This window comes from Nonomuraea sp. WAC 01424 (assembly GCF_003947315.1).
In the GTDB taxonomy this organism is placed as follows: domain Bacteria; phylum Actinomycetota; class Actinomycetes; order Streptosporangiales; family Streptosporangiaceae; genus Nonomuraea; species Nonomuraea spiralis.
Genome location: NZ_QHHZ01000005.1, coordinates 56,564 through 509,448 on the forward strand (window position 1 = coordinate 56,564; position 452,885 = coordinate 509,448).

Sequence of the window (452,885 nt, forward strand, 5' to 3'; positions counted from 1 at the left end):
GGGCATGGGTTCACTGATAGGAATCACCTCTCAGATTGGTGAGACTGCTCGATTTCTCGAATCAATGGTAGGTGGGGCAACGTAGGTGCCCTGACCCGCACTTCCTCCAAAGGAGAAGGAACTTGCTCACCGTCGGTGACCGCTTTCCCGAGTACGAACTCACTGCCTGCGTCGACCTCGACCCCGACAAGGCGTTCGCTGAGATCAACCACAAGACCTACGAGGGCAAGTGGCGCGTGGTGTTCTTCTGGCCGAAGGACTTCACGTTCGTCTGTCCGACCGAGATCGCCGAGTTCGGCCGGCTGAATGGCGAGTTCGCCGACCGTGACGCCCAGGTCCTCGGCGTCTCCATCGACTCCGAGTTCGTGCACCACGCCTGGCGCAAGAACCACGACGACCTGCGCGACCTGCCCTTCCCGATGCTGAGCGACATCAAGCGCGAGCTGTCGGAGTCCTGTGGCGTGCTCGGCCAGGACGGCGTCGCCCAGCGCGCCACGTTCATCGTCGACCAGAACAACGAGATCCAGTTCTCGATGGTGACCGCCGGTTCCGTGGGCCGCAACGTCAAGGAGGTCCTGCGGGTCCTCGACGCCCTGCAGTCCGACGAGCTGTGCCCGTGCAACTGGAACAAGGGCGAGGCCGGCCTCGACGCGCAGAAGCTGCTGGCTCAGTGAGCATCGACAACCTGAAGTCGCTCCTGCCCGACTACGCCAAGGACACCAGGCTCAACCTGGGCTCGGTCACGACCACCTCGTCGCTGACCGACCAGCAGCTCTGGGGGGCGGTCCTGGCGTGCGCCCTGGCCACCAGGTCGGCGCGGGTCATCGCCGAGGTCTCGCAGGACGCCGCCGGCCACCTGTCGGCCGAGGCGTTCACCGCCGCCAAGGCGGCCGCGTCGATCATGGCGATGAACAACGTCTACTACCGCGCGACCCACCTGATCGGCGACGAGACGTACGCGACGCTGCCGGCCAGGCTCCGGATGACCGTGATCGGCAACCCGGGCGTGGACAAGACGGACTTCGAGCTGTGGTGCCTGGCGGTCTCCGCGATCAACGGCTGCGGTCGTTGCCTGGAGTCGCACGAGCAGGTGTTGCGGGGCGCGGGCATGCCGCGTGAGCACGTCCAGGAGGCGCTGCGCGTGGCCGCCGTGGTCAACGCCACCGCCGCGACGCTGGAGGCCGAGGCCGCCCTGACGGCGGTCTGACCCCACCCTGCGAAGGCGGGCGCCCACCCGGGCGCCCGCCTTCGCGCGTCAGCAGAGGGTGCGCCTCCCCTTCGACGCGCCCGCGACGAGCATCGGGGGCTGTACGCGGAGGGTTCAGCTCGCCTGGGGTTCGTCGAGCGGGGTGAGCGAGCGGCTGGCCTCCTCGTGCTCCATGCCCGTGGCCTGCAGCAGGTCCACCGCGATCGACCGGAGCTGCGCGATGATGACGTGCGCCGAGAACCCCAGCTGCTCGGGCCGCTCCCGGGCCGCCACCGCGAGCAGCGCCTGCCGCGCCAGCACGGGATCGCGCCCGGCCGCCAGCTCCAGTTGCAGCAGCAGCGCCGCCTCCGAGACCTCCCGCATGGCCTCGGCCAGCGCCGTGGGCGGCGGGCTCGCCTCGCCCAGCGCCGCCAGCGTGCGGCGGACGAGCACCCTGGCGTTGCGCAGGGCCAGGTCGACGGGTACGGCGGCGGTCTCGTACCGGGCCAGGGCCGCGCGCCGGTGCCAGTGCAGCGGCGAGATCATGGTGATCTCCTTGCTGGTCTCCAGCGCCATCGCGAACTCCTCGACGGCCGCCTGCGTCGTCCGGGCCTCCTCCAGCGCCTCGGCGGCGAGATCGACGTCCCGCTTCTCGATCGACTCGGCCGCCTGCTCCAGGACGGTGGACAGCGCGTCCAGCACGCCCGACAGGTGTTTGGCCGCGATCGTGAACGGGCTGGCCGGCATCAGCGCGACCGCCGCGACGCCGATGACGCCCCCGGTGAGGGCGTCGGCCATGCGGTCGAGCCCTCCGGCGTTCTCGCCGGGCAGCAGGGTGGCCACCAGCACCGCCGAGGAGCCCGCCTGCGCGACGAACAGCGCCCCGCCGTTCAGCAGCAGCGCGATCGCCATGGCCAGCCCGACGACCAGCGCGAGCTGCCAGGGCCCCGAGCCGATCCACGACACCAGCAGGTCGCCGACGCCGACGCCGAGACTCACGCCGATCACCAGCTCGGCGACGCGCCGCAGCCGCTGGCCGAGCCCCACACCGACGCAGATCAGCACGGAGATCGGCGCGAAGAACGGATGGGCGTGGCCGAGCAGCTCGATCGCGACGATCCAGGCCAGCGCCGAGCCCACCGCGCACTGCACGATCGAGGGCGCCATGAGGCCGAACGTGCCCAGTCGTTCCCTTACATGGTCGCTGAGCCTCGTTCGCACCTTTCCACCTTGGCTGATCTTTATGACATTGGGGTCACGTTTGCCCCGGAAGCTCCGGCTGAACCAGGCCGGGCGCGAACCGCCGGCGGACGAACACGATGACCGCGACCACCACCGGCGTGGCCATCCACAGGTACGTGGAGTCCTCGCCGAGCGAGAAGGCCAGCACCGCGCTGACCGCCCACAACACACCGCAACCCCAGTAGACCCAGGCCGAGGTGCCCATACGCCGCCTGCTGGCGTTGCCGTTGAGCAGCCCCTGCGCGAGCGCCAGCGTGAACAGCGCGCCCTGGCAGAACATCAGGATCGCCTCGGTGCCCGCGAACAGCGCCAGCGCCAGGCCCTTGGACGCCTCGCCGTCGCCGTGGAAGGAGGACATCTCGCTCCACAGGTTCATCGTGTACGGCAGGAACGCCGCGAACAGCAGCAACGGCACATGCAGCAGCAGGACGGGCTGGGTGACCCGGTGGAGCTGGTCGAAGAGCGTGTGATGGGCCCGCCAGCTGAACCAGAGCATGAGGAAGGCCAGCGCGAACGCCATGAACGACCCCTGGCGCTCGGCCAGGAAGCCCGCGAGGTCGCCGAACTGCGCCTCCTCCGGGCGGGGGATCTCCAGGACGAGCAGCGTGATCGCGATCGCGAAGACCGCGTCGCTGAACATCCCGACCCGCTCCGGGGTCATACCGGGACGGGGGGCCGGTGGGGGGCTGGACACAGCGGATCTCCGAGAATCGTGGGGGGAGCCCAGCATAGAGCGCCGGGCGCCCTCGGGCTCACCGGTCCAGGAAGGCGTCCACCGCGTGCAGGAACGCGGCCCGTTCGGCGGCGTGGATGAGGTGCCCGGCCTCGATCGTGACCAGCTCGGCCCCGGGGATCAGGCGGGCCAGCGCGGGCGCGTCGAACGGGCTGCTCTCCCCGCCCGACAACACCAGCGAAGGAGCCGTGATCCTCCCCAGCTCGGCGGCCAGCGCCGGATCGGGATCGACGATGAACGGCTCGGTCTGGTGCATCATCCGCCAGTCGAACTCCGTGGAGCCGTCCTCCACCAGGGGCGGACGCCCCTCGACCGGGTACGGCGGCGTGACGTCCTCCAGCACCAGCCGTTCGACGCGCCCCGGGTGGCGCATGGCCACGTGGTAGGCCACCATGCCGCCCAGCGAGTGGCCGACCAGCCGGACGCGGTCGAGGCCCAGGTGGTCGAGCAGCGCCACGACGTCCTCGGCCATCGTGCCGACCGCGTACTCGCCGGGGCGGTCGCTGGCGCCGTGCCCGCGCAGGTCGGGGGCGAATACGTGGTGGCGGGCCGCGAAGTGCTGGGTGATGCCGTTCCAGTCGTTGTGGTTCGCGGTCCTGCCGTGGAGGAGGACCAGCGGGGGAGCGGCGGGGTCACCCTCCTCGCGATAGACGAGCTTGATGCCGTTGACATGGGCTTCGCGAATCACATCCGGGAACACTACCTTCGGTGCTTTCGCGAACTTCATCGTTCCGCCGAGAGCTTGACCGGCGGGCGCACCTTGACATCGCGGCGGCCGTTCATGGGCAGACATTGCCCATGAACCCTGCCGACGGGCTCGGCTAGCGTCGCCACGGTGGGGAAGCCGGTACTGGAGAAGGGGCAACGCATGCCGGACCCGATTGAAGTGCGAAAGGTGCCGATCGAGAGCGTGACCGACGCCTCCGGGCTGTCACGGCTCATCGCGGACGGGGTGATCGAGGCGCGCCGGGTGCTCGCGGTGATCGGCAAGACCGAGGGCAACGGCGGCGTCAACGACTACACGCGCATCCTGGCCGACCGCGCCTTCCGCGAGGTCCTGGCCGAGCACGGCCACCCGTCCCCCGAGAGCGTGCCGCTGGTGTGGTCGGGCGGCACCGACGGCGTGCTCAGCCCGCACGCCACGGTCTTCGCCACCACGGCGGACGCGACCCCGAGCGACGAGCCGCGCCTGTCGGTGGGCGTCGCGATGAGCGAGGTCATCCTGCCCGAGGACATCGGCCGCCCGGCGATGGTGGAGAAGGTCGCCGCCGGGGTGCGCGAGGCCATGAAGGTCGCCGGCATCGACGACCCGCGCGACGTGCACTACGTGCAGACCAAGACGCCGCTGCTCACGCTGGCCACCATCACCGAGGCCAAGAGCCGCGGCAAGGACACCGCCATCGAGGAGACCGGCCCCTCCATGGACCTGTCCAACTCCACCACCGCGCTCGGCATCGCCGTCGCGCTCGGCGAGATCGACATGCCGGACGCCGCCCAGATCCACAAGGACCTGTCGTTGTACTCGTCGGTGGCCTCGTGCTCGTCGGGGGTGGAGCTGGACCGGGCGCAGATCGTGCTGGTGGGGAACGTACGCGGGATCGGCGGGCGCTACCGCATCGGCCACAGCGTGATGAAGGACGCCCTCGACGCCGACGGCATCTGGGAGGCCATCAGGGACGCCGGGCTGCCGCTGCCCGAGCGCCCGCACCCGTCGGACCTCGGCGGACGCCTGGTCAACGTCTTCATGAAGTGCGAGGCCGACCCCTCGGGGCAGGTACGCGGGCGGCGCAACATCATGCTGGACGACTCCGACGTGCACTGGCACCGGCAGATCAAGGCGGCCGTCGGCGGGGTGGCGGCCTCGGTCACCGGCGACCCCGCGGTGTTCGTCTCGGTGGCCGCCGTGCACCAGGGACCGTCGGGCGGCGGACCGGTCGCGGCCATCGCCGACCTCGGCCAGGACCGCGAGGGCTCCTAGGACCGCCAGGGCCACGGGAGCACGGTCAGCTCGGGCCAGGCCGCGCTCCATCGCGCCGCCTTGGCCTCGTAGACCTCCCGGGTCGCCAGCCTGGGGTTGGGCCGCAGCACGAGGTTGAAGGCGTCGGCCACGCCGTAGGGGGCGTAGATCCGCCACGCGCCCGACGGGGTGAGCCGTACGCCGACGGCGCCGGTCGTGCTGGGGAAGGAGTCGATCGCGTCCTCCGAGCCCTCGTAGGGCGGGCACGGCACGCCGAAGCGGCTCTCGTACCACAGATGCACCCGGGCCTCGTTGCGGATCTCCACCGGCAGGTCGCCGAACGTCTCCCGCCCGGCCCTGATCGCGCGGTCCTCGGCCTCCCACGACAGGTCGGACGGGTCGTAGTAGATCAGGTCGTAGTCCTTGAGGCCGTAACCGGGCGGGCGGCCGGTCACGTGGTTCCAGATCGTCTGGACGACCGCGCCCGCGGCCAGCCACCAGCCGGGCAGGTCGAGCCCGCGGGCCAGCCCGAGCACCCGGACGAGCGACGGGTTGGTCTCCAGCACGGCCCGCACCGCGGCGGGCTGCTCGTCGAGAGGAAGCCGCGAGATCCGCACCCGACCTGTGTACCAGCCGCCCCCGACAGAACCGCGCCGGAACCACGCCGGAACCGCGCCGGGACCGCGCCGGGACCGCGCCGGGACCGCGCCGGGACCGCGCCGGGGGCCGGGGCGGTCACCTCCGCGGGTAGTCTCGTTCGCTGTGCCGAGCATCCCGCAACCTCTCGACCCCGACGACGACGGCAGCGCCGCCCCCGCCGTGGCCGCCGCGCTGGCCGCCTACGAGGCGGGCACGTCCGGCCCCGCCGACGTGCTGGCCGCCCTGAGCGGTGCGCGGCTGCTGGTGCCGGTGGTCGCCATGCTGACCGAGTCCGAGGTCGGCGCGCACGGGCTGCGCCAGGAGAAGGAGAGCGAGATGGCGCTGCCCAAGCTCGTCGGCCACGACGGCCGGCACGCCGTGCTCGCCTTCACCGGCACCGACGCGCTGACCAGGTGGCGCAAGGACGCCAGGCCCATCCAGGCCGGCACGCTCCAGGTCTGCCAGGCGGCCGTGCACGAGGAGGCGGCGGCGGTCGTGGTGGACGTGGCCGGGCCGGTGCAGTTCGTGATCGAGGGCGAGGTGCTCAGGGCGCTGGCCGCGGTCGAGTCCGGCACGCTCGACCGGCTCGCCGACGTCACCGTGGCCAGGATGGAGCCCGCCCCGCCGCGCCGCCGCTGGTTCTCCCGCAGGAACGCCTGAACACGCCGACGCCCCCGGCCGGTGCCTTCCACCGGCCGGGGGCGCTCGCGGAACGTCCTCAGGAGACGGTCAGGTAGAACCCGGTGTCGGCCGAGAGGCCGTTGGCGACCTGGCTGAAGACGGCCACCGAGCGGATGTGGCCGCTGCACACGGGTGCTTGACGCTGCACCGACAGCGTGCGCGGGAAGACGGACCGGCCCGTGGGCGTGACGTGGATCGCCACGTCACCGATGAGGTCGACGCTCTCGCCGAGGATGACGCAGTACGTCCCCCGGAACATACGCCGGACCTCGTCGATGTTCTCGCTGTGCAGGACCACGCCGTCCCCCCGGACGGTGGCCGAGGCCTGGGCGTACGGCGTGTCCGCCTTCGCGGCGGCGGCGGGCGTCAGGACGGCCGCGGCGGCGAGCGCGCCTGCCGCGATGCGCCGGATGCTGTTCATAGTGGGTGCTCCTTCGGTTTCCGGGTCAGGCGATGGACAGGTCGAAGCCGCCGTCGGCGAGGCGGCCGTCGACGTCGTAGACGCCGATGGTGATGGTGTTGGGCTCGTTGCAGATCGCCGACGGATTCCGGTAGGCGACGAACGGCAGGCGGCGCGGCGCGCGCGAGGTGAGCTGGACCAGCGCGCCGGACGCGGCCACCTGCCGCTCGATCTGCACGCAGTACCGGCCGATCGAGGCCCGCCACGACTTGACGACGTTCTTGCCGTTGTTCAGCTCGCCGTCCGCGTCGACGATCGCCGCGGCCCGCGCGTACGGGGCCTTCAGGTCGGCGTACGCCGCGGGGCCGGTCAGGATGAGACCTGCGGCGCTCAACGCGACGCCGCCGGCCAGGATGCCACGGAACATGGGTCTTCCTCTCGGTCATTTTCCGGGGGGCCACGACAGAAAGTAAGTTCCTGACCACCCTCCGGCCCGCGTGCCACCCCGTCCCGGACGATCAAAGTTCCTTGGCAGATCACCCCCGAACCCATGACCACCGGCGGACGTCCTGACCCCCGGTGCCAAGGGCCCCGGCCCGCCGGAGCGCGGCTCCCGTCCTTGGCGTACGCCATACCAAGGCCCGCACGGCCCCGGTCCCGCGATCCCGGGACGGCCGCGGGGCCGCCGCACTAGGGTCTGGTCGTGGTCGCACTGATGGCGCTGCTCGGTCTGCTCGCCGGACGCCAGGTCAGGGCCCTGGCCGACGCCTACGACGACCTCGCGCCCCCGCCGCCCTGGCCGCCCGGCGTGGAACTGCTGACCGCCGCCGTGACGGCCATGACCGCCTGGCTCGCCGGGCCGCCGTACGCGGGGTTCGCCCTGGCCGGCACGGCGCTGGCGGTCATCGACTGGCGTACCACCCTGCTGCCCGACGCGATCACGCTGCCCGCGTACCCGATCATCGCACTGACCCTGCTCCCGACCGGGGAGCTGGCGCGCGCGTCGCTCGGCGCGGCGGCGCTGGCGGCCGTCTACGGCCTGCTGTGGCTGGCCCGCCCGGACGCGATGGGTCTCGGCGACGTCAAGCTGGCCGGGCTCATCGGCATGGCGGCGGCGGCCATGAGCTGGCAGGCGTGGGTGGCGGCGGCGTTCGCGGGACAGGTGCTCGGCGCGCTCTACGCGGTCGCGCTGCTGCTCACCGGGCGCGGCGACCGGCACACCCAGTTCCCTTTCGGGCCGTTCATGCTGCTAGGTGCGTTTTTGGCGCTTTGTCTCGGCTGGTGAACGACGGACATCCCACCCGGCGGCACGTGGAAGACTTGGAGGCATGTTGCGCTGGTTGACCGCCGGAGAGTCCCACGGCCCCGAACTCGTTGCCATCCTCGAAGGACTGCCCGCCGAGGTCGAGGTGACCACGGCCGCGATCGACGAGGCCCTGCGCCGCCGCAGGCTCGGCTACGGCCGCGGCGCCCGGATGAAGTTCGAGCAGGACCAGGTGACGATCGTCGGCGGCGTCCGCCACGGCCGCACCATGGGCAGCCCGATCGCCGTCCGCGTCGGCAACACCGAGTGGCCCAAGTGGGAGAAGGTCATGTCGGCCGACCCGGTCGACCCGGCCGAACTGGAGGGCCTGGCCCGCAACGCGCCGAGGTCCCGTCCCCGCCCCGGCCACGCCGACCTGGCCGGCATGCAGAAGTACGGCTTCGACGACGCCCGCCAGGTGCTCGACCGGGCCAGCGCCCGCGAGACCGCCGCCCGCGTCGCGCTCGGCGAGGTCGCCAGGCGCTTCCTGAAGCAGGCGCTCGGCGTCGACCTCATCAGCCACGTCACCTCCATCGGCGGCGCCCAGACCCCGACCGAGGTCCTGCCCGGCCCCGGCGACCTGGCCCGCATCGACGACGACCCGGTCCGCTGCGCCGACCCCGAGGGCAGCGCCGCCATGGTCGCCGTGATCGACCAGGCCCACAAGGACGGCGACACGCTCGAGGGCGTCGTCGAGGTGCTCGCCTACGGCCTGCCGCCCGGCCTGGGCAGCTACACCCACTGGGACCGCAGGCTCGACTCCCGGCTCGCCGCCGCGCTCATGGGGATCCAGGCGATCAAGGGCGTCGCGGTCGGCGACGGCTTCGAGACGGCCAGGCGGCCCGGCTCGCGCGCCCACGACGAGATCGAGTACACCGCCGCGAACGGCGTCAAGCGCGTCACCAACCGCGCGGGCGGCGTCGAGGGCGGCATGACCAACGGCGAGATCCTGCGCGTCAGCGCCGCCATGAAGCCCATCTCCACCGTCCCGAGGGCCCTGGCCACGATCGACGTCAAGACCGGCGAGGCCGCCAAGGCCCACCACGAGCGCTCCGACGTCTGCGCCGTCCCGGCCGCCGGCATCGTGGCCGAGGCCATGGTCGCCCTGGTGCTGGCCGACGCGGCCCTGGAGAAGTTCGGCGGCGACTCGGTGGAGGAGGTCGCCCGCAACCTGTCCGGCTACCTCTCCTCGATGGTGATCAAGTGACGGCCGCGCGCAGCGAACGAGAAGGGGTGAACGACCAATGACCAGAGCCGTGCTCATCGGCCCGCCCGGATCCGGCAAGACCACCCTCGGGCGGCTGCTGGCCGAGCTGGTCGAGGTCGCCTTCCGCGACACCGACGCCGACGTCGAGAGCGTGGCCGGCAAGCCGGTCTCCGACATCTTCGTCGAGGACGGCGAGGCCCGCTTCCGCGAGCTGGAGCACGAGGCCGTGCGCCGCGCCCTGGCCGAGCACGACGGCGTGTTGTCGCTCGGCGGCGGCGCCGTGCTCAACGAGGACACCCAGGCCCTGCTCGCCGGTCACCACGTGGTCTACCTCCAGGTGGGCCTGTCCGACGCGGTCCAGCGAGTCGGGCTCGCCTCGGCCCGGCCGCTGCTCGTGCTCAGCCCGCGCAGCCAGCTCAAGAAGCTGATGGAGGAGCGGCGCCCGGTCTACGAGCGCCTGGCCGTCGTCACGGTGGCCACCGACAAGCGCGACCCGGCCGAGCTCGCCGACGAGATCGTGGAGGGCCTGCCGGCATGACCGCGACGCGGATCACCGTATCCGGCGACAGCCCCTACGACGTGGTGATCGGCAGCGGCGTGCAGGCCGAGCTGCCGGGCCTGCTGCGGCCCGGCGTGCGCACGGTCGCCGTCGTCCGCCCGCAGGGCCTGCCCGAGCTGTCCCGCCCGGTCCTCGCGGCCCTGGCCGACGCCGGCTACGCCGTGGCCGACCTGCCCGTCCCCGACGGTGAGGCGTGCAAGACGCCCGAGGTGGCGGCCGGCCTGTGGTCCGCGCTCGGCCGCCACGGCCTGACCCGCTCCGACGCCGTCGTGGGCGTGGGCGGGGGCGCGACGACCGACCTGGCCGGGTTCGTGGCCGGCACCTGGCTGCGCGGCGTGCAGGTCGTGCTCGTGCCGACGACGCTGCTGGCCATGGTCGACGCGGCCGTCGGCGGCAAGAACGGCATCGACACCCCCGAGGGCAAGAACCTCGTGGGCACGTTCCTGCCGCCCGCCGGGGTGCTGTGCGACCTGGCCGTGCTGCCCGGCCTGGCGAAGGCCGACTACGTGGCGGGGCTCGCCGAGGTCATCAAGGGCGGGTTCATCGCCGACCCGCGGATCCTCACGCTGATCGAGTCCGACCCCGAGGGCGCCACCAGGCCCGACGGCCCCCACACCCGCGAGCTGATCGAGCGCAAGATCCGCGTCAAGGCCGACGTCGTGGGCGCCGACCTGCGCGAACAGGGCCTGCGCGAGATCCTCAACTACGGCCACACGCTCGCCCACGCCATCGAGCGCGACGAGCACTACACGATCCGCCACGGCGAGGCCGTCGCCATCGGCATGGTCTACGCCGCCGAGCTGTCCCGGCTGTCCGGCCGCGCCGACCTGACCGGCCGCACCCGCGCCGTCCTCACCTCCGTCGGCCTGCCCGTCTCCTACCACGCCGCGGCCTGGCCACGGCTGCGCGAGCACATGCGGCTGGACAAGAAGAACAGGGGCGCCAAGCAGCGCTTCGTCGTCCTCGACGACCTGGCCAGGCCCGCGCGCCTCGAAGACCCCGCCGAAGAGCTGCTCGAAGCCGCCTACAAGGAGATCACGCGATGATCCTCGTGCTCAACGGGCCCAACCTGCGCAGGCTCGGCACCCGCGAGCCCGACGTCTACGGGGCCGAGACGTTCGAGGACCTCGCCGAGTTGTGCCGCGACACCGGCAGGAAGCTCGGCGAGCACGTCGAGGTGCGCCAGACCGACGACGAGGCCGAGCTGATCGGCTGGCTGCACGAGGCCGCCGACGGCCGCATCCCCGTCGTGCTCAACCCGGCCGCCTTCACCCACTACTCCTACGCCGTGCGCGACGCCATCGCCCAGCGCACCGCCCCGCTCGTCGAGGTGCACATCAGCAACCCCGCGGCAAGGGAAGAGTTTCGCCACACCTCGGTCGTCGCCGGGGTGGCGACGGGCACCATCGCCGGGTTCGGACTACAGTCCTACGTCCTGGCGCTACACGCTATCGCGGAGATGAACAGCAGCTCATGAGGCAATACAGGTCCTTCGTCGCCCTTGGGGACAGTTTCACGGAAGGACTGAACGATCCAGGTCCCGACGGGCACTACCGCGGCTGGGCCGACCGGGTCGCCGAACGGCTCGCCGCCGACGACCCGGCGTTCCGCTACGCCAACCTGGCGGTCCGCGGCAAGCTGCTCGACCAGATCGTCACCGAGCAGGTGCCGCTGGCCATCGACATGGGCCCCGACCTGGTCAGCTTCTGCGCGGGCGGCAACGACCTGCTGCGGCCGGGCAGCGACCCCGACGTCATGGCCAAGCGCCTGGCCCGCGCCGTGCGCGACCTGCGCGCCGGGGGCGCGGACGTGTTGTTGTTCACCGGGGTCGACCCGCGCGACACGCCGCTGATGCGGCGGCTGCGCGGCCGCTTCGCCATCTTCTACCTGCACGTCCGCTCGATCGCCGACCTCTACGGGTGCCGCCTGGTCGACCAGTGGTCGATGCAGGGGTTGCGCGACTGGCGGGCCTGGAGCGCCGACCGGCTGCACATGAACGAGGACGGTCACCGGCTGGTGGCCGCCCGCGTGCTCGACGTGCTGGGGGTGCCGTTCGACGACTGGCGCAAGGAGTGGCCGGAGAGGTCGGTCGACCCGCGGGCGCGGCGCCGCGAGGACGCCCAGTGGATCCGCGAGCACCTGGTCCCGTGGATGTCGCGCCGCATGCGCGGCACGTCCTCCGGTGACGGCCTCACGCCCAAGCGCCCCGACCTCACCCCGTTCTGATCCTCCCCGCCGCAGGTGACCGGCGGCCTGGTCAGGACTCGGTGGACAGGCGCTTGAGCGCGGCGCGGGGGACGGCGGGATCGGTCGTACGCCAGAAGGGCGGCAGCGACCCCAGCAGGAAGCCGCTGTAGCGGGCCGTGGCCAGCCGCGGGTCGAGGACGGCGATGACACCCTTGTCGTTCTGGGCGCGCAGCAGCCGGCCCGTGCCCTGGGCCAGCAGCAGGGCCGCGTGGTTGGCGGCCACCGCCATGAAGCCGTTGCCGCCCCGGGCCGCGACGTGCCGCTGACGGGCCGAGGTGAGCGGGTCGTCCGGACGCGGGAACGGCACGCGGTCGATGATGACCAGCCGCAGCGACGGCCCGGGGACGTCGACGCCCTGCCACAACGACAGCGTGCCGAACAGGCAGGTGGGCTCGTCCTCGGCGAACTGCTTGACCAGTTGCATGGTCGAGTCGTCGCCCTGGCACAACAGCGGCACGTCGAGCCGTTCGCGCAGCGCCTCGGTGGCGGCCTTGGCGGCGCGCATCGAGGAGAACAGCCCCAGGGTGCGCCCGCCGGCCGCCTCGATGAGCTCGGTGATCTCGTCGAGGTATTGCTGCGGCAGCCCGTCGCGGCCCGGCTGGGGGAGGTGTTTGGCGACGTAGAGGATGCCGGCGCGCGGGTGGTCGAACGGTGAGCCCACGTCGATGCCCTGCCAGCGCTTGCTGTCGCCCAGCCCCCACTGTGCGGCCAGCCCCTCGAACGTGCCGCCGAGGGCGAGCGTGGCGGAGGTGAGCACCACCGTGCGCTCGCCGAACAGCTTGTCGCGCAGCATGCCGCTGACGCTCAGCGGCGCCACGCGCAGCGCGGGCGGACGCCGGTCGGTGGCGCCGTCGAGCCAGACCACCTCGGCCCGGTCGGCCTCCGAGGCGTGCCCGTAGGCGTCGAGCATGCGTACGGCGGTGTCGTGGACCTCGTCGAGCGCGGTGAAGGCGGCCTTGCGCTGGCCCGCCTTGTCGGGATCGTCCTTGTCGGCGTTGCGCGGGCCCATGGCGGTGACGCAGCGCCAGGCGGTGTCGCGGATCAGCTGGAGCGTAAGCCCCAGCACCTGCGGCAGGTCGTCGATGCGCCCGGGAGGCGCGGCGGCCAGCAGCGCCTTGAGGTCCTCGCCCGCCTCCATGAGCTGGTCGGCGAGCGGCTGCTCGATCAGGCGGCCGACCCGGCGTACGGCCAGCATCACCGACGCCTCCGACAGCTCGCTGGTCACCACCGAGGTCACCCGGTCGACCAGCTCGTGGGCCTCGTCGACGACCACGACCTCGTGCTCGGGCAGCACCGGCAGGTCGCCCATGGCGTCGATGGCCAGCAGCGCGTGGTTGGTCACCACGACGTCGACCTCGCCCGCGCGCGCCCTGGCCAGCTCGGCGAAGCACTCGGGGCCGCTCGGGCAGCGGGAGGCGCCCAGGCACTCCAGCGAGCTCACCGAGAACTGCCGCCAGGCCTGCTCGCTCACGCCGGGCACCAGCTCGTCGCGGTCGCCGGTCTCGGTCTCCTCGGCCCACTCCTGGATGCGCTGCACCATGCGGCCGGTCGCGCTCACCTCGCGCGGGTCGAAGAGCTGGTCCTGCTCGTCCTCCTCGGGCCAGCCCGCCGTCGCCTTGTAGCGGCACAGGTAGTTGCGCCGGCCCTTCAGGATGGCGAACGTCGGCTCGTGCGGCAGCTCCTTGCCCAGCGCCTCGGACAGCCGGGGCAGGTCGCGGTCGACGAGCTGGCGCTGCAGCGCGATGGTGGCGGTGGAGATCACGACGGGCGTGTCGCTGTCCATCGCGTGCCGGATCGAGGGCACGAGGTACGCCAGGGACTTGCCGGTGCCCGTGCCCGCCTGGACGGCCAGATGCTCCTCGTTGTCGATCGCCTTCTGCACGGCCTCGACCATGGTGATCTGGCCCTGCCGTTCGCTCCCTCCGAGAGCGCCGACAGCGATGCTGAGCAGTTCGTCCACTGACGGGAGATGGGAGTCCGGCACGGTCGTCAACGGTACCCGCTCTCCCGGGCCGCCGCGCCGGACGCGGCGTGTTCGGCCATGCGCATCCCGGAGTTCCCGGACCCCTCGCCGGACGCGCGTGGCACACTGTCGATCGGAACTCCAACTGGTCAGGACGATCTTGCTGGTGTGGTCAGTGGGGTTTACGGTCTCAGTGGTGAGACCGTTTAGGTAGGGTTTTCCGGGGTTGAGTGGACGAATAAAGGCTGGTTAAAGCAGTATGTCTGCCATGTCGGAAGTTGTCCCGTTGCCGTCGTTCGGCGAAGTCTTCTTCGATGCACGAGGTCAGGAGCGGTGCCTCCGGGTCACGTGGCATGAGGGCACACTCGTCCTCAGCCTGTGGCGAGGGGAGATGTGCACAGCGAGCTTCCGCATGCCGATGGACGACGTCGGCAGGCTGCTCGACACGCTCGACGACGGCTTCGCCGAGGCCACGGGCGAGCAGCCGGCGGTGCCCGCGGTCGATCCGGGCATCGAGGTCATGCCGGGCACGGGGACCTACCACCGGCCGTCCCAGCACGGCCAGCAGCAGCCCCCGCCGCCCGCGCCCGACGAGCGGCCCACCGCGTCGCTGGGGCCCAACGACGTGCTGGTGGCGCGCGGCCCGGCGCCGCAGGACAAGCTGGTGGCCTCCTACAGCGAGACCACGGGCCCCAGGGAGACCCCGCCGTACGGCGACCGCACACCCTTCACCGGCCCCCAGTACGTCGAGCAGCCCCCGTACCCGGGCGACCCGCTCAGCGGTCCCCACTACAGCGGCGACCCGCTCAGCGGCCCGCAATACACCGGCGACCCCTTCAGCGGTCCGCAGTACACGGGTGACGCCTTCAGCGGTCCGCAGTACACCGGCGACCCCTTCACCGGCCCCCAGTACGTCGAGAACGAGCCGGTCTACCAGCTCCCCGGCGACCAGCGCCGCTCGACCCCGCCGCTGAGCACGGACCCGCTCGGCTTCCCGTCCCAGGCGGCCGAGCCCTTCCCGCCGGCCCAGCAGCAGTACCCCGCCGACCCGTACGGGTCCTACCAGCAGCCCCAGCCCCAGCCCCAGCCGCAGCCCCAGCCGCAGCCCCAGCCGCAGCCCCAGCCCCAGTCCCCGCCGCAGAGCACCGCCGGACTCGGCACGCCCATGCACGGCATCCCCGGCGCGGGCCGCAGGCACAACCCCGCGCCCGCCCAGGACTCCTACGACTCCTACGGCTCCCCCGACGCCTACCAGCAGAGCTACCAGCAGACCCCGCCGGCCAACCCGGTGGACCCGCTGCTGGCGCTCGGCCGCCAGGAGCAGTACCCGCCGCAGTCGTCCGACCCGAACATGGGCCGCCCCTACGTCACCGACCCCCTGTTCTCGACCGGCGAACGCCTGCGCCCCGACCAGCAGCAGGACTACGGCGACGGGCGCGACCGCCGGGAGTGGTGACACCCTCCTCCCGCCCGCCGGGTACGCTCACGGCAACCGCCCGGGTGAGGTAGAGGAGCGTCGTTGAATCCGACCATGGGCCTGCAACTGCTGCTGATGGCCGGTGGCGCGGTCGGGGTGGCGGCCGTGGCGCGACGGCGGGGCTGGCCGGCCCCGCTGTTGCTGGTCGCGGCCGGGTTGCTGGTCTCGCCGCTGGTGCCGGCCGTGCCGCTCCAGCCGGAGCTGGTGTTGTTCGTGTTCCTGCCGCCGCTGCTCTACTCGGCCGCGCTCGACAGCTCCTACCTGCGCCTGCGTGACGTCAAGGGGGCCGTGGCGCTGTTGTCGATCGGCCTGGTGCTGTTCACCACGGCCGTGGTGGGGCTGGTCGTCCACCTGCTGCTGCCGCAGCTCCCGCTCGCTGCCGCCTTCGCCCTCGGCGCCATCATCGCGCCGCCCGACGCCGTGGCCGCCGTCGCCGTGGGTCGGCGGCTCGGGCTGCCGCGCAGGTCGCTGACGATCCTCATCGGCGAGAGCCTGTTCAACGACGCCACGGCGCTGACCGCCTACCGGGTGGCCATCGGCGCGGCCGTGGGCGGCAGCATCGACCTGTTCCAGGGCGTGGCGCAGTTCCTGTTCGCGGCGCTCGGCGGGGTGGCGATCGGGCTGGCGCTGGCGTTCGTGTTCGCGTGGGTGTTCCAGCACACCCGCGACTCGCTGGTCGAGAACACGCTCATGTTGCTGATCCCGTTCGCCGCCTATCTCGCGGCCGAGTCCGTGCACGTCTCGGGGCTCGGTCCCGAGCCGGTGCACGCCTCGGGCGTGATCTCCGTGGTGGTGGTCGGCCTCTACCTGGGCAACCGCATGCACCAGCGGGGGTTCGGCACCCGGCTGGTGTCGGACGCGGTGTGGAAGGTCACCGACTTCTTCCTGGAGTCGATCGTCTTCGCGCTGATCGGCCTGCAACTCGTCACCGTCGTACAGGGCATCACCGGCTACAGCCCCTGGCAGGTGGCCGGTTACGCGCTGGCGGTGCTCGCGGTGACGATCGTGTCCAGGTTCGTGTGGGTGTTCGCGTTCACGCCCCTGGTCAAGCTCGTACGGCGAGGCGGCGACGCGCCCAGCCCGCAGCAGCGGGTGATCCTCAGCTGGGCGGGCATGCGCGGGGTGGTGTCGCTCGCGGCGGCCTTCTCGATCCCGCCGGACATCCCGGCCCGCGACCGGGCGATGTTGTTGTTCCTGACGTTCACCACGGTGATCGGCACGCTGCTGATCCAGGGCATGACGTTCCCCGCGCTGATCAGGAAGCTGCGCGTGTCGAGCGACCAGGAGCGTTACGAGGACACGCTGGCCGAGGCCGCGGCCCAGCAGGCGGCGCTGGAGGCGGGCCTGGCCGAGCTCAACCGGCTCGTTGAGCACGAGGGCGAGCCCGACGAGATCAAGAAGCAGGTCATCGACCAGCTCAGGGAGAAGTCGTGGCGGCGTTCGCTGACCGCCTGGGAACGGCTGGGCGGCGGCACCGCCCAGGGTGGCGCCGAGACGCCCAGCAGCCTCTACCGGCGGCTGCGCCGTGACATGCTCACGGCCGAGCGCGAGGTGTTCGTCCGCCTGCGCGACGAGCGCCGGCTCGACGACGAGGTGCTGCGCGAGGTGATGGCCCAGCTCGACTTCGAGGAGGCCATCCTCGAACGCTGACCACGCCGACAACGCTGTGCACGCCGACAACGCTGAGCACGCTGTGCACGCCGACAACGCTGACGGCCGCCCGCGCGTGGTCGCGGGCGGTCGCCGGGGTCAGCCCATCTGGCTGTCCTCGTAGCACCAGCGCCAGTTCTCGCCCGGCTCGTACGACTGGATCACCGGGTGCTGGGTCTCATGGAAGTGCTTGGTCGCGTGCTTGTTGGGCGAGGAGTCGCAGCACCCGATGTGGCCGCACTCCAGGCAGCGCCGCAGGTGCACCCACCGGCTGCCGGCGGCCAGGCACTCCTCGCAGCCCTCGGGGGTCTTCGCCGCCGGGTCGTCGGCCTTGGAAAGATGCTCGCACATTGCCATGGGTCAAATCCTAGAACCCGGCCGTCGTCCTCTTTCGCCCAGACCTCCCTGGTCCGTGCCGTACCGGTCTGCCGGTGTACGAAGGCGGCGCGCGGAACGGTCGCGCAGACTCGTCCTCGAAGGGGCCCGCGTCCGGGGGAGCGAGAAGTCATGGCCGATGTGTTCGCGAAGTGCCGGCTGCCCGAGTACCAGCCGGCCAAGGATCTGGGGATCTATCCGTACTATCACGCCGTCGAGGAGCGGGCCGGCGACGGGGAGGTGGTGGTCGGCGACCGGCTGGTGCACGCCTGCCTCATCGACGCCGTACGCCTGGGCGGGGCCCGTTTACGCCGTTACCGGCACAACGACCTGGAGCATCTGGAACGGCTGCTCGGCGCCTGCGACCCCGACGCCGGCCGGATGATCGTGACCGAGGGGATGTTCTCCACCTCCGGCAGCGTGTGCGACCTGCCGGGCATCGCCAAACTCGCCCGCGCGTACGGCGCCCGGGTCGTACTGGACAGCGCGCACGACGTCGGCCTGCTCGGGACGGCCGGACGCGGCGCCGCCGAGGCGTACGGCCTGGAGGAGGCGGTCGACGTGCAGACCGTCACCTTCTCCAAGGCGCTCGGGACCATCGGCGGCGCCGCCTGCGGGCGGCGGCCCGGCGGCTGAGCGGCGAACTGGCCGGGCTGGGGTACGCCGTGACGCCGTCGGGCCGCCCGGTCGTGGCCGTGCCGGTGGGGGAGGACCTGCGGTGTTTCCGGTTGTGGCGCGAGCTGTTCGACGAGGGGGTGTTCACCACGGCCGTGATCTCGCCGGGAGTCCCGCCGGGGCAGGCGCTCATCCGGGTCAGCCTCACCGCCACCCACACCGCCACCCACACCGCCACCCACACCGCCACCCACACCGCCACCCACACCGCCACCCACACCGCCACCCACACCGCCACCCACACCGACGCCCAGATCGACCGCATCGCGTCGGCGTTCGCCGCGGCGGGCCGCCGACTGGGTCTCCTGCCGTCCGCGCCCGAGCGGACGCCGCCGCGCGCGGAGGACGCTGGGTAAGGTCGAGGTATGCGACTCATCAAGAGCCGGTTCGTGCCCCTGGCGCTCTTCGCCGTCTGCGTCCTGGCCGCCGGGTGCGGCGAGGTCAACGACACGATCGACAAGGCCCAGGCGTGCCTGGAGGCACCCAAGATCGTCACTGAGCTGGCGGCCAAGGTCAAGGACCTGACCGACGACCCCAAGGCCATGGAGAAGGCGCTCGACGACGCCGCCGGCAAGCTCAACGACGTGGCCGACAAGGCCGCCAACACCACCCTCAAGCAGGCCAGCGAAGACCTTGCCAAGACTTTGGGCGGGATCAACGTCCAGAACGTCAACGACGCCGTCGACGCGGCCCAGAAGGTGGGCTCCGAGGCGGTCGACTACGCCCAGCAGGTCGCCAAGGCGTGCAGCTGAAAACCTGGCTTCTCTAGGGGAAAAGGGGACGAATTACCATATAAGGCATGGAGCCCGACCCGCGTTTCACCTTGGCCAACGAACGCACCTTCCTCACGTGGCTGAGCACGGCGCTGGCACTCAGCGCGGGCGGAGTGGCCATGGCGGCGGTGCCCGCCGACGTGTTCGTCCCATGGGTACGCACGGTCCTGGCCGTCATGCTCGTGTCGCTGTCCGCGCTGGCGGCGGGCATGGCCTACCCGCGCTGGCGCAACATCCAGCGCGCGCTGCGCAACCAGGCGCCGCTGCCGCCGCCCGCCCTCGCCGCGGTCTTCGGCTACGGCATCGCCACGGTGGCGATCGTCGCCCTCGTCCTCATCATCCTGTCGGTGTAGATGTCGCAGGAGATCTGGGACCAGGGCCTGCAGAGCGAGCGCACCCGGCTCGCCTGGGTGCGCACCGCCGTGGCGCTGGCCACGGGCGGGCTCGGCGCCGCCGGGCTCGCGGTGCGGCACGGCCTGCCGCTCCTGGCCGTCGCGGGGTTCGCGCTGGCCGCGCTCTGCGGCGCCGTCCTGCTGATCAGGACCGGCGTACGGTTCCGCCGGGTCCAGGAGGCCCTGCACGGCGGGCGGCCCATCGACGCCGGCCTCGACGCGCTGTTCGCCTGGCTCGGCACCCTCAGCGTGGTGCTCGGCGCCGTCACCTTCGTGCTCACGGTCCGCTGACCCCCCGGGTTGCGATGTGCCCGAGGGGAGGCGGACACTCGTAGTGAGGGGGTGACCTCAGTGGAAGAAGAACGCAGGACCCTGCCTTTCGAGTGCCGCGGTTGCTGGCATGTCTGGGAAGAGGACTACCTCGTCAGGCACATCGACGACGAACACGGGAACGCCGCCGAGATCTGGTTGCGGGACGGGTTGTCGGTGCCGCCGCCGTCGTCGGGAGTGATCTGCCCGCATTGCGGCTGTCAGGCGACGACCACGTTCCCGGCCGGCTACCTCGCCCGCCACCCGGAGTTGTTCCGGGCGGCCGAGCCCGTCGTCCCGGACGCGACGCCGCTGCTCAGCCCGGTTCCGCCGCGGCGTCCGTACTGACGCGGGTGGCGCGGGCCGTGCCGACAAGTGCCGAAAAGCGGGCCTAAACCATGACACTTGGTGAGCGTTTCGTAGCTTGAAGTGTCATAAGGGGCGCCTTGCGGCGGCGCGCGGGCAGGAGCAGACTCAGGTCTAGACCATTGGCTCCCCTGTCGGGGGTGATCCTCGTGCGCGACGGGTTCGAGACTCGCGAGACCTGGCCCTTCGAGTGCCTGCGCTGCCTGCGGGTCTGGGAGGAGGAATTCGTCGTCCGGCATTTCGCGGACGACCACGGTAATGAGGTCGAGATCTGGCTGAGCTCCGGCGTGGCCGTGCAGCCCCCCTGGTCGGGCACGTGCTGCCCGGGATGCGGCGCCTATCACGTAACCTCGTTCCCCAGCGGCTACCTGGCCAGGCACCCCGAGCTGCGGCCCGAGGCCGAGCTGGTGCCTGAGCCGGTGCTCGAGCTCGTGCCGGTGCCCGAGCTCGGCGCCGCGTCGGGGCCGGCGCTGGAGGAACCCCGGACGCCCCTGCGCGGGGCGCCCGTGGCCGGCCGGCTGCTCATCGCGATCGGCGTGCCCGTCGCCCTGTTCGTCGGGTACGAGCTGTACCGGAACCTCGTGGTCGTGACGCACGTCCACCATTAACCCGCCGCCCGCGCGGCGGGTTAATGGTGTCCCGGCTACTGGCTCAGGCTCTCCAGCCAGGCCCGGTGCAGCCCGGCGAAGCGGCCCGAGGCGGCGATGAGCCGGTCGGGCGGCCCGTCCTCGACGACCTGGCCGGCCTCCATCACCAGCACCCGGTCGGCGATCTCCACGGTCGAGAGCCGGTGGGCGATGATCAGTGCGGTGCGGTCGGCCAGGATCGTGCGCAGCGCCCGCTGCACCAGCCGCTCGCTCGGCACGTCGAGGCTGGAGGTGGCCTCGTCGAGGATGAGCACCGCCGGATCGGCGAGGAACGCCCTGGCGAACGCGATGAGCTGCCGCTGACCGGCCGACATCCGGCCGCCGCGCTTGCCGACCTCGGTGTCGTAGCCGTCGGGCAGGCCGGCGACGAACTCGTGCGCGCCGATCGCCTTGGCCGCCTCGCGTATCTGGCGGTCGGTGGCGTCCGGCATGCCGAACCTGATGTTGTCCGCGACCGTGCCGCTGAACAGGAAGTTCTCCTGCGTGACCATGACCACGGCCTGGCGCAGCGTCGCCTCGTCCAGGTCGCGCAGGTCGACGCCGTCGAGCAGGACGCGGCCCGCGGTCGGGTCGTAGAAGCGGGAGATCAGCTTGGCCAGCGTCGTCTTGCCCGCGCCGGTAGCGCCGACCAGCGCCACGCTCTGGCCGCCCGGGATCGACAGGTCGAGGCCCGGCAGGATCGGCATCTCCTCGACGTAGGCGAACCTGACGCCCTCGAAGCGCACGGCGCCGCGCACCGGCTGCGGCAGCGGCTCGGGCCGCCGCGGCTCCGGCACGCCCGGCTCCTCCTCCAGCACGCCCGACAACTTCTCCAGGGCCGCGCCCGCCGACTGCAGGCTGTTGTAGAACTGGCTGAGCTCCTGCATCGGCTCGTAGAACTGCCGGAGGTAGAGCAGGAACGCGGCCAGCACGCCGATCGTGACCTCCTCGTGGATCGCCAGGTAGCCGCCGTAGAGCAGCACCCCGCCCACGGTCAGGTTGCCGATCAGCTTGATGCCGAACATGAATTCCGCGCCCAGCAGCATGCTGCGCGCGTTGGCGTCCCGGTAGTCGTCGTTGAGCTGGGCGAAGATCTCCTGGTTGCGCGGTTCCCTGCGGAAGGCCTGTACGGCGCGGATGCCGGTCATCGACTCCACGAAGTGCACGATCACCAGCGCGACCGTCTCCCGCGTCCGCCGGTAGACGATCACCGACTGCCGCCGGAACCACCGCGTGAACAGCAGCAGCAGCGGCAGCGGGACCAGCGCCACCAGGCCGAGGTGCACGTCGAGGATCAGCAGCAGCGCGGCCGTGCCGAACATCGTCAGCACCGCCTTGACCAGCCCGTCGAAGCCCGACTGGAGCAGTTCGGAGATGGCCTCGATGTCGGAGGTCAGCCGGGAGATGACCCGGCCCGAGGTGTACTTCTCGTGGAAGTTCAGCGACAGCCGCTGGAAGTGGTCGAACACCCGCCTGCGCAGCTCCAGCAGCACGCTCTGGCCGATCTTCCCCGACAGCCGCAGGAACGCCTGCCGGGTGAGCGCCTGTGTGACGGCCGCGGCCAGGATGACCCCGACCACGGTCAGCAGGACCCCGGTTCCGGCCCCGCGGGTCATCGGCGGGATGCCGTCGTCGATCCCCACCTTGACCAGGTACGGGATCGCCAGCCCCGCCGCGTTCGAGACGACGATGATCGCTGTGAGCAGCGCGATGGGCCGGCGGTAGGGGCGCAGCAGGTCGCCGAGCAGTTTGCGGGAGCGCTCCCGCAGTAGCACCGACACCCTCTCGGGCAGTTCGTCCTGCTCCTCGGAGGCGACGCCGCGCCAGGAGGACACGGGGGTGGTGGTCATCGCAGCGCTCCTTCCGAGGGGTCGAAGTCGGCGTCCTGGGCCAGCAGTTCGCGGTACTCGGGCACGTCGGCCAGCAGTTCGTGGTGGCGTCCGACGTGGGTGATGGTGCCGCCGCGCAGCAGGGCCACCTTGTCGGCCAGCAGCACGGTCGAGGCCCGGTGGGCGACGACGATGCCGGTCGCCTCGCGCAGCACGTGCCGCAGCGCCTCCTCCACCAGCGCCTCGGTCTCCACGTCGAGCGCGGACAGGGTGTCGTCGAGGACCAGGACTCTCGGCTTGCTCAGCACCGCCCGTGCCAGGGCGAGCCGTTGACGCTGCCCGCCGGACAGCGACAGGCCCTGCTCGCCGATGCGGGTGTCGAGGCCCCAGGGCAGGTCGTACACGAAGCCGGCCTGGGCGGTGGCGATCGCGTCGGCCAGTTCCTCGTCGGTGGCGTCGAGGCGGCCGAGCATGAGGTTCTCGCGCACGCTCATCGAGAACAGCGTCGGCTCCTCGAACGCGGTGGCCACCAGCGAGCGCAGCGTGGTCAGGTCGAGGTCGCGCACGTCCTCGCCGTCGATCGTCACGCGGCCGGAGGTGGGGTCGATCAGGCGGGGCACCAGCGCGGTCAGGGTGGTCTTGCCCGCGCCCGTCGCGCCCACGACGGCCACCGTCTCGCCCGGCCGTACGTCCAGCCAGACGTCGTTCAGCACCGGCTCGTCCGCGCCGGGGAAGGTGAACCCGACGCCCTCGAACCGCAGGTGGCCGCGGGGCAGCTCGATCGTGCGGCTGCCGCCCTCGATGGCCGGGACGGTGTCCATGACCTCCATGACCCGGTCGGCGGAGGTCATCGCCTCCTGCGCCATGGCCAGGATGTAGCCGAGGCTGGCGATCGGCCACACGAGCTGGAGCATCAGGGTGGTGAAGGCGACCAGCGTGCCCAGCGTCATCGAGCCGGAGCCCACGGCGAGCGCGCCGAGCAGCAGTACCAGGGCGAGGGTGACGTTGGGGATCACTTCGAGGAAGGCGAAGAACCTGGCCGACAGGGTGGCCTTGTCGACCGAGCTGCCGTACACCTTGCGGGCCGCCTCGTCGTAGCGGTCGAAGACGTGGTGGCGGCGGCCGAAGGCCTTGATCGTACGGATGCCGATCGCCGACTCCTCGACGAGCGTGGCGAGGTCACCCTGCTCGTCCTGGACCTGGCGGGAGATCTTGATGTAGCGCTTCTCGAACCGCAGCGAGGTCCACACGATCGGTACGGCCGAGGCCAGCACCAGCAGCCCGAGCGGCCAGTACTTGTTCAGCAGCAGCACGGTCACGGTGATGAGCTGGAGGACGTTCATCACCAGGAAGAGCATGCCGAAGCCGAGGAAGCGGCGGATCGTGGACAGGTCCGTCGTGGCCCGCGACAGTAACTGGCCCGACTGCCAGTCGCCGTGGAAGCCCATGGGCAGGCGCTGGAGGTGCTCGTAGAGGTCGTCGCGGATCGCGGTCTCCAGGCCGAGCACGGGCTTGACCTGGGTCCAGCGCCGCAGGAAGATCAGCCCGGCTTCTACGACGCCCACGCCGAGGGCGATGAGACCGAGCGGGAGCAGCCCGTCGGAGTCGCCCCGCGTGACCGGGCCGTCGATGACCTTCTCGCTGATCAGGGGGAGCGCGATGCTCGCGGCGATGCTGAGTATCGCGGCCAGCCAGATGAGCACCAGTCTGGCGGCGTACGGGCGGAGGTAGGACTTCATCCGCCACAGGGAGTTGGAGGAGAGCAGGGGACGGCGAGGTGTGTCAGTATCGGGAGGCATCCCAACCAGGTTAATACGTGGGATCAACCCATTTTCGGCGGCGAAGACGGGGGTTTCCGCAGGTGACGTGCAGAAACGGGTAACGTCATGATTTTCTGCAGCAGGGCTCGACAATTGACGCGCTGCTCACCTGTCTCACCGGAACGGATGCCTGGATGATCGACGAGAGAGAACTGCCGTACCTGAGCCGCTGTGTCGAGCTGGCCGCCGAGGCGCTGGAGTCGGGCGACGAGCCCTTCGGTTCGGTGCTGGTCGCCGCGGACGGCACGGTGCTGGCCGAGGACCACAACCGGGTGGCCGGGGGCGACCGTACGCGGCACCCGGAGTTCGCGCTGGCGCGCTGGGCGGCGGCCAACATGACGCCGTCCGAGCGGGCGGCCGCCACCGTCTACACCTCCGGCGAGCACTGCCCGATGTGCTCGGCCGCCCACGCCTGGGTGGGGCTGGGACGCATCGTCTACGTGGCGTCGTCGGAGCAGCTGGGGGAGTGGCTGGGTGAGCTGGGCGTCCCGGCGCCGCCGGTGGGCATGCTACCGGTCAACGCCGTCGCGCCGGGCGTCGCGGTGGACGGGCCCGTCCCCGAACTCGCCGGCAAGGTACGCGAGCTGCACCGCCGCTTCCACCGCGGACGGTGAGCCCGGCGGCCGGATGGCCAGGGGTCAGGCGGAGCCGAGGGTGATCGTGTCGGCGACCTCGGCGTGCCGTTCGGCCTCCTCCTCGGCGAAGCGGGCCTCGTCCAGTTTGTCGGCGATGTCCTCGTCCTGCTTCATGAGGGCGTCGAGCGACTGGCCGGCCATCTCCAGCACGCCCATGTCCGCGTAGGCCTGCTGCAGCCGCGGGCTCCACAACCCGATGTCCTTGACGCACGGGACGATCCTGCTGAACAGCAGCGAGCGGAACAGCCGCAGGTAGTCCGACTGGTCGGTGGCCCGCATGACCTCGTCGGTCTCGGCCTTCGACAGGCCCAGGTGCTCCCAGGACTCCGCGCCGCGCAGCCGGTCGCGCATCAGGTAGCAGCCCTCGATGACGAAGTCCTCGCGCTCGCGCAGCTCCTGCTCCGACAGGTTCTGGTAGTAGTCGCGCAGCGCCATCCGGCCGAAGGCGACGTGCCGGGCCTCGTCCTGCATCACGTACGCGAGGATCTGCTTGGGCAGCGGCTTGGTGGTGATGTCGCGCATCACGCCGAACGCGGCCAGGGCCAGGCCCTCGATGAGCACCTGCATGCCGAGGTAGGGCATGTCCCAGCGCGAGTCGCTGAGCGTGCTGTCCAGCAGCGACTTGAGGTGCTGGTTGATCGGGTACGCCAGGCCCACCTTCTCCTGGAGGAAACGGGCGTAGGTCTCTGCGTGGCGGGCCTCGTCCATGGTCTGGGTGGCGGCGTAGAACTTGGAGTCCAGGTCAGGGACCGACTCCACGATCCGGGCCGAGCAGATCATCGCGCCCTGCTCGCCGTGCAGGAACTGGGAGAACTGCCAGGCCGCGCCGTGCAGCCGTACGTCCTGGCGCTGCTGGGGGCCGAGCCGGTGCCACAGCGGGGTGTCGTAGATGGCGATCGTGGTGTCGGGGATGCCGAGCACGTTGTACGGGTCGACCTCAAGGTCCCAGTCGATGCGCTTGGTCGAGTCCCACTGCTTGTCCTTGCCCTTCTGGTACAAGGCCAGCATGCGGTCCCTGCCCTCGTCGTACTCCCAGGTGAACCGGCTGGCGCCGGCCATCTCGACGTCCCAGGTGGAGAGCTCGGAGGGGATGGTGTAGAGATCATGCGTCGACATAGGACCTCCGCGAGGGGGATGACGTACGCTGTACGTCCGCGCCTCGACCCTCGCACGTACGGTGTACGTCCGTCAATAGGATGAGCTATGACCTCGGAGCCCTTGTCCAGGCCGCGCATCGTGGCCGCGGCCATCGACCTCATCGAGCGCGAGGGAGCCGACGCGGTCTCCATGCGCCGCATCGCCGCCGAGCTCGGCGTCGGCGTGATGTCCCTCTACAACCACGTGCCGAACAAGGACGACCTGCTCAACGGCGTGGCCGAGAGCGTGCTGAGCGGGATCGGGTTCACCGACGACCCCGACGCCCACTGGACCGACCGGGTACGCGCGCAGGCGCGGGCCTTCCGGCAGATCGCCCATCACCATCCGCGCTCGACCATGGTGGTGGTCAGCCGTCAGCTCCGCTCCAACGCAGGGCTGCTGCCGGTCGAGCGGGCGCTGGCCACGCTGCGCGGCGCGGGCTTCGACGGGCCCGACGCGGTCCGGATGTTGCGCATGTTCATCGCCTTCATCGTGGGCTCGCTGCTGCGCGAGGTCGGGGTGACGCCCACGTTCGCGCCGGTCCACACCCGTACGGTCGAGCCCGCCGAGGTCGATCCCGCGCTGTTCCCCGAGGTGAGCGCGCTGGCGTCGCTGCTGGGCGAGTGCGACCACGAGGCGGAGTTCGAGTTCGGGGTCGAGCTGCTGATCCAGGCCATGGCGGTGCACGCCAAGCAGTAGCGGGAGGGCATCCGGAGCTCCCGGATGCCCTCCGGGCGGGAGATCAGTACCAGTTGTGTGATCTCCAGTGCCCCCAGGCGCCGCACGGCCTGCCGTACCTCCCCTTGATGTAGGCCAGGCCCCAGCGGATCTGCGTCTCGGGGTTGGATCTCCAGTCCTTGCCCGCGCCACGCATCTTGCCCGCGGGCAGCGCCTGCGGGATCCCGTAGGCGCCCGAGGACCGGTTGAGCGCGTGATGGTTCCAATTGCTTTCCCTGGTCCACAGGTTGTCCAGGCAGCGGAACTCCTGGTAACTCCAGGCTCGCTGGACGACCTGCCCCAAGGCGATCTTCTTGTTTCTCCCGGCGGGCCGTACGGCCGCGATCTTCGGCTGCGCTGACGTTGTCCAGGTCCGGGTCTTGATCACCGGAGGCCGGGACTCCGCCCAGGCCGGACCGGTCGTGACGCCGAACGCGCTGATGGTGAGAATAGTGCCGCTGAGCACGCGTTTGCTGTCCAAGGCGATCCTTGCTTTCGGGTCGCGTGCGGACGGGCGCCCGCTCGGGGCGCCCTGCCGGTCCTGCGTCCGTGGCTCGGACGAGGAGGGTCCGCGCGGCCCCCCGGGATCCTGTACCGCCCGATCGTGCTGGACGGCCCGGAGGGCGCCGCGACGTGTCCTCTTGGTCGATTCCTATTACGGCCGACACCGCGCAGCCGTGATCTCGACATGCGAAGGACAGGTGTTTGCGTGCTCAATTCGGATAATGGGCTATCTCGCTGGGCCAGGATTGCCCGGCCCGTCGCCTATATGACATGTCCTTGACGGAAAACGCGGACACACCTGGGGTTTGACTCAGTACCAACGGTGGGATTGGAAGTGCCCCCACGCGCGACACGGCGAGCCGTACCGCTGCTTGATGTAGCCCAGGCCCCACCTGATCTGGGTACGCGGGTTCGTGCGCCAGTCGGCGCCCGAGGAGGCCATCTTGTGGCCCGGGAGGGCCTGCGGGATGCCGTAGGCGCCCGACCGGTTGCCGGCCCTGTGGTTCCAGCCGCTCTCTCTGGCCCAGAGTCTGACCAGGCAGCCGAAGTTCGCCGCGCCCCAGCCGCGCTGCGCGACCAGGGATCTGGCGATGGCCTTGTTCCTGCCACTGCTCTGGGAGCTCTGCGCCTGTGCGGCCGTGGCGCCGGTCGCCGCCACGAGCGTGGCGGTCACGACCAGGACACCGGTACGGCGGAGCATGGGCATGCGGATTCCCTTTCGAAGGGGACGGGGACCGCGTCACCCTGCCTGACAAACACCCTTCTTTGCTAATTGACCATGAAAAATCATGCCGAATTCCAAGATCGCGACATAATGCTATTCAGGGGGTTTAGGGGAAAAATGAGGAATAGGTCACATTCTGCGGCGGGCGTCGTTCTGTAAGCTTCAGATCATGAGTCTTCGCGACATCCCGGTCCGCACCCTCGCGGACGACCCCACCACGCTCGGCGACCTCGCCGGCGACAAGGCCGTGCTCCTGGTCAACGTGGCCTCCCGCTGCGGCCTGACCCCCCAGTACGCCGCCCTGGTCAAGCTCCAGCAGGACTACGGCACGCGCGGCTTCAGCGTGATCGGCATGCCCTGCAACCAGTTCGCCGGCCAGGAGCCCGGCACGGCGGAGGAGATCCAGGCGTTCTGCTCGGCGACCTACGGCGTCGACTTCCCGCTGCTGGCCAAGGCCGACGTCAACGGCCCCGGCCGCCACCCGCTCTACGACGGGCTCACCCAGACCGCCGACGAGGAGGGCGCGGCGGGCGACGTCCAGTGGAACTTCGAGAAGTTCCTGCTCGACCGCGAGGGCAACGTCGTGGCCCGTTTCCGGCCCCGTACCGCCCCAGACGACCCGGCCGTCGTCGCGGCCATCGAGAAGCTGCTCTAGCGGGCGCGCCGGCGTTCGTAGGTCTGGAAGGCGGCGCAGCACACCAGCAGCGCCAGCGCGAACACCGGCAGCCAGGCCAGCCGGGCCGCCACCCAGCCGAGCCCGTCGGGCGCCGTGTGCAGGCCGGGCAGCGCGTCGCCGCGCAGCGGGCCGGGCAGCGCCCGGCTCGCCAGCAGGCCGAGCTCGGTCACCGCGATCATCGCGGTCTGGTGCCAGAGGAAGATCGTCATTGCGGCCAGGTTCGCCACGGCCACTGCCGCCCACGCGGCCGGCCGGCGCAGCAGCCGGCGCAGCGGGCCGAGCAGCAGCAGCGCCGCGCCACACTGGGCGAGCCCGAACGCCACGGCCGCGAGCGAGGGCGGGTCGAGGTTGGAGACCGGCGCGCCCGGCACCCCGACCATGGTCGCCGGATACCCGCCCCACACCACCAGCGCCACGGCCCCGGCGCCGCCGCCGGCCAGCAGCGTCCAGCCGGTGGCCCGGCTCCGCAGCGCCCCCCTGGCCCACGCCGCCCCCAGGCAGTACGGCACCAGCCACCCCGCCGCGACGTTCACCCACCACAACCACCCCGGCCCGCCCGGCCCGAACCGCACCAGGTCGGCGGCCGCGACCGCGGCGAGCGGCCAGGCCGGATGCAGCCGGGCCACCAGCGGGGTGGCCGCCGTCAGCCCGGCGAACACCAGCAGGAACCACATCGGCGCCACCACCAGCCTGACCAGCGCCCGCACGTCCTCCAGCGCCACGCCGGAGGCGAGCATCACGACCGCCGCCACGGCCCACACCGCCGACACGACCGCCACCGGCCGGAACAGCCGGCCCAGCCGTCCGAGCAGCCACGGGCCGTACCCGATGCCCGCGGCCCGCGCCGAACGGTAGCCCTTCGCCCCGACCAGGCCGCCCACCAGGAAGAAGATCGCCAGCATCTGGAACGCCCACGACACCGGGGCGAGTTGCGGCAGGCTCCGCAGCGGGCTGGTCACCCGCAGGCTGCCGCTGTCGGTGACCACGGCGGTCACCAGCCAGTGCCCGGCCACCACGCCGAGGATGGCCAGCGCCCGCAGGGCGTCGAGGGCCCGGTCGCGCCCCTGTGGCGTCCGGTCCTCGATCCGGGCGACGAACGCGCGCAGGCCGGAGGGCGACGGGGAAGTGCGGAGCGCGGAGTCAGACATCCTGGCCGGCCTCTCCCGAGACGATGCGGGCGATGGCCGCCGGCGCGGGGGAGCCGGGGCCCAGGTAGTCGCTGTGGCCGCCGCCGCCCGCCGCGAAGACGTGGGCGCCGAACCCGGGCGAGACCGGGTCGTCCCCCAGCCCGATCGTCACGAACGGCAATTCGACCAGCGCGTGGGGCACGCCGCCGATCCAGTCGCCGCCGCCGCGCGCGGCCCACACCGTCGCGCGGGTGCGCATCGCGGCGACGTCCCGGACGCCCGCGCCGGGGCTGCCGGTCAGCACGATGTCGGACACGTCCAGGCCCGGGGCGGCCCGGCCGCACACGACCGAGCCGTAGGAGTGACACACGAGTGACAGGCGGGCGCCGGGCCTGAGCGCGCGCAACTCCCGTACGGACGCGCGCAGTCCCGGCACGGCCTCGTCGGCCCGCGAGGGTGTCAGCACGTCGAGGCTGAGCATGGCGGGCGTGCGGTAACCGGCCCAGGCGATGACCGCCGAGCCGTCCCCGAGCGCCTCGCGCAGCCGGGTCGCGCCGGCACGCAGGCGGTCGTACCGGTCGAGGTTCGTGTCGGAGCCGGGCACGAGGACGGCGATGCGCCGGGCCGTCGCGAGGTCGCCGAAGACCTCCGCGGTCCGGCCGCCGTCGCGCCCGTCGAAGGACAGGAACGTGCGGGAGTCGTCGGCCATCGCGCGCAACGCCGCCGCGCGCGATCGGTGGCCGTGGGCGGCGGCGGCGCGCTCGGCGGCCAGGACGGCGGCGCGGCTCGCGGCGTACCGCTCGGCGAGCGCGGCGGGGGTCGCGGCGCTCAGCGGCGCCACGGCGGCGGGTACGGGCGCGGGCACCGCCGCGGACCCGGCGGCGCCGGACGCCGGCAGCGCCACCGAGGCGGTGACGAGCACGGCGAGCAGACGGTTCCTGAGCGATGCCATCGCGGTCCTTCCGTGCCGGTTGTCCTTGTCGGCACCGAAGGTAGGGATCGCGGGCCGTAGTCGGCTTCCCGCTGGAGGATGCACCTTTCGCGTAGCTCTGAGGTACTACCTGGCTGACACTCCTTAGCAGTGTTACATTAGCGGTGCTAAGGAGGCGCCATGCTCACCGTGACATCCGCCGACGGGACCGAGGTCCGGGCGATCGACGAAGGACGCGGGCCGGCGATCGTCGTCCTGCACGCGGGGCTCGACGACGGCACCCAGTGGGGCCGGGTCGCGCGGCTGCTCGCGCCGCGGTTCCGGGTCGTGCGCGTACGACGCCGCCAGTACCGGCAGGACCTCGTCCCGCCCGCCACCATGGCGCAGGAGGCCGCCGACGTGGCGGCGGTGGCGGCGGTGCTCGGCGGTCCCGCGCTGCTCGTCGGCCACTCCTCGGGCGGGGTGGCCGCCCTGGAGTCCCTGCTCGCCGCCCCGGACGCCTTCGCGGGCGCGGTCCTGTACGAGCCGCCCGTCCCCCTCGGCCCCTCGCTCGGCGGGGCGGCGAGCGCCGTGGTCGAGGCGGCCCTGGCCGACGGGCGGCCGGGGCGGGCGATGCGCGTCCTGTTCAGGGACGTCGTGGGCCTGTCGCCGCCCGTGGCCCTGCTGGCCGCCCTGGCGGTGGCCTGCCACCGGCCGTCGCGGGCGCTGGTGCCCCACCAGGTCGACGACCTGCTGGCGATCGACGCCCTGGGCGACCGCATGGCGGCGTACGCGGGGATCCGCGTGCCGGTGGTGCTGCTCGGCGGCGAGCGCAGCCCGGCGCACCTCGGCGCGCGGCTCGACGCCCTGCGGGAGGCGATCCCCGGCGCGCGGCGGGTCACGCTGCGCCGGGAAGGGCACGGCGCGCACCTCAGGGCGTCGCGGGCGGTGGCCGACGTGATCGAGGCCCACGCCGACGCCGTCCTCGGACGTCAGCGGTCGTGAGGCCCGGGGCGGGCGGTGGTCAGCGGCGGGGGCCGCAGCTTCCCCGGATGATCAGCTCGGTGGGCAGGACCACGCTGCGGGCCCGGCGGGTGCCCTCGCGCAACACCAGCTCGCAGGCCCGGTAGCCCATGTCCCGTCCCGGCTGGGCGATCACGGTCAGCGGCGGGGCGCACAGCTCGGCCCACGGCACGTCGTCGTACATCACCAGCGAGACGTCCTTCGGCACCCGCAGGTCCAGCTCGCGGGCCGCCAGCACGGCCGCCTCGCCCAGGACGTTGCCGCCCGCGACGACGGCCGACAGGTCGGGACGGCTCTGGAACAGGCCGGAGGCGGCGGCGTAGGCCGAGTCGCGGCTGCCGGTGCCGAACACGACCAGTTCCTCGTCCACCGGCGCGCCCACGGCCTCGCGGAAGGCGGCCGCGCGCCGGTCGTGTCCCGGGCCGCCGAGGAAGGCGATGCGCCGGTGGCCGAGGCCCCTGAGGTAGCGCACGGCCGTACGGATGCCGGCGCGGTCGTCGGCCAGGACGGCGGGCACGTCCAGAGGGCGGGCGGCGCTCTCCGGCACGCGCGGGCGGGCGGCCAGGCCGTCGAGGAGCAGGAGGTCGTCGAGGGCGTGCTCGGCCGGGTCTCGGTCGTTCTCCTCCTCGCGTACGGCCTCGGGGGGCAGGCGGTCGGCGAAGACCACCGTCATGCCCGCCCTGACCGCCGGGGCCCACGTCTCGGCGTCGCCGGAGGGCACCGCGATGACCCGGTCGACGCTCTGTTCGAGGAGCATGCCGATCAGCTCGGCCTCCTGCTCGGGATCGCCGCCCGTCGAGCCCATCACGACCGGCTCGCCGGAGGACCGGGCGCAGGCGAGCACGCCTTCGGAGAGCTGGCCGTAGAAGGTGTCGGTCAGGTCGGGCACCAGCAGGCCCAGGCCGCCCGTACGGCGCTGGCGCAGGTTGCGGCCGAGCGCGCTGGGCCGGTAGTCGAGCTGGGCGGCGACGGCCAGGACCCGCTCCCTGGTGCTCGCGCTGGCCGAGCCGCCGGACAACACCCGGGACACGGTCACCGCGCCGCCGCCCGCCGCCTCGGCCACATCCTTGATCGTCGCCCGCTTCTCCATGGAAACGATTCCATCATGGATTCCGTCCCGCCGGAAGAGTGCCGGGTCCACAAAGGCTGGTCACGCGGTACCCCTTGACACGGATGTCCGTTTCGGGTGAGATACGTGAAAACGTATCCACGGGAACCGAGAACCAACGTCCGGGCCGATCGCCCTGGAGCGCGAAGGAATGTCATGGCATCCATCGTTCTGACGAACGTCGACAAGATCTACGCCGGTGGCGTGAAGGCCGTGAACGGGCTCAACCTTGAGATCAAGGATGGCGAGTTCATGGTGCTGGTCGGCCCATCCGGTTGCGGCAAGTCGACCGCGCTCCGGATGATCGCCGGCCTTGAGGACATCAGCGGTGGCGAGATCGCCATCGGCGACAAGGTGGTCAACCACCTGCCGCCCAAGGACCGCGACATCGCGATGGTCTTCCAGAACTACGCCCTCTACCCGCACATGACGGTCGAGGAGAACCTCGCCTTCGGCCTCAAGCTTCGCAAGATGCCCAAGCCGGAGATCCAGAAGCGGGTCAACGAGGCTGCCAAGATGCTCGGCCTGGAGACCTACCTCAAGCGCAAGCCGGCCGCCCTGTCCGGTGGTCAGCGCCAGCGTGTCGCCATGGGCCGCGCCATCGTCCGCGAGCCGCAGGCCTTCCTCATGGACGAGCCGCTGTCGAACCTCGACGCCAAGCTCCGCGTCTCGATGCGCGCCTCGCTCAACACCCTGCACGAGCGCCTCGGCGTCACCACCGTGTACGTCACCCACGACCAGGTCGAGGCCATGACCCTGGGCGACCGCGTCTGCGTGCTGCGCGACGGTCTGCTCCAGCAGGTCGACACCCCGCAGAACCTGTTCGACAAGCCGGTCAACCTGTTCGTCGCCGGCTTCATGGGCTCGCCCTCGATGAACTTCGTCACCGCCGAGCTGGTCCGCGACAACGGCGTGTCCGTGCGCTTCGCCGACATCACGCTGCCGATCCCCGACTCGGCCTTCGCCGACAAGCCGGGCCTCGACCAGTACGTCGGCAAGAAGGTCATCCTCGGCATCCGCCCGTCCGACTTCGAGGACGCCAACTCGGCCGGCAGCCACGCCAACGGCTGGGCCACCCTGCCCGTCAAGGCGGAGGTCACCGAGGAGCTGGGCTCCGAGATCAACGTGCTGTTCCTGATCGACGCCCCGCCGGTCGAGCACAAGGACACCGTCGCCGCCGCCGACACGGGCGACGACGAGGAGGCGGCGCTGCCGCTCGTGGGCGACAAGTCCCTGTGGACCGCCCGCGTCAACGCCCGCAGCCACGCGCGTCCCGGCCAGCGCATCGACCTGGTGCTGGACACGCACAACCTGCACTTCTTCGACCCGACGAGCGGCCTGGCCATCGGCCACGAGGCCAACCGCTAGCCGGACCCACCGGAACTGCCGGTTCCCGGCCGTGAGTTCCTCACGGCCGTCCCGGGCCCCCACCGCGACCCCCTCCCGCGGCGGGGGCCCACTTCGTTCGCATCGGTCCGTACGGCGGCGCCGCCCGGATCAGCGGCGGCCGATCCGGGCCGAGACGCGCCCGGCCAGGTTGTGCGGCACCAGCTTGCCGATCGCCACGATGGCCTTATAACGCAGGTCGGGCACCGAGACCCGCTTGCCGAGCGCCAGGTCGCGCATGGCCTCCCTGACCACGTTGTCGGCCTTCAGCCACAGGAACCCGGGGATGCCCGAGGTGTCCATGGACGCCCGCTGGTGGAACTCCGTTCGCACGAAACCCGGGCAGAGCGCCATGATCCGGATGCGCGGGTTGCGTACGTCCGCGGCGGCGGACTCGCTGAAGTTGACCACCCACGCCTTGGACGCGCTGTAGGTGCCGCGCGAGAAGAACGCCGCGACGGACGCCACGTTGATCACCGCGCCCCTGTCGCGCTTCCGCATCGCCGGCAGCGCCGCCAGCGTGAGCCGCAGCACGGCCTCGCAGTGGACCTTGAGCATGCGCAGCTCGTCCTCGACCGGCACCTTCAGGAAGTCGCCGGGGTGGCCGAAGCCGGCGTTGTTCACCAGCAGGTCGACGCCGTCGCGAAGCCTCGACTCGACCTTGGCCAGACCCTCCTCGGTGGCCAGGTCGGCGGGCAGCACCTCGACGCTCACGCCGTACCTGAGCTTGAGCTGGTCGGCGGTCTGGGCGAGCCGGTGCTCGTCACGCGCGACCAGGACGAGCGAGCAGGCGTCGGCGGCCAGGCGCCGGGCGAAGGCGGCGCCGATGCCGGCGGTGGCGCCGGTGATCAATGCGGTAGGCATGCACTGAACCTTAACGTCCCCGGTCGGGCGTGCGAGTATGGACGGCGTGCGCCCCCTCGCGGCCGTGCTCCTCCTGGCCCTCACCGCCTGCTCGGCCCCCTCGCCCCCACCCGGCCCGGCCCCCAAGTCCGCCCCCGCGTCCAAGTCCGCCCCCGCCTCCACTCCCGCGCCCGCCGCCACGTCGGCGAGCCCCGGTGGGAAGGCCACGCGCGGGCAGGTGCGCTTCCACGAGATCGGCAGGTTCGAACGGCCCGTCGCCTTCGCCGTGCGCAAGGGAGACAAACGGCTCTACGTCGCCGAGCAAGGCGGCCGGCTGCGCACCACCGGCGACGGCTCGAACACCGGCGCGAACACCGGCTCGAACGGGCGCGCGGGCGGGGACGTCGTCGTGGACCTGTCGCGGGAGGTGAGCGGCGGCAACGAGCAGGGCCTGCTCGGCGTGGCCTTCCACCCCTCGGGCCGCTGGCTCTACCTCGACTGGACCGACACCGGCGGCACCACCCACGTCACCGAATGGGCCTACGACGGCCACCGCGCCACCGGCCGGCGCGACGTGCTCACCCAGGAGCAGCCCTACGCCAACCACAACGGCGGCCAGCTCGCCTTCGGCCCCGACGGCCACCTCTACGTCGGGCTCGGCGACGGCGGCAGCGCGGGCGACCCCCAGGGCAACGGCCAGGACCTCGGCACGCTGCTCGGCAAGATCCTGCGCATCGACCCGCGCGGCAAACCGTACGAGGTGCCGCGGGACAACCCGTTCGTGGGCGAGCGCGGCGCGCGTACCGAGATCTGGGCCTACGGCCTGCGCAACCCCTGGCGGTTCGGCTTCGACCGGGAGAGCGGCGACCTGTGGATCGGCGACGTCGGCCAGGACGAGCAGGAGGAGGTCGACCACCAGCCCGCGGCATCCGGAGGCGGGGAGAACTACGGCTGGAACCTGCGCGAGGGCGAGCGGCCCTTCCGCGGCGGCAAGGGCCGCGGGCTGACCGATCCGGTCATCACCTACCCGCTGCACAAGGACGGCAACTGCTCGGTCATCGCCGGTTACGTCTATCGCGGCGCCGAACTGCCCTGGTTGCGGGGCAGCTTCCTGTACGGGGACTTCTGCGCGGGCTGGGTCAGGGCCGTGCCGGCGGCCGGACCGGGCAAGCGAGGCAGGGCGGCGGAATCGGGCAAGGTGACCGAGCTGGGCACGGTCGAACAACTCTCGTCGTTCGGCGAAGGGCTCGACGGCGAGCTGTACGCGCTCAGCCTGCGGGGTCCGCTCTACCGGATCGAGCCTGCCTGACCCGCTCGATCAGCTCCTCCACCTGGTCGTTGAGGCGCGATCCGCGGGTCCAGCCGGCGTAGTGGGTCAGGAACACCACCACCTCCCGCAGCTCGCTCTCGGTGAGGTCGCCCGCGCGCAGCGCGACGTCGAGCTGCACGCCGGTCATCTCGTCGAGGCCCTGTCCGACGAGCAGCCCGAGAAGGAGCAGACGGCGCTCCCTGTCCGACAGGGCGGTCCTCGACCAGAGGTCGGCGAACTGCCGCTCGGCCATCATGCCGAAGGAGTCGACGGTCTCAATCGCGGGTTCTTTCATGGCGTGCTCCGGTGCTCGGGATGAGGTCCTCATATCCTTTGCTACTTCCTGTGGTGGGCCAATGGGGGTTGCAGGAACGTTGTATCCCGGGCGACCGTGGAGTGTGACGGCCCCGCTGGTGGGGGCCCGGATTGGGTCTGTAACAAGTAAAGCCAATCAATGGCCAAGATTTGGTCAAGATTTCTCACCGTGCGTCCGGCCTCATTCAGCGGGAAAGCGGGCACAACAACTCCGTCGGTCCGTAAAGCGGAGGTAAGCCCTGGTGAAAAAGACACGGGCTTGGGTCGCGCTCATGGTCGCGATCTCCATGCTGTCGGCCTGCGGGCAGCCGGATTTCACCTACGTACGGGACAGGGAAGGCACCACCTACTTCAAGGTGCCCGCCTCGTTCACCCAGCTCAACGCCACTCCGATCGAGTTGTACCTGACCGGTGACCAGCCGGACTCCCAGGCCGCCGTCATGCGGGCGCAGCGGGTCTGGTCCACCGCCTTCGACCAGTCGGCCGAGCCGACCGTCAACCATCTGCTGAGCTCGTCCGACCCCTTCGTGTACGCCACCGTGCACAAGCTCACCGAGCAGCAGCGCGACGCGGTCTCGCTGAACCGGCTGCGCGACTTCGTCCTGCCGGTGACGGACCAGATGCGCCAGCTCTACGAGCAACAGGCCATGGCGAGCGGCCGGCCACCCATGTTCGGCGAGTTCGAGCTTCTCAACGACGAGGTCCTCACCCTGGACGACGGCGCCAGAGGCGTACGGGTCCGCTTCAACTACCAGATCGGCACCGACGTCCAGACGTTCGACCAGACCGCGATCCTCGACGAGAAGGGCGCGACGGTCTCGGTCATGCTCATCGGCTGCCAGGCGATCTGCTACCGCAAGCGCGGCGCCGAGTTCGACAAGATCGCCGGTTCGTTCAAGCTGCTCCGGATGCCCGGATGAGGGAGCGTCAGTGACCACCACCGTTCAGCACGAAGGGCTGCGCGCCCCCGGCAGCGGGCCCTCCGACCCGGACTCCGTGACCAGGAAGAAGATGCAGTTCTGGGACCGGAGCAAGTTCCTCGTCGCGCTGGTCCTGGCCTACCTGATCCTCACCTGGAAGGTGATGGCCGACTGGACCGGGGTCGTCACCTTCCCCGAGGCCGCCCAGAAGATCGGCTACGAGTACCAGTGGATCTTCTGGCTGCTCGGCGCCGAGGCCGCGCGGCAACTGCACTTCTTCGTCAGCGAGCACTGGTCGGGCTATCACCGGTTCTGGAGCCAGAAGGTCTTCGGCGGCTTCGAACGCTGGACGCACCGGCGCTTCGACGACTGGACCAGGTACCGGATCTCCCGGGCACTCAAGATCGCCTTCTTCGTCACGCTGACCGCGCTCGTGGCGGGCGCGGTGCTGGACGTCAGCCCGTTCGTCGCCCTGTTGCAGGCGCCGACGCTGATCTGGCAGGCGCTGCCGTTCCTGATGCAGATCGTCTTCCTGTTCTTCTTCGTCATCATCCAGTTCGTCGGCCTGTTCTGGTTCCTGTCCAGGGGCGGCGTGGAGACGTACTTCCCCGACGACATCAAGACCCGCTTCGCCGACGTCTGGGGCCAGGACCACGTGGTCGAGCGGGTGCAGGAGAACATCGTCTTCCTGGAGCGGCCGGACGAGATCGAGCGGCGCGGCGGGTACGTGCCCAGCGGCCTGCTGCTGTGGGGCCCGCCCGGCACCGGCAAGACGCTGATGGCCGAGGCCGTGGCGGGGGAGACCGGCAAGCCGTACGTGTTCGTGGATCCGGGAGCCTTCACGAACATGTTCATGGGCGTCGGCATCCTGAAGGTCAAGGGCCTGTTCAGGAAGCTGCGCAAGCTGGCGCTGCGGTACGGCGGCGTGATCGTCTTCTTCGACGAGGCCGACTCGCTCGGCAAACGCGGCAAGCTGGCCCAGCAGGGCCCGCCGGGCCAGGGCGGCTTCTCGGCGCACTCCGGCTGCCACGGCATGACGTACCTGTCGGAGGAGACCCGCTCGGTGCTGGCCTTCAAGGGGCGGCGCGAGGCCGACGACGCGCCGGGCAGCTGGCGCGAACGGTTCTTCGCCGGCGGCGGCATGATGAACAGCGGCGACCCCGGCACGCTCCAGGCGCTGCTCACCGAGCTGTCCGGGCTCAAGAAGCCGCGCGGCTTCTTCAACCGGCTGGTCAGGCGGCTGCTCGGGATGCGCCCCAAGCCGCCGCCCAAATACCGCATCCTCGTCATGATGGCCACCAACCGGCCCGACGCGCTGGACGAGGCGCTGCTGCGGCCGGGCCGCATCGACCGCATCTACAAGGTCGGCTACCCGTCCAAGGCCGGACGGGTCCGCACGTACCAGGGCTATTTCGACAAGGTCGAGCACGAGCTCACCGGGCACCAGATCGACAAGCTGGCCACGATCACGCCGTACGCGACCGGGGCGACGATCAAGGACCTGGTCAACGAGTCGCTGATCACCGCGATCCGCGACGGGCGGGAGATCATCACCTGGTCGGACGTGCTGCGCGCCAAGCGGCTCAAGCAGCTCGGCCCGCCCGAGGACGTCGAGTACATCGAACGCGAGCGGCACGCCGTGGCCGTGCACGAGGCGTGCCACGCCGTCGTGGCGTACGTGACCCGCTTCCACCTGGAGATCGACATCGCCACGATCGAGAAGGGCGCCGACTACCTGGGCATGGTCGCCTCGATCAAGCCCGAGGACCAGTTCACCCGCTGGAAGTCCGAGTACGAGGCCGACATCATGGTCTCCCTGGCCTCGCTGGCCGGTGAGCGCATGTTCTTCGGCGAGGACAACTCCTCCGGCGTCTCCGGCGACCTGCACGCGGCCACGTTCCTCACCGCGCTGATGGAGTCGTACTGGGGGATGGGGTCCGGTGTCACCTCGCTGCCCGCGCTCCAGGAGCTGGAGATCCACGGAGGCAAGGCCATGCGCGCCCGCGGCGCGGGCGGCGGCATCGGCATCACCGAGCGGGAGCCGGTCCGCGCCCAGCCCGACCTGACGCCCGACGTGCTGGGCGAGCGCATCGAGTTCAACCTGGTGCGCCTGCTGGAGAAGACCGAGCGGCTGCTGGAGGAGCACCGCAGGGAGGTCCTGTGCCTGGCGCACGCGCTGGAGACGCACAAGACGCTCAACGGCGACGACGTGGTGGCCATCATCCGCGGGGAGCCGGGACCGCTCGTCGACGGCACCATCTACGCCTCCGACGAGCTCTACGGGCAGCTTGAGGAGTACCACCACGACGCGGCCAGGGCGCACAAGGAGCACAGCCGCATCGAGCGCGAGCTGCCCGGCCCGGTTGAGCGGGAGGCCGAGCTCCAGGCGGTCGCCTTCGCCGCCCCGGGCGCGGGCACGGCCGTGGCGCAGGTGCTCACGGCCGGGGTCACCCACGTGGAACAGGGGATGGATCAGGGCGTGGACCGGCCCGAGTTCGTGCCGTGGGCGCCCGGAACCCGGCCCGCCCCGATCCCGATGGCGGCTCCGGTGGCGGTCGTCGGGGTGGTGCCCGAGCCCCGGCGCCGGGGCGCCGGGCGGGCCTGGTTGCTGCTGCTCAGCGTGCTCGGGCTGATCGTGCTGGCCCTCCTCGCGGCGCTGGCGGTGACCGGCGGCGTGCCGGGCGTGGGCGCGAGCGTCGCGGCGGCCCCCGCGGTCGCCTCGCCGGGGCTGCTGCTCCTGCTGTTCGTCGTGGTCGTCGCGGTGATCGTGGGCGCCGGGCTCGCGTTCGTGGCGGTCAGGAGCGTACGGGCGGCGCAGGCCAAGGCCGAACGCGAGCGCGACGAGGCCCACCGGCGGGCCCAGCTCCTGGCCGCGGCCATGGATCCGGACACCGCCATGCGCCTGCTCGGCTACGACGGGAACGGGAACGGGAACGGGGTTGATGGGCGGGTCTGAGCCGATGGGTCACTTTATGGACACATAGAGTGAGGAGGCATGAGCACGGACGGCGTCGTACGCAGCCTGGTCCCCGCCCGCATGGACCGCCTGCCGTGGGCGCCGTTCCACACCCGGCTGGTGATCGCGCTCGGCGTGGCCTGGGTGCTCGACGGGCTGGAGATCACCATCGCCGGCAACGTCGGGGCGTTCCTGCAGCGTCCCGACACGCTCGGCTTCACCTCCGCGCAGGTGGGCCTGGCGGCGACCGTCTACCTGATCGGCGAGGTGGCCGGCGCGCTCTACTTCGGCTGGTTGTCCGACCGGCTCGGCCGCAGGCGGTTGTTCATCCTCACGCTCGGCGTCTACCTGGTCGCCAGCGGCCTGACCGCGCTGTCGTGGGACCTGTGGAGCTTCCTGCTGCTGCGCTTCGTGGCCGGGGCCGGCATCGGCGGCGAGTACGCGGCCGTCAACTCCGCCATCGACGAGATGATCCCCTCCCATTACCGGGGGCGCGTCGACCTGGCCGTCAACGGCACGTACTGGCTGGGGTCGCTGCTGGCCACCTCGGTCACGTTCCTGCTGCTGCACCCGGGCGGGCCGCTGGATCCCGACTGGGCCTGGCGGCTGGGGTTCGTGGTCGGGCCGGTGATCGGCCTGGCCATCTGGCGGCTGCGCAGGCACCTGCCGGAGAGCCCGCGCTGGCTGATGACGCACGGTCGCGAGGAGGAGGCCGAGCAGGTCGTCGGCCGCATCGAGCGGGAGGTCGAGCGGGAGGACCGGGTCACGCTGGAACCGGTGCCGCAGGAACAGGCGCTGGAGGTCGTGCCCGAGCACCACGCGCCGCTGTCGCAGGTCGCAAGGACGCTGTTCCGCACCTACCCCGAGCGTTCGGTGCTGAGCGCGACGCTGATGATCTGCCAGTCGTTCCTGTACAACGCGATCTTCTTCACGTACGCGCTGGTGCTGACCCACTTCTACGGGGTTCCGGCGGGTTCGGTGCCGCAGTACATGTTCGCGTTCGCGGCCGGGAACCTGCTCGGGCCCCTGCTGCTGGGCAAGCTGTTCGACACGGTCGGGCGCCGGCAGATGATCTCGGCCACGTACATCGCCTCGGGGCTGCTGCTGGCGGTGACCGGGTGGCTGTTCAAGGAGGGGGCGCTGACGGCGGTCACGCAGACCGTGTTGTGGTCGGTGATCTTCTTCATCGCCTCGGCGGCGGCCAGCTCGGCGTACCTGACCGTCAGCGAGATCTTCCCCATCGAGCTGCGGGCCCAGGCCATCGCGATCTTCTTCGCGCTCGGGCAGATCGCCGGGGCGTTCGGGCCGACGGTCTTCGCCTCGCTCATCGGCGACCAGAGCCGTCCCGACCCGACCAGGCTGTTCTACGGCTACTGCTTCGGCGCGGGCATGATGATCCTGGCCGGGCTGGTGGAGATCGTGTTCGGGGTGAAGGCCGAACGTACGCCGCTGGAGCACATCGCGGCGCCGCTGACCACGCGCCGGGCCCCTACCTAGACGCCGGGCCCCTGCTCGGACGCCTCGTGCTCGGCGCGCGCCCGGCGTACCAGGGCGGCCAGCCGGTCGTCGCCGGCGCCGCGGGCGCGCTGCCGGTCCGGCAGCTCCCGCAGCCGCGCCTCGGCGGCGGCCAGCTCGCGGAAGACCTCCTCCCGCCGCGCCGGCTCCTTCTCCACCTCCAGGTACTCCTGGGCGTGCCGGCGTACGGCCGACACCGCGTTCTGCGCCCGGCCCCGGGGGCTGGCCAGCGAGGCGGCCACGGTGACGAACAGCACGACGACGATCACCGACAGGGACAGGCCGGTGCTGATCTCGGTCACGTTCACCGGCTCGCCGTCGTTGATGAACGGCACGTTGTTCTCGTGCAGCGCGTGCAGGATGAGCTTGACGCCGATGAAGGCCAGGATGACCGCCAGGCCGTAGGCGAGGTAGACGAGCCGGTCCAGCAGGCCGTCGATGAGGAAGTAGAGCTGCCGCAGCCCGAGCAGGGAGAAGGCGGTGGCGGTGAAGACCAGGTAGACGTTCTGGGTGAGGCCGAAGATGGCCGGGATGGAGTCGAGCGCGAACAGCACGTCGGTGCCGGCCAGGGCGATCACGACCAGCAACATCGGCGTCATCACCCGCCTGCCGTCCCGCAACGTGAACAGCCTGTCGCCGTCGTAGGTGTCGGAGGCGCGGAACAGCTTGCGGGCCAGGCGGACCATGAGGTTGTCGGGGTGGTCCTCGCCGCCCTCGGGCCTGAGCAGGTTGCCCGCCGTGAGCAGCAGGATGAGGCCGAAGACGTAGAACACCCACGCGAACCGCTCGATCAGCGCGGCCCCGAGGAAGATGAACCCGGTCCTGGCCACCAGCGAGAACACGATGCCGAACAGCAGGGCCTTCTGCTGGTCGGCGCGCGGCACCCGGAAGCTCCCCATGATGACGAGGAAGACGAACAGGTTGTCGACCGACAGCGCCTTCTCGGTGACGTACCCGGCGAAGTACTCCGCGCCCGGCTCGGCGCCGCCGAACATCCACACGCCCACGCCGAACAGCAGGGCGATCCCGACGTACAGCGCGGACCAGACGGCCGCCTCGCGCAGCGTGGGGACGTGCGCCTGCCGTACGTGGAAGAAGAAGTCGAACAGCAGCAGACCGGCGATCCCCAGGATCGTCAGCCACCACACGGGTGTGGGCACGTCCACGCGCGGGCTCCTCGGGCTAGAGGTGGATCTCCAGGCGGCCGATCGGCCCGGCCAGTTCCTCCTCCTCGTAGGCGAAGTGCGATGACATGGCCTGCGACAGGCGTTCGAGGCCGGTCCGCACCCGGTCGATCGCGGCCGGGTCGGCGATCATCCGCGCGCACGCCTCGTCCAGGCGGGCCAGCAGCTCGGCGATGACCTCGTGCTCCTGCTCCAGCTTCTTGACCACCGGCTCCAGCGCCGGGTCGCGCTCGGTCAGGGCGGGGAAGGTGCGGCCGTCCTCGACCTCGAAGTGCACGGTCAGCAGGCGGCGGAAGGTCGCGCAGAACACGCCGAGCGTCCAGTGGTTCTGGCGCACCGCGAGGCGGTCGCCGTGCCGGTCGGCCGTCTCGGCCGCCACCTGCTCGACCGCGTCCCTGACCTGGCGGAGCTGGGTGCGGTAGCCGTCGTGCACGTCCACCAGGCGGCGGCCGGGCCGGGCCTGCCCGGAGGTGAGAGCGCCGGGGTCCCGTCCCGCCGTTCTGGGGCGGCCGGCCTCGTCCAGGTCGGGGATCAGGACCGGCCGCCGGGCCGGCTCGGGCGCCGGGCGGCCGCGTTCCCTGGCCACGGCCTCCCGTACGGCGGGCGCGACCTCCTCGGCGAACACCCGCAGGTCCCGCTCGGCCTCCACCCCCGGGGCCAGTACGAACCCGCTCATGCCCACCTCGAACACCAGCTCCGTGAGCTGCTCGGCCCACAGGGCCGCGGGCCCGTCGAGGAAGCCGTCGCCGGGCAGCGGCGACAGGCTGCCGCCGATGTTGTAGACCTTGCGGATCGCGGCCGGGTCGCGTCCGGCGTCGGCGGCGGCCGCGTCGAGGATCCTGGCCTGCGCGGCGACGGCCTCGGGCGGGCTGTGGAAGGAGGAGGGCAGCCAGCCGTCGCCCATGCGCCCGGTCAGCTCCAGCATCCGGCGCTTGCTCGCGCCGACCCAGATGCCGATCGGGTGCGGCGGGAACGGGCCAGGCCGCGCCCCCTCCAGCCGGTGGTGTTCGCCGTGGAAGGTCACCGGGTCGCCCGGCGTCCACAGCGCGCGGATGACCGTGATCGCCTCGGCCAGCGCGTCGATCGAGGCGCCGGGGGAGAGCCGGCGACCGCCCATGGCGGCGATGGCGTGCCAGAACGCGCCCGCGCCGAGCCCCAGCTCCACCCGGCCGCCGCTGAGGATGTCCAGCGAGGCGGCGGCCCTGGCCAGTACGGCGGGCGGGCGCAGCGGCAGGTTGGCCACGTCGGGCACCAGCCGGACGCGTTCGGTACGCTGCGCGATCGACGACAGCAGGGTCCAGCAGTCGAGGAAACCCGCCTGGTACGGGTGGTCCTGGACGCCGATGAGGTCGAGCCCGAGCCGGTCGGCCAGCTCGGCGTGGCGCAGGACCCGGTCGCTGCCCGCCGCCTCGGGCGCGAGGAACGCGCCGAACCACACATCCGCCATGATGATCATCCCCCGGCCTCGATCGTCGCGCGACCGCCGTTCCCCGGAGGGCCGACCCGCGAGCGCTTGCCCTGGCCCAGCTAACCACCTTTATTGGATTTATCCCCTAATAGCGGGATGGGCAGCGGGACGGGCAGTGGGATGGGCAGCGGGACGGGAGGCGGGCGGCGGGGGTCGATGGCGGCACGATTAACACGGCGTTCACATTCGGGCAAAAACCGGGAAATGGCCATCCATAAGACTCGGCGTGGCTGGAAGAAATCCTGAAAGGATCACCGTGAGCTACAAGGCTGAGTACATCTGGATCGACGGCACCGAGCCCACCGCTCTGCTGCGCTCGAAGACGAAGATCCTGGCCGACGGTGCCGAGCCCCCGGTCTGGGGCTTCGACGGCTCCAGCACCAACCAGGCCAAGGGCCACGCCTCCGACCGCGTGCTGCGCCCGGTGTTCACCTGCCCCGACCCGATCCGCGGCGGCGACAACGTGCTCGTCCTGTGCGAGGTCGAGGAGATCGACGGCCAGGCCCACTCCAGCAACACCCGCGCCCTGCTGCGCCCGATCGCCGAGCGGTACGCCGAACAGGACTCCTGGTTCGGCATCGAGCAGGAGTACACCTTCTTCAAGGGCAGCCGCCCGCTCGGCTTCCCCGAGGGCGGCTTCCCCGCCCCGCAGGGCCACTACTACTGCGGCGTGGGCGCCGAGGCCGTGTTCGGCCGCGACATCGTCGAGCTGCACCTGGACCGCTGCCTCACCGCCGGCCTGGCCGTCTCCGGCATCAACGCCGAGGTCATGCCCGGCCAGTGGGAGTTCCAGATCGGCCCGGCCGGTCCCCTTGAGGTCTCCGACCACATGTGGGTCGCCCGCTACCTGCTCTACCGGACGGCCGAGGAGTTCGGCGTCGAGGCCACCCTCGACGCCAAGCCCGCCCGCGGCGACTGGAACGGCGCCGGCGCGCACACCAACTTCTCCACCAAGGCCATGCGCGAGAGCTACGACGCCATCATCACCGCCTGCGAGTCGCTCGGCGAGGGCGACAAGCCCATGGAGCACGTCTCCCAGTACGGCGCCGACATCGAGCTGCGCCTGACCGGCCACCACGAGACCGCCCCGTGGAACAAGTACACCTACGGCGTGTCCAACCGCGGCGCGTCGGTGCGCATCCCGTGGCAGGTCGAGGTGGACAAGAAGGGCTACATCGAGGACCGCCGCCCGAACGCCAACGTCGACCCGTACGTGGTCACCCGCCTGCTGGTGAACACCTGCTGCGCCGCCCTGGAGAAGGCCGGCCAGGTCTGATCCGCCAGGGTTGATCCGCCCGTACGCGTGAGAGCCGCCCTCCGGCCCGGGGGGCGGCTCCGCCGTTCTCAGAGCCGGAACTCTCAGAGCCGGAACTCCAGATCCGGGACGATCTCCGCCACGTCCATCTGCGCCTTCTGCAGGCGGCCCGAGAAGTCCCAGTTCATCGCCTGCCAGCGGGTGAACTGGTCGAGCACCCACACCCCCGACTGGCGGCTGCCGTTGCCGGACTTGCCGTTGCCGCCGAAGGGCAGGTGGGCCTCGGCGCCGGAGGTGGAGTTGTTGACGCTGACCATGCCCGCCGAGATGCCCTCGCGGAAACGGAAGGCGTGCTTGGGGTCGGTCGTGTAGATGGAGCTCGACAGGCCGTAGCCGGGGCGGTTGGCCAGCTCGACGGCCTCGTCGAGGCTGGTGAACGTGGTCACGCCGACGATCGGGCCGAACGTCTCCTCCAGGAACAGCCGGTCGCCGGGCCGGACGCCGTCGACGATGACCGGGTGGTAGTAGAGGCCGCCGTCGCCGTCGAAGTCGCCGCGCGGGTTGTCCTTGGTGATCTTCCCGGTGCTCCCCGACACGACCTGGTGGTGGGGCTGGATCCAGGTCAGGTACTCCTCGTACCGGTCGGCGAACTTCTGGTCGAGCAGCGGCCCGGCCAGCACGTCCTGCTCCGGGTCGCCGATCCTGGCCTCGCGGGCCGCCCGCGCGAACCGCTCGACGAACTCGTCGTGCACGCTCTCGTGCACGATGACCGTGCCGAGGCTGGTGCAGCGCTGGCCGGCAGTGCCGAAGCCGGAGAACAGCGCGCCCTCGACGGCCAGATCGAGCTCGGCGTCCGGCATGATCACCATCGGGTTCTTGCCGCCGAGCTCCAGGCACGCCGACTGCAGGTGGCGCCCGGCCAGCTCGCCGACCTTCCTGCCGACCTCGCTCGACCCGGTGAAGCCGACCTTGTGCACGCTGCCCTCCTCCAGGGCCAGCTCCAGCCCGGCGAACGTCTGCGCGCCGTCGGCGAAGACGACGTTGAGCACCCCGTCGGGCAGCCCGGAGGCGGCGAAGAGCCGGTACATGGCCTCGGCGGAGGCGGCGGCGTACTCGGCGGGCTTCCACACCACGGCGTTGCCGCACAGCAGCGCGGGCACGAGGTACCAGGAGGGCACGGCCACGGGGAAGTTGCCCGCCGTGATCACCGCGGCCACCCCCACCGGGTTACGGAAGGTGAACAGGTTCTTGTCCGGCATCTCCGAGGGAACCGTCTGCCCGTAGAGCCTGCGGCCCTCGCCGAGGAAGAAGTCGCAGGTGTCGACGATCTCCCGCACCTCGCGGAGCGCCTCGGCGTACGGCTTGCCGATCTCCCGGGTGACCAGGCGGGCCAGGCTCTCGGCGTTGGCCTCCACCAGCCGTCCGATGGAGGCGATCACCCGGCCGCGCACCGGCGCCGGCACCTTGGCCCATTCGCGCTGGGCCTCCTTCGCGGTGCGGCAGGCGGCGGCGAACGCGTCGGCGTCGGCCAGGCCGACCAGGGCCACGACCTCGCCGGGGCGGGCGGGGTTGGTCGACTCGTACACGCTCTCGCCGGCGGTGTCCTTCCCACCCACGATTGAAACGATCTGACGGCTCACCGGTGGCCTCCTCGTAGTTCCTCCGGACAGACAATCATCCTGCCGGAAAAAACCCAAGACACCCGTCAGCGTGCGGGACCGCCGAGCACCTCGCCGATCACGTGCCGGGCGTTGGCGGCCATGGCCGGATTGGTGTCCTTGTAGTAGGGGAGCTGGATGAGCGCCATGGACAGCGCCCGGCCGCGTCCGCGCGCCCACATGGCGTCGTCGGCCCCGAGCTCGGCCCATCGCGGGAACTGCGCGGTCAGCAGCCGCCGCACCAGGGCCTCGTCGATGTCGGCCTCGTCCGCGTGCATCCTGCCGCCCATGCGCTCCCCCTGGTCCGTACGATCCGCGGGACACATGTCAGCGGGTCGGGACCGGGTGCGTCAAGTCGGGCGGGCTCCCGCGTTCACCACGAACGGGTGGGCGCCGGCCCGTCGCCCAGCCCGTGCCGGGCGTCGGCGCCGAGCCGTCCGGCCAGGTCGGCCAGCGCCCGCGAGACCGCCAGCTCGTCGCCGACCTCCGGCAGGGATGGGTCGGCGGGGTTGCGGCGGGCGTGGCCGGTGCCCTCGACCCGGGTGCCGTCCGGGGTGGTCAGGACCGCCCGCGCCGAGGTGTCGTCGCCGTCCTCGGCGAGGTGGATCCGTACGGTCCACTGCTTGGCTTCCATGGCTCGCCTCCTCCGGCGTACGGCTGCCCGGACAGACATGGGTAAACCGGGGCACACCGCGCGGTGGCCCGGCTACGGGCGGCGCGGGCGGCGCCAGCGGTCGTCGGCCCGGATCCAGGCCGCGTCCCACTCGGCGTACCTGCGCCGGTCCAGCAGCCTGAGCAGCGCCGCGAGCAGCCCGGCGACCAGCAGCATCGCCAGGAGCAGCGTGAACAGCGCCATGCCCACCCCGCGCAGGACGACATCGGTACGGCTCGGCGGCGGCGTGGTGGGATCGCCCTCGTGGTCGATCCACAGGGGCACGCTCTGGCCCGCCCGCGTACCGGCCGGGGCCGAGATCCGGCCGGTACGGACGACGCCCGCCGGGGTCGTCCACCGCGCCGGCACGGTCGAGGCCGCCGACTCGCCGAACGCGGCCCGTACGGACCGGGGCTCCCGCAGCAGCGTCGCGGTCACCTGCTGGCGGAACCCCGGGCCGACCCGGGCGTTGCGCAGGCCGCCCTCGTAGGTGATCCGGCCGGCCAGCACGGCCGGCCAGACGCTGATCAGGACGAGGAGCACCGCCACCACCAGCCCGGCGCTCTCCAGCCGGTCGGAGCGGCGGCGCAACGGGTTGCGGTCCGGCCGGTGCCGGCGGATCCGCAACATCGTGGCGTTCATGACGGCCCTCATCGCGCACCTCCCACGGTCACCTTCCTCCTTCCCGCAGAACGGGCGGGTAGCCCGCGCGCGCCGCTCAGCTCCAGGGCGCCGTCGGGTACCAGATGAGGTCGCGGCGGGCCAGGATCCGGACGTCCCAGTACAGGAGGGTGAAGACGCCGGCCACGACGAGCGCCGCGCCGGTGATCAGGGCCAGGCGGCCCGGGGTGGCGGTCAGCCAGCGGTGCGCGCGGCCTCCCGTGGCGAGGGCGAGCAACATGAACAGGACCGCCATGACGACGATGTTGCCGGCCGACTGGAGCATGAAGGCCAGCGCGCCGTACAGGGGGTTGTGGCTCTCGGCCGCGTCCCTGAAGAGCTGGCGGAACAGGGGGAACGGGCGGCCGATCAGGAAGCCGCCGATCAGCGCGCCCATGACGACCATGCGGGCCCTCGGGTGGCGGGCCAGCGGGTCGGGCAGGTAGCCGAGCGCGGCCAGGCCCAGGTAGAGGAAGGCCAGCCCGATCAGCCCGAACGTGATCATCGCCTGGATCAGGCCGGGGGACAGGGTGCCGGGGGCGGGCCTGGCGGTGGCGAACTGCGGCATGGAGGTGCCGACGATGCCCACCACGACGCCGTACGCGCCGGACACGGTCAGCGCGCCGGCCGCCAGCCAGCCGAGCGGGCGTAACGTCCCGCGGATCCGGGCCCCGACCGACGGCCTGGCCCCGACCAGGGGCGCGACCGCGCCGAGCGCGGCGATGTTGCACGCGGTGAACGAGCCGGCCAGGCCGGAGGCGAAGGCGAACAGGATGCCGGAGACGGTCCCGGCGATGGGGGTGGCGTCGGCGTCGCGGCCGAGCATCGTGTCGGCGACCGTCGAGCCGATCGTCTGGTCGACGAACTCGGCCGACCACACGACGGTCAGCAGGAATCCGGCCATCGCGCTGAGCAGCAGCACGAGCCCGCGGCGGCGGGCGGCCACGGGCTCAGCGGCGGGGGCCGCGGCGAGGGGCAGGGTCATGGTGGTTCCCTTTCTCGTCCAGAGGGTTCTCGTCCAGAAGGAAGTGGCGTTCGCAGTGACGTAGGCGTCGGGCGTCCCAGACCATGTACGTGCCGAGGACGAGGTGCGCGATGCTCCGGGTCACCTCCTCCCAGCGGTCGCGCACCCGCAGGTACGCCAGCAGCGGAAGGCGCAGGCGGGCGGCCTGGCCGTGGGGCGTCATCAGGCAGGGGCCGCGGTTGGGAAGCGAGCGGGTGTGCGCGGCCCAGGTGGTGAACGTGTACGCGCCGAGCAGTTCTGCGACGACGGCCTGGATGGTGAGCGGGGCCAGATGCCAGGCCGGACAAGGCCGGTTGGTGGGAACGCCGAACGGGATATTGCCACCTTTAGCATGAAATTCCGGGTAGTTAAAGCAGAGGACCGATCCCGCCGGGATCACGCTGTCCTGGCCCAGCCCGATGTCCTCGTACGTGACCCGGTGGGCCACCCCGAACAGCGGGAACCTGCGCAGCGTCTCCTCGACGAGCTCGCCGACCGCCGGCCCGTCGACCAGCCCGCGTCCCTCGGTCGCCGCGACCATGAGCGCGTGCGCGGTGGCCTCCGAACTCTGTACGACGGCCGTGTTGAAGAACGTGCCCTGAAGGTAGTACGCCTGCTCGCGGCGGCTGAGCGAGGCGGGCAGGAGATGCGGGACACGGTCGAGGGACGACTCCAGGTAGGCGGTCAGCCGCAGCCGCCTGTCCATGTGGCGCAGGCCGCAGCACTTCAGCGAGGTCACCACGTCGTCGGCGTGCGCCACGATCAGCTCGCGCACGCCCGGCGGGCAGGGCTCGCCGAACACCAGCCGGTGGTAGAACTCGGCCCAGACCGGTATGGCGAGGTCGCGCAGGCGTACCAGGCGTACCAGGCGGCGGTCGGCGGGCGGCGGGGCGGCGCGCAGGCTCTCCACGGCCATCGACGCGGCCCGCCGGCTCGGCAGGGTCAGCACCCGGCGGGTGCACGCGGCGACCTCGGCGTGGCGCGGCCCCGGCTCCAGGTGCTCCTGGTGCACGTCGGCGCCGGGGGAGAGCCAGTACCAGAACAGGTCCGACAGCGCGGCCCCGCGGCTGCGCCCGCGCGCGGCCGGATGCCCGTACACCTCCAGGAATCGCGAGACGTCCACCAGGTCGCCCGGTCCCCCGCGTAGTACAGGCAAGGGGACGACGTCGAGGAGGCGGTGTGAACCCGGTCAACCTGCGCGACTTCGAGACCGTGGCCAAGGACAAACTGGACCCGGTCCTCTACGACTACTTCGCCGGCGGCGCCCAGGACGAGATCACCGTACGCGCCAACGAGGCCGCCTTCCGGCGGTTGTCGCTGGTCCCGCGGATCCTGCGCGGCGCCGGGCCGCCCCGGCTCGACCTGGCCCTGTTCGGCCAGCCGTCCGCCATGCCCGTGCTGCTCGCCCCCACCGCCTTCCACCGCCTGGCCTGGGACGAGGGCGAGGTCGCCACCGCCAGGGCGGCCAGGGACGCCGACGTCGTCATGATCGCCGCCATGCTCTCGACGGTCACCGTCGAGGAGATCGCCGCGACCGGCGCCAAGCTCTGGTTCCAGCTCTACCTCCAGCCCGACCTGGCCTTCACCGAGTCGCTGGTACGCCGGGCCAGGGCGGCCGGCTGCCGCGCCCTGGTGGTGACGGCCGACTCGCCCGCCCTCGGCCGCAACGAACGCGGCGACCGCAACGGCTTCCACGACCTGCCGCCCGGCATCGTCTGCGCCAACATGGGCGGGAACGGCAGCGTCCGCCAGGTCGAGCTCTCGCCCGCCCTGTCCTGGCGGCACCTGGACTGGCTGCGCGAGATCACCGACCTGCCCGTCCTCGTCAAGGGCGTCCTGCACCCGGCCGACGCCGTCCTGGCGGTCGAGCACGGCGCGGCCGGCGTGATCGTCTCCAACCACGGCGGCCGTCAGCTCGACACCGCCCCGGCCGCCGTGGACCGCCTCCCGTTGATCGCCGAGGCCGTCGGCGGGCGGGTGCCCGTGCTCCTCGACGGCGGCGTGCGCCGCGGCACCGACGTGCTCAAGGCCCTCGCGCTCGGCGCGACGGCCGTGGCCGTCGGGCGGCCGGTGCTCTGGGGCCTGGCAGCCTCCGGATCCGAGGGCGTCGCCCGGGTCCTGTCCCTCCTGCGCACCGAACTGGCCAACGCCCTCACCCTCTGCGGCGCCGCCACCCCCGCCGCCCTGACCAGAGACCAGGTGACACCATGAAGGTCATCGGCGCCGGCGTCGGCCGCACCGGAACCCTGTCGCTCAAGGCCGCCCTGGAACGCCTCGGCCTCGGCCCCTGCTTCCACGGCCGGCACGTCCTCGACCACCCCGACCGGCTCGGGCTCTGGCGGGCCGCCGCGGCCCGCCGGGTCGTCCCCGGGCCCGGCGTCTTCACCGCCTTCCACCGCCAGATGATCTGGGACGGCTTCTTCACCGGCCGCTTCGCCGACCGCGAGCACGCGATGACGGTGTACCGGGAGCACAACGACGCCGTACGGCGGGAGGTGCCGGCCGACCGGCTGCTGGTGGTCGAGCCGGGGGCGAGCTGGGAGCCGCTCTGCGCGTTCCTGGACGTTCCGGCGCCGGACGAGCCGTACCCGCACCTGAACGACCCCGAGCGGTTCTGGGCGCGTGTGGAGGCGCGGATGGCCGAGTCACAACTTCTTGATCCTGACGGTGTGGCCGTTGACGACCCGCTGCCCGCGGCCGAGCCGCACGGTGAGCCCGGGCATCCCGGCCAGCGGGCTGACGTCGAGGTCGTCCATGAGGAACAGGCTCAGGCTGCGCAGCCGCGGGAGTGAGGCGAGCGGCGACAGGTCCGTCACGCCGCAGCCGGACAGCGTCAGGTAGGTGAGCTCGCTCTGCCCGCGCAGCGGGGTGAGATCCGCCAGGACGCCGCAGCCGCGCAGGCGGAGATGGACCAGGGAGAAGCGGTCGAGCGCCGCGAGGTCGAGGTCGCGCACCCCGTCGAGGTACACGTCGGTGACGGACGGGCAGCTCCGGGAGGCGGCCTCCAGGCTGGCGCCGGACTCCGTGATCGCCTCCAGCCACAACTTCCGCAGCTCCCGCATCCCGGCGAACACCGAACCGGGCAGCGGCAGGCCCTCCCGCTTGAGGTAGAGGAACTCCAGCTCGCTCTGCCGGGAGAGCGGTTCGTGCCAGGCGTCCCGGCCGTCGTCGAGCAGGTCGAGGCCGAGCTCCTTCAGGCGCGGCAGCCGGCCGAGGACGGCCGGATCGCCGAACCGGGCCTCGTGCAGCCACAGGTGCCGCAGCCGCGGCAGTTTCGCCACGGCGCCGAGGTCGAGCGCGTGCGGGGTGAAGAAACGTACCTGGAGGCGCTCCAGGTGGGGCAGGAGCTCCACCCCGTCCAGGGAGTCGACCGGGACGTCGTACAGGCTCAGTGCCCGCAACTGCGGCATGTCGCGGAGGAAGCGCACGTCGGGAAGGGGAGTGGGCACGCTGACGGTCACGTCGGTCGCCTTCAGGAGGGCGGCGCTGCGCAGCAGCCGGGCGCCGGCGAAGGTGACGCTCTCCATCTCGGCGAGCACGCGCCGGGCGTAGACGCCGGCGTCGAAGTACTGCCAGCCCTGCTGGAGCTGCTCCCGTACCTGCCAGCGTTCGTCGGAGGCGTACCCGGCGAGCCGGTCCAGGGCCTCCGGGCCGTTGATCAGGAACGTCGTGCGCACCACCCAGGCGGCGCGGACGCCCGGCAGGCCCGACAGGTCGCGGGGCAGCCGGCGCAGGATCTCCTCGCCCGCCGCCGCCAGCAGGTTCGCCTCCTCCTCGGTACGCGGCGGGATCACCTGCGCCAGGCACGCCTCGAACCGGTCGCGCAGCCCGGCCGGGATCTCCTGGATGGTCTCCAGGCACGCGGCCACCAGCAGCCGCAGCCTGCGGGCGTGCTTGCCGCCCTGGTCGGCGCGGTCCAGCAGGCCGCTCAACAGTTCCCCGCGCAGCCGGGCGTTGGCGTGCCCGGCCGCCATCACGACGACCTCGCGCCACTGGTCCAGGTGCGCCCGCTCGACGGCCGCCTCGACGTCCTCGTCCTCCACGAGCTGCCCGGCGGCCAGGTACTCCTGCACGGTCCGGTGCGCGAAGTCGACGCGGCCGGGCACCGGCTCGCGCAGCACGCCGCTCCTGCGCAGCAGGTGTTCGAGCACGTCGGAGGCGGTGTGGGAGACGCGGGTCATCGAGGCGAGCTTCTGCTCGACGCGCCGCAGCGCGGTCGCCTTCGACAACTCCGAACGGCCCATGGACACCAGCCGCCAGGCCAGGTCGCGCAGGATCCACACCTTCTGGCCGGGGTCCAGCGACACGTCGTCGTCGATCCGCCGCTCGGCGTCGCGCCGTTCGAGCAGCAGGCTGAGCACGGCGTCGTAGAAGCCCATCCGGCTGCGCGGGAGCTGGGTGCGGCGGTCGAGGTTGAGCGCGCACAACATGGCGGCCAGCAGCGGCGTCGAGGCGACCACGCCGAGGTGCGGGTTGGACTCCATACGGGCCAGCAGGGCGACCTCGTAGCCCTCCAGCTCGCCGGGGTCGCACGGCAGGCTGGGGCAGTCGCGGATCGCCACGTGCCACTGGCGGATCAGCTCCCGCTGGTCGTCGGGGGTCATCGGGTCCAGCGTCACCGCCGCGAACCCCTCGTCGGCCAGCCAGCGGGCGTCGGCGGCCGTCGGGCGCGAGGTGACCACGACGCGCAGCGCCGGGTAGGCCGCCAGCAGCCGCGACAACCACTCCCGTACGGCCGGGCGGTGCCGTACGAGCAGTTCGTCCACGCCGTCGACCAGCAGCAGCCCGCGCCCGGAGTCCAGCACGCGCTCCACCCAGCCGCGCGGCACGCGCCCGGCCACCTCCTGGGCGACGTCGTCCAGGAACGCCGCCGGCGCGGGCAGGCGGCCCGAGGAATGACTCCGCAACTTGATCATCAACGGCACGCAGCCGTTCCAGGCGGCCAGGTCGCCGGAGAAGCCGCCGCGCGCGGCGGTGACCGCCAGCCAGCGCAGCAGCGTGCTCTTGCCCGAACCGGCGTCGCCCCGCAGCAGCGTGAGCCTGGAACGGCCGAGCGCCGACTCGATGCGCTCGGTGCCCCGTTCGGCGGGATGGTCGCCGGTGAGCGCGGCGATCGACAGCCGCTCCGGCGCGCGGGGGGGGCGGTCGCCGGTGGAGACGTTGAGGCTGATGTAGGCGACGCTCAGCGACGTGCGCGGGCGGTAGGTCTCCACCCGGACGCCGAACAGCTCGACCTCGTCGAGGGTGCGGCTGGCGAAGTCGAGGTAGAGGCGTTCGAAGGCGGCGTCGTCCTGGCTGCCCTCCGGGGCCTCCAGGGTGCGCTGCGGCATCCGGGCGAGCAGGCGTTCCATGCCCTCGGCCAGGCCGCTGAGCCTGCCCAGGGTCTCGGTGGCGGCGCGCGGCAGGTACTGGGGAAGTTGCCGCATGAGGCCGACCAGGCAGTCGACGGACTCGGCGAGCAGGACGGCGTACAGGCGGTCCTCGGCCTCCCCGAGCTTGGGGGCGGGGAGGGCGGCCAGGACGCGCCCGGCGAGCCTGGCGGGGTCGGCGTCGGACTCGAACAGGGCCTCGTCCGACAGGTCGGCCGCCCGCAGCGCGTCCACGACCTCCAGCAGCACGGGGGCCCGCGCGGACTCGTCCAGCCCGCGGAACTCCTGCTCGACGAGGCGTGACAACCGGGCCTCGACGGCCAGCGCGATGCCCTGGAGCTGGTTGTCGATCTTCCGCGGCGCGAGCCGGTCACGGAAGCCGCTCTGGAGGAGGTCCTTCAGGTCACTCGTACGGTCCTTGCGCGCGGCCCTGGTGGCCAGCCACTCGCGCATGGCGCGTTCCGCGACGCTCTTCCCAGCGGCGGTCAGGGCCGCCTCAATGCCTGGCATGTCTCCTGTATAAGTCGATCTTTCCGATCACGCGGTGAAATCGGCGAAGTCGAACCCCGGAGACACGACGCAGCTCACCAGCACGGCCTCGTCCCCGACCGGCAGGGCCGACTGCCACACGCCGCCGGGCACCACCGCCTGCGGCACCTGCCCCTGCTCCACCAGCGGCCCGAGGGTGACGTCGGCGTCGCCGACGGTCAGGGTCAGCGGGCCGCCCCGGTGCCACAACCACACCTCGTCGGACCTGACCATGTGCGGGACGGACTCCTCGCCCGGCTGTAGCAGGAAGTAGATCCCGGTCGCGCTCGCGCGCGGGCCCGGGTAGCCGTCGGGCCGGACGGTGACGGGCGAGCGCCAGGTCTCGCGGTACCAGCCGCCCTCCGGATGGGGGAGCAGGTCGAGCGCGGCGGCCACGGGCGGCCGTTCGTCGAAGCCGATGGGCTTGCCGGTGACGTCGCGCCGCAGGAAACGGGTGCCGTCGAGGACGGCCTGGCCGTCGGACGTGGCGGCCAGTGCCAGGGCGGCCGCCTCGTCGGCGACCTCCGCAGGGGCGCCGTCGGGATAGATCCTCAGCTCCACGTCACCGATCTTACGAGCATCTGGTCATGCGAGATCACCTGTCGTACGATTCCTCATATTTTAATATTAATGCCGATACGAATGAGGCAAGACCAGGTGAAACCCGATCAATGGCGTCGGCTCGCCGACAGCCCCGCCACCCGGCGGCAGATGTTCGGATACGCCGCCGGCGTGGCCGGCCTCGTGGCGCTGGGCCAGGCGCCCGCCGGGGCGAGCGACCCCGTACCCGCCCTGTCCGCCAATCCGTTCACGCTGGGCGTCTCCTCCGGCGACCCGCGTACCGACAGCGTCGTGTTGTGGACCAGGCTGGCCACCGAGCCGCTGGCCGACGACGGACGCGGCGGGATGCCGCAGGTCACCGTGCCGGTGCGGTGGGAGGTGGCCGAGGACGACGGCATGCGCAAGGTCGTGCGCAGGGGCGTGGCGGGCGCCCGTCCCGAGCTGGCCCACGCCGTGCACGTAGAGGTGGACGGGCTGCGTCCCGGCCGCGAGTACTGGTACCGCTTCACGGTGGGGAACGAGACCAGCCGCGTCGGACGGACGAAGACCGCCCCCGACCCCCGCTGGGCCACCGAGATCGCCTTCGCCTACGCCTCCTGCCAGCAGTGGGAGACCGGCTTCTACACCGCCTACCGCGACCTGGCCGCCCAGGACCTCGACCTGATCGGCCACCTCGGCGACTACATCTACGAACTGGCCATCGGCGCGACCGGCGGCCAGCGCAGGACGCCGCTGTCGTCGGCGCACAACGCCGCCGTGATGACGCTCTCGCAGTACCGCCTGCGCTACGCCCTGGTCAACGCCGACCCCGACCTCCAGGCCGCCCGCGCCGCCGCGCCCTGGTTCGTGATGGTGGACGACCACGACGTCGAGGACAACTGGGGCGCCGACCTGTCCCCGACCGGCGTCACCCCGGAGAACTTCCTGCGCCGCCGCGCCGCCGCGTTCCGCGCGTACTTCGAGAACCAGCCGCTGCGCCCCTCCAGCCTCCCCGACAGCCCGGACATGTCACTCCACCAGCGCCTGCGGTACGGCTCCCTGGCCACCTTCCACATCCTGGACGAGCGCCAGTTCCGCAGCCCCGCCGACATCACCGCCCGGCTCGACCCGAACCGGACGATGCTCGGCGCCCAGCAGGAGAGCTGGCTCCTGGACGGCCTCGGCCGCTCCCGCAGCACCTGGAACATCCTGGCCAACCAGGTCCAGATGTTCCAGCTCGACCGCCTCACCGACCCGGGCCTCCAGCAGCTCAACCCCGACACCGGGGACGGCTACGCCGCCGAGCGCGACCGCCTCTGGGCCGGCATCACCGCCCGCCAGGTGCGCAACCCGGTCGTGATCACCGGTGACGCGCACGTCAACTGCGCCGCCGAGCTGAAGGCCGACTTCGCCGACCCCGGCTCGCCGACCGTCGGCGTCGAACTGCTCGCCACCTCGATCACCTCCGGCGGCAACGGCTCCGACACCAGCGCGGCCGGCCAGGAGTGGCTGGCGGCCAACCCGCACCTGAAGTTCTTCAACAACCAGCGCGGCTACATCCGCTGTCGCGTCGCCAAGGACACCCTGCGGGCCGACTACGTGGTCGTGGACAGGGTCACCACCCCCGACGGCGCAGCCTCGGTGCGCAGGTCGTTCGTCGTCGAGTCGGGCCGCCCGGCCCTCCAGGACGCGTGAGGCCCCCATGAGAACATCCTTCTTCGCCGCCGCGGCCCTCGCCCTGATCCCGCTGGGCGCCGTGCCCGCCGCGGGCTCGTCGGCCGCGCCCGCCCTGCCCAGGACGCCCGCCGGGCAGGTGCTGGTCGTCCATGCCGACCTCCAGGACTCCGTACGGCCCGCCGACGCGGCCGACACCACCGACCTGGACAACTTCGCCACCCGGCTGGCCGCCGCGGTCCCGGCCGCCCCTGACGCCCTCGTGCTGAACGAGATCCTGGGGCCCGGGGCGCGCCGCCTGGCGACCAGCCTCAGCAAGGCCACCGGCTACCGCTACCGCGCCGAGGTCGCGGGGGAGCGGTCGGCGTTCCAGGCCGACGGGTCCGTACGCGAGAGCGCGCTGCTCGTCAACACCGACACCATGACGGTCGCCCAGGCGGGCGGCTACGAGCGCGTCCAGGACGAGGACCAGGCGTACCTGACGGCCGCCAGGCGCGACGGCACGCTGCGGGTCCCGCTGGTCGCGGCGCACCCCGGCGGCGACCCGGCGACCGCGACGGCCGCGTACGCGGCGCTCGTCGAGCGGCGTTTCCCGGCCGCAGGCGGGCAGGTGACCGTGCTCGGCGGCGACTTCAGGGCCGGACGCTGCGCCGTGCCGGGCGCCGACCGGCCGGTCGGCTGCGCGCCGCAGGCGTTCTGGACGGCGCTGACCGGGGCCGGGGCCTACAGCGACGTCCTGTTCGACAAGGCGGGCGCGCACGGCCGGGACCACAGCGGCTTCCTGTTCGTCCGCGGCCAGGTGCTGCGCGCCGGACTCGACACCGCCTACGACGCCGCCCTGCCCGGCCGCGCCTCCTGCAAGGCCGCCTTCGACGCCGGACGGCCGCGCTCGGCCCCCGGTGCCTGCCGCACCGCGTACTACGCCGACGCGCCGTTCGCCTGGGCGCTGCTCGGCCCGGGACAGCCGGTCCAGCGCACGGTCACGCCGGAGAGGATCGTGCTCGACCACTGCGAGCTGGCCGTACGGCAGGCCGAGGTGGCCGCCAGGTCGTCAACAACACCGGCGAGAACCTCTCCACGCCGGTCACCGTGACCGCCGCAGCGCCGCTGACCGCCACGCCCGCGACGGCCTCCCTCGACGTACCGGCCCACCAGGGCGCGACCGCCGTGGTCAAGGTCACCGCGCCGCGCGACACCCCGCCGGGCGAGCACAGCGTCACCGTACGGGTCGGCGACGAGAGCACCGAGATCCCGGTCACCGTCACCGAGACCTGCACCGAGCCCAAGGTGTACGCCAGCAGCTTCCACGCCGGTTTCGGCCCCGAACGCGCCGTGGACGGCGACATCGCCACCTTCTGGCACTCCGAGTACTCGCCCCCCACCCCGCTCCCGCAGTCGCTCACCCTGAACCTGGGCGAGGCCCGGCAGGTGAGCGAGCTGTCCTACCAGCCGCGTTTCGACGGCAACCTCAACGGCACGATCCTCGACTACAAGGTGTACGTCAGCACCGACGGCCAGACCTTCACCCAGGTCGCCGCCGGGACGTGGGCGGGCGACGCGCGGCTCAAGACGGCCGCGTTCCCCGCCGTGGACGCCCGCTACGTACGCCTCGAAGGCACCCGCGCGAGCGGCGGCTCCTACCTGTCGGCCGCGGAGGTGACGGCCCGCTGACCCCTTGACCGGCCCGCCGATCCCTCGACCAAGGCCGCCTGAGAGGCCGCCCGGGGCCTCCCGGGCGGCCGTGGTGAAATGTCGGTCGGGCTGGCTAGTCTGCGGCAGGTGATCGAACGGTGGAGCCGTGATCAGGTGCTCGCCCTCGCCCCCGACGCGCCGTCCCAGAAGGCGGCCCAGGGCGTGGCCGCGGCGGGCAAATGGTCCTCACGCGGCACGACGGGCAGCGTCCTCTACGGCGAGTGCAAGGGCAGCGGGTCCAAGCCCTACCTGGCGTGCGTCGACCTGACCGAGCCCGCCTACCGGTGCAGCTGCCCGAGCCGCAAGTTCCCCTGCAAGCACGCCCTCGGCCTGCTGCTGCTGTGCTCGGCCGACGGCGTGCCGGCCGAGGAGGCGGCGCCGCAGTGGGTGACCGAATGGCTCGACGGCCGCGCCGACCGCGCCGCCAGGTCCGCGGCCCGCGTCGAGGCCGCCCGCGCCGCCGGCCCTCCCGAGCCCACGCCCGCGACCGGCGGGGCGGAGTCGGTGCGGCACTCGCGGGTGGGGGCCGGGCTGGCGGAGCTGGAGCGCTGGCTGGCCGACCAGCTCCGGCAGGGCCTGGCGTCCTCCGCCGAGCACGACTGGGACGGCCTGGCCAAGCGCCTCGTCGACGCCCAGGCGCCCGGCGTCGCGGGCCTGGTGTCCCGGCTGACCCAGGTGCGCGCCGAGGACGACTGGCCGGGCCGCCTCCTGGAGGAACACGCGCTGATCAACCTCCTCGCCGTCGCCTACCGCCGCCGCGCCGAGCTGCCCGACCCGCTGGCGCAGACCGTACACATCCGCACCGGGTTCCCCGTCACCCGGGAAGAGGTGCTGGCCGGGCCCGCGGTCCGCGACGAGTGGGCCGTGCTGGGCCGGCGCGACGACGTCCAGGACCGGCTGACCGCCCGCCGCGTCTGGCTCAAGGGCCGGGCGACCGGCCGGGCCGCGCTCGTCCTGTCCTTCGCCCCGGTCGGCCAGCCCCTCGACGCCTCGCTGGTCACGGGGGCCACGATCGACGCCGACCTCGCCTTCTACCCGGGCGCCGCCCCCCTCCGCGCCCTGGTCGCCGTACGCCACGACACCGGCCCCGAGACCCGGCCCGGCCCGCCGGCCGGGGTCCCGGTCGAGGAGGCGCTCGACCTGCTGGCGCGGGTGCTGGCCGAAGACCCCTGGACCGAGTCGTGGCCGCTCGTTCTGGCCGACGTCGTCCCCGATCGCGCGTCGATCGGCGGCCTGCCGCTGCACCCCCGGGCCCGCGACCCCTGGCGGCTGATCGCCGTATCGGGCGGCCACCCCGTCACGGTGGCCGCCGAATGGACCCCGCAGGGCCTGCGCCCCCTCACCACCTACGACGACGAAGGAACGGCGGTGCTCCTGTGACCTGGGACGACCTGGCTTCCACCGCCCTCGTGGGCACCGACCGCAGGCCCTTCGCGGGAGACCTGCTGACGGTCGCGGCCGTCGAGACGGCGCGGCGGCGCGCGGGCCGCAGACCGGCCGAGCCCGCGCCCCCGGCGCCCGCCCCCGCCGAGGAGCTGCCCGCCGTGGGCAGGCGCGCCGCCGAGCGGCTGGTCCGCATCATGGGCGGCGAGCACGACCGCCTGCTGCCCGAATGGCTGGCCGCGGCCGCCGCGACCGGGCGCAGGGTGCCCTGCGACGTGCTGCCCGACCTGCTCGAAGGGGGCAGGCGCGACCGCTCGATCCGGGCGCACCTCGGCGTCCTGGCCGGGCGGCGCGGCAGATGGCTGGCCGGCCTCAACCAGGAGTGGGGCTACCTGCTGGAGGAGCCCACCGGCGAGACGTGGGAGCTCGGCGGCCCGGCCGACCGCCGCGCCCACCTGCGTGCCCTGCGCGCCGCCGACCCCGCCGCGGCCAGGGAGCTGCTGGAGAGCACCTGGGAGCGGGAGACGCCCGACGACCGGGCCGAGTTCGTCGAGCTGCTGGCCGACGGGCTGGGCATGGCCGACGAGCCGTTCCTCGAGTCGGCGCTCGACGACCGCCGCAGGGAGGTCCGGCAGGCCGCCGCCAACCTGCTGACCCGGCTGCCCGGCTCCCGCCTGTCCGGCCGCATGGCCCAACGGGCCCGCGCCTGCGTGTCGGTCTCCGGCTCGACCATCGCCGTCGAGGCGCCCCTGGAGTGCGACAGGGCGATGGAACGCGACGGCGTGCGTCCCAAGCCGCCGCGCGGCATCGGCGAGCGGGCCTGGTGGTTGCAGCAGATCCTGGCCCGCGCCCCGCTGGGCGTCTGGGACCGTCCGGCCTCCAGGCTGCTCAAGATGCGGATCCCCGACTGGGACGCCGAGGTGAAGGCCGCCTGGGTCCGGGCCGCGGTGCTGCAGAAGGACCCGGAGTGGGCACGCGCGATGTTCGGCTGGGACCCGATCGCCGACCTGCTCGAAGCGTTGCCGCCCGCCGAGCAGCAGGAGCTGGCCGCCGGGTTCGTGCGCGAGCACGACCTCGACAGCCAGTTGATCATGGTGCTCGGCGGCGTCTCGTCCCATTGGGGGGAGGGGCTGGCGACGGCCGTCCTCCACAAGATCGTCAAGGTGGCCGCCGTCCAGCCGTGGAATCTCGGCGAGCTGGTCAAGCTGGCCGGAGAGCACATCGACCCCGCCCTGTTCCCGCTGGCCGAGAGCTACTCGCCGGTGGAGCCGGTCCAGCGGGTCGCCGCCCTCCTGCGTTTCCGTGCCGACATGTACAAGGAGCTTGCATGACCGTCCTGCGTCCCCACGCCGAAGACCAGTACGCCGAGGAACTGGCCTACCTGGCCAAGGACGACGACCGGCCCCGCCCGCCCGGCTGGCGGCTGTCGCCCTGGGCGGTGACCCGGTACATCCTGGGCGACGGCGACCGCGTCACCCCCAAGTACGTCGGCGCCCGCCGCATCGTCGAGGTCGCCGTGGCCACGCTCGCGACCGACCGCGCGCTGCTGCTGCTCGGCGTGCCCGGCACGGCCAAGACCTGGTTGTCCGAACACCTGGCCGCGGCCGTCAGCGGCGACTCCACGCTGCTCGTCCAGGGCACCGCCGGCACCGCCGAGGAGGCCGTCCGCTACGGCTGGAACTACGCCAGGCTGCTGGCCGAGGGGCCCTCGTTCGAGGCCCTGACGCCGTCCCCGGTGATGCGCGCCATGGCCGAGGGGCGGATCGCCCGGGTCGAGGAGCTGACCCGCATGCCCTCCGACGTCCAGGACGCGCTGATCACCGTCCTGTCGGAGAAGACGTTGCCGATCCCCGAGCTCAACCGCGAGGTCCAGGCCGAGCGCGGCTTCAACGTCATCGCCACCGCCAACGACCGCGACCGCGGCGTCAACGAGCTGTCCAGCGCCCTGCGCCGCCGCTTCAACACCGTCGTGCTCCCGGTGCCCGCCAGCGCCGAGGAGGAGGTGCACATCGTCGCGCGCCGCGTCACCCAGCTCGGCCGGGCCCTGGAGCTGCCGGAGACCACCACCGGGCTGGCCGAGATCCGGCGCGTGGTGACGGTCTTCCGCGAGCTGCGCGCGGGTGTCACCGAGGACGGCCGCACCAAGGTCAAGTCGCCCAGCGGCACCCTGTCCACGGCTGAGGCGATCTCGGTGCTCACCAGCGGCATCGCGCTGGCCGCCCACTTCGGCGACGGCGTGCTGCGCCCGGCCGACGTGGCGGCCGGGATCGTCGGCGCGGTGGTGCAGGAGCCGGTGTCGGACCGGGTGGTGTGGCGCGAGTACCTGGAGACCGTGGTGCGCGAGCGGTCCGACTGGCGCGACTTCTACCGCGCCTGCCGCGAGGTGTCATGAGCGTCGTCTCCGTCCTCGGCGTACGCCACCACGGCCCCGGCTCGGCCCGTTCTCTGCGCCGCGAGCTCGAACGTCTGCGCCCCGACGTGATCCTCGTCGAGGGGCCGCCGGAGGCCGACGCGCTCGTCGCGCTCGCGCCCGGCCTGGAGCCGCCGGTCGCGCTGCTCGCGCACGTGCCGGGCGCTCCGGCCAAGGCCGCGTTCTGGCCGTTCGCGCAGTTCTCGCCCGAATGGCAGGCGATCCTGTACGGCGCCGCCGCCGGCGTACCGGTGCGCTTCTGCGACCTGCCCGCCGCCCACTCCCTGGCCGACGAGGAGACGGACTCGGACGCGGACGAGCAAGAGGGCGGAGAGGCGGGTGACGGTCTGCGTACCGACCCCATCGGCGCGCTGGCCGCCGCCGCCGGCCACGACGACCCCGAACGCTGGTGGGAGGACGTCGTCGAGCACCGCGGCGACACCCCGTTCGAGGTGATCGCCGAGGCCATGGCCGCGGTGCGTGAGGGCCACGTGCCGGTCGGCCGGGAGGCCAGGCGCGAGGCGTACATGCGCAGGACCCTGCGTGCCGCGATCAAGGAGGGGTTCGGCGTCGTCGCGGTGGTCTGCGGCGCCTGGCACGTGCCCGCGCTGACCGGGCCGCTGCCCCCGGCCGCGGCCGACAACGCGCTCCTGCGCGGCATGCCGAAGGTGAAGGCCGAGCTGACGTGGGTGCCGTGGACCTACGGGCGGCTGGCCTCGTGGAGCGGCTACGGCGCGGGCATCGCCTCGCCGGGCTGGTACCACCACCTGTTCGCCGTCCCCGACCGGCCGGTCGAGCGATGGCTCACCGAGGCCGCCGCCGTGCTGCGCGAGGAGGGGCTGCCGGTGTCGTCCGCGCACGTCATCGAGTCCGTACGCCTGGCCGCGACCCTGGCCGGGCTGCGCGGCAGGCCGCTGGCCGGGCTCGGCGAGGTGAGGGCGGCGGCCAGGGCGGTGTTGTGCGAGGGCGACGACCTGGCGGTGGAGCTGATCCAGCGGCGGATGGTCGTCGGCGACCGGCTCGGCCACGTCTCCGACGGCACCCCGATGGTCCCGCTCCAGCGTGACCTGCGCGAACAGCAGCGGCGGCTGAGACTTCGGCCCGAGGCGCTCGACCGTGAGCTCGACCTCGACCTGCGCAGGCCGCTCGACCTGGAACGCAGCCACCTGCTCCACCGGCTGCGGCTGCTGGAGGTGGGCTGGGGCACGCCGGGGCAGGCGCGCGGGAAGGGCACGTTCAGGGAGTCGTGGACGCTGCGCTGGCTGCCCGAGCACGACCTCGCGCTCATCGAGCACGCCGCCCTCGGCACCACGGTCGCCGCCGCGGCGGCGCGGCGCTGCCACGACCTGGCCGGGGCGTCGTCGGCGGTGCTCGCCGACCTGACCGCGCTGGTGGAGTCGTGCCTGCTGGCCGACCTGCCGGAGGCGCTGCCCGGCGTGCTCGCCGCGCTGTCGGCCAAGGCGGCGCTGGACACCGACGTCACGCACCTGATGGCGGCGCTGCCCGCGATGGTGCGCGCCCACCGCTACGGCGACGTACGCGGCACGTCGGCCGAGGGGCTGGCGGTGATCGTGCGCTCGATGCTCGACCGGATCTGCGTCGGGCTGCCGGTGGCCGTCACCGGGCTCGACGACGACGCGGCGGCCGGCCTGCTCAAACACGTCGACGCCGTCCACGCCGCCGTGGCCCTCCTCACGGAACCCCCCGCGGCCTCGGAAGGTGCGGAGGGGGAGGGGGTGGCGCGGGGGCGGTGGCTGGGGACGTTGCGTGGCATGGCGGACCGGCAGGACCTGCACGGTCTCGTCGAGGGCCGGCTCACCCGCCTCCTGCTCGACGCCGGCGAGCTGGCCGACGCGGGCGACCGCATGTCCAGGGCCATGTCCAGAGGCCAGACCCCGGTCAGGGCGGCGGCCTGGGTCGAGGGGTTCCTGTCCGGCGGCGGCCTGCTCCTGGTGCACGACCCCCGCCTGCTGGGCCTGGTCGACACCTGGCTGACCGCGCTGCCGGCCGACCAGTTCACCGACGTGCTGCCGCTGCTGCGCCGTACCTTCGGCGGCTTCGCCGGGCCGGAGCGGCGGGCCATCGGCGAGCGCGTGAGCGCGGCGGGCGGCACGGGTGACACCGGCGCGGCGACCGAGCCGGACGTGGACGAACGGCGCACGGCGGGAGCCGTGGCGACCGTGTTGTCGATCATCGGGAGAGACCGTGGATGAGCGCATGCGCAGGTGGCGGCTGGTGCTCGGAGGCGGCGACGCCGACGGCACCGGCTGCGCCCTGGAGGGCGCCGACGCGCAGATGGACGCGGCCCTCGGCGCCGTCTACGACCAGGACGGCCGCGAGGGGCAGAGCCGGCGCGAGGGCGGCCTCGGCGCGTCCGCGCCGCGGGTGGCCCGCTGGCTGGGCGACATCAGGACGTATTTCCCGTCCACGGTCGTCCAGGTGATGCAGAAGGACGCGATCGAGCGGCTCAACCTCACCAGGCTGCTGCTCGAACCGGAGATGCTGGAGGCCGTGGAGCCCGACGTTCACCTGGTCGGCACGCTGCTGGCGCTCAACCGGGTGATGCCCGAGCAGGCCCGCGAGTCGGCCAGGGCCGTGGTGCGCAAGGTCGTCGCCGAGCTCGAACGCCGCCTCGCCCAGCGCACCCGGGCGGCCGTGACGGGTGCGCTCGACCGTTCGGCGCGTACGCATCGGCCGAGGAGGGTGTCCGACATCGACTGGGACCGGACGATCCGGGCCAACCTCAAGAACTACCTGCCGGAGCGGAACACGGTCGTCCCGTCGCGGCTCGTCGGCTACGCGCGCCGGCAGCGGTCGGTGCAGCGCGAGGTGGTGCTCTGCATCGACCAGAGCGGCTCGATGGCGGCCTCGGTGGTGTATTCGAGCGTGTTCGGGGCGGTCCTGGCCTCGATGCGGTCGCTGAAGACGTCGCTGGTGGTGTTCGACACGGCGGTGGTCGACCTGACCGAGCAGTTGCACGACCCGGTCGAGCTGCTGTTCGGCACCCAGCTCGGCGGCGGCACCGACATCAACAGGGCCATCGCCTACTCACAGGGCCTCATCACCCGCCCGGCCGACTCGATCTTCATCCTGATCAGCGACCTGTACGAGGGCGGCGTACGCGCGGAGATGTTGCGCCGGGTGGCCGCGATGACCCAGGCCGGCGTACAGGTGATCGTGCTGCTCGCGCTCTCCGACGAGGGCGCGCCCTTCTACGACCACGACAACGCCGCCGCGCTGGCCGCGATGGGCGTGCCGGCGTTCGCCTGCACCCCCGACGCCTTCCCCGACCTGATGGCCGCCGCGATCGAGCGGCGCGATCTCGCCCGGTGGGCCGAACGCCACACCGGTGCCTGAGAAAGGCCGAGGCCGCGGCTCCTCCCCCGTGGGGGAGCCGCGGCCGGGTCAGCGTTCAGTGGCCGGCCTGTTCGGGGCGGGCCTTGTGCGGCATGAGGAACGACAGGGCGAAGGTGATCGCCAGCAGCCCGATCTCGACCCAGACGGTCACCTGCATGGCCGAGCCGAAGCTCCACTGATCCTGGAGCAGGTTGAAGAAGAGCGTGCCGAGCACGGCGGTGCCGAGCGCGCCGCCGAGCTGCTGGACGGCGGTCATCGTGCCCGAGGCCGACCCCGACTCGTGCGGCTCGACCCCGGCCAGCACGATGTCGAAGAACGGCGCCATGGTCAGGCCCATGCCGATGCCGACCAGCGCCAGCCCGGGGGCGAGCTGCCAGACGCCGACGTCGAGGCCGCCGAGGTGGATGGTCACGCCGAGCACGGCCGCGCCGGCGGCCATGACGACCACGCCGATCTGCAGCAGGCCGCGGCCCAGCTTCTCCTGGAGCCCCGACATGGCCAGGCCGAAGCCGATCACGCCGCCGACCGCCTGGGGAAGGCTGGCCAGGCCGGCCTTGAGCGGGCTGAAGTGCAGGCCGGCCTGCATGTAGATGCTGAAGACCAGGCTGAGGCCGATCATGCCGGAGAAGAACGCGAGACCGGCGACCAGGCCGCCGGAGAAGGCCCGCTTGCGGAACAGGCTGGGGGTGACCAGCGGGTCCTTGCCGGAGGCGGCGCGACGCGACTCGTACCGGCCGAACAGGGCGAAGACCACCAGCGAGGCGGCCATCGAGACGAACGTCCAGGCGGGCCAGCCGAGCTCGCGGCCCTGGATCAGCGGGTAGATCAGCAGGAATCCGGCGATCGAGACCAGGCCGACGCCGACCAGGTCGAGCTTGGTGGCGTTCGAGAGGCGGTACTCGGGCAGGAAGCGGATGCCGGCCAGCGCGGCGGCCAGGCCGAGCGGCAGGTTGATCAGGAAGATCATGCGCCAGCCGGTGCCGAAGAAGTCGGCGTCGACCAGCCAGCCGGCCAGCACCGGGCCGCCGACCGACGAGATCGTCATGACCGGCCCGAACATGCCGAACGCCTTGCCGATCTCCTGCGGCGGGAACATCTCCTTGATCAGCCCAAGCCCCTGCGGCAACATCACGGCGCCGAACAGGCCCTGCAACACGCGGCTGGCGACAAGCATCTCGGGGCCGGTCGCCACTCCGCACAACAACGAGGCGGCGGTGAACCCGAAGGCGCCGATCAGGAACATGCGCTTGCGGCCGAACAGGTCGCCGAGCCGCCCGCCGGTGATCAGGCCGACGGCCATGGCCAGCGTGTAGCCGGCGCCGAGCCACTGCACGAGGCTGTCGCTGCCGCCCAGGTCGGCGCGGATGGTGGGGGCGGCGATCGTGGTGATCAGGGCGTCGAGCAGGTCCATGACCTCGGCGGCCAGGATCACGAAAAGGGCGGCCCAACGCCACCGGTAGGGCGCGACGGCCTCCGGGTCCGTCCGCGCCTGGTTGGTCACTGCCATCGGGAACTCCTTAGAACGCTGTTCTTGCTACGAACACTGTTCGTTGACGAACACCGTTTTAGTGGCGAACAGTGTTCGTGTCAAGTACAGTGTTCGCCATGGGGAGCAAGGAAGACGCCGTGCCGGTGCCGCCGTGGCGCAAGACCCGCAAGCCCGCGCAGATCAGGCGGCAGCTCAGCCAGGACCTCATCGTCGAGACCGGGCTGCGGGTGCTCGACGCCGAAGGGCTCGACGCGCTCAGCATGAGACGGGTCGCCCAGGAGCTCGACACCGGCCCCGCCTCGCTGTACGCGCACGTCGCCAACAAGGAAGAGCTGCTCGAACTCGTCTACGACCGGGTGCTCGGCGAGATCCGGCTGCCCGAGCGCGATCCGAGCCGGTGGAAGGACCAGCTCAGGGCGTACTCGCTGGAGGTCTACCGGGTGCTCAACCGGCACGCCGACGTCGCCAGGGCGGCTCTCGCGAACATCCCCACGGGGGAGAACTCCCTGCGCGCCGGTGAGTTCGTCTACGGGCTGCTGCTGGAGGCCGGCATGCCGCCCGGCAACGCCGCCTTGTGCCTCGACCGCCTGTCCCTCTACCTCATCGGCGACGCCTACGAGGGCTCGGTGCACGTCAGCCGGCTGCGCGCCTCGGAGATGACCTCGCCGGAGGAGTACTTCACCGCCTTCGCCACACAGATCGCCGACTACTACCGCACGCTGCCGCCGGAGCGGTTCCCGTACCTGGTGGGGCACATCGACGACCTGATCGCCGCCGACGGCGAGCAACGTTTCCGCTTCGGCCTCGAACTGATGCTGGACGGCATCGAGTCCCGCATGCCTTAGGCCCAATTGCCTAGGCCCCGCGCCCGATGTGCTGACCTGGGGCTTCCTCATAGTTTTGCGGTCATGACTACGACTGTTGAATCGATCGAGGACTCCGCCCCGGCCCCGGCCGGCGTGTTGTCCGCGCGGTACCGGGCGCTCAGCGTCGGCCTGGTCGCGCTCGTGATGCTGGTGGCCTTCGAGGCGATGGCGGTGGCGACCGCGATGCCCGTCGTGGCCCGCGACCTCGGCGGCATGGCCCTGTACAACCTGGCCTTCAGCGCCACCCTCGCGGCCAGCGTGATCGCGACCGTGCTCGGCGGCAGGTGGAGCGACGTGCGGGGGCCGGTGCAGCCGATCGCCGTCGGCGTGGTCGCGTTCGTGGCCGGATTGCTGGTCGCCGGGTTCGCGCCCACGATGGAGGTGCTGGTCACCGGACGTTTCGTCCAGGGGCTCGGCGCCGGTTTGATCCAGGTCTCCCTGTACGTGCTCGTCGCCCGGGTCTTCCCGGGGGCCATGCATCCCAAGGTGTTCGCGCTGTTCTCGGCCGCCTGGGTGGTGCCCTCCATGATCGGCCCGGCCATCGCCGGTTTCGTCGTGGAGAACGTGAGCTGGCGCTGGATCTTCCTCGGCGTCTCCGCGCTGGTCATCCCCGCGGCCCTGTTGTTGTGGCGCGGCACCGCCGGCCGCTCGGCCGAGCAAGGCTCCGCCGCCCCCGCCCCCGGCCTCGGCCGCAAGCTCGTCTGGGCCACGCTGACCGCCGTCGCCGCCGCCCTGATCCAGTACGGCAGCGCCCTGAAGGACGGCCTGCCGCTGCTCGTGGCCGGCGTCGTCCTGCTGGTCGTGGCCCTGCCCAAGCTGCTGCTGCCCGGCTCGCTGCGCGCGGCCCGCGGCCTGCCGACCGCCCCCGTGCTGCGCGGCCTGGCCTACGGCTCGCTCATGGCGGCCGAGGTGCTCATCCCGCTCATGCTGATGAACGAGCGCGGCCTGACCCCCACCGGCGCCGGCGTCGTCCTCACGGTCGGCGCGCTCGGCTGGTCCACCGGCTCGTGGATCAAGGGCCGCGGCACGATCAGCAACATGACCGCCATCCGCGGCGGCGCGGCGATGGTCGCCGTCGGCATCGCGCTGGTGTCGCTCGTGCTGATCGACTCGCTGCCCATCGCGGTCGCGTACGTGGCCATGGCTATTTCGGGCCTCGGCATCGGCGCGCTGCACCCCACGGTGTCCGTGCTGGTGCTGGAGATGTCCAAGGAGGGCGAGGAAGGGCAGAACAGCGCGGCCGTGGGCGTCGGCGAGTCGGTGTTCACCGTGGTGGCCGTCGCGGTCAGCGGCGCCCTGTTCACCGCCACGGGCGAGAACTACGCCGTCGGGCTCGGCTTCACCGTCGTGCTCGCCGTCCTGGCCGTCGTGCTGGCCCCGCGTTTTGTGCAGTCCAGCAAGGCAGGCACTATGGAAGGGACCGCGTCATAGTGATGAGAACGTCAAAGTGCTGAGAACGCTGCCAAACGCACCGCCGTGGACGGCCTTCACCTGGCGCGACGACTCTCTCGTCATGACTTAAGGGGGGTTCATGCCGCGAGTGCGGGAGCTGGAGGTCTTCCGGCTGGTCCTGCCGTACGGCGCGAGGTCGGAGAGCCTGCTCGTGAAGCTCACCGACCACGGCGGCATGACCGGCTGGGGCGAGGCCGTCTCACCCGAGCCGAAGGCCTGGTCCCGGCTGGAGGAGTCGCTGGCCACGCTGCTGATCGGCGTCGACTGGGAACATCCCGACGCCGTGCCGAGCGGAGACCGGGCCGTGGACATGGCCTGCTGGGACCTGTGGACCAGGATGCGGGGAGTGCCGCTCGCGCACGCCATCGGCGGCACCCGCACCTCGGTGATGGCCACCGTGCGCCTGGCCCCCGACCCGTCCGTCGAGAGCCTGGTCGCCCGCGTCAACCAGCAGGTCTGCGCCGGCTACGGGCACGTCACCCTCGACATCAGGCCCGGCTGGGACGTCGAGCCCGTACGCGCGGTGCGGCAGGCGTACCCCGCGCTGACCCTGGCCGTCGACGGCGGCAACGCCTACACCGACCGCGGCCAGCTCGTCGCGCTCGACTCCTACGGCCTGGAGGTCATCGAGCGGCCCTTCCCCCTCGGTGACGTCCACGCCCACGCCGCGCTGCAGGACGAGGTGACCGCCTCGGTCGCCGTCGAGGTGCGCTCGACCGCCGAGCTGGACGACTACCTGACCCTGCGCGCCGCCAAGGTCCTGCTGCTGCGCCCCACCGCGTTCCCGTCGTTGTCGGAGGCCCGGCGCGCGCACGACCGGGCCGCCGCCGCGGGCTGGGACATCCAGTGCGCGGGCGGCCAGGGGGCGGGTCTGGCCAGGGCGGCCACGGTGGCGGTCGCGAGCCTGCCGGGCTGCACGCTGCCGTGCGACGTCACGCAGCCGCCGAAGCAGAACCAGATCGTCACGCCGCTGGTCGGCGCGAACGCGGGCGTCGTCGCCGTCCCGCTCACCCAGCCCGGCCTGGGCCATACGATCGACGAGACGCGCCTGGCCCGCCTGGCCAAGGAATCCTTCCACGCCTGACCGATCTGGGGGATCGATGACCGGACCGACGAGCGGGCGCGACCGCGACACCGACGCCGCTCCCGACGCCGACCCCAAGGCCGACCCCGACGCCGACCCTAAGGCTGACCCCGACGCCGACGCCGACGCCGACGCCAGGCGGCTGGCCGCCCGGTCGCTGGCGGCCGACGACCCGACCGGCTGGTTCGAGCACCTCTACGCCGAGTCGGCGACCGGCGAGGCGATCGTCCCCTGGGACTCGCGTACGCCGCACGTCCTGCTCGTGGAGTGGGCCGCCGGGCGCGGCCCCGGCGGCCTCGGCGGCGGGCGGGCGCTCGTGGTGGGCGCCGGATTGGGCGACGACGCCGAGTACGTGGCGGGCCTCGGCTACGACACGGTCGCCTTCGACGTGAGCGAGTCGGCCGTGCGCCTGGCCCGCGAACGTTTCCCCGGCAGCGCCGTCGACTACCGCGCCGCCGACCTGTTCGACCCGCCCGCCGGCTGGCGGCACGCCTTCGACCTGGTCGTGGAGATCATGACCGTCCAGGCCCTCCCCGAGGAGCTGCACGCCCGCGCCACCGCGGGCGTCGCCGCGTTCGTACGGCCCGGCGGCACGCTGCTGGTGATCGCGTCGGGCCGCGAGGAGGGCGGGCCCGCGGGCGCCCCGCCGTGGCCGCTGACGGCCGCGGAGATCGCGGCGTTCGCGACCGGCGGGCTGACGGCGGAGACGATCGAGCACCTGAGCGACGACGGACGCCACCGCTGGCGCGCCACCTTCCACCGCCCCCTGTAGACCCGCGCCCGGTAGGCCCGTCGCCCATAGCCTCGCCCCCGGTAGGGCCGCGTTCCTACGCTGCCTCGTGCAGGGACTCCATGGCCAGGCGTTCGCGTGCGGCCAGGTCGTACAGGAGCGATCCCGCCTGGTCGAGGGGCGCCTGCCGGCCCGTCTCCCCGGCCTGGGCGAGCAGGTCGGCCACCTCGCTCCACTTGGGCGCCAGCGCCGTGTACGCCTGGCAGGCCGCCTCCAGGGCCTTGCCCGGCGCGATCGTCTGGGCCTCGCCCAGGAACTCGGCGTAGAGGTTCCGGAAGAACGCGCCCCCGGTGCCGCCCCGCTCCATGAGGTTGGCCGTCCGCGTGAGCTGCTCGGTCGGCCCGCGTTCCAGCCAGGTGGGGATGAGCGCGGCGGCCTGCTCGATGCCCCGGTAACCGACGTTGCGCATGGCCGGGTTGAGGAACCCGGCGGCGGTGGACCGGACGGCGGCCCTGATCGCGGACGGCAGGTCGGCCTCGGCGCACGGCCCGAGCGTGTACGACAGGTTGTGCGCCGTCATCGGCCCGGTCGCCGCGCGGGCCCGTTCGAGCGACTCGAGCGGGACGCGGTTGCGGGTGCCCTGCTGGGCGGTGTCCACGAGGTTGGCGTGTCCCTCGTCGTAGCCGACCATCGCGACGTAGTGGCCGCCGAAGTGGTAGGGGGTCCTGATGTAGTCGAGGTGGTAGCAGTCGAGCCGGATCCCCACGGGGGTGCCTTCGTCGAGGTGGCGGCGGACGTTCGACCAGGCCGTGATGGGGGAGGAGGTCTCCTGCGTGTCCAGCGTGAAGCCGAGCGCGGCGGCCAGCTTCTCGGTGAGCGCGTGCGGCTTGACCCGGCCGCCGATGAGCGGGACGTCCAGCGAGCCGCTGTCCCAGTAGATGAAGCTCAGCCCCTCGCCCAGCCCGAACAACATCGCCTCCGACAGTTCCACGCCCGCGTGCCGCAGCAGGGTGCCGGCGGTGGTCGTCTCGCAGTGGCGCCCTTCGAAGGGCGGGACCAGATCGATGAGCACAAGCCCAGTGTGCCGGACGACCTGCGGAAATGTGATCATTCACGCGCCGGACCGGCCCACCTGCGCGACCGGAAAACCGGTGGAAACCCCCCGAGGTGTTCACGGGATGATGAGCGCATGAACATCCTGGTCGCACCTCCCGCCCGTACGGGCGCCGAACGGCTGCCCGACGGCAGGCTCCTCGGCTGGGCCGAATGGGGGCCGCCGGACGGGACGCCGGTCCTGCTGTCGCCGGGGGCCGCCACGAGCCGCCGGCTCGGCTTCGGCGCGGCGGCGGCCGACGAGCTCGGTGTGCGGCTGATCTCCCTTGACCGTCCCGGGCTGGGCGCCTCCACTCCCGCGCCGGGCCGTACGTTCGCGGACTTCGCCGCCGGCGTACGCGCCTTCGCCGCCGGGCTCGGCCGTCCCGCCATGGTCGGCAACTCGCAGGGGGCGCCGTTCGCGCTGGCCTGCGCCGCGGCCGGCGTGGTCGGCGCGCTGGCCCTGGTCTCGGCCGCCGACGAGGTGGCCGACCCGCGCTTCGCCGACGTGCTGCCCGGCGAGCTGCGGCGGCTGACGGAGCTGTCCGAGCACGACCCGGAGGCCGCCGAGAAGATCTTCTCCGGGTTCACCCCGCAGGCGATGTGGGACCTGGTGACGGGCGGCAGCCCCGCCTGCGACCTGGCCGTGTACGAGAGGGCGGATTTCGCCGCCGCGTACCGCGAGGCGCTGCGGGAGGCGTTCGCCCAGGGGCCCGCCGGTTACGCCCGCGACACCGTGCTGGCGATGGGCCGCTGGGGGATCGACCTGGCCGCGATCAGGGTCCCGGTCGACGTCTGGTACGGCGAGCTCGACGGCAGCCACTCACCCGACCTGGGCGAGGGCCTGACCGCCCGCATCCCGGGAGCCGTGCGGCACGTCGTGCCCGGCATCGGCGGCGCCCTGCTGTGGACGGAGCCCCACCGGATCCTCCGCGCCCTCCTGGACCGCCTCGCGGCCTCACCCCAGCGCTGAGCCCTGCGCGAAGGTGATCACCATGTACCGGCCGTTGGAGTAGCTGACCACGGGCCGCCCGAGCAGCTCGCCCACCTTGCGGGCCACCCCCTGGAACACCTCCACCAGCTCCGGGGTGTCGGCGCTCACCCTGAACCGCCCGTTCTCGGCGAGCTGCTGGGCGACCAGGGGGACGAAACCGGCCTCGGCCCGGACTCTCTCCTCGGCGTCGAGCGGGGTGCGCCGGGGGGCGGGGGACGTGCCGAGAGGGTGGGACATCGCGAATCTCCTCCAGATTTGCCGGTTCACCCAGGATGCCACCGGGAACCGGCGCTCCGGGCCCCTACCGCGGACTCAGGCCGCCCCGCACCCCTCGGTGAGCCCCTTCGTCGGCGGCCCGGACGGTTTGGGGGACTTCTTCGGGGACGTGCCCTGCGAGGCGGACGGTGTGGCCGAGGCGGCGACGGCGGACGTCGCGGCGGTCGAGTCGCGGACGGCCTTGGCGGTCAGCTCGCGGATCTTGTCCCAGTCGGGGTAGCCGGTGCGGATCAGCGGCGGCACGAACTGCAGGCTCGTCACCTTCGCGTTCTTGACCGTGAGCGCCAGCGGCACCAGGTTCTTCAGCATCGAGCGCGGGATGTCGGTCCTGATCAGCTCCTTGGCCGCCAGCGCGATCCGGTTGAACCGGGCCAGGACGGTCGCCGGGTCCGCCTGGCCCAGCAGCGCGCCGAGCACGCAGCGCTGCCGCCGCATCCGGGTGTAGTCGTCGCTGAACGTGCGTGAGCGGGCGTACCACATCGCGTCGGCGCCCTTGAGCTTCCTGGTGCCGGCCTTGACCAGGCCCTCGTTGTACTTGCCGAACACGACGTCCTGCTCGACGGTGATCGTGATGCCGCCGATGGCGTCGATGAGACGGGCGAAGCCCCACATGTTGACCAGGGCGTACCAGTCGATGTCCAGGCCGAGGGTGTAGCCGATGGTGTCCATGAGCACCTTCGGGCCCTGGTGCTGGCGGCCGCCGAAGATCTCCGGGTGCGCGTCGGCGTACTCCCAGACGCTGTTGAGCAGGTCGCTGCGGCCGCCGCCGGGGTCGGCCGGCAGGCGGAAGCCGCCGGGGAAACGCTGGGCCATCGGCGTGCCGGGGCGGAAGCGCACGTTCTCCAGGTTGCGGGGCAGGCTGACCAGCACGGTGTTGCCGGACTTCACGTCGATGCTGGCCACGTTCATGCTGTCGGTGCGTACGCCGGTGCGGTTGTCGTCGGCGTCGCCGCCGAGGAGCAGCAGGTTGACCCGTTCGCGCCCGGCCCACGGGTCCTGCGGCGGCTCCTCGCCCTCCTGCGTGGGGGAATCGGCGGGGTCGGGCCCGGTGAAGATGCCGCTGAGGGTCTTCTGGGAGGTCCACACGTAGTTCGCGACCGCCCCGAACGGCACCACGGCCGCGACGGCGAGCAGCCCGGCGAGCGTGCCGGTGACGATCTGCTCGCGCCGCCGCAGCCGTCCCGGACGCAGCACCATGAACGAGTGCACGATCACCGCGAGCCACACGACCCCGAGGGCGACCGCGCCGATGGTGATCGGGATCAGCCACGAGTCCTGGGTCAGCGAGCCCAGCAGGTTGTCGGTGGTCAGCGCGACGGCCAGCAGCGCCGCCAGCCCCGCGACATGGCACGACAGCAGGACCAGACCGGTCTTGCGCCATCCGGCACGCAGATGGGCGGCCCCGGGCGCCAGCGTCGTGAGTGCCAGCCAGCCGAGGACCGCTGCCGCGCCCACCGGTTTCCTACCCTGTCGCACGCCATCCCCGTTTCCCCGAACTCCACCGTAACCCGCAGCCACGGACAGCGCGGGCAGCCTACGCATTGGATACGAAATATGTCTTTATCGGAGGATGAACATCAGTAACCGAATAAGATTCGGGTCATGGCCTTCTCCGAGATCGAGTACCGCGTGGCCGACCGCATCGCCACCATCACCCTGTCTCGCCCCGAGCGGCTCAACGCGTTCACCCTGACCATGCGCGCCGAGCTGATCGACGCCTTCGACCTCGCCGACGCCGACGACGACGTGCGCGCGGTGGTGGTCACGGGGGCCGGGCGGGCCTTCTGCGCGGGGGCCGACCTGGGCGGCGGCGGTGGCACGTTCGGCCGTCGGGGGGAGGGCGAGCTGGTGGACGGCGCGCCGCGCGACGGCGGCGGCACGGTCGCGCTCAGGATCGCCGCCTCGCTCAAGCCCGTCATCGCCGCGATCAACGGCCCCGCGGTCGGCGTGGGCGTCACGATGACGCTGCCCATGGACGTCCGGCTGGCCGCGGAGAGCGCCCGGTTCGGGTTCGTGTTCGCCCGGCGCGGGATCGTCCCCGAGGCCGCGTCGAGCTGGTTCCTGCCCAGGGTCGTCGGCATCTCCCGGGCCATGGAGTGGGCCATGACCGGCCGGGTCTTCCCCGCCGCCGAGGCTCTGGAGGGCCGCCTGGTGTCGCGGGTGTTGCCGGACGAGGAGCTGCTGGCCGCCGCGTACGCGCTGGGCCGCGAGATCGCGGACAACACCTCGGCTGTCTCCGTCGCCGCCGTGCGCAGGCTGATGTGGTCGGGCCTGTCGGCGGCCTCGCCCTGGGAGGCGCACGCGGCCGACTCCCGGCTCATGGCCGAGCTCGGCGGCGCGGCCGACACGGTCGAGGGGGTGAACGCCTTCCTGGAGAAGCGGCGGGCCGACTTCCCGATGAAGGTGAGCGAGGACCTGCCGCCCGGCGTCCCATCATGGCCAGACAATCCATATGGTGTCTGATATGTACGACATCACCGTTCTGCCTATGCCGCCCGATTTCGAGGGCGAGGTCGTCGCGACCCTGATCTCCAGGAGGACCGGTTCGCGCAGGGCGGTGCTCTACGTCCACGGATTCACCGACTACTTCTTCCAGGACCACCTGGCCGACTACTACGTCCAGCGCGGCATCGACTTCTACGCCCTCGACCTGCGCAAGTACGGCCGCTCGCTGCTCCCGCACCAGACCAGGGGCCTGATCAGGAGCATCACCGACTACTTCCCCGAGATCGACGAGGCCGTCCGCCTCATCAGGCGCGACCACGACGAGCTGACCGTCAACGCCCACTCCACCGGCGGCCTGATCACCGCGCTGTGGGCCGACCGCGTCCGCGGCCGGGGCCTGGTGCAGGGGCTCGTGCTCAACAGCCCGTTCCTCGACCTGAACGTGCCCGCGCCGCTCCGCCTGGCCGCCGACCTGCTCAGGACCCCGCTGTCCTACTCCCGCCGCGCCCTGCCCCTCGGCATCAGCACCGCCTACGGCCAGAGCCTCCACCGCACCGAACAGGGCGAATGGGACTACGACCTGACGCTCAAGCCGCTGGTCGGGTTCTCCGTGCACGCGATGTGGCTGGCCGCCGTCCGCCGCGCCCAGCGCCGGCTGCACCAGGGGCTCGCGGTGGACGTGCCGGTCCTCGTCCTCGCCTCCTCCACAGGCCTGCGGGTACGCGACTTCGTGCCCGAGGCGCGCTCGGCCGACATCGTGCTCGACCCCGAGCACATCGCCCGCTGGTCCACCGCGATCGGCCCCCACGTCACCTGCGTACGCATCCAGGACGGCGTGCACGACCTGGTGTTGTCCGCCGAGCCCGCGCGCAAGCAGGTCTTCGCCGAGCTCGACCGCTGGATGAACGCCTACCAGGGGAACGCGAACAGGCCGTAGTAGGCCGCCGCCACCAGGAGCAGCCCGGTGCCGCCGAGCACGCCGCCGATCGCGACGTACTGCCACCGGGTGGGCCGCATGCCCTCGCGCAGCGCCGACACGTACGCGGCCACCGCCGTGACCTCCTGGATCAGCATGAGCACGGCCAGCGCGCGGACCACCAGCCAGCCCGCCAGCACGGCCGGCCACGCGCCCGCCTGGTTCACCGAGAACAACACCAGCAGCGTGATGAACGCCACGACCGAGGCCAGCAGGCCGAGACCCGCCCACGCCATCCTGCGCAGCCTGCGCCTGATCGGCGGCCACAGCCCAGCGGTGGTCTCCACGGGCGGCCGGCCGTGGCCGCGCAGCCGTACGACCATGGCCGCGACCGGGCCGGCCACGTACCCGACGGCGGCCAGGCAGATGGTCAGCCCGAGCATCGTGCCGCCCGCGTACCAGGGGGCCGCCGGGACGTCGCTGGCCTCGAAGCGCTGGACCGGCGTGCTGCCCGCCAGGTGCGCCGACGGCGTCGCGGTGGCGGGCAGGCCGCTGATCCAGTTGGCCAGGGTCTCCAGGTAGCCGCTGGTGAACGGGCCGCCGTTGACCCGCATCGCGTGGTCGCCCTTGTCCATGAAGCGGATCGTGTACCGGTCGTTGCCCGCCTCGGTGAGCGCCGTGACCAGCGCCTTGGTGGACTCGACGAAGGGGATCGAGGGGTCGGTGGTGCCGTAGAACGCCAGGACCGGCTGCTTGATCCGGCGTAAGGCGGGCATCGCGTCGTAACGCAGGAACGTGAAGCCGACGCCGCCCATCGCCCTGGTCAGCAGGTCACGGGCGCCGATGGGGGCGTGCAGCCTGAGCAACTGCTCGTTCAGGGCCCAGGCGACCTGCCGGAGCGGCGAGACGTTCGGCGAGGAGACCAGCACCGTGAAGCCCACCGCCGCGCTCTTGGCCGCCGCGATCGGCACCACCCAGCCGCCCTCGCTGACCCCCCACAGCCCGACGCGCGAGGCGTCGACCTCCGGACGGGCGCGCAGGTACTCCACCATGCGCAGGGCGTCGTCGGCGAGCAGCCCGAAGTCGCGCTCGCGGAAGTCGTAGCCGACGGTCCGCTTGTCGAACGCGATCGTCGCCACGCCCGCCCTGGCCAGGAACTCCGCCTGCGGCGTGAACTCCGTCCGCGAGCCGTTGCCCGACCCCGACACGAACACCATCGCCGGGTGCCGCCCGGGCGTGAGCGGCACGCGTAAGGTGCCCTCCAGCTGCTGCCCCTCGGCCGGCAACGAGATCTCCTCCTGCCGTACGGGGGCGGCGGCCACCACCGGGCGCAGCTCCCCGGCCGGTTGCGCGGGAAGGGTCTCGAACGCCGGATCCGCCTTCAGCGGCGGCGGGTCGAACGCGGGCGGCAACACGTAACCGACCGACGCGAGAGCCACCAGCACCAGACCGGCGGCGACGCTCAAGGTGCCACGGCCAGTGCGCATCGGCCTCCCCATGTGCGTTGGTTTGCCCGCTGATCAGTTAGCCTACTCCCGGCTTCTGTGACAGCAGAGACCGCATTTGTCGGTGGGAGATGTTAGCTTCCTGCGACATGCGGATCCTGCACACCTCCGACTGGCACCTCGGGCGCTCCTTCCATCGGGAGAGCCTGCTCGGGGCGCAGGCCGCGTTCGTCGACCACCTGGTCGAGACCGTGCGCGCCGAGCGCGTCGACGTCGTGGCAGTCTCCGGCGACGTCTACGACCACGCCCTGCCGCCGGTCGACGCGGTGGCCCTGCTCTCCGACGCGCTCGCCCGCCTGCGCGCCGCCGGGGCGCGGGTGGTGCTGATCAGCGGCAACCACGACTCGGCGCTGCGGCTGGGGTTCGGCTCGGCGCTGTTCGACTCCTCGGGGGTGCACGTCCGTACCGAGCCCGACCAGTCGTGGCAGCCGGTGCTGATCGACGACGTCGCCTTCTACGGCATCCCCTACCTGGAGCCGGAGCTGGTGCGCACCCCCTGGCAGCTCCCCGACCGCGGCCACACCGCCGCGATCTCCCACGCGATGGACCGCGTACGCGCCGACGCCGCGCGCCACCGGGCCGCCGTCGTGCTGGCCCACTGCTTCGTGACCGGCGGCCAGGCCAGCGACAGCGAGCGCGACATCAGCGTGGGTGGGGTGTCCCACGTGCCGCTGCCGGCCTTCGACGGCGTCGACTACGTCGCGCTCGGCCACCTCCACGGGCGGCAGCGCATGTCCGAGACCGTGCGCTACTCCGGCTCCCCCCTTGCCTACTCCTTCTCCGAGACCGGCCACGTCAAGGGCTGCTGGCTGGTCACCCTCGGCTCGGGCGCGGAGTTCGTGCCCGCGCCCGTGCCCCGGCCGGTCGGGCGGCTGCGCGGCGACCTCGACGACCTGCTGACCCTCCCCGGCTTCGCCTCCTACGAGGACCACTGGCTGCAGATCACCCTGACCGACGCCGTCCGTCCCAAGCAGGCGATGGACCGGCTGCGCGCCCGCTTCCCCCACGCCCTCGCCCTCGCCTTCGAGCCGGTGGGCGCCGCGCCCGCCGCCCAGCCCGTCAGGCTCAGCGGGCGGCCCGAGTCGGAGGTCGCCCTCGACTTCGTCCGCGAGGTGCGCGGCGAGCCTGCCGCGCCCGAGGAGGAAGACCTGCTAAGACAGGCGATCGAGGCGTCCAGGGTGAAGGAGACGATGGCGTAGATGCGGCCCCACCGGCTCTCGCTCACGGCCTTCGGGTCCTTCCCCGGCACGGAGACGGTCGACTTCGACGCCCTCACCGAGGCGGGCCTGTTCCTCATCCACGGGCCCACCGGGGCGGGCAAGACCACGATCCTCGACGCGCTCTGCTTCGCCCTCTACGGCGTCGTGCCCGGCCAGCGCAGCAGCGCCCGCAGCCTGCGCTGCGACCACGCGCCCGCCGGCACCGGGCCGTCGGTGACGCTGGAGGTCACGATCCGGGGCCGGTTACTACGTGTCCGGCGGTCGCCGTCGTGGCAGCGTCCCAAGCTGCGTGGCGCCGGGTTCACCGAGGAGAAGGCCAAGGTCGTCGTCGAGGAGCGCCGGGGAGCCTCCTGGCAGGGGCTGACCACCCGGCTCGACGAGGCCGGCGACCTGGTGGGCGGGCTGCTGGGGATGAACGCCGAGCAGTTCTGCCAGGTGGTGATGTTGCCGCAGGGGGACTTCGCGAAGTTCCTGCGCGCCGACGGCGACGACCGCGCCCGGCTGCTGGAGCGGCTGTTCACCGTCAAGGTGTTCACGCAGGCCGAGTCGTGGCTGGCCGAGCGGCGGCGGGTGACCGGGCGGGCGGAGCAGGAGCTCGGGCGGGAGGTGGCCTTCGCCGTCGAACGCCTTCAGGAGGCCGCCGGCCCCACCCTCACCCCGCCCCCCGGCTCCCTCTCCGACGTGCCCGCGACCCCGGGCGCCGACGGCGGGCCGCCGTCGGCCGAGGACGACCCGCTGGGCCGGGCCGGAGCGCTGCTGGCCGCGGCGCGGGCCGCCGTCGACCGGTGCGGTGAGCGCCACGCCGCCGCGGGCGAGGCCCTGCACGCGGCGCGGTCCCGGTTCGAGCGGGCCGCCGCCCTCGCCGAGCGTCAGCGCCGCCACACCGAGGCGCTCACCCTGCGCCGCACCCTCGACGAACGCGCCGACGAACGCGCCGACCTCCAGGCCCTCATCGACGACGCCGCCCGCGCCGACCGCGTGCTCCCGCTGATCACGGCCGCCCGGCAACGCGCGGAGGCCGCCGACAAGGCCCGCGCCATGGCCGCCGACGCCCTGGCCCGTGCCCGTCCCCTGCTCGCCGCCGCTCCCGGCGCCGGTCAGCCGTCGTCCGGGGGCCTGGCGTCGGTGACGGAGCTGGAGCGGCTGGAGCGCGAGCGGCGGGCCGAGCTCGCGCGGCTGTCCGAGCTGCTCACCGAGGAGGCCCGGCTGTCGGTCGTCCGGCGTGACCTGTTGCGGGTGGAGCAGGAGCTGGCCGACCTGATCGGCGCCGACGAGGCCGTCGCCGCCCGGCTCGGCCTCCTGCCGGGCCTGATCGAGCAGGCCGAGGGCAGGCTGGCCGACGCGCGGGTGGCCGCGGCGCGCCTCCCGGCGGCCCAGGCCGTACGCGACGCCGCCGCCGATCTCATCGACATCGACCGGGAGCTCGCCGTCCTGGCCGGGGAGCTCGACGTGCTCGCCCAGCGCGAGGCGCAGGTGGCCGCCGCCGAGGCCGAGCTTCCCGCCCGGCTGGCCGAGGCGGGCGCGGCCCTGGCCGGCGTACGCGCCGAGACGGCGGCCGTGCCCGCCGCCGCGGCCCACCTCGACGCCGCCCGCTCCGCGCTGGAGGCGGCCCACCGCCGCGACGCCCTCGCCGCGGAGCTGGAGTCGGCCGCCGCCGCCCACCAGGCCCTGGTCGACCGCGCCCAGGAGACCCGCGAACGCTGGCTCGACCTGCGCCAGGCCAGGATCGACGGCATGGCCGCGGAGCTGGCCCGCGACCTGGCCGACGGCCGGCCGTGCGCGGTCTGCGGCTCCGAGCACCACCCCATGCCCGCCTCCCCGGCCCCCAGCGCCCCTTCCCCCGACGACGAGCACGCCGCCGAGAGCGCCCACGAATCGGCCGCCGCCGACCGCGAGGCGGCCGAACGCGCCCTGGCCTCGATCGAGTCCCGGCTCGCCGACGCCTCGGCGGCCACCGAAGGGCTCGACGCCGGCACCGCCGCCGACCGCGTGCTGGCCGCCGAGGGGGAGCTCGCCCGCCTGCGGTCGGTCGCCGACCGCGAGCCCGGCCTCGCCGACGCCCTCGACCGTCTCGAAGACGAACGCGACCACGTCCGGGACCGGGCCAGGGAGCTGGCCGAGACGCTGGCCGCCCACCACGCCCACAGCAGCCGCCTCACCGCCGAACGCGCCCGCCTCCACACCCGCCTCGCCCAGACCCTCACCCCCACCCCGTCAGAAGCCGGGGCGGAGGCCGGAGACGGGCTGGACGGCGCCGTGGTGCTGGCCGGGGCCGAGGCCGAGCTGCGTCGCCTGGCCGGGGCCGCCGCGCGGGAGCCGGTGCTGGCCGCCGAGCTGGCCGCGCTCGCCCGCGAACGTGCCGACCTGGAGGAACGCGGCCGACGCGGAGCCGCCCGCCTGGCGGCCGGCCGCACCAGGCACGAGGAGCTGAGCGGCGACGCCGGGCGGCTGAGCGCGCGGCTCGACGCGGCCAGGGGCGGCGACCCGACCCTGACCGCCCGCCTGTCCAGGCTCAACGACGAGGCCGAGCTGCTTCGGGAGGCGCTGGAGGCCACCCGGGCGGCGGTCGCGGCGGCCGCCGAGCTCGACGCCGCCGTCAGGGAGGCCGGGCGGGCGGCGGGCGAGGCGGGGTTCGCCGACGCGCGGGAGGCCGAGGAGGCCTACCGGAGCCCGGCCGAACGGGAGGGCCAGGCGGAGCTGCTGCGCCGCCTGGACGACCAGCACGCCGCCGTCACCGGCCTGCTCGCCGACCCCGAGCTGGTCGCCGCGGCCGCCGAGCCCGCGCCCGACCTGGCGGCGGCCGAGGCGGAGCGGGACAGCGCGGAGGAGGCGCACACGCGGCTGGCCAGCGAGCGCGACCGGGCCGTGGCCAGGGCCGGACGCCTGGCCGAGCTGCGCGAGGAGCTGGCCGCGCGCATCCAGCGCTGGCGGCCGGCCGCCGAACGCCACCGCCTGGCCGAACGCATGGCGGCGCTGGCCTCCGGCGTCTCCGGCGACAACCAGTGGAACATGAGCCTGACCTCGTTCGTGCTGGGCGAACGGCTCCGGCAGGTCGTCGACGCCGCCAACGAACGCCTCGACCACATGTCGTCCGGCCGCTACCTGCTGCGGCACGACCTGCGCAGGACCGCCGGGTCGCGGGCGCGTTCGGGCGGCGGCCTGGGCCTGAAGGTGGCCGACGCCTGGACCGGCGTCGACCGCGACCCGGCGACCCTGTCGGGCGGCGAGAGCTTCATCACCTCGCTCGCGCTCGCCCTGGGCCTGGCCGACGTGGTCACGGCCGAGGCGGGCGGCGCGGAGGTCGGCACGCTGTTCGTGGACGAGGGCTTCGGCACCCTCGACGAGGACACCCTCGACGGCGTGCTCGACATCCTCGACGGGCTGCGCGACGGCGGCCGCGCGGTCGGCATCGTGAGCCACGTGGGCGAGCTGCGTACGCGCATCCCGGTGCAGCTCAAGGTGGGCAAGAGCCGCAGGGGCTCGACGCTGGTCAGCTAGGCGGGGGCGCGGTCGAGGCGCGCACGATCAGCTCGTGCGGGAACAGCCGCCGCTCCGGCCGGGCCGCGGTCCCCGACAGCAGCAGCCGCCCGGCCGCCTCGCCGATCTCCTGCTTGGCCTGCCGGATCGTGGTGAGCCCAGCCTCCTCGGCCGCGCTGTCGGAGAACCCGACGACCGACAACTCGCCCGGCACGTCGATGCCCAGGTCGGCGGCGGCGTCGAGGATGCCGAGGGCGAGCACGTCGGTGTTGGTCAGGATCGCCGTGGGCCGCGGTTCGCGCCGCAGCAGCGCGTGGCCGGCCTTCCTGCCCGCCTCCCGCGAGTTCCTGGCGACCTCGTAGAAGGGCACGTCGTCCCAGTCGAGGCCGGCCTGCTCGCAGGCGGTCTGGTAGCCGCCGCGCCGGGCGCGCATCGCCTCGAACACCGCGTCCTCCTGGCGGTCGCGGTCGGCCCAGCCGGTGTGGCCGTCGTCGTGCAGGCCGACCATCGCCACCGCGACCCGCCGGTGGCCGAGGCCGAGCACGTGCGCGGCGGCGGCGGCCCCGGCGGCGGGCTCGTCGATGCCGACGAACGGGTGGCCCGGCACGTACGGCTCGTCCACCACCACGACGGGCAGCTTCCTGGCCAGCACCTCGGCCAGCGCCGGATGGCCGTCGGGCAGCGAGACCAGGCAGAACGCGTCGACCACCGCGTCGCGCACGGTGTCGCTGCGCCGGTCGCCATGGGGGAGGGGCAGGATGAGCAGCCCGACGCCCGCCTCCTCGGCCGCCGTGGCCAGCCCCTGGAAGAACCCGATCGCGTACGGGTCGGCGAAGGCGTAGGCCAGCGTCTCGCTGAACAGCAGCCCGAGCGCGCCGGCCCGGCCGAGCCGGAGCGAGCGCGCCGTCGGGTTGGGCCCCGCGTAGCCGAGTTCGTCGGCCACCTCCAGGATGCGCCGCCGCAGCCCGTCGCTGAGCTGGTCCGGCCGGGAGAAGGCGTACGACACGGTGGCGCGGGACACGCCCAGCCTGTCGGCGATCGTCTGCAGGGTGACCCTTGCCATCGTCCAACCGTATCGAACGGCCTTGCCCGTCCCATCTTAATCGATTAAGGTCTTAATTGATTAAGGAGGAAAGATATGGATGGCATGCAGGTCCTCGCACACCGGACGGCGATGGGGTTCCGGGGGTCGCTCCACGCGGCACTGCCGGGGGCGCCGCGCAGGCGCCTCCCGGAGCGCGTCGCCGTGCGGGCGCGGCTGGCGTACTCGCTGCGTCGCACCGCCGACCGGCTCGACCCCGCCTGCCGCCCGGCCCGGTACCGCGAGGCGTGACCCCCTGAGAGAGGCCCCGGGGGCGGTCAGACGAGGTCGGCGATCAGGTCGGGGATCGTGGCGGGGTCGTGGAAGAGGGTGGCGCCGAGGCCGGTCAGGCGCGAGGGCGGGGTGAGGCCGCCGGCGAATGCCAGGCAGCGCATCCCCGCGCTCATCGCCGCCGTCACGCCGAACGGGCTGTCCTCGATCACCACGCAGCTCTGGGGCGGCGCGCCCATCGTGGCCGCCGCGTGCAGGAACAGGTCGGGGGCAGGCTTGCCGCGGGCCACGTCCTCGGCGCTGAACACGCGGCCGTCGAAGCGGGGTGCGAGACCGGTCACCTCCAGGCTGTCGCGGATCGCGGCGTGCCGGCCGTTGGAGGCCACGCAGTAGGGGATGTCCAGCCGGTCGAGGGCCGACTCGATGCCCCCGATCGCGCACAGCTCGGCCTTGATCGCGGCCGTGTACTCCTGTGAGATCTGCTCATACCAGCCGGGTGGGGTCTGGCCGACCTGTTCGTCCCAGTATTCGTTGCTGCAGCCGACGAAGCGTTCGGCGTACTCGGTCTCGTCGATCGTCCAGCCCAGGCGGCGAAGCGCGGCGGTGCCCACGCGTACGGAGATGCGCTCGCTGTCGACGAGTACCCCGTCACAGTCGAAGATGACCAGTTCGACGGCCAAGGTGCGGTCCTCCCAAAAGTGTCGTTTGCGGTCGAATCTATCGGGCGGCCTGGTGACGCCACGCAGGTGGTAGCGTCGTTGTATCATCTGACAAGACGCATGTCCGGATGGCGAGATGACAGTGACGAGTTCCCCCGAGGTCGTGGCGCCGAGCAGGACCAGGATCGCCATGGCCAGCCTCATGGGCACCGCGATCGAGTTCTACGACTTCTACATCTACGGCACCGCCGCCGCGCTGGTGCTGAACACCGCGTTCTTCCCCGGCATGGACCCCGTGGCCGGGCGGCTGGCCGCGTTCTCGACGTTCGCGGTGGCGTTCGTCTCGCGTCCGCTCGGGTCGGCGCTGTTCGGCCACTGGGGCGACCGCGTCGGGCGCAAGTCGATGCTGGTCGTCTCGCTGCTGGTGATGGGCCTGTCCACGGTGGCGATCGGCCTGCTGCCCGGCTACGCGGCCATCGGCGTGGCCGCGCCCGTGCTGCTGGTGCTGCTGCGCTTCACCCAGGGCATCGGGCTCGGCGGCGAGTGGGGCGGCGCGGCGCTGCTGGCCACCGAGCACGCCCCGCCCGGCAAACGCGGCATGTACGCGATGTTCCCGCAACTCGGCCCGTCGGCCGGGTTCATCGTCGCCAACGGGCTCTTCCTGATCCTCGGCGCGACGCTGACCGACGAGCAGTTCGGCGGCTGGGGATGGCGGCTGCCGTTCCTGGCCAGCCTGCTCCTCGTGATCGTCGGCCTGTACGTGCGGCTGAAGATCTCCGAGACGCCGGTCTTCCGGGCGGCGATGGACCAGCGCCGCATCGCCAAGGTGCCGTTCGCCGGCCTGATCCGCCACCAGTGGCGGCGCGTGCTGCTCGGCGCCGGCGCGATGACCATCGCCTACACGCTCTTCTACACCGCCACCACCTACTGCCTGTCCTACGGCACCGCCACCCTCGGCATCCCGAAGACCACCATGCTGACCCTGACCATGATCGGCGTGCTGTTCATGGGCGCCGGCACCGTGGTCTCCGCCGTGGTCAGCGACCGGCTGGGCCGCCGCCGTACCCTGCTCGCCGGCACCGCGGCCGCCGTCGCGTGGGGCCTGGTGATGTTCCCGCTGATGGAGACCCGGTCGGTGCTCCTGGCCGGGCTGGCGCTGGCCGGCGCGCTCGGGCTGATGGGGCTGGTCTTCGGGCCGATGGGGGCGTACCTGCCCGAGCTGTTCAGGACCGAGTTCCGCTACAGCGGCGCCTCGGTCGCCTACAGCCTCGGCGGCGTCCTGGGCGGCGCGGTGCCGCCGCTGATCGCCACCGCGCTGCAGTCGAGCGGCATCGGCGTCATGGGCGTCGGCCTGTACGTCTCCGCGATGGCCCTGCTGAGCCTGCTCTGCCTGCTCGCCCTGCCGGAGACCCGCGAAGAAAATCTCTAATAAATCGCCAGATTCCTGTCACATCCGCCGGGGCTGTCCCGTCTTCGCAGTGAAGAACCTGATGGAGGAGGAGCGGACGATGAGCAAGCACATTCTGATCGTCGGCGGCGGATATGTCGGGCTGTACACGGGGCTGGGGCTGCGCCGGATGATCCGGTCGGGCGAGGTGACGGTCACCGTGGTCGATCCGCGGGGGTACATGACGTACCAGCCGTTCCTGGCCGAGGCGGCGGGCGGGACGATCGAGCCCCGCCACGTCGTCGCCCCGCTGCACCGGGTGCTGAAGGGCGCCCGGGTGCTCACCGGCCGCGTCACCCGGATCTCGCACGACGACCGCACCGCGCTGTTCCAGCCGGTCCAGGGCCCGGCCAGGACCCTCACGTACGACATCCTGGTGATGGCGGCCGGGTCGATCACCCGCACGCTGCCGATCCCGGGGCTGGCCGAGCACGCGGTCGGGTTCAAGACCGTGGGGGAGGCCGTGCACCTGCGCAACCACGTTCTGGCCCAGCTCGCGGCCGCCGCCTCGACGGACGATCCGCAGGTGCGGCGCAGGGCGCTGACGTTCGTGGTGGTCGGCGGCGGGTTCTCGGGCGTCGAGGCGCTGGCCGAGATGCAGGGGCTGGCCGACGACGCGCTGCGCTACCACGACGGGATCACCCCCGCCGACCTGACCTGGACCCTGGTCGAGGCGACCGGCGGCATCCTGCCCGAACTCCACCCCGACCTCGGCCGCTGGACCGTCGGCGCGCTGCGCGCCCGGGGCGTGGACGTGCGGCTGGAGACCCGGCTGAGCTCGGCCGCCGGCGGCGTGGCGACGTTGTCGGACGGCACCGCGCTCGACGCCGGGACGCTGGTGTGGGCGGCCGGCGGCCGGCCCAGCCCGCTCGCCGCCGACAGCGGGCTGCCCGTGGACGGCGCCGGGCTGCTCCTGGCCACCGAGTACCTGACCGTGGCGGGCCTGGAGGACGCCTTCACGGCCGGTGACGGCGCGGCGGTGCCCGACCTGACCCGCCCTGGGCAGTTCACGGCGCCCAACGCCCAGCACGCGGTGCGCCAGGCCAAGCTGCTCGCCCGCAACCTGAAGGCGTACGTCAGGGGGCGCGGGCTGAAGGCGTACCGGCACGCGTACCTGGGGTCGGTGGCCGGGCTCGCCCATCACCAGGGGGTGGCCCAGGTGTACTCGATCAGGCTGACCGGGTTCCTGGGGTGGCTGGCGCACCGGATGTACCACCTGGCGTGGGTGCCGACGGTCAACCACAAGGCGCGGGTGCTGGCGGACTGGGCGTTGTCGATGGTGTTCCGGCGGGAGGCGGTGCAGCTCGCGGCGATCGAGCACGCCGACGAGGACTTCCGCCGGGCCCTGGCGGCGGACGACCTGGACCGCGCCGCCTGACCCCTCTGGAGTTTCAGGTGGCGGTGTAGCCAGGGAAGAGGAGGGACAGCTCGCGAGGGTAGGTCCCGATCAGGCGTAGTTCGTCGTCCGTGAGGGGGCGGCCGGTCATCGCGTTGCAGAGCTGGACCAGGCGGAAGGCCGCCTCCTCGTCCGCCACCTCCACGCCCAGGCCGTCCATGACGTGGCGGAAGCCGGCCTTGCCGCCGTACTCGCCGGTCAGCACCACCCGTCCGTCGCGGGCGTGCCAGTCCTGGGGGAACGGGCCCAGCGTGGCCTCGTCGTACAGCTCGTAGTTGCCGTGGTCCTTCAGGGCGCCGTCGGCGTGGATGCCCGATTCGTGCGCGAACGCGTTGCGTCCCACCCCCACCTGGTTGTACGGCAGCGGCTGCCCCAGCGCGTACGACGCCCACAACCCGAACCGGCGCGCCCACGACAGGTCGAGCGGGTCCCCGATCTCCACCTTCTCCCCGAACCCGTGCGAGCAGGCCAGGATCGTGGAGAGCAGGTCGGCGTTGCCGGAACGTTCGCCGACGCCGTTCACGCACGTGTTGATCCAGGCGTCCTGACCGGCGTCGAGGTCGCCGAGGGCGCCGGAGAGCGAGTTCGCCACGGCCATGCCCAGGTCGTTGTGGCAGTGGGTCTCGACCGGCAGCGCCGCACCCGAGGCCAGCCGGGCGAAGCGCTCGCGGATCCGGCCGGGGGTGTCGCCGCCGATCGTGTCGCAGTAGCGCACCCGTCCGGCCCCCGCCTCCTTGGCCGCCAGCGCGAACTCCAGCAGGAACCCGTCGTCGGTACGCGACCCGTCCTCGGCGTTCACCCCCACCGTCTCGGCCCCGGCGGCCTTGGCGGCGCGGACCGCGGCCGTCATCTCCCTGATGATCGCGTTCCGGTCGAGGCGGCCGCGGAACTTGTTCTGGATCATGTAGTCGGACGTGGAGATGGACAGGTTGTAGTGCCGCAGGCCGAGCGGCGCCGCCTTCTCCACGTCCTGCGGCACGCCCCGGCACCAACCGGACAGCCGCAGCTCCCCGAACGCCCCCGCCGCGGCCAGCGCGACCTGCGCCCGCACGTACGGGACCTCGTGGAACAGGAACGGGAACCCGATCTCGGACTGGGCCACGCCGAGTTTGCCCAGGTAGAAGTTGACCATGGTCTTGCCGAACTTGGACAGGCCGGTGCGCGCGGTCTGTACGCCGTCCCGGTTCGTCACGTCGAGGAAATGAACTTGTGGCATGACTTCACGTTGACACGCTTGCTCAATGTGTATCAATATTGATTTTCGTCAACATGGAGAGGTGGGTGCGAGTGGTGGAGTGGATCGACGCGGCCACGGCCGCCGAACGGCTCGGCGTCAAACCCGCCACGCTCTACGCGTACGTGAGCCGGGGGGTGCTACAGCGGCGGCACGGTGACGACGGGCGGCGCAGCCTGTTCTCGGCCGAGGAGGTCGAGCGGCTGGCCAGGCGGGGGCGTCCGCGCGGGCAGCCGCCGGAGCTGGTCATCGAGTCGGCGATCACGGCCCTGGGCGCCGACCGTCCCTACTACCGGGGCGCCGACGCCCTGAACCTCGCCCTGACCAGCGACTACGAGTCCGTCGCCGCCCACCTCTGGAACCCCGCCCCGGCGCCCCAGGCCCCACCCCGGCGCGGGAGCGAGGGGCAGGAGGCGTGGCGGTGTGAGGAGGAGGCGTTGCGGGCGGCGGTGGCGGCGCAGGGCGGCCTGCCGCGCGATCTCCTGCCGCTCGACCGCCTCCAGGTGATCACCACGGTCCTCGGCGCGTCCGACTCGCTGCGCCACCAGCTCGACCCCGCCTCCGTGGCCGCCACCGGCCGCCGCCTGATCGCCGGGCTGGTCGACGCGCTGCCGCCGCTCGGCGAGCCCGCCGGGGAGTCGATCGCCGAACGGCTGTGGGCCCGCCTGTGCCCGCGTCCTCCCGAGCCCGCGCTGCTCGGCGCGCTCGAGGCCGCCCTCGTGCTGCTCGCCGACCACGAGCTGGCCGCCTCGACGCTGGCCGCCCGGGTGGCCTCCTCGGCCAAGGCCGACCCGTACGCGGTGGTGCTCACGGGCCTCGGCGTCCTCGGCGGCCCGCTGCACGGCGGCGCGTCGTACGGGGCCGAACGCCTGCTGCGGGAGATCGCCGAACCCGGCCAGGCGGCCCGCGTCATCGCCGACCGCGTACGCAGGGGCGAACGCATCCCCGGCTTCGGCCACAGCGTCTACAAGAACGGCGACGCCCGCGGCACGCTGCTGTCCGACCTGGTCAAGGCCGCCGCCCCCGGCCACGACCGGGTGGCGGCGGCGCAGGCCGTGCAGGCCGAGGCCCGGCGGCGGCGGCTGCCCGCGGGCAACATCGACTTCGCCCTGGCCACACTCACCGCCGTGGCCGGGATGGTGAGCGGCGCCGGCGAGGCGATCTTCGCCGTCTCCCGGGCGGCCGGCTGGCTGGCCCACGCCATGGAGGAGTACGAACGCGGCTCCCTGCTGCGCCTGCGCGCCTCCTACACCGGCCCCTCGCCCACCTGACCCCGGTCGACGTACGCGGCCAGCGCGCGTACACGCTCGGCGTGCTGGTCATGGCCGACGATCACCGGCGGCTCGTTGTACGGCATCGCGTCCGACGACCGCCGCAGCTTGACGTACTGGCCGCAGGCGTCGATCGCGTACGGCTCCATGTCGTCCTGCAACGCCCCGATCACCGTGATCCCGTACGTCTCGCCGATCCTCCTGAACAGCGCGACCGCCTCCCTGCGGTGCTCCTTGCCCAGGTTGCGGCCCAGCTCGTCGAGCACCAGGCACAGATGGCCGCCGCCGGAGGAGGCGATGGCCGCCGCGCACACCAGCTTGACGGCCTTCTCGTCCATGAGCGCGGTGTTGGCCCGCCGGTTGTACGGCACGAACCCCTGCCCCTCGCCGCGCCGCCATTTCGGCGTCACCCGCCACTGCCAGCGCTGCTCGGGGTCGGCGGGCGCGGGCGGCACCGGGAACTCCAGCGTCGCGCCGTAGCCGCCGTAGGAGGTGTCGAGCTTCTCGAACTCCTCGGCCACCCGGGTCAGCCGCGCCTTGATCGCGGCCGTCCGCGCCGCCCGGTGGACGGCCGTCGACTGCGCCGCCTCCTCAGCGCCGCGGGCCGCCGCCGACAGGTCGCGCTGCCGGGAGACGATCTGCGCCTCGATCTGCCGACGCTGGTGCTTCTCGTACTCCTCCTGGCCCCGCAGGTAGGAGGCCAGCGCCCCGCACACGGCCGCGAACGTCGCCTGCTCGCGGGCCGTGCTGCCACCCCGCTCGGACAGCAGGAACGCCAGCTCCTCGGGGATCTCCGCGTCCTCCTCGGGGAAGGTGTCGCGCAGCGCCTGGTCGAAGTGGCGCTCGGCGATGCGCCACCACTCCTCGGCCGCGCGCGGGCGTTCCTCCTCGGGCAGCGCCTGGATCCATTCGCGGGCGGTCTCGACCGTGCCGCCCCAGTCGGCGGCCAGCGCGTCGAGCCTGAGCGCCTCGCGTTCGGCCGTGACCTTGGCCTCCTGCTCGCGGGCCTGCGCCCGCTCGGCCTCGTGCCGCTGCCGCCGCCCGTCGAGCCGCTCGATCTCCATGTCCCGGGTACGGGCCCGGAAGTCGAGCGCCCCCGCCTGCCGCTCGCCCTCGGCGACCTTCGGCGCCAGCTCCTCGATCGCCGCGTTGAGCCCGACGAGCCGCTCACGCCGTTCGGCCAGCTTGGTCTCCAGCTCGGCCAGCCGCACCCCGGCCCGCGCGCCCTCCAGCCGCCGCTGCGCCTCCGCGACCGCCTCCTCGGCCTCGCGGACCACCTCGGCGGCGCTCTCCTGGGCGTCCTCGGCCCGGTTGAGCCGCTGGCCGGCGGCCTTGATCCGGGCCTCCCGACCCGTGGCCACCCCCTCGAACGCCCCCACCACGCTCACCCCGGCCGAGCTGACCAGCACGGACCCGGGCAACTCGGCCAGCGCGCGGGCCGCCTCGCCGAGCCGGCCGGCGTCGACGATGACGGCGTGCTCGTGGGGCCAGCCGCGCAGGCCGGCCGGGTGGGCGGCGTCGCGGGCCTGCTCGGCCACGTCGAGGGCGTCGAGCAGGCCGGTCGCGCCGACGCCCGCCGCCGACAGCGCGTCGAGCTGGGCCGCGGCCGGGCCGCCCTCGGCGTCGTCGAGCGCCGCCTGCGCGGAGGACACCTCCTGGTCGGCCACGCCGAGCGCCTTGAGCGCCTGGTTGAGCCGGAGCCTGGTCTCCCGCAGCTCGCCCTCGGCGGCGGGCACGTCACGCCCGTCGGCGAACCTGCGTGTCTCCTCCAGCGCCGGGATCGCGGCCCGCAGCTCGTCGGCGGAGTTCTCGGCCACCGCGCGGTCGGCGTCGAGCTTGGTGGCGCGGGACTGGAGGGCGGCCAGCTCCTTGCGGGCCTGCGACACCTGGCGGTCGAGGGTGTCCTCGCCCAGCGTGGTGATCTCGGCCTTGACCAGCGCGACGGCCTCGGCCGCCGACTCGCCCGCCGCGCGATGACGGGTGAGGTCGGCGGCCAGCAGCTCGTCCTTGGCGGCGGCGTCGGCGAGCTTGCGCGCCTGCCTGCCACGCCAGCAGCGCAACGCCTCGGCCAGGCGCACACGGGCCTGGTCGCGGCGGTCGAACGTGCCGACCAGCGCCTTCGACTCCACCTCGAACTCGGCCAGCCGGTCGGCCGCCTGCGCCGCCCGCACCCGCTTGGCGTGCTCGTCGCGCCGGGCCTCGCGCTCCTGCTCCAGCTCGGCGTCGAGGCCGGTGAGCGCCGCGATGGCCTCGAAGACACGCTCGGGGGAGATCTCGTTGAGCGGCTGGGAGAGCAGGTTGGTGGCGACCTTGCTGCGTACGGACGTGGACAGGAACGACACGCACCTGACCCGGTCGCCGTAGAGCACCTTGGTCAGGTCGCGGGCCACCACGTCACGCTTGCCCGCCGACCTCGGCAGCGACGCCCAGATCTCGTCGGCGCGCGCCACCCGTTCGGCCTCGGAGGGCGAGGCGGCCAGGTGGACGCCTTCGCGCCAGCGGATCTCCAGGTGTGGGGCCTCCTGGTTGACCCTGAGCCACACGGTGACCGCGCCGCCCGAGGTGTCGGGCACCTCGAACAGCTCCCCGCTCTCGTCGTCGCCGTCCTCCGTGAGGGTGAGCTCGGTGGCGGACTCGGTGGCGGACTCGGCGGTGGGCCCGGTGGCGGGTCCGGTGGCGGGCTCGGGGGTGTGCTCGGGCGGGGCGAAGGAGTCGAGGCCGGGCGGGCCGAAGACGCCCACGATGTAGCCGTGGTCGGCGCTCGCCCACTGGCGGGCGCCCGCGCCGCTGGCCAGCTCGGCGTTGAACAGCAGCTCGGAGACCGCCTTCGCGCCCGAGGCGAACCGCCACTGCTCGTCGCCGAGCAGCGCCGTGATGGAGGCGATGAACGACGACTTACCCGCGCCGTTGGAGTCTTTGGGGCCCGCGCCCGCGACGACGATGAGTGTGCCGGGGACCGTGGGCACCGGATGGGTCGAGAGCCGCGAAATGTTGACCGCCTGCACGGCGATCAGCACCCGGTCCCCGACGACGTTCTCCATCTGCGACACCTCGAACCCCCGTAACCCTTCCATCTGTCATGACGTTCACTGAGCTGACCTGCGCGCGCGTACGGCCGCCGCGAGCGGGGTGTGCGGGCCGGCGGCGAGGATCAGCTCCTCCTGCAACCGCCGTCTGGCCGCCGGCGTGAGCCGGTGGAACTGCGGACCCGGGACGTAGCCGCCCGCCTCCTCGCCAGCCTTCACCTGGGCCAGCAGGCCCGCGTGGCGCAGCGTGCGCAGGGCCGACTCCAGCTCGCCGATCGGGACCTGGGTGTGGCGGCGCAGCTCCTCGACCGGGGCGGGGTGGGGCGACAACCAGGAGTCCTCGGGCAGCAGCCCCTCGGCCCTGGGGATCGCCACCGAGTGCACCAGCACCAGCGTCAGCACCGCGCGCTCACTGACCCCGAGCCCCGCCCTCGCCACGACCGCGGGCTCCCCGACGGCGGCGGCCTCCTGGCCGGAGGCGGGGACAGCTTCCTCCTCGGGGACGCTCACGACGGCCGGCGCGGGGACCGGCGGCCGGGTCAGGTCGAGGGTGTGGGCGTCGTCGTAGCCGGAGGTCCAGCGTTCGCGGAGCTGGATGAGGACGCGGCCGCGGCGGGCCAGCATCTCGCCGAGGGTGTGGCGCAGCGCCGGATCGCGCAGCGCGGCGAAGCGCCCCTCCGCGACCGGCTCCGCGGCGTGCTCGACCACCATGTACGCCGCCACCAGCTCGGCCCGCCGCCGCTCGTCGTAGGCCCCCAGCAGGTCGTCGAACTCCGCCACGCCGAGCTCGGCCCGCCCCCCGGCCCCGGGCAGCGGCAGGACGGCCGCGGCCACGATGTCGGCGTCGCCCACCACCGTGAGCTCCGGCCGTTCGGGCTCGGGCAGGCGGCGGACCAGCTCCTGCAACTGGGCGTGCGACTCCACCGGCCACAGCGCGCAGCGCGGGCCGAGCGTCACCACCCCGTCGTCGAGGACGATCCACGCCGAGTCGTGCAGCCGCCGCAGCGCCCCCCTCGCCCAGTTGCGCATCAGATCGTCGGTACGCCCGATCAGCGCCCGGTACGTGTCGAGCACCAGCTCGACGGGCGCCGGGTCGCCGGGCCACGGATCGACGGACAGATCGCGCCAGCAACACTTGAGCGTGGCCGCCAGCACCCGGCGCGTCTCCCCGGCCCGCTCGACCGGCACGGCGGCGACCTGGTACTCCTCCAGCAGCGACGGCGTGACCCCGTCGGGCCAGACCGGCAGCGCCTGCCCGGTCGAGTCGGGACGGGTCAGCCGGGTCATCCCGGCGGGCGCGGGCACGCCGGCCCCGAGCCGCAGCGGCCCGCCGGAACGCGCCCGCGCGTGGGCGAGCGACCGATCGGCCGACCGGTCGCGCCCGGAAGAAGCGGTGGACGTCATGAGGTGCGCTCCAGGTAGCCGTGGGAGAGCCAGGCGGGCTCGCCGCCGGGATCGACGGTCAGCCCGTCGGACCAGGTCAGCCGGTAGGGGAGCTCGGGACGCAGGTCGGCCGTGGTCAGGTCGGCGAGCAGGCGCCGGGCCGAGGGCCAGTCGGAGCCGATCACGTCGGCCAGCGCGACCCGCGAGGCGTCGCCGAGCAGCGACTCGGCCACCCGCGTGAGGCGTTCGACGGCGGCGCCCGGCGAGGAGTCGAGCGAGCCCTCGGGCCCGGGGTCGGGCAGCGCCGAGCGCGGGGGAGTGGGCTGGACGGGAGCCGGCCGCGGCGCCTCGTCGACCGCCCGCGCGACGGCGGCCGGATCGTGCCACGGCGCGGGCGCGTCGAAGACGAACCCGTCGAGCACCGCGGCCAGCCGTTCCTTGGAGGCCGTCTGGGCGAACGTGCGCCACGTCTCGGTGGGCAGCAGCGTCAGGTTGCGGGTGGTGCCGGCCGAGTCGGCCAGGCGGCCGGCGGCGCGGCGCGAGGCGTCGCTGTAGGAGTAGATCGAGGCGCGCAGGTCGGTGCAGACCCGGTCGAGCTCGGGCCAGCGGGTCAGGATCGTGCCGTGGAGGCTCTGGGCGCGCCGGGCGATCTCCTCGGTGCCCCACAGCTTGGGGGCCTGCTCGCGCAGCTCCTCGATCGTGCCCGTGGTCAGCGTGATCAGCTCCAGGGCCCACAGGCGGAACGCCCGCGCCAGGTTGACCGCGCTCTGCCTGGCCTCCTCCATCGTGGTGCGGGGGTCGGCGACGTTGAGGTCTTCCAGGGCGAGCAGGCGGTGCATCTCGGACTGGCCGCCGTCGTCCATCATGCGGCGGATGAACATCAGGCCGACCACGCTGGTGAACGAGGCGCGGTAGCGGAGCTGGTTGGGCTTGGGGAACACCTCGCGGATCGCGCCGAGCCCCTTGAGCACCCGCAGCCGGTTGTCGAAGCGGTCGCCGGGATGGGCGCGGCAGGCGAAGCGCATCTGGTCGTGCGTCAGCCACTCCTCGCCCGCCTCGGCGAAGGCCGCGAACAACGTCTCGGCGATGTCGACCAGGGCGGGGTCGTCGACCACCGCGCCGCTGTCGCGGGCCAGCGCGGCGAACATGCGGCGGTAGGTCGACAACACCGCCTCCTCGGAGAGGGCGGCGTCGAGGGTCAGGGGCTGTTCGGACACGCGCACTAAGGTACGGCTTCACACCGACAGACTCGGAACTCAGCACGCCTACCAATCAGTACGAGCCCACATGGGACTCCTGCCCGCTAGGGTGATGCCCGATAAAAGTGGGGCAAACGCTCTGTGATCGTACATACGGGGTGAGTGACGGTTGCGTATCCGTGGGCTCCGGGGTGATCGGGCCACGGCCGTGATCGCCGGCATGGCGGCTGTGATCCTGGTGGCCGCCGCCGCGTGGTTCGGCGTGGGCGTCTCCAGTGCCAATCCGAAGCTGGCCGACGTCGGTGCCTGGCTGTGGACCAAGGCCCGGGGCAAGGTCGTGCACGTGAACGGCCTGTCGGGCGAGGTGGACGGCTACCTCGACGACAAGGCCGGCAAACAGTTGCGCGTCGTCCAGGACGGCTCGAACGTGCTGCTCGTCGACGACCGCACCGGCTTCGTCAGCCGGGTCGAGCCCAGCCAGCTCAGCGTCACCCAGACCCGCGACCTCGGCGCGGCCGGGCTGCAGCTCGCGGTCTCCGGCGGCACCGGCTACGCCGTCGACCCGGGGGCCGGCCGCGTCCAGCGCATCGACCCGGTCACGCTGAACGCCCTGGGCGCGCCGATCACCCTGCCCGGCCCCCTCGGCGCGGCCCGCATCGACGGCGGCGGCAGGCTGTGGGTGCCGGTGACGGCCAGGGGCGAGGTCGTCCCGGTGTCCGGCGGCGTGGCCGCCACCCCCGTCAAGGTGGGCGAACCGGGCGAGGAACTGGCCGTGACGATCGCCGGCGGCCTGCCCGTCGTGGTCAACACGCGGGCCGCCACCGCCGTCACCATCGGCGCGGACGGCGGCGTCGGCGAGATCACCCTGCCCAAGGACGTCGCGCGGGCGGCCAAGGGCGGCGTGCTCACCCCGGCCATGACCGAGGGCCCGCTCGTCCCGGTGCTGACGGCGGGCGACTCGGGGCTGCTCGTCGTGCTCGACACCTCCTCGAACGCCGTGCTCAGCACCAGGTTCGCCGTCGACGACCCCACGGGCCTCGGAGTGCCGCAGGTGCTGGGGTCGAAGGTGTACGTACCGGACAGAAGCAGCGGCGCGCTGATCGTCTGGGACAGCGCCGCCGGCGGGCAGCCCACCACCCTTCAGGTGGCGGGCCGGCCGGGCCCGGTGGACGTGTTCGTCAAGGACGGCCTGCTCTGGGCCAACGACGAGAACGGCGACAAGGCCGTGGTCATCGACCCCGAGGGCCGCAAGCACGACGTGGACAAGGACGACTCCGACGTACCGGGGCCGACCAACACCCCCAAGCCCAAGCAGACCCCCCGCCCCGACCCCACGCAGACCGACACCCAGCCGGACGAACCTCCCCAGACCAGCGACCCCGACCCGACGCGGACGAGGGAGGCCGAGCCGCCCCGGCGCCACGGCAGGAAGCCCACACCCACGCCCACGCCGACCCCCACGTCCACACCCACGTCCACACCCACGTCCACCCCGACGCCGACCCCCAGTGCCGCGCCGAACGCGCCCGGCGCCGTGACCGCCAGGTCGGGGCCCGGCCGGGTGATCGTCACCTTCAGCCCGTCCACCGGCGGCGAGGTCGAGCGCTACACCCTCAAGGCGTCCGGCGAGGGCCGGCCCGAACCGGAGTCGGTGGACGGCGACGGGCCCTTCCAGTTCGAGTTCACCGGCGGGGACTGCGCGCGGGAGTACACCTTCGTCGTGGTCGCCCACTGGGCGGGCGGCGAGGTGGAGTCGGAGCAGAGCCCGGGGGCCAGGCCGTGCGTGGCGCCGGGCGCGCCCTCGAACTTCGCCGCCAAGGCGGCGAACCGGGGCGCCGAGCTGACCTGGGACGCCCCGCAGAACGGCGACGACGGGGTGACGTACCAGCTCGGCGGCGCGGCCGCGAACGACGCGATCAACGGCACGTCGTTCAAGGCGGACGGGCTGAAGAACAACGTGAAGCACTCCTTCACGCTCAAGGCCAGGAACGCGGCGGGGGCCGGCCCGGACGTGGCCACGACCGAAGTGGACCTCGCCTACCCGAGGCAGAAGTACAAGAACGCCAACAACAACGTGGTGGACACGCTGGTCCGCCCGGCCGCGACGAAGTCCGGCGAGGCGGGCCGCATCCCCAAGGGGCAATACCTCTCGATCACCGTCATCTGCCAGGTCAAGGGCCAGAGCGTGACCGAGGACGAGAGCAAGGAGACCAGCGACGTCTGGAACCGGATCGAGTGGAACGGCGGCGTGGCCTACCTGAGCGAGACGCTCATGACCACGCCCCGCGGCTCGTTCCCGGCGCCACCGCTCTTCGAGTGCACCGACTGAGCAGGGGGAACTCGGTTGACCCAGTACAACTACCAGGACCAGTACGAGCAGACCGCCCACGCCTACCCGCAACAGCCGCAGCACCAGCAGCCGCAACAGCCGCAGCAGTCCGCCGCCCTGGCCGGCCAGTTCGCGCAGCGTTTCCAACTGCTCGCCGGCAACATCGAACGGGTCATCCGCGGCAAGCACGAGGCCATCGAGCTGGCCCTGATCTGCCTGTTCGCCGAGGGCCACCTGCTCATCGAGGACGTGCCCGGCACCGGCAAGACCACCCTCGCCCGCTCCCTCGCCGCCAGCGTGGACGCCGAGTGGCGGCGCATCCAGTTCACCCCCGACCTGCTGCCCAGCGACATCACCGGCGTGTCGATCTTCAACCAGGCGCACCAGAAGTTCGAGTTCCACCAGGGGCCGGTGTTCGCCAACATCGTGCTCGCCGACGAGATCAACCGGGCCTCGCCCAAGACGCAGGCGGCCCTGCTGGAGGTCATGGAGGAACGCCGGGTCACGGTCGACGCCGAGCCGCACCCGGTGCCGCGGCCGTTCCTGGTGGTGGCCACGCAGAACCCGGTGGACATGGACGGCACGTACCCGCTGCCGGAGGCGCAGCTCGATCGGTTCCTGATGAAGATCTCCGTCGGGTATCCCGATCACGTGTCGGAGGTCGAGGTGCTCAAGGGCGGGCCGACCGGGCCGCAGGTCGAGCGGCTGCCGGTGGTGGCACGGGCGACGGACGTGGCCGGGATGATCGACTTCGCCTCCCGGATCCACGTGGCCGACCCGGTCTACGACTACATCGTCGGGTTGTGCGGGGCCACCCGTACCAGCCCGCACCTGCGGCTGGGCGCCAGCCCTCGGGGGAGCCTCGCGCTGCTGCGCGCCGCCCGGGTCAAGGCCGCCGCCGCCGGACGGCACTACGTGGTGCCCGAGGACGTCAAGGCGCTGGCCGTGCCGGTGCTCGCCCACCGGCTGATCCTCACGCCCGAGGCCGAACTGCGCGAGGTCGGCGCCGCGTCCGCGCTCGGCGAGATCCTCGCCGGGATGCCGGTGCCGCAGGCGGCGTAGATGCGGCTCACGGAGCTGTTCACCCCGCTCGGGTGGGCCACGCTCGCGGGTTCGGCGGCGCTCTACGCGGCGGGGTTCGCGCTCGGTTACCCCGAGCCCGTCGTACTGGCCACCGGCGGCGTGCTCGCGCTGGCCGCCGCGCTCGCCTGGACGGCCTCCGCGCCGGACCTGGAGGTGCGGCGCGAGGTGACGCCGCTCAAGGTGCCGCGCGGCGAGGCGGCGGTCGCCGTGCTGAACGTGGTCAACCGCGGCCGGCGCGGCCTGTCGGGGCTGCGCGTCCAGGACCGCATCGGGCACTCCGAGCACCTGATCGGCCTGCCGCGGTTGCCGCGGAACGCCGCGCGCACGGTGTCGTACCCGTTGCCCACCGACGTGCGCGGCGAGATCCCGGTCGGGCCGCTGCTGCTGGTCCGCGCCGACCCGTTCGGCCTCACGCGCCGCGTCAGACGGTACGGCGACAGCCGCACCCTCCTGGTCCGCCCGCGCACGGTCGCGCTCCCCGTGCCGCCATCCGGCAAGGCCCACCACCTGGAGGGCCCGACCAGCGACAACGCGCCCAGCGGCACCGTCACCTTCCATACCCTGCGCGAGTACGTCGTGGGCGACGACCTGCGGCACGTCCACTGGCGGTCCAGCGCCAGGACCGGCACGCTCATGGTGCGCCAGCTCATCGACGCGAGCCTGCCCACCACGACCGTCGTCCTGGACCCGCGGGAGCTGACCGAACTGGCGGTCGACGTGGCGGCGTCCGTGGCGGTGGCCGCGGCGCGGGCCGGGTTCCCGGTGCGGGTGCTCGCGGGCGACGCGGGCGTCCCGGACGGCAAGGTCGATACCGACGCGATCCTCGACCGCCTCGCCGAGGTCCGGCCCGGTACGTCCGGGGTCGCGGAGACCCTGCGGATGGCGCGCGGCGGCGGGTCGCTGGTGCTGGTCACGGGGGACGCGGCGGAGGTGGCGCGGGCGGCCGGGGTACGGCGGCGCTTCGACCGGGTCATCTGCGTACACACCGGGACGGGACCGGCGGGCGCGCCCGGCGTCACGGTCATCCCGCTCACCGACCTCGACGCCCTCCCCCTGGCCTGGAGCCCCCGATGACCACCCCTACGACCCGCACGCCCGCGGCTCCCGCGCCCGGACCCCGTGCGGCCGGTTCTCATGCGGCCGGGGTTCGCGGCGGTGGGGTGTGGGCCGGGGGCGCGGGGTGGCGCAGGTGGGCCGGGCTGGGGGTGGTGGCGGCCGTGGCCGGGGTCGCCGGGTGGGGGTTCCACCGGGTCTTCCCCGGGGGCGACCTCGTGCTCGCGGTCGTCCCCGCCGCCGTCGCGCCCGCCGTGGTGGCGGCGCTGACCGCGCGGCGCCCCCTGTGGCTGGCGCTCGTGCTCGACCTCGCCGCCTGGTTCGCCGGGACGATCCCGCTCTACCGCGGCCTGGCCCCCGGCGTGTTCGCCGACGTCGCCAACGCCTGGCAGGCGCTGCTCACCACGCTGCTGCCCGCCCAGCCCGAGCCGCGTCTGCTCGTCCTCGTGCACACGCTCGTCTGGGCCGCCGCCGTCATCGGCGCCGAGACCCTCACCCGTACCCGCACGAGGATCGCCGCCGCCGTGCCCGCCCTGGCCGTGTACGCCGCCGCGCTGCTGCTCGGCGTGGACGGCGAGGGCTCGAACCTGCCGGTCGCCGCCGCCCTGTTCGTGCTCGTCGCGGCCCTCGCCCAGATCCGCGACGACCGGTCACCGGTCTGGCTGCTCGCGGGCGTGCCCGCCGTCGCCGCGCTGGCCGGCCTGGCGCTGCTGGTCGCGCCGCTGCTGCCCGTGGCGGCGCAGCCGTACGACTTGAGGCAGGACGCCGACCTGCCCCCGCCCCGCCGGGTGGACAGCGTGAGCCCGCTCGACCGCGTCTCGGGCTGGCTGCAGATCCCCGACAGGGAACTGTTCACCGTCAAGGCCGACAAACCGCTCAACTGGCGGCTGGCCGTGCTCGACCGCTACGACGGCGTGCGCTGGAGCTCCGGGGCCCGCTTCCAGCCCACGGGCGGCCGGATCCCGGAGGGGGAGTGGACCGGCCCCGCACGGCTCGTACGGCAGCGGGTGACCCTCACCGGGCTGCCCGGCACGTGGCTGCCCGCCGCCGAACGGCCGGTCGAGGTCGCCGGGGTACGGGGGCTGGCCGCCGACCCGCAGAGCGGCGCCCTGCTCGCCGACCCCGGCGCGGGCAGTGGCCCTGGGAAAACGCCTGGGAAGGGGTTCGCGTACGAGGTGACCTCGAAGGTGGCCGAGCCGTCCAAGGAGGACCTGCTGGCCGCCACCCCGGCGCACGACGACCCCGCGCTGACCGCGTTCCCGCGTGGGCCGCAGGAGGAGTTGTTCCGGGGGCTCGCCCAGCAGGCCACCAAGGGCGCGGACGCGCCGATCAAGCAGGCGTACCGGTTGCAGAGCTACCTGCGTACCAACGCCTCCTACGACGTCACCGCGCCGCCCGGCCACTCGCTGAAGGGCCTGGAGTTCTTCCTGCAGACCACGCACCGGGGCACGTCGGAGCAGTTCGCGGCGATGTTCGCGCTCATGGCCAGGACGCTCGGGCTGCCGTCGCGGGTGGTGGTGGGGTTCCGGCCCGGACAGCCGGTCAGCGGGATTTATCACGTTAAATCAGGCCACGTCATGGCCTGGGCGGAGATCAAGTTCGAGAAGCTGGGCTGGCGGCCGTTCTATCCCACGCCGGGCCGCAGCGGCGCCAAGGACGACCACGACGTCGTCTCCTCGGCGATCGAGGAGAGCGAGCAGCTGGAGGACGAGTTCACGCGCGGCGGCGGCGACCGGTCCGGCACGGCCCGGCCGCGATCCCGGGGCGAGGGCGAGCGGCCCGGCGACGGCCCGTCTCCCTGGCTGCTCGCGGCCGTCGCGGGCGGGGGCCTGCTGGGTGCGTACGCGCTGACCGCCGCCGTGCTGCCCTGGTGGCGACGGCGCTCCAGGAGGAACGGCCGGGGGCCCGGCGAACGCGTGCTCGGCGCCTGGCGGCAGAGCTGTCACGACCTGCGGCTCGGCGGCGGGCACACGCTGACCGCCGAGGACGTCCTGACCGGCCAGCCACCCGACATCACCACCCATCTCAGGCCATTGGCCGAAATATCAAACTTCGTGCGGTACGCCCCTGACGACGTCAACCTCGCCGACGCCGTCCGCGCTTGGGAACGCAGCGACGCCGTCCGCCGCGCCGTACGATCACGCACCCCCCTCCCCACCCGCCTGCGCGACCGCCTCCTCCTGCGATGATCCAGGCCATGAGAAGCGTCGAGGCCCAGCTCCTGCACCGCCCGCCCGGCCTCACCGCGGGCGACGTCGTCCGGCACCTGACCGCGATCCAGGCCCAGGACGTGCCGTCCGCCCTGCTGGCCTTCCGCGCCCGCTCGGCCACGCTCACCCCGGCCGCCGTCGAGGCCGCCTGGCAGGCCCGCGAGATCGTCCGGACGTGGGGCCCGCGCGGCACGCTGCACTTCGTGCACGTCGGCGACCTGCCCTGGATGCACACCCTCACCAGCAGCGACACCGCCGCCCTGCGCCGCCTGCGCCAGGAGGGCGTCACGGGCGACGACCTGCTCCCGCTCATCACGGACGCCCTCGCCGGCCAAGGCCCGCTGACCAAGGCCGAGTTGGAGGAACGCCTGGCCGGACGGGCCCGCGGCCAGGGCGTCGTGCACCTGGTGGCGCTGGCCGCCCATCACGGCCTGGCGGTGCTCGGCCCGTCCCGGGCGGGCAAGCCCACGTACGTGCACACGGGGGACTGGCTCGGCGCGCCCGTCGTGCCCGAGCCCGACCGCGGGCGCGCGCTGAAGGAGCTGGCCGTACGCTACCGGCGCGCCCACCACCCGGCCGGCCCCGAGGACCTGGCCGCCTGGTCGGGCCTGCCGCTCGGCGAGGCCCGCGCGGCCTGGCGGGCGAGCGCCGACCAGGACCCGCCCGAACCGGGCGAGCCCGTCGTGCGCCTCGCCCCCGCCTTCGACGAGTATCTGATGGGCTGGCGCGGCAGGGACGCCATCCTCGCCCCCGAGCACGGCGCCAAGGTGTTTCCCGGAGGCGGCATCCTGCGCCCGGTCGTCCTGGCCGGCGGGACGATCAGGGGCGTGTGGTCCAGGAAGGGCGCGCAGGTGAGCGTGCTGCCGTTCGACGAGCTGCCCGAGGGCCCGGTCCAGGAGGAGATCGAGGACGTCCGCCGCTTCCTCACCGGGCGCTGAACGTACCTTCTCGGACGGGACGGCTGCCCGCCGTGAAAGCAATCCAGCGCGTCGGGTGATACAAGACAGACCACTCGATGCATCGGAAGGCTGGACATGACGGGGGAGACCATCGCGACGGCGGTGCCGTGGGCCGCCCGCGCGCCCGGCGAACGCACGCTCGACGAACATTTCGAGGAGGTGTTCGACCGGTACTTCGGCGAGATCCACAACTACGTCGCCCAGCGCCTCGGCCCCGACCACGCCGAGGACATCGTCGCCGAGACCTTCCTGACCGCCTTCCGCAAGCGCGCGCACTACGACCCCTCGCGCGCCGGCGTACGCGCCTGGCTCTACGGCATCGCCACCAACCTCATCGGCAAACAGCGCCGGCTGGAGGCCCGTACCCTGCGCGCGCTCGGCCGCTTCGGCCCCGACGCCGACGCCCCAGGCCACGAGGACGCCGTCGCCCTGCGCGTCAGCGCCCAGAGCCTGCGCCCGAACCTGGCCGCCGCCCTGGCCGAACTCGACCGGCGCGAGCGTGACGTACTGCTGCTCGTCGCGCTCGCGGGGCTGAGCCACGACGAGATCGCCACCGCGCTCGGCATCCCGTACGGGACCGTGGGGTCGCGGCTCAGCCGGGCACGCAGGAAGCTGCGCGGCCTGCTCGGCGCGCACGTCCTGGAGGAGGCCACCCATGCCTGACCCCCGCACCTCCGACGCCCCGCCCTCTGCCCCCTTCACCTCCGACGAGCTCCGCTCCATCCGCGACCTGTACGGCGAGCCGGAGCCCGTGCCCCACGCGCAGACCCGGGTGTGGCGGCGGGTCGTGGCCGCGCGCCGCCGCCGGCGCCTGACCCGGCTGTCGGCGTTCTCCCTGGCCGCGGCCGCCGCGATCGCCGTGGCCCTCGTACTGCTTCCTGGCACGCCGCCCGCCGTGCCGGGCCGTTCGATCCTGCTCGCGGCGGCCACCACGGCGGCCTCCGGCCGGCAGGCCGCCTACTGGCACATCGCAAGGCTCCACGACGGCGACCGCCTGACCGAGTTGTGGGCCACCAGAGACGGCCAGGCCTGGACCTGCACCCTCACCCCAGCCTCGGGCACCCCAGCCTCGGGCACCCCAGCCTCGGGCGACGGCTGCGCTGGACGCGCCCGGATCGTCCCCGTGACGGGCCGGTCGCCGTTCAGCATGGCGGGCCGCGACCTGACGTTCCGGCAGATCCAGGAGCTGCCCGCCGACCCCGCGGCGCTCAGGGAGCGCGTGGCCGCGATGTTGCCCCCGGGCTCGGCGGGACTGCTGGCCGACGCGCTCAGTGGCCTGCTGTGGAGCAAGCCGTCGCCCCCCGCCGTACGCGCCGCCGCCTACCGGGCGCTCGCCGACCTGCCCGACGTCCGCTACCTGGGCGGACGCGCCGACCCCCGCGGCCGTCCCGGTGAGGCGTTCAGCTACCCGCTGCCCACCGGCGTCCGCCGGACGCTGATCATCGACCCGGCCACCTCGCAGGTCCTCGCCGGCACCGACGCGGGCGGGACGGGCGCATCCCAGGTCGTCCTGTCGGCAGGCTGGACCGACCAGGCCCCCGACCTGCACTGACCCACCCTCACCCATCGGACGCGTAACCGCCGCGCGGCGAGTTCCGCGTGCCCGGAAACAGGAGCCGCGACGTGTTCTGGCGTGCCCGCACGACCACCGGCAGAGCCATCTGCCTGAGCGACCAGTTCCCCGCCGCCGACGTGGCGGAGGTGATGCGCGGCCAGGTCAGGTTCGCCGGCCTGCCGCCCGCCGACCTCGGTACGGAGATCGACTGGACCACAGACCCGTACGGCAACCGTTCCTGGGCGCTGAACCTGCACACGCTGCGCTGGGCGGGCCGGCTGGTCGCCGCGTACGAACGCACGGGCGAGCGGGCCTGCCTGGACCGCGCGGCCGACGTGGCCGAGCAGTGGATCCGCGGCAACCCGCGCGGCGGGCACGGGGTGAGCTCCTGGGCATGGGCCGAGCACGCCGTCGCGCTGCGCGCCCCCGTCCTGGTCTGCCTGAGCGAGCACGTACGCACCCCGCTGCTGTGGGAGAGCCTGGCCGCGCACGGCGAGGTCCTGGCCGACCCGGCGCTCTACCGGGCGGGCCACAACCACGGCCTGGACCAGGACATCGCGCTGCTGGTCGTCGGCTGCCGGCTGGGCCGGGCGAAGTGGCGCGACCTGGCCGTACGCAGGATGACCGCCTCGGCCGAACTGGCCGTCGACGCCCAGGGCGTCCTGCACGAGCAGGCCCCCCGCTACGGCCTGTACGTGCACCGCCGCCTCGGCGTGGCCCTGCGTGCCGTCGCCGCGAGCGGCGCCCCGGTCCCGGCCCGGCTCGCCGCCCGCAGGACCGCGCTGGAGGGCTACATCGCCCACGCCACCCAGCCCGACGGCCGCCTGACCCCCATCGGCGACAGCCCGGCCGACACCCGCGCCCCCGGCTTCCCTCACGACGGCCCGCCCGTACGCGTCTTCGACGCCGGCTACGTCTTCGGCCGGACCGCCTGGGACGACCCGCGCTCGGCCCACTACTCGATCAGGTTCGGACCCGGCCGCCGCCTGCACGGCCACGAGGACCACCTCGGCGTCACCTACTGCGCCCAGGGCCGCCGCATCCTGACCGAGGCCGGGTTCCACTCCTACGAACGGACCGAGTACGCCGCCTGGACCCGTACCCCGCAGGCGCACAACGTGCCCGTCCCGACGTCCGGGACCTTCCGGCCCGGCACCGCCACCCAGCTGTTGAACGCCGACCTCGGCCCCGACCAGCAGTCCTTCGAACTGGCCGACGACGCCTACGGCGTCACCAGAACCCGCCACGTCCTGGTCCGGCACGGCGACGACCTGCTGGCCGTACGCGACTCGGTGCCCTCGGGGACCCTCCGCAGCCTGTGGCACTTCGACCCGGCGCTGCGGGTGGTCGAACGACGCGCGGACGCGGTGGTGCTCGGCGACGGCGACCGGCGCGTCACGTTCCTGCAATGGCCCTCGGCAGGCATGGAAGTAGGAACCACCACAATCGCCACCAGCTACCTACACACCGAACAGGCCGTAACCATCACATCTGGAGCAGCCCCCACCGTCCTGACCGCCCTGATCCCCGGCCCCACCCCTCCCGACCTCGCCTCCCTCCACCTACCGTGGCCCTGGCCCGCGTAGGTGCGGCCGGTGTCGCACCCGCCGCGAAGCTGGTCGGCGTCGGCACGAAGGGGCTTCGTCCGTCGCGGCAGCGGGGCCGTACCCGCGGAGGGCCGTCCCCTGCCGCAGAGGCTGCTGGCATGGCGTAGCCCGGCCGAGCCAGGCATCTCCCGGTCAGGCGGCTCATTCGCGCCGAGGCAGGCGCGGAATGCCTCAGACACGGAATGCCTCAGGTGCGGAATGCCTCAGGAACGGGCACCTCAGGCGCGACGGCGCGCCGTGTTCACCAGCTCACCAACCCCGGCGATCCGAGTGACAACCTTGCTCCCGTCCCCCAGATACCGAGGCGGCTTTCTGGCATGCCCGACACCCCCAGGCGTACCGGTCGCGATCACGTCCCCCGGCCGCAACGTGAGGATCTCCGACAGGTACGCGATCAGCTCACCCGGCGAGAACACCAGATCAGCCGTGTCCGCCTGCTGCACCACCTCACCGTCCACCTCACACTGCATGGTCATCGCCCCGCTGATCTCATCCGGCGTGACAAGAAACGGCCCGAACGGCGTCGTCCCCTCGAACGTCTTGCCCTGCAACCACTGCAGCGTACGGCTCTGATAATCCCGAGCCGTCACATCATTCAGCACCGAGTACCCCGCGATGGCCGCCTCGGCCTCCTCCCTGGAGGCGTTACGCACCTCCGCCCCGACGATCACCGCCAGCTCGGCCTCCCAGTCCATCGCCTGCGACACCGCCGGAAGCTCGATGTCGTCGTACGGCCCGATCAACGCCTCCGCGAACTTCGCGAACACCGTCGGATACTCCGGCAACTCCCGCCCCATCTCCAGGATGTGGCTGCGATAGTTGAGCCCGACACAGATGATCTTCCCCGGCACCGGCACGACGGGCGCCAGATCGGCCGTCGACAGCGGATGCCGCGCACCGTCCGCCGCCGCCGCCACCTCCCGCCACCGCGGATCAGCCAGCAACATCCCGACATCGGGCGCCCCGACTTCCACGGCAAGCTCCCCGTCGATCCGCACAGCAGCCGTACGGCGCGGCAGCCGCAACGTCGCGAGCCTCACACGAGCTCCTCTCAATACTGACGCAGCCCCTCAAACAGGACACGCCAAAGCAACAACCAGCCCTACACCTGGAACCTCATGCCTGCCCACCACCCACTCACCCCGACAAGCCCCGAACCCCGGCCTCGAGACCCCACCACCTACCGCGAACAGGTCGCGTCCGTACAGGGCTTGGGACGCACAGGCCTCCGCCTTGGGCACTTGAGCCGGACCTGATCACCGTCCGCCAAACCCGTATACAGCCTCCTCGGGGTTCACGGTGCCCAAGCTAGAGGAAGGCTTCCGCACCCAGCATCAGCGTTCTGCTATGAGGAACAAACCCTCATAACCCCTGGACTCGGTCGACAACGTGCCCCCCTCCTCCACACGCCACGCAACAAGAAACGCCTCAAGGCCCCCACCCCCGCAAGGAACCCGGCATCCCCCATCACCCGCCACGAGCCCCACACGTACCGACCGCCCGTTCCTCACCTCAGCAGCGGCAGACGACCGCGCTGGCTCGCCCTGCACCAACTGCGCATCCACGGTCAGGACAGCCCAGAAGTACGCTCCTGGCCAGGATCGAGCCCCCGGCAAATCCTGCACGAAGGCGACAGCCCCAGCACGATACTGCCCGCCCACAAAACCATGGGAGCAAGGTCCTGCTCTCAACTCCGACCGACGTCCCGGCCTCAGGCGCAATCACCACGGCGTCGGCCGCCGACGGTGATCGCGACCACACGTCATTTGGACGGTGTGAGCAGGAGCGGCTTGAGTTGCCGGAAGAACTCGACCGCATCCGCCAATGAATCGCGGCCCGGTGCCCCTTCCGTCACCTCAATGCTGAGAAGGTGTTCATAGTCAGACGTCCAGCCGTAGACGAAGGCGACCGCCTGGTCGCCGACGTCCTCGCGCCGTGAGGCGAATCCCGGTCCCAGTCCTCCAGGCAGATCACGTCCTCCGGTGGTCGCCTTGGTGTTCTTCAACCCCTCAGGGCTGAGCGGAGACGGTTCATGGATTCTGATCACCAACCCCAGCTTGCCTTTCGAGCCGAGATCGTCAGCGATCGAGCAGGATGCGAACCGCCCTTCGCTCATTTTCGTTCCGATGGCTCTGTACTCCTTGAAGCCGGTGGCAATCTGGATGGCGTTCGTCGAGATCAGGCCGCATTCTCGCGGAGTGGCGGTCACATTGCCCAAGGGGCGGGCGTCCGCCGCCGGGACACTTGGCGAGGAGCATGCCGTCACGAGGGTGAGCAAGGCAACGATGGGGGCGAGTAATGGTTGCCTTCTCATGAGGTACGCCCCACATAGTGCTTCTCCGCCTCTTTGAAACTGAGTGCGAGGGCGTCATCCGGCCGGTTGAAGACGCGGCCCGTCGTGTGCAACGACAGCCACTCCTCGTAGGCGGAGCGTTGGTCGGCGCTCATCTCGGCCCAAGGTCTGATGCCCTTGTCTGTGAGGAAGTGACCTGTCGCTCCAGGGGCGAAGTCCTCGTAGTAATACGGGTGTGTCTGGGCTGAGACCTCTCCGAACAGGCCATGGCGCATCATCACGGATGCCGTCAGATCAGTGAACATGTGCTTGGCCGCTCCGAGCGCGGTGTCCGCGTCCTGGCGAGCCTGTTCTTCGTGACTCGGCGTAACTTTGTCGAAGACCAGGCTCTCGGCCGTGTCGACCACTAGTCCGATGAACTTCCCCGGTGGTGTCGGGACCAGCCCGACGACCTGTTCGGTCAACTGCTTGAAGGTCCTCGTGCGGACGTCATCCGCTTTGGCCTTCTCGATCGAGGAGATGTTGGCCGCATCGGCGATTACCCAGGTTGTCATGCCGAGATCACCAACCGCCGCGGCGAATTCCGCTCCTCCGCTGCGAACCATGTGCTCCTCGAGAATGTCCTGGCGCATCTTGTCGAGTTGCTTCCAGGTGGCCGCCGGATGAGACTCCCGCCAGGCTGTGAAGTCGCGTTCGACCTCGGCGGCGATCTTGGCCGCGAGTTCGTCCAGCATTCGGGCGGCGTAGAGACCGTGTGCGGCACTGACGGTCCGGAACGCGTCGTCGTCCTCAAAGAGCCACGTCATGGCCCTCTTGGTCTCATCCGCGTTGAACCTCGCACCATAAGGCTCCCGGCCACTCAGGTCCTTGTCCGGATCAAGGTTGGCCATGACACCTGGTACCTCCTTGCCGAAGAGCTGTGTGGAGCGGTGTACGTCGCTGATGTATTGGGTGAGGATTGCGGCGAGGTGGGGGCGGGTGGTGGGGAGGTTGGTCTGGGTTTTGGGGGCGCTCCAGAAGCGGAGTGCCCAGGAGGCGATCAGGGCGGACTTGTAGCCGCGTGACCCACCAGGCGGCAGGTCGTGGTCGCGGAACTCGGTGGTGGCGGCCTGGATGGCCCAGCCGAGGTCAGTGTCGGCGCCGCCGAGCCAGGGGTGGTCGCGCATCAGGTACGCGAGGGGCTTGCGGGCGGGGTCGGTGAAGAAGTCCTGGGCTACGGCGGGGTGGTGGGCCAGGGCGATCAGGGCGGTGCCCAGGGGGCTGAGGTCGCCGGGGGAGACGTCTCGTGGGCCGGGCAGCGTCCAGGGGTCTCGGGGGAGGGTCAGGTCGGGGGGATGGGCCAGGTCCTTGTCGTGGAGTTTGCGGACAAGGGCGAGCAGGAAGGCGTGGTCGAAGTCGCCGTCCTGGAGGAGCCTCTTCACGGCGTACGCGTTCTGGGGGTGGTCGATGTCCTCGATCAGCCGGTCGGCGTAGTCGGCGGCCAGTCGCGTCCGGCCCACGCCGTGGGAGGCGGTGCCGAGCAGCGTACTGAGCATGGTGAGGAACCTGTCCTGGATCGCGGTGTCGTAGAGGAGCGGGCGGCTGGACGGCGGGAGGTCCGCGGAGTAGGCGCGTGAAATGAGGGATGTGAGTTCGCGCGGCGGGATCATGGTGAGGAAGGCCACGGCGAAGAACGGGTCGTTCCTGTGCCGTTCGAGTTCGGCCACGGTTTGCGCGTCCAGCGAACGGGACGTGATTTTCGTACGGATTTCGGCGGCCAGCGTAGTGGCGGACGCCATGCCTTCAGCAGGGGATTTCGAGAGCCAGCCGGATTCGTCGGCCCAGAGGACGCCGCCGCCTGTTCCCGATCGGCGGTCGGGGGTGGCGAGGATGAGGTCGAGGCGGCCCTGGAGGGAGGGGATCCGGTCGTTCATCTGGCGGCCGATGGACGACAGATGGCCTGGTCCCCAGAGGGGTACGCCGAGGGTGGTGAGGGTCTGTTCCACTTGGCGGCCGACGTCCGGGAGGGTGTGGCTCGCCCGCTTCATGCCATTGATGAGCTGGGTCATCAGGGCGGGGTCGATGCCGACGGACGGGGTCATGGGGTGGGCTCAGAGGGGTGGAGGGTGTCGAGGAGGCCCAGTGCGCGGGTGAAGAGGTCTTTGAAGCCTCGGTCCCAGGTGCGTAGGTCGGCGGCGAGGTTGTCGCCGGCGGGGCCCTTGAGCGCGCCGCCGTCCACCAGGCGGATGAGTGTGATCACGTCGTTGGCGTGTTCGTCGCGCAGTCGTTCGATGTGACGCCGGGCGGCGGTTATTTCGTGCTGCGTCGCCATCATCACCCGATTTCGTTGCGCTTTGTGGAGGGGAGGACCGGGGTCGATGGCATATTAACCGGCGGGTCGCTGGAGGAGAAATGGGAATTGCGGTATCGGGTGAATCGGGCACGGGAGGGTGGTGAATTGTGGGAATGAATTCGGGGAGAATGTGGTGATGTTTCTGTTTGTGCCGTTGTGGTCGGAGGGGCTGGGCTTGAGGGGAGTCCTAAGGGGCAGGCGTGTGCGGGGCGGGTCACTGAAGGGGGGCGAGGGGGTGGCGGGTCACTGAGGGGGTGCGAGGGGTGGCGGTGAGCCCCGGGAGCGGGGAGTGGGCGTGGCAAGCTTGGTGCCGGTCGAGGGACAGGGGCTGCGGGCGCGCAGTTCGCGCACTCCCCGGAGGGTCGAAGGCTGCTTGGACCACGGGTCTCGCCTGCGTCGTGACCCTGCACCACTTCATCAGCCCCCTGTGGTTCCGGCTGGGCGTCGGAGGAGGTGGTGGCGCGCCTCTGCCGGTACGTGGCCGGTGGCGCGGATCCCGGAGGCGTCCCTTGCGTGGTCAACGAGCGTGATGGTGAACGGGGTCGAGCAGGGCAGGGGGCCGGGTAGGTGTGGCCGGCCCTTGGTCTTCGGTTGCCGCGTCCGGCCGTCGGTAGGGGGATGGCGCGTGTGTCCGTCTTGCCGCTCGGCGGATGAACGGGTGCCCGGTCAGAGCCAGTTGCGGCGTTTGAAGACCATGTAGAGCACCAGGCACACCGCCGCCATCAGCATGATCGCGAACGGATACCCGAACAACCAGTGGGTCTCGGGCATGAAGTCGAAGTTCATCCCGTAGATGGTCCCGACCAGTGTCGGCGCGAACAGGATGGCCGCCCAGGCGGAGATCTTCTTGACCTCCTCGCCCTGCTGGATGCTGGCCTCCGTCATACGGGCCATCTCCGCGTTCTGGGCCTGGGTCACCAGCGTCGAGTTGACCAGCAGGATGTTCTGCAACATCAGGCGGAAGGCCGAGATGCGCTCGGTCACCGTGATCGCGTGGTCGGCGACGTCGCGCAGGTAGCTCTGCAATTCGTCGTTGACGCCGTACTTGGCCGCGCCGGCGATGAAGCCGTTGATCATGCCGACCAGCGGCGCGGTGGCCCGCTGGAACTCGATCACCTCGCCGGACAGCTCGTAGACGCGCCGCGACACCGAGGGGTCGCCGCTGAAGACCTCGACCTCGATCTCCTCGATGTCCTTCTGCAGCCCGGCCACCACGGGCGCGTAGCCGTCGACCACGGCGTCGAGGATGGCGTACAGGACGGCCTGCGGGCCCTGGCGCAGCAGGTCGGGGTCGGACTCCATACGCTTGCGCACACCTTGGAGGTCGGGCGCCTCGGCGTGGCGTACAGTGATCACGAAGTTGGGGCCGACGAAGACGTGCAGCTCGCCGAAGGCCACCTCCTCGACGTCGTCGAGGTAGCGGGCGGCGCGCAGCACGACGAACAGCGTGTCGCCGTAGCGGTCGGCCTTGGCGCGCTGGGAGCCGACGATCGCGTCCTCCAGCGCCAGCTCGTGCAGCTCGAACTCCTCGGCGAGCTTGACCAGCTCCCACTCCTTGGGACGGTAGAGGCCGATCCAGGCCATGCTGCCGGGCATCTGCTTGAGGCGTTCGAAGGCGTCGGCGAGCGAGCCGGGGTTGTCGACCCGCTCACCGTTCTGATAGATCGCGTTGTCGATGACGGTGGGCCGGTAGGGGGGCTCCTCGCCGGCGCGCGGGTCCATCGAGTGCTCCGGTGCCTCCTCGTGGGAGTCGCCGCTGCGCCTGAACCCCTTCACCCTGGCCATGCCCCTCCGATCCGGCTACTGGGACGACGCGAAGCCGTTGAGCTCCTGGGTCGCCCGGTCTCTGATGGTCTTGCGCCACATCGGCGTCCAGCCGAACAGCAGCCCGTTCGGTCTGCCGAGAGCCATTCTGGACCAGCGTCTGAAGTCGAACTCGTCGTGGTGGCGGACGATGAGGTCGTCCTCGAACCTGAACAGCGCGTCGATCTCGTTGACGACCGGGCGGCCGGTGCTGGAGAAGGTGTACTGGGCGGTCCAGTGGGCCGACCCGCTGAACTCGTCGGCCTGGACGTCCTGGTACTCGGACTTCAGGCCGTCGCGCACACCGAGCTGCAGCCGCCACATCGCCATCACCCGGTCGCGTCCCTCGACCTCCTGGAAGATGGGATCGCCGAAGCTGACCTCGGGGTGGTAGCAGCGCTCCATGGCCGCGAAGTCCGCGCGGCCCAGAGCGTCGTAGAAGGCGCCGATGAGCGCCACGTGCCGATCGTTCACCTTGCCATCAGATCATGGCCGCACCGTTGTCCCAGCACACCGCCCGCAGCCACGCCTCGCCGAGGTCCAGGCGGGCGAGCGCGTCGAGCTGATGTACGTAGGGGTACGGAATCGTCGGGAAATCGCTGCCGAGCACCACCTTCCCCGCCAGCCCGAGATCACGCAGAACCGGGCGCAATCGGTGGGGAAAGGGCATGCCGCGCTCGGAGAAGTCCGTGAAGGCCATGGTGGTGTCCAGTGCGACCCGTTCGTGGCGGCGGGCCAGGTCGAAGAACGGCTCGTACTCGGGCATGCCCAGGTGCGCGATCACCACTCGCAGCCGGGGATGGGCGGCCAGCACCGCGCCGATCGGGCCGGGCCCCACGTGGCCGCCGGGTACGGGCACCGAGCTGGCGTGCACGACCACGGGCACGCCGGCCTCCGCCAGCAGCCCCCAGACCTCCATCAGCTCGGGGACGGCCGGGGCGAAGCCGCCGACCTGGAGGTGCACCTTGAAGATCTTGACGCCGTCCGTGAGCGCCGCCCGTACGTAGTCGGCCGCGCCGGGTTCGGGATAGAACGTCGCCGACGGCAGGCAGTCGGGGTTGCGGCGGGCGAAGGCGAGCGTCCAGGCGTTGAGGTCGCGCGCCATGTCGGGGCGGTGCGCGTACGCCAGCGCGGGGAATCGTCGTACGCCCATCTCGCGCAGCCTCGTCAGCCGTTCCTCGACCGGCCATTCGTACTCGATCTTCCAGCCGGCGCCCATCAACGGCCCGCCGTGGTTGAAGTGATGCCAGACCCGGCGTTCCATCCGTTCGGGCAGGAAGTGCACATGCAGGTCGATCAGGCCCGGTAGCCCGAGCCCGCGCCACCACGCCGGGACGTCCGCGTCAGAATGTCGTTCTGCGGCCACAACCGGGACTTTACCCGGCTAGTGTTTCTCCTCGATGGACATGCTCTGGGCCCACCTGATCAAGGTTCAGCCTGACCCCGACCCCTGGGTCGTGCTGGTCTCGGCTCTGGCCGCGCTCGCGGTCGTCGCGTTCCGCACACCCTGGCAGGTGTCGAGGGGGCTGATCACGATCGCCCACGAGGGTGGTCACGCGGTCATGGCGCTGCTCACCCGGCGCAAGCTCGAAGGCATCCGGCTCCACTCCGACACCTCCGGCGTCACGCTGACCAGGGGCCGCCCCAACGGCCCCGGCATGGTGCTGACCGCGCTCGCGGGATACCTCGCGCCCTCGCTGCTGGGGCTGGCCGCCGCGTGGCTGACCGAGCAGGGCCGCATCACGCTGCTGATCTGGGGCGTGCTGCTCTTCCTGGTGTGCATGCTGCTGCTGATCCGCAACCTCTACGGCGCGCTGATCCTGCTGGTCACCGGCGGCGCGGTGTTCGCCCTGTCCATGTACGCCCCCGCCGAGGTCCAGCAGATCGTGGCCATGGTCGCGACGTGGTTCCTGCTGTTCGGCGGCGTGCGGCCGATCGTCGAGCTGCAGCGCAAACGACGTCGCCGGCAGGCCAGAGACTCCGACGCCGACCAGCTCGCCCGGCTGACGTTCCTGCCCGGCGGCTTCTACGTGTTCTTCTTCCTGCTCGTGGCCGCCGTGTCGGTGGTGTTCGGCGCGTACCTGATGAATCCGTTGGCCCCCTGAAAGCCGAAATTTCACATTAAACTCACCCGCAACAGGGGGGAGTGCCGTGCTGCCAGTCGAGGACGCGCCCGGCTACCGGGTACTCGATCAGGCGGGCCAGGGCGGGTTCGCCGTCGTCTACCGCGCCTACCAGGAACGCCTCGACCGGGTCGTGGCGCTGAAGGTGTTGTCGGTCGACCGGGTCGACCAGCGTACGATGCGCCGCTTCCAGCGCGAGCTCCAGCTCACCGGCCGCCTCACGGGCCACCCCAACGTCGTGACCGTCTTCGACACCGGAGTGACGAGCTCGGGCAAACCGTACATCGCGATGGACTTCTTCGAGAACGGCTCGCTGCGCGACCGTATCCGCAAGGAGGCGCCGCTCGGGGTGCCCGACGTGCTGCGCGCGGGCGTCAAGCTCGCCGGCGCGCTGGCCGCCGTGCACGAGGCCGGGGTGCTGCACGGCGACATCAAGCCGCAGAACGTCCTCATCTCCCGCTACGGCGAGCTCGCCATCGCCGACTTCGGCGTGGCCAGGGTCGTCGACTCCGCGGAGATCTCGGCCACCTCGCAGGCATTCACCCCCCTGCACGCGGCCCCCGAGGTGCTGACCGGGCAGCCGCACTCGGCCTCCACCGACATCTACTCGCTCGGCTCGACGCTCTACCACCTGCTGGCCGGGCAGCCCGCCTTCCACAACCCGGCCGACCCGTCGATCGCGCCGCTGATGTACCGGGTGCTGAGCCTCGATCCGCCGCCGATCAACCGGGCGGACGTGCCGCCGGCGGTGCTCGCGACGATCCTGGGGGCGATGTCCAAGCAGCCCGAACTGCGTCCCGGCTCGGCCAGGGAGCTGGCACGGCGGTTGCAGGAGGTGCAGGCCGAGCTGGGGTTGTCGGTCACCGACCTGGTCGGCCAGGACCCGGGCCCCGGCCCCACCATGACCACCGTCCCTCGCTGCCCCCACGACCCCCTTGACGCCCCGCCCCCCACCGCCACCCCGCCGTACTCCGGGGGTGCCGAGGGGCCGTGGCAGCCCGGCGAGCTCTCCCTGCCCGCCACCGGGAGCCGGTTGCCCGGCGAGCCCGTACGCCGGCACGTCCCGCAGCAGCCCGGCGGCCCCCACGGGCACCGGGAGGCCACCACCGCGCCGCCCTCGGGCGCGGGCAACCTCAGAAGACGTCTGATGGTCGGCGGCGCGGTCGCGGCCGTGGCGATCGGCGGCACGGGCCTGGCCGTCTATCTGTCGCTCCAGCGCACGGCCGGCCCGGGCCCCGGCCCCACCCCCACCGCCGGCCAGCGGCCCGAGGCGGGCGCGACCGCCACCGCCGAGCCGCCGATCAGCAAGCGGGACGTCGCCGCGCTCGCCCCCCGCAAGCTCAAGGTCACCGCCGACCGCGGCACCCTGGTCGAGCTGAGCTGGGTGTTGCCGGCCGACGCCCGCCGCTATCCGATCGTCCTGCAACGCTCGCCGGCGGGCGCGAACGGGCAGGCCGTCACGGCCCTGAGCCAGGGCGACACCACCACCCGCGTCGCCGGCCTCGACCCGGACACCGGCTACTGCTTCCTGGTGGGCGTGCCGCTGCGCATCTCGCGGGACTCCACGGTCGCCTGGTCGAAACCGGCCTGCATCCGAGGCGCGCGCTCAGCCCAGTAGCTTGCGCGCCGCCTGTTCGATCTCCTCCTCCGACAGCAGCACGTGGTTGGCCGCGTCGCCCAGTGGGATGAAGCTGTCGGCCGAGGTCACCCGCGCCACCTGCCCGGTGAACCCGGCGTCGAGCAGCTCGGCCACGACGCCCTCGGACACGCCCCCGGAGTGGCGGGTCTCGTCGGCGATCAGCACCTTGCCGGTCAGCTCGGCCGCCCGCAGCAGGTCGTCCACCGGGAGCGGCGCGAGCCAGCGCAGGTCGAGGACGCGGCAGCCGTAGCCCTCCTGGGTGAGCCGGACCGCGGCGCGCAGGCTCATCCGCAGCCCGTTGCCGAACGTCACGATCGTCAGGTCGCGGCCCTCGCCGTACGAGCGCGCCTGTCCGATGGGCACGTGCGTCTCCCGCCAGCGCGCCGGCGCGGTGTACGACGCCAGCCAGCCGCCGTCGCCCTCCTCGAACAGGTCGCGCGTGTGGTAGAGCGCGATCGGCTCCAGGAACACGCACACCGACCCGGCGGTGCGGGCGGCGGCCAGGCACGTGCGCAACATGGCGGCGGCGTCGTCGGGGCGCGCGGGCGAGGCGAGGACCAGGCCCGGGATGTCGCGCAGCGCGGCCACCGCGTTGTCGTTGTGGAAGTGGCCGCCGAAGCCCTTCTGGTAGGCGTAGCCGGCCACCCGTACGACCATGCCGTTGGTGTAGGCGCCGCGTGAGAAGAACGACAGCGTGGCGCCCTCGCCGCGGATCTGGTCGAGCGCGTTGTGCAGGTAGGCCAGGTATTGGATCTCCGGCACCGGAAGCTGGTTGGACACCGCCGAGCCGAGCGCGAGCCCGAGGACGGCCTGCGCGTCGAGGAGGGTGTCGAACACCCGCGCGGCCCCGAACCGCTTCTGCAGCCCCCGGGTGACGCCGTAGACGCCGCCCTTCTTGGCGACGTCCTCGCCGAAGACCGTCATCTCGGGGTAGACCACCAGCGCGTCGGCGAGCGTGCGGTTGATGGTCTGCGACAACGTCAGCGGCTTCTCCAGCTCGGGCAGCGTGCCCGCGAACGCCTTCTCCCTGACGGGGCTCTCGCCGGCCGTCGGGCTGATGTTGGCGATCAGGTCGGGGCGGCGCGGCGCGATCGGCTCCATGACCTCCTCGGCCGCGCCGAGCCGCGGGGCGCGGGTGGTCTCCAGCGCGATGCGCAGGACGTGCTCACGCGCCGACTCGTACGTCTTGAGCAGTTCCTCCGGCGTCTCCAGGCCCGCCTCGACCAGCAGCCGCGCGGTGCGCAGGAGCGGGTCGCGCTCCATGTCGCCGCGGATCTCCCGCTGGGTACGGTAGGCCGACTCGACGTCGGACCCGGCGTGGCCCATCAGCCGCACGGTGGACAGGTGCAGGAACGCGGGGGAGCGGTTGGCCCGGACGTGCTGGACCGCGAGCGTGGCGGCGTCGTAGGCGTCGGCCAGGTCGCAGCCGTCGGCGGCGAAGTAGGCGATGCCGGTGCGCCGGGCCGCCGCCTCCACCCAGCCCTTGGGGGTGCGCACGCTGATGCCGATGCCGTTGTCCTCGCACACGAACAGGATCGGCAGCGGCTGCCCCTGGAAGGTGGCGTAGGAGGCGGTGTTGAAGCCCGACAGGGCGCTGGCGTGGTTGATCGAGGCGTCGCCGAAGCTGCACACGGAGATGGCGTCGGGCGGCCAGGCCGACCGGTCGCCGAGCGCGGCGGCCCGCTCGATGGCGAAGGCCACGCCCACGGCACGCGGCAGGTGGCTGGCGATCGTCGAGGTCTGCGGGATGACGGCCAGGTGGGGATGGCCGAACACCTTGTGCCGGCCGCCCGCGATCGGCTCGTCGGCGGCCGCCGTGAGCCCCATCAGCACGTCGCGGATGCCCTGCTCGGGCAGCCGGCCGGCCTGCTCGGACCTGGTCAGGTAGAAGGCCCCGGACCGGTAGTGGAGCAGCGCCGGGTCGCTCGCCCTGGCCGCGGCGGCGACCGCGGCGTTGCCCTCGTGGCCGGCCGAGCCGATCGTGTAGAAGCCTTCGTCCTGTTCGCGGAGCCAGCGGGCGGCGATGTCGAGCAGGCGGCTGTCGAGCTGGCGCTGGAACAGGGTCCGGCACCGGTCGCCGGTCAGCGAGGTGCCCTCGCGCACCGGCCCGCCGGGATCTCGGGCGGGGCCTGCCTTCAGCGCCGCAACGGCTTGGATGAAATGAGTCTCAACAGTGTCGCGCGCCACACCCACGATTATGTATGTCATCGCCGCCGCCGTCTGCCGGAGTCCATGACAGGTTGTGGACCGGACCGTTTGACCCCGTTCTGTAGCCGTTTGTCAGAGTTGTCGCCGATCAGTTAGCGATCGCTAACACTGGCCTCGATCGCGGCGCGGGCCATCGCGTGCAGCAGCGGGCGCATGTCGTGGTCGGGCAGCTCGCCCGCGCTGTGCGGCGTCGAGTTGAGCAGCCCGAAGACCGCGTGGGTGGCCGCGCGCAGCCGGGCGGCCGGGCAGGCCGGGTGCAGCTCGGCCAGCACGGTGACCCACTCCTCGACGTAGAGGCGCTGCAGCCGCCTGATCCGGCGGCGCTCGGGCTCGGGCACGTTGCCCAGCTCGCGGTCGTGCACGGTGATCAGCGCGGGCTGGTCGAGCGCGAACGCGATCTGCGCGTCGAGCAGCGCGTCGAGCGTCTCGGCCGGCCCGTGGGACGAGGTCGCCACCGCCACCGCCGACTCCCGCAGCCGGGAGCTGACGTCGAGCAGCATCTCGGCGAGCAGGGCCTCCTTGCCGCTGAAGTGGCGGTAGAGCGCGGGGCCCGAGACGCCGACCGCGCCGCCGATGTCCTCGATGGAGACCCCGTGGAAGCCGCGCGCGGCGAACAGGCGGGCGGCCGCCGTGAGGATTTCCATGCGCCTTCCGCCGCGCCCGCGGGTAGATGTGGAGGCAGTGGTCACGTCTCACATGCTAGACGGTTACGTTAATGATGACTAACATCTCGGCCATGACGAGAGGGGACTCATGAGCGACTGGCCGGTGCTGAAGTCGGCCGTGGAGCCCGGGAGCGAGGCGTACAAGCGCAACGCCGAGCTCAACGAGCGGCTGTCCGCCGAGCTGCTCGAACGGCTGGCGGTCGCGGCGCTCGGCGGTCCCGAGCGGTCGCGGCTGCGTCATGTCGAGCGGGGCAAGCTGCTGCCGCGCGACCGCGTCGACGGGCTGCTCGACCCGGGGTCCCGCTTCCTGGAGCTGTCGCCGCTGGCGGCCGGCGGCCTCTACGACGACCAGGCGCCCGCCGCCGGGATCATCACCGGGGTCGGCAGGGTGGCCGGGCGCGAGTGCGTGGTCGTGGCCAACGACGCGACCGTCAAGGGCGGCACGTACTACCCGATGACCGTCAAGAAGCACCTGCGGGCCCAGGAGGTGGCGCTGCACAACCACCTGCCCTGCGTCTACCTGGTCGACTCCGGCGGCGCGTTCCTGCCCAAGCAGGACGAGGTCTTCCCCGACCGGGAGCACTTCGGGCGCATCTTCTACAACCAGGCCACGATGTCGGCCAGGGGCATCCCGCAGATCGCCGCGGTGCTCGGCTCGTGCACCGCCGGCGGCGCGTACGTGCCGGCCATGAGCGACGAGGCCGTCATCGTCCGCGGCCAGGGCACGATCTTCCTGGGCGGCCCGCCCCTCGTGAAGGCGGCCACCGGTGAGGAGGTCAGCGCCGAGGAACTGGGCGGCGGCGACCTGCACTCCCGGGTCAGCGGCGTCACCGGCCACCTGGCCGAGGACGACGCCCACGCCCTGGCCATCGTCCGCGACATCGTCTCGACGCTGGCCCCCAGAGCCCCCCGTCCCTGGGACACCGTCGCCCCCGAGGAGCCGCTGCACGACCCGCGCGACCTCCACGGGCTCGTCCCCGCCGACACCCGCCAGCCCTACGACGTGCGCGAGGTGATCGCCCGCCTCGTGGACGGCTCGCGTTTCCTGGAGTTCAAGGCCGAGTACGGCTCCACGCTCGTGACCGGCTTCGCCCACCTGCACGGCCACCCGGTGGGCATCGTGGCCAACAACGGCATCCTGTTCAGCGAGTCGGCCATGAAGGGCGCGCACTTCATCGAGCTGTGCGACCAGCGCCGCATCCCGCTGGTGTTCCTGCAGAACATCAGCGGGTTCATGGTCGGCAAGGCGTACGAGGCGGGCGGCATCGCCAAGCACGGCGCCAAGATGGTGACCGCCGTGTCGTGCGCGCGGGTGCCCAAGTTCACGGTGGTGATCGGGGGCTCGTTCGGGGCGGGCAACTACGCCATGGCCGGGCGGGCGTACTCGCCCAGGTTCCTGTGGATGTGGCCGAACGCCCGCATCTCGGTCATGGGCGGCGAGCAGGCGGCGAACGTGCTCACCACGGTCGGCAACGCCGACGCCGACGCCATCCGCGCCCAGTACGAGCACCAGGGAAACCCCTACTACTCCACCGCCCGGCTCTGGGACGACGGCGTGATCGACCCGCTCGACACCCGTACCGTCCTCGGCCTGGCCCTGTCCGCGGCGGCCAACGCGCCGCTCGAACCCGCCGGCTACGGCGTCTTCCGGATGTGATCATGTTCTTCGACCGTGTTCTCATCGCCAACCGGGGCGAGATCGCCGTCCGGGTCGCCCGGACGCTGCGCGCGCTCGGCGTCGAGTCGGTGGCGGTGTTCACGCCGCCCGACGCGGGTGCCAGGCACGTCCGCGAAGCCGACATTGCCCTCGAAGTCTCGAAATATCTGGATATCGAGGCGATTGTGGCGGCGGCGCTGGCCTCCGGCGCGCAGGCCGTCCACCCGGGCTACGGCTTCCTGGCCGAGAACGCCGCCTTCGCGCGGCGCTGCGCCGAGGCCGGGCTCGTCTTCGTCGGCCCGTCCCCCGAGGCCATCGACGCCATGGGCGACAAGATCCGCGCCAAGGCCACCGTGTCGGCGGCCGGCGTGCCCGTCGTCCCCGGCGGGGCCGAGCCCGGCGACGCGCTGACCGAATGGGCCGACTTCCCGGCGCTGATCAAGCCGTCGGCCGGTGGTGGCGGCAAGGGCATGGTGCTGGTGCGCTCGGCCGCCGAGCTGCCCGACGCGCTGGAGTCGGCCCGCCGTACGGCGCGGGCGGCGTTCGGCGACGGCACCCTGCTCATCGAGCGCTACGTCGAGAACCCCCGGCACATCGAGATCCAGGTGCTGGCCGACACCCACGGCAACGTCGTGCACCTGGGCGAGCGCGAGTGCAGCCTGCAACGCAGGCACCAGAAGATCATCGAGGAGGCGCCGTCGCCCTTCGTGACGCCCGAGACGCGCGCGAGCATGGGAACCGCCGCCGTCGAGGCCGCCCGCGCGGTCGGGTACGTCGGCGCGGGCACGGTGGAGTTCATCGTGGACGGCACCACCGGCGCCTACCACTTCATGGAGATGAACACCCGCCTCCAGGTCGAGCACCCGGTCACCGAGCTGGTCACCGGCCTCGACCTGGTGGAGCTGCAGCTCCGGGTCGCGGCCGGCGAGCCGCTGCCGTTCGCCCAGGAGGACGTGCGGCTGGACGGCCACGCCGTCGAGGCCCGCGTCTACGCCGAGGACCCGGCGCGTGGGTTCCTGCCCAGCGGCGGACGTGTGCTGGCCCTGCGTGAGCCGGCCGACGGCGACGGGCCCGGCCGCGTCCGGGTGGACTCCGGCCTGGCCGAGGGCGGGACCGTCGGCAGCGACTACGACCCCATGCTCTCCAAGGTGATCGCCTGGGCGCCGGACCGCGCCTCGGCGCTCAGGTCGCTCGACCGGGCGCTGGCCCGTACGGCGGTCCTGGGCGTGGTCACCAACGTGCCGTTCCTGCGCGCGCTCGTCCGTCATCCGGCGGTCGAGGCGGGCGAGCTGGACACCGGCCTGGTCGAACGGGCGCTGCCCGAGCTGCTGCCCCAGGCGGGCGTGCCGGGCGAGGTGGCGGCCGCGGCGGCGCTGGCCTTCCACACGCTGCCGCAGGGCCCCGACCCCTGGCAGGTCACCGACGGCTGGCGGATCGGCGAGCCTGCCTGGACGACCTGGCGGCTGGAATCGCGCGACGGCGTGCACGCGGTGCCCGTACGCGGCCTGCCGGACCGCTCGGCCGAGGTCCTGCTGGACGGCGAGACGGTCCCCGCGCGCGTCACGACCGGCGGCGGCGAGCTGGCGGTCACGCTCGGCGGCCGGACCACGCGCTACCTGACCGCCCGCCACGGCGACACGCTCTGGCTCGGCAGGGACGGCGAGTCCTGGGCGTTCACCCGCCACCTCATCGGCGACCCGGGCGACCGGCCCGGCGCCGCGGCGGCGGGCGACGGCGTGGTCAGGAGCCCCATGCCCGGCACCGTCCTGCTGGTCAAGGTCCAGACGGGCGACCGGGTGAGCGAGGGGCAGCCGCTGGTCGTCGTCGAGGCCATGAAGATGGAGCACACGGTCACCGCCCCGCGCGACGGCGTGGTCGCCGAGCTGCCCGTTCAGCCGGGCAGGCCGGTCGACATGGACGCCGTGCTGGCCGTGGTCACCGGTGAGGAGGCGTGATGGCGTACCGCATGGAAGGGCTTCCCGAGCGGGTCACCGTCTACGAGGTGGGCCCGCGCGACGGCCTGCAGAACGAGTCGGCGATCGTGCCCGTGGAGGTGAAGGCCGAGTTCATCGACCGGCTGGCCGACGCCGGGCACACGGTCGTCGAGGCGACCAGCTTCGTGCACCCCAAGTGGGTGCCGCAGCTCGCCGACGCCGCTGAGCTGCTCGGCCGCCTCGACCGCAGGCCCGGCGTGCGCTACCCGGTGCTGGTGCCCAACGAACGCGGCCTGGACCGGGCGCTGGAGCTGGGCGTGACCGAGATCGCGATCTTCGCCAGCGCCACCGAGACCTTCGCCGCCAAGAACCTCAACCGGACGCTGGAGAGCCAGTTCGACATGTTCGAGCCGGTCGTGGCGAGGGCCCTGGAGCACGGCCTCGATGTGCGCGCGTACGTGTCGATGTGCTTCGGCGACCCCTGGGAGGGGCCCACGCCGATCGAGCAGGTCGTCGCGGTCGGCGAGCGGCTCGCCGGCGTCGGCTGCTACCAGCTGTCGCTCGGCGACACGATCGGCGTCGGCACGCCGGGCCACGTCACCGCGCTGATCGGCGCCTTCGGCGGGCCCGACCGGCTCGCCGTGCACTTCCACGACACCTACGGGCAGGCGCTCGGCAACACGCTCGCCGCCCTGAAGGCGGGCGTGACCACCGTGGACGCCTCCACGGGCGGCATCGGCGGCTGCCCCTACGCCGAGTCCGCCACCGGCAACCTGGCCACCGAGGACCTCGTGTGGATGTTGCGCGGGCTCGGCATCGAGACCGGGCTCGACCTGGACAAACTCGTGTCAACCAGCACCTGGCTGGCCGAGCGGCTGGGCCGGCCCAGCTCCTCGCGCGTCGTCCAGGCCCTCGCGAAAGGCTGATCATGTTGAACGACGAATACCAAGAGCTGCGCAAGACCGTCGAGGCGTTCGCCCGTGACGTGGTGGCGCCCGTGATCGGCGACTTCTACGAGCGCGAGGAGTTCCCGTACGACATCGTGCGCAAGATGGCTGAGATGGGACTGTTCGGCCTGCCGTTCCCGGAGGAGTACGGCGGCATGGGCGGCGACTACTTCGCGCTGTGCCTGGCGCTGGAGGAGCTGGCCCGGGTCGACTCCAGCGTCGCCATCACCTTGGAGGCCGCGGTGTCGCTGGGCGCGATGCCGATCTACCGGTTCGGCACCGACGAGCAGCGTCGCGAGTGGCTGCCCCGGCTGGCCTCGGGCGAGATGCTGGGCGCGTTCGGGCTGACCGAGCCGGGCGGCGGCTCCGACGTGCCCGGCGGCATGCGTACGACCGCCGTGCTCGACGGCGGTGAATGGGTGATCAACGGGACGAAGGCGTTCATCACGAACTCCGGCACCGACATCACCGGCGTGATCGGCGTGGCCGCGCTCACCGGCGAGCGGGAGATCTCCACGATCCTCGTGCCGAGCGGCACGCCGGGGTTCACGGTCTCCAAGAAGTACTCCAAGGTCGGCTGGAACGCCTCCGACACCCGCGAGCTGTCCTTCACCGACTGCCGGGTGCCCGCCGCGAACCTGCCCGGCGACCGCGGCCGCGGCTACGCGCAGTTCCTGCAGACCCTCGACGAGGGCCGCATCGCCATCGCCGGGCTCAGCGTGGGCCTGGCCCAGGGCTGCGTGGACGAATGCCTCAAGTACGTCAGGGACCGCAAGGCGTTCGGCCACCCGATCGGCCACTACCAGGCGATCCAGTTCAAGATCGCCGACATGGAGGTGCGCGCCCACACCGCCCGCCTGGCCTACTACCACGCGGCCGAGAAGATGCTGGCCGGGGTGCCGTTCAAGAAGGAGGCGGCGATCGCCAAGCTGGTGTCCTCGAACGCGGCCATGGACAACTCGCGCGACGCCACGCAGGTGTTCGGCGGGTACGGGTTCATGAACGAGTTCCCGGTCGGCCGCTTCTACCGCGACGCCAAGATCCTGGAGATCGGGGAGGGCACCAGCGAGGTGCAGCGTATGCTCATCGCCCGCCTGCTCGACCTCGGCGACCTCTGACCGATACCGGACGCCGCGGGACACACCTGCGACACGATGGACGAAAGGGCACAGAGGTTCTAGTGTCGTACCTCATGACGGCGGACGATCTTGTCATCAGGAGGGCGGAGGACGCGGACGCGGACGCGGTGTTCGCGTTGGCGCGCGAGTTCGGGCTGACGTTCAGGCCGGAGCGTGAGGCCTTCGACGCCGCGCTCCCGCAACTCCTGCGCAACGAGGACGCCCTGCTGCTCACGGCCGTCGTGGGCGGCCGGGTCCACGGATACCTGCTGGGGTTCGTGCACCTGACGCTGTTCGCCAACGGGCCGGTCGCCTGGGTCGAGGAGGCGATGGTCCAGTCGGGCTCGCGCCGTCAGGGCATCGGGCGCCGGCTGCTGGAGGAGTTCGAGGCGTGGGCCCGTACGCGCCGGGCGGGCTACGTGGCGATGGCCACGCGGCGGGCCCCGGAGTTCTACCACGCCCTCGGCTACGAGGCGTCGGCCACCTTCTTCCGCAAGGTTCTGCGCTGACGGACGACAAGGTCTTGCGCTGACGGACGACACGGTTCCGCGCTGACGGGCGGCGGGGTTTTGCGCTGACAGACGACTGCCGGGGGTGGCGGTCCGATTTGTCGGTGTCTGATGGCATCCTTGGGGCGTGAGCATCCACGCCGTCAGCCCGCTGTTCGTCGGGCGTGCCCGCGAGTTGCACGCCCTGGGAGACGCCTTGACCAGGGCGCGCGCGGGCGCCTCGTCCACCGTGCTCGTCGGCGGCGAGGCCGGCGTCGGCAAGACCCGCCTGCTCAACGAGTTCGTCGACCGGGCGGGCGACGGGCGGGTGCTCGTCGGCGGCTGCCTGGAGCTGGGCACCGAGGGCCTGCCGTTCGCGCCGTTCACGGCCGTGCTGCGCGGGCTCGTACGCGAGCTCGGGCGCGACGGCGTGGCGGCGCTGGTGCCCGGCGGCACCACGCGCGGGCTGGCCCGGCTGCTGCCCGAGTTCGGCGAGCCGGACAAGGACGGCGCCGAGGCGCGGGCCCGGCTGTTCGAGCAGGTGCTCGGGCTGCTGGAACGGCTGGCCGAGGAACGCCCGGTGCTGCTGGTGGTGGAGGACGCCCACTGGGCCGACCGCTCCACCCGTGACCTGCTGTCCTTCCTCGTCCGCTACCAGCGCACGGCGGCCCGGCTGCTGATCGTGGTCACGTACCGTACCGACGAGCTCCACCGCACCCACCCGCTGCGGCCGATGCTGGCCGAGCTGGGCCGCATCGAGTGGGTCAGCCGCGTCGAGCTGCGCCGGCTCACCCGCAGGGAGGCCGTGGCGCAGGCGGCCAGCATTCTGGAACGCGAGCCGTCCCCCGCCGCGATGGACCTGATCTACGCCCGCAGCGAGGGCAACCCGCTGTTCGTCGAGGCCCTGCTCAGCGAGGCCGACGGCGGCGACATGCTGCCCGAGTCGCTGCGCGACCTGCTGCTGGCCAGCGTCGAGCGGCTGCCCGACGAGACCCAGGAACTGCTGCGCGTGGCCAGCGCGGGCGGCCAGCGCATCGAGCACGACCTGCTCACCGCCGTGGCCGGGCTCGACGACAACGCGCTGTCGCGGGCGCTGCGGCCCGCCGTGGCGGGCAACGTGCTGGTCGTCGACGGCGAGGGCTACGGCTTCCGCCACGCGCTCATCCGCGAGGCCCTGCACGACGACCTGCTGCCCGGCGAGCACACCAGGCTCCACACCCGCTACGCCGAGGCCCTCGAACGCGACCTGTCGATCCTGCCCGCCCCGCGCGGCGCGATCGAGCTGGCCCACCACTGGCACTCCGCCCACGACTCCACCTGGGCGCTGGTCAGCGCCTGGCACGCGGCCGCCGCGGCCCGCAAGTCCACCGCCTACGACGAGCAGCTCAGGATGCTCTCGCGGGTGCTGGAATTGTGGGACCAGGTGCCCGACGCCGCCGAGCGCATCGGCTGCGACCGGCTCGACGTGCTCCGGCAGACCGCCACGGTCGCCCACCTGGCCGGCGAGTACGAACGCAGCCTCGCCCTGGCCGGCGCCGCGCTCGCCGAGGTCGACCTCGACGCCGACCCGATCAGGGCGGCCACCCTGCTGCGCCAGCGCGGCCTGACCCGCTACGACCTGGGCCGCGCCGGCCACCTCGACGACCTGCGCAAGGCGGGCGAGCTGGTGCCCGCCGACCCGCCGAGCAAGCTGCGCGGCCAGGTCCTGGAGACGCTGGCGCGCATGCTCCACCGTCCCGAGGACTGGCCGGAGAAGCTGGCGACGGCCCAGCTCGCCATGGAGATCGGCCACGAGACCGGCGACGCCAACGTCGAGGCGCACGCGCGCATCAGCCTCGCCTGGGCGCGGTGGAGCTTCTCCGAGGTCGAGGCCCAGCTCAAGGAGTTCGCCGAGGCGCGCCGTGTGGCCCGCGCCCAGGGCGCCTACAACGCGCTCATGCGCTGCGCCATCTCCGAGTCCGACGCGCTGGAGGGCGCCGGCTGGCACGAGCGGGCCGCGCAGGTCGCCCGCGAGGGCGTCCAGGAGGCCGGTCACTACGGCCTGGCCCGTACGTCCGGCACGTTCCTGGCGATCAACCTGACCGAGCCGCTGGTCTCGCTGGGCCGCTGGGACGAAGCCCTCCAGGTCGTCGAGCAGGCCCTCGACCTCGCGCCGCCGGCGCCCTACCGGGCCAGCCTCCAGGGGTTCGCGATGGACATCGCGCTCGCGCGGGGGCAGCTCGACCGGGCCGACAAGCTGTTGTCGTCGTCGGGCAGCGTGCTGGCGCGCGGCACGTACCGGGAGCAGACCGTGCTGCCGCACCTGGTCAGGCAGGTCCTGCTGCTGCGGGCGCAGGGGCAGCCGGGTGAGGCGCTGGCCGCCGCCGCCCGCGGACTGGAGGCGCAGTCCCCGCTGTCGTCCTCGCGTTACTCCTGGCCGGTGCTGGTGACGTTCGCGCAGCTCTGCCGGGCGGTGCTCGGTGACGGCGGCTCGCCGTACGCCGGGGCCGCGGCGGCCCTCCTCACGCGGTTGCGGGAGGCGGCACGGGAGTTGCGGGCCGTCGGCGATCTCCAGGAGGCGCAGCGGCTGACGTTCGGGGTGCTGGCCGGGCCGGAGAAGGGGCCCGAGAAGGGGGCCGAGAAGGGGGCCGGGGCGGCCTCGCGTGAGGCGTGGGAGTCGGTGGTGGCGGCCTGGGCGGCGTTGCGGCAGCCGTACGCGGAGGCGCAGTGCCTGATGGGGGCCGCGCACGCGGCGCTGGCCGGCGGCGACCGGCGGGGCGCGGCCCCGATGGTCGCGCGGGCGCGGGAGCTGGCCGCGGAGCTGGGGGCCACGCCGCTGCTCGAACAGCTCGACGTGTTCGGGCGGCGGGCCCGCCTCGGGGGCGGCGACGAGCCCGAGGGGCCGCCGATGGGGCTGACGGCGCGTGAGCTGGAGGTGCTGCGCGAGGTGACGAACGGGCGGAGCAACCGGGAGATCGCCGAAGTGCTGTTCATCTCGGTCAAGACGGTCAGCGTGCACGTCTCCAACATCCTGGCCAAGCTCGGCGTCGCCACACGCGGCGAGGCGGCGGCGACGGCCCACCGGCTGGGTCTGTACGAGTGACCGCCTGGGAGGCCGCCGGCCTCAGCCGGTGAGCTGGGCCTCCAGGCGGTAACCGTCCACCGTGACGTAGACCTGGTCGCCGGGGCGGGCGTTCAGGCGCATGAGCACCGGCTGGAGGGAGTCGAAGACCGGCTGGTGACCCTGCCAGACCAGGACGATCGCGTTGTCGCCGGGGCCGGTCACCGACAGCAGCGTTCCCGGGCGCATGCCGAGCTGGGCCGCGTAGCCCTCCGGCACCGGCACCGGGCCGCCCCTGAGGTGTTCCGGGGTGACCTCGATGCGCTGCCAGCGGCGCGGGTCCGACGACGGGCTCGGCAGCGGCGGAGGCGGCGTGGACGGCGTTCCGGCCAGGGCGCCGGGCAGCATGCCGGACCGGCCGCCCGACAGCGCCGACAAGGTGGCCAGGGCCGCCGAAGGGTCGATCGAGCCGGCGTTCGCCGACGGGATGGGCTGGCCGCCCCGGTGGTGGTGGCCGTTGGCGCCCGGCGTACGGCGGGGGAGCGGCTGAGCGGGCTGCGGCGAGGCGTCCATCGGGCCGGGGGCCGACTCCGAGGGCAGGGCGTCGAGCCACGCCTTGGCGGAGTGGGCGCGGATGCCCAGCTCGCCGAGGAGCTCTACGACGTCGGCGTCCGGCGGGGCGGCGGCCAGGAGCTGCCGCGTACGGCCCTGGAGGCCGTGGATGTCGCCGACGACCAGCCAGCCGTCCTGGAGGCGGCGGTCGGGCATGAGCGTCACCAGGACCCGCCACAGGGGCGTGCGCAGTGACGGGACCATCGCCGGGTGGGCCGGGTCGGCGCCGATCAGTTGCTCCTCGGTGGCCGCCGCGCCGAGCCATTCGGTCAGGCGGAACATGTGGCCGGTCACCGGCGCGGACTCCGACGAGCGCAACCAGTGCAGGACGCGCTCCTCGGCGGTGCGCTGGGCCTGGGAGAGCACGTCGCGGTCCACGAGCAGCTTGTGGGCGAGCGTGCGGAGGCTCACCGGGTCCTCGGCGAACAGCCGGTGCACGGCCACGGCCAGCTCCAGCTTGTCCAGGCCGCGGAACAGGCCGTCCACGACGCGCACCATCGCGTGGTCGGCCTCGGTGGGGGCCTGGCCGGGCGCGGGCGTCCCGGCGGCGGGGACGGGGGCGGCGTACGGGGGGCCGTCGCCGGCGGCCTGCGGGCCGGCATCCGGACGCCCGGCGGTGGGTCGCTGCGGGAGCCGCGCGCCCCCCTGCGCCGGGAACGAGCCGGTCTGCCGCGGCCCGCCCTCGGGCTGGGCCGGGAACGAGCCGGTCTGGCGCTGCTGCCCGGCGTCGGGCTGTGCGGGGAAGGAGCCGGTCTGGCGCTGCTGGGTGGTGTCGGACGGCTGGGCGGCGAAGGCGCCGGTCTGGTGCTGGGGGGCGCCCTCCGGTGCCGCGGGGCGCTGCGGGGCGTTGTCCGGCGGCGGGGTGAACGGGCCGGGCTGCTGCTGGGCGGCAGGGCGGGCGGCGGGCGGACGTTGCGGCAGGCCGCCCTCGCCGGGCGCGCGCGGGGCGCCCTCGGGCTGGGCCGGGAAGGCGTCGCTGTGCGGGGTGAAGGCGCCGGGCCGCCGCTGGGGGCCGCTGCCGGGCTGGGCCGCGTACGAACCGGCCTCGGCCGCCGGTACGGCCGGGAAAGAGCCGGTCTGGGGCCCCGGTACGGCCGGAAAGGAGCCGGTCTGGGGACCCGGTACAGCAGGGAAAGAGCCGGTCTGGGGACCTGATACGGCCGGGAAGGAGCCGGTCTGGCGGTCGCCCGCGCCGCGCTCGTGCGCCCGGGTGACGTCCGGCGAGCCGGACTGCTGGGCCGGTACGGCCTCCCGTTGCGCCGGGATGCGCCCGAGCACCTCGCGCAGGACCGAGCCGACCACGACCTCGGGCGTCGCCGACGGGGTGCCGAGGTCGCCGGGGGACAGGCGGCGCAGCCGCTGCCAGCCGCCGAGCCCCGCGACCGCCGTACGGGTGGCGTCGGGCCAGCCGGGCAGCGCCGGATCGACCTGATGGACGGCGAGCGCCGGGAGCAGGTCCACCAGCGGCAGATGGTCCCAGCGGGAGGAGATCAGCCGGGCGAGCCGTTCGCAGACCCAGTCGAGCCCCGCCGTGCCGAACGCCCGCGACACCGCGAGCGAGGACCACCACCCTGCCGGCAGCCGCGGATCACCCAGCACTTCGGCCACCTGCTGTGGGCGGCTCCAGCGCAGAGCTGGGACGAGGTCGCTCAGGCAGATCGATGACTCGACTTCCATCGGCGGACCTTATCCTCCCCAGTGGGCCGCGTGGGCAACCCGGTACGCATGTGGCTAATGGTGCAGCCTACGCGGCAAGCTATCAATCAGTGTGAATAGGGTAAAGACGGTTCAGATCCAAACCGTACCGTGGACGGCCGCCCACCTGGGCCACACATTCCGCCCCGGCACGGCATCCCGCCTCCAGCGCGAGCCGGGCGGCCGCCCCCTGGAGGGTGGCCGCGAGATACCCGGCGGCGAAGGCGTCACCCGCGCCCGTGGAGTCCACCACCTCGGCGGACATCCCCGCGCACGTCGCCGTGACCACGCCGTCCACCGCCACCATCGCGCCCTCGGCGCCCAGCTTGACCACCGCTGTGCCGTACGTCTCACTCAGCAGGACCACGGCCTGTTCCGGCGTCGCGGCGCCGGTGAGGACCAGGGCCTCGTCCAGATTCGGGATGATCAGATCGGCCGCGGCGGTCTCGGCCATGAAACGTTCGACGCCGAAGTCCCGTAGAGGGCCCGTCGAGGCCGGGTCGACGCTGATCGGCACCCCGGCGGCGACGGCGTCCCGGACGGCGGCCCTGACCAGGCGCAGACCGGGCGGCGCGAACAGCGTGTAGCCCGACAGGTGCAGCCGTCCGACGCCGTCGAGCAGCGCCGGGTCCCAGTCGGCGTCGGAGATCAGGCCGCCCGCGCCGCGGTTGGTGAGCATGGAACGCTCGCCGGTCTTGTCCACCATGGCGATGACGACCGCCGTGGGATGCTCCGGGTCCACGGCCACGTGCGGCCGGACGCCGGTCTTGACCAGTTCCGTCGTGTGCCACTCGCTGCTGTCGTAGCCGAGCTTGGCCAGCAGCCGCGAGTCGGCCCCCAGGTGGGCCGCCCAGGCCGCGGTGTTCGCGCCGGAGCCGCCGGGCCGCAACACGATCTCCGCGGCCGTGTCGGTGCCCGCCATGACCGGCGAGCCGTGCAGCGCCACCACATCGGTGACCACGTCACCGATGACCAGGAGGCCCGACTCGCTCACGCCCGCGACCAGGCCACGGCGATCCGCGCGGCCAGGGCGGTGTTGCCGCGTACGGCGGCCAGGTTGGCCTCCAGGGAGGCGCCGCCGGTGCCCTTGACGAGGTAGCCGAGCAGGAACGGGGTGATCGCCTGCCCCTTGACGCCCTCGCGCTCGGCGGCGGCCAGCGCCTCGGCCAGCACGCGGTCGTGCAGCGCCGGGTCGAGCTGCTGGTCCTCGGGCACGGGGTTGGCGACGATGAGCGCGGTCTCCGGGCCGCCGGCCAGCGCGTCCTGGCCGCGCATCACGGCGGCGGCGTCCTCGGGCGTCTCGATGCGCCACTCGATCGGCAGGCCGGAGGAGTTGAGGTAGAAGCCGGGGAAGGTGTCGGTACGGTAGCCGGCCACGGTCACGCCGCGCGTCTCCAGCCGCTGGAGCGTGGCGGGCACGTCGAGGATCGACTTCACGCCCGCGCAGACGACCGTGATGCGGGTACGGGCGAGCGTGTCGAGGTCGGCCGACTCGTCCTGGTCCTCGGTCCAGCCGCGGTGGACGCCGCCGAGACCGCCGGTCGCGAAGACGCGGATGCCGGCGCGGGCGGCCAGGAACGACGTGGCCGACACGGTCGTCGCCCCGCTCGCCTTCATCGCCGCGGCCACCGGCAGGTCACGCTGGCCCAGCTTGCGCAGCCCGGACTCGGTGGCGATGCGCTCCAGCTCCACCTCGTTCAGCCCGATCCTGGCCACGCCGTCCAGGACGGCGATCGTCGCCGGGACGGCGCCCGCCGCGCGGACCACTCCCTCAAGCTCGCGGGCCACCTCAAGGTTGCGCGGCTGCGGCAGACCGTGGGAGATGATCGTGGACTCCAGGGCCACGACGGGGGCGCCGCCGGCCAGGGCCTCGGCGACTTCGTCGGACGGCTGGAGAAGGGAGTCGGTGACGCTGCGCATGGTGGGTTTCAAGCTCCTTGAGTGGTCCTGGCCGGTTCAGGGAGAACGGCATGCCTGACGGAATTTGTTCCGAACCGAGCAGCGTACGGGGGCCCGGCCAGGACGTCCACTCAGAGGGCTCTCACAGCAGGACGGCGACCCCCGTGAGGGAGACGGCGGCGATGAGCCCCGTGGCGATCGCGCCGAGCAGCACGGCCCGGCCGCCCTTGATCAGCTTCCGTACGTCGATCCCGGTGCCCAGGCCGAACAGCGCGGCGGCCATGAGCACGTTGGTGACCTGCGGGACGGCCTCGGTGACCGGCTCGGGGACCCAGCCGGTGCTGCGTACCGCCACCATCACCAGGAACGCGGCCACGAACAGCGGCATGACCGGCGGCCTGCGTCCCTCCCGCCGGGTTTGCTCGGCCGTGTCCGGGCGGCGGGCGCGGACGGCGGTCAGGGCGACGAGCGGGGCCAGGAGGATGACGCGGGCCAGCTTGACCGTCACGGCCGCGGCCAGGACGCCCGACGCGGCGCCGATCGCGGCCACCTGGGCGACCTCGTGCACGGCGGCCCCGGTCCAGACCCCGAGCTGGGCCGGTGACAACCCGAGCAGCACCGGCAGCGCCGGTACGGCCACGATGGCGGCGCTGCCGTAGAGGACGACCACGCTCAGCGCGGCGGCCGCGTCGTCGTCGTCGGTGCCGTCGGCGCTCTCGCGCATGGCCGCGACCGCCGCCGCCCCGCAGATGGACACGCCGGTCGCCACCAGCAGCGACGTACCGGGCGACAGGCCCAGGCGGCGGCCGATCAGCGGCGTCACCGCGAACGTGACCCCGGTCGCCGCCACCACGATCACCAGCGTCTGCCAGCCGAGCGCGAGCACCTGCGGCATCGCGATCTGCAACCCGAGCAGGGCGATCGCCACCCGCAGCACCCGCTTGGAGACGAACGCGAGCCCCGGCCTGAACCGCTCCCAGACCACGCCCGCCCGGCCCGCGCCCGCGTTGTCCGCGCCTGCCCTGTCCGCGCCCGCAGGCCCGGACGACGACGCGGCGACCGCGACCAGGTTGGCCAGGACCGCGCCCGACAGGACCGCGATCACCGCCGGGCTGAACGCCGGTACGAACCGGTTCACCACCATGGCGACCACCACCGCGACGGCCGCGAGCCCGATCCCGGGCCACACCGACGCCTGCCGGACCGGTACGGGCGGTTCACCTGGGACGGGGACGGGGACGGAGGGCGAGAGCCGTTGGTCGGGGAGAGGCATGATGCCAGTTTTCGGGGCTTTCGTACCGGTCGGTAGACACGCGTTGCCTGGGAGGCCATAGCCTGTGGCTATGAGTGCGCTGCCGGACCTCGACTCGCTGAAGCTGCTGGTGGACGTGGGCGAGCTGGGCAGCCTGGGCCAGGCGGCGAAGGCGGCGGGCATGGCCCAGCCGTCGGCCAGCAAGCGGGTGGCCCTGCTGGAACGCCGCCTCGGCGTACCCCTGCTGGAACGCACGCCGCGCGGATCCACGCTCACCGCCGAGGGCAGGATGGTGGCCGGCTGGGCCGCCCAGGTGCTGGCCGCGGCCGAGGAGCTGATGCGGGCCGTCGAGGCCGTACGCCACAGCGAGGCGGCCCATCTGCGGGTGGCCGCCAGCATGACGGTGGCCGAGTACCTGGTGCCGCGCTGGCTCGGCGAGCTGCAGAACCGGGAGCCCGAGGTCCAGGTCGGGCTGGACGTGGTCAACTCCACCGACGTCGCGGCCAGGGTGCTGGCCGAGGAGGTGGAGCTGGGGTTCGTCGAGGGGCCGAGCGTGCCCGAGGGGCTGGACAGCCGCGTCGTGGGCACCGACAGGCTGGTCGTCGTGGTGGCGCCCGGCCATCCGTGGGCCCGCCGCCGTACGGCCCTCAGGGGCGCCGAGCTGGCCGCCACGCCACTCGTGGTCCGCGAGCCGGGCTCCGGCACCCGCGAGACCCTGGACGTGGCCTTCAAACGGCTCCACCGGGCCAGCCCGCGCCTGGAGCTGGGATCGAACTCGGCGGTCAAGGGCGCGGCGCAGGCCGGCGCCGCGCCCGCGGTGCTCAGCGGCTACGCGGTCGAGGTCGACATCGCGACCGGACGCCTGGTCGAGGTGCCCCTCGCCGGGCTCAACCTGGTCAGGAACCTGCGCGCGGTCTGGCGGCGCGGCCGGTCGCTCACCGCCCCGGCGGCGACCCTCCTCGCCATCGCCAGCCGCCCGTGAGGACGTCAGCGACGGGCCGGAGAACGTGCGCGAAAGCGGCTGTTGACGCTGCCGGGAGCACGATCTAGCTTTCCCTTAGGAAAGTTTCCTAAAAGTAAGCCTGCGTTCACCCCCCGAACCACTGGAGACTCCGTATGAGCCTTCGTCGTCATCTCGCCGCCGTCGCCGGATCGGCGGTGTTGTGCCTGGCCGCCGCAGGCCTCGCGCCGTCGCCCGCCCTGGCCGCGCCCACCGACTGCACCGCCTGGATCAGCGGTGACTACGCCTACAGCACATGTACCTCCGGCACCGGCGAGCACAGCGTCGGGGTGGAGCAGTCGCACCCGCTCGCCAACCCCATCCTCCTCACCGGCGGCTGGACGACCGTCGGCGGGGTCTCCTCGGTGCGGCTCCTGCCGTGGCCGGTCAAGCGCATCTGGGTGAACAGGCGAGGCTGACCCGTCACCGGCCCGGCCGGGCGGGGCACCCCCTCCGGCCGGGCTCGCGGACCCGCCGCCCTCGGGCCGTCGCTCGTGCCCGCCTTCGGGTGGACCGTTGACGAATGGCACGGTTCGGGTCGTAAGGTGCGGGGATGGGTGCGTATGACGTCGTCGTGGCAGGTGGCGGGCACAACGGGCTGGTCGCGGCCGCCTACCTCGCCGGAGCGGGCCGCCGGGTCCTGGTGCTGGAACGCCTCGGCCACGTCGGCGGGCTGGCGATCTCCACGCGGGCCTTCCCCGGCGTGGACGTACGCCTGTCCCGCTACTCCTACCTGGTCAGCCTGCTGCCCGCGCGGATCGTCCGGGACCTCGGTCTCGACCTCGACCTGCGCCGCCGCCGGTACGCCTCCTACACCCCCAAGGGCGACACCGGCCTGCTCGTCGACAACGAGGACGAGACCCGTACCGCGGCCTCCTTCCGCGCCGTCACCGGCGGCGAGCACGACCACCGGGCCTGGCGCGACTTCTACGCCATGACGGCGGACGTCGCCCGCCTCCTCGCCCCCACACTGCTCGAACCGCTGCGCACCCCCGCCGAGATCGAACGCCTGGTCGGCCCGCGGGCCTGGCGCGACCTGTTCCAGCGGCCCGTCGGCCAGACCGTGGAGGAGCGGTTCGCCGACGACACCGTGCGCGGCGTCGTGCTCACCGACGCGCTGATCGGCACGTTCGCCGATCCGGCGGCCGACCTGCTGGCCAACAGGTGTTTCCTCTACCACGTGATCGGCGACGGCACCGGCGAGTGGAACGTCCCGGTGGGCGGCATGGGCGCGGTCTCCGGCGCGCTGGAGCGGGCGGCCAGGCGGGCGGGGGCCGAGATCAGGACCGGCGCCGAGATCGTCGGCATCTCGCCGTCGGGCGAGGTCACCTACGTCGCCGAGGACGGCGAGCACACCGTGAACGGCCGCCACGTGCTGGTCAACCTGCCCCCGGCGGTGCTGGACCGGGTGCTGGACCAGGGGACGGACCAAGAGGGGGACGGGGCCGCGTCCGCGCCCGAGGGGGCGCAGCTCAAGGTCAACATGGTGCTCGCCCGGCTGCCCCGGCTCAAGGACCCGTCGGCTGACCCCAGGGCCGCCTTCAGCGGCACGTTCCACATCAACGAGGGACACCACCAGCTCGCCAGGGCGTACGAGCAGGCGGCGCGGGGGGAGATCCCGGAGCTGCCGCCCGCGGAGGTCTACTGCCACTCCCTGACCGATCCGTCCATCCTCGGCCCGGAGCTCAGGGGGAGGGCCGAGACGATGACGTTGTTCGGCCTCCACATGCCCGCCCGCCTTTTCCGGAAAAATCCGGAAAAGGCGCGTGAAGATGCACTTCGGGCCACGTTCGCCTCGATGAACTCCGTCCTCGCCGAGCCCATCGAGGACTGCCTGCTCCGCGCCCCCGACGGCACCCCGTGCGTCGAGGCCAAGACCCCCGTCGACCTGGAACGGGACGCCGGCCTGCCGGGCGGCCACATCTTCCACGAGGACCTGAGCTGGCCGTACGCGCAGGAAGGCGGCTGGGGCGTCGAGACCGGCCATGAGCGCATCCTGCTGTGCGGCGCCGCGGCCCGAAGGGGCGGCGGCGTGAGCGGGATCGGCGGCCACAACGCGGCGATGGCCCTGCTGCGCCCGTGAACCGCCCGAACCGCCCGAACCGCCCGAACCGCCTGTGAGCCGCCCGTGAGGCGTCCGTCAGGCCATGCCGCGGGTCACTGGGAGATCAGCTTGGTGGCCACCTTGAGCGCCACCGCCGCGCGGTCGGCGTCCGGCAACTGCATGTCGAACAGGAAGGGAACGCTGCCCAGGATCACCGCGAACACCGCGAGCCTGGCCTCGAACTGCTGAACGGGGTCGTCCTCCGGCGCGCTCAGCACCGACAACATGGAGATGACGCCCTCCTGCATCCGCGACCCGTCCGGCAGCTCCTGCACCACCCCCTGGTTCACCTGGGCGAACCTGAACAGGGGCCGCCACTTGTCCTCCAGCAGCCCGGAGATGCGCCGCAGGATCTCCTGCCGGGCCTCCAGTGTCCGGGGCTGCTCGCGGGCCCACTCCACCAGCTCGTCGATCGAGACCACGAGACGGTCGACGACGCTGGAGAGGATCGCCTCCTTGGTACGGAAGTGGTAGTACAGCGCGGGCCTGGTGATCTCCAGCCGTTCGGCGACCTCCTGGAGGGTCGTCTTGTCGTATCCGCGCTCGGCGAACAACTCCAGCGCCACCCGCTGGATCCGCTCGCGGGTGTCCGTCCGCCGCCCTGCCATCGTGCTCCCATCCCTTGACGACCGGCCCTCGCATTGCTTACTTTCGCGTAAGTAAGCAATGCGAACCGGCTTGTAGGGAGCAGACTATGGCTCAGCACTTCCCTGTCCAGCGTACGTGCCCGTTCGCCCCGCCCCCCGAGTACGCCCGCCTGCGCGAGCAGGCCCCGCTCGTCCGGGCCGCGCTCCCCGGCGGCGAGGTGTGGCTCGTCACCAGGCACGCCGAGGCCCAGCGGGTGCTCTCGGGCGAGGGCATCAGCACCAACCCCGCAACGCCCGGCCACCCCAACACCCTGCTCACCCCCGAGCCGCCCACGCCGGAGCAGACGGCGGCGCTCCAGGAGTCCGCGGTCGGGCACTTCATCGACCTCGACCCGCCCGAGCACACCCGCTTCCGCAAGCTGCTCATCCCCGAGTTCACCGTCCGGCGGGTCAAGGAACTGCGCCCGTCCATCCAGCGGCTGGTGGACGAGCTCATCGACGAGATGCTGGCCAAGGGCCGGGAGGCGGAGCTGGTCGAGGACTTCGGGCTGGCGCTGCCGTCCCTGGTGATCTGCCGGCTGCTCGGCGTCCCGTACGCCGAGCGCGAGTTCTTCCAGTCGCGCACCCGTACGATCGTCTCGGCCACCGAGGACCCGGCGGCGGCCTACACCGCGATGACGGAGATCAGGACCTTCCTCGACGACCTGGTCACCGCCGCCGAGCGCGACCCTCAGGACGACCTGCTCGGACGGCTGATCGACGGCGGGCAGCTCACCCACCAGGAACTCGTCGGCGTGATCTTCCTGCTGCTCGTCGCCGGCCACGAGACCACGGCCAACATGATCCCGCTCGGCGTGCTCACGCTGCTGCGCCACCCCGCCCAGCTCGCCGCCCTGCGCGCGGACCCCGCGGGCTGGCCGATGGCCGTGGAGGAGCTGCTGCGCTACCACTCGATCGTCGACTGGGTGGCCTTCGACCGGGTCTCCGTACGCGACCAGGAGATCGGCGGCCAGGAGGTCAGGGAGGGCGAGGGCATCTTCGTGCTCGGCGCCTCGGCCAACTGGGACGAGCGGGTGTTCGAGCGCCCGGACGAGTTCGACGTCGCCCGCGGCGCCCGCCACCACGTCGCCTTCGGGTACGGCGTCCACCAGTGCCTCGGCCAGAACCTGGCCAGGGCCGAGCTGGAGATCGCCCTGCGCACGCTCTTCGAGCGCGTCCCGGACCTGCGGGTCACGGTCGCCGACGAGGACGTGCCCGCCAAGTACGAGGGCGTCATCTTCGGCCTCAAGGCTCTGCCGGTGGCGTGGTGATCCTCAGGGAACATCGATCAACCCGTTCATCGTGTTCTCATAGTGGGCTCATATCTTGTGAGACATGAGTGAGCCCGCACGGTTGCTGGTGGTGGACGACGAGCCCGCGTTGCGCGAGGCGCTGCAGTCGAGCCTTGAGTTCGAGGGCTACCGGGTCGGCACCGCCAACGACGGCCAGGCGGCGCTGGACGCGCTGGCGGGGGAGCCGTACGACGGGGTGCTGCTCGACGTGATGATGCCGCGGCTCGACGGGCTCACCGCCTGCCGGCGGCTGCGGGCTCAGGGCAACCACATCCCCGTCCTCATGCTCACCGCCCGCGACGCCGTCGGCGACCGGGTGTCCGGGCTCGACGCGGGGGCCGACGACTACCTCGTCAAGCCGTTCGAGCTGGACGAGCTGCTGGCGCGGGTGCGCGCGCTGCTGCGCCGCGGCGCGCTCAGCACGGGCGCCGCCGACGGCGGCGCGCTCACCCAGGCCGACCTGCGCATGGACCCCGCGACCAGGGAGGTCACCCGCGGGCTGCGCGGGCTCGACCTGACCAGGACCGAGTACCTGCTGATGGAGCTGTTCCTGGCCCATCCGCGCCAGGTCCTGACCCGCGACCAGATACTCAACGAGGTGTGGGGCTTCGACTTCGAGCCGACGTCCAACTCCCTCGACGTGTACGTGATGTACCTGCGCCGCAAGACCGAGGCCGGCGGCGAGCCCCGCGTGATCCACACGGTCCGCGGGGTGGGGTACGTCCTGCGGGCCGCACCGTGATCAGGAACAGCCTGCGCGCCCGGCTGACGCTGCTCGTCACGTTCGCCGTGGCGCTGGCGGTCGCGATCAGCGCGGGCGCCTGCTTCATGATCGTCCGGCATCAGCTGTACGAGCAGGCCGACCGGCAGCTCGACCGCGACCCCGGCAAGGACCCCCGCGACGACCTCGAGTGGATCAGGAAGTCCTGCCGCCCCACCCCTGCGCCGAAGGACCACTACGGCCCGGCGCACTCCACCCAGCTCATCTTCAGCAACGGCGCCCCGCCCTGCTACGTGGGGCCCGCGCTGGTGGTCACGCCCGAGGACCTGGCGGTGGCCAAGGGCGAGTGGCCCGAGCCCAAGCACTTCCACAACGGCGTCACCGCCGACGGCACCGAGATGCGCGTCCTCACCGAGCAGCTCGCGCCCGGCGTGGCGGTGATGGACGCCGCCCCTCTGCGCGAGCTGCGCGACACGCTGAAGGTGGTGGCGCTGCTGCTGGGCGCCGTGGCGCTGTTCGGCGTCCTGCTGGCGGCCTGGGCCGGGCTGCTCATCGCGCGCGCCGCGCTGCGTCCCGTGGCCCGGCTGACCAAGGCGGCCGAGCACATCGCCGAGACCGAGGACCTCAACACCCGCATCCCCGTCCAGGGCAAGGACGAGATCGCCCGGCTCAGCTCCTCCTTCAACGCCATGACCGCGGCCCTGGCCGGCTCCCGCGAACGCCAGCAGCAGCTCGTCGCCGACGCCGGCCACGAGTTGCGCACCCCGCTCACCACCCTGCGCACCAACATCGACCTGCTGCTGCGCAGCGAGCAGACCGGCCGGCAGCTCGACCCGGGCGCCAAGGAACGCCTGCTGGTCAACGTCAAGGCCCAGTTCGCCGAGCTGTCCACGCTGGTCGGCGACCTGTTGCAGCTCGCCCGCGGCGACACCGACCACGAGCCGCACGTCGAGCTGGCCCTGCACGAGATCGTCACGGCCGCCGCCGAACGTGTCCGCCTGCGCGGCGCCGACGTGATCACCGAGCTGAGCCCCTGGTACGTCGTCGGCAGCGCCACCTCGCTGGAACGCGCCGTGCTCAACCTCATCGACAACGCCCGCAAGTTCAGCCCCGAGGGCCAGGTCGAGGTCTCGCTCAAGGACGGCCGGCTGACCGTGCGCGACCACGGCCCCGGCATCCCCGAGGAGGAGCTGCCGCACGTCTTCGAACGCTTCTGGCGCTCGCCGTCGGCCCGTGGCCTGCCCGGATCCGGGCTGGGCCTGGCGATCGTGGCGCAGGCCGTGTCCGAGACCGGCGGCAAGGTAGGCCTGTCGAACGCGCCGGGTGGCGGAGCGATCGCGACCATCGACCTCCCCGGAAGTCTCATCCGTCACTCAGAATCGGATAAGTCCTCTTAAAGACCTAAACCGTGAGCTGGCTGCATGCAGACAACAGCAGTAGGGACGCGCCTGGTCGAGGTGGTCGTCCCGGTCCACAACGAGCAGCGGGCGCTGCGGGAGAGCGTCGCCCGCCTGCACGCCTACCTCGCCACGACGTTCCCGTACGGCTTCCGCATCACCATCGCCGACAACGCCAGCACCGACGACACGTGGCGGCTGGCCACCGAACTGGCCCGTGAGCTGCCCCGGGTACGAGCCGTGCACCTCGACGAGAAGGGCCGCGGCCGGGCGCTGCGCCGGGTCTGGTCGCAGAGCGAGGCCGACGTCGTCAGCTACATGGACGTCGACCTGTCCACCGACCTGGACGCCTTCCTGCCGCTGGTCGCGCCCCTGCTGTCCGGGCACAGCGACCTGGCCATCGGCACCCGCCTGGCCAGGGCGTCGCGGGTGGAGCGCGGGCCCAAGCGGGAGTTCATCTCGCGCTCGTACAACCTGCTGCTGCGCTCGGTGATGGGCGCCGGGTTCTCCGACGCGCAGTGCGGGTTCAAGGCTGTCCGTACGGAGATCGCGCAGGCGCTGCTGCCCGCCGTCGAGGACGAGCAGTGGTTCTTCGACACCGAGCTGCTGCTGCTGGCCGAGCGGCACGGCCTGCGCATCCACGAGGTGCCGGTCGACTGGGTGGACGACCCCGACAGCCGCGTGGACATCCTGCGTACCGCCCTCGACGACCTGCGCGGGCTGGCCAGGGTGGCCCGCAAGACCCTGTCGGGCGCGGCGCGCATCCCGATGCCCGCCCAGGTGCGGCGGGCCGAGCTGCCGAGGGGGATGGCCAGGCAGCTCCCCAGGTTCGCGATCGTGGGCGTGGTGAGCACGCTGGCCTACCTGGCGCTGTTCACGATGTCGCGGCAGGTCGTTCCCGCGCAGGTCGCCAACGCGGTCGCGCTGCTCGTCACGGCCGTGGCCAACACCGCCGCCAACCGCCGCTTCACCTTCGGCGTCAAGGGCACGGGCGGCGCGCTGCGCGACCAGGTCGAGGGCATGATCGCGTTCCTGGTGGGGCTGGCGCTGACGTCGGGGAGCCTCGCGCTGCTGCCCGACGGCGTCACGCACGGCGTGGAGCTGGTGGCGGTCATCGCGGCCAACGCGGCGGCCACCCTCGTGCGGTTCCTGCTGCTGCGCGTGTGGGTGTTCAACCCCGAGCGCCGCAGGAACGCCCGATGACCGCCCTCGCCGCGCCCGCCCGCGTCCGCGTCCTCACCGGGTCCGACGGCGACCCGCGCTGGTCGCGGCCCGCGATGTGGACCGTGCTCGCCGCCGCCTTCGTCCTGTACGCCTGGGCGCTGGACGGGAACGCCAACGAGTACTACGCCGCCGCCGTCCTGTCGGGCACGCAGAGCTGGAAGGCGTTCTTCTTCGGCGCGATCGACGCCGGGTCCTTCATCACGGTGGACAAGCCGCCGCTCGCCCTGTGGGTCATGGGGTTGTCGGCGCGGATCTTCGGTCACAGCACGTACAGCATGCTGTTGCCGCAGGTCCTCGCCGGCGTGGCGGCCGTCGGCGTGGTGTACTCCGCGGTCCGCAGGTCCTTCGGGCAGGCCCGCCAGGGGCACGTCGCGGCGCTGGTCGCGGCCGTGGTCATGACGCTCACCCCGATCACCGTGGCCATCAACCGGGACAACAACCCCGACACCGTGCTCGTGCTGCTGCCGGTGCTGGCGGCCTGGTTCTGCCTGGAGTCGCTGCGTACGGGCCGGGCGCGGACGTTGCTCCTCGCCGCGTTGTTCGTCGGGCTGGGGTTCAACACCAAGATGTTGCAGGCGTACCTGGTGGTGCCGGCGTTCGGGGTGGCGTACCTGGTGTGCGCCCGCCACCGGGCGGTCAGGCGGGTGGGGCACCTGCTGGCGGCCGGGGTCGTGCTGGCGGTGTCGAGCGCCTGGTGGATGGTGGTCGTCGACCTGTGGCCCGCCGCGTCGCGGCCGTACGTCGGCGGCTCGACCGACAACACCGTCCGGGACCTGGTGATCGGCTACAACGGGCTCGGCCGCGTCTTCGGCCAGGGCGGGGGCGGGCTCAGGATCGGAGGCGTGAGCTTCGGCGGGGAGGCCGGGGCCGGGCGGCTGTTCAACGACGTCATGGCCGGGCAGATCTCCTGGTTGTTGCCGTTCTGCGTCGTGGCGCTGGCCTTCGCCGTGCTCCTGCGGGTGCGCGGCCTGCCCTTCGACGGGGCGTCGTGGCTGGTGTGGGGCGGCTGGCTGGTCGTGCACTACGTGGTGTTCAGCTTCTCCAGTGGCACGTTCCATCCCTACTACACGACCGCGATGGCGCCCGCCGTGGCCGCGCTCACCGGCATGGGGGTGACCGTGATGTGGCAGGCGTACCGCAGGTCGCGGGGATGGGGGTGGGTGCTCCCGGTGGCGGTCGCCGTGACGGGCGGGTGGTCGTTCGCGGTGTTGCGCCGTACGCCCGAGTGGCTGCCGTGGCTGGCCTGGGTCGTGCTCGGGGCGACCACGGCGGCCGTGGCGCTGCTCGTCCTGGCCAGGGCCCGGACGGCGGGCAGGGTGACCGCGGCGGCACTGGCGGCCACCCTGGTCGCGGGGCTCGCCGGTCCGGCGGCCTACGCCGTCTCACCCCTGGGGTCGCGGGTGAACGGCACCAACCCCACGGCGGGCCCGTCCACGGGCCGGACGGGCGGCCCCGGCGGCGCGTTCCCCGGCGGCCTCCCACGCGGCGAGCTCCCCGGCGGCTTCCAGAGCGGCTTCCAGGACGGCGGGGAGCCACCTCAGGGGCGGTCCGGTGCACGGCGGTGGACGGCCGCACCGGCCTCTACGACTGCGCCGCCTGACCACGAGAACCGCCGGCCCGGGTGACGAAAGCCGCTCCACGACGCGGCGTGCCGACCGGCGCGCTATAGGCTGATCGGGTGGCGAGTACGACCCGGGCCGAGCAGGCTGATCAGCGTAGAGCCGAGCTTCTGGAGGCCACCCGCAAGGTGGTGCTCGAACGTGGTTTGGCCCACACGCGCATCGCCGACATCGCCAAGTCCATCAATGTCAGCGGCGGCCTGATCCACTACCATTTCGCGACCAAGGACGAGCTGATCACCGCCATGCTGCGGGCCACGCTCGACATCGAGAGCGCCCGGCTCAAGGAACTGGCCGACGGCCCCGGCACGGCGGTCGAGCGGCTCGACCGGGTGCTGCGCTACTACATCCCCGAGTCGCGTTCCGACCAGAGCTGGCTGCTGTGGATCGACGCCTGGAACACCGCGCTGCGCGAGCCCGCCGTCAACGCGATCATGCTGGAGCTGGAGACGGCCTGGCTCGACGCACTGGCCCAGGTGCTCTCGGCGGGCACCGACGCGGGGGAGTTCGCCTGCGCCGACCCGGCGGGCGCGGCCGAGCGCATCGACGCCATGCTCGACGGTCTGATCATCCGCTACACGCTGCATCCCAACGTGCTGGACAAGGCGCGGCTGCTGGCCCACGCGCGTACGGCGGCGGCCAGGGAGGCGGGCATCGCGGTGGCGGACTTCGGCTGATCACACGCGCCCGGGGGTCAGGGCCGGGCGGTGGTCAGGTCAGGCGGGGAGGGCGGCCAGCAGGAAGGCCAGGCGGGCCGCCGCCGACTCGACGTCCTCGGTGGTGCCGAGGCGGTAGCCCCATGAGGTGATGAAGGCGCCGTCGTCGGAGCACGTCACGGTCTCGGCGAGGGTCGCGGAGAAACGGTTGCGCACCGACACGTACGCCGGGTCGCTGGCCAGCGCGACACTCTGCACCGAAAGGTCGGCGTGACGGCCCGCGTGCCACGCGAACCGCTCAAGGCAGAACGCGGTATCAAGCATCATGCGTCACCTCCGCAACGTCTCGCGACAGAATTGCACGATCTTGCGGCGGGTGGCAAGCAATTGCTGAGGTTAATGTGGGGTTTGTTGCCGGTATTCGTTAAGAATACGGATGATGACTTCGCGCCCCGGCTCCCCGAACTCCGCCACCTTGGCGTAGTCGTCGAAAGCCCGTACGTAGAAGGCGATGTCGTCGGGGTCGCGCAGCACCAGGTCCTTGGTCATCGTGGCGACCCCGACCATGGCCTCGTTGTAGATCCAGAACCCGTTGATCGGCGCGGACGGCAACTCCGTGCCGAAGGGGATCACCCCGAACTCGACGTTGGGCAGTGTGCTGACGGCCAGCAGCCGGTCGAGCTGGCCGCGCATGACGCCGGCCGGGGCCAGCGTGCTGCGCAGCGCCGACTCCGGCACCGCGAACCTGAACGTGCGCGTGCGGTCGTAGAGGATCTCCTGGCGCTGCATGCGCACGCGGACCGCCGCGTCGATCTGGTCGTCGGCGCTGTAGAGGCGTCTGACCTTGCGGAACACGTGCCGGGCGTACTCGGAGGTCTGGAGCAGGCCGACCACGATGCCCGGTTCGAAGACGCGGAACAGCTTCGTGCGCGCCTCCAGGTCGCGGATGTCCTCCTGGAGGGCGGCCAGGCCGCTGCGGTGACGCTGCTTCCAGTCGTCGTGCCGCTCCAGCAGCGCGATCGCCTGCCTGATCAGCTCGTCGGTCGTGTCGGGCGCGGCCCCGACGGCCTGCGCCCACACGACCACGTCATCCTCGGTCGCCGTCTGCCTGGCGTTCTCCAGGCGGGAGACCTTGGACGGCTGCCAGCGCAGCCGCTCTGCCAGGTCCTTGCCCGACAGATGGGCAGCCTCGCGCAGCTGACGCAGTTGGCTGCCGAGGTCGATGCGCGCCTGCTGAAAGGACGTCACGCGGCAAGAGGCTAGCCCCGTGGGCGCCGATCATGCCAGGCCCAGTCGCGCAATTGTGATCAAGCGGTGGCCGACGGTGTTCCGTCGCTGGTGGGCACGGCGTCGGTTGATCCGCCGGGCAGCACCCGGCGGGCGATCTCGGTGAGGAGCTCGCGGGGCACCTCGACGGCGCCCTCCCCCTCGAGCACGTCGCGCAGGTCCGCGAGCGCCTCGGGGTCGGTGACTTGAAGTCCCTGGACGACGATGGTGCCGCGATCGGTTTCGTACAGGGTGGGACAGGCGCCCGCCTCCGAGGTGGAGCCGAGGAACCGCATACGCATGACGATCCTTCCCCGAATACCAGATGCAATTGCGCGCAATTGTACGCATTTGGGGGTGTGGCGTGATCCTTTTTCCGGATCGAGTTCAGTGCAGCGAGCCGTCCATGATGTCGCGGGCACGGGCGAACAGGCCGAGGGTGGTGGCGTGCAGCAGGTCGCCGATGTCCCGGGGCGCCTTCCCGGCGTACGCCCGCGCGTGTGTGCCCTCCAGCACGATGCCGAGCTTGAAACAGGCCATCACCGCGTACCAGTCGATCGCCGACAGGTCGCGCTCCGACAGCGCCGCGTAGTACGCGACCAGCTCCCGCTCCGGCGGCAACCCCGGCACGTGCCCGTTGTTCGCCGGCCAGGTGGCCAGCAACCAGCCCAGGTCGAGCAGCGGGTCGCCGATCGTGCACATCTCCCAGTCGACGATCGCGGCCACCCGTGGCCCGTCGAGGGCGAACATGAGGTTGGCGAAGTGGTAGTCGCCGTGCATGACCCCCGGGACGAACGCGGCGGGCCGGTGGCGGGTGAGCCAGGCGGCGGTGGCGTCGAGGCCGGGGATGTCGGGGCCGGGGTAGCCGTCGAGCTCGCCGTAGGAGTCGAGCTCCTTCAGCCAGCGCGGCACCTGCCGTTCGAGGAAGCCCTCGGGGCGGCCGAACCCCGGCAGCACCTCCGGATCGACCCGCCCCAGCTCGGCCAGCGCGGCGGCGGCCTCCAGGCCCATCCGGTGCCTGATCGCGGGGTCGGAGGCGTGCGGCTCGGGCAGCCCGGTCGAGGGGTTGAAGCCCGCCACCGGCTCCATCAGGTAGAACACCGGCTCCCGCGCGGTCTGCGCGGCCACCAGTCGCGGCGCCGGCACCGCCGTGCCGCGCAGCGCCGCCAGCAGCCGCGCTTCGCGCCGCAGCACGTCGTTGCTCTTGCGCCGGGCGTGCGCGGGCGGCCTGCGCAGGATGTACGGCCGCCCGCCGCGCTCGAAGCGGACCATGACGTTCTGCGTGCCGCCCAGGACCGGCGCGACCTCCGTGATCTCCCCGCCCGGCAGGCCCTCGGCGTCCATCCACGCGCCGAGTTCGTCGAGGTCGATGGCGGTGACGTCGATGTGGGTGGAGGTCATGGCCGTCCTTCGACAGAACGATATTCTGGAGGCCCCAACCTACGAGAGCCCCGGGCGACCGGTCAACCCAGCGCCAGCATGAACGGCAGGAACTGCCGCGACCGGTCTCCCGGCAGGTCGCCGCGCCACACCATGTGCGCGCACGTGAACGCCTGGGTCAGGCCGTGCTCCTCGGTCCAGCGCGTCAGGTCCTCGCGGTCCAGGTCGAGGTCGACCCTGATCTTGCGGCCGGCGTCCAGGGCCAGGTCGCCGATCAGGTCCCGCGCGGTCCGCTCGTCCCGCGCCACGACCGGGCCGATGGCGGTGGTGCCGTCGTTGTCCCAGCGGTGGGCGTAACCGCCGTCGGCGATCCTGACGCCCTCGCCGAAGCCGAACATCCGGCGCAGCACCGGCGACCTGTCGGTGCCGAACACCTCGGCGTCCAGGTCGAGGATGGCCTCCAGGTCGGCCGGCGTCGCCGGGCGGGTGCGGCCCGACGGCTCGCCGTGGAAGACGCCGGTCCGCGTCGCGGTCATGCCCGCGACGCGGAAGCCGAACTCCTCGTAGAGCGGGCGGCCGTGCTCGGTGGCGTACAACGAGACCGCGCGTCCGTCCGCGCGTTCCAGCACGTGGTTCATCAGCCGGCGGCCCAGGCCGCGCCGGGCGTACCTGGAGGCGGTCAGGACCATGCTGATCACCGCGTGGTCGTCGCCGTAGGGGGTCAGGACGTTCGTGGCGGCCAGGCCGTCGGCGTCGGGGGCCTCGATGCCGTACGGCTCCCCGACCTCGAACAGCAGCCGCCACTTGTGCCGCTCGGCCCCCCAGTTACGGTCCTCGGCCAGCCGGGAGCAGTCCTCTAGATCATCCAATGTCAGCCGACGCAGCGTCATGGAGGACATCCTCCCGTATTGGGAGATTATGGGGGGATGACGTGTGTTGTGGCGATAGATGTGGGCGGTACGACACTGAAGGGCGGATTGATCGCCCCGGACGGCGCCATCCTCCACCGGGAACGCCGTCCCACCCCCCGCACCGAGGGACCGGACCGCGTGATCGCCGCGATCTCCGCCTTCGTCGCCGACCTGAGCCGGCCGCGCACGGTCGCCGGGACCCTCCTGCGACCGGCGGCCGTGGGGCTGGCCGTCCCCGGCCTGGTCACCTCCGAGAAGGCGGTCTTCTCGGCCGCGTTCGGCTGGCGGGACGTGCCCGCCGCGGCGTTCTCCGACGGACGCCTCCCGCTCGCCCTCGGCCACGACGTGCGCTCGGCGGGCGAGGCGGAGCTGGCCCACGGCCCCGGCGCCGCCGACGCGCTCTACCTGCCGATCGGCACCGGCATCGCCGGAGCCGTCGTCCTGTCCGCCTCCCTGTACGGCGGCGCCGCCGGCTGGGCCGGGCAGATCGGGCACATCCCGGTGCGTCCCGGCGGGCTGCCCTGCCCGTGCGGCCAGCGCGGCTGCCTGGCCGCCTACGCCTCGGCCGCCTCGATCGCGGCCCGCGCCGGCGAGACCACCGCCGAGGACGTCGTCCGCCGGGCCGCGGCGGGGGACGAGCCGGCGGCCCGGGTGTGGACGGAGGCGGTCGAGGCGCTCGCCCTGGCGCTGGCCACGTACACGCTGGTGCTGGACCCCGCGATGATCGTCATCGGCGGCGGCCTGTCGCTGGCGGGGGACGCCCTCGTGGTCCCGCTGCGGGCCCGGCTGGCCGCCCGGCTCGCCTTCCGCCCGGCGCCCGAGGTACGGGTCTCGGCGCTCGGCGTGGACGCCGGGCTGCTAGGCGCCGGGCTCCTCGCCCGCCGGGCCCTGGGGCAGCAGGGCGGCGGGGACGTCGACGACCTGGGCGCGTAGCTCCTCGCCCAGGGCCTTGGCCTGCGGGTCCATGCGCGGGCTGGCCGCGACGCCCCGGCCCAGCAGGCCGTGGACGACGAAGTTGAGCGCCCTGATGTTGGGCAGCTCGTGGCGGTCGATCCGATGGAGGGCCAGGTCCGGGAGCAGGGACTTCAGCCGGTCGGTGGTGAGGGTGGCCGCGAGCCAGGCGTACCGCTCGGCGGTCGCGGCCCATACGCCGAGGTTGGCGTTGCCACCCTTGTCGCCGGACCGCGCCCCCGCGACCCGGCCCAGAGGCGCGCGCACGACGGGCCCGCCGGGTGGCTCAGGAAGCGCGGGCCCGGGAACCGGCTCGGGGATCGGCCCGGGGGCCGGTGCGCCCTGGACGACCGGGGGCAGCTCCTCGCCGTCCAGGAAGACCCGCGGGCACACCTCCGACGCCGGCACCAGCACCGGCCAGTACACCCCGTACGGGGAGGCGTCGCCGGGCGGGGTGAGGCCGTAGAAGCCCGGGTAGCTGGACAGGCCGGTCTCCACCACGGCGGAGGAGAAGGCCCGGCCCGCCTTGCGCCGGTCGGCGTCCATGACGGTGATCCGCAGCAGGCCCGCGTCCGTCAGCGTCACGTCCACCTGGTCGAAGGACTCGCGCGGCACCCGCGCCCAGATCGCCTCCTCGGCGGCCCGCGCCTTGGCCTCGACGTCCAGGCCGGTCAGGACCAGCGTCATCGTGTTGCGGTAGCCGGCCGGGAAGTTGACGGCGACCTTGAGCGTGTCCGGCGGCGGCTCGCCGCGCACACCGGAGATCAGCACCCGGTCGGGCCCGTCGTCCGACAGGGTGATCGTGTCGAACCTGGCGACGACGTCGGGGCCCTGGTAGCGCGGGCCGCCCAGCTCGTAGACGAGTTGCGCGGTGACCGTGCCGACCGTGCCGACGCCGCCCGTGCCCGGATGCTTGGTGATCACGGACGAGCCGTCGGCGCGCAGCTCGGCGATCGGGAAGCCGCAGTGGGCCAGGTCGGGCACGTCCTGGAAGAAGGCGTAGTTGCCGCCAGTGGCCTGGCAGCCGCACTCGATGACGTGACCCGCGACCACCGACCCGGCCAGCGCGTCGAGGTCGCCGGGACCCCATCCGTACCGCCAGATGCCGGGGCCGGTGACCAGGGCGGCGTCCGTCACGCGGCCGGTCACCACGACGTCGGCGCCCGCCGACAGCGCGGCGGCGACGGGACGGCCGCCGAGGTAGGCGTTGGCGGTCAGGGGAGCGGCCGGGGCGCGCTCGCCGGTGTCGGCGTTGACCAGGTCGAGTGGGCGGCCCATGAGGTCGTCGCCGGTGACGTGGGCGACCTTGGGCGACAGGCCCAGCCGGGCGGCCAGCTCGTGCACGGCCTCCGCGCAGCCCGCCGGGTCGAGGCCGCCCGCGTTCGTCACGATCCTGATGCCGCGGTCGAGGCAGGGCCCGAGGACGTCCTCAAGCTGGCGCAGGAACGTGGGCGCGTAACCGGGGCGGCCCTTGAGGCGGTTCCCGGCGAGGATGAGCATGGTCAGCTCGGCCAGCCAGTCGCCCGTGAGCACGTCGATCGGGCCGCCCTCGACCATCTCCCTGGCCGCCGAGAGCCGGTCGCCGTAGAAGCCGCTGCAGTTGGCGACGCGCAGCGCGCTCACGGCACCCACTTGGGCGGCCGCTTGTCCATGAACGCCGCGATGCCCTCCTGCCCCTCGGCCGAGGTGAACCGCTCGGCCGACAACTCGCTCATCCGCCGCAGCCCCTCCTCGAACGACACCGCGGGAACCTCCCTGACCAGCCGCTTGGTGATGGCCAGCGCCTCGGGGCCGCCCCTGGCCAGCAGGCCGGCGTAGTGGCGTACGGTGGCGTCCAGCTCCTCCTCGGGCACGGCCCTGGTCAGCAGGCCGATCCTGGCCGCCGTGGCCGCGTCGAACACCTCGCCGGTCAGGAAGTACTCGGCCGCCGCCCGCGGGTCCAGCCTGCGCAGCACGGGCACCGAGATCATCGCGGGCACGACCCCGAGACGCACCTCGGTGAACGCGAACGACGCCGTGTCCGGCGCGATCGCGAAGTCGCACGCGGCGACCAGGCCGAGGCCGCCGGCGCGGGCCGTGCCGTTCAGGCGGCAGATCACCGGCTTCGGGCTCTCCCAGAGCAGCGTCATGATCTCCGGGAACGACGCCGTCACCGGCGCGTCCGGGTCGCCGCGCTGCTCCTTCAGGTCGGCGCCCGAGCAGAACACCCGGCCGGTACCGGTCAGCACGATCACCCGCGCGGCCCGCTCGTCCAGCGCCCACCGCAGATGCCCGGCCAGCTCGGCCAGCAGCCGCCTGGACAACGCGTTGCGGTTGGCCGGCGAGTCGAGCGTGACGGTGGCCACGCCGTCCGCCAGCTCCTTGTGCACCAGGCTCGTCATGAGCTCTCCTCCTGGATGATCGCCAGCACGGCCCCCGCCTCGACCTGCTGTCCCTTCTCGACGTACACGTCCGAGACCACGCCGGCCGCCGGGGCCGCGATGCGATGCTCCATCTTCATCGCCTCCAGCACCAGGACCGCCTGCCCCTCGGCCACCGTGTCGCCCTCGGCCACCTCGACCCGCAACACGCTGCCCGGCATGGGGGCGAGCAGCGAGCCCGGGGCCACGTGCTCGACCGGCTCGGGCAGGCGCGGCACCGGGGTCAGCACCGCCGAGCCCGCGGGGGAGTCGACGTAGACCCGTTCGTCGCCGTCGTACCGGGCGACCTGGAAGGTCTGCCGTACGCCGTCGTGTTCCAGGACCACCTCCTCGGGCCGCGCGGAGACCGCCATGACGCCCGGGGGCAGCGGGTCGTAGACGACCTCGGCCTCCTCGAAGCGGGCACGGACGGGCTGGGAGCGTACGTTGCGCCAGCCGGCGGGCAGCCCGGCCAGGACGGCGGCGTCGCGGCGGCGTCCGGCGGCCATGGCCAGCGCGGCGGCCAACGCCGGCAACTCCCCGCCCGCTACCGGCGAACCGGTCGGCAAGTCCCCGCCCGCCCGCGACACCGGCGAACCGGCCGCGAGGGGCGAGGGTGCGCTGAGGGGGCCGCCGGGGGAGAGGAAGGCGGTGTCGGTGTCGCCCGCGAGGAAGGCCCGGCTGGTCAGGATGTCCACCAGCAGGTCGCGGTTGGTCGTGACGCCGTGCAGCCGGGCCCGGCGCAGGGACGCGGCCAGCTTCCGCGCCGCCTCCGTCCTTGTCGCCCCGAACGCGACCACCTTGGCCAGCATCGCGTCGTAGTGCGGCGACACCTCCGACCCGGACTCGACCCCGGAGTCCACCCGTACGTCCCCCGGCACCTCGAACCGCCGCAACACGCCCGTCTGCGGCAGGTAGGCGGCGTCCTCGGCGTACAGTCGTACCTCGATCGCGTGGCCGCGCGGCTCGGGCGGTCCGGGCGGCAGGGCCGCGCCCTCGGCCACCTCCAGTTGCAGCCGTACGAGGTCGACGCCGAAGACCAGCTCGGTGACCGGGTGCTCGACCTGGAGCCGGGTGTTCATCTCCAGGAACGCCACCCGGTCGCCCTTGACCAGGAACTCGACCGTGCCCGCCCCGACGTAGCCGATCCTGCGGGCCGCGCGGACGGCCGCCGCGCACAGCAGCTCGCGGGTCGCCTCCGAGATGCCCGGCGACGGGCACTCCTCGACGACCTTCTGATGCCGGCGCTGGATGCTGCACTCGCGTTCGCCGAGCGCCCACACCGTGCCGTGCCCGTCGGCCAGCACCTGCACCTCGACGTGCCGGGCGGCCTCCAGCAGCGGCTCGGCGAACACGGCGCCGTCCCCGAAGGCCGCCTCGGCCTCCCGGCGGGCCGACTCCACCTCGGCGGCGAGGGCGTCCGCGTCCCTGACGACGCGCATGCCGCGCCCGCCCCCGCCGGCGGACGCCTTCACCAGCAGCGGGAACTCGCCCGGCGCGGCCAGGTCGAGCGAGGGCAGCACCGGCACCCCGGCCTCGGCCATCAGCCGCTTCGCCGTGATCTTCGAGCCCATCGCCGCGATCGCCTCGGGCGGCGGCCCGACCCAGGTGAGCCCGGCGTCCAGTACCGCCCGCGCGAACACCGCACTCTCCGACAGGAAGCCGTAGCCGGGGTGCACCGCGTCGGCGCCGGAGGCCCGGCACGCCTCGATGATCCGCTCCACGTCCAGGTACGTCTCGGCCGGACGCACCCCGGGGAGCCGTACGGCGAGGTCGGCCTCGCGGGCGTGCGGCGCCCGCGCGTCGGCGTCGGAGAAGACGGCGACCGTGGAGATGCCGAGCGAGCGGCAGGTGCGGAAGACGCGGCGGGCGATCTCGCCGCGGTTCGCCACGAGCAGACGGGTGATCACGGCCGGAACACCCCGAACCCCGCCGCCGGCGGCACCGGCGCGCTGTTGACCGCCGACAGGCACATGCCCAGCACCGTACGGGTGTCGCGCGGGTCGATCACCCCGTCGTCGTAGAGCCGTCCCGACAGGAAGAACGGCAACGACTCCGCCTCGATCTGGGACTCCACCATGGCACGCATCGCCGCGTCGGCCTCCTCGTCGTAGACCTGCCCCCTGGCCTGCGCCGCGGCCCGCCCGACGATCGACAGCACCCCGGCGAGCTGGGCCGGGCCCATCACCGCCGACTTGGCGCTCGGCCAGCTGAACAGGAACCGGGGATCGTAGGCGCGCCCGCACATGCCGTAGTTGCCCGCGCCGTAGGAGGCGCCCATGACCACGGTCAGGTGGGGCACGGTCGAGTTCGACACGGCGTTGATCATCATGGCGCCGTGCTTGATGATGCCGCCCTGCTCGTAGTCCTTGCCCACCATGTAGCCGGTCGTGTTCTGCAGGAACAGCAGCGGCGTGCGCGACTGGTTCGCGAGCTGGATGAACTGGGTGGCCTTCTGCGACTCCTGGCTGAACAGCACGCCGCGCGCGTTGGCCAGCACCCCGACCGGGTAGCCGTGGACCCGCGCCCAGCCGGTCACCAGCGAGGGGCCGTACAGGGGCTTGAACTCCTCGAACTCGCTGCCGTCCACCACCCGGGCGATCACCTCGCGCGGGTCGAAGGGCACCTTCAGGTCCTCCGGGACGATCCCCAGCAGCTCCTCGGCCGGGTAGGCGGGCTCGCGCGCGGGCAGCGGCGCGACGCCCTGCTTGCGCCAGTTGAGCGAGCGCACGATCGCGCGGCCGACGCGCAGCGCGTCGTGCTCGTCCTCGGCCAGGTAGTCGGCCAGGCCGCTGGTCCTGGCGTGCATCTCGGCGCCGCCCAGCGACTCGTCGTCGGACTCCTCGCCGGTCGCCATCTTCACCAGCGGCGGCCCGCCGAGGAACACCTTGGCGCGGTCGCGGACCATCACCACGTAGTCGCTCATGCCGGGCACGTACGCGCCGCCGGCCGTGGAGTTGCCGAAGACCAGCGCGACCGTCGGGACGCCGGCCGCCGACAGCCGCGTCAGGTCGCGGAAGATCCGGCCGCCCGGGATGAAGATCTCCTTCTGCGACGGCAGGTCCGCGCCGCCGCTCTCGACCAGGTTCACGTACGGCAGCCGGTTGGCCAGCGCGATCTCGGCCGCGCGCAGCGACTTGCGCAGCGTCCACGGGTTGGACGCCCCGCCCCGGACCGTGGGGTCGTTCGCGGTGATCAGGCACTCGACGCCCTCGATCACCCCGATGCCGGTGACCATGCCCGCGCCCACCTGGAACTCGCTGCCCCACGCGGCCAGCGTCGACAACTCCAGGAACGGGGAGTCGGGGTCGACCAGCAGCTCGACGCGTTCCCGCGCCGGCAGCTTGCCGCGCCCGCGGTGGCGCTCGACGTACTTCTCGCCGCCGCCGGCCACCGCCTTGGCGTGCTCGGCGTCCAGCTCGGCCAGCTTGGCGAGCATGGCCGCGCGCCGGGCGAGATGTTCGGCGCCGCGCGGATCGAGCCGGCTCCTGATCACGGGCCCTCCTGGGACGAAGTCGACGTGGGCGTCAACCCGATGGCCCCCGCCCACAACCGGGTCAGGTGGTCGACGGCGTCCTGCTCGCCGGCCCGCTCCCCGAGGTCCAGCCACACGTGCGCGAAGTGCTCGACCATGCCGCCCAGCATGACGGCCGTCAGCCTCGGGTCGAGCGACGGGTCGGCCAGGCCCTGCTCCTGGAGGCGGCGCAGCCCGTCCGCGCCGCGCCGGACGAACGCCTCGCGCAGCTCCAGCAGCAGCCGCCCGAAGCGGGGATCGGCGTCGGCGGCGTGTTCGACCATGCGGACCAGGCGCGAGTTCGCCGCCCAGGCGCGCAGGTAGAGGCGGTTGGCGGCCTCGATGCGGGCGTAGGGGTCGCCGGAGGCGGCCGGGCCGACCGCGCTCGCCGCGAACATCTCGCCGACCACCGCCTGCGCCACCTCCCCGAACAACGCCTCCTTGGAGTCGAAGTAGGTGTAGAAGGTGCCGTGGGAGACCCCGGCCCGCGCGCACACGTCGTCGATCCGCACGGCGTCGTACCCGTGCTCCTCGAACGCCTCACGCCCGGCCGCGAGCAGCGTGGCCCGGGTGCGTTTGCCGCGCAGGGTCAGGGACTTGACGATCACGTCAGCCACGGTAGCGACCGGCGCGCGCGGACGGAAGAGCTCCCGCCGCGCGGCCCCGTCAGGTGCAGTGGCTCCAGCCGGACTTCCAGCTCAGCGAGTTCCACGAACCGCCCCAGATCACGCACTTCTTCACGGCGGCCAGCCGGACCGGCCCCGCGTACGCGGTGAACTTGCCCGGGTTGCTGCCGCTCGCGCCGCCCTGGACCTGGAGGGTGGCGTTCATGGAGACCTTGTTCGGATACACCAGCTTCGACATCGTGACCACGCAGTTCTTGCCCGCGCCGGTGTTGTAGAGCAGGTAGATCGTGGCCGAGCTGCCCAGCGCGTGCTGGTCGATCACCTTGAAGCCCGAGCCGCACGCGGTCACCACGCTGTACGTGTTCGGCTTCAGCGTGGGCTTCGCCGTGGGCTTGGGGGTCGTCTTGGTCGCCGTGGGCTTCTTGGCCGGCTGCTGGACGGTCGACGTGGGGCCGGGGGTCGGCTGAGCCGTGGGCTCGTCCTCGCCGTCGATCAGGCCCGTAGGCTTCTTCTTCTTGGTCGGGGTGACCTTGGGCTCGGGATTCTTGGTGGTCGGTTGGGCCGAGGGCACGCTGGTCACCGGGTGGTTCGGGACCTGGATGACCGGTTCCTTGGTGTGCTTGGCCTTCTTGGGCGGGTCGGCCTGGCCGATGTCCAGCGTGGGCACGGGCTGGCCGGTCTCCGCCGGGAGCGTCGTCGGGTCGGGGGTCACCTCGGCGGTCGGCGGCTCGCCCGGCTGCCCGGCGCCCTGGCCGTCCTCCGGCGGGTTCTGCGAGGCGTTGCCGGTGGCGGTCACGGGGACCTTGCCGCTGTTGGCCTGCACCACGACGGCCCCGCCCACCACGAGCAGCGCGGCGGCGGCGGCGCCGGACAGGGCGAACGTCAACGTCCGCCGCTGCCGGTCAGGCGCCTTGCCCGGCCGCTTGCCCGGCGTCCCGCCTGGGGTTGCGCCGGGGGTTCCGGGCTGGGCGGTGGAGGGGTGTCCCGCCTGGGGGCCGCCCGGCATGCCGCCGTGCGGGCCGTGCGGGCCGTGCGGGTGACCGTGCGGCGCGCCGCCCTGGGGGCCGCCCGGCCCGCCGGGAACGCCGCCCTGGGGTGCGCCTTGGGGTGCGCCTTGAGGGCCGCCCTGCGCGGCCGCGTGCGGGACACCGGCGTGCGGCCCGCCCGGTGCGCCCGGGTGGGGGGCGCCCGGGGCGCCGGTGTGCGGGCCGTGCGGTGTGCCCTGGGGTGCGCCGCTCGGGGCCTGGGCCGCGGCCGGGTGGCCCTTGGGGCCGGTCTGCGGGGGGACGGCGTTGGGGCCGGTGGGCTGGGTCCAGGGGCCGGGGTAGGCCTCCTGCCCCGGTACGGGCGCCCCCGCCGGGGAGGCCGCCCCCGGCTGTGCGACGCGGGTGACCGTGGCCCCCGTGACCGGCTCGATGGCGGCCTTGGGAGCGGGCTGGCCGGTGAGGCGGACGATCAGCTCGTCGGCGCTGGGCCGCCGACCCGGGTCCTTCGACAGGCACAGGCCGACCAGTTCGGCGAGCTCCCCTTCCATCCCGCCGAGCTGCGGCTCCTCGTTCAGGATGCGGTTCATCACCACGGGGATCGAGTCGGCCCCGAACGCGGGCTTCCCGGTGGCGGCGTACACCATCGTGACGCCCCACGCGAAGACGTCGGCGGCCTCCGACACGGCGGAACCGCTGAGCTGCTCGGGCGCCAGGTACGACGGCGTGCCCATCGCCATCCCCGTGGCCGTGGCCCCGGGCGAGTCAAGGGCGCGGGCGATGCCGAAGTCGATCACGACCGGGCCCTCGGGGCCCATGAGCACGTTCGCGGGCTTGAAGTCGCGGTGCAGGATCCCGGCGCGGTGGATGGCCGCCAGCGCGGTGGCCGTGCTGATCGCGAGCCGTTCCAGCGCCGCGCCCCGGCGCGGGCCCTCGTTGATGACGAGTTCGCGCAGGGAGGGCCCCGGCACGTACTCGCTCACGATGTACGGCCGGCTCCCGTCCAGGTCGGCGTGCAGGACGGGCGCGGTGCAGAAGCGGGCGACCCGCTGGGCCACCGCCACCTCGCGCAGGAACCTCGTCCGCGCGTCGGCGTCGGCCACGAGGGCGTGGTGCAGCAGCTTGACGGCGACCTGTTCCCCCGAGTCGCTCTTGCCGAGATAGACAACGCCTTGACCACCCTCGCCGAGCCGGGCGACGATGTCGTACGCCCCCAGCCGCCGCGGGTCGTCCGCCGCCAACGGCTGGAACTGATTCACGTTGGACCCCCATTACAACCAGCAGATGGGGCAAAACGCTACCAGCGTGACATGTGGGGCGTCTGCCGGACCTGAAAGTAAGTGCCATGCTTTGACGGGACATGTCAGCGTTTCGTCGCAGGTCGTGTCCACGCCGGGGCCCAAGGTCACGGCTTGGACAATTCAGATGGCCTTGCCCGGATTCATGATCCCCAGCGGGTCGAAGACCGCCTTGATGCCCCGCTGCACCTCGGCCGCCACCGGCCCCGACTCCAGTTCCAGCCAGCGCCGCTTCAGCACACCCACGCCGTGCTCCCCGGTGAGCGTGCCGCCGAGCGACAGCGCGTGCCGGAACACCTCGTCGGCCGCGGCCCACACCTCGGCGGGCGGCTCGGCGGTGCCGTGCTCGAAGATGAAGACCGGGTGCAGGTTGCCGTCACCGGCGTGCGCGACCGTGCAGATCCGCACCCCGTGCCGGGCCGCCGACGCCTCGATCGCCGTGATCATCTCGGGCAGCGCCGAGCGCGGCACGCACACGTCCTCGACCAGGCACGCACCCAGCCGCTCCTTGGCCTGGTAGGCCATCCTGCGCAGCCCGACCAGCTCCTCGGTCTCCTGCGGGCTGGAGGAGACCGCCACGAACGAGGCGCCGTTGTCCAGGCACAGCCGTTCCATGCGCGCGGCCACCGCCTGGCCGTCGGCCGCGTCGGACTGGCCGATCAGCATGGCCTGCGTGGCCGGTTCGAGCCCGATGTTGCGCCAGTCGTCAATGGCCTCCAGCGTGGCCCGGTCCAGCAGCTCCATCAGCGAGGGCTCGCAGCCCGCGGCCATGATCGCCGACACGGCCGCGCCCGCCTCGCGCAGCGAGCCGAACTCGGCGGCGAACGTCGCGGGCGGCGCCGCGGGCGCCCGCCGCAGCCGTACGGTGGCCGCGGTGATCACGCCGAGCGTGCCCTCCGAGCCGACGAACAGCCCGGTCAGGTCATAGCCGGTGACGCCCTTCATCGTGCGCCGCCCGGTGTTCAGGATCCGCCCGTCGGCCAGCACGACCTCCAGGCCGAGCGTGGCGTCCCTGGTGACGCCGTACTTCACGCAGCGCAGGCCGCCCGCGTTGGTGGCCAGGTTCCCGCCGATCGTGGAGATCTCGTACGACGACGGGTCCGGCGCGTACATCAGCCCGTGCTCGCGGGCGGCCCGGTCGAGGTCGGCGGTGATGACGCCGGGCTCCACCACGGCGATCTCGTCGGCGGGGGAGAGCTCCCTGATGGCCGTCATCCTGGCCAGGGACAACACGATCGAGCCGTCGCCGGCCGTGGCCGCGCCCGCGAGCCCCGTCCCCGCGCCGCGCGGGACGACCGGCACCCGGTGCTCGGTGGCCCATCGCATGGTCGTCACCACGTCCTCGCGGGAGGCGGCCAGCACCACGCCGAGCGGTTTGCCCGGCGCCACGAACGTGCGGTCGCGGGCGTAGGAGTCGATCACATCCGGGTCGGTCAGCACGCGAGCTTCGGACAGCGAGTTCACCAGGGCATCAATCGGTCTCACACCAGAACCTTACGGTTTGCGCGGACCGTTCCTAAAGGCCAGACTGCCCGGGTGGAAGTCAGGTGTCCGGTGTGTACGCAGGCTGACCAGCTCGTCGCGGTCCCGGGGGCGGTCGCCGCAGGGACCACATACCGGATCGGAAGGGTGAAGCTGCCCGGTCAGCGCGAGATCGCCGACCTGCCGACCGCGCCGTCGATGGGCGCGTCGAAGCACGTCATGAGCCGTACGCAGCTCGCGGTGTGGATGTCGTTCCCCAGCCGCCACTACACGCCCTGGGCCAGGAACCAGGGGTGGATCCTGCTCGGCGTGGCGGCCCTGGTGCATCTCGTCGTGTCGCTGGTGATCGCGATGGGCAAGGACTCGCAGTGGAGCGAGGTGCTGCTCGCGCCCTTCTGCCTCACGGGGCTGTTCTGGGGGCTCGGGCTGCTGTTCGTGCTCGGCGCGCGCGGCGCCCGCAGGCGCGACCACGCCGAGGCCCCGGCCCGGGACAAGGCGCTGGCCGTGTGGGAACGGCTGTACTACTGCGCCCGCGACAACGTCGCGTTCGAGCCGGGGGTCGGTGTCTCGTTCCATCCGGGCGAGACCCGCGAGTACATCTTCGGCTTCAGGGGCCGGGCGATCTAGCCGCGTTCGTCGGCCACCACGCGGACGCAGACGGCCAGGCCCTCTATGGCCTGCTCCAGCTCGTCCAGCTCGGGGAAGGTGGGGGCGATCCGGATCGTGTTGTCGCCCGGGTCCTGGCCGTAGGGGTGGGTGGCCCCGGCCGGGGTGAGCGCGATGCCGGCGGCCTTGGCCCTGGCCGCCAGGGCGGCGGCGTGCGGCACCTCCAGGCTGATGAAGTAGCCGCCCTTCGGGCTGGTCCAGGTGGCCAGGCCGCCGAGCCGCTCGGTCAGCACCTTGTCGACCAGCTCGAACTTGGGCCCGATCAGCGCGGCGTGCCGCCGCATGTGCGCGGTCACGCCGGCCGCGTCGCGCAGGAACTCGACGTGGCGGAGCTGGTTGAGCTTGTCGGGGCCGATCGACTGCTTGGCGGTGTTGGCGAGGAACCACTCGACGTTGGCCGGCGAGGAGCCGAAGAACGACACCCCCGAACCCGCGTACGTCACCTTCGAGGTGGAGGCGTAGACGAACACGCGGTCGGCGTTGCCGTGCTCGGCCGCCAGCGCGAGCAGGTCGGCCAGCTCGTCTGGCGTGTCGGTGAGGTGGTGGACGGCGTAGGCGTTGTCCCACATGATCCGGAAGTCGGGGGCCGCCGTCGGCATCGCGGCCAGCCTGCGCACGGTCTCGTCGCTGTAGGTGACGCCCGACGGGTTGCTGTACTTCGGCACGCACCAGATGCCCTTGATGGTCGGGTCGGCGGCGACCAGGCGCTCGACGACGTCCATGTCGGGGCCGCCGGCGTCCATCGGGACGGCCGTCATCTTGATGCCGAGCCGCTCACAAATGGTGAAATGCCGGTCGTAGCCGGGCACCGGGCACAGGAACGTGATCTCCGGCTCCTCGACCCAGCGGCGCTCGGCCCCCGGCACCTTCGACAGCAGCGCGTGCACGATGGTGTCGTGCATCAGCGTCAGGCTGGAGTTGCCGCCCACGACGAGCTGCCCGGCGGGCACCTGGACCAGCGGCGCGAAGATCTCGCGCAGCTCGGGCAGGCCCTGGAGGTTGCCGTAGTTGCGGCCGTCGGTGCCGTCGGCCGCCTTGTGGGAGGTGGGCAGCCCGAGCAGGGCGTCGGAGAGGTCGAGCTGGCGCGGTGACGGCTTGCCCCTGGTGAGGTCGAGCGAGAGCCCCCGTTGGACGAGGGCGGCGTAGTCACTCTGTGCGGTCACGAGATCTCTCCTCCGAGTCGGTTCGGTGCAAAGGATAGAAGAAATCCAGGGAAGAGCCGGTAATCGACCGGCATGTGGGACATCGGATCAAAGACGTGCTAAAGAAGCGCTTCCCGTCCGGCGATGGTTGGCGTGGAATGGGATGCATCGGGGCAGGCACAACTCCGCGAAGGAGGGAGCAGCCGTGACGACTGTTCGGCAATCCTCGATCGAGCAGGTCAGGCGCCGCCGCACCGGCACCGTCATCGCCTCCTGGCTGTCGACGACCGATCACAAGGTCATCGGGTACCTCTACCTGATCACCTCCTTCGGGTTCTTCCTCGTCGCGGGCGTCATGGCGATGCTCATCAGGGCCGAGCTGGTGCGTCCCGGCATGCAGGTGGTCAGTCAGCAGCAGTACAACGAGCTGTTCACCATCCACGGCACGGTGATGTTGCTGCTGTTCGCCACGCCGCTGTTCGCCGGGTTCGCCAACGTGGTCATGCCGCTGCAGATCGGCGCGCCGGACGTGGCCTTCCCCCGGCTGAACGCGGTGGCGTACTGGTTGTTCCTGTTCGGCGGGCTGATGGTGCTGGCCGGCTTCCTCACCCCGGGCGGCGCGGCCGCCTTCGGCTGGTTCGCCTACACGCCGCTGTCGTCGGCCGTGCACTCGCCGCAGGTCGGCGGCGACCTGTGGGTCATGGGTCTGGTGATGTCCGGCCTCGGCACGATCCTCGGCGCGGTCAACTTCATCTCCACGATCATCGGCATGCGCGCCCCGGGCATGACGATGTTCCGCCTGCCGATCTTCACCTGGAACGTCCTGCTGACCAGCATGCTCGTGCTGATGGCCTTCCCCGTACTGGCCGCGGCGCTGCTCGTGCTGGAGTCGGACCGCAAGCTCGGCACGCACGTGTTCGACGGCGCCAACGGCGGGCCGCTGTTGTGGCAGCACCTGTTCTGGTTCTTCGGCCATCCCGAGGTCTACATCATCGCGCTGCCGTTCTTCGGGATCATCACCGAGGTGATCCCGGTGTTCAGCCGCAAGCCGATCTTCGGCTACATGAGCCTGATCGGGGCCACCATCGCCATCGCCGGCCTGTCGATGACCGTGTGGGCGCACCACATGTTCGCGACCGGGCAGGTGTTGTTGCCGTTCTTCTCGTTCATGACGTTCCTCATCGCGGTGCCGACCGGGGTGAAGTTCTTCAACTGGATCGGCACGATGTGGCGCGGGCACCTGTCGTTCGAGACGCCGATGTTGTTCGCGGTCGGGTTCCTGGTGACGTTCCTGATCGGCGGGCTGACCGGGGTCATCCTGGCCTCGCCGCCGCTCGACTTCCACATCAGCGACACCTACTTCGTCGTCGCCCACTTCCACTACGTGGTCTTCGGCACGGTCGTGTTCGCCATGTTCTCCGGCTTCTACTTCTGGTGGCCGAAGATGACCGGCAGGATGCTCGACGACCGGCTCGGCAAGCTGCACTTCTGGACGTTGTTCGTCGGCTTCCACACCACGTTCCTCGTCCAGCACTGGCTCGGCCAGCTCGGCATGCCGCGCCGCTACGCCGACTACAGCGCGGCCGACGGATTCACCACGCTCAACGAGATCTCCTCGGTCGGGGCGTTCCTGCTCGGCGCCTCGACGCTGCCGTTCCTCTACAACGTGTACAAGACGGCCAGGCACGCGCCCAAGGTCACGCTCGACGACCCCTGGGGTTACGGCGGCTCGCTCGAATGGGCCACCTCCTGCCCGCCGCCGCGGCACAACTTCACCAGCATGCCGCCGATCCGCTCCGAGCGGCCGGCGTTCGACCTGCACTACCCGCGCGAGGACGCGGCGCCCGCGACCGTGGCACCCGCGACTGTGGCGGCCGCCGAGCCGAAGACGCCGCCGGCGGTCACCTCCGACTGACCTTACGGAAAGCGCGGCGCGGTCCCGAGGGTGGCGGTCGTGCGGCCGGGTGAGATCCTCGTCCTCGGCCGCCGTACGCAGGATGATCGCACTGTTCTGTTACGCCGCGGCCATTGTGGGCGGCGTGTTCGCCGCAATTCTGCTAGTCGAAATGTCGTAGTTTGATCACGTTTCAACAACGTACTTTACGACCCGTTTATTCACCCTCTAGCGTCCGGCATTGCACACCCTATGGCCATGCGCCCGGCGACCCCGGGCAGAGAGGGTACCTGGTGCCAAGCTCAAAGCGCCTGTTAGTCGCGTTCCCGGCGGTCGCCCTCCTCGGCGCCGCCCTGACCGTCCCGGCGGCCCAGGCCACGTCAGTGGCCAGCTACCAGCCCACGGCGGCGGACTACTACATCAACTACGCTCCCCCGCGGGTCGAGAAGGAGCCGCAGGAGCCCAGTCTGAGCAAGGGCAAGGCCCGCTCGCTCTCGCCGGCGGAGAAGTTCGACAGGAAGTTCGTCACCGGCAACCCCGCCGCGGCCCGCGTTCTCGCCGCCCGCGAGAACCAGGCGATCAGGACCGGCCGCAACCCGGCTGAGTGGATCTTCAAGAACTCCAAGCAGGTCAAGACCGCCAAGCTCCTGACCGTCCTGGTCGAGTTCAACGATCAGGCGAACGACGACTTCTCCGGCTTCAACCGGCTGCGCACGACCGACAGCCCGCCGGACGACTGCGTGGTCGAGCCGCCAGGCACGCTCAAGAACGGCCCGCTGCACAACAACATCCCCGACCCGGCGACGCTGCCGCAGAAGGACAACAACTCCTTCTGGCTCAAGGACTTCAGCACCGACCACTTCAACAAGATGCTCTACAGCGACAAGGGCATCACCGAGCGCGTGCGCAAGGACCTGAAGGACCCCCGCGACAACAAGCCCGGCATCGACATCTCCGGCTACACCATGAAGAAGATGTACGAGGAGCTGTCGAAGGGCGCCTACTCCGTCACCGGCTCGGCCGTCGGCTGGATCAAGGCCCCCCACTCCGAGGCGTACTACGGCGCCGCGGCCTGCGGCGGCCAGCCGCAGGACATGTCGGGTCACCCCAGCAACCCGACCGGCGCGGGCCAGCTCGCCATCGACACGGTCGACGCCCTCGCCGCGACGCAGCCGAACTTCCCCTGGGCCGACTACGACCAGGAGGACGTGTCCGACTCCGACGGCGACGGCAACTTCGACGAGCCCGACGGCGTCATCGACCACCTGGTGATGGTCCACGCCGGCAAGGACAAGTCCTCCGACGGCGGCGCCGAGGGCACGTACGCCATCTGGGCGCACTCCAGCGCGGTCGCGGGCGGCTACAAGATCCCCGGCAGCGACAAGAAGATCTCCAACTACATCGTGCAGCCCGAGGACTCCGGCGTCGGCGTCTTCGCCCACGAGTACGGCCACGACCTGGGCCTGCCCGACCTGTACGACACCAGCGGCCAGGCCAGCTCCGCGGTGGACTTCTGGGACCTGATGTCCAGCGGCTCCCACTCCGGCCCCATCTTCCAGTCCATGCCGACCCACATGGGCCTGTGGGACAAGTGGGTGCTCGGCTGGGCCAACCCGAAGACGTTCAACCCGGGTGACGCCTCCAGGCTCGTCACGGTCGGACAGTCCTCGCGCACACCCAAGCTCACCGAGGACGGCGTCCGGGTGAACCTGGCCTCCACACCGCTGAAGATGATCGAACCGCACAGCGGCACGAAGGCCTGGTGGTCCAACCTGGACCAGGACTGGGCCAACCAGACCCTGACCCGCGACGTCCCGGTGCCCGCAGGCTCCGACGTGCGGTTCTGGATGTGGAACAACTACGAGATCGAGCAGGACTGGGACTTCGGCTTCGTGGAGGTCTCGGCCGACAACGGTCAGACCTGGACCCAGCTCAAGGTCTACGACGAGGCCGGCACCGAGGTCAGCACGCCCGACGGCTACCCCGACCCGAACAAGAACCTCAAGACGTTCGGCAACAAGAAGTACGGGCTCACCGGTGACACCGGCGGCCAGTGGCGGCACGACTACGTCAACCTGACGCCGTACGCCGGCCAGTCGATCAAGCTGCGCCTCACGTACAACACCGACGCCGCCTTCGAGCCGCGCGGCTGGCACGCCGACGACTTCTCGCTCACCAACGGCGGCACCTCCGTCTGGAGCGACGACGTCGAGAACGGCGACAACGGCTGGAAGGCCACCGGCGGCACGTTCACCAACACCAGCGGCCAGGGCTGGACCACCAACAACGGCTCGCGCGAGATCTCCCGCTTCTACCTCGCCGAGTGGCGCAACTTCGACGGCTTCGACAAGGGCCTCCAGTACGCCTACGACACCAACTACTCCCGCGACGGGGCGTGGAAGGTGGAGAAGGTCAAGTACAACGCGCCCGGCCTGCTGGTCTGGTACCGCGACTCGACCTTCACCAACAACTCGGTGGTCAACAACCTGACCCTGCCGCCGAGCATCGGCTCCAAGGGCAGCCTGCTGGTCGTGGACTCGCACTACGACCCGCTGCGCCGCACCGGCACCGCCGCCCAGAAGGACCCGAGCAGGCACAAGAACCTCGAAGGCCGTACGCAGTCGTCGAACGCCGCCTTCTCCTTCAACAAGACCTACCCGTTGAAGGAGTGCCTGGAGGCGCCGGACGAGCCGTTCAGCGAGTACTGCACCAACGTCCCCGCGCTCAAGGGCGTGTCCGCCTTCACCGACGCGAAGACCTGGGTCCCGGGCTTCGAGTTGCAGAACGGCTCGCTCTACTACCGTGACTTCGACGCCTCCACGGTGGTGCCGAGCAAGGGCGACCAGCCGTACAGCACCCGCGTGGTGCACCTGGACGGCACCCCCGCCACCGAGCTGTACGGGACCGACCTCGGCGACGGCAACGTCGCCGGCTCCGGCAACCCGGGCGACGAGGGCAAGGCCCTCGGCGTGCAGTTCAAGCTGATCACTCCGCTGCCGGGCAACCTGGGCGCCATCGTCCAGGTCGTCCCGCCGAAGAAGTAGCGTGACGGGGGCCGCCGGGGTGTTCCGGCGGCCCCCGTTCCAGCACAGGGCGGCGGTTCCAGCACCTACGATTGATGACCATGAGCGAACTGCGCACCAAGATCGAGCACACTGAGGCGATCCGGCGGGATCGCCGGGTGGCGGTGGTGGTGAACACTCGCTCGCGCCGCGGCCGCCGCCACTACTTCGAGGTCATCGAGCAGCTGCACAACCTGGGGTTCGAGCCGCTGGTCGAGCTGTCGGTCTACAACCCCAAGCGGCTGCGCGACCTGCTCGACACGGCCCTCGCCACCGACCCCGACCTGCTGATCGTGGGCGGCGGCGACGGCACCCTCTCCTCCGCCGTACGCCACGTCGCCCACCGCGACGTGGCGCTCGGCGTGTTGCCGCTCGGCACCACCAACAACTTCGCCAGGAGCCTCGGCCTGCCGCTCGACCTGGCCGGCGCCATCAGGGTGTTCTCCACCGGCAAGGTCGCCGACATCGACCTCGGCATGGCCGGCGACCGGCCCTTCGCCAACCTGGCCAGCTTCGGGGTCTCGGTCGAGGTGGCGGGCAAGGTCAAGCCTTGGCTCAAGCGCATCGTGGGCCGTCCCGCCTACCCGATGACCGCGCTGACCGTCCTGCCCGGCCACCGGCCCTTCCGGGCCTTCATCACCGTCGAGGGGCAGCGCCACGAGCTGCTCACCCACCAGCTCAACATCGCCAACGGCCGTTTCCACGGCGGCTGGCAGGTGGCCAGGGACATCAGCATCGACAACGGCATGCTGGTGGCCTACCAGCTCGGCTCCGGCAAGAAGCTGCGGCTGCTCGGCGAGACGCTGCTGCGCGCGACCACCGGCCGCTGGCGCAGCCTGGCGGGCGGCCCGTTCGTGGTCGGCCGCGAGATGTTGCTGGAGACCGACCCGCCCATGGCCGCCGACGTCGACGGCGAGGTACGCCTGCGCACCCCGATCACGCTGCGTGTGGTGCCCAACGGCGTGCGCGTGATGGTGCCCGACTCCTTCGAGGACCGCTGACTCAGCCGTCGCCGAGCGCGCGGTAGGCCGGGGCGAGCACCCGCGCCAGGTCGCCCGGCGGCGGGAAGACCCGCAGGAGCAGGTCGGGGGCCTGGGCCGCGGTACGCCGTTCCGGGCGGTGCGCGGTCGCGCCAGGGGCGTAGAAGTCGGCCAGCCGGTCGGCGAACGGCACGTCGGCCACCTCCAGCGGATCGGGCGCGGGCGGGTCGCCGGCCAGCGACCCGAGCAACTGCTCACGGGTACGCCCGCGCCAGGCCAGCACCAGGAACGGGTCGTCGTCGAACGACTCGGCCAGCAGGTAGAGCACCGCCGACAGGTGCTTGCACGGGAACCCCCAGTCGGGGCACGAGCACTCCATGTCGAGGTCACGCGGGAACAGGTCGACGCCCTGCGCCGCGAACAGCTCCTCGATCTCGGCCGGCATCTCCCCGGCCAGCAGCCTGGCCCGGTGGACGGCCTGCGCCGCGACGGCCTCCTCCAGCCGCGCCCACACGTCCTCGCCGTAGGCCTCGATCCTGATCACGACGTCGTACGGGACCGGCCGCGAGCCCTGGACGGCCGCCCGTACCAGCCCGGCCGACAGGTCGATCGAGCGGACCTGGCCCTTGCGGGCGTAGGCGCGGCCGCGGGACAGGCGGCCCTTGTCGCAGACGCGCTCCAGGATGTCGATGAAGCGCCTGGACCACCAGGCCGAGCCGATGCTGCCGCGCCGCGAGCGGGCCCGCAGGCCGCCCTCGACCTCGATCGGGCCGTCGCCGTCGTACCAGCCGGACATGCTCAGGACCCTCCCGTGAGGCGGAACACCTCGCGCAGCTCGTCGGTGGACAGGTCGGTCAGCCAGTCCTCGCCGGTGCCCACCACCCGTTCGGCCAGGGCCTTCTTACGCTCGATCATCTCGTCCACCCGCTCCTCCAGCGTGCCCGCGCAGATGAGCTTGCGCACCTGGACGTTCCTGCGCTGGCCGATGCGGAAGGCGCGGTCGGTGGCCTGGTCCTCGACGGCCGGGTTCCACCAGCGGTCGACGTGGATCACATGGCTGGCGGCCGTCAGGTTGAGCCCGACGCCGGCCGCCTTGAGCGACAGCAGGAACAACATCGGCTCCGGGTCCTGCTGGAAGCGGTCCACCAGGCGGTCCCTGGTCTTCTTCGGCAGGCCGCCGTGCAGCCACAGGACCGGGCGGCCGAGGCGCTGGGCGAGGTAGGGCTGGAGCATGGTGCCGAACTCGGCGTACTGCGTGAAGAGAAGCGCCTTCTCGCCCTCGGCCAGGATCTCCTCGGCCAGTTGCTCCAGGCGGGCCAGCTTGCCCGACCGGCCCGCCAGGCGGGAGCCGTCCTTGAGCAGGTGGGCCGGGTGGTTGCAGACCTGCTTGAGCCTGGCCATGGCCGACAACACCAGGCCGCGCCGCTCGATGCCCTCGCTGTCGTCGATTTTGGCCAGCATGTCGTCCACGACGGCCTGGTAGAGCGTGGCCTGCTCGGGGGTGAGCGGGACCCACTCCTTGACCTCCATCTTCTCCGGCAGGTCGGAGATGACGGACCTGTCGGTCTTGACGCGGCGCAGGATGAACGGGCCCGTCGCCCGCTTCAGCGCCTCGGCGGCCTGCTCGTCCTGGTGGGCCTCGATGGGCTCCTGGAACCGGGTGCGGAACCGGGAACGCGGGCCGAGCAGCCCGGGGTTGGCGAACTCCATGATCGACCAGAGCTCGGCGAGGTGGTTCTCGACCGGGGTGCCGGTCAGGGCCAGCCGGGTGTCCGTGGGGATCGACCGTACGGCCCGGGACTGGAGGGTGCCGCTGTTCTTGATCGCCTGGGCCTCGTCGCACACCACCCTGCGCCACTCGTGCTCCCGCAGGGCCGCGAGGTCGCGGTGGGCGGTGCCGTACGTGGTGATCACCAGGTCGGCGTCCGCGAAGCGGGCCGGGTCGCGCCCGGCGCCGTGGTGGACGTGCACGCGCAGCCCCGGCGCGAACCTGGCCGCCTCCCGCTGCCAGTTGCCCACCAGCGACATCGGGCAGACCAGCAGCGTGGGCGTGGCGGCCCGCTCGTGGACGAGCAGCGCCAGCGTGGTGATCGTCTTGCCCAGCCCCATGTCGTCGGCCAGCACCCCGCCGAGCCCCAGCTCCGACAGGAAGCTCAGCCACGCCAGCCCGCGTTCCTGGTACGGCCTGAGCACGGCGTCGAGGCCCGGCGGCGTCGCGATCGGGACGAGCCGCCGATCGGCCTGGCCGGACAGCAGGTCGCCGAGCACCCCGTCGGCGTCCACCTCCAGCAGCGGCAGCTCGTCGTCCCCGCGTACGACGTGGCGCAGCAGGTCGGCCGCGTACGCCTCGCCCGCGCGTACGCCCTCCACGGCCCGCAGCGCCGCCTTGAGCTGGCGGTCGTCCAGCTCGACCCACTGGCCCCGGACGCGCACCAGCGGCACCTTGAGCCTGGCCAGCTCGGCCAGCTCCGCCTCGCTGATCGTCTCCTCGCCCACGGCCAGGTCGACGCGGAAGTCCACCAGCTCGCGCAGCCCGAAGCCCTGGCTCACGGCCGCCGTCTGCGTCTTGGTCCTGGTGGTGAGCTTGAGCCCGAGCCGCGTACGGCCCGCCCAGCGCGGCAGTTGCACCCCGAACCCGGCCGCCTGGAGCAGCGGCGCGGCCTGGCGCAGGAAGCCGAACGCGCCCGCCGTGTCGAGGGCCAGCTCGCTCGGCTCCGGCACGCGCAGGGCCCGGTCCAGCTCCGGGTAGAGGCGTACGGCCTGGCCCAGGCCGGCCAGCAGCTCGCGTTCCGGCCGGCCGGGCAGGCCCTTCTCGCCGCTCCACACGCGGGCGGCGGGGACGTACAGGCTGGGGTCGTCGGCGGCCTGCAACGCCAGCTCCACCCGCCAGTCGTCGCCGGTGGCCGGTTCGAGCAGGCGGAAACACACGCGGGTGGCGCCCTCGGCCGCCGTGACCGCCGACCGCCAGCCTTCCAGCTCCTCGCGCAGCCCGGGGACGTCGGGGCAGGCCGGGTCGCCGGTCAGCGCGGCCAGCCAGCGTTCGTGCGGCGTCCTGGGCGTGGCGACCAGCGGCCCGGTCACGGCCTGCCGGACGAGCGCGTCGGTGAACGCCTCCAGCGCCCGCAGCTGGACCTCGGCGGCGGGACGCTCGACGGCCCAGGTGCGGCAGGCGGGCGGCATGGCCAGGGCCAGCTCCCTGAAGTACCGCGCGTCGGCCCCGCTCAACACCGGCCGCCACACCGCCCACGCTTGTGGAACGGGGTTCTGCGCTGTCGGGGGCTTCTCCGCGGGGACGAGCTGGGGGAGGACCCGGCCGCGGCGTACCAGGTCGCGGGCGAGGGCGGCGACGGCGGCCCAGTGGCGTACGGTGGCGGTGCCGTCGCCCGGGTGGTCCTCCAGCACCCGAAGGGCCTCGGCGGTCGGCAGGACGACGGCGGGCACCTCCCACGACAACAACCGCGGCCTGACGACCTCCGGCAGCAACCCCGTCTCGGGCGAGGGCAGCGGTCCCCTGACCGCCCCCGGCAACAACAACTCCAACACCCTGAACGCCGGCTCAGCCACCCCGAGCGCGCCCCTGAACGGCCGCTCAGCCACTTCCGGCCCCTCAGCGGCCCCGGAGGGCACCACGGCCACCCCGAGCCCTCCTGTCCCCTTGGAGGCCGCCTCAGTCACCCCCAACGCCCCCGCGATTCCCGACAGCGAAGCAGCGAACGGATGAACCCGCACCCCGGCCCGACCGCCCCCTCCGGCAGCAGCCAACCGGAGCCGCCCGCCCGACGGTCCGGGGTCTTCTGCGGGGGATGTGGCAGGGGTGGGGTCCTCTCCCCAGAAGGCGAGCCCGTCGCCTGCCCAAACCCCGTGTACCAGCACCCCGGCAGGTTACCGTCGCCCCCACGCCGCTCGGCCCGCCCGACCCACGGCCCCCCGAGACGTTCGCACAGAACCCCTGCGACGGCCACACCAGCGGCTTATATAAGCGACACCTGAAGTTGTATTATTGAGGTATGAATCCTCCCGGATCGTGGTGTGAGCGGCCCAAGCCGCAGGCTCCGTCCTGCGAGCTCCCCTCTCCGTGGAGCAAGCCGGAGCAGCCCGACAACTGGTGTGACGTGCCCAAGTCGCCGGTGGTGTCCGTGCTCGGCTTCCTGCTGAAGGCCGCCAAGCGGTAATAACAGGCGGTCAGCTGGGTAGTCGCATTCCTCAGCGGAGGAGGCGACGTCGTGAACGATACCCACAAGCTCGTCAGTGATCTGTCCGACCAGGTCTCCAGGCTCGTCAAGGACGAGCTGCGCCTGGCCAGGCTGGAGCTCGCGGAGAAGGGCAAGCGGGCCGGCTTCGGCGCGGGCCTGTTCGGCGCGGCCGGGATGGCCGCGTTCTTCGGCGGAGCCTCGCTGGTGACCGCCGTCATCCTGCTCCTCGCCCTGGTCCTGCCCGGGTGGGCGGCCGCCGCGATCGTGGGAGCAGTCCTGTTCGTCGCCGCCGCCCTGCTCGGCCTGACCGGCAAGAGCCAGGTGAAACAGGCCACGCCGCCCATTCCCGTCGAGACCATCGCGAGCGTCAGGGCCGATATCGACATGGTCAAGGAGAGGGCACACCGATGAGCGAGACGGACCCGGGATACAGCGAGCAGCACGCCGGTGACGTGGGCGCCCGCCGGGCGACCGTGGGCACCCCGACCGAACGCGAGTCGATCAACGTGCCCCCCACGAGGCCGGGCGCGGCCGAGAACGCCAGGAAGGCCGAGCTGGCCCGGCAGGCACACGAGACCTTCATCCCCGAGGTGCCCGCGCCCGACGACCGGACAGAGATGGTCGAGGACCGCGCGGCCGAGGAACGAGCGTTCGCCGAACGCGCGGCCGAGGAACGAGCGGCGTCCGGACGACACGGGAAGGGCGACCACAGGGGCCACAGGGGCCACAGGGACCACGAGGAAGAGGACGAGGTGCGAAGAAACATCAAGGAAACCCGTAACGAACTGGGCGACACGGTCAGCGCGCTGGCCGCCAAGACCGACATCAAGAGCCGGGCCGCCGAGGCGGCGGGCGCGGCCAAGGGCAAGGTCGCCGAGGCGACCGGCGTGGCCAAGGGCAAGGCGGCCGAGGCCGCCGGCACGGCCAAGGGTATGGCGAGCGAGGTCGCGGGCAAGGTCCGCGAGGCCACCCCCGACCAGGTCAAGGACGCCGCCACCGAGGCGAGGAAGCGCCCGGTGCTGCTGCTGGCCGTCGCGGGAGCCGTGATCGCGGTCGTCGTACGGCGGCTCAGGAAGCGCAACAGGGCGAAGTAGGCGTGCGTCTCCCCGAACGCCCCGCGGAACTGCCGCGAAGGGCCTGGTGGAGTGTGCTCAAGCGGACCGTCGTCGAATTCCGGAACGACCGCGTCCAGGACCTCGCGGCAGCGCTCACCTACTACGCCGTCCTGTCCGTCTTCCCCGCGCTGATCGTGCTGGTGTCGGTGTTCGGCCTGCTCGGCAGGCGTGACACCGCCGTCCTGGTCGGCGACCTCGTGGTGCTGGCGCCCGACGAGGTGCGTTCGCTGATCGTGACGGGCGTGCGGTCGGTCCAGGAGAACGCGGCCTCGGCCGGCCTGGTCGCGATCGTCGGCCTGCTGGTCGCGCTCTGGTCGGCGTCGGGCTACATCGGGGCCTTCATCCGGGCCGGCAACACCATCTACGACATCGACGAAGGACGCCCGTTCTGGAAGGTGACCCCGCTCCGGATCGGGCTGACGGTGCTGGCCACCGTGCTGCTGGCGGTCGGCGCGATCTCCGTCACACTGACCGGCGACCTGGCCAGGAGCGTCGGCAGCGCGCTCGGCCTGGGGAGCGCGCTGGTGACCGCCTGGGACATCCTCAAGTGGCCGGTGCTCGCGCTGGTCGCGGCCGGGCTGATCATGCTGCTGTACTGGGCGGCCCCGAACGTGCGCCAGCCGGGCGTACGCTGGATCACCCCCGGCGGGCTGCTCGCGGTGGTGCTCTGGGTCGTGGTCTCCGGCGGCTTCGCCCTGTACGTGGCCCACTTCGGCTCGTACGGCAAGACCTACGGCACGCTGGCCGGCGTCGTGGTGTTCCTGATCTGGTTGTGGTTGTCGAACATGGCGCTGCTGCTGGGCGCCGAACTGGACGCCGAGCTGATCAGGGAACGCCAGATCGCCGAAGGCGAACCCGTCGAGCGGGAGCCGTACGTGGAACCCCGGGACCCGCCGCGGGAGGATAGCCTGCCGGAGTGAAGCGTGGAAGGGCCGTCGTCGCCGCATTCGTCCTGCTGACCTCCGCTCTGGCGGCGGGCTGCGGCAGCGGGTCGGCGGTGAGCGACCTCGGCACGGTCGTCAAGGGCGCCAAGGGCACGACCGTGCGGGCCGAGCTGCGTCCGGGGCAGCGGTTCTCGCTGGCCGTGCCGGACAACCCGTCCGTGGGCGACGACTGGCGGCTGGTGGCGGTGCCCGACGCGAAGGTGGCCTCGTACATCAGCGAGGAGCGCCAGGGCACGGGCGAGGGCCCCGGCAGCGGCGGCACGGCCTATTTCGTCTTCAACACCAAGAACCCGGGCAGCGCCGAGATCACGCTGCGCGACTGCTGGCGCTGCGGGCAGGGCACGACCCCGCCCGACGAGGAGAGCAGGCGGCAGTCGGGCGAGGCGATCTTCGAGATCACCGTGCGCTGAGCACGGCGCGGCACAACACGTCGAGCGTGGTCGCGGTGACCACCTCGGCGTCGCCCGTGCCCGTGGCCAGGCGGCGCTGGCCCTCGCCCAGGATGCTCCACCCGAGGTGGGCCACCAGGTCGGGGTGGGGCTGCCCGGCCTCGGCGAGCAGGCCGCGCAGCGGCTCGATCATCGTCTCGTGGAGCTGGTCGAGCCGATGGCGGCACTCGCCGGGCAGGTCGGCCGAGGCCACCGCGCGCAGCAGCGCGTAGTCGGGGCTGGACACGAACGCCAGCGCCACGGCGCCGAAGGCGCGCACCCGTTCCTCCAGGCCGCCCTCGCGGGTGGCTTCGACGAGCCGGCCCGCCCACCGGGGGATCGCGTCCTCCACGAGCTGGGCCAGGATGTCGGCGGTGGAGGAGAAGTAGCGGTAGACGCTGGAGCGGGCCAGCCCCACCCGCGCCCCCACGGCCGCGGGCGTGAGCCCGGCCGTGCCCTCGGCCACCAGGATCTCCATCGCGGCCGCCAGCAGGGCCGCGTGCTGGCTGGCCCGATGGTCGGCCACCGTGGCCGCGCTGATCCTCGGCACCGGACTCATTCCTCCTCGCGTCGTCTCCTCCCAGTATCGGGCAGCAGGAACGTCGCCCCGACGCCGCCGAACAGCACGATGCCGGTCACGATCGTGACCCGGCGGGTGGCGTCGGCGCCCGCGGCCACCGCCGCGGCGTGGTCGGCGGGGTCCCTGACGGCCGCGATGGCCGCGCCGCCGCTCTCGCGTACGGCGTGCCCGAGCGCGGGCTTGTCCGGCAGGCGCTCGGCCATGGCCGCGTCCAGGCCGGTGACCAGGACGGCGCCCAGCACCGCGATGCCGACGGCGGCGCCGAGCTGGCGGATCGTGCTCTGCAGCCCGGAGGCCACCCCTGACCGGCGGGCGGGTACGTCGGCCAGCATCACGTTCGGGAGCTGGGCCGAGGCGAAGCCGACGCCGACGCCGTACAGGACGAGCCAGGGGACCAGCGTCCAGGGGCCGAGCGAGGGGGAGACGGCCAGGCCGATGGCGACGGCTCCGGCGGCCTCCAGCACGAGCCCCAGCCGCACGATCAGCCGGGGAGCCAGGTTGAGCCGGGGGACGAGGCCGCCCGCCAGGAACGTGCCGGCCGCCAGCGAGGCGATGATCAGGCCGGTCGTGAACGCGGTGAACCCCATGGCCGCCTGGAGGAACAGCGGCAACACCAGGATCAGGCCGAACTCGCCGAGGGTGATGATCATCGCGGCGGCGCCGCCGTACCTGAAGGAGGGGATCGCGAACAGCGACAGGTCCAGGACGACGGGCCGCCCGGCGCGCGCCCGGGAACGCTCGACCAGCAGCAGCGCGACCAGCGCGAGCACGGCGAGCGCGAAGGCGAACGGGATCGGCGAGACGCCGCCGAGCGGCCAGGTCCAGCCGAACAGGGTGGCCTCGCCGGTCGGCGTGAACCAGCCGTAGCGCTGGCCCTCGATCAGGCCGAACACCAGCGCGGCCGGGCCGATCACCGACAGCAGCACGCCGGGGACGTCCGAGCCGCGCGCGGCCGGATCCTTCGACTCGGGCACTTTGGCCGTGCCGAGCAGCACGAGCAGGCCGATCGGCAGGTTCACCCAGAACGCCCAGCGCCACCCGAAGTCGGTCACGACCCAGCCGCCGAGCAGCGGGCCGAGCGCGGCCATGCCGCCGATGATCGACCCCCAGACGGCGAAGGCGACCGTCCGGCGCGAGCCCGTGTAGAGGGAGTTGATGATGGCCAGCGTCATCGGGACGACCATGGACGCGCCGACGCCTTGGAGCACGCGGGCGGCGATGAGCAGCGCGCCGGTCGGCGCGGAGGCGGCCAGCATGCTCGCGGCCAGGAACACCACCAGGCCGATCGCGAACATGCGGCGCCTGCCGTGCACGTCGCCGGTCCGGCCGAGGGGGATGAGCAGGGCGGCGAACGCCAGGGAGTAGATCGAGTTCACCCATTCGACGTCCGTGGCCGACAGGCCGAGATCGCCCATGATCGCGGGGACGGCGACGTTCACGATCGTCGCGTCGATGATGATCATCGACATCCCGACGCCCAGCACGATCAGCGGGAGCCAGCTCTGCCGGGTCCGCTCGTTTAGCGACACCATGTCTCTAAAGATAGCAACATGCTGTCTCGAAACAAGGGGTAGGCTCCGGATCATGGACTTCATCCGGGTGCGTGCCTCGGCCGACGGCGCCGAGACGATCTCGTACTGGACCGGCGACGTCTACGGCTGGCAGGACGACGGCGGCCCCCACCACCTGTTCGGCTTCGAGGGGCTGAACGTGGCGCGGGCCCGCCCGGCGGACGGCGGCTGGGAGCTGCTGACCAGGGAGGCGGCGCTCTACCTCGACCCGCGGACCAGAGAGCCGGTCGACGTGTGGGACAACCCGCTCACCGGGCGGCCGGTCGAGGTGCAGCACGTCTTCAACGATCCGGTCAACCAGCGGCTCGGGGCGTACCCGGTGCCGGTGACGCGGTTGGGGGCGCAGGTGGTGTTCAACGCCGACATCCGCCTTTCGTACCCTTCACCGCTGCCTGTCGCGAAATATCCGGAAAATTCGGCTCATGACACGTATCGGGCGTTGGAACTGTTCCAGTTCTTCGCCTCGGCCGCGGACGTCGAGTCCGGGATGCCCGACGTGCCGGCTGTGTTCTCCTGGTGCCGCGTCTCGCCCTGGCTGCCCTGGATGGCCATGGGGCAGCGGCCCGGCGGGCTGGTCTACCACTGCCGGGGCGCCAAGGTCACCGACGTCCCGCAGCGGCTGCGCGAGCGTGTCGGCGAGCGCTTCCTGCACGCCCCCACCGAGTGGACGGCGCCCAACATGACGAGCTGGACGGCCTTCGCCGATAAGGTCGGGCGGTGAGCACCGACCTGTTCTGCGAGATCATCGCGGGCGCGCGGCCCGCGTACGTCGTCAGCTCCGACGAGGTGGCCGTCTCCTTCCTCGACACCCGGCCGGTCTTCAAGGGGCACGTGCTCGTCGTGCCCCGGGCTCACGTCGAGACGCTGGCCGACCTCGCCGACGTCGGGCCGTTCTTCGCGCGGGTCCAGGCCGTGGCGAGGGCCGTGGAGGACGGGCTGGAGGCGGCCGGCACGTTCGTGGCCATGAACAACCGCATCAGCCAGAGCGTGCCCCACCTGCACGTGCACGTCGTGCCCCGCAACCGCAAGGACGGCCTGCGCGGCTTCTTCTGGCCGCGCACCACGTACGAGTCCGCGCAGGAGGCGGAGTCGTACGCGGCGGCCGTCGCGAAGGCGCTGCCCGCGGAGTGAGCGCCGCGGGCGCCCGCTAGGCTCGGGGCGCGTGGAGTATGTGGTCGGCGTCGCCGTCGTGGCCGTGCTCGTGGGCGTGCCCGCGATCGTGCTCTGGCGCGTCATGCGGGGCCGCCGCGAGCTGGGCACGAGCCCGGCCGAGCGGGCCACGTTCGAGACCCTGCACACCGCCTCCATGGCCGGTCCGCCGCTGCGGGCCGGGCTGACCGCCGAGGGCGCCGAGCGCGCCTCGCGTCACCTGCGCGCGCTGCTCGGGTCCGCCGCGCTCGCGATCACCGACCGCGAGCGCCTGCTCGTCTACGACGGCGCCGGCGACCACCACGCCGGCCAGGCGTTCGAGCACGCCGCCGCCACCCTGGAGGACGGCCGCACCCAGGTGCTCACCATCGACTGCGAGCTGCTCGAATGCCCGATCCGGCACGCCGTCGTCGTACCGCTCACCACCGACGACCGCGTCGTCGGCGCGCTGGCCGCCTACGGGCAGGACGCCTCGGCCGGGCTGGTCAGGGCCGCGCAGGAGGTGGCCGGCTGGGTCGACTCCCAGCTCGAACTGGCCGAGCTCGACCGCTCGCGCACGCTGCTCATGGAGGCCGAGGTCCGGGCCCTGCGCGCGCAGATCTCGCCGCACTTCATCTACAACTCCCTCACCACGATCGCCTCCTTCGTCCGCACCGACCCCGAACGCGCCCGTGAGCTGCTGCTGGAGTTCGCCGACTTCACCCGTTACTCCTTCCGGCGGCACGGCGAGTTCACCACGCTGGCCGAGGAGCTGCACTCGATCGAGCGTTACCTCACCCTTGAGCACGCCAGGTTCGGCGACCAGTTGCAGGTCACCCTGCGCATCGCCCCCGAGGTGCTGCCGGTGGCGGTGCCGTTCCTGTGCCTGCAGCCGCTCGTCGAGAACGCCGTACGGCACGGCCTGGAGAGCCGCAACGGCGTCGGCCGCATCACGATCATCGCCGAGGACGCCGGGGCCGAGTGCCGCATCACCGTCGAGGACGACGGGCTCGGCATGGACCCCGAACGGCTGCGCCGCATCCTGGCCGGCGAGATCGCCCCCACCGGCGGCGTCGGCCTGGCCAACCTGGCCGAACGCCTGCGCCAGGTCTACGGCGACGAGTACGGCCTGGTCGTGGAGACCGGCGAGGGCGCCGGCACCAAGGTCACCGTGCGCCTGCCCAAGTACCACCCCGGCGTCTCGGCCCGCTGACGTGCGCCTGCCCAAGTACCACCCCGGCGTCTCGGCTCGATGACCTGCCCCCACCTGTGACCCCGCCGTGACGGCCTTGACGTTTGGTGCCGGTTTCATCACTGTCTAATGCATTCGACGTGTGAGGAGTCACGTGTGACCGGGCTGCGCGTCCTGGCGGTGGACGACGAGCTACCCGCGCTGGAGGACCTGTCCTACCTGCTCCGTGCCGACGCCCGTATCGGTGAGGTGATGACGGCGCGCGACGGGGCGGCCGCGCTGCGCCTGCTGGACCGGGGCATCGCCGAGGGCCGCCCGATCGACGCCGTCTTCCTCGACATCCGCATGCGCGGCCTGGACGGCGTCGTGCTCGGGCGGCTGCTGTCGCAGTTCGCCAACCCGCCTCGGGTCGTGTTCGTCACCGCGTACGAGGAGCACGCGGTGGACGCGTTCGAGATCAAGGCCGAGGACTACCTGCTCAAACCGGTACGCCCCGAACGGCTGGCCGAGGCCATCAGGCGCGTGGCGGTCTCGTCCGACGTGCCCGCCGAGTCCGGCGAGAGCGACACGATCCCCGTCGAGCTGGGCGGCGTGACCCGGTTCGTCTCCAGCGCCGACGTCGTCTACGTGGAGGCCCACGGCGACTACGCCCGGCTGCACACCGCGACCGGCAGCCACCTCGTCCGCATCCCGCTGGCCACGCTGGAGGAACGCTGGGCCCCGGCCGGGTTCCTGCGGGTGCACCGCAGCCACCTGGTCGCCGTCAAGCACATCGAGGAACTGCACATCGACTCGGGCCGGTGCAGCGTACGGGTGGGCGACACCGAGATCCCGGTGAGCCGCCGGCACACCCGCGAGCTGCGCGACCTGCTGGTCCGCAGGGCCAGGAAAGGCAGGGCGGAATGAGCCCGGATCCCCGCCCGGGACGCTCGTCGCCGTCCCCGCGCACCGACGCCGCCCGCCGTATGGACGCCTTCCGGCGCTCCGAGACGCCGCGGCGGGTCAGCGTCACCAGCCCGCGCACCGCCGCCGCCCGCCGCCCCCGCTACCCGGCCACCAGGGAGATCGACGAGCAGACCCGGCTCGGCGAGGTCTACATGCGTTCCCTGCTGCGCACCCAGTTCCGGCTCGCGCTGTTCGTCTGCACCGTGCTGGCCTGCGTGGTCGGCGGGCTGCCGCTGCTGTTCCTGCTCATCCCCGAGCTGCGCGGGGTGGACGTGCTCGGCGTCTCCCTGCCGTGGGCGGTGCTGGCCGGGCTCATCTACCCCGCCTTCGTCATCGGCGCCTGGTTGTACGTCCGCCAGGCCGAACGCAACGAACGCCACTTCGCCGAGCTGGTGGAACGCCGGTGACCGGCGCGAAGGGCCGGTCGTGAGCCTGACCGCGGTGGTCGTCGTGATGGCCGCGGCCGTGCTCATCGGCGGGTACGGCATCAGGTTCTCCCGCACCACCTCCGACTTCTACGTCGCCTCCCGCACCGTCAGCCCGCTGTGGAACGCCTCGGCCATCGGCGGCGAATACCTGTCTGCGGCCTCCTTCCTCGGCGTGGCCGGGCTGATCCTGTCCTACGGCGTGGACATGTTGTGGTTGCCCGTCGGCTGGACCGGCGGCTACCTGGTGCTGCTGGTGCTGGTGTCGGCCCCGTTGCGCCGGTCGGGGGCGTACACGCTGCCCGACTTCGCCGAGGCCAGGCTGGAGTCGATGACCGTCCGCCGGACCGCCAGCGTGCTGGTCGTGCTGATCGGCTGGTTGTACCTGATGCCGCAGTTCCAGAGCGCCGGGCTGGTGCTGCGGACGATCACCGGCGCGCCGGTGTGGGCGGGCGGGCTGCTGGTCGCCGGGGTCGTGGCGATCAACGTGCTGTCCGGCGGCATGCGGTCGATCACGTTCGTGCAGGCGTTCCAGTACTGGCTCAAGCTGACCGCGCTGGCCGTGCCGCTGGTGTTCCTGCTGCTGGCCTGGAAGGGCGACGGCGCGCCCGCGCTCAGCGCCGAGGACGCGGCCACCTGGCAGACCCCGCTGGCCGGGGCCAAGGAGTACGGGCTGTACTCGACGTACTCGCTGATCATGGCCACCTTCCTCGGCACGATGGGGTTGCCGCACGTCCTCGTGCGCTTCTACACCAACCCCGACGGCCGGGCCGCGCGCCGTACGACGCTGGTCGTGCTCACCCTGCTCGGCGCGTTCTACCTGCTGCCCGCCCTGTACGGCTGGCTCGGCCGCCTCTACGCCCCCGACCTCGTGCGCACCGACGCGGTCGTGCTCACGCTGCCCTCCCGCATGATCGGCGGCACGCTCGGCGACCTGCTGACCGCGCTGGTCACGGCGGGGGCGTTCGCGGCGTTCCTGTCCACCTCGTCCGGGCTGACCGTGTCCGTCGCCGGGGTGATCGCGCAGGACCTGCTGAAGGGCGGGGTGCGCTCGTTCAGGATCGCCACGCTCATGGCGGTCGCGGTGCCGCTGGGGCTGGCGTTGTGGGCGCGGGCGCTGCCGGTGGCGGACGTGGTGGGGCTGGCGTTCGCGGTGGCGGCCTCGTCGTTCTGCCCGCTGCTGGTGCTGGGCATCTGGTGGCGGCGGCTCACCACGACCGGGGCGCTGGCGGGGCTGTTCGTGGGGGGCGGGCTGGCCTGCGCGGCCGTGCTCGTCACGATCACCGGGGGGCCGTACGAGGGGCTGCCGGGGGCGTTGCTGGCCCAGCCGGCGGCGTGGACGGTGCCGATCGCGTTCACGGTGATGGTGTCGGTGTCGTTCCTGACCCCGCACCGGGTGCCGCCGGGGGTGGCCAGGACGATGGTGCGCCTGCACACCCCGGAGAACCTCGACCTCGACCGCGGCGACTGGCACCCCCGCTCTCCCTGACCGTCGCTTCCCCTGGTCCCCTGGGTGCTCGCCTTGCTCAGGACCAGCCCGCGGCGATGCCGCCCAGGCGTCGCGACGACACCCCGTTCCCGCTCGCGGCCTTGTTCTCGGCCAGGCGTCCGGCGCCCGCGCCGCGTCCGCCGTCGGTTCCGGATCCGTTCGTACGTCGGCGTCCGGGCGGCGTCCCGTGGGCCTCGCGGGCGTGCCTCGGAGGTTGGGTGCCCTCGGTGTCCGGGGGCGGGTCCAGGCCGGGGCGGTACCGGCCCGGCTCCCGTGGGGCCGCCTGACTGGACCACGGCGGGGGCCCCTCCCGCGTCTCGGTTCCCGGTTCGGCCGGAGCGCGGCCGGGCCGCGGTTGGGCGTGCCCCTGTGGTGTGTGGTGGGCCGGCGGATGCGACGGTGTGGCGGGACGAGGTCGTGCCCGGTGGGTGGAGTGGGGTGGCTCCTGAGGTGGGGGGTCCAGGCCGGGACGGGGGCCGCCGCTGGGATGCGGGGCCGTGGAGCGGCCGGGGCCGCCGTCGAGGTGCGGGGCCGTGGAGCGCCCGGGGCCGGGGTCCGGGGTGGTTCCCTGGTCGGAGGCCAGGTACGGGCGTGCGGGGGCGTCCGGGTGGGGCGCGGCGCTGTGCCGGGCCGCCTGCTCGGCCATGGGGCGGGCGTCCGTGCCCACGTGTGCCTCGACGTCGAGCACCTCGTGGCCGGGGACGGTGTGCACGTCCTCCTCGCCGGGGCCGCCGGGGCCGCCGTGGCCACCGGTGCCTCCAGAGCCTCCGGGGCGGACGGTCCGGCCGGTGGCCGCGCCCAGGTCGCCCGCGTGCTGCAGGTCCGGCCGCCAGGAGGGCGAGCCGCCCCTCGGCCACCCTCGCAGTGTCCCGTCCCGCACCCCGTTCCGTGTCCCGTCGTGCGTCCCGTCGTGTGTTCCGGTGGCGCGGGCGTGGCGGGCGGTGGGGACGAGATGGTGGGGCAGGCGTCGCAGGAGGTGCGGGTCGGCGTCCAGGGCGCGGTCGATGACGCGGGCCACGTCGTCCAGCCGTACCCGTACCGACAGCCGGGCCCGCAGGACCTGCGCCTCCAGGTCGATGTCCTCGACCCGTACGTCGGAGATCTCCACGCAGAGCTCGCGCCCGCCGGACGCGCCGAGCGTCCGTTCGTCGGCGGTACGGTCGTCACGGTACGGGCTGCTCTCGGCCATGACCTCCGATTACCCACCCACGTATCCGCTCAGGCTCCGACATGAGGGGACTTGAGGGAGGTTTGACCAGAAGGCCAGGGAGGCGGGAGTTCTCCGGAACCGCGCGCGACGATCTCGACGGGCACCCTGACCCGGCGCGGCTCGCGTACGGGCGACAGCAGCAGCTCGACGGCCGCCCGCGCCAGTCGGCCGATGTCGTAGCGCACCACCGTCACGCCAGGGCTGAACACGTCCGCCAGCGCGAAGTCGTCGAACCCCACGTACGCCGGCCGCTCCGGCCGCTCCCGCAACGCCCGCAGGACGCCGATCGCCGCCCGGTTGTTCGTCGCGAAGAACGCCGTCGGCGGGTCGGGCAGCCCGAGGAGCCGCCCCACCTCGTACGACACCCGCCCCGGCTCGAACACCCCCCGTACGACCAGCCCTTCGTCGACCGCCACGCCCGCCTCCAGCAGGGCCGCGCGGTAGCCGACGGCCCGGTCGTGCACCGAGCTCAGCCCCTTGTCGTCGGAGACCAGCGCGACGCGGCGATGCCCGCGGGCCAGCAGGTGCTCGGTCGCGGCCCGGCCGCCGCGCTCGTCGTCCAGCATGACCACGTCGGCCCGGTCGAGGCCGCGCGGCACGCGGTCGACGAAGACCGTGCGCAGGCCGCCGTGCTCGGCCAGCCAGCCGTGGTCGGCGGGGGAGGGCACGACGATCAGCGCGTCCACGCCGCGGGCGTGCATCGACTCGATCAGCATGCGTTCCTTGTCCGGCCGCTCCTCGTACGAACCGAACACCACCAGCGCCTCGTGCCCGGCCGCGGCGGCCTCCACCGCCGCGGCGAGGCGGGCGTAGAACTCGTTGGAGATGTTCTCCATCACCAGGCCGAGCGTGAGCATGGTCGCGCCCCTGGCCAGGCGGGTGGCGGCCTCGTTGCGGCGGAAGCCGAGCACGTTGATCGAGTCGTGCACACGCTGCTGGAGCGAGGCCCGGACGTGCGGCTCCTGGTTGACCACGCGGGAGACGGTCTTCAGGCTGACGCCCGCGTGCCTGGCGACGTCGGCCATGGTGGGCTTCCGCATTGTCATAGTCTGCCCCCATGAACGATGAGTGGATCTGTGGCCGGATGGGCGAGGACGAGTCCTGGGCTCTGGGCGCGGTCAACCCGCCCGTGTTCGAGAACTCGTTGTTCACCTTCGGGAACGCGGCCGAGCTGGGCGCGGCGATCAAGGACGAGGACGAGCGGTACGTCTACTGGCGCGGCACCAACCCGACCGTCGACGTGGCGCAGCGCAAGCTGGCCGCGCTGGAACGCGGGGAGCGGGCCAAGTGCTTCGGCTCGGGGATGGGCGCCATCTCGGCGACGATCTCCTCGCTCGTGTCCGCCGGCGACCACGTGCTGGTGCTCGGCGCGGTGTACGGACCTACCACGCAGTTCCTGCGTTACCTGGAGAAGTTCGGCGTCACGCATACGCACGTCGACGACCTCGCGGGATGTGACAGCGCTATCAGGGCGAGCACGCGCCTACTCTACTTCGAGTCGCCGTCCTACATGGCGTACGCGATCGTCGACATCGCGGAGGTGACCGCCTGGGCGCGCGGGCGCGGGCTCGTCACCGTCATGGACAACACGTGGTCCACGCCCCTGTTCCAGAAACCGCTGACGCTCGGCGTCGATCTGGTCGTGCATTCGCTGTCGAAGTACGTCGGCGGGCACAGCGACCTGGTCGGCGGCGTGGTGATCGGGCCGTCGCGGCTGATCCCGGCGCTGGCGCTGACGGAGTACCAGCTCTACGGCGCGGCCATGTCGCCGCACGACGCGGCCAAGGTGATCAAGGGCTTGCGCACGCTGCCCGTCCGGATGGCCGCGCACCAGGAGCGGGGCCTCGCGGTGGCGGCGTTCCTGGAGGGGCATCCGGCCGTGCGGGCGGTGAATCATCCCGGGTTGCCCTCCCATCCGGGTCACGCGACCGCCGTACGCCAGATGTCCGGCTTCTCCAGCCTGTTCAGCTTCGAGCTCGCCACGGACGATCGCCAGCAAGCCGCGCTTTTCCTCGATAAATTGCGACATTTCAGGATCGGTGTGTCCTGGGGTGGTTTCGAGAGCCTGGTCAACGCGCCCGCCCTGACCGTCGAGGAGAGCGTACGGGCCACCATGGGCATCCCCGTCGGCCTGATCCGCCTGTCGGTCGGCCTGGAGCCCGCCGAGACCCTCGTCGGGGACCTGGGCCAGGCATTGGAGGGGTCGGCCGCATAGCGGGGTGAACGGAATACCCGACCGCTCATCGCGCCCAACAGACCTTTCACCGCAGGCCATCCCCAACTAATCGCGGTACGTGAGCGGCTCGCCGAACAGCGCCCCCACGGCTCTCCACGACAGATAGGTTGCGCTCTTACGTTGGGCGTGATCCGCATCACAGTGGAGGTCTCGTGACGACCCAAGAACATGACGCGTCGGTTTATGAACAGGTACAGGAGAGCAGTGAGTTCCAGGAGTTGAAACGGCGTTTCCGCCGCTGGACCTTCCCCATGACCGTGGCCTTCCTGGCGTGGTACCTGCTGTACGTGGTGCTGTCCGGCTGGGCCCGCGACTTCATGGGCATCAAGCTGCTCGGCGACATCAACGTCGGGCTGATCTTCGGTTTGCTGCAGTTCGTGTCGACGTTCCTCATCGCCTGGGCGTACGCGCGGCACGCCGAGCGCAAGCTCGACCCCATCGCCGACAAGCTCCGTCACGAGGTCGAGGAGAAGACGCAGTGAGCTCTACGACGCTGGGGATGATCCTCTTCCTCACCTTTGTCGCCGGCACCCTGGCCATCACGTTCTGGGCCAGCCGCCAGACCAAGACGGCCGCCGACTACTACGCGGGCGGCCGGTCCTTCAGCGGCGTCCAGAACGGCCTGGCGATCGGCGGCGACTACATGTCGGCCGCCTCCTTCCTCGGCATCGCCGGCATCATCGCGGTCTCCGGCTATGACGGGTTCCTGTACTCCATCGGGTTCCTGGTCGCCTGGCTGGTGGCGCTCGTGGTGCTGGCCGAGCTGATGCGGAACTCCGGCAAGTTCACCATGGCCGACGTGCTGGCGTTCCGGATGAGCCCGCGCCCGGTGCGCACGGCGGCCGGCGTGTCCACGATCGTCGTCAGCATCTTCTACCTGCTGGCCCAGATGGTCGGCGCGGGCGCGCTGGTCGGCCTGCTGCTCGGCATCACCAGCGAGGCGGGCAAGGTGTGGACGATCATCGGCGTCGGCGCCCTGATGATCGTCTACGTGGTGTTCGGCGGCATGAAGGGCACGACCTGGGTCCAGATCGTCAAGGCCGTGCTGCTGATGACCGGCGCCGCGCTGGTGACGCTGCTGGTGCTGGGCAAGTTCGGCTTCAACCTCTCCTCGCTGCTCGGCCAGGCCGCCACCACCAGCGGCCCGAAGGCCAACCCCGGCAACTTCCTCATCCCGGGCCTGAAGTACGGCACCGACGCCCAGGGCCTGGCGGGCAAGATCGACCTGATCAGCCTCGGTCTCGCGCTGGTGCTGGGCACGGCGGGCCTGCCGCACATCCTCATCCGCTTCTACACCGTCCCGACCGCCAAGGACGCCCGCAAGTCCGTCCTGTGGGGCATCGGCATCATCGGCGTGTTCTACCTGCTGACCCTGGTCCTCGGCTTCGGCGCGGCGGCCCTGGTCGGCAAGACCGACATCCTCAAGGCCGACAAGGCGGCCAACACCGCCGCCCCGCTGCTGGCCCAGAAGATCGGCGCCGACATCTTCGGCGACGTCGGCGGCACGATCCTGCTCGCGCTCATCGGCGCCGTGGCCTTCGCCACGATCCTGGCCGTCGTCGCGGGCCTGACCCTGGCCTCCTCCTCCAGCTTCGCCCACGACCTGTACGCGCACGTCTTCAAGCGCGGCAACGCCAGCGAGCGGCAGGAGGTCGTCGTGGCCCGCGTCTCGGCGCTGGTCATCGGCGCCATCGCGATCGGCCTCGGCATCCTGGCCCAGGGCCAGAACGTGGCGTTCCTGGTCGCCCTGGCCTTCGCCATCGCGGCCTCGGGCAACCTGCCGGCGATCCTCTACAGCCTGTTCTGGAAGCGGTTCAACACGGCGGGCGCGGTCGCGGCCATCTACGGCGGCCTCGGCTCGGCGCTGATCCTGGTGATCTTCTCGCCGGTGGTCTCGGCCCCGCCGCCGCCCGCGGGCACCGCGGTGACCGCGCTGATCCACGGCGTGGACTTCCACTGGTTCCCGCTGAGCAACCCGGGCATCGTCTCGATCCCGCTCGGCTTCCTGTTCGGCTGGCTGGGCACCGTCCTCAGCAAGGAGTTCAACGCCGCCAAGTACGCCGAGATCGAGGTGCGTTCACTCACCGGCGTCGGCGCGGAGAAGGCCACCGAGCACTGACCTCCCGCTTTCCCGACGTACACCGGGGCCCGGCCTGCCACAGGCCGGGCCCCGGTCAGCGTGTACGGGCGTGTGCCCGGCCGACCAGGTACAACAGCGCCCCGACCGCGAGCGAGGCCAGGGCGATGCCGCCGACCAGCCAGAACCAGGTGCCGTACGCGACGCGGGCGCCGAGCAGGGTGACCGTGCCGGCGTCGTTGGAGATCAGCGGCGTCCACGAGCCCGACAGCGTGGCCACCACGCCCACCAGCGAGGCCAGCGCGCCGACGATCGAGGCGGCCCAGAACACGGCGGGCGAGGCCAGTCGCCGCGCCTCGAACTGCGTCCGGTAGCGCCGCAGGATGATCAGCACGTCCACGAACAGCACCACGATCGACAGGCACCAGATCACCGTGACGGCGGCCTGCAACACGTTGTAGACCTCGGTCTGGGCGTCCGCCGGCGTCGCCGACGCGAACGGCACCACGACGAACGCCGCCACCGTGAACGCCGCCGCCAGCACGGTCTGGATCCAGACGGCCACGTCGGGCACCTTGTGGGCGTTCACGTGGCTGACCACGGCGGGCAGCCGCCGGTCCAGCCCGGAGACGAAGATCAGCCGGGCGAAGGAGTAGTCGTAGACCACCGTGATGACGAAGAACATGGCCGCCAGCAGCAGCGCCACCAGCCGGCCCGCCCACTCGCCGAGCCCGACGCCCACCGCCTGCGCGACCGCCGTGACCCCGGCCGCCCGGTCCGGGGGCACCGACACCATCACGCCCCACGTCGCCGCCAGGTAGGCGACCATGACCGCGAGCGAGCCCCACAGGAGATAGCGGGTCACCGCGCGCTCGTGGCGGATCTCCACGCCCATGTTCAGCGGCACCTCGACCCCCAGCAGGGCCAGCACCGCCAGGCCGAAGAAGCTCCAGTTGGCGAAGTTGACGCCGTGCTCGGCCGACGGGCTCCAGGCGGCGAAGTCCCACGGGTCGGTCGCCGGCGGATTGCCGCGCAGCAGGTGGACGACCCCGGCGGCGAACATGAGCACGATCGCCAGCCCGTAGGCGACGAAGACCGCGTTCACCACGTTCTGCGTGAGCCTGAACCGCAGCACGGCCAGGACGGCGGCCAGCACCAGGATCAGCACGATGATCCCGCCCTGCGCCTGCACCGGCAGCTCGCCCAGGGCCGGGAACACCAGTCCCAGGAACGACATCGTCAGCGTCCCCGTGGCGACCATGACCAGTACGCCCGGCCACCACGCGCAGAACCCGGCGAAGAACCCCCAGAACGGCCCGAACGCCTTGCTCGTCCACAGGTAGATCGACCCCTCGCCGGGGAACATCACGCCGAGCTGCCCCGTGACGATCGCGCACGGTACGAGGAAGAGCGCGAACGCGATGATCCACCAGCCGAAGGCGGCCGGGCCGGCGCTCTGGATGACTGCGGCGTTCGTGATGAACAGGACGATGGCCACGAAGATCGCGACCATGTCGAAGGTGGTCAGCACGCGGGGCAGGATCCCGCCCGCCACCCGCTCGGACAGCAGCTCGTCGTCGGTCATGGCCCGGCCTCCCGCACGCAGGCGGATCGTCTCCCTGCCAAGGTCTGCCCGCACGCCCGCGCCGTCAAGCGGCGCGCGGGTGCGCGCGCCGTCGAGCGGAAGGCCCGCGGTGAGGTCAGCCTCGCCGGTCGTGCACCTCGACGGACAGGTGCGGCCACGCCCGGGACGCCAGGTCCGCCGCCGTCACGGGCGCGGCGGCACGCAGGTCCGCCCGCGGGAGGAAGCGGACGCCGGTGCCGGTCGTGCCGTCGCCGGGGACCGGTTCGAGGTCGCTCACCGGCAGGCCGTGCTCGTACCGGCGGGTCCAGGAGCCGTCCAGGCGGCGGTTGGTGTGGACGAGCCACTCGCTGAGGGCCGCGACCACGGACATGCCCCGGCGCGGATGGCCGTCGGGCAGCGTCCGCGCGCCGGGGTGGTCGAAGAAGCGCAGGTCCCTCGTCGCCATGATCGGTTTCTTGACGGGCCGTCCGTGCTCGTCGAGGCGGGTGTCGGTGCCCCGGCCGTCGTCGGTCACCTCGACGGAGCCGTCCGGGTGCAGGACGACGGCGCAGCGCCCGCCGCCCCGGCTCTCGGCCTCGTCGGCGGCGTACGCGACGACCTCCAGGACGAGGTGCGCCACGCCGCCGGGAGCGAACTCGCCCGGACGCCGGCGGATGTCCGCGAGGTGTTCTTCGTCCACGCCGCCCGCCCAGTCGTGCGTCGTGTTCCGCCAGGAAGCCCGTGAGAGGTTCATCGCGGAAAGTATGCCAAGCGCGGGCGGCGGTCTCTACGCGGCCAGTGAGCCGAGGTGGGCGCGGACGACCTCCAGGCAGTCGTCCCCGCTCACCAGCTCGGGGCGGAGCACGGCGTTCACGCCCAGCCCGTCCACCAGCGATGACAGCCGCTCGGTCTCCACGTCGAGCCGCAGCCCCGGCCGCAGGACGCCGCCGGACCCCAGGCGGGCCAGTACGAGGCCGACGAACTCGCGTGTGCCCACGGCCGCCCGTCCGGCCAGGTCGCGCAGCGCGGGATCGGTCCGGGAGGCGGCGGCGAAGTCGAGGAACACGGTGACCTCGGCACGGCGCGGCGCGTCGAGGGGCAGCAGCTCGCCCAGCAGCCGGGCGGCGAGCTCCAGCCGCTCGGCCGCCGCCCGCGCCGGCGTGACGCCCGCGCCCAGGTTCGTCGCCGGCACGTCCCGCTGGTGGAAGGACACCTGGTGGCAGGACGTCTTCGAGCCGACCACCGCCTCCATGCCCGCGCCCGGCGGCATCCGCGTCATGCGCGTCCTGGTCCGGTCGGGCAACGTCCTGGACCTGGGCGCGGACACCGCCCCCACACCCCGGCCGATGGCCCGGCTGCTCTTCCGCGAGCTGCGCGGGCCGGGGGTCGCCGTGGTGCAGCAGCTCACCCTCACCCGCCGCGACCACCTCACCGACCTGCGCAACTCCACCGGAAACGTCGAGTCGCTCCCGCCCTACGCCGGCCACCCCCACGGACGGCTGGTCTACGGCACCGGCCGCACCCGCCGCCCCGACCCCGCGTTCGTCCGCCTCCTGACCGGCATGGGCCAGGGACTCCAGCCGCCCGTGACGCTCGCCACCGACTGGCTGCTGGTCGGCCACGTGGACGAGACCATGCACGTCGTACGCGCCGGGAACGCGCGCGGCTGGACCCTCCTGGTCGCCGACCCGCGTACGGCCGCCCGGCTGCTGCGCAGGGCCGGAGCCGCCGGAGCCGGGCCCACCAGGTTGTTCCCCGGCTCCCGCACCGTCGGGGAACTGCTCGGCGACCGGGCGTTCCTGGCGGCCAACGACGCGGCGGCCGGGCACATCGACGCCCAGCTCGCGACCATGCTGGCGGCCACGGGACTGCGGCCTTCGGAGATCGTCAGGGTGCCCGTGCTGTTCGGCGCGAGCGAGAGCGAGCCGTCGTTGCTGAAGGCGTACACGCCGGGCATCCCCAACGGGTTGTCGCTGACGGACCGCGAGTTCGCCGCGCCCGACCCCCACGGGCCGGTGGTGGGCGGCCGCGACCTGTTCCGGCAGGCCGCGCGGGACGCCCTGGCGGCCCAGGGCGTACGGGTGCGGTGGGTGGCCGACCTGTCGTGGGCCCACCTGCTTGGCGGCGAGGTGCACTGCGCCACCAACGCCCTGCGCGACACCAGCTCCACCGCCCGCTGGTGGACGCCCTGAACGAGCCCGGCGGACCCGCCCGCCCACGGGGGACGGACGGGCCCGCCGGGCGCCCGCTCAGCTTCCGACCGGCTCCGCGCGCAGCCGGGCCGAGTGCTTGACCAGGGTGATCAGTACCTCACGGCTGGAGTCCCGCTTCCGCGCGTCGCACAACACGATCGGGATCGACGGGTTGAGCTGCAGCGCCAGCCGCACCTCGTCCAGCTCGAACGTCGGCGCCCCCTCGAAGCAGTTCACCGCCACCACGAACGGCGTCCCGCGCCGCTCGAAGTAGTCGACCGAGGGGAAACAGTCGGCCAGGCGGCGGGTGTCGGCCAGGATGACCGCCCCCAGGGAGCCTTCGGCCAGCTCGTCCCACACGAACCAGAAGCGTTCCTGACCGGGGGTCCCGAACAGGTACAGGACGTAGTCGGTGCCCAGGGTGATGCGTCCGAAGTCCATCGCGACCGTGGTGGTGCGCTTGGCCTCCACGGAGGTCAGGTCGTCGACGCCCACGCCGCGGTCGGTCAGCACCTCCTCGGTGCGCAGCGGCCGGGTCTCGGACACCGCTCCGACCATCGTCGTCTTGCCCGCCCCGAATCCGCCGGCGATGAGAATCTTGATCGCCGTCGGCAGGCGCGGGCGCTCAGAGCGAGCGAAGACCATCGAGCACCGCCCTGTACATCTTCATGTCATGCATGTCCACCTCGGATTGCGGTTCCTGGGCAGAGACGAGTTCGCGGTCGAACAGGTCGCCGAGCAGCACGCGGATCGTGCCGGCCGGGAGGTTCAGGTGCGCGGCTATCTCGGCGACTGACTTGGGTTCGCGGCAGAGCTGGAGGATGCGCAGGTGTTCGGGGTCCAGCCCGGCGTCGGGGCCCGGCGGCGGACCCACCGCCAGCGCCATGGAGATGAGGTCGAACTTGCCGTGCGCGGGCTGGGTCCGCCCGCGCGTGACGACATAGGGCCGGATGATCTCCGGATCTATCCAGTGTTCGTCCGTGGGCTCTCCGGTGGTGTTCACCGGTCGCTCCTGGCCGCGGCCTCGGCGTTGCGCGCGCCTGAGGTGAGGTACTGGCCGACCCGCGCCACCAGCATGGCCATCTCGTACGCCACCAGCCCGATGTCGGCGTTCTGGGCGCACAACACGGCCAGGCAGGCGCGCTCGCCGGCGGTCGTGACGATCAGGAACTGCGACTTCCACTCCACGACCGTCTGCCGGACCTGCCCCGCGGAGATGTGCTCCGCGACGCCCTTGGCCAGGCTCTGCAGGCCGGAGGCGACGGCGGACAGGTGCTCGCCGTCGGTGCGCTGCAGACCGGCCGACGAGGCCATGAGCAGACCGTCGGAGGACAGCACGATGGCGTGCTCGGCCTCCTTGATCCGGTCGATCAGGTCGTCGAGCAGCCAGTTGAGGTCAGTGCCCGCGCTGGGCGTCATGTCGGGCCTCCCGTCGGGAGCCGGGCCGCGGCGCTCATGCCTCGCCTCCCGGCTGCTCATCCATGATCCTGGCCGCCTCGGTGCGGCCAAGACGGGTGCCTGACTGCAGGGATCCCATCATGGCGCGGATCTCCTCGGGCGAGCGCTCGTCATCGTCCTCCTCGAAGTCGGGCTGCGTCGGCGTGTCGTCACGCAGCGCTGGCGCCAGGTTGGCCTGGGGGACTCGGAAGGGCAGGCCGGACGGCGTGAACTCGGCCACAGGCTGCTGCTCCGGTTCCGCGGGCGGTTCTGGTTCAGGTGAAGGCGAAGGTGCCGGTGCTGGGAAGGGTGCTGCCACTACGGGGACGTGCGAGGGGCCGGGCCCGGCGGGGACCGGCCCGGGGGCGGGCCTGGCGGCAGGGCTGGCGCCAGGCCTGGGGGCGGGACTGGGGACGACCGCCATGGGACGCGGCGGCGTCAGGGTGCGGACGTTCTCGGCGGGCCGCGCGACCGTGGCCAGCGTGGTCCCGGTGCTCGTCCGGCGCGGCAGGCTCGGCCGGGAGTCGCCCTCCGGGTGCCGCGGCACGGGGTCGAGCTCGACGAGCTCCTGCGGCAGCAGCACCACGACGGTCGTCCCGCCGTACGGGGACGCCTTCAGCACGACCTGGATCTCGTGCCGGCGGGCGAGCTGGCTGACCACGTAGAGGCCCAGCCGGGCGGTGCCGGAGATGCGGAACTCGGGCGGGTCGGCGATGCGCTCGTTGGCCGCGTCGAGGTCCTCGGTCTTCATGCCGAGCCCGCGGTCCTCGATCTCGATGACGTACCCGTTGGCCACGAGCTGCCCGCTGACCTGCACGTTCGTGTACGGCGGCGAGAACGACACGGCGTTCTCGATCAGCTCGGCCAGCAGGTGGATGACGTCACCGACGGCCCGGCCGACGAGCACCACGTCGCCCATCGGCATGAGCGTGACGCGGGTGTAGTCCTCGACCTCGGCCAGCGCGCCGCGCACCACGTCCACCATGGGCACCGAGCGGCGCCACGTACGGGCGGGGGAGGAGCCGGACAGGACGATCAGGTTCTCGGCGTTGCGCCGCATGCGGATGGCCAGGTGGTCGAGCCGGAAGAGCTCCTTCAGCTCCTCGGGGTCGGTCTCCCGGCGTTCCATCACGTCGAGGACGGTCAGCTGCCGGTGCACCAGGCCCTGCGTGCGGCGGGCCAGGCTGAGCAGGATGTCGCGGATGCTGCGGCGCAGCTCCGCCTGCTCGGCCGCGACGCTGATCGCCGTGCGCTGCACGGTGTTGAACGCCTGGCCCACCTGGCCGATCTCGTCGTCGCCGAACTCCAGCGCGGGCGCCTCCTTGGCGACGTCCACCACCTCGCCGTGGCCGATGCGCTCGACGATGCCGGGCAGGCGGTCGTCGGACAGCTCGTGGGCGGCGTCGCGCAGCTTCTTGAGCTGGGCGAGCAACTGCCTGGTCGTGGTGATGGACAACACGATCGAGGCGATGACGGCGATCAGGCCGAGACCGCCGGCCAGGAGCAGCCGCACGATGACGCCGATGGCGACGGGGATGATCCGGTCGAGCAGGCGGTCGCCGCCCGCCAGGGTCGTGGTCTGCATGCCGGCGAGCGTCCCGTCGGCCGCCACGCGCCAGCTCTCGCCGCTCATCGGAAGCGGGCCCATGCCCGGCTCGTGCTGGACGAGCTGCGCCTCCATGGCCTGCAACCGGACGACGGACTCGGTCTTGAGCCACGCGTCGAAGGCGGCCCTGTCCTCGTCGGGCAGCCTGTCCAGCGCCTCGGTCAGCGTGTAGTGGAAGATGCCCGACGTCTTGACGAACTCGGCGTGCTCGTTCTCGGTGAACGAGCCCTTGGCGAAGACGCCGGACAAAAGCGCGTCCTCACGGGCCAGGAACTCCCGCGAACGGGACATGTCCGACAGCGTACGGCCGATCTTGGCGATCTCCTTGTCGTCGAAGGCGGCCACGGAGTCGTACATGCGGTACATCGCGTCGATGGCGTTGTTGTACTGCCGCGTCGCCTGGGACAGGTCCGCCTTGCCGCTGTCGATCGCCTTGCGCGCCGCCACGAGCTTGTCCAGCTCGACGTTGACCTCGGCGATACGTTCGAGCAACGGCTCGTCGGAGGCGAGGTCGACCACGTTGCCCTCGGCCGTGGAGGTGAACTCCGCGCGCAGCGAGTCGGTCTTGGCCCGCTGGTCGCGCATGCCCCTGTCGACGGCCCGCGAGCCCGCGCCGAGGTGGGCGACGGTCAGCCGGCGCTCGCGCTGGAGCTCGACCAGCAGCGGCTCGCTCGGCTCGACGATCCTGCTGTCGACGGTCGCCGCCCAGAGCAGGTTGACGCCCTCTCTCAGCGTGACCCACGCCGCGAACGCCCACAACAAGGTGAGCGACACGATTAGCGCCGTGACTTTGGCCCGGACACTGGCATTACGGAAGCGCATGAAGCCCTCCGGTAGAAAAAACCGCTCGGTCAGCAGGCCATGTCAAGGCGGAGAAAGGGGCACTCCAGGAATCCGACACTCGGGTCACCCTAGCAACGCCGGAATACTGCCTCAACACGCTAGAGCACCATAAGGAGTATTATGTCCTATTTTCGTACCTGGAATTTCCTTCGGTGTGACATATTGTGACATGCTGAGCAGCGATGACCGCAGCCCGCACGATGGCTGTCGGTGAGTAAAGCTCCTTGTCATGCCACAGTGGTGGATAGTCAGATAAATTGGCCGACCGAATCAGGTACTCATAACCGCGTCGCGCGGCCCGTTCACATCGTTCGTCCGGATCGGGACCGGACAGCAGCAGAGCCTGCATCCCGTACGCGGTCTCCTCCGGCCGGCCGGCCCACCGGCCCCAGGATCCGTCGGCCCGCTGGGTCGCCAGGATCCACTCCCGCGCCCGGAGCACGGCCTCGGCGTACCCGGGGCCGCCGAACTCGCCCAGCGCCAGCACACAGCTCAGCGTGGCGTAGTACGGCGAGGCGTGCCACCTGTCGCTCCAGCTCCCGTCCGGACGTTGCCGCTCGGCCAGCCACCGCGCCACCCGCTCGATCCGTGCCCGGTACGCCTGCGCCGCCGCGGGCCTGGCCCGCGTGTACTGGCCCAGCGCGTCGAGCACGTGGGCGTTGACGCTGACGGACGAGCCGTCCTCGCCCTGCCAGGTGCAAAAGTGCGCGCCGGTGTCGAACGCCGCCAGCGACCAGGGCTCGTACGGCACCCCGAGCAGGGCCAGGGCGTAGAGCGCGACGCTGGTGGTGTCCGCGTCGGCCGGCAGGCCGGCTCCCGCGGGGGTGCCCTCGGGCCCGATGGCGGCCCTCAGGTCGGCCGTCATCTCCGGCGGCACGTCCACCGGCACACCCGCCCTGAGCAGCCAGCTCAGCACCCAGGCCCGTTCGAAGACGGTGATCGGCAGGCCCACGGGCACCGGGCCGCCGTACCGAAGGGCGACGGCCTCCAGGTGGTGCCTGGCCGGCCCCGCGCCCTCGTCCTCGGGCCGGGCGGACAGCCAGGCCGCCGTGGCGGCCGGCGAGGCGCCGACGGTGCCGATGGGCGTGGGCCGCACCGCGCCCGTCGCGCCCACGACCTCCAGCACGTGCTGGACCTTCTGCGGCGGCTCGCCGCCCGACTCCAGCAGCCTCCTGACCCGGCCGAGCCGCGTGGTGTCCATGCCGGGCGGCAGGGGCAGGGGCGGCCCGTCCACGTGGTCGTTCACGAGCCGGACGAGGGCCGGGACGATCAGCTCGATGGCCGGCGTGTCCGGCAGGTCCGACGCCTCGGCCAGCATCGGACGCAACGCCTCCAGCCCCGCCTTGACGGCCGGGAGCAGCGCGCCGGGGTCGCCCTCGCCGCGCGCGACCTCGGTGAGCAGGGCCTCCGTTGCGCTCAGCGTGGGCACCAGCGCGTAGCCGTCCGGAGCGCCCCACGCGCCGTCGCCGCGCTGCCCGGCCAGCAGGTACGCCACCCGCTCGCGGTGCCCGGCCAGATCGGGGGCGAGCGTGACCAGGCGCCCGGTCTCGTAGACCGACGGCGACACCTGGCCCCACGGCTTCGCCATCAGCTCGCCCACCAGGAGGCCGGCCTGTTCGGAGAGATTCACGTCGTCGCCCAGAAGTCGGACAGGCCGTAGAAACCGGCGCTGTAGTCGAGCTGCCATGTCAGGTACGCGGCCGGGCGCGGATGGCCGTCGCGCAGGGGTTCGATCAGCGTGCGCGCCTCGCGGGCCAGCTCGGCCATCCGCCCGGTCACCTCGTCCCGGGTCAGGCCGAGGGTGAAGGCGTTGAGGTCGCCGTACGCCTTCTCCCGGTGGTGCGTGGCCAGGTCGTTGAGCAGGCGCAGGTACCGCTGCACCGCCTCCCCGGCCGGGCGCAGCAGTTCCACGGCGGCGGGCGAGGTCACCTGGCCGGTCGCGATCCAGTGCGAGACGGCGACGAAGTACGCGCCGCAACTGCCGGCGTTCGCCAGGTACTCCTCGACGGCGGGCGGCCGGTCGGCGCGGCTCCACTCCCATTCGCGGGCCATGGCCGTGAGCATGCGGCCGAGCTGGTCGTGCCAGGTGGACCCGAGGTCCGGCGTGGTGTCCAGCATCGCCCGCAGGTCGGCGGCGAAGGCCCCGGCAGGGCCGCCGGGAGCGTCCGACAGGCAGTCGGCGACCAGCGCGGCGACGTCCTCGCGGGTGCCGGCCTCGTGGTCGATCAGCCGGTCGGCGGCGAACACCAGCAGCGAGGCCCGGTTGATCGCCCGCAGCTCCCCGGCCGTCGCCCAGGGCGAGCCGAACGCGCTCGCGAGCCCGAGCGAGGTGTAGAGCCCGGCGTCGAACGCGGCGGCCGGGAACAGCTCGCCGAAGCGTGCGGCGTGCCGGGCCAGCTCCCGGCCGCCGGTCACCGCCAGCGCGCAGGCGCGGCCGGTGTCGAAGGCGTTCACCGCCGTGCCTCCAGCGTCATGGTCAGGCCGCGCGGCGGGCGCAGCGAGGCGGCCAGGCGCGGTACGGGCGGCTGGTCGAGATGCACGTGCGGCCGGTACCTGCGCAGGATGCCGGCGATGAGCAGCGGCGCCTCCATCGCGAACAGGTGTTGTCCGAGGCACACGTGCGGCCCGGCGGCGAAGGGCCAGTAGGCGTAGCGGTGGCGCGGCGCGTCGCCGCCCGGCGCGAAGCGTTCGGGGTCGAACGTGGTGGGGCGGTCCCAGAACTCGGCCAGCCGGTGCGTCAGGTACGGGCTGAGGATCACCGTGGAACCCGCCTCGACGGTGACCCCGCCGATCACGTCGGTCGCGATCGCCGTACGGGGCAGGATCCAGCCCGAGGGGTAGAGGCGCATCAGCTCGCTGACGAACATCTTCAGGTACGGCATGCGCGGCAGGTGGTCGATGCCGACGGGGTCGTCCCCGACCACGCGGTCCACCTCGTCGTACACCTTGGCGGCGATCTCCGGGTGGGCCTGCAGCACCGGCCAGACCCAGGACAGCGCGGTGGTCGAGGTCTCGGTCGAGGCGCCGTGCATGGCGACGAGGTCGTCCCTGATCAGGCGGTCCGCGTCGGCGCCGCCGTCCTGCGTCCGGGCTCTGACCAGGCGCGAGACGACGTCGTCGCCTTCCTGCTCCTGCCCGCGGGCCTCGGCGATACGGGGGTAGACGACCTCGTCGATGGCTTTGATCGCCCGCCTGAACGCCCGGTCGCCCGGCATCGGGACCTGCTCCGGCACGAACGGCAACACCACGCGCAGCGCCTTGGCGGTGACGGCGACGTCGTAGGCGGGCACCAGCCGGTTGATGTCCTCCACCGAGATCTTCGCCCCGAAGAACAGCCGCACGATCACCGGGTGCACGATGGCCGACATGCCCTTGGCCACGTCGAACGGCTGCCCGGGGACGATGGTCGTGTCGATCAGCTCGTCCATGATCCGCGCCATGTTCTCGGCCATGGCGTTGACGTGCCGGGCGGTGAACAGCGGCTGGAGGATGCGGCGGCTCTCGGCCCAGTTCTCGCCGTCGGACAGGATGCCCTCGCCGAGCAGCGGCGCCAGCGGGTCCCAGAACATGCCTTCGCGCAGGTAGTTGGCCTGGTTGCCGGTGAGCACCCGCTCGACGTGGTCGGGGTGGGTGACGAGGTAGGGGCGGAAGGGGCCCATGTTCAGGCGTACGACCCGGCCGGCGGCCTCGGCTCCGGCCGCTTCGAGCGCGTGGACCGGAACCCGGTGTCTGGTGAGTCTGGTGAGGAAAGGGACAGTCCTGGTGGCAGTGGCAATATCCGCCACGAGTGTGTCTCCCTTGCGCCCGTCTTACATAACGGACATTTGATGACGAATGTAAAACCTAGGCTGGAGTATCACATGATCGTGCATGTAGATTCAAGATCGAACATTGGCAGGAGCACCACGTGAACCTCAGCCGCCCCGGCGCCCGGCTGTCGGACGCCGACATGATCGCCCGCTGTCGTCGCCTGGTGGAGCCCGCCATGCGCGCCGCGGTCGCGGGTCTGCATCCCTGGGGAGCCGCCATGGTCTCCTACAGCCTGGGCTGGTCGGACGCCACCGGACGGCCGTACGAGGGGGCCGGCGGCAAGAGCGTGCGCCCGGCCCTCGCCATCCTCAGCGCCGAGGCCGTCGGCGGCCTCGCCCACGAGGCGCTGCCGGGAGCCGTCGCGGTCGAGCTCGTGCACGCCTTCTCGCTCGTGCACGACGACATCATCGACCAGGACGAGCTGCGCAGGCACCGGGACGCCCTGTGGAAGGCGTACGGGGTCGGGCCCGCCCTGCTGGCCGGGGACGCGCTGCTGGCCCTGGCCGTCGCCCGGCTCGCCGACCGCCCCGAGGCGATGCGCTACCTTTCGGCGGCCCTCGTCGAGCTGGTCCAGGGCCAGACCGCCGACATGGCCTTCGAGAGCAGGCCGTGGAGCGGGCCCGGCGAGGTGAGCGTGGCCGAGTACACGCAGATGGCGGCGGGCAAGACCGGGGCCCTGCTGGGGGCGGCCGCGGCGGCGGGGATCGCGCGCGGCGGCCGGCCCGACCTCTCCGAACACATGTGGCGCATGGGGGTGGAGCTCGGCGTGGCCTTCCAGATCGCCGACGACGTGCTCGGGATCTGGGGGGATCCGCAGGTCACCGGGAAACCCGTGCACGGGGACCTGCGGCTGCGGAAGAAGACCGTACCGGTGCTGGCCGCGCTGGGATCGGGCGAGCCCGCATCACGCCGCCTGGCCGACGCGCTGGCCTCGGGCGAGACCGACGACGCGGCTCTGACCCTGGCCGCCTGCCTGATCGAGGAGGCGGGCGGCCGGACGATCGCGGACCGCCTGGCCGCCCGGCACCTGGAGGCGGCGCTGGCCGTACTGGACGAATGCCTGCCCGGCGCCGTCGCGCTCAGGGAACTGTGCGTCTCGCTGGCCGGCCGCGCCCGCTGACCCCGCTGGTTCCGCTGCCCGTGCGGGGCCGGGCGCGGGGCCGGGCGCCGGTCGTTCAGGGGCGGGCGGCGTTCAGGGGCGGGAGGCCGCGTCGAGCAGCGCCAGCTCCTCCTCGCCCAGCACCAGCTCCGCCGCCGCCAGCAGCGGCTTGAGCTGGTGCGGGTCGCGCGCGCTGGCCAGCGGCGCGGTGACCGTGGGCTGGGCGGCCAGCCAGGCCAGCGCCACCGAGGCCGGTTCCGTGCCGCGCTCGGCCGCCACCTTCAGCGGCCCTTCGAGCGCCCTGCGCCCGTGCTCGGTCTCCAGGTACTGGGCCGCCCCTCCCGCGCGCGGGCTGTCGACCGTGACGCCCGGCTGGTACTTGCCGGTCAGGAACCCGCGGGCCAGCCCGAAGTACGGCGTGCTCGACAACCCCTCCGCCGCCACGACGTCCCGCAGCTCACCCTCGTACGCCCGATCGACCAGGTTGTACGGCTGCTGCAACGCCACGTACGGGGCCAGCCCCTCCTCGCGGGAGAGCCGCAGCGCCTCGGCCAGCCGCGCCGCGCCGTAGTTGGACGCGCCGACGTGGCGTACCTTGCCCTCCTTGACCAGCGCGTCGAAGGCGGCCAGCGACTCCACCAGCGGCGTGTCGTGGTCGTCCACGTGCGCCCAGTACAGGTCGATGTAGTCGGTGCGCAGCCGGCGCAGGGAGTCCTCGACGGCCGTGCGGATCGTGGCCGGGGCCAGCCCTTCGAGCCCCTCCAGCATGCCGACCTTGGTGGACAGCACCAGGGAGTCCCGGTTGCCGCGGTCGGCCATCCACTCGCCGATGATCAGCTCGGAGGTGGACTCGCCGGTCACCCAGTGGGGGTAGACGTCGGCGGTGTCGATGAAGTTGCCGCCGCCCTCGACGTAGGCGTCGAGGACCGCGAACGAGGCCTCCTTGTCGGCGGTCCAGCCGAAGACGTTGGTGCCGAGCGATATCGGGAACACGGACAGGTCCGTGGTGCCTATTGATCTCATGCGGCCATTATCCGTGCCTCCCCCGAAGAGGCACGGACGGCGCCCCGGCGAACGCGCAGGCCACCGGCCCCGCGCCCACCTCGGCACCGGCGCCTGCCCGGCACCGGCGCCTGCCCGGCACCGGCGGCGGTCCGGCGGCGGGCGGCGGGCGGTCAGTGCTCGACGGCCCTCAGGTCGAGGTCGCGCGGGGTGAGCAGCCAGACCGCCACCGCGCCGACCAGGATCAGCGCCGCCCCCGCCCCCGAGGTCAGCGCCAGCGAGTCGGTGAAGGCCGCCCTGGCCGTCTCCACCAGCCGCGCCCCCTGCGCCCCCAGCTCGCCGGCCACGTCGAGGGCCCCGCCCAGCGACTCACGTGCCGCCTGCGCGCCCGCCCCCGCGTAGTCCAGCCCGCCCCGGTAGACCGCGGCCGCCACGCTGCCCAGCACGGCGACCCCGAGCGCCGCGCCCACCTCGTAGCTGGTCTCCTCGATGGCCGCTGCGCTGCCGGACTTCTCCGGCGGGGAACCTGCCATGATCACGGCCGAGGCGATGGCCAGCGCGCCGTTGCCCGCGCCGATCAGCGCCAGCGCGCCCGCGACCGGCCAGTAGCCCAGCGGCTGCGGCGCCAGCCACAACACCAGGAACCCCAGGCCCGTCACCACGAGCCCGCCCGCCAGCACCACCCGGGCCCCGATGCGCTCGGCCAGTACGGGCGCGAGCGGCGAGGCCACGAGCGCGGCCAGCGCGGCGGGCAGCAGCCGCACCCCCGTCTCCAGCGGCGCGTACCCCTGGACGAGCTGCATCCACTGCGCGAGCAGCAGCAGCACGGCCGCCATCGCGATCGACGTGCTCAGCGCCGTCACCACACCCGCCGAGAACGGCGGGCTGCGGAACAGCCTGATCTCCAGCAGCGGATCGGGCCGCCGCGCGCACCGCACCACGAACCAGCTCAGCGCGACCACCGCGACCACGGCGGCGGGCAGGGCGGCGGGCGAGGTCAGGCCGTCCTTGCCGAACGTCTTGACCGCGTAGAGCAGCGCCGTCATGCCCGCCATCGACAACACGGTCCCCAGCGCGTCCCAGCGGCCCGGCCTGGGGTTGCGCGACTCCGGCAGCAGGAACAGCCCGGCGGCGATGGCCGCCACCATGACGGGCACGTTCACCAGGAACGCCGACTGCCAGGCGAAGTGCTCCAGCAGGAACCCGGCCAGGATCGGGCCGAGCGCCGCGCCCATCGCCGCCATCGCCGACCAGACGCCGAGCGCCCTGGCCCGCTCGCCCGGATCGGTGAACAGGTTCCGGATCATGGACAGCGTGGACGGCATGATCATCGCCCCGCCCACCCCCAGCAACGCCCGTACGGCGATCACGTCGGTCGCCGAGTCGGCCAGCAACACCGCCGTCGATGCCAGCCCGAACACGCCGAACCCGGCCAGCAGCATGCGCTTGCGCCCCCACCGGTCGCCCAGCGCGCTCGCCGTCACCAGCAGCCCGGACAACACCAGCGAGTACGCGTCCACCATCCACAGCAGCTCGACCGAGGTCGGCCGCAGGTCCTCGGAGATCGCGGGCAGGGCGACGTTGAGCACGGTCATGTCCATGACCACGAGCAGCACACTGGCCGACAACACGGCCAGGCCCGCCCACCGCCTGCGCGCGGAGACGCCGGTGACCGCCATCACGACCGCCCCCCGCCCTCGGCCCCGGCCCCGGCCCCGGTCCCGGTCCCGGTCTCGGTCAGGAACGTCTCACGCAGTAGCCGGGGCACCTCGCGGCGGGCGACGTCGCCGCGTCGCAGGCTCTCCCTGACGGCCACGAGCAGGCCGTAGACCGTGTTGCTGATCCAGCGGGCAGGCAGGTCGGCGCGCAGCAGGCCGGCCCGTTGGGCGGCGGCGTACAGCGCGATCTCGTGCTCCTCCAGCTCGTCCGACCGCCGCAGCAGCTCCGGGTGCACGGCCATCGCGTAGTCGGTGAGGCCGAAGCCGTACTCGTCGGCAACGTCGACCAGCCCGTCCAGCAGGGTGTCGAGGGCCCGTCCGATCACGCCGGGGTCGGCCGAGGCGGCGGCGGCCGTCACGCCCGCGCGCACCTGGACCTGGTGCCACTGGTCGTGCGCGCGGTGGCCGAGCGCCGTCATCAGCTCCTCGCGGCTGCTGAACTGCCGGTGGAGCGTGGCCCTGCTGATCCCCACCGCCTCGGCGAGCTGGGCCATGGAGGCGGCCGGATGCTCGTTGAGGTGCTGGATCGCCGCGGTCATGATCTGCTCCCGGCTCACCGTCATGAGACGACTCCGTCTATTCTGCGACATTTACGTCTCAAATGCTACACCCCGGCCCGAGGGCAGTACGCTCTGGCCCGCGTGGGATGGCGACGAAGCCGCAGGTGGCGCTAGGGTGCGAGCTGTGTCGATCGGTGACGCGCGCACGCGCATCCTGGACCCGGTCGAGGAGCTGTTCGCGGGCAGTGGCTACGAGGCCACGCCGACCGCGGTGATCGCCAGGCTCGCGCAGGTCCCCAAAGGGCTGATCTTCCACTACTTCCCGCGGAAGATCGACGTACTGGTCGCCCTGGTCGACGAACGCACCCTGGTCGAGGAGGGGCGCGAGGTCGACGCCGTGCCCGGCGATCCGGCGGGCACCCTCGCCCGGCTGGCGCGCGGGCTGCCGCTGCGGGCTTCACCGGCGATGCGCCGCATCCTGTTCCGCGAGGCCGACACGCACGGCTCGGTCAAGGAACGGCTCGGCAGGCTCAACGGCGAGCTGATCAGGCGGGCCAGGTTCGCGCTGGAACTGGCGTTGCCCGGCGCCCGCGGCGACGCCGCCCGGCTGGAGGTGGCCGCGGCCACGTTCGCCGCCGTGCTGCTCTACCAGGAGAACCTCTGTCAGCTAACCGGTCACCAGATCGACCCCGACGCCGTCGCTGAACTCATCGCCCACGCCCTCGGCTAGCAGCTCGTCGAGGGCGTCGCGCAGGTGCCCGAGCAGGGACCACACGTCCTCCAGCCGCTCGGGGCAGGCCACGATGCCGAAGTCGAGCATGCCGTCGTAGGAGAAACAGGTGATGTTCACCCCGCCGGACACGTCGGTCAGCACCGACAGCGGGTAGTAGGCCAGCACCCTGGCACCGCACATGTACAGCGGGAACTGCGGGCCCGGCACGTTGCTGATGATCAGGTTGATCGGCGGGAACACCGACCCGGCCAGCCGGAAGATCGCCGGGGTGGCCAGGCTGGTGACCGGCGCGGGCAGCAGCGAGCACAACTCGCCGAGCCAGCTCGCCGGCGCCACGGCGAAGCGCCGCTTGGCCCTGCTCATGGTCTCGCCGACCGCCCGCAGCCGTTCCCTGGCGTCGGCCACGTTCGTCGGTACGGGCGCCACCATGGCCGAGATCTGGTTGCCGACCACGTCCTTGGCCCCGCCCGTACGCACCGCCACGGGCACCCCGACCACCAGCGGCTCCTCCGGCAGCGCGTCCCGTTCCTCCAGCCAGGACCGCAGCGCCGAGGCGCACAGCGTCATCACCACGTCGTTGACGCTGACGTCGCCGGCCTTGGCGATCTTCTTGACCTCCTTCAGCGGCACCGACCCGAACGACAGATCCCGCCGCGCGCTGATCGGCCCGTTGAACGGCGTACGCGGCGCGGTCAGCCCCGGCAGCTCCGTCAACTCGGGCCGCCGCTGCTGGTCGCCCGTCACGAGCCGGGCCGCCCTGGCGATCATCTTCGCGCCGGGCAGCGCGCCGGCCAGCGGGATGGCGTCGAGGTCGCCCGCGGCCCTGACCGCCGACCGGGCGGCCAGCACCGGATGAGTGACCGACCGTACGGCGGCGCCGGCCAGCATCTCCAACAGGCCCGGCGCGTCGTCCTGCGCGGGCGGCGCCGGGCGCGGACCCCGCTCCCGGGCCCCCTCCGGGGTCAGGTCGAGCAGGGTCGCCAGGGTCTCCGCGCCCGACACGCCGTCGATGGCCGCGTGGTGCACCTTCGTGTAGACCGCGACGCGGTCGCCGGCCAGCCCCGTGATCAGGTGCATCTCCCACAGCGGGCGGGACCGGTCGAGCCTGCGCTCGTGGATCGCGGCCACCGCCCCGGCCAGCGCCTCGTCGTCGCCGGGCGCCGGCAGCGCCGTCTCGAACAGGTGGTTGGCGAGGTCGAAGGCCGGATCGGCACTCCAGTAGGGACGGTCGAGCCCGAACGGCACCTCGGTCAGGCGCAGGCTCAGCGCGGGGGAGAGGTGGACGCGGTCGAGCAGCAGCTCGGCCAGCGCGTCCCGGTGCACCGTGCCGCCGGAGGAGTCGAGGATCGCCAGGCCGGCCACGTGGGCCGCGGTGGTCTCGGACTCCAGGTGAAGGAACTGGGCATCCAACGGGCTCAGCTGGCGCATCGTGCTCTTCCCCTTTCCGTCGTGCGGCAAGCCTCGCACGATGTCATTTCCGTAACGTTTCCGCGAAAGTCTTTCAGATGAAATCCACAGCTACGGACCACGTTTCGGTGAATGTCCAGCTCAGCCGGGATCGGTGACAGTTACCTATCCGTTGACCACCTCGACCGGATGCCGGACGACCGCGTCGAAGGAGTAGCCGAAGGGGTGCTTGGGCGTGCGAAGGGGCTGCGTGGCGCCGGTCTCGTCGGTGGCCCTGGCCATCAGCACGGCGGGCCCGGTGTGCCGCGGCGCCCACTGGACGTGCCAGGGCAACCAGGCCCCGACCAGGTGCGGGCCGTGGTGTTCGGCCAGGTGCCAGGTGGCCCCGCCGTCGAAGCTGACCTCGACCTTGACGATCCGGCCGCGCCCCGACCACGACCGGCCGTGCAACACGTGCGGGCCGGGCCGGCCGCGCCAGGCGTGTGGGCCGCGGATCGGCAGCCGGGCGTCCCAGGGCAGCTCGAACGCGCTCTTGACCGGCTGCGCCGCGACGTCCCGGTAGAAGACGGTGTTCCACGGCGTGAACATCCTGCTGGTCGACACCTCGATGTCGCCCAGCCATTTGATGGACGCGATCCCCACCCACCCCGGCACCACCAGCCGGACCGGGAACCCGTGGTCGGGCGGCAGCGGGCGGCCGTTCATCTCGTAGGCCACGAGCACGTCGCCCACGGCCTTGGCGACCGGCAGCGGTCGGCGGACGTGGCCGTAGTGCTCGAAGGGCGCGTCGAGGCCGGTGGGCAGCACGTCCACGGCCTCGGGGCGCAGTCCGGCCTCCTCGAGCAGGTGGCGCAGCGGCACGCCGCGCCACCTGGCCACGCCGACGGCTCCGAGTCCCCACTGGGCGCCGGGCGCGGGGTCGCCCTGCTGGGTGCCGTAGAAGCCGCGGCCGTTGCCCGCGCACTCGATCGCCACGTCGTGGGTGCGCGACGGCATCGACAGCAGCTCGTCGTAGGTGAAGGCGCGCGGCCGCAGCAGCCCGGCGCCGTGCAGGTGCAGCTGCCAGGTGGCGGCGTCGATCAGCGGGGTGGAGGTGTGGTTCCTGACGAAGAAGCGGTCGTTCGGGGTGTGGTAGCCGACCCCGGACATCGCCTCCCATCGCATCTCGGCGTTGCCGTCGTGCACCCGGAACAGGTGGTCGGGCAGCGGCTTGACGATCGTCGCCGCGACTTGCTTCATGGGAGCCACCTCCGCAAGACGTATTTCCTACCTGGAAACCATTTAATCTCCTCGCGCTGTCTTCGCGTGCGCGTCCTTGCCGAATCCCGTCCCGATCGTGGGACCGTTCCAGCCATACCGGGACTTACCCAATGCCACGGGTGCGGCAACCGTCACATGCGTACAAGGGTGGCGAAGGGCTCACCAGCGTTGAGGCGGGTGATCAGGTCGAGCAGGCCGGCGCGCCCGCCGTGCCCGTCCAGCCAGCGGCTCACCTGGCAGGCGGATCGGGCGTACGTGGCGGGGTCGGCGCTCGCGGCCCGCAGCCACTCCTCCAACGTCACCGGCAAGGGCTGCCCGGACGGCGCCACCAGGCAACGGTCGGGCGCGGACGCGGGGGCGGGCTGCGGGGTCAGGTAACGCGGGTCGTCGGCGACCACCACGGCCAGCCCCTCGTCGAACCACTGCGGGACGGCGGCGGCGGACGTCAGCCTGGCGTGCAGCTCGACATGGGACATCTCGTGGGAGGCGATCACCGGGTCGAGGCCGCGCGGCGAGAGCATCACCGACCGGTTGAGCACCGCGACGCCGCGTTCCTGGCCGCCGCCGATGCGCCGGTAGCAGCTCTCGGTCAGGCAGACGAGCAGGTCGGGGGAGCTGAGGCGGGTGCCGTAGAAGCCGGTGACGCGGCGGGCCGCCTGGTCGGCCACCTCGCGGGCCCGTTCGCGCTGGGCTGCGGTCAGGCCGTCCTCGACGTGCAGGCCGGGTTGCAGCTCGGTCAGGCCGTAGCAGCCGGGGCAGGTGGTGGCGGCGAGCGAGGGATAGGCCAGGGCGACCCCGCCGATGGCCGTGGCCAGCACCGCGACCAGGGCGACGAGCAGGATCTTCCACCACCTGCGCCCTCTGCGGGCGCTCCTTCGCCGTGGGGTGGATCCGGTGGCACGGGTGCCGTCTCCGCCCGCCGGGGAGTCGGCGTTCTGGTCGGCGGGCGGGGGCGTGATCTCGTCCATCGCCGTCCAAGCTAGCGAAGCCACGACCCGGCCGCGCATGTACGGAGGAATGGGGACGGGCGGGCGCAAGTGGGCGCCTTCTGAGCAGTGCGGCAAATGTGCCGATTTGTGATGAAAAGTCCGAATTTGGGGGTAGGGATTCTGGTGGACGCCCGTCCCGTGGAAGGGGAACGCGGCCCTGGGTGCTCGCCGTCGTTCCCGCGTCGAGCACGATGGATCCCCCGCCGAGGCTCGGGTGCGGCCCGCGCTGGGTGCGGGCCGCGCCCGACTCACACCCCAAGCCCGTGTGCGGTCAGCGGCCGAGGAAGGTGAGCAGGCGGTCGAGGGGCCAGGTGTTGATCACGTCGTCCCCGGTCAGCCAGGCCCGCTGGGCGATTCCGACCCCGAACCGCTGGTTGGCCAGGTGGGGGATCGCGTGCGAGTCGCTGTCGATGGAGAACTTCACCCCGTGGTGCTTGGCCAGCCGCACCAGGTCGGCCGGCAGGTCGGAGCGGTCGGGGTAGGAGTCGATCTCCATCGCCGTGCCGGTACGGGCGGCGGCGCGGAAGACGGCGTCCCAGTCGGCGTCGACCGACGGCCGCTTGCCGATCTTCCGGGTCGTCGGATGGCCGATGATGTCGACGTACGGGTTGTCGCACGCGGCGATGAACCGGCGGGTCATCTCATCCCGTGACATCCCGAAATGGGAGTGGACCGAGGCCACGCACACGTCGAACTCGCGCAGGACCTCGCCCGGCCAGTCGACCGAGCCGTCGGGCCCGATGTTGAGCTCCGACCCGTGCAGGATGCGCATGGTCGGGTACTTCTTCTGCAGCTCGGCCACCCGCCCGCGCTGCTCCAGCGCCTTGTCCAGCGTCATGCGCTGCATGGCCAGGTCGGGCGCGTGGTCGGTGACCGCGTAGTAGGCGTAGCCGCGCGCGTGACCGGCGGCCACCATGTCCTCCAGCGAGGCGATGCCGTCGGTCAGGTCGGTGTGGGTGTGCAGGTCGCCCTTGAGGTCGGCCAGCTCCACCAGCACGGGCAGCTCCCCGCGCAGCGCCGCCTTGATCTCACCGCCGTCCTCGCGCATCGGCGGCGGCACGAACTGCATGCCGAGCGCCTCGTAGATGTCCTCCTCCGACTCCGCGGCGATCACCCGCTCGCCCTCGAACAGGCCGTACTCGGACAACTTCCAGCCCTTCTTCACCGCCATCTCCCTGATGGCCACGTTGTGCTCCTTGGAGCCGGTGAAGTACTGCATCGCCGCGCCCCACGACCCGGCGGGGATCAGGCGCAGGTCGACCTGTACGCCCGAGGTCGTGCGGATCGAGGTCTTCTTGTCGCCCGCGGCGATCACGTCGGCGACGTAGGGCTGGGCGCGGAAGTCGGCCATGACCGACTCGGGCGCCACCGCCAGGATGTCGATGTCGCCGATCGTGTCCTTCATCCGCCGCAGCGACCCCGCGTACGCGATGCGCTCGGCCTTGAGCGAGCCGATGACCTGCTCGGCCAGGGACATGGCGACGCCGATGTGCACCCGCCGGCCCGCCTGCTCAAGCTGCTCGATGCCCTTGAGCAGGTTGGCCAGGGTCTTCGGGCCGAGACCCTTGACGCCGTCGAGCCGGCCGGAGGTGATGGCCTCGCCCAGCGCGACCGTGGAGTCGATGCCGTAGTCCTCGAACAACATGATCGCCGTCTTCGGCCCCAGCGTGGGCACCCGGGTCAGCCGCCGAACACCCTCGGGCACCCGGCCCCGCAGGTCGTCGAGCTGCCGGAAGCTGCCGCGCTGGAGGAACTCCTCCATCTTCTTGGCGATGGCCTCGCCCACCCCGGGGACGCCGCGCACGTCGACCTCCGAGATGTCCTCGGGGAACCCGGCGATCGCCTTGGCCGCCTTCTGGTAGCTCCGCACCCGGAAGGCGTCGCCGCCGCTCAGCGCGAACAGCTCCGCGTATTCCTGCAGCGCCGCCGCCGCCTCCTCATTAGCCCGCATGCCCCCTACCTTAGGATCTCCGGCCGACAATCCCGGAGATCACGCCCAGTGATCAGGCACGGTGATCAGGACTTGACCTCACGCGGCCGGTACGGCTCCGCCAGGAACTCCAGCTCCTTGTCCGACAACGTCACGTCCAAGGCCGCCACCGCGTCGTCCACGTGCCGGTCCTTCGTGGCCCCGACGATCGGCGCCGTCACCCCCGGCTGGTGGAGCAGCCAGGCCAGGGCGACCTGGGCCGCCTGCAGCTCCCGGTCGGCGGCGAGCTGCGCGACCCGGTCGAGGATCCGCCGGTCGTTGTCGGGGTCGTACAGGTAGTCGATGCGCTGGTCGGAGCCGGTCCTGGCGGTCGTCGCGGACGCCGAGCCCGCCCTGGCCAGCACGCCGCGCGCGAGCGGGCTCCACGGGAGCACGCCCACGCCCTGGTCGGCGCAGAGGGGCAACATCTCGCGCTCCTCCTCGCGGTAGATCAGGTTGTAGTGGTTCTGCATCGAGACGAACCTCGTCCAGCCGTTGGCCTCGGCGACGTACTGGGCCTTGGAGAACTGCCAGGCCCACATGGTGGAGGCGCCGATGTAGCGGGCGCGGCCCGACCTGACGACCTCGTCCAGCGCCTCCATGGTCTCCTCGATGGGGGTCTCGTCGTCCCACCGGTGGATCTGGTACAAGTCCACATAGTCGGTGCCGAGCCGTTCGAGCGAGGCGTCGATCGCGGAGAGGATGTGCTTGCGCGACAGGCCCCGGTCGTTGGCTCCCCGGCCCATCGGGAAGTAGACCTTGGTGGCCAGCACGTAGTCCTCGCGGCGGGGGAAGATCCGGCGCAGCACGCTGCCGGTGACGACCTCGCTGTGACCCTGGCTGTAGATGTCGGCGGTGTCGAAGAACGTCACCCCGGCGTCGGCGGCCCGCCGGATGATCGGCTCGGCCTGTTCCTCCGGCAGGGCCCATTCCTGGCGCGCCGGGTCGCCGTAGCTCATCATCCCCAAACAGATGCGAGAAACTTTCAGTCCTGTGGTGCCAAGTCGCATGTAGTCCATACCGCAACCTTATGACTTGAATGCACTGGTTAACCCGATGTGGGGTGGGAAGTCAGCGTGTCCGGAAGCGGCCTCGGGCTTTACACGAGGCGGCCTCATCAGGTCGATTTGGAGGAACGAGACAACGGTGAGCGCACTTGCCACGCGTAGTATTCCGTCACGACAACCGCATACCGGGGGTGAGGTGGACGCCGCATACCGTGGTCTTGCGCCTCGATTACGTTCCAAAATGCATGTTCTGGCATCGCCCTTTTGGGCCGGGGGGCTCGGCCTGGTGGCCGGGGGCGTGGGGCTGGCCGTGCCGGTGCAGGCCGGGCTGGCCAGGTCCGGGCTGGTGGTCGAGGGGTCGCTGACGCTGGCCGTCCTGCTCACGCTGCACGGCAAGTTCGTCATGGAGGCGCCCTCGCGGCGCGCCGGCTCGTGGTGGCTGGTGGCCGTCCAGGCGTGGCTCACGTACGTGCCGCTGGCGGTTTTCGGACCTGCCTGGACCCCGGTGTGCGGGTTGCTGGTGGGCGCCCTGCTCGTGGTCGCGGCGCGGATCAGGTCGGTCGTGCTGGTGGTGCTGGCCTTGTCGTGCGGGCCGGTGTTGCTGGCCGCGCCGCAGTCGTGGCAGGTCGAGTCCGCGTGGGCCGTGGTCAGCACGCTGGTCGGCGTCGTGGAGTTCGCGTTGCTGAGCCTGCTGACCCGGGTGCGCCGGCTGGCGGGGGCCCGTACCGACGTCATGCGGCAGGCGGTGGCGCTGGAGCGCCGCCGCTTCACCCGCGACCTGCACGACCTGGTCGGGCACCGGCTGACCGTCCTGACGCTGAAGGCGCAGCTCATCCAGCGGCTGGTGGCGGAGGGGGACGAGAAGGCCCGGCAGGAGGTCACCGAGACGCTGGAGCTCCTGCGTACCCTGTCGGCCGACGTCCGGGCCGTCGCGCACGGCCGCCCGCGCACGTCCTCGCTGGCCGCCGAGCTGAGTTCGGCGCGGGCGCTGCTGGAGTCGGCGCGGGTGCGCTGCCAGATCAAGGTGTCCTGTCGCGACCTGCGTCCGGACGTGGAGGAGGCCCTCACACACGCGCTGCGCGAGGGGGTGACGAACGTGTTGCGGCACGCCGAGGCCGGACAGTGCTGGATCCAGCTGATGGAACGCGACAACCTGGTCCGCCTGTCGATCAGGAACGACGGCGTACGTCCGCCGCGCCGCCCGGGGGACGCCGGCCACGGCCTGCTCAACCTGGCCGAACGGGTGTCCGCGCTGGGTGGCTGGCTGGAGTCGTCCACGTCACGCGGCGGAGAATTCGCTTTCAGTGTTTATGCCCCACGTGTGTAATTACGTTTTGTGAAAAACACATCAAAGCCCATTTCATAGCCATATATGGCTAATGTTGAGTGTTACTAGTCCGACCGGCGGTGGGTGCGGCAGGCTCTAACCACACCGCCTCGGAGGGCCGCGCCAAATGGACAAGTACGAGCTCTACTGCCTTGTGGACCAGTGTTTCTACGACACTCCCGACCACAGCACGGCGGCGGACGCCGACTTCGCCCTGGTGCGCCGGCCCGCCCCCGACGGCTGGGCGCACGAGCTCAGTGACACGTGGGCCTACTACATGCCCACCCGGGAGGCGCCCCTGCCGCCCCAGGGCTGGAAGATCCACGTGTCGGCCCGGATCGAGGACGCCGAGAAGGCCGTCCAGACCGTGTGGGACTACTGCGTGCCCCGCGGGGTCGCCTTCAAGTTCCTGCGCGGCCCGGCCGTGCTCGTCATGGTCAACTCCAAGGCCGCCTCGCGGGCGTCGAGCGGCAAGCTCATCACCGTCTACCCGCGGGACGAGGGGCAGCTCGAACTCGTGCTCAAGGAGCTCGGCGAGCTGCTGCGCGGGGTGGAGGGGCCGTACATCCTGAGCGACCTGCGCTACGGCGAGGGGCCGATGTTCGTCAGGTACGGCGGGTTCGCCGACCGGCACTGCCTGTCCCCGTCCGGGGAGCGCGTGCTGGCCGTCGAGGACGGCGACGGCACGCTGGTCCCCGACGTGCGCGGCTCGACGTTCTCGGTGCCGGCCTGGACGACGCTGCCCGGGTTCCTCGAACCCCACCTGGCCGCGCGCAACGCGGTGACCATGGACGGGCTGCCGTACCGGATCGAGAGCGTGCTGCACTTCTCCAACGGCGGCGGCGTCTACCTGGCCCGCGACACCCGTACGGAGGAGCGGGTGGTGCTCAAGGAGGCCAGGCCGCACGCCGGGCTGGACGCGGCCGGCCGCGACGCGGTCGCCAGGCTCGAACACGAGCGCGACATGCTGCGCCGCCTGGCCGGCCTGCCCGCCGCCACCGCGCTGCTCGACTACTTCACCCTCGGCGGGCACCACTTCCTCGTCCAGGAGTTCGTGGACGGCACCCCGCTCCAGCGGCGGCTGGTGCGCCGCTTCCCGCTGACCCGGGCCACGTGCGACGAGCAGGACCTCGCCGACTACACCACCTGGGCCACGACGACCCTGGAGAGCGTCGAGCGGGCCGTCGAGTCGCTGCACGGACGCGGTGTCGTCTTCGGCGACCTGCACCCCGACAACATCCTGCTCACCCAGGACGGCCGGATCGTGCTCATCGACTACGAGGTCGCCACCGTCGCCGCGGACCGGGCCAGGGACGCGCTGGCCCACCCCGCCTTCGCCGCGCCGCGCGACCGCCACGGCGTCGAGGTCGACAGGTACGCGCTGGCCTGCCTGCGCTTCGCCCTGTTCGCCCCGCAGTGCACGATCATGTTGCCGATCCACCGGCCGAAGATCGTCCAGCTGGCGCGGATCGTCAAGGAGACCTTCCCCGTCCCCGGCGCCTTCATGGACACCGCCGCCGCGACCATCGCGGGTGATCAGGCCGTGGAGACCCCCGTGCCGCAGCCGGGGACGGCCACCTGGGCCGAACTGCGGGAGGCGATGTGCCGGGCCATCCGGGCCGCCGCGACCCCCGCCCGCGACGACCGCCTCTTCCCCGGCGACGTCGCCCAGTTCAAGCCCGGCGGCGGTCTCAACGTCGCGACCGGCGCGGCCGGCGTGCTGCTCGCCCTGTCGGCCACCGGCCTCGGCCCCTTCCCGGAGTACGAGAACTGGCTGCGCGAGCGCGCCCCGCGCCCGGCCCAGGGCTCCGGGCTCGGCCTGTACGACGGCCTGCACGGCATCGCCCACGTGCTCGACCGCCTCGGCCACCGCCAGGACGCGCTCGACGTCGTCGAGGTCGCCCTGCGCGAGCAATGGGAGCGCCTGGAGTCGGCCCTGTTCTCCGGCCTGTCCGGCATCGGCCTGAACCTCCTGCGGCTCGGCCGCACCGAGCCCTCCCTGACCGGGCCCGCCATGCGCGCCGTGGACATCTGCGCCGACCGCCTCGGCGGCCCGGACGACGTGCCCACGATCAGCGGCGGCAGCAACCCCAGAGCCGGCCTCATGTACGGCTCCTCCGGGCCCGCCCTGCTCTTCCTGCACGCCTACGAGCACACCGGCGACCGGGCGCTGCTCGACCTGGCCGGGACCGCGCTCCGGCAGGACCTGCGGCGCTGCCGCGCCTCGGAGGACGGCTCGCTCCAGGTCGACCAGGGCTGGCGGCTGCTGCCCTACCTGGACGAGGGCTCCGCCGGCATCGCCATGGTCCTGCGGCGCTACCTCACCCACAGGCCCGACGAGGAACTGGCCGCCGCGCTGGACCGGCTCACGCTGGTCGCCCGCGCCGGGTTCTTCGTCCAGCCCGGGCTGTTCACCGGGCGCGCGGGCCTCATCGCGGCACTCGCCGGCGAACCGGCGGCCCGCGATCTGATCAAGGGACTGAGCTGGCACGCCCTGCCGTACGGCGGCGGGCTGGCCTTCCCCGGTGACGGGCTCCTGCGCCTGTCCATGGATTTCGCGACAGGAACGGCCGGCGTGCTGTTCGCGCTCGGCGCGGTGCTGGGCGACCAGCCGGGGCGGCTGCCGTTCCTGGAGGCCGCACCCGAGCGGCCTACGCCTGATCAATCACGGAAGGAGGTGTAAAGCACATGGTTCTTCTCGACCTGCAGGGTCTGGAGGCTCCCGCGGCCAGCGACGTGGCCAGCGGCGGCAGCACGCTCACGGCTCTTACGTGTCACTCGGGCCACCCGAGCAACCTCAGTGTCGCTCTCTGCCACTGATAGCTGACAGGGGTCCCCGCGCCGTTTCGTGGTGGCGCGGGGACCTCCCGAGTTCGAAGGAGGCCGGCCGGTGGGACCAGGAGACCGCCTGGTGACGGACGCCGTACGACGTTGCGGCCCGTGGCCCGCCGTGCTGGCGGTCACCGCGGTCGCCGGCGCGGCCGGTGAGCTGGCCGTCCCGTACCTCGTCGGCCGTACGCTCGACCTGCTCCTCGACCGCTCGCCCGGCGCCGCCTCCGCCCTGACGCTGTGCGCGGGCGTGATCGCCGTGGTGGTGCTGTGCGAGAGCCTCGGCGGCTGGGCCAAGGGGGCGAGCAGCGCGTACGCGGCCGCCCGGCTGCGGCTCGGCGTGCTGCGGCACGTGCTCGGCGTGGGCCGGGCCGCCACCCGCCGTTTCCCCGAGGGCGACCTCGTCACCCGGGCCGGGCTGAACGCCGAGGAGGCCGGACGGGCCCCCGAGACGGTGACCGGCGCGCTGGCCCTGCTGGTGCCGACCGTCGGCGCCCTGATCGCGCTGACCCTCATCCATCCGCTGCTGACCCTCACGCTGGGGGTCGGCATCGTCCTCATCGTGTTCGTGCTGCGGGCCTTCCTGCGCGCCACGACCGTCATCTCCGGCGGCTACCAGGAGGTCCAGGGCGAGATCGCGGCCCGCCTCGTGGACGCCCTCGACGGCGCCCGTACCATCGCCGCGGCCGGGACCGCGGGCCAGGAGGCGCGGCGCGTGCTGGCGCCCCTGCCCCGCCTGCGCGCCCACGGCATGGCCCTGTGGCGGGCGAACGCCACCGCCGGCGTGCAGTCGGGGCTGGTGATCCCGCTGGTGGAGGTGGCCGTGCTGGCCGCCGGCGGGCTCATGCTGGCCGCCGGGCGGCTCTCCGTCGGCGACCTGTACGCCGCCGCCCGCTACGCCGCGCTCGGCGCCGCGCTCAGCACCTCGCTCGGCCACATCGGGGGCCTGGCCAGGGCGAGGGCCGCCGCCGCCCGCGTCGCCGACGTGCTCACCCTGCCCCCGGTCCGCCACGGCACGCGCGCACTCCCGCCCGGCCCCGGCACGGTCGAGTTCCGCGACGTCGCCGTGGACGGGCTCACCGTGGGCGACCTGACGATCCCCGGCGGCACGGTCACCGCCGTGGTGGGCCGGTCGGGCTCCGGCAAGTCCCTGCTGGCCGCCCTCGCCGGCCGCCTGGCCGACCCCGGGCGCGGCGACGTGCTGCTCGACGGCGTCCCGTTACGGGAGCTGACCCACGCCGGCCTGCGCCGCGCCATCGGCTACGCCTTCGAACGCCCGGTCCTGGTCGGCGACACCGTCGGCGAGGCGATCGCCGCCGTCCCCGGCTCCCAGGCGGTACGGGAGGCCGCCACGGCGGCCCGCGCCGACGCCTTCGTCCGCCGCCTGCCGGCCGGGTACGACACGCCGCTGGAGGAGACCCCGATGTCCGGCGGCGAACGCCAGCGGCTCGGCCTGGCCAGGGCGTTCGCGCAAGGGGAACGGCTGCTCGTGCTCGACGACGCCACCTCCAGCCTGGACACCGTCACCGAACGCGAGGTGAGCCGGGCCCTCACCGGCGACCCCAGGGGCCGTACCCGCCTGATCGCCGCCCACCGCCTGGCCACCGCCGCCCGCGCCGACCAGGTCGTGTGGCTGGAGGAGGGCCGGGTACGCGGAACGGGCCCCCACGACGTCCTCTGGCGCGACCCCGACTACCGGGCCGTCTTCCAGGAGGGCCGCTCATGACCGCCTCCGCGTCCGGCGGCCCGGCCGGGTTCCGGCGCGCGCTCGTCCGCGACCCGAGGCGGCTGGTCGCGATCCTGCTCTGGTCGGTGCTGGAGGCCGCGCCCGCCTTCCTCGTCGGGCACGCCGTCGCCCGCGCCATCGAGGACGGCTTCGCCCGCGCGCGGCCGCTGACCGGGCTGGCCTGGCTGGCGGCGCTCGGGCTGGCGTGGCTGGTCTCCGCCGTCGGCGCCCGCCAGGTGGTGCTGGCCGTGGCCGCCGTGGCCGAGCCGTTCCGCGACGACCTGCTGACGCGGGTGGTGGAGGGAGCGCTCCGCCGCCCGCTCGCCGAGCGGCCGGACAGCGCGGCCACGGCACGGGCGGGCCTCCAGGTCGAGCTGGCCAGGGACGCCTTCGCCGCGGTCGTCACGACGGTCAGGGGGTTCGCGTTCACGCTGGTCAGCGTGGTGCTGGGGCTGCTGACGCTGGCGCCGGGGACGCTCGTGCTGGTCCTGCCGCCGTTCGCGGCCGGGCTGGCGTTCTTCCTGGCCTCGCTGCCGGCGCTGGCCCGGCGGCAGCGGGCGTTCCTGCTGGCCGACGAGGAGCTGGCCCGGTCCATGACCGCCACGGCCGCCGGGCTGCGCGACATCGAGGCGTGCGGCCTGGCCGAGCGCGAGGACGCGCGGCTGGCCCGCCGGGTGGGCGCGCAGCGCGACGCCGCCCGCGCCCTGGCCAGGGTCACCGCGGTGCGTACCGCCGCGCTGGCCGTCGGCGGCTGGCTGCCCGTCGTGCTGCTGCTGGCCGGCACCCCATGGCTGCTCGACGGCGGCGCCGGGCCCGGCGTGATCGTCGGCGCGCTCGCCTACGTCACCCAGTCGCTCGCCCCCGCGCTCGGCGGGCTCGTCCAGGGGCTCGGGGTGAGCGGCGTGCGGCTGGTGGCCACGCTGCGCCGCATCGCCGCCGCCGCGCCGCCCCCGCCGCCGTCCCTGCCCGCGATCCGGCCGTCCGGCGCGGACCTCACGCTGCGGTCGGTCACCTTCTCCTACGGCCCGCACTCGGCGCCCGTCCTGGACCGCCTCGACCTCACCGTCCCCGAGGGCGACCATCTGGCCGTCGTCGGGCCGAGCGGCGCGGGCAAGTCCACGCTCGCCGCCCTGCTCAGCGGCATCCTGCGGCCCGGCGAGGGCGAGGCGCTGATCGGCGGCGTCCCCGCCGACCGGGCCGATCCCGCCGCCCGCGTGCTGATCCCCCAGGAGGCGTACGTCTTCCGCGGCACGCTGCGCGACAACCTCGCCTACCTCGTGCCCGAGGCCACCGGCCTGGACGCCGCCGTGGCCGCCCTGGGCGCCGCCGGCCTGGTCGAGAGCCTGGGCGGCTACGACGCCGTGCTCGACCCGGCGGCGCTGTCGGCCGGGCAGCGCCAGCTCCTCGCGCTCGTCCGCGCCCACCTGACCCCGGCCCCGCTGCTCATCCTGGACGAGGCCACCTGCCACCTCGACCCAGCCGCCGAGGCCCTGGCCGAGAACGCCCTCGCCGCCAGGCACGGCACGCTCATCGTGGTCGCGCACCGCCTCACCTCCGCGCTGCGCGCCCGCCGCGTCCTGCTCATGGACGGTCCCCGGATCACGATCGGCACGCACGACGAGCTGATCCGGGTCTCGCCCCTGTACGCCGACCTGGCCGGCCACTGGCAACCGGAGCCCGTGTCATGACATCTGAAGATCCGTACCCGCCCGCCGAACGTCAGCCTGTCACCGACCACCGCCACGGGCACGAGATCCCCGACCCGTACCGCTGGCTGGAGGACCCGCTCGACCCGCGTACCGAGGAGTGGCTGGCCGGGCAGGACCGGCTCTGGCAGGCCGCCGCCGCGCGGCTGCCGGACCGGGAACGCCTTCTGGCCAGGCTCACCGAGCTGAGCGTCACCGGCCTGGTCACCCCGCCCGTGTGGCGCGGCGGCCGGCGCTTCCACCTGCGGCAGTCCGGCTGCCAGGAACACCCGGTCCTCTACTGCGACGACCGGCCCTTCCTGAACCCGGCCGACCGCGACCCGACCGGCCTGACCACGCTGGACGACTGGCAGCCGGACCCGGCGGGCCGCCTGGTCGCGTACCAGATCTCGCGCAGCGGCGACGAGAAGGCCGACCTGTACGTCGAGGAGGTCGACACCGGCAAGCTCGTGGACGGCCCGATCGGCGGCTGCCGCTACTCGCCGGTCGCCTGGCTGCCCGGCGGCGAGGGTTTCTACTACGTGCGCTTCCACGAGGGCGTGCACCTGCACCGGCTCGGCGTGCCCGAGGACGTGCCCGTCCTGGCCGGGGGACCGGTCTCGTACGGGGTGCAGATCAGCGCGGACGGCCGCTGGCTGACGATCTCCGCGGGCGGCACGGGCGGCAACTCGCTCTGGGTGGCCGACCTGGCCGGCGGGGACCCGGCCAGGCCGCGGCTGCGGACCGTACAGGAGGGGGCGCACGTGCGCACGGCGGGGGCGGTGGGCTGCGACGGCCGCCTGTACCTGCTCACCGACCGCAACGCCCCACGGCGCCGCCTGTGCGTGGCCGACCCGGCCGAGCCCGAGGTGTGGCGCGAGCTGGTCCCCGAGGACCCCCGGGCGGTGCTGGGCGCGTTCACCCTGCTGGACGGCGACCGGCTGCTCGTCTCCAGGACCCGCCACGCGGTCGGCGAGATCGCCGTGCACCACGCCAGGACGGGGGAGCGGCTGGGCGAGGTGCCGCTGCCCGCCAGCGGCTCGATCGCCTCGCTCACCTCCCGCCCCGAGGGCGGCCACGAGGCGTGGTTCACCTACACCGACGCCGTCACCCCCGCCGAGATCTGGCGCTACGACGCCCGCACCGGCGCCACCAGCCGCTGGGCGGCCCCTCCCGACCGCCTGACGCTGCCCGACGTCAAGAGCCACCACGTCGAGTACACCTCGGCCGACGGCACCCGGGTGCGCATGGTCGTGGTCGCGCTCGCCTCCGGCTCCGGGCCCCGCCCGGCGATCCTCAGCGGGTACGGCGGCTTCGGCATCCCCCTCATGCCCGGCTACGCGGCCGACTCGCTGGCCTGGGTGGAGTCGGGCGGCGTGCTGGCCATCGCGAACCTGCGGGGCGGCGGCGAGGAAGGCGAGTCCTGGCACCGCGACGGCATGCTGGAACGCAAGCAGAACGTCTTCGACGACTTCGTGGCGGCGGCCGAGAAACTGATCGCCGACGGCTGGACGACCCCGCGCCAGCTCGGCATCTGGGGCGAGTCGAACGGCGGCCTGCTCGTGGGCGCGGCCATCACCCAGCGCCCCGACCTGTTCGCCGCCGCCGTGTGCTCGGCCGGGCTCCTGGACATGGCCCGCTTCCACCGCAGCGGCCTCGGCCCGTCCTGGACCGGCGAGTACGGCGACCCCGAGGACCCCGACCACCTGGCCTGGCTGCTGGACTACTCGCCCTACCACCACGTCCGCCAGGGCGCCGGCTACCCCGCGACCCTGTTCACGGTCTCGGCCGCCGACACCCGGGTCGACCCGATGCACGCCCGCAAGATGTGCGCGGCCATGCAGTGGGCCCAGCAGCAGCCCCAGCAGCAGCCACAACAGCAGGCCCAGCAGCAGGCCCGGCAGGGCTGCGAGTGCTCCCGGCCGGTCCTGCTGCGCCACGAGCGCGACGTCGGCCACGGTGCCCGCGCCGTCAGCCGTTCGATCGCGCTCGCCGCCGACATCCTGGCCTTCCTCGCCGCCCACACCCGTCCCTGACCGGTGGGGGTGCGGGCGGGAGGGTCAGATCCAGCCGGACTCGCGGGCGATGCGGATGGCGTCGATGCGGCTGCGGGCGCCCAGTTTGGCCGTGGTCCGGCACAGGTAGTTCCGGACCGTTCCCTCGGCCAGGAACAGCGACGCGGCGATCTCCCCGATCGAGGCGCCGTCGGCCGCCGCGCCGATCACGTCCAGCTCGCGGGGGGTGAGCGGCGGGTCCTCCGGCCGCATGGCCGCGATGGCCAGCTCCGAGTCGATGACGCGCTCGCCGTCGGCGACCCTGCGGATCGCGTCGGCCAGCCGCTCGGGGGGCGCGTCCTTGGCCATGAACCCTCGTACGTGCACCTCCAGGGCCCGCTTCAGCAGGCCGGGGGTGCCGACGCCGGTCAGGATCAGCACGCCGCACCCGGGCAGCTTGTCGTGCAGCTCCCCGGCGGCGGCCAGGCCGTCGATGCCCGGCAGCGCGATGTCGAGCACCGCGACGTCCGGACGGCACAACTGGGCCACGGGCAGGATGCGGTCGCCCCGCTCCACCTCGGCGACGACCTCGATGTCCTCCTCGTAGGCCAGCAGCGCCACGAGCGCTCCTCGTACCAGGTTCATGTCCTCAGCGAGCAACGTTCGAATCACCATGGGGTCCTTGCGGTCGACCAGGCTTGCAACGTCTGCGGGCGCCTCAATCCTGACGTATTGCCAGCAGTGTGGAAAGTACCTCTCTGTGTTGGGCAAACTGCCGTACGCATTTTCGGGGAATGGTCATGGCCATGAAGCCTCGAGTGGAGCCCCTGCCTCCTGAAGAACGGGACGACTTTCAGCGGGCGAACCCCCAGAACGTCTTCACCACGCTGGCCCGGCACCCCGCCGTCTACCAGGGGTGGCTGCGCTTCGGCGGCGCGCTGCTGGACGGTGTGCTGCCGGCCCGCGACCGGGAGCTGGCCATCCTGCGCACCGCCTTCCACAACGGCAGCGCGTACGAATGGGTCCACCACACCCGCATCGCCCGCGAGGTGGGCCTGACCGACGTGGAGATCGACTCGATCCGCCGGATCGACGCCCTCTGGCCGGTCGAGGACCGCCTGGTGTTACAGGTGTCCGACGACCTGTACTACGCGGGCGACCTCACCGACGCCACCTGGGCGGCGCTCTGCGACCGCTACGACGAGGCGAGCAGGATGGAACTGGTCGTCCTCGTCGCGCACTACACCATGCTGGCGCTGGTGCTCAGGACGTTCAGGGTGCAGCTGGAGGAGTGAGCCCGGCTCACGCGCCCGGACGCGGCACGATCATCGTCACGCCGGGGACCGAGCCGATCGAGGCCAGCGCCTTGCCGGCGTCGGCCAGGCCGATCGTCCGGGTGACGAGCTGGTCGGGACGCAGGATCCCGGCCCTGATCAGCTCCAGCATGGGCGGGTAGGAGTGGGCGGCCATGCCGTGGCTGCCGAGCAGCCGCAGCTCGTGGCCGATCACGCGGTCCATCGGCACCGGCGTCGGCCCGCCCGGCAGCAGGCCGATCTGGACGTGCCGCCCCCGCCTGCGCAGGCTCTCGACGGAGGCCGCGCACGTGCGGGGGCTGCCGAGCGCGTCGAGCGAGACGTGCGCGCCGCCCCTGGTCAGCTCCCTGACCTGGGCCGCCGCGTCGCCGGCCGAGCCGTTGACGAAGTGGGTGGCCCCGGCCAGCTCGGCCAGGTGCAGCGCGTCGGTGCTGATGTCCACGGCCACCACCCGCGCCCCGGCCGCCGAGGCGATCATGACGGCCGACAACCCGACGCCGCCGCAGCCGTGGACCGCCACCCACTCGCCCGGACGCGCCTCGCCCACCTGGACGACCGCGCGGAACGCGGTGGCGAACCGGCAGCCCAGCCCGGCGGCGGTGACGTAGGACATCTCCTCGGGGATCGGGATCAGGTTGACGTCGGCGTGGTCGACGGCGACGTACTCGGCGAAGGAGCCCCAGTGGGTGAAGCCCGGCTGGGTCTGGCGCTCGCACACCTGCTGGTCGCCGCCGGCGCAGGCCGCGCAGGAGCCGCAGGCGCAGATGAACGGCACGGTCACCCGTGCGCCCGGCAGCCACCCGCGCACGTCGGGGCCGACGGCCTCGACCACGCCGGCCAGCTCGTGGCCGGGCACGTGGGGCAGGACCCTGATGTCGGGGTCGTGCCCCTGCCAGCCGTGCCAGTCGGAGCGGCACAACCCGGTCGCCTCGACCCTGATCACCGCCCCGCCGGGCGAAGGGGTGGGATCGGGCAGCTCGCGCAGGTCGAGCTCCCCACCGAAGATGTCAAAGGCAACCGCTCGCATCTCATGAGCTTAGAGTGAGTCGCCGCAGGTCGCGCAAGGCCCGGTGGGAGGGCGAGCGACATGAACACCCAGCGGATCACGTTGCGCTGGTCGGGAGGCAGGGAGTCCAGGTCGCCCGTGAGCAGGTTGGCGAGCGGGTTCCAGGCGCGCAGGTCGTAGCGGGCGTCCATGACGTAGGCGGGGACGTCCTCCAGGAAGGCGAGCAGGTGCAGGATGCCCGCGGGCACGTCCTCCCTGATCCGGGGCGTCTCCAGGACCTGTCCGGCCAGCCGGAACAGGTGGGCCCGCTCGTCCTGGTCCAGCATGAGCGCCCGGCCGAGCGCGCCGAGCACCTGCCGTGACGGGTGCGGGCCCCTGCCCTGCTCCAGCCGGATGTAGTAGTCGATCGACATGCCGGCGAGCTGGGCCACCTCCTGCCGGCGCAGCCCCGGGGTACGGCGCCGCCCGCCGCCGGGCAGGCCGACGTCGGACGGGGTGACGCGGGCGCGCCTTGGGCCATGACGACGACTGCCCTCATCACGGGCGCCAACAAGGGAATCGGCTACGAGATCGCGCGGCTGCTGGCCGAGCGGGGGATCACCGCGATCGTGGGAGCGCGCGACGAGGAGCGCGGGCGGGCCGCCGCCGCCCGGCTGGGCCTGCCGTACGTGCGGATCGACGTGACCGACGAGGAGAGCGTGGCCGCCGCCGCCAAGTGGATCGAGGCCGAGCACGGCTCGCTGGACATCCTCGTCAACAACGCCGGCGTCGCCGGGTCCATGGCCGCCGGCGTCCCCAGCGCCGCCACCGCGCGGCAGTTCAGGGACGTCTACGAGACGAACGTGTTCGGCGTGGTCACCGTGACCAACGCCATGCTGCCGCTGCTGCGCAGGTCACCGGCGGCCCGGATCGTGAACCTGTCCAGCGAGCTGGGCTCGATCAGCCTGGCGCTCACGAAGGACAGCCCGTTCTGGGAGCTGAACTTCGCCGCCTACAACTCCTCCAAGACCGCGCTCAACATGATCACCGTCTGCTACGCCAAGGAGCTGATGGACACCCCCGTCAAGGTGAACGCCGCCAACCCCGGCTACTGCGCCACCGACCTCAACGGGCACACCGGCTTCCGTACGGCCGAGCAGGGCGCGGCCGAGGCCGTACGGCTGGCCACCCTGGACGCCGACGGCCCGACCGGCGCCTATCTGGAGGACGCCGGGCCGATCGGCTGGTGAGGTGTCAAGCCCTGCGTACTGGACAGAAGGGGGCGATGGGACGAGATCTGGATAAGGAACGGTTCTCCGAGGCGGAGTACGCGCGCTTCGGAGAACGTATCCGCGAGCAGCTCGGCACGCTCCGCGAACTGCTCGACACCCCCGGCTTCGGCCAGGGCCCGGCCACGATCGGGGCCGAGCTGGAGCTGTTCCTCGTGGACGAGCAAGGACGGCCCCTGCCGCGCAACGACGAGGTGCGGGACGCGCTCGGCGACCCGCGCGTCGTGCTCGAACTGGGCCGCTTCAACATAGAGGTCAACCTCACCCCGCTGCCCCTGGCGGGCGCCCCCTTCGAGCGGATGGGGGCCGAGATCCAGGAGACGGTGACCAAGGTGGACGCCGCCGTCGAGGGCGGCGGGGCGCTGCCGATCGGCATCCTGCCCACGCTGGACGCCGAGGACTTCACCATCGGCGCCTTGAGCGACCAGAACCGCTACCGGGCCATGAGCAGGGGCATCAGGCGGCTGCGGCTGGAACCGTTCCTCGTCAAGATCGAGGATCTGGAGCTGGCCGTGGAGGACGTGATCCTGGAGAGCGCCAACACCTCCTGGCAGGTGCACATCCGCACGCCGCCCGACCGTTTCGCCCGGCTGTTCAACGCCGCCCAGCTCGCCATCGGGCCGGTGCTGGCCGCGTGCGGCAACTCGCCGTTCTTCCTGGGCAGGGACCTGTGGGCGGAGACGCGGATCGCGCTGATGGAGGAGGCGGCCGACGACCGCGACGTGGAACGGCGCGGGCGCAGGGACGGGCGGGTCACGTTCGGCTCGGACTGGGTGCGGGAGGGCGCGCACGAGCTGTTCGAGCGGTACGTACGGGACTACGAGCCGATCGTGCCCGACCTGACCGACGACGCCGAGCCGCACGAAGTGCCCGAGCTGCGGCTGCACCAGGGCACGATCTGGCAGTGGAACCGGCCCGTCTACGACCCGGCGGACGGCGGCCACCTGCGGGTGGAGATGCGCGCGCTGCCGGCCGGGCCCTCCTGCGCCGACATGACCGCGAACACCGCGTTCCTGCTGGGGCTGACGCTGTCGCAGGCCGAGCGGGACCTGACCGGCTACCGGTTCGCCGAGGCGTACCAGAACTTCTACCGCGCCGCCCAGGACGGGCTGGAGGCCAAGCTGGCCTGGCCGGGGCTGGACGGCGAGTTCGAGGCCGGCGACCTGGTGCTCAGGCTGCTGCCCGAGGCGCGGGCCGCGCTGCTGGCGGCCGGGGTGACCCCGCACGACGCCGACACCGCGCTCGACGTCATCGCCCAGCGCACCCGGCTGCGCCGCACCGGCGCGGTGTGGCAGCGCGAGGCCCTGGCGCGCTTCGGCGGCGACCGGGACCGGCTCGTGCGCCGCTACCGGGAGCTGGCCCTGTCGGGGTTGCCGGTGCATCTGTGGGACTGAACGCCCGAGCCTGTGGGACCGAACCCCCGCATCTGTGGGACCGAACGCCTGAGTCTGTGGGGCTGAACGGCAACAAATGCCGCCGCACGTCCGTCAAACTACTCCGAGAGACGGACGGAGTGAGGCAGATATGGCGGCGACGGGGATGGTTCCGGCCGACAAGGCGGCCTACGCGTTAACACGAGCGACGGGGACCCTGGCCGAGGGAGCGGCGAAGCTGGCCGAGGAGATCGGCGCGACCGGGGTCGAGGCCCTGCTGGCCCACGCCAACAGGACCGCCGTCCACAAGGGCGCCACGGCCGCGCTCGGCTCGATGCAGCCCAGGCCCTCGGAGTGGTACGCCTTCGACGGCAAGGACCAGGACACCACCGACTGGTACCCGCAGGGTCTGACCTGCGGCGAGGAGTCGGGCAACATCGGCGTGCCGGTGCTGCTGGTGAGCTGGTACTTCAAGCCGGAGGCGGGCGAGCGGGGGATCCGGGTCTCCTTCCTCAGCCCTCGCACGCTCAGGTACCAGCACGCGCTGCTGGTCGAGGCCAGGCCCGACGGGTCGTACGGGCCGATCGACATCCACGCGGGCGGCATCGCCTGTCACGGCGACCTGCTCTACGTCGCCGACACCGTCAGGGGCCTGCGCGTCTTCGACCTGGGCAAGCTGCTCGACCTGCGCACCGCCCAGAACGACCTGGGCGACCCGGCCCGCGTCGGACGGTCCGGCGGCCGATTCCACGCCTTCGGCTACCGCTACCTGCTGCCGCAGACCGACTGCTGGAAGGTCGTGCGCGGTGGCCCGCACTTCTCGTTCCTGTCGGTCGACCGCAGCGGCGGCACGCCCGCGCTGGTCTCGGGCGAGTACCGGCAGGACGACCCCGGCGGGTGGGTCGCCCGCTGGAACCTGCCGCTGACCGACGGCACGCCCAAGGACGCGTTCGTGATGGGACAGGCCAAGATCCAGGGGGCGGTCTCGTGGGGCGGCAAGTGGTACCTGAGCCAGGCGGCCGACGGCAACACCAACGGCAGGCTGCTCGTCCACAGCGGTGACAAGATGCTGACCAGGTCCTACCCGATCGGTCCCGAGGACCTGACGGTGCGCGGCGGCAAGTTGTGGAGCGTCACCGAGTTCCGGAACAAGCGCATCATCTTCGCCGTCGCGCTCTGACGCGGGGGCTCACGCCTCCATGTGGCGGCGCAGCACCTCGCGGTAGCGGCGGTCGAAGTCGTCGTAGCGGGTGCGCAGGGCCGACCCGGGCCAGCCGGCGGGCAGGAGTTCGGCGGGCAGCAGCGGGTCGGCCAGCAGGTGGCGCAGCACGGCGGCCGAGACGAGGAAGCCCTCGGCCAGCCCGTCGGCCCGGTCGAGCGCGCCTTCCAGCCGGTGCGCCTCGGCGGCCCAGCCGTCGAGGTCCCACAGCAGCGGGGTGGGGTCGCCGTGCGGGCGGCCGTCGATCAGCGTGCACTGCGCGGTGACGGTCTCGGGCCAGGCGCGCACCAGGTTCGCCGGGCGCAGCCAGGTGCCCTCGCGCAGTTCGGCCATGCGCAGCGCGGACATCGCGTGGCGGAGGGCGGCCCGGTCGGCCGGGGCACGCCGCTCGGCGGTCACCACGGCCACCTCCCACGTGCCGTCCCACGGCCTGGTGTGCGGGTCGCGGCTCTCGTCCTGGCGGGCCTGGCGCTCGACCAGCCGCGCGGACAGCGTGTAGCGGCCGTCGTGCTGCGTCAGGTCGCCGGCGGCCACCATGCGCGACAACGCCACCCGGACCGTGCCCTCGGCGATGCCGAACAGCGCGCCGATGCGCACCAGGTGGCGGGCCGGCAGGCGCGGCGGGTGGCTGCCCAGCAGCGCGCTCAGGACCGCCGACCGGGCGCTGAGTGTGGTGTTACGCTCTTCCATCGTGTGTTGATTATATGTAACACTCGCGAGTATGGGCCGGTATCTCATCGAACCTTTCGACCACAGCGACCGCTACGCCACCGAGCGTTACCAGGGGGCGGCCGGGCGCAACTGGTGGACCTGCGACCCCACGCTGCGCCTGCTCATGCGGCGCCACCTCGGCGAGGGCTACGCCTGGGCCGAGCCCCGCCTGGAACGGCTCGGCGCGCTCATGGGCGGCCTGGTCGCCGAGTGCGCCGAGGAGACCGACCGCAACCCGCCCCGCCTGGAGAAGTACGACAAGTGGGGCAGGGACGTCAGCCGCGTCGTCATGCCACCGTCGTTCCTGACCGCGCGGGCGGCGCTCATGGAGGACAACTTCACCTCGCCGTCGTTCGCCGAGGAGGCCCGGTCGAACTGGGCCGACCCGTCCGCGCTGGCCGCCGCCTGGACGTACCTGCTCGACCAGGCCGACATCGGGATGGGCTGCGCGCTCGGCACCGGCGGGGACATGGTGGTCTCGCTGGCCGAGAAGCACGCGCCCCCGGACGTACGCGACCGGGTGCGGCAGATCTTCGCCGACGGGTTCTACTCGGGCGAGGCCGCTCAGATGTTCACCGAACGCACCGGCGGGTCCGACCTGGCCGCCCTGGAGGCGACGGCCGAGCCCGACGGCGAGGCGTGGCGGCTGACCGGGTTCAAGTGGTTCGCCTCCAACGCCAACGGGTCGGCGTTCGTGGTGCTCGCGCGGACGCCCGACGGGGCGGTGGCGCCGTTCCTGGCGTTGTGGGAGCGGCGCGACGGCTCGCGCAACGCGGTGCGAATCCGGCGGCTGAAGGACAAACTGGGCACCCGCTCGGTCGCCTCGGCCGAGGTCGAGTTCACCGGCGCGGAGGCGTTCCTGCTGGCCGGCCAGGGCTCCGGCTCCGGGCTCGGCACGATGATGAAGCTCACCAACGCCTCCCGCCTGGGCGTGGCCATGATGGGCGTCGGCGTGGCCAGGCGGGCCCTGGTCGAGTCGATCTGCTACGCGCGTTCCCGCGAGGCGTTCGGCCGCCCGCTCATCGAGCAGCCGCTGATGCGCCGCAAGCTCGCCGAGCTGATCGTCGAGGTCGAGGCCGCCCAGGTCATGGTCTTCGACGGCCTGGCCGGGCACCGGTTGCGGCTCGGCCCCGCGCTGATCAAGCTGCGTACCGCCCGGCTCGGCGTGACGGCGGCCAGCGACGCGGTCGAGGTCCACGGCGGCAACGGCTACATCGAGCAGTGGCCGGTGGCCCGGCTGCTGCGCGACGCCCAGGTCAACCCGATCTGGGAGGGCGGCGACAACATCCTGTGCCTGGACGTGCGCCGGGCCATGGTCCGCGAGCACGCCCACGAGCCGTTCCTGGACCGGGTCGAGGAGGCCGTCGCGGCGGCTCCCGAGGGCGACGCGGCGACCGCCGACCTCGTACGCGCGCGTGCCGACGACCTCCGCAAGGCGATCACCGCCTGGTCGGCGCTCGACCCGGCGACGGCCGAGGCCCGCCTGTACCCGCTGGCCCAGTTCATGGCCGACGTCTACGGCGCGGCGCTGCTGCTGGAGCAGGCCGGCTGGGAACAGCGGGCGGGCTTCGGCGACCGCAAGGCGCTGGTGGCCCGCCTGTACGCCGAGGAGCACCTGGGCGACCACGGTCCGCTGCGCGGCCTCGACCGCCCGGCCGAGGCGCTCGACCGCTTCGACGAACTGGCCGGGGGAGCCCTCGGCTAGGCCGTGACGGGGGTACGCTCGGCAGGTTTCCCCGAGGCGAGCACGTTCTCGCGAGGAGGATGGCATGACCGTACGCGTCGAGCGCGAGGGCCCCGTCACGACCGTGGTGATCAGCAGGCCGGAGGCGCGCAACGCGGTGGACAGGAAGACCGCCGACGCGCTCACGGACGCGTTCGCCGACTTCGAGCGCTCCGACGCGGCCGTCGCGGTGCTGTGGGGCGAGGGCGGCACGTTCTGCGCGGGCGCCGACCTCAAGGCGCTGGACAACCACGTCGGCGAGGACGGCGACGGCCCCATGGGCCCCACCAGGATGCGCCTGTCCAAGCCGGTCGTCGCCGCCGTCGCCGGGCACGCCGTGGCCGGCGGGCTGGAGCTCGCCCTCTGGTGCGACCTGCGGGTGGCCGAGGAGGACGCGGTGTTCGGCGTCTTCTGCCGCCGCTGGGGCGTGCCGCTGATCGACGGCGGCACCGTACGGCTGCCCCGGCTCGTCGGCGCCTCCCGCGCCATGGACATGATCCTCACCGGCCGCCCGGTGCACGCCCCCGAGGCCCGCGACATCGGCCTGGTCAACCGCCTGGTGCCCACCGGCACGGCCCGGCGGCACGCCGAGGAGCTGGCCGCGTCGATCGCGGCGTTCCCGCAGGCGTGCCTGCGCGGCGACCGCATGTCGCTGCTGGAGCAGCACGGCCTCCCCGAGGAGGAGGCGATGCGCAACGAGCTGCGCCACGGCCTGGTCTCACTGCCCGACGCCGCGGCGGGCGCCGCCAGGTTCGCCGCCGGCGCCGGCCGCCACGGGGACTTCGCCCAGTAGGGCGGGGATCAGCCGAGCACGGGGTAGTTGGCCCTGATCACGCTGAGCGGGTCGCGGGCGCGCTTGAGCGCGCGCAACCGGGTCAGCGTCTCGGGCGAGAACGCGGCCGCCGCCTGCTCGCCGCCGTGCAACATCGTGTACGGCCGCCGCCCGCTGCCGTACGGCACCAGCGCCTTGCCCAGCCGCTCCAGCCGCTCCGACACCTCCTCAGAGGCCATGCCGAGCGCGTGCACGAGGTACGGCTCCGGCAGCCGCTCCACCGCCCCGCCGCCCTCGACCGGCCTGGCCACCGCCCCGCCCAGGTGCCGGACCTGCACCGCGACCAGCGGCTCGATCGGCTCGCCGAGCAGCACGCCGGCGACCTCGTCGTCCAGCCCGGTCAGCAGCTCGGTGTGACCCGCGCCAGGGCTCGGGTCGACCGGCTCGTCGCAGATCGAGGCCAGCTCGGCCACCGGCAGCGGCCGCCTGGTGTCGGCGATCGCCCCGCCGACGGCCTCGAACGGCCGCAGCAGCGTCCCGGGGTCGGCCCCCAGGTAGGTGCAGTCCATCATGACGAAGCCGGGCGCCCCGGGCGGGGTCAGGAGCTGGAACCACACCGTCAGCTCCTCCGGCGCGGACTCGGTGACCTCGCGGAAGGCGGCCATGACCTGGGCGGCCCGGTCCGCCGGCCAGATGATCCGGCCGCCGTACAGGAAGGGCGCCGGGTGCAGGTCGAACTCCAGCGCCGTCACGATCGCGAAGTCGCCGCCGCCGCCGCGCAGGGCCCAGAACAGCTCCGGATCGCGCTCGGCGGTCACCCGGATCCGGCCGCCCTCGGCGTCCACGGCGTCGAAGGCGCGCACGCTGTTGGCGGCGAAGCCGTACTTCCTGCTGAACCAGCTCAGACCGCCGCCAAGGGTGTACCCGGTCACGCTCACCACCGGCGAGCTGCCCGCCAGGCCGGTCAGCCCGAGCGGGCTCGCCGCGGCCAGCACCTCGCCCCACTTCACACCGGCGCCGACGCGCGCCACCCCGTCCTCGATCTCCACCCCGCCCAGCCGGCCGGTGCGCAGCAGGATCGCCCCCTCGGTGTCGCCCGACGCGCCGTGGCCGCCCGGCTGCGCGGTCACCGCGAGGCCGTGCCGGCGGGCGTAGCCGATCACGGCCGCCACGTCGTCGGCGTCGGCCGCCTCGACGACCGCGCGTACCGGCTGGTCCACCGACAGGTTCCAGGGCCGGCGGGCCGCGTCGAACCCGTCGTCGCCGGGGAGCAGCACCGGGCCGGTCGTCACGTTCCTCAGTTCGTTCATGTGGTCGATCGTGCCCTGGGGCACTTGCGGGGGAATTGGGGTTGACTTGAGGGTCCGTGGCGCCGGGGCCGTCCGGGCCGCCCGGGGCGCCCGCCGCCGGGAGTGGCGTCCCGGCTGACTGTCGGAGCCGCCGCGTATCGTGATCGACATGCCTGACATCGAGGTCGCGGGGCGCGCCGTGCACATCACCAGCCCCGACAAGGTGGTCTTCCCGCAGTCCGGCCACACCAAGCTCGACCTGATCCGCTTCTACGAGGCGGTGGGCGAGGGGGCGCTGCGGGGCGTCCACGGGCGGCCGATGGTGCTCAAACGGTTCGTCCACGGCATCGAGCAGGAGGCGTTCTTCCAGAAGCGCGCGCCGGCCAAGCGGCCCGACTGGATCGAGGTGGCCGAGCTGCGCTACCGGTCCGGCCTGAGCGCGGAAGAGGTGGTCTGCACCGATCTGGCGCAGTTGTTGTGGGTGGTCAACCTCGGGTGCGTCGACCTCAACCCCCATCCGGTGCGCGCCGACGACCTGGCCAGGCCCGACGAGCTGCGTATCGACCTCGATCCCGTCCCCGGCGTCGGGTGGGCCGACGTGCTGGCGACGGCGCAGGTGGCGCGGGAGGTGCTGGCCGACCACGGGCTGGTCGCCTGGCCGAAGACGTCCGGGTCGCGCGGGTTCCACGTCTACGCCCGCATCGAGCGGCGATGGTCGTTCGCCCAGGTGCGCAAGGCGGCCGAGACCGTGGCGCGCGAGGTCGAACGACGGGCTCCGGACCTGGCGACCAGCCGGTGGTGGAAGGAGGAACGCCACGGCGTGTTCGTCGACTTCAACCAGAACGCCTACGACCGCACGGTCGCTTCGGCGTACTCGGTGCGCGCCGTGCCCGACGCCCGGGTGTCCACGCCGCTCACGTGGGACGAGGTGCCCGGCTGCCGGCCCGAGACGTTCACGATCGACACCGTCCCCGGGCGGCTGGCCGAGCTCGGCGACCCGTGGGAGGACATCGACCTGCACGCGGGCTCGCTCGACGGGCTGCTGGCGCTGGCCGAGGAGCTCGGGCCGGCGCCCAAGCCGCCCAAGGGCAGCGGGCGCAGGCAGCAGACCGTGCCGGTCATCGAGATCGCCAGGGCCCAGCACAAGGACGAGGCCATGGCGGGGCTCGACCGCTGGAAGGCCCGCCACCCGGAGGTCGCGGCCCGGCTGGAGCCCGCCGACGTGCTGGTCGACGCCATGCGGGGGCGCAGCAGCGTGTGGTACCGGATCCGCGTCAACCTCCAGCACGTGCCGGAGGGCGAGCGGCCCGGCCAGGAGGCGCTGGAGGTCGACTACGACCCCTGGCAGGGCGCGGGCGGCCCCTGAGGGCACGCCCCCGAAGGGGGAGGGGTCAGCGGCCGGAGACGAGGTCGCCGAGGCGGGCGTAGAGCGACGTGGTCGTGCCGCGGTCGTTCTCGTGCCGGTCGGCGGCCCTGAACAGCGTGTAGATGAGCTGCACGCCGGCCCACCGCAGCGGTTCCGGCTCCCACTGCCGCACCTGCCGGCCCACCCACGGCAGCGCCGTCAGCTCGGTGTCCTGCCGCAGCACCAGGTCGCGCAGCGTGCGCCCGGCCAGGTTCGTGGTGGTGACGCCGCTGCCGACGTACCCGCCGGCCCAGCCGAGCCCGGTCGCGTGGTCCAGATGCACGGTCGAGCACCAGTCGCGCGGCACGCCGAGCACCCCGCACCACGAGTGCTGCACCCGCGCGTCGGCCGCCGCCGGGAAGAGCTTGACCAGCATCCGCCACAACAGCGCCACGGTCCGCTCCTGGGTGGCCCCCCGGCGGTCGGTACGCGACCCGAACCGGTACGGCACCCCCCGCCCGCCGATCGCGATCCGGTCGTCGGCCGTGCGCTGGGCGTAGACGTAGGCGTGGGCCTGGTCGCCGAGCAGTTCGTGCCCGGCCCAGCCGATGTGCTTCCACACCTCGGCGGGCAGCGGCTCGGTGACGATCATGGAGCTGTTCATCGGCAGCCACTGCCGGTGCTGCCCGGCCAGGGAGGCGGTGAAGCCCTCGGTGGCGCGGATGACGTACTCGGCCGAGACGACGCCGAGCGGCGTGTGCGCCGACGCCTTGCCGCCCTCGCGCGGCCGGATCTCGGTCACCGTCGTGCCCTCGAAGATGTCCACGCCCAGCGCGGCGACCGCCGAGGCCAGCCCGACGGCGAGCTTGGCCGGCTGCACGCGGGCGCAGTGCGGCGAGTACGCGGCCTCCAGCGTGCCCGCCACCTGGAGGCGTTCGCGCTGCTCGTCGCGGTCCATCAGGCGCATGTCGGCCTCGCCGTAGCCCCAGGAGCGCAGGTCGGCGACCTCCTCGCGCAGCCGCCGCCGCTGGGCCGGGTTGGTCGCGACGTGCACGAGGCCGCCCTTGTGCACGTCGGCATCGATGCCCTCGGCGCGGGTGACGTCGATGACCTCGTCCACGGCGCGGAACATGGCTTGCTGGAGGTCGATCATGGCCTGCCGGCCGCGCGCCTTGGCGTGCCGCTCGCGCGAGCCGGCGAACTCGGCCGACAGCCAGCCGCCGTTGCGCCCCGAGGCCCCGAACCCGGCGAACTCCTTCTCCAGGATCGCGATCCGCAGGTCGGGCTGCGCCTTCTTCAGGTAGTACGCGGTCCACAGGCCGGTGTAGCCGCCGCCGACGATCGCCACGTCGTACTCGCGGGACCCGGGCAGGGACGGCCGCCTGGCGGGCAGGCCGATCTGCCGGTACCAGAACGAGACGCCCCCGTTGGCGAAGTCGTCGGTGAGCGGGATGCCTGTCATGACTGTTCTGCCTCCACGGCTGCTGCTTGCCCGGCCGCTGCTTCCCCGGCGGACGGGGTCGGTGGGCTGATCACCCAGAGCACCTCGGCGGTCTCGTCGCCGTCGTTGACCACCCGGTGCGGGACCGACGTGCGGTACTCCACGCTGTCGCCGGGCCCGAGCGGGTGGACGGCGGCGGACCCGGCGGGGCCCAGCCAGAGCGTGAGACTGCCGCGCAGCACGAGGAAGATCTCCTGCGAGTCGCCGTGCGTGTACGGCTCGTCGCCCGTGGAGGAGCCCGGGTCGAACTCCCCGGCGTACATCTCCAGGGTGCGCAGCGGGCGCTGGGAGATCAGGAACTTGCGGGTGCCCGGCCCGGTGGCCAGCTCGGGACGCTCGGCGCGGGTCACCACGCGGTGGGCGGGCTCGTCGTCCTCGTTGAACAGGTCGGCCACCGTGATGCCGAGCGCCGAGGCGATCCTGCGCAGCATGCCGATGCTCGCGCTGGTCTGCCCGCGTTCGAGCTGGCTGATGAAGCTCGGGCTGGCCTTGGCCTCGCCGGCCAGGGCGCGCACGGTCATGCCGCGCATGCCGCGGTAGACCCGGATGCGGGTGCCCAGGTCGCTCATCGAACCCCTCGATCGGTCAGGCTGAACAAGTTGTTCAGTGACGGTACCGACGGCGGAGAAAGCCCAGCAAGAGGGGGGTGCCTAACGAAACGGTAACCGGTCTCAGCCGCGGGTCGGCCGCTGGTAACCCTCGTCGCCGCCGTACACGTGCCGCGAGGGGTCGTGCTCGGGCTGGTTGGCCGGGCTGGTCGGGGAGGCGGTGTGCTCCTCGGCGAAGTCGTCCGACGGCGCCGGGGGCGGCGGGAACAGGTAGTCGTGCCAGGTGATCCGGCCGCTGGGCTCGGCGTCGGTGGTGAACGCGCCCGCGCGCTGGGCGGCGGCCAGCCTGCCGGGGAAACGTACCGGCAGGCACGGGCGGCGCAGGTGACGGGCTTCGAGCCAGATCCTGGCCAGTTCCTCGGTGTCGAGGACCTGCGGGCCGCCGTACTCGATGACGGCGCACGCGGGGCCGCCGGCGAGCAGCGCGGCCAGGCGCAGCGCGACGTCGTTCACGTGCACCGGCTGCCAGGGCAGGGAACGGTCCACGGGCAACACGGGCAGCACCGAGAAGTCGCGCAGCAGCCCGTCCAGCCGCTGGTGGAACGGGGTGGCGCGGACGACCGTCCAGGCCATGCCACTCTCCTTGACCAGCCGCTCGGCCTCCAGCTTGTGCCGCTGGCCGGGCGCGCGGTCCGCGCCGACGACCGAGGTCAGCAGCACGTGCGCGACCCCCGCCGCGCGGGCCGCCGCGACCAGCGTGCGGGTGCCGGCCAGGTCGACCTGCGCGCTCCCCTTGCGGCCGCCGGTGGCCAGGTGCGCGATCGCCTCGACCTGTCGTACGGCCTCCGCGACGCCCTTCCCGGAGGCCAGGTCGCCCCACATCCACTCGACGCCCCCGCGGCTCTCGTGCCGGGTACGGCTCAACGCGCGTACCCGATGTCCCGCCTTGAGCAGGACGGGCAGCAGAGCCCTGCCGAGGGTGCCGGTGGCTCCTGTGACCAGAATGCGCATGTCCGGTTCCTACCCGCGAATCCCCAGAGATGACAATGATTTTCGTGGCGAGGTCTGTCGGCGGCAGAGCAGGGTAGAGCCGCCAATATGGCTCGTATCGCATCCGAATCCCTGATAGAGCGGCTGGCCGAGTGGGGTGTCGACACCGTCTTCGGCATGCCGGGCGACGGCATCAACGGCATCATGGAGGGGCTGCGCCGTCACCGTGACCGGGTGCGGTTCGTGCTGGTGCACCACGAGGAGGCCGCCGCCTTCATGGCCACCGGCTACGCCAAGGCCACGGGACGGATCGGCGTGTGCCTGGCCACCTCGGGCCCCGGCGGCATCCACCTGCTCAACGGCCTCTACGACGCCAAGCTCGACCACGTACCGGTGCTGGCCATCACCGGCATGCAGGAGACCGCCGTGCTCGGCACCGGCTACCAGCAGGAGGTCCACCTCGACAAGCTGTTCGCCGACGTGGCCGAGTACAACATGATGATCACCAACCCGGCCCAGCTGCCCTCGCTGGTGGACCTGGCCGTCCGGACGGCCTACGCGCGGCGCGGCGTCGCCCACCTCACGCTGCCCAACGACATCCAGGTGGCCGACGCGGGGGCGGACCCGTACAGGACGGTCGCGCCGGTGCGGGCGCCGGAGACCGCGCCGATCTACCTGCGGCCCTCGGGGCTGCCGCGGCAGGCGGACCTGGCGCGGGCCGCCGAGGTGCTCAACAGCGCCGAACGGCCCGCCATCCTGGTCGGGCAGGGCGCGCTGCACGCCCGCCAGGAGGTGCTGGCCGTGGCCGAGGCGCTGGGGGCGCCGGTGGTCAAGACGCTGCCCGGCAAGGCCGTCGTCCCGGACGAGTCGCCGTACACGACGGGCGGGATCGGGCTGCTCGGCACCAGGCCGAGCGAGGATCTGATGGACGACGCCGACGTGTTGTTCATGGTGGGCACGAACTTCCCCTACTCCAAGTTCCTGCCGGAGCCGGGCAACGCGCGGGTGGTGCAGTTCGAGGCCGACCCGGCCAGGGCGGGGACGCGGGTGCCGACCGACGTGCCCGTGGTGTGCGACGCCAAGGAGGGCCTGCGGGAGCTGCTGCCGCTGCTGACCCCCAGGAACGGCGACGGCCACCTGGCGAAGTACCAGAAGCTCATGGCCAAGTGGCGCTCCGACATGGACGCCCTGGAGAACCCGGACAGAGACCCCATCGCCCCCCAGTACGTCATGTCCGTCATCGACGACCTGGCCGCCGACGACGCCATCCTCACCTGCGACAGCGGCACGATCGCGACCTGGGCCGCGCGCCACTGGACGATCCGCGGCGAACGCGAGTTCTACCTGTCGGGCACGCTGGCCACGATGGCCCCGGGCCTGCCGTACGCCATCGCCATGCAGCACGCCTTCCCCGGCCGGCAGGTCATCGCCTACGTCGGCGACGGCGGGTTCGCGATGCTGATGGCCGAGTTCCTGACCGCCGCGCAGCACCGGCTGCCGGTCAAGGTCGTCATCAACAACAACAACTCGCTCGGGCAGATCCTGTGGGAGCAGATGGTGCTCGGCTACCCCGAGCACGGCGTGCGCTTCGGCCGTCCCGAGGCCGACTACTCGACCTGGGCCAGGGCGTGCGGCGGGTTCGGCGCCAAGGTCACCCAGGCCGGCGACGTGGTCGCGGCCGTCAGGCAGGCGCTGGCCCACGACGGCCCGGCCCTGGTGGACGTGGACGTCAACCCGAACGAGCCGCCCATGCCCGGCAAGGTCTCCTACGACCAGGCCAAGAGCTTCGCCACGGCCTTCCTCAAGGGCCAGCCGCACAAGGCGGCCATCGCGACCACCCTGTTCAAGGACCGCATCCAGAGACTCGGCGACTGACCAGCCGCTCCCAGGGGGTCTCGGAGGCGCGGGCGGGTTCAGGGGGTCTCGTAGGAGCAGGCGCGTTTCAGGGGCCCTCGTAGGCGCGGGCGATCTGGGCGGCGGTCTCCAGGAGCGGGTCGACCAGCCGGGGCAGCTCGCGGGAGCGCCGCGAGGCGAGCACGATCCCGAGCGCCGCCACCACCCGGCCGCCCGCCAGGATCGGCGCCGCCGCCGAGCACGAGCCGAGCGTCATCTCCTCGTGCGTCAGCGCGTAACCCCGCTCGCGCACCGCCGCCAGCTCCCTGGCCAGCCGGCCGGGCTCGGTGACGGTGTGCGGCGTCGGACGTTCGAGCTTGCGGGCCAGGTACGCCTGCGCGAACCACTCCGGCTCGAAGGCCAGCAGCGCCTTGCCCACCCCCGTCGGATGCATCGGCAGCCGCCCGCCCGTACGCGAGACGATGGGCACGGCCCGCCTGCCGTACACCTTGTCCACGTACAGGACCTCCAGGCCGTCGCGGACGGCCAGGTGCACGTTCTCGCCGGTGGCGGCGAACAGCTCCTGGAGCCAGGGGTGCGCGCGGCCGAGCAGGCTGCCGGGCGCGAGCTGGCCGAGCTCCCACAGCCGCAGCCCCACCCGCAGCCGCCCGTCGGGGGTACGGCTGAGCGCCTGCCACTCCTCCAGTTCGGCCACCAGCCGGTGGGCCGTGCTCAGCGGCACCCCGCTGCGCCTGGCCAGGTCGGTCAGCGTGAGCCGCGGATGGGCCGCGTCGAACGCCCCCAGGATCGCCAGCACCTTGGACGTCACCGTCTGCCCCGGCCGGCGCGCTCCTCCCGACATGACCACACTCCTGCACAGTTCTTCCACTCAGTGGAAGAGGTTACTCGGCTCCCAGGACCGCGAGGCAGCAGACTTCCCTCATGCGAACTCAGGTCGGGATCATCGGCGCGGGGCCCGCGGGCCTGCTGCTTTCTCATCTGCTCCACCTGCGCGGCATCTCCTCGGTGGTGCTGGAACGGCGCAGCCGCGACTACGTCGAGCGGCGCGTCCGCGCGGGCGTCCTGGAGCAGGGCACGGTGGACACGCTCGACGAGGCGGGCGTCGGCGCGCGGATGCGCCGCGAGGGCCTGCCCCACCACGGCATCGAGCTGCGGTACGGCGGCGCCGGCCACCGCGTCGCCTTCGACAAGCTGGTCCCCGGCCGCGCCATCACCGTGTACGGGCAGCAGGAGGTCGTCAAGGACCTGATCGCGGCCCAGCAGGCGGGCGGCGGCGACCTGCGGTTCGAGGTCGAGGACGTGGCGGTGCACTCGCTGGAGTCCGAGCCGTACGTCACCTTCGGCGGCGAACGGCTCGACTGCGACGTGATCGCCGGCTGCGACGGGTTCCACGGCGTCTCCCGGCCGAGCGTCCCGGAAGGGGTGCTGGAGGTGTTCGAGCGGGAGTACCCGTTCGCGTGGCTCGGTGTCCTGGCCGAGGTGGCGCCGTCGTCGGAGGAGCTGATCTACGCCAGGACCGAGCGCGGTTTCGCGCTGCACAGCATGCGCTCGCCCACGGTCAGCCGCTTCTACCTCCAGGTCCCCGCCGACACCGACGTCGCGGACTGGCCGGACGAGCGCGTATGGGCCGAGCTGAAGGCCCGCCTGGAGACCGTCCCGGGCTTCGAGCTGGCCACGGGCGAGATCATCGAGAAGGGCGTCACCCCGATGCGCTCCTTCGTCGTGGAACCCATGCAGTACGGCCGGCTCTACCTCGCCGGGGACGCCGCGCACATCGTGCCGCCGACCGGCGCCAAGGGCCTCAACCTGGCCGTGGCCGACGTGCGCGTGCTGACCGAGGCGCTGGCGGCCTTCTTCGAGCGCGGCTCGTCTGAGCTGCTCGACGGCTACTCGCGGGCGTGTCTGAAGCGGGTCTGGCGGGCGCAGCACTTCTCGTGGTGGATGACGACGCTGCTGCACAGCTTCGACGACGACGACCCGTACGGACGCCGGCTCCAGACCTCCTACCTGGACTACGTCACCTCCTCGGAGGCGGCGGCGACCACGCTGGCCGAGAACTACGTCGGGCTGCCCTTCGACTGACCCCGAGCCGCCGACCTCGGACGATGCCTTAAAGTTGGCGAGTGGTTTTCGAGGAGGGCTGGGCGCTTTCGCCCCTGCGGTGGTTGATGGACACGCTGGGCCATGCCCAGCTCGCCAGGATGGAGGCCGAGCCCGCGCTGGTCGCGGCCGTGGATCAGCACGCGGCCGTGCTGCGTGACGCGATCCCGCTCGACCGCGAGTCCCTGGGCGACTACCTGCTGGGTTTCCTCGACGAGCTGCGCCACCGCGGCTGGATCTTCAGCGGCGACCACGACGCGCCCGCGCTGCGCCTGACGGCGGTCTGCTGGCTGGCCCGCGAACAGGGCTTCCTGGCCGAACCGGCCTGATCCCGCGCTCCCGGCCGGACCACGCGCTCTGCGGGCGCGTGACCGGCCGTGGCGGGGTCCGCGTGACCGGGCGCTCGTCCCGGCCACACGGAGCTCAGGTCGACTCCGGCGGGATGTCCGCACGGGTCGCGCCGCCGGGCGTCGTCCGCACCGGCTGCGTCGGCTCGGACGGCCGGGTCATCGTGCGGGCGTCCTCACGTCCCCGCTGGTATGCCTCGGCGTGCGCCCTGGCCTGCGGCGCCTCCGCCTCGATCCGGCTGATCCAGCGTTCCCAGCGCTGCTGCATCGGACGTACGAGCCCGCCGCCGAGTCCGATGGCGAGGATCGCGCCGATGGTGGCGAGCACGGTGATGAGCACCGGGGTCGTGACGGTCGTGGCGACGCCGATCTGGTTGAGCGCGGCGATGATGCCGAGCGCCCAGATGAACACGGCGGCCGCGATGCCCAGCCAGCGGCCGTAGGACAGACCGCCGAGCGCGCCGTCGATCAGGTCCCTGACGGCCCGGGCGATCGCCCCGGCGATCACGATGATCACGATGGCGACCACGGCCCTGGGCAGCCACGCCACCACTCCGGTCAGCAGCGCCGAGATCGGGTTGGGCCCGAAGACGCTGAAGGCGATCTGCAGGGTGATCAGCAGGATCGCGTAGTAGACGAGCTTGGCCAGCAGGCTGCTGGCGTCGTACCGGCTGCGTTCCAGCCAGCGCTGTACGCCGCTGCGCTGCACCGCGCGGTCGAACCCCACCCGCTCAAGGATCTTGTCCACGAGTTTCTGCAGCGCCTTCGCCACGATCCACCCGATGATCAGGATCACCACGAACGCGACGAACCTGGGCACGAACGTCGCGACCTGCCGCCAGGCGTCCGTCAGACCCTGGCCGATATTGATGTCCACGGTTTCCTCCAGGACGAGGAGCCAATGGAATCGCGCTACCCGCCCAAAAAGCGACCATGCACTCAGGGACACCAAAAGTTCGCACACTGCTACATATGTCTGAAGGTGGGCCTGCGGGCATCAGGCGAGGCGGCGCAGGTCCATCTGGAAGTTCTGGTGCCAGGTCTGGCCGCCGTCGACGGTGGTCTCGCCGATCTCGTGCCAGGTCGTGGGGGTGAACGTCAGGGTGTAGCGGCTGGTGTAGGCGGGCGTCTGCAGGCTCCACTGGAAGGTGCCGTCGCCGACCACCGGCACGACCGTGGTGACGTACCCGCGGGAGAACGCCTCCCAGCGGTACTGGCCGGTCGACTCGTTGTAGTTGATCACCGCGAGGGCGCTGTCCACGATCGTCCGCGGGTCGGCCTTGTCACGGCCCTGCCCCTCGACCGAGATCACCAGGTCGCCCGCCTGCCGGCGCACCCGTTCGGTCTGCAGGAACTCCTGCCGCGTCCCCGAGGGCGTGACGGTCCAGCCCGGCCCCGCCCAGGTGCCGATCATGAACGAGAGCCGCCGCATGGCCTCGGCCTGCCCGTCGAACGCCCCGGCCCGGGCCGAGGAGGTCCGGGCGGCCGTCGCCGGGCCGGGGGAGAGCAGGGCCGCGAGTAAGGCCAGCGGCAGGAGCAGGCGGACCAATGACTTCATAGAGGCGTCCTCGTCAGTGTGCGGCTGATGCCGAGCCGGGGGTGAGCGGTCAGGTAGAGGCCGGTGGCGGCGTCGTACAGGTCGTTGGCGTCCATGCGCATGGGGGCCATGGTGTTGCCGGCGGGAGTGACGTTGCGCAGCGCGCGCAGCCCCGCGTCGTGGGCGGCGGTCACCAGCTCGCTCATCGGCGCGGTGCCGCCGGCGGTGGTCGCGTCGGTCAGGTCGGACAGCCCCGCCGTGATCGCCGCGAACGCGTGGCCGGAACGCTCGCCCCTGACCAGGTGCTGGGCCAGCCAGAAGTAGCTGGCCCGGCCGCGGTATTGCCGGTAGACCGAGGAGACCATGGTCAGCAGCCGCTGGTAGGCGTTGCGGTAGAGGGACTCGTAGAAACCCTGGGCCTCCAGCTCGCTCACCTCGCCGCGCTCGGCGGCGGTGATCGAGGCGGCGGCCAGCAGGGCGCTGTACATGGCCAGGTGCACGCCGGTCGACAGCAGCGGGTCGAGGAAGCAGGCGGCGTCCCCGGCGATGCGGTAGCCGGGGCCACAGAAGGAGCCGGCGACGTAGGAGAAGTCCTGCTCGATCCGCACCGGGCCGGTGAACCTGCCGACCAGCCCCGCCACGGTCGGCGACTCGGCCACCACCGCGTGGAACATCTCCTCCGGCGAGCCGTAGTGGGGCCGCCGCTCGAGGAAGCGCGTCTGGTGGGTGACGAAGCCGACGCTGAACACCTCGCCGCGCAGCGGGATCACCCAGTACCACCCTTCCGGCGAGGAGATGACGTTGATGCCGCCGCCCGGTGTGTCGGGAAGGAGGTCGCCGCCCTGGTAGTAGCCCCAGATCGCGACGTTCCTGAAGACGTCGTGCGGTTGCCGATCACGGAAGTGCTGCGCCGACAGTACTCCGGCCCGCCCGGAGGCGTCGACCACGTAGTCGAAGCGCTCCAGGCCGCCGTCCCACTCGGCGGCGCAGGCCCGGCCGTCCTCGAACAGCACGCGCCTGACCCGGGCCCGCTGGATCACCTCGACGCCCTGGGAGGCGGCGTGGTCCAGCAGCACCTGGTCGAAGTCGTCGCGGTCCACCTGCCAGGAACGCACTTCCGGGCCGAACGTGGCCGCCCAGTTCACCGTCCAGTCGCGTTCGGCCCCCCAGCGCAGCAGCAGGCCCTCCTTGACCGGGTAGCCGCGTTCCTCGATCTTCTCGTGCGCCCCGGCGTAATCGATGATGGTCCGGCAGGACGGCGAGACGGATTCGCCGATGTGGTAACGCGGGAAACGTTCGCGTTCCAGAAGGCGGACGTCCATTCCGTTGCGGGCCAGCAGTGTCGCGGCGATCGAACCCGCCGGGCCGCCGCCGATCACTAATACCTTGGTCATCGCGAGCCCTTCCGATAATCGTTACGTAATACGCAGTCGCGGGCCCGGACACGCAGGCCCAATACGTAGGCCGATACGTATATTGCGGCGTTATTCTGGACCGCCGGCCCGGCCTGGTCGATGATGCGTGTTGAGTTCTGTTTCCCGTCTTTGTCAAGGAGCGCGCATGGGAGTGAACCTCCGGCTGGTCGTTCCCCTGGTCTACGCCGCCGCGGTGGTCGTGGCCTTCCTGATCGGCAAGACGGTCGGCTCGGTGGTCGTCATCGCCGGCGCCGGCCTCGTGGCCCTGTTCTTCGTCCTGTCCGGCCGGTCACGCCAGCGCGAATAGGGCGCCCCACGGGTCGCGCACGATCGTCGCCCGGGGATACCCGGGGGCGATCGTGGCGCCCAGCCGGACCGCCGTCGCGGCCGACGCGGCGCGGTCGGCGACCGCGAAGAACGTCACCCACTGCGGACGCGCGCCCGTCCGGTCCCGCACCGCGAGCCCGCCACCCGGCGGCTCGCCGAACCGGTCGCCGAACAGGTCGCGGTAGAACGCGGCATCGGCGGACCACAACTCGTGCGCGCACCACGTCCCCGGCTCGCCGGCCAGCACGATCCCGGCCGGGCGGTGCCCCTCCCAGAAGCCGACGGCCGCCCCCGACGAGTCGGCCGCGAACAGCACCCGCCCGTCCTCGCCGGCCGCCATCGGGCCGAAGACGACGCCGCCGCCCAGCTCCTTGATCCGTACGGCCACCGCGTCCACGTCCTGGGCCGCCAGGTAGGTGTTCCACGAGGCGGGCAGGCCCGCCGGCACCCGGCCGAAACCGCCCACGACCTGGCCGCCCAGCTCGACGAAGGAGTAGCCGGCCTCCTCGCGGAAGGTCCAGCCGAACAGCTCCCCGTAGAACGCCCGCGCCCCGGCCGGGTCGAGCGCCCCGTAGTCCACCCAGCACGGCTCACCCGGCTCATACTGCTCGTGAATCGGCACGACCGGCCTCCTCCTCCGCTTCCAGGGCCGACAACCGCAGGTGCTCGGCGATGACCGGCGCCACGGCCGCGGGCCGCTCGATCATGCACAGGTGCCCGGCGCCGGGGACGGTGACCGTACGGCACCGCGGGACCGACGTCCGCAACAGCCCGGCGCTCGCACGGAACGTCGGCATGTCGCGCTCGCCCACGACGACCAGCGTGCGGGCCCGGATGCCGCGCAGGTCCCCGACCGTGTGGACGTGCCTGCTCAGCCCGTGCATCGCGCCGTCGCGCAGCTCCCGCCACGAGTGCCCGGCCACGATCGCGCGCAGCCGGGCCCGCAGCTCGGGATGGTCCTCGGTGCCCAGGAAGATGTCCGGCGGCGAGGACATCCACAGGTCGGCGAGCTGCTCGCCCTCCGCGCCCATCCTGGCCAGCCCGGCCAGGGCCCGGTAGCGCTCGGCGGTCCCCGGCTCGGCGGGCGCGCCCGCGACGGTCGGCGAGCCGACGATCAGGCCGCGTACGTCCCCGGCGTGGTCGATGGCCAGTTGCAGGGCGATCATCGAGCCGATCGACTCGGCCACCACCAGCGTCGCCGACTCGGCCCTGGCCAGCTCGGCCAGCTCGGCCGCCAGCGCGGGCAGCGACGCCCGCGGCCGCAGCGGCCCGGAACGCCCGTGGCCCGGCAGGTCCACGCCGACGTGCCGCCAGCCCGGCAACATGCCCCACAGCGGTTCCCACACCGAGGCGTCCATGGTGTAGCCGTGGATCCACAACACCGACCGGCCCTCGCCGGTCGAGCGTACGTACAGGCTCATGAGCAGGCTCCCGGGGCGGAGGGGACGGCGGCGAAACCCTCGCAGAAGCGGCGGAAGGCGATCACCGGCGTGTCGCCGGCGTCCAGCCGCTGCGGGGCGCGGGTGTCCAGGTGGTCCCAGACCACGCAGTCCTGGTCGAAGGCGTAGCGCGCGCCGTGGACGAGCGCGGGCAGCGAGTCGGTCCGGTCCGGCCGTACGCCGATGGCGACCCGCCCGACGCAGCCCGTCCCGTCCGGCACCGCGCCCGTGACGATCGTGTACGGCGCCTCCCCGGCGCCCAGCTCGGTGACCACGAGGTGCGGGCTGTAGGCGCGGGCCACGAAACGGGAGGCGAAGTCCAGCCGCCGCTCCTTCTCCCACGGCGGCGCCTTGGTACGGAACTCGCCCTCGATGACCAGTTCGTCGTGCTCGCCCATGCTGACCCGCATGCCGCGCACCGAGGGCACCAGGTGGACGGTGCTGAAGTGCTGGGCGTCGAAGGCGTTCTCGACGACGTACTCGGCCGGGACCGTCACCGGCCGCCGAACCGCCGCCACGATCACCAGGTCCTGCGCCGCCTGCTTGATCGCCTGCTCGAAGCCCCGGTCGTCGCCGGGATCGCCGGACAGCCGGGCGAACAGCGCGGCGCCGGCCCGCAGCGTCCGCAGCTCGCCCACCGACCAGCGCCGCCCGCTCTCGCCCAGCGAGATGCGTTTGCCGTGGAAGGGGCAGATCACGCGGTCGCCGTCCAGCTTGCCGCCGTACCCGAGGTGGGCCCCGCGGTGCGGGCAGGTGGCCTCGAACACCCGGACGCGTTCGCCGTCGCGTACGGCCATCAGCCGCGCGCCGCCCAGCAGCAGCGGCGTGACGCCCTGGCCGATCTCGTCGTCGAGGGCGAGCAGGAACCACCCGCCGTGGAGCTCCCCGTTGCCGGCCGTCATCTCTCCAGCGCCCCAATCACCTCTGTGGCCGCGCGCTCCCCGCTGGCCATCGCCATGTGCGCCATGGGCGGGCCGGACAGGCCCACGGTGGCCTCCCCGGCGAAGAAGACCGTCCCGCCCAGCGGCTCGGCCCAGGCCGGGGACGCCCACAGCGCCCCCACTCCCGGGTACGTGTACGCCCCGCCCGCCCACGGGTCGGCGCCCCAGTCGGCCACCACCACGCGCTCCGGGCTCAGCCCCCGCGTCCACGGCAGGGCCCGGGCCAGCAGCGCGGCCAGGGCGCCCGGCTCGGCCCAGGCGGCGCGGGCCGCGGCGGCGGCGCGGGACTTGGCCATCACCAGCACCTCCGGCCGCCCGGCCGTCGTGCTGACGAACCCCAGCCGGCCTCCGGCGTCGAAGACCACGACGGACTCCGGAGCCGGCTCGGGGTAATCGACCAGCCCGCACCAGGCGTCGCCGGGCCGCAGCTCGTACGCCGCCGCCTGCTTGCGTACCGGCAGGTCGTCGATCACGAGCCGGCCCTCGGCGACCACCGGCGGCGGCACGGTGACCACGGCGGCGGCGGCGCTCTCGGCGTGCCCCGACGCGGTGTGCGCCCGTACCCGGCCGGGCGACCAGGACAGGCGGACGACCTCGTCGCCGAGGCGTACCCGCAGGCCCTCGGCCAGCCGCGCGGGCAGCCGGTCGAAGCCGCCGGGCAGCGCGAACTCGCCCCTCCCCGCGCGGTCGGCCCGCCGCAGCGCGGCCAGCGCCGCCGCGCTCAGCGCCTCGGGCTCGCCCGCCCAGTTCTGCCGGAACCACTCCGCCGTCGGCTCCAGCACCTCCGGGCAGCGTACGGTCTCCTCCTTGAGCCACGCCGCGACCGGCACGTCCCAGGGGTTCGCCCCGGCCAGGCGGCGCAGCAGCGGCGCGGCCGCGCCCGACGTCAGCCGTTCCTCCAGCAGCGGTGGTGTGGGCCGCAGCGCGCTCAGCGGGCGCGGCCCGTCCGCCAGCAACACCCGGGCCGCGCGCCGGGGCACCGGCACGAGCGCGCCCAGGCCGGGCAGCGCCGCGACGGGGTTGCGGTCGCCGTGGATCACCTGCGCGCCCAGCTCCAGCAAGGAGAGCCGATGGGTACGGATCCGGCCGCCCACCCGCTCCCTGGCCTCCAGCACCGTGACCGCCAGCCCGGCCCCGGCCAGGCGCGCGGCCGCCGCCAGCCCGCTCACCCCGGCGCCGATCACGACGACATCAAGCTCTGCCACCGGCACATCCTCTGTAGTAGTTTGTCCTCGGCCTGATCATGAGGAGACGCGATGACGGCACCCCGCACGCTGCCCGGCCACTTAGCACACCCGTTCTCTCCTCGCGGGCGGCTCGACCCGTATCCGGCGTACCGCTGGCTGCGCGAGAACGACCCCGTGCACTTCGACGTCACCTCGCGCATGTGGTTGCTGACCGCGCACGCCGACTGCGCGCTCGCCCTGCGCGACCCGCGCTTCTCGGCCGCCCTCGGGCAACGCGAGCGGGTCAGGGACGACGAGCTGCCGCCCTCGATGCTGACCACCGACCCCCCCGAGCACCAGCGCCTGCGCTCGCCCGGCGCCCTGCTGATGGGCCCGGCCGCGATCCGCGGCATCGCCGCCGGCATCGAGGCCGAGATCGACGCGGTGCTCGACGGCCTGGCCACCCGCGCCGCGAACGGGCCCACGGGCGACGCCGCGAACGCGAGCGGGTCCGCGGGCGGGGGCATGATCGAGGCGACGGCCGATCTCGGCGAGCCGCTGGCCACCGGCGTGCTGGCCAGGCTGTTCGGGTTGCCGCCCGCCGACGTGCCCGCCTTCGCCGCACTGGCCGACCGCGTCTCGGTCAACCTCGACCCGCTGGCCGGGGCGCAGGCCGCCGCGGCCGGGCGGGCCGCCATGGGCGAGCTCACCCGCTTCCTCGGCGAGCGCGCCGACGCCGCCGCCGCCACCGCGAACGAACCGGGCGGTTCGCCCTTCGGGCGGCTGGCCGCCGACGACCGGCTGACCAGGGCCGAGACGCTCGGCATCGCCGCGCTCACGGTCGTCGGCGGATGGAAGCAGCTGGCCGAGATGGTGGGCAACGCGCTCCACTGGCTGCTGCCGCGCAAGGAGGCCGCCGACCTGATCAGGCACGGCGGCCAGGAGGTGGCCGTATCGGCCGTGGACGAGCTGTTGCGGCTGGAGTCGCCGATCCCGTTCACGGCCAGGGTGACCACCGAGGCGGTCACCCTGGACGGCGGCGTGATCCCGGCGGGCGCGAGGGTGCTGGCCCTGGTCGGGGCGGCCAACCGCGACCCCGCCGTGTTCGACGGGTCCGACGAGCTGCTGGTCACCCGCTCGCCCAACCCCCACCTGGCCTTCGGCGCGGGCACCCACCTGTGCCTGGGCGCGCCGCTGGTCAGGCAGGCCGGCGGGCTGCTGCTGGCCGACCTGCTCGACCGGTATCCCGGGCTGCGCCCGGCGGGCGAGCAGCCCACGTGGGCCCCGGGCCTGGTGCCCAGGCGGCTGACCGGTTTCACCCTCGCCATCTGAGCCCCTCCCCGGCTAGCGGACGTTGGCGCCGCGCCAGCGGAAGGTCAGCAGGCTCAGCACCAGCGCCGCCAGGCACCAGGCGCCCAGCACCGCGGCGGTACGGCCCAGCTCCCACGTGCCCGCGGGCTCCACCACCGCGAAGTCGGCCGGCAGGAACACCGAGCGCAGGCCCTGCGTCATCCACTTCAGCGGGAAGAACGCCGCCAAACTCTGCATCCAGGCCGGTAGCTCGCTGTAGGGGAAGAACACCCCGGAGATGAACTGCAGCACCAGGAACGGCAGCGTGACGATCGCCGCGGCCGAGCGGGCGTTCGGGATGATCGCGCTGAAGGCCACCGCCAGCAGCGAGCAGGACGTCGCCCCGAGCAGCAGCACCCACGCGAACGTGAGCCAGTGGCCGGCGTCCGGCGGCAGCGGCAGGCGGAACAGCGCGACGCCGACGGCCAGCAGGATCGCCGCCTCCAGGATCCCGGTCACCACCACCCGGACGATCTTGCCGACGAAGTACGCCGTCTTCGGCATCGGCGAGGAGGCCAGGCGGCGGATCATGCCGTTGTCCCGCTCGATCGCGATGTTGATCGCCAGGCCGTTGAAGCTGACGCTCATGATGCCGCAGGCGATGATCCCGGCCACGAACATCTGCTTGAAGTCGGTGTGTGTGCCGGGGACCGTGCCGGAGAAGATCGAGCCGAGCACCAGCAGCAACACGATCGGCAGCAGCAGCGTGAAGAAGAGCGACTGCCGGTTGCGGAAGAAGGACTTCAGCTCCACCGACGAGCGGGCCGCCGAGGCCCGCCACAGTCCCGAGCCGCCGCCGGAGGCGCGTACGGGACGGCCCTGACCGGCCACGATCGCGTTCGAGCTGGTCATGACTGGGCCCCCTGGTTCTCGCGGATCAGCTTGAGATAGACGTCCTCCAGCGTGGGCCGGTGGACGCGCAGGTCGGGCAGCTCGCCCGCGCCCGCGTCCGCCGCCCACGGCAGCAGTGCGGCCAGGACCCGCGTCGGCGTGTGGCTCAGCAGCCTCAGCGTGCCGCCGGGCACCCCGGGAACGCCCGAGGGGTCGAGCGCGGTGCCCGGCGGCAGGTCCGGCAGCTCGGCCGCGCTCAGTTCGGCGGTCAGGGTGAAGCTCACCGCGGCGGGCGTGTCACGCCGGCCGCCCAGCTCGCTCACGGGCCCGGTCTCGACGATGCGGCCGGCCACGATCACCGCCGCCCGCTGCGCCAGGGCCTCCACCTCGTCCAGGTAGTGGGTGGTCAGCACGGTCGTCTTGCCCTGGTCGGCGAAGAAGCGGACCAGGTCCCACGCCTCCATCCGGGCCTCCGGGTCCAGCCCGGTGGTCGGTTCGTCCAGAAAGATCAGGTCGGGGTCGCCGACGACGCCGACGGCCACGTCCAGGCGGCGCAACTGGCCGCCCGAGAGCGTCTGGGCCTGCTTGCGCTCCTTCGCGCCGAGGCCCACCATGTCGATGACCTGCGCCGCGGGCAGCGGCGCGGGGTAGAAGGCGGCGAAGTGCTCGACGACCTCGCGGACGGTCAGGTCCGCGTAGGCGCCCGTCGTCTGCGGCACGATGCCGAGCCGCGCCCGCCACTGCGGGGCGTCCTCGGCCGGGTCACGGCCGAGGACTCGCACGTCGCCGCCCGAACGCCTGCGCACGCCTTCGAGGATCTCGACCGTGGTCGTCTTGCCCGCGCCGTTGGGGCCGAGTAAGGCGAACACCTCTCCGGGACGAACATCCAGGTCCACACCCTGAAGGATGAGACTGGGACCGTACTGCTTGCGCAGCCCCCGTACGTGGATGGGGTTCGCCTGGTCGTCGGACATGATCTCCTCTACCTCCTCTTGGGCGTGCGTGGCTCCCGGCGTCAGGTGCAGCAGCAGCAGGGGCAGCAGCAGCAGTTGACGTCGCCGGCCGCGATCGAGTCGAGGTCGCCCTCGCTCAGCTCCGCCATGTCGATCTGCGGCGTCTCGGGGATGTGGAACTCGAACGTGCCCGTCTCCAGGCCGCGCTCCCACAGCGAGACCTGCACGTCGAGGTTGGTGTCGTGGTGGCCGTCGGGGACGTTGCGCACGAGGGCGATCTGGGCGCCCGCGGGAACCTCCAGGCCGGCCTCGGCCAGCGCCTCGCGCGGGTTGCTGTCGAGCTTCGCCGAGAATTCCTCGCTCGACCACGCGGTGATCAGGACTCGCGTGTAGGCGTTGACGAATTCGGTCCGCTCTCTGGGGTTCAGGGCCATTGCGTCCTCCTGGAGCTTTTCCCCTTCGGCGCGGTGCGCCGTCTCGGAACGGAGTCTTACACAGCCGAATTCGGAGTGCCTAGACTTAATTTCCGGGGCTCCGGATTAAGTATTGAGAGCCCTCTGCTTAAAAGGTACTCTGCAAATACGCCGACCGGAACAATACGAAGCGATATACGTATTCGGTGGCCGGAAATGCGTATCGGAATATTCGTTCGCGTAAGCCATCGGGAGAACCCATGTCCGGGACGTACGTATCCCCCCGGGTGCCACCGGGACCGGCCGGAACCCAGAGCCTGAGGGCCATGCGCGACGCTCCGCTGGAGTTCGTCACCGCGATGGCCGCCCACGGCGACGTCACCCGCCACGACGCGGACGGCGAGCCGGTCTACATGCTGCACCGCCCCGACCTGGCCAGGCACGTGCTGAAGGAGAACGGCGCCGCCTACACCAAGGACCGCACACCGGACGACGACATGCTCCGCCCGCTGCTCGGCAACGGCCTGCTGACCAGCAACGGCGCCGAATGGGCGGCCCAGCGGCGGATGTGCGCGCCGGCGTTCAGACCGGCCGAGGTGGACCGGTTCGACCGGGTCATCGTGGAGACGGCCGAGCACCTGGTGACGCACTGGGACGGCGGCCGGCCCGTACGCGTCGACCACGACCTGACCTCGCTCACCCTGACCGTGATCGTGAAGGCCATGCTGGGCACCGACATCGGCGTCGCGGGCGAGGGCTTCGGCCGCGCCGTGGACGCGGTCAACCGCTTCATCGGCCACTACGTACCCAGCGACGACCCCGACCCGGCGGACACGGCCGCGCGCCACGCCGGCTTCCACCGGGCGCGGACCTTCCTGGACCGGGTCACCAGGGTCATCATCGCCGCCCGCCGGGCCGGTGGCGCGGGCGACGACCTGCTCGGCGCGATGCTGGCCGAGGGGCACACGATGTCCGACGCCGACCTGCGCGACCAGGTGCTGACGATCATCATGGCCGGGCACGAGACCACCGCCAAGTCGCTGACCTGGACGCTCTACCTGCTCGACCGGAACCCGGAGGCGGCGCGGGCCGTGCACGCCGAGATCGACGAGGTGCTGGAGGGCCGGTCGCCGACCGCCGCCGACCTGCCGAGGTTGCGCCGGTGCCGGCAGGCCGTCCAGGAGGCCATGCGGCTCTACCCGCCGGTCTGGCTGATCTCGCGGCGCGGGACGGCCGACGACGTGCTGGACGGGTACGACGTACCGGCCGGGTCGCTGGTGTGCGTCAGCCCGTGGGTGTTGCACCGGGATCGGAGGTATTGGGCGGAGCCGGATGCGTACCGGCCCGAACGGTTCGACCCGGACCGGGCCGCGCGGCTGCTCAGTCACCAGTACCTGCCCTTCGGCGGCGGGCCGCGCATCTGCGTCGGGCGGCACTTCGCGCTGGTGGAGGCCACGCTCGTGCTCGCCGTCATCCTGCGCGGGCTGCGTATGGAGCTGGTGGAGGGCTTCCCCGTCGAGCCCGAGGCGCTGGTCACGCTGCGGCCCAGGCACGGCCTGATGATGATCCCGAGGCCCCGGTGAGCGCCCCGACGAGCGCCCCCGCGGCCGGCTCCTACGACGTCGCGAACACCACGTGGGGCGGCGTGGCCGGCGAGCTGGCCCGGCTGGAGGCCCAGGCGGCGCTCTCCTTCGAGGAGGAGCTGCGCATCATGCGCGACCTCGGGCTGACCCGCGAGAGCCCGCTGCTGGAGCTGGGCGCCGGCTCCGGCGCGGTCACCCGCAGGCAGCGCGCCGCCGAGCCGCGGCTGCCGGTCATCGCCCTCGACGTGGACGCCGGGCTGCTGCGCAACGCGGGCGGCTGCGGCGCCCCGCTGGTCACCGCCGACGGCGCCCGGCTGCCGTTGCGTACCGGCAGCGTGGGCGGCGTACTGCTGCGGTACGTACTTCAGCACGTGCGCGACCCGGCGCCCGTCCTGGCCGAGGCGCTGCGCGTGCTGCGTCCCGGAGGCCGGATCGTGGTCGTCGAGGTCGACAGCATGCTCTGGGGCCTGGCCGATCCGATGTACCCCGAGCTCGCCTCCGTCCACGCGACCATGGCCCAGGCCCAGCGCGGCGCCGGGGGAGACCGCCAGATCGGCAGGAAGCTCACCCGGCTGCTGCGCGGCGGCGGGTTCGACGACGTGGTGCTGCGCCCGTTCGCCACCACCAACGCCACCCACCCCACCGCGGCCTTCGCCCCGCACCTGGGGCCCGAACGCCTGGCACCGCTCGTCGCCTCGGGCGCGCTGCCGATGTCGGGCCTCGCCCTGGCGGCCGACCGCTGGCGGCGTTTCCTGGCCGACCCGGACGCCTGGGTCATGCTGCTCGGCTTCGTCGTCGCCGGGACCGCACCGTACGGCCCGGCTCAGCACTCACCGGAAGGAAGCACGTCATGAGTCCGTTCTGGAAGATCTTCATCGCGATCTTCAGCTACATCAGCGCGATCGTCGGCCTCGGCCTGGCCGTCGTGAACGCCAGCGAGAAGCCCCCCGCGACCTCGCTGGCCATGATCTACGGCGCCGCCGGGCTGCTGTTCCTGGCCGTCGGCGTGCTGCTCAGCCGCAGAGCCCGTTACTGAGGGAGCCCACGGGAGACGGCCTCAGGAGGCCGGGTCGCAGGGCCGCACCTCGACGATGTCGCCGGGCGCGTACGGCATCTTGCGCGCCCACGACTCGGCCTCCTCGGCGGACTGGACCTCGATGACCCAGATGCCGCCGATCTGCTCGCGCCCGACCGCGTACGGCCCCGCGACGGCGGGCCCGTCGGGCCTGACCAGCTTGCCCTCCCGCGACCTGGTCAGCCCGGCGCCGTACTTGACCTTGACCCCCGCCATCGCCATCGCCCGGCCGAACTGGCGATGGGCCTCGGCCATCCGCTCCCGCTCGCTCTCGCTGAAGGCGTCCCAGAGCATCTCGTCGCCGTGGATCAGCAGCACGAAGTCCATGAGTCGTCTACCTCCCTGTGGGTTCTGCCCCAAAGGCGTGGTGGGGCGCGGGCAGAGCCCCGGTTGGCACTATCGTGACATCCTTCCACGGTCGCAGCGCCGTAACTCGACCCGGTCGCCCGGCCCGGCCGGCAGGCGCCCGGCCCACTCCAGCGCCGCCTCCTCCGACGGCAGGTCCAGGATCCACATGCCGCCCAGCTCGGGACGGCCGTCCTCGCGCGGATCGCCCTTCGCCGCGTCCGGGCGGCCCGGCTGGGCGCCGAACACCACCGTGACCCCGGCCTCCCGCAGCTCCCGCCCGAAGTCGAGGTAGGCGGAGAACAATGCGGCGCGGTCCTGCTCCGACAGCTCCGCCCAGGCCCGTTCCGGCCCGTGGATCAGCAGCGCGAACTCCATGACGGCTCCTCCCGTGCGCTCACATCTGCCGCCGCGCCAGCCGCGCGAACAGCCCCTGCTCTTCGGTCAGCAGCTCGTCGTACGTCCCCTGCTGGACGATGCGGCCGCCGTCGAGCACCAGGATCTTGTCGGCGTCCCGGACGGTGGACAGCCGGTGGGCGATGACCACACGGGTGGCGTTGAGCCGGCGGGTGCTCTCGGCGATGACGTTCTGGGCGGGGTTGTCCAGGGCACTGGTCGCCTCGTCGAAGAAGACGATGCGGGGGCGCGAGACCAGCGCCCTGGCGATCATGATGCGCTGGCGCTGGCCGCCGGAGAGCGTGTTCGTGCCCTCCGACAGGACGGTGTGCATGCCCATCGGCATGGCCGTGATGTCGTCGGCGATGCCGGCCATCGCGGCGGCGTCCCAGGCGTCGTCGATCGTGTGGTTCGTGCTGCCGACGATGTTCTGCCTGATGTCGCCGGCCAGCAGCGCGCCGTTCTGCAGCACCACGCCGCACTGCCGGCGCACCGCGCCGAGGTCCAGCTCGCCCAGGTCCTGGCCGTCGTACAGGACCGAGCCGACGTCGGGCTGCTCGAAGCCGAGCAGCAGGCGCAGGACCGTGGACTTCCCGCTGCCGGTCGGGCCCACGATCGCGACGAACTCGCCGGGCTCGATCGACAGGTCGATGTCGGTGAGCACCGCGGGGCCGTCCTCGCCGTACCGGAAGGAGACCCGGGACAGGCTGACGCGGCCCGACAGGTCGCCGGGGTCGGCCTTGCCCGCGTGGTCCTCCGGCTCGGCCTCCAGCACCGGGGCCAGCTTCTCCAGCATCGGCACGACGCCCATGGCCGTGATCGCCGCGCCGGTGAACTGCAACACCGAGGCGATGAGCAGGTTGAACGCGGCGAAGAAGGCCAGGAACGCGCTGATCGGGAGCTGCCCGCGCAGCGGCCCGGCCGCCACGGCGAAGATCACCACCGAGCAGACCAGCGGGAACCCGGCGTTGAAGGTGGTGACCACGTTCTGCAGCCGCCGGGCCGAGGCCGAGGTCGTCCTGGTCGCCATGAAGTCCCGCGTCCACACGCCGAACGCCTGATCCTCCGCGGCGGCCACGCGCAGCTTGGGCACCGCCGACAGGAGCTGGAACACCCGCGAGGACAGCCGCTGCTCCTGCTCGTACAGGCGGCGTTGCAGGCGGACCTCGAAGAAGCCGGCGACCGCGCACACCAGCACGCCGGCCAGCACCAGCAGGGTCGCCAGCAGCGCCAGGCCGACGTCGTAGACGTACACCAGCGCCAGGTTGGCCAGCCCGCCGAACAGCCCCAGCGTCGCGGTGGTCATCACGCCCGACAACGTCTCCTGGGCCGCGCTCACGCCCAGCACGGTCGTGCCCAGCTCGCCGGTGGAATAGCGGCCGAAGAACGTGACGGGCAACGACAGCAGCCGCGTCCACGCCCCGGCCTGCACGCGGGCCGACGAACGGCCCTCGATGCGCAGGGCGGCGACGTTCTGCACGATCGACAGCGCCCCCGCCACCAGCGCGCCGCCGATCACCAGCGCCGCGCCCTGCACGATGAGGTGGTGCTCGGCCCGCTGCACGAACGTCCCCAGCACCAGTCCCGTCATCGCGGGCACGAGCAGCCCGATGACCGCCACCAGCGTGCCCAGGGAGGCCAGCACCCACAGGTCGCGGCCGTTGCGGGCCAGCCCGAAGCGCAGCAGCCCGGCCACGGTCCGCACCTCGCGCGGCAGCGGCTGGTACAACACCTCGGCCTTGCCGCTCAGCGTGGCGGCCACCGCCTTGGTGACCGGCGTGACGCGGCTGTGGCCGGGCTGGGCGACCACGTACCGCGAGCCGATCGGCAGCAGCGCCACCGGCGTCCCGTCGTCGGCCCGGTAGCCCACCATGGGCCCGATGTCGTGTTTCCACCAGCCGTCGTCCAGCCGGACCGAGCGCGTACGCACCCCCGACGCCAGCGCGACGGCCTGCAGCGGGTCGGCGCCCCGCGCCTGGCCCGGCGGCGGCGCGGTGACGGTGAACCCGCCGTGCGAGGCCACCAGCCTGGCCGCGGCCAGCGCCGGCGGGTCGGCGGTGACGTCGGCCAGGCGCACCTTGGCCTCGGTGTCGCGGACCAGCGTGTCGAAGCCGCGGCGGGCCGCCCGCGTGGCGCCGGACTCGCGTTCCTTGCGCCGCCGCAGCGCCTCCAGCTCCTGCGCGCGCCGCCGCTCGACCCGGCGGTCCACCGTGTAGAGGAACCGGATGGCGTGCTCGACCCAGCGGGCCCAGATCGTCTCGTCGGCCAGGAGCTGCCAGGTGGAACGGGCACGCACGCGGGCGGGGGCGTCGGCGACCAGCCAGTCCCGCTCGGTCACGGCCAGCTCGGCGCCCGCGGTCAGCACGCCCGCCACGCCGTCGGGCATCTCGACCGCGCCCTCCTCGACCGTGATCCACCGTACGCCGTCCACCGACCGGGCCGCGCGCCCGGCGGCCAGCCCGGTGACCGCGTCGGGCAGCAGCGGGACGAACTCGCGCGGCGGCAGCGCGTCCCGCAGGGCGGTGGCCAGCGCGATCATCCCGGCCTCCAGCCCGCGGACGAACTGCCGCACGGCCAGCCCGTACTCGGCGGTCGACATGGTGGCCGAGCGGCTGGTGCCCGACAGCTCGCCCAGCCTGGCCAGCGGGATGCTCGACACCCGCGTGCCGAGCACCGGACGGCCCACGATGCCGTGCTTCGGCCCTCTGGGCGAGCCGGGCAGCAGCGTGCCCTGCCGCACCCGGCACAGGTAGTGCCAGCGGCCGACCGGGCGGCCGCCGTCCAGGCGCACCGCGAACAGGTCGACCGCGCCCTCCTCCACCAGCAGCACCTCGCGCACGCCCGACAACACGAACAGGTTCTCCGCCGAGTAGTCCACCGGCGTGGCGGCGTCGGTGAAGAACGGGGAGAATCCGGCCACCTTCAGCACTGCGTCATCCTCCGTCGTCATCGCGCCGACCACGCGCGCGACGCCGCGCCGTCGCCGTACGCCCTCATGTCGCGTCGCCGTTCTTGCGTGAGCTTCTGAGCAGCTCGGCGTAGTGGCCGTCGAGCGCCAGCAGCTCGGCGTGCCGGCCGCGCTCGACCACCTCGCCGCGGTCGAGCACGATGATCTCGTCGGCGTCGCGGACCGTGGACAGCCGGTGCGCGATGATCAGGCAGCCGCAGCCGCGCCTGCGCAGGTTGTCGGCGATGGTCCGCTCGGTCTCCGGGTCCAGGGCGCTGGTCGCCTCGTCCAGGATCAGCAGCGTGGGCCGGACCGACAACGCCCGCGCCAGCTCCAGGCGCTGCCGCTGGCCGCCGCTGAGGTTCCTGCCGCCCTCCAGCACCCGGCTGTTGAGGCCGCCGGGCCGGGCCGCGATCAGGTCGAACAGCGCCGCGTCCCGCAGCGCGGAGACCGCCACCTCGTCGGGCACGTCGTCGCTCCACAACGTCAGGTTGTCCCGCACGGTGCCCTCGAACAGGGTGATGTCCTGGTCCACGTACGCGACGGAGGCGGCGACCACGGCCCTCGGCAGGTCGTCGCGCGGCCGGTCGTCCAGCAGCACCTGGCCGGCGGTCGGCACGTACAGGCCGGCGGCCAGCTTGCCCGCGGTCGACTTGCCGCTGCCCGAGTTGCCGACGATCGCCACCCGGCGGCCGGGCACCACGGTGAACGACAGGTCCCTGATGACGGGGGCGGCGAGCGCGTTGTAGCCGAAGGTCACCGCCGCGAACTCCAGCCGTCCGTCCAGGCGGCCGTTCAGGTCGGGCTCGGCGGCCCCGGCGGCCCCGGCGGGCTCGCGCCGCTCGAACGTCCTGGCCATGGGGTACTTCTCGACGTCGTACAGGCGGCAGATGTCGGCCGAGATGTCCTGGAGCTGGCCGCCGAGGTTGGTGAGCTGCGTGACGGGCCTGGACAGGGCGTTGAGCAACGTCTGGAAGGCCACCAGCATGCCGACGCTGATCACGCCGTCCACCACCCGCAGCCCGCCGATCAGCAGGATGAGCCCGCTGTTGATCCCGGCCAGCAGCGGCGGCACGACGGTCAGCGTGGCCGTGGCCACGCCCAGCCGCTGCTTGGCGGTGACCGCCTTGGCCAGGAACCCCGCCCACCGCTGGAACGCCGTCGGCTCCGCCCCGGTCGCCTTGACCGTCTCCACGAGCTGCAGCGTGTTGAACGTCGTGGAGGTCAGGTTCCCCAGGTCGGCCCGCAACGCCGCCACCGCGTCGGTACGCGCCCGCGACACCTGCCGCAACACCAGGATGTTCAGCAGCGCCATCGACACCCCGACGAGCCCGAGCAGCAGGTCGTACCGGATGAGCACGGCCGCGTAGAACAGCACCAGGACGAGGTTCACCAGGGTGACGGCCAGGTCGCGGGAGAGGATCTCGGCGACGCCGTCGTTGGCCTGCACCCGCTTGGCCACCTCGGCCGGACGCCGCTGGAGGAAGAACTCCACGGGCAGCCGCAGCAGATGGCGGAAGAAGCGGGCCGAGCTGACCAGGCTGAGCCGTATCTCCAGGCGCAGCAGGTAGTGCCGCTGCACCGAGGTCAGGACGAACACCACGACCGCGGTGACCCCCATCGCGAACAGCAGCGGCACCAGGTAACCCGGATCGCGCCCGGTCAGGATCCGGTCGATGAACACCCTGCTGAACGCCGGCCCGATGATGCCCGGCACCACCAGCAGCAGGCTGGCCAGCAGCACCAGCGGCAGCGCGCGCCCCGACGGCATGCGCCGCGCCAGCAGGGCCTGGCCGACCCGGGTGGGCCGCCCGCCCGGCCGGAAGTCCGGGCCAGGCTCGAACGTCAGCACCACGCCGGTGAACCCGGAGTCGAAGTCGTCCCAGTCGATCATCCGGGGCCCGCCCGCCGGGTCGTTGACCGCGACGGCCTTCCTGCCGAACCGGCTGCGCACCCCCTCCAGGACCATGAAGTGCTGGAACGCCCAGAACACGATGGCCGGCTCGCTCAGCGAGCGCAGGTCCTCCGCCTCCATCTGGAAACCCCGGGCGATCAGCCCGTAGCGGCGGGCGGCGGCCACCACGCTGGACGCCTTCGCGCCGTCGCGGGAGACGCCGCAGGCCGAGCGCAGCTCCTCCAGCGGCACGAACTTGCCGTGGTAGCCGAGGATCATCGCCAGCGAGGCGGCCCCGCACTCCACGGCCTCCATCTGGATCACCGTCGGCGTGCGCCGCCGCCATCTCCACCGCCGCCGTACGGGGGCCGCCGGGGAAGCGGACGCGCCCCCCTTCCCCGGGCCCTTTTCCGGGGTCTTCCCGGGGGCCGGGTCCGCATGCCCCTGCTCGGGGACGCCGGTGGTGGTCACACGTCCCTCCCGGGGGCGCTGGTCGTGGTCACGCATCCCTCCTTCGGCCGGGGAGCGGGGGCGGTCACGCGGCTCACCTCAGCGCCCGAGCAGCAGGTCGAACAGCGTCTGGCTGCCCAGCCCGATCGCGCCGCTGACGGAGACCTGCGACTGCAGGCCCACCGGCGGCCCCTTCCTGGTCGACCAGGCGTAGCCGGACGGCGTCGCCGGATCCCGTACGAGATCGACGATCACCAGCCTGGACGGCGTGTTCCGCAGGTAGCCGCGCGCCGGGTCCTCGCCGCCCACCAGGTCGGCCGCCTGCTCCGTCATCACCGGGTACGCGCTGACCGACTGGACCCGGCCGCGCAGCAGCCCGTACGCGCCGGGCGGCGCCGAGGAGACCGACAGATCGACCGGCTTGCCCGGCACCACGCCCATCGCCCGGTCCACCGGCACGAACAACATCGCCACCAGCCGGTCGCCCGGCGCGTCCGTACGCTCGACGAGCAGCAGCTCCTCGCCCTCCCGCACCACGTGCCCGGCCACGGCGGAACCGGCGACCACCCGCCCGGTGAACGGGCTGCGCACCACCCGGTCCGTGCCGCCGTCGGCGGCGATGACCGCCACCGCCTGGCCCTCCCGCACCGCGTCGGCCGGCTGGAGCAACATCGAACGCACGGTCCCGCCGTACGGGCTCTGCAACCGGGCCGTGCCCCCCGGATGGGTCAGCAGCCCCACGGCGGGCACGGTGATCGGCAACCGCCCGGCGAAGAACCACACCCCCGCCGCCACCACGATGATCAGCACCACGAATGTGGCGATCCACCCGCGCGGGGATGCCAGCAACGTCGGCGAGTCGAGCTCGTCGGGCTCCCGCATCCGCTGCAACGCCTTGAACCGGAACTTCATCGCGCCGTCCCCGCCTGCCGTCGTGCCGTCATGTGCGCCTCACCCCCGGCTGCCGACGATCAGCTCGCCGACGCTGCCCTCGGTCAGGTAGTCCAGTCCGCTGGCCAGCGCGAAGTCGGCGGCGTCCCCGCCGCCCAGCGCGCACACGGCCAGGTCCATGGCCGTTCCGGCCAGGTAGAGCGTCTGGTACAACACGCCCACGTGCTTGAGCACCAGCGAGTAGCCGATGGTCTCGTACTTCCACATCACCCGGCCGAAGCGGGCGGTGACGGTCAGCACCACCTGCGGGTCCTGGGTGAGCTGGGCCGCCGACTTCGCCCGTTCGACCAGCGCCCGCACGGCGGGCGAGGGCGGCGAGACCAGCTCCAGGGCGTGCCCGGCGGTGTCGTAGTGCCACAACCCCGGCTCGGCACCCCGGCAGGACACGATCAGGGGGTAGACCTCCAGCTCGTGGACCGAGCCGCCGGAGGGGTAGGGCCGGTCGGCCAGCTCCTGCCCGTCTGGCGAGGTGAACACCGCCCGCCGCCGCATCGACCGGTAGAGCAGCTCGCCGAGCTGGGCGAGCGTGATGGGCGCGTCCTGGTCGTGCTCGCGCAGGGAACGGCGGCGCTCCAGCGTGTCGGTCAGGCTCGGGTCGGTCTTGGCCAGCAGTTCCAGGTCGGGGCGCGGCAGCTCGATCCGCTCGCCGGCGAACGGCGGGGGATCGGCGGGCACCGGGCCGAAGCGGGAGGAGAAGGCGTAGGTGCCGCCGTAGCGGCCGGTGTAGCGGGGGCCGCGGCTGTGGGCGTGCAGCCACAGGTCGCGCGGGTGCCACTGCGCCGAGGACAGGTCGCCGTCCTCGGGGCCGGTGGCCAGCACGCCCGCCGCCGCCAGGAACCGCAGCGCCTGCGCGGGGGCGTGCGCGGCCAGGTCCTCAGGGGTGGTCCAGGTGGCCAGCGCGCCGAGCAGCCCGCAGGCGGCGGGCGACAGCTCCACCACCGCCGGGCTGCGCGGGGAGCGTACGGTCAGCACGCCGTCCCCGGCGGTGACGACCGCGAAACGCGACATCCGGACCGGCGTGCCCGCCGCCGGCGCGGGGGCGGGCTCCACCCGGCCGGCCCCGACCGGCCGCAGCCGGGCCCCGCCTGCCGCGTACTCCAGCAGGCCGGCCGCGGACAGGCGGCGGACCAGCAGGTTCCAGCGCAGCAGCCCGGCCTCGCCCACCGTCGCGGCCAGCGCGGTCTCGCCCACGTCGCCGGCGGCCAGGACCCGCAGGGCGGCCGCGGTCCCGGCGTCGAGGCCGCGCAGCCCGAGCGAGCCGGCCGGCGCGGAGATCCGCACCTCGCCGTCCGCCTCGTTCAGCTCCGCGTCCCGCCGCAGCCGCAGCTTGGTCTCGTCCATGGCCCGCTCCTCTCCGTACGTCCAAGGACCTCGCGAACCGGTCAGAAGAAGACGCTGGTCGGGTTGAGGTCGTCCTCGGCGCGGGGCTCGGGGACCCAGCCGAGCGAGACCGGCACGTCGTACAGCCGGCCTGGGCCGAGCCGCCGCCAGAAGTGCCGCATGCCGGGCGCGATCACCCGGACCACGCTCAGCTCCAGGTCGGGACGGCTCTGGTCGAGCGCGATGACCTCGATCCCGGCCGCGGCGGCCCTGGCCACGCAGGTCTGCACGTCACCGGCCAGGTCGCCGCCGTCCGATCGCGCGTAGTCGCCCAGCGTGCGGGCAGGCAGGGCCGGGTCGGGCACCAGCCACGGCTGCTCGGCCAGCTTCGTCTCCTTCCACCAGGCCAGCGTGGCGACGTCGTCGTCCAGGTAGAGGGTCTCGCCCCGCTCGTCGCGCCGCTCCACCGAGGGCAGGAACTGGTTGACCTCGGTCAGCGTCCTGATGGCGGCGATCCGCGGGTCGAGGTGCGCGCCGAACCCGACGATGACGTCCTCGACCGGATGCCCGGTACGGTGCGAGACCCCCACGAACGCCGGGATGCCGAGGTCGGTCGTGATGTCGAGCAGCCACAGGTCGCGGTCCATGCCCCGGTAGAACTCGCGCACGGTGTCGACGTACGGGTCGCGCAGCGAGTCCAGGTCGAAGGCCGGCCGCCGGGCCCGGTTGTACCACCACAGGGCCACCGCGTCGCGCTCGACCAGCTCGCAGAAGCCCTGGAGGACGGCCTCCTCGACGGAGTTGCCCGAGGCGTTGCCGTTGGAGTCGCCCACGCAGTAGAAGTGGCGTTCCAGGTCGGGGTGGCCGTACCAGGCGTACCCGGCGGGCACCAGCCGCTCCCGCTCCTCGGTCAGCGACCAGGCGGGCGACCAGTCGATCGGCAGGTCCGTACGGAACCGTTCGGGCACCAGGTGCAGCCGGTGGGCGGGGTCCTTGTTCCACTCCTCGCGGCCGGCGTACTGGGCCTGCGAGAAGTGCAGCAGCGACTCCGGATGCACGGCCACCTCGGGGTCGAGGTCGGCGTAGGCGGCCTCGGTGACCGGCTCCTCGCCCCGCCACACGCCCGAGTAGCGCTCGATGGCCTCGCACAGCGCGCTCACCCTGGCCTGCACCTCGGTACGGCCCTTGCCGCCGCTCTGCCCGCGCAGGTTGCGCCGCAGCAGGTCCATGTTGTCGCCGATCATGGCGAAGTTGTGGCCGGCGGTGAAGCTGTAGGTGACGCCGTTGTCCTGGTCGGCGAAGGTGTGCAGCCGCGTGACCGCCCCGATCAGCGGACTGATGTGCTTCTCCAGCCGGGCGTACGTACGCGCGGGCGGCTCGATGCGGTAGCCGCCGTCGGTGACGTGCCGGGCGCTGCGCGCCGACAGGGCGATCTTGGGGCTGCGCTCGCTGATCAGCGTGGGGTCGCCGCAGGCCGGGCACTGCGGCAGCCGGACCATGGTGTGCTCGGCCACGCCGAGCGTGCGCAGGTCGATCGTGGTCATCCGGCCTTCGAGCCGCGAGGAGGCCGCCCCCGCGGCGATCCGCGCCAGCTCCACGGCCAGCAGGCCGCCCGCCACGGCCGGTCCGGCCGGCGCCGACTCGCGCGCCGGGTGGTACGGCACCCCGCCGCCGCGCTTGCCCGCCAGGTACCGTTCGACCTGCCGGTTCCCGGCCAGCCGCTGCGCCAGGCAGGCCCAGCAGCCGGTACGTCCGGGCTGGAACACCGGCCCCACCCAGAGCGTGATCCCGCCCGGCTTGACCAGCGCCCACGGGTGCCCGGCGGCCAGCTAGGCGGCGTTGAGCCGGTCGAGCGCCGGGTCGAGGTAGTCCCCGGCCACCACGACCGACAGCGTGCCCCCGGGCCCGGCCGCCTCCTCCTCCACGCTCCTCGTACGTATACGCAATCCGTGCTCGCGCAATACCGGGACCACCGGCGCGGCGTCGGCCCCCTCGCAGGCCACGACCGTGAATTCGGTACGCGAGAGCGCGTCGTGGGCGTGCACGGGGTCAATTCCCTGCGCGTCCCAGAATGCCAGCGTGGCGTCCGGCCAATCGGGACGGCCATTGGCGAGATGGCCGAATGCGGCGAATTTACGAATGGCGATGAGCGTCTGCGGGAGCGGCACCTCCTCGCTCAGCGCGCTCGCGATCTCGGCGACGGTACGCCGTCCGTCCAGGTAGGGAAGGAGTTTCCCGGCCCCCGCCGCCTGGACGAGGTAGTGCTGACCCTCGGCCAGGAGAAACACCTTCGACCCGTCGATCACCTGAGGCGTGAAGTGCGCCTTGAGACGTGGGCGGTCCATGACCCTCCCCGTATCGGGTCCATATCGGTTGATCGCAGAGTCGCACCGGGCCGGATCCGGTGTAAAGACGTAATTCCGGCGTACGCATTTCAGCGGTACGGAGGGCGAAAATACGTATTGGTCCGTCGGGAATGCGCATGCGGCGGGCGCGGGCGGGTCCTGTTGCACCAGCTGCCAATAGTCCGGATTAGTCGGATTTGTGAGCGTAGGTATTGACAGCCCGCCCGCCCGAGGCGGCATGATCCTGGTGGACAGTTTCAGGGGGGCCAGACTGTGGGGAGTAGCGATGTCTTCGGGGCAGCCGCTGCTACACCGTGACGTCGAGACCGAGGCGATCCGAGAGGCGCTGTCGAGGGTCCGTGCCGGCGGCCCCTCCGTGCTCCTGATCCAGGGATCTCGTGGCATGGGCAAGACCACCCTGCTCAACGCCGCCCTGGCGGCCAGGGTGGAGACCGGGGCGCTGCTGCTGATGGCCCGGGGGCACCCGACCGAGCGCGACCACCCGTTCGGCGTGGTCCGCCGGCTCTTCGAACCGCTCATGAGCGCCGGCCGCGCGCCGCCGACCGTCCCGCCCGGCGCGGGTCCAGGGAGCGCCGCCGCCGGCCCGGACCTCGGCGGCGACCTGGGCTCCGATCTGGGCGGCGGGCTCGATCGGGGGCATCCCGTCACGCCCGACCTGCTGCACGGCCTCTACCGCGCCACCCGCTCCTTCACCGGCGACCGGCCGCTGATCATCGCCGTCGACGACGTGCACCACACCGACCCGCAGTCCTCCCAGTGGTGCTCCTACATCGCCAGGCGGCTCGACGGGCTGCCCATCGCGATGGTCCTGACCACCGCCGACACCGGCGGCCCCGACGACCTGGCCAGAGACCTGGCCGCCCTGCCGTACACGCGGCTGCTGCGTCCCGCGCCCCTGTGCGCCACCTGCGCGGGGCTGCTGATGGAATCCGTGCTCGGCACGGAGGAGCCGGTCGGCGAGGACGTCGCGCTCGCCTGCCACCGGCTCACCCAGGGCAACCCGCTGCTGCTGCGGGAGCTGGCCGGGCGGCTGGCCAGGTCCGGCGTGCGCCCGGTGAGCGCCGAGCTGCCCCGGGTGCTGGAGATCGGCGCGCTGGCGCTGACGGAGACCGCGCTCGGCTGGTTGTCCGGCAGCGGTTCGGGCGTCGACGCCGCCGGCGTGGACCTGCTGCGCAGCCTGGCCATCGTCGCGCCCGAGGACGGCATGGAGGTCGCCTCCATGATCGCCGGGCACGGCCAGGACACCGCCAGGGCGGCGGGGGAGACGCTGCGCCGCGCCGGGCTCGTCACGGGCACGCCGCCCGACCGCTTCGCCCACCCGCGCATCCAGCAGGCCGTGCTGGCCGGGATGGACCCGGGGGAGCGCGACCGGCTGCACCGCCGTACCGCCTCGCTGCTGTACCGGCTCGGCGCGCCGCTGAGGCGTTCGGCCCGGCACCTGATGTCGGCCGGCCCGACCGGCGACCCGCTCACGGTCACCGTGCTGCGCGAGGCGGCCGGCGAGGCCGCCGCCAAGCACTCGTGGGAGGACGCGACCGGCTACCTGCACCGCGCGCTGGCCGAGACCGACGACCCCGACACCGTGCTGGAGGTCACCGCCGAGCTGGGCGCCGTCGAGAAGCACCGCGACCTGCCCGCCTGCCTGCGGCACCTGCGCACCGTCTACGGCCGGGTCCGGCTGGCCCCGCACGCCCTCATGTCGCTGGCGCCGTTCGCCGACATCCTGGTCACCGCGAACTCCGCCGAGGCCGCCGAGGTCTTCGCCGGCGCGGCCGAGACCGCCGCGGCCACCCCGTCGCTCGCCGGGACGGACCTGCTGCTGGTGTTCGCCGCCCAGGCGCTGCTGTGGGGCCGCTCGGCCGGGCGGCTCGGCCTGCGCCGGCTCGGCCGTTCCCTCGGCACGCTGGTCAGCCCGGCGGCCAGGGAGTTCCTCAGCGTGCTCGCCCTGGCCACCGGCGCGCGGGGCCGCAGCATGTCGCGCATGCTCGCCCAGACCCGGCGCTGCCTCGACGGCCAGGGCGCCGTGCCGGTGGCCGCCGTGTTGCCGCTGGTGTGGGGCGACCGCCTCGACGAGGCCTCCTACTGGGCCGAACGGCTGGTCAGCGAGACCCAGGACGCCGGCTCCGGCACCGGCCTGGCGCTGGCGCTGCTGACCAGGGCCGAGGTGCGTTACCAGCTCGGCAGCCTGGAGGCGGGGCTGGCCGACGCCGAGGCCGCCGTCGCCAGTTCCCGCGAGTGCCAGGCGGAGGGCTTCCACGTGGCCGCCGCCGCCTGCGCGGCGCGGGTGCTGGTGGAGTTCGGCGACCTGGAGGCCGCCGAGTCCGCGCTGAAGTCCGTGGCCCCGTACGGCGACTGGCACCCGATGATCTCCGGGCAGGCCCTCGACGCCCTGGGCCGCGTCCGCCTCGCCCAGGGCCGCCCGCGTGACGGCCTGCTGACCCTGCTGGAGTGCGGACGCCGCCTGACCGCCGCCGGCATCACGAACCCGGCCTGCGTGCCCTGGGGCACGAACTCGATCCTGGCGTACGTGTTGTCAGGGGAACGCTCGGCGGCCCGCATGGTGGCCGAACGGGAACTGGAGCTGGCCCGCGCCTGGGGCGCGCCGACCGTCGTCGCCCGCGCGCTCAGCGCGGGCAGCATCGCCCACGAGGGCGAGGTCCGGCTCGACATGCTGCACGAGGCCGTCGCCCTGCTGGCCAACCGGGGCGCCCGGCTCGAACACGCCAGGGCCCTGCTGCGCCTCGGCATCGCCCAGCGGCAGGCCGGCGACGACGGGAAGGCACACGAGACGCTGGCCCTGGCGCTGCGGCTGGCCGCCGACTGCGGCGCGGTCCGCCTGGCCGCCCTCGCCGACAAGCACCGCGCCGCCACCGCCCCGGCGCGCGCCGCCGGCCTCGTGCCCGGCCAGGACGACCACGTGCTGACCGTCGGCGAACGCCGGGTCACCGACCTGGTGCTGCGCGGGATGAGCAACCTGGAGGTGGCGACGACGTTGTCGATCAGCAAGCGCACCGTGGACACCCACCTGGCCCGCATCTACCGCAAGCTCGGCATCCACACCCGCGCCGAGCTCGCCGTGATCCTCACCGGCCTGTCCGACGACGACCGCGCCGACCTCCGGACCGGCGAACCCGTCCCCACAGGCCCGCACGAGTTCCTGTGACCCGCCGGACAGCGAAAAGCCCCAGTCGTACGGCTGCTGCCGTGCGCTGGGGCTTGACTGCTGTCCGGACCGGACCGAAACCCGGCCTGACTCCCGAAGGGCGTGTGTGGACGATACTGGGATTGAACCAGTGACCTCTTCCGTGTCAGGGAAGCGCTCTCCCGCTGAGCTAATCGTCCTTGTTGAGTTGTCACTCAGAGCGGAAGACGGGATTCGAACCCGCGACCCTCACCTTGGCAAGGTGATGCTCTACCACTGAGCCACTTCCGCATGGCGCGCACTTACTTTACCGGAATCCGAGGACTCCGTTGTACCACCGAGGTGGAGACGGGATTTGAACCCGTGTAGACGGCTTTGCAGGCCGCTGCCTCGCCTCTCGGCCACTCCACCAGGAGTATGACTCCGAGCGGAAGACGGGATTCGAACCCGCGACCCTCACCTTGGCAAGGTGATGCTCTACCACTGAGCCACTTCCGCGTGAATCCCCCGCGAACTCGCGGGGCCACGGGAAAACCATATCGTCTTCCCGGAGTGCCCGTGCGCAGCCTGAGCCCCGTGGGGCGAAATTCAGCGGATGACGCGCACATCCTTGGCCTGGACGAACATGATCCGGTGCCCGAGCTGGATCTGGTGGTACCGGACGGACCCGGTGACCCGTACGTGCCTGGCCGGGTTGAAGGCGTTGGCGGCGTAGTAGGAGCTGGTGACCGTGCCGCCCAGCGAGTACGACTGCTCCGGCCCGATCCGGTACTTGAGCGGCGTCAGCGGCTGGACCGCCGCCCCCTGGTACGCCGACCTCTCCGGGTAGGCGCGCCCGTACACCCTGGTGCCCGCGGCGAGTGGCGTGACCAGCGGGCCCTTGGCGGGCACGGCCGTCGGCGCCGACGCCGGGTTGTAGAACCAGGCCCGCTGGCCCAGGTACCAGATCGCCGTCCAGTCCCCCTCCCGCCCGGCCACCGCGAACCGCTGCCCGGTCGAGGCGCGGGCGCTGTGGTCGTAGACGCTGTACGTGCTGGGCTTGGGCCCGGGGTGCTTGCCGAGGTCGGTGACCAGCGGGGCGGTCGGGCTCGGCGCGCTGCGCAGCCACACGCTGGCCGCGCCGTGCGCGGGGCACCGCCGGCCGGGCTTGGTGCTGGCGCAGCCGGTGAAGTACGCCTGGTTGGCGTCGTAGGAGGGGCGGATGATCACCGACGAGCCCGAGCCGTCGCCCTTGATCGGGTGGCGCATCAGCTCGAAGTAGTGCGCCCAGTCCCAGTACGGCCCGGGGTCCTCGTGCATGCCCGAGACCGCCTCCGCCGTGGCCCCGGGCACGTTGTCGTGGCCGAGGATGTGGGCGCGGTCGAGCGGGATGCCGTACCGGCCGGCGAGGTAGCGCACCAGCCTGGCCGACGAGCGGTACATCGCCTCGGTGTACCAGGTGCCCTTGGCCAGGTAGCCCTCGTGCTCGATGCCGATCGAGCGGGCGTTGACGTCCCAGTTGCCGGCGTGCCAGGCGATGTCCTTCGTCGGCACGTGCTGGGCGACGTGGCCGTCGCGGGAGCGGATCGTGTAGTGCCAGCTCACGTACCTCGGGTTGCGCACCATTGACGGGATGCCCTGGAAGGTGCCCTCGGTGTCGTGGATGACGATGTAGTCGACCTGCCGGCGGCCCTCGACCCGGTCGTGGTTGCCGTAGTCGTGGTCCTTCTTCTTGCCGTACCGCTTGTAGGCGGCCGGCATCCACTCGCACCTGAGCGTGTTGGGGCACTCCGCCTGGGGGTTCGCGGCGGTCAGCGGCATCTCCTCCGGGGCGGGCACGTCCCAGTCGGACTCGGCGGCCGACTCCGAGTCGTCGTCGCCCTCGGTCTCCATGTCGGGGAAGAAGAACGCGTCGTCATCGTCGTCGTAGCCGTCGCCGTCCCAGCCTCCGTCGCCGTCGTCGTCCCAGTCGTCGTCCGCGCCGCTCTTGGCCGGTGGCGGCGGGCGCAGGCCGGGCACCGCCTCCAGGCGCACGTCGAAGCCGTCGTCGGTACGCCGCGACATCCCCTCGCCCATCACCGCGAACACCTCGTCGGCGAACGCCCGCGCGGCGAGCGGGTCGCGGGTGCCCGAGTACTGGGCGACCGCCTCGTACCAGTCGGCCGGGTCCGGGCTGGGGCGGCGCTGGTAGGAGGCGAGCAGGGCGGCGCCGGCCCTGATGTTGGCGCGCGGGTCCGCGCGCAGCGTGCGCGGCGCGAGCCCGGCCAGGCGCCCGGCCGGCGCGAGGGTCTCCTCGGACTCCGGCACCGCCGACTTGCGGTACGCCGCCGCGTGCCGGATCGCCCGCCGGGGCATCGGGCGGGCGTCGTCGCCCCTGGCGTCGCCGGGCGCGAAGCCCTCGCCGCCGTCCGCCTGCCCGGCCGGTACGGCGTCCACCAGGTGCATCGGGCCGTAGCCCCCGGCCGTGCTGGGCCGGCCGCCGTTGGCGTCCCATCTCGACTCCAGGTACGACACCCCGAGCAGCACGCTCACCGGCACCCCGAACTCCGCGGCCGCGGCCGTGAAGTCGGCCTGCCGCCCCTGCTCCCGGACACCGGGGACGGCGGTGACGGCTGTGACGCCGGTGGCCGCCGGGCCGCCGACGGTGGTGAACACGCTGGCCGCCAGGACGGCGGCGAGCTGGAGCTGCATGACATCTCCCCACGGAACGGCGTTACAGGACTACCGACCGTAACCATTCCCAGAAAGGGATGTGTCAGACGGGCCGGATGATACGGATGAGATCCATGGGGTTCGGCAAGGAATGGGAAGCCGGAGAATCGCTCTGGAGTTAAATCCTGCCCGATTCCGGGCAGGATGTTGGCGTGTCTCGCTCCAGGTGCGTAGTGTCCTCGCTTGTGTCAACGGCGCGGCATCCCTACGAAGACCTCATCGACCACCTCACCCGGACGAGCGCGCTCGACCCAGGCGAGGCGGCCCGCGTGGTCGCCGACGTGCTGGCGTACTTCTCCGAGCCGGTCGAGGAGTTCGTACGCCGCCGTCACGGCGAGCTGAAGGCCCGCGGCCTCACCAACGACGAGATCTTCCCCCGGATCGCCGCCGAGTTACCCGCACGCCGGGTAGCGGCACCAGAGCTGTCGCTGCGGCAGCTCCGCAGGATCGTTTACGGATAAGAGGAGACCTCGATGTGCGGAATCGTGGCCTACGTGGGCCCCAAGGACGCGGCGCCCATCCTGCTCGAAGGGCTGCAGCGGCTCGAATACCGGGGCTACGACTCGGCCGGCGTGGTGGTGTCGAACAAGGGGCTCAAGGTACGTAAGGTCAAGGGCCGGGTCGCCGACCTGGCCAAGGTCGTGCCGGTCCGCTTCAAGGGCAACCACGGCATCGGCCACACCCGCTGGGCCACCCACGGCGTGCCCAGCGACGAGAACGCCCACCCGCACCTGTCGGCCGACCAGCGCATCGCCGTCGTGCACAACGGCATCATCGAGAACGCCGGCGAGCTGCGCGCCAAGCTCGTGGCCGACGGCGTCGAGTTCCTGTCCGAGACCGACACCGAGGTCCTGGCCCACCTGATCGCCCGCGCCGCCGACGAGAACGACACGCTGGAGGAGGCGGTCAGGAAGACGCTCAAGACCATCGTCGGCACGTACGGCATCGCGGTGATCGACGCCGAGCGGCCCGGTGAGGTGGTCGTGGCGCGCAACGGCAGCCCGATCGTGATCGGCATCGGCGAGAAGGAGATGTTCGCCGCCTCCGACGTGGCCGCCCTGGTCCGCTACACCCGCCAGGTCGTGCACCTGGAGGACGGCGAGCTGGCCGTGCTCAAGGCCGACGGCTTCCACACCTTCACCGGCGACGCCCGCGAGACCGCCAAGGAGCCGCTGACCGTCGACTGGGACGCCGGCCACTACGACACCGGCGGCTACGAGCACTACCTGCTCAAGGAGATCTCCGAGCAGCCCGAGACGATCACCCGTACGATGAGCGGCCGCCTCGACGAGCGTTTCCACGTGGCCCACCTCGGCGGCCTGAACATGGACGCCCGCGAGATGCGCTCGTTCCGCCGGGTGAAGATCATCGGCTGCGGGTCGGCGTACTACTCCGGGCAGATCGGCGCGCAGCTCATCGAGGAACTGGCGCGCATCCCCGCCGACCCCGACCGCCCCAGCGAGTTCCGCTACCGCAACCCGGTCGTCGACCCCGACACCCTCTACGTCGCGATCAGCCAGTCGGGCGAGACCTACGACACCCTCGCCGCCGTCCAGGAGCTCAAGCGCAAGGGCGGCCGGGTGATCGGCATCGTCAACGCCGTGGGCAGCGCCATCGCCCGCGAGGTCGACGGCGGCATCTACCTGCACGCCGGGCCCGAGGTGTCGGTCGCCTCGACCAAGGCGTTCACCTCGACCTCTGTCGCCTTCGCGCTGCTCGCGCTGCACCTGGGCCGGGTGCGCGACCTGTCGCCGGCCGACGGGCGGCGCATCGTGGAGGGCCTGCGCCGGCTGCCCGGCCAGATCGAGGAGATCCTCGCCCAGGGCGACAAGATCGCCGAGCTGGCGCAGAAGTACGCCAAGCACCCGAGCATGATGTTCATCGGCCGGGTCAGGGGCTACCCGGTGGCCCGCGAGGGCGCGCAGAAGCTCAAGGAGATCTCGTACGTGCACGCCGAGGCGTACCCGGCCAGCGAGCTCAAGCACGGGCCGCTCGCGCTGATCGGCCCCGACATGCCGACGGTCGCGGTCGTCCCCGACGACGAGCTGCTCGACAAGAACCTCACCACGCTCGGCGAGATCCGCGCGCGGGGCGGCCAGGTGCTCATGGTCGGCCACCGCGAGCCCGGCGACAAGCTGGCCGACGACGTGATCGTGATCCCGAAGAACGAGATCGAGCTCGACCCGATGTTGCTGACGATCCCGCTCCAGCTGCTGGCCTACCACGCGGCGGTCGCCCTCGGCAGGGACGTGGACAAGCCTCGCAATCTCGCCAAGAGCGTTACTGTCGAATAAATTCAGCCACAATTCCCTCAAGGTAGTGTTATCCGGCTGCACACCACATAAATTCGATAGTGTGCGGCAGTTCGACCCCCACACGCCCAATCTCGCACGCATGTACGACTACATGCTCGGCGGGAAGGACAACTTCGCGGTCGACCGCCTGGCCATCGAGCAGCTCGCCGAGCTGGTCCCGGAGGCGGTCCCGCTGGCCCGGGCGAACCGGGCCTTCCTGCAGCGTGCCGTGCGTTACGTGAGCGCCGCCGGGGTCACCCAGTTCCTCGACCTCGGCAGCGGCCTGCCGACGCAGGGCAGCGTGCACGAGGTCGCGCCGGAGGCCCGGGTCGTCTACGTCGACAACGACCCGGTCGTCGCCGCCCACGCCAGGGCCCTGCTCGCCGGATCGGGCAGGGCCGCCTTCCTCGAAGCAGACCTGCTCGACCACGGCGAGGTGCTGGCTCACGCGGGCCGGTTCCTGGACCTGTCGCGGCCGGTCGCGATCGTGCTGGTGTCGATCCTGCACTTCCTGCCCGACGCGGCCGGCCCGCAGGACGCGGTGGCCGCGCTGCGCGAGGCGGTCGCGCCCGGCAGCCACCTCGTGATCTCCCACGCCACCTCGATGGCCCGCCTGTCCGACGAGGAGGAGACTCGGGGCGTCTACCGCGGCTCGTCGCGCTCGGGCGGGGCCGACCGCAGCCCCGCCGAGATCCGCGGCTTCTTCGGCGGCTTCGTGCTCGATCCGCCCGGTCTGGTGCAGGCCGTGGACTGGCGGCCGGACCGGCCCAAGCTGGTGGGTGACTGGTCGCTGCCGTCGTCCCTGATGGCCGGGGTGGCCAAGAAGCCGGACTGACACCGGTATACGCCGAAATTTCGGGTAACTGTACCCCGATGTGTAACAGCGAGTGAAGTGTCAATAACTTTAGGTAATGACGGTACTCGCGTAGCTCGGGGGAGGGCGGATGCGCCGTCGGCGGTTCCTGGCGTGGACCCTGGGCGCGGCGGCGTGCGCCGCCGGATGCGGGAGCGAGCATGTCACCGGCGGCACGGCCCGGTTCTCGATCCGTGCGGACGGCAGCCGCTGGGCCCGGGTCGGCCAGGCGTTCGCCTCCGCCGCGCACGCCTCCGGCGTCGGCACGAGCCCCACCGGGACGAAGATCACCGTGACCGGGCTGCCCGCGCTGGCTGCCTCGGAGCTGAACAACGGCCAGACCCTGCTCGACACCGCGACCCCGCTGTCCAGGCTGACCGGCGACGTCGAGGTCGTCGTCGTGCCGGTCAACTCCCTCTTCAAGGACTTCGACGACTTCGGCGCCCACCTGCGCGCCGAACCGAGCCGTACGATGCTGGCCGGCGGCCCGCAGGGCGAGCCCGACCACCTGCTGTTCGGCCTGATCGCCAAGGGGCTCGGCGCCGACACCAGGCAGATCGACTACACCGGCTACCCCAGCAGCGACGAGGCCGTCTCGGCGCTGCTCGGCGGCAAGGCGGCGGCCGCGGCGGGCCTGCCGGGCGACTGGCGACCGGCCATCGACGCGGGCCGGGTCAGGGCGCTGGCGGTGTCGTGCGCCCGGCGGGTGCCGGGGCTCGACGTGCCGACCCTGCTGGAGTCCGGCGTACGCGTGGACTTCGCGGACTGGGCCGCGGCCGTCGGGCCCGAGGACATGACCGAGGACGGCCGTGAGTCGGCCGTGCGCATGTGCGACGAGGTGACCTCCTCGCCCTCGTGGCGGCGGGCGTGCCGGGCCGCGGGGTGGATCTCGATCCCGCTCAGCGGGGACGACTTCAAGGTGTGGCTCACCTCCGAGGTCGAGCGCACCCAGGCCGTACTGCGTGATCTTGGGCTGCTCGCCAGTAGCAGAGCCACAACATGCTGGGGTAGTTGCGGGAATGGCCACTAGATGTACGATCCAGGTCGTCGCTGGTTCGCCTCCACGGAGGCGGAGCAACTGGGAACCCGGTGCCATTCAGGGGCCGCCCCGCAGCGGTGATCGGGCACGACCGCCGTCATGTGCGCTGGACAGACCCGGGAAAAGCGGCGGTCCGCACCAGGCCCTCACCCGCCCGCGCGCCCCCACCGGGACGAACGCGAGGAGACGCACGTGACGCAGATCGCCGAGTCCGTCCGTGGGCCCGGGAGGGCCGATCGCCGCCTGGCCATCGAGGAGGCCGCCGCCCGCGTGATCGCCGATCCCACCGGCTCCCGGGTCGCCGCGCGGCTGCTGGCCGAGGAGATCGCCGAGGAGGCGGCCGGTCAGGGGGTGCGCACGTTCCCGGAGTCGATCGCGGCGAGCCACGCGGCCGGGCTGATCCAGGACGGCCTGGCCGCCTTCGTCGCCGCGCACGCCGCCGAGCTGGACGCGCTGGTCACGCACGAGGCCGACGACCGGTTCGAGTACTTCGGCCTGCGTACGGTCCACGACCGTTACCTGCTGCGCCACCCGCGCACCCGGGCCGTGCTGGAACGTCCCCAGCACTTCTTCCTGCGCGTGGCGTGCGGGCTGTCCGAGACGGTCGCCGAGGCCGCCGAGCTGTACACGCTGATGTCCACGCTGTCGTACCTGCCCGGCACGCCCACGCTGTTCAGCTCCGGCACGCGCCGGCCGCAGCTGTCCTCCTGCTTCCTGCTGGACTCGCCCCGCGACGACCTGGACTCGATCTACGAGCGGTACGGCCAGGTGGCCCGCCTGTCGAAGTACGCCGGCGGCATCGGCGTCTCGTGGACCCGGGTGCGGTCGCGGGGCAGCCTGATCAAGGGCACCAACGGCCACACCGACGGCATCGTCCCGTGGTTGCGCACCCTGGACGCCTCGGTCGCCGCGGTCAACCAGGGCGGCCGGCGCAAGGGCGCGGCCTGCGTCTACCTGGAGACCTGGCACGCCGACATCGAGGAGTTCCTCGAACTGCGCGACAACACCGGCGAGGACGCCCGCCGCACCCACAACCTCAACCTGGCCAACTGGATCCCCGACGAGTTCATGCGCCGCGTCGAGGCCGACGGGACGTGGTCGCTGTTCGACCCGGCCGAGGTGCCCGACCTGGCCGACCTGTACGGCGACGACTTCACCCGGGCCTACCGCGCGTACGAGGAGCAGGGCCGGTACGCCCGCCAGGTCCCGGCCCGCGCGCTCTACGGCCGGATGATGCGCACCCTCGCCCAGACCGGCAACGGCTGGATGACCTTCAAGGACGCCGCCAACCGCGCCTCCAACCAGACCGGCCGCCCCGGCAACGTCATCCACCTGTCGAACCTGTGCACCGAGATCCTGGAGGTGACCAGCGACGCCGAGACCGCCGTCTGCAACCTCGGCTCGGTCAACCTGGCCGCCCACCTGGCCTCCGGTGACGGGGACACGGACGGGGACACGGACGGGGACATGGACTGGGAGCGGCTGCGCGCGACCGTGCGCACGGCCGTTCGCTTCCTCGACCGCAGCATCGACCTGGGCTTCTACCCGACGCCGCAGGCCGAGGCGGCCAACCGGCGGTGGCGGCCGATCGGGCTCGGCGTGATGGGCCTGGCCGACGTGTTCTTCGCGTTGCGGCTGCCGTTCGACTCGCCGCGGGCGCTGGAGCTGTCCACGCGGATCGCCGAGGAGATCGCGCTGGCCGCCCACGAGACGTCGGCCGACCTGGCCGCCGAGCGCGGGCGGCACCCCGCCTACCCCGACACCCGGGCCGCCGGGGGAGTGCTGCACCCCGACCACTTCGTCCTGAGCACCCCGCGCTGGGACGCGGTCAGGGACCGGATCGCGTGTACCGGCCTGCGCAACTCGCTCCTGGTCGCGATCGCGCCGACGGCCGCGATCGCCTCCATCGCCGGCTGCTACGAGTGCGTCGAGCCGCAGGTGTCCAACGTGTTCAAGCGGGAGACCATGTCGGGCGAGTTCCTCCAGGTCAACCGCTACCTGGTGGCCGACCTCCAGGCGCGCGGGTTGTGGACGCCGCGGACGCGCGACGCGATCAAGCGGGCCGACGGCTCGGTCCAGGCGCTCCCCGGCCTGCCCGACGATCTCAAGGCGCTCTACCGCACGGCGTGGGAACTGCCGCAGAAGGCGCTGATCGACCTGGCCGCCGCGCGCCAGCCGTACGTGGACCAGTCGCAGTCGCTCAACCTCTTCATGGCCGCCCCCACGATCGGCAAGCTCTCCTCGATGTACGCCTACGCCTGGCGGCGGGGCCTGAAGACGACGTACTACCTGCGCTCGCGCCCGGCTACCCGGATCACCCAGACCACGGTCCAGGCCGAACCGGAGGTGGTCGCCTGCTCCCTGGAGAACCCCGACGTCTGCGAAGCCTGCCAGTGAGGAGCCCCCCGATGTTGCTGGACCCCGGCATGGACCTGACCCTGCGGCCCATGCGCTACCCCGGCTTCTACGAGCGCTACCGCGCCGCCATCCGCAACACCTGGACGGTCGAGGAGGTGGATCTGCACACCGACCTGGCGGACCTGGCCAGGATGACGCCGCAGGAACGGCACCTGATCAACCGGCTGGTCGCCTTCTTCGCCACCGGCGACTCGATCGTGGCCAACAACCTCGTGCTCAACCTGTACCAGCACGTCAACGCCCCCGAGGCCCGTCTGTACCTGAGCAGGCAGCTCTTCGAGGAGGCCGTCCACGTGCAGTTCTACCTGACGCTGCTGGACACCTACCTGCCCGATCCGGGTGAGCGGGCCACGGCGTTCGCCGCGGTCGAGCACATCCCGTCCATCAGGGACAAGGCCGCGTTCTGCTTCCGGTGGATGGACTCGATCAACGAGCTGCGGCGGCTGGAGACCGCCGCCGAGCGCCGCCGGTTCCTGCTCAACCTCATCTGCTTCGCCGCCTGCGTCGAGGGCCTGTTCTTCTACGGCGCGTTCGCCTACGTCTACTGGTTCCGTTCCCGCGGCCTGCTCGGCGGCCTGGCCACCGGGACGAACTGGGTGTTCAGGGACGAGTCCATGCACATGGAGTTCGCCTTCAGCGTCGTGGACACCGTACGGGCCGAGGAGCCGGAGCTGTTCGACGACGCGCTGGGCGTGCGGGTCACCCGCATGCTGGAGGAGGCCGTGGCCGCCGAGCTGGCCTTCGCCGCCGACCTGTGCGGCGAAGGCATGCCCGGCATGGGCGCCGCGCCGATGCGCGAGTACCTGGAGTACGTCGCCGACCGGCGGCTGGCCAGGCTGGGCCTGCCCCGCCGGTACGGCACGGCGAACCCGTTCGCGTTCATGGAGTTGCAGGACGTGCAGGAACTGGCCAATTTCTTCGAGCGGCGTGTCTCTGCGTATCAAGTGGCGGTTGAGGGAAATGTGACCTTTGACGAAACGTTCTAGAACATAGGGGGCGCGAAGCGTGCAGTCACCGGAAGCCTGGCCGATCCTCGTCATCTCGGTGGTCGGAGCGGTGCTCCTGGTGGAGGTGGTCCGCCGGGTGTTGTCACGGGTCGGACGAAAATGGGCCCTGGCCCGTCACCTGGTCGAACACTGCACGTGGCCGGCGTTCTTCGTGGCCGTCACGGTCGCCTGCAACCTGGCGTTCGCGCCCGGGTTCTTCGGCGAGAGCGCCGGCGAGCGCGGCCTGGCCCAGACGGTCGACCGGGTCATCGCGCTGCTCACCATCGGCACGGTGACCTGGCTGATCATCCAGGCGACGTACGCGATGACGGATGTCGTGCTCGACCGGCTGGTGCTCGTCGAGGGGGAGCGCAACCGCCGCGCGCGGCGGATCAGGACGCAGATCGCGCTGGTGCGCCGCATCGCCGCCGCGGTCATCATCGTGATCGCGCTCGGCGCCATGCTGTTCTCCTTCCCGCAGGTACGGGCGCTCGGCGCCGGGCTGCTGGCCTCGGCCGGCATCGCCGGCGCCGTCCTCGGCGTCGCCGCCCAGCCGACCATCGGCAACATGCTGGCCGGACTGCAACTGGCCTTCAGCGACGCGCTCCGGCTGGACGACGTGGTCGTGGTGGAGAAGGAGTGGGGCCGGATAGAGGAGCTCACGCTCACGTACGTGGTGCTGCGCCTGTGGGACGAGCGGCGGCTGGTGCTGCCCGTCTCCTACTTCACCACGAACCCGTTCGAGAACTGGACCAGGCACGGCAGCCGCGTGCTCGCGGTGGTGTTCCTGCGTGTCGACTGGGCCGTGCCGGTGCCGAAACTGCGCGACGCGCTGTACGAGTTCCTCCAGGGCAACCCGCTCTGGGACCAGAAGGACTGGACGCTCCAGGTCACCGACGTGCTGCCCAACGGGCTCGTCGAGCTGCGCGCCCTGATGAGCGCCGCCGACTCGCCCTCCTCCTGGGACCTCAAGTGCGACGTACGCGAATTCCTCGTCAATTTCGTCCGCGACAACTACCCGGACGCCCTGCCCCGCTTCCGCGTCGAGACCCCTGAAACGCGTGTGGGCGTCTCCTGGACCGGCGACCACGATCGGGACGGACGATAAATCCGTGGCGACCGCGGATAATTCCGGTTTATCGTGGAGCTCGTCAGGACGACATTTCGGAAAACGATGAGAAAGGCGGCGGCCATGTGCGGACCTCGGCGCGTCAAGCCGTCAGCCAGTGGCCCTGAACTGCGGCAAAGGCTTTCCAGATGATGTAGCGAGAAACTTCTGGAAAGCCGTCCCGAGCCTTCGCCGGGGCGGCTTCCTCGATTTCACGACCGGGTGTGGGGCAGTCAGGTCAGCCCACCTGCCTTGGGAGCAGGAGCATCGCAGGTTCGAATCCTGCCACTCGGACGGCGGCCCTGAAAGAAAAGGGCCGCGGGCTTCGGCCTGGCCGACGGGAATGGCGCCCCCCGGCCGGACACGAGACCCCGCCCCGGGCACGGCCCACGCCAGCCCATCCCGGGGCTCATCCGCCTTTCCCACAGTCCGCCGTCCGCGCTCTCACCGGGCGGCCAGGCGGAACAGCAGGTCCTCCCGGCCCGGACGGCAGACGAGCTGAAGCCCGACCGGCAGGCCGTCCACCGAGCCCGCGGGCACGGTCAGCGCGGGCAGCCCGAGCACGTTCCACGGGCTGGTCAGGGCCAGCAGCGCGGCCCGTACGGTGACGGTCCGGCCGTCCAGCTCGGTCTGGCGCAGGCCCAGCGGCGGCGCGACGAGCGGCACGGTCGGCAGCGCCAGCACATCATGGCCGTCGAACAACGCCTCCACCGCCGTGGCCAGCGCGGGCCGCCCCTCCACGGCTCTGACGTACGCCCAGGCCGGCACCCGCATGGCCGCCCGCAGCTGGTCGAGCACCTCGGGATCGAACAGCTCGGGCGCTTCGGCCACCCGGTCGGCGTGCACGGCGGCCGCCTCCGCGCGCTGGATCGCCGCGTACGTCTCCCGCAGCTCCTCGGCCCGCCCGCCGGGCAGCCGCAACTCCTCAGTCACGGCCCCGGCCGCCGCCCGCGCGACCCGGACGACGCGCGGGTCGCAGACCGACAGCGCGGTGGGATCGACCCACGCCACCCGCACGTCCCCCGCCTCCTCGCCGCTCCCGGCGGAAGGCGGTCCGCCGGCGGCCAGGTGGCGGTAGGCCACGAGGCAGTCGTACGGGTCGGCGGCCAGCACGCCGACGTGGTCGAAGCTCCGGGACAGCGGGAAGACGCCGTGCGTGGGGATCGCGTCGTAGGCGGGCTTGAACCCGGCGATCCCACACAAAGCGGCCGGGATGCGGACCGAGCCGCCGGTGTCGGTGCCGAGCGCGAGGGGCACCAGGCCGGCCGCCACCGCCGCCGCGCTGCCGCCGCTCGACCCGCCCGACATGCGCCCGGGGTCACGCGGGTTGCGCGAGGGGCCGTTGGCGGAGCGGTCGCCGGTCGGGCCGTACGCGAACTCGTGGGTCGTGGTCTTGCCGACGATCACCGCCCCGGCCTCGCGCAGCAGCGTCACGCACGCGGCGTCGGCCTCGGCCACGTGGCCGGCGAAGTGCCGCGAGCCCATGGTGCAGGGCAGGCCGGCGACGTCGATGAGGTCCTTCACGGCGACCGGCACGCCGTGCAGCGGGCCGCGGTCGGCGCCCGAGGCCAGCTCCTCGTCCGCGCGCCGGGCGGCTGCCCGCGCGCCCGCCGGGTCCACGGTGACGAAGGCGCCGAGCGCGGGATCCAGCCCGGCGATCGCGTCGAGCGCCCGCCGGGCCAGCTCGGCGGCGGTCGTGCGGCCGGCACGCAGGTCCCGGGCCCGGGCGGTGAGGGAACGGCCGGTGAACGGGCCAGGCGGCGTGGGCGGCATGAGGTCCTCTCCGGGCAGGTCACGGCGACTCCCGCCGAGCCGGGGCGGCCGTCCGGAGCAGACTAGTCGAACGGCCCCGACGGCCGACGTAGGCGCCTGGAGGGTGATGGTTACCGGAGTGCCATGAGAAGGCGTGACATCGGCGGCTAGCACCGGAAAGCGGCGAGACGTTTCCTGGCGTGGCGCTACACGGCGATACGAGGGCGCTTACGTACAGTGAGCAGCGATGTCAGTTCGTGATCCAGGGGGAATCATGAAAGCCAACCTCATCGTGGCCGGCGGCTTCGCCGTAGCCGCGCTGTTCGGGATGGCGGGGGCGGCCAACGCCAACGTCGAGGACCACTCGGAGAAGTGCGGGTGGAGCGCATCCGACGACTCGACCGGGCTCCACATCACGCCGTGGGGTGTGTCCGCCACCCACCACGACGACGACGACTGTGAGCACAGGGAGCACGCGCGTCCCTACCACCACGGCTTCAACTACGGCTACTGGCCGGGCCGCTCGTACTGGCCGGGCATCTGGGCGGGCGCCTGGGGAGGCGTCTGAGGCCGTGCCTCCTGAGCCCGGGCCGCGCCGCGCGTGGCCCGGGATCCTGCGTTGCCGGGAGCCGGTGGCGGCGGGCTCGCCGCGCCCGTTGTACCCGGCGCTCCATGCCCCCATGAGCGCCGGCCCGCCGCCCCGGTGGGCGAATCCCCGTCAGGACGACGGCGCCCGCGCGCCCACGAACGGCGAGGCGCCCCGCCCCGGACGGGTCTAGCGGTCGACGATCTCGTTCTTGCCGATGACCACGACGCTGGCGCGGGTCAGCGCGAAGCGGGTGCGGTCGTAGTCGAGGTCGAAGCCGATGCGCGCGCCGTCGGGGATCACCACGTTCTTGTCGATGATCGCCTTGCGCACGATCGCGCCCCGGCCGACCTTGACGTTCTCCATCAGCACGGAGTCCTCCACCAGCGAGTGCGAGTGGAGCACGACCTTCGGCGACAGGATCGAGCGCATCGCCATGCCGCCCGAGACGATCACGCCGGGGGACACCAGCGAGTCGATCGCCCGGCCCACCCGGTCGCCGTCGTTGTGCACGAACTTGGCCGGGGGCAGCGGGTCGTGCCCGGTGAAGATCGGCCACTTGTCGTTGTACAGGTTGAAGATCGGGTGGGCGGAGATGAGGTCCATGTGGGCCTCGTAGTAGGCGTCGAGGGTCCCCACGTCGCGCCAGTAGCCGCGGTCGCGCTCGCTGGAGCCGGGCACGATGTTGTTCTTGAAGTCGTAGACGTCCGCGCCGCCGGACTTGACCAGCATCGGGATGATGTTGCCGCCCAGGTCGTGCTTGCTGGTCGGGTCGAGGGCGTCCTCGCGCAGGGCGTCGATCATGGCCTGGGTCTTGAAGACGTAGTTGCCCATCGAGGCGTAGACCTCGTCGGGGGAGTCGGCCAGGCCCACCGCGTCCTTCGGCTTCTCCCGGAAGGCCACGATGCGGCGGCCCTCGGGGTCGGTCTCGATCACGCCGAACTGGTCGGCCAGCGACAGCGGCTGGCGGATGGCCGCGACCGTCACGTCCGAGCCGGAGTCCTCGTGCTGCTCGACCATCTGCCGCGGATCCATGCGGTAGATGTGGTCGGCGCCGAACACGATCACGTGCTCGGGCATCTCGTCGTAGATCAGGTTCAGGTTCTGGAACAGCGCGTCCGCAGAACCGGAGAACCAGCGCGGCCCCAGCCGCTGCTGGGCGGGCACGGGGGTCACGTAGTTGCCCAGCATGGCCGACAACCGCCAGGTACGGGAGACGTGCCTGTCGAGGCTGTGGTTCTTGTACTGGGTCAGTACGACGATCTTCAGGAAGCCGCCGTTCGCGAGGTTCGACAGCACGAAGTCGATCAGCCGATACATCCCCCCGAACGGCACCGCCGGTTTGGCCCGATCCGCCGTGAGCGGCATGAGCCTCTTGCCCTCTCCACCTGCCAGCACAACCGCAAGCACCCTCCGGGACCTCATGTCCAGGACGCTACCCTCAAATGGCCGATCTATCGACGAAACCCCGCACTGTGCTGTGCTCTTGTGTCCGGATTTTTCCTGCTAGAGGACGGGCCGGACTTACCGACATTGGGTTGTATCGATGTGTTCTCCATGCCTACGTCGGTTCACAAGTGCGGTGCCTGAGTTGATCGTCGGCGCAAAACTTGCCGCTCGCGCGCGGTCGCCGGGCCCGGCCCGTCGTAAGGTCGTGGTCATGCGTGTTGATCTGCTCAGCAGGGAGTACCCGCCGGACGTCTACGGCGGCGCCGGGGTGCACATGGAGTACCTGGCCAGGGAGCTGCGCGAGCTGGCCGACGTCCGGGTGCGCTGCTTCGGGGCCGACCGCGAGGAGCCAGGTGTGTCGGCCTACCGGGTGCCCGGCGGCCTGGAGCGGGCCAACGCTGCCCTCCAGGTGCTCGGCGTCGACCTGGAGATGGCCGCCGCCTGCGAGGGCGCGGACGTCGTCCACTCCCACACCTGGTACGCCAACTTCGCCGGGCATGTCGCCAAGATGCTCCACGGCATGCCGCACGTCGTCACCACGCACAGCCTGGAGCCGCTGCGCCCGTGGAAGGCCGAGCAGCTCGGCGGCGGCTACACGGTCTCCTCCTGGGCCGAGCGCACCGCCCTGGCCGCCGCCGACGCGGTGATCGCGGTCTCCGAGGGCATGCGGCGCGACGTGCTGGCCGCCTATCCCGAGATCCCGCCCGGCAAGGTCACCGTCATCCACAACGGCATCGACACCGCCGAGTACGCCCCCGACCCCGACCTCGACGTGCTGAAGAAGCACGGCGTCGACCCCGACCGGCCCTATGTGATCTTCGTCGGCCGCATCACCCGGCAGAAGGGCCTGGTGCACCTTCTGCACGCCGCCCGCGGCTTCGACCCGGCCGCCCAGCTCGTCCTGTGCGCCGGGGCGCCGGACACGCCGGAGATCGCCGCCGAGGTGACCGGGCTGGTACGCGGCCTCGACCGCGACGGCGTGTTCTGGATCTCGGAGATGTTGCCCAAGCCCGAGGTCATCCAGCTCCTCACGCACGCCTCGGTGTTCGTGTGCCCGTCGGTCTACGAGCCGATGGGCATCGTCAACCTGGAGGCCATGGCCTGCGAGACGGCGGTGGTGGCGACCGCGACCGGCGGCATCCCCGAGGTCGTGGCCGACGGCGAGACGGGCCTGCTGGTGCCGATCGACCAGGGCCCCGACGGCACCCCTTACGACCCCGAGGCGTTCGCCGCCGACCTGGCCGAACGGGTCAACACGTTGCTGGCCGACCCGGCGCGGGCGGCCGCGATGGGCCGCGCGGCGCGGGTCAGGGCCGTCGAGCACTTCTCCTGGGAACGCATCGCCCGCCGCACCCTCGACCTGTACGCCTCGCTCGGCCGTCCCTGAGCTCATGGGCTGGACACTGGAGACCCCCGAGGGCGAGCGCATCGACGTGAACGCGTGGAACTGGCGCCCGACCCTGGCGCTCCTGGAGGGCGCGCGGGTGCTCGACCCGGCGCTCGACTACTCGGCCGCCGCCTCCTGGCTGCGCGACCTGCGCGACTTCTGCCACGCGGCGCCCCACGGCTTCACCTGCGCCTAGACGGCGCCGCCGGGCGCTCGCGGACCGAGGGGGTAACAGGGGGCGCCCGAGGTCACGGGGTGCGCCAGAGGGCGGGGGTGGTCGGGCCGCCCTCGCGGCCGGTCCAGCCGGCCGCGTACACCTCGGCCGAGCCGGGGCGGTGGGCCAGCGCGGTGACCGTGCCGGCGACGTTCGTCGTCGTCCAGCGGCCGGCCGCGTAGTGGTGCAGGCGCGAGCGGGTCGAGTCCAGCACCCACATGCCCGCCCGGCCGTCGGGTTCGGCCTCGGTGAAGGCCGCGCCCTCCGGGCCCCAGAGGCAGCGCCAGGACGAGCCGTCCCAGTGCAGCGCCAGCGGGCGACGGCGTTCCAGCGGCTCGCCCTGCTCGTCGTACTCGCCGGGCGGGAGCCAGGACACCCCGCCCACCACCCACACGTCGTCCGGGCCGAGCACGGCCACGTCGCCGAGCCGTGTCCTGGGGGACCGCGCGCCCGCGGGCGCGCCAGGCTCGGGCAGCGGCACCGCCTGCCACGCGGTTCCGTCCCAGCGGGCGGCGGGCTCGCTCGGGGTGGCGCCGACCGTCCACAGGTCCGCGCCCTCGCCGCCCAGCGCCCGCGCCGGGGCCGGCAGCCGGTACGCCCGCCACCCCGAGCCGTCCCAGCGCAGCGCGTCGCGCCCGGACACCGCCCACGGCCCGCGCGCGGCGGTCCCGTACAGGCCGATCGAGGCGGCGCCGTCCTCAGGGACGGCGGAGGTGGTCACCGCGCCGTCCGCGACGCCGGCGACCAGGCCGGGACGTCCGTCGCCACCGCTCCCGAACACCCACGCCCGCGCGCCGGAGAGCGCCCCGAGCGCGGCGACCCGCATCCCGGACGGCAGCGCGTACGCCTGCCGCCGGTCACCGTCCCACCGGCTCAGCCCGCCGGACGTCGTCTCCATCCCGGCGGCCGTCACACGCTGGACGGACCGCGTCGCCCACACCACTCCGTCACCGGAGACCGCGAGCAGGTCGAGCGTGCCGTGCCCCTCGCCCGCCCGGAGCGCCCGGAACGGTGACCGTACGGGCTCGGCGCGCAGCTCGTCGGCCCCGGGCGCCGGGCAGCGCGCCGGGCCCGCCCGCGCGGTGGCGCTCGCCGGCACACCGTCACCCGGCGGCCCGGCGCAGGCCGAGAGCGCCGCCAGCAGGCCGAGGCCCGGCGCGCGGGCCCGTACGGAACGCCCCACCCCGGCCCTCCTTCACGATCACCCGCAGGATACGGGTCACCCTGCCCCGAGGGCCGCGCGCGACGCGGGTCAGGTCTGGGAGATGTAGTGGAGGATGACGTTGTGCACGTGGTGGGCCTTGTTGTCGCCCCGGAAGTCCACCTCGTAGGTGTGCGTGCCGACGTGGATGGCGATGGCGCCCGAGGAGAAGAAGCCCCCGGCCAGGGACTTGTTGCTCACGACGCTCACCGCCGAGATCTTGGCGTACGGGATGCTGGTGATCGCGATCCGCTTGCCCACGAAGGACTTGTCCTGCACGATCACCCGCCGGTCCGTGAGCCCCAGGAACCCGGTGCCCGCGCCGATGGCGTCGTAGACGGCGATGATCTGCTCCCCGGGGAGCAGGCCGCTCTCGATCTGCCTGAGCTGCTCTTTGCGGTCGTAGGGGATGTCAGCCATGTCCGGTCAACGAACCGGACGGCCTTCCGCGTTCCATGCCCGGTTCAGGGGCGGCCCGCCGGATGGGCGGCCGGGTCGTGCGGGAGGTCGAGCAGGCACCGGCAGGCGCCGGGTGGCCGGGGCAGGCCGAACAGGGCGCGGACCTGCGTCGGCGGGGGCGGGGTGGGGCGCAGCAGGCGGGTCAGGAAGGTACGGATCATGCTGTTCAGCGTCGCGGTGACGCGACCGCCGGGTCCAACACCAGAAATTTCGTGATTAACCCGCTTTTGTGGTTAATCTTGCGGGGTGGATCTGCACCCCCGGCTGCTGCGCGTCTTCGTCGCCGTCGCCGAGGAACTGCACTTCGGACGGGCCGCCACGCGGCTCTTCCTGGCCCAGCAGGCACTCAGCCGGGACGTGCGCAGCCTGGAGAACCGGCTCGGCACGCCGCTGTTCGTGCGCTCCACCCGCCGGGTCGAGCTGACCCCCGCCGGTGCCCGGCTGCTGCCCTCGGCGCGGCGGCTGCTGGCGCTGCACGACGAGGTCGTCGCCGACGTGCTCGGCGACGACCGCCCGCTGCTCGTGGACGTCAACATGCAGGGGCACGAGTTGCCCGAGCCGCTGGTCAGAGCCAGGGAACTGGCCCCCGGGGTCGAGATGCTGGCCCGCTTCCACGGCGGGCTCGCCGCGGGCGCGGCGGCGATGCTGGACGGGCGGCTCGACGTGTCGTTCGGGCGCTTCGCCGGGCTGCCCGCCGACGTACGCGCCCGGCTGTCCCAGATCCCGGTACGCCTGCACCCGCTGGCCGTGCTGGTGCCGGACGACCATCCGCTGGCCGGATCGGCCGAGGTGCCGCTCGCCGCGCTGGCCGGCTTCCCGCTGGACGTCATGGCCGGGAATCCCGGCACGCGGGAGTGGACCGACCTGGGGGAACGGCTGGCCGCCGCGTTCGGGCTGCGGCTGGCCCGGCCGCACGCCCCGCCGGTCGGGGCCGGGGAGATGGGGCACTACCTGCGGCGGCACCGCGAGCCCGTACTGGCGACCGAGGGGATCGGGGGCATCCCGGGCGCGGTGACCAGGCCGCTGACCGAGCCCGTGCCGCTGGGGCTGAAGAACCTCGTGCACCCCAGGGGGCTGCGTCACCCGGGACTCGCCGCGCTGCTCGCCGCCGTGGCCGAGCTGGGCCGGGCCCGTGACTGGCTGCGCCGCCCGCCGGGCTCCTGGCTTCCCGAGGCCGACGAGGCCCTGGTGAGCGCCTGACGCCTATCCGGCGCGTTCGAGCACGACCACCGGGATCGGACGGTCGGTCTTCGTCTGGTAGTCGTCGTAGTCGGGCCAGGTCCTGGTCATCGTCCGCCACATCTCGGGCTTCTCATCCTCGGAGGCGGTGCGGGCGCGGGCCTGGAACTTGTCGCCCTTGACCTGTACCTCGACGTCGGGATGGGCCACCAGGTTCTTGTACCACTGCGGGTGTTCGGGGTCGCCGCCCTTGGAGGCGACCACGAGGAAGACGTCACCGAACCGCTGGTAGATCAGCGGCGTGGTGTACGACTTGCCGGAGTTCCGGCCCTTGGTGGTCAGGAGGAGGACGGTGGTGTTGTTCCAGTCGTGCCCCTCCGCCCCGTCGGTGGCCTGATAGCGCTGCACGTGTTCCTTGCCATAGAGCATGCCTCCGGACTACCCCGCAACCGGGGTCGCCTCACCGGCCCGCGGGCGGCGCCGCGCTGACCAGCTCGGCGGCGGCCTCCCGGACCTCGACGGAGAACGCCGCGTCGGGGGTGCGCTCGCGTACGTCGCGGTCGCGGATCGCGAACACGGCGGGGACCACGCCGACGTCACCGTAGTGCTCGGTCACCGCCGCGCCAATCGCCAGCCGCACGCCGGACACCACGTCGCGCACGGTGTGGCCCGCCCCGGACACGGTGAGGTGGCCGAGCATCCCGGCGAAGCGCAGCTCGCCCTCGGCGGCGGGCCGCTGCTCGGGCAGCACGGGCCGGTCGAGCCAGAACACCTTGCCGGTCAGGGTCGCCTCGTGGCCGTCGCCGGCGCCGAGCACCCGCGCCGCGCGGGCCAGCAGCTCACCGAACTCGGCCAGGTCCGCCCGCGGCGGCAGGTCGGTGGTGACGAACAGGGGCACGATCAGCGAGTCAGGCATGCGGCTATCCCTCCGTGAGGAGGCTCATCGTAGGACGTGCCACCGACAATCTCGCCGTCCGCCACTCGGCCCGGCGGCTGAGGGCGGCCGGGGCGGGCTAGCGTTCGGTCCACTCGTCCTGGATCGCGGCGTGCACGATGGAGTCGCGCCATCCGTGCGGGGTGTGCAGGTGGTGCCGGATCCGTCCCTCCTCGACCATGCCGGCCGTCAGCATGGCGAGCTGGGCGGGCAGGTTGGCCGGGGACCTGGCGCCCCACACGCGGTGCAGCCCGAGCTGCTTGAACCCGAACGACAGCAGCAGCCGTACGAGGTCGGTGCCGATGCCCCGGCCCCACTGGTCGGGATGGAGGCCGAAGCCGATCTCGGCGCTGTGGGGCAGGTCGGGGTCGACGCGCAGGCGGGCCACGCCGATCACGTGCCGCCGGTCGGCGTCCACGACGGCCAGCGCGTAGAGGCGGCGCGGCTCGGCGGCGGCCGCCTCCATGGCCTGGTCGACCAGGCCGCACACCTCCGCCACGCTGCGCGGCGCGAACGGCATGTGCTGCGTGGCCTCGGGGTCGCCGTAGATGGTGTGCAACGCCTCGACGTCGGCCCGCGTGACGTCGCGGAGGCCGATTCGCTCACCGGTGACCGACACGCGCCGCATGCGCAGAAGGTAACGCGGCGGCGGTGATCTCTACAAGGGCGTCACGTCGCCAGTTGGCTGCCGTAGGCCCGCGCGACGAGTTCGGCGACGGCGCTGTCGCCGCCGAGCGGGTCGGCGTGACCGGCGCCGACGGCGGCGGCGGCGCGTTCCACGATCTCCACGGGCGCCTCGTGGCCGATCATGCACGGCGCGATGGCCAGCCGCTCGGCCCCGGCGGCACGCAGGCGCTGGGCGGCGACGTCCACGCCGGGCTCGCTGTCGAGCGAGGCGGCGACGACCGGCAGCGTGAGCCTGGAGGCCAGCAGCACGGCGGTGGCCTGCACGGCGTGCACCGCCCGCTCGCCGCCCACGGTGCCGAGGATGACGGCGTCGACCGGGCTGGAGACGTTGAGCAGGCGCACGCGGTCGGCCCTGGCCAGGCCGCGCTCGGCCAGCCTGATGTGCAGGGCCTCGGCGAGCAGGGGGTGGGGGCCGAGCGCCTCGGTGGCGACCGCGCCGGAGCCGCCGGCCGCGATGGCCTTGCCGATCTCGGCCATGACGACCGGGTCGTCCCAGGTGAGCAGGGGCACCACGACGGCTTCGCGGTCCGCGGGCAGCGAGTCTGCCAGGTCGGCGACGCTGGTCAGCCGCACCTCGATCTGCGGGTTGTCGACCCGGACCACGGCCGTGATCTCTTCGGCCACGCCGCCGGTGCCGCCGGGGGTGGCCAGCACGAGCATGGGCGCGTCCGGCGGCAGGGACGTGGGCACGGGGCGGCGGTGCCGGCCGCCGCCGGGCCGGGGGGAACGTTCACGTACAGGCAGGCTCACAGGCGCGCATTTTATGCCTATTCGGGGGAGGTTGTTCTGTGAATCGGGAGCGAATCCGTCACAACGGGGAAGGGCTGTGATCGAGATCACATCGTGACCGCCGTTGTCGTTGACGAACACCCTGAAAAGGGAAACTCTGAGGCAACTAGAAACGCGTTCTAGAGCGACCGTCACACACCGTCCCCGGAGGATGGGAATGAAGCCGTTCTATGTCCGCGAGCTGAGCGTCTACCCGGTCGGTCGCCGGCGGATCTTCCTGCTGGCGATAGCCGTGCTGGCGAGCCTGGTGGCCAACTTCGAGACCACGCTCGCCACGATCCTGCCGCTGCTGATGAAGGACCTGGGCATGTCGCTCACGGTCTACGGCCTCCTCGCCGCGGGATCGGTCCTGATCGGCGGCCTGTCGGCCGGCGTCGGCGGCATCCTGTCCGACCGCTGGGGACGGGTCACGCTCCTGGTGCCCACGCTCACCGTCACCGCGGCCTGCAACTTCCTGCTCGCCACCGTGGACACCGTGGCGGGCCTGTTCTGGGTGCGCTGCCTGATGTTGTTCATCGAGGGCGCCGGGATCACCATCACCGCCTCGCTCGTACGCGACTTCTCCCCGCGTCTCGGTCGCGCCCAGGCGTTCGCGTTCTGGACGTGGGGGCCGGTCGGGGCGTCCTTCCTGGCCTCGTTCATCGCCGGGTTCACGCTGCCGCTGTTCGACAACGCCTGGCAGTCGCAGGCGATCATCATGGGCGTCGTCTCGCTGGCCATGTGCGCGGTCATCGTCTGGAAGATCGCCGAGCCGTCCGCGGCGCTGCGGGCCCAGGTCCTCCACGCCGAGGAGGCCGTCGCCGCCGAGGAGAAGGTCGACGCGGGCCGGGTGCGCGAGCTGTTCAGGCATCCCCACCTGTGGGCCCACGTCCTCGGCAACACCGGCTGGCAGGTGCTCTACTGGACGTTTGCGATCTTCGGGCAGACCATCCTGGTGGAGGCGTTCGGGGGGGAGCCGGCCGCCGCCAACCGGGTCGTGGCGCTCGGCATCGTGCTCAACGCGGTGGCCGTGGTCGTCGTGGGGCGGATGTCGGACCGGCTGCGGCTGCGCAAGCCGTTCACGGCGGTGGGCACCGTGCTGACCGTGCTCGCCCTGGCCTACTTCATCAGCATGGTCGGGCCGGGCGTCGCGCCGGGCCACGTCACCGCCGTGTACGCGCTGCTGTTCCTGTTCATGGGCATCGCGTACGTGCCGTGGATGGCCAACTTCTCCGAGAACGCCGAGGACGTCGAGTCCCGCCTGCAGGGCTCGGCGCTCGGCATCTGGGGCATGGTCGTCCGGGTGATGATCGTGGTGCTGCTGGTCGTCTCGCCCATGGTGGTGGACGCCGGCGGCTGGGGCACCTGGCTCGGCGTGGCGCTCGCCGGGCAGGTCGTGTTCCTGGCCTCGATGGCGGCGTTCAAGGGCGACTGGCGCCGGCGGGTGGCCGCCCCCGAGACCGTGGCCTGACCGGACGGCCTGTACGGCCCCCGTGGGCGGCGGTGGCAGCCGCCGCCCACGTATTCGCGGCGATCCCGCCCTCCGCCCGCCTCAGGCGAAGGGGCCCACCTGGCCGGGCAGCCTCCTGGGGGTGCCGCTCTCGCCGGCGGCGACGTCCAGGTCGCGGGTTTCCGGGGCGATGGCCAAACCTACGGCGGTGACGGCCAGCGCGACAACCACGTACAGGGACACGGCGAGGGTGGTGCCGTACAGGTCGAAGAGCTTGAGCGCGATGATCGGGGCCAGCGCGCCGCCGACGATCCCGGCGACCTGGTAGCCCATGGAGGCGCCGCTGTAGCGCAGGCGGGTGCTGAACAGCTCGGCGATGAAGGCCGCCTGGGGGCCGTACATGGCGGCGTGGGTCACCAGCGCGACCACGGCCGCCAGCACGATCAGCGGGAACGACCGCGTGTCCAGCAGAGGGAAGAACGCGAACACCCACACGGCCGCGCCCAGCACGCCCGCGAGGTAGACCGGCCTTCGGCCCAGCCGGTCCGACAGCGCGCCGAACAGCGGGATCAGCGCGAGTTGCAGTGCCGAGCCGATGAGCACCGCGTTCAGCGCCACCGACCGCTCCAGCTTCAGCGGCCCGGTGAGGTAGACGATGATGTACGCGGTGAAGGTGTAGAACGCCACGTCCACCCCGATCCGCGCGGTGAAGGCCGACAGCAGGGCACGCGGATGCGTGCGCAGCACCTCGACCAGCGGCATCCTGGCCGTGCCGCCGTGCTGCTCGACCTGGGAGAACAGCGGCGACTCGGTGATCCGCAGCCGTACCCACAGGCCCACGAACACCAGCACGCCCGACAGCAGGAACGGCACCCGCCACCCCCACGACTGGAACGCCGCGTCCGAGAGGGTGAAGGACAGGATCGCGAGCAGGCCGGTGGCCAGCACGTACCCGGCGGGCACGCCGACCTGCGGCCAGCTCGCGTTGAAGCCGCGCCGCCTGCTGTCGCCGTGCTCCAGCGACATGATCACCGCGCCGCCCCACTCGCCCCCGAGCCCGCGGCCCTGGACGAAGCGGAGCACCGCCAGCAGGATCGGCGCGGCCACCCCCACGCTCGCGTAGCCGGGGAGCACGCCGATGAGGAACGTCGAGACGCCCATCACCAGCAGCGTCACCACCAGCACGGTCTTGCGGCCCGCCCGGTCGCCGAAGTGGCCGAACACCACCCCGCCGAGCGGCCGGGCGACGAACGCGACGGCGTTGGTGGTCAGGGCCGCCAGCGTCGCGTTGAGCGGGTCGAGCGTCGGGAAGAACAGTTTGCCGAAGACCAGCGTCGCGGCCGTGGTGTAGAGGAAGAAGTCGTACCACTCCAGGGACGTGCCGATGAGGCTGGCGAGGATCACCCGGCGGGTCTGTTGTGCGGAGCTTGACATCGGATGCTCCCAGATTGTCGAGGGGATAGATTCAACGTAAGGATTGTTGAACAATTCGACAAGAGGTTTGCTCCATGATTCGCTGTCGAACGTGGAAGACGTGGTCGCGGACCTTGCCCGGCACCGGTCGAGACTGAGCCGCAGCAGCACGGCCGAGCGCGTGGCCGACATTCTCCGCGACAACATCATCGAGGGCGCCTTCCCGCCGGGTGAGCGGCTGTCGGAGGAGGCCATCTCCGAGGGGCTCGGGGTCTCGCGCAACACGCTGCGCGAGGCGTTCCGCCTGCTCGGTCACGAACGCCTGCTCGACCACCGGCTCAACAGGGGCGTCTTCGTCCGGCTGCCGTCCGTGGAGGACGTCTCCGACCTCTACACGATGCGGCGGGTGCTCGAAGGGGCCGCGGTCCGGCGCGAGGCGTCGCCGCGGGCGCTGGCGCTCATCGAGGAGGCCGTGCGCGCCGCCGAGCGGGCCGCCGCCCTGGACGACTGGCAGGGCGTCGGCACCGCCAACATCCGCTACCACCAGGCCCTGGTCAGCCTGCACGGCAGCCCACGCCTCGACGAGACCATGCGGCAACTGCTGGCCGAGCTGCGCCTGGTCTTCCACGTGATGAAGAACCCGCGCGCCTTCCACGAGCCGTTCCTCGACCGCAACCGGGCGCTGCTCGGCCTGCTGGCGGCCGGCCGCGCCGAGGAGGCGGCGGCGTATCTCGACGACTACTTCGACGAGGCCGAGCGGCTTCTCATCCACGCCTACCAGCCGAACGGGTAGCGTTTCCGCATGGACCGGATCTTCACCCTCGACGAGGCACGCGCACTGCTGCCCGGCATCATCGCCGAGGCGCGGGAGATCGTCGCGGGCCGCGCCGACCTGGCCGAGATCGCCTTCGACCGCGAGGCCGCCGGCGGGTCGCGGCTCGGCGGGCTGCCCGAGATCAAGGCGATCGAGGCCCGCATCCAGGAGACCCTGAGCCGGTGGGGCGATCAGGGCATCGAGGTCAAGGGCATCGCGCCGCTGCTGATCGACTTCCCCGCCCAGCTCGACGGCGTCTCGGTGCGGCTGTGCTGGATCGAGGGGGAGCCCGAGCTCGCCTGGTACCACCGTACGGATCTGGGGTTCCCGGGGCGCCGTCCGCTGCCCTGAAGCGTGGCCCACATGTGACCAACTCGCCACCGTGCCCATGGGTCTAACCAGGTGAGCGAAAGGATCACCACTCATGAGGCAATCCTCAGTGGCCGCGGCGCTCCTCGCGCCGGCGGTCACCGGCGGGCCGGCGCTCCCGGCCGCCGCCGCACCCGCGTCCACCGGGCCGCCGCAGGCCCGCGCCGCCTGGGTCTCCTCCTGCGACGACGGGACCTCCCCGTGCGGTCCCTGGCGCCTGATCATGCGGGACGGCCGCACGATCACCGTCGGCGACACCGCCGCCCGTGCCAAGGGCCGCGCGACCGGCCTGTTCGCCCTCAGCGGCGACGGCCGCACGATCGCCTACCAGCGGGCCCGCGACCACCGCCTCGTCGTACGGGCCGCGGCCGGCGGCCCGGTCAGGCAACTGCCCGCGTCCCTGCCGGCCGGCGGCGAGGACACCACCCTCCACCTGTCGGCGGCGGGCGACCGGGTCCTCGTCGGCCGCCGGGGCCACGCCGACGTGCTCACCCTGGCCACCGGCCGGATCGCCCGCCTGACCGTCAAGGGCGACCCGGCGGGCTTCAGCGGCGACGGGGACGAGGTCCTCACCACCCGCGGCCTGAGCGACGGCACCAAATGGCTCTACGCCTACGCCCTCGACGGCCGTACGGTGAAGGCGTCGGCCCCCCAGTTCGTGGCCAACGCCTACACCGTGGCGCTGTCCCCCGACGGGCACACCGTGGCCGCGTTCAGCTACGGCAACCAGGACCGCAGGCCGCCCCGGCTGCGCACGTACGACCTGGAGACCGGGCGGCTCTCCGACGGCGTGGACCTCCCGCTCACCAGCCGGACCCCGCCCTCCCACGCGCGCTGGACCCCTGACGGGCGCCTGCTCGCCTACGCCTACGACAGTGACTCCACGAAGTCGCCGGTGGTACGGGTGCTCACCGTCGACCCCTCTTCGGGCCAGGCCAGCCGTACGGACACGTACAAGGCGGGGGCCGGCCACCACACCATCGTGTTCCCGGGGGAGTGACCCACCGTGAGAATCGTTCCTCTGCTGACCGCAGCCCTGCTCACCCTCACCGCCGTGCCCGCCGCCGCCGGCGCCGCGCCGCACCACGGCCACGACAGCATCCGGTACGCCTCCGTCAAGGGCTGCCCGGACAAGGACGGCGCGCTCAGGCCGTGCGGCCAGTGGCGGCTGGTCATGCACGACGGCGGCCGCCGGACGCTGCCCGACGCGCAGGTCGTCGCGCTCGACGCCAAGGGCCGGTCGAGCCTCACCTCGCCCGCGCCGATCGCGGTCAGCGGCGACGGGCAGCGCGTGGCGTACTTCACCAGGGCCGGGCGGCTGGCCGTGCGCACCCTGGACGGCGGCGTACGGCTGCTGCCGAAGGACGCGCTGCCCCGCGTCGCCCAGTACGAGGTGACCCTGCGCCTCTCGGACGACGGCGCCCGGCTGGCCGTCGCCATCCAGAGCGACAAGCCCGCCCAGACCAGGATCTTCGACACCACCACCGGCGCCCTGCGCGGCACCGTGCCCGCGGACGAGACCGTCGTGGGCCTCAGCGGCGACGGCGACGAGGTGCTGTCCACGATCGAGTCCGACGACTCCGTCATCGACCTGGTCTCCCGCGACGACACCGGCGAGCAGCTCGCACGGGCCACGCCGCCGCAGGTCGTGGCCGCCAACGGCCCGCAGGCGCTGGCCGCCGACGCGCACACCGTGGCCGTCGTCGTCCGCGGGAGCAGGACCGAGCTGCTCACCTACGACCTCGCCACGGACGAGGTCACCAGCCGCAAGAAGATCAAGCTCCCGGCCGGCGAGCTCAGCATGATCGACTGGACCGGCGACACGCAGGTGACGCTGCACCTGGTGTCGGGGTCGTCCAGGATGACCATCGTCCAGATCGACACCGGGACGGGCGCCGTCCGGATCAGGGACCGGTACACCCTGCTCAAGGACACCTTCGTCTTCGCCGCCTGCGGCGGCTGACCGGGTCGCGTCCACGGCGGGGCCGGGGGAGCCCCCTCGTGGATACGCTTGCCGTCGTGGAGGTTCACTCGACCAGGGCGATGGCCGTCAGGGCCGTCGAGCTGTGCGTGGCGCTGCTGCACGAACAGCCGACGGTCTCCTCGGTGACGGAGGTCCTGCGCCGCCACGGCGAACACGGCGACCTGGGCCTCGACGACTCCGACGTGGCCGCGATGCGCGCGGCGGCGGCCCGGCTGCGCGACGTGCTGGGCGCCGGCGACGCCGGGGCGGCGGCGGGCCTGCTCAACGGGCTGCTGTCCGAAGCGGGCCGGCCGCCCAGGCTGACCAGTCACCGGGGCACGACGTCCTGGCACCTGCACGTCGACAGCGGCGACGACGCCTCGTGGGGCGAGTGGTTCCTGGCCTCCTCGGCGATGGCCCTGGCCGTGCTGGTCGCCGACCACCAGCGCGTGCCGGGCGGGTTGTGCGCGTCGGCGGGGTGCGGGCGGCCGTACCTCGACCTGGGCGGGGGCAGCCCGCGCCGCTACTGCAGCGCCCGCTGCGCCACCCGCGAGCGCGTCGCCGCCCACCGCTCCCGCACCCCCCGCTGACCAGCCGCGGCTCATCGGCCGCCGCGTTCATCAGCGGCACGGTGGAAGAGCACGGCGACGGCCACGGCCTGGAGCGCCGCGCCGGCCAGCAGCGCGGCGCCCGCCGCATGCGCGCTCAGGGGCCCGGCCAGCGCCGACCCGGCGGCGAAGGACGTGATCTTGAGGCTGGCCCCGGTCGTGAACACCTGGCTCCGCAGCCCGGCGGGCGCCTCGCGCTGCCGTACGGCGAACAGCGCCGTCAGTTGCGGCCCCTCGCCCGCCCCCACCATCGCCGCCGCGACCACGGCCAGCCAGTACGCCCCGGCGAGCGCCCCCGCCCCGGCCGCCGTCGCCATGCCGAGGCCGATCAGTGCCGTGGACCGTACCAGGGTCGTGTCCCACCGCCGGGGGCCGCCGCGCCAGGCCAGGAGGCCGTTCGCGGCCAGCCCGGCCGCCGCCGTGACGGCCAGCAGCAGCGTGCCACGCCCGCTGTCACCGGCGAGCTCCAGCCCGAGCACCGGCGCCGACACGACGAACATGCCCGCCCCCGCGCACGAGACCATCGACCCGGCGGTCGCCCGCCGCAACACCCGGTTCCGCACCACCACCCGGACACCGTCCAGCACGGGCGGCGGCGCGGCGGCGGTGGCGGGCAGGTCGCGGGCGGGCAGGGTCCAGGCCGCGGGGAGGGCGATCAGGAGCAGGGCCACGGAGACCGGCACGGCCGCGGTCCCCCCGCCGACGGCCGCCACCACGCCCACCGCCGCCGGACCGGCCAGCCCGGCCACGTTGTAGCTCATCGCGTCGAGGGTGGTGGCCCTGGTCAGCCGCCGCGTGTCCGGGCCCGACACCAGGGGGAGCTGTCCCGTCCAGCCGCCGGTCAGCGCGGGTCCGGCCAGCCCGGTCACCGCGGCCAGCGCCACCAGGACCGCCCCGGGCGCCCGGCCCACCCCGTACGCCACCAGCAGCAGGCCGCCCGCGTACCCGAGCAGGCACCCCGCGAGCAACCGGCCGGGCCGGCGCGCGCGGTCCAGCAGCAACCCGAGCAGCGGCCCGCCGACGGCCGCCGAGACGGTCAGCCCGGCCAGCAGCGACGCCCCCAGCAGCGGGGACCCGGTGGCGGCGAGCCCGGCGACCAGGAGGGCGGGCCCGGACATCTCGTCGCCGGTACGGGCCGCGACCACCCCGGCCATGTAACGTGTCAACACGAGCGAGACGTTACATGATCCCGTGTTAGGGCGGCGTGTGGGCGGGAAGGAGCTCCGGTGATCGTCCTGGGCGGGCTTCGGGTCCGTCCTGGGCGATACGCCCGGCCTGTACGGGCTGCGTGCCGTACAGGCCGGGCGTCTTCGTGTCCCCCGCAAGCCCAATCGAAAACGTGTTTGAACGATGGCGTAGTATCGGTGCCATGAAAGCCGCGTTCCAAGCGTCTCTGCTGGGTCTCGACGAGGAGCTGGGCCTCGGGCGGCTCGGCGCCACGGTCCGGCGCACCCATCTCGGCGACGGCGCCTGGATCGACCTGCGGCCGGGCTGGCTGACCGGGGCCGACCTCCTGTTCGGGCGGCTGGCCGAGACGGTGCCCTGGCGCGCGGAGCGGCGCCGCATGTACGACCGGGTCGTCGAGGTCCCGCGCCTGCTGAAGTTCTACGACGAGGGGGAGCCCCTGCCCGACCCGGTCCTCGACGAGGCCAGGGTCGCGCTCGACGAGCATTACGGTGAGGAGCTGGGCGAGTCCTTCCGCACGGCCGGCCTGTGCTTCTACCGCGACGGCCGCGACAGCGTGGCCTGGCACGGCGACACGATCGGCCGCGGCGGCACCGAGGACACCATGGTCGCGATCGTCTCGGTGGGCAGCCCGCGCCCGCTCCTGCTGCGTCCACGCGGCGGCGGCCCCTCGATCCGCCGCGACCTCGGCCACGGCGACCTGATCGTGATGGGCGGAAGTTGCCAGCGCACATGGGAACACGCGATCCCGAAGACCGCCCGGCCCGCGGGGCCGCGCATCAGCGTGCAGTTCCGGCCCCGCGGCGTCCGCTGACCCCAGGGCCCCTGCGGCCCTGAGGCTCGCCGTCCGGTCAGCGCAGGCGGAGGCGGGCGATGCGGCCCTGTTCGCCCGACGCCCAGCAGGACAGGTCCGGGGCGCACGAGACCGTGTCGAACGACCCGCCGTCGAACGTCTCCCAGCGGGCCCCCGCCGAGTACGTCACGTCGCTGCCCGAGGGCCCGACGGCCACGGCCGCGAACGGCAGGTGCGGCAGCCACGTCACCCCCGACCGGTACGCCGGCGGCGGGGTCGCGGCGGCCTGCCAGGTGGCGCCGCCGTCCCTGGTGACCGCGCCGGCGTCGGGCGAGGGGTTGCCGGCCTGGTAGTCGCCGCCGACCGCGATCCCGCGATGCCGGTCGCGGAAGGCCAGCGCGAAGACGCCCTTGGCCGGGTCGGCGGCCGGCACGGGGGTCTCGGCGACGGTCCACGTGAGTCCGCGGTCGGCGGAGTGGAACACCCGCGACCGCTCGGCCCCGCCGGTGGCGATCCAGGCGTCGCGCCCGCCCGAGGTCACCAGGCACTGCCCGCTGGCCGCGAACCCGGCCTCGCCGGGCAGCGCGTCCGGCATGCCGCCGGAGGGCCGCACCCGCCAGCTCCGCCCGCCGTCCTCGGTGGCCAGGACGCGGAACCTGCCGTCCACCGGGTCGCTCATGGCCAGGCCGTGCCGCTGGTCGAAGAAGGCCATGCAGTCGTAGAACGCGGCCGGCTCGTCGTTCCTGAAGGTCTCGGTCCAGGTGCGGCCGCCGTCCTCGGTGCGGTAGACGCGGCCGTCCGTGCCCTGGCCGATCGACAGGACGAGGGCGCGGCGCGCGTCGAACGCCTCCACGTCGCGGAACTGGAGGGCCTCGGTGCCGGGTGGGGAGACGTTCTGCCAGGTCCGGCCGCCGTTCACGGTGCGCAGGACGGTGCCGCCGGTGCCGGCGGCCCACACGACGTCCCTGCTCACGGGGGCGAGGCCGCGGAAGCGGGCGGTCACGCCGGTCTCCTTGAGGTCCCAGCCGAGCCCGGGGGTGCCCGCGCGGGCGGGGAGGGGGGCGGCGAGCACGAGCGCCGCGGACATCACGCTCATCGCGATGCGAACGTTCATGTCGGGCAAACTAACCCAACAGATCACAAGCGTCCATGAGCGCGCGGGCCCCGCCCGCCGCGGCCCTCGGGCGGGGGTGAGGGCCGCGGCGGCGCGAGGCTGGGGGGAGGCGCGACACCCAGGCGGGGGTACGGGCGGCGCGGGCTCAGGGGGTCGTGCGGGCGGCGCCCCAGGTGAGGAGGGACTCGGCCGTGGAGAAGCGGCGGCTGGAGACCGACTCGCCCAGGATGACGCCCACGAGCCGGTGTCCCTCCTGCTCGCCGGCGAACGCCAGGCTGTACCCGGCCGCCCGGGTGAACCCGGTCTTCAGGCCGATCGCGCCCGGCTCGCCGAGCAGGCGGTTGGTGTTGCGCCAGCCGTACGAGCCGTGCTCGCCGGTCGCGGCCACCGTGTGGTAGCGGGTGCCGGCCACCTGCTCGATCAGCGGCACCTGGAGGGCCTTGGCGCCCAGTACGGCCTGGTCGCGGGCCGTGGACCAGCCGTCGCCCGCCGGAGTGGGCAGGCCGTCGGCGTTGACGTAGTGGGTGTCGTTCATGCCGAGCGAGCGGGCGGTGGAGTTCATCTTGGCGACGAAGCCGGGCACACCGGGCCCGTACGTACGGGCCAGCGCGTGGGCCGCGTCGGCGCCCGAGGGCAGCATGAGCGCGTACAGCAGCTCGCTGACCGGGAGCCGGTCGCCGGGCCGCAGGTCGGCGGTGGTGCCGCCGCCGTCCTCGGCGTAGCGGGCGTCCTGCGCGGTGATCTCCACCATGTCCGTGGGCTTGGCGGAGTTCAGCACGACGTACGCGGTCATCGTCTTGGTGAGGCTGGCGATCGGCATGCGGGTCGTGGCGTCCTTGCCGTACAGGGCGGCGCCGGACGCGGCGTCCATCAGGTAGGCGGCGCGGCCGTACACGGCGGGGGCGCCGGCGTCGGCCACCACGGCGGGGGCCGGGGCCACGGCGGCCTGTGCGTACGCGGGCACGCCCAGCCCTGTGACCAGGGCGACGGCGCCTGCGAACGCGGTCAGTCGAGCTTTCCGGTTACGCATGCATCCCAGGCTGCCGTCCGTTTTGGGGTGCTTGTAACGAAATGGGCGAAATTTCGTGACCTAATCGTTAAGAACGCCGACGCCGCCGGGGTATCCGCGAGGTAGATCTTTCCCCGCCGGACCGCTCGGCGGCCGTTCAGAAGTCGTCCGCCGCTCGCTCAGCGGCCCGTCCAGAAGTTGTCCGCCACCCGCTCCCCGTGTGCCAGTTCGGCGAACAGGTCCTCCCACATCGGCATCACCAGGTCCGGCCCGTAGGCCCGCGACGTAGCCGCCGCCGCCTCGCCCATCCGCACCCGCAGCTTCCGGTCGCCGATCACCCGGATCAGCGCCTCGGCCAGCCCGTCCACGTCCCTGGGCGGCACCAGAACGCCGTCCACGCCGTCGGTCAGCACGTCACGCGGGCCGGTCGGGCAGTCGAAGGCCACCACGGGCAGCGCGTGCGTCATGGCCTCGATCATGACCATGGGCAGGCCCTCGAACCGGGAGCTGAGCGCGTACACCGACGCCTGGGCCAGCTCCCGCTCCAGCCGCTCGGTACGGCCGGGCAGCGTCACGTGCTCGGTCAGCCCGTGCTGCGCGACCAGCCCGGTGAGCTGGCTCCGGCGCGGCCCGGTGCCGAAGACGCGCAGCCGCCACTCCGGATGCACCCGTACGACCTGCGCGAACGCCTCGATGAGCAGGTCGAACCCCTTCTGCGGCACCAACCGCCCGGCCGCCACCACGACGGGCTCGGCCTGCCGGGACCGCTCCTGGTCCACCCGGTGGACGGCGTTCGGGATCACCACGACCGGCGTGTCCGGCAGCAGGCGCTGATATTCGAGCTTGTTGGTCCTGGTCAGCACGGTCACCGCGGCGAACCCGCCGTAGTGGCGGGCGATCTCCCGCCGGATCGTGTCGGGGTAGGCGGACAGGTTCATGTGCTCCTGGGCGACCTTGACCACGTCCGCGGGGGTGCGGCGGGCGGAGATCAGGTTCAGCGCGGGCCTGGTCGTCACCAGGATGCCGCCGCTCAGGCCGGAGACGTAGTCCATCGCGGCCCGCTCGACCCGCTCGGTGAAGTAGTCGGCCGCGAACTCGCCCCTCGGCACGATCTTCCCGCGTACCCGCCGCCACGCCCTGCGGCCGATGGAGTCGGGGCGCCTGCCCTCGCGCTGGTCCACCAGCGTCGTCAGGGTGATCCGCGGGTCGATCGCGAACTGCGGCGCGTCCCGCCGCCGTACCAGGCTGACCAGCTCGACGTCGTGCCCGGCCGCGGCCATCGCGTTCGCCTGGTTGACCACCGTGCGGATCGTCCCGCCCATCCCGTACGCGTGCAGCATCAGGTAGCGGATCTTCACGTCAGATACCCCCAGGTCCGGGAGATGGGCTTGAGGGGGCCGGGGATCTGCTCGGGGGCGGGCAGCTCGCGGGCCGCCTGGACGGTGCCCGTCCTGATCTTGTCCCGCCAGTCGCCGAGCCCCTTCTCCAGCACCCGCTGCTCGCCGTAGGAGAGCATCCGCGGCTCCCAGTCCAGGCGCAGGTACGCGCAGATCTCGCGGGTGACGCGCTCGGGCTCGGCGCTCAGCTCCTCGTACCTGACGGTCAGTCCGGGCAGCGCGGACCTGGCCTTCTGTACGGCCTTCATGTACCGCAGGGCATCGAGCGCGGCCTCCTCCGGGGTACGCCGGTCGGGGCTGGCCTCGTGCCAGGAGGTGGCGATGGAGGCGGGGTGGCGCAGCAGGAAGACGAACCGGGCATCCGGCCAGCAGGTGGCGATGCGCTGGTGGGCGAAGGCGTTGGCGGGGGTCTTGTCCACGATGTACCGCTTGCCGCTGCGTACCAGCTCCCGGTGGAGCACCCGGTCCCACAGCAGGTGTTCCAGGTCGGCCTGGTTGTGCCCGAGCGCGTCCATGGCCTTGGCCGCCAGCGCCGTGTCGAACTGCACCCGCAGCCGCCGTACGTGCAGCTCGTGCGGGGCGTGCAGGTCGGGGTGGGCGTTCAGGATCGCGCGCAGGAGCGTGGAGCCGGACCGTACCGGCGACAGGAGGAAGACGGGGGATTCGAGCAGCCGGTCGGTTAGCGGATCCGCGGGCGGTCTGATCTCGGGAGCGGGCGGGGGAGAGGGCTGGCCCTCGGCCCGTTCGATCTGGAATCCGGTGAACCTGACCAGCGCCTTGTTGACGTGCCGCTGCCAGTTCATGGCGAGGGACATTACCTAGCGTTCCTGGCAGTTACCTGGCAACGTCATGCCCCCGACCAGCGCTCGGCCGTTCCCGGCGGGTCGTTCCGGCCGCTCCTCGCCGTCGCACGGTCTCCCCGTACGCCTGTTAGCGTTACCGCTGACAGGGAGGTGAGCCGGGGTGAAAGCGAAGGGCGACAGGCCGGCGGTGCTCATGGACGTGGCCGTACGCGCCGGCGTCTCGGCCATGACGGTCTCGCGTGTGCTCAACGCGCCCGACCGGGTCCGCGCGGAGACCAGAGCGCGGGTCATGGCCGCGGTGCGCGAGCTCGACTACCGGCCCAACCAGGCCGCCCGCCAGCTCGTCACCGGCAGGTCCGGCGTGCTCGGCGTGGTCAGCATCGACACCACCCTCTACGGCCCCGCCTCCACGCTCTACTACATCGAGCAGGCGGCCAGGCGCGCCGGCTTCAACGTCAGCATCGCCAGCCTGCCCTCGCTCAGCCGCCGGTCGATGGAGGAAGGCATCCAGCGGCTGCGCGCCCAGGCGGTCGACGGCGTGATCATCGTCGCGCCGCACGAGTCGGCCGCCGACGGCCTGCGCCACCTGCCGCCGGAGATGCCGGTGGTGGCCGTCGACGCCGGCGACGACATCCCCGTACCGGTGGCCAAGGTCGACCAGCAGGCGGGGGCCAGGCGGGTCACCCGTCACCTGCTCAGCCTCGGCCACGAGACGGTCTGGCACGTCGCGGGCCCGGCCGACTGGCTCGACGCCAACGGCCGTATCGAGGGCTGGCGCGGTGTGCTGGAGGCCGCCGGCCGGGAGGTGCCCGAGGTGCTGCGCGGCGACTGGAGCGCCCGCTCGGGCTACCGGCTCGGCCGCCAGCTGGGCGACAACCCCGACGTCACGGCCGTGTTCGTGGCCAACGACCAGATGGCGCTCGGCGTGCTGCGCGCGCTGCGCGAGGCCGGCAGGCGCGTCCCCGAGGACGTCAGCGTGGCCGGCTTCGACGACATCCCCGAGTCGGCCTACTTCTGGCCCCCGCTGACCACCGTGCGGCAGGACTTCGGCGAGGTCGGCAGGCACGCCTTCCACCTGCTGCTCGACTTCATGGCCGGCCACGAGCCCGAGCCGCGCCGGCTGGTCGAGCCCGAGCTCGTGGTCAGGGAGAGCACCGGCGCCAGGCCGTCCTGAGCATGACCGGCGTCGCCGGCGGGCAGAGGCGGGGCACATCGAGGAGGCGATCGGCTGGATGGTGCTGCTCAAACGTTTCGACGCCTGGGACAAACAGGCCTTCGACCGGATAGCCCGCGCCGACCTGCCGCACCTCGACGCCCTGCTGCCGCACCTGTCGTCGGCCGCCGACAACTCGGTCCTGTGGGGGCTGGTCGCGGGCGTCCTGATGATGACGGGCCGGCCGCGGCTGCAGCGGGCCGGACTGCGCGGGCTGCTGGCGATCTCGCTGGCCAGCCCGCTGACCAGCATGGTCGCCAAGCAGGCGTTCCGTCGGCCGCGCCCGCTGACGGACCTCATCCCGGTGATCCGGCGCCGCCGGGTGCCGGCATCCTCCTCGCTGCCCTCGGGGCACAGCGCCTCCGCGGTCGCCTTCGCCGTGGCGGTCGCCAGGGACGCGCCGCTCCCGGTCGCCGCCCCGGTCACACTCCTCGCCGCCGGGGTGGCCGCCTCCCGCGTGTACGTGGGCGCGCACTACCCGGGCGACGTCATCGCCGGGATCGCCGTCGGCGCGGCGGCCGGCTGGGCCGCCCGATCCTACGGCCGCCACCTGCTCGCCACGACGTACCCGCGTCAGGTCAGGAGGGGGAAGCGGGGGTCGGACGGGGGGATGCGGCCAGTGGCTTCGAGGACGTAGGCCGGGAGGTCCAGGCGGGGCGGGCAGGGTGTGCCGAGGAGGCCGTCGAGGGTCGTGCCCGCCAGTTCCAGCGCCTCCTGGGCCGGCGGGCGTTCGGAGCGGAGGTCGAGGTGGTGGACGGCGGCCTCGGTGGCGAGGGTGGCCAGGAAGTCGGGTACGGCGAGCACGTGGCCCTGCGTCTCGACGAACCCCGCCGGATCGGCCGCGTACGCCGCCCGCACCGCCGCGGGCGCGGTGTCCTCCCACACCCGCAGGACGCCGGAGGGCCGCGTGAAGGCGGAGGCCGACCTGCGCACCCACCAGGCGTGCGCGTCCGAGTCGTCCGGGCCGGGGTTGACGGAGTTCCAATAGGTGACGTGGTCCACGTCGGGCGGGCCGTCCACGGGGGTGGCGAGGGCGACGAGGGCTCGCTGGGCGTCGCACAACACGTGGAACAGCAGGTCGACCCCGGCCCAACCGGCGCATCTGGTGGGACTGAGCAGGTCCGTCCCGTTCACCGTGGCGGTGAACTCGCGGTAGGCGGCGGCCAGCGCGGTACGGGCACGTTCGATGTCCATGAGGATGCCCCTTCCCGCGAGGCGGCCCGATGACCGGAACGCCCCCGGCCGATGACCGGAACCTCCCCCGGCCGCTGCGGTACCGGCCGGGGGAGCGGGAACGTCAGGCCGCGGGCGGCCCGTCGAGGATCGCCACGCCGTACTCCGCCAGAAGGTCGAGGTTGTCCGCGTCGTGCCGCGCTTCGGCGGCCCCGACCGACCGGAAGTAGCCTTCGACCGCTCCGGGGTTGTTGATGACGAGGATCTCGGCGGTGGAGGTGATCGGCTGGAGCGTGTGGGGCACCAGCCGGGGGCCGTAGACGTAGGCGCCGGCTTCGGCGTCGTACGTGTCGCAGGTGTCGAGCGAGGTCGATCCGACCCAGAACCGTACGCGGCCCGACAGGACGATCCAGCTCTCGTCCTCCCTGCTGTGGGAGTGCAGGGGCGGGGCGCCGGCGCGGCTCATGGTCAGGCGCGAGACGGTGACCACTCCGTCCGTCTCGGCGGTCGAGACGACCTGTTCGATCTTCTCCTGGTAGTAGCGGTAGACCGGGCCGTCACCGGGGTTGCGCACGAGAGCGACGCTCATCTCAAGTCCTTCCAGCCGAACGGGTGGGGCTCTGACCGATGCGCATCCGTTTCACGGTAACAAGTTGAAGCTTCAACTACAAGGCCACGCCCCAGTCCGACAGGCGGGTGGCGGGGGAGCCGCCGTAGGCCAGGAGCACGCTGCGCAGGGGGGAGGGAACGCGACTCGGGACAGGGCGCCTCCGCCGGCTCGGCAGTGGGCCGCCCGGTCCGCTTCCACCCGCCACGGGACCGCCGAAAACGAAATCTACAATGTAAAGGCGCCGGGCCCGCAGCCCGCAGGTGAACGTTCGGCGCTCAAGGAGAAGAGGGCAAGCGAAAGGCCAGACCCCGTGAGCCGGGATCTGGCCTTCGATGTGGTGGACGATACTGGGATTGAACCAGTGACCTCTTCCGTGTCAGGGAAGCGCTCTCCCGCTGAGCTAATCGTCCTTGGAGGTGGAGACGGGATTTGAACCCGTGTGGACGGCTTTGCAGGCCGCTGCCTCGCCTCTCGGCCACTCCACCGAGTCGAACCATTCCGAGCGGAAGACGGGATTCGAACCCGCGACCCTCACCTTGGCAAGGTGATGCTCTACCACTGAGCCACTTCCGCGCTGTCGCCTGCCTAACTCTAGCGCCTTTTCGGAGCAGATGCTCACCGCTGGCGGCGGAGTTGGCGGGCGACACCGCGTTCGGTGGCCGGCAGGCTCAGGAAGATCTCCAGGATCCGGGTGAGCCGGTGGACCTCGATGCGGTGGAAGGCCGGGCCCTCGGAACGGGCCAGCAGGAGGGTGAGCGCGAGCGGCGGCAGCGGGGCGTGGATGGCGTGCACGCCGCCCTCCAGCGTCAGCGCGGCCGGGCGCGGCGGGGCCGGCACGGGGACGACCAGGCCCTGCGGGGCGCGCCAGCTCGCGTAGACCGCGCCCTGGTCGGAGGCGGTGGCGGCCCAGTCGGCGCTGAACAACACGGGCAGGGAGTCGACGAGCGTGGTCAGCGCCCGGTCGCCCGCCGTGGTGATGTACTTGAGGATCTCCAGCTCGGGGTAGGTGCCGGCGGTCTCGCGGGTGGGCCAGACGCCTTCCACGCGTACGTCCTCGACGCTCTCCAGGCTCTTGACCAGCACCTGTCTGGGGGTGCTCTCGGGGCAGAAGACGGTGATGTCGTCGATCGCCGTGCCTGCGCCCCGGTCGAGGACGGTGACCTGGGTGATGTCGGCCCCTGCCGTGCCCAGGGCCTTGGTGACCTGGGCCAGAGATCCCGGACGATCGGGCAGCGCCACACGCACGCGAAGAAGCATCGATCCCTCCCCTGGGACGGCGTCTCAGCCTATCGGCGAATACCGCTCACGGCCTGAGCTGCGCTACAACTGACGGAGTGAAGATTGGGCCGATTGAGGCGTGGCCGCCCGTGGTGCTCGCGCCCATGGCAGGCATCACGAACGCGGCGTTCAGGGTGTTGTGCCGGGAACAGGGCGCCGGGCTGTTCGTGTGCGAGATGATCACGACGCGGGCGCTGGTCGAGCGCAATCCCAAGACGTTTCGGATGATCAGGTTCGCCGAGTCCGAGCGGCCGAGGAGCCTTCAGCTCTACGGGGTCGATCCCGACGTGGTCGGGCGGGCGGTCAGGATGATCACCGAGGAGGACCTCGCCGACCACGTCGATCTCAACTTCGGCTGCCCGGTGCCCAAGGTGACCAGGCGCGGGGGCGGGTCGGCGCTGCCGTACAAGAGGAATCTGCTGCGGCGGATCCTGAAGGCGGCGGTCGCGAACGCGGGGGCGCTGCCGGTGACGATGAAGATGCGCAAGGGCATCGACGACGACCACCTGACCTACCTCGACGCGGGCCGCATCGCGGCCGAGGAGGGCGTCGCGGCGATCGCGCTGCACGCGCGCACCGCGAAGCAGCACTACGGCGGCGTGGCCGACTGGGAGTCGATCGCGCGCCTGAAGGAGGCCGTGCCGGAGATCCCGGTGCTGGGCAACGGCGACATCTGGTCCGCCGACGACGCGCTGCGGATGGTGGCGCGCACCGGCTGCGACGGGGTCGTGGTCGGGCGGGGGTGCCTCGGGCGGCCGTGGTTGTTCAGGGACCTGGAGAACGCCTTCAACGGCAACCCCGAGCGGGCCAGGCCGACGCTCGGCGAGGTGGCCGGGATGATGGAGCGCCACGCGGCCGGCCTCACCGAGTGCTTCGACATCGAGCGGTACGCGATCGCGGACTTCCGCAAGCACGTCGGGTGGTATCTGAAGGGGTTCGAGGTCGGGAGCGTGCTGCGGCGGGAGCTGGCCACGGCCGAGTCGCTCGACGGGCTCCGGGAGGGGCTGGCCAAGCTGGAGCACGACCAGCCCTGGCCGCCGAACACCGACACGCCCCGGGGGAAGTCGGGCGAACGTCAGAAGGTGCAGCTGCCTGACGGGTGGCTCGACGATCCGTGGGACTGCGTGGTCCCGCACGAGGCGGAGTCGGACGTGTCGGGCGGCTGACGCCACGCCGTGAGCGCGGGCGGCCCGGTGTGGGGCGGTGTGGCCCGGTTCGGGCGGGCCAGTGCTGGTCAGTGGGGGCCGGGGGCCTCGGTGCCGCAGGGGCCGCCGCCGGTGGCCGGGTCCAGGCGCACGCGCTCGCCGTCCATGGTCAGCGTCTCGTAGTACGCCGAGATGCGCTCGGCCGAGCGGCCGGTGTAGTGGCAGATGAAGCTGCGCCTGAACCGGTCGGCCGTGGTGTTGGGCTCCGATCCGTGCACCAGGCTGCCGTTGAAGAACAACACGTCCCCGGGTTCCATGCCCACGGGCACCCGCTCCAGGCCGGGCGGCGGGGGGACGTACTCGCGGGTGAAGGAGAGGTCGCGGTCGGCCTCCTCGGGGCAGAACAGGTCCATCAGGTGGGTGCCGGGGACCACTTCGAGGCCGCCGTTGGCGCGGTCGACGCGGTCGAGCGCCACCCACACCGCCACGCACGTGCCCGGTTCGACGCGCAGGTAGAAGTTGTCCTGGTGCAGCGCCTGCCCGCGCGCGCCCGGCGGCTTGAAGTAGAACATGCTCTGGGCTGCTATCGGCTCCTCGTCCAGCAGCTCGCGCAGGATCGCGGCGAAGCGGGCGTCGAGCAGGTAGCGCAGGGCGACGTCGTTCACCTGGTGGGGGTGCATGACGCGCGGGTAGTCGCGCAGGACGTCGTACGGCGCGTCCGGGTCCTGGGGGCGGGGCGCGAAATGGCCGGGGATCGGGCCGCCGGCGTGCAGGGTCATGAACTCCTCGCGCAGCTCGGCCACCTCCTCGGGGGCCAGCAGCGCGGGGACGAGCACGTAGCCGCGGTCGTGGAAGTCGTTCAGCCTCATGCCCTTCACGGTAGGCACCAGGCTCGTGCGACGGTATGACTGTGAACGCTGAGAACCTGTCTGTTCCTGCTGCCGAGCTGATGATCGTGGGCCACTTCGACAAGCCGGCCGGCTACGGCACGCGCCGTCCCCACGGGTCGCCGAGCTGGCTCCTGCTGTGGACGCAGGCGGGGGAGGGGGGGGGGGGGGAGGCGGGGGCGTCGTTCGCCGTACGGGAGGGGGATCTGGCGGTGCTCGGGCCCGGGGCGGCGCAGCGTTACCGGGTGGCGCCGGGGGCGGGGCGATGGCGGTTCTGGTGGGTGCACTTCCAGCCGCGTCCCGCGTGGACGGCCTGGCTGGCTCCGTACGCGCTGGCCGCCGGATGCCACCTGGTCGAGGACGTGCCGGCCGGGGTACGCGAGCGCGTCGGCCGGGCCTTCGAACGCGCGCTCCAGGATGCCCGCTGGCTCCCCGGCCACACCACCCCCGGCCCCCCGACGCCCGGCAACGCGCCCGTGCCGGCGGTGGTGATGTCGAGCCCGGCCCGTGAGCTGGTGCTGGGCGCGGTGGAGGAGGTGCTGGTGCTGGCCACGGCCTCCACCGGGGCGGCCCGGTCCGGAGGGGAGGGCGGGGGCGGCGACGAGCGGGTGCGCCACGCGCTCGACCTCATCGCCGCCGAGCCGGGCGCGCCGCACTCGGTCGCCTCGCTGGCCCGCGCCGTGGCCCTGTCGCCCTCCAGGTTCGCCCACCTGTTCGCGGCCGGCACGGGCCAGGCCCCGATGGCCGCCGTACGCCGGGCGCGGGTGCGGCACGCCGCGAGCCTGCTGGAGGTGACCGACCTGGACGTCGGCCAGGTGGCCGCCGCCTCGGGCTTCGTCAGCCCGTTCCACTTCAGCCGCGCCTTCAGGCGCGAGTACGGCCTCCCACCCCGCGACTACCGCGCCCGCCTGCGCCCCTGACCGGCACCTCGCCCGGCCTCACACCTCGACCGGGCCGCCGCTGCGCCAGTAGACGTTGCCCTCCCTGGACAACATCCCCTCGTCCACCAGGTAGCGCCGCAGCGCCGCGAAGTCGTCGTGGAAGGCCCGCAGCGCCACGTTGACGTCGCTCTCCGGGTAACGCACGCCCGGCTCGAACACCCGCGAGATGTAGCGCAGCACGACCAGCCGCTTGTCGCGGCGCATGACCGTGGTCGTCAACCGGCCGTCGACCAGGAACGTGCGCAGCACCCGCTCCTCGGCGCTCAGCTCCTCCGGAGGCTCGGCCCGCTGCCGCAGCAGCTCGCGGAAACGTTCCGGACGCGCCCGCCACTCGCCGTCGTCGCCGGGCTCGGCCAGGCCGCCGCTGGCCAGACGGTCGAGCGCCTTAGGGGACAGGCCGCCGGTGTCGCCGAGCACCAGGGACGCGAACACGCGCAGCGTGTCCTCCTGGTAGAGCAGCCCGAGCACGCGTCTGAGGTCTTCTTCGCTCACCCCTACCATTTTGTCCCATGATCGCAGCACTGTTCGTCGCCGCCAGTCTCGCTGTCCCGGGCAACTTCCTGCTCTACGAGAAGGCCGCCGCCAAGAAGGACCCCAACCCGGAGCACAGCTGGAACGTCTCGGGCAAGAAGACCGCCCAGCTCGTCGTGGACCCGTGCCAGAAGGCCAGGCTGGGCCTGGCCGGACGGACGGCGGCCAGGACGATCGTCTACACGGCCGTGCCCGACTACTCGAAGTCCGAGCAGGTGATCCTCTACTCCTCGCCGGAGACCGCGGCCAAGGCGGTCGGCGAGCTGCGGACCGCCGTACGGACCTGCGGCACCGCGGGCTACCGCTACAGCCAGGCCAAGGTCGCGCTCGGCGACGAGGCCGTGCTGGTCACCGGCCAGGCCTACGACCACGGCAAGCCGGCGGTCGGTGGCGAGCGGGCGGTCGTGGCCCGCCGGGCGAACGCCCTGATCCTCTACACGGTCGCCGGCGAGTGGGGCAAACCCGCCAAGGCCGACTTCAGCCGGCAGCGCAAGGACGCGGGCACGATGCTCGCCAAGATCTGCGAACTGGCGGAGTGCTGAATGTCTCGATCTTGAGACATCGTCATGACCCAGCGCCTAACTTCCCGACCCGAGAATGAATCGACAAGCCTGTGCCGGAACGCCCTTGCCAGTCCGTTCCGGCACACGGCTTGTTCTCATGTCAGAGCCGGTTGAGCCCGAGCACGTGCAGCACGGCCCGGCCCTCCTCGTCGGAGGCGGTCAGGTCGACCTGGGCGTCGATGCCCCAGTCGGCGTCGCCGGCCGGGTCCTTGATCGTCTGGCGTACCCGCCACAGGCCGCTCTCCTCCTCGATCCGCAGCAGCGCCGGCCCGCGCGCGTCGGCGTCGGTGAAGATCTCCTCGTGGTCGGCGTAGTAGGCGTCGAGCGCCGCGCCCCAGTCGACGTCGGGGGCCAGCTCCTCCAGCTCGTCCTCCTTCTCGACGGCGCACAGCTCGACCAGCCGGAACATGGCGTTGCGCACCAGCACCCGGAAGGCCCGCGGGTTGGCCGTGACCGGCCGCACCTTGGTCTCCAGCTGCGCCTGGCGCTCCAGCGCCTCCTCGGGGTTGGTGAGCTTCTCCCACTCGTCGATCAGCGAGGAGTCGACCTGCCGGACCAGCTCGCCCAGCCACTCGATGAGGTCGACCAGGTCCTCGGTCTTCAGGTGCTCGGGCACGGTACGCGACAGCGTGCGGTAGGCGTCGGCCAGGTAGCGCAGCACCGTGCCCTCGGAGCGGGCCAGCTCGTAGAACTGGATGTACTCGCCGAACGTCATGGCCCGCTCGAACATGTCGCGCACCACCGACTTCGGGCTGACGGTGTAGTCGCCGACCCACGGGTGGCCGCGCCGGTAGGTCTCGTACGCGCCGAGCAGCAGGGCGTCGAGCGGCATCGGGTACATGACCTCGGCGAGCGCCTCCATACGCTCTTCGTACTCGAGGCCGTCGGCCTTCATCTGGGCGACCGCCTCGCCGCGCGCCTTCTTCAGCTGGGCCGACAGGATCTGGCGGGGGTCGTCGAGGATGGACTCGACGATGGAGACCATGTCGAGCGCGTAGGAGGGCGACTCGCGGTCGAGCAGGTCGAAGGCGGCCAGCGCGAACGTCGACAGCGCCTGGTTGAGCGCGAAGTCCTCCTGCAGCTCGATCGTCAGCCGGGCCCGGCGGCCCTGCTCGTCGGGCTCGGCGAACTGCTCGACGATGCCGCCGGCCAGCAGCGAGCGGTAGATGGCGATGGCCTGGCTGATGTGCCGCCGCTGCCACTTGCGGTCTTCGTGGTTGTCGGTCAGCAGGTGTTTCATCGCCTGGAAGCAGTCGCCCGGCCGGTTGATCACGGCCAGCAACATCGCGTTGCTCACCTTGAAACGGGAGTTGAGCGGCTCGGGCTCGGCCTGCTGGAGCTTCTCGAACGTCTCCTCGCTCCACCCGACGAACCCCTCCGGCGGCTTCTTGCGCGCGTAGCCGCGCCGCCGCTTGGGATCGTCGCCGATCTTGGCCAGGGCCTTGGCGTTCTCGATGTCGTGCTCGGGGGCCTGGCAGGCGACGTAGCCGATGGTGTCGAAGCCCGCGCGGCCGGCCCGGCCGGCGATCTGGTGGAACTCGCGGGCGCGCAGCCGGCGCACCTTGTTGCCGTCGTACTTGGACAGGGCGGTGAACAGGACCGTGCGGATCGGCACGTTGACGCCGACGCCGAGCGTGTCGGTGCCGCAGATGACCTTCAGCAGCCCGGCCTGGGCCAGCCGCTCCACCAGCCGCCGGTATTTGGGCAGCATGCCCGCGTGGTGGACGCCGATGCCGTGCTTGACCAGCCGCGACAGCGCCCGGCCGAACCGGGTGGTGAACCGGAAGCCGCCGATCATCGCGGCGATGGCCTCCTTCTCGGCCTTGGTCGCCATGTTGATCGACATCAGCGCCTGGGCCCGCTCCATGGCCGCGGCCTGCGTGAAGTGCACGACGTAGACGGGGGCCTGCCCGGTGGTGAGCATCTCCTCCAGCGACTCGTGCAGCGGCGTCATCCGGTACGAGTACACCAGCGGCACCGGCCGCTCGGCGTGCTTGACCACCGACGTCGGCCGGCCGGTGCGCCTGGTCAGGTCGCGCTCGAACATCGACACGTCGCCGAGCGTCGCCGACATCAGCACGAACTGCACGTCGGGCAGCTCCAGCAGCGGCACCTGCCAGGCCCACCCGCGGTCGGGCTCGGCGTAGAAGTGGAACTCGTCCATGACGACCTGGCCGATGTCGGCCGCCGCGCCGTCGCGCAGCGGCACGTTGGCCAGGATCTCGGCGGTGCAGCAGATGATCGGCGCGCCCGGGTTGACGCTGGCGTCGCCGGTCATCATGCCGACGTTGGCGGTGCCGAAGACGGCGCACAGGTCGAAGAACTTCTCCGACACCAGCGCCTTGATCGGCGCGGTGTAGAACGTGCGCACGTCACGGGTCAGCGCGGCGAAGTGCGCCCCGGCGGCCACCAGCGACTTTCCCGAGCCGGTCGGCGTCGCGAGGATCAGGTTGCTGCCGGAGACGACCTCGATGAGGGCCTCCTCCTGGGCGGGATAGAGCGTGAGCCCCCGTTCGGCGTTCCAGGCGACGAACGCGTCGAAGATGGCGTCGGGGTCGGCGTCGATGTCCTCGGGCAGGCGGTCAACGAGAAGGCTCACGGTATCTATCCTGCCGAAGTTTGCCGTGTGGTCGAACCCGGCACCCTCATCTCAGGTCAAGTTGCATCAGCAAGGTGTCGATCCAGCGGCCGTGTTTGAACCCCACGTTCCTCAGCCGTCCCGCCTCCTCGAAGCCGAAGGCGGCGTGCAGCCGCCGCGAGGCCGGGTCGCCGCCGTCGGCGATCACCGCGATCAGGGAGCGCGCCTCGGTCGCCGACGTACGCCGGATCAGCTCGCCCAGCAGCAGGCGGCCGAGCCCGCGGCCGGTGTGCCCGGGAGCGAGGTAGATCGAGTCCTCCAGGCTGTGGCGGTAGGCGGGTTTGGGCCGGTACTGGCTGACGTAGGCGTACCCGGCGACCACGCCGTCCGCCTCGGCCACCAGGAACGGCAGGCCCGCCGCCGCGACGGCCGCCGCCTTGGCCCGCCACTCGGCGTCCCCCGGCGGTGTCTCGTCGAACGTGGCCACGCCGCCGGTCACGTAATGGGCGTAGATGGCGGTCACGGCGGGCACGTCGTCCCCGGCGAGGGCGCGAATCATCGTCATGCCGTCCGATTGTGGCCCGGGGCAGATGTCGTCGGTGTTACACGCGGGCCTTGGGCGCGGTCATCAGCAGGCCGCCGAGCAGCGCCAGCACCGCCAGGAACGGGCCGCCGCCCGGCGCGAACCCGCCCACGGTCAACGTCAGCAGCCCGGCCCCGACCAGCCCGGCGGCCACCAGCATGGCCCGCGGGCCGGCGTTCCCGTACGGCAGCGAGGGCGGCGTCTCGAACCGGGCGAACAGCCGTACCAGCCCCGACATGACCAGGCACAACATGCCGAACCAGACCGGCCACCCGGCGAACCAGAACAGGCTGCCCGGCTCCGGCGTCTCGACGCCGAGCAGGACCACGACCACGCCGGTCACGGCGAACAGCGCGGGCATGTGCCACAGGTAGACCGTCATGATGCGCGGCCCGGCCCAGTCCAGCACCCGGCTCAGCGGCAGCCGGACCAGCCGGGGACGCAGCAGCGTGGCCAGGCCGATCTGGCCGATGCCGACGGCCAGGATGGCCAGCGTGGGCGGGGCCATGTTCGACATCTCGGCGCCGGGCAGTCCGATCATGCTGCCGGGGTAGGGGCCGAACCCCACCAGCAGCGCCGCCGCGCCGAACCCGCCGGCCGCCATCAGCGCGGGCAGCCGCACCCGTCCCTCGGCGTAGAAGAAGCCGATCTGGTGCACCGCCAGCCACACGAAGACGATGTTCAGGTAACCGGCCGCCTCCACGCCGGTCGAGAAGCGCGCCAGGTCGGTCAGCGCCGCCCCGGCCGCCAGCACGACCGGGACGAGCACGACGTACCGGCGGTGCAGGCGCAGCGCGTACGGCGTGACCGTGACCGCGATCAGGTACACGGCCAGGAACCACAACAACTGCCCGGTCAGCTTCGCGCCCACCTGCAGCGGCTGGTCCGGCACCCCCAGCGTGAGCAGCACGTGGGGGAGCGGGATCCAGACCGCCGCAAGGGGGAGCAACGGCCAGGCGAGCCTCCGCAGCCGCCCGGCCAGCCACTCCTGGTCGCTCTTCGCCGACCGCCCCCGGCTGATCGCATTGGCCGCGCCGCCGGCGAAGAACACCAGCGGCATGACCTGGCTGAGCCACGTCACCACCCACACCCCCGGGGTGGACAACGCGTTGCCCGTGGTCAGCCGCCCGTCCTCGTAGGACAGGACGGGGATCGTCCAGTGCTGGAGCACGATGAGCGCCATGCCCAGCACCCGCAACAGGTCGATGAACGGGTCCCTTCCCGTCGTACGCGGCGCCGCAACCGGCGCGGGACGGTCGAGCAGGACGGTCATGGGGAGCCTCGTTTCGGCGGGGAGCGAATGCCTCAAGGCTTCCGTCTCGCCCGCCCTGGCACATTGCCGCGGACCACCCTGTTGAGGTCAAGATCCCACCACCCCCGGGGGTAGGGCTGGCCCTACCTCCACATGCCTGCGTACCTGCTCGTCCCGCTCTGCCGGGGGACTTAGCCTGGCTGCATGCGCTCCCTCATGAGGCGTGTCCTCCTCGACACCCGCTACACGCTGGTCGGATTCCCGACGGCCGTCATCGGCTTCGTGCTCATGATCGCCGGTTTCGCCGCCGGGGTCGGCACCGCGGTGGTGTGGATCGGCGTGCCGCTGCTGGCCGGCACGCTCCTCGTCGCGCGGGGCTTCGCCGACGCCGAGCGCGGCTGGTTGTCGGACGTGCTCAAGAGGCCGCCCGTACGGCCGCGGTACCGTCCGGCGCCCGAGGGCGCGGGCCGCTTCCGCCGGATCGTGAACCCGCTGACCAACGGCCAGTCGTGGCTCGACCTGCTGCACGGCATCCTGAACTTCCCGTTCGCGATCCTGGCGTTCGTGCTGACCGTGGTGTTCTGGGCGATCCCGATCGCCGGGCTGACGTACCCGCTCTACGGCATCATCACCTCGCGCATCCCCGGCAACGTCGAGCTGCCCGAGCTGCTCGGGATCGGCACCGGCTACACGGTCAACGCGATCTTCTACGTCTCGCTCGGCCTGCTCTTCGCGCTGCTGATGCCGTTCATGGTGCGCGGGGCCGCGCTGGTCAGGGCCGGGCTCGGCCGGGCGCCGCTGACCGGCGTCGCCGAGCTCCAGGAGCGCATCGACGACCTGGCCGAGGGCCGCGCGGCGGCCGTCTCGGCCGAGGCCAACGCGCTGCGCAAGCTGGAGCGCGACATCCACGACGGCCCGCAGCAGCGCCTGGTCTCGCTGGCCATGGAGCTGTCCAGGGCGCAGCGGCAGCTCGCCAAGGACCCGCAGGCCGCCTCGGACACGATCAGCTCGGCGATCAGCGCCACCCGCGAGACGCTCGACGAGCTGCGCGCGCTCTCGCGCGGCATCGCGCCGCCCATCCTGTCCGACCGCGGCCTCGCGCCCGCCCTGGCCCCGCTCGCGGGCCGCTGCACGGTGCCGGTCGACCTCGACGTGCAGACCGTGGGCCGCTTCCAGGCGGCCGTCGAGAACGCGATCTACTTCGTCTGCGCCGAGACCCTCACGAACGTGGCCAAACACAGCCGCGCCACGATCTGCACCGTTCAGCTCGTTCGCATCGGTGACATCCTCATGCTCACGATCGGGGATGATGGGGTGGGCGGCGCACACGTCGCCAAGGGACACGGCCTGGCCGGTCTGGCCGACCGGCTCCGCGCCGTTGACGGGGAGCTCACCGTACGGTCGCCGGACGGCGGGCCGACAGTGATCGTGGCGGAGGTGCCGTGCGCGTAGTCGTGGCCGATGACGCGGTTCTGATCAGGGAGGGCCTGGTCAGGCTGCTGGAGGAGTTCGGCTGCGAGGTGGTCGCCACCGTGGGGGACGGCGACGCCCTCGTCAAGGCGGTCGTCGAGCACAGACCGGACGTGTCGGTGGTCGACGTGCGCATGCCGCCGTCGTTCACCGACGAGGGGCTCAGGGCGGCGGTCGAGGCCCGGAACAGGGTGCCCGGCGCCCCGGTGCTCATCCTGTCGCAGTACGTCGAGGTCTCCTACGCCGACGACCTGCTGGCCGATGCCCGCGGCGCGGTGGGTTACCTGCTGAAGGACCGGGTCGTCGACGTCGACGAGTTCCTGGAGGGTCTGCGGCGGGTGGCGGCGGGAGGCACCGTCTTCGATCCGCAGGTGGTGTCCCAGTTGATGGTGCGCAGACGCAAGGACGACCCGCTGGCGCAGCTCACGCCGCGCGAGCGCGAGGTGCTCGGGCTCATGGCCGAGGGCAGGTCGAACCCGGCCATCGGACGGCAGCTCGTGATCAGTGACGGCGCCGTGGAGAAGCACATCAGGAGCATCTTCAACAAGCTCGGCCTCTACGCCGAGGACAGCGACCAGCATCGCCGCGTGCTCGCCGTGCTGACGTATCTGAGGTCCTGACCCCTCGGCCGGGCCCGCCGGAGCGGCGTTCGCCGCTCTCCGGCCCCTCCTGGCCCACGAGGGGTCGCCGGCCGGTCCGCGCGGCGTCGCGCGCGGAGCCGGCCGCCCGGGTGTCTAGCCGAGCGCGTCGACCAGCTTCTTGCGCTGCTGGGCGCCCAGGCCGCCGAGACGGCGCTTCTCGTCGACGCCGGCCTCCTCCATCAGCGCGGTGGCCTTGGCCGGGCCGACGCCCTTGACGGCGCGCAGGGCCTGGGACACCTTGATCTTCTTGGCGATGTCGTCGTCACGCTCAAGGAGCTGGGCGAAGGTCAGCTCGCCCGCCTTGACCTTGGCGAGCAGGGCCGTACGGGCCGCGCGGGCCTCGGCCGCCTTCGCCAGAGCCGCCTGACGCTGCTCGGGGGTGAGAGTGGGAAGTGCCATCTCGTCTTCTCCTCGGGGAGTTGGGTTCGGGAAAGTGTTTCCCGTGGTGCAGTGGCTAATCATGGCGGATACCAGCGGTTCGTGTTGCGGAAAGCGCCCGCTCAACGTGTCCGCCACACCAGTGCGGCCGCTTCGGCGCACGCCACGTCCTGGGCGACCGTGCCTCCGCTGACCCCTACGCCGCCGACCACCCGTTCTCCCTCGCCGTAGTCCGCCCAGAGGGGGACACCCCCTCCGAAACAGACGTACCGGTCGCCCGCCAGACCGAACAGTTCCCCGCCCGGCGCCACCAGCGGGGCGAGCTCGGCGGTGGCCATGCGATGGGCCACCGAGGTGTACGCCTTGCCCGGCGCGAGCACCGGCCCCGCGATCTCCGCACCCGTCATACGCTGGAAAGACACCAGATGGCCGCCCTCGTCCACGACCGCCACGGAGATCAGCGCGCCCTCCCGGACGGCCTGCTTCAGGGCGGCCTCGGTCATGCGGAGCGCGAGTTCGAGATCCACGCGTACCCACTCCCGTTGATGATCTTGAGCGTGTCGGGCCCCTCCATGCGTACAGCGCCGGGGACGGGGGGTGCAAGATCGCCTGGTCGGCGCTCGGACGGCGGTGGATGTTGCAGGATTTTCCGCTAGAGCGTGTAATGCGTCACATTTCGTGATTCGGGCGTGTCGGCGCCCTGGTCGGGGCGGGTTTCGCGCCATCTCTCCAGCCCTTCGGGGGTGAGGAAGGCGTCGAAGACGGACTCCATGGCGCCCAGCAGCGCGCCGCGCCAGCCCAGGGCGCCGGCCTCGATCCGGGGCGGACGCTCACGGCGGATGGCCATCAGCGCGGACCCGCAGGACTCCGTCAGGACCTCGCCCGCGCGCTCCCACACCTCGGCGCCGAGCCCCGAGAGCGTGACGACCTCGGGATCGTGGGCGTTGACGAGGGCGGCGACGCCCAGGCCGAGCGCGCGGGCCCCGGCCTCGACCGCCTCCCGGCTGGTGGCCAGCACCTCCTCGGCCTGACGGCGGCCCCGCCCGCCTCCGTAGGCCAGGCCCACGTGGCGCAGCAGCGCGTTCGCGCCGACCTCCTGGCCCCAGCAGCCGGTCGCGCCGCACGCGCACGGCCGGTCGCCGCCGCCCAGCGGCATGTGGCCGAACTCCGCCCCCACGCCGCTCGCGCCGGCCAGCGGCCGGCCGTCCACGACGAGGACGCCGCCGAGGTCGAAGTCCACATGCAGGTGCAGGCCCACCCGTACGCCGCGCAGCCGTCCCCGCCGGGCCTCGGCCAGCGCGGCCAGGGCCGTGTCGTTGCCCACTGCGACCTGGTCCGGGCCGAGCCCGTGCGGAACGTCCGCCGATCCCAGACCGAGCAGCCGCGGTACGTCCACCGAGCGCCAGCCCAGGTGGGCGATGTCCACCAGCCCGTCGTGCCGTACCGGGCCGGCGAGGGCCACTCCGACGCCCACGACCCGCCGCGACAGGTGGCCGGCCACCGCCCGGCCCAGGGAGGCCAGGGCGTCTTCCGGGGTGCCGTCGTGCGGCCGGACCTCCAGCACGGTCGCCCGCCCGCCCAGCTCGCACGCCGCCAGCTCCCAGGCGTCCTCGCGCACGTCGGCGGCGAGGGCCAGGGGGCCCAGCGGATGGGGGCCGGGCACCTGCGTGGGACGTCCCCTGGCGTGGCCGGAGGCGGGCTCCTCGTGCAGCAGGGCGTCCTCGGCCAGGCCCGCGACGAGCACCGACGCCGTGCCTCTGGCGAGGTTCAGGTCGCGGGTGAGCTGCGATCTCGTCCGGGTCGCCGCGCAGTCGTGCACGGCGCGCAGCAACCGGACCCGGTTGTGCGCGCGGAGTTCGCCGCTGGTCGTAGCACTCTTCACAACTCTCAGTTTATGCTCTTGCCGTGAACAAAACCCTCATTGCTGCCAAACGTGCACGTGTCGGAGTGTTCGGACTTTTCACCCTCAGTGGATTCGTGATGGGCCTGTGGGCGGCCGGGCTGCCCTCGTTGAACGACCGGCTCGACCTCGGCGCGGCCAGGCTGGGCACCGTCCTGCTGCTGATCTCCAGCGGCGCGCTGGTGTCGATGCTGGTGGCCGGGCGGCTGGTGGACAGGTGGTCGAGCCGGCGGGTGTGCTGGATCGGCGGGCCGCTGTCGGGCCTGGCCCTGCTCGGGCCCGCGCTGGCCCCCTCGTACGCGTCGCTGATGGCGCTGGCACTGCTGTTCGGGATGGGCCTGGGGGTGACCGAGGTCGCCATCAACGCCCACTCCGTCGAGGTCGAGCGGGTCTACGGCCGTCCGATCATCTCGGCCTTCCACGGCACGTGGAGCCTCGGCGGGGCCGCCGGGGGCGCGCTGACGTCGCTCGTCCTGCGGTCCGGGCTCGACCCCCAGGCGCTGCTGGTGGCGGGGGCGCTCGTGGTCCCGTTCCTGTACTTCCCGGCCGTACGCGTGTTGCTGCCCGACGAGCTGCGGCAGCCCGAGGAGGAGGCCGAGGGCGGCACGGGCACCGGCTCGCTGAAGTGGGCGCTGATCGCGCTGCTCGGGGTGGCGGCCTTCGCCGGGCACCTGAGCGAGGGCGCCGCCATCGACTGGGCCGCGCTGCACGCCCGCTGGGTGCTGCACACCGACCCGGCCGCCGCGCCGCTCGCGTACACGATCTTCTCGGTCGCGATGACGACGATCCGCCTGCTCGGCGACCCGATCAGGGCCAGGCTCGGCTCGGTGCGCACGATCCAGCTCGCCGGCGGCTTCGCCACCCTCGGGTACGTCCTGGTGCTCGCCGCCCCGGTGTTCGACGGGCCGCTGAGCGTGGTGTGCGCGTGGACCGGCTGGGCGCTGGCCGGCGTGGGGCTGGCGACCGTCGTGCCGGTGTTGTTCAGCGCGGTCGGCGCGGCGGGCGGGCCGGTGGGCCGGGCCCTGGCCATGGTGACGGCGTTCGGCTACAGCGGGCTGCTGCTCGGCCCGGCGGTCCTCGGGTACGTGGCCGAGGCCACGAAGTCGTTGCCCGTGGCGCTGATCATCCCGGCCGTGCTGGCCGCCGTCGTCGCGCTGAGCGGCGCCCCGGCGATCCGCTCGCTCACCGCACGCCCGGCGCCGGTTCCCGCCGAGAACTCCGCCTAGCGATCACCTGTTCCGGAAGGCGGGAGCCGTGCCGGCGGCTCCCGCCTTCTCGCGTTCTCGACGCGGATCCGCGGAACGCGGCTTGCGGGCGAGCGGCCTCTCGTTGCCCGTATGCCCTCTGACCTGGCGTTATGGGATCGTGACTTGACCCCGAAGTTACGGCCCGGTTTCATGTGCGAAACACGGTAAACGTTTACAGGTCCTTTTCCGTAAACGTTTACGTTCTTGGAAGGACAGCCTTGGCCGACGGACCCACGATCACCACGATCGCCGAGCGCGCCGGTGTCTCGATCGCCTCCGTCTCGCGGGTCCTCAACGGCCTGCCGACCAGGCAGGAGACCGTGCGCAAGGTGATGGCCGCCGCCGACGAGCTGGGTTACGTGCGCAACGCCGTGGCCAGGTCGCTCAAGTCGCGGCGCACCCACCAGGTCGCCTTCGCCATGGCCGACGTCGGCAACCCCGCCTACCTGGCGATGTTGCGCCAGATCCAGCCCGTGCTCAAGGCGGCCGGCTACCGGCTCGTGCTGCACTCGACCGACGCCGTCGTGGCCGACGAGATCGACGTGCTGCACAGTCTCGGCGAGCGGTACGTGGACGGGCTGATCATGAGCCCGCTGCGGGTCACCGACGCCCACCTGCAGATGCTGGCCGCGGCCAGGGCGCCCGTCGTGATCATCGGCACGGTGCCCGAGGGCACGCCGGTGGACAACGTACGGGCCGACTCGCGTACCGGTGTCAGGCTCGCCGTCGACCACCTGCACTCGCTCGGACGCCGCCGCATCGCGCTGGTCAACGGCCCGCCCGACACCTGGCCGGGCGCCTCGCGGGGCGCCGCCTACCGGGAGGCGCTGGAGCAGCTCGGACTGCCCTACGACGACGATCTCGTCCAGATAGGCGACTTCTACCGCGCGCAAGGGGGCCGCGCGGTGGCCGAGCTGCTGGAACGGGCACCCGACGTGGACGCGCTGATGTGCGCCAACGACCTGATCGCGCGCGGCGCGCTGGACGTGCTGCGCGCGGCCGGGCGCCGGGTGCCCGACGACGTGGCGGTGGTCGGCATGGACGACACCGACCTGGCCGCCGCGTCCTGGCCGTCGTTGTCGAGCGTCTCGCTCGGCTCGGCCGAGCGCGGCAAGGCCGCCGCCGAGCTGCTGCTCGACCGGCTGGCCAGGCGCGACGCCGCGCCGCGCGTGATCACCGTGCCGCCGCGCCTGGTGGTGCGGGCCTCGACGGCGGGCGAGACCTACGGACATGAGGGAGGCAGGACGTGACCGCGACCGTGACGGCGACGGCACCGCCCCGGCGCCCGCCTTCCCGGCGGCGCCCGAAATCGCGCAGGAACCGCGAGATGTGGCTGCTCATGCTGCCCGCGCTGGTTCCCGTCGCGCTGTTCAGCATCGGCCCGCTCCTGTACGGCATCGGCCTGGCCTTCACCGACGCCCGCAACACGCGCAACCACGAGACCAGCTTCGTCGGCCTGGAGAACTTCGGCCGGCTGCTGACCGACGGCGACTTCTGGGCCTCGTTCAGGATCGGCGCGATCTGGGCGGTCTCGGTGACCGTGCTGCAGTTCCTGGCCGCGCTCGGCCTGGCCGTGCTGCTCAACCAGAACCTGCGTTTCAGGACCGTGGCCCGGGTGCTCTCGGTCGTGCCATGGGCGATGCCGCCGGTGGTCGTCGGCCTGATGTGGAAGCTCGTCTACCACCCCGACGCCGGCATCCTGAACAGCCTGCTCGGCACGCACATCAACTGGCTGGCCGACTTCTCGCTCGCGCTGCCCGCGATCATCGTGGTCGGCATCTGGACCGGCATGCCGCAGACCACCGTGGTCCTGCTCGCCGGCCTCCAGGGCATCCCGAGGGAGCTGTACGAGGCCGGCGAGGTCGACGGCGCGAGCCGGTGGCGGCGGTTCTGGAGCATCACGCTCCCGCAGCTGCGGCCGGTCATCGTGTCGATCACCTCGCTCGACTTCGTGTGGAACATCAACCAGTTCGGCCTGGTCTACGTGCTCACCCAGGGCGGGCCCGGCGGCCAGACCCGGCTGCCCATGCTGTTCGCCTACGAGGAGGCGTTCCGCTACCGGATGGCCGGTTACGCCTCGATGCTCGGCCTGGCCATGGCGATCGTCGTGCTCACGGTGCTCGGCCTGTACCTGTGGCGCCAGATGAGGGAGACCCGATGAGACGCGCCCCGCAGTACGTCGCGCTGGTCGCGTACATCGTCTTCCTGGCGTTCCCGCTGTTCTGGTTGTTGTCGACCGCGCTGAAGACGCCCCAGGAGATGGCCCTGGCGGACCCGACGTGGATCCCGCGCGAGCCGACCCTGGCCAACTTCGCCGACGCCTTCGGCGAGCAGGACCTGCTCGGCGCGGCCGGCCGCAGCCTGGTCGTGGCGCTGTTCAGCAGCGTGATCACGGTGCTGATCTCGTTGCCGGCCTCGTACGCGATGGCCCGCTACCGCAGCCTGCTCAACAAGGTCGCGATCGGGTGGGTGCTGGTCAGCCAGGTGTTCCCGTTCATCCTGATCATCATCCCGCTCTTCATGATCCTGCGGGACCTGGAGCTGGTGAACACCCTGCCGGGGCTCGTCGTCGTGCACGTGACGTTCACGCTGCCGTTCGCGTTGTGGATGCTCCAGGGCTACGTGCGGGCCGTGCCGCGCGAGCTGGAGGAGGCCGCGGCCGTGGACGGCGCGACCCGGCTGCGCTCGATCGCCAGCGTGGTGGCCCCGCTGCTCGCGCCCGGCGTGGTGGCCACGCTGCTGTTCTCTTTCATCTCGTCGTGGAACGAGTTCCTGTTCGCGCTCGTGATCCTCCAGGACCCCGACGTGATGACACTCCCGCTCACGCTGGTGCGGTTCACCGGCCCCGAGGGGGTGGCCAGGCTCGGCCCGCTGGCCGCGGCGTCGCTCATGGCGACGATCCCGAGTCTGATCTTCTTCGCAATCATTCAGCGGCGACTGAAGTCCGGCCTGATGGCCGGCGCCGTGAAGGGCTAGTAGGAGGCTCATATGCGAATCAAGTCCGCATTGGCGGCGGCGGCCGTCGTCGCGTTCGCCGCCGCGTGTGGCAGCGGAGGAGGAGGCGGTGGAGAGGCCGCCTCGTCCGACGAGCCGGTGAAGCTCAACTTCCTCAGCCTGGCCTGGCAGAAGGAGTCCGTCGCGGCCAACAACCAGCTCGTCGACGAGTGGAACAAGGCCAACCCGAAGATCCAGGTCACCTACGTGCAGGGGAGCTGGGACAACGTCAACGACCAGCTCGTCACCCAGTTCGCCGGCGGCACCGCGCCCGACGTGATCCACAACGACTCGCCGGCCCTGGCCGGGTTCGCCTCCGACGGCTACCTGCTCGACCTGACGAGCAAGCTGCCCGCCGAGCTCAAGAGCGACATCCCGCAGTCGGCGTGGGACACCGTCACCTTCAACGGCGGCAAGGGCGAGCAGGGGATCTACGGCGTGCCGTTCCTGCAGGAGTCGCAGGTCATCATCGCCAACAAGAAGCTCCTGGACGCCGCCAAGGTGCGCATCCCGACCCCGGACAACCCGTGGACCTGGGACGAGTTCTCCGCGGCCGCCAAGAAGATGACCACGGGCAACCCGGGGGCCTCGAAAGAGGCCTCCGGGGCCGCCATGAGCGGCACGTACGGCGTGGCCTGGCCGATGAAGTCGCCGGTCAACAAGTCGCTCAACCTGGCGCTCAACTTCGGCGGCACGTTCTTCCAGACCACCGACGGCAAGACCACGGTCAAGGTCGGCCCGGAGGAGCGTGAGGTGCTGCAGCGCATCCACGACCAGCTCTACAAGGACAAGTCCGCCGACCCGGCCGCGCTCGGCCAGGGCACCGCCGACCCGCTGCCCGCCTTCTACAAGGGCAAGTTCGCGCTGCTCCCGGCCGGCGTCTACCTGCGCCAGCAGGTCGTCGAGCAGGCCCCCGAGGGCTTCGAGTGGGTGACGCTGCCCGCGCCGAAGGGCACCAGCGCCCAGCAGGGCGCGGTCTCGCAGACGTTGTCGATCGCCCAGGACAGCAAGCACGCCGACGAGGCGATGAAGTTCATGTCGTTCTTCCTCAACGGCGCCAACCAGGCCAAGCTCGCCAAGGGCGACTGGCTGCTGCCGACCTCGCAGACCGCCGCCGCCGACCCGGCGATGACCACTCAGGAGAACGGCTGGGACGTCGCGACCGCCTCCGCCAAGAACCTGGTCGTGGCCCCGTTCCTCAAGGTGAACGGCTTCGACGAGTGGAAGAGCAAGGTCGCCACGCCGGTCCTCCAGGAGTACTTCGCCAATAAGATCACCATCGACGACGCGGCCAAGCGGCTCGTCGAGGACGGCAACAAGGTCTTGGAGCGGTACCAGCAGTGACTCATCGCATGAGGGCCCGAGGGAGCCTGCTCGGCCTCGCGGCCGGCGACGCCCTCGGGGCCCCGGCCGAGAACCTGTCGCCGTCGGAGATCCGGCGGCGGTGGGGCCGCCTCACCGAGGTCGAGGGCGGCGGCACCGACGACACCGAGTACGCCATCTTCGCCGCCTCGCTCCTGGTACGCCACGGGCACGCCCTGACCTCGGCCGACGTGGCCCAGGCGTACCGGCGGGAGATCATCCCGTCGGTGACCGGGCCCATGCGCGGCGCGGGCTTCTCCGAACTGGGCACCATCGAAGCGCTCCGCCGCGGGCTGGAACCGCCGCTGACCGGGCGGGTGCACCAGCACGGCTGGTCCGACGGGCTGGCCATGCGGGCGGCGCCGTACGGGATCTTCTGCCCCGGTGACCCCGCCGAGGCGGCCCGCCTGATCGAGCAGGACGGGCTGGTCAGCGGGTCGGGCGAGGGCATACTCGGCGGCCGGGCGGTCGCCGGGGCCGTGGCCGCCGCCATGGCGGGCGCGACGCCCGGCGAGGCGGTGGAGGCCGCGCTGTCGGTGATCCCCGCCGACTCGTGGACGGCCCGCGCCGTCGTCCGGGCGCGCGACGTGGTCGCCGAGGGCACGGCCGACGAGCTCGCCCTCGTCGAGGCGCTGCACGAGGCCGTCGTCGTCCGGCACTACCCGTGGACCGACCTCGCGCCCGAGGCCGTCGCGCTGGCCCTGGCCGCCGTCCTGGCGGGCGGCGGCGACGTGGAGACGACGGTGACGTTCGGGGTCAGCCTGGGCAGGGACGCCGACACGATCGGCGCCATCGCCGGCTCGGTCGCCGGAGCCGTCCAGGGTGAGGAAGGCGTGCCCGCGCGCTGGGCCGCCCGGATCGGCCCGGTGAGCGGGAAATGCCTGCCCGTCGTGGCCGGAAGACATGTGCTGGACGTCGCCGACGAACTGGCGGAAGGACTGTAGATCATCATGTCGGGGGACAGAATCAGGGGGGCCTTCATCGGGCTCGCCGTGGGCGACGCCGCCGGCTGGCCCGCGGCCAGGCACCGCGCCGCCCTGCACGCGCCCTGGAGCCGGCGCCTGCACCGTGAGCTGGACGCCTTCGCCGAGGAGCACCGCGTCACCACGCTGCCGGTGCCGTTCGCGCTCAACCAGCCGGTCGCGCCGCTGGCCGTCGGGCCGTCCGACGACGCCGAATGGCTGGCCTGGACGCTGCTGACGATCGACCGGCCGCGGGCCGAGGCGTTCCGTGAGCTGACCGGCGTCCGGGCCCGCATCTCGGTGGCCACGGCGCTGGACAACCTGGCCAAAGGCGTCGAGCCACCGGCCTCGGGGCACGACAACCCGCACCACTTCGACGACGCCGCCGCCGTACGGGCGGTCGCGTTCGGGGCCCTGGGGAGGGACCCCACGGCCGACGCCGAGGTGACCAACGCGGGCGACGGCGTGCTCGGCGCCCAGGCCATGGCCGCGGCCGTGGCCGCGGCGGTCGCGTCGGGGTCGGTGCGCGAGGCCGTGGAGGCGGCGCTCGCCGTCCTGCCCGAGGACACCGCCATCGGGCACAACGCCCGGGTGGCTCTGGCGGCGGCGCGGCAGGCGGGCGACGCGTTCGGCGCGGTGCCCGCGCTGGACGCCGCGCTGCTCGACCACGTCTACAGCTACGGCGTGGGCGCCGCGCAGACGGTGCCCGTCGCCCTGGCGCTGGCCGAGGCGGCGGAGGGCGACCTGGCCCGCGCCGTCCCGGCCGCCGCCTGCCTGTCCGCGCTGGCCGACTCGGCGCCCGCGCTGACCGGCGCGCTGGCGGGGGCCGCCAGTGGGTACGGCGCGATCCCGGAGGGGTGGCTCGCGCCGGCCCGCGCGCTGGCGGGCTGCTGCCTGCCGTCGCTGGCGGGCAAGGATCTCATCGAACTGACGAAAGGAATCGCATGACGCCGCTTGAGGACAGGGCCACTGGCTGCGTGGCGGGGGCGGCGGTCGGGGACGCGCTCGGCGGCGCCACCGAGGGCTGGACTCCTGAACAGATCGTGGAACGGTACGGCGGCCGGGTCGAGGGCATCGTGCCGCCGTACAACGAGGACTGGCGCAACGCCCGGCCGATCGCGCCGTACCACAAGGGCGACGGGCACATCACCGACGACACCCTCATGACGCACGCCCTGATCCGCGTGTACGAGAAGACCGGGGGGCACCTGGGCGCGTACGCGATGGCCGACCACCTCGTGCCCGAGCTCATGGGGCAGCGGCAGTGGATCCCCGAGCTGGAGGCCGACGCGCTGCCGCTGCAGCGGATCTTCCTGGCCGAGAAGTGGATCGTGGCCCGCCTCCACTACGGGCACGTCGACCCGCGCGAGGCCGGCGTCGGCAACATCGTCAACTGCGGCGCGGCCATGTACGTCGCGCCCGTCGGCATCGTCAACGCCGCCGACCCCGACGCCGCCTACGCCGAGGCCGTGGACCTGACCGGGGCTCACCAGTCCAGCTACGGCCGCGAGGCCGCCGGGGTGATGGCCGCCGCCGTCGCCGAGGCCATGCGGCCGGGCGCCACCGTCGACTCCGTGGTCGCCGCCTGCCTGCGCCTGGCCAAGGACGGCACCCACGCCGCCATCGAGGCGGTGTGCGAGGCCGCCGCCGGGGTCGGCCACTGGGAGGGCTCGTTCGAGACGCTGCGCGCGGCTGTACGGCCCTTCGACACGGTCGCCGACACCTACCGCGACCAGGGCCTCGGCGCGCGCCGGCCGAGCCGGGTGCACAGCATCGAGGAACTGCCGCTCGCCCTGGGGTTCCTGGTGGCGGCCAAGGGCGACTTCCGCGACACCGTGCTCGGCGGCGTGAACTACGGCCGCGACGCCGACTCGATCGCCTCCATGGGCGGAGCGATCGCGGGCGCCCTCGGGGGGCTGTCCGCGGTGCCCGCCGAGTGGATCGAGCAGGTGGGGGCGGCCAGCCGTACCGACCTGGTGGCGCCCGGCCTGGCCATCGCCGAGGTGGCGCGCGGGGTGCACGCCGCCGACCTGGCGCGGCGGCGCGCCCACGAGGCCGGCTTCGCCGAGCTGGACGCACGATGATCAGGCTCACCTGGGTCCAGCCGGAGGACCTGGTGGGCCACGAGCTGCGCCAGGCCGGCGAGGACGGCAGGGGCGACCTGCCGCAGGTGGCCGAGATCACCGCGCGCTGGCACGCGGCGGGCGGCCACGACGCGCCGCCCCGCGCGGGCGCCTCGGAGGCCGCCGCCGCCCGGCTGCGGCCCCTGGCCGAGAGCCTGCTGGACGAGCTGGCCGCGATCCCCTCGCCGCTGGCGGAGCCCTCCGACCTGGACGCCATCGTCGCCGCCTGCCCCGGCTGGCCGTCGGCACGGACGGCCGCGAAGGCGGACCCGGCCCGCCTGCTGGGCGCCTGGCAGGGACGGGCGGCCGGGTGCGTGCTGGGCAAGCCGGTGGAGAAGATCCCGCGCGAGGGCATCAGGCAGATCGCCGAGGCCACCGGCAACTGGCCCGTCACCGGCTGGTTCACCGCGAAGGGCCTGCCGGACGACATCGCGCGCCGCTGGCCGTGGAACCGGCGCAGCGCCGTCAACTCCCTCGCCGAGAACATCGACGGCATCCCCGAGGACGACGACCTCAACTACCCGCTGCTGGCCCTGTCCGTCCTGGAGCGCCACGGCCGCGGCTTCACCACCGAGGACGTCGCCAAGCTGTGGCTGGACGAGCTCCCGGCCGGCCGTACGTTCACCGCCGAGCGGGTCGCCTACCGCAACCTGCTCGACGGGTACGAGCCCCCGGAGACGGCCACCCGCAGGAACCCGTTCCGCGAGTGGATCGGCGCCCTGATCAGGACCGACGTCTACGGCTGGGCCAACCCCGGCGACCCGGCGACGGCCGCCGAACTGGCCTGGCGCGACGCCCGGCTCACCCACACGGCCAACGGGATCTACGGCGCGATGTTCGTCGCGGCCATGTGCGCCGCCTCCCTGGTCGCCGGCTCGGCGGAGGAGGTCGTCGAGGCGGGCCTGTCGGTCGTGCCGAGCGGTTCGCGCCTGCACGAGGCGGTCCGCCTGGCCGCCGCCGACGCCGCCCGCGAGCCGGACTTCGAGCGTGTCATCGACCTGCTGCACCGGCGTCATGGCACGCTGCACTGGGTGCACACGATCAACAACGCCGCTCTCGTCGCCGCCACCCTGATCCACGGCCGGGGCGACTTCACCGCCACGATCGCGGGCGCGGTCGCCGGCGGCTGGGACACCGACTCGGCCGGAGCCACGGCGGGGTCCGTCGCGGGCGCGCTGAACGGCGGCGTGCCGGACCGCTGGCTCATGCGCGACAGCCTGGCCAGCAGCCTGACCGGCTTCGACGGGGTGGGGCTCGGCGAACTGGCCCGGCGTACTCAGGAGATGATGGCGTCATGATCTCGGTTTTCGGCAGCGCGAACATGGACCTCGTCGCGTACGTATCTGAAGCCCCCAAACGGGGTGAGACGGTCACCGGTCACCGGTTCCGTACCGTGCCCGGCGGCAAGGGCGCCAACCAGGCCATCGCCGCGGCCCGCGCCGGTGCGCAGGTGGCCTTCCTCGGCGCGGTCGGCGACGACGGCTTCGGGGCGGAGATGCGTTCGACCCTGGCCGAGGCCGGGGTGGACGTGCACGGCCTGCGCCAGGTGCCCGGCCCGAGCGGCATCGCGCACATCGTGGTCGACGACGCCGGAGGCAACTCGATCATCGTCGTGCCCGGCGCGAACGGCACCGTGACCGGCCCGTCCGGCGGCGACCTGGCCACGATCGCCGGCTCGCAGGCCCTGCTGCTCCAGCTCGAACTGCCCATGGAGGCCGTCGTGGCCGCCGCCCAGGCGGCCCGCGTCTCGGGGGTGCCCGCCGTCCTCACGCCGGCGCCCGCCCAGCCGCTGCCCGACGAGCTGCTCGACGCGGTCACGATGATCGTCCCGAACGAGCACGAGGCCGCCGACATCACCGGCCACGACGACCCCGACGCCGCGATCGACGCGCTGCTCGAACGGGTCGAGGAGGCCGTCATCACGCTCGGCTCGCGCGGCGCGCTCTACGGCGCGCGCTCGGGCGAGCGGCTGCGGGTGCCCGCGATCACCGTGAAGGCGGTGGACACCACGGCCGCCGGTGGCGCGCTCGGCGGCGCGCTGGCGGTGGCGCGGGCCGAGGGGACGCCGCCGGACGACGCGCTGCGCTTCGCCTCGATGGCGGCGGCGCTGTCCGTGCAGCGGGCGGGCGCCAGCACGTCGATGCCGTTCAGGGGCGAGATCGAGGACGCGCTGCGGGAGCTGCCCTAGCCCGTCCCTTGACGTCCGGACGGGCGTCAAGGGAGGCCGGGACGGGCAGGCTGGGGGCCATGAGCGACAAACCCGAGGAGCCGCCCGAGGAGCTGCCCGAGACGGTGAGGGGCGTGGACGGGGAGAGCGACGTCGTCGCCGAACGCTCCGCCTCGGGCACGCCCAGAGCCCGCCGCCCGGTCTCCGCCGACCGGCCCGAGAAGCAGCAGGACCCCGACCCCGCCGACACGGACGACGAGCACACGGCCCCCGGCACCGTCGTCCGCCCCGACGCCGGCCCCACCGGCTGACCCACCGGCCCCGGGCCGCACCGCCGTCAGCGGGAGCCGGGGGCGCCGTCGTGCAGGTGGGCGAGTGTCTGGTCCAGCTCGGCCTGAAGGAGGTCGCTGGCCGCCCGCGCGTCACCGTCGCGGACCGCCGCCACCAGCGCGGCGTGCGTGTCGTGCCCCGGGGTGCGGTCGTGCTCGCGCAGCCCCAGCAGCTCCACCATGTCGATCAGCTTCTCCCGCAACGCCGGAGCGAACTCGGCGAACAGGTCCGTGAGCACCGGGTTGCCCGCCGCCGCCACGATCGCCGCGTGCAGCGCGATGTCGGCGTCCACGAACGCCGCGTCGTCCGCCGGCCCGGCTCGCTCGCGGGCCTGGAGCGCCGCCTCCATCGCCGCCACGTCCTCGTCCGTACGCCGCGCCGCCGCCAGTCGGGCCGCCTGCGTCTCGACCATCATGCGCACCTCGTAGACGTCGCTGATCGCGGCCCGCCGCAGCCGCGTGGCCCAGTCCTGGACCGGCTCACTGGCGATCACGAACACGCCCGAACCCTGACGCGCCTGCACTAGCCCCGCCCCGGCCAGCGCCCGCAGCGCCTCGCGGACCGTGGAACGGCCCACCCCGAGCGTCTTGGCCAGCGCGTTCTCGCCCGGCAGACGGGTGCCGACCGGCCAGTGGCCCCCGGTGATCTGCTCGCGCAGATGCTGGACGGCCTGGTCGACCAGGGGGCTGGGACGAAGGGCGCCGAGCGGCATGCGTACCTCTCAGGTTGTCTGAGGACCTGTGTTGTGGTTAGTGTAGCCGCCATGTCGTCGTACGGTCTCCTTCTTCTCGGCCGCCGCGGCGGGGCCTGACCGGACCGGCACCCCGCCGCGGCGTGCGAGGTGCTGCCGGTCGACCCGACCACCGAGAAGGAACCCGACATGTACGCATGGAACCGGCAACGCCCGAGCGTGATGCCCCACCACCGCTACCGGCCCGCCCACGAGCGGGTCGAGGTGCCGCGGACCGGCGAACGCGCCTGGCCCTCGCGCCGCATCACCCGCGCCCCCCTCTGGGTCCCCGTGGACCTGCGCGACGGCAACCAGGCGCTGGCCGAGCCGATGGACCCGGCGCGCAAACGCCGCCTGTTCGACCTCCAGGTGCGGATGGGCTTCAAGGAGATCGAGGTCGGCTACCCCTCGGCCAGCAGGCTCGACTTCGACTTCCTCAGGGAGCTGGCCGAGCCCGGCGTCGTGCTCGGCGACGTGACCGTGGTGGCCTTCACCGCCGCCCGGAGCGACCTGATCGAGCGCACCTTCGAGTCGATCAGGGGCCTGCCCGACGTCGTCGTGCACCTCTACACCGCGACCGCCCCCACCTGGCGCAACGTGGTCCTCGGCCACGACCGGGACGACCTGCGCAAGCTCATCCTGGACGCGGCCGGCCAGGTGGCCCGCCTGGCCGAGGACCTGCCAGTGCGCTTCGAGTTCTCGCCCGAGGTGTTCAACCTCACCGAGCCCGACTACGTGCTGGAGGTCTGCAACGACCTGACCGCCCTCTGGGACGCCTCCCCGGACCGCCCGGTGATCCACAACCTCCCGGCGACCGTCGAGATCTCCACCCCCAACGTGTACGCCGACCAGATCGAGTACATGCACCGCCACCTCGACCGCCGCGACTCGGTGATCCTGTCGGTGCACCCGCACAACGACCGCGGCACCGGCGTGGCCTGCGCCGAGCTGGCCGTGCTGGCCGGGGCGCAGCGGGTGGAGGGCTGCCTGTTCGGCAACGGGGAGCGCACCGGCAACGTCGACCTGGTCACGCTCGCGCTCAACCTGCACTCCCAGGGCGTCGACCCGATGCTCGACCTGTCCGACATCGACGGGATCAGGCGGGTCGTCGAGCACTGCAACCGCCTGCCCGTCCCCGACCGCCACCCCTACGCCGGCGACCTGGTCTACACCGCCTTCTCCGGCTCCCACCAGGACGCCATCGGCAAGGGCCTGGCCCACCACGCCGCGCGGGCCGCCGAGCTGGGCGTGCCGCCGGAGCGGGCGCCGTGGGAGGTGCCGTACCTGCCCATCGACCCGGCCGACGTGGGGCGCGACTACCAGGCGGTCATCCGGGTCAACAGCCAGTCGGGCAAGGGCGGCATCGCGTACCTGCTGGGGGCCCGCCACGGCCTCGACCTGCCGCGCCGCCTGCAGATCGACTTCTCGGCGGTGGTCCAGCGGGCCACGGACGACAGCGGCGCGGAGATCACCGCCGAGTCGCTGTGGGAGCTCTTCCACGCCACCTACATCGCACCGGGCGAGCGCGGCGGGTTCGCCTCGTGGCGCACGGCCGAGACCGCGCCGGGGGCACACGAGTTCGAGGGCGTGCTGGAGTCGGGGCGGGTGCTGCGCGGCACCGGCAACGGGCCGCTGTCCGCGCTGGCCGCCGCGCTCGCCGGGGACGGCGTCGAGGTCGACGTCCTGCACTACGCCGAGCACGCGATGGACGAGGGCACGGGCAGCAACGCCGTCGCGTACGTGGAGGCGAAAGTGGGCGGCGTGACCGGCTGGGGCGCGGGTCAGGACACCTCCGTGCTCACCGCGTCGGTGCGCGCGGTGCTGGCCGCCGTCAACCGCCTCAGTCCGTCAGGTACGTGACGCATTCGTCCCGGTAACGCATGGTCATCGACCGCAGCCGCTTCGGGTCGGCCAGGACGGCCCGGGAGACCGACGGCACGACGGAGCCGCGTACCGGGGCGAACAGCCGGGCCAGGTCGGCGGGGGAGGCGCCCTGCGCGCCGAGCCCGGGAGCCAGGATCGGGCCGTTGAGACCGGCCAGGGAGTGGTCGAGCGTGGGCAGCGTGGCCCCCATGACCACTCCCACCGGCCCGAACGGCCGATGGCCCGCGTTCGCCGCGGCGGCCCCGGCGATCACCAGGTCGGCCACCCGCTGCTGCAGGCCGGCCGCCGCCGGGTTGGAGGTGCGGGCCAGCACGAACACGCCGGCGTCGTTGGCCACCGCCGAGGTGATCGCCACCTCCAGCGAGCCGAACCCCAGGTAGGGGCTCAACGTCACCGCGTCGGCGGCCAGCGGGCTGCCCCGGTCGAGGTAGGCCTCGGCGTAGGCGGCCATCGTGGTGTCGACGTCGCCGCGCTTGACGTCGAGCAGCACCAGCGTGCCGGCCTCGCGAAGATCGGCGATGGTGCGTTCCAGGACGGCGACGCCGCGGCTGCCCCAGCGCTCGTAGAAGGCCGACTGCGGCTTGACCACGGCGGCCACGTCGCAGATCGTGTCGACCACCGTGCGGCTGAAGTGCTCAAGGCCGCTCGGTGAGTCGTCGAGGCCCCAGGCGTCGAGCAGCGCCGGGCTCGGATCGATGCCCACACAGAGCGGGCCGAATTTGTCGAGCCTGCCACGCAGGCGTGTGCCGAACGAGTCGTTCATGTAGGCCCCCTTGCGACCCTAACGCACACTAACTCGCCGCGGCCCGGGCAGGAACGCATCGGTCGCGGAAGATATGGGTCCGGCCGCGGGCGTGGGGGTAGATCACCGGGCATGTACGAGATCGCTCAGCGGGTGCTGACGCTCGACACCGGGCCGCCGCGCGAGGTGGTCGTCACCGTCGGCGTGCCGTACGAGGAGGTGACGGGGGAGTGGTCGTGCCCGTACCGGATCGACGGGCTGGCCGGGTGGGAGCACGAGCGCAGGGCGACCGGGCCCGACTCGCTGCGGGCCGTCGAGCTGGCGCTGGCCATGGTACGGGCGGCGCTGGCCGGCTCGCACGAGGCCAAGGAGGGCCTGCTGAGCTGGGACGACACCCCGCCGGACCTCCAGCGCACCCGGACCGTGTACGTCAACTGGGACAAAGAACGAAATATCGCTTATATCGCGATGAAGCATGAGATTGTGCCCGGCGAGGCGGTCCGCCAGACCGTCTCGGAGGACGTGGTCCTCGACTACGGCAGCGCGGGCGAGCTGATCGGCCTGGAACTCCTCAACGCCGCCACCCGCCTCCCCCCTGAACTACGCCTCTGACCCTCCGCCCCCGGATTCCCTCCGGGTACGTGCCGCCGGGGCCGGGTCAGCCCGTCAGGAGCCAGCGCCAGCGCGGCAGTTCCAGCACCACCGTCACCACCGACAGCACCGTGACCAGCGCGGCCACGACCGCGTGCCAGGCCACCCACGCCGCCGCCACCGCGACCACCAGCTGCAGGCCCACCAGGGCGACCGTCACGAACCCCGGCACGGCGACCAGCACGCCCCGCTTGTCACCGGGCGTGGCGCACACCGTCGGCAGCCCGATCAGCACCACCACCGACAACACGGCCAGCGGCACCGACCGCGGGGCGAGCGCCCACGGCGCCGCGATGCCGGCGGCCAGCTCCGTGGCGAAGCGGAAGACAGAGGCGACCCGATCGTCCGGACGGGGACCGGACCGGGCGAAACGACCGGAAGGTGAAACCACGAAGGGCACCCTACTCCGTGAACACCGCCGGACCAGGACCTACGGTATGTGACGTGACCTCCACCATCCCGCCCCGCATCGTGGCCACCGACCTGGACGGCACCCTCCTGACCTCATCCGGCGCCATCTCCCCCCGTACCGACCAGGCCATGCGCCTGGCCCGCTCGGCGGGCGCGGAGATCGTCTTCGTCACCGCCCGCCCGCCGCGCTCCGTCCGCCTGCTCGCCGGCCGGACGGGCCTGACCGGCCTGGCGATCTGCAGCAACGGCGCCGTCCTGTACGACCTGGCCACCGAGAAGGCCGTAGCCAGCCGCACGATCGAGCCACGGGCCGCCAGACGGGTCGCCGACAGCCTGGCGGCGGCCCTGCCCGGAGTGGCCTTCGCCGTCGAGACCGGTACGGGCGTGCTCACCGAGGCCGGTTACACCAGGCGGGTCGCGCACGACGTGCAGAACTACCGCGAGGTGGCCTCGGCGTGCGAGGCGGGCGAGCCGATCGTCAAGCTGCTGGTGCTCTCGCCCGCGCACACCACCGACGAGATGAACACCGTCGCGGTGGCGGCGATCGGGGGGCTGGCCGAGGTCACGCATTCCGGCGTGCCGGGGCTCCTGGAGGTCAGCGCGCCCGGGGTGACCAAGGCTGCCATGCTGGCGGAGCTCTGCCGGGAGCGGGGCGTCGAGCCCGCCGAGGTGGTGGCGTTCGGCGACATGCCCAACGACCTGCCCGCGCTGGCCTTCGCCGGGGCCGGGTACGCGATGGCCAACGCGCACCCGCTGGTGCTGGCCGCGGCCCGGCACCGTACGTCCTCCAACGACGAGGACGGCGTGGCCCAGGTCCTGGAACGCCTCTACGGCTGACCGGCCGGGATCCGGCGCCCGCCCGCCCCCGCGGGCGGGCGCCGGGAACTTCAGGCGTCGTCGTCCGACACCCGGGACGTGCCCTCGCACCCGGCGGGCGCGCGGCTCAGCACCGGCAGCAGGCCGCCGCAGGTGCTCACCGGAAGCGACACCGGCTCGACGATCTCGTCGTTGAAGACGATCACGTCACCGATGAGCGGCCGCGGCCCCCGCGCAGGGCCCGCGTCGGACGCCTCCGGCACCTCCGCCGCCTCCGCCGCCTCCGAGGCCGGGGCGGTCGAGGCGTACGCGGGCGCCCCGACCGCCACCAACGCCGCACCGACCAGCGGCGCCGCGCCGACGATCAGCCGGGCGCCGCCTAGCAGCGCCGCTGCTAGGCGGCGGCGACGCGTTCCTGTGTGACGCCGCCGGGCTGCTGCTCCCGGTGCGCGTTCGCCTGCTGGCCGTGCCGGCCACCGGCCATGATCCGATCCATCACGGCCAGCGCCAGCGCCGAGACCACGAACGTGAGATGGATCAGTGTCTTCCATACGAGTTCCCTGTCGGTGATGGCCGGCCGGGCGGCGTTGATGAAGATCTGCAGGAGGTGCACCCCCGAGATCCCGATGATCGCCATGGCCAGCTTGACTTTGAGGACGTTTGCGTTGACATGGGACAACCACTCGGGCTGATCGGGATGCCCGTCGATGCGCAGCCGCGAGACGAAGGTCTCGTAGCCGCCGATGATGACCATGATGAGCAGGTTGGAGACCATCACGACGTCGACGAGCCCGAGGACGATCAGCATGATCGTGGTTTCCGGGGGGTTGCCGCCGAACCCGAGTTGGACCAGGTGGGCGAGTTCGACCATGAACCGCCACACGTAGACGACCTGGGCGACGATCAGCCCGAGGTAGAGCGGCGCCTGTATCCATCGGCTGAGGAACATGACGTAGCCGATGTGCTCCAGCGTGCCCCGCGGCCGGGGAGCAGGCTCGGCCACGGTCAACTGTGGGGGCCTCACTACGACGTGAAGATGTTGACCCGGTCGACGATGGCCTGGACATTGATGTTCCCCGGTTCGTTTCGGCCCCCTGACCCGAGGGCGATTGGGGGAACGGCGGCCGCCGCCGCCAGAGCGAGGGCCGCTGCGCTGATCAGGATTCGGAATTTCAATGGGGACTCCTCGACTGCTGCTGTTCGGGCATGGGAATCGCGCTGCCGGACGGAGGAGGGCCGAGATCGGCGGTACGGCGTGGTCCGCCGTACCGCCGATGCCGGTGGATCGTGGTGGCCGGTCAGGGATGCAGGCAGCCCGCGGCCGGGATCTCGCTCGGCGCCTGCGGGGCCGTCGGATCGATCAGGGTGGTCAGGCCGGTGGCGGCCTCGGCGGCGCAGGGGACCGCGTGCGCGGGGTCGACGACGGCGTGCGCGGTCGGGGTGAACAGGGTGGTGGACAGTGCGCCGGACAGGGCTCCGGTCAGCACTGCGGACAGGGCTGCGGACAGGACCAGGCCGCCGGTCAGGACGGCGGCGCGGCGGTGGACGGCAGGCATGGAAACCTCCTGGGAACGGTGTCGGACAACCACCGTCTAGCTACCCAGGGTAATCATTCGGTAACGCATTGTGAAAGAATCCTCATGGAGAGGTGTCAACGGGGGCTCGGCCCGTCCACCTGTCCTGGGCGTCCATGACCTCCTCGCCGTGGGCGTGGGCCCATTCGCCGAACGCCTCGATCGGGCCCAGCAGGGTGCGGCCCAGGTCGGTCAGCTCGTACTCGACGCGGGGCGGGGCCTCGGCGTAGGAGCGGCGGACGACCAGCCCGTTGAACTCCAGGCGGCGCAGCGTCTCGGTGAGCACCTTGGCGCTGATCCCGCCGATCTCCGCGCGGAGCTGCCCGGGACGGCGTGGGCCGTGGCGCAGCGACCAGACGACGACCGCGTTCCAGGTGTTGGCGACCAGGTCGAAGGCCAGCCTGGCCTGGCAGTCGGCGATGAACAACTGAACGCCTCCATTAGGCACCAAATGGTGTGTGACGAGATTTCTAGAGTCCTTCTACTAGTAAAGCCCGTTCACAACACGGAGGACGACCATGAAGATCGGGATCCTGGGGGCCGGCGGCATGGCCGACGCGCTCGGCACGCAGTGGATCAGGGCCGGGCACGAGGTGATGGTCAGCGGCCGCGACCCCGTACGGGCCCGGAGCCGGGCCGAGAGCATGAACGCCCAGGCCGGCGTCCCGGGGGCGCGGGCGGGGAGCTGGGCGGAGGCGGCCGGGTTCGGCGAGGTCGCGATGGTGGGCGTGCGGGCGGAGGGGCTGGCCGACGTGCTCGGCGCCACCGGTACGGCGCTGCGCGGCAAGCCGCTCATCGACGTCACGAACGCCGGCCCCGACCGGCATGACCCCGCGCGTCCGCTCGCCCGGCTCATCGCCGACCTCACAGGCGGCCATGTGGTGAAGGCGTTCAACCTGTGCCACGTGGACGTGTGGCGGATGCGGCCGCCCGTGTTCGCCGGACGCCCGCTGGCGGTGCCCCTGTGCGGCGACGACGCCACGGCGCTCGGGCTGGTCCGCGAGCTGGTCCGCGACCTCGGCTGCACCCCGCTGGACGGCGGCGGGCTCGACCGGGCGGCGCAGCTCGAGGCGACGGCCGCGTTCGTGATCGGACTGTGGTTCGGCGGCGCGGACGCCCAGGCGATCCTGCCCCCGCTGGCGGGCTCGGGGGCGCACCTGCCGTCCTGAGCGTACGACGTGGGGTGTAGCGAGGATGACGACGGGCGGCGGATGCCCCGGCCGGGCGGCGGCGCGATCCTGGAGGCGTTCGTCCGAGCTCGAAGGAGAGTCAAGTGGTCACCCAGGTCGTCAAGGGGAGCGGGTACCTGACCGCGTTCAAGGCCCTCGCCACGCTCAGCATGTTGTCGGTGCTGCTGCAGGCCGTCACGGCGGGTCAGCTCATGAGCGGGGCCGGCGCCGGACTGCACGGCGCGGGGGCCGGCGCCGTCCACCTGCTCGGGCTGCTCCAGCTCGTGGCGGCCGTGCTGCTGTGGCGGCCGGGGCGCGGCGCCGGCTGGCCCGCGCTGGTCAGCCTGGGGGTGCTGCTGCTCGGGTTCCTGCAGTCGATGCTCGGCGGGTCGGGGGCGGTGGCCGCGCACGTGCCGCTCGGCATGACGATCTTCGGGCTCAGCGTGTGGCTGGTCGTCTGGGCCTGGCGGCGCTGACCCCGTCCGGGCGGGCGCTCACGGCCCGGACGGGTGGCGGGCCAGGTGGTCGGCCTGGCGCACCGGCTCCGGCAGCCGGTACCGGGGCGTGAGCAGCAGGGCCTGGGACGTGGCCGTGTCCAGGCTGATGCGATGGCCCGGCGAGACGTAGACCGGCTTCGTGTCCCGCCGCGTGCGCAGCGCCCTGCCCACGGTGAGGCCCTCGTGGACGATCGGCGTCCAGGCCCCGCGCTCCGGTCCGGGGGTCTCGTGCACGCCCACGAACGGGGTCTTGGCCACGCCGAGCGCCGGCAGGCCGGTCAGCACGCCGAGGTGGCAGGCCAGCCCGAAGCCGCGCGGGTGCGCCAGGCCGTGGCCGTCGCAGACCAGCAGGTCGGGGGTGACGGCCAGGCGTTCGAGTGCCTCGACGAGGGTGGGCAGCTCGCGGAAGGCGAACAGGCCGGGCACGTACGGGAAGGCCGCCTTGCCGTGGGCCACCGCCTGCTCGACCGGTTCCAGGGTCGCCGCGTCGAGGACGACCACCGCCGCCGTCACGTCGTCGTCCCCGTGGTAGTGCACGTCGAGGCCCGCCACCAGGGAGAACGCCGTGGGCCCGGTGAGCTCGACGCGCCCGCGCAGCCGGTCCTGGATCGCCTCGGCCTCGGCGGCGTCGTCCGGCCAGGGGTGAAGTCTGTTTACCCGCACCTGCCCAAAGGTAGGGCTTTTCGCCCCTGGCCGCGTCGGACAGGGCACCGCCGCCGTACGAGGAAGGGGCACACGTGGGGACAAAAAGGACGGGCCGTAGCATGGCCGGGTGATCGTCGCAGATGTCCTCGGCCTGCTCGGCGCGGGTGTGGCCGCAGGCGTGGTCAGCACGGTGGTGAGCCTGGCGTCGATCGTCTCCTACCCGGCGCTGCTGGCCTTCGGCCTGCCTCCGCTGACCGCGAACGTCACCAACACCGTCGCCCTCGTCTTCACCGGCGTCGGCGCGGCGGCCGGGTCGCGCCCCGAGCTGGCCGGGCAGGGCGGCCGGGTGCTCAGGCTCGGCCCGGTGTCCGCGCTCGGCGGCGCGACGGGCGCGCTGTTGCTGCTGGTGACGCCGTCGAGCACGTTCGAGCTGATCGCGCCCTGGCTGATCGCGATGGCCTCGCTGCTGCTGGTCCGCCCGCCGTCGGCGCACCCGCGCGGCGAGCGCGGCCCGGCCGTCCGGGTCGCGCTGTTCTGCGTGGCGGTCTACGTGGGCTACTTCGGCGCGGCCGGCGGCATCCTGATGTTCGCCGTGTTGTCGGCCATGATCGACCACGGCCCGGCCAAGCTGAACGCCATGAAGAACGTGTTGTCCGGGCTGGCCAACGCGGTGGCGGCGACCGGGTTCGCGCTGTTCGGGCCGGTGGACTGGGGCGCGGCCGCGCCGCTGGCGGCCGGGTTCCTGATCGGGGGCTGGCTCGGGCCCAAGATCGTTCGCCGGATGCCCGGCAACAGCCTGCGCTACCTGGCCGCCGCCTGCGGGCTGGCCGTGGCCGTCACGCTCGGCTGGCAGGCGTACGGGCGCTGACGACCTTGGCGAAGCGCAGCGCCACCTCCCGCCAGACCGGCGTGGAGACCGGCTCGTCGGCCACCGCCCCGGCGTAGACCTCCTCGGGGTCGAAGCCGTCGGGCGTCCACTCGCGCACCCGCGAGGGCAGCACCTCGGGATGGAACTGCACCCCCCACGCCAGCTCGCCCACCCGGAACGCCTGGTAGGGGCAGGCCCGCGTCTCGGCCAGCCACACCGCGCCCTCGGGCAGCCGGGTGACGGCGTCCTTGTGGTGCTCGATCGCGGGCACCACCGGCGGCAGCCCGTGGAACAGCGGGTCGCCGGCCGCCTCGGGACGCATCGTGACCGGCAGGCTGCCGTTCTCCGGCGCGCCGGTGTCGCCGGTCACCTCGCCGCCGGCGACCTCGGCCAGCATCTGGCCGCCCAGGCAGATGCCGAACAGCGGCACGCCCTCGGCCACGGCCTGGCCCACCAGCCGCCGGGCGCCGGCCAGCCACGGCGCCCGGTCGTCCTCGGAGGGCAGGTAGCCGCCGCCGAGCATGATCATGGCGTCGTGCCGGTCGAGCCGGTCGGGCAGCGGGGCGCCGTCGTGCGCGAGCACCACGTCGAGCCGCAGCCCGGCCTCCTCCAGCCAGCCGCCGAACCGGCTCGGACCGCCGCTCCTGCTGTTCTGCACGATCAGGACGTCACCCATCACGGGCCTCCACTTTCCAGACGTCGGGGGTCAGGGCAGGTTCGCCGCTCGGGCGGTGTGGCGCAGCAGCAGCGCGGTGGTCACCGGGCCGACGCCGCCGGGCACCGGGGTCAGCGCGCCGGCCACCTCCGACACCGCCGCGAAGTCGACGTCGCCGGTCAGCCCGCCGTCGTCGGTCGGGTTGGTGCCCACGTCGATCACCACCGCGCCCGGCGCGACGTGCGCGGCGCCGATCAGCCCGGCCCGGCCGACGGCGGCCACGAGCACGTCGGCCGCCGAGGTCACCGCGGCCAGGTCGCGGGTGCGCGAGTGGCAGACGGTGACCGTGGCGTGCCGGTCGAGCAGCAGGTGGGCCAGCGGCTTGCCGACCACGGTCGAGCGGCCGACGACCACCGCCCGCCGCCCCTCGAGCGGCACCTCGTGGTGGTCGAGCAGGGCCATGACGGCCGCGGCCGTGGCCGGCGGGAACGCGGGCAGCCCGGCGGCCAGGCGGCCGAGCGAGAGCGGGCTCGCGCCGTCGACGTCCTTACGCGGGTCGATGGCGGTGGCCAGCTCCTGGGCCGAGGCGCCGGCGGGCAGCGGGGTCTGCAACATGACCCCGTGGACGGCGTCGTCGGCGCTGAGCCCGGCCAGCGTCTCATGGATCCTGCCGGGGTCGGCGGCGGGCCCGAGGTCGACGATGTCGCAGGCGACGCCGACGCCCGCGGCGGCCTTGGCGATCGAACGCACGTACCACAGGCTCGCCTCGTCGGCCGTGGCCACCACGACGGCCAGCCTGGGCTGCGGCCCGGCGGCGGCCTCGGTCTGGGTCTGGTCCCTGATGGCGGCGGCCAGGTCGCGGCCGGTCAGCGTCTTCAACGGGTGATCTCCTCGCGTACCTCGGCGGTGACCCGGTCTGCCCTGGCGACGGCGGCCTCGACGTCGGCCAGGCGGGAGTCCAGCGCCTCGCGTACCCGCTCGTCCTTGATGCCGCGCAGGTTGATCTCGACGTTCAGCCGGGCCGTGGTGAGCGCGGCGCGCGCCGCGTCGGCGGCGGCGGCGACGTCGGTGACGACGTTGCGGTTGCCGATCGGCAGCAGCAGCTCGCACAGCTCGACCAGCCGCGTGGCGGTCTCCACCACCCGGGCGGGCGGCTCGGCCGCGCCGGCCAGCGCGCGGGCGATGGACGCGCTGCGCTCCTCGCCCTTGGGCAGCCGGTAGGCGTCGGAGACCGCGGTGAACGCGGCCGCGTCCTCCTCGGCCAGCCGCAGAGCCCGGGCCCGCAGGGCGTCGGTCTCGCCGATCACCCCTACGACGGTCTCGGCGTGTTCGGCGTACCGCTCGCCGGTGGTGTAACGGGCCACCATGCCGAGCAGCGCGGCGGACTGCGCCGCGTGCAGCGCGGCGGTGGCCCCGCCGCCGGGCGCGGGCACGTTCTCGGCCAGCTCGGCCAGGAAGTCGACGATCTTCGAGTCGCGCATGGCCGCATTCTGCCAGGCCCGGTACGGCTCACTCGCGGTGCATCGGCCTTGTGACGTCCTGGGACATGCCCGGCGGCAGGTACGGCGACCCCGTCGCGCCGTAGTCGGAGGTGTAGACCGACGGCCGCTCCTGGGACCGCCAGCGCGACGGGAAGAACGACACGACCAGCAGGGCCACGCCGAGGAACAGCAGGACGCCCGAGTACATGACGGTCTGCAACCCGGTGAAGAGGCTCCCGGTGACCAGCCCGTCCGGGATCACGCGGAAGCCGGCGTTCATCTCCACCGCGGGCACCACGCCGAGCGCGGTGAAGGCGAGGCCGCCGAGGAGCGAGGCGATCGGCGACAGGCGCGAGCCGGCCAGGAACGCGAGCCCGGCCCCGGCAGCCGCGACCACGCCGAGTCCCAGCCAGGAGACGGTGAAGCGCGTGGCCATCGTGAGGCTGATCTCGCCGATGCCGTACATGAGGCAGGCGGCGATCAGTGGAGGAAGGAGCAGGCCCGCGACCACTCCCAGACCATGACGGGCACCGTTGGACATGATTAACCCCGTTTGTTTGGCTGGCTCACCAACCTACCGTGATCGCCCGATCAGCGCTTGATGGTGTACTTGTCCCCGTACACCTTCCAGGTCAGCGGCGGGGTGAGGTCGAGGTTGCCCTTCCTGAGGAAGACACGCTGCATGGTGTCGACCCGGGTGGTGTCGTCGTGGGCGTCCTCCGCCTTCATCGCCGCCTTCCTGGCGTCGAGGAACGCGTTGAGGTAGGCGACCTCGTCGCCGCCCCGGGCCGGCGGCGCGGCCTTGGCCAGGGCGGCCTTCCTGATGCCGCCGAAGCTCAGCCTGTCGGCGCCGGGGCCGTGCATGACCATGGCGTCGTAGTAGGCGAACTGGCCCAGGGCCCGCAGGCCGTCCTTCTTGGCGCGGCGGACGGCCGGGTCGAAGTAGACGCGGTCGCGCTCGGCGTCCTGGGCCCGCCGGAAGGCGGGGTCGGCGGCGGCCTTCTTCCAGTCCCTGACGAACGGCTTCCCGAGGCCCTTGTGGGAGTCGCTGCCGTTGACCCTGCGCAGCGCGGGCAGGTACTTGGCCAGCACGTTCGAGGGCCTGCGCCGGGTGTACAGCTCGACCAGCTTCAGCATGTCGCCGGTGCCGGAGCAGAAGCCGATGATGCCCGCGGTGTAGCCCCGCTCGTCCTTGATGTCCTCGATGTAGCCGTACTGCGCCTTCCAGTCCAGTGACGAGTTCTCCGCGCTGGACACCAGCCGCATGGCGATGTCCTTCTTGTGTGGTTCGTCGAGACCGGCCGGGGAGGCGGGTGTGAGGACGAGGGACAGCGAGAGGAACATAGCGGTCAGCACCGCTGCAAACTAGCGCAGCGGGCGCAAAGCCGCGAGCTGCTCCGCGAACGGGACGACCTCGTCCTCGGCCGCGGCCTGCCGCGGAGCCCGGTTCAGCAGCAGCGCGGCCAGCTCGCCGGCGGCCCGGTCGATGCGCTCGCCGAGACCGTCGGTGAAGGCGTCCCCGCCGCCGCCCCAGTCCTCCGCGGCGGCGTAGACGGCGGTCGGCACGACCACGGCCCGCAGGTAGGCGAACAGCGGACGCAGCGCGTGCTCCAGCGCGAGCGAGTGGCGCGGGGTGCCGCCCGTGGCGGCGACCAGCACCGGCTTGCCCGTCAGCGCCGTGTTGTCGAGCACGTCGAAGAACGACTTGAACAGGCCGCTGTAGGACGCGCTGAACGTCGGCGTGACCGCGATGAGCCCGTCGGCCTCCGTCACGGCCTCGACCACCTCGCGCAGCCTGGTGCCGGGGAAGCCGGTCACCAGGTTGTTGGCGATGTCCACGGCCAGGTCGCGCAGTTCGACCACACGCACCTCGGTCCCCTCGGCCTCCTCGTCCAGCCGCCGCCGCGTGGCCTCGGCCAGGCGGTCGGCGAGCAGGCGGGTGGAGGAGGGCTGGGTCAGACCGGCCGTGACGACGACGAGCTTCATGGGGGGATCTCCCTTTCTCGGAGGGGTCAGACCTCGACGGCCTGGGACGTACGGGCCTCCAGCAGCGACGCGTGCGTCGGGGCGTCCGGGACGCCGGCCGGGCGGTCCTTGGCGAGCTCCTTGCGCAGCACCGGCACGACCTCCTCACCGAGGATGTCGAGCTGCTCCAGCACGGTCTTCAGCGGCAGACCGGCGTGGTCCATGAGGAACAGCTGCCGCTGGTAGTCGCCGAAGAACTCGCGGAACTCCAGCGTCCGGTCGATGACCTGCTGCGGGCTGCCCACGGTGAGCGGGGTCTCGGCGGTGAACTCCTCCAGCGAGGGCCCGTGGCCGTACACGGGGGCGTTGTCGAAGTAGGGGCGGAACTCGCGCACCGCGTCCTGGGAGTTCTTCCGCATGAACACCTGGCCGCCCAGGCCGACGATCGCCTGCTCGGGCGTGCCGTGCCCGTAGTGGGCGTACCGCTGGCGGTAGAGGTTGATCAGGCGGATGAAGTGCTCCTTGGGCCAGAAGATGTTGTTGGCGAAGAAGCCGTCGCCGTAGTACGCGGCCTGCTCGGCGATCTCCGGGCTGCGGATCGAGCCGTGCCACACGAACGGCGGCACCCCGTCGAGCGGGCGCGGCGTGCTGGTGAACCCCTGCAGCGGGGTGCGGAAGCGGCCCTCCCAGTCGACGATGTCCTCGCGCCAGAGCTGGTGCAGCAGCGCGTAGTTCTCGACGGCCAGCGGGATGCCCTGGCGGATGTCCTGCCCGAACCACGGGTAGACCGGCCCGGTGTTGCCGCGGCCCAGCATCAGGTCCACCCGGCCGTCGGCCAGGTGCTGGAGCATGGCGAAGTCCTCGGCGATCTTGACCGGGTCGTTCGTGGTGATCAACGTCGTGGCGGTGGACAGGATCAGCCGCTCGGTCCTGGCCGCGATGTAGCCGAGCATGGTGGTCGGCGAGGACGGCACGAACGGCGGGTTGTGGTGCTCGCCCATCGCGAACACGTCGAGCCCGACCTCCTCGGCCTTGAGCGCGATCGCCACCATCGCCTTGATCCGCTCGTGCTCGGTCGGGGTCCTGCCGGTGGTGGGGTCGGTGGTCACGTCGCCCACACTGAAGATTCCGAACTGCACTTTAGTCACCATCCATGACTGTTGAATCTTTGACAGGTACCGTAGCGTCCGGCCGCGTGCGGTTATTCCATCATCCCGGGTGAGGCGTCCCGTATGGGGTGTCCCTGGGCGTCCGGGTCAGGCGCCGGTGCGGGCGCGGAAGGCGGCCGCCTTGGCGCGGTTGCCGCAGCCGCGCATGTCGCACCAGCGGCGGGTGCGGCGATGGGAGGCGTCGACGTACAGGCGGGTGCAGGGGGCGGCCTCGCACTCGCGGATCAGCCCCGCCTGCGGGCCGCCGAGCAGCTCGATCGCCGCGCGCGCGGTCGTGGACAGCGCGCCGGGCAGGCCGCCGCCCCGCCGCAGGCCGCGCTCGGCGAGCGCGACGTCCGCGGGCGGGCGCCGGGCGAACTCGTTGAGCACGTCGCGGTCGCCCTTCCCGTACGGGACGCCCTCGCGGGCCGCCGTGGCCAGCCGGTAGATCGCCTCGCGCAGGGCCGCCGCGCGCGCCAGGTCGTCGGCGCCGGCCTCGGGCGGCTCGTCGAGCAGGCCGGCGCGGACCGTCCAGCGGGCCAGGTCGGCGGGGGTGGGCAGCAGGTCGATACGCGCGCCGCGCCGGTGGCCGATGGTGCCGGCGAGGTCGAGGCCGAGGTTGCCGCTGACGAAGGTGAAGTCCACAACTTCGATAGTAACCGTGTTGACAAGTTACTTCTGGCACCCTCAGAGTGACTAACCACTAAGTCCGGTTATTTGGGGGCGTTGTGACGACACTCATCACCACTCGCGGCGGGACCCGCCGGTACGGCGCACGGCACCGATGGACCGTGTTGTCCGTGGGCGTCGGCGCCCAGGCGTCCTTCTCGGCCATGTTCTCCGGCATCCCGGTCACCGCCGTCTCCATGCGCTCGGGCTACCATCTGTCCCTGGGCTCGCTCGGCCTGGTCCTGTCCTGCCTGGGGCTGGGCGTGGCCGCCTCGGACATCGCCTGGGGTGTGCTGACCGACCGGTGGGGCGACCGCCGCGTGCTGCTCCTCGGGCTGACCGCCACGGGCGAGCTGCGGGCGGTGATGGCCGCGGCGGTCACACCGTCCGAGCACGCGGGAGTGGCCCTGCTGGCGGTGTGCCTGCTGGCCGCCGGGGCGCTGGGCGGCAGCGTGAACGGCGCCTCCGGGCGGGCCGTCATGACCTGGTTCGCCGACGGCGAGCGGGGGCTGGCGATGAGCGTGCGCCAGACCGCGATCCCCGTCGGCGGCGCGGTCGGGGTCGCCCTGCTGCCCTGGCTCGCCGAGCGGTACGGCTTCCGCGCCGTCTACGCCGTACCGGCGGTGTTCTGCCTGCTGGCGGCGGCGGCCACCTGGCGCTGGCTGCACGGGCCGGGCCCGGAGACCGCCACCGCGGCGCCCGAACCCGGCCCCTCGCCGCTGCGGCGCTGGGACGTGTGGCGCGTGGCCCTGGCCAGCGGGCTGCTCACCGTGCCGCAGTTCGCCGTGTTGTCCTTCACCGCCGTGTTCCTGCACGACGTCAAGGGGGCGGGCGCCGCCCTGGCCAGCCTCACGGTGCTGATCGCCCAGCTCGGCGGCGGCGCGGCGCGCATCTGGACCGGCAGGCGCACCGACCGGCGCGGCGGGCGCCGCACCTGGATCCGGGCCATCGGCGCACTGTCCGGGGTCGCCATGGCCGCCGCCGCGGTGCTCACGCACGCGCCCACGCCGGTCACCGTCGCCGCCCTGGCGGCCGGCGGCCTGCTGGCCAACTCCTGGCACGGCATCGCCTACACCGAGATCGCCGCCCTGGCGGGCGCGGCCAGGGCGGGCACCGCGCTCGGCTTGGAGGGCACCGCCTGCTTCGCCTCGGGCTTCCTGACCCCGCTGCTCGTCCCCGTGGTGCTCGCCGTCGCCTCGTGGGAGGCGGTGTGGGGGCTGGCCGCGTTCGCCGCGCTGCTGGCCGTGCCGCTGGTGCCGAGGCAGGCCCTCACAGGGCGTTGATCGCCGCCGGGCCGAGGATCCGCTCGGGCGCGCCGCGCTCGGCCACGTTGATCATCGCCTGTCCGATCCGCTCGGTCGTCGTCACCGAGGACGGGAACAACCGCCGCAGCAGCGGGTAGAGCGGCGCGGCCACCACGTAGGCCAGCCGGTACCAGCGAGTACGCGAGGTGACGCCGTACATCGGCTGGATGTAGCCGGGACGGAACATGTAGGCCCGGAACGGCAGCGCCAGCAGCGCGTTCTCGGTCGCGCCCTTCACCCTCGCCCACATCGCGCGGCCGTGCTCGTCGGTGCCGGCGCCCGAGACGTAGACGAAGGTCGAGGACGGGTTGAGCCGGGCCAGCGTGGTGCCGGCCGCCAGCGTGTAGTCGTAGGTGACCCGCCGGTAGTCCTGCTCGCTCATGCCCGCCGCGGACACGCCGAGGCAGAAGAAGCACGCGTCGTAGCCGGCCAGCTCGCCCTCGACGGGGGACAGGTCCGACAGGTCGGCGTGGGTGATCTCGCGCAGCTTGCCGTGGACCGTCCCCGTGGGCGACCGGCCGACCGTGAGCACGGCCGTCACGCGCTCGTCGAGCAGGCACTCCCTGAGCACGCCGCGCCCGACCATGCCGGTCGCCCCGAAGATGATCACTCTCATGGTTCAGCCAGATCCCACCCGCCGCGCCGCCGCAGCACCCCCAGATAGTACGCCGCCGACACCACCGCGATCCCGGCCGTCACGTACAGGCTGGGCCGTCCGATCACCGGGTCCAGGGCGTTGAGGTAGATCACGTACGCCAGCGCGGCCACCGCCAGCACCGGCGCGAGCGGGAACCACGGCATCCGGTACGCCGCGTGGCCCGTCGAGCCGTTGCGCCGCCCGGCGATCGCCCCCAGGCACAGCGCCGCGTACACCGCCACGATCGAGGTGCCGGTCACCACCAGCAGGAAACGTTCGTCGATGAAGCAGCAGGCCGCGCTGACCACGCCGGTCAGCACCGTGGCCACCCACGGGGAGCCGTACCGGGTGTGGATCGACGACAGCAGGCGGCTGACCGGCGCGGGCCAGGCGCGGTCCCGGCCGGTGCTGAACAACATGCGCGAGGTGATGAGGATGATGGCCAGCACGGCGTTGAGGATGGCCAGCGCGACGGCCAGGGAGATCACCGTGTTGGCAACCGACCCGGCGCGGGCGGTGACGAAGTACTGCATCATGTTCTCCGCGCCGAACAGGCCGGGCAACGACGGCGCGCCCATCAGCACCGCCGTCACCGGCACCAGCTCGGCCGCGACGGTGACGCCGAGCGCCCACAACACCGTCTTGGCGATGCTCTTCGGCGCGTCGTGCACCTCCTCGCCGAAGTAGACGGCCGAGCCGTACCCGTTGTAGGAGAAGATCGCGACGGCGGTCGCGGCGCCGATCAGCCCGAGCGAGGCGGGCACCAGCGCGCCGCCGTCCCCGGCGACCACGGGATGGGTGATCAGCTCGACCGGCGAGCGCTGCGGCCGGAACAGGCCGAGCGCGGACACGACCACCAGCGCGATCATCTCGATGGCCAGGAACACCCCGGTCACCCAGGCGTTCAGCTTGATGTCGAAGACCGCGACGACCGTGGTGAGCAGGCACGTCACCGCCGCCACCAGCGGCCCGTCCAGACCGGGGAAGACGACCGACAGGTACGCGCCCACGCCGAGCGCGATCACGGCGATGATGAGCAGCTGCGTGATGAGGATCAGCCCGAGCACCACGAACCCGGGCAGCCGGCCGAGCGTGCGGGCGGTGATGGCGTACTCGCCGCCGGTCAGCGGGAACGCCGAGCCCAGCTCGGCGTAGACGAAGGCCATGAACACGCCCACGACGGCGCCGGCCAGGTAGCTGAGGATCGCGCCGCTGCCGGCCTGGGAGATCACGCCGGGGGCGATGATGAACACCGAGGACGCGGGGGTGATGGCGGACAGGGTGAGGAGGAGGGTGCCGAGGAGCTTGAGTCCCCGGTGCAGGTGTGGATGGGCGGCCGTTGTTGCCACGACGCCTCCTTGGGGGGTTCCTTGAGCGAGTATCAAAGAACTATCGGGGGCATACGTCAAGGAGGGCTTGCGTTTTTTGAAGCCCCTATGAAGAATCGCCGCCATGGCGCGACCCAGCCGGGCCCGGGAGAAACGGGCCGAACTCGTCACCGCCGCCCGCCGGGCGGTGCTCGAACGCGGCATCCTCGACCTGCGGCTGCGGGACGTCGCCGAGCTCGCCAGCATGTCGGCCGGGTCGGTGCTGTACTACTTCCCGAGCATGGCCGACCTGCTCCAGGACGTGCAGCGCGAGGCGGTCGACCGGTTCTGCGCCGCCCGCGAGGCCGCCGCCGCCCGCGAGCCCGACCTGCGGCGCCGCCTGGTCACGACCATCGGCAGCGGGCTGCCCGCCGGGCCCGGCGACGAGCTGTGCGTGCTGCTGTACGAGCTGGGCGCGCACGCCCGGCGCCTCCCCGCGTACGCGGCCCAGCACATCAGGCTCTACGAGCGCCAGGTCGCCCTGTACGCGGCCATCCTGGAGGCAGGCTCGGCGACCGGCGTCTTCGCGCTGACGAGGGACGCCATGACGATCGCCAGGAACCTGGTGGCGCTGGAGGACGGTCTGGGCCTGCACCTGCTGGACGCCGTCCAGCCGTTCGACCCGGGAACGGCCCGCGACCTGCTGCTGTCCTACGCCGAGGACGCCACCCGCTGCCCCCTCCCGCCCCCCTGACCTTCGTTCCGGGGAGCCGGCCGAGGGAACATTCATCCAATCCAGAGGCGCGGACCGGCCGCGACAGTGGCCTCATGACCCTTTCCAACAGCGGGCCGCGGCTGAGCGACGACACGATCCTGTCCCTGGACGACGGCGACCTCCACGTGTGCCAGGACGGCCCCCGCGACGCCCCCGTCCTCCTGCTCGTCCACGGGTCGGCCTCCTCGACCCGTTCCTGGGACCAGCTGGTCCCGCTGCTCACGGGCTCCCATCGCGTCGTACGGATCGACCTGCTCGGGCACGGCCGCTCCGCCAAACCGGACGACCGCGGCTACTCCACTCCTGAGCAGGCCCGCCGGGTCGGCGAGGCGCTGGACCGGGTCGGCGTCGGCCGCGCGGTGGTCGCCGGCCACTCCAGCGGCGGCGTGGTCGCCACCGCCCTCGCCGAACAGCGTCCCGAGCTGGTGAGCGCGCTCGTCCTCGTCAACACCGGCCCCTCCCTGGACGCCTTCATCGCCCCGCCCTCGGGCTCGTTCGCGCCTTCGCAGTGGCCGCCGACCGACGAGCAGCTGCGCGCGTTCGCGAGCACCGGCTTCAGCCGCGCCGGCTACCGGATCCCGGACGAGCTCCTGGACGAGGTGCGCTGCATGACCGTCCACACCCTTACCGCCACGATGCAGGGCACCCGCGAGTACCTGGCGGAACGGCCGCTCCCGGACCGGCTGGCGCCCCTCGGCAAGCCGCTCCTGGTGCTCTTCGGTGAGGACGACCGCAGATGGCGGTCCTCGTCCGCCGCCGACTACCAGGTCGTCCCGGGCGCGGAGGTCGTCCTGCTGTCCGGCCTCGGCCACACCCCCATCCTGGAGGACCCCCACCGCACCGCCACCGAACTCCTGCCCTTCACCACCACCCACACCCCCTGAACGAGCCCGCTTCCGCGGGTTCTCGTTCCACTGGGCCTTTGGGGTGTGCCGCCTCAGCGGGTCTTTGGGCGCGTTGCCTCAGTGGGCCGTGCGCCAGCTCTGTTCCTCCACCAGTTCGTCGCTGCGCCAGCCGTCCGCCGTCCGCCGCATGCGGTGGTGGTACCAGCCGCCGCCGTGCAGGAACCCCTTGGCGTCGGCGGCGGCCATGTCCCTGGTGGGGGCGAGGGTGTCGGTGAAGGGCGCGCTGACCCGCGCCTGGTCGCCGGTGAGGACGATCCGCGCGGCGCCGATCAGGTGCAGGCGCCCCGGCCACTGCGGCAGCACCTCGGCGAGCCAGGCCTTGACCTCCGCCCGCCCGCCCCTGATGCCGCCCGCCGACCGGTAGTCGATGATCGCGCCGGGGCTGAACACCTCGTCGAGCAGGTCCCATTCGCCGGAGTCGATGGCCCGCGAGTAGCGGGCCAGCAGGTCGGCGATCTCCAGGCGGTCGGCGATCTCCTGAGCGTCCATGCCCTGATCGAACCAAACGCTTGCTACAAACACCAGCCCCGCCGCACCCGAACAGCCAGAAACGCCGGCCCCGCCGCACGGGCACCGCCGTAAACGCCGACAGCCAGGCCCGAGGGCCTGGCTGTCGGAGCTGGTGGACGATACTGGGATTGAACCAGTGACCTCTTCCGTGTCAGGGAAGCGCTCTCCCGCTGAGCTAATCGTCCTTGCAGAGGTGGCGACGGGATTTGAACCCGTGTGGACGGCTTTGCAGGCCGCTGCCTCGCCTCTCGGCCACGCCACCGAGCCGGGAGCTCCGAGCGGAAGACGGGATTCGAACCCGCGACCCTCACCTTGGCAAGGTGATGCTCTACCACTGAGCCACTTCCGCGTGCGCCCCGCTCATGCCGGGCGACGAGAGAACTCTAGCGAATCCTCCGCGAGTCCCCAAACCGGAACGCTTCCACGCAGGTCGCCCTAGGTGTGACCGCCGTTGACCGTCACCCGCTGCCCGGTCACGAACGCGCCGGCGTCCGAGGCGAGGAAGGACACCGCGGCGGCCACGTCGGCCGGGGTGCCCATACGGCCGAGCGGCACCTCGGCCAGGTAACCGGCCTCGTCGACCCCCGCGTGCCGCTCCACCGGGATCCAGCCGGGCGCGACGACGTTCACGGTGATCCCGTACGGGCCGAGCTCGCGGGCCCACGTCTGCGCCAGGGCGTGCTGGGCGCCCTTGGCCGCGACGTAGGCCGACATGCCGGGCAGCTTGCGGTCGACGATGTCGGAGCCGATCTGGATCACCCGGCCGCGTCCCCGTTCGCGCATGCCGGGCAGTACGGCCTGAACCAGCAGCGTGGGGCTCTTGACGAAGAACAGGAGCTGGTCGAGGTGGTCCTGCCAGGTCAGCTCCTCGACCGGCACCGACGGCTGCGGCCCGGTGGCGTTGACCACCAGCACCTCGACCGGCCCGAGCCGCTCGGCGACCCGGGCGGCCAGGGCGGCGACCTGCCCCTCGTCGGTGACGTCGGCGCCGAACGCCTCCGCCGCGCCGCCCTCGGCCCGGATCTCGGCGACCACCTTCTCCGCGCCGGTCCGTTCGGAGTGGTAGTTGACGGCCACGGTCAGGCCGTCGGCGGCCAGGCGGCGTGCGATCACGGCCCCCAGGCCGCGCGAGGCACCGGTGACGAGGGCGACACTCATGCCGCGCACTCTAACCCCTCCGGTGGCGGGGGCGACGCCCATGCCGCGCGCTCGAACCCCGCCCCGAGCGGGCCGCGTACGAGCGGGTGGCCACGAGATCGCCGTTCAGGTCAGCGGCCGAGCTGCAGGCCCGCCGGATGCGGCCCCTCCGTCTCCAGGCGGTACTCCCGGCCCGACACCGCCCGGTTGTCGTCGATGACCTGCTCCGACGCGGGCTTGTCCCCGCCCATGACCGCCTCCTGCATCCGCGAGAAGCGTTCGTGCGCCTCCTGCACGTACCCGGTGCCGAGGGTGGTCCAGTCGATCTGGGTGGCGAGCAGGTCGCGCAGGTACGCCTTGTTCGGCTCGAACGTCACCGGCGGCGGCAGCTCGGGAGCCAGCACCTGGTCGGGATCGCGCCCGTCGAACCGCTTGAACAGCTCCGAGGCCAGCCGCAGGTGCTCGATCTCCATGTTCAGGTGCAACTCCCAGATGGCCTTCACCCTGGGCTCGGACTCGGTCTCCATGAACGAGTGGTACAGGTAGCACTCGTTGTACTCGTGGTTGAGCAACATCTCCCACCAGCTCTCGCCCGGGTCGACCAGCGACTCGTAGTGGGTGACGTGCTCCTCCTCGACCATGGCGATCTCCTGGTAGAGGCGACGCGCGATCGGCTCCATGGCCAGCGGCCCGACGTTCATGTAGAAGTTCATGGTCTGCTGCTCGGCGGCCATGACGGTCAGCGCGTGCAGCTTGGACAGCGGCTCGGTGTGGTGCCGGTCGTACGGCTCGCGCACGTTGTCGACCGGGTCCCGGTGCTGCAGGTACGTCGGCCGCCCCGGCATGACCTCGGTGAGCTGGTCGACGATCTTCTCGGCCTTGCGGTGCTCGATCATCTCGTACAGGTTGGCGTACCGGTAGAGGTGGTCGAAGTCCTCCAGCACGCCGAACTCGTACGCCTTCGTCAGGTACGGGTCGGGCTCCATCCGGGCCACCCACGCCGTCAGGTCCACGGCGACCTGCTCGTAGGCGATCGTCGTCTCCAGCACCGACGAGACGCCGGGCAACAGCCAGTTGACCGCCTTCTGCTGCTGCGCCTCGATATGGCGCACGCGGGCGAGCTGCCGCTTGAGCTCCATGTCGGTGCAGTGGCGGGCGAGCTGGTGACTGAACTGGATCGCCTCGGACTCGATGCCGTTCATGGTGATGATCCGGCAGCGGGTGTAGGGATCGGCGTGGTCGGGATCGATGGGCGTGACGTTGAGCTCCCGCCAGTCGCGCAGCTGCTCGTCCAGCGGGATGCCCCGCTCCTGGAGTGGGTCGAAGGCCATGTCGCTGCGCCTACCCGCGGGCCGGTCGGGCAACCTCCGCGTTGCGTCGCCGAACGACCCGCGTTCGGTAAGGAGGCGCGTGCCCGCCCGGCGCCCGGGTAGGCCGCTGGACGTGGCTGAACACGATGTCATCGACGTGCTGATGGCCCAGCACGGCCAGATCAGGGACCTGTTCGACGAGGTCGAGCAGGCCCCGCCGGAACGGCTGGAAGAGGTCTTCGGACGGCTGACGCGCCTGCTGGCGGTGCACGAGACCGCCGAGGAGGAGATCGTCCACCCCTACGCCCGCAGGAAGGTGGACGGCGGGCAGGGCGTGGTGTCCGACCGGCTGGCCGAGGAGAACCGGGCCAAGCGCCTGCTCGTAGAGATCGACGAGGCGGGCGTGGACCACCCGGACTTCTGGGACAAGCTGGCCGAGTTGCGTACCGCCGTGACGCTGCACGCCCGCAGCGAGGAGCGCTACGAGTTCGCCCAGCTTCGCGGCAGGACGTCCGTCGTGGAACGCCGGGCCATGGCGGCGGCGGTACGGGCGGCCGAGGCGGTCGCGCCCCTGCGCCCGCGTCCCGGCGTGGAGTCGGCGACCAAGAACGTCCTGCTGGGCACGCCCCTCGCGCTGATGGACCGGGCCCGCGAGATCATCAGGAAGGCCCTGAGCTGACACTTCGTCCCCGGGCGAAATATCGGTGTATTAGCGTCGTGAGCATGGAGTACATCGCCCGTGACGCCGACATCGCGCCCGTGGCCGCCGCCATCGCGGACGCCACCAGGGCCGCCATGCTGACGGCGCTGCTCGGCGGCCGCGCCCTGGCCGCCGGCGAGCTGGCCAGGGTCGCCGGCGTGAGCGCCGCCACCGCCAGCGCCCACCTGGCCCGGCTGCTGGACGGCGGCCTGGTCGACGTCGTCCGGCAGGGCCGCCACCGCTACTACCGGCTGGCCGGGCACGAGATCGCCGAGGTCCTGGAGACGCTGGCCAGGGTGAGCGCCCGCCCGCCGGTGCGCTCCCTGCGCCAGTCCCGGCAGGCGCGCCTGCTGGAGGAGGCCCGCACCTGCTACGACCACCTGGCCGGCCGCGCCGGCGTCGCCCTGCTCGACCGGCTCAGGGACGGCGGCTACTACGACCGCCAGGACCTCACTCCGGCCGGGGAGCGCCTGCTGACGGGCCTGGGCGTGGACGTCGAGGGCGCCCGCGGGACCAGGCGGCGTTTCGCCCCGGAATGCCTCGACTGGACCGAGCGCCGGTCGCATCTCGGCGGCGCGCTCGGCGCCGCGATCACCGACGTCCTGTTCGAACGCGGCTGGTACCGGCGGGGGTCGGTGCCACGCGCGGTGGTCCTCACCGAGGAGGGCAGGGCAGGGCTGGCGGCGACGTTCCCGAGTAAGGAGCTAACATCGGGTACGCCGGTTACCTAAGCGAGAGAGACGATCATGCGCGACAACGGAGTCGTGAACGTCGGCCCCGAGCCTCTGAGCTTCGACGACGTCATCAGGGTGGCCCGCCACGGCGCCCCCGTGCAGCTCACCGACGACGCGGTGGCCGCCATGGCGGCCGCCCGCCAGCGGGTGGACGAACTGGCCGAGAGCCCCGTTCCCGCCTACGGCGTCTCCACCGGGTTCGGCGCCCTCGCCACCCGGCACATCGACCCCGCGCTGCGCGCCCAGCTCCAGCGTTCGCTGGTGCGCTCGCACGCGGCGGGCAGCGGCCCGGAGGTGGAGACCGAGGTGGTGCGCGCGCTCATGCTGCTGCGCCTGCACACCCTGGCCACCGGGCACACCGGCATCAGGCCGGCCACCGCCAAGACCCTGGCCGCCCTGCTCACCGCCGGCATCACCCCGGTCGTGCACGAGTACGGCAGCCTCGGCTGCTCCGGCGACCTGGCGCCGCTGGCCCACGTCGCTCTGACGCTGATGGGCGAGGGCGTCGTACGCGACGCCGAGGGCGCGCTCCAGCCCGCCGGGGAGGCGCTCAAGCAGGCCGGCATCGAGCCCGTCGAGCTGGCCGCCAAGGAGGGCCTGGCGCTGATCAACGGCACCGACGGCATGCTCGGCATGCTCATCCTGGCCATCTCCGACCTCACCAGGCTGGTCAGGACCGCCGACATCAGCGCGGCGATGAGCGTGGAGGCGCTGCTCGGCACCGACCGCGTCTTCATGCCGGAGCTCCAGGCCCTGCGCCCACACCCGGGCCTGGCCCGTTCGGCCGCCAACATGACCAAAATCCTGGCCGGCTCCGGCGTCATGGCCAGCCACCGCGACCCGCAGGCGTGCACCCGCGTCCAGGACGCGTACTCGCTGCGCTGCGCCCCGCAGGTCGCCGGCGCCGCCCGCGACACCATCGCGCACGCCGCCACCGTGGCCGGGTGGGAGCTGGCCAGCGCCGTGGACAACCCGGCCGTGCTCGACGACGGCCGGGTGGAGTCCAACGGCAACTTCCACGGCGCGCCCGTCGGCTACGTGCTCGACTTCCTCGCCGTCGTGGCCGCCGACCTGGCCTCGATGTCCGAACGCCGTACCGACCGCTTCCTCGACGTGGCGCGCAACCACGGCCTGCCGGCGTTCCTGGCCGACGACCCCGGCGTGGACTCCGGCCACATGATCGCCCAGTACACGCAGGCCGCGATCGTCTCGGAGCTGAAGCGGCTGGCCGTGCCCGCGAGCGTCGACTCGATCCCCAGCTCGGCCATGCAGGAGGACCACGTGTCCATGGGCTGGTCGGCCGCGCGCAAGCTGCGCAGGTCGGTCGACGGGCTGACGCGGGTGCTGGCCGTCGAGGTGCTCACCGCGGCCCGCGCGCTCGACCTGCGCGCCCCCCTGGAGCCCGCGCCGGCGACCGCCGCCGTGGTCAGAGCACTGCGCGAGAACGTGCCCGCGCCGGGCCCCGACCGCTTCCTCGCGCCGGAGATCGAGTCCGCCGTACGCCTGGTGGCCGAGGGCGGCGTCGTGGCCGCGGCGGAGTCGGTCACCGGGCCGCTCGACTAGCCCGCCGACCCGCGCGGCAGCGCGACGATCAGGTCCATCTCCATCACCAGCCCCGGCTTGAACAGCTTCGACACCTCGACGGTCGTGCTGGCCGGGGGAGTGCCGGTGACGTACTGGTCGCGTACGTCCCTGAGTTCGAGGATGTCGTCCATACCCGTCAGGTACGTCCTGATGAAGGCGACGTCCTGCCAGGTCGCGCCCTGGTCGGCCAGGATGCGCGTGGTGACCGCGAAGATGTGCTCGGCCTGGGTCCTCAGCGAACCCGGGCCGACCACGTCCCCCTGATCGTCGAAGGCGGCCTGGCCGGAGACGTAGAGCATGTCGCCGACCCGCACCGCGTGCGAGTACGCGCCGTTCGTGGCGGGGATCGTGCTCAGGTTCAGCGGCACCGCGCGCCTGGCGGCCTGGTCGCCTGCCCGGTCATCGGCGCGGTCGCCGACGAACTCGGCCACGGCCGTCACGTCGCGGTCGCCCAGCCCGGCCGCCCGCGCGTCCTGGAGCCGCAGCCGGGCGGCCGTGGCCATCGACGCGCCCTCCCAGGCGGCCAGCTCCAGATCCTTGGCGGCCAGGCCGAGCGCGTACCGGGTCTCGGCCGGGGGCGTGCGCAGCCGTTCGGCAACCTGGCCGACGGGGGTGCCCGCCAGCACGTCGATCAGCGTGTCCCGCTCGACGCCGTGCGCCGCCCCGTACGCCAGGGTCTCGGCCACCAGCACCTGGGCGGGCACGATCGCGCTCATGACGGCGATCTTCATCGCCGCGCCCGAGCCCAGCGGCCCGGTCTCCCGTACGGTGCCGAACACCGGCAGCACCTCGCGGCAGCCCGACAGCTCGCCACCGGCCAGCACCACCAGCGTGCCGTCCGCCGCCGGGCCCACGCTGCCCAGCACCGGCGCGTCGACCAGGGCCACCGTCTCCGGCAGCAGCGCGCGCAGCTCGCGCACCGCCTCCGGGCCGATCGTGGACATCTCCACCACCGTCGCGCCGGGCCGCAGTCCGGGCAGCGCGGCCGTCAGCACCTCGCGCACCGCCGCCGGATCGCTGAGCATGGTGATCACCAGCTCGGCGCCGTCCACCGCCTCGGCGGCCGTCACGCCGGTCCCGCGCCGCCACGTCGTCACCTTGTGCCCGGCCTCCACGAGTCGCCGGGCCATGGGGACGCCCATGCGTCCCTGTCCAAGAAATGCAATCACGGACCACAGTCAACAGGGATGCGAGGTATTCCACCACCGACTAGATTGCATGGCAGCCATGCGTGACACGAATGCCTTCGATCCCCAGACGCTCCGCCTCTTCGACGAGGTGGCCAGGAGCGGTTCCTTCACGGCCGCCGCCGAGCTGCTCGGCTACACCCAGTCGGCGGTCTCCCGGCGCATCGCCGCGCTGGAACGGGCCGCCGGCGGCCCGCTGTTCGAACGCGTGGCGCGCGGCGTACGCCTGACCCCCGCGGGCACGGCCCTGCACCGGCACGCCGTCGCCGTGCTCGACCGGCTGGAACGCGCGGGCGAGGAGCTGGCCGCCATCCACGGCGGCCACGGCGGCACGCTGCGCGCGGGCGCCTTCGCCACGGCGAACGTGGACCTGATGCCGTACACGCTGAAACGGTTCCTGGCCCGCCATCCCGGCGTCGAGCTGCGGATGACCGAGGGGCTGACGGCCCGGCTCATGGAACGCCTGCACGCCGGGGCGCTCGACGTGGCCGTGGTCAGCGACTACCCGGCCGGTCTGCCCGCCGAGGGCGCCCGGCTCGTGCCGTTGCGCGAGGACCGGCTGTTCGTCGCGCTGCCCGCCGGGCACCGGCTGGCCACCGAGTCCGACGTGGACCTGCGCGACCTGGCCGGGGAGAGCTGGATCGAGGCCGCGCCGCGCGGCCAGCCGACGCTGCTGGTGGCTGCGGCCGCCGCCGCCGGGTTCACGCCGCGGGGCGGGCTGAGGGTGGCCGAATGGTCGGGGAAGTTCGGGTTCGTCGCCGCCGGGTTCGGGGTGACGCTGGTGCCCGAGCTCGCCGCGCGGGCCGTGCCGCCGGACCTGGTGCTCAAACCGCTGCGCGGCGCCACCCCCGTCCGTACGGTGTACGCCGCCCTTCCCGAGGTTCCGTTGCCCGCCGCGCTGGAACTCGTCGAAATGCTGGGACAATGGGAGGTATGTACGACGGATTCGCCCACTTAAACGGTCTTCTCGCCACGGAACTCCGTGACGTGACGACCGACCTGGCCGTGCTCGACGGCGAGGGCTGGTGGGCTGTCGTCGTCGACTACGAGGGCAAGGTGACCTGCGCCCGCTTCGACCGCGTACGCCCGGCCCCTCTGCCCGAACCCAGGGCCCGTTGGCACGGTCCACGTCCCGGCGATTGGCACACCTCGCTCGACCGCGCCGCCTACGAACGCGGCGTGCGCGCGATCCGCGACCACATCGAGCGGGGCGAGGTCTACCAGGCCAACCTCTGCCGCGTCCTGAGCGCGCCCGTCCCGCCCGGCGCCGACCCGCTCGCGCTGGCCGCCCGGCTGGCCGAGGGCAACCCGGCCCCGTACGCGGCCGTCATCGACGTGCCGGGGCTGAGCGTGGTGTCGGCCTCGCCCGAGCTCTACCTGTCGCGTGACGGCGACGTCGTGGAGTCGGGCCCGATCAAGGGCACCGGCGTGACCGCCGCCGACCTGCTGGAGAAGGACTACGCCGAGAACGTCATGATCGTCGACCTGGTCCGCAACGACCTGGGCAGGGTCGCCGCGGTCGGCTCGGTCGAGGTGCCCTCCCTGTGCGCGGTCGAGGAACATCCCGGCCTCGTCCACCTCGTCTCCACCGTACGGGCCAGGCTCGCGCCGGGGGCGGGCTGGCCGGAGCTGTTCGCCGCCACTTTTCCGCCCGGGTCTGTCACGGGCGCGCCCAAGTCGTCCGCCCTGCGCATCATCAATGAGCTCGAACCGGTACCCCGGGGGCCCTACTGTGGTGCGGTGGGCTGGGTCGACGCCGACCGGGGCAGGGCGGCTCTGGCCGTGGGCATCAGAACATTCTGGATCTCGGCAGGTGAGATCCGCTTCGGCACCGGCGCGGGCATCACGTGGGGCAGCGACCCCGAACGTGAATGGCTGGAGACCGAGCTGAAGGCATCCAGACTCATCTCACTGGCATCTTCAGGAGGAAATCGATGAACATCCCTGTCTGGGTCAACGGAGAGCTGATCGACCCCGCGCAGGCCACCGTCTCGGTGTTCGACCACGGGCTCATGGTCGGCGACGGCGTCTTCGAGACGATCAAGATCGTCGACGGCGAGTCGTTCGCGCTCACCCGGCACCTCGACCGGCTCACGCTCTCGGCCCAGCGCATGGACCTGCCCGAGCCCGACGTCGAGGCGATCGCGGAAGGCGTCGCCAAGTGCCTGGCGGCCGCCCCCGCCTGGACGCTCGGCCGCATCCGCATCACCTACACCAGCGGCCCGGGCCCGCTCGGCTCCGACCGCGGCGACCAGGGCACCACCTCGATCGTCATCGTCGACGAGCAGAAGCCGTTCCCCGACACCGCGAACGTGGCCGTCGTCCCCTGGCCGCGCAACGAGCGCGGCGCGCTGTCCGGCGTCAAGAGCACCTCCTACGGCGACAACGCCAAGGCCCTCCTGCACGCCAAGAGGCAGGGCGCCGGCGAGGCGATCTTCGGCAACCTCGCGGGCGACCTGTGCGAGGGCACCGGCTCCAACATCTTCATCGTGCGCGACGGCCGCCTGATCACCCCGACGCTCGCCTCCGGCTGCCTGGCCGGCGTCACCCGCGCGCTGGTGCTCGAATGGTGCGGCGGCGAGGAGACCGACGTGCCGCTGCAGGCCCTCTACGAGGCCGAGGAGGCCTTCCTCACCTCCACCACCCGCGACATCCAGCCGATCGGCCTCGTCGACGGGACCGCGCTGCCCACCGCCCCCGGCCCGATCACCGCCAAGGCCATGCGGATCTTCGCCGAGCGCGCCGCCGCCGACCTCAACCCGTGACCCGCTGACCACGTGCCCCGCCTTCCCGGCGGGGCGCGTGGCCGGACTCAGTACGACTTCTGCGTCTGTACGTTGAAGTCGTCCATCTTGACCTGCTTGGCCGGGTCGGTGATCGGGTCGTCGATGCGCAGCACGTCCAGGCCCTCGCGGATGTCGCTGGAGTAGATGTAGCCGTTGTAGTAGTAGGCCGACCAGGAGCCCGCCACGCCGCCGTCCGGGAACGGGCGGCGTTCGAAGAAGCCGATCTCCTTGGGGGCGGCCGAGTCGGTGAAGTCCCAGATCGACACGCCGCCCTGGTACCACGACTGGACCATGACGTCGCGGCCCTTCACCGGGACGAGCGAGCCGTTGTGGGCCACGCAGTTCTCGTCCTTCTCCTGGTCACGGGGGATCTTGAAGTAGCCGCGGCGCTCCAGCTTGCCGTTCACCAGGTCGTACACCGCGTCGGCGCCCTTGGTGCGCGGCGTGTTCGCGTCACAGGTGGCCTGCCCGCCACCGCCGAGTTCGTCGCCGAACACGACCTTCGTCGCGTCGTTGTTGAACGTCGCCGAATGCCAGATCTGGAAGTTCTCGGTGTCCCGGATCTGCTGGATCACCCGGGGATTGACCGGGTCGGAGATGTCGAGCAGCACGCCGTCGCCGAAGCAGGCCGCAGCCGCGAGCTTCTTCTCCGGGTAGGCGGTGATGTCGTGGCAGCCCGCGAACATCTCGGTGTTCTGGTGCTGCGGGAAGATGTCCGGCTGGGCCACGACCTTGGCGGACTTGGGGTCGTCGAGCGGGATCTCCACGATCTGGATGTTCTGGTGCGGCGGCCGGCACGTGCTGGAGTCCGGCTCCGGGCCGGGGGAGGAGACGTACACATAGAGCTTGCCGTCGGCGGGCACCATCGTGTGCGTGTGGGACCCGCACTCGGTACGCACCGCGCCCAGGTAGCGCGGGCTCTTCTTGTCGCTGATGTCGAACAGCCGCAGGCCCTCCCAGGTGCGGGCGCTGTCACCGGAGTCGCAGCCCTCGCCGTCGCGTGGCTCGTCGATCGACAGGATCAGCAGGTCGCCGTGCACGCTGACGTCGTTCTGCTGCGCCGGGCAGGACACCTGGCTCACGGTCTTCGGATGCTCCGGGTCGCTGATGTCGTAGATCACGAACCCGGCGAAGTTGCCCACGAACGCGTAGTCGCCCTGGAAGGCCAGATCGGTGTTGAAGTTGTCGCCCCCGGCGAACGGGCCGGAGCGCGGGATGTTGGCCACGTGCTTGACGTTGGGGCTGGTCAGTACGTCGCCCGAGCCCGAGACCGTGCCGGACGCCGTGCTTGACGCCGTTTCGCTCTCCTGCGAGGAGGCCGTCCCCGGATCCGCGGCCGAGGGTGGTTCCGCCGCGCACGCCGACGCCAGCAACAGCACCGCGCACAACACCGCTCCGCGCAACTTGGCGAAGATCAACACGCGTCCCCTTTATCTCTCGTGGCTCACTATGGAAGCTATGCCAGCACGTTGGTGGCCGCGTACGGTCTTCATCACAGTTGTGATGACATTTGCGCTTACGGCCTGCTCCGACCCGTCCGACCCTTCCGGGCCGTCCGTCAGGGACGTCCCGGTCGTCGGGACGGACGCCCCCGTGCTGGTGCCCGGCAGCCCCGGGGCCCCCGGCCGTACGGCGACGCCCGGGGAACGTGTCGGCCCGAGCCCGGCCCCAACCGTCGCCGCCGACGTACGCTTCGCCGAGGCGATGATCCCGCACCACCGGCAGGCGCTGGAGATGACCTCCATGGTCGAGGCGCGTACGACCACCCCGGTCATCCGCGCCTTCGCCCGCTCGATCACCGCCGCCCAGACCCCCGAGATCAGGGCCATGACCACCTGGCTCGCCGAACTCGGCCGCCCCGCCCCCGCCGCGCACGCCCACGACGCGGCGGCCGCCGGCTACGGGATGGCCTCGGAGCAGGAGCTGAACGCGCTCCGGGCGCCCAAGGGCGGCGACTTCGACCGGATGTTCCTGCGCCTGATGACCCGCCACCACCAGGGGGCGGTGAAAATGGCGGGGGAGGAGCTGGCGGGCGGCCGCGACTACCGCATGCGCCTGCTGGCCAGAGACGTCTACTCCGGCCAGAGCATCGAGATCGGACGCATGCGCCAGGCCCTGGACGCGCTCCCGTCCTGACGCATGACGAAGCCCCGGCGCCGGGACGCCGGGGCTTCGGACAAGCGCGATCAGGACGGCCAGAGCATGTTCGTCAGCTCGGCGTCCAGGTCCATGTAGTCGGTCTCGCGCCCCGCCGGCACCTTCTCGTACGTACGGTGCAGGAACTCCGTCAGGGGAGCCAGCGGCACTTCGAAGAGCGCCTGCCCGAACGGTGAGGTGAGGCTGATGTGCAGGGTGCGCTCGCCGTCGGCGCGTGCGGGCCACACCTGCACGTCGCCGTCGCCGACCCGCCGCACGATGCCTACGGTCAGCAGTTCACGAGCAAAGATCCACTCGACCGGCTCGTCGTTCCCTACGTGGAAGGCCATGCGGATGGCGTACGGATCGTCGGCTGTGTAGCTCAGTCCGGCGAGCAGGGGGACGGTAGTACGGTCGGGGACCACTAGCCGAAGGCCAAGCTCGGCGGAGACGGTGGTGCTGTTCATCGTCAGCCAAACCTTTTCGTCGTAGGTCCCCTCTTCGGGGCTTTCACTGCTCTGACGGACTTCGTCCTGAGCTATGACGCGGAACGAAGAAACCTGTAGGAAAGATTCCGCCTCAAGGGCCTTCTGTAACGCACATCACAGCTGGACATTTAGGCATCTACCTGGCTAAACGGCATCAATCGGGTCGTATTTGCGAGGGTTTTGCTGTTGTAGAGCCTGCCCCGGCTGACGTGACCAAGAACGTTTCTACCCGAAAAGATCGCGATCGGTGCCTTCCGGAACACGACGATGGTATGCCACCGACCCGCCATGCCGATGGGCAACCGCCGCCTTTCGCACGAATCCCTCCCAGCCGGAGCTCCCGAAGATCACCCCACGAGGCTCCGTTTCGCCAGCACCCCCCGGAGTGCGGTATGGTTTTCCCCGTCAGCACCGCAAGGCGCCGACAGGGCGGGCGATTAGCTCAGCGGGAGAGCGCTTCGTTCACACCGAAGAGGTCACTGGTTCGATCCCAGTATCGCCCACCACGGTCAAGGGCCACATCCCAATACGGGAAGTGGCCCTTTTGATCTTTAGGGCGACTAACTGAGTGACTGTCCCGCTTCGGGGGCGTCACCAGGAAGTGTCTGTCCATGCAGTCGCGGCTTGTTCTGAATGACGGTGGGGTCGCCGTCTGTGGGTCGTAGTGAATGCGACGCTGTGCCCGCATCTCCGGCGTCCGGTCGACGCCGATCGGGCCGGCCTGGGTGATCATCCGGTGGAGTTCGCGGCCTGAGGCCGTCCCGGGTGGCGATCTCGGGCAGTTCCTTGGTGAGGGGTGGCGGGGTGACGTACGCCGCGAGTGCTCGTGTTCTTAGCTACTTGGTATTGCTAGGCACTAGTAGTCAGTGTTACTTTGTACCGGTAGTCAGCATCGCCAAGTAGCGCAAGGGGGTGTTCCGTGGGCAAGCAGCTGACGGAGATGCTCAAGGGGACGCTGGAGGGCATCGTTCTGGCGATTCTGTCCGGGCGGCCCGCGTACGGCTATGAGATCACGGCGTGGCTGCGCGGGCAGGGCTTCTCCGACATCGCCGAGGGCACGGTCTATGCGCTGTTGGTCCGGATCGAGCAGCGGGGGCTCGTCGATGTGGAGAAGGTTCCGTCCGAGAAGGGGCCGCCGCGCAAGGTGTACTCCCTGAATGGTCAGGGGCGGGCGTACCTCGACGAGTTCTGGAGGAACTGGGGCTTCCTCGCGGAACGGCTCGAACAGCTCCGGGAGGGAGGCAGGTAGGCATGGCGGCAGGCTGGATGCACTGCCGTTCTGCTGGGAGTGTGCGATCGCCACGGGGGCGAATTCGTACGTGAATGACCTGATGCTCGTCACGAGCGTTGCGGGCGCTGGCTGAACCGTGTTTCGGCAGTTCAGCGGTTAAATCGGGCTGATCTCGCTTGTGGTCGGTGCCCCTTTCGTCGGATTCCGCGGTTGCGCCGCCAAGGTCCCTGATCTTGTCGCCTGGGGTGTCGCTGCGACCTGACCTCAGGTGTCGGCCGTGAGCGGTCCGCGGTCGGCGACGGGCCGTCGAGCAAAGCCCTCTGGCAGGTGGAAGCGCTTCCCGGCGCTCATCGTGACCCTGCCCTGGCACGTTCCCGGAGCTACCGCGCCCCCGTCAGAGGCGCCTTCGCGGTGCTGCCTCCAACTCCGTCAGGGTGCCCGTTCGGCATGCCGTGACGGTGTCGTGAACAGTTATGTCGAGCCCATTGGAGGGCACATGTTCAACCCTCGGCGGCGAGGGTTTCTCGCCGCAGCCTTACTCACCGGAGCCTCGCTCGCGATCCCGTTCGTGATCGCCGGTGCTCCCGCCGCGTCCGCGACGGCGACGCCGGGGATCGGGGTTTCCGGTGGGGTGACGCAGCCGGTCTTCTCCTACAAGGACGCCATCCGCGAGCACGTACGGGTGCAGTCGCCGGTGGACAGCGACGGTGACGGCAAGAAGGACCTGGTCCGGGTGGACATCATCCGGCCGAAGGAGAGCGGTACGGAGCTCAAGGTCCCGGTGATCATGCACGAGAGCCCGACCTTCGACAACCCCGGCGCAGGCTTCGAGAACGACCACAAGAAGTACGACGCGAACGGGAACGCCACGAAGTTCCCCCTGTACCTGGACAACTACTTCGTGCCGCGCGGGTACGCGTTCGTCTCCGTCGACATGATCGGCACCCGGTTGTCGGACGGCTGCCCGACCAGTTACGGCGTCGCCGACGTGCTCGGCGGCAAGGCGGTCGTCGACTGGCTGAACGGCCGGGCGACCGCGTATGACGACGAGGGCGAGCCGGTCCGGGCGACCTGGACCACCGGACGCACCGGCATGATCGGCCACTCCTACGAAGGAGCGCTCGGCATCGGCGTCGCCGGCACCGGCGTGCGGGGGCTGGAGACGGTCGTGGACATCGCGGGCTACACCAGCGGGTACGAGTCCTTCCGCGCCAACGGCACCCTCACCTGGCTCAAGGGCGGGATGGGGTGGTTGTCCAAGAAGTTCGACGTCGATCCGGACGAGAAATGCGCTGCGGTGCGCCGCAAGCTGGTCGAGGACTCCGACGACGCCACCGGCAACTACAACGCCTTCTGGGACGAGCGCAACTACCGGACCGGCCCGATCTCGAAGGCGCGGAACGTGCGCGCCAGCGTCTTCTCGGTGGTGGGGTGGCAGGACCGGAACGTCGTGGGCAGCCAGTTCTCCGAATACTGGACCAAGCTGCCCCGGGACGTGCAACGCAAGATGTGGGTGACGCAGTACGCGCACCTCGACCCGTTCTGGGCCCGCCGCGAGGTGTGGGTGAACACCCTGCACCAGTGGTTCGACCACGAACTCATGGGCGTACCCAACGACATCATGCGCCGGCCCCGGGTGGACGTGCAGCTCGGTCCGGGCCGCTGGATCACCCAGGCCGACTGGCCGGCGCCGGCGCGGAAGGTGATCCTGCGCCCCCAGCGGGACGGCTCCCTGGGCCGCGAGCCCTCGACCGGCACCGGCGGCTACCTCGACACCCAGCAGACCGAGATCGCGATGGCCGGCGACCCCGCCACCGCCGACCCGAACCGGCTGGCCTTCCTGACCCCGCCGCTGAAGGACGCGGTCCGGCTGTCCGGGACGCCGTCGGTGAGCCTCAAGGTCAAACTCGACAAACCGACCGCGAACCTGGGCGTCCTGCTCGTCGACTACGGCACCGACACCCGCATCGACTACCGCGAACGCTCCGCGACGTCCGCGGAAGGACTGAAGTTCATCGGCGGCAAGGACTGCGTCGGACAGGGTACGGCCGACGACGACGGCTGCTACACCAGGGCCGGCGACAACACGGCGGTCTCCGGCTTCAACGTGGTCTCGCGCGGGATCCTGGACGCGCAGAACCACAGGTCGCTCAGCCGCTCGACCCCGCTGACGCCCGGCAGGCCGTACCGGATCAGCTGGAAGATGTTGCCGCAGGACTACGAGTTCAAGGCGGGACACCGGCTCGGCCTGGTGCTGACCGGCACCAACGCCGACCTCCTCCAGGAGCCCGACCTCGAACCCGGCACCGGGACCAGGGTCACCGTCGACCTGGCCGGCACCTCGATCTCGCTGCCGCTGGTCACCGGCACGACCATCGACTGACCTGAGCGCCGAGCGCCGAGCGCCGAACGCCGGACGGGGGCCGGCGCTCGGCTGCCGGCGCTCGTGACGCACCCGACAGCGGCCCGGCCGATCGGCGCGGCGAAGTGTGCGGTCACTGGTGGGGGATGTCCACGCCGGCGGCCCGGAGTTTCGCCTCGACCAGCGCGGTCAGCCGGGCCATGGCCGGTGCCGCCTGGTCCTCGCCGTGGTGGTTGAGCAGGCCGTACCGGGTGGTGTCGGCGCGGGCCCGCAGGCGTTTCGAGGTCGCGAGCAACGCGGGGTTGGCGAGGAACCGCTCGGCCACGGCGGTCGCGAGCTCCTCGATACGGGGGTCGTCGGGCGCCAGGTCCTTGGCGGCCCAGCATTCCTTGTTCAGGTCGACGAACCGGGTGTCGTCGAGGGCACGCTCGGCCTCGCTGAGGTAGTCGTCGAAGTCGTCGGGGACCAGGGCCCTGGTCAGCACCATGCCCTCGCGGTAGGCCGCCACCTCCTCCGGGGTGAAGCCGAGGCCGGCGGCCCGGTCCAGCAGCGCGCAGGCCCGGTCGGGCAACAGGGTCCGGTCGCCGTTGGCCAGCCGGTCCAGCAGGTCGCGGCGGGCGATCAGCTCGTCGATGCGCTCGGTCATCCGCCGTTTGACCTCGGCCAGGTCGGTGGCGAAGTGTCGCGGATCGGCGGCGAGCAGCGGGCCGATCCCGGACAGCGGTACGCCGGCCTCGGCCAGCGTACGGACCTGGATCAGCCGCAGCAGCTCCGTCGATCCGTAGCGACGGTAGCCGGAGCTGTCGCGGAGCGGTTCGTCGACCAGGCCGAGCCGGTGGTAGTGACGTATCGTCTTGATCGTGACACCGGCGTAGGCCGCCGCCTGGCCGATCGTGACACCGCTCATCATGGTTCTCTGCGACCTTCGCGGGTGAGGGCGGCGAGCGCGCGGGTGGTCTCGGCGATCGCGTGGAAGTCCTTGCGCACGATCGAGCCGTGGTTGCCGCCGACCTTGGCGGCGATCGCCAGGTTCGGGTTGCGGGCGAGCACCGGGTTGATCGTGAGGCGCATCTGCGCCTGTTCGTCGTTCTTGCTGCCCAAGGCCTCCCCCGAGGCGACCACGTAGCGGAGCGGGACCGTGAGGCCGTCGAGGATCGGTTCGAGGGCGGCGTGCAGGAGGTGGGCCTCGATGCTGACCTCGGCGTGCTGCTCGGCGCTCATCCGCGCGGCGTTGCCGGCGAGGCGGGCGATCGGCAACGCCCAGCGGTACGTGCGGAACAGCCGCCGGATACGTTCGTGACCGGCCTCGTCGGTCCAGCCGGCCGGGTACGGGCCGTCCACGCCGACGACGCCGGCGACGCGGTCCGGGTGCCTGGCCGCCCAGTGCACGCCGAGCAGCGCGCCGTACGACCAGCCCACCAGCAGCGGCCGCTTCAGCCCCCTGGCCTTCAGCACGGCGTCGAGATCCCGGACGCAGGCCTCGAAGGAGTAGTCGGCCGATCTCTTCGACCTGCCGCGCGCCCGCTCGTCGTAGGTGATGTGCCGCCACCGCGGGCCCAGGTCGTCGATGACCGGGCGCCAGTGACGCTGACTGGCGTAGGAGCCGTTCAGGTAGACCACGGGGGTGCCGGTGCCGCCGGTGTCGGTCACGGCCAGGGCGGTGTCCTCCACCGGCAGCATGCCACTCCAGGCTGAATGAGTCGTGTTCGAGTTCGTCATGGCACCACGGTCGGGCTTGACCTTGGGTCAATGTCAACCGCGGCTACGCGGGCTCCGGCGCGACGGCGACGAAGGGCCGGTCACCGGAGGGTCCGCGGGTCGTTTCTACCGTTCCGTACCGCCGTTGTCACGAGGGCCCGGACCCGGCCGCCCACCAGGTCAGGTTGGCGGCGGCCTGGGAGACCGGTTCGATGATCTCCCACGCCTCGGCGATCAGCCCGTCGTCCAGCCGCCAGATGTCGACGACCACGATCTCCGGACCGCCGCCGGGCGCCCGGCGGCGCGAGTGCATCACGACGTGATCGCCGTCGGCCAGCACGTGGTCGATCTCCACGGCCATGCCGGCCAGTGGAACCAGCGCGGCACGTACGGCGTCGAGCCATTCGGCCTTGGTCGAGGCCGTCGAATCGGGCCGGTGATGGACGAAGCCGTCGCTCAGCAGCGGCGCGAGCGCGTCGACGTCACCCGTCCCGACGAGTTCGGTCAGGGCCCGCTGGACGATGGCCTTGTTGTCGGTTGTCGCATTGTCGGTCGTCATGGAGAGCAGTGTTTCCAGCGCGGCGGAGGATGTCGATGAAAGGGGATTTCATGGCGAGTAGCATCGGCGGCCATGAACAGCGTCGGGGAGATGTTGCGGCAATGGCGGCACCGCCGGCGGCTCAGCCAGCTCGACCTCGCGATCGCCGCCGACGTCTCGGCCCGTCACGTGAGCCTGGTGGAGACCGGCAAGTCCAACCCGAGCGCCGACATGATCCTGCGGCTCGCCGATCAGCTTGAGGTCCCGTTGCGGGAGCGCAACCGGCTGCTGCTCGCCGCCGGTTTCGCCCCCCGCTACACCGAACGTCCGCTCGGCGCGGACACGCTGTCCACGGCCGGGGACGCGATCGCGCGGGTGCTGCGCGCCCACGAACCGTACCCGGCGGTGGTCCTCGACCGCCGGTGGAACATCGTGATGAGCAACCGCGCCCTCGACGCGTTCCTCGTGGACGTCGCGCCCGACCTGCTGCGGCCGCCGGTCAACATCGTGCGGCTGGGGCTGGGCCGCGGCGGGCTCGCCCCCCGGATCGTCAACCTGGCAGAGGTACGCGCGGTGTTGCGCGCCCGGATCTCGCGCCAGCTCGCCATCGCCCCCGACGCCGAGCTGCACGCGATCTACGAGGAACTGCTCGCGCCCGGCGCCGGGGAGACGGGGCGGCCGGTCGAGTCCGAGGTCACCATCCCGATGATCTTCCGGTTCGGCGACCTCGAACTGCGGCTGTTCTCGACCACCACCACGTTCGGCACCCCGCTGGACATCACGCTGGACGAGATCTCGATCGAGTCGTACTACCCGGCCGACGCGGAGACGGCCGCCTACTTCGAGACGTTCGAGGCAGGCGGGGTTCGACCGGGCTTTGAGGGTTTCTAGGCCGCCTTCACAGCGGTCTCGGGCGGAAGTCTCCGGGGCTGGTTCAACGACAGCCTTGACGTATGAGCGCTGAGGACGACGCTCCGCGTTCACAGAACGATCAAGGCGATCGATGTGCCCGAATTCAGGAGACAGCATGACCGATGCCCCGCCGGAAACGACGATCTTCCCGATGCCCCGCGCGGCTGGCCACCCGTTCGACCCGGCCCCGGAGCTGGCCCGCCGTAGCAAGGAGGAGCCGATCTCGCGGGTACGCCTGTGGGACGGCACCACTCCGTGGCTGGTCACCGCGTACGAGGACGTCCGCGCGGTGCTCGCCGACCCGCGCGTCGGCGTGGACGTCGCCGAGCCCGGCTTCCCGCACACCAACGCGGTGAGCAAGGCCCGCGACGCGCGGATGAAGACCCTGATGCAGATGGACGCGCCGGAGCACACCGCGCACCGGCGGCTGCTGACCGCCGACTTCATGGTCAAGAAGATGGAGGCGCTGCGGCCCAGGATCCAGCGCGTCGTCGACCACGGCATCGACGACCTGCTCGCCGGGCCGAACCCGGCCGACCTGGTCGAGGCGCTCGCGCTGCCGGTCCCGTCGCTGGTGATCTGCGAACTGCTCGGCGTGCCGTACGCGGACCGGGCCTTCTTCCAGCGGGTGGCGGGCGAGCTGGTCATGGACGAGGGCGACCCGGCACGGGCCCTGGCCGCCGGCGAGGAGCTGAACGCCTACCTGGAGGCGCTGGTGGCGGCGAAGAGCGCCGACCCGGGCGAGGACGTCCTCAGCCGGCTGGCCGTGGAGCAGTACGGCACGGGCGCGATGACCCTGCGGGAGATCGCCACCATGGGCCAGCTCCTGCTGGTGGCCGGCCACGACACCACCGCGAACATGATCGCCCTCGGCACGGCCGCGCTGCTGGCGAACCCCGGCCAGCTCGCCGCGGTACGCGACGGCGACCAGGCGCTGGTGGCCAACGCCGTCGAGGAGCTCCTGCGCTACCTGTCCATCACCCACACCGAGGCCCGCCGCGTCGCGCGCGAGGACCTGGAGATCGGCGGCCGGCTGATCCGCAAGGGCGAGGGCATCGTCGTGGTGAAGAGCACCGCCAACCGGGACCCGTCAGCCTTCCCCGACCCCGACGTCCTCGACGTCCGCCGCCGGGTACGCCACCACGTCGCCTTCGGCTACGGCGTCCACCAGTGCCTGGGCCAGCCGCTGGCCCGGGTGGAGCTGCAGGTCGTCTACGGCACCCTCTACCGGCGTATCCCCACGCTGGCCCTGGCCACGCCGCCGGAGGAACTGGAGTTCAAGCAGCAGGCCGTCTTCTACGGCGTCCGCGAACTGCCCGTCACCTGGTGATCGAGCGAAGGAGAGTCAAGCCCATGAAGGTCACCGTGGACCAGGACGCCTGCACCGGTTCGGGCCAGTGCGTCCTCATCGCCCCCGGCGTGTTCGACCAGCGCGACGAGGACGGCATCGTCGTACTCCTGGAGGACCATCCCGAACCGGGACTGCTGGCCGACGTCGGCGAGGCCGCCCGGATCTGCCCGGCCCTCGCGATCACCCTGACCGCCACGCCGACCGCGTCGTGAGCCGGCCCGCCCGGATCGTGGTCGTGGGCGCCTCGGCGGCGGGTCTGGCCGCCGCCGAGGCCCTGCGCCGCGACGGCTTCACCGGCTCGCTGACTCTGGTCGGCGCGGAGCGGCGCGAGCCCTACGACCGGCCGCCGCTGTCCAAGCAGATCCTGCGCGGCCGGTGGGAGCCCGGCCGCGTGACGTTACGCCGCCACGACACCCGCGCCGCGCTCGCGGCCGACTGGCGGCTCGGCGTCGCCGCCACCGCCCTCGACGCCGGCGCCCGCGAAGTCGCCCTCTCCGACGGCGGCGTCCTGCCGTACGACGGGCTGGTGATCGCCACCGGGGTCGTCCCGCGACGGCTGCCGTCGGGCCACGGGCTCGGCGGGGTGCACGTGCTGCGCACCCTCGACGACGCCCTCGCCCTGCGGGAGGGGCTGCTCGCCGCCCGGTCGGCGGTCGTCGTGGGCGCGGGCTTCCTCGGCTCGGAGGTCGCTGCCGTCGCCCGGGAGCTCGGCCTGGACGTCACCCTGGTCGACCCGCTGCCCGCGCCGATGATCGGCCCGCTCGGCGACCAGGTGGCGCACCTGCTCGCCGGCCTGCACGTACGGCACGGCGTGCGCCTCCACCTCGGCACCCTGGTCACCGGCCTGTCCGGCCGCGACGGCCGGGTCGACGGCGTGGACCTGGACGGCGGCGTCCACGTCCCGGCCGACCTGGTGCTCGTGGCCGTCGGCTCGGCGCCCGCGGTCGGCTGGTTGTCCGGCAGCGGCCTGGACCTGGGGGACGGCGTGGAGTGCGACCACCGGTGCCGGGCCGCTCCCGGCGTGGTGGCCGCCGGCGACGTCGCCTCCTGGTGGCACCCCCGCTTCGGGCGCCTGCGCGTCGAGCACCGGCTGAACGCCACCGAGCAGGGCACGGCCGCCGCCCGTACGCTCCTGGGAGGCGCCGCCGCCTTCGCCCCCGTGCCCTACTTCTGGACCGACCAGTACGACGTGAAGATCCAGGCGTACGGCGTCACCGGCGGCGCGGCCCGCTTCCAGATCGTCGCCGGGGACCCCGCGAGCGGCCGGTTCGCCGGCCTGTACGGCACGGACGGGCACGTCACCGGCGCCCTGACCTGGAACCTGCCCAGGCAGGCCCGCGAGCTGCGCCGCCACGTCGCCGAAGGGACCCCGTGGCGGCAGGCCCTCCGCGAGGCCGCCACCGGCTGACCGCGCCTCAGCGGAGGTAGGAGGCGCCGTTCAGGTCGAGGACGGTGCCGCTGGCCCATTCGGCCGCCGGGGAGGCCAGGTAGAGCACCGCGGCGGCGATCTCGTCCGGCTCCCCGACCCGGCCGAACGGGCTCTGGGCGCGGATGGCGTCCCCGAGGGGTGGCTTGAGGTATTCGGTGGTCATCTCGGTCGCCACGAATCCCGGGGCAACCGAGGCGACCGCGATGCCGTGGGGTGCGAGCGCCACCGCCAGCGACTGGCTCATGGCGTTCAGGCCCGCCTTGCTGGCGCCGTAGCCGGGGGCGTCGGGCTCGCCGCGGAAGGCGCCGCGGGAGCTGACGTTCACGATGCGGCCGCCGGCGCGCATGTGCCGCAGCGCGCACCAGGTGAGGTTGGCCGCGCCCATCAGGTTGACCTCGAACGCCTCCCGCCAGGCGGCCCGGCGACCTCGTCGGCCATACGCCGCACGCCCTCGGGATCGGCCAGATCGGCCTGGACGACGACAGGGTCGGAGCCCGCCAGCCCGGCCAGCACGCCCTCGGCCTCCCGCGCCGAGTCGCGATGGTGGACGGCGACCCGGTCGCCCTGAGCGGCGAACGCCGTGGCGACCGCCCTTCCGATGCCTTTGGAGGCTCCTGTCACGAGTACCGCGCGCCCGTTCACGCGCCGCACGTTAGCAGGAAGCCGATCTTCGGCGAAGGGCGGGGGAGGGGGGTTTGATCATCCGCCGCGTTCGGCCCAAGGGCTGGGTCACCCGCCGTGTTCGGCCCAGTCGTGCAGGGCGTCGGCGGGGCCGGAGGCGTCCAGGTTGAGCGCCGCCTCGATCAGCGCCAGATGCGTGAACGCCTGCGGGTAGTTCCCCACCATGTGCCCGTCGCCGGTCATCTCCTCGGCGAACAGCCCGAGCGGTTCGGCCCGCGCGCACAACGTGTCGAACCGGTCGCGGGCCTCGGCCGTCCGCCCGGCCAGCACCAGCGCCGACACCATCTCGAACGAGCACATCAGGAACGCCCCCTCCGGCCCGCCCACCCCGTCGCGGGTGGCCTCGGGGTCGTAGCGGTGCACGAGGGCCCCGCCGTCGCCCAGGCGCGACTGGATGTGGTCGAGGGTGCCGAGCACGCGGGGGTCGTCGCCGTCCAGGAAGCCGAGCAGCGGCAGCCGCAGCAGCGAGCCGTCGGCCTGTTCGGAGCCGTAGGACTGGGTGAAGGCGCCCACGTCGGCGTTGTAGCCGCGCTCCAGCAGCTCGGCGCGGACGGCCTCGCGCTCGGCCCGCCACTCCGCGAGGGGCAGGCCGGGCTCGCCGGTCGCCTCCGCCAGCCGGACCGCGCGGTCGAAGCAGACCCAGGCGTACAACTTGGAGTAGGTCCAGTGGCGCTCGCCGCCGCGCGCCTCCCAGATGCCCGCGTCCGGCGCCCGCCACCGGGCGCGGGCCTGCTCCACGAGCCGCCACAACACCGGTCCGCCGGGCGGCTCGCCGGTCACCGCGTGGTAGGCCATGGCCGCGTCGAGGATGTGGCCGTAGCTGTCGAGCTGGTGCTGCCCGGCGGCGCCGTTGCCGATCCGCACCGGACGCGAGCCCGCGTACCCCTCCAGGTGGCCGAGCACGGTCTCGCCAGCGACCGGCCCGCCGTCGACGGAGAACACCGGCGGCACGTCGTCCTGGTGGATCGCGCACTGCCCGAGCAGGAACGCCAGGTACCGGCCCGCCTCCTGGCGGTGGCCGAGCCGCAGCAGCGCCAGCACCATGAGGGCGGCATCGCGGTGCCATACGTAGCGGTAGTCCCAGTTGCGCGGCCCGCCGGGCCACTCCGGCAGCGACGTCGTGGGCGCCGCGAGCAGCCCGCCGCTCTCGTCGAACAGCAGCCCGCGCAGCACGACCGCGCTGTGCCGCACCTGCCGCGCCCCCACCCCGTCGTACGCCGAGCGCGCCGACCACGACCGCCACGACCGCACGGTCTCCTCCAGCAGCCGCGCGGGATCGCGGACCGGCGCGAGGCCCTGACCGGCGTAGTCGAGCGCGATCGCCCACGACTCACCCTCGCCGAGCGTGGTCTCGGCCTCCGGCGCGGGCGTGCCGGTCAGCAGCAGCCCCGACTCCTCGGCCAGTACGCCGTCGCGCGCACTCCAGCGGGCCTCGCGGGTGGCGTAGTCGGGCCTGGCCAGCACCCGGGAGCGCACCACCGCCCGCCCGCGCTCGCACCTGGCCCACCGCACCAGCATCCGGACGGGCACGAGACCGTCGCCGCCCGGCTCCGGCAGCGCGGTGGCGAAGAAGTCGTGCACCACGACCTCGCACTCGCGGCCGGTCCAGCGGGTACGCAGCACGAGCGTCTCCTCGACGTAGCCGCGCTCCTCCACCCGCGCGCCCGCCACGTCGAGCTCCCACGCGCCGCCGAGCCGCCGGTCCAGGACCCGCGCGAACACGCTCGGGCCGTCGAAGCGCGGCGCGCACATCCACTCCACCGCCCCGCAGGGCGCGACGAGCGCCGCCGTGTGGCAGTCCGACAGGAACGCGTACGTCCCGATCGGCGGAAATCCCCCGGCCATGCGTGAACCCCGTACTCCCTCATCGCGCCCCCCGTGCCGGATTGCCCGATGTCGTCGCAGGTTAAACGGGGTGTGCGGACAGCCGGCGGTCGAGCAGGACGGCGCCGCGGCCGGGCAGCAGCGAGGCGCACCACTCGCGCAGCGCCGCCGGTTTGGGGCCGCCGACGTCGGCGGTGTCGAGCAGGGCGGCCCAGTCGAGCAGGGACTCGGCCAGCATGAGCGGCACCCCGCTGCGTTCGTGCACCTCGGCGGCGGCCTCGAAGTGCTCGCCGGCCCGCCGCGGGTCGCCCATGGTCACGCACAGGTGGGCCAGGTAGTGGTGGCCGCAGTGGTGGGCGACCGTGCCGTGGCCGAACGTCTCGCCGTCGGCCGCCAGGGAGGCGTACAGCCGCTCGGCCAGCTCCGGGCGGCGCAGGTGGGCGGCGGCCACGGCCAGGTTGTCCAGGGCGGGCCGGTGGGCCATGTTCCGCGGCGGCACCGCGCCGCGGTCGGCCAGGATGCGGTCGAGCAGCGGACCGGCCTCCTCGTCGCCCATCTCGCACAGGTAGCGCAGCACGGCGTGCACCGGGTCCACCTGCGGCGCCTGGGCGATGCGGCGCAGCCGGTCGCGCAGCTCCCACAACCGCCCCTGGAGTCGGCGGATCTCGGAGATCTGCTCGGAGTAGATGGCCACGGCCTCCAGGCGGCGGCCGATCTCGGAGCCGAGCCGCATGGCCGACAGCGCCTCGGACTCGGCCTGCGACAGGTCGCCCTGCATGAGCGTCAGGCCCGCCCTGGAGTAGCCGATCAGCCAGTTGAGCTGCGGCTGTGCCAGGCGGCGGGCCAGTTCGTCGGCCTGGTCGAGCAGCGTCGCGGCCCGCGCGGTGTCGCCGCTGTCCAGCACGGGCGGGGTGCGCTGCACGTAGGCGTGGAACAGCGCCAGGTCGTCGCCCGTGCGGCGGGCCGCCTCCAGCATCTCGTCGCCGTCGCGGTGGCGCTGGTGCAGCGGGTCGGCCGGGATGATCGTCAGGCTACGCATGCCGAGCACGCTGGCCAGCGTGCGCGGATCGCCCGACTTGCGGGCCAGCGCCACCGCCTCGTCGCTCAGCGCGAAGCGGCGCTCGCCGTCGGGCGCCCAGATCAGCTCGGAGGCGAGCTGGGCCGCCAGCAGCGCTCTGGTACTCAGGTCGGTGGAGTCGACCAGCCTGCGCGCCTCGGTCAGCAGTGCGATGCGGCGCTTGTCGGTGGCGGCGGAGATGCTGGAGAAACCGCGGTCGCCGCCGAGCGCGGCCACCACGATCAGGTCGTCGCGCCCGCACTCCCTGGCCAGCTCGGCCGCCTGGTTGAGGGTCTGCCTGGCCTCCGGGTCCCCGGCCAGCCACATCGCCCGGCCGCAGTCCATCAGCAGCTCGGCGCGCCGCTCGGGGGAGGCGCCGGGGAAGTCGGCCAGCAGGCCGAGCACCCGCTGGTACCAGGTGACCGCCTCACGGTGGGCGAGCCCGGCCAGCGCGTGGCGGGCCGCCTGCACGCCGGCCTCGGCGGCCTCTGCCGTACGGCGGGGGTCGCGGCCGTGCTCGGCGGCGGCCAGCAGGTGGGTGGCCACGACGTACGGGCGTGACTCCATGGCCTGCGGGTCGGCCTGGCACAGCGCGTCGGCGACCCGGCCGTGCAGCAGCCCGGCGCGCGGGGCCGACAGCGTGGCGTACAGGGCGGGGCGGGTCAGCTCGTGGGAGAACTGGCACTGGCCGCCGTCGGCCATGGTCACCAGGCCCGCGCCCATGGCCTCCTCGACGGCGGCCACGAAGCGGGCCTCGTCCAGGCCGAGGCCGAGGCGCAGCGCGGCCGACTCCATGCGCTCGCCCACGGCCAGCAGGCTGACCAGGTCGCGGGCGTCCGGGTGGAGCTGGGCCAGGCGCGCCCTGACCATCCGGGTGACCGAGTCGGGCACGGTCAGCCCGTCGAGGTCGGCGCCCGCGGCCAGCTCCCTGGCCACCTCGGTGACCAGGAACGCGTTCCCGCCGGTGATCCGGTACAGCAGCTCGGGGTCGCCGTCGCTGCGCACCTCCGACAGGGCCCGGCTGACCTCGTCCATGCCGAAGGAGGAGACCTGCACCACGCGGCCGTCGGCGGTCAGCTTGTGCAGCTCGGGCATCGCCGACTCGACGGGCACCGGGCGCGAGGTCGCCAGGATCAGCAGCGGCAGGGCGTCGGCGTCGTACATGAGGGAGTTGAGCATCTGCAGCGACTCCAGCGTCGCCCACTGCAGGTCGTCGATCACCAGCAGCACCGGACGTACGGTGGCCAGGCGCTCGATGAGCGTACGGGCCGCGGCCATCAGGTGGTAGCGCTCGGAGACCGGCTCGGTGGCGGGCGGCACGGCCAGCGACAGCGGGGGAGCGGCCAGCGACGGCGCGAGCCGGACGAGCTGCCCGCACTGCTGGTCGACCCCGGCCCGCAGCAGCAACGCGGGCGAGGTACGGGCCAGCCGCTCCACCGCGCCCGCGATCGGCTCGTACGCCTGCCGCGCCGGATCGGTGCACCGCCCCGCCAGCACCGTGAACTGCCGCTTGAGCGCCCGCCGCGCCACGACCGAGGCCAGCCGGGTCTTGCCGACGCCGGGATCGCCCTGGAGGATCACCAGCCCGCTGCCGAACTCGGCCGCCCGCAGCTCCTCCTCCAGCGCCCGCAGCTCCTCGTCCCTGCCGACGAACGGCAGCATGTGGCCGCTGTCCAGCCAGGGCGCCAGGCCGCCGGCGTGCTGGTTGTCGGCGCTCTGCCAGTGGAGCTCGTAGGTGTGCATCGGCTCCCGCAGGCCCTTGCCCGGCAGCCGGCCCAGGTCCTTGAACTCGTGCCGGCTGCGCCCCTGGGCCAGGCGGCGCACCAGGTCGGTGCAGAGCACCTGGCCGCCCTCGGCGACCGCGACCAGGCGGGCCGCCTCCACCGTGGGCAGCCCGCTGACGTCGTCCTCGCCCCAGCACACGTCGCCCGCCGCCAGCGCGGCCCTGATCGAGATCTTCTCCAGCGCGCGTTCGTTCTCGGCCGCGACGGCCTGCTCGACCGCGATCACCGCGTCGAGCCCCGCCGTGGCCGAGCCGAACACCGCCATCAGCCCGTCGCCCAGGCTCTTGGTGAACGTCGAGCCGCTGGCCGTCACCACCGAGTGCAGGAGCTGGTAGAGGCGGCGGAAGACGACGTTGGCGCGTTCCTCGCCGAGCCTGATCCGCATGGCGGTGGAGCTGACCACGTCGGTGAACAGGATCGTCGCGGTGGTCAGCGTGCCTGGCTCGTGCGGGGTGCTCACGCGGGCAGCTCCTCCCTCGCGCGTACGGGGGCCCTGGCCGCCTTGCCGACGCCCTTCCGTACGCCCTTGCGGACGCTGTGGCGGAGCTTACGCGTCCGGCGCGCCGTCTTCGACTGCTTAATTCGCCACTGGGAGGCCAGCTCCTCCGGGATCTGGAAGGCGGCGTGCCCGCCCGAGTAGCGGTCGATCATGGCGATGACGATGTGCCTGCCCGCCCGGCGCACCAGCCAGCGCATCACCGCGTCGACCGGGCCCATCAGGCGGCCGTGGCGGTTGCCCGCCCTGGCCAGCGCGAACAGCGCGTTGAACCACCACGCCGGCGGCGGCACGTCGAGCAGCGCCGGGACCTGGTCGGCGTTGTAGCGGGCGTCGCGGAAGACCCAGTGCACCAGGCTGCGCGGCAGCTTTCGCCAGCCCAGGGCCATGAACTCCTCCATCTCCGCCAGCAGCACGGCCATCAGCCTGCGGCCCTCGTCGCTGGACTCGTACAGGCGGCCGAGCCGTTCGCTGACCGGCGGCACGTCCTGAAGGGTGAGCGGCCGGTCGCGGCACGCCTCGACGCCCATGAGGTGGCCGAAGACGCTCCACGTGTACAGGTGGGCGGCCTTGTCGTCGTCGCTGAGGCGCACCCCCATGCTCTCCAGAGCCTCCCACGTGACGACCGAGAAGTCGAAGATGGTGGCCAGCAGCAGTTCCTGGTTGACCGGCGGGCCGTACCTGGCGGTGTCCCAGTCGTCGCCGAAGTGCTCGGTGGCGAGGGCCCGTACGAACGAGTGCAGGATGCGCAGCCCGATCGCCGTCGTGTGCCCCGGACGGCCGGGGGCCATGCTGTCGGTGGCCTTCAGGCCCATGACGTCCACCAGCATCTGGCCGGTCTCGGCGACGCGGCGGGTGAGGCTGTGGGTGGCCAGGTCCGACACGCCGGCCAGCACCTTGGCGCTGGAGACCTCGACGTAGGCCATGGGCAGGCATTTGCAGAACAGCGCGACCGACTGGTACAGCCCGTAGTCGGCGAACACCGACTGGCCGCGGGCCAGCAGCGCCGCGTCGTCGCCCCACTCGGGCAGGTCCTTGTTGAAGTCGATCGCGTCGAAGATGGCCGAGGGGCCGGTCTCCCCGGACGGCGTCCTCGCCTCCCGCTTGGCCCGTCCGAGCTCCATCACGACCGCGTGCAGCATGGACAGCGCGTTCTCCCCGTCGGCCCTGCCCTCCAGGTAACCGGACACGATCTTGTCGATGTCCGGGTCGGCCTGCTGCCTTAATTGCCGGAAACGTTCCGCCGGCCAGCGCTCGGCGGCGCCACTCTCGTGCTCGTTCATGTTCCCCGTACTCCAGATCGGGTCAGAGACCTCCGCGCTTCCGCAGGGCCTCGACGTCCAGCAGCGTGATCGTGCGCCCCTTGATGGCGATGAGGCCGCGGGCGGCGAGCGACTGAAGGGCCCGGTTCACCGCCGGCCGCGACGCGCCGATCAGCGCGGCGAGGTCGGACTGGGTCAGCCCCGGCATGTCCACCACCGGCCCCGCGGTCTGCCCGCGCTTGACCGACAGTTGCAGCAGCAGCTTGGCCAGGCGCCCGCCCAGGTCGAGGAAGGCCAGGTCGGCGGCCTGCCCGGTGAGCCGGCGCACCATCTGCCCGAGCATGCGCAGGAACTCGTCGGCCAGCCCGGGATGCTCCCGCATCAGCTCCAGCAGCCGCGCCCTGGGCAGCGCGAAGATCCAGCAGGGGCGCACGGCGATGATCGACGCCGAACGCGGCGAGTCGTCCAGCAGCGCCATCTCGCCGAACGTCTCCGCGCGGCCCAGCATGTTGAGCACGATCTCGTCGCCGTGCTCGGTCGTGAAGACGACCTTCACCAGGCCGTCCAGCAGCACGTACAGGGACTCGCCCGGGTCCCCCTGGTGCAGGATGATCTGCCCCGTCCGGTACCGCCTGGCCACCCCGGCCCGTACGGTGCTCGCGATGCCGGCCGCCCCGAGCACGCGGAACAACGGGACCTCCGCCAGCACGGCGGGGACCGCCTGGACGTCGTGTGGAACCGCCCCGCTGCTGGCGCTCATGGAAGAACTTTAGGACGCATTCGGCGTTCGGGCAGTAAGTGGTAAGCGATCTGCCGAATGTGACGAGCGCCACACCCGCACTGTGTCGTCCGCGACAGTGCGCGAAGGTCACCCGGAGCAACGTTGGGGTGCCGGCCGAGTGAGGTTGACCCCCAAGGACCCCGGCCGGCGGGGAGACGATGATGCAGTTGGATACGTTGGAGCGCCGCGACACCGCCGCCCTGGTCTCGGACGCCCAAGGAGGCGACGCCCAGGCATGGGAGCGGCTGGTCGAGGAGTTCACGCCGATGCTGCGGTCCAGGATCCGGCGCTTCAGGCTGGGCCACGAGGACGCCCAGGACGTGCTCCAGACCACCTGGATGCTGGCCTGGCAGAACCTCAAGCGCGTCGAGGACCCCCAGCGCATGCCCGGCTGGCTGGCCACGATCGCCTTCCGCGAGTGCCTGAAGCTGACCCGGCGCACCCGGGAGATCTGCACGCCCGACCTCGACACGCTGGGCAGCACCGACGACGTCGACCGCGAACTGGCCAGGATCTGGCTGGCCGGCACGCTGGAGGAGCTGGTCGAGGAGCTGCCCGCGGCCCAGCGCGTGCTGTTTCGAGCACTCACGGAAACCTCCGAGCCCCACTACGTCGACGTCGCCCGCAGGCTGGGCCGTCCGGTCGGCAGCATCGGCCCCACCCGGGCCCGCTGCTTCGCCAAGCTGCGCGGCCTGCTGCAGGACCGCGAGATCACCAGAGACTTCCTGGACTGAGTGCTACTTTCCTGACCGGTCAAGAGGGATCGCCTCCAGGAAGGGCTCGAAGTCGAAGCGCGCCATCTCGTAGGCGTCGGGATCGGTCTCCTCGGGGAAGGCGTACACCTTGCGCCGCATCTCCGGCAGCAGGCGGCCCGTCTCCGGCTCGCCCGGCATCGGCTCCGGCAGCGTGCCGCGGGCCATCTCCGCATCGAGCACGGCGGTGAGCTCGGGGTCGAACGGCGGGTCGTAGAGCGCGCCCACCCGCTGGTAGGTGCGGAAGTAGCTGACGATGAAACGCATGCGGTCGGGGTAGGACACCCAGTCGATCACCCCGGCCGTGGCCTGCTCGACGTCGTCCGGGATGAACTCCTCGGCGAGCTTGCGCACCTTCTCGTTCCGGATGGGCCGCCAGGCCAGCGTCATGTCCACGCCCGGGGGCGCGGTCAGCGGACGGCCGACCTTGATGTCGCTGAGCGGCGTGCGTACGGAGAACAGGTGGCGGGTGTAGAGCGAGGACCACTTGCCCTCCAGCACCCGCGTCAGCCACGGCTGGTCGTCGTGCCGGGTGCTGAACAGCGGGAAGCGGGGGAAGGACCGCCGGGTCACCAGCGAGCGCAGCGACCGCCACGACACCCGCGTCAGCCACCGCACCGGCCGGTACAGCACCAGCTCCAGTGCCTTCTGCGCGCGCTTCTGCTCGTACGCCGACAACGCGACGCTCGCCCCGAACATCAGCTCGGCCCGCTCGTCGGGGTCGGTGGCCGCCCGCGCCTGCGACAGCAGCAGGGCCGCGTCCCGCAGGTAACGTTCGTCGGCCTCCTCCAGCAGCCCGGACAGGAACTCCGGCGGCATCGGCGTGTTCTGCGACTCCGGGCTCACCTTGACGTAGCAGTCGGGCGTGCCGTTCCACAGGTTGGCCGCCAGGCTGGCGGTCTCCAGGAAGATCGCCCGGTTGGCCAGCGCCAGCCCGAGCTGGTAGCTGGGCCCGAGCAGGGTCAGCAGCGTGGCGCGGAACAGGCGCCGGAGGCGCGCCGGCACGTGCAGCCGGTCGCCGAAGCCGGTCAGGAAGGGTGAACCGGGGGTCAGGTCGAGGCTCTCGCCGACCGCCTTGGAGGTCCACTTGGCGTAGCAGTACCAGTTGGTCGCGTCCTGGCCCAGGTGCTGGGCCAGGTCCCCGGCGACGCGGTGGTAGCCATGGGCGATGACCATGGCTTCCAGAGCAGGGTTCCTGTCCTTGCAGGCGGCGATGCGCAGGACGTCGTCCGCCGTCATCGGAACGCCTGGCGCAAGCGCTTGTTCCACTTCGGACATGGGGTCTCCCGTCATTGGTCCCCCCTGGGACCATCGATCGCTCACCGGGTCAGAGCGCCCCCGGTGACGTGAGATACAGCGCGGCGGTCTCGCATTGCCCCGTGACCGCCAGCCCGGAGCGTAGGGCGGGTGACTTGCGGCCTGGTTGCAGGGCGCCGGGCGTCCCCGGCGGGCGCCGGCCGCCCCGGAAGGGGCCCGGGGCGGCCGGCGCTCATTCCTTCACCGAGATCTTGCTGATCACGACGAAGCCGCCGAGCGCCCCCGCGGAGCCGGCGGCCGTCGTCGTGGTGAGGTTGACCACCAGGTCATAGGTGCCGGGCCCGAGCTGGCCGCGCATCGGGACGGAAGCGGTGTACCGTCCCGATCCAGGGGTGAAGGTCATCTCCACCGGTGGTGCGGGATGACGGGTCTCACCACCTCCCAGCAGGTCGGCGATGATCTCCAAATGCCAGCGTCCCGCCAGCCAGTCGACCAGTTCGCCGGCGACCTCCCAGCTCACGTCCACGGTCCAACCCTCGCCGCAGCGCACGACGTTCGTGGGTTGTGCGCCCGGGTCGACAACCTGGCCGTGGAGCACGCCGTTCAACTGCTCGGCCGGGACCTTCATCACCTGGAACTCACCGGTCGCCATGTCGCTGTCTCCTTTCCGGGGGGAACCAGGTCCCCGTACGGAGAGGCAGAGGGGCGGGACGGCCAGGTAAATACCGGGTGTATTCGACGATACAAACGGGTCCTTCAGGCCCTGATCAGCAGGTCGCCGGGGCCCTCTCAGCCACCTGTCCGAGCCGCGCCGGCACCCGGTGATCGCGACGCCGGTACGGTGGTGGCGTGACCGACCACCGCCCGCCCCCGGACGCGCTCGTGTCCCGGCTCGCCGGCGACTGGCGGGCGCTGGCGGGCGGCTCACCGGCCGCGCGGGCCGCCGGGGCCGAGCTGATCGCCCGCTGGGCCGAGCCCCACCGCCGCTACCACACCCTCCACCACCTCGCCGCGGTGCTGGCCGCCGTCGACGACCTGGCCGGGGAGGCCGCCGACCCCGCCGCCGTACGCCTGGCCGCCTGGTTCCACGACGCCGTCTACGACGGCAGGCCCGGCTGGGACGAGGAACGCAGCGCCCAGCTCGTCCAGGCCCGCCTGCCGCGCTGCGGAGTGTCGCCGGGCCGGGTCGCCACGGCCGCCCGGCTGGTCCGGCTGACCGCCGCCCACGACACGGTGGCCGGCGACGACCGCGACGGGGCCGTCCTGTGCGACGCCGACCTGGCCGTGCTGGGCCGCCCCGGCTACGACGCCTACGCCGCCGACATCCGCCGCGAGTACGCGCACGTGCCCGACGACCTGTTCCGGCTGGGCCGCTCCCAGGTGTTGCGCCGGTTGCTGGCCGCGCCGCGCCTCTACCGTACGGACCGGGCCCGCGAGTTGTGGGAGGAGCGCGCCCGCGCCAACATGAACGCCGAGCTGGCCCGCCTGGACGCGGCGGGCTAGGGCGTGCGGCGCTTGCGGCGGCGCAGCCCGGCGGCGATCAGGCGGCGCAGCAGCTCCTGCGAGCCGACCGGCTCGGCGCCCAGCGACACCGCCCGAGCGTGCACGGTCTCCGGCACGTCGTAGTGGTCCCGGTCGAAGGCCCGGCCCGGCACCCCGAGCTGAGCCGCGAACGCGTGCAGCTCATCCAGCGAGCTGTCGCTGACCAGGTGTGACCACATCAGGCCGCGCGGCCCCGGCCAGTTGGGGGGATCGATCAGAACCGTCACGCCCTCAAGGGTAGGACCCTGCCGCGCACGCTCAGCTCGCCCAGATCGGGCACCACGACGTGCGCGCCGTGCCCGGCCAGCGCGGCGGCGTCGTCCGGGCCGTCCCGGGTGACCGCGACCACCAGCCCGAAGCCGCCCTTGGCGCCCGCCTGCACGCCCGGCAGCGCCGCGTCCACCACGGCGGCGCCGGCGGCGGGCAGCGCGAGGCGGCGTACGGCCTCCAGGAACAGGGCGGGGTGCGGCTTGCCGGGCAGGTTCATCAGGGCCGCGTCGTTGCCGTCCACGACCAGGTCGAACAGGTGGGCCACGCCCGCGGCGGTCACCAGCCTGCGGCCGTGCAGGCTCGCCGAGACGGCGGCCGTGCGCGCGCCCCTTCGGCGCAGCTCGTGCAGCAGCGCCACGGTGGAGGGGAAGGCGGCCACGCCGTACTTGTCCACCTGCGCGATGAAGATCTGGTCCTTGGCCAGGCCGAGCCCGTGGACGGTGGGCGCGCTCGGCTCGTCGTCGGGGCCGCCCTCGGGCACGCCGATGCCGCGCGAGGCGAGGAAGGTGCGTACGCCGTCGAGCCGCGGCCGGCCGTCGACGTGCCGCAGGTAGTCGTCACGGATGTCGAACGGCGCGGAGCGGCCGCGCAGGAAGGCGTCGAAGACGTGTTTCCAGGCGGCCGCGTGCCCCCGGGCGGTGTCGGTGACCACGCCGTCGGTGTCGAACACGACGGCGCCGATCGAGGCCAGGTCGATGACGGGCTCGTTCACACTGTGAACGTAACCGCTCTACCAGGCGACGGGTAGCTCCTTGACGCCGTAGACGATGGCGAGCTCCCTGAACGGCACCTCGCCCGACACGTGCAGGCCGGGGAAGCGGCGCAGCAGGGCGGGGAAGGCGATGCGCATCTCCATCTGGGCCAGCGGCGCGCCGATGCAGCGGTGGATGCCGTGGCCGAAGGCCAGGTGCGAGCCCGCGGTCTCCCGGCCGGGGCGCACCTCGTTCATGTCCGGGCCGAGGGACGGGTCGCGGTTGGCGCCGGTCAGCGAGCACAGCACCATCTCGCCCTTCTTGATCTGCACGCCGTGCAGCTCCAGGTCCTCGCGGGCGAAGCGCGGGAAGGCCACCTGCACGACCGTCATGTACCGCAGCAGCTCCTCGACCACGTCGTTGACGTAGCCGTCCACCTCGCGCACCTTGGCCGCCTGCTCAGGGTTGCGCATGAGCCACAGGGCGCCGAGGGCGAGCATGCTGGTGCTGGTGTCGTGCCCGCCGGTGAGCAGGCCGTCGGACATGCTGGCCAGCGTACGGTCGTCGAGGTCGTCGCCGTGCTCGCGCAGGAGCTGCCCGAGCAGGCCCTCGCCGGGGTCGCGCCGCTCGCGCGCGACCAGGTCCACCAGGTACGCCATCGCGTCGTTGATCGCCTGGAGGGACGCCTCGGGCCCGGCCGACAGGTCGAACCGGTCCTTGCTGATCTTGACGAAGTCGGCGCGTTCCTCGTACGGGACGCCGAGCAGCTCGCACACCACCAGCGCCGGGATCGGCAGGGCGAAGTCCTCCACCAGGTCGGCGGGCGGGCCCTTGGCCTCGATGCGGTCCAGGTGCTCCTCGACCATCGCCTCGATGCGCGGCTCCAGCCGGCGCAGGCGGCGCATGGTGAACTCGGGGGTCAGGTACTTGCGCAGCCGGGTGTGCTCGGGCGGGTCGCGGAAGCCGAGGCCGCCGGGGTCCTCCTGGTTGGAGCCGAGGCCGGAGATGCCGGCGAAGTCGTTGCTGAAGCGCTCGTGGTCGCCGAGGACACCGCGTACGTCCTCCCATCGCGTGACCAGATGCACGGTCTGGTCGCCCGGGATCTTCATGGGGAAGACGGCGTGCTCGTCCCGGATGCGGCCGAGTTCGGCGACCGGGTCGAAGTCCTCGCGCATGAACTGGACGAAGGGGAACTCTGTGTCAGACATGGAAATCCGTCCTGCTGGGATACATCACACGATGTTGGGATAAATCCCTCGGTAGATGGTCCCATCCGGACAGGCGGCTGGTGCCCTCCGAAAGGACGAATTTACCTCTCACCCTGACGTCCCACCCGCCCGACCGCATGGCCGGCCACCCCGCCGCCCTCTGCCGTTCACCCCGCGGCCGGTCCGGCCGCCGATCGGGCCGCTCGTCGGGCCGCTCATCGGGTCGGCATCGCGATGGCCACCTCGTCGGGCAGGGGGAGCGTACGGTCGCGGGCCCGCAGGGGCGGCTCCGGCGGCGGCGCCTCCACCGGGAACGACGGCGGCACGGGCTTCGGCCTGCGCGGCTCGCGCACCCCGCCCCCGCCCTCGCCTTCGGGTGGATCATCAGGGGGACGGGTGCCGGGGGAGGAGCCGCCGGGGCCGGGCGGCTGGCCCGGGCCGAAGCCCGGTTTCCAGCTCGGCGCCCCGCTGGTCAGAGCGCGGCGGCGGCGAGATCGCTTGCTCACGATCCCCTCCTTTCGCCTCATTGTGCGCCGCGTCGCAGGCCACCGGCTAGCCACAACCCCCTTCCGGTACGGCGTGTGTCACAGGAACCGGTGGGAGACAGGGGAAATCGGTGGCGTTTGGCGTACAAGGGGTCGACAGTCTGCGATGATCTCGTCGGTAGACAAGCTGGAGTTGAGCCTCGCGGATAGTGACTGATGCCGACATTTGAGGAAATAGCAGCCTTCGTCGCCGAGAAGCCGTTCGCCACCGCCGTCATCGCCCTGCTGGGCCTGGCCGGGCTCGTGCTGGCGTTCCTGGTTCTCAGGATGGCCTGGAGGGCGGCTGTCTGGTTATTCGCCCGCTACGTCGCCGCCCGCCCCGTCGAGGACGTGCTGACCATCGTCGCCGCCTCCATCGCCACGGGCGTGTCCGCCCAGGGCATGTGGCGCTTCTCGGGCGACGTACTGGGCCTGGACGGGCCGCTCCGGCTGCTGCTGTTCGCCTTCATAGAGGTCGCGATCATCACCTCGGCCGTCCGCGCCCGCCGCAACATGCGCGAGAACTTCTCCGCGGGCATCGACGGCATCGCGGTCTGGGCGCTGACCTGCCTGACCGCCGTGTTGTCCAGCATGGACGCCCGCAGCATCCCCGAGGCCCTCTTCCGCCTGGCCGCCCCGCTGGTGGCCGCCTGGCTCTGGGAACGCGGCATGGCCATCGAACGCCACCGCATCCGCGGCACCGGCCGCATCAACTGGCGCATGACCCCCGAACGCCTGCTCGTCCGCATGGGCCTGGCCGAGGTCAGCGACCGTACGGCCTCGGAGGTCGACGCCCACCGCAGGCTCACCCGCGTCGCCCTGGCCGCCAAGCGGGCCAAGGCCCTGCGCGACGGAGGCGGCTCAGAACGCAAGATGCGCGCCGCGCTGGCCAAACTCGACAAGGCCATGGACCAGGCCGTCGAGCACACCGGACTGGCCGTCGACCAGCAGCGCCAGGAAGCGCTGCTGGCCCAGATCGCCGCCCTGTACAACACCACCGCGCTCATCGACGCCGACCCGCGCGTGCCGTGGGAGCCCGAGGCCGACCACCGTCCCGTGCCCGCCCGCCCGGCGCTGCCGCCCGCGCTGGCCGAACTCGTCGACGACGAGGACGAGGACGTCGAGGTGTTCGACGCCACCCCGCAGGTCGTCGGCCGCGCCCAGCGCGCCGCCCAGATCAGGGCCGCCCGCGAGCTCTGGGACCGGCAGATCTCCAAGGGCATCGTGCCGCGTACGGTCGACATCGCCCAGGAGATCGGCATCCCGCTGGCCACGGCCCGCGAGTATCGTGCCCTGTGGAAGCTGGAGCCGCAGGCACACGCCCTGATCGAGGCTCTGTACCAGCAGCACGGCATCGTCGACACCGGCGCCTTCCCGGCCATCGCCGACGACGGGCGGGTGCTGGCCAAGTAGGGGGAGCACGCTTGCGGGAGCGCACGCTCGACCGCGTCAGGAAACTCCTGGCCAAGGCCGAACGCACGGACAACGAGCACGAGCGGGCCACGTTCCTGGCCGCCGCCTCCGCCCTGATGGCCAAGTACGGCATCGACACGCTCCCGCCGCCCGGCACCCGCCAGACCCCCGGCGACCGGGTCGTCACCCTGCCCGCCCCCTGGGCCAGGGAGAAGGCCCGCCTGGTCAGCCTGGTCGCCCAGGCCGTACGCTGCCGCCCGCTGCTGATCGGGCGCGGCGACGGCGGCCAGCGGGTGCACGTGTTCGGCTTCGCCGCCGACCTCGAACGCGCCGACGTGCTGGCCACGTCCCTGCTGTTGCAGATGGCCTCCGGCCTGGCCCGCGTGCGGCCGCCGGGCGAGCTCGCCGCCGCGCGGGCCTACCGGCGTTCGTGGTTGCTGGGGTTCACCGACGAGGTGTACCGGCTGCTGCGCGAGGCCGAGTCGCGCGCCGAGAGCCAGGCGACGGCCGCCGGGACGGGCACCGCGCTGGTGCTGGCCGACCGCCGGGCCGAGGTCGACCTGGCGGTGGCCGCGCACTACCCGCGCATCCGCATGGCGGTTCCGACCACCAGCGGCACGGGCTACCGCGCGGGCGTGCTGGCGGGCCGCCACGCCGATCTCGGACGTACCGGCATGCCCGCCGCCACCGCCCGAGAGTTGCCCCGCTGAGCCGTCGCCCGCGCCGGGCCGGGGCGGCTCAGCCCAGGGCGGCGGAGACCAGCGAGCGGGCCTCCTCCTGCACCTTGACCAGGTGGTCGGGTCCCTTGAAGGACTCGGCGTAGATCTTGTAGACGTCCTCGGTGCCGGACGGGCGGGCCGCGAACCAGGCGTTCTCCGTCGAGACCTTCACCCCGCCGAGCGCCGCGCCGTTGCCGGGGGCCGAGGTCTGCACCGCCGTGATCGGCTCGCCGGCCAGCGACGAGGCCGTCACCTGGTCGGCCGACAGCTTGGCCAGCACCGCCTTCTCCTCGCGGGTGGCGGGCGCGTCCACCCGGGCGTAGGCGGGCTCGCCGAAGCGTTCGGTGAGCCGGCGGTAGTGGGCGCTCGGCGACTCGCCGGTGACCGCCAGGATCTCCGAGGCCAGCAGGGCGAGGATCAGGCCGTCCTTGTCGGTGGACCAGGGCGAGCCGTCGCGCCGCAGGAAGGAGGCTCCCGCGCTCTCCTCGCCGCCGAAGCCGAGCGAGCCGTCGAGCAGCCCGGGGACGAACCACTTGAAACCGACCGGCACCTCGTACAGGCGCCGGCCCAGCGAGGCGGCGACCCGGTCGATCACGCCGCTGCTCACCATCGTCTTGCCGACCCCGGCGTCGGCGGGCCAGCCGTCGCGGTGGGCGTACAGGTAGGAGATGGCGACGGCCAGGTAGTGGTTGGGGTTCATCAGGCCGTCGGGCGTCACGACGCCGTGGCGGTCGGCGTCGGCGTCGTTGCCGGTGGCGATGTCGTACGACTGCCGCTGCGCGATCAGGGACGCCATCGCGTACGGCGAGGAGCAGTCCATGCGGATCTTGCCGTCCCAGTCGAGCGTCATGAACCGCCACGTGGGGTCGACCAGCGGGTTTACCACGGTCAGGTCGAGGCGGTGCCGTTCGGCGATCTCGCCCCAGTACGCCACGCTCGCCCCGCCCAGCGGGTCGGCCCCGATGCGTACCCCGGCCGACCTGATCGCGTCGAGGTCGACCACCGAGGGCAGGTCGTCGACGTACGTGCCGAGGAAGTCGTAACGGCCGGCCGCGGCGAGGGCCTTGGCGTAGGAGACGCGCGAGACGCCCTTCATGCCGTCGGCGAGCAACTGGTTGGCGCGGTCCTGGATCCAGGAGGTGGCGTCGGTGTCGGCGGGCCCGCCGTGCGGCGGGTTGTACTTGAAGCCGCCGTCGGAGGGCGGGTTGTGCGACGGCGTCACCACGACGCCGTCGGCGAGCCCGGACGCGCGGCCCCGGTTGTGGCGCAGGACGCTGTGCGAGACGGCGGGCGTCGGCGTGTAGCCGTCACGCGAGTCGATCAGCACCTCGACGCCGTTGGCCGCGAACACCTCCAGCGCCGAGACGCGGGCGGGCTCGGACAGCGCGTGCGTGTCGATGCCGAGGAACAGCGGCCCGTCGGTGCCCTGTGCCGCGCGGTATTCGCAGATGGCCTGGCTGGTGGCCAGGATGTGGTCCTCGTTGAAGGCCGTCCGCAGGGAGGAACCGCGGTGGCCCGACGTGCCGAACGCCACCCGCTGCGCCACCTCGGCGGGGTCGGGATGCAGGGCGTAGTAGGAGGTCACCAGCCGGGCGACGTCGACCAGGTCGGCGGGCTGGGCGGGCTGTCCTGCGCGATCGTGCGTCATGAGGCCACTTTACAAATCCGCCCCCTTCGGACGGGTGAGCGCGCCCGGCGGCGTGGGAAGATACAGGCGCGTCCGCCTCCAGAATGGAGTTCTGTTTCCATGCGTTTCGGATATTTCCTGAATGAACGGCAAGGGCCCGATCCGCTCGGCGCGCTCCGCGACGAGATCGCCCAGGCGGCCGACGACGGCTTCACCTCGGCCTGGTTGTCGCACATCTTCGGCCTCGACGCCCTCACCGCGCTGGCCGTGGCCGGCAGCCAGGTGCCCGGCATCGAGCTCGGCACCTCCGTCGTGCCCACCTACCCGCGTCACCCGGCGGCCCTGGCCCAGCAGGCGATGACCGCCAACGCCGCGCTCGGCGGCCGGCTGGTGGTCGGCATCGGCCTGTCCCACCAGGTCGTCATCGAGCACATGTTCGGCCTCAGCTTCGAGCGGCCCTACCGGCACATGAAGGAGTACCTCGACGTGCTGCTCCCGGCCTCCCGGGGCGAGCAGGTCAAGGCCGCGGGCGAGACGATCAAGGCCGACGTACGGCTCACCACGCCGGGCGCGGGCTTCCCGGTGCTCATCGCCGCGCTCGGCCCGCGCATGCTGAAGCTCGCCGGCACGGTGGCCGACGGCACGGTGTTGTGGATGACCGGCCCGAAGACGGTGGCCGAGCACGTCACCCCGACCATCACCGCCGCCGCGGCCGAGGCCGGGCGCGAGGCGCCGCGCGTCGTCTGCGCGCTGCCCGTCTGCGTCACCGACGACGCCGCGGGCGCGGTAGAGCGCGCCAACGAGATCTTCGCCGTCTACGGCTCGCTACCCTCCTACCGCGCCATGCTCGACCGCGAGGGCGCGGCCGGGCCGGGGAACGTGGCGGTCGTCGGCGACGAGGAGTCCGTGCTCGCCCAGCTCGAACGGCTGAGGCAGGCCGGGGTGACCGACTTCGTCGGCGCCACCTTCGCCAACCGGGAACGCACCCGTGAGCTGCTCATCGGCGCGTCGAAGGGTTCATAGGGGGACATCTCAATAAACTCCGGCAAGGTGAAGCGTTTGCTGCATGGCATAGACGTCTCCAACTGGCAGGGCTCCGTCGACTGGGCCGATCACGCCGACGCAGGGGTCTCCTTCGCCTTCGCCAAGGCCACCGAGGGCGGTGACTACACCGACAGGTGGTTCGCCCGCAACTGGAACGGCATGCGCGAGAGCTGGATGGTCTGCGGCGCGTACCACTTCGCCAGGCCCAAGGGCGACCCGATCGAGCACGCCCGGCACTTCCTGGCGGTGCTCAGGTCGGCGGGCGGCCTGCGCAGGGGCGACCTGGTGGCGCTCGACCTGGAGTCCGGCGACGGGCAGCGGCCCGAGCAGGTCGCCAGGTACGCCCGCCGCTGGTGCCACCACATCGAGCGGCACGCCGGCCTGCGGCCCTTCGTCTACACCTTCCCCTGGTTCGCCCGCGCGGGGAACTGCGCGGGCCTGGCCGAGTACCCGCTGTGGATCGCCTGCCCGGAGAAGGCGCGCGGCGAGCCCATCGTGCCCTCGCCATGGCGTGACTGGACGATTCACCAATATGCCAACAGCCCGCTCGACCGGAACCTCTTCCACGGGACCCGGCAGGACCTGACAAGGCTGGGGTTTCACCCGCGATAGCATCGGTGTTCACCATCGAACCAGCCTCGGTGCCGGGCATCGAGCGCGACCCAAGGGAGACATCGTGTCAGCCGAGCTACGCATCACCCTCGCCGGAGCCGAGCGTGTGGTCGCGGCCGGCACGACGGCCGGCGAGGCGCTGGAGGCCGACGGCCGCACGGTCGTCGCGGCCCGGGTCAACGGCGAGCCGCGCGACCTGGCCCACCCGCTGGCCCAGGACGACGTGGTCGAGCCGATCGAGGTCGCGAGCGAGGACGGCAGGGCCATCGTCCGCCACTCCACCGCGCACGTCATGGCCCAGGCCGTCCAGGAGCTGTTCCCCGAGGCCAAGCTGGGCATCGGCCCGCCCGTGGAGAACGGGTTCTACTACGACTTCGACGTCGCCCAGGCGTTCAACCCCGACGACCTCAAGCGCATCGAGAAGCGCATGCGGGAGATCGTCAAGCAGGGGCAGCTGTTCTCCCGCCGGGCCGTCAGCGACGAGCAGGCGCGCGAGGAGCTGGCGGGCGAGCCGTACAAACTGGAGCTGATCGGGCTCAAGGGCGGCGCGGCCGAGGAGGAGAGCGTCGAGGTCGGGGCCGGGCAGCTCACGATCTACGACAACCTCGACGCCAAGAGCGGCGAGCTGTGCTGGAAGGACCTGTGCCGGGGGCCGCACGTGCCCTCCACCCGGTCGATCCCGGCGTTCAAGCTCATGCGCACCGGCGGCGCCTACTGGCGCGGCAGCGAGAAGAACCCGCAGCTCCAGCGCATCTACGGCACCGCCTGGGAGTCCCGCGACAAGCAGGACGAATACCTCAAGCTGCTGGAGGAGGCCGAGCGGCGCGACCACCGCAGGCTGGGCGCCGAGCTCGACCTGTTCTCCTTCCCCGACGAGCTGGGCTCGGGCCTCGCTGTCTTCCACCCCAAGGGCGGCGTGATCCGCAAGGTGATGGAGGACTACTCGCGGCGCAGGCACGAGGAGTCCGGCTACGAGTTCGTCAACACCCCGCACATCACCAAGGAGAACCTCTACCAGGTCTCGGGCCACCTCGACTGGTACAAGGACGGGATGTTCCCGCCCATGGAGCTGGAGGGCGCCCGCTACTACCTCAAGCCGATGAACTGCCCGATGCACAACCTGATCTTCAGGGCGCGCGGGCGGTCCTACCGCGAGCTGCCGCTGCGGCTGTTCGAGTTCGGCACGGTCTACCGCTACGAGAAGTCGGGCGTGGTCCACGGCCTGACCCGGGTGCGCGGCCTGACCCAGGACGACGCGCACATCTACTGCAGCCGCGAGCAGATGCGCGACGAGCTGACCTCGCTGCTGCGCTTCGTGCTGGAGCTGCTGCGCGACTACGGTCTTGAGGACTTCTACCTGGAGCTGTCCACCAAGGACCCGGAGAAGTTCGTCGGCTCCGACGAGGTGTGGGAGGAGGCCACCGCGACGCTGCGCGAGGTGGCCGAGGCCGAGAACCTCCACCTGGTGATGGACCCGGGCGGCGCGGCCTTCTACGGGCCGAAGATCTCCGTCCAGGTGCGTGACGCCATCGGCCGCACCTGGCAGATGTCCACGATCCAGCTCGACTTCAACCTGCCCGAGCTGTTCGACCTGCAGTACCAGGCGGCCGACGGCTCCCGGCAGCAGCCGGTCATGATCCACCGGGCGCTGTTCGGCTCGGTCGAGCGTTTCTTCGGCATCCTGGTCGAGCACTACGCCGGGGCGTTCCCCGCGTGGCTGGCGCCGGTGCAGGTGATCGGCATCCCGATCGCCGACGCCCACGTGCCCTACCTCCAGGACGTCGCCAAGCGGCTGCGCGAGCGGGGCATCAGGGTCGAGGTCGACGCGGCCGACGACCGCATGCAGAAGAAGATCCGCAACGCGCAGAAGGCCAAGGTGCCGTTCATGTTGCTGGCCGGTGACGACGACATCGCGGGTGGCGCGGTGTCCTTCCGTTACCGCAACGGCGAGCAGAAGAACGGCGTGCCCGTCGAGGAGGCCATCGCCGAGATCGTCAACGCCGTGGAGCGCCGCGTCCAGGTGTGACGCGCGTCCGCCTGGCCTGAGCCGTTCTCCGGGCGGCTCAGGCCCGTCGGCGATCGGCCCGCTAGTAGCGGAACAGGCGGAACGGGATCGCCGGGTGGCCGCCGAAGCGTGCGGCCGCCTCCCGCGCGGAGCCCTCGATCAGCTCGCGGGCGTAGGCCTCCGGGTCCTGGTCGGTCAGGGCCTCGATGTAGGCGCGGTGCTCGACCAGTGACCGCACACCCCGCTCCAGGCCGCCGGTGACGTCGACGGCGTGGGTGGGGGAGTTGGAACCGGCGACGGCGACCCAGCGCACGCCGTTCCACGGCGGGGCCTCGGTGTCAGGAAATATCCAGCGATTTCCGGCGTCTCCGGCGGCGTCCAGCACGGCCCGGCCGACCGCCCGGTGATCGGGCGTGTTCCAGTACGTGCCACCCCACGTGTCGTCGGGGTTCAGGGTGATCACCAGTTCCGGACGGTGCCGGCGGATCGCGGCGGCGATGTCCCGCCTGAGCGCCGGGCCGTACTCGATCACCCCGTCGGCCTGGTCGAGGAACTCCACGACGTCCACCCCGACCACGGCCGCGCTGGCCCGTTCCTCGCGCTCGCGCACCGGGCCGCACTCGGCGGGGGCGATCGTGTCGATGCCCGCCTCACCCCGGGTGGCGATCAGGTAGGAGACCTCGCGCCCGGCGTCGGTCCAGGTGGCGACGGCGGCGGCGCAGCCGTACTCGAGGTCGTCGGGGTGCGCCACGACGGCCAGGGCACGCTGCCAGTCCTCGGGCATGGGTTCGAATCGATCTGCCATGCCCCCACCCTAGGGGGGCTCGTCCGGACCGGCTCACGGCCGGGAGGGCGGCCCTTCACCCGGGGTCCTATGCTGCTTGGTATGCACGATCAGGCAGGGGCCGGGGCCCCCGACAACTTCCAGCGGCTGTGGACCCCGCATCGGATGGCCTACATCAAGGGCGAGAACAAGCCGACGGGCACCGGTCCCGGCGACGGGTGCCCGTTCGACGCGATCCCCGCGATGGACGACGAGGACGGCCTGATCGTGGCCAGGGGCGAGGTCGTCTACGCGGTGCTCAACCTCTACCCGTACAACTCGGGCCACCTGATGGTCGTGCCCTTCCGGCACGTGTCCGACTACGACGAGCTGACCCCGGCCGAGGTGGCGGAGCTCGGCGAGTTCACCCAGCGGTCGCTGCGGGCGCTGCGCAAGGCCAGTGGCGCGCAGGGCTTCAACGTGGGCATGAACCTGGGCCACGTCGCTGGCGCCGGCATCGCCGCCCACCTGCACCAGCACGTGGTGCCGAGGTGGGGCGGCGACACGAACTTCATGCCGGTCGTGGCCCAGACGAAGGTGTTGCCCCAACTCCTGCGCGACACCCGGCAACTCCTGGCCGACGCCTGGGCAGACTAGCCGCGACCACCCCACACCGCCCCCGGACGGGCTCTGACCTCGACAGGCCCTGAGCGCGTCCGGTTTCGAACGTGCCCGGTTTCGAACGTGTCTGGAGCTCGCGGAATAACGCCATACCCCCCGGTGGTATTAAGGCGTGACCGAAGGAGTCCGTCATGCCACACGTGATCCGTAAGCCCGGCGTCCTCGGCGGGACCTCGCTCGCCGTCTTCCTCGCCGGCGTGCACTTCGTCAACGACGCCATCACCGCGATGCTCGGGGCCCTGCTGCCGACGTTGCAGGTGCGGTTCGGGCTCGGTCCGGCCCTGCTGGCCGTGCTCGTCGCCGTCTACTCGATCTCGTCGTCGGTCACCCAGCCGTTCTTCGGCGCGATGGCCGAGGACCGCAGCCTGCGCGTGGTCGGGGCGGCGGGGGTGCTCATGGCCTCGCTGTTCCTCAGCCTGATCGGCGTCGCGCCCGCGCCGGCGGCGGTCTTCGCCCTGCTGATCGTCGGCGTCGTGGGGGCGGCGGCGCTGCATCCCGTGGGCACGGCGGTGGCGGGCGGCCCCAGCGTGCCGAATCGAACGCTGGGCGTGGGACTGTTCACCGCCGGTGGGATGGCCGGGTTCGCCCTCGGGCCGGTGCTGATTCTCTCCGTGGTCTCGGCGTTCGGGGTCGAGGTCACGCCGTGGCTGATGGTGCCCGGCGTGCTGTTCGCCGTACTGGTCTTCCTGCTGCTGCCCGACTGGGAGCCGCACGGTCGCCGTCCGCTGCGTACGCTCTTCCGGTTCCGGCTGCTGCGCGGTCCCATCGGCGGGCTCACCCTGGCCACGAGCCTGGCGAGCCTGGCCTTCATGACCTTCACCAGCTCGATGCCCCTCTGGTTGGTCCGCGAGCACGGCGTGGCCGCCGCCGCCGGGCTGCTCGGCTGGACGCTCGCCGTGTTCTCGCTGGCCGCCGGGCTCGGCGCGCTGCTCGGAGGCGTGCTCGCGCCGCGTGTCGGCCGCCGGCCCGTGCTGATCGGCTCGCTCGCCGCCGCGCCGGTGCCGCTGATCGCGATCGTGACGCTCGAACCGGGCGGCGTCCCGTACTTCCTGGCCGCCGCGCTGGCCGGCGCCCTTCTGTACGTCGGCAGCCCGATCACCGTCGTCATCGCGCAGGACCTGGCGCCCGGTGAGCCGGCGAGCGCGGCGGGGATGGTGCTCGGGGTGTCCGCCGCGGTGGCGGGAGCGCTCTACGCGGCTCTGGGCTGGCTCCAGCAGGCCGCCGGGCTCGGCGTCGGCATGGTCACCGGCTTCGTACTGGCCGTCCCCGCGGCGCTGGTCGTCCTCATGGTGCTGCGGCGTCATCCGCAGGCCGGACGCTGACCCGGCGCCGCCCTAGTCGGCCGTACGGGCCAGATGGGCGGCGGCGGGAGCCTCCGCCGGCTGCTCGCGCCCGAGCGCGCCGATGCCCGCCGCGAGCAGCACGGGCACGGCCAGCGCCAGCGCCATCGACAACACCGCGGCCCCCGAGTCGTTGACCAGCATCCCGATCACCCCGCTGACGAGGGTGCCGATCAGCCCGGCGCGCAGCGCGGGGGAGTGCCGGAACGCCGCCGGCACCACGCCCGCGCTGGCCTGATCGGGCCGCAGGATCGCGTAGACGAGGAAGGCCACGGCCGCGATCACGATGGGCATGAGGTTGGGGCTGAGCAGCGTGGCCAGCATGGCCTGCAGCTTGCGGAAGATCACCTCGAACGCCTCGCCGCTGAGCACCTGGCCGACGAACCTGCCCAGGTGGGTCTGCTCGTCGGGCGGACGCAGGTAGTTGAGCACGGCGAACGTCATCACGATCACCGCCCCCGCCACACAGAACGCCCCCAGCTTCACGATCGACACCCGCTTGCCCGCCACCAGCAGCGCGGTCACCGCGATGCCCGGCACGAACGCGATCACGCCGCCGAAGTCGCTGCCCATGCCCGAGCCGCCCAGCACCATCGCGAACGCCCCGAGCACCACGATCGCGGCCACGCCGAGCCGCCCCGGCCACCGGTGGGCGATCACCGTGGTGGCCAGCAGCGTGCCGGTGGCCAGCAGCGCGAACGGGATGTTGCCCAGGCCGTAGTAGCGGGCCCCGACCTCGGCGCTGTAGCCCATCACGCTGTTGAGCTGCAACGTCGTACCGGTGAGCAGGTCACCGGCGAGCGTGACGGCGGTGACCCCGGCCACCACGGCGAGCGGGCCGAGCGGACGGCGCCGCCAGGGGCCGCCGAAGGCCAGCGCGGTGACGGCGACGACCCAGCCGAGCACCCCGGCGATCAGCTGGGGCAGGCTCGACCAGGGCAGCAGGTTGACCAGGTAGCTGGAGACGGGCAGGGCGGCCAGCGCGACCGCCGCGAGGCGCACCGGCGACAGGCCCTTGCGCCGGCGCAGCAGCAGGAACGCGATCACGTAGAACAGCACCTGCAACACCGCGACGACGGTGAAGTAGATGCCCTTGACCGAGCGGATGGCCTGGGCGGTGTCGTCGCCCCGCCGCAGCCGGTCGATCGTCGCGCCCGGCTCGCCCACCTGCAGCGGCACGCCGATGACCGTGGCCGGCGCCGGTACGCCGAGCTTGGCCAGCACGGTCGCGGTCAGGTCGGGCAGGATCGAGATGTCGGCCCGGCGGGTCGAGGCCGCGCCGAGCAGCCGCCCCTGCGCCCCGGCCTCCAGCAGCGCGGCCACCCGCAGGTGGGGCACCGAACCGTGGTCGGACAGGCCCGCCAGCAGCACGGTGGTGCCGGCCGGCAGGACCGACAGCAGCGCGCCCGCCTTGGCGTCGGCCAGCCGCAGCGCGTCGCGGCGCTCCCGCGGGCCGAGCTGCTCGGGCACCTTGGGCAGCTTGCCGCTGGTCAGGTAGGGGTGGACGAGGTCGTCGACGTCCATGGCGATCATCGGGCACTGCTCCAGATCGGCCGTCCTGACCTGGAGCGGGGAGGCGTGGTAGCGCGGCACCGCGCCCTGCCGGTCGGCCAGCGCGAGCGCCGCGCCGGGGCCGATCGCGATCGAGCAGCGGCCGGCCGCCTTCAGCGTCTCGCCCAGAATGCCGGCGTTGCGCTGCCCGGCCACGTCGATGAGGTAGCGGTAGTCGGGGATGACCGCCCCGGCGCCCCGCGTCTCGGGGGCGGGTGGCGCGCCGCAGGCGTATCCGGCGGCCGATCTGGTGCCCGCCGACACGGTGAGCCAGCCGTCGTACGGGCAGGTGATGTTGCTGACCGTACGGACCGACAGCGAGCCGATCGCGCTGCCGCGTGTCAGCTCCCACAGGTTGGGGGCGTCGGCCTGGGTGACGTCGTCCCAGGCGAGGCCGGGGACGCCGATGAGCGCCACCCTGCCGGTGTCGCGCGCCACGCCGTCGGCGGTGGCCGGGCCCTGAAGGCCGAGCAGTACGGAACCGGCCAGAACGGCCAGCACGACGAGCGCGCGCCTCACCCGAGGACCTCCAGCGATCGATGATGTCCGTGGCACGCCAGAGCACATCATGATCCGGCGCCACCGGTTCCCCTACCTTCTCACGGGCCGGGAGGCGCGCGGGGCGCTTCAGCCGCCTACGGGGGTGAGCCAGTGGCGGTAGCGGTCGTCGCGGCCGTGCACGGCGGCCTCGTAGGCGTCGATCAGCTTGCCCGTGACCGGGCCGGGGCCGCCCAGCTCGCAGTGGTCGACCGCGCTGACGTGCACGATCCCGGCCGCGGTGCCGCAGACGAAGACCTCGTCGGCGGTGTAGAGGTCGGTGCGCAGCAGGTCCTGCCTGGACACGGTCAGCCCGAGGTCGGCCGCCAGCCGTCCGACGGTGTCCTGCGTGATGCCCTCCAGCGCGCCCGCGTGCGGCGGGGGCGTGGCGAGGACGCCGTCGCGCACGACGAACACGTTGGCGCCGGTGCACTCGCTGACGTTGCCGGCCGCGTTCAGCAGCACCGCCTCGTCGTAGCCCGCCTGGAGGGCCTCGGCCTTGGCCATCACCGAGTTCAGGTAGGGGCCGGTGGCCTTGGCCGCGGTCGGCACCACCCGGTGGTCGTTACGCTGCCACGAGCTGGTCATGAGCCGCACGCCCGAGTCGAGAAGCGCCCCCCACTCCCAGGACGCGATCGACACCACCGTCGGGCAGGCGCGCGCCGCCACGCCCATCTCGCCGTAGCCGCGGTGCGCCAGGTGGCGGATGTAGCAGGAGGACTGGCCGTTGGCGGCGACCGTGGCGAGCGTGGCCGCGCGCAACTCGTCCAGCGTGTACGGCAGCGGCATCCCGATGATCCGCGCGCTGCGCTCCAGCCGTCGCAGGTGCTCGTCGAGCCGGAAGACTGCCGGGCCCGAGGGCGTGTCGAAGGCCCTGGTGCCCTCCAGTACGGCGGTGCCGTAGTGCAGGGCGTGCGTCAGGACGTGCACACGGGCCTCGGCCCAGGGGACCAGCTCTCCGTCCATCCAGATGTGCTCGGCTTCCCGCATCGTGCCGCTCCTCCCCGTAAATGGCCACCAACAAGCACAACAAGTAGGCCAATTCATTGATAAGTGGCACAATATCGGGATAATAGTGGCGTGGGAAGAGAAGAGAACCTTGTCACCCTGCTCCGCGACCGGCTCCGGCTGCACCAGGGCCCGGCCGGCCGCCGGCTCGCGGGCGCGCTGACCGACCTGGCCCAGACCGGCGCCATCACCCCGGGCACCCGGCTGCCGTCCGAACGCGACCTGGCCCAGGCGGTCGGGCTCAGCCGCGGTACGGTGGCGGCCGCCTTCAACGCCCTGTGCGAGGAGGGCCTGTGCGAACGCCGCCAGGGCAGCGGCACGTACGTGCTGGGCGTCCCGACGTTCGGCGGCCTGCTCCAGGGCGGCGCGGTGCTGGCCGACCTGTCCACCTCGGTCGTCCCCGACCCCTCGCACCTGGCGGTGCCCGCGCTGCTGGCCGGCGACCTGATGCGCGCGCCGAGCGGCCACGGCTACGACGCCATGGGCGACTCCCGCCTGCGCGCCGTACTGGCCGCGGCGGAACGCGGGCCGCACCGGGAGATCCTGGTGACCTCCGGCGCCCAGCAGGGCATCGACCTGGCGGCCCGGGTGTTGTTGCGGCCCGGCGACCGCGTGCTGGTCGGCGACCCGGCGTATGGGGGAGCGCTCAGCGTGTTCCGGCGGGCGGGGGCCCACGCCGTGCCCGTGGACCTCGCCGTCCCCGCCGCGGTGGAGGACGCGCTCGCCCGCCACCGCCCGGCCGCCGTGTTCACGCTCCCCGTGGACAACCCCACCGGCCGCGTGTCCGACCTGCGGCACGTGGCCGAGCTGGCCGCCGCCGCGGACGTCCCGCTGGTCGAGGACCGTACGCTGGCCTCCCTCGTGCACGACGGCGGGCCGTCGCCGGAGCCGCTGGCCCTGGCCCACCCGTACGGCACGGTGACGGTGGGCTCGTTGTCGAAGGTGCTCTGGGGCGGCCTGCGGGTGGGCTGGCTGACGGCCCCGGAACCGCTGCTGGCCCGCCTGCTGGAGGCCAAGCTCGACGCCGACCTGGCGACCAGCGCCGTCTCCCAGCGGCTGGCCGTCGACCTCCTCGACGGCGACCCCGTGACGCCCTGGCTGGCCGAGCTGACCCGCCGCCGCGACCACTTCACCGCCGCCCTGTCCGCGCGTCTGCCGGAGTGGACCTGGTCACGTCCGCAGGGCGGGCTGTCGGTGTGGGCCCGGCTGCCCGGCGCCGACACCGACAGGTTCGCCGTGGCCGCCCGCGAGCACGGCGTGGCGGTGGCCCCCGGCTCCCTGTTCTCCCCGGACGGCCGCCACCGCGACCGCCTGCGCCTCAGCTTCGCCCTGCCGCCGGCCCTCCTGGACCAGGCGGTCGCGGCCCTCGCCCGTACCTGGACGGAGACCGGCCCCCCTCACCGGCCGGACCGTGACGGCCTCAGCCCGTCTTGACCTTGACCGCCTTGCTCTCGTGGTGCGTCCGGTCGAGCGAGGTGATCAGGTACGTCCCCGGCTCCTTGGCCGTGTACGAGGCGTCCGTCACCACGGCCACCAGGTTGCGGGCGTCGGTGGTGTGGCATGTCTTGCCCGACTTCGGCACCCGGTAGACCGCGTAGGCCCGCGCCCCGTCGGACGGCTTCCACGAGACGGTGGAGCCGGCCGCCTTGGCGTCGGCCGGCGTGGCCGGGGCCTCGCCGCCGCGGTCGTCCATGAGCGGGATCAGCGCCGGGCGGCTGTAGTGCTCCTTGGCCACGAGGTCGATCGCCCCGAGCGGGTTGGTCAGGAGCTGCTTGGCGCTGAAGTAGATGTCGCCGTCGACCTGCTTGTAGCGCTGGTTGATCGTCAGGTGCGCCGACAGCTCGCCCGGTCTGGCCCAGGCCGGGTTGGTCTTGGTGCCGACCTGGTAGAGCGCCTGGCCGATGTAGAGCTGGACGTCGGTGTCCTCGACCGCGCCGGCCCACCAGGACGTCAGCGCCTTGTAGTCGGCCGCCTTGAAGCCGCGCGGCCAGTAGAGCTGCGGGGCCACGTAGTCGACGGTGCCGGCCTTGATCCAGGCCCGCGCGTCGGCGTAGATCGAGTCGTAGGCGGACATGCCGGCCGTGGCGGACCCGTCGGGGTCGTTGGACTTGTTGCGCCAGATCCCGAACGGGCTGATGCCGAACTTCACGTGGTTCTTCGTGTCGTGGACGGCCTGGTCGACCTGGGCCACGAGCTTGTTGACGTTGCCCCGCCGCCAGTCGGCCAGCTTCTGGTCCTTGCCGTACTTGGCGAAGGCCGCCTTGTCGTCGAAGGTGCCGCCGCCGCCCGGGTAGGGGTAGAAGTAGTCGTCGAAGTGCACGCCGTCGACGTCGTAGCGGCTGACCACGTCGGTGATGACCTTCGTGACGTGCTCGCGCACCTGCGGCAGGCCGGGGTTGTAGTAGAGGCCGCCGCCGTACTTGACCGTCCAGTCGCGGTGCTTGCGGGCCGGGTGGTCGGCCGGGAGCTTGGACACGTCGGCGCTCTCGGCGGCGCGGTAGGGGTTGAACCAGGCGTGGAACTCCAGGTTGCGCTTGTGTGCCTCCTCGATGAGGAACGGCAGCGGGTCCCAGCCCGGGTCCTTGCCCGGGGTGCCCGTCAGGTACTGGGACCAGGGCTCCAGCGAGGACCGGTAGAGCGCGTCGGACGCGGGTCGCACCTGGACGAAGACGGCGTTGAGATTGCGCTTGACGGCGCTGTCGAGGATCTTGACGTACTCGGCCTTCTGGCGGGCCTGGCCGAGGCCGGCGCGGGAGGGCCAGTCGATGTTCTTGACCGTCGCGATCCACACCCCGCGCAACTGGCGCTTGGGGTAGCGGGGATCGGCCTTGCAGGCCGCCGCCTCGGCGGCGTCGGTGGCGGTGGTCGTCGTCTTCTTGGTCGCTGCGGGGCTCTCGGTCGCGCCGGGGCCGAACACGTAGGCGGCGCTGGTGGTCACGACCGCGAGGGCTGCAGCGGCTAGGAGTGGGCGTCCAGTTCGCATAGTGCAACCCAGTTTGACATCTGCTCCTACGTGATCGGACCTGAAAAAAGAAATGAAGTCGTGATGCTTCTGTTACGAAACGGCAGGCAGGTGATGAAACGGGCGGGCCGGGAGGGACACGTTCCCCTCCCGGCGCTCCAAACCGCATCCAGTGTCACTCCGTGGCCGCGACCTTGCTCGCCAGGTTCGGCGGCAGCGGCTCGTAACGCAGGAACGTACGCGTGAACGAGCCGGTGCCGTGCGACATCGAACGCAGGTCGATCGCGTACCGGGTGATCTCCAGTTCGGGCACCTCGGCCTTGACCAGCGTGCGCCCGGTGCCCACCGGCTCGGTGCCGAGCACGCGCCCGCGCCGCGAGGACAGGTCGGACATCACCGAGCCCACATGGTCGTCGGCCACCAGCACCGACAGCTCGTCCACCGGCTCCAGCAGCAGTGTCGGCACCTTCGCCGCCGCCTCCTTCAGCGCGAGCTGACCGGCGATCTGGAAGGCCATGTCGGAGGAGTCGACCGAGTGGGCCTTGCCGTCGTAGAGCGTGACGCGTACGTCCACCATGGGGTAGCCGGCCACCACTCCGCGTTCCATCTGGGCCCGCACGCCCTTCTCCACCGACGGGATGAACTGCCGGGGCACCACCCCGCCGACGATCTTGTCCACGAACTCGAACCCGCCGCCCGAGGGCAGGGGCTCGACCTCCAGGTGGCAGATCGCGTACTGGCCGTGGCCGCCGGTCTGCTTGACGTTGCGGCCCATCGCCTGGCACCTGCCGCCGAACGTCTCGCGCAGCGGCACCCGCAGCTCGATCCGCTCGACCTCGACGCCGTGGCGGTTGGCCAGGCGGTCGAGCAGCACGTCGGTGTGCGCCTCGCCCATGCACCACAACACGAGCTGCCGGGTCTCGGCGTTGTTCTCCAGCCGCAGCGTCGGGTCCTCGGCCACGAGCCTGCCGAGCGCCTGGGCCAGTTTGTCCTCGTCGGCCTTCGACCTGGCCCTGATCGCGACCGGCAGCAGCGGGTCGGGCATCTGCCAGGAGGTCATCAGCAGCGGCCGGTCCACCTCCGACAGGGTGTCGCCGGTCTCGGCGCGCGACAGCTTGGCCACCGCCACGATGTCGCCGGCCGAGCCCTTGGCCGCCGGGCGCTGGGTCTTGCCGAGCGGGCTGGTCAGCGTGCCGATGCGCTCGTCCACGTCGTGGTCCTCGTGCCCGCGGTCGGCCAGGCCGTGGCCGGAGACGTGCACGGTCATGTCGGGACGCAGCGTGCCGGAGAAGACGCGTACGAGGCTGATGCGGCCCACGTACGGGTCGCTGGTGGTCTTGACGACCTCGGCCACGAGCGGGCCGTCGGGGTCGCACGCGATGCCGTCGACCGGTTTGCCGGACAGGTCGGTGATCTCGGGCATCGGGTGTTCGAGTGGCGAGGGGAAGCCCTGGGTCACCAGCTCCAGCAGCTCCGTCATGCCCACGGCGTGGCCGTCGCCGAGCCCGCTGCACAGCACCGGGTAGAAGCTGCCGCGCGCGACCGCCTTCTCCAGGTCGTCCACCAGGACCTTGGTGTCGATGGGGTCGCCCTCCAGGTAGCGCTCCATGAGCGACTCGTCCTCGCTCTCCTGGATGACCCCCTCGATCAGCTCGCCGCGCCGCTCCTCGATCTGGGCCTCGTACTCGGCGCCGGGCTCCTTCTCGGTGCGGGTGCCGGTCGCGTAGTTGTAGAACTTCTGCGACAGCAGCCCGATCAGGCCGTTGACGTGCCCGTTGGTGATCACCGGCAGGTAGAGCGGGGCGACGCCGTCGCCGAAGACGTCCTGGCAGGTGGTCAGCACGTCGTCGAAGTCGGCGCGCTGGTGGTCGATCTTGGTGATCACGACCGCCCTGGGCATGCCGACGCGGGAGCACTCCTCCCAGAGCATCTGCGTGAGGCCGTCGATGCCCTCGGAGGCCGACACGACGAACAGGGCGGCATCGGCCGCGCGCAGACCGGCGCGCAGGTCGCCCACGAAGTCGGCGTATCCCGGGGTGTCGAGCAGGTTGATCTTGATGCCGTTGTGCACGAGCGGCGTCAGCGCCAGGTTGACCGAGCGCTGCTGCCGGACCTCGACCTCGTCGAAGTCGCTGGCGGTGTTGCCGTCCTCGACCCGGCCCGCCCGCTGGATGGTGCCCGTCGCGGCCAGCAGTTGCTCGACCAGGGTGGTCTTGCCCGCTCCTGAGTGGCCGACCAGCACGACATTGCGTATCGCATCCGCCCTGTCGGCCGTGGGTGCCCTGCCCGCGGCTCCCATGGCCCCGCCAGAGTTCCTTTCCGCCACTTCGCCTCCCGCGTCGTCGGTATGAGTCCAACGCCGCGCCCGCGCGGAGGGTGACAGAAACCGCATGGACGCGGTGTGTTCACCAAATACCCCTGTGGCGAATATCACAAGGGGTGCGGGGCAAAGAAAGTGGCCGCTCACGCGATGGCCTACGATCGGACCGCGATGCTCAAACTCCTGCGCCCGGCCATGACCCGGATACTCACCCCGCTGGGCAGGGCTCTCGTCGGCCGCGGGATCGGCCCGAACGCCGTAACGGCGATCGGCACCCTCGGCACGGTGATCTCCGCCCTGCTCCTGTTCCCGCTGGGCCATCTGGCCTGGGGGGCGCTGCTCATCACCGTCTTCGTGCTGTTCGACCTGCTCGACGGCGTGGTGGCCCGGCTCGGCGGCAAGGGGGGCACCACCTGGGGCGCCTTCCTCGACTCCACGCTCGACCGGGTGGCCGACGCGGCGATCTTCGCCGGCCTGATCCTGTATTTCGTCGCCCGGGGCGACACTCTGATGGCCGGTGTGACGCTGGCCTGCCTGGTCGCCGGCTCCCTCGTCTCCTACGCCAAGGCCAGGGCCGAGGGCCTCGGCCTCACGGCGGACGTGGGGCTGGCCGAGCGCCCGGAGCGGCTGGTCGTGGCCCTGGTCGCGACCTTCTTCTCGGGGGTCGGGGTGCCGTACGTGCTGCCGCTCGGGATGTGGTTGCTCGCGGCGGCCAGCACGATCACCGTGGTGCAGCGGGTGGTGCACGTCTACCGGCAGACGAGGGAAGCATGAGCGAGCAGGTGTCCATCGGCGACCGCGTCGTGGCGGCGGGCTTCGCGGCGGGCTGGAAGCTGGTCCCGCTGCTGCCCCAGCGCCCCACGGCCGCGGTCTTCCGCCTCCTGGCCGACCGGGTGTGGCGCAGGCGCGGCAAGTCCGTACGCCGCCTGGAGTCCAACCTGGCCAGGGTCACCGGCATCGACGTCGACAGCGCGGAGCTGCGCGAGCTGAGCAGGGCCGGCATGCGCTCCTACTTCCGCTACTTCCACGAGGTCTTCCGCCTGCCCTCGATCCCCCGCCCGGAGGTCGTCCGCCGTACCCACGTCGTCGGGGCCGAGCACATCCACGACACCGTCGCCGCGGGCCGGGGCGTGGTGCTGGCCCTGCCCCACATGGGCAACTGGGACGCGGCGGGCGCCTGGCTGGTCGGCGTCGGCCACCCGTTCACCACGGTCGCCGAGCGGCTGCGGCCCGAGTCGCTGTTCCGCCGCTACGTCGCCTTCCGCGAGGGCCTCGGCATGGAGGTGCTGCCGCTCACCGGCGGCGACGGCCACAACTTCGGCACCCTCGCCGGCCGGGTGCGCAAGGGCGGCGTGGTCTGCCTGCCCGCCGAGCGCGACCTGACCAAGAGCGGCATCGAGGTGCGCTTCTTCGGCGCCACGACCAAGGTGCCCGCCGGGCCGCCGCTGCTGGCCGTGCAGACCGGCGCGGCGCTGCTCCCGGCGACCGTCTACTTCGTGGGCGACGACTGGGGCATCCACATCCACGAGGAGGTCCCGGTGCCCGCCGAGGGCACCCGGCAGGAGAAGGTGGCGGCCGTCGCCCAGGCCATGACGGACGTCTTCGAGAAGGGCATCGCCGAGCACCCGGAGGACTGGCACATGCTGCAGCGGCTCTGGCTGGAAGACCTGCCGAGATGAAGGTCGGCATCGTCTGCCCCTATTCCTGGGACATGCCCGGCGGGGTCAAGCAGCACATCGACGACCTGGCCCAGGCGCTCATGGCGCAGGGGCACGAGGTGTCGGTGATCGCGCCCGCGGCCGACGACGACGAGCTGCCCCCGTACGTGACCGGGGCCGGCCGGGCGGTGCCGGTGCCCTACAACGGGTCGGTGGCGCGGATGTCGTTCGGGTTCCTGTCGGCCGCGCGGGTGCGGCGCTGGGTGCGTACGGGCGAGTTCGACGTGCTGCACATCCACGAGCCGCTGATCCCCAGCCTGGGCGTACTGGCCTGCTGGGCGGCCAAGGGGCCGATCGTGGCCACCTTCCACGCCTCCTTCAGCCGTTCGCGGGCCATCGCGGTGGCCGAGCCGCTGCTGCGCAGCGCGCTGGAGAAGCTGAGCGGCCGCATCGCGGTCTCCGACGCGGCCCGCAAGAGCCTGGTCGAGCAGTTCGGCGGCGACACCGTGCTGATCCCCAACGGGGTGACCGTGGCCCGCTACACCGAGGCCGAGCCGCTGCCCGGCTGGGGGCCCGACGGCGCCACGATCGGCTTCCTCGGCCGCATGGACGAAGAGCGCAAGGGCCTGCCGATCCTGCTCGACGCCTTCAACTCCCTCGCCGCCGACCGGGCCGACCTGAAGCTGCTCATCGCCGGGCCCGGCGACGCCAAGGACGTCTACGACAAGGTACGCAAGCCCTTCCACGAACGGGTGACCGTGCTCGGCATGGTGAGCGAGGCCGACAAGATCCGCGCCTACCACTCGGTCGACGTGTTCTGCGCGCCCAACACCCGGGGCGAGAGCTTCGGCATCGTGCTGGCCGAGGCCATGGCCTCCGGCGCCACGGTGCTGGCCAGCGACATCCCGGCCTTCCGCAAGGTGCTGGGCGAGGGGCAGGCCGGCGCGCTGTTCGCCAACGGCGACGCCTCCTCGCTGGCCCGCGAGGCCGCCGCCCTGCTCGACGCCCCCGAGCGGCGTGCCAAGCTGGCCGCCGAGGCGCTGGTCGCGGTCAGGAAGTACGACTGGTCCACGGTCGCCCGCGACGTGGTGCGCGTCTACGAGACGGTGACCACCAGCGGCGCGGGCCGTGTGGAGGAAGATCTGTGACGGCCCCGCGAGAGCATTTCTAGGGACTTACTGTGACATCCACCATGATCGTGCTGATCGTGGGCATCGTCGTGGTGCTCACGGCCGTCTACATCTCCTGGCGGGCCGGCCGGCTCGACCGCCTGCACATCAGGCTCGAACTGGCCAGCGAGTCGCTGGAGGCCGCGCTGATGCGCCGCCGGGCCGTGGTGCTCGAACTGGCCGGCTCGCGGCTGCTCGACCCCGCCACCTCGCTGGTGCTGGCCGCCGCCGCCCACGAGGCCAGGATCGCCGGGCCCGAGGAGCGCGAGCACGCCGAGAGCGACCTGTCGCGGGCGCTGCGGGCCGCGGCCGACCAGGAACGGTTCAGGGAGAAGCTGACCGAGTCGCCCGGCGGCGGCGACCTGCTGGAGGAGCTCGACGGGGCGGTGGCCAAGGTCGTCTACTCCCGCCGTTTCTACAACAACGCGGTCGGCGTCACCCGTACGGCGCAGCGCCGCTGGCTGGCCAGGACGCTGCGGCTGGCCGGGCACACCGAGTTCCCGAGCTTCTTCGAGATCGACGACAATCCGCCGTCATCTATGTCACCTGAATGACCAAATGTGAGGAGGCCGGTAAGCTGCTCCCGATTTCTGGGCAAAGGCGAGGAGTTGTTACAGGTGCGGCTATCCCGGATGATCTCGGTGACTCTGGCAGGGGCGGCCGTGCTGGTGCCCGTCGCGGGCTGCTCGTCCGACGAGCCGGCCTCCGGCAAGGCGCCGCAGGCGGCCACCGTCAGCCCGTCCGAGGAGCCGACCGAGACGGCTGCTGAGGGGCATCCCTTCACCGGCCAGCCGTACGAGGAGCTCAAGCCGGTGCTCGCGGTGAAGATCGAGAACACCTCGGCGGGCAAGCCGCAGCTCGGGCTGAAGAGCGCGGACATCGTGTACGTCGAGCAGGTCGAGGCCGGTCTGACCCGGCTCATGGCGATCTTCTCCTCGAAGATCCCGGCCAAGGTCGGCCCGGTGCGCAGCGCCCGCATCTCCGACCTGCACCTCATCCCGCAGTACGGCAAGCCCGCCTTCGCCTACTCCGGGGCGCAGACCAAGATGTTGCCGTACATCGCCAAGGCGCCGCTGTACGACGTCGGCGACACCCGCAACCCGGGCGCCTACTTCCGCCAGCCGGGCCGCTACGCCCCCTACAACCTGTTCGCCAACACCAAGAAGCTGTTGTCGGGCGCCCCCAAGGCCACCAAGGCCAAGGACGTCGGCTTCACCTTCGGCGACGCTCCGGCCGAGGGCGGCGTGGACAAGAAGTCGTACACGGTCCGGTGGCCCGCGGCGCGCTTCACCTTCGCCTGGTCGGAGGCCAAGAAGCAGTGGCTGATCTGGCAGGACGGCAAGAAGGACATGGCCGCCGAGGGCGGCCAGCTCGGCGCGCCCACGATCGTGGTGCAGTACACCAAGACCGAGCGCTCGGAGTTCCACGACTTCCACCAGAGCTACACGCCGCTCGTGCACACCACCGGCAAGGGCAAGGCGGTCGTGCTGCGCGACGGCAAAGCTTTCACGGCCAACTGGGAACGGGAATCGGAGGAGACCGGCACGACGTTCACCACTGAGAGCGGCGAGCCGATGAACTTCGCCCCCGGCCAGGTCTGGATCGCCCTCGCCAGCCGCAAACCCGTCACCCCTTGATGACCTATCTGTACAACTTGGGCGACAAATCCTGACATCGTGGCATGTCGGGGGAGGGGTCCCTAAGGACCTACGATGGGTTTGATAACTTACCGTCCGCCCTGAGAGCCCGTGAGGAAGACCGTGTCCAGCACGCCTGAAAGCACCCCCGTCACCGGAACGGCCCGCGTCAAGCGCGGCATGGCCGAGATGCTCAAGGGTGGCGTCATCATGGACGTCGTCACCCCCGACCAGGCCAAGATCGCCGAGGACGCCGGCGCCGTCGCCGTCATGGCCCTTGAGCGCGTGCCCGCCGACATCCGCGCCCAGGGCGGCGTGTCCAGGATGAGCGACCCCGACATGATCGACGGCATCATCGCCGCCGTGTCGATCCCCGTCATGGCCAAGGCCCGCATCGGTCACTTCGTCGAGGCCAAGGTGCTGCAGTCGCTGGGTGTCGACTACGTCGACGAGTCCGAGGTGCTCACCCCGGCCGACTACGCCAACCACATCGACAAGTGGCAGTTCACGGTGCCCTTCGTCTGCGGCGCCACCAACCTCGGTGAGGCCCTGCGCCGCATCACCGAGGGCGCGGCCATGATCCGCTCCAAGGGCGAGGCCGGCACCGGCGACGTCTCCAACGCCGTCACCCACATGCGGACGATCCGCGCCGAGATCAAGCGCCTGACCACGCTGCCCGAGGACGAGCTCTACGTGGCCGCCAAGGAGCTGCAGGCTCCCTACGAGCTGGTCGCCGAGGTCGCGAGGAGCGGCAAGCTGCCGGTCGTGCTGTTCACCGCGGGCGGCATCGCCACCCCGGCCGACGCCGCCATGATGATGCAGCTCGGCGCCGAGGGCGTGTTCGTCGGCTCGGGCATCTTCAAGTCGGGCGACCCGGCCAAGCGCGCCGCGGCCATCGTCAAGGCCACCACCTTCTACGACGACGCCGACGTCGTCGCCAAGGTCTCCCGCGGTCTGGGCGAGGCCATGGTCGGCATCAACGTCGACGAGATCCCGCAGCCCCACCGGCTGGCCGAGCGCGGCTGGTGAACTCCGGCGCGTCGCCGCAGGCCGGCGGCCCGCCGTAGGCTCATGATCGGCATGTGCCGATGAAAAGCTTCGAAAGAGGCGGCATTCACGAAGAATGTCGCCTCTTTTCTGTTGTCCCGGGTTCACCGCCAGGTCATGAACCTCAGTCAGGCTACGGGCGTCCCTCACCCTTGATCGTCCCGAGGAGCGCACCGTGTCCCAGCTGAACCGCAGGCATTTCCTGGTCACCGGGCTGGCGGCGGGCGCCGCCGCGGCGATCCCCGCCACGGCCGCGAGCGCCGATCCCGACCCGGCCGCCGCGAGCCCGCAGGCCCTGGCCTCGCGCGGCCTGTCGACCGACCCGTTCACGCTCGGCGTGGCCTGCGGCGACCCCGACCACGAGGGGTTCGTGTTGTGGACCAGGCTGGCCCAGAACCCGCTGGCCGAGGACGGTTTCGGCGGCATGCCGCAGCGTCCGTTCACCGTGCAGTGGCAGGTCTACGCCGACGAGCGCGGGCGGCGCGTCGTCCGTTCGGGAGTGAGCGTCGCCGCGCCCGAGTGGGGGCACAGCGTCCATGTCGAGGTCGACCGCCTGAGCTCGGACCGCGAGTACTGGTACCGCTTCCGCGTCGGCCCGTACGTCTCGCCCATGGGACGGGCGCGCACCGCCCCGCACCCGCTGTCCCACGGCGCGCTGACGATGGCCTTCGTCTCCTGCGCCCAGTACGAGCACGGCTGGTTCACCTCCTACCGCAGGCTGGCCGAGGAGCACCCGGACCTGATCCTGCACCTGGGCGACTACCAGTACGAGTACACCAAGGACACCTACACCATCCCCGGCGGCAACGTCCGCGACCACGAGGGCCCCGAGACCGAGACGCTGACGAACTACCGCCAGCGCCACGCCCAGTACAAGGCCGACCCCGACCTCAAGGCCGCGCACGCCGCCGCGCCCTGGCTGGTCGTGTGGGACGACCACGAACTGGACAACAACTGGGCCGACGAGGTGCCCGAGAAGCCGGAGGTGCCCCAGCCGGACTTCCTGGCCCGCCGCGCCGCCGCCTTCCGCGCCTACTACGAGAACATGCCGCTGCGCCGCACCTCCATCCCGCGCGGCATCGACATGCAGCTCTACCGGCGCATCCGATGGGGCCGGACGGCCACCTTCCACATGATGGACACCCGCCAGTACCGCGACGACCAGGGCTGCGGCGACGGCTACCGCGACTGCCCGGCCGCCCTCGACCCGGCCCGTTCGATCACGGGCGCGGCCCAGGAGGCGTGGCTGATCGACGGCTTCCACCGCTCGCGCGCGCAGTGGGACATCCTGGGCCAGCAGGTGTTCTTCGCCCAGCGCGACAACAACGCCGGCCCCGCCAGGATCACCTCGATGGACGCCTGGGACGGCTACGTCGCCTCCCGGCGGCGCATCACGCAGGGCTGGATGGACGCGCAGGTCCGCAACCCCGTCGTGCTGACCGGCGACGTGCACGCCCACTGGGCCGGCGACCTCAAGCTGGACTACGACGACCCGACCGGCCCGACCGTCGGCTCGGAGCTGGTGGCCTCCTCGATCACCACCGGTGGCGACGGCGCCGACTCCGACCCGGCCACGCATCCGTACCTGACGATCAATCCGCACCTGAAGTTCTACAACAACCAGCGCGGTTACGTGCTGACGAAGATCGAGCGAGACCTGCTCACGGCCGACTTCAAGGTCGTGCCGCAGGTGCACGAACCGGGGGCCGAGGCGTACACGCGGGCCACGTTCGTGGTGGAGGACCGGGTGCCCGGGGTGCGGCAGACGTACTTGCGACCGTTGGACCCGGCGATCGGGGCCAGGAAGCAGGTGACGGTGGAGGACACCGTCCGGTTGGAGACCGAGCGCCCGTAATCCTCGGCGGGCGGCATCCCCGGCGGGGGTGCCGCCTTCCTTTTGCCCGGAATATTAGCCAGGCTAAGTTAGTTTGGCTAAGTATGAGGGACGATCCCACCCAGATGGCCGAGCAGGTCTCCAAGGTTCTGCGGCACCTGGTCCTGCTGCTGCGGCGCTCCAGCGCCGGCCAGCCCGTCACCACCCAGCAGTACGCCGTGCTCGGCTCGCTCGAACACCGCCCGCGCCGGATGACCGAGCTGGCCGAGGAGCACGCCGTCCAGCTCCCGACCATGACCGTGCAGATCAACCGGCTGGAGTCCGCGGGCCTGGTGGCACGCGGCTTCGACCCGGCCGACGCCCGCGTCAGGACGGTCGAGCTCACCGGCGAGGGCCGCGACCGGCTGCACGCCGTACGCCGGGCCAGGATCGCCCGGCTGGCCCGTGACCTGGCCGCCCTGACCGACGACGAGCGCGACGTGCTCGCGGTGGCCCTGCCCGTCCTGGCCAAGCTCGGCGCCGACACACCCACTGAGTAAGGGAGCACCATGCAATCCGGCGGCGGAATCCTGCGCCAGCCGATGTCCGTCTGGGCCACCGCGTTCGCCGCGGTCGTGGCCTTCATGGGCATCGGCCTGGTCGACCCCATCCTGCCCTCCATCGCCCAAGGGCTGCACGCCACGCCCAGCCAGGTGTCCCTGCTGTTCACCAGCTACTTCCTGGTCACCGCGGTGGCGATGCTGATCACCGGCTGGGTCTCCAGCCGCATCGGCGGCAAGCGCACGCTGCTGGCCGGGCTGGCACTGGTCGTCGTGTTCGCCGCGCTGGCCGGCACCTCCGGCAGCGTCGCCGAACTCGTCGGCTTCCGCGCCGGCTGGGGCCTCGGCAACGCCCTGTTCGTGGCCACCGCGCTGGCCGTCATCGTCGGCGCGGCCAGCGGCGGCGCGGAATCGGCCATCATCCTGTACGAGGCCGCGCTCGGCCTCGGCATCTCCGCCGGCCCCCTGGTGGACGCGCTGCTCGGCGACTGGAACTGGCGGGCGCCCTTCTTCGGCACCGCCACGCTGATGGCCGCCGGGTTCGTCCTGATCGCCACCCTGCTCAGGTCCGGGCCGAAGCCCGCGGTGAAGACCAAGCTCAGCGCCCCCATCCGGGCCCTGGCCCACGGCGGCCTGTCCACGACCGCGTTCACCGCCCTGTTCTACAACTTCGCCTTCTTCACGATCCTCGCCTTCACCCCGTTCATCCTGCACATGTCGCCGTACGGCATCGGCGCGGTGTTCTTCGGGTGGGGCGTCTGCGTGGCGCTGGCCTCGGTGTTCGGCGCGCCGCCGCTCCAGCGCAGGATCGGCTCGGTGAACGTGTTGTACCTGGCCCTCGGCCTGCTCGCGGTCTTCCAGCTCGGCATCGCGGTGTCGGGACCGGCAGGGGCGCACGCCGGGATCATCGTGTTCACCGTGTTGTCGGGCATTCCGATCGGGCTGAACAACACCGTCTTCACCGAGTCGGCCATGGAGGTCTCCGACGCCCCGAGGCCCGTGGCCTCGGCCGGGTACAACTTCGTGCGCTGGATGGGCGGCGCGCTGGCGCCGTTCGTCGCGACCAAGCTCGGCGAGGAGATCGGCATCGCGGTGCCGTACGTCGTCGGCGCGGCCTGCTGCGCGATCGGCATGGCCTACCTGTACGCCCGGCGCCACCACCTGAGCGCTCTGGCCCGCGTGGACGCCGTCCAGGCCACCGCCTGACGCGGGCCGCCTTTTACGCCAGAGTGCTCAGATAGGAAGATGCCGGGCCATCTTGGTGTTGAATTGTCGGAAACCGCACCTTAACGGAAGGATCGCTGTGCCCACGATCGGTGTACTCGCTCTCCAGGGGGACGTGCGTGAGCATGCGCGCATGCTCCAGGAGGCCGGCGCCACGGCCACCGCCGTACGCCGCCCGGCCGAGCTCGACGCGGTCGACGGCCTGGTGATCCCCGGCGGCGAGTCGACGACCATGTGGAAGCTCGCCGACACCTTCGACATGCTGCAACCGCTGAGGATGCGGATCAAGGAGGGCATGCCCGCGTACGGCTCGTGCGCCGGCATGATCATGCTGGCCGACCGGATCGAGGACGGCATCGAGGGCCAGCAGACGATCGGCGGCATCGACATGGTGGTCAGGCGCAACGCCTTCGGCCGCCAGGTGGACTCGTTCGAGTCGGATCTGGATTTCTCCGGCGAATGCGTACATGCCGTGTTCATTCGTGCGCCGTGGGTGGAATCGGTCGGTCCCGAGGTTCAGGTGCTGGGCACGGCCGAGCCTGGGGATAGGATCGTCGCGGTCCGTCAAGGGCCGTTGCTCGCGACCTCGTTCCACCCCGAGCTGACCGGGGACACTCGCGTGCACCGTTACTTCGTAGACATGGTGAGGGAGCTCTAGGTAATGTCCGGCCACTCCAAATGGGCGACGACGAAGCACAAGAAGGCCGCGCTCGACGCCAAGCGCGGCAAGCTGTTCGCGAAGCTCATCAAGAACATCGAGGTGGCGGCACGGACCGGTGGCCCTGACCCGGACGCCAACCCCACCCTCTTCGACGCCATCTTCAAGGCCAAGAAGAACTCCGTGCCCAACGACAACATCGAGCGGGCGCGCAAGCGTGGCGGCGGCCTGGAGGCCGGCGGCGCCGACTGGCAGACCATCACGTACGAGGGCTACGCGCCCGGCGGCGTCGCGGTGCTCATCGAGTGCCTCACCGACAACCGCAACCGCGCCGCCTCCGAGGTCCGCGTCGCCCTGACCCGCAACGGCGGCTCGCTGGCCGACCCCGGCTCGGTGTCGTACATGTTCAACCGCAAGGGCGTCGTGATCGTGCCCAAGAACGGGCTCGACGAGGACACCGTCCTGATGGCCGTGCTCGACGCGGGCGCCGAAGAGGTCAACGACATGGGCGACTCCTTCGAGGTCGTCTCCGAGGCCGGTGACCTGGTGCCGGTCCGCAAGGCGCTGCAGGAGGCCGGCATCGACTACGACTCGGCCGAGTCGAGCTTCCTGCCGACCATGAGCGTGCCGCTCGACGAGGAGGGCGCCAAGAAGGTGTTCCGCCTGATCGACGCGCTGGAGGACAGCGACGACGTCCAGAACGTCTACGCCAACTTCGACGTCTCCGACGACGTCCTGGCCGCCCTGGACTGATCCGCCGTCACGAGGGCCCGGGAGCCCCCCGGGCCCTCGCGCGTGCCCGGGGCCGGTCGTGTCGCGCCGAAAGCCCGGTCGTGTCGCGCCCAAAAGCCCGGTCAAGGTCCGGTCGCATCCTTTGCCCGTCCCGTGCCGGACGCCGTGGCCGTACGACATCAGAGGCGAACCGGTCCTTTACGCGTGCGTCCGCGGCCCGGCGCGGCTAGGGTCGGGCGACGTGAATTCCCCCATCCCACCGACCTCCGTCCCGGCGCACCCGCCCGCCGCCCGGCCCCCGGCGTCCTATCGCGCCCTGGGCTGGCTGCTGGCCGTTCCCGCGCTGCTCGGCACCCTGATCACGCTGGTCCTGCCGACGGTCCAGACCGTCGTGCTCAGCCTGCACAGCGGCGGCGTGCTGCGGGAGAGCAGGTTCGTGGGGCCGGAGAACTACGCCAAGGTGCTGGGCGGCGAGGAGTTCTGGCGGGCGCTGGGCCTCACGCTCTCGCTGACCGTCGGGCCGCTGCTGGTGGCCGTGGCGGTCGGGCCGCTGCTCGCGCTGGCCCTCGACCGGGGCGGCGCGCTGCTCCGGCGCGCGGGCCTGGTCACGCTGTCGCTGGCGGTCGTGACGTTCTCGCCGGTCGGCGTGGCGGCGGCCTGGCTGCGCGGGACGCTGCCCGACGCGACGGGCCTGGCCACGCTGGCCGAGGGCCTGCGCGATCCCGCCGGCGCGCCGGGGACGCTGCGGCTCGTCGTCGTGGCGGCCACGTTCGGGGTGGTGTGCGCGCTGGCGCTGACGGCGTTCCTGCCGGCGCTGCGCGGCGGCAGTCCGGGGGCCGCCTCGGTGGTCGTGGCGGTGCTGGTCGCGCTCGCGGCCGTCGCCGTGGGGGCGCAGGCGTTCTCGATGGGCATGGTGCTCACCCGCGGCGGCCCTGAGCGCGCCACACAGACGCTCGCGGGCCTCCAGTACGACTACGCCTTCCGGATGGCCCAGTTCGGCCCTGGTGCGGCCGTCGCGGCCCTGACAGGCGTGCTTCTCGGCGCGCTCGGCGTCGTGGCCGTGGTCGTCGCCGTGACCACCCGCCTGCGTCTCACCCTTCTCCCCAAGCCCGCCCGGTCCCCGCGGTCCGCGGATGGAGCGTTCCCCTCCGCCTCCTCCGACCGGCCCGCGCCCCCGGAGGAGCCCCCCGGGCCGTCCGGGTCGGGAGGTCCGGGGCGTCGGGGGCTCGGGGGTGTGGTCGTCGGCGGGGTCGCGCTGGTGCTCGTGGTGGCCGTCGCGGTCGTCTGCGCCTGGCCGTGGATCTCCGGCGTGCTCGCCGGCGGCGACCCGGCGGCGGGCGGCCCGCGCGCCCAGGTGAACACCTGGATCCCCGCCGTCGCGGGCGCGCTGGTGTCGGTCGGCGTCGCCTACCTCGGCGCGCTCGGCATCGGCGGCCTGCGTCCCCTGGGCGCGCGCAGCGAGTGGCTGCTGCTGCCGTTCGCCCCCTGGCTGTTCGCCGGCACCGGCGTCCTCGGCGTCGCCGACTGGCAGAACATGCGCAATCTCGGCCTCGTCGACACCTTCGTCGCCCTCTTCCCGCCGCTGCTGGTCAGTGTGCCGGCGCTGCTGGTGCTGACCCTGCTGTGCAAGGGCCTGGCCGAGCGGAACGACCGGGACTTCTTCGGCGGCGTCCTGCTGCCGTCCCTGCCCATGGCGGCCGTGCTGGCCGGAGCGGTCACGCTGGTCAACGCCCACGACGTGTTGTGGCCGCTGCTCGTGGCGCAGAGCCCGGAACTGTTCACCGTGCCCGTGACGCTGCTCTCCCGGCTCGGCGGCTATTCCGGCGCCGCCCCCGACGTCGGCGCGGGCACCCCGTTGGTCGCCGTCGCAATCGCGCTGGCCGCCGTCGTGGCCGCCCAGCTCCTGTACCTCGACAGGCTCGCTATCAGCGTGAACGGTTCGCGATCCCCCCGGACCACCCCATAGGTTGAGGGGTTGTGGAAATTCGTGATCTTACTCCCGACGACCTCGACGACGTTCTTGACCTGCGTAAGCGCTCGTTCGGCCCGATCTCCGGCGCGGAGGTCGAGCGGTGGCGCCGTACGGTGACGCCCACCCTCGGCGAGGGCCGCTACCTGGGCGCGTTCGAGGGCGGCAGGCTCGCCGCCTCGGCCCGGCTGCGCCGCTTCACCCAGTGGTGGCACGGCCGCCCGCAGACCATGTCCGGCATAGCGGGGGTCACCGTCAACCCGGAGGATCGCGGCCACGGCGTCGGCACCGCCATCATGCGCGCCGTCATCGACCGGTCGGCCGCCCACGGCGACGCCGTCTCGTCGCTCTACCCGGCCACCACGCCCCTCTACCGCTCCCTCGGCTACGAGCACGCCGGGGCCCGGAACATGATCACCCTGCCCGCCGAGTCGCTGCGCCGCATCCGGCCCTCCGGCCAGGTCGAGCTGCGCAGGATGGGTCCCGGCGACGCCGCCGAGGTCGTCTCCCTGCTCCACCGGGTGCACGGCGCGGCCCGCTCCAGCGGCCCCGTCTCCTGGGACGAGGCCACCTGGAGCATCTGGCTGTCCAACGAGGACGACTTCCTCTACCTGGCCCCCGACGGCTACCTCGTCTACCGCTGGAACGGCGACGACATCCACGTCGACAACCTCGTCGCCGGGTCGGAGGAGACCAGCAGGGCGCTGTGGTCGATGGTGGGCACCTCGTCGTCCATCGCCCAGAAGGTCACCGCGCCGGTCGCCCCCGACGACCCGGTGCTCTGGCTGCTCGGCGAACGTTCGACGGACCGGGTCACGCAGGTGCGGTGGATGTTCAGGGTGCTCGACGTGGCCGCGGCAGTCGGGCGCAGGGGCTTCCCTGCCGCCGTCGCGGCCGCGGCCGCGGTCACCGTGCACGACCCGCTGCGCGGCGGCGGCTCCTTCCGGCTGGAGTTCTCCGGCGGCTCCGGCACGGCCGCGCCGTCGGCCGGCGGGGGAGCGGCGCTGACCGCGGGCGGCTTCTCGGCCCTGTACGCCGGCGTCCCCACCGCGACCCTGCGCAGGAGCGGTCTCATGTCCGGCGACGACCGGGACGACGAGCTGCTCGACGCGGCCTTCGCCGCCAAGCCGTACATGCTCGACTACTTCTGACGGGACCGCCCGCCGTTCGCGGCGGGCGATTCGCGGTGCGCGGCCAGCTCAGCCGGGGTAGAGTCTCGTGCCGAACAGATGTTCGGCGGCGCGGGAGGCAAGCCGGTGCGGGTGATGGGCGTCGATCCGGGGCTGACCCGGTGCGGCCTGGGCGCGGTCGAGGGGCGGCCGGGCGCGCCGCTGTCGCTGGTGGCCGTCGGGGTGGTGCGCACCGGCGCCGACGAGGAGCTCGGCACGCGGCTGGTCGGCATCGAGGCCGGGATCGAGCAGTGGCTCGACGACGTGCGCCCCGACGCCGTGGCCGTCGAGCGCGTCTTCAGCCAGCACAACGTCCGCACGGTCATGGGCACCGCGCAGGCGGCGGGGATCGCCGTGCTGTGCGCGGCCCGGCGCGGGCTGCCCGTCGCGCTGCACACGCCCTCCGAGGTCAAGGCCGCCGTCACCGGCAGCGGCACGGCCGACAAGAAGCAGGTCGGCATGATGATCACCCGGCTGCTGCGGCTGGCCGAGATGCCCAAGCCGGCCGACGCCGCCGACGCCCTCGCCCTGGCCATCTGCCACATCTGGCGCGGCGGCGCCCAGCACCGCCTGGCCGAGGCCATGGCCCGCGCCGGCAAGGGGCGCTGACCCGTGCGGGCCGCGCGTGCTGACCGTTTCGTGGAAAGGGAGATCGAGTCGTGATCGCGTCGGTGGCGGGCAGGGTGGCGTCGGTCGCGCCCGACGGAGCCGTGATCGAGGTGGGCGGCGTGGGCGTGCTCACCCACTGCACCCCGGGCACGCTGGCCACGCTGCGGGTGGGCGAGCAGGCCAGGCTGGCCACGTCGCTGGTGGTGCGCGAGGAGTCGCTGACCCTCTACGGCTTCGCCAACGACGACGAGCGGGCCGTCTTCGAGATGCTCCAGACGGCCAGCGGCGTCGGCCCCAAGCTGGCGCTGGCGATGCTCGCCGTCCACACGCCCAACGCGCTGCGGGTGGCCGTGGCCGCCGCCGACCTCAAGGCGCTCACGCGGGTGCCCGGCATCGGGCAGAAGGGCGCCCAGCGCATCGTGCTGGAGCTCAAGGACCGGCTCGGCACCCCCGAGGAGGCCGTCAACGCGGCGATCGGCGGGGAGCGGCGGGCCGCGTTGTGGCGCGACCAGGTGCACTCCGGCCTGGTGGGGCTGGGCTATTCCGGCAAGGACGCCGACGAGGCCGTGGCCGGGGTCGCGCCCGAGGCCGAGGCCGAGGTCGCCGCCGGCCGCCAGCCCCAGGTCGCCGCGCTGCTCAAGGCCGCCCTCCGATCCCTCAGCATCCGATGACCCGCCCCACGACGACCCGCCCCACGACGACCCGCCCTACGACGCCCGCCCGCAAGGTGAGGAGCGGTGGCCATGGACTTTGAGCGCGAGCTGGTCTCGCCGGACGCCGGCGGCGACGAGCTTCAGATCGAGGCGGCGCTGCGGCCCAAGCGGCTGGGCGAGTTCATCGGCCAGGGGCGTGTGCGCGAGCAGCTCTCCCTGGTGCTGGAGAGTGCCCTGCGCCGGCAGCGTCCGCCCGACCACGTGCTGATGAGCGGCTCGCCGGGCCTCGGCAAGACCACGCTGGCCATGATCATCGCGGCCGAGCTCAACATGCCGCTCCGCATCACCTCCGGCCCCGCCCTCGAACGGGCCGGAGACCTCGCCGCCATCCTGTCCACGCTGACGGAGGGCGAGGTGCTGTTCATCGACGAGATCCACCGCATGGCCAGGCCCGCCGAGGAGATGCTCTACCTGGCCATGGAGGACTTCCGGGTCGACATCGTCGTGGGCAAGGGCCCCGGCGCGACCGCGATCCCGCTCGACATCGCGCCGTTCACCCTGGTCGGGGCCACCACGCGGGCCGGTCTGCTGCCCGCGCCGCTGCGTGACCGGTTCGGCTTCACCGCCCACATGGACTTCTACGAGGTCGGCGAGCTGGAGCAGGTGCTCCACCGGTCGTCCAGGCTGCTCGGCGTCACCCTGCCCGAGGAGGGGGCCCACGAGATCGCCCGGCGCTCGCGCGGCACGCCCCGCATCGCCAACCGGCTGCTGCGCCGCGTACGCGACTTCGCCGACGTGCGCGCCGACGGGACGATCGACCGAGATATCGCCTCCGCCGCACTCAACCTTTACGAAGTCGACGCCGAAGGGCTCGACCGGCTCGACCGGGCGGTGCTCGGAGTGCTGCTGCGCAAGTTCGGCGGCGGTCCCGTCGGCCTTTCCACGCTCGCCGTCGCCGTGGGGGAGGAGCCCGAGACCGTCGAGGTGGTGGCCGAGCCGTTCCTCGTCCGGCAGGGGCTGCTGGCCAGGACCCCGCGCGGCCGGGTCGCGACCGCGTCAGCCTGGACACATATGGGTATGACCCCACCGCCGGACGCGTTCGGAGCCACTGTTTCGCCGTGATCACGAAACGGTTGCAACCATTTCAAATTGGGAACTTCCCCGCGCGCCGAATCGCTGCCTCGTTGCCGCGTTTCATAACAACGGCCTACACTCCGTGGCTTGGCTGGCTGTGTAGGCTGACGGGCTGAGCGGCGCGGCCCGAGAGCTACGCAACGGAATTTCCGGCGCGAGGCCAGCGTCAAATTCTTGAACGACTATGGAAGGTCGCCCCTATGGACATGGGACAACTCGGAAGTATCCTGCCGCTGATCCTTCTGGTGGTGGTGTTCTACTTCCTGCTGATCCGTCCGCAGCGCAAGCGTCAGCAGGAAGCGCAACAGATGCAGAACTCCCTGACCCCGGGCGCCCGCGTCATGACGACGACCGGCCTGTTCGCCACGGTGGTCGCGGTGGAGAACGAGGACGTCGTGCTCGAGGTCGCACCCGGCATCGAGACGCGCTGGGTGAAGGCCGCGATCGGTCGTGTCGTCCAGCCCGGTGACGCCCCGGTGGACGACGAGCCGGTCGCCGAGACCGCGATCGCCGAGAGTGACGCCAAGGAGTCCGACGCGCCTGTGGAGCGTAACGGCGATCAGGACTCCAGCACCAAGCAGTCCTGACTAAGCTCTGCGACAAACCCCTATCTGAGAGAATCGACGACCAGTGGCCCGACCGACCAGCCGCCACAGCCGACCAGGGCGCACGCTCTTGGTGCTGCTGGCGCTCATCCTCGCCCTGGGCGGGACGATGTTCCTGCAGAAGGCGTTCACGCCCAAGCTGGGACTCGACCTCGCCGGCGGAACGACGGTGACGCTGTCACCCGTGACCCAGACCGGTCAGTCTCCGCCTGAAGAGATCCTCGACCGCGCGGTCAACATCATCCGCGACCGGGTCAACGGCACCGGCATCTCCGACGCGGAGGTCGCCAAGTCCGGCGACAACATCATCATCTCCATCCCGGGCGTTGGACAGAGCGAGGCCATCAAGCTGGTCGCCACCACAGCGGAGCTGCGCTTCCGCCAGGTGCTCGCCATGGAGGCCACGCAGGTCCCGCAGAACCTGTCCACCGAGGCGCCCACACCGGGCGCCTCGCCGTCGGCCCAGCCGTCGTCGAGCGCGAAGCCGTCCTCGACCGCCAGGCCGTCCGGCAGGCAGTCGGTGAACACGCCGAGCGCGTCCCCGACGGGCAAGGCGCTGTCGTCCGCGCTGACCGCGCCGACGCCGGGCGCCACGCCCGAGGCCACGCAGACCGGGACCGGCCGTGACCAGACCGGCCAGAAGCAGAACAACAAGGGCAAGAACGCGACGCCGACGCCGGCTCCGAGCACGCCGCCCACGGCGCCGCCCAACCAGGACCCCAACGCGGGCATCAACACCCAGGGCATCGACCCGGCGGTCCTGCAGCAGTTCCACAAGCTCGACTGCGCCGACCCCAAGAACCGCGGCCAGGGCGTCCAGGACGACCCGAACAAGCAGTACGCGGCCTGCGAGAGCGACGGCAGCGCCAAGTACGTCCTCGACGTCGCCAAGGTTGTCGGCACCGACATCGACACCGCCTCGGCGGGCGTGCGCCAGGGCACCGTGGAGTGGATCGTCCAGCTCGACTTCAAGAGCAAGGGCGCGGGCGAGTGGAGCAAGCTCACCACCACCGCCTACAACGCCCAGGAGCCGCGGAACAAGGTCGCGGTCGTCCTCGACGGCGTGGTCATCACGGCGCCCAACATCATCAGCCCGATCCCCGGCGGTCGCGCCGAGATCACCGGCGGCTTCGACCAGGTCACCTCCACCCAGCTGGCCGACCAGCTCAAGTACGGCGCCCTTCCGCTGAAGTTCCAGCGCAGCTCGATCGACACCGTGTCGTCGACGCTCGGCTCCGACCAGCTCGAAGGCGGCCTGATCGCCGGCATCATCGGCCTCGGCCTGGTGGTGCTCTACTCGCTGCTGTACTACCGGGGCCTCGGCCTCGTCGCGGTGCTGAGCCTCGTCGTGGCCTCGATCCTGACGTACACGGCGGTGGTCGTGCTCGGCCACAACGCCGGCTTCCGGCTCTCGCTGCCGCACATCATCGGCCTGGTGGTCTCGATCGGCATCACCGCCGACTCCTTCATCGTGTATTTCGAACGCATACGTGATGAGATGAAGGAAGGCCGGCGGACGCTTCGGGCGGCCGTCGAGGTGGCCTGGGTCCGTGCCCGGCGCACGATCCTGATCGCCGACGCCGTCATGTTCATCGCCGCGATCGTGCTGTACTTCCTGGCGGTGGGCGGTGTGGCCGGGTTCGCCTTCGCGATGGGCCTGACCACGCTGATCGACATCGTGGTGGTGTTCCTGTTCACCAAGCCGTTCATCGCCCTGCTGGCGAGGCTGAAGTTCTTCGCCAAGGGGCACCCGCTGTCCGGTCTCGACGCCGAGCGCATGAGCACCGAGCCGGCCCGCACGACCACTCCGCAGGAGGCCTGACATGGGACTGGGGCGTCGCCTCTACCGCGGCGAGATCGACGTCGACTTCGTCGGCAAGTGGAGGCTCTGGTACAGCCTGTCCGGCCTCCTGCTGCTCGTCTCGCTCGCAGGCATCCTCTTCAACGGGCTCAACCTGGGCGTGGAGTTCAAGGGCGGCACGGTCTTCACCTTCCCGGCGACGGCCGGCACCGTCGAGGAGGTCCGCGAGGACTTCCGCTCGCAGGGCGCCCACCAGGTGATCGTGCAGCGGGCCCGTGACAACTGGCGGGTCACCACCGAGACCCTGACGGAGTCGACGCTCAACCAGATGCAGACCACGATCGCCAAGGACTACAAGGTCCCGGTCAAGGACGTCAGCGTCCAGTCGATCGGCGCGTCCTGGGGCGGCGAGGTCTCCCAGAAGGCCTGGATCGGCCTGGGCGTCTTCATGCTCGCGATCATCCTGTACCTGTCGATGGCGTTCGAGCCGAAGATGGCCCTGTCGGCGATCGTCGCGCTCATCCACGACCTCGTCATCACGGCCGGCGTCTACGCCTGGTCGGGCTTCGAGGTCACCCCGGCGACCCTGCTGGGCTTCCTGACCATCCTCGGTTACTCGCTCTACGACGCGGTCGTCGTGTTCGACATGATCAAGGAGGTCACGGCCAAGCTGGGCACGACCTCCAAGATGACGTACTCGATGGCGGCCAACAACGCGCTCAACCACACGCTGATCAGGTCGCTGAACACCTCGCTGGTCGCGATCCTGCCGGTGGCGGCCATCCTGTTCATCGGCACCACGCTGCTCGGCGCGGGCACGCTGAAGGACCTGTCGCTGGCGCTGTTCGTCGGCATGATCGTCGGTACCTACTCCTCGCTGTGCGTGGCCACGCCGATGCTGGTCACGCTCAAGGAGCGGGAGCCGAAGTACCAGGCCATCGCCCGCCGCCTCGCCTCCACCTCCGGCAAGGGGGCGAAGGGTTCCAAAAGCGCAGCGGTAGCGAAGGGCTGAGCCCGCACGGCCCACCGGCGCCCCCACCCGTCCACGGGTGGGGGCGCCGTCGCGTTCAGGGGCCCTCTGCGGCGTTCGGGGACGTCGCCGGGCCATCGGGGCGCCCTGGCCCGGGGCGGGCGTCTGAGGCGCGTCACAGGGCTTCCGAGACGTACGCCCGGTTCGAGGAGGGGCCGGAGTAGGCCATCATGGAGCGCGGCATCCATGAGGAAGGCGACGGAAGACACGATGAGCGAGCTCAGCCAGTTGATCCTTGACCGGATCAGGGACGTGCCCGACTACCCCCAGCCGGGTGTGCTGTTCAAGGACATCACCCCGCTGCTCGGCGACCCGGTCGCGATGGCCGCCGTGGTGGACGAGCTGGCCGGGCTCGCCGAGGTGGACAAGATCGTCGGGATCGAGGCCAGAGGCTTCATCCTGGCCGCCCCGGTGGCCTACCGGGCGGCGGCGGGGTTCGTACCGGTGCGCAAGAAGGGCAAGCTGCCGGCGGCGACGCTGGAGGAGTCCTACGACCTGGAGTACGGCTCGGCCACCATCGAGGTGCACCGTGACGCGTTCAAGCCGGGCGACCGGGTGCTCATCGTGGACGACGTGCTGGCGACCGGCGGCACCGCGAGGGCCACGATCGATCTCGTCGAACGGGCCGGCGGCCACGTGGTCGGCATCGCGGTGCTGATGGAGCTGGCCTTCCTCAAGGGACGCGAGCGCCTGCCGGAGGTCGACCTGCACTCCCTGGTGATCGTCTGAGAGCGGGCCGAGCAAGTCCGGGTTCGCCACCTGGATACACTGGGGGGATCTGGACTCGAACGTGAGGAGTCTGAGTGCCCCGTGATGTGGTCGTGCCCGACGTAACCGACGCTGGTAATGCCGAGGCGCCCGGCGTTCCTGCGGTGCGTCGACGACGGTTTGGGGGTGGGGCCATGAATCCGGTGCTGGAGCCGCTGTTCCGCACGGTCCGGGCCACCCACCCCAAGGCCGACCTGCGCCTGATCGAGCGCTCCTACGACGTCGCCGCCTACCACCACCGCGACCAGAAGCGGAAGTCCGGCGACCCCTACATCACCCACCCGCTGGCCGTGGCGACGATCCTGGCCGAGCTGGGCACCGACGACGAGACGCTGTGCGCCGCGCTGCTGCACGACACCGTCGAGGACACCGCCTACAGCCTCGACGAGCTGCGGGCCGACTTCGGCGACACGATCGGCTCGCTGGTCGACGGCGTCACCAAGCTCGACAAGGTCAAGTTCGGCGACGCGGCGCAGGCCGAGACCGTGCGCAAGATGGTCGTGGCGATGTCGCGCGACATCCGCGTGCTCATCATCAAGCTCGCCGACCGGCTCCACAACATGCGCACCATGCGCTACCTGCCCGAGCACAAGCGCCACCAGAAGTCGCGCGAGACGCTGGAGATCTTCGCGCCGCTGGCCCACCGGCTGGGCATGAACACGATCAAGTGGGAGCTGGAGGACCTCGCCTTCGCGATGCTCTACCCCAAGCGCTACGACGAGATCGCGCGCATGGTGTCCGAGCGAGCGCCGCGGCGCGACCTGTTCCTCCAGGAGGTCATCGAGAAGGTCTCCGGCGACCTGCGCGAGGCGAAGATCCGCGCGGTGGTCAAGGGCCGGCCCAAGCACTACTACTCGGTCTACCAGAAGATGATCGCCCGCGACGTCGCCTTCGACGACATCTACGACCTGGTGGGCATCCGGGTCCTTGTCGACAGCGTGCGCGACTGCTACGCGGCGCTGGGCACGATCCACGCGCGCTGGAACCCGGTCCCCGGCCGGTTCAAGGACTACATCGCGATGCCCAAGTTCAACATGTACCAGTCGCTGCACACCACGGTGATCGGTCCCGAGGGCAAGCCGGTCGAGCTGCAGATCCGTACCCACGCGATGCACCACAGGGCCGAGTACGGCGTGGCCGCCCACTGGAAGTACAAGGAGGAGGTCGGCGCGCCGGGCCCGACCGGCAAGGTCAAGCCGGGCAGCGACATGGCCTGGCTGCGCCAGCTCCTCGACTGGCAGAAGGAGACCGCCGACCCGGGGGAGTTCCTGGAGTCGCTGCGGTTCGACCTGTCGGTCTCCGAGGTCTACGTCTTCACCCCGAAGGGCCAGGTCATCGCCCTGCCCGAGGGCGGCACCCCGGTCGACTTCGCCTACGCCGTCCACACCGAGGTCGGCCACCGCTGCATCGGCGCGCGGGTCAACGGCCGGCTGGTGCCGCTGGAGTCACGGCTCGGCAACGGCGACACGGTCGAGATCTTCACCTCCAAGTCGCCCGACGCCGGGCCCTCGCGCGACTGGCTGAAGTTCGTCAAGTCCGGCCGGGCCCGTAACAAGATCCGGCAGTGGTTCTCCAAGGAGCGGCGCGAGACCGCGATCGAGGCGGGCAAGGAGGCCATCGGCCGGGCCATGCGCAAGCAGGGCCTGCCGCTGCAGCGCCTGATGTCCGGCGAGTCGCTGCTGGCGCTGGCCCGCGACCTGCGTTATCCCGACGTGTCGGCGCTCTACGCCGCCGTGGGGGAGGGGCACATCGCCGCGCAGGCGGTCGTGCAGAAGCTCGTGGCCTCGATCGGCGGCGTGGAGAGCGCCGAGGAGGACATCGCCGAGACGTCCCTGCCGACCCGGCTGCGCGGCCGCCCCCGCGGCGGCGGCGCGGGCGTGGTCGTGGCGGGCGACGCCGACGTGTGGGTACGCCTGTCCAGGTGCTGCACCCCGGTGCCCGGCGACGAGATCGTCGGATTCGTCACCCGTGGCCACGGCGTGTCCGTCCACCGCGCCGACTGCACCAACGTGCAGCAGCTCAGGGAGCAGCCCGACCGGCTGGTCGAGGTGAGCTGGTCGCCGAGCGACGACAGCGTCTTCCTGGTGGCGATCCAGGTCGAGGCGCTCGACCGTCCGCGCCTGCTCTCCGACGTCACCCGCACTCTGTCCGACCAGCACGTCAACATCCTCAGCGCCTCCGTGACGACCTCGCGCGACCGGGTGGCGATCAGCAAGTTCACCTTCGAGATGGGCGACCCCAAACACCTGGGCCACGTGCTCAAGGCCGTACGCGGCATCCAGGGCGTCTTCGACGTCTACCGGGTGAGCGGCGCGAGCGGCTGACGTTCAGCCCTTCAGGTCCGGCAGGTTGACCACGATCGCCTCCTGGGTGCTGCGCGCGATCACGACGACCGCCTCCCGCTCGATGTCGGGGTTCTCCTCCCGGTGCGGGGTGTAGGGCGGCACGTAGACGTAGTCGCCGGGGGCCGCCTCGATGCGCCGCTCGCGGCCGTCCTGGAGGAAGACGAAGCGCGGGCTGCCGCTGACGACGTAGATGGCGGTCTCGGAGGCGCCGTGGTGGTGGTCGGAGGAGCGGGTGGCGGGCGCGACGTGCGTCTGGCCCATCCACAGGTTCGCCGACCCGGCCGTGGCGCCGCTGATCGCGGCCATCCTGCGCATGCCCGCGCTCTGCGCCGTGTCGCCTGAGAGCGCGTCTGAGGCGATGTGACGCAGGGGGAGGTGGAAGGAGTCCCCCTCGGCCCGGTAACCCTCCCACAGGCGCCCTCCCGCCCGTTCCAGGACGCCCAGGGCCACCGTGGTCAGGAGCGCCGGGTCGGAGTGGGCCGTCAGGAGGTCGTCGGCCAGCGCCGGGTCGTGCTCACGCAGCTCGCGCAGCAGCCACTTGCCGTTGCCCCGCCACCTGCCGCCCACGTCGAGCGCCAGCCTGGCGGTCTCCTGGACCACCTGCCAGCGGATGAACAGCTGCTCGCCGGGGTCGGTCGCGCCCGCCAGGTCGTCCAGCAGGTCGGACAGACCGTAGCGGGCGCGTTCGGCGCGCGTGCCGGCCAGGTCGCCGGGACCGGCGGCCAGGCGTTCGCCGAGCGCCGTCTGCAGGTCGCTGGCCCGGCCGCCGGTACGGTCGACCAGCACCGCGCCGTCGGCGCACATACGGGCCACGCCCGGCTTGCGCTCGGCCAGGTCGCGGTCGACGTAGGCGTTGAGGCTGGTCTCGCTGTGCACGTAGAGCTCGACCGGCCAGCCGTGCCAGCGCAGGGACTCCCGGTACGGCACGGCCAGGCCGTCGAGCACCACCACCACGTCGAGGTCGGAGGTGCTGGTGCGGCGCTCGGTGAGCACGCTGCCGCCGACGAAGGCGTACAGGGCGCCGGGGAACAGCTCGTCCACGAGGGCGCGCGCGACGCTGACGGGGTCCATGCGGTCAGCCTAGGACCCCGGCCGCCCTCCGAAGATCGGTTCAGCTGAACTCGGTCAGCGTGCGCTCGGCCTCCTCCAGCCACGAACGACGGGCGACCAGCGCCTCCTCGGCCTCCTTGACGTCCTTGGCCCGGCCGGCGGCCTGCGCCTTGGCCAGCCGCTTCTCCAACTGCTCGATGGAGGTGCGGAGCTGGTCGACCGTGCTCTGGGCACGCGCCCTGGCCTCGGGGTTGGAGCGCTTCCACTCGGCGTCCTCGGCCTTGCGCACGGCCTCGTCGACCTTGCGCAGCCCGCCTTCGAGCCGGTCGCGCTGCTCACGCGGGACCGGGCCGGCGGCCTCCCAGCGCTCCAGGATGTGCCGCAGCGCGGCCCTGGCCGTGCGCACGTCGGTGATCGGGAGGATCTTCTCGGCCTCGGCCAGCAGTTCCTCCTTGACCTCGGCGTTGGCCGCGAGCGAGGCGTCGCGCTCGGCGAAGACCGCCGAACGGGCCTGGAAGAACTGGTCCTGGGCGGCCTTGAAGCGGCCCCACAGCTCGTCCTCGACCTCGCGCGAGGCGCGCCCGGCGGTCTTCCACTGCTGCATCAGCTCGCGGTAGATCGCCGCCGTCGTGCCCCAGTCGGTCGAGTCCGCGATGGCCTCGGCCTCGGCGACGATGCGCTCCTTGGCCGAACGTACGCCCTCGCGCTGCTCGTCCAGGCCCGCGAAGTACTGCTTGCGGCGCTTGGCGAACGACGTGCGGGCGGCCGACAGGCGCTTCCACAGCGCGGCCTCGGTGACCCGGTCGATGCGGTCGGCGGCCTTCCACTCCTCCACGAGCTGGCGCAGCCGCTCACCGCCCGACTTCCAATGGGTGGTCTCGTCGGCGATGCGCTCGGCCTCGGCGACGATACGTTCCTTGACGCCCCTGGCCTCGACGCGCGCCTGGTCGCGGGCAGCCTTGACCTCCTCGCGACGATGGCCGACCAGCTCGGTCAGGCCGTCGAGACGGGCCGTCAGCGCCGCCAGGTCGCCCACGGCGTGGGCGTCGGCGTCGTGCTCGCGCAGCTTGGCGATGCTCGCCTCGGCCTGCGCGGGGGCCAGGTCGGTGCCCTTGACCCGCTGTTCGAGAAGCTGTACCTGGCCGGACAGCTCGTCGTACTTGCGATGGAAGTAGGCCAGTGCCTCTTCGGGTTCACCGGCCTGCCAGGAGCCGACGGCTCGCTCTCCCTCAGCCGTACGCACGTAGACGGTGCCGTCGTCGTCTACCCGGCCCCACGGGTCGGTGCTCACCGTGTCCTCCCGCACTATCCATCAGACCCTTCGGGACTACTTCGTCCCTAGTTTGTATTACGTCAGCTCTTGCCGGCGATTGTCACGCCTTTGATTTCGAGGGTTTGCTTCGGTGCCCCGGTCCCATCTCCCATGTCCGCGATGATGCCCGCTTTGTTCACCTTGTCCAGGATGTCGAGCCCCTTGGTGATCGTACCCACCGGCGTGTAATCCGGGGTGAGTCCGAGATCGCCGTAAACGAGGAAGAACTGGCTCCCCGTGCTGCCCGGCGCCGAGGTCTTCGCCATCGCCATCGTGCCCCGCTTGTACGTGGCCCCTTCCAGGTTCTCCTCGGCCATCACGTAGCCGGGGCCGCCCGCGCCGTCCTGGCTCTTGCCGTCGGCCTTGGCCGTCGGGTCGCCGCACTGCAGCATCGGGAACTTGTCGCTGCCGAGACGGTGGCACTTGCTGCCGTCGTAGAACTTCTTGGCGGCCAGGAAGGCCAGCGAGTTGGTCGTGCACGGCGCCTTGGCGTTGTCGAGCTCGACCACGATGTCGCCCAGGTTGGTCTTGAGCGTCATCGCCTTCTTGGCCGGCTCGGTCTTGACCTCGGCCGGGGGCATGCCGACGTCCTTGGCCTGGCCGCCGCCCGCCTCCTTGACGTAGTCGCACGTGCCGGCCGCCGCGTTGTACGGCTTCGGCCCCGTGCTGGCCTGGGCCGAGGCGGTGTCCTGCGGCGCCGAGGCCGAGGGCGAGGCGGTCGCCTCGGTCTGCGAGCCGCCGCCGCCGAGCAGCGCGACCGCCGCCACGACGCCACCCACCACGACGACCACGCCGACCGTGGAGCCGATGATCGCGGTGCGCTTGGCCTTCTGCTCGCGCTCGATGCGGCGCTGCATCTGCCGCTCGTAGTGCTCACGTGCCAGCTGCTTCTGCCGGTCCTTGCCCGTGGCCACCGCTTTGCCTCCCATAGTCAATCAACTGAGGTGGGCGAATCGTATCGGCCAATGGGTAATGATTCGCAGCCCGGCGACCCGCACCGGTACCCTTCGGTTACATTCCCATTGGCTTTTCGACGAGATCACCTGAGGCAGATGCTCATCGCAGGCTTCCCCGCAGGGGCCCTCCAGACCAATTGTTACGTCGTCGCGCCCGCGGCCTCGGCGGCCTGCGTGATCGTCGATCCGGGCCAGGACGCGGCCGGAGGCGTCGACGAGCTGCTGCGCGAGCACCGGCTCAAGCCGGTCGCGGTGCTGCTCACGCACGGCCACCTCGACCACGTGTGGTCGGTCGCCCCGGTCTGCGGCGCGCGCGACGTCCCCGCGTGGATCCACCCCGACGACCGCCACCTGCTGAGCGACCCCTCCGCCGGCTGGGGCGGCGGCGTCTCGCTGTTCGGCGACATCAGGCTGAGCGAGCCCGACGACGTGCGCGAGCTGTCCGACGGCGCGGAGCTCAGCCTGGCGGGCCTCGATCTCGTGGTCGACCACACGCCCGGCCATACCAGGGGGTCGGTGAGCTTCCGGCTGCCCGACGACGAGATCATGTTCTCGGGCGACCTGCTGTTCGCCGGCTCCATCGGCCGTTCCGACCTTCCCGGCGGCGACTACGCGACCCTCCTGAGCAGCCTGGCCACCAAGTGCCTGCCGCTGCCTGACGATACGGTCGTCCTGCCGGGCCACGGACCACAGACCACGATCGGCCGCGAGCGCGCTACCAACCCGTACCTGAAGGAAGCGGCGCCGCAGGCCGGTCCCACACGAGGGATCTAATGAGCTTCCAAGCACCGAAAGGCACCTTCGACTGGCTGCCGCCGCGCACCGAGCGCGTGCTGGCCGTGCGCGAGGCGCTGGTCGCGCCCCTGAGGGTGGCTGGCTACGGCTACGTCGAGACCCCCGTCTTCGAGGACACCGAGCTGTTCAAGCGGGGCGTGGGCGAGTCCACCGACGTGGTCTCCAAGGAGATGTACACCTTCCCCGACAGGGCGGGCAGGTCGCTGACCCTGCGCCCCGAGGGCACCGCCTCGGTCGTGCGCGCCGTGCTCCAGCACAACCTCCACACCGGCCAGCTCCCGGTCAAACTGTGGTACTCCGGCAGCCAGTTCCGCTACGAGCGTGCCCAGAAGGGCCGCTACCGCCACTTCTGGCAGGTCGGGGCCGAGGCCCTCGGCTCCGAGGACCCGGCGCTCGACGCCGAGCTGATCGTGCTCGGCGCGCGCGGTTTCGCCTCGCTCGGGCTCAGGCAGGTCAGGCTGCTGGTCAACTCGCTCGGCGACAAGAACTGCCGGCCCGCCTACCGGGCCGCGCTGCAGGAGTTCCTGCGCGGGCTCGACCTCGACGAGGACACCAGGGCCCGCATCGAGATCAACCCGCTGCGGGTGCTCGACGACAAGCGGCCCGAGGTGCAGGCCCAGCTCACCGGCGCGCCGCTGGTGGTCGACCACCTGTGCGCGGCCTGCAAGAGCTACCACGAGGAGGTCCGCTCGCTGCTGACCGCCTCGGGCGTGGTGTTCGAGGACGACCCGCGGCTGGTGCGCGGGCTCGACTACTACACGCGCACCACGTTCGAGTTCGTGCACGGCGGGCTCGGCTCCCAGTCGGCCGTCGGCGGCGGAGGCCGCTACGACGGGCTCAGCGAGATGCTGGGCGGCCCGCCGCTGCCCAGCGTCGGCTGGGCGCTCGGCGTCGACCGCACGTACCTGGCGATGGAGGCCGAGGGCCTGGTCGACGAGGCCGCGCCGGGCCGCGTGCAGGTGTACGGTGTCCCGCTGGGTGACGACGCCCGCCGCCGCATGTTCCTGCTCCTCTCCGAGCTGCGCGAGGCGGGCATCAGCGCCGACATGGCCTTCGGCGGCAAGGGGCTCAAGGGCGCGATGAAGGGCGCGGACCGTTCCGGCGCCCGGTTCGCGCTGATCCTGGGCGAGCGTGACCTCGCGGCCGAGGCCGTGCAACTGAAGGACCTGACCACCGCTGAACAGACCGAGGTGCCGCTGGCCCAGGTCGCCGACGTTTTGAAAGGGAAAGTGCAGTGATCCGCACGCATACGGCCGGGTCGCTCCGTGAGGAGCACGCCGGGCAGCAGGTGACGCTCGCAGGATGGGTGGCCCGCCGCCGTGACCACGGCGGCGTTGTCTTCATCGACCTGCGCGACGCCTCCGGCTCGGCGCAGGTGGTCTTCCGCGAGGAGGACCACGCCCACGACCTGCGCGCCGAATACTGCGTGAAGGTCGTCGGCCAGGTCAGGGTGCGCCCGGAGGGCAACGAGAACCCCGAGCTGCCCACTGGCGCGATCGAGGTCGTGGCCGAGCGGGTCGAGGTGCTGAGCGAGTCCGCGCCGTTGCCGTTCCCCATCGAGGGCAACGTGGGCGTGTCGGAGGAGGCCCGGCTCAAGTACCGCTACCTCGACATCCGCCGCCAGCAGGTCGCCAGCGCCATGCGCACCCGTTCCAAGGCCACCTACCTGGCCAACGAGGTGATGCACGAGCTCGGCTTCGTCTACGTCGAGACCCCGACGCTGACCCGTTCCACTCCCGAGGGCGCGCGCGACTTCCTGGTGCCGGTCCGCCTGCAGCCCGGCAACTGGTACGCCCTGCCGCAGTCGCCCCAGCTGTTCAAGCAGCTGCTCCAGGTCGCCGGCCTGGAGCGCTACTACCAGCTCGCCAAGTGCTACCGCGACGAGGACCTGCGGGCCGACCGCCAGCCCGAGTTCACCCAGATCGACGTCGAGATGTCCTTCGTCGACCAGGAGGACGTCATCGAGGTCGGCGAGAAGCTGGTCGGCCGGCTGTGGCGGGAGATCCTCGGCTACGAGATCCCCATGCCGCTGCCGCGCATGACCTACGCCGATGCCATGGCCCGCTACGGCTCCGACAAGCCCGACCTGCGCTTCGGCCAGGAGCTCGTCGAGATGACCGACTACTTCTCCGCCACCTCCTTCCGCGTCTTCCAGGCCGACTACGTCGGCGCCGTGGTCATGCCGGGCGGCGCCTCGCAGACCCGCAAGGAGCTCGACGGCTGGCAGGAGTGGGCGCGCAGCCGCGGCGCCAAGGGCCTGGCGTACGTGCTGGTCCAGGAGGACGGCACCCTCGGCGGCCCGGTCGCCAAGAACCTGTCGGAGGAGGAGCTGTCCGGCCTGGCGGCCAAGGTCGGCGCCGCCCCCGGCGACGCGATCTTCTTCGCCGCCGGCGCCCGCGGCGCCTCGCGTGACCTGCTGGGCGCGGCCCGGCTGGAGATCGGCCGCCGCTGCGGCCTGATCGACGAGTCGCAGTGGTCGTTCCTGTGGGTGGTCGACGCCCCCATGTTCGAGGAGGACGGCGAGGGCGGCTGGACGGCCGTGCACCACCCCTTCACCGGCCCCAAGCCGGAGTGGGCCGACAACTTCCAGGACCACCCGGCCGAGGCTCTGGCCTACGCCTACGACATGGTCTGCAACGGCATGGAGATCGGCGGCGGCTCGATCCGTATCCACCGGGCCGAGATGCAGCAGCGGGTCTTCGACGTGCTCGGCATCTCCAAGGAGGAGGCCGAGAGCAAGTTCGGCTTCCTGCTGGAGGCGTTCAAGTACGGCCCGCCCCCGCACGGCGGCATCGCCTACGGCTGGGACCGGATCTGCATGCTGCTGTCCGACGGCGACTCGATCCGCGACGTGATCGCGTTCCCGAAGACCGCCTCCGGCTTCGACCCGCTGACCGGCGCGCCCACGCCGATCACGGCCGACCAGCGCAAGGAGGCGGGCGTCGACGCCCAGCCCAAGAGCGAGGCCCAGTCCAAGAACGAGGCTCAGCTCAAGAACGAGGCCTGACCCGGACATGACGACGGCGGGCGCCCCTTCCCCGGGGGCGCCCGCCGTCGTCGTGCCGGCCGCTACTTCACGGTGACGCGCTTGATGATGATCGGGGTCTTGGGGGCGGTCGAGCCGCCGTCGCCCACGATGTCGTCGCCGTTGACGATGACGCCGTCCTTGGCGACCTTCTCGATGATCTCCAGGCCCGAGCGGACCATGCCGAGCACCGAGTACTGCGGTTCGAGCTGGCCGTTCTCGTCCGACAGCGAGATGGCGAACTGGCTGCTGTTCTGCCCCGCGGCGCCGTCGGGCTGGGTCAGGAACACCACGCCCTTGGTGTAGGACATGCCGCCGGCGGCCTCGTCGCCGTACACGTAGCCGGCCGTGCCCTGGCCGTCGGTCGGGTTCCTGCCGTCGGCCTTGGCCTGCGGGTCGCCGCACTGGAGCAGGAACAGGCCGGCCGTCTCCGGCGTCGCCAGGCGGTGGCACTTGGTGTCGTTGTAGAAGCCCTTCCTGGCCAGGAACGCCATCGAGTTGACCGAGCACGGGGTCGCGTTCGCGTCGACGTCGATCACGATGTCGCCGTGGTTGGTGCTCACGGTCATCGTCTTGAGCTTCAGGTTGGGCCGCTTGCCCGGCAGGCCGACGAACTTGTTGGGCGCGGAGTCGTCACGCTTGTACGTGCACGACACCTTGCTCGCGTTCTTCGGCGGCGCGGTGCTCGGCAGCGCCGTCGGCGCGGGGGAGCTGGTGCTGGCGGAGGGCGTGGGCGTGCTCGCCGCCGCGGCGGTCTTGTCGTCGTCGCCCATCAGGGTGGTCGCGGCGAAGACGCCGCCCGCCACCACCACGACGGCCACGCCCGCGCCGATGAAGGTGTTCCGCCTGGCTTTGGCGGTCTGCTCGGCCGCGCGCTTCGCCTGCCGCTCCTTGTGCTCCCGAGCCAGCTCGCTCTGGCGGTCGTCGCCGCTCACCGGTTGTCTCCTTCATCTTTGCCGACACATGACCAAACAACTCCGCGAATGCTACCGGCCTCCGATATGTGCCGGGCGTAAGTGACGAAAGCCGTTGACTGGGGCAAGTGTGATCAAGAACCTTTTCGCGCGGGGATTCGTAGTCCTGGTGAGGCCCCTTAAGGAGTGACCGTGTTCGATCAGATCCTCGGTTTGCCGGCCCATCCGCTGATCGTCCATTTCGCCGTGGTGCTGACGCCGCTGCTCGTCCTCGCGGCGGCGGCGTACGCGCTGGTGCCCCGCGTACGGACGCCGGCGGCGTGGGCGGTGGTGCTGCTCGCCGGCGCCGCGCCCGTGACGGTGTTCGCGGCCAAGGAGAGCGGAGAGAGCCTGAAACGGGCCCGCTTCGCCGAGGTCGAGGGCCCGCTCGGCGCCCGCGTCGCCGCGCACGAGAGCTACGCGAGCCCGCTGCTGTTGTCGGCAGCCGGCCTGGCCGCCGTCACCCTGGTCCTCGTGTACGCCACCACCCCCGGACGCGGCTCGCTCACCTCCGACCGGTTCGGCAGGCCCGTCACGGTCGTCCTGTCGGCGCTGACGGTCGTCCTGGCCGCCGTGGCGGGCTACTTCTGCTTCCGCGCGGGCGACTCCGGGGCCAGGGCCGTATGGGCCTCGGCGGGCATGACGCCCCTGCACGGCGTGTAATCTCGCGTTGTGGATAGCCTGTTCGATTCGGCGGCTGAGGAGGCCACCCCGCAGCCCCTCGCGGTGCGGATGCGCCCGCGCACCCTCGACGAGGTGATCGGCCAGCGACACCTGCTGGGCTCCGGCACCCCGCTGCGGCGGCTGGTCGAGAGCGAGGCCCCCATGTCGCTGTTCCTGTGGGGCCCGCCCGGCACCGGCAAGACGACCCTGGCCTACGTGGTCTCCAACGTCACCAAACGCCGCTTCGTCGAGATCTCCGCCGTCTCCGCCGGTGTCAAGGACGTCCGTGCCGCCATCGACAACGCCCGCCGCGAGCTGGGCATGAGCGGCCGCCAGACCGTGCTGTTCGTCGACGAGGTCCACCGCTTCAACAAGGCCCAGCAGGACGCGCTGCTCCCGGCGGTGGAGAACCGCTGGGTCACGTTCATCGGCGCTACCACCGAAAACCCGTCCTTCTCGGTCATCTCGCCGCTGTTGTCGCGCTCGCTGCTGCTCACGCTGGAGTCGCTGTCCGACGACGACGTACGCGCGGTCCTGGAACGCGCGGTGTCCGAGCCGCGCGGCCTGGGCGGCCGTGCCACCCTCGCGCCCGAGGCCCTCGACCACCTGGTACGCCTGGCCGGCGGCGATGCGCGCAGGTCGCTGACCTACCTGGAGGCCGCCGCCCTGCTGGCCGACGACATCACCGTCGAGGTCGTGGAGAAGGCCGCCGACAAGGCGGCCGTGCGCTACGACCGCCAGGGCGACCAGCACTACGACGTGATCAGCGCGTTCATCAAGTCGATGCGCGGCTCCGACGCCGACGCGGCGCTCCACTACCTCGCCCGCATGATCGAGGCCGGCGAGGACCCGCGCTTCATCGCCCGCCGCATCGTCATCTTCGCCTCCGAGGACGTCGGCATGGCCGACCCCACCTGCCTGCAGACGGCGGTGGCCGTGGCCCAGGCGGTGCAGCTCATCGGGCTGCCCGAAGGCCAGATCAACCTGGCCCACGCCGTCATCCACTGCGCGATGGCGCCCAAGTCCAACGCGGTCGTCAAGGCCATCGGCGCCGCGGTCGGCGACGTGCGCAAGGGCCTGATCGGCCAGGTCCCCGGCCACCTGCGCGACGCCCACTACCCCGGCGCGGCCAAGCTCGGCCACGGCGACGGCTACAAGTACCCGCACGACTTCGACCACGGGCTCGTGCGCCAGGACTACGCGCCCGAGCAGGTGCGCGAGCGCCGCTACTACGAGCCCACCAGACACGGCGCCGAGGCCCCCGTGGCCGACCGCTGGACCCGGATCCGCGACTTCCTGCGCGGCTCCTGACCGCCCCGCCCGCTGGATTGATCGCCACCATGACCGATTACCGCGCCGCCTTCGACGCCTCCATCACCTTCGGCAACGGCGGCGACCTCACCGTCCACGGCTTCCGCGTCGACCTGCCGGGTCCCGACGCCACCGAGGACGAGATCGCCGCGCTGTTCGTGGCCTCGCTCGGCCTGCTGATGACCGACGCGGTCGAGCTGAGCGGCGTCGAGATCTTCGCCGAGCCGCACAAGGGCACCCGCGGCGGCCCGTCCGACCGCGCCGCCGCGGCCGCGCCCGGCGCCGGGGGAACGCTGGCCGAGCTCGACCAGCTGCCCCACGAGGGCGGCACGTACCTGGTGGCGCCCGGCGGCGACCTGGCCGCGCTTCCGCTCTCGCGCGTCGCCGACCTGCCCGCCGTGGTGGTGCGCGTGACGGGGGCCGAGGGGCGGACCGTCGGCGTGGGCGCGCTGGCCGCTTTCGACGTACGCGGGAGGGCCGTGCTGCTGCACACCGGGGCGCGCGAGGGCCGGCAGCTCACCGCGGCGGCCGCCGCGTGGCTGGTCGAGCACGGCGTCGCCCTGGTCGGCACCGACGCCGACGCGCTCGACGACGCCGCGCACGAGGGCAGCCCGGCCCTCGACGCGCTGCTGGAGGCGGGCGTGCCGGTCGTCGAGCGGCTGACCGGGCTCGACCGGCTCCCGCCGACCGGCGCCCTGTTCACGGCCGCGCCCGCGCGTCTCGCGGGCGTCGCGCGGGTTCCCGTACGCGCCTTCGCCCGCGTCCCCGAGAGCTGAGCCGGCCGCGCAACCCCTGGTCGGAGCGGCGCGTGTGCTCATGCGGCCGGTCACGGAAGTGTCCGGAGGCGACCTCGATGCCGGTTCGGGCCCGTTTTCCTCACCAGGGTTGTCGCCCGGACGCGATAGGGTTCATGCCGTTCCGGCCCAGCGTACGAGGGAGATGAGCGGATGCTTACCGCTGGAGAGGTCGCCGGGCTGATCGCCGCCACGGGATGGATCGTGCTGGTCTGCGTTCTCGCCATGGTGCTCGTCAAGCTCGCCAGGCTGCTCACCGAGACGACCAAGGCGGTCTCCGACCTGAACAACCGCCTGGCGCCGCTGCTCGACGACGTGAGCGTCACGGTCAACGAGACCAACAGGCAACTGGTCGTGGTCGAGGCCATCGCCCAGGACGTCAAGCAGGTCAGCGCCCACGCCGCCAAGCTCAGCGCGGTGACGCAGACCATCTTCACCGGCCCGTTGATCAAGGTGTCGTCGCTCGGCTACGGCGTGCGGCGCGCCATCGAGGCCCGCAGACCGCCCAAGGCGAGGCGGTCCCGTTGATCAGACGGCTGTTCTACCTCTCGCTCGGCGCGTTCCTCGCCTTCTGGGTGATGCGCAGGCTGCAGGCGCTGCACCCGAACCACGTCGTCCGGCGCACGGCCGACGGCGCGGCGGGGATGCTCGCGCGGGTGAGAGACTTTACCTCTGACGCGCTCGGCGAGGCCGCCGAGCGCGAAACCCAGTTGCGGGCGCGCTTCGGGCTCGACAACGCTGAAATCGACAACTGACTACCCAGCAAAGGATGGCCACAATGGAGTCGGCAGAGATAGCCCGCCGCTTCCTGCGCTTCTTCGAGGAGCGTGGGCACAAGGTCGTGCCCTCGGCCAGCCTGATCGCTGAGGACCCGACGCTGCTCCTGGTTCCTGCCGGTATGGTGCCGTTCAAGCCGTACTTCCTGGGGCAGCGCAAGCCTCCGGCGTCACGGCTGGCAACCGCGCAGAAGTGTGTGCGCACCCCCGACATCGAAGAGGTCGGCAAGACCACCCGGCACGCCACCTTCTTCCAGATGCTCGGCAACTTCTCCTTCGGCGACTACTTCAAGTCCGAAGTGATCCCGTTCGCGTGGGAGCTGCTCACCCGTTCCGAGTCCGACGGCGGCTTCGGCTTCCCCGAAGACCGGCTCTGGGCCACCGTCTACCTCGAGGACGACGAGGCCTACGACATCTGGCGCAACAAGGTCGGCGTGCCCGAGAGCCGTATCCAGCGCCGCGGCCTGGAGGACAACTACTGGCACATGGGCGTGCCCGGCCCCGGCGGCCCCTGCTCGGAGATCTACTACGACCGCGGCCCCGAGTACGGCAAGGAGGGCGGCCCCGTCGCCGACGAGGACCGCTACCTCGAGGTCTGGAACCTCGTCTTCATGCAGTACCAGCTCAGCCAGGTCCGCACCAAGGTCGACTTCGACATCTCCGGCGAGCTGCCGGCCAAGAACATCGACACCGGCATGGGCCTTGAGCGCATGGCGACGATCCTGCAGGGCGTCGACAACCTCTACGAGATCGACACCACCTACAAGATCCTCGACAAGGCGGCCGAGCTCACCAAGACCCGCTACGGCCGCGACCACCGCGCCGACGTGAGCCTGCGCGTGATCGCCGACCACGTGCGCACCGGCACGATGCTGGTCGCCGACGGCGTCATGCCCGGCAACGAGGGCCGCGGCTACGTGCTGCGCCGCATCCTGCGCCGTTCGGTGCGCAACCTGCGCCTGCTCGGCTCCGGCGACGAGCGCTACATGCACGAGCTGACCGACGTCGCGATCAACGTGATGGGCGAGCAGTACCCCGAGCTCAAGGTCGACGCGCCGCAGATCCACGGGATCATCGACGCGGAGGAGGCGTCCTTCCTGGGGACGCTCCGCACCGGCACCGCGATCTTCGACGTGGCCGTCGAGGAGACCAAGCGCAAGTCGGGCACGACGCTCTCGGGCGACCAGGCGTTCAAGCTGCACGACACCTACGGCTTCCCGATCGACCTCACCCTGGAGATGGCGGCCGAGCAGGGGCTCAAGGTCGACGAAGAGGGCTTCCGCCGCCTCATGAAGGAGCAGCGGCAGAACGCCAAGGCCGACGCGGCGGCGAAGAAGACCGGCAACGCCGACATCTCCGTCTTCGGCCACCTGCTGGAGAAGGCCGGCAAGATCGACTTCCTCGGCTACGACCAGACCGAGGCCGACACCTCGGTCGTCGGCATCCTGGTCGACGGCGTCAGCGTGCCGGCGGCGGGCGCGGGCACGACCGTCGAGATCGTGCTCGGCCGCACCCCGTTCTACGCCGAGGGCGGCGGCCAGCTCGCCGACCAGGGCGTGATCCGCACCTCCGGCGCCGAGGTCGAGATCCTCGACGTGCAGTCGCCGCTCAAGGGCCTGATCGTCCACCGCGGCAAGATCCGCAGCGGCGAGCTGAAGGTCGGCGACGAGGCGCAGGCCGAGATCGACCTTGAGCGCCGCCGGGCGATCTCGCGCAGCCACAGCGCCACCCACCTGGTCCACCGCGGCTTCAAGAACGCGCTGGGCGAGACGGCGGCGCAGGCGGGCTCGGAGAACTCCCCGGGCCGCTTCCGCTTCGACTTCACCGCGGCCGGCGCGGTCCCGGCCAGCGTGCTGCGCGACGTCGAGGACGAGGTCAACGCGGTGCTGATCAACGACCTCAAGGTCAACGCGTTCTACACCTCCCAGGCCGAGGCCAGGGCGATGGGCGCGCTGGCGATGTTCGGCGAGAAGTACGGCGACGAGGTCCGCGTGGTCGAGATCGGCGACTACTCGCGCGAGCTGTGCGGTGGCACCCACGTCCACAGCTCCGGGCAGCTCGGCCTGGTCAAGGTGCTGGGCGAGCAGTCGGTCGGCGCGGGTGTGCGCCGCGTCGAGGCGCTGGTCGGCATCGACGCCTTCCGCTTCCTGGCCCGCGAGAGCGTGCTGGTGGCGCAGCTGTCCGAGCAGCTCAAGGCGCGCCGCGAGGAGCTGCCCGAGCGCATCGAGGGCATCGTCACCCGCCTGCGCACCGCCGAGAAGGAGCTGGAGAAGGTGCGCTCGGCCCAGGTGCTCCAGATCGCCGGCGAGCTGGCGTCCCAGGCTCGTGACCTGCACGGAGTCTCCGTGGTGACACACCGCGCGCCTGATGGCACCGGTGCCGACGACCTGCGTAAGCTCGCGCTTGATGTGCGTGGCAGATTCCCGGCCGACCGGCCGGCGGTCGTGGTGATCGCCGGCGCCCCCTCCGACCGGCCCGTGGTGGTCGCCGCGGTCAACGAGGCGGGGCGCGAGCGGGGGCTCAAGGCCGGAAGGCTGGTCGGCGTCGCCGCCAAGGCTCTTGGGGGTGGCGGTGGCGGCAAGGACGATGTCGCGCAGGGCGGCGGTACGCGGCCCGAGGCGATCGGCGACGCGCTCGGCCTGGTCGAACAGGCCATCGGCGAGCAGATCGGATGACATGAGGTTCGGTTCGCGGATCGGCGTCGACGTCGGATCCGTACGTATCGGCGTGGCCCGTAGCGACCCCAGTGGGACGCTGGCCACGCCGGTCGAGACCGTACGCAGGGGCAAGGGCGACCTCGATCGCATCGCCGAGATCGTCGCCGAGCACGAGGCGATCGAGGTGATCGTGGGGTTGCCCACCTCGCTGTCCGGCCGTGAGGGCCAGGCGGCGGGGCTGGCCCGCGCGTTCGCCGCCGAGCTGGCCGGGCGGCTCGCGCCCACGCCCGTGCGGCTGTTCGACGAGCGGCTCACCACGGTCGCGGCCCAGCACGGGCTGCGGGCCAGCGGCGTACGCGCCAAGAAGCAGCGCGGGGTCGTCGACCAGGCGGCCGCCGTCGTGTTGTTGCAGGACGCGATCGACTCCGAACGCGCCACCGAAAGACCACCAGGCAGGCCCGTCGAACCGCCCCCCGCGGCGGCCGACGGACCTGCCTCATGAGCGGGCCGCACCGCGAGGCCCGCGCCGAGGCCATCAGCCGTCCGTTCCGCACGCCGCCCGGCGCGCGCCCGGCCGGCGAGGTGGCCGCGTGACCGGCACGCCTGACGACGACGCCGGCGAGGTGATCCCCTTCCGGCAGGCGGACTCCGACCAGGAGCCCCCGCCCCCTGAGCCGGGACACCCCGAGCCGGGACACCCGGATTCGGGACACCCCGAGCCGGGGCACCCGGATTCTGGACACCCCGAGCCGGCACACTCCGAGCCCGGACGCCCGGAGACAGGACGCCGCGAGCAGGCGGCCGGTGAGCCCGGCGACCACGGGGAGCCCGCCGAGGTCATCCCGCTGTCGCCGCGCCGCGGCCGGGCCCTGCGCAGGGCGGGGCTGATCTCCGCCGCGCTGGTGGCCGCGCTGGTGGCGGCGGGGGCGGGCATGCTCATGGTGGTCCGGCCGTACCTGAGCCCCGACGACTTCGAGGGCACGGGCAGCGGGACGGTCACCGTACGGATCCCGCCGGGCGCCAACGCCGAGCAGATCGGCACCGCGCTGGCCGACGCCGGCGTGGTGGCCAGCTCGCGCTCGTTCGTGAACGCGGCCCAGGAACGCGCCGTGGCCAACCGGCTGCGTCCCGGCCACTACCGGCTGCGCAAGGGCATGGCCGCGGGCGCGGCGCTGGCGCTGCTGCTGGCGCCCGCCTCCCGGCTGGTCAGGCGCGTGGTCGTGCCCGAGGGGCTGCGCGCGGGCGAGGTGCTGCGGCGTGTCGCCCAGCTGGCCGGGCTGCCGCTGAAGGAGCTCCAGGGCGTCGACAAGAGTCTCATCGGGCTGCCCTCGTACGCGCCCGGGATCGAGGGTTTCCTGTTCCCGGCCACGTACGAGGTCGAGCCCGGCGACAAGCCCGTGGACCTGCTGGCCGCCATGGTGGAACGGTGGGGCGTGGCCGCTCGGCAGGTACGCCTGGCGGAGGGGGCCGCCCGGCTGGGCCTGAGCCCGCTGGAGGCCGTCACGGTCGCCAGCCTCGTCCAGGCCGAGGGCGGCACCGACGCCGATTACCCGAAGATCGCCAGAGTGATCTACAACAGACTCGGCAGCGACAGGCCGCTGGAGCTCGACACCACGGTCCTGTACGCCCAGAACCGCCGGTCACTGAAGGTCACGGAGCGCGACACCAAGGTGAACTCTCCCTACAACACCTACCACCGTCACGGGCTGCCGCCCGGCCCCATCGCCAATCCTGGTGAGAAGGCGCTGCTGGCGGCCCTGCACCCAGCGCAAGGTGATTGGCACTGGTTTGTGACGACCGATCCGGCGCATAGAATCACCAAATTCACCAATAAAGAGAGCGAGTTTGTGAGATACCGGGAAGAGTTGAACAAGAACCTCGGGACGGGCTGATGCGCGGCGGGACCCCTCTCGTACCCGCGCAAAAGTCCCAACTTGGGTCATGCGCCCTCTTTCCATCCCCTAGCATGGCTACCCAGAGTGATCTCCGCTGGTCGTGGGAGCATGCCCGGCGGATCCCCCCGTTCCGCCCGGTGACCTCAGCCGGTTCGGCACTACCGCTTGACGCCGAACGGGCCGTACCGGGAGATTGGCCAGCGCACCTATGAGCGATCTCGATCTGAACTCCCTGCTCGGCACCGAGGACGACGAGGGTCGGTCCCGGCGCCGTTCTCGTGGTTCCGGCAAACGCGGCGGCAACCGCCGGCGGCGCAGACGCCGCAACCGGGGCGGTTTCATCGCGCCGCTGCTCGCCTTCGTCGTGCTGGCGGGCATCATCGGCGGCGGCGGCTACTACGGCTACCTGTGGCTCGGCGACGCCCTCGTGCCCGACGACTACACCGGCCAGGGGACCGGCGAGGTGGTCGTCGAGATCAAGGACGGCCAGACCGCGTCGGAGGTGGCCGAGGAACTGGTACGCCTGGGCGTGGTGGCCAGCGCCAAGGCGTTCAGCAACGCGGTCGACAACGCCGGCAAGAGCGGCTCGCTGCAGCCCGGCCAGTACAAGATGCGCAAGAAGATGTCGGCGGCCGGCGCGGTGGCGATGCTGATCCCCGGGAACAAGCTGCTGAAGAAGGTGCCGATCAAGGAGGGCCTGCGCCTGTCCGACACCTACGCCACGCTGGCCAAGGAGATGGGCAAGCCGGCCAAGGACTTCGCCGCCGCGGCGAAGAAGGCCGACCTCGACCTGCCGTCCTACGCCAAGGGCAAGCTTGAGGGGTACGCCTTCCCGGCCACCTACGACTTCCCGCCCAACGTCACCCCCGAGCAGGTCCTGGGCGCGATGGTCAAGCGCTTCAACCAGACGGCCGAGGAGGTCGACCTGGAAGGCGGCGCCAAGGAGCTCGGGCGCAAGCCTCAGGACATCGTGGTCATCGCCAGCATCGTCCAGGCCGAGGCCGGCCGGTTCGAGGACATGCCCAAGATCGCCCGCGTCATCTACAACCGGCTCGACCGCGACCCGGAGATGAAGCTGGAGATGGACAGCACGGTCATGTACGCCCTCAACAAGTACCGCACCGCCGCCACCATCGCCGAGACGAAGACCAAGAGCCGGTACAACACGTACATGTACCTCGGCCTGCCGCCGGGCCCGATCTCGAACCCCGGCCAGCACGCCATCGAGGCGGCGCTCAACCCGGCCAAGGGCGACTGGCTCTACTTCGTCGCCACCGACCCCAAGAACAGCAACGTCACCAAGTTCGCCACCACCGAGGCCGAACGCCAGGCGCTGCTGGCCGAATACCAGCGCAACGGCGGCTGACCCTCGCGGCGGGCCGCCCGTGCGGCCCGCCCGCCTCCTGGCGTGATAGTTCTTGGGATCCGTGTTTCCGGAAGGAGTGTCGATGCGGGCTGCGGTCATGGGCTCGCCGATCGGGCATTCGCTCTCGCCCCACCTGCACAGGGCCGCCTACGCGGCGATGGGGCTCGACGGGTGGAGCTACGAGGCGTTCGAGTGCGACGAGGCGCGGCTGCCCGGCCTGCTCGCCGAGCTGGTCCCCGTACGCGGCCAGGGCGGCGCCGAGCACGAGGAGGAGCGCGCCTGGGCGGGCCTGTCGCTGACGATGCCGCTCAAGCGGGCCGTGCTGCCGCTCCTCGACACCGTCTCCGACCTGGCCGTCGAGGTGGGCGGGGCCAACACCGTGGTGTTCGGCGAGGGCCTGCGCCACGGGCACAACACCGACGTCCACGGCATCGAACGGGCGCTGGCCGAGGCGGGCGTGCCCGCGCCGCGCTCGGCGACCGTCCTGGGCGGCGGCGCCACCGCCGCCTCCACGCTCGCGGCGCTGCGCAACCTCGGGCTGCACGCGGTCACTCTGCTGGTACGCGACCCGGCAAGGGCCGGGGAGACCGTGGAGGTGGCCGGACGGCTGGGCGTGACGCTGGCGGTCGAGACGTTCGACAAGCTCGACGCGTACACAGAGGTGGACCTGGTGGTCTCCACGCTGCCCGGAGGGGCCGCCGACGTGTTCGCCGGGCGGCTGGCACGGGTGCCGGCGCTGTTCGACGTGGTCTACGCCCCCTGGCCCACCAGGGCGGCGACGGAGGTCCGCGAGGCGGGCGGCACGGTCGTCGGCGGCTTCGCGATGCTCCTGCACCAGGCCGTGCGCCAGGTCGAGCTGATGACCGGCCGCACGGACGTGCCGGTCGAGGCCATGCGCGCGGCGGGGGAGGCCGAGATCGCCAGACGGTCGGCGGCCGGGGCACACTGATCTTCCTGAGGTTGACCCGGGTCCGCGGGATGATTCGAGACGCCTGCGTGGTTGTGGTAATGTAGCTCTCTGATCGGTCCGGCATGCCTTGCTGGACGCGCAAGCGGAGGTCTCCCTCCCACCCGAGTCGCCGAAAGGCAGCCGGGTCCAGGATCACGCCGGACTCTCCGGGGAGCTCGAGGCCACGAAGCCACAGAGCTCAGTGGCCCCGCATGCGCGACGTGCGGGGCTTTTCGCGTCTTCTGCGCGGAAGGCCCCCGCCACGACGAGCACGTAGGGATCGCAAACCTAGGAGGCCCCATCAGCACTGAGCCCCGCATCAACGAGCGTATCCGAGTTCCCGAGGTTCGCCTCGTGGGCCCGAACGGCGAGCAGGTCGGCATCGTCAGCATTCACGACGCGCTGAAGCTCGCCCAGGAGGCCGACCTTGACCTCGTCGAGGTCGCGGCCACGGCTCGACCGCCCGTGTGCAAGCTCATGGACTACGGCAAGTTCAAGTACGAGTCCGCGATGAAGGCGCGCGAGGCGCGCAAGAATCAGGCGCACACGATCATCAAGGAGATCAAGCTCCGGCCGAAGATCGACCCGCACGACTACGAGACCAAGAAGGGTCACGTGGTGCGGTTCCTCAAGGCCGGGGACAAGGTCAAAGTCACGATCATGTTCCGTGGACGCGAGCAGTCCCGGCCGGAGCTCGGCTTCCGGCTGCTGCAGCGGCTCGCGGAGGACGTCCAGGAGCTCGGGTTCGTGGAGTCCCAGCCGAAGCAGGACGGCCGTAACATGATCATGGTGATCGGTCCGCACAAGAAGAAGGCCGAGGCCAAGGCCGAAAAGGCCGCTGCCAAGGCACAGCGTGGCAGCGAGGAGCCTTCCGAGCAGGAAGCGGAGTCTTCCGTGCAGGAAGCGGAGTCTTCCGTAGCGGAGCCTTCCGTACAGGAAGCGTGACCCGCGGCTGGGGCTAGCCTTGCACCACGCGCCCCAGCGGCCACCGGCAGACGAACAAGCCGCGACCGGGCCGGCCAGCACCGGCCCGGCCACCGGCACGACCGAATTGAGGAGAGACGGCGACATGCCGAAGATGAAGACGCACAGCGGTGCGAAGAAGCGGTTCCGGCTCACCGGCACCGGCAAGCTCAAGCGTCGCCGTGCCAGCCGCGCGCACTACAACGAGTGGAAGTCCTCCACGCTGACGCGTCGTCTCAAGGGTGAAGTCGTCGTTTCGCCGGCAGACACCAAGAAGATCAAGAAGCTGCTCGCCAAGTAGCGCGAACCCCCGGGGAGAAGAATCATGGCACGCGTGAAGCGGGCGCTCAACGCCAAGAAGAAGCGCAAGGTCGTCCTCGACAGGGCGAGTGGTTACCGTGGCCAGCGGTCGCGGCTGTACCGCAAGGCCAAGGAGCAGATGCTCCACTCGATGACGTACGCCTACCGGGACCGCAAGGACCGTAAGGGTGCGTTCCGCCGTCTGTGGATCCAGCGGATCAACGCCGCTGCCCGCGCCAACGGCATGACCTACAACCGCCTGATCCAGGGCCTTCGCCTGGCCAACATCGAGGTGGACCGCAAGATCCTCGCCGACCTCGCGGTCAACGACAGCGCCACCTTTGCCGCGCTCGTCGAGGCCGCCAAGAAGGCGCTCCCGGCGAACGTGAACGCTCCGGCCGCCGCGAGCTGAGGCAGCCGCCTTTGACAGAGGGCCCACCGCAACGGTGGGCCCTTTTGCTGTATCCACGCACGATCTGGGGGAGAGCATGTCCGGGTCCGAGCTGACCAACGTGAAGTCGCCGAGGGTGAAGGCCGCACGCAGGCTCGCCAAGCGCGCCTTCAGGGAGCAGGACCGCAGGTTCCTGGCCGAAGGGCCGCAGGCGGTGCGCGAGGCGCTCAAACTCGACGGGGTGACGCTGGAGCTGTTCGTCACGGCCGAGGCCGAACTGCGGCACGCCGAGCTCATCACCCAGGCCAGGCTGCAGGGCGTGCCGATCCACCGGGCCAGCGGCGAGGTCATGTCGGAGCTGACCCAGACGGTGACCCCGCAGGGGCTGCTGGCGGTGTGCCGGCTCGTGCACGTGCCTCTGGAGGAGGCGCTGACCGGGGAGCCGAAGCTGGTCGCGCTGCTGGCGCACGTACGCGACCCGGGCAACGCCGGCACCGTCATGCGGGCCGCCGACGCCGCCGGGGCGGACGCGGTGGTCTTCACCGACGCCTCCGTCGACCCCTACAACGGCAAGTGCGTACGCGCCAGCGCGGGCAGCCTGTTCCATTTGCCGGTCGTCATCGGTGCACCGGTCGCCGCCGCCGTGCGTCAACTGAAGGAGCGGGGCATGCGCGTGCTGGCGGCAGACGGCGCGGGCAAGCACACGCTCGACGACGTGGATCTTTCCGGACCGACCGTGTGGATCTTCGGGAACGAAGCCTGGGGACTGCCGGAGGAGATACGCGCCGAGGCGGACGATGTGGTCAGAGTGCCCATCTACGGACAGGCTGAAAGTCTCAACCTGGCCACCGCCGCGGCCGTGTGCCTTTACTCCTCCGCCAGGTCCCAGCGAGTGCCCTAGGCGGCTGGAAACCCGCTATTGTCGGCGTTGTAGGCGGAGGAGGCGAGGTCGTGCACGGCGCAGACACCGACGGGCGAGTCGTGGCCGCCGCGTGCACGATCTCCATCGACGACCTCCCCGACGGCCTCATCGTGACCGACCGATATGGGTGCGTGCTGGCCGTCAACCGGGCCGCCGTCCGGCTCACCGGAGTCTCCATGGAGCGCGCGGTCGGCAGGGAGATGAACGAGGTCTTCCCCTTCCGCGACCACGACGGCCGCGAGTGGTGGAAGGGCCTCGACCCCGAGGGCGGGCTGCGTACCAGGACCAGGGTGCCCGAACGCCCGCTCCACCTGCCCGGCGGGCAGGAGCTCTACGTCGCGGCCCGGCTGGCGCGCGAGCCCGAGCGCGGCGGCGAGGTCGAACGCGTGACGATCACCCTGCGCGACGGCGGCGCCCGCGCCCGGCTGGAGCGCAGCCGCGCCGACCTGGTCTCCACCGTGGCCCACGAGCTGCGTTCGCCGCTGACCAGCGTCAAGGGCTTCACCGCCACCCTGCTGGCCAAGTGGACGCGCTTCACCGACGAGCAGAAGCGCGTCATGCTGGAGACCGTCAACAACGACGCCGACCGCGTCACCCGGCTCATCACCGAGCTGCTCGACGTCTCGCGCATCGAGTCCGGGCGGCTGGAGGTGCGCCGCCAGGTCGTCGATCTGCCGGTCAGGGCGCGCCGGCTCGTCGCGGGCCGGGTCGCCGCGGGCGACTCCGAAGACCGCTACCGCCTGATCGTCGGCGACCATCTGCCCGAGATGTGGCTCGACCAGGACAAGATCGACCAGATTCTGGGTAATCTGGTGGAGAACGCGGTGCGCCACGGTCGTGGCACCGTGACGATCGAGATCGAGTCCGTCGGATGGGGAGTGGCCGTGTCGGTGCGCGACGAGGGCGAGGGCATCGAGCCCGAGCTGGCTCCGCGCGTCTTCCGGCAGTTCTGGCGTGGCGGCAACAGCCGCCGGCGCGGCGGCACCGGGCTCGGCCTGTTCATCGTGAAGGGCCTGGTCGAGGCGCACGGCGGCACGATCATCGTGCAGCGCGCGCCCGAGGGCGGTGCGGAGTTCCGATTTACCGTGCCCACCGGCACCCCCGACTTCGCCACGGTCTGAAGCCCCAGCGGCTTGGAGCCTGAGCCCGTCGAAGTCGGTCCGGTGGGCGGCCCCCACTAGACTCTTTTCCGCTCAAGCCCTGGATACGGAGCTCACTCTTGTCTGACTACGACCCCGTCGAGGTGACGCCGTTGCACGCCGACGAGCTGTCCCGCATGGAGGCCGACGCCCTCACGGCGATCAAGGCGGCCGACAGCCTCGACGCACTCAAGCAGGCCAGGCTGGCGCACGCGGGTGACCGCTCGCCCATCGCCCTGGCCAACCGCGAGATCGGCGCCCTGCCGCCGGCCGCCCGCGCCGAGGGCGGGAAGCGCGTCGGCGGCGCCCGCCGAGCGATCAACGAGGCGCTGGCGTCCCGCCAGGCCGAGCTGGAGGCCGAGCGCGACGCCCGGGTGCTCGTCGAGGAGTCCGTCGACGTCACCCTGCCCTGGGACCGCCGCCCGCGCGGCGCCCGCCACCCGCTGACCACGTTGCAGGAACGCATCGCCGACGCGTTCGTCGCCATGGGTTACGAGGTGGCCGAGGGGCCCGAGCTCGAAGGCGAGTGGTTCAACTTCGACGCGCTCAACATCGCCACCGACCACCCGGCCCGCTCCGAGCACGACACGTTCTTCGTGGACTCCACCGAGTCGGGCATGGTGCTGCGCACCCAGACCTCGCCGGTGCAGATCCGCGCGCTGCTGCAGCGCGACCTGCCGGTCTACGTGATCTCGCCGGGCAAGACGTTCCGCACCGACGAGCTCGACGCCACCCACACACCGGTCTTCCACCAGACCGAGGGGCTGGCCGTCGACGAGGGCCTGACCATGGCCCACCTCAAGGGCACACTCGACAGGTTCGCCGAGGTGATGTTCGGCGAGGGCATCACGACCCGGTTCCGGCCCAACTACTTCCCCTTCACCGAGCCGTCCGCCGAGATGGACCTGAAGTGTTTCGTCTGCCGCGGCGCCTCGGCGATCCCCGGCAACCCGCCGTGCCGCACCTGCAAGTCCGAGGGCTGGATCGAGTGGGGCGGCTGCGGCATGGTCAACCCGCGGGTGCTCATCGCCTGCGGCGTCGACCCCTCCCGCTACTCCGGGTTCGCGTTCGGCATGGGGATCGAGCGCACGCTGATGTTCCGCCACAACGCCGAAGACATGCGAGACATGATCGAGGGGGACGTGCGCTTCACGCTCCCGTTCGGAATGGAGATCTGATGAAGGTCCCGCTCTCCTGGCTGCGGGAGTACGTCGATCTCCCGGCGGCCACCGCGCACGAGGTGGCCGACAGGCTCACCATGGCCGGGCTCAAGCTCGAGTCCATCACCTCCTACGGCCACGACGTCAAGAACGTCGTCGTCGGCGAGGTGCTGGAGATCGAGGAGCTCGCCGGATTCAAGAAGCCGATCAGGCACTGCAAGGTCGAGGTGGGCGAGGCCACGCCGCGCGAGATCGTCTGCGGTGCCACGAACTTCGTCCCCGGCGACCGGGTCCCGGTCGTGTTGCCCGGCGGCGTGCTGCCGGGCGGGTTCGAGGTGGGGGCGCGCAAGACGTACGGGCGCATGTCCGAGGGCATGATCTGCTCCGAGCGCGA

Annotated in this window: 420 protein-coding genes, 12 tRNA genes and 3 pseudogenes (2 of these 435 running past the window's edge); 232 read left to right on the forward strand and 203 right to left on the reverse strand. The window is 72.3% G+C overall.

Annotated elements, in window-relative coordinates; translation table 11 throughout:
- On the reverse strand, positions 1 to 6 hold the beginning of the coding sequence (locus DMB42_RS15130; protein ID WP_260477702.1) for a LysR substrate-binding domain-containing protein. 918 nt of this gene lie to the left of the window's left edge; the window shows 6 of its 924 coding nt (coding positions 1-6); the start codon lies at positions 4 to 6; the stop codon falls past the left edge of the window.
- A gap of 116 nt (positions 7 to 122) precedes the next feature.
- On the opposite strand from DMB42_RS15130, the gene DMB42_RS15135 reads away from it, so the two are divergent.
- Positions 123 to 674, forward strand: a complete 552-nt coding sequence (locus DMB42_RS15135) for a peroxiredoxin (protein ID WP_125634982.1) — start codon at positions 123 to 125, stop codon at positions 672 to 674.
- Entirely contained in the window at positions 671 to 1,207 is a 537-nt protein-coding gene (locus DMB42_RS15140) for a carboxymuconolactone decarboxylase family protein (protein ID WP_125634984.1), read from the forward strand. Before DMB42_RS15135 ends, DMB42_RS15140 begins: the two co-directional genes overlap by 4 nt.
- Before the next feature lie 114 nt (positions 1,208 to 1,321).
- On the opposite strand, the gene DMB42_RS15145 is transcribed toward DMB42_RS15140, so the two are convergent.
- The 3 genes from DMB42_RS15145 to DMB42_RS15155 form a co-directional block, all read right to left on the reverse strand.
- Positions 1,322 to 2,407, reverse strand: coding sequence for an aromatic acid exporter family protein (locus DMB42_RS15145; protein ID WP_125634986.1), 1,086 nt, complete (start codon positions 2,405 to 2,407; stop codon positions 1,322 to 1,324).
- A 34-nt stretch (positions 2,408 to 2,441) separates the two neighbouring features.
- On the reverse strand, positions 2,442 to 3,089 hold the full coding sequence (locus DMB42_RS15150) for a TMEM175 family protein (RefSeq protein ID WP_185844668.1): 648 nt from the start codon (positions 3,087 to 3,089) through the stop codon (positions 2,442 to 2,444).
- 91 nt (positions 3,090 to 3,180) lie between these two features.
- Entirely contained in the window at positions 3,181 to 3,849 is a 669-nt protein-coding gene (locus DMB42_RS15155; RefSeq protein ID WP_260477703.1) for an alpha/beta fold hydrolase, read from the reverse strand.
- Between the two features lie 180 nt (positions 3,850 to 4,029).
- Here DMB42_RS15155 and DMB42_RS15160 point away from each other — a divergent pair, with 180 nt between their 5' ends.
- Positions 4,030 to 5,139 (forward strand): ring-opening amidohydrolase, encoded by a 1,110-nt coding sequence (locus DMB42_RS15160; protein WP_125634992.1) that lies wholly within the window; start codon positions 4,030 to 4,032, stop codon positions 5,137 to 5,139.
- Here DMB42_RS15160 and DMB42_RS15165 read toward each other — a convergent pair.
- Positions 5,136 to 5,735: a nucleotidyltransferase family protein gene (locus DMB42_RS15165; protein WP_260477704.1), complete on the reverse strand. Its 600-nt coding sequence runs from the start codon at positions 5,733 to 5,735 to the stop codon at positions 5,136 to 5,138. The genes DMB42_RS15160 and DMB42_RS15165 overlap by 4 nt on opposite strands.
- Before the next feature lie 145 nt (positions 5,736 to 5,880).
- Here DMB42_RS15165 and DMB42_RS15170 point away from each other — a divergent pair, with 145 nt between their 5' ends.
- Positions 5,881 to 6,417, forward strand: coding sequence for an SseB family protein (locus DMB42_RS15170; protein WP_125634997.1), 537 nt, complete (start codon positions 5,881 to 5,883; stop codon positions 6,415 to 6,417).
- A gap of 58 nt (positions 6,418 to 6,475) precedes the next feature.
- On the opposite strand, the gene DMB42_RS15175 is transcribed toward DMB42_RS15170, so the two are convergent.
- A complete protein-coding gene (locus tag DMB42_RS15175; protein ID WP_125634999.1) occupies positions 6,476 to 6,859 on the reverse strand; it encodes a hypothetical protein in 384 nt (127 codons plus the stop codon).
- 25 nt (positions 6,860 to 6,884) lie between these two features.
- Entirely contained in the window at positions 6,885 to 7,265 is a 381-nt protein-coding gene (locus DMB42_RS15180; RefSeq protein ID WP_125635001.1) for a hypothetical protein, read from the reverse strand.
- 276 nt (positions 7,266 to 7,541) lie between these two features.
- On the opposite strand from DMB42_RS15180, the gene DMB42_RS15185 reads away from it, so the two are divergent.
- From DMB42_RS15185 to DMB42_RS15210, 6 genes are read left to right on the forward strand one after another with little or no spacing between them, the layout of a single operon-like run.
- Positions 7,542 to 8,123 (forward strand): A24 family peptidase, encoded by a 582-nt coding sequence (locus tag DMB42_RS15185; protein WP_125635003.1) that lies wholly within the window; start codon positions 7,542 to 7,544, stop codon positions 8,121 to 8,123.
- 43 nt (positions 8,124 to 8,166) lie between these two features.
- Positions 8,167 to 9,348 (forward strand): chorismate synthase, encoded by a 1,182-nt coding sequence (gene aroC, locus DMB42_RS15190; protein WP_125635005.1) that lies wholly within the window; start codon positions 8,167 to 8,169, stop codon positions 9,346 to 9,348.
- Positions 9,349 to 9,385: 37 nt separating this feature from the next.
- Positions 9,386 to 9,886: a shikimate kinase gene (locus DMB42_RS15195; protein WP_125635007.1), complete on the forward strand. Its 501-nt coding sequence runs from the start codon at positions 9,386 to 9,388 to the stop codon at positions 9,884 to 9,886.
- A complete protein-coding gene (gene aroB / locus DMB42_RS15200) occupies positions 9,883 to 10,953 on the forward strand; it encodes a 3-dehydroquinate synthase (protein ID WP_125635009.1) in 1,071 nt (356 codons plus the stop codon). Before DMB42_RS15195 ends, aroB begins: the two co-directional genes overlap by 4 nt.
- The gene (gene aroQ / locus DMB42_RS15205; RefSeq protein ID WP_125635011.1) at positions 10,950 to 11,384 is read left to right on the forward strand and encodes a type II 3-dehydroquinate dehydratase; all 435 of its coding nucleotides are present in this window, start codon (positions 10,950 to 10,952) and stop codon (positions 11,382 to 11,384) included. The genes aroB and aroQ overlap by 4 nt, the downstream gene beginning before the upstream one ends.
- Positions 11,381 to 12,133 (forward strand): SGNH/GDSL hydrolase family protein, encoded by a 753-nt coding sequence (locus DMB42_RS15210; protein ID WP_125635013.1) that lies wholly within the window; start codon positions 11,381 to 11,383, stop codon positions 12,131 to 12,133. The genes aroQ and DMB42_RS15210 overlap by 4 nt, the downstream gene beginning before the upstream one ends.
- Before the next feature lie 31 nt (positions 12,134 to 12,164).
- Here DMB42_RS15210 and DMB42_RS15215 read toward each other — a convergent pair whose 3' ends face one another.
- A complete protein-coding gene (locus tag DMB42_RS15215) occupies positions 12,165 to 14,138 on the reverse strand; it encodes an ATP-dependent DNA helicase (RefSeq protein ID WP_125635015.1) in 1,974 nt (657 codons plus the stop codon).
- 391 nt (positions 14,139 to 14,529) lie between these two features.
- Here DMB42_RS15215 and DMB42_RS15220 point away from each other — a divergent pair, with 391 nt between their 5' ends.
- Both DMB42_RS15220 and DMB42_RS15225 read left to right on the forward strand, forming a co-directional pair.
- Positions 14,530 to 15,573 (forward strand): hypothetical protein, encoded by a 1,044-nt coding sequence (locus DMB42_RS15220; protein WP_125635017.1) that lies wholly within the window; start codon positions 14,530 to 14,532, stop codon positions 15,571 to 15,573.
- Positions 15,574 to 15,636: 63 nt separating this feature from the next.
- On the forward strand, positions 15,637 to 17,244 hold the full coding sequence (locus DMB42_RS15225) for a Na+/H+ antiporter (RefSeq protein ID WP_229823360.1): 1,608 nt from the start codon (positions 15,637 to 15,639) through the stop codon (positions 17,242 to 17,244).
- Positions 17,245 to 17,343: 99 nt separating this feature from the next.
- Here the strand turns inward: DMB42_RS15225 and DMB42_RS15230 are convergent, their stop codons facing one another.
- Positions 17,344 to 17,601, reverse strand: a complete 258-nt coding sequence (locus DMB42_RS15230; protein WP_221762163.1) for a ubiquitin carboxyl-terminal hydrolase 14 — start codon at positions 17,599 to 17,601, stop codon at positions 17,344 to 17,346.
- Positions 17,602 to 17,751: 150 nt separating this feature from the next.
- On the opposite strand from DMB42_RS15230, the pseudogene DMB42_RS54970 reads away from it, so the two are divergent.
- The 6 genes and pseudogenes from DMB42_RS54970 (at position 17,752) to DMB42_RS15265 (ending at position 20,742) form a co-directional block, all read left to right on the forward strand.
- Positions 17,752 to 18,650, forward strand: a pseudogene (locus DMB42_RS54970) (aminotransferase class I/II-fold pyridoxal phosphate-dependent enzyme).
- A gap of 9 nt (positions 18,651 to 18,659) precedes the next feature.
- Entirely contained in the window at positions 18,660 to 19,046 is a 387-nt protein-coding gene (locus DMB42_RS15245) for a hypothetical protein (protein WP_125635023.1), read from the forward strand.
- A 47-nt stretch (positions 19,047 to 19,093) separates the two neighbouring features.
- On the forward strand, positions 19,094 to 19,420 hold the full coding sequence (locus DMB42_RS15250) for a YidH family protein (protein ID WP_125635025.1): 327 nt from the start codon (positions 19,094 to 19,096) through the stop codon (positions 19,418 to 19,420).
- Positions 19,421 to 19,750: a DUF202 domain-containing protein gene (locus DMB42_RS15255; protein WP_125635027.1), complete on the forward strand. Its 330-nt coding sequence runs from the start codon at positions 19,421 to 19,423 to the stop codon at positions 19,748 to 19,750.
- A gap of 60 nt (positions 19,751 to 19,810) precedes the next feature.
- Entirely contained in the window at positions 19,811 to 20,116 is a 306-nt protein-coding gene (locus tag DMB42_RS15260) for a hypothetical protein (RefSeq protein ID WP_125635029.1), read from the forward strand.
- Positions 20,117 to 20,274: 158 nt separating this feature from the next.
- On the forward strand, positions 20,275 to 20,742 hold the full coding sequence (locus DMB42_RS15265) for a hypothetical protein (protein WP_125635031.1): 468 nt from the start codon (positions 20,275 to 20,277) through the stop codon (positions 20,740 to 20,742).
- Positions 20,743 to 20,777: 35 nt separating this feature from the next.
- On the opposite strand, the gene DMB42_RS15270 is transcribed toward DMB42_RS15265, so the two are convergent.
- Entirely contained in the window at positions 20,778 to 22,610 is a 1,833-nt protein-coding gene (locus tag DMB42_RS15270; RefSeq protein ID WP_125635033.1) for an ABC transporter ATP-binding protein, read from the reverse strand.
- Positions 22,607 to 24,388, reverse strand: a complete 1,782-nt coding sequence (locus tag DMB42_RS15275; RefSeq protein ID WP_260477705.1) for an ABC transporter ATP-binding protein — start codon at positions 24,386 to 24,388, stop codon at positions 22,607 to 22,609. Before DMB42_RS15275 ends, DMB42_RS15270 begins: the two co-directional genes overlap by 4 nt.
- Positions 24,389 to 24,543: 155 nt before the next feature.
- Here DMB42_RS15275 and DMB42_RS15280 point away from each other — a divergent pair, with 155 nt between their 5' ends.
- Complete coding sequence (locus tag DMB42_RS15280; protein WP_125635035.1) at positions 24,544 to 25,023, forward strand: nucleoside deaminase; 480 nt, start codon at positions 24,544 to 24,546, stop codon at positions 25,021 to 25,023.
- Positions 25,024 to 25,047: 24 nt separating this feature from the next.
- Here DMB42_RS15280 and DMB42_RS15285 read toward each other — a convergent pair whose 3' ends face one another.
- Positions 25,048 to 26,160: a ferritin-like domain-containing protein gene (locus tag DMB42_RS15285; protein WP_125635036.1), complete on the reverse strand. Its 1,113-nt coding sequence runs from the start codon at positions 26,158 to 26,160 to the stop codon at positions 25,048 to 25,050.
- Positions 26,161 to 26,247: 87 nt separating this feature from the next.
- Between DMB42_RS15285 and DMB42_RS15290 the strand changes: the two genes are divergently transcribed.
- Positions 26,248 to 26,880 (forward strand): TetR/AcrR family transcriptional regulator, encoded by a 633-nt coding sequence (locus DMB42_RS15290; protein WP_125635038.1) that lies wholly within the window; start codon positions 26,248 to 26,250, stop codon positions 26,878 to 26,880.
- A 43-nt stretch (positions 26,881 to 26,923) separates the two neighbouring features.
- On the opposite strand, the gene DMB42_RS54975 is transcribed toward DMB42_RS15290, so the two are convergent.
- Both DMB42_RS54975 and DMB42_RS15300 read right to left on the reverse strand, forming a co-directional pair.
- Positions 26,924 to 27,379, reverse strand: a complete 456-nt coding sequence (locus tag DMB42_RS54975; protein ID WP_260477706.1) for a transglycosylase SLT domain-containing protein — start codon at positions 27,377 to 27,379, stop codon at positions 26,924 to 26,926.
- 333 nt (positions 27,380 to 27,712) lie between these two features.
- A complete protein-coding gene (locus DMB42_RS15300) occupies positions 27,713 to 28,108 on the reverse strand; it encodes a transglycosylase SLT domain-containing protein (protein ID WP_312024732.1) in 396 nt (131 codons plus the stop codon).
- A gap of 187 nt (positions 28,109 to 28,295) precedes the next feature.
- On the opposite strand from DMB42_RS15300, the gene DMB42_RS15305 reads away from it, so the two are divergent.
- The gene (locus DMB42_RS15305) at positions 28,296 to 28,781 is read left to right on the forward strand and encodes a glutathione peroxidase (protein ID WP_125635039.1); all 486 of its coding nucleotides are present in this window, start codon (positions 28,296 to 28,298) and stop codon (positions 28,779 to 28,781) included.
- On the opposite strand, the gene DMB42_RS15310 is transcribed toward DMB42_RS15305, so the two are convergent.
- A complete protein-coding gene (locus DMB42_RS15310) occupies positions 28,778 to 29,950 on the reverse strand; it encodes an acyltransferase (RefSeq protein ID WP_125635041.1) in 1,173 nt (390 codons plus the stop codon). The two genes, DMB42_RS15305 and DMB42_RS15310, sit on opposite strands and share 4 nt — an antisense overlap.
- Positions 29,943 to 30,881: an alpha/beta hydrolase gene (locus tag DMB42_RS15315; protein WP_125635043.1), complete on the reverse strand. Its 939-nt coding sequence runs from the start codon at positions 30,879 to 30,881 to the stop codon at positions 29,943 to 29,945. The genes DMB42_RS15310 and DMB42_RS15315 overlap by 8 nt, the downstream gene beginning before the upstream one ends.
- A 159-nt stretch (positions 30,882 to 31,040) precedes the next feature.
- Here DMB42_RS15315 and DMB42_RS15320 point away from each other — a divergent pair, with 159 nt between their 5' ends.
- On the forward strand, positions 31,041 to 31,844 hold the full coding sequence (locus DMB42_RS15320) for an alpha/beta fold hydrolase (RefSeq protein WP_125635045.1): 804 nt from the start codon (positions 31,041 to 31,043) through the stop codon (positions 31,842 to 31,844).
- A gap of 19 nt (positions 31,845 to 31,863) precedes the next feature.
- Here DMB42_RS15320 and DMB42_RS15325 read toward each other — a convergent pair whose 3' ends face one another.
- Positions 31,864 to 32,952, reverse strand: coding sequence for a LacI family DNA-binding transcriptional regulator (locus DMB42_RS15325; protein WP_125635047.1), 1,089 nt, complete (start codon positions 32,950 to 32,952; stop codon positions 31,864 to 31,866).
- Between the two features lie 174 nt (positions 32,953 to 33,126).
- On the opposite strand from DMB42_RS15325, the gene DMB42_RS15330 reads away from it, so the two are divergent.
- Positions 33,127 to 34,338 carry an ABC transporter ATP-binding protein gene (locus DMB42_RS15330; RefSeq protein WP_125635049.1) on the forward strand — a complete coding sequence of 404 codons (1,212 nt, stop codon included), beginning with the start codon at positions 33,127 to 33,129 and terminating at the stop codon, positions 34,336 to 34,338.
- A gap of 129 nt (positions 34,339 to 34,467) precedes the next feature.
- Here the strand turns inward: DMB42_RS15330 and DMB42_RS15335 are convergent, their stop codons facing one another.
- Positions 34,468 to 35,220 (reverse strand): SDR family oxidoreductase, encoded by a 753-nt coding sequence (locus DMB42_RS15335; protein ID WP_125635050.1) that lies wholly within the window; start codon positions 35,218 to 35,220, stop codon positions 34,468 to 34,470.
- 46 nt (positions 35,221 to 35,266) lie between these two features.
- Here DMB42_RS15335 and DMB42_RS15340 point away from each other — a divergent pair, with 46 nt between their 5' ends.
- Positions 35,267 to 36,508 carry a sorbosone dehydrogenase family protein gene (locus tag DMB42_RS15340; RefSeq protein WP_260477707.1) on the forward strand — a complete coding sequence of 414 codons (1,242 nt, stop codon included), beginning with the start codon at positions 35,267 to 35,269 and terminating at the stop codon, positions 36,506 to 36,508.
- Here DMB42_RS15340 and DMB42_RS15345 read toward each other — a convergent pair.
- Positions 36,468 to 36,803: a carboxymuconolactone decarboxylase family protein gene (locus tag DMB42_RS15345; RefSeq protein WP_125635054.1), complete on the reverse strand. Its 336-nt coding sequence runs from the start codon at positions 36,801 to 36,803 to the stop codon at positions 36,468 to 36,470. The two genes, DMB42_RS15340 and DMB42_RS15345, sit on opposite strands and share 41 nt — an antisense overlap.
- A gap of 262 nt (positions 36,804 to 37,065) precedes the next feature.
- Between DMB42_RS15345 and DMB42_RS15350 the strand changes: the two genes are divergently transcribed.
- From DMB42_RS15350 to DMB42_RS15360, 3 genes are read left to right on the forward strand one after another with little or no spacing between them, the layout of a single operon-like run.
- Positions 37,066 to 37,743 carry a lipoprotein gene (locus tag DMB42_RS15350; RefSeq protein WP_125635056.1) on the forward strand — a complete coding sequence of 226 codons (678 nt, stop codon included), beginning with the start codon at positions 37,066 to 37,068 and terminating at the stop codon, positions 37,741 to 37,743.
- 10 nt (positions 37,744 to 37,753) lie between these two features.
- Positions 37,754 to 40,699 (forward strand): AAA family ATPase, encoded by a 2,946-nt coding sequence (locus DMB42_RS15355; protein ID WP_125635058.1) that lies wholly within the window; start codon positions 37,754 to 37,756, stop codon positions 40,697 to 40,699.
- A 39-nt stretch (positions 40,700 to 40,738) separates the two neighbouring features.
- Positions 40,739 to 42,196, forward strand: a complete 1,458-nt coding sequence (locus DMB42_RS15360; RefSeq protein WP_125635060.1) for an MFS transporter — start codon at positions 40,739 to 40,741, stop codon at positions 42,194 to 42,196.
- On the opposite strand, the gene DMB42_RS15365 is transcribed toward DMB42_RS15360, so the two are convergent.
- On the reverse strand, positions 42,193 to 43,380 hold the full coding sequence (locus DMB42_RS15365; RefSeq protein ID WP_125635062.1) for a TerC family protein: 1,188 nt from the start codon (positions 43,378 to 43,380) through the stop codon (positions 42,193 to 42,195). The two genes, DMB42_RS15360 and DMB42_RS15365, sit on opposite strands and share 4 nt — an antisense overlap.
- A gap of 16 nt (positions 43,381 to 43,396) precedes the next feature.
- Positions 43,397 to 44,845: an LLM class flavin-dependent oxidoreductase gene (locus DMB42_RS15370; RefSeq protein WP_125635064.1), complete on the reverse strand. Its 1,449-nt coding sequence runs from the start codon at positions 44,843 to 44,845 to the stop codon at positions 43,397 to 43,399.
- Between the two features lie 277 nt (positions 44,846 to 45,122).
- On the opposite strand from DMB42_RS15370, the gene glnII reads away from it, so the two are divergent.
- The gene (glnII, locus tag DMB42_RS15375) at positions 45,123 to 46,142 is read left to right on the forward strand and encodes a glutamine synthetase (RefSeq protein WP_125635066.1); all 1,020 of its coding nucleotides are present in this window, start codon (positions 45,123 to 45,125) and stop codon (positions 46,140 to 46,142) included.
- An 83-nt stretch (positions 46,143 to 46,225) separates the two neighbouring features.
- Here the strand turns inward: glnII and DMB42_RS15380 are convergent, their stop codons facing one another.
- The 6 genes from DMB42_RS15380 to DMB42_RS15405 all read right to left on the reverse strand — a co-directional run bounded on the left by DMB42_RS15380 (position 46,226) and on the right by DMB42_RS15405 (position 51,250).
- A complete protein-coding gene (locus DMB42_RS15380) occupies positions 46,226 to 47,737 on the reverse strand; it encodes an aldehyde dehydrogenase family protein (RefSeq protein ID WP_260477708.1) in 1,512 nt (503 codons plus the stop codon).
- A gap of 89 nt (positions 47,738 to 47,826) precedes the next feature.
- Positions 47,827 to 48,069 (reverse strand): hypothetical protein, encoded by a 243-nt coding sequence (locus tag DMB42_RS54210; RefSeq protein ID WP_221762165.1) that lies wholly within the window; start codon positions 48,067 to 48,069, stop codon positions 47,827 to 47,829.
- Between the two features lie 83 nt (positions 48,070 to 48,152).
- Positions 48,153 to 48,413, reverse strand: a complete 261-nt coding sequence (locus DMB42_RS15390; protein WP_125635070.1) for a DUF1876 domain-containing protein — start codon at positions 48,411 to 48,413, stop codon at positions 48,153 to 48,155.
- A gap of 72 nt (positions 48,414 to 48,485) precedes the next feature.
- A complete protein-coding gene (locus DMB42_RS15395) occupies positions 48,486 to 49,085 on the reverse strand; it encodes a hypothetical protein (RefSeq protein ID WP_125635071.1) in 600 nt (199 codons plus the stop codon).
- Between the two features lie 64 nt (positions 49,086 to 49,149).
- Positions 49,150 to 50,076, reverse strand: coding sequence for a hypothetical protein (locus DMB42_RS15400; protein ID WP_125635073.1), 927 nt, complete (start codon positions 50,074 to 50,076; stop codon positions 49,150 to 49,152).
- The gene (locus DMB42_RS15405; protein WP_125635075.1) at positions 50,042 to 51,250 is read right to left on the reverse strand and encodes a cytochrome P450; all 1,209 of its coding nucleotides are present in this window, start codon (positions 51,248 to 51,250) and stop codon (positions 50,042 to 50,044) included. Before DMB42_RS15405 ends, DMB42_RS15400 begins: the two co-directional genes overlap by 35 nt.
- Before the next feature lie 23 nt (positions 51,251 to 51,273).
- On the opposite strand from DMB42_RS15405, the gene DMB42_RS15410 reads away from it, so the two are divergent.
- Entirely contained in the window at positions 51,274 to 52,305 is a 1,032-nt protein-coding gene (locus DMB42_RS15410) for an alpha-hydroxy acid oxidase (protein ID WP_125635077.1), read from the forward strand.
- On the forward strand, positions 52,302 to 52,886 hold the full coding sequence (locus DMB42_RS15415) for a sulfotransferase family protein (RefSeq protein ID WP_185844671.1): 585 nt from the start codon (positions 52,302 to 52,304) through the stop codon (positions 52,884 to 52,886). The genes DMB42_RS15410 and DMB42_RS15415 overlap by 4 nt, the downstream gene beginning before the upstream one ends.
- Before the next feature lie 1,782 nt (positions 52,887 to 54,668).
- Here the strand turns inward: DMB42_RS15415 and DMB42_RS55985 are convergent.
- Together DMB42_RS55985 and DMB42_RS15425 are read right to left on the reverse strand one after the other, a co-directional pair.
- Positions 54,669 to 55,973, reverse strand: a pseudogene (locus tag DMB42_RS55985) (NACHT domain-containing protein); the annotation flags it as partial.
- 27 nt (positions 55,974 to 56,000) lie between these two features.
- Positions 56,001 to 56,552 (reverse strand): cupin domain-containing protein, encoded by a 552-nt coding sequence (locus tag DMB42_RS15425; RefSeq protein ID WP_260477709.1) that lies wholly within the window; start codon positions 56,550 to 56,552, stop codon positions 56,001 to 56,003.
- Positions 56,553 to 56,648: 96 nt separating this feature from the next.
- On the opposite strand from DMB42_RS15425, the gene DMB42_RS15430 reads away from it, so the two are divergent.
- The 8 genes from DMB42_RS15430 to DMB42_RS15460 all read left to right on the forward strand — a co-directional run bounded on the left by DMB42_RS15430 (position 56,649) and on the right by DMB42_RS15460 (position 67,047).
- Positions 56,649 to 58,226, forward strand: coding sequence for an alkaline phosphatase (locus DMB42_RS15430; RefSeq protein WP_221762166.1), 1,578 nt, complete (start codon positions 56,649 to 56,651; stop codon positions 58,224 to 58,226).
- Positions 58,227 to 58,233: 7 nt separating this feature from the next.
- Positions 58,234 to 59,298: a hypothetical protein gene (locus tag DMB42_RS54215; RefSeq protein WP_221762167.1), complete on the forward strand. Its 1,065-nt coding sequence runs from the start codon at positions 58,234 to 58,236 to the stop codon at positions 59,296 to 59,298.
- Entirely contained in the window at positions 59,295 to 59,876 is a 582-nt protein-coding gene (locus DMB42_RS54220) for a discoidin domain-containing protein (RefSeq protein ID WP_221762168.1), read from the forward strand. Before DMB42_RS54215 ends, DMB42_RS54220 begins: the two co-directional genes overlap by 4 nt.
- 108 nt (positions 59,877 to 59,984) lie before the next feature.
- Positions 59,985 to 61,277 carry an SWIM zinc finger family protein gene (locus tag DMB42_RS15440; protein ID WP_260477710.1) on the forward strand — a complete coding sequence of 431 codons (1,293 nt, stop codon included), beginning with the start codon at positions 59,985 to 59,987 and terminating at the stop codon, positions 61,275 to 61,277.
- Positions 61,274 to 62,611, forward strand: a complete 1,338-nt coding sequence (locus tag DMB42_RS15445; protein ID WP_260477711.1) for a DUF5691 domain-containing protein — start codon at positions 61,274 to 61,276, stop codon at positions 62,609 to 62,611. Before DMB42_RS15440 ends, DMB42_RS15445 begins: the two co-directional genes overlap by 4 nt.
- On the forward strand, positions 62,608 to 63,672 hold the full coding sequence (locus DMB42_RS15450) for an AAA family ATPase (RefSeq protein WP_125635083.1): 1,065 nt from the start codon (positions 62,608 to 62,610) through the stop codon (positions 63,670 to 63,672). The genes DMB42_RS15445 and DMB42_RS15450 overlap by 4 nt, the downstream gene beginning before the upstream one ends.
- Positions 63,669 to 65,903, forward strand: a complete 2,235-nt coding sequence (locus tag DMB42_RS15455; protein ID WP_125635085.1) for a DUF5682 family protein — start codon at positions 63,669 to 63,671, stop codon at positions 65,901 to 65,903. The genes DMB42_RS15450 and DMB42_RS15455 overlap by 4 nt, the downstream gene beginning before the upstream one ends.
- Before the next feature lie 4 nt (positions 65,904 to 65,907).
- A complete protein-coding gene (locus DMB42_RS15460; protein WP_125635778.1) occupies positions 65,908 to 67,047 on the forward strand; it encodes a VWA domain-containing protein in 1,140 nt (379 codons plus the stop codon).
- Positions 67,048 to 67,102: 55 nt separating this feature from the next.
- On the opposite strand, the gene DMB42_RS15465 is transcribed toward DMB42_RS15460, so the two are convergent.
- On the reverse strand, positions 67,103 to 68,554 hold the full coding sequence (locus DMB42_RS15465) for an MFS transporter (RefSeq protein WP_125635087.1): 1,452 nt from the start codon (positions 68,552 to 68,554) through the stop codon (positions 67,103 to 67,105).
- Positions 68,555 to 68,652: 98 nt separating this feature from the next.
- Here DMB42_RS15465 and DMB42_RS15470 point away from each other — a divergent pair, with 98 nt between their 5' ends.
- From DMB42_RS15470 to DMB42_RS15485, 4 genes are all read left to right on the forward strand, one after another.
- Entirely contained in the window at positions 68,653 to 69,381 is a 729-nt protein-coding gene (locus DMB42_RS15470; protein WP_125635089.1) for a TetR/AcrR family transcriptional regulator C-terminal domain-containing protein, read from the forward strand.
- 63 nt (positions 69,382 to 69,444) lie between these two features.
- Positions 69,445 to 70,833, forward strand: a complete 1,389-nt coding sequence (locus DMB42_RS15475) for an MFS transporter (protein ID WP_260477712.1) — start codon at positions 69,445 to 69,447, stop codon at positions 70,831 to 70,833.
- Between the two features lie 100 nt (positions 70,834 to 70,933).
- Positions 70,934 to 71,938, forward strand: a complete 1,005-nt coding sequence (locus tag DMB42_RS15480) for an enolase C-terminal domain-like protein (RefSeq protein ID WP_185844672.1) — start codon at positions 70,934 to 70,936, stop codon at positions 71,936 to 71,938.
- Positions 71,939 to 71,954: 16 nt separating this feature from the next.
- Complete coding sequence (locus tag DMB42_RS15485) at positions 71,955 to 72,710, forward strand: bifunctional 2-polyprenyl-6-hydroxyphenol methylase/3-demethylubiquinol 3-O-methyltransferase UbiG (RefSeq protein ID WP_125635091.1); 756 nt, start codon at positions 71,955 to 71,957, stop codon at positions 72,708 to 72,710.
- Between the two features lie 55 nt (positions 72,711 to 72,765).
- Here DMB42_RS15485 and DMB42_RS15490 read toward each other — a convergent pair whose 3' ends face one another.
- Complete coding sequence (locus DMB42_RS15490) at positions 72,766 to 73,740, reverse strand: BtrH N-terminal domain-containing protein (RefSeq protein ID WP_125635093.1); 975 nt, start codon at positions 73,738 to 73,740, stop codon at positions 72,766 to 72,768.
- A gap of 117 nt (positions 73,741 to 73,857) precedes the next feature.
- Between DMB42_RS15490 and DMB42_RS15495 the strand changes: the two genes are divergently transcribed.
- Positions 73,858 to 74,733, forward strand: coding sequence for an alpha/beta fold hydrolase (locus DMB42_RS15495; RefSeq protein ID WP_125635095.1), 876 nt, complete (start codon positions 73,858 to 73,860; stop codon positions 74,731 to 74,733).
- Here DMB42_RS15495 and DMB42_RS15500 read toward each other — a convergent pair.
- Both DMB42_RS15500 and DMB42_RS15505 read right to left on the reverse strand, forming a co-directional pair.
- Positions 74,719 to 74,991, reverse strand: coding sequence for a hypothetical protein (locus DMB42_RS15500; protein ID WP_125635097.1), 273 nt, complete (start codon positions 74,989 to 74,991; stop codon positions 74,719 to 74,721). The genes DMB42_RS15495 and DMB42_RS15500 overlap by 15 nt on opposite strands.
- 75 nt (positions 74,992 to 75,066) lie before the next feature.
- Complete coding sequence (locus tag DMB42_RS15505; protein WP_125635099.1) at positions 75,067 to 76,485, reverse strand: LCP family protein; 1,419 nt, start codon at positions 76,483 to 76,485, stop codon at positions 75,067 to 75,069.
- Between the two features lie 147 nt (positions 76,486 to 76,632).
- Here DMB42_RS15505 and DMB42_RS15510 point away from each other — a divergent pair, with 147 nt between their 5' ends.
- Both DMB42_RS15510 and DMB42_RS15515 read left to right on the forward strand, forming a co-directional pair.
- A complete protein-coding gene (locus tag DMB42_RS15510; protein ID WP_125635101.1) occupies positions 76,633 to 77,493 on the forward strand; it encodes an enoyl-CoA hydratase-related protein in 861 nt (286 codons plus the stop codon).
- 25 nt (positions 77,494 to 77,518) lie between these two features.
- Complete coding sequence (locus DMB42_RS15515) at positions 77,519 to 78,412, forward strand: alpha/beta hydrolase (protein ID WP_260477713.1); 894 nt, start codon at positions 77,519 to 77,521, stop codon at positions 78,410 to 78,412.
- Here DMB42_RS15515 and DMB42_RS15520 read toward each other — a convergent pair.
- On the reverse strand, positions 78,385 to 79,878 hold the full coding sequence (locus DMB42_RS15520; protein WP_125635105.1) for a S9 family peptidase: 1,494 nt from the start codon (positions 79,876 to 79,878) through the stop codon (positions 78,385 to 78,387). The genes DMB42_RS15515 and DMB42_RS15520 overlap by 28 nt on opposite strands.
- Positions 79,879 to 79,985: 107 nt before the next feature.
- Between DMB42_RS15520 and DMB42_RS15525 the strand changes: the two genes are divergently transcribed.
- Both DMB42_RS15525 and DMB42_RS15530 read left to right on the forward strand, forming a co-directional pair.
- On the forward strand, positions 79,986 to 81,095 hold the full coding sequence (locus tag DMB42_RS15525) for an exonuclease SbcCD subunit D (protein ID WP_125635107.1): 1,110 nt from the start codon (positions 79,986 to 79,988) through the stop codon (positions 81,093 to 81,095).
- Complete coding sequence (locus DMB42_RS15530; protein WP_125635109.1) at positions 81,096 to 84,614, forward strand: AAA family ATPase; 3,519 nt, start codon at positions 81,096 to 81,098, stop codon at positions 84,612 to 84,614.
- On the opposite strand, the gene DMB42_RS15535 is transcribed toward DMB42_RS15530, so the two are convergent.
- Complete coding sequence (locus DMB42_RS15535) at positions 84,607 to 85,656, reverse strand: LacI family DNA-binding transcriptional regulator (RefSeq protein WP_125635111.1); 1,050 nt, start codon at positions 85,654 to 85,656, stop codon at positions 84,607 to 84,609. The genes DMB42_RS15530 and DMB42_RS15535 overlap by 8 nt on opposite strands.
- A 75-nt stretch (positions 85,657 to 85,731) precedes the next feature.
- Between DMB42_RS15535 and DMB42_RS15540 the strand changes: the two genes are divergently transcribed.
- Positions 85,732 to 85,926: a hypothetical protein gene (locus tag DMB42_RS15540; protein WP_125635113.1), complete on the forward strand. Its 195-nt coding sequence runs from the start codon at positions 85,732 to 85,734 to the stop codon at positions 85,924 to 85,926.
- Between the two features lie 26 nt (positions 85,927 to 85,952).
- On the opposite strand, the gene DMB42_RS15545 is transcribed toward DMB42_RS15540, so the two are convergent.
- The gene (locus DMB42_RS15545) at positions 85,953 to 86,585 is read right to left on the reverse strand and encodes an HAD family phosphatase (RefSeq protein WP_221762169.1); all 633 of its coding nucleotides are present in this window, start codon (positions 86,583 to 86,585) and stop codon (positions 85,953 to 85,955) included.
- 115 nt (positions 86,586 to 86,700) lie between these two features.
- Between DMB42_RS15545 and DMB42_RS15550 the strand changes: the two genes are divergently transcribed.
- Positions 86,701 to 87,993, forward strand: coding sequence for an MFS transporter (locus DMB42_RS15550; RefSeq protein WP_125635117.1), 1,293 nt, complete (start codon positions 86,701 to 86,703; stop codon positions 87,991 to 87,993).
- 79 nt (positions 87,994 to 88,072) lie between these two features.
- On the forward strand, positions 88,073 to 89,389 hold the full coding sequence (locus DMB42_RS15555; RefSeq protein WP_125635119.1) for an NAD(P)/FAD-dependent oxidoreductase: 1,317 nt from the start codon (positions 88,073 to 88,075) through the stop codon (positions 89,387 to 89,389).
- Between the two features lie 13 nt (positions 89,390 to 89,402).
- Here the strand turns inward: DMB42_RS15555 and DMB42_RS15560 are convergent, their stop codons facing one another.
- Positions 89,403 to 90,623, reverse strand: a complete 1,221-nt coding sequence (locus DMB42_RS15560; RefSeq protein ID WP_125635121.1) for a LeuA family protein — start codon at positions 90,621 to 90,623, stop codon at positions 89,403 to 89,405.
- A gap of 65 nt (positions 90,624 to 90,688) precedes the next feature.
- On the opposite strand from DMB42_RS15560, the gene DMB42_RS15565 reads away from it, so the two are divergent.
- Positions 90,689 to 91,912, forward strand: coding sequence for a citrate synthase (locus DMB42_RS15565; RefSeq protein ID WP_260477714.1), 1,224 nt, complete (start codon positions 90,689 to 90,691; stop codon positions 91,910 to 91,912).
- Here DMB42_RS15565 and DMB42_RS15570 read toward each other — a convergent pair.
- Genes DMB42_RS15570 through DMB42_RS15585 form a run of 3 tightly spaced genes read right to left on the reverse strand, consistent with a single transcriptional unit; the run spans position 91,888 to position 97,538 of the window.
- Positions 91,888 to 94,986 (reverse strand): chromosome partitioning protein ParA, encoded by a 3,099-nt coding sequence (locus DMB42_RS15570; RefSeq protein ID WP_260477715.1) that lies wholly within the window; start codon positions 94,984 to 94,986, stop codon positions 91,888 to 91,890. The two genes, DMB42_RS15565 and DMB42_RS15570, sit on opposite strands and share 25 nt — an antisense overlap.
- A 12-nt stretch (positions 94,987 to 94,998) precedes the next feature.
- Positions 94,999 to 96,342, reverse strand: a complete 1,344-nt coding sequence (locus DMB42_RS54985) for a hypothetical protein (RefSeq protein ID WP_260477716.1) — start codon at positions 96,340 to 96,342, stop codon at positions 94,999 to 95,001.
- Entirely contained in the window at positions 96,339 to 97,538 is a 1,200-nt protein-coding gene (locus tag DMB42_RS15585; protein ID WP_125635123.1) for a hypothetical protein, read from the reverse strand. The genes DMB42_RS54985 and DMB42_RS15585 overlap by 4 nt, the downstream gene beginning before the upstream one ends.
- A 202-nt stretch (positions 97,539 to 97,740) precedes the next feature.
- Here DMB42_RS15585 and DMB42_RS15590 point away from each other — a divergent pair, with 202 nt between their 5' ends.
- The 8 genes from DMB42_RS15590 to DMB42_RS15625 all read left to right on the forward strand — a co-directional run bounded on the left by DMB42_RS15590 (position 97,741) and on the right by DMB42_RS15625 (position 108,295).
- Positions 97,741 to 99,849, forward strand: a complete 2,109-nt coding sequence (locus tag DMB42_RS15590) for a hypothetical protein (RefSeq protein ID WP_125635125.1) — start codon at positions 97,741 to 97,743, stop codon at positions 99,847 to 99,849.
- 15 nt (positions 99,850 to 99,864) lie between these two features.
- The gene (locus DMB42_RS15595) at positions 99,865 to 100,911 is read left to right on the forward strand and encodes a MoxR family ATPase (protein ID WP_260477717.1); all 1,047 of its coding nucleotides are present in this window, start codon (positions 99,865 to 99,867) and stop codon (positions 100,909 to 100,911) included.
- Positions 100,912 to 102,006 (forward strand): DUF58 domain-containing protein, encoded by a 1,095-nt coding sequence (locus DMB42_RS15600; RefSeq protein ID WP_221762170.1) that lies wholly within the window; start codon positions 100,912 to 100,914, stop codon positions 102,004 to 102,006.
- Positions 102,003 to 104,174, forward strand: a complete 2,172-nt coding sequence (locus DMB42_RS15605) for a DUF3488 and transglutaminase-like domain-containing protein (protein WP_125635127.1) — start codon at positions 102,003 to 102,005, stop codon at positions 104,172 to 104,174. The genes DMB42_RS15600 and DMB42_RS15605 overlap by 4 nt, the downstream gene beginning before the upstream one ends.
- 8 nt (positions 104,175 to 104,182) lie before the next feature.
- Positions 104,183 to 105,133, forward strand: a complete 951-nt coding sequence (locus DMB42_RS15610; protein ID WP_185844675.1) for a winged helix DNA-binding domain-containing protein — start codon at positions 104,183 to 104,185, stop codon at positions 105,131 to 105,133.
- Between the two features lie 96 nt (positions 105,134 to 105,229).
- Entirely contained in the window at positions 105,230 to 105,817 is a 588-nt protein-coding gene (locus tag DMB42_RS15615; protein ID WP_125635131.1) for an RNA polymerase sigma factor, read from the forward strand.
- Positions 105,810 to 106,706, forward strand: coding sequence for a CU044_5270 family protein (locus DMB42_RS15620; RefSeq protein ID WP_125635133.1), 897 nt, complete (start codon positions 105,810 to 105,812; stop codon positions 106,704 to 106,706). Before DMB42_RS15615 ends, DMB42_RS15620 begins: the two co-directional genes overlap by 8 nt.
- Before the next feature lie 71 nt (positions 106,707 to 106,777).
- Positions 106,778 to 108,295 (forward strand): heparinase II/III family protein, encoded by a 1,518-nt coding sequence (locus DMB42_RS15625; protein ID WP_125635134.1) that lies wholly within the window; start codon positions 106,778 to 106,780, stop codon positions 108,293 to 108,295.
- Between the two features lie 239 nt (positions 108,296 to 108,534).
- On the opposite strand, the gene DMB42_RS15630 is transcribed toward DMB42_RS15625, so the two are convergent.
- From DMB42_RS15630 to DMB42_RS53210, 4 genes are all read right to left on the reverse strand, one after another.
- Positions 108,535 to 109,356 (reverse strand): fumarylacetoacetate hydrolase family protein, encoded by an 822-nt coding sequence (locus DMB42_RS15630; RefSeq protein ID WP_125635136.1) that lies wholly within the window; start codon positions 109,354 to 109,356, stop codon positions 108,535 to 108,537.
- A gap of 722 nt (positions 109,357 to 110,078) precedes the next feature.
- Complete coding sequence (locus DMB42_RS15635; RefSeq protein WP_125635138.1) at positions 110,079 to 110,594, reverse strand: hypothetical protein; 516 nt, start codon at positions 110,592 to 110,594, stop codon at positions 110,079 to 110,081.
- Positions 110,595 to 110,626: 32 nt separating this feature from the next.
- Positions 110,627 to 112,690 (reverse strand): hypothetical protein, encoded by a 2,064-nt coding sequence (locus DMB42_RS15640; protein WP_125635140.1) that lies wholly within the window; start codon positions 112,688 to 112,690, stop codon positions 110,627 to 110,629.
- On the reverse strand, positions 112,687 to 112,848 hold the full coding sequence (locus DMB42_RS53210; RefSeq protein ID WP_185844676.1) for a hypothetical protein: 162 nt from the start codon (positions 112,846 to 112,848) through the stop codon (positions 112,687 to 112,689). The genes DMB42_RS15640 and DMB42_RS53210 overlap by 4 nt, the downstream gene beginning before the upstream one ends.
- A gap of 9 nt (positions 112,849 to 112,857) precedes the next feature.
- Between DMB42_RS53210 and DMB42_RS15645 the strand changes: the two genes are divergently transcribed.
- Positions 112,858 to 113,058 carry a hypothetical protein gene (locus DMB42_RS15645; RefSeq protein WP_125635142.1) on the forward strand — a complete coding sequence of 67 codons (201 nt, stop codon included), beginning with the start codon at positions 112,858 to 112,860 and terminating at the stop codon, positions 113,056 to 113,058.
- 549 nt (positions 113,059 to 113,607) lie between these two features.
- On the opposite strand, the gene DMB42_RS15650 is transcribed toward DMB42_RS15645, so the two are convergent.
- From DMB42_RS15650 to DMB42_RS15660, 3 genes are read right to left on the reverse strand one after another with little or no spacing between them, the layout of a single operon-like run.
- Entirely contained in the window at positions 113,608 to 114,726 is a 1,119-nt protein-coding gene (locus tag DMB42_RS15650; protein ID WP_125635144.1) for a magnesium and cobalt transport protein CorA, read from the reverse strand.
- Between the two features lie 15 nt (positions 114,727 to 114,741).
- Positions 114,742 to 115,218: a nuclear transport factor 2 family protein gene (locus tag DMB42_RS15655; protein WP_125635146.1), complete on the reverse strand. Its 477-nt coding sequence runs from the start codon at positions 115,216 to 115,218 to the stop codon at positions 114,742 to 114,744.
- A 7-nt stretch (positions 115,219 to 115,225) separates the two neighbouring features.
- Entirely contained in the window at positions 115,226 to 116,110 is an 885-nt protein-coding gene (locus tag DMB42_RS15660) for an amidohydrolase family protein (protein ID WP_125635148.1), read from the reverse strand.
- A 34-nt stretch (positions 116,111 to 116,144) separates the two neighbouring features.
- Between DMB42_RS15660 and DMB42_RS15665 the strand changes: the two genes are divergently transcribed.
- Complete coding sequence (locus tag DMB42_RS15665) at positions 116,145 to 116,849, forward strand: M50 family metallopeptidase (RefSeq protein ID WP_125635150.1); 705 nt, start codon at positions 116,145 to 116,147, stop codon at positions 116,847 to 116,849.
- Positions 116,850 to 116,895: 46 nt separating this feature from the next.
- Positions 116,896 to 118,485 carry a serine/threonine-protein kinase gene (locus DMB42_RS15670; RefSeq protein ID WP_125635152.1) on the forward strand — a complete coding sequence of 530 codons (1,590 nt, stop codon included), beginning with the start codon at positions 116,896 to 116,898 and terminating at the stop codon, positions 118,483 to 118,485.
- On the opposite strand, the gene DMB42_RS15675 is transcribed toward DMB42_RS15670, so the two are convergent.
- Together DMB42_RS15675 and DMB42_RS15680 are read right to left on the reverse strand one after the other, a co-directional pair.
- Positions 118,474 to 120,693: a thiamine pyrophosphate-dependent enzyme gene (locus DMB42_RS15675; RefSeq protein ID WP_221762171.1), complete on the reverse strand. Its 2,220-nt coding sequence runs from the start codon at positions 120,691 to 120,693 to the stop codon at positions 118,474 to 118,476. The genes DMB42_RS15670 and DMB42_RS15675 overlap by 12 nt on opposite strands.
- Before the next feature lie 113 nt (positions 120,694 to 120,806).
- Positions 120,807 to 121,358, reverse strand: a complete 552-nt coding sequence (locus tag DMB42_RS15680; protein WP_125635156.1) for a TetR/AcrR family transcriptional regulator — start codon at positions 121,356 to 121,358, stop codon at positions 120,807 to 120,809.
- Between the two features lie 109 nt (positions 121,359 to 121,467).
- Between DMB42_RS15680 and DMB42_RS15685 the strand changes: the two genes are divergently transcribed.
- From DMB42_RS15685 to DMB42_RS15710, 6 genes are all read left to right on the forward strand, one after another.
- Positions 121,468 to 123,036, forward strand: a complete 1,569-nt coding sequence (locus DMB42_RS15685) for a carboxyl transferase domain-containing protein (protein ID WP_125635158.1) — start codon at positions 121,468 to 121,470, stop codon at positions 123,034 to 123,036.
- 2 nt (positions 123,037 to 123,038) lie between these two features.
- Positions 123,039 to 124,991 (forward strand): biotin carboxylase N-terminal domain-containing protein, encoded by a 1,953-nt coding sequence (locus DMB42_RS15690; protein ID WP_125635160.1) that lies wholly within the window; start codon positions 123,039 to 123,041, stop codon positions 124,989 to 124,991.
- Positions 124,991 to 125,896, forward strand: a complete 906-nt coding sequence (locus tag DMB42_RS15695; protein WP_125635162.1) for a hydroxymethylglutaryl-CoA lyase — start codon at positions 124,991 to 124,993, stop codon at positions 125,894 to 125,896. The genes DMB42_RS15690 and DMB42_RS15695 overlap by 1 nt, the downstream gene beginning before the upstream one ends.
- Before the next feature lie 2 nt (positions 125,897 to 125,898).
- Positions 125,899 to 127,035: an acyl-CoA dehydrogenase family protein gene (locus tag DMB42_RS15700; RefSeq protein WP_125635164.1), complete on the forward strand. Its 1,137-nt coding sequence runs from the start codon at positions 125,899 to 125,901 to the stop codon at positions 127,033 to 127,035.
- A gap of 74 nt (positions 127,036 to 127,109) precedes the next feature.
- Entirely contained in the window at positions 127,110 to 127,544 is a 435-nt protein-coding gene (locus DMB42_RS15705; RefSeq protein ID WP_125635166.1) for a GNAT family N-acetyltransferase, read from the forward strand.
- Between the two features lie 127 nt (positions 127,545 to 127,671).
- Positions 127,672 to 130,605 carry an AAA family ATPase gene (locus DMB42_RS15710; RefSeq protein WP_125635168.1) on the forward strand — a complete coding sequence of 978 codons (2,934 nt, stop codon included), beginning with the start codon at positions 127,672 to 127,674 and terminating at the stop codon, positions 130,603 to 130,605.
- Between the two features lie 21 nt (positions 130,606 to 130,626).
- Here DMB42_RS15710 and DMB42_RS15715 read toward each other — a convergent pair whose 3' ends face one another.
- The 4 genes from DMB42_RS15715 to DMB42_RS15730 form a co-directional block, all read right to left on the reverse strand.
- Positions 130,627 to 132,852: a hypothetical protein gene (locus tag DMB42_RS15715; RefSeq protein WP_125635170.1), complete on the reverse strand. Its 2,226-nt coding sequence runs from the start codon at positions 132,850 to 132,852 to the stop codon at positions 130,627 to 130,629.
- A gap of 82 nt (positions 132,853 to 132,934) precedes the next feature.
- The gene (locus DMB42_RS15720; RefSeq protein ID WP_125635172.1) at positions 132,935 to 133,864 is read right to left on the reverse strand and encodes a carbohydrate kinase family protein; all 930 of its coding nucleotides are present in this window, start codon (positions 133,862 to 133,864) and stop codon (positions 132,935 to 132,937) included.
- Positions 133,861 to 134,790: a pseudouridine-5'-phosphate glycosidase gene (locus DMB42_RS15725; RefSeq protein ID WP_125635174.1), complete on the reverse strand. Its 930-nt coding sequence runs from the start codon at positions 134,788 to 134,790 to the stop codon at positions 133,861 to 133,863. Before DMB42_RS15725 ends, DMB42_RS15720 begins: the two co-directional genes overlap by 4 nt.
- A gap of 121 nt (positions 134,791 to 134,911) precedes the next feature.
- Complete coding sequence (locus tag DMB42_RS15730; protein ID WP_185844677.1) at positions 134,912 to 136,042, reverse strand: YeiH family protein; 1,131 nt, start codon at positions 136,040 to 136,042, stop codon at positions 134,912 to 134,914.
- 70 nt (positions 136,043 to 136,112) lie between these two features.
- On the opposite strand from DMB42_RS15730, the gene DMB42_RS15735 reads away from it, so the two are divergent.
- From DMB42_RS15735 to DMB42_RS15745, 3 genes are all read left to right on the forward strand, one after another.
- On the forward strand, positions 136,113 to 137,003 hold the full coding sequence (locus tag DMB42_RS15735) for a LysR substrate-binding domain-containing protein (RefSeq protein WP_125635178.1): 891 nt from the start codon (positions 136,113 to 136,115) through the stop codon (positions 137,001 to 137,003).
- Positions 137,004 to 137,137: 134 nt separating this feature from the next.
- Entirely contained in the window at positions 137,138 to 137,440 is a 303-nt protein-coding gene (locus DMB42_RS15740; RefSeq protein ID WP_125635180.1) for a hypothetical protein, read from the forward strand.
- Between the two features lie 134 nt (positions 137,441 to 137,574).
- Positions 137,575 to 139,104 (forward strand): NAD(P)/FAD-dependent oxidoreductase, encoded by a 1,530-nt coding sequence (locus DMB42_RS15745; RefSeq protein ID WP_125635182.1) that lies wholly within the window; start codon positions 137,575 to 137,577, stop codon positions 139,102 to 139,104.
- Between the two features lie 74 nt (positions 139,105 to 139,178).
- Here DMB42_RS15745 and DMB42_RS15750 read toward each other — a convergent pair whose 3' ends face one another.
- Positions 139,179 to 139,733: a TetR/AcrR family transcriptional regulator gene (locus tag DMB42_RS15750; protein ID WP_125635184.1), complete on the reverse strand. Its 555-nt coding sequence runs from the start codon at positions 139,731 to 139,733 to the stop codon at positions 139,179 to 139,181.
- An 86-nt stretch (positions 139,734 to 139,819) separates the two neighbouring features.
- Here DMB42_RS15750 and DMB42_RS15755 point away from each other — a divergent pair, with 86 nt between their 5' ends.
- From DMB42_RS15755 to DMB42_RS15780, 6 genes are all read left to right on the forward strand, one after another.
- Entirely contained in the window at positions 139,820 to 141,022 is a 1,203-nt protein-coding gene (locus DMB42_RS15755; protein ID WP_125635186.1) for a cytochrome P450, read from the forward strand.
- 64 nt (positions 141,023 to 141,086) lie between these two features.
- Positions 141,087 to 141,785, forward strand: a complete 699-nt coding sequence (locus DMB42_RS15760; RefSeq protein WP_125635188.1) for a response regulator transcription factor — start codon at positions 141,087 to 141,089, stop codon at positions 141,783 to 141,785.
- Positions 141,782 to 143,161, forward strand: a complete 1,380-nt coding sequence (locus DMB42_RS15765) for a cell wall metabolism sensor histidine kinase WalK (protein WP_260477719.1) — start codon at positions 141,782 to 141,784, stop codon at positions 143,159 to 143,161. The genes DMB42_RS15760 and DMB42_RS15765 overlap by 4 nt, the downstream gene beginning before the upstream one ends.
- A 24-nt stretch (positions 143,162 to 143,185) precedes the next feature.
- A complete protein-coding gene (locus DMB42_RS15770) occupies positions 143,186 to 144,364 on the forward strand; it encodes a bifunctional glycosyltransferase family 2/GtrA family protein (protein WP_125635190.1) in 1,179 nt (392 codons plus the stop codon).
- Positions 144,361 to 146,010 (forward strand): glycosyltransferase family 39 protein, encoded by a 1,650-nt coding sequence (locus tag DMB42_RS15775; protein ID WP_125635192.1) that lies wholly within the window; start codon positions 144,361 to 144,363, stop codon positions 146,008 to 146,010. Before DMB42_RS15770 ends, DMB42_RS15775 begins: the two co-directional genes overlap by 4 nt.
- A gap of 53 nt (positions 146,011 to 146,063) precedes the next feature.
- Positions 146,064 to 146,681, forward strand: a complete 618-nt coding sequence (locus DMB42_RS15780) for a TetR/AcrR family transcriptional regulator (RefSeq protein WP_125635194.1) — start codon at positions 146,064 to 146,066, stop codon at positions 146,679 to 146,681.
- Between the two features lie 39 nt (positions 146,682 to 146,720).
- On the opposite strand, the gene DMB42_RS15785 is transcribed toward DMB42_RS15780, so the two are convergent.
- From DMB42_RS15785 to DMB42_RS15805, 5 genes are all read right to left on the reverse strand, one after another.
- Complete coding sequence (locus tag DMB42_RS15785; protein ID WP_125635196.1) at positions 146,721 to 146,987, reverse strand: hypothetical protein; 267 nt, start codon at positions 146,985 to 146,987, stop codon at positions 146,721 to 146,723.
- A gap of 69 nt (positions 146,988 to 147,056) precedes the next feature.
- The gene (locus tag DMB42_RS15790) at positions 147,057 to 147,908 is read right to left on the reverse strand and encodes a helix-turn-helix transcriptional regulator (protein WP_125635198.1); all 852 of its coding nucleotides are present in this window, start codon (positions 147,906 to 147,908) and stop codon (positions 147,057 to 147,059) included.
- A gap of 59 nt (positions 147,909 to 147,967) precedes the next feature.
- The gene (locus DMB42_RS15795; protein ID WP_125635200.1) at positions 147,968 to 148,228 is read right to left on the reverse strand and encodes a hypothetical protein; all 261 of its coding nucleotides are present in this window, start codon (positions 148,226 to 148,228) and stop codon (positions 147,968 to 147,970) included.
- A gap of 85 nt (positions 148,229 to 148,313) precedes the next feature.
- Entirely contained in the window at positions 148,314 to 149,327 is a 1,014-nt protein-coding gene (locus DMB42_RS15800) for a phosphotransferase family protein (RefSeq protein WP_125635202.1), read from the reverse strand.
- A 62-nt stretch (positions 149,328 to 149,389) separates the two neighbouring features.
- Positions 149,390 to 150,196 (reverse strand): GNAT family N-acetyltransferase, encoded by an 807-nt coding sequence (locus DMB42_RS15805; RefSeq protein WP_185844678.1) that lies wholly within the window; start codon positions 150,194 to 150,196, stop codon positions 149,390 to 149,392.
- A gap of 48 nt (positions 150,197 to 150,244) precedes the next feature.
- Here DMB42_RS15805 and DMB42_RS15810 point away from each other — a divergent pair, with 48 nt between their 5' ends.
- Positions 150,245 to 151,150: an ROK family protein gene (locus tag DMB42_RS15810; RefSeq protein ID WP_260477720.1), complete on the forward strand. Its 906-nt coding sequence runs from the start codon at positions 150,245 to 150,247 to the stop codon at positions 151,148 to 151,150.
- Here the strand turns inward: DMB42_RS15810 and DMB42_RS15815 are convergent.
- The 7 genes from DMB42_RS15815 to DMB42_RS15845 all read right to left on the reverse strand — a co-directional run bounded on the left by DMB42_RS15815 (position 151,076) and on the right by DMB42_RS15845 (position 161,473).
- Entirely contained in the window at positions 151,076 to 152,791 is a 1,716-nt protein-coding gene (locus DMB42_RS15815) for an acyclic terpene utilization AtuA family protein (protein ID WP_125635208.1), read from the reverse strand. The two genes, DMB42_RS15810 and DMB42_RS15815, sit on opposite strands and share 75 nt — an antisense overlap.
- Positions 152,788 to 153,549, reverse strand: a complete 762-nt coding sequence (locus tag DMB42_RS15820; RefSeq protein WP_125635210.1) for an enoyl-CoA hydratase-related protein — start codon at positions 153,547 to 153,549, stop codon at positions 152,788 to 152,790. Before DMB42_RS15820 ends, DMB42_RS15815 begins: the two co-directional genes overlap by 4 nt.
- On the reverse strand, positions 153,546 to 155,477 hold the full coding sequence (locus tag DMB42_RS15825) for a biotin carboxylase N-terminal domain-containing protein (protein ID WP_125635212.1): 1,932 nt from the start codon (positions 155,475 to 155,477) through the stop codon (positions 153,546 to 153,548). Before DMB42_RS15825 ends, DMB42_RS15820 begins: the two co-directional genes overlap by 4 nt.
- A complete protein-coding gene (locus DMB42_RS15830) occupies positions 155,474 to 157,006 on the reverse strand; it encodes an acyl-CoA carboxylase subunit beta (RefSeq protein WP_125635796.1) in 1,533 nt (510 codons plus the stop codon). The genes DMB42_RS15825 and DMB42_RS15830 overlap by 4 nt, the downstream gene beginning before the upstream one ends.
- A gap of 53 nt (positions 157,007 to 157,059) precedes the next feature.
- A complete protein-coding gene (locus DMB42_RS15835; RefSeq protein WP_221762173.1) occupies positions 157,060 to 157,689 on the reverse strand; it encodes a TetR/AcrR family transcriptional regulator in 630 nt (209 codons plus the stop codon).
- 58 nt (positions 157,690 to 157,747) lie between these two features.
- On the reverse strand, positions 157,748 to 159,949 hold the full coding sequence (locus DMB42_RS54225; protein ID WP_221762174.1) for a serine/threonine-protein kinase: 2,202 nt from the start codon (positions 159,947 to 159,949) through the stop codon (positions 157,748 to 157,750).
- A gap of 162 nt (positions 159,950 to 160,111) precedes the next feature.
- Entirely contained in the window at positions 160,112 to 161,473 is a 1,362-nt protein-coding gene (locus tag DMB42_RS15845; protein WP_260477721.1) for an FAD-binding oxidoreductase, read from the reverse strand.
- Positions 161,474 to 161,617: 144 nt separating this feature from the next.
- Between DMB42_RS15845 and DMB42_RS15850 the strand changes: the two genes are divergently transcribed.
- Positions 161,618 to 162,097, forward strand: a complete 480-nt coding sequence (locus tag DMB42_RS15850; protein ID WP_125635214.1) for a hypothetical protein — start codon at positions 161,618 to 161,620, stop codon at positions 162,095 to 162,097.
- On the opposite strand, the gene DMB42_RS15855 is transcribed toward DMB42_RS15850, so the two are convergent.
- Entirely contained in the window at positions 162,094 to 163,299 is a 1,206-nt protein-coding gene (locus DMB42_RS15855) for an aminotransferase class I/II-fold pyridoxal phosphate-dependent enzyme (protein ID WP_125635216.1), read from the reverse strand. The genes DMB42_RS15850 and DMB42_RS15855 overlap by 4 nt on opposite strands.
- Before the next feature lie 142 nt (positions 163,300 to 163,441).
- On the opposite strand from DMB42_RS15855, the gene ctaD reads away from it, so the two are divergent.
- From ctaD to DMB42_RS15870, 3 genes are all read left to right on the forward strand, one after another.
- Complete coding sequence (gene ctaD, locus DMB42_RS15860; RefSeq protein WP_396982389.1) at positions 163,442 to 165,193, forward strand: cytochrome c oxidase subunit I; 1,752 nt, start codon at positions 163,442 to 163,444, stop codon at positions 165,191 to 165,193.
- Between the two features lie 272 nt (positions 165,194 to 165,465).
- On the forward strand, positions 165,466 to 168,216 hold the full coding sequence (locus tag DMB42_RS15865) for an immune inhibitor A (protein ID WP_260477723.1): 2,751 nt from the start codon (positions 165,466 to 165,468) through the stop codon (positions 168,214 to 168,216).
- An 80-nt stretch (positions 168,217 to 168,296) separates the two neighbouring features.
- Positions 168,297 to 169,235 carry a diacylglycerol kinase family protein gene (locus tag DMB42_RS15870; RefSeq protein WP_125635218.1) on the forward strand — a complete coding sequence of 313 codons (939 nt, stop codon included), beginning with the start codon at positions 168,297 to 168,299 and terminating at the stop codon, positions 169,233 to 169,235.
- 1 nt (position 169,236) lies between these two features.
- On the opposite strand, the gene DMB42_RS15875 is transcribed toward DMB42_RS15870, so the two are convergent.
- Positions 169,237 to 170,010: an SWIM zinc finger family protein gene (locus DMB42_RS15875; protein WP_125635220.1), complete on the reverse strand. Its 774-nt coding sequence runs from the start codon at positions 170,008 to 170,010 to the stop codon at positions 169,237 to 169,239.
- A 2-nt stretch (positions 170,011 to 170,012) separates the two neighbouring features.
- On the reverse strand, positions 170,013 to 172,811 hold the full coding sequence (locus tag DMB42_RS15880; RefSeq protein ID WP_312024733.1) for an SNF2-related protein: 2,799 nt from the start codon (positions 172,809 to 172,811) through the stop codon (positions 170,013 to 170,015).
- A gap of 410 nt (positions 172,812 to 173,221) precedes the next feature.
- Here DMB42_RS15880 and DMB42_RS53215 point away from each other — a divergent pair, with 410 nt between their 5' ends.
- The 5 genes from DMB42_RS53215 to DMB42_RS15900 are packed head-to-tail and all read left to right on the forward strand — an operon-like array spanning position 173,222 to position 175,876.
- Complete coding sequence (locus tag DMB42_RS53215; protein WP_185844679.1) at positions 173,222 to 173,386, forward strand: hypothetical protein; 165 nt, start codon at positions 173,222 to 173,224, stop codon at positions 173,384 to 173,386.
- A gap of 51 nt (positions 173,387 to 173,437) precedes the next feature.
- Positions 173,438 to 173,818, forward strand: a complete 381-nt coding sequence (locus tag DMB42_RS15885) for a phage holin family protein (RefSeq protein WP_125635224.1) — start codon at positions 173,438 to 173,440, stop codon at positions 173,816 to 173,818.
- Positions 173,815 to 174,501 (forward strand): DUF3618 domain-containing protein, encoded by a 687-nt coding sequence (locus tag DMB42_RS15890; protein ID WP_221762175.1) that lies wholly within the window; start codon positions 173,815 to 173,817, stop codon positions 174,499 to 174,501. The genes DMB42_RS15885 and DMB42_RS15890 overlap by 4 nt, the downstream gene beginning before the upstream one ends.
- A gap of 53 nt (positions 174,502 to 174,554) precedes the next feature.
- Positions 174,555 to 175,442, forward strand: coding sequence for a YihY/virulence factor BrkB family protein (locus tag DMB42_RS15895; protein WP_260477724.1), 888 nt, complete (start codon positions 174,555 to 174,557; stop codon positions 175,440 to 175,442).
- Complete coding sequence (locus DMB42_RS15900) at positions 175,439 to 175,876, forward strand: protease inhibitor I42 family protein (protein WP_185844680.1); 438 nt, start codon at positions 175,439 to 175,441, stop codon at positions 175,874 to 175,876. Before DMB42_RS15895 ends, DMB42_RS15900 begins: the two co-directional genes overlap by 4 nt.
- On the opposite strand, the gene DMB42_RS15905 is transcribed toward DMB42_RS15900, so the two are convergent.
- The gene (locus tag DMB42_RS15905; protein ID WP_125635227.1) at positions 175,863 to 176,453 is read right to left on the reverse strand and encodes a TetR/AcrR family transcriptional regulator; all 591 of its coding nucleotides are present in this window, start codon (positions 176,451 to 176,453) and stop codon (positions 175,863 to 175,865) included. The two genes, DMB42_RS15900 and DMB42_RS15905, sit on opposite strands and share 14 nt — an antisense overlap.
- Complete coding sequence (locus DMB42_RS15910; protein ID WP_125635229.1) at positions 176,450 to 178,006, reverse strand: MFS transporter; 1,557 nt, start codon at positions 178,004 to 178,006, stop codon at positions 176,450 to 176,452. Before DMB42_RS15910 ends, DMB42_RS15905 begins: the two co-directional genes overlap by 4 nt.
- A gap of 52 nt (positions 178,007 to 178,058) precedes the next feature.
- On the opposite strand from DMB42_RS15910, the gene DMB42_RS15915 reads away from it, so the two are divergent.
- From DMB42_RS15915 to DMB42_RS15940, 6 genes are all read left to right on the forward strand, one after another.
- A complete protein-coding gene (locus DMB42_RS15915) occupies positions 178,059 to 178,766 on the forward strand; it encodes a DUF1838 family protein (RefSeq protein WP_125635231.1) in 708 nt (235 codons plus the stop codon).
- Positions 178,763 to 179,176, forward strand: a complete 414-nt coding sequence (locus DMB42_RS15920; RefSeq protein WP_125635233.1) for an HIT family protein — start codon at positions 178,763 to 178,765, stop codon at positions 179,174 to 179,176. The genes DMB42_RS15915 and DMB42_RS15920 overlap by 4 nt, the downstream gene beginning before the upstream one ends.
- Before the next feature lie 31 nt (positions 179,177 to 179,207).
- The gene (locus DMB42_RS15925; RefSeq protein WP_125635235.1) at positions 179,208 to 180,386 is read left to right on the forward strand and encodes a sensor histidine kinase; all 1,179 of its coding nucleotides are present in this window, start codon (positions 179,208 to 179,210) and stop codon (positions 180,384 to 180,386) included.
- Between the two features lie 135 nt (positions 180,387 to 180,521).
- Complete coding sequence (locus DMB42_RS15930) at positions 180,522 to 181,271, forward strand: LytTR family DNA-binding domain-containing protein (protein WP_221762176.1); 750 nt, start codon at positions 180,522 to 180,524, stop codon at positions 181,269 to 181,271.
- Entirely contained in the window at positions 181,268 to 181,717 is a 450-nt protein-coding gene (locus DMB42_RS15935; protein WP_260477725.1) for a hypothetical protein, read from the forward strand. Before DMB42_RS15930 ends, DMB42_RS15935 begins: the two co-directional genes overlap by 4 nt.
- Positions 181,718 to 181,763: 46 nt before the next feature.
- Entirely contained in the window at positions 181,764 to 183,224 is a 1,461-nt protein-coding gene (locus tag DMB42_RS15940) for a cation acetate symporter (RefSeq protein ID WP_125635809.1), read from the forward strand.
- A 37-nt stretch (positions 183,225 to 183,261) separates the two neighbouring features.
- On the opposite strand, the gene DMB42_RS15945 is transcribed toward DMB42_RS15940, so the two are convergent.
- Positions 183,262 to 184,413 (reverse strand): hypothetical protein, encoded by a 1,152-nt coding sequence (locus tag DMB42_RS15945; RefSeq protein WP_125635239.1) that lies wholly within the window; start codon positions 184,411 to 184,413, stop codon positions 183,262 to 183,264.
- 29 nt (positions 184,414 to 184,442) lie between these two features.
- A complete protein-coding gene (locus tag DMB42_RS15950; protein WP_185844681.1) occupies positions 184,443 to 185,474 on the reverse strand; it encodes a LacI family DNA-binding transcriptional regulator in 1,032 nt (343 codons plus the stop codon).
- 17 nt (positions 185,475 to 185,491) lie between these two features.
- On the opposite strand from DMB42_RS15950, the gene DMB42_RS15955 reads away from it, so the two are divergent.
- From DMB42_RS15955 to DMB42_RS15965, 3 genes are all read left to right on the forward strand, one after another.
- Positions 185,492 to 186,649: a PLP-dependent aspartate aminotransferase family protein gene (locus DMB42_RS15955; protein WP_125635243.1), complete on the forward strand. Its 1,158-nt coding sequence runs from the start codon at positions 185,492 to 185,494 to the stop codon at positions 186,647 to 186,649.
- Between the two features lie 173 nt (positions 186,650 to 186,822).
- On the forward strand, positions 186,823 to 187,152 hold the full coding sequence (locus tag DMB42_RS15960; protein ID WP_125635245.1) for a DUF485 domain-containing protein: 330 nt from the start codon (positions 186,823 to 186,825) through the stop codon (positions 187,150 to 187,152).
- A gap of 17 nt (positions 187,153 to 187,169) precedes the next feature.
- Positions 187,170 to 188,789: a cation acetate symporter gene (locus DMB42_RS15965; protein ID WP_125635813.1), complete on the forward strand. Its 1,620-nt coding sequence runs from the start codon at positions 187,170 to 187,172 to the stop codon at positions 188,787 to 188,789.
- Between the two features lie 55 nt (positions 188,790 to 188,844).
- On the opposite strand, the gene DMB42_RS15970 is transcribed toward DMB42_RS15965, so the two are convergent.
- From DMB42_RS15970 to DMB42_RS15980, 3 genes are all read right to left on the reverse strand, one after another.
- The gene (locus DMB42_RS15970; protein WP_125635247.1) at positions 188,845 to 190,332 is read right to left on the reverse strand and encodes an APC family permease; all 1,488 of its coding nucleotides are present in this window, start codon (positions 190,330 to 190,332) and stop codon (positions 188,845 to 188,847) included.
- A 115-nt stretch (positions 190,333 to 190,447) separates the two neighbouring features.
- The gene (locus DMB42_RS15975; protein WP_125635249.1) at positions 190,448 to 191,065 is read right to left on the reverse strand and encodes an ATP-binding protein; all 618 of its coding nucleotides are present in this window, start codon (positions 191,063 to 191,065) and stop codon (positions 190,448 to 190,450) included.
- 33 nt (positions 191,066 to 191,098) lie between these two features.
- Positions 191,099 to 191,590, reverse strand: coding sequence for a TetR family transcriptional regulator C-terminal domain-containing protein (locus DMB42_RS15980; protein WP_125635251.1), 492 nt, complete (start codon positions 191,588 to 191,590; stop codon positions 191,099 to 191,101).
- Here DMB42_RS15980 and DMB42_RS15985 point away from each other — a divergent pair.
- The gene (locus DMB42_RS15985) at positions 191,562 to 192,503 is read left to right on the forward strand and encodes a protein-arginine deiminase family protein (protein ID WP_125635253.1); all 942 of its coding nucleotides are present in this window, start codon (positions 191,562 to 191,564) and stop codon (positions 192,501 to 192,503) included. The genes DMB42_RS15980 and DMB42_RS15985 overlap by 29 nt on opposite strands.
- A gap of 57 nt (positions 192,504 to 192,560) precedes the next feature.
- On the opposite strand, the gene DMB42_RS15990 is transcribed toward DMB42_RS15985, so the two are convergent.
- The 7 genes from DMB42_RS15990 to DMB42_RS16020 form a co-directional block, all read right to left on the reverse strand.
- Positions 192,561 to 193,148 carry an ATP/GTP-binding protein gene (locus DMB42_RS15990; RefSeq protein WP_125635255.1) on the reverse strand — a complete coding sequence of 196 codons (588 nt, stop codon included), beginning with the start codon at positions 193,146 to 193,148 and terminating at the stop codon, positions 192,561 to 192,563.
- Positions 193,129 to 193,506, reverse strand: coding sequence for a DUF742 domain-containing protein (locus DMB42_RS15995; protein WP_125635257.1), 378 nt, complete (start codon positions 193,504 to 193,506; stop codon positions 193,129 to 193,131). Before DMB42_RS15995 ends, DMB42_RS15990 begins: the two co-directional genes overlap by 20 nt.
- Entirely contained in the window at positions 193,503 to 193,922 is a 420-nt protein-coding gene (locus DMB42_RS16000; RefSeq protein ID WP_125635259.1) for a roadblock/LC7 domain-containing protein, read from the reverse strand. The genes DMB42_RS15995 and DMB42_RS16000 overlap by 4 nt, the downstream gene beginning before the upstream one ends.
- 34 nt (positions 193,923 to 193,956) lie before the next feature.
- Positions 193,957 to 196,320, reverse strand: coding sequence for a nitrate- and nitrite sensing domain-containing protein (locus DMB42_RS16005; protein WP_260477726.1), 2,364 nt, complete (start codon positions 196,318 to 196,320; stop codon positions 193,957 to 193,959).
- A 187-nt stretch (positions 196,321 to 196,507) separates the two neighbouring features.
- Positions 196,508 to 198,019 (reverse strand): prenyltransferase/squalene oxidase repeat-containing protein, encoded by a 1,512-nt coding sequence (locus DMB42_RS16010; protein WP_260477727.1) that lies wholly within the window; start codon positions 198,017 to 198,019, stop codon positions 196,508 to 196,510.
- Positions 198,016 to 198,843: a terpene synthase family protein gene (locus DMB42_RS16015; RefSeq protein WP_125635265.1), complete on the reverse strand. Its 828-nt coding sequence runs from the start codon at positions 198,841 to 198,843 to the stop codon at positions 198,016 to 198,018. The genes DMB42_RS16010 and DMB42_RS16015 overlap by 4 nt, the downstream gene beginning before the upstream one ends.
- Positions 198,840 to 200,174 (reverse strand): cytochrome P450, encoded by a 1,335-nt coding sequence (locus DMB42_RS16020; RefSeq protein WP_125635267.1) that lies wholly within the window; start codon positions 200,172 to 200,174, stop codon positions 198,840 to 198,842. Before DMB42_RS16020 ends, DMB42_RS16015 begins: the two co-directional genes overlap by 4 nt.
- 122 nt (positions 200,175 to 200,296) lie before the next feature.
- Between DMB42_RS16020 and DMB42_RS16025 the strand changes: the two genes are divergently transcribed.
- On the forward strand, positions 200,297 to 201,319 hold the full coding sequence (locus DMB42_RS16025; RefSeq protein ID WP_221762179.1) for a polyprenyl synthetase family protein: 1,023 nt from the start codon (positions 200,297 to 200,299) through the stop codon (positions 201,317 to 201,319).
- Between the two features lie 72 nt (positions 201,320 to 201,391).
- Here the strand turns inward: DMB42_RS16025 and DMB42_RS16030 are convergent, their stop codons facing one another.
- The 3 genes from DMB42_RS16030 to DMB42_RS16040 all read right to left on the reverse strand — a co-directional run bounded on the left by DMB42_RS16030 (position 201,392) and on the right by DMB42_RS16040 (position 204,581).
- Positions 201,392 to 202,321, reverse strand: a complete 930-nt coding sequence (locus DMB42_RS16030; RefSeq protein ID WP_125635269.1) for an aldo/keto reductase — start codon at positions 202,319 to 202,321, stop codon at positions 201,392 to 201,394.
- 152 nt (positions 202,322 to 202,473) lie between these two features.
- Complete coding sequence (locus DMB42_RS16035) at positions 202,474 to 203,979, reverse strand: MFS transporter (RefSeq protein ID WP_125635817.1); 1,506 nt, start codon at positions 203,977 to 203,979, stop codon at positions 202,474 to 202,476.
- Complete coding sequence (locus tag DMB42_RS16040) at positions 203,979 to 204,581, reverse strand: TetR/AcrR family transcriptional regulator (RefSeq protein ID WP_125635270.1); 603 nt, start codon at positions 204,579 to 204,581, stop codon at positions 203,979 to 203,981. The genes DMB42_RS16035 and DMB42_RS16040 overlap by 1 nt, the downstream gene beginning before the upstream one ends.
- Before the next feature lie 121 nt (positions 204,582 to 204,702).
- On the opposite strand from DMB42_RS16040, the gene DMB42_RS16045 reads away from it, so the two are divergent.
- Entirely contained in the window at positions 204,703 to 205,248 is a 546-nt protein-coding gene (locus DMB42_RS16045; RefSeq protein ID WP_260477728.1) for a TetR/AcrR family transcriptional regulator, read from the forward strand.
- Here the strand turns inward: DMB42_RS16045 and DMB42_RS16050 are convergent.
- From DMB42_RS16050 to DMB42_RS16070, 5 genes are all read right to left on the reverse strand, one after another.
- On the reverse strand, positions 205,186 to 206,679 hold the full coding sequence (locus DMB42_RS16050) for a wax ester/triacylglycerol synthase family O-acyltransferase (RefSeq protein ID WP_125635274.1): 1,494 nt from the start codon (positions 206,677 to 206,679) through the stop codon (positions 205,186 to 205,188). The two genes, DMB42_RS16045 and DMB42_RS16050, sit on opposite strands and share 63 nt — an antisense overlap.
- A 144-nt stretch (positions 206,680 to 206,823) precedes the next feature.
- Positions 206,824 to 207,897 carry a sulfite oxidase gene (locus DMB42_RS16055; protein WP_125635276.1) on the reverse strand — a complete coding sequence of 358 codons (1,074 nt, stop codon included), beginning with the start codon at positions 207,895 to 207,897 and terminating at the stop codon, positions 206,824 to 206,826.
- A gap of 152 nt (positions 207,898 to 208,049) precedes the next feature.
- Positions 208,050 to 208,886, reverse strand: coding sequence for a hypothetical protein (locus tag DMB42_RS16060; protein WP_125635278.1), 837 nt, complete (start codon positions 208,884 to 208,886; stop codon positions 208,050 to 208,052).
- Between the two features lie 292 nt (positions 208,887 to 209,178).
- Positions 209,179 to 210,858 (reverse strand): DNA polymerase/3'-5' exonuclease PolX, encoded by a 1,680-nt coding sequence (gene polX, locus DMB42_RS16065; protein ID WP_125635280.1) that lies wholly within the window; start codon positions 210,856 to 210,858, stop codon positions 209,179 to 209,181.
- A 65-nt stretch (positions 210,859 to 210,923) separates the two neighbouring features.
- Positions 210,924 to 211,895, reverse strand: a complete 972-nt coding sequence (locus tag DMB42_RS16070) for an aldo/keto reductase (RefSeq protein WP_125635282.1) — start codon at positions 211,893 to 211,895, stop codon at positions 210,924 to 210,926.
- 229 nt (positions 211,896 to 212,124) lie between these two features.
- Here DMB42_RS16070 and DMB42_RS16075 point away from each other — a divergent pair, with 229 nt between their 5' ends.
- The 6 genes from DMB42_RS16075 (at position 212,125) to DMB42_RS16100 (ending at position 221,486) form a co-directional block, all read left to right on the forward strand.
- On the forward strand, positions 212,125 to 213,210 hold the full coding sequence (locus DMB42_RS16075; RefSeq protein ID WP_125635284.1) for a sensor histidine kinase: 1,086 nt from the start codon (positions 212,125 to 212,127) through the stop codon (positions 213,208 to 213,210).
- A gap of 127 nt (positions 213,211 to 213,337) precedes the next feature.
- A complete protein-coding gene (gene lanKC, locus DMB42_RS16080) occupies positions 213,338 to 215,893 on the forward strand; it encodes a class III lanthionine synthetase LanKC (protein ID WP_125635286.1) in 2,556 nt (851 codons plus the stop codon).
- Between the two features lie 5 nt (positions 215,894 to 215,898).
- Positions 215,899 to 216,030, forward strand: a complete 132-nt coding sequence (locus DMB42_RS16085; RefSeq protein ID WP_125635288.1) for a SapB/AmfS family lanthipeptide — start codon at positions 215,899 to 215,901, stop codon at positions 216,028 to 216,030.
- Positions 216,031 to 216,100: 70 nt separating this feature from the next.
- Positions 216,101 to 217,765 (forward strand): ABC transporter ATP-binding protein, encoded by a 1,665-nt coding sequence (locus DMB42_RS16090; RefSeq protein WP_125635290.1) that lies wholly within the window; start codon positions 216,101 to 216,103, stop codon positions 217,763 to 217,765.
- Positions 217,762 to 219,453, forward strand: coding sequence for an ABC transporter ATP-binding protein (locus DMB42_RS16095; RefSeq protein ID WP_125635292.1), 1,692 nt, complete (start codon positions 217,762 to 217,764; stop codon positions 219,451 to 219,453). Before DMB42_RS16090 ends, DMB42_RS16095 begins: the two co-directional genes overlap by 4 nt.
- Positions 219,450 to 221,486 (forward strand): prolyl oligopeptidase family protein, encoded by a 2,037-nt coding sequence (locus tag DMB42_RS16100; protein ID WP_125635294.1) that lies wholly within the window; start codon positions 219,450 to 219,452, stop codon positions 221,484 to 221,486. The genes DMB42_RS16095 and DMB42_RS16100 overlap by 4 nt, the downstream gene beginning before the upstream one ends.
- Before the next feature lie 24 nt (positions 221,487 to 221,510).
- On the opposite strand, the gene DMB42_RS16105 is transcribed toward DMB42_RS16100, so the two are convergent.
- Positions 221,511 to 222,116, reverse strand: a complete 606-nt coding sequence (locus DMB42_RS16105) for a response regulator transcription factor (protein ID WP_125635819.1) — start codon at positions 222,114 to 222,116, stop codon at positions 221,511 to 221,513.
- 134 nt (positions 222,117 to 222,250) lie between these two features.
- On the opposite strand from DMB42_RS16105, the gene DMB42_RS16110 reads away from it, so the two are divergent.
- Positions 222,251 to 222,739: a carboxymuconolactone decarboxylase family protein gene (locus tag DMB42_RS16110; protein WP_125635296.1), complete on the forward strand. Its 489-nt coding sequence runs from the start codon at positions 222,251 to 222,253 to the stop codon at positions 222,737 to 222,739.
- Between the two features lie 7 nt (positions 222,740 to 222,746).
- Here DMB42_RS16110 and DMB42_RS16115 read toward each other — a convergent pair whose 3' ends face one another.
- Both DMB42_RS16115 and DMB42_RS16120 read right to left on the reverse strand, forming a co-directional pair.
- Complete coding sequence (locus tag DMB42_RS16115; RefSeq protein ID WP_125635298.1) at positions 222,747 to 223,784, reverse strand: zinc-dependent alcohol dehydrogenase family protein; 1,038 nt, start codon at positions 223,782 to 223,784, stop codon at positions 222,747 to 222,749.
- Entirely contained in the window at positions 223,697 to 224,242 is a 546-nt protein-coding gene (locus DMB42_RS16120) for a helix-turn-helix transcriptional regulator (RefSeq protein WP_125635821.1), read from the reverse strand. The genes DMB42_RS16115 and DMB42_RS16120 overlap by 88 nt, the downstream gene beginning before the upstream one ends.
- 39 nt (positions 224,243 to 224,281) lie before the next feature.
- Here DMB42_RS16120 and DMB42_RS16125 point away from each other — a divergent pair, with 39 nt between their 5' ends.
- From DMB42_RS16125 to DMB42_RS16135, 3 genes are all read left to right on the forward strand, one after another.
- Positions 224,282 to 224,992: an SDR family oxidoreductase gene (locus DMB42_RS16125; RefSeq protein ID WP_125635300.1), complete on the forward strand. Its 711-nt coding sequence runs from the start codon at positions 224,282 to 224,284 to the stop codon at positions 224,990 to 224,992.
- 35 nt (positions 224,993 to 225,027) lie between these two features.
- Positions 225,028 to 226,425, forward strand: a complete 1,398-nt coding sequence (locus tag DMB42_RS16130; RefSeq protein WP_125635302.1) for a glutamate--cysteine ligase — start codon at positions 225,028 to 225,030, stop codon at positions 226,423 to 226,425.
- 130 nt (positions 226,426 to 226,555) lie between these two features.
- Positions 226,556 to 227,584, forward strand: a complete 1,029-nt coding sequence (locus tag DMB42_RS16135) for a hypothetical protein (RefSeq protein WP_125635304.1) — start codon at positions 226,556 to 226,558, stop codon at positions 227,582 to 227,584.
- A 9-nt stretch (positions 227,585 to 227,593) separates the two neighbouring features.
- Here DMB42_RS16135 and DMB42_RS16140 read toward each other — a convergent pair whose 3' ends face one another.
- Complete coding sequence (locus tag DMB42_RS16140) at positions 227,594 to 228,313, reverse strand: PaaX family transcriptional regulator C-terminal domain-containing protein (RefSeq protein ID WP_125635306.1); 720 nt, start codon at positions 228,311 to 228,313, stop codon at positions 227,594 to 227,596.
- 31 nt (positions 228,314 to 228,344) lie between these two features.
- On the opposite strand from DMB42_RS16140, the gene DMB42_RS16145 reads away from it, so the two are divergent.
- On the forward strand, positions 228,345 to 230,039 hold the full coding sequence (locus tag DMB42_RS16145) for an acyl-CoA dehydrogenase family protein (RefSeq protein WP_125635308.1): 1,695 nt from the start codon (positions 228,345 to 228,347) through the stop codon (positions 230,037 to 230,039).
- A 64-nt stretch (positions 230,040 to 230,103) separates the two neighbouring features.
- On the forward strand, positions 230,104 to 230,850 hold the full coding sequence (locus DMB42_RS16150; protein ID WP_125635310.1) for a crotonase/enoyl-CoA hydratase family protein: 747 nt from the start codon (positions 230,104 to 230,106) through the stop codon (positions 230,848 to 230,850).
- Between the two features lie 8 nt (positions 230,851 to 230,858).
- Here DMB42_RS16150 and DMB42_RS16155 read toward each other — a convergent pair whose 3' ends face one another.
- Positions 230,859 to 232,139, reverse strand: a complete 1,281-nt coding sequence (locus DMB42_RS16155) for an FAD-binding oxidoreductase (RefSeq protein WP_221762180.1) — start codon at positions 232,137 to 232,139, stop codon at positions 230,859 to 230,861.
- Between the two features lie 148 nt (positions 232,140 to 232,287).
- Between DMB42_RS16155 and ligD the strand changes: the two genes are divergently transcribed.
- Positions 232,288 to 233,484, forward strand: coding sequence for a non-homologous end-joining DNA ligase (ligD, locus tag DMB42_RS16160; protein WP_125635312.1), 1,197 nt, complete (start codon positions 232,288 to 232,290; stop codon positions 233,482 to 233,484).
- Positions 233,485 to 233,509: 25 nt separating this feature from the next.
- On the opposite strand, the gene DMB42_RS16165 is transcribed toward ligD, so the two are convergent.
- From DMB42_RS16165 to DMB42_RS16175, 3 genes are all read right to left on the reverse strand, one after another.
- Positions 233,510 to 234,925: an FAD-binding oxidoreductase gene (locus DMB42_RS16165; protein ID WP_125635314.1), complete on the reverse strand. Its 1,416-nt coding sequence runs from the start codon at positions 234,923 to 234,925 to the stop codon at positions 233,510 to 233,512.
- Positions 234,922 to 235,533, reverse strand: coding sequence for a helix-turn-helix domain-containing protein (locus DMB42_RS16170; protein WP_125635315.1), 612 nt, complete (start codon positions 235,531 to 235,533; stop codon positions 234,922 to 234,924). Before DMB42_RS16170 ends, DMB42_RS16165 begins: the two co-directional genes overlap by 4 nt.
- Positions 235,534 to 235,635: 102 nt before the next feature.
- Positions 235,636 to 236,523: an SDR family oxidoreductase gene (locus tag DMB42_RS16175; protein WP_125635317.1), complete on the reverse strand. Its 888-nt coding sequence runs from the start codon at positions 236,521 to 236,523 to the stop codon at positions 235,636 to 235,638.
- An 87-nt stretch (positions 236,524 to 236,610) separates the two neighbouring features.
- Between DMB42_RS16175 and DMB42_RS16180 the strand changes: the two genes are divergently transcribed.
- Positions 236,611 to 238,377, forward strand: coding sequence for a thiamine pyrophosphate-dependent enzyme (locus DMB42_RS16180; protein WP_125635319.1), 1,767 nt, complete (start codon positions 236,611 to 236,613; stop codon positions 238,375 to 238,377).
- Positions 238,378 to 238,444: 67 nt separating this feature from the next.
- On the opposite strand, the gene DMB42_RS16185 is transcribed toward DMB42_RS16180, so the two are convergent.
- Positions 238,445 to 239,197: an IclR family transcriptional regulator gene (locus tag DMB42_RS16185; RefSeq protein ID WP_125635321.1), complete on the reverse strand. Its 753-nt coding sequence runs from the start codon at positions 239,195 to 239,197 to the stop codon at positions 238,445 to 238,447.
- Positions 239,198 to 239,277: 80 nt separating this feature from the next.
- Between DMB42_RS16185 and pobA the strand changes: the two genes are divergently transcribed.
- On the forward strand, positions 239,278 to 240,438 hold the full coding sequence (gene pobA, locus DMB42_RS16190; protein ID WP_125635323.1) for a 4-hydroxybenzoate 3-monooxygenase: 1,161 nt from the start codon (positions 239,278 to 239,280) through the stop codon (positions 240,436 to 240,438).
- Positions 240,439 to 240,479: 41 nt separating this feature from the next.
- Complete coding sequence (locus DMB42_RS16195; RefSeq protein WP_221762181.1) at positions 240,480 to 240,785, forward strand: DUF6401 family natural product biosynthesis protein; 306 nt, start codon at positions 240,480 to 240,482, stop codon at positions 240,783 to 240,785.
- Between the two features lie 94 nt (positions 240,786 to 240,879).
- Here the strand turns inward: DMB42_RS16195 and DMB42_RS16200 are convergent, their stop codons facing one another.
- From DMB42_RS16200 to DMB42_RS16210, 3 genes are all read right to left on the reverse strand, one after another.
- Positions 240,880 to 241,674, reverse strand: coding sequence for a mechanosensitive ion channel family protein (locus DMB42_RS16200; RefSeq protein ID WP_125635827.1), 795 nt, complete (start codon positions 241,672 to 241,674; stop codon positions 240,880 to 240,882).
- Positions 241,675 to 241,800: 126 nt separating this feature from the next.
- Positions 241,801 to 242,361, reverse strand: coding sequence for a hypothetical protein (locus tag DMB42_RS16205; protein ID WP_125635325.1), 561 nt, complete (start codon positions 242,359 to 242,361; stop codon positions 241,801 to 241,803).
- A complete protein-coding gene (locus DMB42_RS16210) occupies positions 242,358 to 243,734 on the reverse strand; it encodes an NAD(P)/FAD-dependent oxidoreductase (protein ID WP_125635327.1) in 1,377 nt (458 codons plus the stop codon). The genes DMB42_RS16205 and DMB42_RS16210 overlap by 4 nt, the downstream gene beginning before the upstream one ends.
- 166 nt (positions 243,735 to 243,900) lie before the next feature.
- On the opposite strand from DMB42_RS16210, the gene DMB42_RS53220 reads away from it, so the two are divergent.
- Positions 243,901 to 244,062: a hypothetical protein gene (locus tag DMB42_RS53220; RefSeq protein ID WP_185844683.1), complete on the forward strand. Its 162-nt coding sequence runs from the start codon at positions 243,901 to 243,903 to the stop codon at positions 244,060 to 244,062.
- Here the strand turns inward: DMB42_RS53220 and DMB42_RS16215 are convergent.
- The 4 genes from DMB42_RS16215 to DMB42_RS16230 are packed head-to-tail and all read right to left on the reverse strand — an operon-like array spanning position 244,045 to position 247,667.
- On the reverse strand, positions 244,045 to 244,704 hold the full coding sequence (locus DMB42_RS16215; RefSeq protein WP_125635329.1) for a VOC family protein: 660 nt from the start codon (positions 244,702 to 244,704) through the stop codon (positions 244,045 to 244,047). The two genes, DMB42_RS53220 and DMB42_RS16215, sit on opposite strands and share 18 nt — an antisense overlap.
- Positions 244,682 to 245,503 carry an alpha/beta fold hydrolase gene (locus DMB42_RS16220; RefSeq protein ID WP_125635331.1) on the reverse strand — a complete coding sequence of 274 codons (822 nt, stop codon included), beginning with the start codon at positions 245,501 to 245,503 and terminating at the stop codon, positions 244,682 to 244,684. Before DMB42_RS16220 ends, DMB42_RS16215 begins: the two co-directional genes overlap by 23 nt.
- Positions 245,500 to 246,423, reverse strand: coding sequence for a Rieske 2Fe-2S domain-containing protein (locus DMB42_RS16225; protein WP_125635333.1), 924 nt, complete (start codon positions 246,421 to 246,423; stop codon positions 245,500 to 245,502). Before DMB42_RS16225 ends, DMB42_RS16220 begins: the two co-directional genes overlap by 4 nt.
- The gene (locus tag DMB42_RS16230) at positions 246,420 to 247,667 is read right to left on the reverse strand and encodes an FAD-dependent oxidoreductase (RefSeq protein ID WP_185844684.1); all 1,248 of its coding nucleotides are present in this window, start codon (positions 247,665 to 247,667) and stop codon (positions 246,420 to 246,422) included. Before DMB42_RS16230 ends, DMB42_RS16225 begins: the two co-directional genes overlap by 4 nt.
- A 51-nt stretch (positions 247,668 to 247,718) precedes the next feature.
- On the opposite strand from DMB42_RS16230, the gene DMB42_RS16235 reads away from it, so the two are divergent.
- Entirely contained in the window at positions 247,719 to 248,960 is a 1,242-nt protein-coding gene (locus DMB42_RS16235) for a cytochrome P450 (protein ID WP_125635337.1), read from the forward strand.
- A 12-nt stretch (positions 248,961 to 248,972) separates the two neighbouring features.
- On the opposite strand, the gene DMB42_RS16240 is transcribed toward DMB42_RS16235, so the two are convergent.
- Genes DMB42_RS16240 through DMB42_RS16250 form a run of 3 tightly spaced genes read right to left on the reverse strand, consistent with a single transcriptional unit; the run spans position 248,973 to position 251,196 of the window.
- Entirely contained in the window at positions 248,973 to 249,830 is an 858-nt protein-coding gene (locus DMB42_RS16240) for an ABC transporter permease (RefSeq protein ID WP_125635339.1), read from the reverse strand.
- A complete protein-coding gene (locus DMB42_RS16245) occupies positions 249,827 to 250,783 on the reverse strand; it encodes an ABC transporter ATP-binding protein (RefSeq protein WP_125635341.1) in 957 nt (318 codons plus the stop codon). The genes DMB42_RS16240 and DMB42_RS16245 overlap by 4 nt, the downstream gene beginning before the upstream one ends.
- A gap of 41 nt (positions 250,784 to 250,824) precedes the next feature.
- Complete coding sequence (locus DMB42_RS16250; RefSeq protein WP_221762182.1) at positions 250,825 to 251,196, reverse strand: hypothetical protein; 372 nt, start codon at positions 251,194 to 251,196, stop codon at positions 250,825 to 250,827.
- Between the two features lie 305 nt (positions 251,197 to 251,501).
- Between DMB42_RS16250 and DMB42_RS16255 the strand changes: the two genes are divergently transcribed.
- Genes DMB42_RS16255 through DMB42_RS16265 form a run of 3 tightly spaced genes read left to right on the forward strand, consistent with a single transcriptional unit; the run spans position 251,502 to position 253,794 of the window.
- Entirely contained in the window at positions 251,502 to 252,758 is a 1,257-nt protein-coding gene (locus tag DMB42_RS16255; protein ID WP_185844685.1) for a cytochrome P450, read from the forward strand.
- On the forward strand, positions 252,755 to 253,612 hold the full coding sequence (locus DMB42_RS16260; RefSeq protein ID WP_125635345.1) for a class I SAM-dependent methyltransferase: 858 nt from the start codon (positions 252,755 to 252,757) through the stop codon (positions 253,610 to 253,612). The genes DMB42_RS16255 and DMB42_RS16260 overlap by 4 nt, the downstream gene beginning before the upstream one ends.
- Positions 253,609 to 253,794, forward strand: coding sequence for a hypothetical protein (locus DMB42_RS16265; RefSeq protein ID WP_125635347.1), 186 nt, complete (start codon positions 253,609 to 253,611; stop codon positions 253,792 to 253,794). Before DMB42_RS16260 ends, DMB42_RS16265 begins: the two co-directional genes overlap by 4 nt.
- 21 nt (positions 253,795 to 253,815) lie before the next feature.
- Here the strand turns inward: DMB42_RS16265 and DMB42_RS16270 are convergent, their stop codons facing one another.
- The 8 genes from DMB42_RS16270 to DMB42_RS16305 form a co-directional block, all read right to left on the reverse strand.
- Positions 253,816 to 254,160: a YciI family protein gene (locus tag DMB42_RS16270; protein WP_125635349.1), complete on the reverse strand. Its 345-nt coding sequence runs from the start codon at positions 254,158 to 254,160 to the stop codon at positions 253,816 to 253,818.
- Between the two features lie 69 nt (positions 254,161 to 254,229).
- A complete protein-coding gene (locus DMB42_RS16275) occupies positions 254,230 to 254,556 on the reverse strand; it encodes a YciI family protein (RefSeq protein ID WP_125635351.1) in 327 nt (108 codons plus the stop codon).
- Between the two features lie 19 nt (positions 254,557 to 254,575).
- Positions 254,576 to 257,524 carry an NHLP bacteriocin export ABC transporter permease/ATPase subunit gene (locus DMB42_RS16280; protein ID WP_125635353.1) on the reverse strand — a complete coding sequence of 983 codons (2,949 nt, stop codon included), beginning with the start codon at positions 257,522 to 257,524 and terminating at the stop codon, positions 254,576 to 254,578.
- Positions 257,525 to 257,567: 43 nt separating this feature from the next.
- Positions 257,568 to 259,922, reverse strand: coding sequence for an NHLP family bacteriocin export ABC transporter peptidase/permease/ATPase subunit (locus DMB42_RS16285; protein ID WP_125635355.1), 2,355 nt, complete (start codon positions 259,920 to 259,922; stop codon positions 257,568 to 257,570).
- Between the two features lie 42 nt (positions 259,923 to 259,964).
- Entirely contained in the window at positions 259,965 to 260,777 is an 813-nt protein-coding gene (locus DMB42_RS16290) for an HlyD family efflux transporter periplasmic adaptor subunit (RefSeq protein WP_125635357.1), read from the reverse strand.
- 39 nt (positions 260,778 to 260,816) lie between these two features.
- On the reverse strand, positions 260,817 to 262,157 hold the full coding sequence (locus DMB42_RS16295; protein WP_125635359.1) for a SagB family peptide dehydrogenase: 1,341 nt from the start codon (positions 262,155 to 262,157) through the stop codon (positions 260,817 to 260,819).
- Between the two features lie 41 nt (positions 262,158 to 262,198).
- Complete coding sequence (locus DMB42_RS16300) at positions 262,199 to 263,965, reverse strand: TOMM precursor leader peptide-binding protein (RefSeq protein ID WP_312024742.1); 1,767 nt, start codon at positions 263,963 to 263,965, stop codon at positions 262,199 to 262,201.
- Positions 263,966 to 264,481, reverse strand: coding sequence for a hypothetical protein (locus DMB42_RS16305; RefSeq protein ID WP_125635363.1), 516 nt, complete (start codon positions 264,479 to 264,481; stop codon positions 263,966 to 263,968). It lies immediately after the preceding gene.
- Positions 264,482 to 264,767: 286 nt separating this feature from the next.
- On the opposite strand from DMB42_RS16305, the gene DMB42_RS16310 reads away from it, so the two are divergent.
- Positions 264,768 to 267,665, forward strand: a complete 2,898-nt coding sequence (locus DMB42_RS16310; protein ID WP_185844687.1) for a LuxR family transcriptional regulator — start codon at positions 264,768 to 264,770, stop codon at positions 267,663 to 267,665.
- A gap of 107 nt (positions 267,666 to 267,772) precedes the next feature.
- Here DMB42_RS16310 and DMB42_RS16315 read toward each other — a convergent pair.
- The 5 genes from DMB42_RS16315 to DMB42_RS16335 form a co-directional block, all read right to left on the reverse strand.
- Positions 267,773 to 267,844 (reverse strand) — tRNA-Val (locus DMB42_RS16315).
- A gap of 19 nt (positions 267,845 to 267,863) precedes the next feature.
- Positions 267,864 to 267,935, reverse strand: a tRNA-Gly gene (locus DMB42_RS16320).
- A gap of 49 nt (positions 267,936 to 267,984) precedes the next feature.
- A tRNA-Cys gene (locus tag DMB42_RS16325) sits at positions 267,985 to 268,055 on the reverse strand.
- Between the two features lie 15 nt (positions 268,056 to 268,070).
- Positions 268,071 to 268,142: transfer RNA gene (locus tag DMB42_RS16330), tRNA-Gly, on the reverse strand.
- 90 nt (positions 268,143 to 268,232) lie between these two features.
- Complete coding sequence (locus tag DMB42_RS16335; protein ID WP_125635367.1) at positions 268,233 to 270,314, reverse strand: N-acetylmuramoyl-L-alanine amidase; 2,082 nt, start codon at positions 270,312 to 270,314, stop codon at positions 268,233 to 268,235.
- 206 nt (positions 270,315 to 270,520) lie between these two features.
- On the opposite strand from DMB42_RS16335, the gene DMB42_RS16340 reads away from it, so the two are divergent.
- From DMB42_RS16340 to DMB42_RS16375, 8 genes are all read left to right on the forward strand, one after another.
- Entirely contained in the window at positions 270,521 to 270,796 is a 276-nt protein-coding gene (locus DMB42_RS16340) for a hypothetical protein (protein ID WP_125635369.1), read from the forward strand.
- A 12-nt stretch (positions 270,797 to 270,808) separates the two neighbouring features.
- Entirely contained in the window at positions 270,809 to 272,629 is a 1,821-nt protein-coding gene (gene glmS / locus DMB42_RS16345; RefSeq protein WP_125635371.1) for a glutamine--fructose-6-phosphate transaminase (isomerizing), read from the forward strand.
- Between the two features lie 61 nt (positions 272,630 to 272,690).
- A complete protein-coding gene (locus DMB42_RS16350) occupies positions 272,691 to 273,464 on the forward strand; it encodes an SAM-dependent methyltransferase (protein WP_260477730.1) in 774 nt (257 codons plus the stop codon).
- A gap of 109 nt (positions 273,465 to 273,573) precedes the next feature.
- Complete coding sequence (locus DMB42_RS16355) at positions 273,574 to 274,512, forward strand: tripartite tricarboxylate transporter substrate binding protein (RefSeq protein ID WP_125635373.1); 939 nt, start codon at positions 273,574 to 273,576, stop codon at positions 274,510 to 274,512.
- A 201-nt stretch (positions 274,513 to 274,713) separates the two neighbouring features.
- Positions 274,714 to 276,918, forward strand: a complete 2,205-nt coding sequence (locus tag DMB42_RS16360; protein ID WP_260477731.1) for a ribonucleoside-diphosphate reductase subunit alpha — start codon at positions 274,714 to 274,716, stop codon at positions 276,916 to 276,918.
- Between the two features lie 11 nt (positions 276,919 to 276,929).
- On the forward strand, positions 276,930 to 277,925 hold the full coding sequence (locus DMB42_RS16365) for a ribonucleotide-diphosphate reductase subunit beta (RefSeq protein ID WP_125635377.1): 996 nt from the start codon (positions 276,930 to 276,932) through the stop codon (positions 277,923 to 277,925).
- 19 nt (positions 277,926 to 277,944) lie between these two features.
- Positions 277,945 to 279,033, forward strand: coding sequence for a mechanosensitive ion channel family protein (locus DMB42_RS16370; RefSeq protein WP_125635379.1), 1,089 nt, complete (start codon positions 277,945 to 277,947; stop codon positions 279,031 to 279,033).
- A 218-nt stretch (positions 279,034 to 279,251) separates the two neighbouring features.
- A tRNA-Pro gene (locus DMB42_RS16375) sits at positions 279,252 to 279,327 on the forward strand.
- 150 nt (positions 279,328 to 279,477) lie between these two features.
- Here the strand turns inward: DMB42_RS16375 and DMB42_RS16380 are convergent.
- Entirely contained in the window at positions 279,478 to 280,806 is a 1,329-nt protein-coding gene (locus DMB42_RS16380; protein ID WP_125635381.1) for an amidase, read from the reverse strand.
- A gap of 253 nt (positions 280,807 to 281,059) precedes the next feature.
- Between DMB42_RS16380 and DMB42_RS16385 the strand changes: the two genes are divergently transcribed.
- The gene (locus tag DMB42_RS16385) at positions 281,060 to 281,353 is read left to right on the forward strand and encodes a hypothetical protein (RefSeq protein WP_125635383.1); all 294 of its coding nucleotides are present in this window, start codon (positions 281,060 to 281,062) and stop codon (positions 281,351 to 281,353) included.
- A gap of 207 nt (positions 281,354 to 281,560) precedes the next feature.
- Here the strand turns inward: DMB42_RS16385 and glgC are convergent, their stop codons facing one another.
- Positions 281,561 to 282,796, reverse strand: a complete 1,236-nt coding sequence (gene glgC / locus DMB42_RS16390; protein WP_125635385.1) for a glucose-1-phosphate adenylyltransferase — start codon at positions 282,794 to 282,796, stop codon at positions 281,561 to 281,563.
- Positions 282,797 to 283,031: 235 nt separating this feature from the next.
- Here glgC and glgA point away from each other — a divergent pair, with 235 nt between their 5' ends.
- Positions 283,032 to 284,207, forward strand: a complete 1,176-nt coding sequence (gene glgA / locus DMB42_RS16395; protein ID WP_125635387.1) for a glycogen synthase — start codon at positions 283,032 to 283,034, stop codon at positions 284,205 to 284,207.
- 4 nt (positions 284,208 to 284,211) lie between these two features.
- Entirely contained in the window at positions 284,212 to 284,403 is a 192-nt protein-coding gene (locus tag DMB42_RS16400; RefSeq protein ID WP_125635389.1) for a hypothetical protein, read from the forward strand.
- Between the two features lie 52 nt (positions 284,404 to 284,455).
- On the opposite strand, the gene DMB42_RS16405 is transcribed toward DMB42_RS16400, so the two are convergent.
- The 3 genes from DMB42_RS16405 to DMB42_RS53225 form a co-directional block, all read right to left on the reverse strand.
- A complete protein-coding gene (locus DMB42_RS16405) occupies positions 284,456 to 285,604 on the reverse strand; it encodes a hypothetical protein (RefSeq protein WP_125635391.1) in 1,149 nt (382 codons plus the stop codon).
- Positions 285,605 to 285,673: 69 nt separating this feature from the next.
- On the reverse strand, positions 285,674 to 286,042 hold the full coding sequence (locus DMB42_RS16410) for a PH domain-containing protein (protein WP_125635393.1): 369 nt from the start codon (positions 286,040 to 286,042) through the stop codon (positions 285,674 to 285,676).
- A gap of 44 nt (positions 286,043 to 286,086) precedes the next feature.
- Positions 286,087 to 286,242 (reverse strand): hypothetical protein, encoded by a 156-nt coding sequence (locus tag DMB42_RS53225; RefSeq protein ID WP_185844688.1) that lies wholly within the window; start codon positions 286,240 to 286,242, stop codon positions 286,087 to 286,089.
- A gap of 85 nt (positions 286,243 to 286,327) precedes the next feature.
- Here DMB42_RS53225 and DMB42_RS16415 point away from each other — a divergent pair, with 85 nt between their 5' ends.
- Complete coding sequence (locus tag DMB42_RS16415) at positions 286,328 to 287,281, forward strand: LysR family transcriptional regulator (protein WP_125635395.1); 954 nt, start codon at positions 286,328 to 286,330, stop codon at positions 287,279 to 287,281.
- A gap of 3 nt (positions 287,282 to 287,284) precedes the next feature.
- Here the strand turns inward: DMB42_RS16415 and DMB42_RS16420 are convergent, their stop codons facing one another.
- From DMB42_RS16420 to DMB42_RS16435, 4 genes are all read right to left on the reverse strand, one after another.
- Positions 287,285 to 287,689, reverse strand: coding sequence for a nitroreductase family deazaflavin-dependent oxidoreductase (locus tag DMB42_RS16420; protein WP_125635397.1), 405 nt, complete (start codon positions 287,687 to 287,689; stop codon positions 287,285 to 287,287).
- A gap of 31 nt (positions 287,690 to 287,720) precedes the next feature.
- Positions 287,721 to 288,176 (reverse strand): hypothetical protein, encoded by a 456-nt coding sequence (locus tag DMB42_RS16425; protein ID WP_125635399.1) that lies wholly within the window; start codon positions 288,174 to 288,176, stop codon positions 287,721 to 287,723.
- Positions 288,177 to 288,273: 97 nt separating this feature from the next.
- Positions 288,274 to 288,822: a GNAT family N-acetyltransferase gene (locus DMB42_RS16430; RefSeq protein ID WP_125635401.1), complete on the reverse strand. Its 549-nt coding sequence runs from the start codon at positions 288,820 to 288,822 to the stop codon at positions 288,274 to 288,276.
- A gap of 41 nt (positions 288,823 to 288,863) precedes the next feature.
- Positions 288,864 to 289,631: a sirohydrochlorin chelatase gene (locus DMB42_RS16435; RefSeq protein ID WP_260477732.1), complete on the reverse strand. Its 768-nt coding sequence runs from the start codon at positions 289,629 to 289,631 to the stop codon at positions 288,864 to 288,866.
- Between the two features lie 196 nt (positions 289,632 to 289,827).
- Here DMB42_RS16435 and DMB42_RS16440 point away from each other — a divergent pair, with 196 nt between their 5' ends.
- Entirely contained in the window at positions 289,828 to 291,120 is a 1,293-nt protein-coding gene (locus DMB42_RS16440) for an MFS transporter (RefSeq protein ID WP_185844689.1), read from the forward strand.
- An 81-nt stretch (positions 291,121 to 291,201) separates the two neighbouring features.
- Here the strand turns inward: DMB42_RS16440 and DMB42_RS16445 are convergent, their stop codons facing one another.
- Positions 291,202 to 292,533, reverse strand: a complete 1,332-nt coding sequence (locus DMB42_RS16445) for an MFS transporter (protein WP_185844690.1) — start codon at positions 292,531 to 292,533, stop codon at positions 291,202 to 291,204.
- A gap of 91 nt (positions 292,534 to 292,624) precedes the next feature.
- On the opposite strand from DMB42_RS16445, the gene DMB42_RS16450 reads away from it, so the two are divergent.
- The 5 genes from DMB42_RS16450 (at position 292,625) to DMB42_RS16470 (ending at position 296,248) form a co-directional block, all read left to right on the forward strand.
- Positions 292,625 to 293,305 carry a GntR family transcriptional regulator gene (locus DMB42_RS16450; protein WP_125635405.1) on the forward strand — a complete coding sequence of 227 codons (681 nt, stop codon included), beginning with the start codon at positions 292,625 to 292,627 and terminating at the stop codon, positions 293,303 to 293,305.
- 9 nt (positions 293,306 to 293,314) lie between these two features.
- Entirely contained in the window at positions 293,315 to 293,677 is a 363-nt protein-coding gene (locus DMB42_RS16455; RefSeq protein ID WP_125635407.1) for a DUF2203 domain-containing protein, read from the forward strand.
- 73 nt (positions 293,678 to 293,750) lie between these two features.
- Positions 293,751 to 294,695 (forward strand): hypothetical protein, encoded by a 945-nt coding sequence (locus DMB42_RS16460; protein WP_125635409.1) that lies wholly within the window; start codon positions 293,751 to 293,753, stop codon positions 294,693 to 294,695.
- 6 nt (positions 294,696 to 294,701) lie between these two features.
- Positions 294,702 to 295,658, forward strand: a complete 957-nt coding sequence (locus tag DMB42_RS16465) for a hypothetical protein (protein WP_125635411.1) — start codon at positions 294,702 to 294,704, stop codon at positions 295,656 to 295,658.
- Between the two features lie 56 nt (positions 295,659 to 295,714).
- A complete protein-coding gene (locus DMB42_RS16470; protein ID WP_260477733.1) occupies positions 295,715 to 296,248 on the forward strand; it encodes a CGNR zinc finger domain-containing protein in 534 nt (177 codons plus the stop codon).
- Positions 296,249 to 296,259: 11 nt separating this feature from the next.
- Here DMB42_RS16470 and DMB42_RS16475 read toward each other — a convergent pair whose 3' ends face one another.
- Positions 296,260 to 297,435, reverse strand: coding sequence for an MFS transporter (locus DMB42_RS16475; protein ID WP_125635413.1), 1,176 nt, complete (start codon positions 297,433 to 297,435; stop codon positions 296,260 to 296,262).
- A 200-nt stretch (positions 297,436 to 297,635) separates the two neighbouring features.
- Here DMB42_RS16475 and DMB42_RS16480 point away from each other — a divergent pair, with 200 nt between their 5' ends.
- The gene (locus tag DMB42_RS16480) at positions 297,636 to 298,265 is read left to right on the forward strand and encodes an alpha-ketoglutarate-dependent dioxygenase AlkB (protein ID WP_125635415.1); all 630 of its coding nucleotides are present in this window, start codon (positions 297,636 to 297,638) and stop codon (positions 298,263 to 298,265) included.
- 37 nt (positions 298,266 to 298,302) lie between these two features.
- On the opposite strand, the gene DMB42_RS16485 is transcribed toward DMB42_RS16480, so the two are convergent.
- The 4 genes from DMB42_RS16485 to DMB42_RS16500 all read right to left on the reverse strand — a co-directional run bounded on the left by DMB42_RS16485 (position 298,303) and on the right by DMB42_RS16500 (position 302,567).
- A complete protein-coding gene (locus tag DMB42_RS16485) occupies positions 298,303 to 299,358 on the reverse strand; it encodes an oxidoreductase (protein ID WP_125635417.1) in 1,056 nt (351 codons plus the stop codon).
- 145 nt (positions 299,359 to 299,503) lie between these two features.
- On the reverse strand, positions 299,504 to 300,388 hold the full coding sequence (locus DMB42_RS16490) for a D-alanyl-D-alanine carboxypeptidase family protein (protein WP_125635419.1): 885 nt from the start codon (positions 300,386 to 300,388) through the stop codon (positions 299,504 to 299,506).
- A gap of 158 nt (positions 300,389 to 300,546) precedes the next feature.
- Positions 300,547 to 301,725 (reverse strand): glycosyltransferase family 4 protein, encoded by a 1,179-nt coding sequence (locus DMB42_RS16495; protein ID WP_125635421.1) that lies wholly within the window; start codon positions 301,723 to 301,725, stop codon positions 300,547 to 300,549.
- Positions 301,722 to 302,567, reverse strand: a complete 846-nt coding sequence (locus DMB42_RS16500; protein ID WP_125635423.1) for a sulfotransferase — start codon at positions 302,565 to 302,567, stop codon at positions 301,722 to 301,724. Before DMB42_RS16500 ends, DMB42_RS16495 begins: the two co-directional genes overlap by 4 nt.
- Positions 302,568 to 302,760: 193 nt before the next feature.
- Here DMB42_RS16500 and DMB42_RS16505 point away from each other — a divergent pair, with 193 nt between their 5' ends.
- Complete coding sequence (locus DMB42_RS16505; protein WP_125635839.1) at positions 302,761 to 303,741, forward strand: LacI family DNA-binding transcriptional regulator; 981 nt, start codon at positions 302,761 to 302,763, stop codon at positions 303,739 to 303,741.
- Between the two features lie 58 nt (positions 303,742 to 303,799).
- Positions 303,800 to 304,417: a phosphatase PAP2 family protein gene (locus tag DMB42_RS16510; protein ID WP_125635425.1), complete on the forward strand. Its 618-nt coding sequence runs from the start codon at positions 303,800 to 303,802 to the stop codon at positions 304,415 to 304,417.
- Here DMB42_RS16510 and DMB42_RS16515 read toward each other — a convergent pair.
- From DMB42_RS16515 to DMB42_RS16540, 6 genes are all read right to left on the reverse strand, one after another.
- The gene (locus DMB42_RS16515) at positions 304,354 to 304,974 is read right to left on the reverse strand and encodes a maleylpyruvate isomerase N-terminal domain-containing protein (RefSeq protein WP_125635427.1); all 621 of its coding nucleotides are present in this window, start codon (positions 304,972 to 304,974) and stop codon (positions 304,354 to 304,356) included. The two genes, DMB42_RS16510 and DMB42_RS16515, sit on opposite strands and share 64 nt — an antisense overlap.
- A gap of 103 nt (positions 304,975 to 305,077) precedes the next feature.
- Positions 305,078 to 305,542 (reverse strand): cupin domain-containing protein, encoded by a 465-nt coding sequence (locus DMB42_RS16520; protein ID WP_125635429.1) that lies wholly within the window; start codon positions 305,540 to 305,542, stop codon positions 305,078 to 305,080.
- A 356-nt stretch (positions 305,543 to 305,898) separates the two neighbouring features.
- Positions 305,899 to 305,973 (reverse strand) — tRNA-Val (locus DMB42_RS16525).
- Position 305,974: 1 nt separating this feature from the next.
- Positions 305,975 to 306,048: transfer RNA gene (locus DMB42_RS16530), tRNA-Cys, on the reverse strand.
- A gap of 16 nt (positions 306,049 to 306,064) precedes the next feature.
- A tRNA-Gly gene (locus DMB42_RS16535) sits at positions 306,065 to 306,136 on the reverse strand.
- 42 nt (positions 306,137 to 306,178) lie between these two features.
- A complete protein-coding gene (locus tag DMB42_RS16540; RefSeq protein WP_125635431.1) occupies positions 306,179 to 306,820 on the reverse strand; it encodes an ACT domain-containing protein in 642 nt (213 codons plus the stop codon).
- A 77-nt stretch (positions 306,821 to 306,897) separates the two neighbouring features.
- Between DMB42_RS16540 and dusB the strand changes: the two genes are divergently transcribed.
- The gene (gene dusB, locus DMB42_RS16545) at positions 306,898 to 308,007 is read left to right on the forward strand and encodes a tRNA dihydrouridine synthase DusB (RefSeq protein ID WP_260477735.1); all 1,110 of its coding nucleotides are present in this window, start codon (positions 306,898 to 306,900) and stop codon (positions 308,005 to 308,007) included.
- A gap of 68 nt (positions 308,008 to 308,075) precedes the next feature.
- On the opposite strand, the gene DMB42_RS16550 is transcribed toward dusB, so the two are convergent.
- Complete coding sequence (locus DMB42_RS16550; RefSeq protein WP_125635435.1) at positions 308,076 to 308,855, reverse strand: phytanoyl-CoA dioxygenase family protein; 780 nt, start codon at positions 308,853 to 308,855, stop codon at positions 308,076 to 308,078.
- A 41-nt stretch (positions 308,856 to 308,896) separates the two neighbouring features.
- On the opposite strand from DMB42_RS16550, the gene DMB42_RS16555 reads away from it, so the two are divergent.
- A complete protein-coding gene (locus DMB42_RS16555) occupies positions 308,897 to 309,793 on the forward strand; it encodes an AraC family transcriptional regulator (RefSeq protein ID WP_221762183.1) in 897 nt (298 codons plus the stop codon).
- An 18-nt stretch (positions 309,794 to 309,811) separates the two neighbouring features.
- Here DMB42_RS16555 and DMB42_RS16560 read toward each other — a convergent pair whose 3' ends face one another.
- Positions 309,812 to 310,315, reverse strand: coding sequence for a DUF2087 domain-containing protein (locus DMB42_RS16560; protein ID WP_125635437.1), 504 nt, complete (start codon positions 310,313 to 310,315; stop codon positions 309,812 to 309,814).
- 8 nt (positions 310,316 to 310,323) lie between these two features.
- Here DMB42_RS16560 and DMB42_RS16565 point away from each other — a divergent pair, with 8 nt between their 5' ends.
- Positions 310,324 to 310,887 (forward strand): hypothetical protein, encoded by a 564-nt coding sequence (locus DMB42_RS16565; RefSeq protein ID WP_125635439.1) that lies wholly within the window; start codon positions 310,324 to 310,326, stop codon positions 310,885 to 310,887.
- Positions 310,888 to 311,008: 121 nt separating this feature from the next.
- On the opposite strand, the gene DMB42_RS16570 is transcribed toward DMB42_RS16565, so the two are convergent.
- The 3 genes from DMB42_RS16570 to DMB42_RS16580 are packed head-to-tail and all read right to left on the reverse strand — an operon-like array spanning position 311,009 to position 315,342.
- Positions 311,009 to 313,516 (reverse strand): RNA helicase, encoded by a 2,508-nt coding sequence (locus DMB42_RS16570; RefSeq protein ID WP_125635441.1) that lies wholly within the window; start codon positions 313,514 to 313,516, stop codon positions 311,009 to 311,011.
- Positions 313,517 to 313,553: 37 nt separating this feature from the next.
- On the reverse strand, positions 313,554 to 314,051 hold the full coding sequence (locus DMB42_RS16575) for a GNAT family N-acetyltransferase (RefSeq protein ID WP_185844691.1): 498 nt from the start codon (positions 314,049 to 314,051) through the stop codon (positions 313,554 to 313,556).
- Between the two features lie 37 nt (positions 314,052 to 314,088).
- Entirely contained in the window at positions 314,089 to 315,342 is a 1,254-nt protein-coding gene (locus DMB42_RS16580) for an acyltransferase (RefSeq protein ID WP_125635443.1), read from the reverse strand.
- 183 nt (positions 315,343 to 315,525) lie between these two features.
- Here DMB42_RS16580 and DMB42_RS16585 point away from each other — a divergent pair, with 183 nt between their 5' ends.
- Entirely contained in the window at positions 315,526 to 316,773 is a 1,248-nt protein-coding gene (locus tag DMB42_RS16585) for a sensor histidine kinase (RefSeq protein ID WP_125635445.1), read from the forward strand.
- On the forward strand, positions 316,764 to 317,411 hold the full coding sequence (locus tag DMB42_RS16590; RefSeq protein WP_125635447.1) for a response regulator transcription factor: 648 nt from the start codon (positions 316,764 to 316,766) through the stop codon (positions 317,409 to 317,411). Before DMB42_RS16585 ends, DMB42_RS16590 begins: the two co-directional genes overlap by 10 nt.
- Positions 317,412 to 317,525: 114 nt before the next feature.
- Here the strand turns inward: DMB42_RS16590 and mihF are convergent, their stop codons facing one another.
- From mihF to DMB42_RS16605, 3 genes are all read right to left on the reverse strand, one after another.
- A complete protein-coding gene (gene mihF, locus DMB42_RS16595; protein WP_043641121.1) occupies positions 317,526 to 317,831 on the reverse strand; it encodes an integration host factor, actinobacterial type in 306 nt (101 codons plus the stop codon).
- A gap of 101 nt (positions 317,832 to 317,932) precedes the next feature.
- Positions 317,933 to 318,337 carry a heme-binding protein gene (locus tag DMB42_RS16600; protein WP_125635449.1) on the reverse strand — a complete coding sequence of 135 codons (405 nt, stop codon included), beginning with the start codon at positions 318,335 to 318,337 and terminating at the stop codon, positions 317,933 to 317,935.
- A gap of 125 nt (positions 318,338 to 318,462) precedes the next feature.
- Positions 318,463 to 319,692, reverse strand: a complete 1,230-nt coding sequence (locus tag DMB42_RS16605; RefSeq protein WP_125635451.1) for an ROK family protein — start codon at positions 319,690 to 319,692, stop codon at positions 318,463 to 318,465.
- Between the two features lie 65 nt (positions 319,693 to 319,757).
- Here DMB42_RS16605 and DMB42_RS16610 point away from each other — a divergent pair, with 65 nt between their 5' ends.
- The 11 genes from DMB42_RS16610 to DMB42_RS16660 all read left to right on the forward strand — a co-directional run bounded on the left by DMB42_RS16610 (position 319,758) and on the right by DMB42_RS16660 (position 330,876).
- Positions 319,758 to 320,936: an MFS transporter gene (locus DMB42_RS16610; RefSeq protein ID WP_260477754.1), complete on the forward strand. Its 1,179-nt coding sequence runs from the start codon at positions 319,758 to 319,760 to the stop codon at positions 320,934 to 320,936.
- Between the two features lie 239 nt (positions 320,937 to 321,175).
- Positions 321,176 to 322,207, forward strand: a complete 1,032-nt coding sequence (locus tag DMB42_RS16615) for a LacI family DNA-binding transcriptional regulator (RefSeq protein WP_125635454.1) — start codon at positions 321,176 to 321,178, stop codon at positions 322,205 to 322,207.
- On the forward strand, positions 322,204 to 323,118 hold the full coding sequence (locus DMB42_RS16620; RefSeq protein WP_221762184.1) for a carbohydrate ABC transporter permease: 915 nt from the start codon (positions 322,204 to 322,206) through the stop codon (positions 323,116 to 323,118). Before DMB42_RS16615 ends, DMB42_RS16620 begins: the two co-directional genes overlap by 4 nt.
- Complete coding sequence (locus DMB42_RS16625; protein WP_125635456.1) at positions 323,115 to 323,933, forward strand: carbohydrate ABC transporter permease; 819 nt, start codon at positions 323,115 to 323,117, stop codon at positions 323,931 to 323,933. The genes DMB42_RS16620 and DMB42_RS16625 overlap by 4 nt, the downstream gene beginning before the upstream one ends.
- A gap of 12 nt (positions 323,934 to 323,945) precedes the next feature.
- Entirely contained in the window at positions 323,946 to 325,295 is a 1,350-nt protein-coding gene (locus DMB42_RS16630; protein ID WP_125635458.1) for a sugar ABC transporter substrate-binding protein, read from the forward strand.
- An 8-nt stretch (positions 325,296 to 325,303) separates the two neighbouring features.
- On the forward strand, positions 325,304 to 326,257 hold the full coding sequence (locus DMB42_RS16635) for an ADP-ribosylglycohydrolase family protein (RefSeq protein ID WP_125635460.1): 954 nt from the start codon (positions 325,304 to 325,306) through the stop codon (positions 326,255 to 326,257).
- A 6-nt stretch (positions 326,258 to 326,263) separates the two neighbouring features.
- Complete coding sequence (locus DMB42_RS16640; protein ID WP_125635462.1) at positions 326,264 to 327,223, forward strand: ADP-ribosylglycohydrolase family protein; 960 nt, start codon at positions 326,264 to 326,266, stop codon at positions 327,221 to 327,223.
- Positions 327,220 to 328,359 carry an ADP-ribosylglycohydrolase family protein gene (locus DMB42_RS16645; protein WP_125635464.1) on the forward strand — a complete coding sequence of 380 codons (1,140 nt, stop codon included), beginning with the start codon at positions 327,220 to 327,222 and terminating at the stop codon, positions 328,357 to 328,359. The genes DMB42_RS16640 and DMB42_RS16645 overlap by 4 nt, the downstream gene beginning before the upstream one ends.
- Positions 328,356 to 329,696, forward strand: coding sequence for an ADP-ribosylglycohydrolase family protein (locus DMB42_RS16650; RefSeq protein ID WP_125635466.1), 1,341 nt, complete (start codon positions 328,356 to 328,358; stop codon positions 329,694 to 329,696). Before DMB42_RS16645 ends, DMB42_RS16650 begins: the two co-directional genes overlap by 4 nt.
- Positions 329,693 to 330,586: a ribokinase gene (locus DMB42_RS16655; RefSeq protein WP_125635468.1), complete on the forward strand. Its 894-nt coding sequence runs from the start codon at positions 329,693 to 329,695 to the stop codon at positions 330,584 to 330,586. The genes DMB42_RS16650 and DMB42_RS16655 overlap by 4 nt, the downstream gene beginning before the upstream one ends.
- A 59-nt stretch (positions 330,587 to 330,645) precedes the next feature.
- Positions 330,646 to 330,876: a hypothetical protein gene (locus tag DMB42_RS16660; protein ID WP_125635470.1), complete on the forward strand. Its 231-nt coding sequence runs from the start codon at positions 330,646 to 330,648 to the stop codon at positions 330,874 to 330,876.
- Positions 330,877 to 330,902: 26 nt separating this feature from the next.
- On the opposite strand, the gene DMB42_RS16665 is transcribed toward DMB42_RS16660, so the two are convergent.
- Positions 330,903 to 331,607 carry a FadR/GntR family transcriptional regulator gene (locus DMB42_RS16665; RefSeq protein WP_125635472.1) on the reverse strand — a complete coding sequence of 235 codons (705 nt, stop codon included), beginning with the start codon at positions 331,605 to 331,607 and terminating at the stop codon, positions 330,903 to 330,905.
- Positions 331,608 to 331,775: 168 nt separating this feature from the next.
- Between DMB42_RS16665 and DMB42_RS16670 the strand changes: the two genes are divergently transcribed.
- Positions 331,776 to 333,485, forward strand: coding sequence for a 2-isopropylmalate synthase (locus DMB42_RS16670; protein ID WP_260477736.1), 1,710 nt, complete (start codon positions 331,776 to 331,778; stop codon positions 333,483 to 333,485).
- Here the strand turns inward: DMB42_RS16670 and pyrF are convergent.
- The gene (gene pyrF, locus DMB42_RS16675) at positions 333,466 to 334,272 is read right to left on the reverse strand and encodes an orotidine-5'-phosphate decarboxylase (RefSeq protein ID WP_125635474.1); all 807 of its coding nucleotides are present in this window, start codon (positions 334,270 to 334,272) and stop codon (positions 333,466 to 333,468) included. The genes DMB42_RS16670 and pyrF overlap by 20 nt on opposite strands.
- A 111-nt stretch (positions 334,273 to 334,383) precedes the next feature.
- Between pyrF and DMB42_RS54230 the strand changes: the two genes are divergently transcribed.
- On the forward strand, positions 334,384 to 334,863 hold the full coding sequence (locus DMB42_RS54230; protein ID WP_221762185.1) for a DUF2283 domain-containing protein: 480 nt from the start codon (positions 334,384 to 334,386) through the stop codon (positions 334,861 to 334,863).
- 46 nt (positions 334,864 to 334,909) lie between these two features.
- Here DMB42_RS54230 and DMB42_RS16685 read toward each other — a convergent pair whose 3' ends face one another.
- On the reverse strand, positions 334,910 to 335,293 hold the full coding sequence (locus tag DMB42_RS16685) for a hypothetical protein (RefSeq protein ID WP_125635476.1): 384 nt from the start codon (positions 335,291 to 335,293) through the stop codon (positions 334,910 to 334,912).
- Positions 335,294 to 335,346: 53 nt separating this feature from the next.
- Here DMB42_RS16685 and DMB42_RS16690 point away from each other — a divergent pair, with 53 nt between their 5' ends.
- Complete coding sequence (locus DMB42_RS16690; protein WP_260477737.1) at positions 335,347 to 336,150, forward strand: HAD family hydrolase; 804 nt, start codon at positions 335,347 to 335,349, stop codon at positions 336,148 to 336,150.
- Between the two features lie 50 nt (positions 336,151 to 336,200).
- Here the strand turns inward: DMB42_RS16690 and DMB42_RS16695 are convergent, their stop codons facing one another.
- The 4 genes from DMB42_RS16695 to DMB42_RS16710 all read right to left on the reverse strand — a co-directional run bounded on the left by DMB42_RS16695 (position 336,201) and on the right by DMB42_RS16710 (position 338,130).
- Positions 336,201 to 336,461: a hypothetical protein gene (locus DMB42_RS16695; RefSeq protein ID WP_125635478.1), complete on the reverse strand. Its 261-nt coding sequence runs from the start codon at positions 336,459 to 336,461 to the stop codon at positions 336,201 to 336,203.
- Positions 336,462 to 336,523: 62 nt separating this feature from the next.
- Positions 336,524 to 337,132 (reverse strand): TIGR00645 family protein, encoded by a 609-nt coding sequence (locus DMB42_RS16700; RefSeq protein WP_260477738.1) that lies wholly within the window; start codon positions 337,130 to 337,132, stop codon positions 336,524 to 336,526.
- A gap of 295 nt (positions 337,133 to 337,427) precedes the next feature.
- Positions 337,428 to 337,685, reverse strand: a complete 258-nt coding sequence (locus DMB42_RS16705; protein WP_125635480.1) for a hypothetical protein — start codon at positions 337,683 to 337,685, stop codon at positions 337,428 to 337,430.
- Positions 337,686 to 337,767: 82 nt separating this feature from the next.
- Positions 337,768 to 338,130, reverse strand: coding sequence for a helix-turn-helix domain-containing protein (locus tag DMB42_RS16710; protein WP_221762186.1), 363 nt, complete (start codon positions 338,128 to 338,130; stop codon positions 337,768 to 337,770).
- Positions 338,131 to 338,221: 91 nt separating this feature from the next.
- Here DMB42_RS16710 and DMB42_RS16715 point away from each other — a divergent pair, with 91 nt between their 5' ends.
- Both DMB42_RS16715 and DMB42_RS16720 read left to right on the forward strand, forming a co-directional pair.
- Positions 338,222 to 338,872 carry an NADPH-dependent F420 reductase gene (locus DMB42_RS16715; RefSeq protein WP_125635484.1) on the forward strand — a complete coding sequence of 217 codons (651 nt, stop codon included), beginning with the start codon at positions 338,222 to 338,224 and terminating at the stop codon, positions 338,870 to 338,872.
- A gap of 104 nt (positions 338,873 to 338,976) precedes the next feature.
- A complete protein-coding gene (locus DMB42_RS16720) occupies positions 338,977 to 339,348 on the forward strand; it encodes a hypothetical protein (protein ID WP_125635486.1) in 372 nt (123 codons plus the stop codon).
- Between the two features lie 18 nt (positions 339,349 to 339,366).
- Here the strand turns inward: DMB42_RS16720 and DMB42_RS16725 are convergent, their stop codons facing one another.
- On the reverse strand, positions 339,367 to 340,032 hold the full coding sequence (locus DMB42_RS16725) for an endonuclease V (protein ID WP_125635488.1): 666 nt from the start codon (positions 340,030 to 340,032) through the stop codon (positions 339,367 to 339,369).
- A gap of 109 nt (positions 340,033 to 340,141) precedes the next feature.
- On the opposite strand from DMB42_RS16725, the gene DMB42_RS16730 reads away from it, so the two are divergent.
- Positions 340,142 to 340,882 carry a sulfite exporter TauE/SafE family protein gene (locus tag DMB42_RS16730; RefSeq protein ID WP_125635490.1) on the forward strand — a complete coding sequence of 247 codons (741 nt, stop codon included), beginning with the start codon at positions 340,142 to 340,144 and terminating at the stop codon, positions 340,880 to 340,882.
- On the opposite strand, the gene DMB42_RS16735 is transcribed toward DMB42_RS16730, so the two are convergent.
- From DMB42_RS16735 to DMB42_RS16770, 8 genes are all read right to left on the reverse strand, one after another.
- On the reverse strand, positions 340,851 to 341,558 hold the full coding sequence (locus tag DMB42_RS16735) for a type 1 glutamine amidotransferase (protein WP_125635492.1): 708 nt from the start codon (positions 341,556 to 341,558) through the stop codon (positions 340,851 to 340,853). The genes DMB42_RS16730 and DMB42_RS16735 overlap by 32 nt on opposite strands.
- A 30-nt stretch (positions 341,559 to 341,588) precedes the next feature.
- Entirely contained in the window at positions 341,589 to 342,416 is an 828-nt protein-coding gene (locus DMB42_RS16740) for a bifunctional 5,10-methylenetetrahydrofolate dehydrogenase/5,10-methenyltetrahydrofolate cyclohydrolase (protein WP_125635494.1), read from the reverse strand.
- Positions 342,413 to 343,018, reverse strand: coding sequence for a cyclodeaminase/cyclohydrolase family protein (locus tag DMB42_RS16745; protein ID WP_125635496.1), 606 nt, complete (start codon positions 343,016 to 343,018; stop codon positions 342,413 to 342,415). The genes DMB42_RS16740 and DMB42_RS16745 overlap by 4 nt, the downstream gene beginning before the upstream one ends.
- A 28-nt stretch (positions 343,019 to 343,046) precedes the next feature.
- Entirely contained in the window at positions 343,047 to 343,559 is a 513-nt protein-coding gene (locus DMB42_RS16750; RefSeq protein ID WP_125635498.1) for a hypothetical protein, read from the reverse strand.
- A 50-nt stretch (positions 343,560 to 343,609) separates the two neighbouring features.
- Positions 343,610 to 344,374 (reverse strand): chitosanase, encoded by a 765-nt coding sequence (locus DMB42_RS16755; protein ID WP_312024738.1) that lies wholly within the window; start codon positions 344,372 to 344,374, stop codon positions 343,610 to 343,612.
- 9 nt (positions 344,375 to 344,383) lie between these two features.
- On the reverse strand, positions 344,384 to 345,004 hold the full coding sequence (locus tag DMB42_RS16760; protein ID WP_125635500.1) for an FMN reductase: 621 nt from the start codon (positions 345,002 to 345,004) through the stop codon (positions 344,384 to 344,386).
- Between the two features lie 26 nt (positions 345,005 to 345,030).
- Positions 345,031 to 346,122 carry an LLM class flavin-dependent oxidoreductase gene (locus tag DMB42_RS16765; RefSeq protein WP_125635501.1) on the reverse strand — a complete coding sequence of 364 codons (1,092 nt, stop codon included), beginning with the start codon at positions 346,120 to 346,122 and terminating at the stop codon, positions 345,031 to 345,033.
- 117 nt (positions 346,123 to 346,239) lie between these two features.
- Complete coding sequence (locus DMB42_RS16770) at positions 346,240 to 346,776, reverse strand: ABATE domain-containing protein (RefSeq protein WP_125635503.1); 537 nt, start codon at positions 346,774 to 346,776, stop codon at positions 346,240 to 346,242.
- Positions 346,777 to 346,859: 83 nt separating this feature from the next.
- Here DMB42_RS16770 and DMB42_RS16775 point away from each other — a divergent pair, with 83 nt between their 5' ends.
- Positions 346,860 to 348,083, forward strand: a complete 1,224-nt coding sequence (locus DMB42_RS16775; protein WP_221762187.1) for an MFS transporter — start codon at positions 346,860 to 346,862, stop codon at positions 348,081 to 348,083.
- Here DMB42_RS16775 and DMB42_RS16780 read toward each other — a convergent pair.
- Positions 348,070 to 348,720 carry an NAD-dependent epimerase/dehydratase family protein gene (locus DMB42_RS16780; protein WP_125635505.1) on the reverse strand — a complete coding sequence of 217 codons (651 nt, stop codon included), beginning with the start codon at positions 348,718 to 348,720 and terminating at the stop codon, positions 348,070 to 348,072. The genes DMB42_RS16775 and DMB42_RS16780 overlap by 14 nt on opposite strands.
- On the reverse strand, positions 348,717 to 350,090 hold the full coding sequence (locus tag DMB42_RS16785) for an APC family permease (protein WP_221762188.1): 1,374 nt from the start codon (positions 350,088 to 350,090) through the stop codon (positions 348,717 to 348,719). Before DMB42_RS16785 ends, DMB42_RS16780 begins: the two co-directional genes overlap by 4 nt.
- A 103-nt stretch (positions 350,091 to 350,193) precedes the next feature.
- On the opposite strand from DMB42_RS16785, the gene DMB42_RS16790 reads away from it, so the two are divergent.
- Entirely contained in the window at positions 350,194 to 350,802 is a 609-nt protein-coding gene (locus DMB42_RS16790; protein ID WP_125635509.1) for a TetR/AcrR family transcriptional regulator, read from the forward strand.
- Between the two features lie 74 nt (positions 350,803 to 350,876).
- The gene (locus DMB42_RS16795) at positions 350,877 to 351,707 is read left to right on the forward strand and encodes an alpha/beta fold hydrolase (protein WP_125635511.1); all 831 of its coding nucleotides are present in this window, start codon (positions 350,877 to 350,879) and stop codon (positions 351,705 to 351,707) included.
- A 78-nt stretch (positions 351,708 to 351,785) separates the two neighbouring features.
- Here the strand turns inward: DMB42_RS16795 and DMB42_RS16800 are convergent, their stop codons facing one another.
- The 6 genes from DMB42_RS16800 to DMB42_RS16825 all read right to left on the reverse strand — a co-directional run bounded on the left by DMB42_RS16800 (position 351,786) and on the right by DMB42_RS16825 (position 354,706).
- Complete coding sequence (locus DMB42_RS16800) at positions 351,786 to 352,217, reverse strand: nuclear transport factor 2 family protein (RefSeq protein WP_125635513.1); 432 nt, start codon at positions 352,215 to 352,217, stop codon at positions 351,786 to 351,788.
- Positions 352,218 to 352,348: 131 nt separating this feature from the next.
- Positions 352,349 to 352,423: transfer RNA gene (locus DMB42_RS16805), tRNA-Val, on the reverse strand.
- Between the two features lie 6 nt (positions 352,424 to 352,429).
- Positions 352,430 to 352,500 (reverse strand) — tRNA-Cys (locus DMB42_RS16810).
- Between the two features lie 15 nt (positions 352,501 to 352,515).
- Positions 352,516 to 352,587: transfer RNA gene (locus DMB42_RS16815), tRNA-Gly, on the reverse strand.
- Positions 352,588 to 352,673: 86 nt separating this feature from the next.
- Positions 352,674 to 353,396: an SDR family NAD(P)-dependent oxidoreductase gene (locus DMB42_RS16820; RefSeq protein WP_125635515.1), complete on the reverse strand. Its 723-nt coding sequence runs from the start codon at positions 353,394 to 353,396 to the stop codon at positions 352,674 to 352,676.
- 110 nt (positions 353,397 to 353,506) lie between these two features.
- Complete coding sequence (locus DMB42_RS16825; protein WP_125635517.1) at positions 353,507 to 354,706, reverse strand: hypothetical protein; 1,200 nt, start codon at positions 354,704 to 354,706, stop codon at positions 353,507 to 353,509.
- A 112-nt stretch (positions 354,707 to 354,818) separates the two neighbouring features.
- Here DMB42_RS16825 and DMB42_RS16830 point away from each other — a divergent pair, with 112 nt between their 5' ends.
- The 3 genes from DMB42_RS16830 to hutH are packed head-to-tail and all read left to right on the forward strand — an operon-like array spanning position 354,819 to position 357,682.
- Positions 354,819 to 355,364, forward strand: coding sequence for a hemerythrin domain-containing protein (locus DMB42_RS16830; RefSeq protein WP_260477739.1), 546 nt, complete (start codon positions 354,819 to 354,821; stop codon positions 355,362 to 355,364).
- A 44-nt stretch (positions 355,365 to 355,408) separates the two neighbouring features.
- A complete protein-coding gene (locus DMB42_RS16835; RefSeq protein ID WP_125635521.1) occupies positions 355,409 to 356,116 on the forward strand; it encodes a helix-turn-helix transcriptional regulator in 708 nt (235 codons plus the stop codon).
- Positions 356,117 to 356,131: 15 nt separating this feature from the next.
- Positions 356,132 to 357,682, forward strand: a complete 1,551-nt coding sequence (hutH, locus tag DMB42_RS16840) for a histidine ammonia-lyase (RefSeq protein ID WP_125635523.1) — start codon at positions 356,132 to 356,134, stop codon at positions 357,680 to 357,682.
- Here hutH and DMB42_RS16845 read toward each other — a convergent pair.
- Positions 357,679 to 358,872, reverse strand: coding sequence for an NAD(P)-binding domain-containing protein (locus tag DMB42_RS16845; RefSeq protein ID WP_125635525.1), 1,194 nt, complete (start codon positions 358,870 to 358,872; stop codon positions 357,679 to 357,681). The genes hutH and DMB42_RS16845 overlap by 4 nt on opposite strands.
- Positions 358,873 to 358,930: 58 nt before the next feature.
- Between DMB42_RS16845 and DMB42_RS16850 the strand changes: the two genes are divergently transcribed.
- The 3 genes from DMB42_RS16850 to DMB42_RS16860 are packed head-to-tail and all read left to right on the forward strand — an operon-like array spanning position 358,931 to position 361,655.
- Positions 358,931 to 359,848 (forward strand): LysR family transcriptional regulator, encoded by a 918-nt coding sequence (locus DMB42_RS16850; RefSeq protein ID WP_260477740.1) that lies wholly within the window; start codon positions 358,931 to 358,933, stop codon positions 359,846 to 359,848.
- Positions 359,824 to 360,828: a chorismate-binding protein gene (locus DMB42_RS16855; protein WP_125635529.1), complete on the forward strand. Its 1,005-nt coding sequence runs from the start codon at positions 359,824 to 359,826 to the stop codon at positions 360,826 to 360,828. Before DMB42_RS16850 ends, DMB42_RS16855 begins: the two co-directional genes overlap by 25 nt.
- Entirely contained in the window at positions 360,825 to 361,655 is an 831-nt protein-coding gene (locus DMB42_RS16860) for an aminotransferase class IV (protein WP_185844692.1), read from the forward strand. Before DMB42_RS16855 ends, DMB42_RS16860 begins: the two co-directional genes overlap by 4 nt.
- Before the next feature lie 47 nt (positions 361,656 to 361,702).
- On the opposite strand, the gene DMB42_RS16865 is transcribed toward DMB42_RS16860, so the two are convergent.
- The gene (locus tag DMB42_RS16865) at positions 361,703 to 363,094 is read right to left on the reverse strand and encodes an LVIVD repeat-containing protein (RefSeq protein WP_125635862.1); all 1,392 of its coding nucleotides are present in this window, start codon (positions 363,092 to 363,094) and stop codon (positions 361,703 to 361,705) included.
- Positions 363,095 to 363,179: 85 nt separating this feature from the next.
- Here DMB42_RS16865 and DMB42_RS16870 point away from each other — a divergent pair, with 85 nt between their 5' ends.
- Positions 363,180 to 363,812 (forward strand): DUF305 domain-containing protein, encoded by a 633-nt coding sequence (locus DMB42_RS16870; RefSeq protein WP_125635531.1) that lies wholly within the window; start codon positions 363,180 to 363,182, stop codon positions 363,810 to 363,812.
- Positions 363,813 to 363,862: 50 nt separating this feature from the next.
- Here the strand turns inward: DMB42_RS16870 and DMB42_RS16875 are convergent, their stop codons facing one another.
- A complete protein-coding gene (locus DMB42_RS16875) occupies positions 363,863 to 364,279 on the reverse strand; it encodes an SsgA family sporulation/cell division regulator (protein ID WP_103958541.1) in 417 nt (138 codons plus the stop codon).
- 452 nt (positions 364,280 to 364,731) lie between these two features.
- On the opposite strand from DMB42_RS16875, the gene DMB42_RS16880 reads away from it, so the two are divergent.
- From DMB42_RS16880 to DMB42_RS16890, 3 genes are all read left to right on the forward strand, one after another.
- Positions 364,732 to 364,806 (forward strand) — tRNA-Val (locus tag DMB42_RS16880).
- 413 nt (positions 364,807 to 365,219) lie between these two features.
- On the forward strand, positions 365,220 to 365,549 hold the full coding sequence (locus DMB42_RS16885) for a PadR family transcriptional regulator (protein WP_125635533.1): 330 nt from the start codon (positions 365,220 to 365,222) through the stop codon (positions 365,547 to 365,549).
- Positions 365,550 to 366,027: 478 nt separating this feature from the next.
- Positions 366,028 to 367,914, forward strand: a complete 1,887-nt coding sequence (locus DMB42_RS16890; RefSeq protein WP_125635535.1) for a CocE/NonD family hydrolase — start codon at positions 366,028 to 366,030, stop codon at positions 367,912 to 367,914.
- A 112-nt stretch (positions 367,915 to 368,026) separates the two neighbouring features.
- Here DMB42_RS16890 and DMB42_RS16895 read toward each other — a convergent pair whose 3' ends face one another.
- The 3 genes from DMB42_RS16895 to DMB42_RS16905 form a co-directional block, all read right to left on the reverse strand.
- On the reverse strand, positions 368,027 to 368,803 hold the full coding sequence (locus DMB42_RS16895; RefSeq protein ID WP_125635537.1) for a MerR family transcriptional regulator: 777 nt from the start codon (positions 368,801 to 368,803) through the stop codon (positions 368,027 to 368,029).
- Positions 368,800 to 369,573 carry an alpha/beta fold hydrolase gene (locus DMB42_RS16900; protein ID WP_260477741.1) on the reverse strand — a complete coding sequence of 258 codons (774 nt, stop codon included), beginning with the start codon at positions 369,571 to 369,573 and terminating at the stop codon, positions 368,800 to 368,802. Before DMB42_RS16900 ends, DMB42_RS16895 begins: the two co-directional genes overlap by 4 nt.
- 166 nt (positions 369,574 to 369,739) lie before the next feature.
- Entirely contained in the window at positions 369,740 to 370,150 is a 411-nt protein-coding gene (locus DMB42_RS16905; protein ID WP_125635541.1) for a nuclear transport factor 2 family protein, read from the reverse strand.
- Positions 370,151 to 370,222: 72 nt separating this feature from the next.
- Between DMB42_RS16905 and DMB42_RS16910 the strand changes: the two genes are divergently transcribed.
- The 4 genes from DMB42_RS16910 (at position 370,223) to DMB42_RS16925 (ending at position 373,800) form a co-directional block, all read left to right on the forward strand.
- Positions 370,223 to 371,020: a helix-turn-helix domain-containing protein gene (locus tag DMB42_RS16910; protein ID WP_125635543.1), complete on the forward strand. Its 798-nt coding sequence runs from the start codon at positions 370,223 to 370,225 to the stop codon at positions 371,018 to 371,020.
- Between the two features lie 136 nt (positions 371,021 to 371,156).
- A complete protein-coding gene (locus tag DMB42_RS16915) occupies positions 371,157 to 372,371 on the forward strand; it encodes a cytochrome P450 (protein WP_125635545.1) in 1,215 nt (404 codons plus the stop codon).
- Positions 372,372 to 372,394: 23 nt separating this feature from the next.
- Positions 372,395 to 372,604 carry a ferredoxin gene (locus DMB42_RS16920; protein ID WP_125635547.1) on the forward strand — a complete coding sequence of 70 codons (210 nt, stop codon included), beginning with the start codon at positions 372,395 to 372,397 and terminating at the stop codon, positions 372,602 to 372,604.
- On the forward strand, positions 372,601 to 373,800 hold the full coding sequence (locus tag DMB42_RS16925; protein ID WP_125635549.1) for an NAD(P)/FAD-dependent oxidoreductase: 1,200 nt from the start codon (positions 372,601 to 372,603) through the stop codon (positions 373,798 to 373,800). Before DMB42_RS16920 ends, DMB42_RS16925 begins: the two co-directional genes overlap by 4 nt.
- 7 nt (positions 373,801 to 373,807) lie before the next feature.
- On the opposite strand, the pseudogene DMB42_RS16930 reads toward DMB42_RS16925, so the two are convergent.
- From DMB42_RS16930 to DMB42_RS16950, 5 genes and pseudogenes are all read right to left on the reverse strand, one after another.
- Positions 373,808 to 374,463 (reverse strand): annotated as a pseudogene (locus tag DMB42_RS16930) (SDR family NAD(P)-dependent oxidoreductase).
- Positions 374,464 to 374,550: 87 nt separating this feature from the next.
- Positions 374,551 to 376,347, reverse strand: coding sequence for a glycoside hydrolase family 15 protein (locus DMB42_RS16935; RefSeq protein WP_125635551.1), 1,797 nt, complete (start codon positions 376,345 to 376,347; stop codon positions 374,551 to 374,553).
- A 61-nt stretch (positions 376,348 to 376,408) separates the two neighbouring features.
- Complete coding sequence (locus DMB42_RS16940) at positions 376,409 to 379,627, reverse strand: AAA family ATPase (protein WP_125635553.1); 3,219 nt, start codon at positions 379,625 to 379,627, stop codon at positions 376,409 to 376,411.
- Positions 379,624 to 380,946: an oxygenase MpaB family protein gene (locus DMB42_RS16945; protein ID WP_125635555.1), complete on the reverse strand. Its 1,323-nt coding sequence runs from the start codon at positions 380,944 to 380,946 to the stop codon at positions 379,624 to 379,626. Before DMB42_RS16945 ends, DMB42_RS16940 begins: the two co-directional genes overlap by 4 nt.
- 22 nt (positions 380,947 to 380,968) lie before the next feature.
- A complete protein-coding gene (locus DMB42_RS16950) occupies positions 380,969 to 381,685 on the reverse strand; it encodes a Crp/Fnr family transcriptional regulator (protein ID WP_125635557.1) in 717 nt (238 codons plus the stop codon).
- A gap of 188 nt (positions 381,686 to 381,873) precedes the next feature.
- Here DMB42_RS16950 and DMB42_RS16955 point away from each other — a divergent pair, with 188 nt between their 5' ends.
- The gene (locus tag DMB42_RS16955) at positions 381,874 to 382,440 is read left to right on the forward strand and encodes an RNA polymerase sigma factor (RefSeq protein WP_185844693.1); all 567 of its coding nucleotides are present in this window, start codon (positions 381,874 to 381,876) and stop codon (positions 382,438 to 382,440) included.
- Between the two features lie 3 nt (positions 382,441 to 382,443).
- On the opposite strand, the gene DMB42_RS16960 is transcribed toward DMB42_RS16955, so the two are convergent.
- Together DMB42_RS16960 and DMB42_RS16965 are read right to left on the reverse strand one after the other, a co-directional pair.
- The gene (locus tag DMB42_RS16960) at positions 382,444 to 383,697 is read right to left on the reverse strand and encodes a hypothetical protein (RefSeq protein WP_125635561.1); all 1,254 of its coding nucleotides are present in this window, start codon (positions 383,695 to 383,697) and stop codon (positions 382,444 to 382,446) included.
- 250 nt (positions 383,698 to 383,947) lie between these two features.
- Complete coding sequence (locus DMB42_RS16965; protein WP_125635563.1) at positions 383,948 to 384,367, reverse strand: hypothetical protein; 420 nt, start codon at positions 384,365 to 384,367, stop codon at positions 383,948 to 383,950.
- 197 nt (positions 384,368 to 384,564) lie between these two features.
- On the opposite strand from DMB42_RS16965, the gene DMB42_RS16970 reads away from it, so the two are divergent.
- On the forward strand, positions 384,565 to 385,218 hold the full coding sequence (locus DMB42_RS16970; RefSeq protein ID WP_260477743.1) for a metal-dependent phosphohydrolase: 654 nt from the start codon (positions 384,565 to 384,567) through the stop codon (positions 385,216 to 385,218).
- On the opposite strand, the gene DMB42_RS16975 is transcribed toward DMB42_RS16970, so the two are convergent.
- The 4 genes from DMB42_RS16975 to DMB42_RS16990 form a co-directional block, all read right to left on the reverse strand.
- Positions 385,215 to 385,484, reverse strand: a complete 270-nt coding sequence (locus DMB42_RS16975; RefSeq protein WP_125635565.1) for a DUF4031 domain-containing protein — start codon at positions 385,482 to 385,484, stop codon at positions 385,215 to 385,217. The two genes, DMB42_RS16970 and DMB42_RS16975, sit on opposite strands and share 4 nt — an antisense overlap.
- A complete protein-coding gene (locus DMB42_RS16980) occupies positions 385,481 to 386,239 on the reverse strand; it encodes an HAD family hydrolase (protein WP_125635567.1) in 759 nt (252 codons plus the stop codon). The genes DMB42_RS16975 and DMB42_RS16980 overlap by 4 nt, the downstream gene beginning before the upstream one ends.
- Before the next feature lie 18 nt (positions 386,240 to 386,257).
- Entirely contained in the window at positions 386,258 to 387,427 is a 1,170-nt protein-coding gene (locus DMB42_RS16985) for a cytochrome P450 (protein ID WP_125635569.1), read from the reverse strand.
- A gap of 215 nt (positions 387,428 to 387,642) precedes the next feature.
- Positions 387,643 to 387,933 carry a hypothetical protein gene (locus tag DMB42_RS16990; RefSeq protein ID WP_125635571.1) on the reverse strand — a complete coding sequence of 97 codons (291 nt, stop codon included), beginning with the start codon at positions 387,931 to 387,933 and terminating at the stop codon, positions 387,643 to 387,645.
- A 195-nt stretch (positions 387,934 to 388,128) separates the two neighbouring features.
- Here DMB42_RS16990 and DMB42_RS16995 point away from each other — a divergent pair, with 195 nt between their 5' ends.
- Entirely contained in the window at positions 388,129 to 389,364 is a 1,236-nt protein-coding gene (locus tag DMB42_RS16995) for a hypothetical protein (protein WP_125635573.1), read from the forward strand.
- A gap of 11 nt (positions 389,365 to 389,375) precedes the next feature.
- Positions 389,376 to 390,074 (forward strand): DUF2786 domain-containing protein, encoded by a 699-nt coding sequence (locus DMB42_RS17000; RefSeq protein ID WP_185844694.1) that lies wholly within the window; start codon positions 389,376 to 389,378, stop codon positions 390,072 to 390,074.
- Positions 390,075 to 390,102: 28 nt separating this feature from the next.
- Here DMB42_RS17000 and pgm read toward each other — a convergent pair whose 3' ends face one another.
- Complete coding sequence (gene pgm, locus DMB42_RS17005; protein WP_125635577.1) at positions 390,103 to 391,731, reverse strand: phosphoglucomutase (alpha-D-glucose-1,6-bisphosphate-dependent); 1,629 nt, start codon at positions 391,729 to 391,731, stop codon at positions 390,103 to 390,105.
- A 99-nt stretch (positions 391,732 to 391,830) separates the two neighbouring features.
- Here pgm and DMB42_RS17010 point away from each other — a divergent pair, with 99 nt between their 5' ends.
- The 3 genes from DMB42_RS17010 to thrS all read left to right on the forward strand — a co-directional run bounded on the left by DMB42_RS17010 (position 391,831) and on the right by thrS (position 395,392).
- On the forward strand, positions 391,831 to 392,733 hold the full coding sequence (locus DMB42_RS17010; RefSeq protein ID WP_125635579.1) for a TIGR03564 family F420-dependent LLM class oxidoreductase: 903 nt from the start codon (positions 391,831 to 391,833) through the stop codon (positions 392,731 to 392,733).
- A 27-nt stretch (positions 392,734 to 392,760) separates the two neighbouring features.
- Positions 392,761 to 393,366: a glycoside hydrolase family 25 protein gene (locus DMB42_RS17015; RefSeq protein WP_185844695.1), complete on the forward strand. Its 606-nt coding sequence runs from the start codon at positions 392,761 to 392,763 to the stop codon at positions 393,364 to 393,366.
- Between the two features lie 64 nt (positions 393,367 to 393,430).
- On the forward strand, positions 393,431 to 395,392 hold the full coding sequence (gene thrS / locus DMB42_RS17020; RefSeq protein WP_125635583.1) for a threonine--tRNA ligase: 1,962 nt from the start codon (positions 393,431 to 393,433) through the stop codon (positions 395,390 to 395,392).
- A gap of 61 nt (positions 395,393 to 395,453) precedes the next feature.
- Here the strand turns inward: thrS and DMB42_RS17025 are convergent, their stop codons facing one another.
- Positions 395,454 to 396,176 (reverse strand): PIG-L deacetylase family protein, encoded by a 723-nt coding sequence (locus DMB42_RS17025; RefSeq protein WP_221762189.1) that lies wholly within the window; start codon positions 396,174 to 396,176, stop codon positions 395,454 to 395,456.
- An 81-nt stretch (positions 396,177 to 396,257) separates the two neighbouring features.
- On the opposite strand from DMB42_RS17025, the gene DMB42_RS17030 reads away from it, so the two are divergent.
- Positions 396,258 to 396,791 (forward strand): HIT domain-containing protein, encoded by a 534-nt coding sequence (locus tag DMB42_RS17030; protein WP_260477744.1) that lies wholly within the window; start codon positions 396,258 to 396,260, stop codon positions 396,789 to 396,791.
- 155 nt (positions 396,792 to 396,946) lie between these two features.
- Entirely contained in the window at positions 396,947 to 398,137 is a 1,191-nt protein-coding gene (locus tag DMB42_RS17035; protein WP_125635587.1) for an MFS transporter, read from the forward strand.
- 12 nt (positions 398,138 to 398,149) lie between these two features.
- Here DMB42_RS17035 and DMB42_RS17040 read toward each other — a convergent pair whose 3' ends face one another.
- Positions 398,150 to 400,225, reverse strand: a complete 2,076-nt coding sequence (locus DMB42_RS17040; RefSeq protein ID WP_185844696.1) for a hypothetical protein — start codon at positions 400,223 to 400,225, stop codon at positions 398,150 to 398,152.
- A 108-nt stretch (positions 400,226 to 400,333) separates the two neighbouring features.
- Positions 400,334 to 401,233 (reverse strand): branched-chain amino acid transaminase, encoded by a 900-nt coding sequence (locus DMB42_RS17045; protein ID WP_125635588.1) that lies wholly within the window; start codon positions 401,231 to 401,233, stop codon positions 400,334 to 400,336.
- A 90-nt stretch (positions 401,234 to 401,323) separates the two neighbouring features.
- On the opposite strand from DMB42_RS17045, the gene DMB42_RS17050 reads away from it, so the two are divergent.
- Entirely contained in the window at positions 401,324 to 402,685 is a 1,362-nt protein-coding gene (locus DMB42_RS17050) for a PLP-dependent aminotransferase family protein (RefSeq protein WP_125635590.1), read from the forward strand.
- Here the strand turns inward: DMB42_RS17050 and DMB42_RS17055 are convergent.
- Complete coding sequence (locus DMB42_RS17055; RefSeq protein WP_260477745.1) at positions 402,672 to 404,189, reverse strand: glycoside hydrolase family 10 protein; 1,518 nt, start codon at positions 404,187 to 404,189, stop codon at positions 402,672 to 402,674. The two genes, DMB42_RS17050 and DMB42_RS17055, sit on opposite strands and share 14 nt — an antisense overlap.
- Before the next feature lie 199 nt (positions 404,190 to 404,388).
- Positions 404,389 to 406,512 carry an elongation factor G-like protein EF-G2 gene (locus DMB42_RS17060; RefSeq protein WP_125635594.1) on the reverse strand — a complete coding sequence of 708 codons (2,124 nt, stop codon included), beginning with the start codon at positions 406,510 to 406,512 and terminating at the stop codon, positions 404,389 to 404,391.
- A 171-nt stretch (positions 406,513 to 406,683) separates the two neighbouring features.
- Here DMB42_RS17060 and pgsA point away from each other — a divergent pair, with 171 nt between their 5' ends.
- The 21 genes from pgsA (at position 406,684) to DMB42_RS17165 (ending at position 429,093) form a co-directional block, all read left to right on the forward strand.
- Positions 406,684 to 407,307 carry a phosphatidylinositol phosphate synthase gene (pgsA, locus tag DMB42_RS17065; protein ID WP_125635595.1) on the forward strand — a complete coding sequence of 208 codons (624 nt, stop codon included), beginning with the start codon at positions 406,684 to 406,686 and terminating at the stop codon, positions 407,305 to 407,307.
- A complete protein-coding gene (locus DMB42_RS17070) occupies positions 407,304 to 408,212 on the forward strand; it encodes a phosphatidylinositol mannoside acyltransferase (RefSeq protein WP_125635597.1) in 909 nt (302 codons plus the stop codon). Before pgsA ends, DMB42_RS17070 begins: the two co-directional genes overlap by 4 nt.
- Entirely contained in the window at positions 408,209 to 409,339 is a 1,131-nt protein-coding gene (locus DMB42_RS17075; protein WP_125635599.1) for a glycosyltransferase family 4 protein, read from the forward strand. Before DMB42_RS17070 ends, DMB42_RS17075 begins: the two co-directional genes overlap by 4 nt.
- 32 nt (positions 409,340 to 409,371) lie before the next feature.
- Positions 409,372 to 409,914, forward strand: coding sequence for a hypothetical protein (locus DMB42_RS17080; protein ID WP_125635601.1), 543 nt, complete (start codon positions 409,372 to 409,374; stop codon positions 409,912 to 409,914).
- A gap of 78 nt (positions 409,915 to 409,992) precedes the next feature.
- On the forward strand, positions 409,993 to 410,997 hold the full coding sequence (locus DMB42_RS17085) for a DUF3048 domain-containing protein (protein ID WP_125635603.1): 1,005 nt from the start codon (positions 409,993 to 409,995) through the stop codon (positions 410,995 to 410,997).
- Positions 410,998 to 411,120: 123 nt separating this feature from the next.
- Positions 411,121 to 412,026, forward strand: a complete 906-nt coding sequence (gene pdxS / locus DMB42_RS17090) for a pyridoxal 5'-phosphate synthase lyase subunit PdxS (RefSeq protein ID WP_185844698.1) — start codon at positions 411,121 to 411,123, stop codon at positions 412,024 to 412,026.
- Between the two features lie 193 nt (positions 412,027 to 412,219).
- Entirely contained in the window at positions 412,220 to 413,899 is a 1,680-nt protein-coding gene (locus DMB42_RS17095) for an alkaline phosphatase (RefSeq protein ID WP_125635607.1), read from the forward strand.
- Positions 413,900 to 413,982: 83 nt separating this feature from the next.
- Positions 413,983 to 414,417, forward strand: a complete 435-nt coding sequence (locus DMB42_RS17100) for a MarR family winged helix-turn-helix transcriptional regulator (RefSeq protein WP_125635609.1) — start codon at positions 413,983 to 413,985, stop codon at positions 414,415 to 414,417.
- Positions 414,418 to 414,426: 9 nt separating this feature from the next.
- Entirely contained in the window at positions 414,427 to 415,623 is a 1,197-nt protein-coding gene (locus DMB42_RS17105; protein WP_125635611.1) for an MFS transporter, read from the forward strand.
- Between the two features lie 97 nt (positions 415,624 to 415,720).
- Positions 415,721 to 416,299 (forward strand): pyridoxal 5'-phosphate synthase glutaminase subunit PdxT, encoded by a 579-nt coding sequence (gene pdxT, locus DMB42_RS17110; RefSeq protein WP_125635613.1) that lies wholly within the window; start codon positions 415,721 to 415,723, stop codon positions 416,297 to 416,299.
- Between the two features lie 3 nt (positions 416,300 to 416,302).
- Complete coding sequence (locus DMB42_RS17115; RefSeq protein ID WP_125635615.1) at positions 416,303 to 417,052, forward strand: YebC/PmpR family DNA-binding transcriptional regulator; 750 nt, start codon at positions 416,303 to 416,305, stop codon at positions 417,050 to 417,052.
- Positions 417,053 to 417,272: 220 nt separating this feature from the next.
- Positions 417,273 to 418,997 carry a sugar ABC transporter permease gene (locus DMB42_RS17120; protein ID WP_125635617.1) on the forward strand — a complete coding sequence of 575 codons (1,725 nt, stop codon included), beginning with the start codon at positions 417,273 to 417,275 and terminating at the stop codon, positions 418,995 to 418,997.
- A gap of 11 nt (positions 418,998 to 419,008) precedes the next feature.
- Positions 419,009 to 420,151 carry an enhanced intracellular survival protein Eis gene (gene eis, locus DMB42_RS17125; protein ID WP_125635619.1) on the forward strand — a complete coding sequence of 381 codons (1,143 nt, stop codon included), beginning with the start codon at positions 419,009 to 419,011 and terminating at the stop codon, positions 420,149 to 420,151.
- A 105-nt stretch (positions 420,152 to 420,256) separates the two neighbouring features.
- Positions 420,257 to 420,778 (forward strand): crossover junction endodeoxyribonuclease RuvC, encoded by a 522-nt coding sequence (gene ruvC / locus DMB42_RS17130; protein WP_125635868.1) that lies wholly within the window; start codon positions 420,257 to 420,259, stop codon positions 420,776 to 420,778.
- Between the two features lie 50 nt (positions 420,779 to 420,828).
- Entirely contained in the window at positions 420,829 to 421,449 is a 621-nt protein-coding gene (gene ruvA / locus DMB42_RS17135; protein ID WP_125635621.1) for a Holliday junction branch migration protein RuvA, read from the forward strand.
- A 72-nt stretch (positions 421,450 to 421,521) separates the two neighbouring features.
- Entirely contained in the window at positions 421,522 to 422,553 is a 1,032-nt protein-coding gene (ruvB, locus tag DMB42_RS17140; RefSeq protein ID WP_125635623.1) for a Holliday junction branch migration DNA helicase RuvB, read from the forward strand.
- A gap of 212 nt (positions 422,554 to 422,765) precedes the next feature.
- Positions 422,766 to 423,152 carry a preprotein translocase subunit YajC gene (gene yajC, locus DMB42_RS17145; protein ID WP_125635625.1) on the forward strand — a complete coding sequence of 129 codons (387 nt, stop codon included), beginning with the start codon at positions 422,766 to 422,768 and terminating at the stop codon, positions 423,150 to 423,152.
- A gap of 91 nt (positions 423,153 to 423,243) precedes the next feature.
- Positions 423,244 to 424,992, forward strand: coding sequence for a protein translocase subunit SecD (secD, locus tag DMB42_RS17150; protein ID WP_125635870.1), 1,749 nt, complete (start codon positions 423,244 to 423,246; stop codon positions 424,990 to 424,992).
- 1 nt (position 424,993) lies between these two features.
- Positions 424,994 to 425,983, forward strand: coding sequence for a protein translocase subunit SecF (secF, locus tag DMB42_RS17155; RefSeq protein WP_125635627.1), 990 nt, complete (start codon positions 424,994 to 424,996; stop codon positions 425,981 to 425,983).
- 228 nt (positions 425,984 to 426,211) lie between these two features.
- On the forward strand, positions 426,212 to 426,730 hold the full coding sequence (locus tag DMB42_RS17160) for an adenine phosphoribosyltransferase (protein ID WP_125635871.1): 519 nt from the start codon (positions 426,212 to 426,214) through the stop codon (positions 426,728 to 426,730).
- 173 nt (positions 426,731 to 426,903) lie between these two features.
- The gene (locus DMB42_RS17165) at positions 426,904 to 429,093 is read left to right on the forward strand and encodes a bifunctional (p)ppGpp synthetase/guanosine-3',5'-bis(diphosphate) 3'-pyrophosphohydrolase (protein ID WP_125635629.1); all 2,190 of its coding nucleotides are present in this window, start codon (positions 426,904 to 426,906) and stop codon (positions 429,091 to 429,093) included.
- A gap of 3 nt (positions 429,094 to 429,096) precedes the next feature.
- On the opposite strand, the gene DMB42_RS54995 is transcribed toward DMB42_RS17165, so the two are convergent.
- From DMB42_RS54995 to DMB42_RS17185, 3 genes are all read right to left on the reverse strand, one after another.
- Positions 429,097 to 430,185 (reverse strand): cupin domain-containing protein, encoded by a 1,089-nt coding sequence (locus tag DMB42_RS54995; RefSeq protein WP_260477746.1) that lies wholly within the window; start codon positions 430,183 to 430,185, stop codon positions 429,097 to 429,099.
- A gap of 40 nt (positions 430,186 to 430,225) precedes the next feature.
- A complete protein-coding gene (locus DMB42_RS17180) occupies positions 430,226 to 431,455 on the reverse strand; it encodes a DUF349 domain-containing protein (RefSeq protein ID WP_125635631.1) in 1,230 nt (409 codons plus the stop codon).
- Positions 431,456 to 431,517: 62 nt separating this feature from the next.
- Positions 431,518 to 432,405 carry a peptidylprolyl isomerase gene (locus tag DMB42_RS17185; RefSeq protein ID WP_125635633.1) on the reverse strand — a complete coding sequence of 296 codons (888 nt, stop codon included), beginning with the start codon at positions 432,403 to 432,405 and terminating at the stop codon, positions 431,518 to 431,520.
- Positions 432,406 to 432,528: 123 nt separating this feature from the next.
- Between DMB42_RS17185 and DMB42_RS17190 the strand changes: the two genes are divergently transcribed.
- From DMB42_RS17190 to aspS, 3 genes are read left to right on the forward strand one after another with little or no spacing between them, the layout of a single operon-like run.
- Positions 432,529 to 433,206: an MBL fold metallo-hydrolase gene (locus DMB42_RS17190; protein ID WP_125635635.1), complete on the forward strand. Its 678-nt coding sequence runs from the start codon at positions 432,529 to 432,531 to the stop codon at positions 433,204 to 433,206.
- Positions 433,206 to 434,465: a histidine--tRNA ligase gene (gene hisS / locus DMB42_RS17195; protein ID WP_125635637.1), complete on the forward strand. Its 1,260-nt coding sequence runs from the start codon at positions 433,206 to 433,208 to the stop codon at positions 434,463 to 434,465. The genes DMB42_RS17190 and hisS overlap by 1 nt, the downstream gene beginning before the upstream one ends.
- Positions 434,462 to 436,234, forward strand: coding sequence for an aspartate--tRNA ligase (gene aspS / locus DMB42_RS17200; protein ID WP_125635639.1), 1,773 nt, complete (start codon positions 434,462 to 434,464; stop codon positions 436,232 to 436,234). Before hisS ends, aspS begins: the two co-directional genes overlap by 4 nt.
- 62 nt (positions 436,235 to 436,296) lie before the next feature.
- Here the strand turns inward: aspS and DMB42_RS17205 are convergent, their stop codons facing one another.
- Complete coding sequence (locus DMB42_RS17205) at positions 436,297 to 437,187, reverse strand: peptidylprolyl isomerase (RefSeq protein WP_125635641.1); 891 nt, start codon at positions 437,185 to 437,187, stop codon at positions 436,297 to 436,299.
- A 171-nt stretch (positions 437,188 to 437,358) separates the two neighbouring features.
- Here DMB42_RS17205 and DMB42_RS17210 point away from each other — a divergent pair, with 171 nt between their 5' ends.
- The 17 genes from DMB42_RS17210 to DMB42_RS17290 form a co-directional block, all read left to right on the forward strand.
- Positions 437,359 to 437,868, forward strand: coding sequence for a DUF2231 domain-containing protein (locus tag DMB42_RS17210; RefSeq protein WP_125635643.1), 510 nt, complete (start codon positions 437,359 to 437,361; stop codon positions 437,866 to 437,868).
- A 9-nt stretch (positions 437,869 to 437,877) separates the two neighbouring features.
- A complete protein-coding gene (locus tag DMB42_RS17215; protein ID WP_125635645.1) occupies positions 437,878 to 439,179 on the forward strand; it encodes a replication-associated recombination protein A in 1,302 nt (433 codons plus the stop codon).
- 29 nt (positions 439,180 to 439,208) lie between these two features.
- Positions 439,209 to 439,955, forward strand: a complete 747-nt coding sequence (locus DMB42_RS17220; RefSeq protein ID WP_125635647.1) for a cyclase family protein — start codon at positions 439,209 to 439,211, stop codon at positions 439,953 to 439,955.
- 171 nt (positions 439,956 to 440,126) lie between these two features.
- Entirely contained in the window at positions 440,127 to 440,501 is a 375-nt protein-coding gene (locus tag DMB42_RS17225) for a DUF948 domain-containing protein (protein ID WP_125635649.1), read from the forward strand.
- On the forward strand, positions 440,498 to 440,728 hold the full coding sequence (locus DMB42_RS17230; RefSeq protein WP_125635651.1) for a hypothetical protein: 231 nt from the start codon (positions 440,498 to 440,500) through the stop codon (positions 440,726 to 440,728). Before DMB42_RS17225 ends, DMB42_RS17230 begins: the two co-directional genes overlap by 4 nt.
- 23 nt (positions 440,729 to 440,751) lie before the next feature.
- Positions 440,752 to 443,424: an alanine--tRNA ligase gene (alaS, locus tag DMB42_RS17235; RefSeq protein ID WP_125635653.1), complete on the forward strand. Its 2,673-nt coding sequence runs from the start codon at positions 440,752 to 440,754 to the stop codon at positions 443,422 to 443,424.
- 1 nt (position 443,425) lies between these two features.
- Entirely contained in the window at positions 443,426 to 443,908 is a 483-nt protein-coding gene (gene ruvX, locus DMB42_RS17240; protein ID WP_125635655.1) for a Holliday junction resolvase RuvX, read from the forward strand.
- A gap of 88 nt (positions 443,909 to 443,996) precedes the next feature.
- Positions 443,997 to 445,298 (forward strand): endolytic transglycosylase MltG, encoded by a 1,302-nt coding sequence (gene mltG, locus DMB42_RS17245; RefSeq protein WP_312024740.1) that lies wholly within the window; start codon positions 443,997 to 443,999, stop codon positions 445,296 to 445,298.
- 211 nt (positions 445,299 to 445,509) lie between these two features.
- Positions 445,510 to 446,667, forward strand: coding sequence for an endolytic transglycosylase MltG (gene mltG / locus DMB42_RS17250; protein WP_125635656.1), 1,158 nt, complete (start codon positions 445,510 to 445,512; stop codon positions 446,665 to 446,667).
- A gap of 82 nt (positions 446,668 to 446,749) precedes the next feature.
- Complete coding sequence (locus DMB42_RS17255; RefSeq protein ID WP_125635658.1) at positions 446,750 to 447,616, forward strand: shikimate dehydrogenase; 867 nt, start codon at positions 446,750 to 446,752, stop codon at positions 447,614 to 447,616.
- 300 nt (positions 447,617 to 447,916) lie between these two features.
- Positions 447,917 to 448,561, forward strand: coding sequence for a translation initiation factor IF-3 (gene infC / locus DMB42_RS17260; protein ID WP_185844707.1), 645 nt, complete (start codon positions 447,917 to 447,919; stop codon positions 448,559 to 448,561).
- A 124-nt stretch (positions 448,562 to 448,685) separates the two neighbouring features.
- Positions 448,686 to 448,880 carry a 50S ribosomal protein L35 gene (gene rpmI, locus DMB42_RS17265; protein ID WP_125635662.1) on the forward strand — a complete coding sequence of 65 codons (195 nt, stop codon included), beginning with the start codon at positions 448,686 to 448,688 and terminating at the stop codon, positions 448,878 to 448,880.
- Positions 448,881 to 448,904: 24 nt separating this feature from the next.
- Positions 448,905 to 449,291: a 50S ribosomal protein L20 gene (rplT, locus tag DMB42_RS17270; RefSeq protein WP_125635664.1), complete on the forward strand. Its 387-nt coding sequence runs from the start codon at positions 448,905 to 448,907 to the stop codon at positions 449,289 to 449,291.
- Between the two features lie 76 nt (positions 449,292 to 449,367).
- A complete protein-coding gene (locus DMB42_RS17275) occupies positions 449,368 to 450,171 on the forward strand; it encodes an RNA methyltransferase (protein WP_125635666.1) in 804 nt (267 codons plus the stop codon).
- A 50-nt stretch (positions 450,172 to 450,221) separates the two neighbouring features.
- On the forward strand, positions 450,222 to 451,313 hold the full coding sequence (locus DMB42_RS17280; RefSeq protein WP_125635668.1) for an ATP-binding protein: 1,092 nt from the start codon (positions 450,222 to 450,224) through the stop codon (positions 451,311 to 451,313).
- A gap of 155 nt (positions 451,314 to 451,468) precedes the next feature.
- A complete protein-coding gene (pheS, locus tag DMB42_RS17285; RefSeq protein WP_260477756.1) occupies positions 451,469 to 452,509 on the forward strand; it encodes a phenylalanine--tRNA ligase subunit alpha in 1,041 nt (346 codons plus the stop codon).
- Positions 452,509 to 452,885, forward strand: the beginning of a protein-coding gene (locus DMB42_RS17290) for a phenylalanine--tRNA ligase subunit beta (protein WP_125635673.1). 2,179 nt of this gene lie beyond the right edge of the window; the window shows 377 of its 2,556 coding nt (coding positions 1-377); it begins with the start codon at positions 452,509 to 452,511; its stop codon lies beyond the right edge, outside the window. Before pheS ends, DMB42_RS17290 begins: the two co-directional genes overlap by 1 nt.

Excerpts from the sequence above, each read along its gene's own strand:
- DMB42_RS16355 (WP_125635373.1), top strand. The coding sequence starts at position 273,574 with ATGCGCCGTCGGCGGTTCCTGGCGTGGACCCTGGGCGCGGCGGCGTGC.
- DMB42_RS16275 (WP_125635351.1), bottom strand. The coding sequence starts at position 254,556 with ATGGAGTTCGCGCTGCTGATCCACGGGCCGGAACGGGCCTGGGCGGAG.
- hutH (WP_125635523.1), top strand. The coding sequence starts at position 356,132 with ATGCGCGACAACGGAGTCGTGAACGTCGGCCCCGAGCCTCTGAGCTTC.
- DMB42_RS17185 (WP_125635633.1), bottom strand. The coding sequence starts at position 432,405 with ATGGGAGGCAAAGCGGTGGCCACGGGCAAGGACCGGCAGAAGCAGCTG.
- DMB42_RS15970 (WP_125635247.1), bottom strand. The coding sequence starts at position 190,332 with ATGACCGACGACGAGCTGCTGTCCGAGCGGGTGGCGGGCGGGATCCTG.
- DMB42_RS15330 (WP_125635049.1), top strand. The coding sequence starts at position 33,127 with ATGGCATCCATCGTTCTGACGAACGTCGACAAGATCTACGCCGGTGGC.
- DMB42_RS16125 (WP_125635300.1), top strand. The coding sequence starts at position 224,282 with ATGACGACGACTGCCCTCATCACGGGCGCCAACAAGGGAATCGGCTAC.
- ruvB (WP_125635623.1), top strand. The coding sequence starts at position 421,522 with ATGGACTTTGAGCGCGAGCTGGTCTCGCCGGACGCCGGCGGCGACGAG.
- DMB42_RS15515 (WP_260477713.1), top strand. The coding sequence starts at position 77,519 with ATGCCGCCCGATTTCGAGGGCGAGGTCGTCGCGACCCTGATCTCCAGG.
- lanKC (WP_125635286.1), top strand. The coding sequence starts at position 213,338 with ATGGACAAGTACGAGCTCTACTGCCTTGTGGACCAGTGTTTCTACGAC.
- DMB42_RS16130 (WP_125635302.1), top strand. The coding sequence starts at position 225,028 with ATGGGACGAGATCTGGATAAGGAACGGTTCTCCGAGGCGGAGTACGCG.
- DMB42_RS16380 (WP_125635381.1), bottom strand. The coding sequence starts at position 280,806 with ATGCCGCCCACGCCGCCTGGCCCGTTCACCGGCCGTTCCCTCACCGCC.
- DMB42_RS16280 (WP_125635353.1), bottom strand. The coding sequence starts at position 257,524 with ATGACGACGGAGGATGACGCAGTGCTGAAGGTGGCCGGATTCTCCCCG.
- DMB42_RS16565 (WP_125635439.1), top strand. The coding sequence starts at position 310,324 with ATGATCGCAGCACTGTTCGTCGCCGCCAGTCTCGCTGTCCCGGGCAAC.
- DMB42_RS16145 (WP_125635308.1), top strand. The coding sequence starts at position 228,345 with ATGGGCCGGTATCTCATCGAACCTTTCGACCACAGCGACCGCTACGCC.
- DMB42_RS17025 (WP_221762189.1), bottom strand. The coding sequence starts at position 396,176 with ATGGCAGATCGATTCGAACCCATGCCCGAGGACTGGCAGCGTGCCCTG.
- DMB42_RS16820 (WP_125635515.1), bottom strand. The coding sequence starts at position 353,396 with ATGAGTGTCGCCCTCGTCACCGGTGCCTCGCGCGGCCTGGGGGCCGTG.
- DMB42_RS15685 (WP_125635158.1), top strand. The coding sequence starts at position 121,468 with ATGAGCGACTGGCCGGTGCTGAAGTCGGCCGTGGAGCCCGGGAGCGAG.
- DMB42_RS15395 (WP_125635071.1), bottom strand. The coding sequence starts at position 49,085 with ATGAGGGCCGTCATGAACGCCACGATGTTGCGGATCCGCCGGCACCGG.
- DMB42_RS15320 (WP_125635045.1), top strand. The coding sequence starts at position 31,041 with ATGCTCACCGTGACATCCGCCGACGGGACCGAGGTCCGGGCGATCGAC.
- DMB42_RS15775 (WP_125635192.1), top strand. The coding sequence starts at position 144,361 with ATGACCGCCCTCGCCGCGCCCGCCCGCGTCCGCGTCCTCACCGGGTCC.
- alaS (WP_125635653.1), top strand. The coding sequence starts at position 440,752 with ATGGAGTCGGCAGAGATAGCCCGCCGCTTCCTGCGCTTCTTCGAGGAG.
- DMB42_RS53220 (WP_185844683.1), top strand. The coding sequence starts at position 243,901 with ATGGGAGTGAACCTCCGGCTGGTCGTTCCCCTGGTCTACGCCGCCGCG.
- DMB42_RS16850 (WP_260477740.1), top strand. The coding sequence starts at position 358,931 with ATGCGTGACACGAATGCCTTCGATCCCCAGACGCTCCGCCTCTTCGAC.
- DMB42_RS16655 (WP_125635468.1), top strand. The coding sequence starts at position 329,693 with ATGATCTCGGTTTTCGGCAGCGCGAACATGGACCTCGTCGCGTACGTA.
- DMB42_RS17085 (WP_125635603.1), top strand. The coding sequence starts at position 409,993 with ATGATCTCGGTGACTCTGGCAGGGGCGGCCGTGCTGGTGCCCGTCGCG.
- DMB42_RS54210 (WP_221762165.1), bottom strand. The coding sequence starts at position 48,069 with ATGGGCGGCAGGATGCACGCGGACGAGGCCGACATCGACGAGGCCCTG.
- DMB42_RS15890 (WP_221762175.1), top strand. The coding sequence starts at position 173,815 with ATGAGCGAGACGGACCCGGGATACAGCGAGCAGCACGCCGGTGACGTG.
- DMB42_RS15230 (WP_221762163.1), bottom strand. The coding sequence starts at position 17,601 with ATGGCAATGTGCGAGCATCTTTCCAAGGCCGACGACCCGGCGGCGAAG.
- DMB42_RS16445 (WP_185844690.1), bottom strand. The coding sequence starts at position 292,533 with ATGTCAAGCTCCGCACAACAGACCCGCCGGGTGATCCTCGCCAGCCTC.
- DMB42_RS15560 (WP_125635121.1), bottom strand. The coding sequence starts at position 90,623 with ATGCCACAAGTTCATTTCCTCGACGTGACGAACCGGGACGGCGTACAG.
- DMB42_RS15345 (WP_125635054.1), bottom strand. The coding sequence starts at position 36,803 with ATGAAAGAACCCGCGATTGAGACCGTCGACTCCTTCGGCATGATGGCC.
- DMB42_RS15555 (WP_125635119.1), top strand. The coding sequence starts at position 88,073 with ATGAGCAAGCACATTCTGATCGTCGGCGGCGGATATGTCGGGCTGTAC.
- DMB42_RS16245 (WP_125635341.1), bottom strand. The coding sequence starts at position 250,783 with ATGTCCGACGACCAGGCGAACCCCATCCACGTACGGGGGCTGCGCAAG.
- DMB42_RS15730 (WP_185844677.1), bottom strand. The coding sequence starts at position 136,042 with ATGCCTCTCCCCGACCAACGGCTCTCGCCCTCCGTCCCCGTCCCCGTC.
- DMB42_RS16715 (WP_125635484.1), top strand. The coding sequence starts at position 338,222 with ATGAAGATCGGGATCCTGGGGGCCGGCGGCATGGCCGACGCGCTCGGC.
- DMB42_RS16860 (WP_185844692.1), top strand. The coding sequence starts at position 360,825 with ATGAACATCCCTGTCTGGGTCAACGGAGAGCTGATCGACCCCGCGCAG.
- DMB42_RS16965 (WP_125635563.1), bottom strand. The coding sequence starts at position 384,367 with ATGGCGACCGGTGAGTTCCAGGTGATGAAGGTCCCGGCCGAGCAGTTG.
- DMB42_RS54995 (WP_260477746.1), bottom strand. The coding sequence starts at position 430,185 with ATGGACCCCGTCAGCGTCGCGCGCGCCCTCGTGGACGAGCTGTTCCCC.
- DMB42_RS15530 (WP_125635109.1), top strand. The coding sequence starts at position 81,096 with ATGCGGCCCCACCGGCTCTCGCTCACGGCCTTCGGGTCCTTCCCCGGC.
- yajC (WP_125635625.1), top strand. The coding sequence starts at position 422,766 with ATGGACATGGGACAACTCGGAAGTATCCTGCCGCTGATCCTTCTGGTG.
- DMB42_RS15700 (WP_125635164.1), top strand. The coding sequence starts at position 125,899 with ATGTTGAACGACGAATACCAAGAGCTGCGCAAGACCGTCGAGGCGTTC.
- DMB42_RS15520 (WP_125635105.1), bottom strand. The coding sequence starts at position 79,878 with ATGCGCACTGGCCGTGGCACCTTGAGCGTCGCCGCCGGTCTGGTGCTG.
- DMB42_RS15270 (WP_125635033.1), bottom strand. The coding sequence starts at position 22,610 with ATGACCACCACCCCCGTGTCCTCCTGGCGCGGCGTCGCCTCCGAGGAG.
- DMB42_RS15605 (WP_125635127.1), top strand. The coding sequence starts at position 102,003 with ATGACCACCCCTACGACCCGCACGCCCGCGGCTCCCGCGCCCGGACCC.
- DMB42_RS16935 (WP_125635551.1), bottom strand. The coding sequence starts at position 376,347 with ATGGCCGGGGGATTTCCGCCGATCGGGACGTACGCGTTCCTGTCGGAC.
- DMB42_RS15870 (WP_125635218.1), top strand. The coding sequence starts at position 168,297 with ATGAGCGAACTGCGCACCAAGATCGAGCACACTGAGGCGATCCGGCGG.
- DMB42_RS15805 (WP_185844678.1), bottom strand. The coding sequence starts at position 150,196 with ATGACGCTGCGTCGGCTGACATTGGATGATCTAGAGGACTGCTCCCGG.
- DMB42_RS15800 (WP_125635202.1), bottom strand. The coding sequence starts at position 149,327 with ATGACCTCCACCCACATCGACGTCACCGCCATCGACCTCGACGAACTC.
- DMB42_RS15455 (WP_125635085.1), top strand. The coding sequence starts at position 63,669 with ATGAGCGTCGTCTCCGTCCTCGGCGTACGCCACCACGGCCCCGGCTCG.
- DMB42_RS15650 (WP_125635144.1), bottom strand. The coding sequence starts at position 114,726 with ATGGCCAGGGTGAAGGGGTTCAGGCGCAGCGGCGACTCCCACGAGGAG.
- DMB42_RS16800 (WP_125635513.1), bottom strand. The coding sequence starts at position 352,217 with ATGGACGCTCAGGAGATCGCCGACCGCCTGGAGATCGCCGACCTGCTG.
- polX (WP_125635280.1), bottom strand. The coding sequence starts at position 210,858 with ATGCGGGCTAATGAGGAGGCGGCGGCGGCGCTGCAGGAATACGCGGAG.
- DMB42_RS16255 (WP_185844685.1), top strand. The coding sequence starts at position 251,502 with ATGCGCGACGCTCCGCTGGAGTTCGTCACCGCGATGGCCGCCCACGGC.
- DMB42_RS15535 (WP_125635111.1), bottom strand. The coding sequence starts at position 85,656 with ATGGCAAGGGTCACCCTGCAGACGATCGCCGACAGGCTGGGCGTGTCC.
- DMB42_RS16150 (WP_125635310.1), top strand. The coding sequence starts at position 230,104 with ATGACCGTACGCGTCGAGCGCGAGGGCCCCGTCACGACCGTGGTGATC.
- DMB42_RS16900 (WP_260477741.1), bottom strand. The coding sequence starts at position 369,573 with ATGCTGCCGGTGGAGGACACCGCCCTGGCCGTGACCGACACCGGCGGC.
- DMB42_RS16240 (WP_125635339.1), bottom strand. The coding sequence starts at position 249,830 with ATGACCAGCTCGAACGCGATCGTGGCCGGTCAGGGCCGTCCCGTACGC.
- DMB42_RS16180 (WP_125635319.1), top strand. The coding sequence starts at position 236,611 with ATGGCTCGTATCGCATCCGAATCCCTGATAGAGCGGCTGGCCGAGTGG.
- DMB42_RS15680 (WP_125635156.1), bottom strand. The coding sequence starts at position 121,358 with ATGGAAATCCTCACGGCGGCCGCCCGCCTGTTCGCCGCGCGCGGCTTC.
- DMB42_RS15360 (WP_125635060.1), top strand. The coding sequence starts at position 40,739 with ATGAGCACGGACGGCGTCGTACGCAGCCTGGTCCCCGCCCGCATGGAC.
- rplT (WP_125635664.1), top strand. The coding sequence starts at position 448,905 with ATGGCACGCGTGAAGCGGGCGCTCAACGCCAAGAAGAAGCGCAAGGTC.
- DMB42_RS15325 (WP_125635047.1), bottom strand. The coding sequence starts at position 32,952 with ATGGAGAAGCGGGCGACGATCAAGGATGTGGCCGAGGCGGCGGGCGGC.
- DMB42_RS15300 (WP_312024732.1), bottom strand. The coding sequence starts at position 28,108 with ATGCCCATGCTCCGCCGTACCGGTGTCCTGGTCGTGACCGCCACGCTC.
- DMB42_RS15275 (WP_260477705.1), bottom strand. The coding sequence starts at position 24,388 with ATGCCTCCCGATACTGACACACCTCGCCGTCCCCTGCTCTCCTCCAAC.
- DMB42_RS16175 (WP_125635317.1), bottom strand. The coding sequence starts at position 236,523 with ATGCGCATTCTGGTCACAGGAGCCACCGGCACCCTCGGCAGGGCTCTG.
- DMB42_RS15500 (WP_125635097.1), bottom strand. The coding sequence starts at position 74,991 with ATGTCCCACCCTCTCGGCACGTCCCCCGCCCCCCGGCGCACCCCGCTC.
- DMB42_RS17165 (WP_125635629.1), top strand. The coding sequence starts at position 426,904 with ATGAATCCGGTGCTGGAGCCGCTGTTCCGCACGGTCCGGGCCACCCAC.
- DMB42_RS15315 (WP_125635043.1), bottom strand. The coding sequence starts at position 30,881 with ATGGCATCGCTCAGGAACCGTCTGCTCGCCGTGCTCGTCACCGCCTCG.
- DMB42_RS15695 (WP_125635162.1), top strand. The coding sequence starts at position 124,991 with ATGGCGTACCGCATGGAAGGGCTTCCCGAGCGGGTCACCGTCTACGAG.
- DMB42_RS15760 (WP_125635188.1), top strand. The coding sequence starts at position 141,087 with ATGAGTGAGCCCGCACGGTTGCTGGTGGTGGACGACGAGCCCGCGTTG.
- DMB42_RS16630 (WP_125635458.1), top strand. The coding sequence starts at position 323,946 with ATGCGAATCAAGTCCGCATTGGCGGCGGCGGCCGTCGTCGCGTTCGCC.
- DMB42_RS17075 (WP_125635599.1), top strand. The coding sequence starts at position 408,209 with ATGAAGGTCGGCATCGTCTGCCCCTATTCCTGGGACATGCCCGGCGGG.
- DMB42_RS16520 (WP_125635429.1), bottom strand. The coding sequence starts at position 305,542 with ATGAGCGTCGCTCTCGTGCGCAACCCCGGTGACGGCCCGGTCTACCGC.
- DMB42_RS16455 (WP_125635407.1), top strand. The coding sequence starts at position 293,315 with ATGGACCGGATCTTCACCCTCGACGAGGCACGCGCACTGCTGCCCGGC.
- DMB42_RS16170 (WP_125635315.1), bottom strand. The coding sequence starts at position 235,533 with ATGAGCGACCTGGGCACCCGCATCCGGGTCTACCGCGGCATGCGCGGC.
- DMB42_RS16575 (WP_185844691.1), bottom strand. The coding sequence starts at position 314,051 with ATGACGATGATTCGCGCCCTCGCCGGGGACGACGTGCCCGCCGTGACC.
- DMB42_RS15250 (WP_125635025.1), top strand. The coding sequence starts at position 19,094 with ATGGAGCCCGACCCGCGTTTCACCTTGGCCAACGAACGCACCTTCCTC.
- DMB42_RS15665 (WP_125635150.1), top strand. The coding sequence starts at position 116,145 with ATGGACATGCTCTGGGCCCACCTGATCAAGGTTCAGCCTGACCCCGAC.
- DMB42_RS15615 (WP_125635131.1), top strand. The coding sequence starts at position 105,230 with ATGACGGGGGAGACCATCGCGACGGCGGTGCCGTGGGCCGCCCGCGCG.
- DMB42_RS16265 (WP_125635347.1), top strand. The coding sequence starts at position 253,609 with ATGAGTCCGTTCTGGAAGATCTTCATCGCGATCTTCAGCTACATCAGC.
- DMB42_RS15255 (WP_125635027.1), top strand. The coding sequence starts at position 19,421 with ATGTCGCAGGAGATCTGGGACCAGGGCCTGCAGAGCGAGCGCACCCGG.
- DMB42_RS16430 (WP_125635401.1), bottom strand. The coding sequence starts at position 288,822 with ATGCGGCGCGTGTCGGTCACCGGTGAGCGAATCGGCCTCCGCGACGTC.
- pyrF (WP_125635474.1), bottom strand. The coding sequence starts at position 334,272 with ATGAACGACTCGTTCGGCACACGCCTGCGTGGCAGGCTCGACAAATTC.
- DMB42_RS15620 (WP_125635133.1), top strand. The coding sequence starts at position 105,810 with ATGCCTGACCCCCGCACCTCCGACGCCCCGCCCTCTGCCCCCTTCACC.
- DMB42_RS17060 (WP_125635594.1), bottom strand. The coding sequence starts at position 406,512 with ATGGGAGCCGCGGGCAGGGCACCCACGGCCGACAGGGCGGATGCGATA.
- DMB42_RS15590 (WP_125635125.1), top strand. The coding sequence starts at position 97,741 with ATGGCGGCTGTGATCCTGGTGGCCGCCGCCGCGTGGTTCGGCGTGGGC.
- DMB42_RS15285 (WP_125635036.1), bottom strand. The coding sequence starts at position 26,160 with ATGTCGACGCATGATCTCTACACCATCCCCTCCGAGCTCTCCACCTGG.
- DMB42_RS16365 (WP_125635377.1), top strand. The coding sequence starts at position 276,930 with ATGTTGCTGGACCCCGGCATGGACCTGACCCTGCGGCCCATGCGCTAC.
- DMB42_RS15245 (WP_125635023.1), top strand. The coding sequence starts at position 18,660 with ATGCGACTCATCAAGAGCCGGTTCGTGCCCCTGGCGCTCTTCGCCGTC.
- DMB42_RS15175 (WP_125634999.1), bottom strand. The coding sequence starts at position 6,859 with ATGAACAGCATCCGGCGCATCGCGGCAGGCGCGCTCGCCGCCGCGGCC.
- DMB42_RS15220 (WP_125635017.1), top strand. The coding sequence starts at position 14,530 with ATGCCGATGGACGACGTCGGCAGGCTGCTCGACACGCTCGACGACGGC.
- DMB42_RS15450 (WP_125635083.1), top strand. The coding sequence starts at position 62,608 with ATGACCGTCCTGCGTCCCCACGCCGAAGACCAGTACGCCGAGGAACTG.
- DMB42_RS16780 (WP_125635505.1), bottom strand. The coding sequence starts at position 348,720 with ATGAGAGTGATCATCTTCGGGGCGACCGGCATGGTCGGGCGCGGCGTG.
- DMB42_RS16510 (WP_125635425.1), top strand. The coding sequence starts at position 303,800 with ATGGTGCTGCTCAAACGTTTCGACGCCTGGGACAAACAGGCCTTCGAC.
- DMB42_RS16760 (WP_125635500.1), bottom strand. The coding sequence starts at position 345,004 with ATGAAGCTCGTCGTCGTCACGGCCGGTCTGACCCAGCCCTCCTCCACC.
- DMB42_RS16640 (WP_125635462.1), top strand. The coding sequence starts at position 326,264 with ATGTCGGGGGACAGAATCAGGGGGGCCTTCATCGGGCTCGCCGTGGGC.
- DMB42_RS16635 (WP_125635460.1), top strand. The coding sequence starts at position 325,304 with ATGAGGGCCCGAGGGAGCCTGCTCGGCCTCGCGGCCGGCGACGCCCTC.
- DMB42_RS16660 (WP_125635470.1), top strand. The coding sequence starts at position 330,646 with ATGAGCGACAAACCCGAGGAGCCGCCCGAGGAGCTGCCCGAGACGGTG.
- DMB42_RS16895 (WP_125635537.1), bottom strand. The coding sequence starts at position 368,803 with ATGATGAGCGGTGTCACGATCGGCCAGGCGGCGGCCTACGCCGGTGTC.
- DMB42_RS15465 (WP_125635087.1), bottom strand. The coding sequence starts at position 68,554 with ATGGCAGTGACCAACCAGGCGCGGACGGACCCGGAGGCCGTCGCGCCC.
- pobA (WP_125635323.1), top strand. The coding sequence starts at position 239,278 with ATGCGAACTCAGGTCGGGATCATCGGCGCGGGGCCCGCGGGCCTGCTG.
- DMB42_RS17035 (WP_125635587.1), top strand. The coding sequence starts at position 396,947 with ATGCCACACGTGATCCGTAAGCCCGGCGTCCTCGGCGGGACCTCGCTC.
- DMB42_RS15570 (WP_260477715.1), bottom strand. The coding sequence starts at position 94,986 with ATGGAAGGGTTACGGGGGTTCGAGGTGTCGCAGATGGAGAACGTCGTC.
- DMB42_RS16750 (WP_125635498.1), bottom strand. The coding sequence starts at position 343,559 with ATGTCCAACGGTGCCCGTCATGGTCTGGGAGTGGTCGCGGGCCTGCTC.
- DMB42_RS15905 (WP_125635227.1), bottom strand. The coding sequence starts at position 176,453 with ATGAGTCCGGTGCCGAGGATCAGCGCGGCCACGGTGGCCGACCATCGG.
- DMB42_RS15770 (WP_125635190.1), top strand. The coding sequence starts at position 143,186 with ATGCAGACAACAGCAGTAGGGACGCGCCTGGTCGAGGTGGTCGTCCCG.
- DMB42_RS15690 (WP_125635160.1), top strand. The coding sequence starts at position 123,039 with ATGTTCTTCGACCGTGTTCTCATCGCCAACCGGGGCGAGATCGCCGTC.
- DMB42_RS16095 (WP_125635292.1), top strand. The coding sequence starts at position 217,762 with ATGACCGCCTCCGCGTCCGGCGGCCCGGCCGGGTTCCGGCGCGCGCTC.
- DMB42_RS15485 (WP_125635091.1), top strand. The coding sequence starts at position 71,955 with ATGACCGGACCGACGAGCGGGCGCGACCGCGACACCGACGCCGCTCCC.
- DMB42_RS16210 (WP_125635327.1), bottom strand. The coding sequence starts at position 243,734 with ATGACCAAGGTATTAGTGATCGGCGGCGGCCCGGCGGGTTCGATCGCC.
- DMB42_RS17190 (WP_125635635.1), top strand. The coding sequence starts at position 432,529 with ATGCTCATCGCAGGCTTCCCCGCAGGGGCCCTCCAGACCAATTGTTAC.
- mihF (WP_043641121.1), bottom strand. The coding sequence starts at position 317,831 with ATGGCACTTCCCACTCTCACCCCCGAGCAGCGTCAGGCGGCTCTGGCG.
- DMB42_RS16205 (WP_125635325.1), bottom strand. The coding sequence starts at position 242,361 with ATGAAGTCATTGGTCCGCCTGCTCCTGCCGCTGGCCTTACTCGCGGCC.
- DMB42_RS17030 (WP_260477744.1), top strand. The coding sequence starts at position 396,258 with ATGCACGATCAGGCAGGGGCCGGGGCCCCCGACAACTTCCAGCGGCTG.
- DMB42_RS16075 (WP_125635284.1), top strand. The coding sequence starts at position 212,125 with ATGCATGTTCTGGCATCGCCCTTTTGGGCCGGGGGGCTCGGCCTGGTG.
- DMB42_RS16480 (WP_125635415.1), top strand. The coding sequence starts at position 297,636 with ATGAAAGCCGCGTTCCAAGCGTCTCTGCTGGGTCTCGACGAGGAGCTG.
- DMB42_RS15830 (WP_125635796.1), bottom strand. The coding sequence starts at position 157,006 with ATGCTCGCCAAGCTGGCCGAGCTGGACGCCGAGCACGCCAAGGCGGTG.
- DMB42_RS16285 (WP_125635355.1), bottom strand. The coding sequence starts at position 259,922 with ATGCGTGACCACGACCAGCGCCCCCGGGAGGGACGTGTGACCACCACC.
- DMB42_RS53215 (WP_185844679.1), top strand. The coding sequence starts at position 173,222 with ATGAATCCTCCCGGATCGTGGTGTGAGCGGCCCAAGCCGCAGGCTCCG.
- pheS (WP_260477756.1), top strand. The coding sequence starts at position 451,469 with ATGGAGGCCGACGCCCTCACGGCGATCAAGGCGGCCGACAGCCTCGAC.
- DMB42_RS15955 (WP_125635243.1), top strand. The coding sequence starts at position 185,492 with ATGAACGATGAGTGGATCTGTGGCCGGATGGGCGAGGACGAGTCCTGG.
- DMB42_RS16100 (WP_125635294.1), top strand. The coding sequence starts at position 219,450 with ATGACATCTGAAGATCCGTACCCGCCCGCCGAACGTCAGCCTGTCACC.
- DMB42_RS16745 (WP_125635496.1), bottom strand. The coding sequence starts at position 343,018 with ATGCGCGACTCGAAGATCGTCGACTTCCTGGCCGAGCTGGCCGAGAAC.
- DMB42_RS15910 (WP_125635229.1), bottom strand. The coding sequence starts at position 178,006 with ATGGTGTCGCTAAACGAGCGGACCCGGCAGAGCTGGCTCCCGCTGATC.
- DMB42_RS15460 (WP_125635778.1), top strand. The coding sequence starts at position 65,908 with ATGCGCAGGTGGCGGCTGGTGCTCGGAGGCGGCGACGCCGACGGCACC.
- ctaD (WP_396982389.1), top strand. The coding sequence starts at position 163,442 with ATGCATCGGGGCAGGCACAACTCCGCGAAGGAGGGAGCAGCCGTGACG.
- DMB42_RS16560 (WP_125635437.1), bottom strand. The coding sequence starts at position 310,315 with ATGGTAGGGGTGAGCGAAGAAGACCTCAGACGCGTGCTCGGGCTGCTC.
- DMB42_RS16050 (WP_125635274.1), bottom strand. The coding sequence starts at position 206,679 with ATGCGCCAGCTGAGCCCGTTGGATGCCCAGTTCCTTCACCTGGAGTCC.
- DMB42_RS16915 (WP_125635545.1), top strand. The coding sequence starts at position 371,157 with ATGACCGATGCCCCGCCGGAAACGACGATCTTCCCGATGCCCCGCGCG.
- DMB42_RS15305 (WP_125635039.1), top strand. The coding sequence starts at position 28,296 with ATGAGTCTTCGCGACATCCCGGTCCGCACCCTCGCGGACGACCCCACC.
- DMB42_RS15935 (WP_260477725.1), top strand. The coding sequence starts at position 181,268 with ATGAGCCCGGATCCCCGCCCGGGACGCTCGTCGCCGTCCCCGCGCACC.
- aroQ (WP_125635011.1), top strand. The coding sequence starts at position 10,950 with ATGATCCTCGTGCTCAACGGGCCCAACCTGCGCAGGCTCGGCACCCGC.
- DMB42_RS15965 (WP_125635813.1), top strand. The coding sequence starts at position 187,170 with ATGATCCTCTTCCTCACCTTTGTCGCCGGCACCCTGGCCATCACGTTC.
- DMB42_RS16070 (WP_125635282.1), bottom strand. The coding sequence starts at position 211,895 with ATGGACTACATGCGACTTGGCACCACAGGACTGAAAGTTTCTCGCATC.
- DMB42_RS15945 (WP_125635239.1), bottom strand. The coding sequence starts at position 184,413 with ATGGCCGAGAGCAGCCCGTACCGTGACGACCGTACCGCCGACGAACGG.
- DMB42_RS17105 (WP_125635611.1), top strand. The coding sequence starts at position 414,427 with ATGCAATCCGGCGGCGGAATCCTGCGCCAGCCGATGTCCGTCTGGGCC.
- ruvX (WP_125635655.1), top strand. The coding sequence starts at position 443,426 with ATGAGGTTCGGTTCGCGGATCGGCGTCGACGTCGGATCCGTACGTATC.
- DMB42_RS15195 (WP_125635007.1), top strand. The coding sequence starts at position 9,386 with ATGACCAGAGCCGTGCTCATCGGCCCGCCCGGATCCGGCAAGACCACC.
- DMB42_RS54215 (WP_221762167.1), top strand. The coding sequence starts at position 58,234 with ATGAGAACATCCTTCTTCGCCGCCGCGGCCCTCGCCCTGATCCCGCTG.
- DMB42_RS15875 (WP_125635220.1), bottom strand. The coding sequence starts at position 170,010 with ATGTCCGGCTGGTACGACGGCGACGGCCCGATCGAGGTCGAGGGCGGC.
- DMB42_RS16040 (WP_125635270.1), bottom strand. The coding sequence starts at position 204,581 with ATGACGGTGAGCCGGGAGCAGATCATGACCGCGGCGATCCAGCACCTC.
- DMB42_RS15475 (WP_260477712.1), top strand. The coding sequence starts at position 69,445 with ATGACTACGACTGTTGAATCGATCGAGGACTCCGCCCCGGCCCCGGCC.
- DMB42_RS15400 (WP_125635073.1), bottom strand. The coding sequence starts at position 50,076 with ATGACCCTGCCCCTCGCCGCGGCCCCCGCCGCTGAGCCCGTGGCCGCC.
- DMB42_RS16550 (WP_125635435.1), bottom strand. The coding sequence starts at position 308,855 with ATGAGGCTGAACGACTTCCACGACCGCGGCTACGTGCTCGTCCCCGCG.
- DMB42_RS15640 (WP_125635140.1), bottom strand. The coding sequence starts at position 112,690 with ATGACCCCGTCCGTCGGCATCGACCCCGCCCTGATGACCCAGCTCATC.
- DMB42_RS16945 (WP_125635555.1), bottom strand. The coding sequence starts at position 380,946 with ATGAACGAGCACGAGAGTGGCGCCGCCGAGCGCTGGCCGGCGGAACGT.
- DMB42_RS16500 (WP_125635423.1), bottom strand. The coding sequence starts at position 302,567 with ATGAACTGGCAGCGGCACGTCAACAAGGCGCTGGTCAGGTTCACCGGA.
- DMB42_RS16155 (WP_221762180.1), bottom strand. The coding sequence starts at position 232,139 with ATGAACGAACTGAGGAACGTGACGACCGGCCCGGTGCTGCTCCCCGGC.
- DMB42_RS15785 (WP_125635196.1), bottom strand. The coding sequence starts at position 146,987 with ATGATGCTTGATACCGCGTTCTGCCTTGAGCGGTTCGCGTGGCACGCG.
- DMB42_RS15985 (WP_125635253.1), top strand. The coding sequence starts at position 191,562 with ATGCCCGCGCCCGGCGGCATCCGCGTCATGCGCGTCCTGGTCCGGTCG.
- DMB42_RS16580 (WP_125635443.1), bottom strand. The coding sequence starts at position 315,342 with ATGACCGTCCTGCTCGACCGTCCCGCGCCGGTTGCGGCGCCGCGTACG.
- DMB42_RS16165 (WP_125635314.1), bottom strand. The coding sequence starts at position 234,925 with ATGACAGGCATCCCGCTCACCGACGACTTCGCCAACGGGGGCGTCTCG.
- hisS (WP_125635637.1), top strand. The coding sequence starts at position 433,206 with ATGAGCTTCCAAGCACCGAAAGGCACCTTCGACTGGCTGCCGCCGCGC.
- DMB42_RS15820 (WP_125635210.1), bottom strand. The coding sequence starts at position 153,549 with ATGACGAGCCTGGTGCACAAGGAGCTGGCGGACGGCGTGGCCACCGTC.
- DMB42_RS15160 (WP_125634992.1), top strand. The coding sequence starts at position 4,030 with ATGCCGGACCCGATTGAAGTGCGAAAGGTGCCGATCGAGAGCGTGACC.
- DMB42_RS16985 (WP_125635569.1), bottom strand. The coding sequence starts at position 387,427 with ATGTCTGACACAGAGTTCCCCTTCGTCCAGTTCATGCGCGAGGACTTC.
- DMB42_RS54230 (WP_221762185.1), top strand. The coding sequence starts at position 334,384 with ATGTACGAGATCGCTCAGCGGGTGCTGACGCTCGACACCGGGCCGCCG.
- DMB42_RS15750 (WP_125635184.1), bottom strand. The coding sequence starts at position 139,733 with ATGGCAGGGCGGCGGACGGACACCCGCGAGCGGATCCAGCGGGTGGCG.
- DMB42_RS16910 (WP_125635543.1), top strand. The coding sequence starts at position 370,223 with ATGAACAGCGTCGGGGAGATGTTGCGGCAATGGCGGCACCGCCGGCGG.
- DMB42_RS15610 (WP_185844675.1), top strand. The coding sequence starts at position 104,183 with ATGAGAAGCGTCGAGGCCCAGCTCCTGCACCGCCCGCCCGGCCTCACC.
- DMB42_RS15480 (WP_185844672.1), top strand. The coding sequence starts at position 70,934 with ATGCCGCGAGTGCGGGAGCTGGAGGTCTTCCGGCTGGTCCTGCCGTAC.
- DMB42_RS16585 (WP_125635445.1), top strand. The coding sequence starts at position 315,526 with ATGCGCTCCCTCATGAGGCGTGTCCTCCTCGACACCCGCTACACGCTG.
- DMB42_RS15510 (WP_125635101.1), top strand. The coding sequence starts at position 76,633 with ATGGCCTTCTCCGAGATCGAGTACCGCGTGGCCGACCGCATCGCCACC.
- DMB42_RS15715 (WP_125635170.1), bottom strand. The coding sequence starts at position 132,852 with ATGGAAGTCGAGTCATCGATCTGCCTGAGCGACCTCGTCCCAGCTCTG.
- DMB42_RS16055 (WP_125635276.1), bottom strand. The coding sequence starts at position 207,897 with ATGAAGCAAGTCGCGGCGACGATCGTCAAGCCGCTGCCCGACCACCTG.
- DMB42_RS15310 (WP_125635041.1), bottom strand. The coding sequence starts at position 29,950 with ATGTCTGACTCCGCGCTCCGCACTTCCCCGTCGCCCTCCGGCCTGCGC.
- DMB42_RS17160 (WP_125635871.1), top strand. The coding sequence starts at position 426,212 with ATGAGCGAGCTCAGCCAGTTGATCCTTGACCGGATCAGGGACGTGCCC.
- DMB42_RS16735 (WP_125635492.1), bottom strand. The coding sequence starts at position 341,558 with ATGGGTGACGTCCTGATCGTGCAGAACAGCAGGAGCGGCGGTCCGAGC.
- DMB42_RS16505 (WP_125635839.1), top strand. The coding sequence starts at position 302,761 with ATGGACGTGGCCGTACGCGCCGGCGTCTCGGCCATGACGGTCTCGCGT.
- DMB42_RS16400 (WP_125635389.1), top strand. The coding sequence starts at position 284,212 with ATGGGCTGGACACTGGAGACCCCCGAGGGCGAGCGCATCGACGTGAAC.
- DMB42_RS15735 (WP_125635178.1), top strand. The coding sequence starts at position 136,113 with ATGAGTGCGCTGCCGGACCTCGACTCGCTGAAGCTGCTGGTGGACGTG.
- DMB42_RS16030 (WP_125635269.1), bottom strand. The coding sequence starts at position 202,321 with ATGAGATCAATAGGCACCACGGACCTGTCCGTGTTCCCGATATCGCTC.
- DMB42_RS17045 (WP_125635588.1), bottom strand. The coding sequence starts at position 401,233 with ATGCGGGAAGCCGAGCACATCTGGATGGACGGAGAGCTGGTCCCCTGG.
- aroC (WP_125635005.1), top strand. The coding sequence starts at position 8,167 with ATGTTGCGCTGGTTGACCGCCGGAGAGTCCCACGGCCCCGAACTCGTT.
- DMB42_RS16085 (WP_125635288.1), top strand. The coding sequence starts at position 215,899 with ATGGTTCTTCTCGACCTGCAGGGTCTGGAGGCTCCCGCGGCCAGCGAC.
- DMB42_RS16540 (WP_125635431.1), bottom strand. The coding sequence starts at position 306,820 with ATGCTTCTTCGCGTGCGTGTGGCGCTGCCCGATCGTCCGGGATCTCTG.
- DMB42_RS16460 (WP_125635409.1), top strand. The coding sequence starts at position 293,751 with ATGAGGCAATCCTCAGTGGCCGCGGCGCTCCTCGCGCCGGCGGTCACC.
- DMB42_RS15740 (WP_125635180.1), top strand. The coding sequence starts at position 137,138 with ATGAGCCTTCGTCGTCATCTCGCCGCCGTCGCCGGATCGGCGGTGTTG.
- DMB42_RS15540 (WP_125635113.1), top strand. The coding sequence starts at position 85,732 with ATGGATGGCATGCAGGTCCTCGCACACCGGACGGCGATGGGGTTCCGG.
- DMB42_RS16790 (WP_125635509.1), top strand. The coding sequence starts at position 350,194 with ATGGCGCGACCCAGCCGGGCCCGGGAGAAACGGGCCGAACTCGTCACC.
- DMB42_RS15390 (WP_125635070.1), bottom strand. The coding sequence starts at position 48,413 with ATGGAAGCCAAGCAGTGGACCGTACGGATCCACCTCGCCGAGGACGGC.
- DMB42_RS17115 (WP_125635615.1), top strand. The coding sequence starts at position 416,303 with ATGTCCGGCCACTCCAAATGGGCGACGACGAAGCACAAGAAGGCCGCG.
- DMB42_RS15280 (WP_125635035.1), top strand. The coding sequence starts at position 24,544 with ATGATCGACGAGAGAGAACTGCCGTACCTGAGCCGCTGTGTCGAGCTG.
- DMB42_RS53225 (WP_185844688.1), bottom strand. The coding sequence starts at position 286,242 with ATGATCCGTACCTTCCTGACCCGCCTGCTGCGCCCCACCCCGCCCCCG.
- glgA (WP_125635387.1), top strand. The coding sequence starts at position 283,032 with ATGCGTGTTGATCTGCTCAGCAGGGAGTACCCGCCGGACGTCTACGGC.
- DMB42_RS15210 (WP_125635013.1), top strand. The coding sequence starts at position 11,381 with ATGAGGCAATACAGGTCCTTCGTCGCCCTTGGGGACAGTTTCACGGAA.
- DMB42_RS16385 (WP_125635383.1), top strand. The coding sequence starts at position 281,060 with ATGAAAGCCAACCTCATCGTGGCCGGCGGCTTCGCCGTAGCCGCGCTG.
- DMB42_RS16290 (WP_125635357.1), bottom strand. The coding sequence starts at position 260,777 with ATGAAGTTCCGGTTCAAGGCGTTGCAGCGGATGCGGGAGCCCGACGAG.
- DMB42_RS15755 (WP_125635186.1), top strand. The coding sequence starts at position 139,820 with ATGGCTCAGCACTTCCCTGTCCAGCGTACGTGCCCGTTCGCCCCGCCC.
- DMB42_RS16515 (WP_125635427.1), bottom strand. The coding sequence starts at position 304,974 with ATGGACATCGAACGTGCCCGTACCGCGCTGGCCGCCGCCTACCGCGAG.
- DMB42_RS16420 (WP_125635397.1), bottom strand. The coding sequence starts at position 287,689 with ATGCTCTATGGCAAGGAACACGTGCAGCGCTATCAGGCCACCGACGGG.
- DMB42_RS15705 (WP_125635166.1), top strand. The coding sequence starts at position 127,110 with ATGACGGCGGACGATCTTGTCATCAGGAGGGCGGAGGACGCGGACGCG.
- DMB42_RS15940 (WP_125635809.1), top strand. The coding sequence starts at position 181,764 with ATGGCCGCGGCCGTGCTCATCGGCGGGTACGGCATCAGGTTCTCCCGC.
- glgC (WP_125635385.1), bottom strand. The coding sequence starts at position 282,796 with ATGAGGTCCCGGAGGGTGCTTGCGGTTGTGCTGGCAGGTGGAGAGGGC.
- DMB42_RS15415 (WP_185844671.1), top strand. The coding sequence starts at position 52,302 with ATGAAGGTCATCGGCGCCGGCGTCGGCCGCACCGGAACCCTGTCGCTC.
- DMB42_RS16220 (WP_125635331.1), bottom strand. The coding sequence starts at position 245,503 with ATGAGCCTGTACGTACGCTCGACCGGCGAGGGCCGGTCGGTGTTGTGG.
- DMB42_RS16795 (WP_125635511.1), top strand. The coding sequence starts at position 350,877 with ATGACCCTTTCCAACAGCGGGCCGCGGCTGAGCGACGACACGATCCTG.
- DMB42_RS17100 (WP_125635609.1), top strand. The coding sequence starts at position 413,983 with ATGAGGGACGATCCCACCCAGATGGCCGAGCAGGTCTCCAAGGTTCTG.
- DMB42_RS15150 (WP_185844668.1), bottom strand. The coding sequence starts at position 3,089 with ATGACCCCGGAGCGGGTCGGGATGTTCAGCGACGCGGTCTTCGCGATC.
- DMB42_RS16060 (WP_125635278.1), bottom strand. The coding sequence starts at position 208,886 with ATGGACGAGATCACGCCCCCGCCCGCCGACCAGAACGCCGACTCCCCG.
- DMB42_RS16835 (WP_125635521.1), top strand. The coding sequence starts at position 355,409 with ATGGAGTACATCGCCCGTGACGCCGACATCGCGCCCGTGGCCGCCGCC.
- secF (WP_125635627.1), top strand. The coding sequence starts at position 424,994 with ATGGGACTGGGGCGTCGCCTCTACCGCGGCGAGATCGACGTCGACTTC.
- DMB42_RS16305 (WP_125635363.1), bottom strand. The coding sequence starts at position 264,481 with ATGGACCGCCCACGTCTCAAGGCGCACTTCACGCCTCAGGTGATCGAC.
- pgm (WP_125635577.1), bottom strand. The coding sequence starts at position 391,731 with ATGACGCACGATCGCGCAGGACAGCCCGCCCAGCCCGCCGACCTGGTC.
- DMB42_RS15470 (WP_125635089.1), top strand. The coding sequence starts at position 68,653 with ATGGGGAGCAAGGAAGACGCCGTGCCGGTGCCGCCGTGGCGCAAGACC.
- DMB42_RS16645 (WP_125635464.1), top strand. The coding sequence starts at position 327,220 with ATGACGCCGCTTGAGGACAGGGCCACTGGCTGCGTGGCGGGGGCGGCG.
- DMB42_RS16960 (WP_125635561.1), bottom strand. The coding sequence starts at position 383,697 with ATGACGGCGGACGACGTCCTGCGCATCGCCGCCTGCAAGGACAGGAAC.
- mltG (WP_125635656.1), top strand. The coding sequence starts at position 445,510 with ATGAGCGATCTCGATCTGAACTCCCTGCTCGGCACCGAGGACGACGAG.
- DMB42_RS16705 (WP_125635480.1), bottom strand. The coding sequence starts at position 337,685 with ATGCCTGCCGTCCACCGCCGCGCCGCCGTCCTGACCGGCGGCCTGGTC.
- DMB42_RS16665 (WP_125635472.1), bottom strand. The coding sequence starts at position 331,607 with ATGCCGCTCGGCGCCCTTCGTCCCAGCCCCCTGGTCGACCAGGCCGTC.
- DMB42_RS16235 (WP_125635337.1), top strand. The coding sequence starts at position 247,719 with ATGACGGCACCCCGCACGCTGCCCGGCCACTTAGCACACCCGTTCTCT.
- DMB42_RS16490 (WP_125635419.1), bottom strand. The coding sequence starts at position 300,388 with ATGCGTAACCGGAAAGCTCGACTGACCGCGTTCGCAGGCGCCGTCGCC.
- DMB42_RS16995 (WP_125635573.1), top strand. The coding sequence starts at position 388,129 with ATGCCGACATTTGAGGAAATAGCAGCCTTCGTCGCCGAGAAGCCGTTC.
- DMB42_RS15975 (WP_125635249.1), bottom strand. The coding sequence starts at position 191,065 with ATGAACCTCTCACGGGCTTCCTGGCGGAACACGACGCACGACTGGGCG.
- pgsA (WP_125635595.1), top strand. The coding sequence starts at position 406,684 with ATGGCCTACGATCGGACCGCGATGCTCAAACTCCTGCGCCCGGCCATG.
- DMB42_RS15335 (WP_125635050.1), bottom strand. The coding sequence starts at position 35,220 with ATGCCTACCGCATTGATCACCGGCGCCACCGCCGGCATCGGCGCCGCC.
- DMB42_RS16295 (WP_125635359.1), bottom strand. The coding sequence starts at position 262,157 with ATGGACGAGACCAAGCTGCGGCTGCGGCGGGACGCGGAGCTGAACGAG.
- DMB42_RS16250 (WP_221762182.1), bottom strand. The coding sequence starts at position 251,196 with ATGGCCCTGAACCCCAGAGAGCGGACCGAATTCGTCAACGCCTACACG.
- DMB42_RS15950 (WP_185844681.1), bottom strand. The coding sequence starts at position 185,474 with ATGCGGAAGCCCACCATGGCCGACGTCGCCAGGCACGCGGGCGTCAGC.
- DMB42_RS16485 (WP_125635417.1), bottom strand. The coding sequence starts at position 299,358 with ATGAACGTTCGCATCGCGATGAGCGTGATGTCCGCGGCGCTCGTGCTC.
- DMB42_RS17220 (WP_125635647.1), top strand. The coding sequence starts at position 439,209 with ATGACCGATTACCGCGCCGCCTTCGACGCCTCCATCACCTTCGGCAAC.
- DMB42_RS15745 (WP_125635182.1), top strand. The coding sequence starts at position 137,575 with ATGGGTGCGTATGACGTCGTCGTGGCAGGTGGCGGGCACAACGGGCTG.
- DMB42_RS16270 (WP_125635349.1), bottom strand. The coding sequence starts at position 254,160 with ATGGACTTCGTGCTGCTGATCCACGGCGACGAGATGCTCTGGGACGCC.
- DMB42_RS16625 (WP_125635456.1), top strand. The coding sequence starts at position 323,115 with ATGAGACGCGCCCCGCAGTACGTCGCGCTGGTCGCGTACATCGTCTTC.
- ligD (WP_125635312.1), top strand. The coding sequence starts at position 232,288 with ATGCCTGACATCGAGGTCGCGGGGCGCGCCGTGCACATCACCAGCCCC.
- DMB42_RS16905 (WP_125635541.1), bottom strand. The coding sequence starts at position 370,150 with ATGACGACCGACAATGCGACAACCGACAACAAGGCCATCGTCCAGCGG.
- DMB42_RS16135 (WP_125635304.1), top strand. The coding sequence starts at position 226,556 with ATGGCGGCGACGGGGATGGTTCCGGCCGACAAGGCGGCCTACGCGTTA.
- DMB42_RS17010 (WP_125635579.1), top strand. The coding sequence starts at position 391,831 with ATGCGTTTCGGATATTTCCTGAATGAACGGCAAGGGCCCGATCCGCTC.
- DMB42_RS16335 (WP_125635367.1), bottom strand. The coding sequence starts at position 270,314 with ATGCAGCTCCAGCTCGCCGCCGTCCTGGCGGCCAGCGTGTTCACCACC.
- DMB42_RS16440 (WP_185844689.1), top strand. The coding sequence starts at position 289,828 with ATGAAGCCGTTCTATGTCCGCGAGCTGAGCGTCTACCCGGTCGGTCGC.
- DMB42_RS16855 (WP_125635529.1), top strand. The coding sequence starts at position 359,824 with ATGTACGACGGATTCGCCCACTTAAACGGTCTTCTCGCCACGGAACTC.
- DMB42_RS16890 (WP_125635535.1), top strand. The coding sequence starts at position 366,028 with ATGTTCAACCCTCGGCGGCGAGGGTTTCTCGCCGCAGCCTTACTCACC.
- DMB42_RS16110 (WP_125635296.1), top strand. The coding sequence starts at position 222,251 with ATGAAGCCTCGAGTGGAGCCCCTGCCTCCTGAAGAACGGGACGACTTT.
- DMB42_RS16000 (WP_125635259.1), bottom strand. The coding sequence starts at position 193,922 with ATGACGCCCAGCGCGGGCACTGACCTCAACTGGCTGCTCGACGACCTG.
- DMB42_RS15915 (WP_125635231.1), top strand. The coding sequence starts at position 178,059 with ATGGACTTCATCCGGGTGCGTGCCTCGGCCGACGGCGCCGAGACGATC.
- DMB42_RS16425 (WP_125635399.1), bottom strand. The coding sequence starts at position 288,176 with ATGCCTGACTCGCTGATCGTGCCCCTGTTCGTCACCACCGACCTGCCG.
- DMB42_RS15290 (WP_125635038.1), top strand. The coding sequence starts at position 26,248 with ATGACCTCGGAGCCCTTGTCCAGGCCGCGCATCGTGGCCGCGGCCATC.
- DMB42_RS17255 (WP_125635658.1), top strand. The coding sequence starts at position 446,750 with ATGCGGGCTGCGGTCATGGGCTCGCCGATCGGGCATTCGCTCTCGCCC.
- aroB (WP_125635009.1), top strand. The coding sequence starts at position 9,883 with ATGACCGCGACGCGGATCACCGTATCCGGCGACAGCCCCTACGACGTG.
- DMB42_RS16825 (WP_125635517.1), bottom strand. The coding sequence starts at position 354,706 with ATGGCCTTCGACCCACTCCAGGAGCGGGGCATCCCGCTGGACGAGCAG.
- DMB42_RS16410 (WP_125635393.1), bottom strand. The coding sequence starts at position 286,042 with ATGGCTGACATCCCCTACGACCGCAAAGAGCAGCTCAGGCAGATCGAG.
- DMB42_RS15600 (WP_221762170.1), top strand. The coding sequence starts at position 100,912 with ATGCGGCTCACGGAGCTGTTCACCCCGCTCGGGTGGGCCACGCTCGCG.
- DMB42_RS15525 (WP_125635107.1), top strand. The coding sequence starts at position 79,986 with ATGCGGATCCTGCACACCTCCGACTGGCACCTCGGGCGCTCCTTCCAT.
- DMB42_RS16670 (WP_260477736.1), top strand. The coding sequence starts at position 331,776 with ATGTACGCATGGAACCGGCAACGCCCGAGCGTGATGCCCCACCACCGC.
- DMB42_RS16920 (WP_125635547.1), top strand. The coding sequence starts at position 372,395 with ATGAAGGTCACCGTGGACCAGGACGCCTGCACCGGTTCGGGCCAGTGC.
- DMB42_RS16870 (WP_125635531.1), top strand. The coding sequence starts at position 363,180 with ATGACATTTGCGCTTACGGCCTGCTCCGACCCGTCCGACCCTTCCGGG.
- DMB42_RS54985 (WP_260477716.1), bottom strand. The coding sequence starts at position 96,342 with ATGACGTCCACCGCTTCTTCCGGGCGCGACCGGTCGGCCGATCGGTCG.
- DMB42_RS16225 (WP_125635333.1), bottom strand. The coding sequence starts at position 246,423 with ATGACGGCCGGCAACGGGGAGCTCCACGGCGGGTGGTTCCTGCTCGCC.
- DMB42_RS16035 (WP_125635817.1), bottom strand. The coding sequence starts at position 203,979 with ATGGCGGTCACCGGCGTCTCCGCGCGCAGGCGGTGGGCGGGCCTGGCC.
- DMB42_RS15180 (WP_125635001.1), bottom strand. The coding sequence starts at position 7,265 with ATGTTCCGTGGCATCCTGGCCGGCGGCGTCGCGTTGAGCGCCGCAGGT.
- DMB42_RS17225 (WP_125635649.1), top strand. The coding sequence starts at position 440,127 with ATGCTTACCGCTGGAGAGGTCGCCGGGCTGATCGCCGCCACGGGATGG.
- DMB42_RS16650 (WP_125635466.1), top strand. The coding sequence starts at position 328,356 with ATGATCAGGCTCACCTGGGTCCAGCCGGAGGACCTGGTGGGCCACGAG.
- glmS (WP_125635371.1), top strand. The coding sequence starts at position 270,809 with ATGTGCGGAATCGTGGCCTACGTGGGCCCCAAGGACGCGGCGCCCATC.
- DMB42_RS15980 (WP_125635251.1), bottom strand. The coding sequence starts at position 191,590 with ATGACGCGGATGCCGCCGGGCGCGGGCATGGAGGCGGTGGTCGGCTCG.
- DMB42_RS15495 (WP_125635095.1), top strand. The coding sequence starts at position 73,858 with ATGAACATCCTGGTCGCACCTCCCGCCCGTACGGGCGCCGAACGGCTG.
- DMB42_RS15370 (WP_125635064.1), bottom strand. The coding sequence starts at position 44,845 with ATGGCGGATGTGTGGTTCGGCGCGTTCCTCGCGCCCGAGGCGGCGGGC.
- DMB42_RS15990 (WP_125635255.1), bottom strand. The coding sequence starts at position 193,148 with ATGGTCTTCGCTCGCTCTGAGCGCCCGCGCCTGCCGACGGCGATCAAG.
- DMB42_RS17070 (WP_125635597.1), top strand. The coding sequence starts at position 407,304 with ATGAGCGAGCAGGTGTCCATCGGCGACCGCGTCGTGGCGGCGGGCTTC.
- DMB42_RS16185 (WP_125635321.1), bottom strand. The coding sequence starts at position 239,197 with ATGTCGGGAGGAGCGCGCCGGCCGGGGCAGACGGTGACGTCCAAGGTG.
- DMB42_RS16875 (WP_103958541.1), bottom strand. The coding sequence starts at position 364,279 with ATGAACAGCACCACCGTCTCCGCCGAGCTTGGCCTTCGGCTAGTGGTC.
- DMB42_RS17275 (WP_125635666.1), top strand. The coding sequence starts at position 449,368 with ATGTCCGGGTCCGAGCTGACCAACGTGAAGTCGCCGAGGGTGAAGGCC.
- rpmI (WP_125635662.1), top strand. The coding sequence starts at position 448,686 with ATGCCGAAGATGAAGACGCACAGCGGTGCGAAGAAGCGGTTCCGGCTC.
- DMB42_RS16950 (WP_125635557.1), bottom strand. The coding sequence starts at position 381,685 with ATGAGCGCCAGCAGCGGGGCGGTTCCACACGACGTCCAGGCGGTCCCC.
- DMB42_RS16310 (WP_185844687.1), top strand. The coding sequence starts at position 264,768 with ATGTCTTCGGGGCAGCCGCTGCTACACCGTGACGTCGAGACCGAGGCG.
- DMB42_RS15725 (WP_125635174.1), bottom strand. The coding sequence starts at position 134,790 with ATGCGCAGCGTCACCGACTCCCTTCTCCAGCCGTCCGACGAAGTCGCC.
- DMB42_RS16115 (WP_125635298.1), bottom strand. The coding sequence starts at position 223,784 with ATGCGAGCGGTTGCCTTTGACATCTTCGGTGGGGAGCTCGACCTGCGC.
- DMB42_RS15795 (WP_125635200.1), bottom strand. The coding sequence starts at position 148,228 with ATGCGTATGCGGTTCCTCGGCTCCACCTCGGAGGCGGGCGCCTGTCCC.
- DMB42_RS15550 (WP_125635117.1), top strand. The coding sequence starts at position 86,701 with ATGACAGTGACGAGTTCCCCCGAGGTCGTGGCGCCGAGCAGGACCAGG.
- DMB42_RS16140 (WP_125635306.1), bottom strand. The coding sequence starts at position 228,313 with ATGGAAGAGCGTAACACCACACTCAGCGCCCGGTCGGCGGTCCTGAGC.